This window comes from Ralstonia pickettii, assembly GCF_000607165.1.
Classification (GTDB): domain Bacteria; phylum Pseudomonadota; class Gammaproteobacteria; order Burkholderiales; family Burkholderiaceae; genus Ralstonia; species Ralstonia holmesii.
On sequence record NZ_JFZG01000008.1, the window covers coordinates 343,804 to 705,214 of the forward strand.

Genomic DNA, 361,411 nt, shown 5'->3' on the forward strand with positions numbered 1-361,411 from the left:
GCACTGGCCGGTATGGACCCTTGTGCTGCTTGTCGTGGGCTTGCTCGGCATGGCCACGTTCCAGCAACTTGAAGCCCGGGTCGACCGCGCTGGCGGTACGCCGCTGCTGCCGCCCACCTTGCTGCAGCATCGCGCCTTCATGACGGGCCTGACGGCGTCGGCGCTGCACTACATCGGGATGATGGCGTTCTTCCTAGTGCTGACGTTGTATCTGCAAAACGGGCGGCAGCTTTCTGCGGTGCGCATGGGTGTCGCCATCCTGCCGCTGGCCATCACCTTTTTGATCACGTCGCGGGTGGCCAATCTGCTGGTGCGGCGCTATGGCGTTCGCGCGCTGCTGGCGGGCCTCGGCCTGATGGCGCTGGGCTTGCTGGCGCTGCTGTCGGGTTTCGGTACGGAGTGGGCGCACCCCGCCACGCCAAGCATGATGCGCATCGGCATTGCCGTGGCGCTGTACGGGGCAGGGCAGGGGCTGGTCGTCGTTCCGCTGATCGGCCTGGTGTTGACCGGCGTGGCGCGTACGCAAGCGGGGGCAGCAGCGGGGTTGCTGATTACCGCGCAGCAATTGGCAGGCGCGCTGGGCGTCGCTTGTATCGGCGGGCTGTATTTCACCTTTGCCGCTGCCGGCGGCGCCAACGGCATGGCGCACGGCACGATGGCGGGCTGCATCGCAATGCTGGCAGCGCTCGGTGCAGCGGCCGTCGGCTTTGCGCGGCTGGGTGCACAACAGCGCCAACTGGCCGCAGCCGGCGCGGCAAGCCCGGCCTGAGCCGCCCCGCCTCAATCCCACCATTCGATACTCGGGCGCGCGACACAAGCGCGCCCCTGTGCATTGATCGGCCCCAGCGGAGGTTCCAAACTCCCGCGCGATGCGCTTGGCATCGTTCGCCTCTTTCCCGCATGACCACTGTGTCCCACCTTCGTACCGCGGCTTCAGCCACGTCCGCTGCACCATCCCTGGCGCGCCGCATCGTCGCGGAGGGGCTCGGTACGGCCTTATTGATTGCAGTGGTGATCGGCACCGGCATCCACGCAACCCGGCTCTCCGGTGGCGATGCCACGTGGACGCTGCTGGCGCAATCGCTCGCTGGTGGCGCCGGTCTGCTGGCGCTGCTGACGGTGTTCGCGCCGGTGTCTGGAGCCCACCTGAACCCGGCGGTCACGCTGTCGACGTTGCTGCGGGGCGGCCTGCGTGGGCATGAAGCGCTGGCCTATCTGGCCGCACAGGCCGTGGGCGCCGCGCTGGGCGTGGCCGCCGTGCACGCCATGTTTGGCATGCCGGCATGGGCGCCGGGCACCCATGCCGCTACCGGCTCCGCGCTGTGGTGGAGCGAAGCTCTGGCAACGTTCGGGCTGATCGGCGTGGGCATCGCATGCGGGCGTCATGCGCCGAAGCAATTGCCGCTGGTGGTAGCCGCTTATATCGCGGCGGGCTATTGGTTCACGTCGTCGTCATCGCTGGCCAACCCGGCGTTGGCCTTTGCCTGCGCACTGACCGACGGCCCCTCCGGCATCCGCCCCGGCGATGTCCCAGGCTACATGCTGGCGCAGCTCGCCGGCGCGCTGCTGGCAACGCCGTTGTTCAGTTGGCTGATGGGCGTGGAAGCGCCGCCCGCGCAGGCATCCGGCACCGCCATCGCGTCGGCTCAAGCCGTGCCGATGCCCCGCCAGGCAAGCTGACGCTGGAGGCTCAGCGGAGCGCTGTCAGCCCGCTGGCGCGGGCGTACTGAAAGAGATCGATCTCGCGCGCCAGGCCAAGTTTGCGCAGCGCCACAGCCTTCTGCGTGCTGACGGTCTTCACGCTCGAACCGAGCATGAGCGCAATGTCCGACACAGCCGTGCCGGCGGCATACAGGCGCAGGACTTCTCGCTCGCGCGCACTCAGTCGCTCGGACACGTTCCGCTCATTGGAACCGAGGCCCGTCTCTTCCAGGACGCAGGGGCTGTCATACCGCACGCCGCGCGCGGCCGCCATGACGGCGTGCCCGACATGAACAAAGTCATCGTCCTTGCTGACGATGCCAGCCACACCAATCTGTCGCATGGCACGCAAGAGGGCTGGGTTGCGGACCATCGTGCAGACAACGATGGCGCGCTTCTGATGCTGATTGCGCAAGCGCGCCAGCAACTGCATGCCATCGAAGGCAGGCTCACCACCCAGGTTGTAATCGGTCACGATGACGTTGCAGTCGATTTGCGCAAGCACCTGCATCAGCTCGCGCCCGTCGTGTGCCTGTGCCACGACCTGCTGCTGTGGAAACTGCGCAATGGCTGCCGCCAGCCCCATCAGGATCACCGGATGATCGTCTGCCATCACGATCGAGTGGACAGCGCACATGTGCAAGCCGTCAGGTCAGGCGCGTCGCCGGGGATGACGCGTCCGGCGTGGCGAGCAGCAGGGTGAGAGAGATCGGAGCCGTCATGGGAGTCAGGAGCGCCGCTGAAAGGAGCCGGTACCTTACTCACCAGATATGCCGCGCGGGATCAGACTTTTCTTACTTTGGCTCTGCGTAACCTTTCGGGGCAGAAGCTGCTTCTATCTGGGTTGAGGAAAACTGAATGACGTTGAGGTCTTGCTGCTTACGCTGCCGCCTGCACGTGCGCAAGAAACGCGGTGACTGACAGCGGTGCCGCCCACAGATAGCCCTGCCCGGTCGCACAGCCCAGCGCGCGCAACGTCTGGCGCTGCGCTTCAGTTTCCACGCCCTCGGCAATGCACTCCAGATGCAGTGTGCGCGCCAGCTCGATCATCGTGCGGCAGATCACGCCACGCTGGCTGGTCTGGTCCACCGCAGCCGTAAACGAGCGATCGATCTTCAGAATGGTGAAGGGCAGATCGGCCAGCAGCTTGAGCGTGGCAATGCCCACACCAAAATCGTCGATGGCCAGCGGATGGCCCAGCAGGCGCAGGCGGTTGAGTGCGATGGTGAGCTGCGTGGCATCGTGCACGGGCGAATCCTCCGTCAACTCGATGGCGATGGCCGCCGGCGCAATACGCGCCTCGCGCACGATGGCTTCGATGCGGTCTACGGTGCCGGCCCGGCTCAGCGTCTGCGCAGACGCATTCACACCAATCGAAACGGGATACGCATGCGCGGCCAGCGCGTGCTGTACGCGCACACAATGCTCCAGCACATGGAAGAACAGGCCATCAGCCAGCCCGAGCGCCTCCAGGCGCGGCACGAACGCTGCGGGCGACACACGCCCGTGCACCGGATGCATCCAGCGGCAGAGCGCCTCGGCGCCGGCGATCTGGTTGGTGGCCAGATCGTGCTGGGGTTGGAATACGACCTCGATCTGTTCAGGCGTTTCTTGGATGAGCGCGGCCAGCTCGTCGTCGGAAAACTGCGGCAAGACAGCGGCTGCAGCCGGTGCCTCGTCCCGCTCCCGCGCGGCGGCTTGTTCGAGTAGCGGCAGCACGTGCGCCGGGCGCAACGGCTTCTGCACGCCGTGCGTGCGCGTCAACCCGATCGCATCGGCCAGGCTGATATGCGACTCGACAATCGGCGCATCCATCGCGCTGACCCACGCCCACACGGGCGCCTGTCGCGGAAAGACGCGACCGCCGCGCAAGTGCATCTGCTCCATCAGCTCTGGGCCGTTCATGCCGGGCATGTCGATGTCGCACAGCACGAGATCGACGTGACAGAGCTGGAGGAGGTAGAGCGCCTCGCGGCCGTCGCAGGCGGTCAGGATCTGCTGCACGCCCAGCGTATGGAGCAGTTGCCGGGCGGCGGCCCGTTGCACGGGGTGGTCGTCCACCACCAGCACGGCGAGTTGCGCGAAACCTTCCATCGGCCAGTCCTTGTTGTTGTCAGTATCGGCGCGAGGCGCATCCCGTTTGCGCTGTGTGACGGCACCGTCAGCCGCCATTGAAGCACCGGCCGGGGGCCTTGTCAGGTGGAGTTAGCGTGCGGCGCCGGAAAAAACAAAGCCCGCGCAGCTTTTCAACTGCGCGGGCCTTGAGAGATTCCCCCAACCTTTTGAGCTTCCGACGCCGGTGTCGACAGCGTCGGGATGGAAGAAATCGTGCCCGAAAAAAATGAAGCCCGCAACAGGGGCGGGCTCAAAAGGGGGGGAGTGCTCTCTAAAGAGAGAGCAAGGTGAAGTTTAGTGGAGGGGGTGAAGTCAGACTGTCCGGGGTTGGCCGAAAGGCTTGTAGGACAAAAACTGACGATATTTCGCGATGTTAGCTGCACAAAGCAGGCGGTTGCGCCCACATTCGCCGCGTTGACGTGATTCAAGCAGCGCTTTGGCTCCTTCCCGCCGACATGCATGTCGGTGTTCGAAGGGTGGCTCGAAGCGCACGCTTGAAAAATCTTCGCTCGTTGCTATCGGGCAACGCCACCAAGGAAAACACGCAGAAAAGTTGAGAATTCAGGGTAGCCGGAACCGGCCGAGATGCAAGGCGGCCGGAAGAAAAGCAAAAGCCGCGCGCCAAAGAAAAAAGCCCGAGCACCAAGTGCTCGGGCCACAATCCACCAAGGAGGGTGGAGGAGACAGTTCCTACTATAGCGAATCGTTTGTTGCGTTGCAATAACGTAGAACTACTTAATGTAACGAGAGGCTACAAGCGTTGCCGCAGCGCCACGTGTGACGAAAACGATTGCACCTGTCACACGATGACGCATCGCAGCAAAACAACGCGGCGCGCTAAAAACCTCCTCCGGCCCCAGGCTCGCGCGCTTCACTCTCAGGGCAATGCGCGAAAGTAACCGCTGACTTAGCACCCGCTGCTTAAAACGCGGGCAGGATCGCGCCCTTGAACTGCGTGTCGATGAACTTGCGCACGTCTTCCGATTGATAGGCGTGCACCAGCGTCTTCACCCACGGTTGGTTCTTGTCTTTTTCGCGCACGGCGATCAGGTTGGCGTACGGCCCCTGGCGATCTTCCAGTGCGATGGCGTCCTTGGCCGGCGTCAGGCCGTTCTTGACCGCGTAGTCGGTGTTGATCGAAGCGGCGTCCAGATCATCCAGCGAGCGCGGCAGTTGCGCCGAGTCCAGCTCGATCAGCTTGATCTTCTTCGGGTTCTCCACCACGTCACGCGGTGTCGCATTGTTGCCGTTCGTGCCGGCGCCCGCCTTGAGCTTGATCACGCCCGCCTTCTGCAGCAGAAGCAGCGCACGGTTGCCATTGGACGGATCGTTCTGAATACCGACCTTGGCACCTTCCTTGAGCTGCGCGAGCGACTTGATCTTCTTCGAGTAAAAGCCCATCGGCGCCACATAGGTCAGGCCTACGTTGACGATCTTGTAGCCGCGCGCCTTGATCTGGCTCTCGAGGAAGGGCTGGTGCTGGAAGCCGTTGGCGTCCAGGTCGCCCGAATCCAGCGCGGGGTTGGGCTGGGCGTAGTCGTTGAACTCGATGATCTTGACGTCCAGGCCATCCTTCTTGGCGACCTTCTGCACGACTTCCCAGATTTGCGCGTCGGGGCCGCTCATGGTGCCGAGCTTGATTTGCTTGGTGTCGGCGCTGGCGGCAGTGGCAACGGCAAAGGCGATGGCCGGTACGGCCACGCGCGCAAGGCGTGAGAACAGAGACATGGAGAAACCTCGTGGATCTTGTCGTGAATGAAATCGCCCGCGGGTAGCGGGCGGTGTGACGCAATCGTGTCACGCATACGCTCACGGCAGAACGACATTTTCGGCATGTCCATATGCCCAAGAACGGTGCAGCTAGGCGATGGGCTCGCCGTCTTCCACGGGCGGGGGCTCGGCGGCGGGCAGGGCGACGACGAAGCACGCGCCGCCATCGGCCGGCGCCTCCACCCAGATACGGCCGTGATGCGCGCTCACGATGCCCTCACACACGGCCAGACCCAGGCCGACGCCGGTGGTGGCCGATTCCTTCTCACCGCGCGTGAACTTCTCGAAGATGGTCTGCACCGAGCCCGCCGGCACGCCAGGGCCATGGTCGCGCACACGCAGGCGCAGTTCATCGCCGCGCGCGTCGTCGTGGACGATCTCGCCGGAGATGCGCACCTCGGTGCCGGCCGGCGCAAACTTGCCGGCGTTCTCCAGCAGGTTCGCCAGCACGCGCTCCATCAGCGGCCCGTCGCAGCGGATGAGCGGCAAGGCAGCGAGGTTATCCACAACCACACGATGATCGGGCAGCGGAATCGCCTGGAGCGCTGCGCCGACGAGTTCTTCCATCGATTGCCACTCCAGCCGCAACTTGACGTCCTGGTTCTGCAGGCGCGCCATGTCGAGCAGGTTGGTGACCATCGTGCGCATGCGCTGCGCCTGCTGGCCGATGGCGCTGGCGGCCTCGGCCTGCAGCGCGGGCAGGGGCGGCTGCGCACGCAGCAGCGTCTCGGCCATCCCCACCAGGCCCGTGAGCGGTGTGCGCAAATCGTGCGACACGGCGGCCAGCAGGGAATTGCGCAGCCGCTCCGACTCCATGCGCACCAAGGCGTCGCGGGCAACCTCCACGTAATGCACGCGTTCAATGGCAATGGCGATGAGCGTGGCGCAGGCGTCGATCTGGCGGCGGTTGTCGGGCTGCGCGAGCACGTGGAAGGTTTCTGGCTCCACGGCCAGTACGCCGCGAATGGCCATCGGCGCTTTCAGGGGCAGATACAGCACCGAGCCCGACGGCAGCGTGTGCGTGCCCGTGCCGGCAGGCTGGCCGTGCTGGTATGTCCAATCGGCCAGCACGCGGTCCAAATTCGGCATGCCTGACGGTGCATCGGTGGAGCCTTGCGGCTTGGCGACCTGTGGCGCACCGAGCCGCCCATCGAGCCCGACGAAGAAGAACGCGCAGCGCCCGCCAAAGGTCGCGTTGACGAAGCGCCCGCCGATGCTGACGATCTGATCCAGCGTGAGCGCGGCGGACAGTTCACGCGCGGCCTCATACAGCGCATGCGCAGCGGCCTCGCGTTGCACCGCCACCTCGGCCTGTTCACGCAGGCCCGCCGTCAACTGGCCCACCAGCATGCCCACGGCCAGCATCACCGCAAAGGTCAGCAGGTACTGCACGTCGCTCACGGCAAAGGAATAACGTGGCGGCACGAAAAAGAAATCGAACAGCGCCACCGACAGCACCGACGCCAGCGCCGCCGGCCCCCGCCCATGGCGCATCGCCACCGCCACCACGGCGGCCAGGAACAGCATGACGATGTTGGCCAGATCGAAGACAGGGCGCACCAGGCTGGAGAGCGCCGTCGCAATCCCAACGTACACGCACGCGGCCACGTAAGCCGGCTTGAGCCAACCGGCCTGTGCATCGGCAGCGCGCTGCGCTTCGCTGCGCACATCAGCACGGCCGACCTCGGCTGCGCGCGGGGTGAGCTGGATATGCGCCGGGTCCGCCGCGGCGCGAATCACGTCAACCTCGGGGCAATGCCGCGCCAGTGCCTCGGCAAAGTCGCCGCTGGGCAACCGGCGCTCCAGCCCGATCGTCAGTCGCAACGCAACGACGATAGCCCGCGCCGATCGCCAGCGCTTCTCGGGCGGCCGCCCGATCACGGCCTTGGTGATGTTGTGGCGGCGGATATAACCGGTGATGGCCTCGACGGCATTGGTGCCGGCCAGCGTTTCCACGCGTGCGCCCGCATCTTCGGCCAGCTTGAGCAACGCATGCAGGCGTTCGGCGCGCGCATCGGCCGCACGCAGATGCGGCATCACCACGGCCACGGCGTGCCAATCGCATTCAAGCTGCGCGGCCAGGCGCGCGGCGCTGCGGATCACCTGTTCGCCGTCGCCCTGCGGGTCCAGGCAGGCGACGACGGTCTCGCGCGTGCGCCAGACGTTTTCAATGCGGCGCGCGCGGCGGTAGGCCTGCACGTCGTCGTCCACGCGGTCGGCGGTGCGGCGCAGGGCGAGTTCGCGCAGGGCGATGAGGTTGCCCTTGCGGAAGAAATTGCGCGCCGCATGCTGCGCCTGCTCGGGCATGTAGACCTTGCCCTCGGCTAGGCGGCGCAGCAGTTCATCGGCCGGCAGGTCGACGAGGATGACTTCGTTGGCGGCATCGAACACCGCATCGGGCACGGTTTCCCACACGCGGATGCCGGTGATGCTGCCCACCGCCTCATTCAGGCTGTCGAGATGCTGGACGTTGACGGTGGTCCAGACGTCGATGCCGGCGGCAAGCAGGTCTTCAATGTCCTGCCAGCGCTTGGGGTGGCGCGAGCCTGCCACGTTCGAGTGCGCAAGTTCATCGACGAGGATGAGCGCGGGCTTTCGCGCCAGCGCAGCATCCAGGTCGAACTCGGGCAGCGTGCGGCCCTTGTATTCGATCTGGCGGGTGGGGAGGTGTTCGAGGTCGGCGACCAGCGCGGCGGTTTCAGCGCGGCCGTGGGTTTCGACCAGGCCGATGATGGCGTCAATGCCTGTTGCGCGAGCGGCCTTTGCTGCTGCCAGCATCGCGTAGGTCTTGCCTACGCCGGCTGAGGCGCCGAAGTAGATGCGGAGTTTGCCGCGGGCGGACTGCGCCTTGCCGGAGTTGAGTTCGGCTAGGAGTTGGTCGGGGTTGGGGCGCGCGGCTTCTGGCATGTTGCGTATTTTGGGTGTTTTTTTGTTGTTGGTGCATCCCTGGTTTCACCCCCTGCCGGGGCTGACTCACTTTCTTTGTCTTGCCAAAGAAAGTAAGCAAAGAAAGGCGCGCCCGAGATGGCGAAAGATTCCTTGAATTTGCGTAACCGTGCGGAGACGGGAAAAACTCGCTGCGCTCAGACAGTTTCCCGTCTTTTTTCCGCCCGCTTACGAAAATTCAAGGCGCCATCTAGGGCCGGGTACGGCCACACCATCGAAGAACAAACGCAGTAGGTGCGTGTGCGGCAAGCCGCGAAGCAAGGCAAACAAAACAAAATCATCGGTGGAGTGCGAGCGCAGCGAAGCAGCACACAGCAACAAACGAGACACCGACAGAACACGCAAACCAACGGTTTGGCCTTTGACGTTCCTGCCCTAGATGGCGCCTTGGATTTTTGTTGCGGGGAGGATAAAGAGGGGAGGCCTGTCTGAGCGCAGCGAGTTTGCCTCCCCTCCCTCCCCGCGACACAAATCCAAGGGGAAGTCGCCATCTCGGGCGCGCCTTTCTTTTGCTTACTTTTCTTTGGAAGACAAAGAAAAGTAAGTCGGTCCCGGCAGGGAACGAAAGGGGGATGGACCACCAACATCAAACCCAGCAGTCCACAAACCCCAACCCCTCACTTCAAATCATCCAACGCCAAATTCAGCTCCAACACATTCACAGTCGCCTCCCCAAACACACCAAGAATCGGCCCTTTGGTGTTCTCGCCAACCACCTTCCTCACCAAGTCCGGCGACATGTGCCGCGCACGCGCCACGCGCTCAACCTGGTACGCCGCAGCAGCCGGACTAATCTCCGGGTCCAGCCCGCTCGCAGAAGCCGTCACAAGATCAGCAGGAATCGGCGCACTGTTCGTCGGGTCCGCTTCCTTGAGGGCAGCAATCCGCGCCTTAGCCGCCTCCGTCAACGCGGGGTTGCTCGGTCCCAGGTTGGACCCACCAGAAGCCTGCGCGTTATACGCGTTCGGCGCAGTCGCCGAGATCCGCCCCCAGAAATACTCGGGCGTTTCAAAGTTCTGCCCGATCAGCGATGAACCGACTGCCTTGCCGCCACGCTCGATGATCGAGCCGCCGGCCTGCGCCGGAAACAGCGCCTTGCCTATGCCCGTCACCACCACCGGATACAGCACCCCGGTAATGAGCGACAGCCCAATGAAGACCGCCAGCGCCGCACGCAGCAGCCCACCTTGTTGCGGCACATCGGCCTGCGCGTTTTGTGTTGTGGTTGCCATGAATGCACTCCTTCCTTAGACCCAGCCCATTGCGGCCAGGAACATGTCGATGATCTTGATGCCGGGGAAGGGCAGCAGCAGGCCGCCCAGGCCGTAGACCAAGAGGTTCCGGCGCAGCAGCGCAGCCGCCCCCAGCGCGCGGTACTTCACGCCCTTGAGCGCCAGCGGGATCAGGAACACGATGATCAGCGCGTTGAAGATCACCGCGCTCATCACGGCCGATGCGGGCGTGGCCAGGTGCATCACGTTCAGCGCGGCAAGCTGCGGATACGTGGTCGCAAATGCGGCGGGGATGATGGCGAAGTACTTCGCCACGTCATTGGCGATCGAGAACGTGGTGAGCGAGCCGCGCGTCATCAGCATCTGCTTGCCGATCTCGACAATCTGGATCAGCTTGGTGGGGCTGGAATCCAGGTCGACCATGTTGCCGGCCTCCTTGGCGGCCTGCGTGCCGCTGTTCATGGCGACGGCCACGTCGGCCTGCGCCAGCGCGGGCGCATCGTTGGTGCCGTCACCGGTCATGGCAACGAGGCGGCCCTGGGCCTGCTGCTCGCGGATGAGCGCGAGCTTGGTCTCGGGCGTGGCTTCAGCAATGAAGTCGTCAACCCCCGCTTCTGCTGCGATGGAGGCGGCGGTCAGGCGGTTGTCGCCGGTGATCATCACCGTCTTGATGCCCATCTGGCGCAGCTCGGCAAATCGCTCACGAATGCCGGCCTTCACGATGTCTTTCAGCTCTACCACGCCGAGCACGCGGTCGTTGTCGGACACCACAAGCGGCGTGCCGCCTTGGCGCGCGACGTCGTCCACGGCAGTCGACACGGCATCGGGAAACTTGCCGGCCAGCAGCGTCACGTGCGTGCGAATGGCATCTGCCGCCCCCTTGCGGATCTGACGGGCGTCGCCTGCAAGCGAGACGTTGATACCGCTCATGCGCGTTTGCGCAGAGAAGGCGACGTACACGGGCTGCGTCTTCGCAAGGGCAGCTTCATCGATGGACGCCTCGCCCAGGTTGCGTGCCAGCGTGACGATGCTGCGGCCTTCCGGCGTTTCATCGGCCAGCGACGACAGCCATGCCGCCTCGGCCAACTGCTTGGCCGTCACGCCCGGCGCGGGAATGAAGCGCGAAGCCTGACGGTTGCCGTGCGTGATCGTGCCGGTCTTGTCGAGCAGCAGCACATCCACATCACCGGCAGCCTCCACAGCGCGGCCCGACGTGGCGATCACGTTGGCTTGCATCATGCGGCTCATGCCGGCCACGCCAATCGCAGACAGCAACCCGCCGATGGTGGTCGGAATCAGACACACCAGCAGCGCGACCAGCACGGTAATGGTGATGGGCGAGCCGGCCTTCATCGCCTCCACCGAGAAGATCGAGTACGGCAGCAGCGTGACGGTGGCCAGCATCAGGATGATGGTCAGGCTCACCAGCAGAATCGTCAGCGCCAGCTCGTTGGGCGTCTTCTGGCGCTTGGCGCCTTCCACCATCGAGATCATCCGATCAAGGAAGCTCTCGCCGGGGTTGGCGGTGATGCGCACGATGATCCAGTCCGACAGCACGCGCGTGCCGCCCGTCACGGACGAGAAATCCCCGCCCGATTCGCGAATGACCGGCGCCGATTCGCCCGTGATGGCGCTTTCGTCCACCGACGCCACGCCTTCGATCACCTCGCCATCGCCGGGCACCATGTCGCCGGCTTCGATCAGCACGATGTCACCACGACGCAGGGCGGTGGCAGCGCGCGCTTCCGCGCGGTCTCTGCGATGCGGGTCTGCCAGCACCTTGGCCTGCACGGTGGTCTTGATGCCGCGCAGCGATGCCGCCTGCTGCTTGCTGCGGCCCTCGGCCAGCGCCTCGGCAAAGTTGGCAAACAACACCGTGAACCACAGCCACACCGACACAGCGAGGATGAAGCCCGCAGGCGCTTCCGCCTGGCCGCGCAGGGCCATCACCCACAGGATGGTGGTGAGAATGCTGCCGATATAGACGACAAACATCACCGGGTTCTTGGCTTGCGCGCGCGGCGACAGCTTGCGGAAGCTATCCACAATGGCGGGCTTGACCAGTGCCGACGAGAACATCGACAGCTTGCGCACATCCTTGGCAGATAGCGTCGTGTGCGTGCTGCGCGCCTGCGGCTCGGCGGCTGCGGCAGTACCAGTACCGGCGCTGGGCTCAAGCTTGTGCTTGACCGTACGCACGGCAGGTTCGGATTCGGGATAACGGATAGCCATAAGGCACCTGTTGATATTGGGTAGACGACTCGCCTTGCGCTTAGCGCGCAAGGTGTTCTGCGATGGGGCCGAGCGCGAGGGCCGGGATGTACGTGAGCGCGCCCACCAGCAGCACCGAGCCGATCAGCAGCACTACAAACAGCGGCCCATGCGTGGGCAGCGTGCCGGCCGTCACGGGCAGGCGCTTCTTGGCGGCAAACGTGCCTGCCATGGCCAGCACCGGCACGATGATCCAGAAGCGGCCCAGCCACATGCAGATGCCCAGCGCCACGTTGTAGAACGGCGTATTGGCAGACAGGCCCGCAAACGCGCTGCCGTTGTTGTTGGCGGCAGACGAGAAGGCGTACAGCACTTCAGAGAAGCCGTGTGTGCCGGGGTTGAAGATGCCCGCCTTGCCCTGCGTCACCACCACGGCCACGGCCGTGCCCACGAGCACCAGCAGCGGCGTAACGAGGATGGCGATGGAGGTCATCTTCATCTCGAACACCTCGATCTTCTTGCCGAGGTATTCCGGCGTGCGGCCGATCATCAGGCCCGCAATGAACACGGCCAGGATGGCGTACACCAGCATGCCGTACAGGCCCGAGCCCACACCGCCAAACACCACTTCGCCCAGTTGCATCAGGAACATCGGCACGAAGCCGCCCAGCGCGGTCAACGAGTCATGCATGGCATTGACGGCACCGCACGACGCCGCCGTGGTGATCGTGGCAAACAGCGACGAGGCCACGATGCCAAAGCGCGTTTCCTTGCCTTCCATGTTGCCCACCGCCTGATCGATGCCGAGGTTGGCGAGCATCGGATTGGCGTGCAGCTCAGCCCATGCCAGGAAGACGGCAAGCACCACAAAGAGCACCGTCATCGCCGCCAGCACAGCCCAGCCTTGCCGACCATCGCCCACCATGCCGCCAAACGTAAAGCACAGCGCCGCCGGGATGATGAAGATCGCCAGCATCTGCACGAAGTTGGTCAGCGCGTTGGGGTTCTCGTACGGGTGTGCGGAGTTGGCGTTGAAGAAGCCGCCGCCATTGGTGCCCAGCATCTTGATCGCCTCTTGCGACGCGACCGGGCCCATGGGCAAGGTCTGCGTTTGCGTGGTGGCTTTCTCGGTGACGGGGTTGCCTTGCGCATCCTTGAGGGGATTGCCCTGCGCGTCCATCTTCGGGTTGTCGTACGTGGTGGCGGTGACGGTGGTCACCTCCTTGTAGCCATCGAAGTTCTGGATCACGCCCTGGCTCACGAAGAACACCGACACCAGAATCGACAGCGGCAGCAGCACGTAGACCGTGGCGCGCGTGAAGTCGACCCAGAAGTTGCCGATGGTGTTGGCCGAGTGGCGCGCAAAGCCGCGAATGAGCGCGATCACCACCGCAATGCCAGTGGCGGCTGACAGGAAGTTCTGCACCGCCAGGCCGAGCATCTGCGTGAGATAGCTCATCGTGCTTTCGCCCGAATAGCCTTGCCAGTTGGTGTTGCTCACAAAGCTGATGGCCGTGTTGAACGACGAATCCGGCGTAATGGCAGCAAAGCCCTGCGGATTGAGCGGCAGCCACTGCTGCGCGCGCTGCAGCGCATACACCGCCAGCGCACCTAGCACGTTGACGACGATAACGGCCAGCGCATAGCGCTTCCAGCCCATCTCGGCCTGCGGGTTGACGCCGGCCACGCGATAGAACAGCCGCTCGATGGGGCCGAGCCAATGTGTGCGCGACGGCTTGTCACCAAACACGCCGGTCATATACGCGCCCAGCGGTTTGGCCAGAACCAGCAGCACGACCAGGTAGATCGCCAGCTGGAGGAGGAACGCATTCATGGTGTGCCTCGCAGTGTTGTTAGAAGCGTTCGGGCCACAGCAAGGCCACGAACAAGTAGACGAGCAGAACCACCGTGATGGCCCCGGACAGCACATAGAGCCAGGTCATTGCTGTTTCTCCATCGCGTGCGTGGTGGGTTGGTCTTTGGCAGCAAGCCGGCCGGAGAGGGCGAGCAAGCCGCCCACTGCCAGGGCCAGCACCGCAAGGCCGGCGAGATAAACGAGGTCCATATGCGCTCCCCTTTCCTTCAGGTCGTGGTCGTTAGAACGTCTTGGTCACGGCCAGCAGCGCGGTGGCCTTGCCCATGTAATTGCCGCGCGCGTTGGTGTAGGCGGCGCGCGCAGCGTTGGTATCGATGTACGCAAGCGAGGCCGTCCAGCCGCTGCCGAAGTCTTTCGTCACGCCCACCTTCCAGTCGGCATACGACGTGCGCACCACCTGATGCGGCACCTGCTGATAGCCCACGTGCAGGTTCAGCGTGAGGCCCCAGAAGCCGGTGTCGAAGTTGCCCGACAAGTCGAAGTACTGGCTGTGGTGGCTGTCGGCAAAGCCGAACAGGTTGGAGAACGCGTGCGAGTACTTGAACGAGACCGGCCCGTAGCCGATCTGTGCATAACCCTCGGTGGTGTGCGGGCGGGTGTAGCCGTCGGGGTAGCTACCCGGGTAGTAGTACTGCAGCACGCCCGCATCAATGGGCACGTCCTTAATCAGCTCGGTCTTGTAGCCGCCGTAAAAATCCATCTCGATGGGGGCGGAGACGTTGGGGTTGGAATCCCCCAGCCAACTGATCGACGAGTTCCAGTTGCCCACATAGAAGCCGTTGGGCAGCGCGTAATCCACACCGCCCTGGATGGCGGGCTTGTTGTTGGTCTGCATGAGACCGCGATAGCGGTACTGGCTGGCCAGCGTGACGTTGGCCGTGAGCGGGCTGGCGGGCGCGGCCGGTGTGGCAACGGGCGCCGGCGCAGCCTCAGTGGACTGCGCAAAAGCGGCCGCGCTGGACAGTGCTGCGGCACAGAAGACAACGCCACCGATGACGGTGGCGTGCAAAGAAACCTTGGCTTGCATGGACCTTTCCCTTGTTGTTTTGGGTGCCGCACGGCCCGGCGCAGGTGCGCGTCAACTGGGGCCGGATGCGGCGTGCAGGCAGGCTCCCGTCACAGGGCCTGCGTGCAGTGCAACAGTAGGGAAAGGGGGTAAAAACGGGGTAAAGGTTGGGGGGAGGGGTGTAAACGCCGTGTAAAAACGTACCACTGCCGGATCAGCGATTGATGGCCAATGGCCTTCTAGCCAGTCGCCGACTTTGAGCCGCCGCTGCACATCCAACAGGCACAAACCTTTGCAGATATCCAGGCCCCTTCTGGCTAGGCTTGGTCGCGACTCTTTCGGCTTGCCGAGAACGACAAGGTCAACGCGATACACAACGAGCTAGGAGATGCGCGCATGGATTCCAAGGAGCATTCGTGAAGCGATGGATTGCACTGTGCTTGGGATTGTTTTCGCTCAATGGGATTGCTCAGATTCCCGAATCGATCGTGAGAAGCTGCATGCTTCTGGAAAGTGCCGGGCCGGACGTCGACTACGCTGAGATTGAGAGCACTGGAACAGTCAGCGACGACGAAATTCACGGCTACTCGGTTTTTTCCTGTGTTCGCCATGGCGTAACGTTTGGCTATGCGACTGCGAACAAGGGTTCGCGTGACCTGATCGTTGTCGGAGATCGGAGGATTCCGATTTCCCAGGCAAAGAGGCTAGGAAGGGATCGTCCACAACGCATTGATTCTTCGAAGGCCATTTATTCGATCCTAACCAAGGGGCATAAAAGCTATTTCTGCATTGCCTCGAATTTCGGTGGACTGGGTCGGAGCGGGTCGTTTCAAAATGTTCGACAAGCCTACATAGCACCGTTGAAAGTCGCTCATAGCGCTAGCAGCATGGAAGCGGTCTATTACGGTCTGCGGGACATTCGGAATTTCGCAAACGGAATCCTGCAGCGTTAAGCATTGAATAGATTAATTTCGTCTCATGGTAGTTTTGCCATGATCCGGTCGAGAGGGGAGGGCGGCAGCAGGATATATGCATCCTCTCTCGAGGCATCCATGCTGTAATAGACTCGATCGCGATCAAAAAACATCTTCGGCGCCAGATCGTAATACTCTCTTTTCGCCAAAATCGCCTTCGTATTTGCATCATAAAGTCTAAATAGCGTTCCATCCTCGTATGGAAGGAGGCAGACCTCACCAATATATTGATGATCTCTGCTTTTCTCTTGTTCGCAAGCACTCGCACCCATGCGATGGCGTGCTGCCAGCTCATATTGCGCACCAATTATCAAAACAGCAATGAGCAGCATCGTTTTGCATCTGCGCTTTAGGAAGCTTTCGGCCACGAGGCGCCCGGCATTTTCAACCCCTGCCTTACCGGCGTTGTTCCGCCACCAGATCTTCTGAAACAAGAAATAGAGAACGCATGTCGAGATCAAACCTATCGCAATCGCTGTAAACAGCCAGCGAATCAGGATAAACAAACTCGCACCCAAACCAGGCATCATATAAATCACCTTGCAACAGGGATCGCATACCAAGAAAAGAAAATTACCGTGGGCGCCCTACAAGGTTTCTCCCGTATTCAGATCAAATTCGATAACGAACGGGCGATTAAAATATATTTTTCTTACATCAGAATACAAAATTAAATCACCACCCTGCTTGTGCTTCAACTGCCAATCCCGGTAGCTGTCATTGTAGACGGGGTAGTATATTGTCCAATTTTCAATAGCTCCATTTTTGGAATAGGGCAGCCTCGCTCCACGCTTCTTTGTTGTCTCGCCAATCGCGATCGCGTCTACAAGGACAACAAATCCAGTATGGTTCCAATGGCCCAAATACTGACTCCCCGATTCGGTCGAGCGATCGTAGAACGTGAAAATGTCGCGCATATATGCGCAAACCTCACGGATTTCGATTCTACCGAAGACCTTATTATTGCGATCAACGTATGTTGTATAGCGATACTTACCAAGGGCGAGGTAGAACGCGAATGCCCCAAGCGAGCCGTACAGATCGTCCATGAATCGCCCATTTTCCCACTGAATTCCCCTGAACAGCATTGCGAATTTCTCGCCACCATTGCTGTCGACGGAAATAAATTGGTACTGCCAACTCTTGTGAAGATCATGGACACTCTCTCCGCAAAGCCCCCAGGGGTCTACGGTGTATTGAGAGGGTTGTGTTCCCCTGACCATATCAACAATAACGCTCCTAGCTTTCTTGGTGAATATCTTATTTCTTGTCAAATCCTCATACTTGATTTTCGCTCGATCAAATTTAAGAATCCAATCCAACTTAAACATGGTTGTATCAATCATGTCTGGCGGAAATGGCTTCCCATCCTGATTCACACTGAGCGCCTCCCCCTTGTCGCTTGTGATGTAGTTCAGTTCACCAGCAAACCATTTTCTTTGCAGCTTTGCTGACATCGACCAACCAATGCGGTCCATTGCGTCAGGAATTTGCTGAATGTCGAAAGGCTTCACTCTTGGCTTTTTGATTTCCGGTGCGACTGCAGGCTTTGGGGGCTTTGGTGGTGGTGGCGTATTGAGCCAGTCTTTGAAATCCAGAAACGCCTCGATCGCGCTCTTCGGCGGTCGCTTGGGTTCTGTTGGCTTCGGGGGTGGGGGTGACGGGGGAGGCTGGTCGCGCAACGGTGGCGCCGGTCTCGCCATCGATAGGGAAAATTCTTCTGCATCGACTGCAGTGCAGGCGCCCTTAGAGGGAACCCACCACGGCTGAAACAGGATGCTTCTCTCGAAAAACAACGGCTTCTCGTCTGGCTTATTCACTGCGTCTTCTACCTTTGAAGTTGCTTGTCCGGCTATCAAGCTGACGTGACCGCGTCATCCGTCCGCTTCTGCGGCCCCCGACTAAACCGCACCGCCAGCGCCTTCCGCGCCGCATCCAACCCTTCGCCCTGACCCGCCACCTTGAGAAACGCATACCCCTCCAACGTGGCGCTCATCACATCGCTGCCCAGCGCCAACTGCGAATCCGCCATGCGCTCGTGAATGCGGGCCACGCGCATGAGACGACTGCGTAGCTGATCGAAGCCCGCCAGATCGCGGCGCAGTTCGGCGAGGTCGAAATTGCCGGGCAGCAGGTTGGGGTTGTTGTTCAGCACCTCCACGGCCTAACGCGCGAAGGCTTCGGACTTGTCGCCCATCTTCACCAGCGTTCGGCGCTGAACCGGGGTGAGGTCGATCAGGCTGGCGAGCCGGTCTTCCAGCGTCTTCAGCGCGCCGTCGACGGCGGCCAGATCAGCCGAGGTGAGCTGATACGAAATCAAGTTCTGCGGCATTTCACTCCTCGTAAATCAATTGGCAGTGCCGTGCCATCAAGGGCACGAGGGCGGGAGATTGGCCGCTGCGGCGCTGGTCCGCAATGCCAGGAGGGGATTTCGGGCGAAGAATCAGAATGATCTGATGCGGCGCTCACAACTCGACACATCGAGAGGCGTTCTCGATGGCCAGAGCTCGGCGCTCGGCGTGCGAGGCTTTTTGCTCGGCGGCCCGAGCTCGGAGCTCGGCGCGTGAGGCTTTTTACTCGGCTGGCCGAGTTCGGAGCTCGGCGCGTAGGGCTTTTTGCTCGGGTGGCCAAGCTCAGAGCTCGGCGTACGAAAATCAGAATCCGGCGCGTACCCCCCATCGCTATAATTCCCCCGCTGCCGCACCAACGGCAGCCGGGCGTAGCAACCCGCACAGCAATCCTTAGAGAGACTGTCGCGCAAGCGACGGTCCGCCTTCGTTCGCTTGTGTTTTTCATGGCGGGCCGGGCGGGGAGACCTTCGGGTCTGCCGGTCGTTCTCTAAGGGCCGGTTTGCTACCCCCGCCGTCAGGCCCGCCACCCCGTGTAGCAACGAGATGGCGAGCCTCCGATGCAACTTAGAGAGGCCGACATGCCATCTGTCAAAAGCGGGCACGACCCCGCGTCCTATCCATCTCCCCCAGCACCACCACCCAGCCCGACGCCCACGTCATCCGACACAGGCAGGCTCACCAAGAACCGCACCTACCTGAACGGCGCCATCGCGGCACAGGCGTACTTGAAGCGGACTCGCACCGCCATGTGCACGCACGGCCAATGCCGGCCGGGCATGCTGCGCGAGCAGCTTCAACACCTCTCTGCACACGCATTCCCACCGGCGTTCATCAAAGGCTTTGTGGATGCGATTGATGCGTACGTATCGATGTCGCTTGGGGGACGCGATGTCGATCCGCAGACGTGGGACGTACTAGCCGCCATAGAGCGGCGGGGCTACGGCCAATAAAAACAGATTGATGCATTCCCGTGACGGGCGGGAATGCCATGGTCTCTGCAAAACCTCAAACCTTCTCCACCGGCTTCAACTCCCACATCGGCAGGTAATTCATGATCGGCCGCTCGAACGTGCCGCCCTTGTCGATAAAGGGCTTGCCCGAATCCAGCATCGGGCGGAACGTATCCAGTTGCTTGGCCGCGCCCAGGTCAGTCCACAGGCTCACGTTCGACAGCGACGACGTTGACTCGTCCTCGCCCACATAGAACGCGACCAGCCCTCGCATGGCCTCGATACCGGGCCGGAGCACCGCTTCGAGATCGTTCATCATCTGCCGCATCTCGGCAAACTTGTCTGGTGGGCACCGCAGAATTGAAACTCGGACGACTGGCTGCATTGGAGACTCCTCTCTCGTTGAGCTGCGTGAAACACCAATGAAGAAGACCGACGCTACTGCGCCAGAAATTTAACAACGGCATTCACCGTAGCCTGCGTCTGTTCCTCCATCAACCAATGCCCCGCATCGGGAATCACCAGTTCCTGCACGTTGGTGGCGGCATTGCGCATGACGATGGCCTCGTTCTCGCCGAAGGACTTTGCGCCGCCGATGGCGAGCACCGGCATGGGCAGCTTGGTGGCGATGGATTTCTGGTTGTCTTCCGCGTCTTGCGGGATCGACAGGAATTGCGCAAACGCTGAATGCATGGCGCCCGGCTTGGCGTAGAGGCGGGCGTAGTGGACCCGTGTGGCTTCGTCGATCTTTGAAGGGTCGCCGGCAAATTCATTCCAGAACCGGTCGAGGTAGATGCGCTCGCGGCCCTTGACCAGCCGCTCGGCATCGGGGCCGCCGAACGAGAAGTGCCAGAGCTTGGGCGAGCGGACGATCTGCTCCCACGGTGGCACTCCCGGCACGGGCGCATCCATTACGACCAGCCGCGTGGTCTTGTCCGGATAGCGTGCCGCATAGGCAAACGCCACCATGGTGCCGATGTCGTGGCCGACCACATCGGCCTGGTCGATGTTCAGCTTCGTCAGCACAGCCCGGATGTCGCCGGCCTGGGTGCGCTTGTCATAGCCGCCTTCGGGGTGCGACGACAGCCCCATGCCGCGCAGATCCGGCACCACCACGGTATGCGTGCGGGCCAGCTCGGCCGCCAGGGGCGCCCACATGTCGCCCGTGTCGCCAAAGCCGTGCAGCAACACCACCGCCGGGCCGCTGCCGCCGACGCGCACAAACAGCGTCGCCCCGTCGGTCTGGATGTTCTGGTGCCGAAAGCCCAGCGGATACGGCTTGACCTGCACTTGCGCAAAGGGCGTCATGGCAAGCATGAGCGCGACGGCGGCAAACAGTTTTCGCATGGCTGTTCTCTCCGGGGGCGGGTGGCTGGCCGGGCCGATGAGGAAGCAGCCTGCAGATCGAGCCACACACGCTGCGGGCAAACGCGCGACGCAGGGCCTCGTCAAGAGTAGTACGCGCCCGGCGCGACGCAAGCGAGAAGGAGGGGGGAGGGATGGCCGGTCGCGGCAATGCGAACTTTGGCGGTTCGCCGCGAACGACCGGGAGCGCGCTGAGCGCTAGATCGAAACGTGTACTGCTAGGTACGGCACTCGTACCAGCCCTTCGTCCGGTTAACAATGCGCACGACCAGAAGCATGACCGGCACTTCGATCAGCACGCCGACGACGGTGGCCAGCGCCGCACCGGAATGGAAACCGAATAGGCTGATCGCCGCCGCAACGGCCAGCTCGAAGAAGTTCGATGCGCCAATCAGGGCCGAGGGGCACGCAATGTTGTGCTTCTCGCCAACTGCCCGGTTAAGCCAGTACGCAAGCGCAGAGTTGAAGAACACCTGAATCAGGATCGGCACCGCCAGCAAGGCGATGACCAGCGGCTGTTTCAGGATCGCTTCACCCTGGAACGCGAACAGCAACACCAGCGTCGCCAACAGCGCAGCGATTGACCACGGGCCGATCTTCACCATTGCGGCATCGAACGCCGATTGGCCTTTCGCGAGCAGCGCCTTGCGCCAGATCTGCGCAAGGATCACAGGGATGACGATGTAGAGGACGACCGAGGTCAGCAGCGTCGCCCACGGCACCGTGATGGCGGACATGCCCAGCAGCAGCCCAACCAACGGCGCAAATGCGATAACCATGATGCTGTCGTTCAACGCGACTTGCGACAGCGTGAACAGCGGATCGCCGCCCGTCAGCCGGCTCCACACGAACACCATCGCCGTGCACGGCGCGGCGGCCAGCAGGATGAGGCCCGCGATGTAACTGTCGATCTGGTCTGCAGGCAGCATCGGCGCAAACAGGTGGCGGATGAAAAACCAGCCGAGAAACGCCATCGAGAACGGCTTGACGAGCCAGTTCACGACAAGCGTGACGCCAATACCTTTGACGTGCTGACGCACCTCATGCAACGCACCAAAATCCACCTTGACCAGCATCGGGATGATCATCACCCAGATCAACAGCCCGACCGGGAGGTTGACCTGTGCGTATTCCATCCGGCCGATCTGCTGGAACAGGCCAGGCAGCACTTGGCCGAGCACGATGCCGGCAACGATGCAGAGCGCCACCCAGACAGTCAGGTAGCGCTCGAAGAAGTTGATGGCGGGCCTTGTGGCGGCCTGTGCTGGCGGCGCTACGTTCGATGCAGTCATTGGACAGGCTTCAGATCAGTTTTGCGAAATGCGTTCCAACGCCGTTTGAAGCTCGGCATTGCTCATGCCATCGAGCGGCAGGGCCAGCAGTTGCAGCATGCGGTAGCCGATGGCCTGGCGTGTCAGCTCAAAGGCCTGGCGCTTGCTTTCGTCACCGCCGGGCGCATTGGATGGGTCGGCATAGCCCCAATGCACTTTCACGGGACTGCCGGGCCAATACGGGCAGGTCTCCGCTGCAGCGCTGTCGCACACGGTAATGACGATGCGCATCTGCGGTGCGCCGTCTGCAACGAACTCGTCCCAGCTCTTGCTGCGGTAGCCGGTGGTGTCGATGCCTGCGTTGGTGAGGGCTTCGAGTGCAAACGGGTTGAGGCGGCCGCTCGGTGCGCTGCCGGCGCTGTAGGCGCGCACGTCTTTGCCGAGTTGTTGGGCCCAATGGTTGAGCATGCCTTCGCTCAGCACGCTGCGTGCGGAGTTGTGGGTGCAGAGGATGAGGACGTTGGTGGTCATGGGTTCGCTGTCAGCAGCAGGATGAGCCGGACTTCACTGCGATACCGATCGGCTTGCCTTTCGGGGCACGGGGTGCGCAGCAGGCAGAACTTTCCGTCGTGGCTTCTTCCTTCTTGTCTTCGCGAAACACCGGGATATTGCCCAGCGAATGGAAGTGCTCCCAGGCGATGCCCTGCGGGTCGGTAATCCAGTGCTTGTCGCTGCGGGCATAGCAGCAGGTGGTTTCGCCTTCGTCCAATAGGGCCATGTCTGCAACTTCGGCGCGGGCTTTCAGCTCGGCCAGCTCGGCAGCGTCATCGACTTGGAAGCCAAGATGGTCCACGCCCGCGGCGCTGCCACGCGTCGAGATGGCGAAGTTGATGCGTGGGTCGTCCAGCATCCACTTGGCGTAATCGGTCTCCACACGCGTCGGCTCGGCTGCAAACAGCTTCGAGTAGAAGGCGATGCTCTTGCTCAGGTCGTCAACGTGGAGATGGACGTGAAATCGTTTCATGGGATGCTCCTTCAGCACTTGCAGGCGGCGGCGTTTGCTTCCAGGCAGGTTTCGCCCTGGCAGCAGTTGGCGGTCAGGAAGCCCAGCAGGGCGTTCATGTGGTCATACGCCGCGCGATAGATCAGGTTGCGGCCGTCGCGCTCCTGCGTCACCAGGCGCGCGGCTGTCAGTTCCTTGAGGTGGAATGACAGCGTGGCACCCGGCACGTCGAGCTGTTCGGCAATCGCGCCTGGCGTGAGGCCCGTTGGCCCCGCAACCACCAGCATGCGGAACACTTGCAGGCGAATGCCATGGGCCAGCGCGGCGAGGGATCGGATAGCGTCGTTTTCTTCCATATTTCCAATATATTCGAAATGTTTGACGGCAGCAAGGCGATCAGCCTGCGATGTCGGGAACAACTTGGGGAGCACTTGACGCTATTGCGCGAGAGATTGGGCGGTGGCATTCGGTGGCTGCATCACCAATGGCCAACGCCTGCATGCTGCTTTGCCCACAACCCAGCCAGGGGCTCGATGCCCGACAGAGGGTTTATAGGTTTACTTCTTTATGTATACAGATAGTAGTAGTAGATAACGGTGGATAAGTCCTGTGGATAAGCACCAAAAGCGCTTTGACATCAAAGGCTTGCAGAACGGACAACCCATCGGACAGCGTGTGCTGTCGCGTGGATGAGTCCGGGGCATCGCGTCTGACCCTGTCGACCCAGTGGGAAGTTGTTCCTGTGCTATCTGCCCACTGACCCCGGAGAACCAACACGCTTGTCCCTGGAGTTATTCACAGGGGCAGGGTGCGTTATCCACAGCGGGGTTCTTCAAGTCCGACTAGTGCGGGTAATACTCCAGCTCGGCAATGCGCGCCCGGATCGCCTCGACGTTCAGCCCTTCAATATCGGGGCTCGCCATTGAGCCGCTGTCTGCGCGCCACGGTGCGTTGTCGGCGGCCCGCTGTGCGTTTCGATAGGCCAGCCATGCACGTTGGGCGTTGCGGATGGCCTGGCGAGAGGCCGGGTCCGTCTTGCTCATGACCGCCTGATACAGCGTATTCATCTGGCGGTCGTAGGCTTGGTAGGCGGTGTGCGTGCACTCGGTCATGCCGGCCGTCGTGGTGCCTCGCGGGCTCTTCAGGCATTGCTGGAGCGCGTCGTCGACCGGGTCGGCGGCCGATGCGGCCAAGGGCAGCAGCAGAGCCGCGAGTGATAACGCGCGCACGGCGCGACGCACAGCCTGGTTGGCAGAACGGCGTGTCGGGCGGGGCTGATTGATGTGCATCGGAAGGGCCATTGCGTACCTCATGGTTTTCACAGCCGGGTGGTTGCCATGGTAGGAAAAGTCTTGCCGTGCCGCACGGGGCGCGCGATGAAAGCGGCCATGTGCGGAGAAAGCACACCACACGGCCAAATTCCACAGCACAATCGCGCACACGTTCCCATCCAGTTCCCAAAGGTTCATCCAATGACGCCACTTCGCGGCATTGCCGCCATCGCATTTGGCATTGCTTTTCTGCCCATGGCTGCGCACGCTGCCAGCTTTGACTGCGCCGCCGCGCGCAGCCCGATGGAGCAGGCCATCTGCAATGACGCACAACTCTCCGCCTTGGATAGCCAACTGGCCGATGCATACCGCGCTGCGTTGAACAAGCGCGGCGCCGACACCGACGCATTGAAGGCCGAACAACGCGAATGGTTGAAACAGCGTGCGCCTTCCGGCCAGATCGACGTGGCAGCGTTGAAAGAGGCGTACCGCACGCGCATTGACGAGGTGAAATCGCAACCCGTGTTTCCCGATCCGGGCGAGCGAGTGGATGGCCCGGTTTACCACCTGAAGGCAATCGCCAAGCAGCACGATTTCGTGCTCCGCATGCTCGAAGCCTGTCCGGCGGAAAGCAGCAAAGAGGACACCACCTGCGAAGGGCCCGCCCAGTTGCTCATTCATGACAAGGGCCAACGCGCCGTGCGTCAGGTCATCAACCTGCCGAAGGTGTTTGTCACGCTGCCCAAGGGGGGCATGGGGCCCCTGGTCAATTCGACGCGTCTCTATGACTACCAGGGCGTGATCAACGTTGGCGATTTCAACTTCGACGGCAAGGAGGACTTCGGCATCCAGACCGGCAACGAGGGCAGTTACGGTGGCCCCAGCTATGACGTCTATCTGTTCAATGCGCAGACCCAGCGCTTTGTGCGCAACAGTGAGATGACGGGGCTCATTCTGGAAACACTCGGGTTCTTTGAAGTGGATGCCAGGAACAAGCGTCTGCGCACGTGGGCGAAGAGCGGTTGCTGCTATCACGAGCGCACGGTGTACGCCGTCGAACACGATGTACCGGTCGCCGTTGAACGCCGCATTGATGACGCGCAGGGCGGCGGCGACAAGATGAAAGTCACCGTGGAAACACTGGTCAACGGCAAATGGCGCAGCAAGGTGCATTACGAGCCGATGCCGAAGTGAACGCGCTCACAAACAATATCAACAGACATGAAACACGCTCGCCTGCCCCCTCTGCTGTGCGCTGCCGGCCTGCTGCTTGCCGCGCAAACCCTCCACGCTGCTGAAGACGCCTGCACCGCCCAGGTGGACAGCGCAATCAAGCGGGCCTACCCCGCTGCAAAACGTGCAGGCCGTGGTTACAAGGTCGGCGACGCGCACATCCAATTGCCGGAGGAGTCCGACCCGCATGCGGTGGTGTGCCGCACGTGGCCCGCGCATCCGGAACTCACGCTCATGGCCGTGCCGCTCATGCAGCAGGAGGACGCAGACGCGGGCACCAATGAAGGCGACCTTGAACTGTTCGTGGTCGACAGCGCCAACGGCAGCATCCGGCAACGTCTGCGCCTGCCAGCGCGTATGTCGGACGATGCGGTGCGCATCCGGTCCGTCACGTTCGATACCGCGCGCTACGTGGTCGCGCCAGGGCAGATGGCATTCGGGGTGCGCATCGTCAAAGAGGGCAGTTCGCGGCCCAATCCGTTCAACGAGACCGGCCTATGGCTCTACACCGTCCAGGGCAATCAATTGAAACCGGTGTTGAACGGCGTTGTCGTGGAAAGCGGCGGCGGTGAATGGGATACCAACTGCGCCGGCGCGTTCGAGCAAACCAAGCGCACGCTGAACATGACATCGGACACCCACAACGGGTACGCCGATATCGCGGTGTCGGAAACCAAGTCCTCGTCCACCAACACGGTCGACAAGGCCGGCGAATGCCAGACGCACGACGCCAAGCCGCGGCGCACAACCTACCGGCTTGCGCATGACGGCAAGCAATACGTCGTGCCGAAGGCGCTGATGCCGTTGGATTGAGAGGCAAGCGTGGGCGGGATCGCTCCGCCCTCATCCTGGCGTCTACGCCATCTCGCCTAGCCAACGGCTGATAACGCAAACGCGGCGCCCGTCCTATACCTACGGTGTTCGGCCATGCATGGCCGTGGCGGCTTTGTCGCGGCGCTTGCCCTGGCCATCACCCAGGAGGCAAATCATGCGCATGCTCGTCAACGTGCGGATTCCGCACGAACCCTTCAACACCTACGTGCGCGACGGTTCCATCGCCGAGCTGATTCCGCGCGTGATGGCCGAGAGCAAGCCCGAGGTTGTCTACTTCACGGAGCAGAACGGCCATCGCGGCGCAGTGCTCATCGTCAATGTGGAATCAGCCTCGCACATTCCCGCGCTGGCGGAGCCGTGGTTTCTGCTGTTCAACGCAGACTGTGAGTTCCGCATCGTGATGAGTGCGGAGGATCTGCAGAAAGCGGGGTTGGCGGAGATCGGCGCCAAGTGGAAGTGAGGTGACGCCTCGCGGCGCTCATCCCCCGCCCATCCCCTTGTGCGGTGCACCTGCGGTTGTCGTTACGTTTGGTTGCACTCAAACGCACGTTCTCATCTGCGCGTCCCTACAATCGGTGGAACCAAAACCGAGAAGGAGGAAACAGATGACCCGAGCACAATGGATGGTGGCTGCCGCAATGGCCGCGCTGTGCACCGTTTCGCTGTCGGCGCAGGCCAAGGGCGGGAACGCCGGTGGCGGCTCTGCTGCACATATGAGCAGCCACGGCATGTCCAACACCAACGGCCCGGACAGCATGGACCGCGATAAAGGCAAGGCGCGTGCGGCAGACCGTGCGCATCAACATGGCAAATCCACGCAGCACAAGCGCGCGGGCAAGGGCAAGTAAGCGCCGCAACGCAGCAAAGAAAAAGCCGGTCACGCTGACCGGCTTTTTTGTTGCGCGAGTACGAAGTCAACGGCTCAGCAATTGCCCTTCTTCGCCTGTCCCGGCGGGCAGAAGCCATTGCCCGGGCCGCCTTGTGGGCGCATGACGGGGCCATCGTCGGGCAGATAGACACAACCGCCCAGCAGCGATGCGCCCAAAGACAGGATGAGGATGATGTTCTTCATTGTGTGGTGAGGGGCGGGCTCCGCCCCCCTTTTTCCCTGGTTAGAAACTGAAGTTGACCCCGGTCTGGCTGCCGGCCGAAACGTTGACCGGATTGCTCAGCGTGGTGCCCGATGCACTGGTGGCCTGGACCGAATACTGGCCCGCCGATGCCGACACTGCCGACAGCGCGATCGGCAGCGTCGCGCTGTACGTGCCGACCAACGGTGCGGCCGCGGGCAACGCCAGCGAGTACGCGCCGGTATCGAGGTTGGCATTGGCCGAGGTGATCTCGTACGACACCGAGTTCACCGTCTGCAGCGCGCGCAGCGTGGCCTGCGCCGATGCGGTCGCCGTGCCGGAGGCGGTATTGGTGGTGGAGGCCGGCAGCGTGATCGGCGCGCCGGTGGTGGAAACCGTGGTCGTCGTGCTGGCCGTGACAGGCACGGTGCGGATGATGCCCGTGGCGTGGCCGGTCGGCTGTGCGTTGTCCACGATCACCACGTCATAAGCGCCATTGGTGCTGCTCTGCACCAGCGGCGACAGCACAAACTTGCCCGTGGAGTCCGCCACCGTGCCGCGGATGACCTGGCCGTTCTGCTCGGCATAGACCGTAGCGCCGGCCTGTGCGGCGGGCACGTAGCCGGTAATCGAACCGCTCACGACCGTAGGCGTTGCCGTAACGACAGGCTTGAGGCTGTAGCCGCCATTGCCCTGCTGCACGATCGATTTGCAGGCGTTGAAATCCAGCACCAGATCGACCAGCGTGTTGGGCTGCACCGTGAAGGGCTGGATGATCTTGTAGCCGCTCTGCGTGCCACTGGGAGTGGCCAGCGCCTGCTCGGTCGACGAGCCAGTGACCACCACGGAATTGGCCAGCGTGTTGCCCTGATTGGGAGACAGCACCAGGCGCAACTGCTGATATTGCCCGGCGGGCAGCGGGGCCGTACCGAGGTCAGTCAGCACGCCGTTGGTGAGCGATAGCAGATCGACCTTCTGCGGTGTGGCCAACGCGATGTCGGTCCAGCCGGCGTCGGTGTCGGCGGCCGACGCGCTGGCGTTCACGCGCACCTTGTTGACCGTGACGTAGACGTGATCAAAGCCGCAGGACGGTGCGTCCGTCATCGAGACATGGAGGGTGCCCGTGCCGGCATCCGTACCGCCATCCCCGCCGCCGCATGCTGCGATGAGGAACGGCAGAGGCAATGCAAGCAGGATGTTCCGATAAGTTGTTCTCATGGTTGTCTCCTCAGTTTGGGGGGGTGCCCGAAGCATAGTCCTGGCCGTGGCACGCACTTTGGTCGATTTGAAACCAATCGTAACGCCGCAGGGGTGAGTGCGGTCTCACCCATTTGGGTTGCAAACGCTTGCGGTGCGCAGAAGATATTGCGGCGCGCGATCGGGCACTGCCGATCGTGTGTCAGCGATGCAGCAGCGGATACAGCCCCAAGCCAAGCAACGCAGCCCCCGCCACGATCACCGGCTCGGGCAGCTTTTTGAACCTCACCAGCAGCAACACTGTGGCCACGGCCAAGAGCGCCGTCGGCACATCGACGATCGAGCGCTTGGCCAGGACGATTACCGCGCCGGTAATGGCACCCACGGCCGCTGCTGTTACGCCATCGACAAAGGCCAGGATGGCGGGCAGCTTGCCGTACTTCTTGAAGTACGGCGCCGGCAGGATGGTGAACAGGTAGCACGGCAGAAACGTGCCAAGCGCGGCCACACACGCGCCGGGCAGGCCCGCCACCAGGTAGCCGATAAAGCCGACGGTGATGACCACCGGGCCGGGCGTGATCATCGCCACGGCCACCGCGTCGACGAACTGCTTGTCGTTGAGCCAGTGGTGCCCTGTGACCACGCCGCCGTAAAGGAACGGCACGATGGCGAGCCCCGAGCCAAATACGAACGCCCCGGCCTTGGCGAAGAACGCGCCAAGCTGCGCAAGCAAGGGCCAATCGATCGTGCCGAGCAAACCGCTGGCCGCTGCCACGGGTGTGACGGCAACCGCGTTCATGCGGCCCTGGCGCAGCCACTTGGGCGGCGCGCGCCAGAACCACACCAGAACGCCGGCCGCCAGGAAGAGCCACGCCACTTCGGATTCAGTCACCACCGTCACTGCCGCTAGCAGCAGGTAGACGGCCCACAACAGCTTGTCTTTGCCGACGCTCTTGGTGGTGAGTTTGTGCGCGCTGATGGCGATGATGCCGATCACTGCCGCGCCCACGCCGTAGAACACCGACTGCATCCACGTCAGGCCGCCAAAGCGGACATAGGCCCAGCCCAGCGCCACCACCATCAAGAACGAGGGCAGCACGAAGGCAATGCCGACCAGCGTGGCGCCGACGATGCGGTAGTGAACGTAGCCGAGGTAGATGGCCAGTTGCGCGGCCAGCGGCCCCGGCGCGAGCTGGGCGAGCGCGAGGCCTTCCTTGTAGTCGGCCTCGGTGATCCAGTGGCGTGTTTCCACCAGGTCGCGGCGCATGTAGCCAGCCAGCGCAACGGGGCCACCAAAGCCCAATGCGCCAAGCCGGAGGAAATACAGGACCAGCTGCCGCAGCGTGTAGGTGGGGCGTTCGGGGGCAATGTTCATGGGCTACCTGCGATGGGTGACTGCGGTCATGTTTTCCGGCCGCTGGAAAAATGCACATACAACGAATCGAGCACGGTGCCGATCTCTGCGAGCAAGGCGTCGTCGTCCGTCAGCCGCTTGCGGGCGCCCGCCAGGATCGCCTCGAACCCGCCGGCTTCCGGCGTGGCCGCGCCGCCCACGTCGAGCGCATGCACCATGGCGCCCAGGCGCGCGAGCCCGGCGTCGTCATCGAGCCCAAAGCTGGCGATGAGCACCTCAAACGAGACGCGCTCGCCAACATGCGTGAACGCTGCGCCATCAAAGTCGAAGCCGAGTGCGTCGGCAGGGCAATCGGACGGGCTGTCGAGCCACAGGAACCGCGCGTGCGGATCGATGAAGCGGTGGATGAGCCAGGCGCTGGCAACGCGGTCCACCCATAAGTGCCGGCGTGTTGCCCACAGGCGGCCCTGATATTGGGTGGGATCACGGCGCGGAATGCTGCCGGAAGCGGCGCGGGGTTCGCCCGCCGATTGCGTGGCTTCGGCCGCCGCAGCAAAGTCGCGCCATTGCGCATCGGCGCGCACGGTCGCTTCGTTGGAGAAGAAATCGATCTTGCGGATGGCCTCGTAGGCGCGGGCATGGCGGCGCAGAAGCCGGTTGCGCTCGGCGCTGGGCAGGTCAGGGAGCGTCTTGCGCGCTTCAGACAGCTCGGCCAGCCACTCGGCATAGTCGGGCGTGCGGTCGAACAGGGCGCGGTAGGCCGCGTCTTCCGCCGCATCGCTGGCCTGCACGCGCAGTACCCACGCCTGGCCGTCTTCCTGCAAGGTCTCGTCTGCCAGGTCATTGAGTTGCGCTGCGTGTTCGGCACGCGCAGGCAGCAGGTAAACGCCATCGCGCAAGGCCGCACAGCCGATGGCTTTGATGGCGCGCCAGATACGCATGCGCGCGGTTGCTCTGGCAGTGGGCAGGCTGACGATGAGCAGCAGCCACGAATCGGGGGAGGCAGTCATGACGGCAGCATAGGCGTGCGTCATAACCGCTGCAATGTTGTAGAGATGCCTACACAGAAGTGCCCGCCGCCCCACGCATCACGGCACAGACAGACCCATCGCTCTGGTCAGAAACGCCTTGACGTCGGCCTCTGCGCGCTGGGCTTGCTCCAGGTTGGCGCCCGTGGATACACCGCGGACAGTGCAGCGCTTGTAGTCAGCCTCCATCGCTTGGAGGCTGGCGTACTTCTCACCGGTCTGCAGGTGGTAGTACGCATCGTGCTGCACGTCGATCATGGTCTGCGGGCACTCGCGCGCCGTGGTCGCACCCGGGAAGTACTTGAAGTACGCCCGCGTGTTGTCGAAGTCGTGATACGCGCCGGGGTACACATGCACCTCGACGGTCTGCCCGTTACGCTGCATGATCTCCGCCGCATTGCGGCAGAGCTGCGCGGGCGTGTAGTCATCTTTCTCGCCCAGCGCGAGCATCAGCGGGGCGCCTGCCAGCGGTGGCGGCGGCACTTCCCACCAGAACGCGGAGCACCCCGGGTAGAAGCCGATGAGCGCCGCAAACCGCGTGTCGTCATCGATGACACCTTTGCGGAACGCATCGAGCGTCATGTCCAGTGCCACGCCGCCGCCGCGTGAAAAACCGATCTGCCCGATGCGCTTCGGATCGATGCGCGGGTCGGTGCTCAGCAGCTTGAGCGCGAACAGCGCATCGGCGTCGTTGGCCGCCGGGTTCAGCTGCGACTGGTTGTCCATCGTATTGGTGATGCCGCGTGGGCCAAACGAGTCCACCACAAAGGCGGCCATGCCCATCCGGTTGAACAGCCGTACCCACCGGTCGACGTCTTTCTGCTGCGGCCCCGCCGAGCCGTGTGAGATCACCATCGCGGGCACCCGACCCTGCAGGGTCTCGGGCAGATACAACGTGCCCCAGATGGGCGTGGGCGTCTTGTCGAACTTGCGATGCACCAGCTCCCATTTGCTTTTGGGGGTGACGCTGTTGAAGTGGATCCGGCCCGTTGGTTTTGCAGAGAGATCGCTGACGATTTCCTGGGCTGAAGCAGGCACGGAGATCAGCGCGATGACGAGGATGCCGAGCATCAACGCGCCGATTGCATTCCACCGCCACGCGTATATGCACCCGGCGTCTTTTTCATCGCGCAAATCAGTGCAGCTTCTCATTTGTTCTTTCAATAGTAGAGAAAGGGTCATCGCTGGAATTCTAGGTTGGTAGCGGTTCTTCGCTTCTTTCTTTATTGAATGGAAATAAAACGCGGCTCATTCGATGTTGGGAAGAAACACATTCTCAAATACCGTTGATTTTTACATTCTTTGTACATCGCTATTGATCGGCATTCCTAGAATCACGCCGTCCGCACCACTTTAAAAATAAATGCAGTGGATCAAGTTGCGCGGACAGGGCTGATGCTCGCAGCGATGCGTTGTTCTGGCATGTCCACGGCAAAAGACGGGGCCGGGTCGGAGACAACCTCAGCGAGATGATTGGCCCACCGGGGAAGTTGGACTTCATCAAACCATCAAAAGATAAGAAGGGGAAGTCTGCGCAAATCGCGCTACGTCTGTCCGGGGGGACAGACGTAGCGGCTTCTTTTCGCGTGCGCGCGGACGCAAACGTATGTCTACGCCATTGTTCCAGCGCCGCCGCGGGCGGCTTCAGTTTGTCTCCATCGCGCTTGTTGCTTCGCCATTCGCCTTGTTTGGGGCGCTTGCGCATGCAGACTGCACCACCACCGGGCAGATCACCGTCTGCGATACGGCGGCACCCAACCCAACCACATCCACCGTCGGCACCGGCAACGTGGCGGCAGAAGACAATCGCACGGTGACGGTGCAGAACGGCAGCACGCTGGCGGTGGGTGACACCAGCGCCATCGCCGTGCGCGACAACGCCAACATCACGGTGCAAACCGGCGGCTCGGTCAGCGCAAACGCGGTGTCGAACTCCGGCTTTTACGGTACGGGCGGCAACGCGATCGACTTCCGCAACAACAGCACGCTGACGGTGCAGCAAGGCGCGCAGGTGCTGGCCAACGGCACACAGCTGAGCGGAGAGGCCGTCAACCCGGAAGGCACGGGCAATACCATCGTCAATGACGGCCTGATCAAATCGGCGCACGGCGCGGCGATCTGGTTCCAGAACACCTCGGGCGGCAACACGGTCATCAACAACGCCACGGGGACGATCCAGACGGACGTCGCCAACGGCAACGTGATGGGCGCGTCGGGCAACGGGTCGGTCGACTTCACCAACCGCGGCAAGGTGATCGGCAACCTGATCTTTGCGGGCGGCAATGATGCCTTGCACGTCTATACCGGCTCGTCGGTGAGCGGCAGCATCAACGGCGGCGGCGGTGCCAACGTCATCACACTCAACGGCACCGACAGCGCGACGCTGGGCACCATCACCAACTTCCAGACCCTACAGAAGCAGGACAGCGGCACGTGGACGCTGTCCAAGACGCTCGCCAGCATGGGCGTGACCAATGCGGAGGTGCAGCAAGGCACGCTGATCCTGCAAGGCAACAACGGCACCTACACCGGCACGATGCAGGTGGACGCCGGCGGCACGCTGCAAGGCGATGCGCTGAGCGTGACGAAGGCCGTGACGAACAACGGCCTGGTGCGCTTCCAACAGGACGTGGATGGCAGCTATGCCGGCCAGATCGTCGGCGCAGGTGCGCTGGAGAAAACCGGCACGGGCACGCTCACGCTGGGTGCTGGCAATACGTACAGCGGCGGCACGACCATTACGCAGGGCACGCTTGCCATTGGTGCGGACAGCGCATTGGGCGGCACCGCGGGCGGCCTGACGTTCAACGGCGGCACGCTGCAACTGGCGGGCAATGTGGATGTGGCGGCCACACGCGCCATCGGCATCACCAATGCCAACGGCACGATCGATACGCAGGGCTTTACGTCGACCGTGAGCCAGGGCATTTCGGGCGTGGGGGCGCTCACCAAGACCGGCAGCGGCACGCTGGTGCTCGCGGGCGACAACACGTACCAGGGCGGTACCACTGTCGCGGCGGGGACGTTGCAACTCGGTACCGGTGGTACGTCGGGCTCGATCCTGGGCAATGTGGTGGACAACGGCACGCTGACGTTCAACCGATCGGACGTGTTCACCTTCGGCGGCATCGTCTCCGGCACGGGCGGCATCACGCAGGCCGGCACGGGCACGACCGTGCTCACCGCCAACAACGCGATCCAGGGCGACACGTTGGTCGCCAGCGGGGCGCTGGCCATCGGCGACGCGACGCACGCCAGTGCCGCGCTCGGCGTGTCGGCCACCAATGCGCCGCAGAGCTTGCGGCCGATGGCGGGCGGCAGCGGCAACAATGTTCAGATTGCAGCCAACGCCACGCTGGGCGGCTACGGCACCGTGAACGGCGCCGTCACCAACAACGGTACGGTGGCCGTGGCCGATGCGCTGGCGGCGTTTGCCAATGCTGGCGGCGGCAGCCTGACGATCAATGGGTCGCTGAATAACGCCGGCACGGTGCAGGTTGGTGGCGCAGGCGTCGGTAACAAGCTGGTGGTCAACGGCAACTACGTCGGCAATGGCGGCGTGCTGGCCATCAACACCAAGCTGGGCACCGACAATTCGCCGACCGACAAGCTCGTCATCTCGGGCGGCACGGCGAGCGGCAATACGGCGGTGCGCGTCACCAATGCTGGCGGCGCCGGTGCGCGAACCACGGGTGATGGCATCGAAGTCGTCAGCGCGATCAATGGCGCGACCACGCAGACCAATGCCTTCGCACTCGCCAACCGAGTCGTCGCCGGCCCGTATGAGTACACGCTGCAGCGCGGTGGCTCGGCCAGCGCAGACAGTTGGTATTTGCGCACCCTGCAGACCGCGACCCAAGGCACGGGCATCGGCACGGGCACGAGCGCCACGCAGCCTGCGCTGCGTCCGGAAGTCTCGCTCTACACCGCCATTCCGTCGCTGACCTTGCTATACGGCCGCGCGCTGCTCGATACGCTGCACGAACGCGTGGGCGAAGAGAGCAACCAGGCCACCGCACCGGCAGGCACGGCTCCCGTGCTGCGCACCGGCTGGGCACGCGTGATCGCCCAGAAGGGCAGCCGCATGTCGGATGGCAACGGTATCTACGGTAACCAGGGCCCCGCGTTCAGCTACGACTTCGGCGGCGTGCAGGTCGGTGCCGATGTCTACCAGCGCCAGCGCGAGGACGGCAGCCACGACCATGCCGGTGGTTACTTCGCCACCGGCCGCATCGCGGCAGACGTGACGCACGCCGATGGCGCAGACGCCGGCCGCGACACCGTCAACGCCAACACGGTCGGTCTGTATTGGACGCACTTCGGCCCGTCCGGCTGGTATCTGGATGGCGTGGTGCAGGGCACCCGTTACGACGCCGATGCCTCGCCGCACGGCGTGAACGGCCTGAAGACGCACGCGCTCGGTTACGCCGCATCGCTCGAGACGGGCTACCCGATCGCGCTGTCACCGCAATGGCGTGTCGAGCCGCAAGCGCAGCTCGTGGTTCAGCGTGCCGCGTTTGCCGATGCCAACGACGGTGCCGCTGACGTGCGCTTCAACTCGGTGAACTCGATGCTCGGTCGCCTGGGCGTGCGCGTGAGCAAGCGTTGGGGTGAATCGCCGGAACGTCAGCACACCGCGTGGGTGCGTGCGAATGTGTGGCACGAGTTCCGCGGTGAGACGGGAACGCAGATGTCGTCGCCGGATGGTGGCTTCGTGCCGTTCACGTCGCAACTGCCGAGCACGACGCTGGAGCTGACGGGCGACCTTACGGCGCAGGTGGCGAAGAACGGCGTGTTCTATGCCAGCCTCGGCTACCAGGTCAGCGCGGACCGTCGCTTGCATGGGGTGAACGGCAAGGCAGGGGTGCGCTGGGGGTGGTAAGGCAACGCACGTAACCAGGCGCGCCCATACGGCGCGACGCTGCTCGGCCAATTCAGTGGCCGGGCAGCATCGCGCCCCATGCCGCCGTGACGTTGCCGCCGAGCCGCCATTCGGCAAACGGGCGGCGCGGTGCAATCAGGACAGGCAGGCGTGGGTCGCGCACGTGGGCGTAGTAAGGCTCCATCCAGCACAGCTCATCCTGGAAGGTCCACGGAAACAGTTCTTGCTTGATGGGCGTGATTTTTTCGAAGCTCGCCGGATCCATCACCGCCTCGATCACGAGGTTCGCCAAGCGGCCAATTGCATGGCCGTTCTCCCGGTACAGATCGATATTGCGTCGCTGCGCCAGTTCTGCGGCAAACACCAGCGGAATCAGCGCGAACGTGTGGTAGTGCAACGCACGATTACCTCGCTTGACCTCCCGTGCGAGCGCGCCGTCCGGGCCGATATCGCGGATGCCCTCGCGAACGCGCAGCAGCCCGGAGTTGATCAGGTCGCTGTTGTCCGTCGCGGTGCCGATGGCAATCAGATTGAGACCGGCCCAATACACCAAGTTGTTATGCAGATGGTTGATCGCTTCGGCGTTGCGGGTAGCGATGGCAATGCGTTCGAGCCAAGGTGCGATGGCATCCAACTGCGGCTGGTTTTGCTTGCGGATGTCGTTCGGCATGCGCAGAAGCACCATGGCGAAATCCGTTCCCGCCCATGACCGCTCGTAGTACCCCTGGTAGCCGGAAATCTTGCCCATCAGTGCATCTGCCTCGGCCCACGTTCGAAGCTGGCTCAGTACGCAGGTCCAATCGCCCTTGTCGGCCGACGCGTTGAGGTGCGCGATGAAATTGCGCATCGGTTTCACGTCGCGCGCATAGCCTGCCGCGTCGTCGTAGAAGCCTGGTGGATCGATCGTCTTGACCGGTGCGGGGATCTCGCACGCGCGGGCTGCATGCACCAGACCGAAGCCGGTGCCAATGGCCAGCGAAATGGCGAACAGCGTTTGAACGGACGCACGGCGCATTGGAACCCCCGGAGGATGCGGAGTAGCTCACATGAACGCGGCGTCCGCTCGTGCAAAACGCCGAGGTGTTCCGCAACGTTGACTGGGGGTTACAAACGGTAGCGACTATGAAAAAGAGCCGCATCGAGCGGCTCTTCTTACGTCAGCAGCAACGCGCTCTTACGCCGCGTTATCCCCACCTTCCTGCGCCTCACGCTCTTCGCGTTCCTCGCGCTCTTCACGGGGCAGGGTCAGCATGCCGGTGTTGTAGACGTACTCATACACCTCGCCGTAGCGGCCCCATTCGATGCCGATCTTGAGCACGCGTTCGGCTTCTTCGGGCTTGAGGTACGCCTCCAGTTCGCGCAGCACATGTTCTTCTCGGATCTCGCCGTCTTCGTTGGCGTCCAGCTCGGCGCGGATGTGCGCGGCCAGGGCCACGCGCTCCAGCAGCTTCTGGCCGAACAGCACCTTGCGCTCGGGCGGTTCGGTTTCCATGTAGGTCTTGCCGAACGGCGTGACGATGATGTCGCCGCGCTCGATGGTGGCCAGTTGCAGCAGGGCTAGCGCTTCGCACGCGGGCAGCAGGTCGTCGTCGGTCACGCCGGCTTCTTCTGCCAGATGCGGCAGGTCGGCACGGCCGTTGAACGGCGCTTCGACCAGCAGGTCGAGAATGGCCTCCATCTGGCCGATTTCGGCATCGGGCAGGCGGTAGGCAAGCTGCTCGGCCGCGGGCTCCACGCCCACATGCACGCCCACACGCTCGGGCGAGGTCATCAGGCCGTACACCTCGTCGATGAGGTTGCGCACGGCGGCGGAATCACGATTGCGCGGGCGCGGGAACGGCACGCGCACCTCGGCACGGATGCGCCCCGGATCGCTCGACAGGATGACGATGCGGTCGGCCATCATCACTGCCTCTTCAATGTTGTGCGAGACGATGAGGATGCTCTTGATGTTGGTGCGGCGGCCTTCCCACAGGTCGAGCATTTCGTCGCGCAGGTTCTCGCCGGTCAGCACGTCGAGCGCGGAGAACGCTTCGTCCATCAGCAGCAGGTCGGGCTCGGTCACCAGTGCGCGCGCAATGCCTACACGCTGGCGCATGCCGCCGGACAGTTCGCGCGGCAGAGCGCTGTTGAAACCCGACAGGCCGATCAGGTCGATGGCCTGTTCAGCGCGCTCTTCACGCTCGGCCTTGGCCACGCCTTGCGCTTCCAGGCCCAGCTCCACGTTCTGCTGCACTGTCAGCCACGGAAACAGCGCAAACGACTGGAACACCATCGCGATGCCCTGTACTGGGCCGGCGTACTCGCGCCCACGGAACAGCACCTGGCCACGATCGGCGCGCACCAGGCCCGCCATGATGCGCAGCAACGTCGACTTGCCCGAGCCCGATTTGCCCAGCATGGCGACAATCTCGCCCTGGCGCAGGTTGAGGTCCACGCCTTCGAGCACGGCGCGGTCGGTGTGGTCTGCGGTGCGGAAGATCTTCGAGACGCCGCGCAGCTCCATGACGCTTTCAGCGCTCTGGCTATGGGTGCTGGTGGTAACCATGTGTGTTCTCTGCTAAATAAGGTCGTCTTAGAACGTGCTCAAGATCCGTAGCGAGCGCCCAGAGGTTGGCCCGAGACGCGCAGCCGTACATGAGTACGGCGAGCATCGCAGGGTCAAGATCGGGGTGCGCAGCAGGATCACGAGCATGTTCTTACAGGCGGGTGCGCTCTTGCGCGATGTCGTACAGGCGGTTCCACAGCAGCCGGTTGAAGCCGACCACGAACAGGCTCATCACGGCAATCCCGAGTGCAATGCGCGGGAAGTCGCCCTTGGATGTCATCTCGGCGATGTAGCTGCCCAGGCCCGTTGCCACCAGCGTGCGGTCGCCCCAGGACACGTATTCGGAGACGATGCTGGCGTTCCACGAGCCGCCGGCGGCCGTCACCAGGCCCGTCAGCAGGTTGGGGAACACGGCGGGAATGAGGAAGCGCTTCCACAGCAGCCAGCCGCGCAGGCCGAAGTTGCGGGCGGCCAGTTTCAGCTCGGTCGGGATTGCCGACGCGCCGGCAATCACGTTGAAGAGGATGTACCACTGCGTGCCGAAAATCATCAGCGGACTCAACCAGATTTCGGGGTTGAGCGCGAAGCGCGCAATGAGCATGACCGCCAGCGGGAACATCAGGTTGGCCGGGAACGCCGCCAGGAACTGCGCCACCGGCTGGGCGATGCGTGCCACGTTCGGGTTCAGGCCGATGCGAATGCCGATCGGCACCCACACCAGCGCGGCCAGGGCAATCAGCAGAATCACGCGCACCATGGTCAGGAAGCCGAGCCAGAAGACGTGGCCGACCTCGGCCCAGCCCACCTCTGAGCGCACGAATTGCAGCACGTGCGCCACCGCCACAAGCGCGGCCAAGATGATGACGACATCAGCGATGCGGTGCGACCACGGGAAGCGCGGCAGAAACCCGCTGCCGCCGGCAGCGGTGGGCCGCGTGCGCTCGGCACCCCAGGACAGCGTGCGCTCGGCCATCGCTGCGGTGCGCTCAAGCAGCGCCTTGACCCACTCGGAGCGGCGCAGCAGGTCAAGCAGCCACGATTGCGGTTCGCGTTCCGACGACATCGTGTCGAAGCGGAAGCGGTCTGCCCAGGCAATCAGCGGGCGGAACAGCAACTGGTCGTACAAAATGATGCCGATCAGCATGGCCAGGATGGCCCAGCCGATGGCCGGCAGGTTCTGCTGCTGGATCGCCAGCGAGATGTACGAACCGATGCCCGGCAGCTTGATGTCGTGGCCCGACACCGAGATGGCTTCCGATGCCACCACGAAGAACCAGCCGCCCGACATCGACATCATCATGTTCCACAGCAGGCCCGGCATGGCGAACGGCACTTCCAGGCGCCAGAAGCGCTGCCACTTGGACAGCCGGAACACCGTGGCGGCCTCTTCCAGATCGGTCGGGATGGTGCGAAACGATTGGTACAACGAGAACGCCATGTTCCACGCCTGCGACGTGAAGATGGCGAAGATGGCCGCGCATTCCACGCCCACCAGGTTGCCCGGAAACAGCGCAATGAAACCCGTGACCGTGATCGACAGGAAACCCAGCACCGGAATCGATTGCAGGATGTCCAGCGCCGGCACCATCACCTTCTCGGCCGTGCGGTTCTTGGAAGCGATAGCGGCAAACGCAAACGAGAACGCCAGCGACGCGCCCAGCGCCAGCAGCATGCGGATGCTGGTGCGCAGCAGGTAATACGGCAGCTCAATCACGTCCAGACTCACGTCCAGCTGTTCGCCAGGCGTGTAGGGCACGTTCATCTGCTTGGCTGCATAGGCCAAGAGCAGGATGGCGGCCAGGATGATCGGCAGCAGGGCCAGGTCAAACCGGTTGGGCGGCGCAGTGAGCAGGTGGCCGAAGTTGACGCCAAAGTTGGTACCGAAGGTGGTACCCAAGCGGCCCCGGATGGTGGTTTCGTTGTCGTTCTGCTGCATCTTGGATAACCGGGACGGAAACCGCGGACGAAATTCGGGCGCCTCAAGGCCTGGGGCCGAGGCGCGATACATGGCGTGCGGGGCGCAGCGCAGTGCTTTGCGCAAGCGTTGCTTGGCACCCGGCGGCAAGCCGCCTAGTTTACCTTGCGTAACGTCAGAGCCCGCTGCACGGTTGTCAGTCTGACGACGTCACATTCCAGAAATGTGACAGAGATACGACAGCGCCGGTTTGTCATGTTTTATCCAACACATCACCTGCGGGTTCGCTTCGGAGGTCGCCATGTCCGCCATTGCGCAAGTGATCGTTACCGTACAGGGCCGCGTGCAGGGCGTCGGCTACCGCGCGGCCTGTGCCGACCGTGCCCGCCTGCTCGGTCTGCGTGGCTGGGTACGCAATCGCCGGGATGGGGCGGTCGAGGCGTTCCTGGCCGGTCCCGAGGCCAATGTGCTGAGCATGCGTGAATGGATGTGGGAGGGGCCCGACAGCGCCCAAGTCACGCAGCTGGACGTGGTCGCGGGCGAGCATGAGGCGCCCGTCCCCGGCTTTGAGATCCGCCCGACGGTGTAATTCTCGGCGATCAGCGGACACGGATTCGACACGAAACCGCTATGCGCAGCGCAGCGGTCTTCCAAGCAACTGAACGCGCGCATTAAAACAAAAAGGGCGACCGCGCAGGCCGCCCTTTCTTTTGCGGATGGCGTTGTCGGCAGATCAATACACGTTCGGTACGATCATGTCTTCCGGCACCGGGTGGCGGATGTACTCCTCGTGGTGCACCCGCTCCGGCAGCAACACCGGCGAATGCGGCACCGGGTGGTAAGGCACCTGGCCAAGCAAGTGGTGGATGCAATTCAGGCGCGCGCGCTTCTTGTCGTCCGCCAGCACCACCCACCAGGGCGATTCGGGAATGTGCGAGCGCTCGAGCATCGCTTCCTTGGCGCGCGTATAGGCTTCCCAGCGGCGGCGGCTTTCCAGGTCCATCGGGCTCAGCTTCCACTGCTTGAGCGGATCGTTGATACGGCTCTGGAATCGCACTTCCTGCTCTTCGTCCGTCACCGAGAACCAGTACTTGACGATCTGGATGCCCGAGCGCGCGAGCATCTTTTCGAACTCGGGCACGGAACGGAAGAATTCGTCGTATTCCTCGTCGGTGCAGAAACCCATCACGCGTTCAACGCCGGCACGGTTGTACCAGCTGCGGTCGAACAGGACGATCTCGCCAGCGGCGGGCAGGTGCGCCACGTAGCGCTGGAAGTACCACTGCGTGCGTTCGCGGTTGGTGGGAGCCGGCAGCGCGGCCACACGGCACACCCGCGGGTTCAGCCGCTGCGTGATGCGCTTGATGGCGCCACCCTTGCCGGCGGCATCACGCCCTTCGAAGATCACCACCAGCCGGTGGCCGGTCTCGATCACCCAGTCCTGCAGCTTGACGAGCTCGCCCTGCAGGCGGAATAGCTCGCGAAAGTACATGCGCCGCGTTTCGCGGGCTTCGTCGTCGATGCCTTCGCCGCCGCCGAGCAGGTGGTCGTCGATTTCCATCTCCAGCTCTTCGTCAAGCGTGTCGAGGAGGTCTTCCTGCAGGCGCGCCTGGCGGGCTGCGTCGCGTTCGCTCATGGTGTGTTGCTCCTGCCGATCTTGCAGATATTGCCGAGAGGGGGCGCTGCGCATGGGCAGCGCAGTGCAAGTCTAAGCCCGTCTAGGTAGCACGGGCATGTGGCAGGGCAGTGACATGGCATTGCTTCGCCCATTGCGCCAGGTTTTCGCCCGGCTGCGCCGTCGCGCGCCACATCGGCCGTAATCTGCCTGCGCCGCTGCGTATCTGGCGGGTCACAGGAGCCGCCCATGCCACGTCCGTTGCAATCGATCCTAAGCTGCTTCCGCCCGACGCCCACAGCAGAGGAGCGCGCTTCCACTTCAACCGGCCAGCCGGTGGATTCAGCGCCGCACCCGCCACGCCGCGCACCGGTGACGTTGCAGGGCCTGGCCAACTTTGACGCCCAACGCATTCGCCAGCGGCAGGTCGAGATCCAGGCGCTGGTGCCCGATACGCGCAAGGCGTTGTCCGACGGCGAGTGCCAACTGGGCGGTTATGTACACGCCCGCCAGGTCGACGGCCGCCCAGTGGAAGGCACGGCGCTCGATCGGCTCAAGCGTGGAAATGAAACCGTCATGGAGACCCGTCAAGCGCTGGCGCATGGTCGCGGCAATGTAACGGCCGACATCAATGACAGCAACGGTCTCAGCACGATCAGAACAGAGGCTGGCCGTAACGCAAGGCCGAAGATTCCGCGCCACTACGGACAGAAACTCAGGGTAACAGCCAGCACCCTGGCGGCCCAGGCTGGCAACTGCGGTGAGCACGCCTATGTGGCCACCTTTCTACATGCCGGCAAATTACAGAAAGGCGAGAGAGTCCATTGCGTGGGCAGCACAAAGAAAGACCACGGTTGGGCCGAGTTGCGGGGTAAGACATCGGACCGCGCGCATGACGTCGTCATGGACCCGTGGGCTAAAGGCCCCGCCATCTTCGCCATTGACGGTGCCTTGTCGAAAGACAAGCACGCGGTAGAAACCGAGCATCACTATGACCGCAGAAGCGGGGCGAAAGCGCACGCCAAGATGCAAAAGCTCCAGCGCAAGGAGCACAGTCAAATACAAGCCGACGTTCACGAAGAGATGGCGAAGCTTGGGCCGGATTTCCGATATCCATCGGATGAATCCTCGGTCTGGTCGGCCACCCCGGTCATCTCGAAAGAGTTTGCCGAACGCGTGGTCGACAAGATGATTCAAGAACCCGACCCGGCCAAGCTGGCGCCGAAACACGAAGACCAAGTCCAGCAGGCCGCCGAACGGGTAGGCATCGGTGAACGCCGGATGGCGCCGTTGCGTCAGGAGGTTCACGCAACCCAAATCGCTCGGACTTTGGGTGCCAGCGGCGTGAAAGAAGTCTCGAAGGCAGCTGCACGTATCGCCCACGTTGCGGTCGATTTGCAGCGCTACCCATTGGCATCGCACCCGGCCCAGACCGCTCCCAACGATGTTTAGGGGTATGGCTTAGATGAGGCCGCGGCCTCAGCTCGATTCGCCTTCCAGCATGAACTTGGCGCCGTCGTCCTGGCCGAGCAGGCGCACCAGCGTGGGCATGGCTTCCTGCAATTGCGCCTTCAGCGTCCACGGCGGGTTGACGATGAACATGCCGCTGCCGTGCAAGCCCAGGCCACCCTCGACCGGATGCCTGACGGTGAGCGTGACGTGCAGCCAATCCGCCGGTCGCAACTGCTTCAGGCGCGAGGGAAATTGCGCGGCTTCGCGCCGCTGCACCAACGGATACCAGACCGCATACATGCCGGTCGCAAAACGCTGCAGGCTGTCCTGCAGCGATTGCACGGTGCGGGCGTAATCATGCTTGTCTTCGAACGACGGATCGATCAGCACCAGCGCGCGGCGCGGCGGCGGAGGCAGGATCGCCTTGATGCCGGCAAAGCCATCGCCGTCGTACAGCATGACCTTGCGCCCCGCGCCGCGAAAGTTGTTCGACAGCACCTTGATCTCGGAGCTGTGCAGCTCGAACAGGCGCAGGCGATCGGCGTCGCGCAGCATTTGCCACGCCAGCCACGGCGAGCCCGGGTAGTGCCTCAGTTCACCGTTGGGATTCCGTTCGCGCACCTGGTCGAGGTAGGCGTCGAGCAGCGGCGGCAGTGTTTCGCCGGCTTGGGCCGCGCGCCACAGCGGGCCAATACCGGTGTCGAACTCGGCCTTCTTCTGCGCCCATTCGTGGTCCAGCGCGTAGAGGCCGGCGCCGGCGTGCGTGTCGATGTACCAGAACGGCTTGTCCTTCTGCGTGAGGTAATCGAGCATCTGCACAAGCACGGCGTGCTTGAGGACATCGGCGTGATTGCCGGCGTGGAAGGCGTGACGGTAACTGAGCATCGGCGGACCATGTGCGCCCGGAGTATCAGGCGCGGGCGGAGAAAACGGTAGGCGCGAATGCTACCACCGCGCGGGATGCGTCCCCAGCGGCACGCTGGGGAGCGTCCAGTGCGGCGGCGTCTCGGATAGCTGCCCCGCGTGGCGCAGCGCGGTGAGCGTGCCGAAGCCGGAGGGCGACGTTTCCAGGTAAGCGCCGATGTCTTCATAGCGCGGGTCGGCCGCATCAAAGCCGTTGGCCATACGGCCGAAGCTGCGCAGCCATTGCGCCGTCTGCGCGAGCGACACACGCACGTGCCAGCTTCCGCCCTCGATCATGCGGCGCGAAAGAGCGGTCATGGCGCCGGCGGCCATCAGGTAACCCGCGCCGTGGTCCAGCGCCTGTGCGGGTAGCGGGCGCGGCTTGGCATCACCGGCTGCCTGCGCTTCCGCCCAGTTGAAGCCGCTGGCGGTCTGCACAAGCGAATCGAAGCCTCGGCGATTGGCCCAGGGGCCGTCATAGCCGTATGCGCACAGGCTCACGTAGACGATGCCCGGGCGCAGTGCTGCAACCTGCTCGGGGCCAAACTGCAACGCCGCCAAGCCACCGGGCCGATAGCCCTGGACGAAGATATCGGCGTCGCGCAGCAGCGTGCGGAGTTGCTCGCCACTCGCCGCTTCGCGCAAGTCGAGCTGCGCGGAGCGCTTGCCGCGCCCGGTATCGATCACCAGCGGCGGAACGGCGGGCAGATGCGGCGCCGTGACAAGCAGCACATCGGCCCCGTGCGCGGCCAGCGTGCGGCCACAGACGGGGCCGGCAATCACGCGCGTGAGATCGAGCACGCGCACGCCCGAGAGCGGACGGCCGTCGGCATGCGCGGGCAGGGGCTGCGGTGGCGCATCGCCAATGCGTTCGATCGTCATCAGCGGTTGGCGCGCCACGGCAATGCCTTGCGGGTGTGCGTCCCACGCTTCAAACGTGCGCGCGGCGGTCACGACCATGCCCGCCTGCGCTGCCGCTTCTTCAAACGCTTCGGCCTTCCATTGGTTCAGCGCAGCGGCCACGGCCGCCCGGTCATACGCGCAGCCGAGCAACTTCAGCACGCCGTCACGGTGATGCGCAAAGTTGGTGTGCAGACGCACCCAGCGGCCATCGCCGCAGCGGTAGAGCCCGGCGATCTTGTCCCACGGTTCGGGCGGCAACTGGCCATCGAGACGGAAGTAGCGCTCGGAGCGAAATTCCAGCGCGGCGTGATGCATGTCGACCGACACGGTCTGCTGCCGCCCGCTGCGCAACGTGTCGACCTGCGCTGCCGCGAGCGCAGCCGCAGCGATGGTGCTCTGCGCGAGCGTGCCCACGGCAAACGACGACGGCAGCGCCGGCTCCGCGCCCGTCAACGTTGCGCGCGACAGCGCGTCGGGCGGCTGGCCGAGCACCGTCCATAACTGGCTGAGTGCGCCGGCGGGGCTGACAGTCTGCATGGAAGGATCGACCACATCAGCAACGGGTGACGGCATGGCGGGGCTCCGCAGGGAAGGTGCGCCCATTACAGTCCCGCACCGCCGATAGCGTCAACATTGACTAGACTGATCAACCTCGATTGCCGTCCACTTCATCCGGCCGGATGACGACCTACCTGAATGCCGCCGAAGCCGCCGCGCGCCTGCATATCTCGCGCCCCACGCTGTACGCCTATGTGAGCCGCGGGCTGCTGGCGGCATACCCGTCGCCCGATGGACGCGGCAGCCGCTACCGCGAAGCCGATGTCACCCGCCTGGCCGATCAGCGTTCCGGCGGACGGCGCCCGCGCCAGGTGGTCCGCCACGCGCTGGACTGGGGCCTGCCGGTGATGGAATCGGCCATCACGCTGATCGATCACGGGCAGTTGTTCTATCGCGGTACGCCCGCTTTGGAATTAGCCGAACGCGCCACGCTAGAGACCGTTGCGGCGCGGCTGTGGCAATGCGAAGAAGCGCTGGCCTTCAACACGCCCGCGCCGGTGTTGCCGAAGCGCTGGTACGCAGCGCTCACGTCGTTGGCAGACGCGGACATCCGCCAACGCTGCATGGCGCTGTGCGCGCTTGCCTTGCCGGCGCTGGACGAGGCCGCGTGGCGACAGGATTCCGCACGCACGGCGCGCGATGCCGGCGCACTCTTGCGCGTGGTGTTTGCCGCCATGCTCGGCCGCAAGCCCGACACCGCGCCCGTGCATCTGCAATGCCAGCAGGCATGGAACGTTGACGCGCACGCTGCTGAGGCCATCCGCGTCGCATTGGTGCTCTGCGCAGATCACGAACTCAATGCCTCAAGCTTTGCGGCGCGCGTTGTTGCATCGACCGGCGCCAGCCTGGGCGCCGTGGTCAGCGCGGGCCTGGCTGCGCTCACCGGTGGCAGGCATGGCGGCACCACGGCGCGCGTGGAGGCATTGCTGAGCGAGCTGGAAGGGGAGCGCTCCGTGGCAACGGCATTGCGTCGTCGGCTTGATCGCGGCGATGCGCTGCCCGGCTTTGGCCACCCGCTGTATCGCAAGGCCGACCCGCGCGCCGACGCAATCCTGGCGCAGTTGCCGAAGGCCGGCAGGGTGCGCAAGCGGCTGCAATCGGTGATTGATGCCGTGGCCGGGCTGACCGGCGATGGGCCATCGGTGGATTTTGCGCTGGTGGCCACCCGGCGTGTGCTCGGGCTGCCGGAAGGTTCAGGCTTTGGCCTGTTTGCAGCGGGGCGTACGGCAGGCTGGATTGCGCACGCGCTGGAGCAGCGCGCGGCGGGGCAGTTGATCCGCCCGAGAGCCGCCTATGTGGGGCCGATGCCGGCCGCGCCGGGTGCACCGGCGGGCCGCATCATTCGTGTGCGCTGACGCGCGATCAGGCTTGCGGAATCTCGATCTTCACCTCAAGCACTTCCAGGTTGTCCTGGCGCTCGAGATTGACCTTGATGTCGTCGTTGCCGATCTTCACGTACTTCGAAATCACGGCCACCAGCTCGCGTTGCAGCGCGGGCAGGTAGTCGGCAGGCGCACCGCTGGCGGTACGTTCATGGGCGAGGATGATCTGCAGACGTTCCTTGGCGACGGTCGCAGTCTTCTTCTTCTCGCCCAGCAGGAAAGACAGAATCGACATGAATGTGCGTCTCCTTATTTACCGCTGCCGCCGAACAGGCGCTGCAGGAAGCCCGGCTTGTTGTATTCGACGTAGCGCAGTTCTTTCTCTTTGCCCAGGAAGCGGTCGATCACGTCATGATAGGCGTTCGCTACGTCGGAGCCTTCGATGTGGATGGCGGGTGTGCCCTGGTTGGACGCCTGCAGCACCGCTTCCGATTCCGGAATCACGCCGATCAGCTTGATGCGCAGGATTTCCTGAATGTCGGTGAGCGACAGCATTTCACCTTCGGACACGCGCTTCGGGTTGTAGCGCGTGAGCAGCAGGTGTTCCTTGATCGGTTCCTTGCCTTCCACCGCGCGGCGCGACTTGGACGACAAGATGCCCAGGATGCGATCCGAATCGCGCACCGAAGACACTTCCGGGTTCGTCACGACGATGGCCTCATCGGCAAAGTACATCGCCATCAGCGCGCCCGATTCGATACCGGCCGGCGAATCGCAGACGATGTATTCGAAGCCCATTTCCTTCAGGCCTTCGATCACCTTCTCGACGCCTTCACGCGTGAGTGCATCCTTGTCGCGCGTTTGCGAGGCGGGGAGGATGAACAGGTTCTCGCACTTCTTGTCCTTGATGAGGGCCTGGTTCAGGTTGGCCTCACCGTGGATCACGTTGATCAGGTCATACACAACGCGGCGCTCGCAGCCCATGATGAGGTCGAGGTTGCGCAGGCCGACGTCGAAGTCGATGACGGCGGTCTTGTGACCGCGCAGCGCAAGGCCGGCAGAGAACGCCGCACTGGTGGTCGTCTTGCCGACGCCGCCCTTGCCGGAGGTGACTACGATGATCTTGGTCATGGCTCGTATATCGAAAAGTTAAATCGCTCGGCGCACGGGGTGCGTCACTTCATCCGCAACGGTTCGAAAACCAGCGTGTTGTCCGCGAGCCGGACCTGCGCAGGCTTGCTGGCGTAGGCGTCGGGCCACGGGGTTTCGCCGGTGCGGTAGATGCCGGCGATGGAAATCAGTTGCGGCTCCAGACACGTGCAGAAGATGCGCGCATCCAGGTTGCCCTTCACGCCCGCCAGCGCGCGACCGCGCAGCGAGGCATAGACATAGATGTTGCCTTCGGCGATCACCTCGGCGCCGTCACTCACCAAGTCGAGCACGACGAGGTCGCCGCGCGCATAAATGCGCTGGCCGGAGCGCAAGGGGCGATCGACGATCATCGTGCCGGGCTGCATGGCCACGGCATCGACGGGGGGAACAGCAGGGGCGGGGGCAGGCGCTTCGGCAGCCTGGGCGTGCTCGGGGGCGTCCTGGCCTTCGCCGTTGTCCTTGGCGTCTTTCTCGCCGCGCGGACGGCGGCCATGGCTGTCGAGCAGCGGCAGGCCAAAGGCCTGCGCCCACTCGGCCTGCTCGGGACTGGCAACCACGCCGATCGCGCGGGCACGCAGCGCGGTCAGGGTCTCCACCAAACGGTCGATCGGCAGGCGCTCGTCTTCAGCCAGACGGCGCACGTCGATGGCGATCACGTCGTTGGAGAAAAACTCGGGCGTGTCGGCAAAGCGTCGCGTGAGTTCGGCGGCCAAGGCGTCCATGTCGGCGGTGCGCGGCGACAGCAGCAGGGCATCGACGGTGCCGCTGCGGATCTCGAACAGCGGCGCTTTCTTCTGGGACATAGAACGGCTACGCGGAAAAATGGGCTCATTCTAACGTTGTTGACGAAACGCCTTGGATTTTTTGGCCCCGCCGCTCCGCCATCCGGTTGAGACCCGCAGCCGGCGCCGTTCTCAACACTGCCGGCGCCACGCGCAAATGTCATGCGATGGTCACAGCATCGTCATGCACGCTTTCGATACTTCTCCGCTTCTGAGCCCCCCGGTCCAGTCCGTTGTCCTATCGCGTTGCGCAAACGGTTCCCTCCGATTCTGCGTGCGCGCCCGCGCGTCATTCGCTTCATCAGCAGTTCGCAGTCCGTAGTTCGCATACCAAAAAATAAACTTCAGGGAGAAGTTCATGCGAGTCCGACCGTTGTGTTCTGCGGCGTTGCCGCTTGCTGTTTTCTTGTCGATATCGTTGGCTGCCTGTGGCGGCGGCGGCGATACGCCTTCCAACGGCAACGCCACGCCTGCCGCCAGCACTGCCCCCGCAGGTACCAAAGCCACGCTGGCCGTGTTGGAAACCACCGACCTGCACACCAACGTGCTGTCGTACGACTATTTCAAGCTCGCGGCCGACAACTCGCTCGGCTTCGAGCGCGTGGCAACGCTCATCAACCAAGCGCGCACGCAATTCCCGAACACGCTGCTGCTGGACAACGGTGACACCATCCAGGGCACCGCGCTGTCGGACTACCAGGCCATGGTGAGCCCGGTCACGTGCGACCAGACGCTGGCGATCTACAAGGTGATGAACGCGGCCAAGTACGACGGCGGCGGTATCGGTAACCACGAGTTCAACTACGGCCTGCCGTATCTGTCGCAGGTGACTGGCAACACGTTCAACGTCGATGGCCTGCCCGATCCGGCCACGCAGAAGAAATGCGCTGGCCCGAACTTCCCGCAAGTGCTGGCCAACGTCGTGAGCGCGAAGACGAATGCGCCGCTGTTCCAGCCGTACACGATCATCACCAAGACGGTGACTGCCACGGCGCCCGACGGCAGCACCGTCAGCGCGCCGGTCAAGGTCGGCATCATCAGCTTTACGCCGCCCACGATCACGAGCTGGGACAAGCGCTGGCTCGACGGCAAGGTCTATACGGTCGGCATCAAGGAAACTGCTGCCAAGTACATCCCCGAGATGCGCGCGAAGGGTGCTGACCTGGTGGTCGCGATTTCGCACGGCGGGCTAGATAACTCGACGTATTCGCCGACGATGGAGAACGGCAGCTGGTGGCTGTCGACCGTGCCGGGCATTGATGCCATGCTGATCGGCCATTCGCACCAGCTGTTCCCCGATGCCAAGAGCACGGTCAGCCAGTTCAACCTGCCGGGTGTCGACAAGGTGGCCGGCACTGTGAACGGTGTGCCGACCGTGATGGCGAACTACTGGGGCAAGCACCTGGGTGTAATCAAGCTTGGGCTGACGTTCAACGGCACGAACTGGGCCGTCGACAAGACGCAGACCACGGTGGAGGCGCGCTCGATCCAGAACGCGGACAAGACGTACGTGGCAGCCGACCCGACTGTTTCCGCAGCCATTGCCACCGAACACCAGGCGACGATCAACTACGTGAAGACGCCGGTGGGCAGCACCGACTTCAACATGAGCACGTACTTTGCCGATGTGGGTGACCCGGGCGCGATCGAGATCGTCAACCAGGCGCAGGCCGATTACGTGTCGGCGTACGTTCAGGCGAACCTGCCGCAATACGCGTCGCTGCCGGTGCTGTCGGTAAGCGCACCGTTCAAGAGCGGTTTCGGTGGCGGTACCGATTTCACTGACGTGGCGGCTGGCCCGCTGGCGATCAACAACGCGGCTGACCTGTACCTGTATCCGAACACGGTCTACGCAGTGAAGGTGGCAGGCTCCGACATCAAGAACTGGCTGGAGACGGCCGCCAAGCGCTTCAATACCATCGACCCGACGCAAGCGACGGTGCAGAAGCTGGTGAGCACGTTCCCTGGCTACAACTTCGACATGTTCACCACGCCGGACCTGACGTATGAGATTGATGTCACGCAGCCCGTGGGCAGCCGCATCAAGAACCTCATGTACAAGGGCGTGGCACTCGACCCGGCGGCGCAGTTCATCGTGGCGACCAACAACTACCGTGCAAGCGGTGGCGGCAACTTCCCGGGCCTGGACGGCAGCAAGACGATCTATGCCTCGCCGGATGCCAACCGCGACGTGCTGATCAGCTACATCAAGAAGATCGGCAGCGTGAAGCGTGCGACGAACGGTTCGCAGCGTAGCTGGCGCTTTACGAAGCTGGCCAGCTCGGTGGCGCAGGTGCAGTTCACGTCTGCGCCCAACAAGCTGGCCAGCGCTACGGCCGCCGGCATCACCAACGTCACGCAGGTGGCCGCGGATGACGGCTCGGGCAAGGGCCTCGCGGTGTACCAGATCGACCTGACGCAGTAAGAGGGCCACGCCATGCCATCTCTTCGTTCCGCATGGGCGGGTGCATCGGCGATGGAATCTCCGCGCCAGTCGGTGCCGATGCTCACGGTGGCTGCGGCCCTGGCGATCATCGTAACGGCTGGCGGCTGGCTGTCGCACGCACGCCAGGCACCGGCCGTGGATGCTACGCAGCTGGAATCGTGGCGCGCGATGGTCGTGCAAGCGATGGAGCCCGAGGCGCTGCAGCAGTTGCGTCAGCTCGCACGCAGCGGCTCGGTGCCGGCGCAGTCGGCATTGGGCCAAGCGTTGCTCAGCGCGCACGACAGTGCCTTGCGTAACGAAGGGATGCGCTGGCTCGAAACCGCTGCACCGAGCGATGCGCGTGCGCAGTTGTCACTGGGTAAGGCGCTGCTGCTCGGCACGAGCGGCGTTGAACGAGACTATCCGCGCGCGCTGCGCCTGCTGCGTCAATCCGCTGACAAGGGCGACGCGGCAGCCGCGTACTACTTGGGCGTGATGTATCGCAGCGGCTACGGCACGGCCATCGACACCGCACAGGCTGCGCACTGGTTTGATCGCGCTGCCCGCCACGAGATTCCGGCAGCAATGTTCATGTTGGCCAACGCCTACCGTGAAGGCGATGGCGTGCCGCGCGACGAAGCCCGCGCGCTGGCGTTGTACCAGGATGCCGCTGAGCACGAATTGCCAGAGGCCGTGCAAGCCTTGGCGATGGCGTATCAGAACGGCGAACTGGGTCTCAAGCGCGACGATGCGGCGTATCACCAGCAGTGGATCGAAACGGCACATGCGCTGAAGCATCCAGCGCTCGCGCCGTAATACAGCAGTTCCTTTAGTAAAGCCCGCGGGTCTGAGCGTGCAGGCGCACCAGACCCAGCAGGGCGTCAATCTGCTGCGTCGGCACACCCACGTGCTGGCCGATCTCCCGCACCGATGCCACCAGCGCATCGATCTCCAGCGGGCCGCGTCCGGCTTCGGCATCCTGCAGCATCGACGTCTTGAACGCGCCGAGTTGACGCGTCACCGCGCTGCGTTCTTCGCCGCTCTGCTCAATCGGACAACCGATGCGTGCGCCGATTGCTTTGGCCTCTTCCATGACGCCCAGGCAAAACGCACTGACCAGCGGATCATCAAGAATGCGGTCGCACGTCGCGCCCGTGAGCACCGACACCGGGTTCATCGTCATGTTGCCCCACAGCTTGAACCAGATGTCGCGTTGGATGGCTTCGCTGCGTTCGATCTGCAAGCCCGCGCACTCGAACAACTTGCTGACCGTGTCCAAACGCGGTGTGGCACCACCTGCGGGTTCGCCGAGAATCAATCGCTTGCCGAAACCATGACGCACGTGTCCTGGTGCCGACATTGAACACGTCAGATGCACCACGCAACCCAGCACGTTCTTCGTTGGAATCGCCTGCGCGATGCGACCGTGTGGATCCACCGATTGAAGTCGCAGACCTTCCAGCGGCCCGTGTCGATCAAAGAACCACCATGGCACGCCGTTCATCGCTACCACCACACAGGTCTCGGGGCCGATGAGCGGGGCAATGCCTTGTGCCACGCTTTCCATGGCAGGGGCTTTCACGGCAACGATCACGACGTCCTGCACACCGAACGCGTGCGCGTCGTCACTCGCGTGCACGGACGCAGATCGCGTGTTGCCGTCTTCGGTCAGGCGCAGTCCTTCAGCATGCAATGCCTGAAGCGTCGCCCCCCGTGTCAGTACATTGATCGGTTGATCTGCCAGCGCGAGCTTCGCGCCAAGATAGCCGCCGACAGCGCCGGCGCCCACGATGCAAATACGTGTCATGTGATCAGGTTCGGTAGGAAGGATCGATGCGGTCGATGGTACGGGTCAGTGCCGCGAACACGTCTTCACCTGCGCCAAAGTTCGGGTTGAACTGCAGCGAATCGCGCGTGCAGTTGCGCGCCACCGCTTCGGGAATCTCCAGCACCGGGCCCATCGATGTGGAAGCGAGCTGGATCTCGCATGCGCGGTTGAGCAGCCACAGCACCGCAAACGCCCGCGCAATCGAATCGCCCCAGGCCAGCAGCCCGTGGTTGCGCAAGATCACCGCAGGCTTGTCGCCGATGTTCCTCACCAGGCGCGGCCCTTCATCGGCATGCACGGTGATGCCTTCGAAGTCGTGATACGCCACCTTGCCGTGCAGTTGCGCCGCGTAGAAGTTGCTGATCGACAGACCATCGCGCGCGCATGCCACGGCCATGCCGGCAGTGGTGTGGGTGTGCATCACACAGTGCGCCCCCGGGATGCCGGCATGAATAGCGGCATGCACGGTAAAGCCCGCCGGGTTGACCGGCCAGTCCGGCTGACCTGCCGCGCGCCGCACGTTGCCCTGCAGGTCGATCTTCACGAGGTTTGACGCGCAAACCTCGGCATACGTTAGGCCAAACGGATTGATGAGAAAGTGCGGACCTTCATCGTCGTTCACACCGTCTTCCGGCTGCAGGCGCAGCGTGATGTGGTTATAGATGAGTTCGGTCCAGCCGAGCTGCGCAAAGATGCGGTAGCACGCCGCCAGCTTCACGCGCGCGGCCCATTCGCGTGGGCCGCACCAGGCCGGACGATGGGCCTGGATATCCGGATGGGAATCGGGTGAAAGCGAAAGCACCGTCATGACCTGTCTCCTGATCGCAGGGGCCATGCGCCGGTCGGGTTGCCGGCGCCAAATTTATTCACATGTTAATGAATTTGTGCCGGACGTCAAACCACGTTACATCCGCTGCCTGCTAGGGCAATTGGTTGCGCAGGATCACCAGCCACTGCATGACCGAATTGGTGTACGGATCGAGCTGGTTGGCGTCGTTCAACTCGGTGATGCTCATCGAGGCGGATTGCTGCACGTTGCCGCCAATCGATTTCACCTCATGGCGCACCGGGTCCACCTCGACGACGAGATCGCAGTGCATGGGGGTTCTGCCGGCCTGGATCTCCGCCGGATCCGTCATGAAGCGATCGGCGCCGCGCGCGGTGCAGATGAGGTCGCCCGGATGCGGCACGGCGGGTGTGCGTTCAAGGACGAAGGCGGGATGCTTGAGCAGATGATCGCGCGCGTCGGTCACGTATTCCGCATGCGTGGCGCCGGTCAGGAATTGATCGTTCTGCAAGCCAGCCTTGCGCATGATCCAAGAGAGGAACACCGCAGACCACGCCCAGCCGCCGGTGGTCAACTGCTGACAAGTCGGTGTCTTGCCGACGATGCCCCAATAGCGCTTGGCCAGCATGCAACCCCGTGCGGTGGCTTCACCGCCCGTGCCGTCCGGATAGCGCAGGCAAGGCGCAGGGGGCGGTACCGCAGACGTGGCAGCTGCGTTGGGCAACGGCATGTCGGTGCCGCTTTCTTCATCGGACGGGGCAGGGGTGGGGTCGTCGGCCGTCAGCCAGCGGCCCTGCGGCTGGTCGGGAAACCCGCCGCCTGCGACGCAATACGTATCGTCACGCCCCACGCGCACCACCTGGCGCCCCCACCGATCCCATTCGGTCAGGGCAATCTCGATCATCTTTTCGCGTGGCGTGGCACCTGGCCGAGTCTGCACGACTTCGTTGTCAGGCAGCGGTTCGGCTTGCGGACGCGCAGGCGGTGTCGCGCAACCGGCAAACCAGAGGACCGGTGCGATCAGAACGATTGGTAGGGCAATGCGCAGAGTGAGCGAATTGCGCAGGAAAGGGCGGGACATGGAAGAGGGGGAAGGGATGGCCTGACGGGGAGACAGGCCTTCCGACGTGGTACGCCAATGCTGCGGTCGATTCACGCATGCAATGGCATGCCACGTCGTTGGCGCTAACCAGACCGGCTGGTCACGCCGAGGGTTGTCATTGCCTTAGGCGTTGACAGCGTCCTTGAACTTCTGGCCGGCCTTGAACTTGACCGTCTTGGCCGCTTCGACCTTGATTTCTTCGCCGGTGCGCGGGTTGCGGGCCATACGCTCGGCACGCTCGCCTTGGCTGAAGGTACCAAAGCCGATGAGGCTGACCGCATCGCCCTTGCCAACGGATTCCATGATGGCTTGCAGCGTCACGTTCAGTGCCTGCTCGGCCTTGGCCTTGGTCAGACCGTCTACGCCGCTGGCGATGGCGTCGATCAGTTCGGTTTTCGTCATTGCTTGACTCCCTTCAAGAGTAGATAAAACACACAACAGAGCGTCCGGGGGATGGCTCCAAGGGCGACATGATACCGGCATGCGAACAGCGTCGGCACTTGAGCTTTGTAACGGCGCGTGGCATGTGGGTTCCGCAAAACCGCATGGGCTCTACGTTGCGAGGCGATCCAATCACATGAATGCTAACGCGCGATGTTCTGATTTGCGGTTGGCTGTCTGCTCGCTGATAGGTTCGACGCAAGTCGATTGGTTGGTTTACCTTTTTTCTTATGTATACAGATAGTAGTAGTAGATAACGGTGGATAGTTTCTGTGGATAAGTGGAAAAAGCGCTTTATGTTCAAGCACTTGTTGCAAGCAAAACCGAGGGTACGGTGTGTGTCCTCGCGTGGATAGCTTGCTGATTTTTCCGACCCCCCGGCTGGGAACCCCATCAGTTGTGCCCACACCGTCGACAGGGCAGCCACAGACAGCCAACAGGCTTTGCCGGTAGTTATCCACAGTTGCAGGCCGGGTTATCCACATTGGCAGGACGACATGAGGTTGCGGCACGTGTCGAGAAGCCATGCTTTTGGTGTAGGCTCACGGCTTCGTTGATCGACGTTCTTGTTTCGCTTTACTGCGCCATTTCCTCATGACACGCACGTCTCCTGATGCCACGCCGGCTCTGGCTGAGTCCTCGCCCACGCCGGAAGCTCCGGCCAAACTGCGCCGCCGCGATCGCATCGAGGTGCGCGAATCCGGCGTGCACGGGCGCGGTGTGTATGCCGTGGTGGCCATTGCACGCGGCAAGAAGATCATCGAATACAAGGGTGAGCACATCACGTGGAAGGAGGCACTGCGCCGCCATCCGCATGACCCTTCCGACCCGAATCACACGTTCTACTTCAGCCTGGAAGACGGCAGCGTGATCGACGCCAAGTTTGGTGGCAACCGCGCGCGCTGGATCAACCACGCCTGCAAGCCGAACTGCGAGGCGCGAGAAAAGGATGGCCACGTGTTCATTCACGCGCTGCGCGACATCGAACCCGGCGAAGAACTGTTCTACGACTACGGCCTCGTCATCGAAGGCCGCCAGACCAAGGCACTGAAGGAACAGTTTGCGTGCCGCTGCGGCGCGAAGAAGTGCCGCGGCACGATGCTGGCACCGCCCGAGAAGCGCAAGAAGAAGTAAGCCGAAGGTCGGTCGTTCAGACGGATTCGCTTGCCAGCGGCAGGCGCAACACGAAGCGCATCACGCGGCTGCCATCACGTGCAGTCGCATCGTCAATGGCGACGGTGCCGCCATGCAGACGTACGATGTCGTGCACGATGGCCAGGCCCAGGCCGCTACCTTGCGGTTGTCCGGGGCGGTGGTCCGCATCCCCACGGAAGAAGCGCTGGAAAACTTCACCGCGCCGCTCGGGTGGAATGCCCGGGCCATTGTCTTCCACACTCACCACACCCCACCACTGGGATGCAGCGTCTGCCTCCATACCTGCGCGCAAGGTCACGCGTCCGCCGGCCGGCACGTATTTGATCGCGTTGTCGAGCAGGTTGTTGATGGCCTCGCGCAGCAGCACCGCGTTGGCCAGCACCGGCGCCTGCAAGGAACCCGGCGACGTGGCTTCTTGCGGCCAGGCCTCAAAGCCCAGATCCAGCCCCCGCGCGAGGGCGCGCGGCACCCACTCGGCGCCGGTATCGAACGCCAGCGCGACGAGATCGACCCGCATCGGCGGGCCCAGCTGATCGAGCGTCATGCCTGGCTCGGCACGCGCCAGCGTCAACAACTGGTTGGACAGGCGCACGGCGCGGTTGGCACCTGATTGCAGCTCCAGCAGTGCAGGGCGGGCATCGTCCAACGTCTTTGCATCGACTGCGCGATCGGCATGCAGCTTCAACGCGGTAAGCGGCGTGCGAAGTTGATGTGCAGCGTCTGCGATAAAGGTACGCTGCGCTTCCAGTGCGTCGCGCAGCCGGGCCAGCAGCGCGTTCATCGCATTGATGAGCGGCTGCAGTTCGGCGGGCACGCGTTCCGCCGATTCTGCGGGCAGCGGCGTCACCGATCGTGCGCTTTGCTTGTTGAGCGTGTCGGCCAGCGTCTGCAACGGCTGCAGTTCTTCCTTGAGCACGAGGGAGAGGATCAGCCCCCCGATTGCCAACAGCAAGATCAACGGAATCGATACCGACAGCAGCACTTCCTTGGCGGCCGTATCGCGATGGTCCAGCAGCTCCGCGACTTCCACGACGATGCCGTCTTCGGCCTTCATGGTGTCGGGCGGATTGGATGGGTTGAGTGCCGGTGCCGTCTGCGCCTGCGTTGGCGCAAGCGCTGGGCGCGTGACGTCGTCTTCAGGTTCGGGCGGCACAGGCTGGCGCGGCGAGCGAGGTCTGGGCACCTCAGCACTCACGCCCGGAACGAGCAGATGCACGGCGCGCACCTGTTTGCCGTCGATCCAGCTATAGAACACGCGTGCTTCGCCAATGCGGACCTGGCCCGAACCATAGCCCAGCGGCGTGTCGCGCCCGACCAGCGTGCCTGTGGGACCGGAAATGCGCCAGTAGATGCGGTCTTCGCCGCTGTTCTGTACGAGCGTCTGTGCTGTGAGGGCGATGTCGTAGAGTTTGGCCGCCGGCACGTTCGGGCCAGCGATGCGCAACTGTTCGGCCAGCGTGTTGGCCACGCCCACCAATGCGCGATCGAACACCTGGGCGGTGTAGTGAGCCGCCAGCCAATACGACAGCGCGCCGGTACCGACGATCAAACCAAACAGCGGTGTTGCCAGCGCACGCAACAGATGCAGGCGCAGGCTGATGGCACCGTTGCCAGCACCCTTGGCCGGAGCTGATGAAGCCGACGACGAGGCAGGGCGGTGGCGCTTGAACATGGGCCAGGACTACGCCGGGGCGCGTGCCTGCAACAGGTAACCGAAGCCGCGCACCGTGACGATCTCCGCCTCGGAATGCTCGATCTTGCGGCGTACGCGGTGCACATAGACTTCGATGGCCGTATCGCCCACCACATCATGACTGGCCTCGCCGATGGCGTGCCCGAAGCTGGCAAGGTGGTCCTGCAACTGCACCTTGCTGACGACCCGCCCCTGGCGCAGCATCAGCAACTCCAGCACGGCAAATTCGCGCGGCGACAGTTCCAGCGGCGCGGCATCGACAAAGATGCGCCGTTCCACGCCGCTCATGCGAAGCCGTCCGACAAGGACGTCAGGGCGTGCGGCGGGTTCGGTTGAATCGTTGCGACGGCGCAGCAATGCGCCCACGCGGGCCACCAGTTCGAGCATCTCGAACGGCTTGAGCAGGTAATCGTCGGCACCGGCGTTCAGGCCGTTCACCTTGTCGAGCAGACCGTCGCGTGCCGTCAGGATCAGCACGGGCGTCACGCGATCGCGTGCCCGAAACTGCGACAGCAACGTCATGCCATCGATACCGGGCAGCCCAAGATCGAGGATCACCAGATCGTGTGTCTGCCTGGCGAGTTGTTCAGTGGCAAAGACGCCGTCGTGCACGACATGTACGCGATGCCCGGCTTGTGTGAGTCCGGCATGGATGCCGCTGGCGATGGCACGGTCATCTTCAATCAGCAGGATGCGCATTGACTCGATCCAGAGTGCGGGGCGGAAAAGGCAAAAAGGGGCGATCGGCGTGATTTGGCAGCGCTACAATGCGCGGATGACCGATGCCCTGCTCACCATCACCGATCTGGAGGCCGCCATCAATTTCTGGCGTGCCCGTTCGCCCGCCGAAGGCGAGGAACTGCGGCTGTGTGCCGAGGCGTCGGCGCTGGCCAAGCCGTATGCGCTGATGATTGTACAAGGCGCCACCCGCATCGCCCCTGAGCAATTGGGCGACAAGGCGCGGGCAGCTTATGAGGCGTGGCGCGCAGCCACACAGGGCTGAACGCCAGCATTGCTGGTCGTTACTTTGCGCCGGTGGCGCTCGTGCCTTTCGCGGCCTGCTCGATAAAGCGCGCGAGATCTGCATCACGGTGCGTGAGCCCGTTCGCGTCATGTGTGGACAAGGTGATGTCCACCCGATTCCACACGTTGAACCACTCCGGATGGTGATTCATCTGCTCGGCCTTGATCGCCACGCGCGTCATGAAGCCGAACGCGGCGTTGAAGTCGGCAAAGGTGAAGGTCTTCTGGATGGCGTCGCGCTCGCTCTGTAGCGTCCAGCCGGGCAGTTCGGCAAAGAGGGCCTTGCGTTGGTCTTCGTTCAGGGTCGGCATCATGATGGGGTGCGGAGTTCGGTCTTGAATGCGCGCAGTATAGTCAGCGCTCGACTATCTGCCATCAGATGTCCGCAGTGTCTGCCCAACCTTCGCGGTTGCCGACGTTCAGCACCACATCGCCATCCACCACATCACCCGCGCCAATGGTCGGCAGCGCAGCGAGTTCTTCATACAGCGGCGTGAAGTCCGGGCGCGTGGCATCGAACAACTGTTCGAAGCTGTCGATGGTGAAGTAGGTCTTCTGGAACGTGTCGATCCGGTAGCGCGTGCGCATGATGCGGCGCACGTCAAAGCCGATGCGGTTCGGGCTGGCCGAATCCAGTGCGTACACCGATTCACTCTTGCTCGACACGATGCCCGCACCGTAGATGCGCAGACCAGCCGGTGTGCGGATCAGGCCGAACTCCACCGTGTACCAGTACAGGCGCGCGAGCATGTCGAGCTGGCCCAGGCGAGCGGCCTTCAGGCCACCCTTGCCGTAGGCTTCCATGTAGTCGGCAAAGACCGGGTTAATCAGCAGCGGCACGTGGCCGAAGATATCGTGAAAGCAATCCGGCTCTTGCAGGTAATCGAGCTGATCGGGGCGGCGCATCCACCAGCTTGCGGGGAAACGGCGGTTGGCCAGGTGATCGAAAAACACTTCGTCGGGCACCAGGCCCGGCACAGCAACGATCTGCCAGCCGGTGGCGCGCATCAGCGTCTCGTTGAGCTGGTCGAATGACGGCACGGCATCGCGGCTCATGCCCAGCGTCGACAGGCCTTGCAGGAATTCATCGCACACACGGCCCGGCAGCAGCGCTTCCTGGCGATCGTACAGCGTGCGCCACGTTGCATGATCGGCGGCGGTGTAGCGGTGCACCGGTTGTTGCATGGTGAAGTCGGCGCGTAGCGTCTGGCCATCGAGGCCTTCTGCGAATTGCTCGCGCAGCTTGTCGGTCAGGGTGCCGTTGAAGCCGGCCGGGGCGGCGTTTTGGGCTGCGTCGGGGGCGGTGGTTGCCATGGCCATTTGTAATGTCGATCTTGTGCAATCAGAGTCCGGCCAGTGTATGGGCGCGCCCACGCGGGTTGGCCGCAAAACCACCACCCATTGCGCATTGTTTGCGGAAATCGTGCAGAATTCAGTCTATCAATGCAGGAGATGTGCATGATTTCGCTCGATACCTTCGATCTGGCCCTGCTGGCGGCCCTTCAGCGCGATGGGCGTGCGACGCATCAGCAGCTCTCGGAGCAGGTTCACCTGTCGGCCAGCCAGGTCGGGCGGCGCCTCGCGCGGCTTGAATCGGAAGGCGTGATCGAGGGCTACCGGGTGGTGCTTTCGCCGACGGGGCTGGGATTGGGCGTGACGGTGTTTGCCAGCGTCAAGCTCGCGCACCACGGCGACGCCATCGTCGAACGCTTTCACGAAGAGATCAGCCTGCTCGACGCAGTGCAGGAGTGCTATTCCGTGGCCGGCGACGCCGACTACATGCTGCGTGTGGTGGTGCCCGATCTGCCCGCGCTGTCGGAATTCGTCATGCGCAAGCTGATGCGCGTGCCGGGTGTGGACAACGTGCGTTCCAATATCGTTCTGACGGCCTTGAAGCGGGATGGCGCGTTGCCGCTATCCCACCTTGGTGGGTAGACTCGCGCCTTGCGCCAGGGTGCACGGCGTGTCACGCTGCAAGCCGACATCACTTTGCTGATATGAAACGCCTGTCTTGGGCGGGAGACCATGATGGTTGAGGGACACACCACGCATCCGGTGCACGCGCCGGCGCATCTGTCAGGCGGCTACGGCATGCCGGCACGGGTTCGCGCGTGGTGGGTGGCTGCTGCAGTGGCAGGCGTCACCTATGGCGGCATGCTGACCATGGTGGCCGTCGAAGTGCCACCCGGCACGCCACTGGTGGGCCGCATCGTTGCGCAGCCGCTTTGGAAAATGCTGATGGCGCTGCTGCTGGCGCGCGCCGCCTCGCAGCACGAGATTCCGCGCGAGCGGCGCTGGCTGATCGGCGCGATGGTGTTCTCCGCACTCGGCGATCTATGGCTTGCGCTACCGTGGCTGGCGTTCTCGTTCATGGCGGGGCTGGGCTGTTTCCTGCTGGCGCACTTGTGTTACCTGCGGGTGCTGGTGGGGTTGCGTGGGGCGTCGTCGGCCATCCGCATGATTGGCGTCGGCGTGATGATCGGCGTGGCCATCGGCATGTTGCTGTGGTACTGGCCGGGCCTGGGCGAGTTGAAGGGGCCCGTGATCGTCTACATGCTGGTGCTCTCGGCGATGGTGTGCGCGGCATTGCTTGCGCGCCTGCCTGGGCCGCTGACGGCTTGGGGCGCACTCGCCTTTGCGGCTTCCGACGCCATGATCGGCATCAGCGTGTTCGTCTTCCCGTTTACTGATCACGAGCTGGCGATCTGGTGGAGCTACGCTGCCGCCCAGCTCCTTATCAGCGCCGGCTTGCTTACGCGCCGCACGCCCCCCGCGCGCCGCGCCGCGGCATAAGGTCCGTCCGACGTTTCCTCCGCTGCGGGAGCTCCATGCTGCAGACCCTCGACGCTGCCACCACGGCGGCCCGCTTGCCGTATGCCGCGTTGGCCGATGCCATCGCCCAAGTGTTGCGCGATGCGCGCGCGGGCCGTGCCCAGGCGCCCGCACGGCTTGTGATGCCGGTGGCTGATGGTGGCAGTTTGCTGCTGATGCCGGCGTCCAATGCCGACATCGCCGTCACCAAGATGATCACCGTGCACCCGCACAACCCCGCCCGGGGCTTGGCTGCCATTCACGGCGAGGTGGTGGTGATGGACGCCCGCACCGGCGAGCGCCGGCTCATGCTGGATGGCCCGACTGTCACCGCACACCGCACAGCCGCTGTGTCATTGCTGGCGGCGCGCTTGCTGGCGCCTGAGCCGGCCGGGGATTTGCTGCTGGTCGGCGCCGGGGCCCAGGCACGCGCGCATCTGGAAGCCTTCCGCTTCGGGCTGGGCACACGACGCGTCACGATCATCGCGCGCTCGGCTGCCAGCGCGGATGGGCTGGCGGGGTACGCCCGCGCGCTCGGCATGGATGCCACCGCGCTGGCGGGTGGCGATGCGGCCGGCGTGGCAGATGCTGCCCGTGCGGTGTTGCCGCAGACGCCTCTGGTCATTACCGCCACGCCGTCATCGCAACCGGTGCTGCCGGATTTGGGCGACTCGAGCCACCCTGCCGGCTATGCATGGGGCGCCCACCACTTCATCGCCGCCGTTGGCGCGTTCCGGCCCGACATGGCTGAGCTTCCGCCGCGCTTGTGCGTGCATGCCGCCGCAGTCGACCGGCTGTACGCCGATACCCTGGTCGACCTGGAAGCCGAAGCCGGCGACCTGCTGCAGGCCGGCGTGCCGTGGTCGCGTGTGCGGCCGTTACAACAGTGCGTGGATACGCCGCCGGACACGCTGGCGCAGCCCGCGACGGTGTCGCCAGTGGTATTCAAAAGCGTTGGCAATGCCCTGTGGGATCTGGCCGCGTGCGTGCTCGCCCTGTCCAAGTCCAAGTCTGTTTAAAAACTGAGCATGTGCTGAAGACGCCCGCTGCAGGCTGATCTGGCGCGTTGCCTGTAACAGGAAACCTCTAGAAAAAGGGTTCTAGCCAAGGCAATCAGACGGGATAATGGCCATCCCTTCCGCCTGGGAGGAGACTTAGAACGCACCGCAAACGGTTCAACCGTCTGCATCGGATGCGTCTGACACAGGAGCACATACAGAGATGGCCTATAAAAAAGCACTGGCGGCCGCCGCCGGGATGATCCTCGCCACCGCCGCGCACGCACAGGCTGCCGGCAGCAACATCGTCAGCCTCGGCTGGTTCCGCGTGATGCCGAACAGCTCGAGCGACCCGCTATTGGTGAAGAGCATCGGCGGGATGCCGGTGAATCAATCGCAGTCCGGCACCGGCGCCAAGATCCAGGAAGCCGATACCGTTGGTCTCGCCTTCACGCACTTCTTTACCGACAACATCGCCGTTGAACTGGTCGGCGGCATTCCGCCCCGCCACAAGATCGAAGGCACCGGCGCGCTGTCGGGTTACGGCGAAATCGGCTCGGCCAAGCAATGGAGCCCGGCCGTGCTGGCGAAGTGGTACTTCTTCAACGCCGACACCAAGTTCCGCCCGTATGTCGGCCTGGGCCTGAACTACACGTGGTTCTCCGACGAGAAGATCACGAACAGCGCCTTCCAGACGAAGCTGGCGGGCCCGGGCAGCAAGAGCAACGTGTCGACCGACGGTTCGTTGAACCCGGTGCTGAACGTGGGTGCTACTTACGCCATCACCAAGGACTGGTTCGTTGGCCTGTCGGTGTCGTATCTGCCGCTGAAGACGACGGCAACGATCGACAGCACGACGGCCACCGGTGTCCACGTTGTGAGCGAAGCGAAGATCAAGATCAACCCGGTCGTGACCTTCCTGAACGTCGGCTACCGCTTCTGAGCGGTTTCCGCGCAAACAAAAAGGCGTGCCACAGCGGCACGCCTTTTTGTTGCCCGCACAGGCTTCAGGCGGAGGCTTTGACCGGATAGCCGGCTTGCTCAATGGCGGCCTTGACCGCGTCGGTGCTGGCCCCGCTGGTGACGGCAACGGTCTGCTTATCCAGGTCCACCTTCACATTGGCACCGGCATCGACCTGCTGCACCGCACGCGTGACGGCCGACACGCAATGGCCGCAGCTCATGCCACTCACGGAAAAGGTCGTGGAAGACGTCGTCATGGTTTGCTCCTGAAAGAGGGAAGAGAGAATCACGAGAGAAGTATGAACCTTCCCATCGTTGGAAACGCAAGCGTAAAATGCGGGCTTGACCTTACCAAGATGGGAAGGTCTAGGCTGATGCCATCTTCTTTAGAACGGACGCTTCCATGACCGCCGCCAGCCTTGCCGACGTGACCTCCACCGATCTCGATATCAGCGGGATGACGTGTGCCGCCTGTGCAGGCCGTGTCGAACGTGCCTTGCGCGCCGTGCCTGGCGTGAGCGACGCCAGCGTGAATCTCGCGACCGAGCGCGCTCGCGTGCAGGGCGGTGCCGCCAGCGATGCACTGATCGCCGCTGTGATGGGCGCCGGCTATGAGGCGCGCGTCGCTTCCGATGAAACCGCCGCTCCCTCTGCTGCGCAACCCGACTTCTGGGAAGGTGCCGGCCCCGTGTGGATTGCCGCCGCACTCTCCGTGCCGCTCGTATTGCCGATGATCGCGGGGTGGTTCGGCGGTGACTGGATGTTGCCCGCCTGGGCGCAATGGCTCTTGGCGACGCCGGTGCAGTTCGTGATTGGCGCGCGCTTCTATAAAGCGGGCTGGAAGGCGGTGCGCGCGGGTGCCGGCAATATGGATCTGCTGGTCGCGCTCGGCACGTCGGCGGCGTATGGGTTGTCGCTGTGGCTGTGGGCGCGCGCGGGAGCGGACGGGATGCACCATGAGCCGCACTTGTACTTCGAAAGCGCAGCCGTGGTCATTACGCTGGTACGGCTTGGCAAGTGGCTGGAAGTGCGTGCCAAGCGCCAGACCGCGCAGGCTATCCGGGCGCTGCAGGCACTGCGCCCCGATACCGCTCGCGTGCGTGGCGCCGATGGCACGCTGCGCGATACCTCCGTGGCCCAGGTGCGCGTGGGCGATGTGGTGTCTGTGCGTGCCGGGGAACGCATCCCCGTGGATGCCGTGGTGCTGGAAGGCGCAAGCCACGTCGATGAATCCATGCTGACCGGCGAAAGCCTGCCCGTGCCCAAGCGCGAAGGCGACCGCGTGACTGCCGGCGCCATCGCCACCGATGGCGTGCTGCTTGTGCGCACCACGGCGATCGGCGCAGACACCATGCTCTCGCGCATCATCCGCCTCGTGGAAGACGCGCAGGCCGCCAAGCCGCCGATCCAGCAACTGGTCGACCGCGTAAGCGCGATCTTTGTGCCGGCGGTGCTGGTGGCGGCGTTGCTCACGCTGGCCGGTTGGACCATCGCCGGTGCAGGGTGGGAGACGGCCATCGTCAACGCCGTGGCCGTACTGGTGATTGCCTGCCCATGTGCGCTGGGTCTTGCCACGCCGTCCGCCATCATGGCGGGCACCGGTGCTGGTGCGCGGCGCGGCATCCTGATTGCCGATGCGCAGGCGCTGGAGCGCGCACAGCAGGTGGATTTCGTCGTCTTCGACAAGACGGGCACGCTCACCGTCGGTAAGCCGCGCGTGACGGCGGTCGAAGCGGCATCCGGCATCGGCGCCGACACGCTGCTCGATCAGCTTGCCGCGCTGCAGGCTGAGAACACGCATCCGCTTGCGCAGGCCACGCGCGACTATGCCGAGGAGCAGGGCCGCACAATCACGCCCGCGCAATCGCCGGAAGTGTTGGCTGGACGCGGCACGCGCGGCATCGTGAATGGCGCATCGCTGCAACTCGGCAATGCGCGATGGATGGATGAACTGGGGCTGGATCGCAGTGCATTGCAAGCGCGTGCCGATGCGCTGGAAGCACAAGGCAATACCGTCTCGTGGCTCGCGCAGCGTGATGAAGGCGGCGTGCAACTGCGTGGCCTGATCGCGTTTGGCGATGCACTCAAGCCCGGTGCCCGGGATGCCGTGGCCGCCTTGCAGGCGCGTGGTGTGCGTACCGCGCTCGTGACGGGCGACAATGCAGGCGCCGCGCGCAGCGTGGCCCAGGCATTGGGGATCGACGAAGTGGCTGCGCAAGTGCTGCCGCAAGACAAGGCCGCGCGCGTGACGGCGTGGCAGCAGAGCGGCCATGTGGTTGCGATGGTGGGCGATGGCATCAACGATGCGCCTGCGCTGGCGGCGGCCGATGTCGGCATCGCCATGGCCACGGGCACAGATGTGGCGATGCAAGCCGCCGGTATCACCCTCATGCGTGGTGAGCCGCGTCTGGTGGGCGACGCGCTGGACCTGTCGCGCCGCACCGTCGCCAAGATTCGGCAGAACCTGTTCTGGGCCTTCGTCTATAACGTGGTGGGCATTCCGCTGGCGGCATTCGGCTTGCTGAACCCCACCTTTGCCGGCGCAGCCATGGCGTTCTCCAGCGTGAGCGTGGTCACCAATGCGCTGATGCTGCGCCGCTGGCGCGCCACCGGAGACAACGCATGACGCGTACGGACCTCAACGAGACCCAAGGCCCCGTCAACATTGGCGAGGCCGCGAAGGCCAGTGGCGTGTCGGCCAAGATGATCCGCTACTACGAAAGCATTGGCCTGCTGCCGCCCAGCCCGCGCACCGAAGGCAACTACCGCATGTACGACGCGCGGGCGGTGCACGTGCTGCGCTTTATCCACAGGTCGCGCTCGCTCGGCTTCTCGCTGGAAGAGATTCGCACGCTGCTTTCGCTATGGAACGACCGCGAACGCGCCAGCGCCGATGTGAAGGCCGTCACCCTGCGCCACGTGGCGGATCTCGACGCGCGCATCAGCGAGCTGCAGAGCATGCGCGACACGCTCATGACGCTCGCCAATGCGTGCCACGGTGATGATCGCCCCGATTGCCCGATCCTCCAGAGCGTGGCCGGCGAAGGTGGCGAAGGCGGCGACACCAACGCCTGCTGTCACTGACGGGCCGCTCTACTGACGCGGATTGCGACAGGCGGCGTCTATGCCACAATCTGGCAACCCAAGGAGGAGACGCCGATGACGCAAGCCCCCGCTCAGGCCATCGCCCATCAAGCACTGGAAACGCGCCAGCGCATGAAGGACGGCACTGAACTGCTGGTCCGCACCTGGTTGCCCGAGCCCGACATGGGCACACCGCGTGGCACCGTCATCCTCGTCCACGGCATGGCGGAACACAGCGGCCGCTATCCGCATGTGGCCAAGGTGCTCACCGACCTGGGCCTGCGCGTACGGGCTTTCGACCTGCGCGGCCACGGCAAGAGCGGCGGCCCGCGCATGGCGCTCGACGCGCAAGACAACTACCTCACCGATCTCGCAGAAATCATCGACGCGGCCGTCGCCGAATGGCACGAGATGCCGTTTGTGCTCGGGCACAGCATGGGCGGATTGATCGTCGCGCGCTTCACCACTGCGCGCATCCGGCCCGTGCGTGGCGTGCTGCTGTCATCGCCCGCGCTGCGCGTGAAACTACCGCCCGGGGCGGGCATCGTGCGTGGCGTTCTTTCTGCGCTGGCGCCCAAGCTGGCGGTGCCCAATCCCGTGGACCCGGCCAAGCTCTCGCATGACCCGAGCGTCGCACCGGCCTATCGAGCGGACCCGCTGGTGCAGGGCACAATCAGCGCATCATTGCTGGAGTTCATGCTCAATGCGATCACGCAGGCGCAGCAGGATGCGCCGCGTCTGGAAGCGCCGATGCTGCTGATGGCCGGTGGCGCGGATTCGATTGTCGATCCGTCAGGCAGCCGGGATTTCTATGCGAATGCGCCTGAGGATCTGCGGACCTTGGCGTGGTTCGACAAGGGCTATCACGAGATCTTCAACGAAGCAGAACCGCTGCGTAGTGAGGTGTTTGGGAAGATGACGGAGTGGTTGGCTTCGCGGATTTGATTTGAAGTGAGTTGGTTGCACCACAACAATAAAAACCAATAACACCAAGGAAAAGAAGCACGGAGACATGGAAACCTACGACTACATCATCATCGGCGCAGGGTCCGCAGGCTGCGTCCTCGCCAACCGTTTGACCCGCGACCCCGACGTCTCCGTGCTGCTGCTGGAAGCGGGCGGCAAGGACGATTACCACTGGATCCACATCCCCGTGGGCTATCTGTATTGCATCGGCAACCCGCGCACCGACTGGCTCTATCGCACCCGCGAAGAACCCGGCCTGAATGGCCGATCGCTCGGCTACCCCCGCGGCCGCGTGCTGGGTGGGTGCTCGTCGATCAACGGGATGATCTACATGCGCGGCCAGCGCGAGGATTACGACGGCTGGGCCGCCATCACCGGCGACGATTCATGGAAGTGGGATGCCGTGCTGCCACTGTTCAAGGCCAGCGAGAACCATCACGGCGGCGCGAACGCATGGCACGGCGCGAACGGCGAATGGCGGGTCGAGCCGCAACGCCTGCACTGGCAGGTGCTGGAGACTTTCATCGAGGCGGCCGTGCAGGCGGGCATTCCGCGCACGAGCGACTTCAACCGCGGCGACAACTTCGGCGTCGGCTACTTCGAGGTCAACCAGAAGCGCGGCATTCGTTGGAACACCGCCAAGGGTTTTCTGCGCCCGGCATCGCAGCGGCCGAACCTGACGATCGTCACGGGTGCGCAAGTGCGGGCGCTGACGTTTGACGGCAAGCGCTGCACCGGCGTGACGTATCGCGGGGCCGGGCAGGACTACACGGTGGCCGCGCGCGAAGAGGTGATCCTTTCGGCCGGCGCGATCAACTCGCCGCAGTTGCTGGAGCTGGCGGGCATCGGCCAGCCGGAGCGTCTGCAAGCGCTTGGCATTCCGGTGCGCCAGGCATTGCCGGGTGTGGGAGAAAACCTGCAGGACCATCTGCAACTGCGGAGCGTGGTCAAGGTGAACGGCGTGCCCACCCTCAACACGCGCGCTTCCAAATGGTGGGGCAAGGCGCTCATCGGCATGCAATACGCGTTCAACCAGAGCGGGCCGATGAGCATGGCGCCGTCGCAGCTGGGCGTGTTCGCGCGCTCGAATCCGCACGTGTCGCGGCCCGACGTGGAGTATCACGTGCAGCCGCTTTCGCTCGACAAGTTTGGCGATCCGCTGCACGCGTTCAATGCGTTTACCGCGAGCGTGTGCAACCTGCGGCCGACCTCGCGCGGCACGGTGCATGTCACGTCTGCCGACCCGTTTGCTGCGCCGAGCATCGCCCCGAACTACTTGTCCACAGAGGAAGACCGCAAGGTCGCGGCCGATTCGCTGCGCCTCACGCGCCGCATCGTTGCACAGCCGGCCTTGGCGCAATACAAGCCCGAGGAGTACCTGCCCGGCGCGAGGTTTCAAACCGACGAGGATCTCGCCCGCGCCGCCGGCGAGATCGGCACGACCATCTTCCACCCGGTCGGCACGTGCCGCATGGGGCGCGCCGATGATGCAAACGCGGTGGTCGACGCCCAACTGCGGGTGCGCGGCATCGAAGGGCTGCGGGTCGTCGACGCGTCCGTCATGCCGACGATTACGTCGGGCAATACCAACTCACCGACGATCATGATTGCGGAGAAGGCGAGCGAGATGATCCGTGCCGCGCGCAAGGCCCGTGCCCGCGGCGAGGCCCTGCCAGCCTGACGCCGGTTCCGATACCGATGACACGGGCGTGACACACCGCCCGTGTCATATGAATACGCAATCCGCATTGCCCCGATAGGTAACTCTACGTAACTCCCTCCTGTGAGGCGGAAAGCCAATACCGGTGCGGGTTTCCGGGGCGTAAGCGGGGTGTAATCGTCTCGGTAAAAACCCCGATGTTTTGCAACGCAACAGCCGTTGACAATCATCCGCACCATAAAAAGGGCGGGAGACAAGAGGGAATCATGGCGCAGGACATCATTCTCGAAACGCGCGGACTGACCAAGGGCTTCAAAGGCTTTACCGCCGTGTCCGACGTCAACCTGCGCGTGCAGCGTGGGTCCATCCATGCGCTCATCGGCCCGAACGGCGCCGGCAAGACGACCTGTTTCAACCTGCTGACCAAATTCCTGGTGCCCACGCGCGGCACGATTCTGTTCAACGGCGTCGATATCACCTCGGAAAAGCCGGCGCAGATCGCACGCCGCGGCGTGATCCGCTCGTTCCAGATCTCCGCCGTGTTTCCGCATCTGACGGTGATGGAAAACGTTCGCGTTGGTTTGCAGCGGCAGCTCGGTACGGCGTACGCATTCTGGCGCAGCGAGCAGTCGCTCAACACGTTGAATACGCGGGCGATGGAGCTGCTCGAACAGGTGGGCCTGACGCAGTTCGCGCACACCGTGACGGTGGAGCTGCCCTACGGCCGCAAGCGCGCGCTGGAAATTGCCACCACGCTGGCGATGGAGCCCGAGCTGATGCTGCTCGACGAGCCCACGCAGGGCATGGGCCACGAAGACGTGGACCGTGTAACGGAGCTGATCAAGCGCGTCGCGCAGGGCCGCACGATCCTGATGGTCGAACACAACATGAACGTGGTTTCGTCCATCGCCGACAAGATCACGGTGCTGCAGCGCGGCCAGATCCTGGCCGAAGGCCCGTACGAAGACGTCTCGAAGAACCCGCAGGTGATGGAAGCCTATATGGGCACCGCCGATGCGGCGCTGGAAGGCCATTGAGCCCATTGAGGCCACTGATCGACGCTGATCGATCACGCGACGCGGCTGCATGCCGCGTATCAAACGTAAGCGAACGCTAGACCCGAACACACGAGAACACTGCATGAGCACGCCCGCGCTCCAGATCAAGGACCTGCACGCCTGGTACGGCGAATCGCACATCCTGCATGGTGTCGACCTGACCGTGAACCGCGGCGAGGTCGTCACGCTGCTCGGCCGCAATGGCGCGGGCCGCACCACCACGCTGCGCGCCATCATGGGCCTGGTGGGCACGCGCAAGGGCTCCATCGTCGTGCATGACGCGAGCGGCCAGGGGGTAGAAACGATCGACCTGCCCACGCACAAGATCGCCCATTGCAGCATCGGCTACTGCCCCGAAGAGCGCGGCATTTTCTCGAGCCTCTCGTGCGAAGAGAACCTGATGCTGCCGCCGGTATTGAAGGGCCAGGTGGCCAAGACCGGCAATGCCGGCATGAGCATCGACGAGATCTACGAGATGTTCCCGAACCTGGCCGAGCGCCGCCAGAGCCAGGGCACGCGCCTGTCGGGGGGCGAGCAGCAGATGCTGGCGGTGGGGCGCATCTTGCGCACCGGCGCGAACCTGCTGCTGCTCGATGAGATTTCCGAAGGACTGGCCCCGGTGATCGTGCAGGCGCTGGCCCGCATGATCCTGATGCTCAAGAAGCGTGGCTACACGGTGGTGATGGTGGAGCAGAACTTCCGCTTTGCCGCGCCGCTGGCAGACCGCTTCTATGTGATGGAACACGGCCGCATCGTCGAGCGCTTCGAAGCGGCGCAGTTGCAGGACAAGATGCCGGTGCTGCACGAGCTGCTCGGCGTTTAAGGCGTTTTCCCGATCGATTTGCAAGACCCTTGCGCCAGCGTGATCCGCGGCGCGTACGACACAGGAGACAAGACCATGACACTCAAGAAGCTGGCTGGTGCATTGATGGCGGTGGGGCTGGGCGCGGCGGCATTCGGCGCGCACGCACAGGTGAGCGGCGACAAGGTGAAGATTGGCTACATCACCGATCTCTCGGGTCTGTATGCCGACATCGACGGGCAGGGTGGTGTCGAGGCGGTCAAGATGGCGATCGAGGATGCGGGCGGCAAGGTGCTCGGCAAGCCGATCGAACTGGTGACGGCGGACCATCAGAACAAGGCCGACATTGCCGCTTCGAAGGCGCGCGAATGGATGGATCAGCAAGGCCTGGACATGCTGCTGGGCGGCACGAACTCCGCCACGGGCCTGGCCATGAACAAGGTGGCTTCCGAGAAGAAGCGCGTGTTCATCGACATCGGTGCCGGCACGGCGCGCTTGACCAACGAAGAGTGCACGCCGTACACGATCCACTATGCGTATGACACGGTGGCCCTGGCCAAGGGCACGGGCAGCGCGGTGGTCAAGCAGGGCGGCAAGTCGTGGTTCTTCCTGACCGCCGATTACGCCTTCGGCCACTCGCTGGAAAACGACACGACGGCCGTGGTCAAGGCCAACGGCGGCACGGTGGTGGGTTCGGTCAAGCACCCGCTGTCGGCGTCGGACTTCTCGTCGTACCTGCTGCAGGCACAGGCATCCAAGGCGCAGATCCTGGGCCTGGCCAACGCTGGCGGCGACACGATCAACTCGATCAAGGCGGCCAAGGAATTCGGCATCACCAAGACGATGAAGATCGCCGGCCTGCTGATGTTCATCAACGACGTGCACAGCCTGGGCCTGCAGACGGCCGAAGGCCTGCTGATGACCGACAGCTGGTACTGGGACATGAACGACGCCACGCGCAAGTTCGCCAACCGCTACTTCATGAAGATGAAGAAGATGCCGAGCAGCTTGCAGGCCGCAGACTATTCGGCGGTGTCGAACTACATCAAGGCCGTGGCGGCTGCCGGCACGGATGATCCGGACAAGGTCATCGCGCAGCTCAAGAAGACCAAGATCGACGACTTCTACACGAAGGGCTACATCCGCCAGGACGGCCGCGGCATCCACGACATGTACCTGCTGCAGGTGAAGACGCCGGCCGAATCGAAGAAGCCGTGGGACTACCTGAAGGTCGTGGCCACGATCCCGGGCGAACAGGCCTTCACCACCCCGGCCGAATCGAAGTGTTCGCTGATGAAGAAGTAAAAGCGTAGGCAATCCGGCGCCGCTGTCCGTGTGGATGGCGGCGTCATCAACGTTGTTGGTGTGGTGTTCTCTTCCTGACCGCGATGGAAATCTTCGGCGTTCCGCTACCGGCCATGCTCAGCCAATTGCTGCTGGGTCTGGTCAACGGTTCCTTCTATGCGATGTTGAGCCTCGGCCTTGCGGTCATCTTCGGGCTGCTCAACGTCATCAATTTTGCGCACGGCGCGTTGTTCATGCTTGGCGCGGTGCTCACGTGGATGGGCTTCTCGTACCTGGGCGTGCCGTACTGGGCCATGCTGGTGCTCTCGCCGCTGGTGATCGGTCTGCTGGGCATGGTGATCGAACGTACGCTGCTGCGTTTCATCTACAAGCTGGACCATCTCTATGGCCTGCTGCTCACGCTGGGTGTGACGCTCGTCATCGAGGGCGTGTTTCGCGCCATTTACGGCGTGTCGGGCCTGCCGTACGACACCCCCGAATTGCTGCAGGGTGCCACCGACCTCGGCTTCATGATGCTGCCCAACTATCGCGCGTGGGTGGTGGTGGCGTCGCTGGCGGTGTGCTTCGCCACGTGGTTCATGATCGAAAAGACCAAGCTGGGCGCCTACCTGCGCGCCGGCACGGAGAACCCGAAGCTGGTCGAAGCCTTTGGCGTGAACGTGCCGCTGATGGTCACGCTCACCTACGGTTTTGGCGTGGCGCTGGCGGCGTTTGCTGGCGTGCTGGCTGCGCCCGTCATCCAGATCTCGCCGCTGATGGGGCAGAGCATGATCATCACCGTGTTTGCGGTGGTGGTGATTGGCGGCATGGGGTCGATTCTCGGTTCGATCATCACCGGCCTGGGCCTGGGCGTGATCGAGGGCCTGACCAAGGTGTTTTATCCACAGGCGTCGGCGACCGTGGTGTTCGTGATCATGGTGCTGGTGCTGCTGGTGCGTCCGGCGGGCCTGTTCGGTAAAGAGAAATGAGCGGCGCGGCCAACATGACCAACTCTTCTTCCCTCAAATACGTCCTGTACGGCCTGCTGCTGGTTGCGCTGATTGCCGCACCGCTGGTGGGCGCGTATCCGGTGTTCGTCGCCAAGCTGCTGTGCTTCGCGCTGTTTGCCTCCGCATTCAACCTGTTGCTGGGCTACACGGGGCTGCTGTCGTTCGGGCATGCGGCGTTCTTTGGCGGCGCGGGCTACGTGGCCGGCTACATGATGCGCGACCTGCATGTCACGCCTGAAGTGGGGCTGCTGGCCGGCACCGCGGCGGGTGCGTTCATTGGTTTGATCGTCGGCTTGCTGGCCATCCGTCGCCAGGGCATCTATTTCGCGATGATCACGCTGGCGCTGGCGCAGATGCTGTACTTCTTCTGTCTGCAAGTGCCGTTCACCGGCGGTGAAGATGGCCTGCAAGGCGTGCCGCGCGGCAAGCTGTTCGGCGTGTTGGATCTGTCGTCCGATCTGACGCTGTATTACGTTGTGCTCGTCATCGTGGCGTTGGCGTTTCTGCTGATCGTGCGCACGATCCACTCGCCGTTCGGGCAGATCCTCAAGGCCATCAAGGAGAACGAGCCGCGCGCCACGTCCCTCGGCTACGACACCGATCGTTTCAAGCTGCTGGCCTTCGTGCTGTCGGCTGCGCTCACGGGCCTGGCCGGCTCGCTCAAGACGCTGGTGCTGGGCTTCGAGACGCTCACCGACGTGCACTGGTCGATGTCCGGCTCGGTCATCCTGATGACCCTGGTGGGCGGCCTGGGTATCCTGTCGGGCCCGCTGCTGGGCGCGGCGCTGGTGATTGCGCTGGAAAACAAGCTCGGCGACATCGGCAGCTTCCTGGCTGGCGCCACCGGCATCGACGGCTTCAATATCCTCGGGGAATCGGTCACCACGGTCACGGGCGCGATCTTCGTGATCTGCGTGCTGACCTTCCGCCGGGGCATCATGGGCGAAATCGCGGCTCGCGTGCCCTGGTTGCGACGTTGACGCCACAATGCGCGAAGATGCCGGCGAACTTCACCCAAGCGACTGAACTTGGTGCCTCATGCACCGTAAGGGTTTGCTCTAGTTGCTGCATTGCGGTGCATCTTTTACAGTCGCGTTACGGTTTTCGCACGAGATAAATGAGGCGGGAGCGAGGAGACGACAGCACACACCGCATGTACGGTGGAGATGCAAAATAAATGAAGGCCCTGCCAGGCGATCCCCGGCAGGGCCTTTTAGTTTGTGCGTTCAACCGGTGGCGCTTGCCGCCAATAGCGCCCGGCCCCGGGCGCTGACCGTCATCAGATGCAACTCAGGCGGAGATCCGGGCGCGCAGTCCACCAGCCCGTCGATGCACGCGTCTTCCCAGATCGACAAACGCGGACACGACGTCCGCCACGTTTCCAGCACTTCGGCATAAGGCCGGGGCCGCTCGGCCAGCGACTGCAGCAATTGCAGGGTGAGGGCATGGGTCGGATCGGCCATGGCGGGCTCCGCGTGGGGCGACCGATCCATTCTGGTTCGCGCGCATTCACAAGAGAAATGCATTCGGTGTCGACGCCTATGCGCGCGCTGCATGACAATGGCGCCTTCGCCAGAGCCGCCCATGACCCTCTCCACTCGCCTTGCCACGCCCGAAGACCGGCCGCGCCTGCTCGCCGCCATTGCATCGACTGCCTCGCCGCTGCAGTTGGCGCATGCCGTTGATACGCTGCTCGCCCATCCAAGCGTGCATCCCTGTTTCCTCGTTGAAATGGGGGAGGTGTTGACCGGCGTGGCGCCGATCACGCTCGTGCCGCATCTGGTGCTGGGCGGTTTGGTGGCGTGGTTGCCGGCGGGCGTGATGGTGTTTTCCGGTGACATGGCCACGCGCGATACCGCCTTGGCCGCCGTGAATGAGTACGCCAGAGCACATGGCATACTCCACGTCCTGCTGCCGCCCGCAGCGCTTTCCGCTGACGCCGCCGCCGCGCTCGGCTTTGCGCCCGATACATCCGGCTGCTGGCGGCGCAGCGCCCGCCCGTCACCCAAGTCGTTGGGCTAATCCTTCCCGTTTCGTTTCTCCTGATGGAATTCGCTTTGCTCGCCGTGGCTGGCTTTCTGGCCGGCCTGATCGATGCCGTGGCCGGTGGCGGCGGCCTGGTGCAGATTCCCGCGCTGTTCTCGGCGTATCCCAACATCGCGCCCGCTACGCTGATCGGAACGAACAAGGTCGCGTCGATGTCGGGCACCGCTACGGCGGCGGTGCGTTACGGCCGCACAGTGCGCATCTACTGGGGCGCGACGGCGCCGGCCGTGGTCACGGCGTTTGCCTTTTCGCTGCTGGGCGCGTGGGCGCTCATACATATCCCGGCCGAGCCGCTGCGCCGCGCGCTGCCGTTCGTGCTGGCCGTGCTGCTCGTCTACACGGTTGCCAAGAAGAACCTCGGCGCCGATCATGCCCCGAGCCTAAAGGGCGGGCGCGAGCGTGCGGCAGCCCTGCTGGCCGGCGCCGCCATCGGCTTCTACGACGGCGTATTCGGCCCGGGCACCGGCAGCTTTCTGATGATCGTGTTCGTGCGCGTGTTCGGTTACGACTTTCTGCACGCGTCGGCGTCCACCAAGATCGTCAACTTGGCGACCAACGTGGCCGCGCTGTTGCTGTTGGCCGCCAAGGGCCACGTTTGGTGGCAGCTCGGCGTGGTGATGGCAGTCGCCAACGTCGCCGGCAATCAGGTCGGCAGTCACCTCGCGCTGCGGCACGGCAGCCGCTTCGTGCGCAAGGTGTTCATCGTGGTGGTGTTGGCGCTGATTTTGAAGACGGCTTACGACGCGTTCATCCGTTGAGTTGCTTCTCAAGCGCCACGCTGCGCTCGGTGATGACGTCACCCGTGTGCTGCGTGGTGACGGTCTCAATCAGCATGATTCCGCATTCCTCGTCGGCGACGGGAAAGTGACGCACACCGCGCGGCACGACACAGAATTCACCCGGGCCGAGGTGCACGTCGGCGCGGTCTTCGAAAGCGATTTTCAGGTGGCCGTAGACCACAAAGAACAGCTCGTCTTCATTCGGGTGATCGTGCCAGACGAATTCGCCCTTGAGCTTGGCGACCTTGATGTATTGGTCGTTGACCTGGCCGACAATGCGCGGCGACCAATAGTCCGTGACCTGTTCCAGCGCGTGCGTGACCTGTACGGCGTGTCCTGCGAGCATGTTGCGCTCCGGTGTGTGGGAAGGCTCTGAAGATAAGGGCGGGCGCCGGGCATTCCCAACCAAACTTTCTAATCGCGCCGATCACGCGGGCTAATGCACCGTGCGTTGTCACTATGCTGCCGCATGGGCCGGCTAGGCTGCAAGGTTCCGCTTTCTCCAGCGCAGCATCATGGCCCTGAGCCTCGACGACATCCGCACGCTATTCGACCGCCACGGCAACATTGCCTACAGCGGCGAGCCCGTCACCCAACTCGAACATGCCTTGCAGACGGCGGCGCTGGCGGAGGCGGCCGGCGCGTCGGATGCGTTGGTTACCGCGGCGCTGCTGCACGACCTTGGCCATTTGCTGAACCTGCAGGGTGAAACGCCCACCGCCCACGGCATCGACGATCAGCACCAGTACTTTGCGCTGCCGTTTCTGCGTGCGACGTTTCCCGATGCCGTGCTGGAGCCGATCCGCCTGCATGTGGATGCCAAGCGCTGCCTGTGTGCGATGGATGCGCATTACTACGCGCGTCTGTCGGCGGATTCCATACGGAGCCTGGCATTGCAGGGCGGTGTGTTTTCGGCGCACGAGGCCGAGGCATTCATGCAGCGTCCGTACGCTGCCGATGCACTGCAACTGCGCCGCTGGGATGACCTCGCCAAGGTAGCCGGGCAGCGCACGCCTGATCTTGCCCACTTCCTGGCGACGGCCGCGCGGGTTTCAGTGGCAGCCTAGGCTGCGCAGCGTCGTGCCCACGGCTTCGTCCCACGGTGTGTGCGGTTCGGCGCCGAGCGCCTGCACGAGCTTGGCGTTGTCCATGCGCACCGGCTGCTGCCACAGATAACGCATCTCGCGCATCTCGCGCAGCATCTCCGAGAACGGCGCCAGCACGGGCATCAGCCACCACGGGAACGCGCGTGTCTTGACTGGGTGACCCACCGCACGACCGATCGATGCGGGCATCTGCGTACCGTCGGCATCCCAGTGGCCGCGCATGTGATAGACGGCGAAGTCCGGCAGACGATCGCCTTGCTCGACAAGGCGCAGCATGGTTTCTGCCACGTCCGGCAAATAAGCCCATTGGTGGCCGATGCCCGCCGCGCCCGGATACGTGACGGTGCGCACAGGCTTGCCCGGCTTGACCAGCGCGCCGGCGAACCACGTATTGCTTGTTTGCGGCCCGAAGAAGTCGCCCGCGCGCACGATCAGGCTGCGCACGCCTTCGGCGCTGGCGGCCTGCATGCGGCGCTCCAGTTCTGCGCGGATCTTGCCCTTGCGCGTGAGGGGCGCCTGCTTTGTCGTTTCGCGCAGCACAGGGAACGTGTCCGGCCCGAAGTTGTACACCGTGCCCGGCAGCACGATGCGCGCACCCGAAGCGCGGGCAGCGGCGATGGTGTTGTCGATCATCGGCAGCACCTGGCCAGCCCAGTTCTTGTAGCCCGGCGGGTTGACGGCGTGGATGATCAACTCCGTGCCTTGCGCCGCGCCAACCACGTCTTCGCGCACCATCGCGTCGCCGCGAATCCATTCGAATGCGGTGTTGCGGTTCGTCAGCGCATCCGGATTGCGCTGCAGCGCCCGCACATGCCAGCCACGTGCCACCAGCCGACGTGCCACTTCGCCGCCGATGCCGCCGGTAGCGCCCAATACCAATGCGATGCGTTGTGCCTGTTCCATGACCGTGCTCCTGCTGTGTGTGAGAGCGTTGCGATGGAGGCATTCTGGGCGCAGCTGTGCTTCAATGGAATTGTTGGTGATGAGCGTGCAGCTATACGAATTTGTATGATCGGATCTGAACCGGGTTGGGAGCTTTATCGGACCTTTCTTGCTGTCGTGCGAGAAGGATCGCTGTCGGGCGCTGCGCGCGCGCTTGGGCTGACGCAGCCGACGGCGGGGCGGCATGTCGATGCTCTGGAACGGGCGCTGGGCATGTCGCTGTTCATCCGCACGCAGCAGGGATTGAGCCCCACAGAAGCGGCGCTATTGCTGCGGCCGTTTGCCGAATCGCTCGAAGCCACCAGCGCCGCCTTGCTGCGCGCCGCCTCCAGCCAGGGCGAGGGCGTACGCGGCACCGTGCGCATCACCGCCAGCGAGGTCGTGGCGGTGGAGGTGTTGCCGCCCATCCTCGCCGACCTGCATGCTATCTATCCAGAACTGACGCTCGAACTTGTGCCGTCCAACCGCATGGAGGACCTGCTACGCCGCGAGGCCGACATCGCCGTGCGCATGCAGCCACCGAGCCAGGGCGTGCTCGTCGCGCGGCACCTGGGCGAGATTGAATTGGGGCTGTTTGCGCACCGGTGCTATCTCGCACAGCGCGGCACGCCAACCACGGTGGAAGAACTCGCTGGCCACACCCTGATCGGCTACGACAAGGAAAACGCATTCCTGCGCAGCGTGCGAGCGCAGTTCCCGTGGATCCAACGCAATCGCTTCGCGCTGCGTACCGACAGTGACCTGGCTGCGATTGCCGCGCTGCGTGCTGGCTTTGGTGTTGGCTTCTGCCAGGTCGGCTTGGTACGGCACAACGCGGATCTGGTTCGGCTGTTCAGCGATCAGATCACCATCACGCTCGACACATGGCTCGCCATGCACGAAGACCTGCGTGACAGCCCGCGCTGCCGTGTCGTGTTTGATGCGCTGGCGAACGGACTGCTGCGGTACATCAACGGCGATTGATCGATCGCGTTGTTATCGCTTCTGGCGCAATGGGTCGAGCAGGCTCTTCAACCCGTTGTGATCCAACTCCTGCATCAGCGCGAGCAACCGGCCGATCTGCCCCGGCGGAAAGCCTTCGCGCGCGAACCAGTTGAGGTAATGGCCCGGCAGGTCGGCAATCAGGCGGCCCTTGTATTTGCCAAAGGGCATTTGCGTGGTGACGAGGCGTTGGAGGTCTTCGGGGTTCATGGACGCTATTGTGCCGTCGATGTGGGGACGAGCGTGGGCACCTGCTCCAGCAAATGCGCCACAAAACCAGAGAGCTTCGGCAGCGGCCGCCGATCCTGCCGATACACGACATGAATCGGCCGCGGCTCGGGCGCGTACGCTTGCAGCACGCGCACAAGGCGGCCACTGGCCAAGTCTTCAGCGACGAGCACTTCCGGCTGCAGCAGCAAGCCTGCGCCGGCAACCGCTGCTGCGCGCAGGCCGTGGCCGTCGTTGCAGGTGAAGGCTGGGTCGTCGCGCCACGGCGTGTCGCCTTTCCAGTCACGCAACTGCCACGCATTGCGGTTGTTCCACACCATGTGTGAGAGGCAGCGATGCTGCGATAGGTCCGCCGGTGTTTCTGGCCGCCCGTATCGCGCAAGGTAATCCGGCGACGCGCAGATGACCATGCGATACATGCACAGCGGTTTGGCGACCAGGTCGGCGTCGCCCAACGGCCCGATGCGGATGGCAAGGTCAAACCCCTCGTCGACGAGATCGACCATGCTGTTGCTCAGGTTCAGCTCCACGCGCACCTGCGGATGCACCTGCTGGAACGTCGCCGCCAACGGCGCGATCACGCACGCGCCAAACGTGGTGGGCGCGCTCACGCGCAGCGTGCCCGATGGCGACGCGCGCAGCCGTTCGACGGACGTTTCCGCCCAGCGCACCTGTTCCAGCACGCGTTTGGCGTCTTCATAGAACACGCGGCCGGCGTCGGTCAGGCTCTGGCGTCGTGTGCTGCGCTGGAGCAGGCGCGCACCCAGCTGCGTTTCCAACGCGCTCACATATTTGCCGACCATGACCGCGGACATTTCCAACCGCGCCGCCGCCTCGGTGAAGTTGCCGCCTTCCACCACGGCGACGAAGGTTTCCATGCTGCGCAGCTTGTCCATATTCCGAACCATTGATTTGGAATGATCGAAGGTATCACGGCTTTATCGAATGGGAGGTTCGGCCAAGAATGGGCGCCATTCCAACCGGATTTGTGAAGGAGCAGAGTATGAAAATCGTCGTGATTGGCGCCAGCGGCACGCTTGGCCGCGCCGTGGTTGCGGAACTGGAGCAGGGCGGTGCGCACGCGATCATCCGTGTCGGACGCACGCAGGGCGAGCACCAGGTCGACATCACCAACGCTGACAGCGTGGCCGCGCTGTTCGACAGGCTTGGCCGTGTGGACGCGATCGTCTCCACCGCCGGCAACCTGTTCTTCGGGCCGCTCACCAAGATGACCGCAGCGGATTTCAACGTCGGCCTGCAGGACAAGCTGCTCGGGCAGGTGCGCCTGGCGCTGGTCGGCCAGCATTATCTGAACGATGGTGGATCGATCACGCTCACCACCGGCATCGTCGGGCAGGAGCCGATTGCACAGGGCGCCAACGCGACCGCCGTGAACTCTGCCGTCGAGGGTTTCGTGCGCGCCGCCGCGTGCGAGCTGCCGCGCGGTATCCGCATCAACGCAGTGAGCCCGACGGTGCTGACCGAATCGATGGGCGCATACGGCCCGTTCTTTCCCGGCTTCGAACCCGTGCCGGCAGCGCGTGCGGCGCTGGCGTACCGGCGCAGCGTGGAAGGTGTGCAGAGCGGGCGGGTGTACCGCGTAGGCTGAATCTGCCTAGGTCGTGAACACGTTAAGGTTCGGGGTATCTCCCCCTTGCCCGCGTGGCGTGACTCCTTCTAGACTCGTTCATCCCCGACCCAGCGGTCGGCCAATCGCAGATTCAGGGCGGGCGCAGACCCGCTCGGCATATCTCAGGAGACGGCATGAAGGTTTCGCGCGCATCCCGCATTGCACTCGCCGCAACGGCGCTGTTGGCAGGCACGGCATTCGCCCAGGTGAAGGTCGGCATCACGGTGTCCGCCACGGGGCCGGCCGCCTCGCTCGGCATTCCGGAAAAGAACACCGTGGCGCTGCTGCCCAAGGAAATCGCAGGGAAGAAGATCGAGTACATCGTGCTCGACGATGCGTCTGACACGACGACTGCCGTCAAGAACACGCGCAAGCTGATCACCGAAGACAAGGTCGACCTGGTGATCGGCTCGACCGTCACGCCGAACTCGCTGGCGATGGTGGATGTGGTGGCCGAGAGCGAAACGCCGATGATCACCCTGGCCGCCTCGGCGCGAATCATCGAGCCGATGGACGCCAAGCGGGCGTGGGTGTTCAAGACGCCGCAAAACGATTCGCACATGGCGACCGCCATTGCCGAACACATGGGCAACCATGGCGTGAAGACCGTCGCGCTGATCGGCTTTGCCGATGCCTATGGCGATTCGTGGGCGCAGGAGTTCGACAAGGTGGCGGGGCTGCGCAAGCTGAAGGTTGTTGCCAATGAGCGCTTTGCGCGCACCGATACGTCGGTGACGGGGCAGGTGCTGAAGATCATGTCGGCCAATCCAGACGCAGTGCTGATCGCAGGCTCGGGTACGCCGGCCGCGCTGCCGGAGCGGGCGCTCAAGGAGCGGGGCTACAAGGGCAAGCTGTATCAGACGCACGGCGTGGCGAACGCCGACTTCCTGCGAGTGTGCGGGAAGGACTGCGACGGCACCTTCCTGCCGGCAGGTCCGATCTTGGTTGCCGAGCAACTGCCCGACAGCAACCCGGTGAAGAAGCCGGCGCTGGCGTACAAGACGGCATATGAAAAGGCGTACGGCGGACAGGTCTCCACCTTCGGCGGACACATGTGGGATGCCGGGTTGTTGTTCACGCATGCGATGCCCGAGGCGCTGAAGAAAGGGCAACCTGGCACGCCGGCGTTCCGCAAGGGGCTGCGCGATGCGATGGAGACGACGACCAATCTGGCGATCTCGCACGGCGTGATGAACATGAATGCGAAGGATCACCTCGGGCTGGATCAGCGGGCGCGGGTGATGGTGGAGATCAAGGACGGGAAGTGGAAACTGCAGAACTGACGGCGTAGCCAACGTCATCGCTCCACGCAAAACGCACGGTTCGCGCCGTGCGTTTTGTTTTTTGCGGCTCAAGCGTTAGCGAGGGGTACCGGGCGATGCCGTGGTCTAGGCAACGCAGCCCGGATTTCGGCGAGGCCCGCGTCAGTCAGCTTCAGACCGGCCGCGCCGGCGATGTATCGCCTTCATCTCTATTTCCCCCGCACCGCCCCAGCTTGCCGGGCAGGCTTCGGGTCTTCATCGATTTTCTTCGTGCTCATTCGAGCAGCGAGGGCGGAACGTCAACCGATTGATGTGTTTCACGTGAAACACAAACGTGGCCAACAAGCGGTGCATGTTTCACGTGAAACACGAAAAGCGGGCGAATTTTGTCTCGATTGCCGCATGGTCGAACTGCGGTGTAGCTGCGCGACTTATAATTCCGCTTCTCCAAATTTTCGATGCCTCCATGCGAGGAGGAAGCCATGCTGTATCCAACTGAATTCGATGTGATCGTGGTGGGCGGCGGACACGCCGGCACCGAGGCCGCCTTGGCGGCGGCGCGCATGGGTTGCCAGACCCTGCTGCTGACGCACAACATCGAGACACTGGGCCAGATGAGCTGCAATCCGTCCATCGGAGGCATTGGCAAGGGCCATCTGGTCAAGGAAGTGGATGCGCTGGGCGGGGCCATGGCCATCGCAACGGATGAGGGCGGTATCCAATTCCGTATCCTCAATTCCAGCAAGGGGCCGGCCGTGCGTGCGACCCGTGCCCAGGCGGACCGCGTGCTATACAAGGCAGCCATCCGCCATCGGCTGGAAAACCAGCCGAACCTGATGCTGTTCCAGCAGGCTGTGGAAGATCTGCTGGTGGAAGGCGACCGTGTAGTCGGGGCGGTGACGCAGGTTGGCGTGCAGTTCCGTGCACGTGCCGTGGTGCTGACGGCGGGGACGTTCCTCGATGGCAAGATCCATGTCGGGCTGAACAACTACACCGGCGGCCGCGCGGGGGACCCCGCCGCGGTGTCGCTGTCCGCGCGTCTGAAGGAATTGAAGCTGCCGCAAGGGCGCCTCAAGACCGGCACGCCGCCGCGTATTGACGGTCGCTCCATCAATTTTTCTGTGCTGGAAGAGCAACCGGGCGATCTCGACCCGGTGCCGGTGTTCTCGTTCATGGGCCGCGCGGACATGCATCCGCGCCAAGTGCCGTGCTGGGTGACGCATACCAACGAGCGCACACACGACATCATCCGTGCCGGGTTGGACCGCTCCCCGATGTACACGGGCGTGATCGAAGGGGTGGGGCCGCGCTATTGTCCGAGCATCGAAGACAAGATCCACCGCTTCGCCAGCAAGGATAGCCATCAGATTTTTCTGGAGCCGGAGGGCCTGGCGACCAACGAGTTTTACCCGAACGGCGTGTCGACCAGCCTGCCGTTTGATGTTCAGCTCGACTTGATCCACTCGATGCGCGGGCTGGAGAACGCCCACATCCTGCGCCCCGGTTACGCCATCGAGTACGACTACTTTGACCCGCGCGGGCTGAAGGCTTCGCTGGAATCCAAGGCGATTTCCGGCCTGTTTTTCGCCGGCCAGATCAACGGCACGACCGGTTACGAAGAGGCAGCAGCGCAAGGTCTGCTGGCGGGTATCAACGCCGGCCTGCAGGTGCAGGGCAAGGACGCCTGGACGCCGCGCCGCGACCAGGCTTATCTGGGCGTGCTCGTCGACGACCTCATCACCCGGGGCGTGACCGAGCCGTACCGCATGTTCACCAGCCGCGCTGAGTTTCGCCTGAGCCTGCGCGAAGACAACGCCGACATGCGCCTGACCGAAGTCGGCCGCACCTTAGGTGTGGTCGACGATGCGCGCTGGGATGCCTTCAACCGCAAGCGCGACGCTGTTTCACGTGAAACAGAGCGACTCAAGTCGACTTGGGTGAACCCGGCCACGCTTCCGTTGGAAGACGCTGAGCCGGTCCTTGGGAAGGGGATCGAGCGCGAGTACGCGCTGGCCGACTTGCTGCGCCGCCCGAACGTGACGTACGAAACGCTCATGGGCATGCAAGGCGGCAAGTACGCGCTTGAAGCCCCGTTGGCTGAAGATCCGTTGCTGGCCGAGCAGATCCGCGAGCAGGTCGAAATCGGCATCAAATACCATGGCTACATCGCCCGGCAAGCCGATGAAGTCGAGCGTCTGGGGGCGAACGAGAACACTCGTCTGCCTGCGGATTTCGACTATTCACAAGTGCGCGGTCTGTCGATCGAGGTGCAGCAGAAGCTGGCCAAACACAAGCCCGAGACCATCGGGCAGGCTTCGCGTATCTCCGGCGTCACGCCGGCCGCCGTGTCGCTGCTGCTCGTACACTTGAAGAAGGGCGTGTTGCGTGGCCAAGTGGGCCCTCGCACCGATTCCCAAGGCGAGGCAGCTTGATGGCGGATGCACTGACTGACGCCCGGGCAGAGCTGGAAGCCGGCGCCCGCGCGCTTGGCTTGTCGCTGGACAGCGCGCAAGTCGATCGCCTGCTGGCGTACCAAGGGCTGCTGGCCAAATGGAATCGCGTCTATAACCTGACCGCCATTCGCGACGCCGGCGACATGCTGACGCATCACTTGCTGGATTCGCTCTCGGCCGTGTCGCGCATTGCTGAGCTGGCTCGCCGTGCTCAACCTGACGCACCGCGCGTGCTGGACGTCGGTTCGGGTGGCGGCCTGCCCGGTATTCCGTTGGCCATCGCTTATCCAGATGTGAGCGTCACGATGGTCGACATCGTGCAAAAGAAGACCGCCTTCCTGACACAGTGCCGAGCTGAGCTTGGCCTGACCAATGCCCAGTCGCATTGGGGCCACGTGGAAAAACTGGCTGATGCCACCGGCTACGGCGTCATCACCTCGCGCGCCTTCGCCGAGCTGGTGGATTTCGTGAATCTGGCTGGCCATCTGCTGGCCCCGGGCGGCCGCATGGTCGCCATGAAGGGTGTGCGCCCGGATGCCGAAATCGAGCGCCTGCCCGCCGGCTGGACCGTCGAAGCCATCGAACGCCTGACCGTGCCGGGGCTGCCGGCCGAGCGTCACTTGGTCATCCTTGCGCCGTCGGCGTGAGCGAACGTTGTAGCGAGCCATTCACCGCAGAGGAGTCATGTCGAATATTTTCGTGATCGCCAACCAGAAGGGTGGGGTCGGCAAGACCACCACCACGGTGAATCTTGCGGCCGGTTTGGCCGCGCAAGGGCAGCGCGTGCTGCTGGTCGACCTCGACCCGCAGGGCAACGCCTCGATGGGCTCGGGCATTGACAAGCACACGCTCGAATTCAGCGTCTACCAAGTGCTTGTTGGGCTGGCGACGATTCCGCAGGCGCGCCAGCGCTCCGAGGCCGGGCGCTATGACGTGTTGCCCGCAAACCGCGACCTGGCCGGCGCCGAAGTCGAGCTGGTCGATCTAGAGCATCGCGAAAACCGCCTCAAGCTTGCGCTCACCGAGGTAGAAGCCGACTACGACTTCGTCCTTATCGATTGCCCGCCGTCGCTGTCGCTGCTCACGCTCAACGGCCTGTGTGCCGCGCACGGCGTCGTCGTGCCGATGCAGTGCGAGTACTTTGCGCTCGAAGGCCTGTCGGATCTGGTGAACACCATCAAGCAGGTGCACGCCAACCTGAACCGCGAGCTCAAGGTGATCGGTCTGTTGCGTGTGATGTTCGACCCGCGCGTGACGTTGCAGCAGCAGGTATCGGCGCAGCTCGAATCGCATTTCGGCGACAAGGTGTTCAAGACGGTCATTCCGCGCAACGTGCGTCTGGCCGAAGCGCCGTCGTACGGCATGCCGGGCGTGGCGTTTGACGTGGCATCGAAAGGTGCCAGGGCCTATCTGGATTTCGGCGCCGAGATGATCGCGCGCGTGCGGCAGATGGCGGCCGAGATGCCGGCCTGAGCGGTAAGAGGAACAACATGAGCACGATGAAGAAAAAGGGACTGGGCCGAGGCCTCGAAGCGCTGCTCGGCAGTCCCGCCGAGATTGTCGAAGCTGCCAAGCAAGAGGGCGCGCCCACTGTGCTGAAGCTGGAGCAGATGCAGCCCGGCAAATATCAGCCGCGCACGCGCATGGATGAAGGCGCGCTGCAGGAACTCGCCGCGAGCATCCGCGCGCAGGGCCTGATGCAGCCGATTCTGGTGCGCAAGGTGGAGTCCGACGGCACCAAGCCCAAGTACGAAATCATCGCGGGTGAACGCCGCTTCCGCGCATCGCGCCTTGCGGGCCTGACCGAAGTGCCCGTGCTCGTGAAGGACGTGCCGGATGAATCGGCCGCCGCCATGGCGCTGATCGAAAACATCCAGCGCGAAGATCTGAACCCGCTGGAAGAGGCGCAAGGCATCGCGCGCCTGGTGCGTGAATTCCAGTTCACACATGAGCAAGCGGCGGAATCGGTGGGGCGTTCGCGCAGTGCGGTGTCGAACCTGCTACGCCTACTGAATCTCGCCCAGCCCGTGCAGACCATGCTGATGGCCGGCGACCTGGATATGGGCCACGCCCGTGCGTTGCTCGCCGTTGATGGTGCTACGCAAATCACATTGGCCAACCAGATCGTCAACAAGCGCCTGTCGGTCCGAGAGACGGAAAAACTGGTGGCGTTGACGCTCAAGCCGTTTGAGCTGAAGTCACTGAAGCAGAAGGGCGGCCACCAAGGCGGCCGTGACGTCGCGCGCCTGGAAGAGGAATTGGCTGATCAACTGGGCCTGGGTGTACAGATCAAGCTGGCAGCGAAGGGCCGTGGTCAGTTGACCGTGCAGTTCAGCAGTCTCGACGAGTTCGACGGGTTGCTGGCGCGCCTGCGTCCCGATGGCGACGAAGAGGCTGCCTAAATTTCGCCTGCGGCAGTTTGACGCATGTACGTGGAGCTGGCGTCGTTGCGCCATTTGTGGGCAGCCATTTGGCACGGAATTGGTGCGATTACCTCGCGCGTCATCGACGCTGAGTGTCGCCAGCACCATCATGGAATCAACGGGGTGCCGCTCCATCAGGCGGGTTCGGTGCCCCGGCAACAGCACCGCATTGCGCGCACCGCATGGAACGCGCCAGCGCGGAGTGCTGTCGAAGGCGCCCGCACGAGCGTTCGCTTGCGCGTTGACTGGCGAACGCCATGTCCCGTAAAATCGTGCGGTTTTAAATCCGCCTGACCCAAAGCGGTGCGGCATGATGAAAGCACATTCTTCCATGCAGCCAGCCGACCGGCAACGGCCCGATTCTTACGCTTCGTTGAACGCCGCCCGGCCTGCGTCGGTGCAGGACCCGAAGCTCGATAGTTGGGACGATGAGGAGAAGGCGGAGCCGCCGGTGCATGTGCTGTCCCATGACGAGGCGGTCGCCCTGTTCGGTGAGCAGGCGCTGCAGGCCTCGCGTATCACGCCCTTTTCCATCGTGCTCGGCCAGGTGGCCATCACACTGTTGTGTGCGCTCGCTTGGTATGTCGGCAGTTGGTTCACGGGCATGGGCGCTGCGTCAGCGGGCGAGGCTGCGCTTTCTGCTCTATTGGGTGGCGGCGTGTGCGTGGTGCCTTCGGCATGGTTCGCGATGCGGCTGTCGACGGCCAAGGGGTTCGAATCCATCGCCCGTCTTGTGGTGGGCGAAGCGATCAAGGTGCTTGGCACGGTCGCGCTGCTGGTGATCGTGGTGGTTGTCTTCAAGGGCCTGCATTGGCCGCCCTTGCTGATCACCCTGATCCTGGCACTCAAGATGTATTGGGTCGGTCTCGCGCTGCGATAGCGCGTTGAGTCGGCTCCAGCCCACCGCGACACGGCGGGCACACTGGACGTGTTGGCATGTAGCGGGAACCTGAGGCAGGAGAAGCCCCGGTTCATTGCGCTGACACTCCGCAAGAATAAGGTGGCGCGTTCCGGCCGCGTGCAGTCCGCGATCTCCAGGAGGAACCTGGTTGAATCGGGCGCGAGTCGGAACGGGTCACGAAGAATGTTTCGCAATATTGGACTGAATCATCATGGCAACTGAAGTCGCAGAAGCCGCCGGCCACGCCGCCGAGCACGCTCTTACGCCTTCCGCGTATATCGCGGAGCATTTGCAGAATTTCAATAGCATCGGTGGCAAGCAGGCCTCCGTCGTCGACTTCTCTGTCATCAACTGGGACACGATGTTCTGGTCCGTGTTGATGGGCCTGATCGGCATCATCTTCCTGGGCATCGCCGCACGCCGCGTCACCTCCGGCGTCCCTGGCCGCTTCCAGGCTTTCGTTGAACTCGTCGTCGAGATGGTCGATGACCAAGCCAAGGGCATCATCCACGGCGATCGTTCCTGGATTGCTCCGTTGGCGCTGATGGTCTTCGTGTGGGTCACGCTGATGAACGCAGTCGACTTGATCCCCGTGGACTGGGTCACGGGCGTCAACCACCTCCTCGGTACCTTCGGTGTGCACGTGCCGCACCACCGCGCGGTGGCCACGGCTGACCTGAACGGTACGTTCGGCATGTCGTTCGCCGTGCTGATTCTGATGATCTACTACAGCTTCAAGATCAAGGGCGCTGGCGGCTTTGCGCACGAGCTGCTGTCAGCACCGTTCGGCGCCAAGTGGTACCTCGCGCCGTTCAACCTGATCCTCAACATCATTGAATTCCTCGCCAAGGCTGTGTCGCTGGGCATGCGGTTGTTCGGCAACATGTACGCGGGCGAACTGGTGTTCCTGCTGATCGCGCTGCTTGGCTCGATCTGGACGTTCGGTGCTGACACGTCGGCACTGGGTTTCGTGGGTCACGTGGTGGCGGGTGCAGTGTGGGCGATCTTCCACATCCTGATCGTGCTGCTGCAAGCCTTCATCTTCATGATGCTGACGCTGGTGTATATCGGCCAGGCACATGAACACCACTAAGTAGTTGCGGTTCAGGTTCTCCGGTTCCGTTTGATTTTTCCAAGTTCTCAAGTTCTTAGTCTTTCACGTAAAAGGGAGTCATCATGCAAGCATTTCTCGCCAACATCCAAGGTCTGACCGCCATCGGTATCGGCATCATCATTGGCCTGGGTGCTATCGGCGCCTGCCTCGGCATCGCACTGATGGGCGGCAAGTACATCGAAGCCTGCGCACGTCAGCCTGAACTGATGAACCCGCTGCAAACCAAGATGTTCCTGCTGGCTGGCCTGATCGACGCGGCATTCCTGATCGGTGTTGGTGTGGCCATGCTGTTCGCGTTCGCCAACCCGCTGCTGTCGGTCATCAAGTAATTCTTTTCGGTCTGCATGATGCCGGAGGCGGCCTGGGTGAACGCTACGCGTGACCCTCGCCGCTTCGTGCATTGATCCGTAGTCTCAATACCGAAAGGAACACACCATGAACCTGAACGCCACACTCGTCGCGCAGATGGTCGTGTTCTTCATCCTGTGGTGGGTTGTTGCCAAATTCATTTGGCCGCCCCTGGTGAAGGCGCTCGACGAACGCGCGAAGAAAATCGCCGATGGCCTGGCCGCTGCCGATAAGGGCAAGGCTGAGCTGGAGCTGGCCAACAAGCGGGTCGACCAGGCACTGACCGAAGCGCGCAATGAAGGCGCGCAACGCATCGCGGACGCTGAAAAGCGCGCCCAGATGAGCGCCGACGAGATCAAGCAAAACGCCCAGGCCGAAGCCGCGCGCATCATCGCGCAAGCCAAGGCAGAAGCCGAGCAGCAAACCGTGCGCGCGCGTGAATCGCTGCGTGACCAGGTTGCTGTGCTGGCCGTCAAGGGTGCCGAGCAGATCCTCAAGCGTGAAGTCAATGCGCAGGTCCACACCGATCTGCTCAATCAACTCAAGGCTGAGCTGTAATCATGGCAGAACTCGCAACCGTTGCCCGTCCGTACGCAGAGGCGCTGTTCCGCGTGGCGAAGGCCGGCAATCTGGGTGCATGGTCTGAGCTCGTGTCGGAGATGGGGCAAATTGCCGCCGTGCCCGACATGAAGGCAGTCGCCGATGATCCGAAGCTCTCCAAAGCCGATGTGGCGGGGATCTTCCTGTCGGCGCTGAAATCTCCGGTTTCGCATGAGGCGAAGGAACTGGTTGGCCTGCTGGTGGCCAACAAGCGTCTGTCGCTGCTGCCGGAAATTGCCGCGCAATTCCATGTGCTGCGGAATGCCAGCGAAGGCGCCGCCGACGTCGAGATCACCAGTGCGTTCCCGCTTGAGGGCGCGCCCCTGACCGAACTGGTCGCCACGCTCGAACGCAAGTTCGGCAAGAAGCTGCAGGCTCACGTGAGCGTCGATCCTTCGTTGATCGGCGGCGTGCGTGTGCAGATTGGCGACGAAGTGCTCGACACCTCGGTGCGCGCGCGCCTGACGCAGATGCAGTCTGCGCTGACCGCCGCGTAATGCTGTTTCGCGAGGCGCCGATGCAATCGACGATATCGCGCCCGCAGACAGATTGAAGAATTAGGAGCATTCGATGCAACTGAACCCCTCCGAGATCAGCGACCTGATCAAGACCCGTATCGAGGGCTTGAAGGCTGGCGCTGACGCAAAGAACACCGGCACGGTCATTTCCGTGACGGACGGTATCTGCCGCATTCATGGCCTGTCGGGCGTGATGCAAGGCGAAATGCTGGAATTTCCGGGCAACACGTTCGGCCTCGCGCTGAACCTCGAGCGCGACTCTGTCGGCGCTGTGGTGCTGGGTGAATACGAGCACATTTCCGAAGGCGACGAAGTCAAGTGCACGGGCCGCATTCTGGAAGTGCCGGTTGGCCCGGAACTGCTGGGCCGCGTGGTCAACGCACTGGGTCAGCCGATCGACGGCAAGGGCCCGATCAACGCCAAGAAGACGGACGTGATCGAAAAGGTCGCTCCGGGCGTGATCGCACGTCAATCGGTGAGCCAGCCGGTGCAGACCGGTCTGAAGTCGATCGACGCAATGGTGCCGATCGGCCGTGGCCAGCGTGAGCTGATCATTGGCGACCGTCAGACCGGCAAGACCGCTGTGGCAGTCGACGCCATCATCAACCAGAAGGGCAAGGGCATCTTCTGCGTGTACGTGGCAATCGGCCAGAAGGCTTCGACGATCGCCAACGTGGTGCGCAAGCTCGAAGAGCACGGCGCGCTGGACTACACGATCGTGGTGGCTGCTGCCGCTTCCGACTCGGCTGCCATGCAGTACCTGTCGGCCTACGCCGGCTGCACGATGGGCGAATACTTCCGCGACCGCGGCGAAGACGCCCTGATCGTGTATGACGATCTGACCAAGCAAGCTTGGGCGTACCGCCAGGTTTCGCTGCTGCTGCGCCGTCCGCCTGGCCGTGAAGCTTACCCGGGCGACGTGTTCTATCTGCACTCGCGTCTGCTGGAGCGTGCTGCACGTGTGAACGCCGAGCACATCGAGAAGATCACCAACGGTGAAGTCAAGGGCAAGACCGGTTCGCTGACCGCACTGCCCGTGATCGAAACGCAGGCCGGCGACGTGTCGGCATTCGTTCCGACCAACGTGATCTCGATTACCGACGGTCAGATCTTCCTGGAAACCGACCTGTTCAACGCAGGTGTGCGCCCCGCAATCAACGCCGGTATTTCGGTGTCGCGTGTGGGTGGTGCCGCTCAGACCAAGGTCATCAAGAAGCTGTCCGGCGGTATCCGTACCGACTTGGCCCAGTACCGTGAACTGGCTGCGTTCGCGCAGTTTGCTTCGGACCTGGACGAAGCGACCCGCAAGCAGCTCGAGCGCGGCCGCCGCGTGACCGAACTGCTCAAGCAGCCGCAATACCAGCCGCTGCAAGTGTGGCAGCTGGCCGCGTCGCTGTACGCAGCCAACAACGGCTTCCTCGACAACGTGGACGTGAAGGACATCCTGGCTTTCGAAAAGGGCCTGCACGACACGCTGAAGACGAAGTACGCCGACCTCATCAACCGCATCGAAGATACGAAAGATCTTTCGAAGGAAGATGAAGCTGCCCTGCGTGCCGCGATCGAGGATTTCAAGAAGTCCGCCGCGTTCTAACCGCGTCATTCCCGAAACTGGTCGCGCGTAGCCTGCGTGACCAGGTTTGAACGGAGAGGAAGAAATGGCCGGAACAAAAGAAATCCGCACCAAGATCAAGAGCGTGCAAAACACGCGCAAGATCACCAAGGCGATGGAAATGGTCGCCGCATCCAAGATGCGCAAGGCGCAGGAACGGATGCGCGCTGCCCGCCCGTACGCTGAGAAGATCCGCAACGTGGCTGCGCACATGGCACTGGCCAATCCGGAGTACAAGCACCCGTTCATGGTTGCGCGCGACGTCAAGCGTGCCGGCCTGATCGTGGTGACGACGGACAAGGGCCTGTGCGGTGGCTTGAACACAAACGTGCTGCGTGCCGTCACCACCCAACTGCGCGATCTGCAGAACAAGGGCGTTGAGACGCAAACCACCGCCATCGGTACCAAGGGTATGCAGTTCCTGGGCCGCGTCGGTGCGAAGGTGGTCTCGAACGTCGTGCATCTGGGCGACACGCCGCATCTGGAAAAGCTGATCGGCGCGATCAAGGTGCAACTGGACGCGTTCAACGCAGGCCAGATCGATGCCGTGTACCTCGCGTACACCCGCTTCATCAACACGATGAAGCAGGAACCGGTGGTCGAGCAGCTGCTGCCCCTGACCGCCGACAAGCTCGCACAGAGCGATGCCGAGAAGCAGGCCTACTCGTGGGATTACATCTACGAGCCGGACGCACAAACGGTGGTCGACGAGCTGCTGATCCGCTACGTCGAGGCGCTGGTGTACCAGGCGGTGGCCGAGAACATGGCGTCCGAGCAATCGGCCCGGATGGTTGCGATGAAGGCGGCTTCGGACAATGCGAAGAACGTGATCGGCGAACTGCAACTGGTCTACAACAAGACCCGTCAGGCAGCGATCACGAAGGAACTGTCCGAAATCGTCAGCGGCGCAGCGGCAGTCTGATAGCCACGGCAAAGAATCAAGTTATTGGAGATACAAATGAGTATCGCAAACGGAAATATCGTGCAGTGCATCGGCGCCGTGGTGGACATTCAGTTCCCGCGCGACGCGATGCCGAAGGTCTACGAGGCGCTGGTGCTGGATGACAGCAACGACGCTTCGTTCGCCGAGAAGGGCCTGACCTTCGAAGTGCAACAACAGCTGGGCGACGGCGTGGTGCGTACCATTGCGCTGGGTTCGTCCGACGGTCTGCGTCGCGGCATGCGTGTGGCGACCACTGGTGCGCCGATCTCGGTGCCGGTCGGTCACGGCACGCTGGGCCGCATCATGGATGTGCTGGGTCGTCCGATTGACGAAGCCGGCCCGATCGCCTGCGACGAAAAGCGCGCGATTCACCAGAAGGCCCCGAAGTTCGACGAGCTGTCGCCGTCGGTGGACCTGCTGGAAACCGGCATCAAGGTGATCGACCTGGTCTGCCCGTTCGCCAAGGGCGGTAAGGTTGGTCTGTTCGGTGGCGCCGGCGTCGGCAAGACCGTGAACATGATGGAGCTGATCAACAACATCGCCAAGCAGCACTCGGGCTTGTCGGTGTTTGCTGGCGTGGGCGAGCGTACCCGTGAGGGCAACGACTTCTACCACGAAATGAAGGACTCCAACGTGCTCGACAAGGTGGCCATGGTGTTCGGCCAGATGAACGAGCCGCCGGGCAACCGTCTGCGCGTGGCGCTGACCGGCCTGACGATGGCCGAGCGCTTCCGTGACGAAGGCCGTGACATCCTGTTCTTTGTCGACAACATCTACCGCTACACGCTGGCCGGTACTGAAGTGTCGGCACTGCTGGGCCGTATGCCTTCCGCCGTGGGCTATCAGCCGACGCTGGCTGAAGAAATGGGCAAGCTGCAGGAGCGTATTACGTCGACCAAGACTGGCTCGATCACGTCGATCCAGGCCGTGTACGTGCCTGCCGATGACTTGACCGACCCGTCGCCGGCAACGACCTTCCTGCACCTGGACTCGACCGTCGTGCTGTCGCGTGACATCGCTGCACTGGGTATCTACCCCGCAGTGGATCCGCTGGACTCGACCTCGCGCCAGCTCGACCCGCAAGTGGTTGGCCAGGAGCACTACGAAGTCGCCGACCGCGTGAAGAAGACGCTGCAGCGCTATAAGGAACTGCGCGACATCATCGCGATTCTGGGCATGGACGAACTGTCGCCGGAAGACAAGCTGGCCGTGGGCCGTGCTCGTAAGATCCAGCGTTTCCTGTCGCAGCCGTTCCACGTGGCCGAAGTGTTCACGGGCTCGCCGGGCAAGTACGTGCCGCTGAAGGAAACCATCCGCGGCTTCAAGATGCTGGTGGACGGCGAGTGCGATCACCTGCCGGAACAGGCGTTCTACATGGTCGGCTCGATCGACGAAGCCTTCGAGAAGGCCAAGAAGCTCCAGTAAGAGCAACGTCTGGCGCCGCGCGTAAGCCGGGGCCAGTACTGGCTTCCTGAGGCCCATTCAGGAAGCCGCTTTTCTGAGCAAAGGAATCGAGATGGCAACCATTCATGTAGACGTCGTCAGCGCTGAGCACGAGATCTTCTCCGGCAATGCCAAGTTTGTGGCGCTGCCCGGCGAAGCCGGCGAGCTGGGCATTCTGCCCGGTCACACGCCGCTGATCACGCGCATCAAGCCGGGCGCCGTGCGCATCGAGAAGGAAGATGGCGGCGAAGAGTTCGTGTTCGTTGCCGGTGGCATTCTCGAAGTGCAGCCGAAGAAGGTGACCGTGCTGGCCGATACCGCAATCCGCGGTCACGACCTGGACGAAGCCAAGGCGAACGAAGCCAAGCGTGCGGCCGAAGAGGCGCTCCAGAATCAAAGCAGCGATCTGGATCTGGCCCGTGCGCAAGGTGAACTGGCCGTGGCCGCTGCGCAGCTTGCAGCGATCGCGCGCCTGCGTCGCAAGCGCTAAGCAAGTGTGTGTTGGCCGGTGTCATCGGCCGGCGCAGACGAAAAAGCAGCCCCGAAGGGCTGCTTTTTTTTGCCTGCGAACTGGCGCGGCACTTGGTCAGCGGTGCTCACCTTCGCGCTTTTCTTCACCGCGATTGCCTTGCGGATGCGGTTGGGCTTCGTGGTGTTCCTGCCGAGGCGGTTGGGTCTGCGGTTGAGGTTGCGGCGGACGGGCCTCAGGCGGACGCGGCTGGACCTGCGGTTGCGGCGGGCGCATCTCAACGTGCGGTTGCGGTGCGGGACGCGGGGCTTCCATGTGCGGTTCCGGCCGGCGCTGTTCAGGCTCCGGGCGTGCGCGCATCTGCGGCGGCTCGTTGTGCGGACGCTCCTGCATGACCGGTGCCGGGTTGCCGTTGAAGCGATTCGGCTCCTGGCCACCGCGTTGCGGTTGCGGTTGAGGACGCTGCGCTTGTGGTCCGGGCTGCGGCAGTTGCGGACGCGGTTCGAAGGCGCGGCGCTCGTCACGCGGTGTACCGGGCGCGCCTTCGCGCTGCGGCGGACGCGTCGTCATGCCGGCCGGGCCTTGTGGTGCAGGTGCAGTCTGCGGTTGCCCCGGCCGCTCCTGCGGTGCGGCGGCACCCGGCAACGGGCGTGGACGGTTGATCGCGTCGGGGGCCATGAGGGCCCGCGGAGCCGGTCCAGGCTGGCCGCCATGCTGCGCCGGTGTGCCCTGCGGGTTCGGGGAGCCCATCAATCCTTGCGGACCATTCGGGCCGTGTTGTTCCGCCGGTCGGCCTGGCTCGTTACCGGCGTGTGCGGGCATATTCGGCCCGTTCGACCCACTCGGTGCGGCGCGAGTCAGCCGTAGACCCGCGGCCTGTGCAGCCGCGGGTGGGGTCGGAATTCCCATATTGGCGTGACCCCGCACCGGCGCAACGCGGGCTCCCACGTTGCCGCCCGTCCACGCCGGGCCAGCGCCCGGGACCGCACCACCTTGGGAGCGGAACCGTTCTGCCAACGCATCGTGCCCGCCTGCCGGCACGGCGGGTGCGCGCACCGCAATCGCCTGACGTGCAAACGCCTGCGGCGGCGGCAACTGATGCGGCCCGCCATTGGCCGCTGCGCCCACCAGGCTGGCACGCACTGGTGCCAACGCCGGCGTCGACACAAACTGCGCGTGCGCCATCTGCGCGCGCAGTTGTTCCGGCCGCAGATGCGTCATGGCGGGGCCGACCGGCTGGCCGTTCACGAACGTCTTGGCGGGCACGGCAGTCAGGGCGGCCGGGTTGTTCGCGTTGACGTACGTGACCCGGTTCACGTTTCGAACGTTGGTCACGTTGGTGTTGTTGATGATGGTCTTGTTGACCGTAACGTTGTTCACCACCACCGTGCGGTTGATGTTCGTCACGTACGTCGGGCTGGCCGCGTACACGGGGCGATATGCCTCGCCCGGCGCAAGCGGGAACCACGCCACACCCGGCGAGCCGATCGAGATGTTGATCCCCCAGCTCACGCCGCCGCCACCTCCGCCGCCCACGAAACCGACGAGTGCCGGCGCATAGACCGGACGCGGCACCACCGGCCCGGGCACCCAGCACCAGGTGGAGCCGACATACGCCCAACGGCCGTAGTGGAAAGGCGCGAAACCCCACGGCGCGTCATCGACCCACGTCCAGCCCCAGGGCGCTACCCACGCCCAATGGCCTGTGCGATACGGGGCCCAGCCGGCGGGCACGGCACGCGGTACCCACACGGCGCCATAGCCGTCTTCTTCACGCCATGTGCCGTTGTCGTCGAGGGCTTCGTAACCGGTCATTTCGCGGCCGACGTAGCGGGCGGACATGGAAGCGTCTTCGCGGGCATCGCGCGATTCCGCCCAGCGGTCGAAGGCGTCGCGGCCCGGGTTGTCGGTGCCGCCGGCCTCGGCGAGGTCGGTGCCGCCAAAGCGGATTTGCTGACCGGCGCCCAGCGGTGCGGAGCGGTCATCGCCGTAGGCTGTGCCCTGGCCATGCCACACGGTGACGGTCGTGCTGGAGCCATCGGGTGCGACGTCGAGACGGTATTCGCCCGGTGCCTGCGGTGTGAAGGCTAGGTTGGGCGTGTCGATCTCGATGGTTTGGTCGGCGGGCAGCGAACGCACGCGAACCGACAGGGCGCCTTGGGTGAGTTTCACCTGGGTGTTGCGGTCGTCCAGGTCGACGAGTGTGGCGCCGGTGTTCTGGCCCAGGCGCAACGCCGTGGACCCGACGTGCAGCTCGCTGTGGCTGCCCTGGTCCGACCACAGGCGGTCGCCAGTGGTGAGCGGGCGGTTGAGCGAGGCGCCGGCCCAATCATCGGAGCCGGCGGGCGCGAAGCTCACCGTGCCGGAAAAATCCGACAGCCGCGCCACCCGCGAAGCCGGATCAGCGGCCATCGCAGCCTGCGCACCGCAGACGAGCAGCACGGCGGCAACACCTACCGCGCGCAACACATGCGGCAGCCGTACACCGGAGAGCGGAGAACGACGGGAAAGATTGGACATGATGAGCCCTCGTTTTTATGGCGGCCTGTGCCGCGTGGATGTCTCCATTTAACGCGGCAGGCGTCGAGGGGTCGACTTGCCTTTGTAAGAGCGTGTTTCGTAACGCGGGAAGCCGATAGACGGATCGGCCGCACCCAGAGCGCTGGGGAAAGGCGGGAAGCAGGCGGGCAGGCGCGCGAATTGCGCGCACAAAAAAAAGCGCGCGGGCCGGGGAGCACCGCGCGGACGGGAAATCCCTTCGAGGGGTCAATTCGAAAGGAGGGGGTAACCTTGCACCCGGGGACTGTGTCGCCGCCGTCGCGGGCCTGATATAGCGCACAACAATTGGACACAAACGCTGGGGTGCGAAGGCATTGTGGGTGACGGGGTGGCCCCGAGGCGTAACAAAGTGTGTCGGATTGCAATCGAATGCAAGCGCGGTAAAAGCCGCTTCGTGTGAGCTCAAAAGCGCCTGGAGGGGCTGCTCAGGGAACGCCTGCTGCACCTGCACAGTCCCATCGCTTTGCCGCTTAGGCAGACGGGGCTTGGGAAAAGGCGAACCAGCGGGGGGTGTCCTAGTCTGGGGTGTCGGGTTCATAGGAGGGAGGCATGCACAGGCATGCGATGCACCATGTGTTGCAGAAGTCGAGAGCAGTGGGCGTTTTTGTTACCTTGATGGGGGCACTCAGCGCGGCGGGCGCCGCACAGGCCGGCATCGAAGGGGCTTCTGCTCCCCCTAGTGCGTCCGCGAGTGCGCCAGCCGCCTCCGCACCTGTTGCTTCTGTGCCAACCGTCCCTCTTGCAAAAACGAAAGAGCAGCCCGAGCGCCCGGCGGGCAGTTTCTGGCAGGGCGCAGTAGGAAAGGGCGCCGACAGCCCTGGCTGGAACGTCTGGTTGAACGTGTACGACCCGCCACCCAAAGAGCAGGACAAAGACAAGGACCCCGTGGCCGACACGCTGACCGGCGAAGCCTACGATGACCGCCCCCAGGGCCGCGCCTTCTGGACCATCGAAGGGCGCAATGTGCCCGAGCGCCGCTTCGTGTGGCGCGAGCGCGCAGAAGCGCTTGATGCGGCCGGCCAGTCCGTCGTGCGCGAGGGCGGCACGCTCTCCGGTGCGCTGTCGGCCGACGGTACCACCGCCGCCGGCACCTGGAGCGACGGTGGCCGCAGCCAGCCCTTCACGTTGCAGCGCGTGGCGCGCTATCAGGAGGCCACGGGCGCCTCCGGCCAAGCCAAGCTGACCGAGCGCTACCCGGTGACGGGCGATGCCGCCATCGACGCGCTGATCCAATCGCTGCGCGTGCGCAAGTGCGACCAATACGACACCGAATGCGTCATCCGCATCAGCGCCGTCGGCCTGGGCGACACCGTGAGCCTCTTGCGCATGGTGTGGGCCTACAGCGGCGGCGCGCACGGCAACTACAGCTTCACAGCCGGCAACTGGCGACGCGGCGCGCAGGGCTTTCAGCCCATCGCCTTGGCCGATGTGCTGAACCCCACATCCGCCTGCCTGCAGAGCTTCAATACGCAGATTGTCGATGCGCTCAAGCGCGAAGGCGCACCCGATGCGCCGCGCGGCGCCCTCAAGGAGCGCGATCTGCGTAACGCCGCGTTTCCGTTTACGCTGCAAGGTGACCGCATCGTCGTGCACTACGGGCCGTATGAGGTCGGTCCGTATTCGTCGGGCGCCTTCCGTGCCGCCGTGCGCTTCGATGACCTGGGCTCCGCATGCAAGCGGCCCACAACCTGATTGCACCTGCATCGCCAACCATGTCCGCCAATCCTTCCTACGTCGACGAGCAAGACACCATGCGCCGGCTGCTGTCCGGCAAGACCATCGCCGTGGTCGGGCTGTCGCCGCGTCTCACGCGGCCCAGCTATGACGTGGCGCGCTATCTGCAGCAGGCCGGCTATCGCATCGTGCCCGTCAACCCGCAGCACGCAGGCGAAGACGTGCTCGGCGAGCCTTGCTACGCCACGCTCACCGAAGCGGCGACGACGCTTGCCGCCGCCGGCCAGCGCATCGATCTGGTCGATATCTTCCGGCGCTCAGAACAGGTTCTGCCCGTCGTACAGGAAGCCGTGACGCTCGGCGTGGGTGGGATCTGGGTGCAGCTCGGCATCGTGAATGACGAGGCGATGGCCGTGGCGCGCAACGCCGGCATTCCGGCCGTGCAAGACCGCTGCACGAAGATCGAACACTGGCGACTCGGTGTCGGCGAGCAAAAATGAATGCCGCTCCAACGCCTTGTGACAAACACGACGGCGCAGGGGGGGGGCAGACGTTTCGCTGACGATCGCTTCCTGACGTATCAAGGGAGTTCAGCCAACCTGGCGCGCTACACTCTGGCGGTCATTGCATCCTGCTTACATCATGGCCGTCGATCCGCAAATCCTGCAGTTCTACCAACGCCTTGCCGAACAGTTCGGCGCCTTGCCCCCGCCTGAAGACGCACCCGCGCAGCGCGCGCGCTTTGAGGCGATTGCTGCGGTATCCGAGCGGCCCGATCCCGAAGGCGTTGACGTTTCAGACCTCAGCCTGCCGCTCGTGGGGCGCACGCTCGACGCCATCGTCTTTCGTCCAAAAGGCGTGATCACGCCGCGCTTGCTGGTGTGGTTCCACGGTGGTGGCTGGGTGGTCGGCGCGCCGCGCACAACGCATCGCATGCTGGCCGCATTGGTCGCGCAAGACACGGGCTGCGCCGTTGTGAGTGTCGATTACCGCCTCGCGCCCGAGCATGCGTTTCCCACGCCGGCGGACGATGCACGCGACGCGCTCGCGTACCTAGCCGAGCAGCGCGCGTACCTCGACTTCGATCCAGAGTTTCTGGCCGTGGGTGGCGATAGCGCGGGCGGCCATCTTGCGGTGCAGGCCGCGCAGGGCATGCGTCCTGGCCTCGTCAACGCGCAGTTCCTGTTATACCCCGTTACCACGCCGGCTTTCGGTAGCGAAAGCTACAACGCGTTTGCACAAGGCCCTGGCCTCACGCGTGACGAAATGCGCTGGTACTGGGAGAAATACATCGGTGCAGAAGCCCTCGCCAAGCCACTCGCCGAGCACGACGCGCGCATCTTCCTGATGGCGCGCGCGCCGGCATATACGCCGCCAGACACCGTCGTTATCGTGGCAGCGCACGACGTGCTGCGCGACGACGGCCTGCAATACGCCGACTACCTCGTGCAGCACGGCGCGCAGGTCATCACCATCGAAGCCTCCGGCATGACGCACGCCTTTGCGCGCATCCAGTTCGAGGCCGAGCGCGCACGCGAATGGATGCGCCGCGCAGCGCATGCATTCGTCGGGATAATCAGCGAGGAATAAGCAGGGCGGGACTAACGCGTGGGCGTGCGGCGCGGGCGGAACGCGGCGAGCACCCGGCGTGTGACAAACAGCGAGAGATAGTCGTGCACGCTGGCGTCGGCCGCCAATGTGCGCATTGTCTGCATGTACTGCTCGCGGACGAGATCAGCCGGTGCGCCGGTGTCCTGTGCGATCTGGTGGATCTGCTCGTCCTGGTCTGCGATGGCGGTACCCATGTTTGCTTTCCGGTCGTTGCTCTGGCGGTGACGCGCTGGCTGACTTGCGCGGCGAGTGACCACTATAGGAAACGCGTCGGAACAATCCAGCCTTGTTGCAAAGCTTTCAACGGGTCACCTGCGCGGCATCAAAACGGTGCTGTTGCCGGTGCAGACACTGCACTGGCAATGATCATTTGCCCCAGTTTGCGGGCATGCTCTGCAGGCCGATGGCGGCGCCCGACGCATCCGTCACGCGTGCCAGTTCACGATACGCAATGGCCTGCACGCGCTCGGGCAGCGGCACGAACTTCGCACGCGCGGCCAGCTCGTCGCCGTGGAAGTAACCCCACGTCAGGAACTTCAGCGCGGCCAGCGTGCGCGGGCCCGATGCGCTGACTGCCGGCACGACGATGAAGGTGCCCATGGTGATCGGCCACGTCTCCGCACCCGGCAGGTTGACCAGCGGAGCCGTGAAATCGCCTTTGCGGTTCCACGCGCTCTGCATCACCGCTTCGCGAAAGCCGCTCACCTGCGCGCTGACAAAGCGGCCCGCCGGGTTGCGTAGCTGCACGCCGCTCAGGTCGTTGTCGAGGATGTAGTTGTAGTCGACATAGCCGATGGCGCCGGACGTGGCCTGCACCGCTTTGACCACATCGCCACTGCCCTTTGCGGCTGTAAAGCCCGCCGGCCAGTTGATGGTCGACTTGGTGCCGTAAGCGCTTTTCCAGTCGGGGCTGACGGCGCTCAGATAGTCGGTGAAGTGGTACGTCGTGCCTGAGCCATCGGAGCGCACGACGGGATGGATCTTCAGCTTGGGCAGCGTCACGCCCGGGTTCAGCGCGCGCAGCTCAGGCGCATCCCAGCTCTCGATCTTGCCGAGGAAGATCTGCGCCAGCAGTTCGCCCGTCAGCTTGAGCTGACCGCGCGGCACGCCCGGCACGTTCACAAACGGCACCGCACCTGTCACCACCGACGGCACGCAGACGAGGCCCGCCTTGGCAGCCTCTGCGCTGGAGAGCGGCACGTCAGACGCACCAAAATCCACGGCGCCCGCGCGAATGCGCTTCAGGCCCTCTCCTGAACCTACCGCGTCATAGCTGAGCGCAACGCCCGACGACGCGGCATACCCCGCTGACCAGACGCGATAGACCGGCGCAGCGGCGGTCGAACCTGCGCCGCGCACATCAGCGCGCGCGACAACCGGCAAGCCCGCAGCCGCAACGGCCAGGGCGAGAACAACGTGCTTGAACATGGGGAGAGCTGCGGACTGCAGAAGACGCGAAGCGTGCGATTGTAGCGACGCGCCTGTGACAGCACGGTGTGCAGCCCTGATAGAGCCCATCTACAACATGGAGATGTGTTGTAAGACGTTCCGCAAACGTTGGGCGGAGTAGGGGGTGGGATCGGCGGTTTTGTTTAGGGCTCGCCGATCCCGGACTACCGGTCAGGCGACAGTGCTGGCCGCGTCGGCCTTGATCAAGCCCTCAGTCTTCAACGCTTCAACCACCTGCGGCCGCGCACCCACCCGCGCCATATACGCCTGCACGTTCGGATATGCGCCCATCGGCAGCGCCAGGAAGTTCGTCCAGTTCAGCACCGTAAAGGCATAGGCGTCGGCCACGCTGTAGGTGTCGGCCAAGTACGGCTGTTTGGCAAGGCGGGCATCGAGTTCGGCAAAGCGCTTGGCGAGCTTGTCCTTTGCGCCCTGGCGTGTGGCTTCCGGCGTGTCCTTGTACCAGAGCGGGCCGAAGCCTTTATGCAGCTCGGTGCTGACAAAGGTGAGCCATTCGATCACGGCAAGACGATGCGCACTGCCGGGCTTGCCGATGAGCGCCTGCGTCGGGTCGAGGTCGGCCACGTATTGCAGCAGCGCTGCGGCTTCGGTGTGGCGCGAACCATCCGCGAGCTCCAGCAGCGGCACGTAACCGCGCGGCGAGATCGTGTAGAAATCCGTGCCGTCGGCGGTGAGGTGCTTGGCAAGGTCGACGGCGGTCAGGTCAAACTGCGCACCCACTTCGCGCAGGGCGATGTGCACGGCCAGCGAGCAGGCGCCGGCGGAGTAGTAGAGCTTCATGGTTGTCATCTCGCAAATGGGTTTGGGATGCCGCCAACGGCGGCGGTGACGACACTGTAGGATTGCGTCGTTGCCAATGAAATAGGCGGGGAAGAAAATCATGCTTGCGCAGACGCAATACCGGCTGAGCGCGGCCGACCTTGAGATCGTACTGGCGATGGCGCGCACGGGCACGCTCGCCGCGGCCGGCGAGCGGCTTGGCGTGGATGCGTCCACCGTGTTCCGGTCATTGCAGCGCATCGAGCGCGGGCTGGGCGCCACGTTGTTTGCTCGCTCACGTACCGGCTATCTCGCGGGGGACTTGGCGCACGCGCTGGCGGAGCAGGCCGAGCAGGTGGAGTCGGCGCTCGAGGCGGCGCGATCGGCGGTGCATGCGGTGCCCGATCAGGTGTCAGGCACGGTACGCATCACCACCACGGACACGATCCTCGTCGGCCTGGTCGCGCCTGCGTTGAAGGTGCTGCAAGCCGAGCATCCGAACCTCACCTACGACCTCCGTGTGAGCAACGAACTGGCCAGCCTGACCCGGCGCGATGCCGACATCGCCGTGCGGGCCACGCGGCGCCCGCCGCAGCATCTGGTGGGCAAGCACATCGGCTCGATTCGGGTGGGGTTGTACGCGGGGCGCACGAGCGGCACCACCTACGCCGATGTCGAAGCCGGCCGCACGCCGTGGCTCGCGATTGACGACGCGATTCCGGATCACCCATCGGTGAGTTGGCGCAAGCGGCATTTCCCCAAGGTCATGCCCACGTACTTCGTCAACAGCCTGCAGATCGCGGCCGAGATGGTGGGGATGGGCATGGGCGTTGGGATCCTGCCCGTGGTGATGGCACAGGACCGTCGCGATCTGGTGGTGCTGCGGGATCTGGAAGATGCCAATCAATCCGAACTATGGCTGCTGACGCATCCAGAATCGCGGCACTTGCGGCGGATTGCCGTGGTGTATGGGCACTTGGCGCAGACGTTGCGGTTGCCGTAGTTCAGTTGGCCGCAACGGCCCGGGCGATCGGCTGCTCTTCGGGAATGAGCGCGGCGCGGCGGCGCAACTCCTCGGTCGTGTCGCCATTGCCGTCGGCTCGCCAGCCTGGCGGGCGGAACAGGTAGCCAAGCACTTCCCTCGCCGAGCGGGCCGTCTTCAGGTCTTGCCACAGCGCGCGCCAGTGCGCGAATTCGATCACCAGCAGGTTGTACGTGCGCATCGGGTGCACGAGGCCGTAGCGGCAGGGCACGTCCTTTCGCTCAGGGATGTACGTGCCGAACAGCCGGTCGAACACGATCAGCACGCCGCCGTAGTTGCCGTCGAGGTATTCGAGGTTGGACGCGTGATGCACGCGGTGTGCCGAGGGCGTATTCAGTACCCATTCCAGGGGCCCGAGGCGGGGAATCCACGTGGCGTGAATCCAGAACTGGTACAGCAGATTGAGCGACAGCAGCATCAGCACGATGCGCGGCGGCATGCCCAGCAGCGGCGCCAGCGCAAAGAAGGCGAGCGTGCCCGTCAATCGGCCCGTCCAGCCGAAGCGGTAGGCCGCCGACAGGTTCAGATCATTTGGTGAGTGGTGGATGGCGTGCGTACACCAGAACCAGCGCACGCGGTGCGCGGCGCGGTGGTACCAGTAGTAGCAGAACTCCTGGCCGAGAAAGCACGCAACCCAGCCCGTCCAGTGGTCCATCGGCAGCGTCCAGAGACGATGCTGGTAGACCCATTCCAGGCCTTGCATCCAGAACGCCAGCGGCAGCAGCCAGCGCAGTGGGTACTCGCGTACCAGGAAATCCACCACCGACACGCCGGCGGCCTTCCAGTCGTAGTTGGCCCAGCCGTTTCTCAAGGACAGCACGATCGCCTCGGCCAGTGACGACACCAGCACGAGCACGACGGCAATCTTCAGGATGGTGAACAGCACGGCCATGGCGCGGGGCTCCCGGCTCCGTAGGAATGCCAGCGACGGTACTGCAAACGATGCCGGGGCGGCAATTGGGGCCGACGCCGGGGCGTCTTACAACGTATTCAGCGCCCCCAGGTGTTGTTGCGGTTGTGCAGAAAGATGTGCACGCCGCCGCTCTTGTCTTGCGCCACGCCGGCGCTGCCCCAGGTATAGCGCGTCAGGCCGCCCGGGTCCTTGCCGAGTTTGCTGGCGATCCAGCGGCGGTGGCGTTGTTCTACGACGTCGATGTCGTCGTACGAAACCGGCTGTGCCAGCTCGACGAATACGCTGACGAGCGCCTCGGCTTCAAACCGCAGGCTGACGGTAATGGGCGTTGTGTCGTCCAGTGCAGCCACCGTCGCGAATTGGCAGGGGACGTCCATCCCTTCGACGCTTACAGGCCGCACTGGCCCGACCGTAAAGCGTGCCGGCAGGGCATCGGCTTTTGTCTGCGGCGTGATGCGGACGTCAGCGAACCGGACGTCACCCGTGGCGGGGTCGATGTGGAGAGCGTCGTGCATGGGCTTGGGTTTCAAGGGAATGAACTGCCTGGGCAATCATGCGGGGCGTTTCCTTTTATAGCAGCCATCCTTTCGTGGGGGCGGGTTTCGCCGCCTCAAGTTCGCCTGCGCGGTGCCGTAGCAGTTCGGAGTGGCCCCCGACAGCCGGCAGTCGGATCTGGAGGGCGCTACGGCAAATACCGTACGCAGTCAGATTCATGGAAAACGTTTGGCCTAGAAGAATCATGATCTCCTCTCTCCGCACCCGAATTCTCCTCATTTCATCGGCCACCGTGGTCGGTGCCCTGGCGCTGTCCGGCGCCGCCACCTATTCCATCGTGCGCTCCAACACGATGGAATCGATCGATCAGAACCTCGCTGCCATTGCCAGCGGCAACACGCTCGCCATCGACAAATGGGTCGCGGCGAAGGCGCAGGCCGTCAAGGCCACCGCCGGCGTGATCGAGCACGGAGACCCGCAAGGCTTCGGCAAGCACATGGGTGACGCCAACGGCTTTCCGATCATCACGATCGGCTGGACCGACAAGAGCTTCATCTCCACCAGCGCCACCACGCCCAAGGACTACGACCCGACCATCCGCCCCTGGTACAAGCAGGCCATTGCCGCAGGCCAACTGCTGGTGACGAAGCCTTACGGCGACGTGTCGACCGGCGTGCCCTACGTGTCATTTGCTGCGCCGCTCATCAAGAACGGCGAAACCACCGGTGCGCTGTCCGGCGCCGTCCCGCTGGACGGCGTGCGCGAGGTGGTGGCAGCGGTACACCCGACACCGTCGAGCCTCGCCTTCGTGGTCGCCAAGGATGGCCAGGTGATTGCCCACCCTGACGCAAAATTGATGCTCAAGCCGGCCACCGACGTGGCGGCATCGCTCACCGTCGATACGCTCACCAACCTGGCGAAGGCCACCGCGCCGCTGGAGGTCGAGCTGGCCGGCGCGCCTAAGCTGCTCAAGGCGCAGGCCGTGCAAGGCACCGATTGGTACCTGGTGATCGCGCTGGACAAGGCGGAAGCCACCGCCGGTTTGCGCAACGTCGTGCGTGCGCTGGCAGTGGCCATGGTGCTGCTGACGCTGGCTGCCGTGGGCATCGCCGCGTTCTTCACCTCGCAGTCGTTCCGCCGCCTGTCGCAGGTGCGTGATGCGATGGACACCATCGGCTCCGGCGGCGGTGACCTCACGCACCGCCTGCCCGTGGTCGGCAACGATGAAGTCGCGCAGATCAGCGCCTCGTTCAACACGTTCATCGACAAGATTGGCGAAGTGCTGCTGGAAGTGCGCGCCAGCGTCGACAGCATGAAGTCCGCCACCGGCGAGATCGAAGCGGGCAACCGTGACCTGTCCAATCGGACCGAAGTGTCGGCCAGCAACCTGCAGGAAACCTCTGCCGCGCTGACCGAACTGACGACCAGCGTGAAGAACTCCGCCGATGCCGCCGTGCAGGCCACGCGCCTGGCCAGCGACGCCAGCGATGCCGCCACGCGCGGCGGCGACGTGGTCTCGAGCGCGGTCAGCACGATGGACGAGATTGCCAAATCGTCGGCGCGCATTACCGAGATCATCGGCGTGATCGACAGCATTGCGTTCCAGACCAACATCCTCGCACTGAACGCCGCGGTGGAAGCCGCCCGTGCCGGCGAGAACGGCCGCGGCTTTGCCGTGGTGGCCGGCGAGGTGCGCACGCTGGCGCAACGCAGCGCCACGGCCGCCCGCGAGATCAAGGATCTGATCCAGGCATCCGAAGCCAGCGTGAAGACCGGCGCGCAACGCGTGCAGGCCGCCGGCACAACGATGCAGGAGATCGTGCAGGGCATCGAGCGTGTCGCGCGCATCATCGGCGAGATTGATGGTGCGATGCACGAACAGAGCACCGGTATCAGCCAGATCGATCGCAGCGTCGCCGAGATGGACCAGGCCACGCAGCAGAACGCTGCGCTGGTCGAGCAGTCGACGGCCGCATCGTCGATGCTCAACGAGCAGGCCCAGGGTCTGGCTCGCACGGTCGGGCTGTTCAAGCTGCGCAGCGCCTGAAGCGCTGCACCCCTCTTCACCGCGCCCGGGCCGGGTGCTCCTTTGCCTAGAATGGAGCCCCGGCAACTTTCCCCGCGCCTCTTGCCTTCGGCGGACGTTGCCTGACCTCAACGCTCCGCCTGCATGCCCAATGTGCTGATCCTCGGTGGCCGCGCGCCGGTGGCGCTCGACCACGCCCGCCGCTTTGCCCACCAGGGGTGGACGGTCTGCATTGCCGAGAGTATTCCGTGCCAGATCAGCGGGGCCTCCAGGGCGGTCGCGGCCACCTTTCGCATTGCATCGCCGCGTCATGCGCCGGCGCAGTTCGCGGCGGACCTTGCACGCATCGTCCGGGAGCGCGCCATCGATCTGGTGGTGCCGACGTGCGAGGAAGTCTTTTTTGTATCGCGCTATCGGCATCACTTGCCGAACCACGTGCGGGTCCTGGCCGAGGATTTCGACACGCTGCGCGCGGTGCACAGCAAATGGCAGTTCCTGGAACTCGCGCAGGATTGCGGCGTGGATGTGCCGGTCTCCGCGCGGGTGCGCACGTTGGCTGAAGCGCGCGCCTGGGCAGCCGGGCGCCCCGTCGTTCTCAAGCCGGAGTTCTCACGCTTTGGCGTGCATGTGCGCCTGTATCGCACCGGCATTCCCGACGATGCACCGCCGCTGGCCGATCTGGGCGCGTGGGTGGTGCAGCGCCTGGTGGCGGGGCAGGAATTCTGCTCGTACAGCGTGGCCGATCGCGGTCGGCTGGTGGCGCACGCGCTGTATCGGCCCGACTGGCGCATGTCGACCAGTGCGAGCTTCTACTTCGCGCCCGCACGCATCGACGCGGTCCGCAATTTCGTCGCCAACTTTGCGCGCAAGCTCGACTTCACGGGGCAGCTCTCGTTCGACTGGATCGAGCAGGCCGATGGCCGCGTGAGCCCGCTCGAATGCAACCCGCGCGCCACCAGCGGTTGCCACTTGTTCGGCCTTGACGATCCACTGCCCGCCGCGCTGGCCGGCACGCTCGACGGCTGCATCGAACCGTCGCCGGGTGTGCCGCGCATGGCGGCTGCGGTGATGGCATCAGCGGGGCTGTTCGATGCCGTGCGCCACGGCAGGCTGCGCCAATGGCGCCAGGACTGGCGCGCCGCCACCGACGTCATCGCCACGCCGGGCGACCGCGGCCCGCTGTGGGGCGGCGTGTGCGATCTCGCCGCCTATGCGCGCATGGCGATCGCGCAGCGTTGCAATATGCGCGAAGCGGCCACGCAAGACATCGAGTGGGATGGCCAGGAGCTGCCCGAGGTATGACGGCGCCCGGCGCCGTGCCGCATGCATGCTTTGCCGACAAGGCGGGCGCGTTCCTGCATGTGCATCGCGGGCAGGCGTCGCTGCCGTTCGTCGCCAATCTGGTGACGCAGGTCGACGTGATGGAGGCCGGCGGTTTGCCGCTGCCGGTGACGATCAACGGCAGTGACGATCGCGCCAATCATGCCGAGAATGCCTGGGTCTGCTCGCCCATCACCACGTATGGCCGCTATGCGGCGGAAGAGTCCGAGCGTCTGATGCCGCGCGTGCTGCGGCCGCTGCTGCGCGGTGCGATCGGCCTGGCCGATGCGTGGATGCGGCGTGCGCAGCTGGACCGGGCGGTGGCCGTCAACAACTGGCTCGTCAGCACGAACCTGTATCCATCGGTAGCGGCGTTCGATCTGGGCGCGCTGGCGCGTACGTGCCGCGACCGGTGGCCCGACCGCGCGATCTGGCTGCGTTCGCTCAACACGATCCAGCATGCCGACTGGCTGCGCGCTGCCACGGTCGCCGGCTTCGATTTGATCCCCACGCGGCAGGTCTATCTGTTCCAGCACCTGCAGCGTGCCTCGCGCGCATCGGAGGTGCGTCGCGACCTGCGGCGGGATCTCAAGCTGCTCAGCTCGACACCGCTGACGTTCGTGCCGCACGATGCCTTTACCAATGCCGATTTCGCGCAGGCCGAGCGGCTGTATGCGCAGCTCTATCTCGACAAATATTCCGCCTTGAACCCGCGCTATACCGCAGCGTTCCTTCGAGCGTGGCATGCGGCGGGGCTGCTCGAATGTGCGGGATTTCGCGATGCGCAGGGCGTGTTGCGAGCCGTTGTCGGCGTGTTTGGGCAAGGGCCGTTACTGACAGCGCCCATCGTCGGGTACGACACGACGTGGCCACAGCAGGCGGCGCTGTATCGCCTGCTGATGGCGCACGTGCTGCGCCTGACCATCACGCGCGGTGCCGAACTGAACCTGAGCGCCGGTGCCGCCCACTTCAAGCGCCTGCGCGGCGGCATGCCCGCCATTGAGATGAGCGCCGTGTACTGCCGGCATCTGCCGCCCGCCACACGCCACGCCATCGCTGTGCTGCGCACCCTCACAACCCGGATCGGCGTGCCGATCATGCAACGCTTTCAGTTATGACTGCCTGGAACGCCACGCTGCTGCGCGGTTGGTATCCCGTCGCCGAAGCGCACCGCCTGCGCGACAAGCCGATGCGCGTGACCCTGTTCAACCGCGCGGTGGTGCTCGCGCGTTTGCCTTCGGGAAGCCTGCTTGCGCTTGATGACCGCTGCCCGCATCGGCATGTGCCGTTGTCCGATGGACAGCTCGTCGGCGTGACACTGCAATGCAAGTACCACGGCTGGACGTTCGGCGCCGACGGCCGCTGCACTGCCATGCCGGGCATGTGCCCGGGCGCCGCTGTGCCCGCCGTGCAAGTGAACGCGTGGCAGGCGTTCGAGCACGACGGGCTGGTCTGGATGAGCGCACGGGCACCAGGTGAGGCCGCCCCTGCCGCATTGCCGGCGTTCCTGAATCGCTTGCCGGCCGGCAGCCGCCGCTTTCTGTGGAGCACGTTGTGGCAGGCCCGCCCGGCCGACGCGTTGGAGAATTTTCTCGACCCGCTGCACACGCATCTCGTCCACCCGGGCCTGGTGCGCAGCCATGGCGCGCGCCAGCCGATGACGGTGACCGTCACCCAGTCGGCAGATGGCTTGCAGGTGGACTACGCCGGTCAGGCGCAGCAAAGCGGCTTGCTGTACCGCCTGTTCGAATCACCCCGCACCATGGAGCGCGCGCATTTTGGTCTTGCCGCCCCGGCGACCGCCCAGCTCGAATACCGCTACGCCAACGGCAGCGCGCTGTATTTCACGCTGCACTTCACGCCCGAAGACGACATGCGCACGCGCCTGTTCGCCACGCTGCATGTGGAAAACCGCTGGGCGCCTGCCTGGGCCGTGCGCTGGTTCGTCTGGCCGTTCCTGTATCGCGTGGCTGAGCAAGACCGCCGCGTGGTTGAGGCGCAGGCTGCCAACAGCGCGCGCTTTAACCGCCAGGACGGCATTTCCACCGAACTCGATCTTGTGCGGCCCATGCTGGACGCCGTGTGGATGCCCAGCGGCAAGCCTGTGGAGCCGGGCGAGCGGGTGATGCAGATGTGGCTGTAGCGCACCACGCCGTTACATTGACCGTCCGTCGAAGTGGGTGACCGGCACGCTGGCCAGATCGATGTCTTCCAGGCAGCGGACGTTGACGGCAATCATCGGTGTGCCGTCGGGCATGACGCCTTCGGCATACGGATGGATGCCGCAAGTCGGGCAGAAGCGGTGCTTGATCACATGCTTGCGGAAGAGATAGGTGCTGGCGTTGTCTTCCGGCGTGAGCAGCCGCACCTTGTCGGGCGCCACAAACCACAGCAGCGAGCCTTTGCGCTGGCAGACCGAGCAGTTGCACGCCATCGCGCTTTCCGGATGACCTTCAACTTCGAACGCGACGTTTCCGCAGTGGCAGCTTCCCTTGTGTGTCATGCCGGTCTCCTTGTGGCGTGTTTGTGATGGATGTGGCGCCGTCCACTATAGGCGAGCCGGTCCGCGCACGATGCCCGCTTTCTCGGGAATCACCCTAGGTCTCTGCCTCCATGCAGCGGTGCGACAATCGCCGCGAGTCGACCACACGAACGCCCCACGGATCGCCGCGCCTTGACGGCGACCGCGTCATGAGGAGCCATCATGCATCGCCATCGTCCTGTTGCTGTGATCCGGGCGGTTTCTGCCGCCGCCATCTTTGTCGGCAGCGCCAGCGCGTTTGCGCAAGCGTCGGAACCGGCGGCTGTTCCAGTCTTAGCGCCACAGATCTCGGCACAGATCATCAACATGGGCGGCATGACCCCGGACGAGATCGGTCCCGTCATCGCCGAGATGGGTACGCTGCGCACGAAAACGCTGGTGACGGCCGCCAACGGCACGGTCGGCATCCAGGTGGGCACTGTGGCCAAGCACACGCATACGTACTCGGATGAGATCCAGTACGTGATGTCGGGCACGGCCACCGTCTGGCTCGACAACGCGCCGCGTGAGGTCCGGGCGGGCGATCTGATCGTGATTCCGCGCGGCGTAGTGCACGGAACGCTGACCACCAGCACGGATTTCAAATCGATGGCGATCAAGCTGCCGCCGCAGCGTGCGGGCGATACGCACAAGGTGCCGTGACATCTGCGCCGTGATCTGCGGCATGTTGGCCTGGGTCAGGGCGGGATGAAAACACCATCCCTTACAATGGCGCCCTCCTAAAGAGTCCATCGCCATGTCCGCACCGCTCGCCAACGACACCTTCCTGCGCGCCCTGCGCCGCCAGCCCACCGACTACACGCCGCTGTGGCTGATGCGCCAGGCGGGCCGCTATCTGCCGGAGTACAACGCCACGCGCGCGCGGGCCGGCAGCTTCCTCGGCCTGGCCAAGTCGCCGGCGTATGCGACGGAAGTGACGCTGCAGCCGCTGGATCGCTATCCGCTGGACGCGGCGATTCTGTTCTCCGACATCCTGACCGTGCCCGACGCCATGGGCCTGGGCCTGTCGTTCGCGCAGGGCGAGGGCCCGCGCTTTGCCAAGCCGGTGCGCACGGAAGCCGATGTGGCGGCGCTGTCGGTGCCGGACATGTCGTCGCTGCAATATGTGTTCGATGCCGTGGCGGAAATCCGCCGCGCGCTCGTGCAGGACGGCCGCCAGCGTGTGCCGCTGATCGGCTTCTCGGGCAGCCCGTGGACGCTCGCCTGCTACATGGTCGAAGGCGGCGGCTCGGACGACTTCCGCACCGTCAAGTCGATGCTCTACGCGCGCCCCGACCTGATGCACCGCATCCTGGAGATCAACGCGCAGGCCGTGATCGACTATCTGAACGCGCAGATTGATGCCGGTGCCCAAGCTGTGCAGGTGTTCGATACCTGGGGCGGCGCGCTGGCCGATGGCATCTACCAGGAGTTTTCGCTGGCCTACATGGCCCGCGTGGTGAAAGGCATCCGCGCCGGGGCCGATGGCCAGCGCGTGCCGGTCATCCTGTTCACCAAGGGCGGCGGCCTGTGGCTTGAAGCCATGGCCGACACCGGGGCCGACGCGCTGGGTGTTGACTGGACCGTCAACCTGCAGCTCGCCCGCCAGCGCACGGCTGGGCGTGTCGCCCTGCAGGGCAACCTGGACCCGACGGTGCTGTTTGCCGAACCGGATGCCATTCGCGCCCAAGTGCGCCGCGTGCTGGAAGACTACGCAGCCAGCGGCGACAGCGACGGCCACATCTTCAACCTCGGCCACGGCATCTCGCAGTTCACGCCGCCCGAAGCCGTGTCGGTGCTGGTGGACGAGGCGCACAGTTTCAGCCGTGCGCTGCGCACAAAAGCGAAGTAACACGTATCAGATCAATGCTGCGGTGCGATAGCGTTTGAATTGGGCCGCAGTAGTGCGTGAAGCCAAGGGCACGGGTGGAATCTTCGCCGCTTTGGTGCAGTAAGGGTGAGTGACTACTCGCGTGCGGGTGGCCCCATCTGGCCCGAAAGGGGTGTCAAGCGATTTATTTCGCGCTTTCTGGTGCGTAAGCCGCCTGTCAAGACTTGACTTATGCACAAAGCTGTCGCGGCTGGTTCTTTCCGCGACGCAACAGGGGAAGCGTTGTGCATCCAACGCATAAGTGTTTGATTTTTCTAAGAGAAAGCCGCGTGCGCGTAAATCGTGCAAGCTAGAAAAACGGTGAATCCATTGGCCTTCGCAGGCGCGGCAGGCGACTTTTCAACAAAGTTATCCACAGGCTGTGTGGATAGCCCGGAAAACGGTCGCCGATCAGGGCGCCAGGGCGCAAACCTCAAGTAATACTTGAACATTGAGCCGGCCACGACAATGGCTGTGAAGGCAAGGTGAGATGGGCAAGACGCATTTCCCAGGTGCAGGATTCGCCGCTGCATCGCAACAATCCCTTTGCAATTCAACCGTTTGCGCTTTGCATGACCACCGCCCAAGTCGACGCTGCGTTCTCTGATGCCAAGGCGTCGGCCGCCATCGCGCGGGTAGTGATTGATACGCCGCTCGATGCGGTGTTCGATTACCGGTGCGGGCCGCCTGTGCTTCCCGGGCAACTTGTCGTCGTACCGTTTGGCAACCGCCGTGTGGTGGCGTTGGTCATCGACACCGCCGCGACCACCGATGTGCCCCAAGAGAAGCTGCGCGATGTCGAGCGGGTGCTCGACTGGGTGCCGCCGCTCAATGTCGAATGGCGAGCTTTGGCCGAGTTTGCTGCCGGTTACTACCACCGCGCGCTGGGCGAAGTGACGTTGCCCGCACTACCGCCGCTCTGGCGCACGCCGGGCAGCTGGGACAACCTCGCGCGCCAGGCCAACGAAACCGTCTACGTAATGTTCGAACCGGCCCGGGCCGCGTTGCTGGACAGCATTCCGAAACGTGCGTCCGGCGCCATGCGCCTAGCTGAAGCGCTGACCGGCGATGGCGAGCTGTCCGCCAGCGCTGCCGTCGAACTGCACGGGCAAGCCGTCGCTAAGCTGCGGGATTGGACGGCCGTCGGCTGGCTGCGCGCAGAACTGCGGCCGAAAGCGCTGTTGCCGCAACCGCTCGAATTGCCGGCGCCTTCCGTCGCGCCCGCCCTGAACGATGAGCAGGCGACCGCCGTGGCGGCCATTGCCCAAGCTGGCGCGGCGGGCACATTCAGCCCGTTCCTGTTGTACGGCGTGACCGGCAGCGGCAAGACCGAGGTTTACCTGCACGCCATCGCCGACGCCCTGGCGCGGGACCCGGCCGCACAGGTGCTGATGCTGGTGCCCGAGATCAACCTGACACCGCAACTGGAAGCGCGTATCGCCGCACGTTTCCCCGGCGTGCCCATGGCCGCGCTGCACAGCGGCCTGGCCGAACAGCCGCGTGCGTTGAACTGGCTGGCCGCCCATCGCGGCGAGGCCCGCATCGTCCTCGGCACGCGGCTGGCGATGCTGGCGTCGCTGCCTAACCTCGCGCTCATCCTCGTCGACGAAGAGCACGACACGTCGTACAAGCAGCAGGAGGGGCTGCGCTATTCCGCACGCGATCTGGCGCTGTGGCGCGCCAAGCAGCGCAACATCCCCGTCGTGCTGGGCTCGGCCACGCCGTCACTGGAAACGTGGTGGCGCGCAGAACAGACCCCCACCACGCGTCTGACGCTCTCGCAACGCGCGCAGGCTGAAGCGGTGCTGCCGCGCGTATCGCTCGTCGACTTGAATCTGGAGCGCCGCGCCGGGCGTGAGATTCGCGATGGGCTGTCTAAACCGCTCGTCGATGCGATTGCCGATCGCCTGGCGCGCGGCGAACAGAGCCTGCTGTTCCTCAACCGCCGCGGCTACGCGCCCGTGCTTTCGTGTGACGCGTGCGGCTGGTTGTCGGGCTGCCCACGTTGCTCGGCGTACCTCGTGCTGCACAAGCCCGAGCGGCGACTGCGCTGCCACCACTGCGGGTACGAATCCCGCATCCCGCATCACTGCCCCGACTGCGGCAACGTCGACATCGCTCCGCTTGGGCGCGGCACACAGCGCATCGAAGAGACGCTCGGCGAGCTGTTTCCGCAGGCCCGCGTCGCCCGCATCGACGCCGATTCCACCCGCCGCAAGGGCAGTGCCGAAGCGCTGTTCGACACCGTGCACGAAGGCAGTGTCGACATCCTGATCGGCACGCAGATGGTCGCCAAGGGGCATGACTTCCAGCGGGTGACGCTGGTGGGCGTGGTCGCACCCGACTCCTCACTGTTCTCGCACGACTTTCGTGCGGGGGAGCATCTTTTTGCCTCGCTGATGCAGGTGGCGGGCCGCGCGGGCCGGGCCGGGCTGGCTGGGGAGGTGCTGATTCAGACGCGGTATCCGGATGCCCCCGCGCTGCAGGCGCTGGTTCGGCACGACTACGGCGGTTTTGCGCGCCAGTTGCTGCGGGAACGCAAGCAAGCCGGGCTGCCGCCGTTTGCCTATCAGGCGCTGCTCACCGCCGAGCACAAGGAAGTGGCGCGGGCGCTTGAATTTTTGGGCGCTGCGCGTTCTGCGGGTGAAGCCTTGGCGGCCGAAATGGGTGCGCCGGTGTTTTTGCATGATCCGGTGCCCATGACGATGGTGCGGTTGGCCAACCGCGAGCGCGCGCAGTTGCTGGTGGAGTCGGCTTCTCGGGCGGCTTTGCAGAAGTTCTTGTCTGCCTGGACCGAGGGGTTTGCTGGGATCGGCAAGACTGTGAAGGGGGTGCGGTGGCAGTTGGAGATTGATCCTTTGAGGATTTGAGGCTTGGTGGTCCATTTGTGTTTCGTACCCTGCCGGGCACGACTCACTTTTCTTTGTCTTGCCAAAGAAAAGTAAGCAAAAGAAAGGCGCGCCCGAGATGGCGAAAGCCTTCTTGGATTTGTGTCGCGGGGAGGGGAAGGAGCCAAACTCGCTGCGCTCAGACAAGGCTCCTTCCTTAATCCTCCCCGCAACAAAAATCCAAGGCGCCATCAAGGGCTCAACGTCAAAAGAAAAAGGCCAACCCATCGTGCGGTTGGCCGTGTCGTTTGGGCTTGCACTGAGATGGTTTGGCCTTTGACTTTCCTGCCCTAGATGGCGCCTTGAATTTCTGTTGCAGGGAGGAAAAAGAGGGGAGGCCTGTCTGAGCGCAGCGAGTTTGCCTCCCCTCCCTCCCTGCGACATAAATTCAAGGAATGGGTCGCCATCTCGGGCGCGCATTTCTTTGCTTACTTTCTTTGGGCAAGACCAAAGAAAGTGAGTCAGCCCCGGCAGGGGATGAAACAAGGGATGCACCAAAAACAAAAAACCAAGCCCATAAAGCGACGCTAAAGCCACGCCGAGAGCCCCCCACACCACGTGCGGTTGCACCCAAATCTACCCATTTCGAACCAAGGGGTTTCACTAGGTTGCACCTTCAAGATCGCCAGGCGTATGATCCGCCCAATTTGCCGGCCACAAGCTAGGCAATGGCAGCTCTGGATAGGAACCCACATGGCTACAACCACCCTCGGGGTCAAGCTGGACGATGCTTCGCGTGAACGCCTCAAGCGCGTTGCGCAGTCCATTGACCGCACGCCGCACTGGCTGATCAAGCAGGCGATCTTCACGTATCTGGACCAAGTGGAGCGGGGGCAGCTGCCAACTGATGCAAACGGCCCGGCGGCGGATGGCCTCCCGTCCGCCGCCGCAGCCGTCTCCGACGTGCACGAGGGTGATGAGCCCGCGGTGCAACCGTTCCTCGAATTCGCGCAGAGCGTGCAACCGCAGTCGGTGCTGCGCGCTGCCATCACGGCCGCCTACCGCCGACCGGAAACCGAAGCGATTCCGATGTTGCTGGAGCAGGCCCGTCTGCCGGGCGCGCTCGCCTCGGAAGCCAAGCAGCTGGCCCGCGATCTGGCCGGCAAGCTGCGCACGCAAAAGGTCGGCACTGGCCGCGAAGGGTTGGTGCAGGGCCTGATCCAGGAATTCTCCTTGTCGAGCCAGGAAGGCGTGGCGCTGATGTGCCTGGCCGAGGCGCTGCTGCGCATTCCCGACAAGGCCACGCGCGACGCATTGATCCGCGACAAGATCAGCAACGGCAACTGGTATTCGCATGTCGGCCAGAGCCCGTCGCTGTTTGTGAATGCCGCCACCTGGGGCCTGCTGCTCACGGGCAAGCTGGTCGCCACGCATAACGAAGCGGGGCTGTCGAAGGCGCTCACGCGCATCATCGGCAAGAGCGGCGAGCCGCTGATCCGCAAGGGCGTGGACATGGCGATGCGCCTGATGGGCGAGCAGTTCGTCACCGGCGAAACCATTTCCGAAGCGCTGGCCAACGCGCGCAAGTTCGAGGCCGAAGGCTTCCGCTACTCCTACGACATGCTCGGCGAGGCCGCGATGACGGAGGAAGACGCGCAGCGCTACCTCGCGTCGTACGAGCAGGCCATCCGCGCGATCGGCCAGGCGTCGGGCGGGCGCGGCATCTACGAAGGGCCGGGCATTTCGATCAAGCTGTCGGCGCTGCATCCGCGCTACTCGCGCGCGCAGTACGACCGCACGATCAACGAGCTGTATCCGCGTGTGAAGGCGCTGGCGATGCTGGCGCGTGAATACGACATCGGCATCAACATCGATGCCGAAGAGGCCGACCGCCTGGAACTGTCGCTCGATCTGCTGGAGCGCCTGTGCTTTGCGCCCGAGCTGGCTGGCTGGAACGGCATCGGCTTTGTGGTGCAGGGCTATCAGAAGCGCTGCCCGTTCGTGCTGGACTACATCATCGACCTGGCCCGCCGCAGCAAGCACCGCCTGATGATCCGCCTGGTGAAGGGCGCGTACTGGGACAGCGAGGTCAAGCGCGCGCAGGTCGACGGCCTGGAGGGCTACCCGGTCTACACGCGCAAGGTCTACACCGACGTGTCGTACCTGGCCTGCGCCCGCAAGCTGCTGGCCGCGCCGGAAGCGATCTTCCCGCAGTTCGCCACGCACAACGCGCACACACTGGCGGCCATCTATCACATGGCCGGCCAAAACTATTACCCCGGTCAGTACGAGTTCCAGTGCCTGCACGGCATGGGTGAGCCGCTGTACGAGCAGGTGGTCGGCAACAAGCCAGGCAAGCTGAACCGCCCGTGCCGCATCTACGCGCCGGTCGGCACGCATGAAACGCTGCTGGCCTATCTGGTGCGCCGCCTGCTGGAAAACGGCGCCAACACCTCGTTCGTGAACCGCATTGCGGATGAGTCGATTCCGCTGGACGACCTCGTCGCCGATCCGGTGGCAGTGGTGGAAAAGATGCACGCCGATGAAGGGACGCTCGGCCTGCCGCATCCGAAGATTCCGCTGCCGCGCCACCTCTACGGCGATGTGCGTGCCAACTCGTCAGGCATTGATCTGGCGAACGAGCAGCGCCTGGCGTCGTTGTCGTCCGCCCTTCTTGCGGGCACGAGCACGGTCTGGAATGCCGAGCCGACCATCGGCGATGCGCCTTACACGGGACGCATTTCGGAAACCCGGCCGCAACCGGTGCGCAATCCGTCGGACCTGCGCGACGTGGTCGGCCACGTGACCGAGGCCACCGAAGCCGACGTCGATGCAGCGTTGTCGGCCGCCGCCGCTGCTGCCCCGATCTGGCAAGCCACGCCGCCCGAGGCGCGCGCCGCGTTGCTCGATCGCGCAGCAGACCTCATGGAAGGCGAGATGCAGCACCTGATGGGGCTGATCATCCGCGAGGCGGGCAAGACGCTGTCCAACGCCATTGCGGAAGTGCGTGAAGCGGTCGATTTCCTGCGCTATTACGCGGCGCAGGTGCGCGGCGGGTTCTCCAACGACACGCATCGCCCGCTGGGCCCCGTGGTCTGTATCAGCCCGTGGAACTTCCCGCTGGCGATCTTCACGGGCCAGGTGAGCGCGGCACTAGCTGCCGGCAACCCGGTCCTGGCCAAGCCCGCTGAGCAGACCCCGCTGATCGCCGCTCAGGCCGTGCGCATCCTGCGTGAAGCCGGCGTGCCGGCCGGCGCCGTGCAACTGCTGCCGGGCCGTGGCGAGACCGTCGGCGCGGCGCTTGTGAAGGACATGCGCACCAAGGGCGTGATGTTTACCGGCTCGACCGAAGTCGCGCGCATTCTGCAGCGCACGCTGGCTGGCCGCCTGGATGCCAACGGCGCGCCGATCCCCCTGATTGCCGAAACCGGCGGTCAGAACGCGATGATCGTGGATTCTTCCGCGCTGGCAGAACAGGTGGTGGCGGATGTGCTGTCGTCTGCGTTTGATTCGGCAGGCCAGCGGTGCTCGGCGCTGCGCGTGCTGTGCCTGCAGGATGATGTCGCCGATCGCGTGCTCGCGATGCTCAAGGGCGGCATGGCTGAATTGGCGATGGGCAATCCGGATCGCCTCGCCACGGATGTGGGCCCGGTGATCGACGCCGAAGCGCGCGACAACATCGTCGGCCATATCGAAGCGATGCGGGCCAAGGGCCGCCGCGTGCATCAGGCGCCGGTGCCGGCCGCGTGCGCGCACGGTACGTTCGTGCCCCCGACCATCATCGAACTCGACAGCCTGTCGGACCTGACGCGCGAGATCTTCGGTCCCGTGCTGCACGTGGTGCGCTGGAAGCGCACGGCCAAGGATACGGATAGCGCCGGCCTGACCAAGCTGATCGAGCAGATCAATGGCACGGGCTACGGCCTGACGCTGGGCATCCATACGCGTATCGACGAGACCATCGCGCACGTGGTGGACCGGGCGCATGTCGGCAACCTGTATGTGAACCGCAATATCGTCGGTGCCGTGGTGGGCGTGCAGCCGTTCGGCGGCGAAGGCCTGTCGGGCACGGGCCCGAAGGCCGGCGGGCCGCTGTATCTGCTGCGCTTGCTGTCGACGTGCCCGCAGGACGGCATGCGCACCGCGCTGCAACTGACCGCGGGTGCCGGCACGGAAATCGACACCGATGCGCGCCGCGCGCTGCTGGCGCCGTTCGATGCGCTGGCGGACTGGGCACGCAAGCAGGCGCCTGAGCTGGCTTCGCTGTGCGAACGCCTAGCTGCGGCGTCAGCCACGGGCGCCACGGCTACGTTGCCGGGCCCGACGGGCGAGCGCAACACCTACACGCTGCTGCCGCGCGAAGCGGTGCTGTGCGTGGCGGCAGATCCGGCCGATTGGCTGCGCCAACTGGCGGCTGTGCTGGCCGTGGGCAGCGTGGCGGTTGTGCAGGAAAACCCTGCCATCGAAGCGGTACTTCGGGGCTTGCCGGCGGCAGTACAATCGCGCGTCCGCGTGGTCGGGTCGACCGACGAAGCGGCTTTTGATGCGGTGCTGCACCACGGCGATTCGGACCATCTGCGCGCCATTTGCGAAGGACTGGCACGACGTGCCGGCCCCATCGTGGGCGTGCAAGGCCTGCCGCATGGCGGGGAAGGGCTGGCGCTGGAGCGCCTGCTGATCGAGCGTTCGCTGTCGGTCAATACGGCCGCAGCGGGTGGCAACGCCAGCCTGATGACCATCGGCTGACGGGGAGCACGAGCAGGATTCGCAGCGCCATCCGCACGACGGGTGTGGGTGGAGCGCGAAGCGGGAGGAGGGCGACGGTGATCCCGTCGCGCTATTGATCCAAATTGCGTTTGAACTAGGAGACGCACAAATGAAATTGAAGCAACTGTGTCTGGCGGCAGCACTGTGCGCGCTTGGCAGCGCGGCATCGGCCCAGGAAGTCATCAAGCTGGGCTACGCCGGCCCGATGACCGGTCCTCAAGCCCAGTACGGCAAGGACATGCAGAACGGCCTGACGCTGGCGGTCGAGGAATTCAACGCCACGCATCCGAAGATTGCAGGCAAGGAAGTCAAGTTCCAGCTGATCTCGGAAGACGACCAGGCTGACCCGAAGACCGGCACCACCGTCGCACAGAAGCTGGTGGACAACGGCATCAAGGGCATGCTGGGCCACTTCAACTCGGGTACGACCATCCCGGCCTCGCGCATCTACAACAACGCCGGCATCGCAGAAATCGCGATGGCAACGGCACCGGAATACACGAAGCAAGGCTACAAGACGACGTTCCGCATGATGACCTCCGACACCCAGCAGGGTTCGGTGGTTGGCACGTACGCTGTCAAGAAGCTGGGCTACAAGAACATCGCCATCGTTGATGACCGCACGGCTTACGGCCAAGGTCTGGCGGACGAGTTCGAGAAGGCAGCCAAGGCTGCCGGCGCCACCATCGTGCGTCGCGAGTTCACCAACGACAAGGCCAGCGACTTCAAGTCGATCCTCACGCAGATCAAGGCCAAGAAGCCTGACGCCGTGTTCTACGGCGGCGCGGAAGGCCAATCGGCTCCGCTGGTCAAGCAGATGCGCGAACTGGGCATGAAGTCCACGCTGATGTCGGGCGAAATGTCCAAGACCGACGACTTCATCAAGCTGGCTGGCGCGCAATCGGCCGAAGGCGTGGTGTGCTCGCTGGCCGGTCTGCCGCTGGAACAAATGCCGGGCGGCGCTGGCTACAAGGCCCGCTACGAGAAGCGCTTCGGCACGCCGGTGCAGACGTACTCCCCGTACGCCTACGACGGCGCAATGGCCCTGATGCAAGCCATGGTGAAGGCCGGCTCGTCGGATCCGAGCAAGTACCTGCCGATCCTGGCCGCGACCAACATGCAAGGCGTGACCGCCAAGCACTACGCCTATGACGAGAAGGGCGACCTCAAGGATGGCGGTATCACCGTCTACAAGGTCACCGGCGGCAAGTGGACGCCGCTGGAGAGCGTCGGCGGCAAGTAATCCGACCGGCTCTCAGCCATTCGCAGTATGGAAACCGCCCTCCGGGGCGGTTTTTCTTTGCCGGCGGCTCAAGGCTCCAAATGCAGAGTTGTCGCTTTCTGCGTCGAACGTCATCGATCTATTATTAAATATCGTGTAACGAGGGTCTAACGCGTGTCAGTGCTTGGCTGACTTTCCCAAGCGGGTGCTTCGGGTACCATGTCGCCCATGACAGGACTTCACGATCTCTTCCCTTCGTGGCCGCCCGCACCTGGCGGTCTCTTCTGGATCGGGCTGGCGCTGGTCGGCGCGGCACTGTGCGGCGAGTTTGCGCGTGCGGCGCTGAAGCTGCCCCGCATCGTCGGCTATGCGGCGGCGGGGCTGGTGGCGGGTGTGCTTGGCCGCCCGCTCATCGACGCCGACATGCTCGACCAGACCCACATCCTGATCGAGATGGCGCTGGCGTTGGCGCTGTTCGAACTAGGGCACCGGCTGTCGTTCGAGTGGCTGCGAGCCAATCGTTGGCTCTTGCTCACCAGTGGCTTCGAGAGCCTGCTGACCTGGGGCCTGGTCACCTGGGTGCTGCAGCTGTTTGGCGTGGCGACGCCGGTGGCGGTGGCCGCAGGCGCCATCGCGGTGGCCACGTCCCCCACGGTACTGCTGCAACTGAAGAACGAACTACGCGCCGAAGGCCAGGTGACGGAGCGGTTGCTCTCGCTGGGCGCACTCAACAGCATCTACGCAAGCGTGCTGGTGCCGCTTACCGCCGGCTGGCTGCACAGCGAATACGGCCACTGGGCGGCAGCGCTGCTCCATCCGCTGTACCTGCTGGCAGGCTCCGTGCTTCTTGCCTGGGTGGTCGGCAAAGTGGGCCATGCGCTGTATCACCGCATGGCGGGTGACGATCATTACGCATTCCTGGTGCTGGTCGGCCTGGTGCTGTTTGCGCTGGCGATGGCCAAGCTGCTCAAGCTGTCGGTGCCGCTCACATTGCTGCTGGCAGGCGTGGTGTTCAAGCACCAGGACGATCACCCCCGCGTGTGGCCATCGCATTTCGGCAGCGCGGGCAGCATCTTGATTGTGGTGATGATCGTGTCGCTCGGCTTGCCGCTCAAGGCGTCGGACTGGGTGATTGGTGGTGTGGCGGCGGTGGCGCTGGTGCTGTCGCGCTTCATCGCCAAACTGGCAGCCACGACGGCGCTGGGCTCGTTCTCGGGCCTGTCGATGCGGCAGAGCATCGCCCTGGGCCTGGCGCTTGGGCCCATGTCAGGACTGTCATGGTTGCTGATGCACGATACGGCGGCACTGTATCCACAAACCGGCGGGCCGCTTGCGGCCATCATCCTGTGCACGCTGGCGATCCAACAGATTGCCGCACCAATCCTGACCGCGCGTTCGCTGCGCTGGGCAGGTGAGGTGCGACAAGACGAAGGGAGGCACTGAGCCCCATGTCCCTCGAACCGTTCTCGAAATCCGAAGCCCTCACGTTTGGCGTCGAGCTGGAACTGCAGCTCGTCAATCGCCATGACTACGACCTCGCTTCGGCGTCGCCCGACCTGCTGCGCATGCTCAAGGGCAAGGAATACCCCGGCGACATCAAACCGGAGATCACCGATTCGATGATCGAGATCTCCACCGGCATCTGCCACAGCCACGATGAAGCACTCTGGCAATTGCGCGAGATGCGCGACCGCATGGCCGACGCCGCCACGGCGCTGAACATCGGCATCTGCGGCGGCGGCACGCACCCGTTCCAGCAGTGGAGCCAGCGCCAGATTTCGCAATCGCCGCGCTATCAGTACATCTCGGATCTGTACGGTTACCTCGCCAAGCAGTTCACCGTGTTCGGGCAGCACGTGCACATTGGCTGCCCGAATCCGGACGATGCGCTGTATCTGCTGCACGCCATGTCGCGCTACGTGCCGCACTTCATTGCGCTGGCCGCGTCGTCGCCGTTCGTGCAGGGCGTGGATACGGGGTTTGCTTCCGCGCGCATGAACTCCGTCAGCGCCTTCCCGATGTCGGGCCGCGCGCCGTTTGTGCTTACATGGGATGCCTTCATCGCGTACTTCGACAAGATGCACGCCACGGGCGTGATCGAAAGCATGAAGGACTTCTACTGGGACATCCGCCCCAAGCCCGAATTCGGCACGATCGAAGTGCGCGTGATGGACACCCCGCTGACTGTTGAACGCGCCGCCGCCATCGCTGCCTATATCCAGGCGCTTGGCCGCTGGCTGCTGCTCGATCGCCCGTTCATGCCCGTGGAAGACGATTACCTCGTCTACACCTTCAACCGCTTCCAGGCATGCCGCTTTGGGCTGGCCGGCGAATACGTCGACCCGGCCACGGGCAACCGAGGCGCGCTGGCCGATCACATCCTGGAGACGAGCAAGGTGCTGTCGGCTCATGCCGAAGCGCTGTCGTCCGAAGGCGCGCTCGATATGGTGCGGGAAGTGGTGGAAGCGCGCGATGCGGATGCCGAATGGATCCGCGCGGCGCAACGTGAAACCCGCAACCTGCACGAGACCGTGCGACGCGGTTGCGGGCGGTGGACGCAGCAGGCGGCAACGCAGCCCGCCTGACGCCTCGAAGAACGGTCAGTCGTTGCGGACCGTTCCCGGCGCTTCCAGCCAGCGCTGCATGAAGACGAGGTCGAGCCACTGGCCGTGCTTGATGGCAGCCTCCGGCATGCGGCCGACTTCTTTGAAGCCCAACTTTTCGTGCAGGCGGATCGACCCTGCATTGGCGCCGTCGATGGCGCCCACCATCAGGTGTTTGCCCAGGGCAGCGGCACGCTCGCACAGCGCTTCGACCAGCAGGCTGCCCAAGCCCTTGCCGCGCCAGTCGCGATGAATATGCACCGAGTGCTCGACGGTGGTGCGAAAGCCCGGGTACGGCCGGAAATCCCCAAACGATGCAACGCCCGCGACTTGCCCGCCATCATCGGCCACCAGCACCGGATACCCCTGCGTGGCACGCAACGCCAGCCACGCGGTGCGGTCTTCCAGCGTGACCGGCGTTTCGGTGTAGATCGCGTTGGAGGTGGCGATCACGTCGTTGTAGATGGCGAGGATGGCCGGCAGATCGGCCTGCGTTGCGTCGCGGAGCAGCATGATGCGTGATGGGCTCAATGGGTCGGACGCACCGCCAGAACGCGGCGCGCGAAGGCCCAGCATACCAAGGCGAACACGATCAGCCCAAGCCATTGCGCTGTGCCTTCAAACGACCCGCCCACGATCGCCAGCGGCGCATCCTTGCCCGTGGCCCCGATGACGGCCGCCATCAGCACGCCCACCAGGCTTTCACCGACGATCAGGCCCGACGCCAGCAGCACGCCATGGCGGTTCGGCACCTCGGCATAGCGCGCGTACGGCACACCGGCCGCCTGCGCACGCTTGGCAAGAATCTTCTCGATGACCCACGCCAGCACCGCACCCGTTACCAGCACCGTGCTGATCGTCGGTGGCAGGTAGATGCCGATGCCTACCGCCAGCACCGGCAGCCGGGCGACGCCGCCACGCTGCTTGAGCGCCCAGTCGACGGCGATCAGCAGCATGCCGATGACGATGCCTGCAATCACCATGTTCCATTCCAGCTGGTGCGTGAAGATGCCGGTGGCAATGGCCGTCATGAGCGTAGCCTGCGGGGCAGAGAGCGCCTGCGCCGCGTCCATGCTGGCACGCGGCAGCGCGCCCGGAAAGCCATACGCGTTGTACAGCAGCTCCAGCACCGGCGAGATGACCGCAGCACCCGCGACGCACCCGATCAACAGCGCCACCTGCTGGCGCCACGGCGTGGCACCCACCAGCCAGCCGGTCTTCAGATCCTGCAGGTTGTCATTGGAGATGGTCGCCACGGCCACCACGGCCGAGGTTGTGAAGATGGCCAGCGCAATGCCCAGCTTGCTTGCTTCCGGCGAACCCACGATGCCGTTGTCCGCCCCGATGGCCAACAGCAGCAGCGACACCAAGGTGATGGCGATGATGCCAATGCCCGAAATCGGGCTCGACGACGAACCGATCAGCCCGGCCATGTAGCCGCACGCCGCCGCCACCAGAAAGCCGAACACCACCGCAAAGATCACCGCGCAGGTGATCAACGTCCAGCGCGAGCCGGCCGATAGCATGGTCGGCGCCAGGAACGCGGCAAACGTGATTACCAGCACCACGACCATGGCCAGCGTGACCAGCAGAATCCAGCGCGGCGCCATGTCCTGCTCGGTGCGCTGGGCGCCATCGGCCTTCGGGCGCAGGCTGCCGAACGAGCGCTTCACGCCGTGCACCACCGGGCCGATCAGCGTGCCCAGCGTCCACACGGCCGCCACCGCAATCACGCCTGCACCGATAAAACGCACCTGCGTGCGCCACACATCCGTGCCAAACGCTGAGAGCGCCTTGTCCGCCGGCACTGGCGTGATGGAGGTCAGATACGGCACGGCGATGCCCCAGGCAATCACCAGGCCCACCAGCATGGCAAGCCCTGCCACCAGCCCGATCAGATAGCCCGCGCCCAGCAGTGCCGTTGAAAAGCCCAGCGGCAAGCGCACCACTGCGGCCCCCGCAGCGAACCACCAGCTTGCCCCTTCGCCCAGCAGGCGCAGGCCGCTGGTTGCAAACGCCACGATGGCCGCGACGATGCCGCCGGCAGCCAGATCGCGCATGCCGGTGGCAGCCGGCACCGCCTTGCCTTCGGCAGTGTCTTTACCGTCCGCTGATTCGCCGCTGCCCACGCGCAGGATCTCCGCCGCCGCCACACCTTCGGGATAGGGCAGGTCGCTCTGCACCACCATCGCGTGGCGCAGCGGAATCGTGAACACCACGCCGAGCATGCCGCCCGCCATGCAGACCCCAAACGTTTGCCAGAACGGGAAACCTTGCCAATGCCCAATCATCACCAGGCCGGGCAGAATGAAGATGATGGAAGACAGCGTCCCGGCCGCAGACGCCTGCGTCTGCACCATGTTGTTCTCAAGGATGTTCGTGCCGCCGAGCATGCGCAGCACCGCCATGGAAATCACCGCTGCGGGAATCGCCGATGAGAACGTCAGGCCGACTTTCAGGCCCAGGTACACGTTTGAAGCGGTGAAGATCACGGTGATGATCGCGCCGAGGATCATGCCGCGCAGCGTCAGCTCCGGCAGGGTCGCTGCCGAAATGTGCTTGGGAGGATGGAGGGATTGCATCCTGCGGTTCTCCAAAGAGGGTTCTTGTGGCGCGGATTATAGGAGTGGATGGGGGCGGGGGCTTGTGGGTTTTTTTTGGGGGGTGCTCTAGATTTCTTGCTCTTGTGGAGCATCCCTTGTTTCATCCCCTGCCGGGGCTGACTCACTTTCTTTGTCTTGCCAAAGAAAGTAAGCAAAGAAAGGCGCGCCCGATGCGGCGAAAGACTCCTTGAATTTATGTCGCAAGGAGGGGAAGGGAAAAACTCGCTGCGCTCAGACAGTTTCCCTTCCTTTTTCCTCCTTGCAACAGAAATTCAAGGCGCCGCATAGGGCAACAAAGTCAAAGGACAAAAACCAAACACTCTGGGCGCTCGCCCAAACGACAAGGCCAACCGCGCGATGGGTTGGCCTTTTTCTTTTGACGTTGAGCCCTTGATGGCGCCTTGAATTTTTGTGAGCGGGCGGATAAAGGAAGGAGGCCTGTTTGAGCGAAGCGAGTTTGCCTCCTTCCCCGCACGGTCACACAAATTCAAGGGGATGTCGCCATCTCGGGCGCGCCTTTCTTTTGCTTACTTTTCTTTGGAAGACAAAGAAAAGTGAGTCGGTCCCGGCAGGGAACGAAAGGGGTGTGGACCACCAAGGCAAAAACCAAAAATCAGCACTCCACAATATTCACCGCCAACCCCCCCCGCGCCGTCTCCTTGTACTTGGTCTTCATATCCGCCCCCGTCTCCCGCATCGTCTTGATCACGGAGTCGAGCGAAACATAATGCGTGCCATCCCCACGCAACGCCATGCGCGCCGCATTCACCGCCTTCACAGACGCCATCGCATTGCGCTCGATGCACGGAATCTGCACCAGCCCGCCGACCGGGTCGCACGTCAGCCCCAGGTTGTGCTCCATGCCAATCTCAGCAGCGTTTTCGACTTGAGCAGGCGTGCCGCCCTGCACCGCAGCGAGCGCGCCCGCTGCCATCGAACACGCCACGCCGACCTCTCCCTGACAACCGACTTCCGCGCCAGAGATCGACGCATTCATCTTGTAGAGCATGCCGATCGCACCGGCGGTGAGCAGGAAATCCACCACACCGCTGTCGTTCGCGCCGGGCACGAAGCGGTCGTAGTAATGCATCACCGCCGGGATGATGCCCGCTGCGCCGTTGGTCGGTGCCGTGACGACGCGCCCCCCCGCAGCGTTCTCTTCGTTCACGGCAATCGCATACAGGTTCACCCAATCGATGACTGACAGCGGGTCGGACAGCGTGCGTTCGGCCTGCACCGTGAGCCGTGAATACAACTCGGCGGCACGGCGCCTCACGTGGAACGGGCCCGGCAGTTCGCCCTCCGTACGGCAGCCGCGCGCCACGCACGCTTGCATCACGTGCCAGATGTTGAGCAGACCGGCACGCACTTCGGCCTCGGTGCGCCACGTCAGCTCGTTTTCGAGCATCAGGCGGGCGATGGATTTGCCCGTCGACTCGCACATCGCCAACAGTTCCTTGCCGCTGCGGAACGGATGCGGCAACTGGTCATGCGCTGCCAGCACCTGCGTGTTCGGTGCGCCAGCCGTGACGACAAAACCGCCGCCGACTGACAGATAGCGAGCCTCGCGCAGACGCTCGCCGGCGGCGTCGAAGGCGTGGAACTTCATGCCGTTCGGATGCTCGGCCATCGCTTCGCGGCGGTAGAAGGCGATGTGTTCCTTCTCGGTAAAGCGCATCGCGTGACGGCCCAGCAGCGACAGCGATTGCGATGCACGCAACTCCGCCAGCTTGGCATCGATGGTGTCGGGGTCGATGGTGTCAGGCGCCTCGCCCATCAGGCCGAGGATGACGCCGCGGTCCGTGCCGTGGCCTTTGCCGGTGGCACCGAGCGAGCCGTACAGCTCGACGCGCACGCTGGCGACTTGTGGCATCAGCCCATCAGCTTCCAGGCCGGAGGCGAACATGAGCGCGGCGCGCATCGGCCCGACGGTGTGTGAGCTGGACGGGCCAATGCCGATCTTGAAGAGGTCGAAAACGGAAACAGCCATGGGTGAGGCTCCGGGGGGGCGTTAAAGGGTGCAAGCGGCTTGTGGCCGCTTGCGCCAGGTTGTTGTGCGCGCGCTCTCAGTACAGCGCTTCGCCGTTCAGCGGGCTGCGCATAGCGCCAGCCAATCAGGCGCTGTAGCGGCGAGCCGCTCGGCCAGCGTGCGGTATTTCGGGTCCAGTCGCGCAGCCTGCCAATACAGCGTGCCGGCGCTTTTCGGCTCCCACATGCCGGAGAAGCCGGGCAGGCCCGCGTCGGCTCGCTTCTTGTCGAAAGCAACGTGTGAGTGGACGTATTCCTCGTGCGTGCGGCTGCCGTCGGCATACGGCACGAGCCAATCAACGGCGGCGGCGAGCGTGGCGCCGTTGGCTGCGCGCTCATGTAGCCAGTGCTGGCCGAAAGGCTGCACGGCAATCGCGGCCATCGTCAGCGGCTCGAGGTCGTAGACGACGTAGTGCAGTGCATCGCGGTCTTCAAAATCTTCCACCGACCCGTCCGGGCGCACGTTATTGGCGAGCTGTTGCAGGAACAGGCGATGTACCTGCGCGAGCAACGCGTGGTCACCCAGCGCGGCAGCCGACATTGCCATCAGCTTGATGCGATGGCTTTGCCAGTTGTTCACCCACGTGTGGGACAGCGGCTGGCGCGCAGCCTCGGCGCGGGCGATATAGCCCTCGGCCAGCGTGTGCAGGAAGCGTTGCGTCTCTGCGTGCGTGCCCGGCGTCAGGCCGTCGCGCGCGAGCATGTAGGCCTGGATCAGCGCATCGAACTTCGTCTCGTCGATCGGGTTGAAGCTCGGTACATACGTTCCAACCCACGCGTGCAGAAAGGTGTCGACCTGCTCGGCGAACCGCATGTCGCCCGTGAGGCGCCAGGCCATTGCTGCGTCGCGCATGACCGGAAAGTCCCGCGCGGCCGTAACGGATTCGTCGTAGATGCCCTGATGGGGCAGCGTGCCTTCCGTATGCAGGCGCGGCAACGGGTGCGGCGTCCGCTCGAGATGCTGGGTGGCGCGGGCGATCAGTTTTCCAGCAGCAGGCTCACCGGACAGCGCAGGCGAAACGCTGCACCACTCGCGTGCCGACCCGGTCGAGGTGTGCGCGCCGGCGGATTCCGATACGGCCGCACCTGCTTGCACCGGCGAGCACGCACCGCATACCGCAACAGCGGCAGCACAGGCAAGCAGACGGAGGAGCGAGGAAGGCTGGAGCATCGGCATAGCGGGGTCTCGTCGATCAGGTGAACTGTCGTCACCATAAACGGCGAGGCGCGCTGAAAAAAGCGGTTGTGAGCACGAGTTACAGGGATTGCGCCGCGTTACATGTGACGCGGCGGCGGAGCGCAATGCACCGCCGCCGCCTCATGTCACGTCGAATGCATCAATCCTGCGCGTACTCGCTCATCGGCACGCAGGCGCAGAACAGGTTGCGGTCGCCGTAGACGTTGTCGGCGCGGCCGACCGGCGGCCAGTACTTTTGCTTGCGCAACGATGCTACCGGGTAGGCGGCCTGCTCGCGCGTGTACTTGTGCGACCAATCGTCGGCCATCACCACGGCTGCGGTGTGCGGTGCATGCTTGAGCGGGTTGTCTTCGCGGTCGAATTCGCCCGAGATCACCTTGTCGACTTCGCCACGGATGGCGATCATCGCGTCGATGAAGCGGTCGAGTTCCACCTTCGGTTCGCTCTCGGTCGGCTCGATCATCAGCGTGCCGGGCACCGGGAAGCTCATCGTCGGTGCGTGGAAGCCGAAGTCCATCAGGCGCTTGGCGATGTCTTCGTTGCTGATGCCCGATTCCTTCTGCAGCGGACGGATGTCGAGAATGCACTCGTGCGCCACCAGGTCGTGCGCGCCCGTGTACAGCACTGGGTAATACGGAGCGAGCCGCTTGGCCACGTAGTTGGCAGACAGGATGGCCGTCTCGGTAGCGGCGGTCAGGCCCGCTGCGCCCATCATCGCGATGTACATCCAGGAGATCGGCAGGATCGACGCCGAGCCGAACGCTGCAGCCGACACGTTGCCGATGTTCTGGCTGGCGTCTTCACCCGAGGCCGCGCGGCCGGGCAGGAACGGTGCGAGGTGCGCGCCCACGGCCACCGGACCCACGCCCGGGCCGCCGCCGCCGTGCGGAATGCAGAACGTCTTGTGCAGGTTCAGGTGCGAGACGTCGCCGCCGAAGTGGCCGGGCGCCGCGGTGCCGACCATGGCGTTCATGTTGGCGCCGTCGACGTACACCTGGCCGCCGTGGCTGTGCACGATCTCGCACACGCGCTTGACGCCTTCCTCGAACACGCCGTGCGTGGACGGGTAGGTGATCATGATTGCCGCGAGGTTCTTGCTGTGCTCGGCAGCCTTCTTCTCCAGGTCAGCCAGATCGACGTTGCCGCGCTCATCGCACGCCACGACAACGACCTGCATGCCGGCCATCTGTGCCGACGCGGGGTTCGTGCCATGCGCCGACGACGGGATCAGGCACACGTTACGGTGCGCTTCGCCACGGCTGGCGTGGTAGGCATGGATGATCAGCAGGCCAGCGTATTCACCTTGCGAGCCGGCATTCGGCTGCAGGCTAACGGCGGCGTAGCCGGTGGCGGCGCACAGCATCTGCTCGAGCTGGTCGATCATCTCGCGGTAGCCGACGGTCTGATCTGCCGGCGCGAACGGGTGGATGTTCGAGAACTCGGGCCACGTCACCGGCAGCATTTCTGCGGTGGCGTTGAGCTTCATGGTGCACGAGCCCAGCGGAATCATCGTGCGGTCGAGCGCGAGGTCCTTGTCGGCCAAGCTGCGCAGGTAGCGCAGCATTTCGTGCTCGGAGTGGTGTGCGTTGAACACCGGGTGCGTCAGGTACGCGCTCTGGCGCACGAGCGACGCCGGATACGCGTCCGCAACTGCTGCTTCGGTCTGGTCGAAGTCCGGCGCGGCAGCGTGGGCGGCGTGCGCGAAGACTTCCCACAGCGCGACCACATCGGCGCGCGTGACCGTCTCGTCCAGCGAGATGCCCAGGCGTGTGTCGTCGATCTGGCGCAGGTTGATGCCGTGCGCCTGTGCCGCGATGTGCAGGTTGGCAGTACGTGCGCCGGTGGCGACCGTCAGCGTGTCGAAAAAGGCGTCGGCTTCCAGCGTGTAGCCGATCGCGCGCAGGCCGGCGGCCAGCGTGGCGGTCAGGCGGTGCACGCGTTGGGCGATGCGCTTCAGGCCCTGCGGGCCGTGGTAGACGGCATACATCGATGCCATCACACCCAGCAGCACCTGTGCGGTACAGATGTTCGAGGTGGCCTTCTCGCGGCGGATGTGCTGCTCGCGCGTCTGCAGAGCCAGGCGGTAGGCCGGGTTGCCCTGCGCGTCGATCGTCACGCCGACCAGGCGACCGGGCATCGAGCGCTTGAACGCATCGCGCACGGCCATGTAGCCGGCGTGCGGGCCGCCGAAGCCGAACGGCACGCCAAAGCGCTGCGTGTTGCCGATCACGACGTCGGCACCCCATTCGCCCGGCGCAGCCAGCAGCGTGAGCGCCAGCAAGTCGGCAGCCGCCACGACCAAGCCGCCGGCAGCGTGCACGGCATCGGTTAGCGCCTGGTACGTCGCCAGATCGCCCAGCAGCGCACCGTTGGCGCCCGGGTATTGCAGCAGCACGCCGAACGCGTCGTGCTTGGCAGCGTCGGCTGCCGGGCCGGTCACCACCTGCACGCCGATCGGCTCGGCGCGCGTGCGCACGACTTCCAGCGTTTGCGGGAGCACGTCGTCCGCCACAAAGAACACGGTCGACTTCGATTTGCCAATGCGCTGCAGCAGCGTCATCGCCTCGGCAGCGGCCGTCGCTTCGTCCAGCATCGACGCGTTGGCGATGTCCATCGCGGTCAGGTCGATCACCATCTGCTGGAAGTTCAGCATCGCCTCCAGGCGGCCCTGCGAGATTTCTGGCTGGTACGGCGTGTAGGCCGTGTACCAGGCGGGGTTCTCGAGGATGTTGCGCAGGATGACGCCCGGCGTGTGCGTGCCGTAGTAACCCTGGCCGATCAGGCTCTTGACCACGCGGTTCTGTCCGGCGATGCCGCGCAGCTTGGCCAGCGCCGCCTCTTCGGTCAGCGGCTGTGTGAATTCACCCAGCGGCATGCCGTCCTGGCGGCGGATGGCCGGCGGAATCACGGCGTCGATCAGCTTGGCGCGGCTATCAAAGCCGAGCGCCGCAAGCATCTGCGCTTGCTCTTCCGGCGACGGGCCGATGTGGCGGTGCGCGAAGGCGTCGCACGCCTCCAGGGCGGCGAGGGTGGGGCGTTCGGCAGCAAGCGCCGAGGAAGCGGGGTGCGGAGCGTTCATGGCAAGGGCTCGAAATTCAGGCAAAGCGCCGATGTGCGGGTCAGGCACATCGGCTTCGGTGACCGGCTTAGCCGATCTTGGCGGCGTACTGCTCGGCCGACATCAGCGCGTTCACATCGTCGGCGTTGGTCGGCTTGATCTTGAACAGCCATGCGTCGTAGGCGCCGGCGTTGACCGACTCGGGCGCGCCTGCGGCGTCGGCGTTGTTGGCGATGATCTCGCCCGACACGGGGGCGTAGATGTCGGAGGCGGCCTTGACCGATTCGACCACGGCAATCGCCTCGTCCTTGGCGACGGCGCGACCAGCGTCCGGCAGCTCCAGGAAGACGATGTCGCCGAGCGCGTCCTGCGCGTAGTCGGTGATGCCGATGGTCAGCGTGCCGTCGGCTTCAACGCGGATCCACTCGTCGTGTTCGGTGTACTTCAGATCGGCGGGGACGTTGCTCATGAAAGGTTTCTCCGGAAGATTGGTATTGGGGGATGCGGATTCGGTGTTCAACTGACCAGCGCCTTGCCATTGCGCACGAACGGCAGTTTAACCACAGTCGCGGTCAACTTGCGGTCGCGAATTTCGACCTGCACGTCGGTGCCGACGGCCACGTCCTTGGGCAGGCGCGCCAGCGCAATGGAGAGCGACAGGCTCGGGCTGAACGTGCCGCTGGTGATCTCGCCGTCACCGGCAGCGGTGATGACCTTCTGATGGGCGCGCAGCACGCCGCCCTTGTCGCGCAGGATCAGGCCGACGAACTGTTCGCGCTGGCCGCCGGCTTGCAGCGCGGCCTTGCCGGTGAAGTCGCGTTCGCTTTGCAGGTCCACCGTCCACGCGAGGCCGGCGTCGAGCGGCGAGACGTGCTCGTCCATGTCTTGGCCGTAGAGGTTCATGCCCGCCTCCAGGCGCAGCGTGTCGCGTGCGCCCAGGCCGGCCGGGCGTACGCCTGCTTGCAGCAGGCGCTCCCACACACCGGCGATCTGCGCGGCCGGCACGATCAGTTCGAAACCGTCTTCACCCGTGTAGCCGGTGCGCGCAACCATGATCTCGCCGACGTGCTCGACGGTGGCGAAGCCGGCGTTGAACGGCTTGAGCGCTTCGCCCACGGCCTGCGTGCCGGGGAGCGCGGCGTACGTCTTGGCGCGCGCATTCGGGCCTTGCACGGCCAGGATGCCCAGCGGCTCGGCGCCACCGTTGTTGTCGGAGCGGCGCGGCGTGATCGTCACGTCGGTGCCGGCGGCGGCGTTCTGCGCAACGATCCACTCCAGGTCCGTCGGCGCGGTGCCGGCGTTGACCACCAGACGGAACCAGTCTTCGCGGAAGAAGTAGACGATCAGATCGTCGATCACGCCGCCCTTGGGGTTGAGCATGCAGCTGTAGAGCGCCTTGCCGGGCGTCTGCAGCTTATCGACGTTGTTGGCGAGCAGCCCACGCAGGAAGTCGCGAACGCGCGCGCCGGTGAGGTCGACCACGCACATGTGCGAGACATCGAAGATGCCGGCGTCTTGGCGCACGGCGTGGTGTTCTTCAATCTGGGAGCCGTAGTTGACGGGCATGTCCCAGCCGCCAAAGTCGACCATGCGGGCGCCCAGCGAGCGGTGGATGGCATTGAGCGGCGTGTGTTGGAGCGTCATGGAATCTCTCGGCTGATTACGCCGCCGTGGCCGGGCGCGGCGCATTGAACGGGGACCAGAAAAGCAAAAAGGCCACCCGCGCAGCCTAGTTCCTCATGGTGACGCCATGAAGATCATCAAGCTGCGCAGATGGCCCCTCTGTCCTTGGTACCTGAGAGATTGCGAAGCAGCGCGTACTGCGGTACGCGCCGGTCCGTGAGCCCCTTCGGTGGGCGCCCGCTGTGGTTCGTGCGGCGCCAGCTCTCCAGAGTGCGGTCGGACGCATGTCCGCCGATCCGCCCGGTCCTGGATGCCTGAGAGTTTTCGGGTGCTACCCCTTCGGCGGCGCCTTGCCGTGTACGGCGGGCACGCTCTCCCGGATGGATGAGCGGAATTTACGGAAGGGGGATGGGATTGTCAATTGGGGGGCGGCGGCTTTTTGGAGGAGGGCTGGCTTGATGCTTTTGGTCCATCCCTTGTTTCATCCCCTGCCGGGGCTGACTCACTTTTCTTTGTCTTGCCAAAGAAAAGTAAGCAAAAGAAAGGCGCGCCCGAGATGGCGACTTCCCCTTGAATTTCTGTCGCAGAGAGGGGAAGGGAAAAACTCGCTGCGCTCAGACAGTTTCCCTTCCTTTTTCCTCTCTGCAACAGAAATTCAAGGCGCCATCTAGGGCTGGTACGTCAAAGGCCAAAGACCAAAGACAACGGCCACAGCTTCGGGGCGCTGGCGAGATCGCCAAGCCCCAAGGGTGTGGCCGGAGTGCGGGTGTTGGTTGGTCTTGCTGTGACTTACTTGCCAATCTGGCGGCTGACCTGGTTTTCCTGCTGGTTCAGCGTGCGCTGCTCCTGCTTGGTGATGGCACCGCCATTCTGAGCCGCCATGTCGCGCTCTTCCTGGCGAATCTGATGGTCTTCCCGGTGCAGCTGGCGCGCTTGGCCCTTGGTGATCTCGCCTTCCTTCACTTCGTTGTGGATGCGCTTGTTCTGGTTGGCGAGGCGGTGGTTGACCTCGGCGCGGCGCGGGTGGTCTTTTTGCCACTGCGTCTGGGCGAAGGCGCCGGTGGTGGCGGACAGGGCGACGGCGGTAACGGCCAGGGCTTTGACGATGCGGTTCATGGTGGTTTCTCCGGTGGGCGGCCGACTGATTCAGCCGCTGTCCTGCCTATAACGAACCGCGTTGCCGACGCGCTTACGGTCTTCGTGTAACCACACGTAAGCCGTGTAACGCGGCGCAGAAGGCCGGGGGGCGCAAACGAATGTGGTGCCGGCGCTTACCTTCAGCCGCTCAACGTGGTTGACTTACCAGCCGAAGCCAGCGCCGACCCCAACGTTGTACTCACTGCCGCCTGCCGTGGAGCCGCCGATGGTGACCGTGGCGCGCGAGCCGATCTTGCGCTGGTAGCCGATCGCGAGTGCTGCCTGGCCGCGGTACACCCCGGTGCCGATGGCCATGCGGTTATCGGTTTGCAGGCCGGCAGCGCTTGCCATCATGGTCGACATGGCGGCACTCATTGCACCCACGCGATTGACCTTGGTGTCGATCTGATTGACTTGGTTCTGCACGTTCCCCAGACCTTGTTGCACATCGGCCACCTTGTTGTCCACGCGATCGAGCTGTGCCTTGTTAACGGCGTCCGTAGCTTGCGTGCCTTCTGCAACGTTGGTGATGGCGCGCTCGTTGCCAACGGAGCCGACCGACACGCTGTTGGCGCGATCGGCCACCGAGTGAGCACCCACTGCGACAGCATTGTCTGCCGACGCGACGGCATTGGCACCGGTCGCCGTGGAATTTGCACCGCTGGCAACGGCGTTGGCGCCCGATGCTGTGGAGTAGTTGCCGGTTGCTGCGGCTTCCTCCTTCGTTGCCGGGTCACCGCTGCCGCCGCTACCGACAAACCGAGGATTTTCCGCGCCGCCGCCATCGCTCGTGGCACCCTCCAGCTTGTTGACGCGGCCGTCGAGGTTCGCGAGCGCATCACCCACGTTGTTATGCACGGTCTTGTCCGTGAACGAATACATCGGGGGCGTCCACACACCGTTGTTGAACCCGGCACCGCCGCCCAAGGCGCTGCCAACACTGTTGAGCTGGCTGAAGTTCACAGCGTCGTTGTCAGCCACGCCATTTGCTACGTTGCTCAGCTTCACCGCATCGCCACCCTTGTTCAGCGTCACGCTAGATTTGGTGGCATCGTCGTACACGACTACGTTTGCGATGCTGCCGTCGTCGCGGACCAGACCGGTGTTCTTGAGCTGGCGTACGTTCACGGCATCGGTGTCATCCGTACCTTCGGCCACGTTCTTGACCTGCACCGGCCCCGTGCCTGCGCCCTGGAGCGTCACGCTTGTGCCGCCTGCGTCGTATTGCACGGAATTGCTGGCCAAGCTGGCCGCGTTATCGGCCACGGACTTGACGTCATTGAGTTGGCCACCGTTGACGGCATCCTTGCTATCGGCTTCCACCTTACCGTCGGCGACGTTACCCAGTTGCACCGCATCGCCACCCTTGTTCAGCGTCACGCTGGATTTGGTGGCATCGTCATAGATGACGGCGTTGCCGACGCTGCCGTCGTTGCCGATCAGGCCGGCGTTCTTGAGCTGCTGGACGTTCACGGCATCGGTGTCTGCCGTACCAGCGGTGACGTTGGTCAGCTTGCGCGTGATGGCGTTGCCGTCCACGTCCTTGCCGGCGAAGTTCACAGCATCACCATCGGTGTCTTTCGCTACGCTGATCTCAGCGCCAGCCCCGGCCTGCTGGACCATGCCGGCCTTGCCGTTGGTGAGGTTGGTGATGTTGTTGGCGTTGGTGACGATACTGGCAGCATTACCCTTGATACGATCGTCGAGATTGCCGAGCGCGCCGCCCACGGTTGAGTACGTCGTGCTTCCCGTGCTGTCCGCACCCAGTGTGTAGGTCGGCGCAACAACGGCACCCGTCACGCTATTGAGGCGAGCATCGCCACCGAGTGCGGTAAGCGCACCGTTGAGCTGGTTGACGGTCACGGCATCGGTTGTACCGATACCATTTTGAACGCCCGTCAGGCGACGGTTTTGTCCCGCTAAATTAGAGAAATTGACCGAACCTCCGGTCACACCGCTGCCAATATTGATCGGCCCTCCAGCGTCCGGCTGCTCGATCAGCGTTTGCGCCATCGCCCCAGGCGCAGAAAGCAATACCGTGCCCGCGATCAGCGCAGAAACCGCAGCCCGCACAACAGGACGTCCCTTGCCACGCCCACGCGCGATTTCCGAAACTGCCATCCATACGCCAATCGCTTTGTTGAAAACGACGCGATATGCCTTGTTCATGTCAATTACCCTGCGAAATAAGAAACGGAATCCGGTACTGATCCGTGCCGCGGATCAGCCGGCGCAGAGTCTGTAGAAATCAAGGGGCAAGTTCTGTTGATTTTCGTGCGCATCGCAATAAGCGATGGAATCCGCAAGATCAGAAAATTCCTACATCAAGGCGTACGGCCGATGCTAGACCGCTGGTTTTGATGGCATAAAGATGCCCATTGCCACCACAAGAAATTACAGATGTCAGCCAATTCTTAGTTTTGAATTTGACAACCATCAATCAGTGGATTCCAAAATCTGGTAGCGACCTCGCTGTGCCGCGCAAAAGGAAATGCGTCAAAAACGTGGTTTAAAAAACGACTCCATCGGAAACTGCGAGCCTAAAAATCGACAAAAAAATAAAAAACGGAGGCGAGGCCCCTGGGCACCCGCCGCCGTGCCGAGGGCGGGAACCATCGGATCGCACGTGCTACCATCCCCTTCCGCTGTACGTTCCCGCCTGCTTTTTCTTCTGCCTCTTCCCATGTCTTCCGGTCTCGCCCACGGGCTCAATGCTGCCCAATCCGAAGGTGTGCATTACCTCGACGGCCCATGCCTGGTGCTGGCCGGGGCGGGCTCAGGCAAGACGCGCGTGATTACGCAGAAGATTGCGCACCTGATCCTCGACAAGGGCTTCGAACCGAGGCACATCGCTGCCGTTACGTTCACCAACAAGGCCGCCAAGGAAATGCAGGAGCGCGTGGCCAAGCTGATGGACGGCAAAACACGCGAAGACGGCAAGCGCATTCCCATCAAGCAGTTGACGGTGTGTACGTTCCACTCGCTCGGTGTGCAGATCCTGCGGGCCGAGGCCGAGCACGTGGGCCTCAAGCCGCGCTTCTCGATCATGGATTCGGACGACTGCTTCGGGATGATCCAGGAGCAACTGGCGACCACCGACAAGCAACTGATCCGCCGTGTGCAGAGCACGATCTCGCTGTGGAAGAACGGTCTCGTCGACCCGGACACCGCGATTGCCGAGGCGCTCGCCAACAACAACGTCGATGACCATCAGGCGGCGCTCGTCTACCGCAATTACGTTGCGACGCTGCACGCGTATCAGGCCGTGGATTTTGACGATCTGATTCGTATTCCTGCCGAGCTGTTCGCGCGCAATGAAGAGGTGCGGCTGAAGTGGCAGAACCGCCTGCGCTACTTCCTTGTCGACGAATACCAGGACACCAACGCCTGCCAGTACCAGTTGCTGAAGCTCCTGGCGGGTGGCTCACACCTGCGTGCGCCGGCCTTCACGGCGGTGGGCGACGACGATCAGGCCATCTACGGCTGGCGCGGCGCCACGCTCGACAACCTCAAGCTGTTGCAGACGGATTTCCCGAACCTGAAGGTCATCAAGCTGGAGCAGAACTACCGCTCCACCGTGCGCATCCTGAATGCGGCCAACGCCGTGATCGCGCAGAACCCGAAGCTGTTCGAGAAGACGCTGTGGAGCGAGCACGGCATGGGCGACGCGATCAACGTGACCAGCGCCAATGACGAAGAGCACGAAGCCGAGAGCGTGGTCTTCAAGCTCTCTGCCCACAAGTTCGAGCGCCGCGCGCAGTTTCGGGATTACGCGATCCTGTATCGCGGCAACTTCCAGGCACGCCTGTTTGAGCAGATCCTGCGCCGCGAGCGCATTCCGTATGTGCTCTCGGGCGGCCAGAGCTTTTTCGACAAGGCCGAGATCAAGGACCTGTGCGCCTACCTGCGGCTGATTGCCAATGCGGATGACGATCCTGCGTTCATCCGCGCCATCACCACGCCCAAGCGCGGCGTGGGCAACGCGACGCTGGAAGTGCTGGGTTCGTTTGCGGGACAGGCGAAGGTGTCGCTGTTCGAAGCGGCGATGATGGGCGGCATCGAAGCCCAACTGGCGCCGCGCCAGCTCGAGCCGCTGCGGGTGTTTTGCGAGTTCATCGTGCGGCTGTCGGACCGGGCCGCCAAGGAACCAGCCGCCACGCTGCTCGACGAGATGATGGAAGGCATCCATTACGAGGCCTACCTGTATGACACCCACGACGAGCGCCAGGCCCAGAACAAGTGGACCAACGTGCTGGAGTTTCTCGACTGGCTCAAGCGCAAGGGCACCAAGCCCGAGAAAGACGACGACGAAGAGGCCACCGGTTTCGACAATGCCGATGGCCTGATGGACGCCGGCAAAAACCTGCTGGAGCTCACGCAGACCATCGCGCTGATCAGCATGCTCGAAGGCAAGGAAGAGGACCCGGATGCTGTGCGCCTGTCAACGCTGCATGCGAGCAAGGGGCTCGAATATCCGCACGTGTTCCTGGTGGGCGTGGAAGAGGGCATCCTGCCGCACTGCCGCGAAGACGATGATCTGACCGACGAGAAGATCGAAGAAGAGCGGCGGTTGATGTATGTGGGCATCACGCGGGCGCAGCGCAGTCTGCATATCAGCTGGTGCAAGAAGCGCAAGCGTGCGCGGGAGACGGTGGTGTGTGAGCCGTCGCGCTATATCGCGGAGATGAAGCTTGGCGAAGACGCGGGGCCGACACCGGAGGACACCATGCCGGCGATGTCGCCGAAGGATCGGCTCGGGGCGTTGAAGGGGTTGCTGGCGGCGAAGAAACCTGTGGCTTCGTGATTGGTTTTTTTGTTCTTTGTTTGTGGTGCATCCCTTGCTTCATCCCCTGCCGGGGCTGAAACAGAACCAGACCACCAAGTCCAAATCAATTCCCCGCCCCCTGAATGTAATTCAGATCAACAAACTCACTCCCCCGATTCCCACGCGTGAAATCAAGCGTGAACCCGCCCACATCAACGCGGGTCTGCAATGCACGCCGCAGTTCTGCACCGGCAACCTTGCCACCGCTGGCATTCATCGACTGAATCAAATACACCGCAGCGATATACCCCGACAGCGTTGCAGCAGAAGGCGGCTCATCCAGAAACTGCTTCATCCGCGCCATATGCTCGCGCGCGACCTTGGTGGCGCCGCTGGCCGGGTTCGGCACCGTCTGCGCGAGCAGCATGCCGCCGCTGTACCCCGCGCCCAGGATCTCCCGCGCCACTTGTGGGTTGACCGACGATAGCCCGACGAGAAAGCCGTACCACCCCTGCTGCGCCAGCGCACGCCCAACGGTGGCGTAGGTCAGCGTATCGCCAGCGATGATCACTGCCGTGGGTTTTGTCAGTGCAATACGGGCAGCAAGTTCCGCCGGGTCTCCGGTGAGCGTGTAAAGGTCCAGCGTCTCCCCAGTGCTCCCCTTGGCTAACGTGCCTCGCAGACGCGCACCAAGCTGCGGATCAAAGCCTGCTGCAGTGACGAGCGCAATCCGCCGCATCCCGAACTGCCGCAGCCGGTTATGCGCAGCGACGATCTCGTGGTCGTAATCGGGGCGGATGAACAGGACGTTGTCAGACGCGGATGTCGCGCCCGAGAGCGGGGCGAGCAGCGGCACGTTGCGCCGTGCGATCTCGGCAGACGCGACCAGCGCGGGCAGCAGGCGTTCGCTTACGCCAAAGAGCACTTCTACATGGTCGCGATCGATCATGTCGACGGCCTGCGGTACGGCTTCACCAAGCGCAGCTTCGCGCCGGACGAGGCTGATGCGCCGGCCCTTGATGCCGCCGTTCTGGTTGGCCGCATCGAATGCAACCTTGGCGCCGGCCATGAAGTCGCGCGCGTAGTCGGCTTGGTCTGCACCGCGTTCGACCAGTTGGCCGACGACAAAAGACGTACCCTGCGCATGCACCGCCAGCGTCACGGCCGCGCAGGCCAGCGCACATGCGCCGCGGCGTGCCAGTCTCTGCCACATGGTGTTTCCCCCAAAAAATCGAGTCGACGACCTGCGCTGTTGTGTTGTTGTGACGGCCAGCGTATGGCTGGCGACGCGGCCATGGTGCCGATTGTCGATGTTAGGGGGTAGAACGTGACAGATCGGTGAAGTTGGGTCCCTCCCGGCGGAGGGGGCGATGCGTTTGAACAGGCGGTGACTGACGTTGACACACATCAACGCGACACCCGCACCGCAGTTTTAGGATGAACCATCGCCCCCACAACAATCGCCCCATGTTTCCGTTCGCCAAGCCGGCCGACGATCCGTCCGCCGCAAATGACACCGCCTTCCGCTGGTCGGCGCCGCAGGTGCGCGAGCTCGCGCAGCGCTTTGATACGCACGGCCCGCGCTACACGTCGTACCCGACGGCAGACCGCTTTCACAACAAATTCGGTAACGCCGATTACCTCGACGCCTTGCACCGCCGCGCGGCGATTGCGCCCGCGCTGCATGCGCCGCTGTCGCTGTACATGCACCTGCCGTTCTGCGCGAACCTTTGCTATTACTGTGGCTGCAACAAGGTCATCACCAAGGATCGCTCGCGCAGCGCACGCTACGTTGAAACCCTCGCCCGCGAGATGGCGATGGTGGCCAACCAGATTGGCCCCCTGCGCCGCGTAACGCAGTTGCATTGGGGTGGCGGCACGCCCACTTTCCTTGCGCACGACGAAATGCGCGCCGTGATGGCCGCCTCGCGTGAGCATTTCGATCTGGCCAACGATGGCGAGATCTCCGTCGAACTCGACCCACGCCACGCCGACGACGCCACGCTTGAAGTCCTGGCCGAAATCGGGTTCAACCGCGCAAGCCTCGGCATTCAAGACTTTGACCCCGATGTCCAGCGCGCGGTCCACCGCATCCAGAGCGTGGAAGAGACACGCCGCGTGGTCGACACGGCGCGCCGGCTGGGCTTCGAGTCGATCAGCTTCGACCTGATCTACGGCTTGCCGTATCAGCGCACGGAAACCTTCAACGCCACGCTGGATCGTGTGCTGGAGATGGCGCCTGATCGGCTGTCCGTCTACAGCTATGCGCACCTGCCGCATCTGTTCAAGGCGCAGCGCCGCATCGACATGCTCACGCTGCCGACCGCAGACGAAAAACTCGATTTGCTGGCGATGACGGTGGAGCGCCTCGTTGCCGAGGGCTATGTCTACATTGGCATGGACCACTTCGCGCGGCCTGACGATGCACTCGCCATCGCGCAGCGCGAAGGGCGGCTGCAGCGCAATTTCCAGGGCTATTCGACGCACGCCGATTGCGACATGCTGGCCTTTGGCGTGTCCGCCATCAGCCGCGTGGGTGATGTGTATGCGCAGAACGAGAAGAATCTCGACGCCTATTACGCACGTATCGACGCCGGCGAACTTGCCGTGCTGCGCGGCATGTCGCTCACGCCGGACGACCACGTGCGCCGCGCGCTGATTGGCGAGTTGATGTGCGGGTTCGAATTGAACATGCGCGCATTCGGTGCGCGCCACGGGCTGGACTTCAAGCGCAGCTTTGCGGACGAGCTGCAGGCGCTGGCACCCCTGGAGGAAGCCGGGCTGGTGAAGGTAGGGGACGAGCGTATCGTCATCACGCCGCAAGGGCGGCTGCTCGTACGCCGCATCGCCATGGTGTTCGATTCGCACCTGCGTGAGGCAGGCACGGAGCGCGCGGTGGAAGCCGAGGGCAAGCCCGTCACCTTCGTCCCGCGCTACTCCAAAGTGGTCTGATCCGCCTACTGGCCCGACGTCACGTCAGACCGTTACCGGTTCGGGCTGCAGTGCAGTGGTTTGCGTCTGCGCACTGACCAGCGTCTGCGGCCAGATTTCCGCCAGGCGCAGCAGGTTGGTCGAACCGGCCTGGCCGAACGGCATGCCCGCCGTGATGGCGATCTGGTCGCCCGACACGGCAAAGCCTTCACGCGCAGCGGCACGGCACGCTGCATCCACCATTTCGTCGACGTTGCTCACATCGGGGCTGACCGTGCTGTGCACGCCCCACGTGATCGCCAGACGGCGCGCCGTATCCAGGCGCGGCGTGATGCTCACGATGGGCGCGAGCGGCCGCTCGCGCGCGGCGCGCAGGCTGGTCTGACCGCTGGACGTGTAGGTGACGGTGGCCACTGCGCCCAGGATGTGCGTGACGTCGCGCAGGGCCGCGCAGATGGCGTCCTGGCGCGTGGGCAGCGGCGGTTGATGCTGCGCGTCGATCAGGTTGCGGTACAGCGGGTCGCGCTCGGTCTCGGCAATGATGCGGTTCATGATGCTGACCGCAGCCACCGGATGCTTGCCGCTGGCCGACTCGGCCGACAGCATCACGGCATCGGTGCCGTCATACACGGCGCTGGCCACGTCAGACGCTTCGGCACGCGTCGGCACCGGCGCCTCAATCATCGATTCCAGCATCTGCGTGGCCACGACCACCGGCTTGCCGTGGTGGCGCGCCATGCGCAGGATGCGCTTCTGCACGCCAGGCACGCGCTCGGGCGGCAGTTCCACGCCCAGGTCGCCGCGCGCCACCATCAGGGCATCGGACGCCTGCACGATGTCTTCCAGATGCAGCAGCGCTGCGGGCTTCTCGATCTTGGAGAGCAGGCCGGCGCGGTCGCCAATGATCTCGCGCGCGGCGATCACGTCTTCGGCGCGCTGCACGAATGACAGTGCGATCCAATCGACGCCCAGCGACAGGGCGAAGTCCAGGTCGCGCAGGTCTTTCTCTGTGAGCGCCGGAATGGGGATCACCGCATCCGGCACGTTCACGCCCTTGCGGTCCGACAGCGGGCCGCCATCGACCACGCGCGTGACGATGACCGTCGGATCGGCGGCTTCCACCTCCAGGCGGATCTTGCCGTCGTCGAGCAACAGCGATTGTCCTGGCGCGGCAGCCGCATACAGCTCAGGGTGCGGCAGGTGCACGCGGGTGACATCACCCGGCGTCGGGTCGCGGTCGAGCACAAAGCGATCGCCGTTCTTGAGCACGACACGGCCATCGGCGAACGTGCCGATGCGCAGCTTCGGGCCTTGCATGTCAGCGAGGATGCCAATCGGGCGGCCGGTCTCGGCCTCCACCGCGCGCACGGTGTCGTAGCGCTTGCGGTGGTCTTCGTGCGAGCCGTGGCTGAAGTTCAAGCGAAAGACGTCTGCGCCGGCGTCGAAGAGGGCGCGGATGGTGTCTTTGTCGCTGCTGGCGGGGCCGAGGGTGGCTAGGATTTTGGTGTTGCGGAAGCGGCGCATGTTGGTGTTTCCGGTGGGGTTGTTGTTTGAACCTTGGTGGTTCATCTCCCTTTCACCCCCTGCCGGGGGCGACTCACTTTCTTTGTCTTGCCAAAGAAAAGTAAGCAAAGAAAGGCGCGCCCGAGATGGCGACCCCTTCCTTGAATTTGTGTAACCGGGCGGGGAAGGAGGCAAACTCGCTGCGCTCAAACAGCCTCCTTCCTTTTTTCGCCCGCTTACACAAATTCAAGGCGCCATCTAGGGCAGGGTGCGGCCACACAATCTGTGCGCAGTCCTAGTTGGCTCTTGTTTGATGCTGCGTTGCTCGCTTTGCTTCGCGTTGTGCTGCTGGTTCCTACTGCACTCGTGCTCGATGGTGTGGCCGTTGGAGCCCTAGATGGCGCCTTGAATTTCTGTTGCAGAGAGGAAAAAGAGGGCAGGCCTGTCTGAGCGAAGCGAGTTTTCCCCTTCCCCTCTCTGCGACATAAATTCAAGGGGAAGTCGCCATCTCGGGCGCGCCTTTCTTTGCTTACTTTCTTTGGCAAGACAAAGAAAGTGAGTCAGCCCCGGCAGGGGATGAAACAAGGGATGAACCAAAAGCATCAATCCATCCCTCGTCCAGTCCAACGTCAAGCAGTAATCAAAATCGCCCGAAAATCATTCACATTAGTCCGCGTCGGCCCAGTCACAATCAAATCGCCCAACGCATTAAAGAACCCATACCCGTCGTTGTTGTCGAGCCATTGCTTCGGCTTCAACCCAAGCGTTTCAGCACGCGCCAGGCTATCCGGTGTCAGGATCGCTCCAGCGTTGTCTTCCGAGCCATCGATGCCATCGGTATCGCAGGCAATTGCATGCACACCCGGAAGGCCATCCAACGCCACGCCCAGTGCCAGGAGAAACTCGGCATTACGGCCACCGCGGCCGTTACCGCGCACCGTCACCGTGGTTTCACCGCCCGACAGAATCACGCACGGCTTGGTGAACGGCTGATTGCGCGCCACGATCTGCCGCACGATGCCGGCGTGCACTTCGGCCACATCGCGCGCTTCACCTTCAATGCTGTCCGACAGGATGTGCGCCTCATAACCGAGTGCGCGTGCCTGTGCGGCCGCCGCTTCCAGCGCGTGCTGAGCTGTCGCGATGACGTGGCTGCGATGGCCTTCGAAACGTGCATCGCCGGGTTTGGGCGTTTCGCCTGCGCCGGTTTCCAGATGACGGCGCACTGCATCGGGTACGTCGATGCCGTATTTGTTGATCACGGCCAGGGCATCCGCGCAGGTGGTGGCGTCGGGGAGCGTCGGGCCGCTGGCGATGAGCGTTGGGTCGTCGCCAGGAATATCGGAGATCAGCAGGGTCTCGACGCGTGCCGGTGCGCACGCCAGCGCCAGGCGCCCGCCCTTGATCGACGACAGGTGCTTGCGCACGCAGTTCATCTCGCCGATGCTCGCGCCGCTTTTGAGCAGCGCGCGGTTGACGGACTGCTTGTCGGCCAGCGTCAGGCCCTCGGCTGGTGCAGCCAGCAGGGCCGAGCCACCGCCCGAGATCAGGCACAGGACAAGGTCGTCCTCTGTCAAACCTTCGAGCAGGCCGACCATGCGTTGCGCAGCGCGCTGGCCGGCCGCATCGGGCACGGGGTGCGAGGCTTCAACCACTTCAATCCGGCCTTGTGTGCCGGGCGCGCGGCCGTGCTCGTAACGCGTGACGACCAGGCCAGAGAGTTCGCCCTTCCAGTGCTGCTCCACTGCCTCGGCCATCGCGGCTGCACCTTTGCCCGCGCCGATGACGATGGTGCGGCCACGCGGCGGTTCGGGCAGGAATGCCGGCAAGCATTGCGCAGCGCTGACCGCAGCCACCGCGGTATCAAACAGGCCGTGCAGCAACGCGCGCGGCGACGGATTGGGCAAGGCAGCGCGCAGGGCGGCCTGGGCAGACTGGTCGTGGTGCATGGCAGAAAGCGGGGAGACAGCAAAAAAAACTGCCGCCGCCCGAAGGCTGCGACAGTGCACACAACTTACGCAATATCGTGGTTCGACATGATCTCGATCGCGCGGCACAGCGCCGAGTGGTCTTGCTTGCCCATGCCGTTGGCAGCGCAGGTGTTGAACAGCTCCTGCGCGGTGGCCGTGTTCGGCAGGGCCACGCCCAGGGTCTTGGCGCCCTGCAGGGCCAGGTTCAAGTCCTTCTGGTGCAGCTCGATGCGGAAGCCCGGGTCGAACGTACGCTTGACCATGCGCTCGCCGTGCACTTCGAGAATGCGCGACGCAGCGAAACCGCCCATCAGTGCCTGACGGACCTTCGCCGGGTCTGCACCCGCCTTCGATGCGAACAGCAGCGCTTCCGACACGGCCTGGATGTTCAGCGCGACGATGATCTGGTTGGCCACCTTGGTGGTCTGGCCGTCGCCGTTGCCGCCGACCAGCGTGATGTTCTTGCCCATCAGGTTAAACAGCGGAGCAACGCGATCGAACGCAGCCTGCTCACCGCCCACCATGATCGTCAGCGATGCAGCCTTCGCGCCCACTTCGCCACCCGACACCGGAGCGTCCAGGTATTGCGCGCCGGTCTTGTTGATGCGCGATGCGAAGTCCTTCGTCGCGATCGGCGAGATCGAGCTCATGTCGACCACGATCTTGCCGGCAGCAACGTCCTTGCCTGCATCCTTCAGCGCCTTGGCCACGCCCTTCTCGCTAAACAGCACGGCTTCAACGTGCGGCGTGTCCGGCACCATGATGAAGATGATGTCGGCGCGCTTGGCGACTTCCTCGGCGCTCGTGCAGACCGTCACGCCGGCTTCCACCAGCGCGGCCGGGGCCGGGTTGACGTCGTGCACGAACAACGTGTGGCCGGCGGCGCGCAGGTGTCCTGCCATGGGGGCGCCCATGATGCCGAGGCCGATGAAACCGAGGTTGAGATTGGTGGTTGCCATGGTGAGGGATCTCCTTGGTTTGAATGTGTTGGTGGTTTGCTTGTTTGAACCTTGGTGGTTCATCTCCCTTTCACCCCCTGCCGGGGGCGACTCACTTTCTTTGTCCTGCCAAAGAAAGTAAGCAAAGAAAGGCGCGCCCGAGATGGCGACCCCTTCCTTGAATTTGTGTAACCGGGCGGGGAAGGAGGCAAACTCGCTGCGCTCAAACAGCCTCCTTCCTTTTTCCGCCCGCTTACACAAATTCAAGGCGCCATCTAGGGCAGGGGTACGGCCACACAATCTGTGTGCTGACCTAGAGGCTCTTGCTTGTTGCTGTTGCTGCTCGCTTCGCTTCGCGTTGTGCTGCGGGTTCCTACTGCACCTGTGGTCGATGGTTTGGCCGTTGGAGCCCTAGATGGCGCCTTGAATTTCTGTTGCAGAGAGGAAAAAGAGGGCAGGCCTGTTTGAGCGAAGCGAGTTGCCTGCACTCCCTCTCTGCGACATAAATTCAAGGGGAAGTCGCCATCTCGGGCGCGCCTTTCTTTTGCTTACTTTTCTTTGGCAAGACAAAGAAAAGTGAGTCAGCCCCGGCAGGGGATGAAACAAGGGATGCACCACTCCCGCCGGGACAAGGCGAACATCACCAATGGGGCATCAAGCAACGTTGTGAGCCGCCCGCCAACCAAGACCTTCCACAGTCCCAGCCTTAGGCTTGTACTCACAACCAATCCAGCCTTGGTAGCCAATCTCATCCAACCAACGGAACAGGAACTGGTAGTTGATCTCGCCGGTACCTGGTTCGTTACGGCCAGGGTTGTCCGCCAACTGCACATGCTTGATCTTGTCCAGATGGCGCTTCAGCGTGCTTGCCACTTCGCCCTCCATCCGTTGCATGTGATAGATGTCGTACTGCACATACAGGTTGGACGCATCCACGTCGTTGATCAGATCCAGCGCCTGCTGCGTGCGGTTCAGGTAGAAGCCGGGAATATCGAACGTATTGATCGGCTCGATCAGCAGATCGATCTTCTCGGCCTTCAGCGCCTTCGCCGCAAACTTCAGGTTCTCCACCAGCGTCTTGCGTGCAGCGTCTTCGCTCACGCCTTCGGGGCGAATGCCTACCAGGCAGTTGAGCTGTTTCACGCCGAGCACCTTGGCGTACTTGATGGCTTCGCCCACGCCGTCCTGAAACTCGCTCACGCGATCGGGCAGGATGGCGATACCGCGCTCGCCGCCGTCCCAGTTGCCGGCCGGCAGGTTGTGCAGGACGAGGTCGAGCTGGAAGCGGTTCAGACGATCGGCAATCTGGTCTGCGTGGAACGCGTAGGGGAACAGGAATTCCACACCGCGAAAGCCCGCACGCGCGGCGGCTTCGAAGCGGTCAAGGAAGGCCTGCTCGTTGAAGAGCATGGTCAGGTTGGCTGCCAGCTTTGTCATGGTTTCTCCTTTTATCGGACGGTGAGGGAACGGCGGGTCGTCTTTATGCGGTGACGCCTTCGGCTTCCGTGAGGGTGTCTTCCAGGTCGAGCACGTCTTCAAACTCGACCACGTTGTCGATCTCGGTGCCCATCGCGATGTTGGTCACGCGCTCGAGAATCACTTCCACCATCACCGGCACCGAGAACTCGGCCATCAGCAGGCGGGCCTGCGCGAAGGCGGGTTCGATGTCTTCCGGCTTGAACACGCGGATCGCCTTGCAACCCAGGCCTTCCACCACCTTCACGTGGTCGACGCCGTAGCCGTTCAGCTCAGGAGCGTTGACGTTGTCGAAGGCGAGCTGGACGCAGTAGTCCATCTCGAAGTTGCGCTGCGCCTGGCGGATCAGGCCCAGGTACGAGTTGTTCACCACCACGTGGATGTACGGCACCTTGAACTGCGCGGCCACCGCCATCTCTTCGATCATGAACTGGAAGTCGTAGTCACCCGAGATGGCCACCACGTCGCTGTTGGGCGAGGCCACCTTCACGCCGATGGCGGCGGGAATCGTCCAGCCCAGCGGGCCTGCCTGGCCGCAGTTGATCCAGTGGCGCGGCTGGTTGACCGACAGGAACTGCGCAGCAGCGATCTGCGACAGGCCGATCGTGCTCACGTAACGCACGTCGCGCGGGAAGTACTGGTTCATCTCGCGGTACACGCGCTGCGGCTTGATGGGCACGTTGTCGAAGTCGGAGCGACGCAGCATCGTGCGCTTACGCTTCTGCACGTCGGCGTTCCAGCTCTTGCGGCACGGCAGCTTGCCGGCGGCCTTCAGCTCGCGGGCCACTTCAATGAACTTCTCCAGCGCAGCCTTGGCGTCCGAGACGATGCCCAGGTCGGGGCCGAACACGCGGCCGATCTGGGTCGGTTCGATATCGACGTGAATGAACTTGCGGCCCTTGGTGTAGACGTCGACGCTGCCCGTGTGGCGGTTGGCCCAGCGGTTGCCGATGCCGAACACGAAGTCCGAAGCGAGCAGCGTGGCGTTGCCGTAGCGGTGCGATGTTTGCAGGCCGACCATGCCGGCGTTGAGCGGGTGGTCGTCGGCCAGCACGCCCCAGCCCATCAGCGTCGGGACCACGGGCACGTTCACCAACTCGGCAAACTCGACCATCAGCTTGGCCGCATCAGCGTTGATCACGCCGCCGCCGCACACCAGCAGCGGGCGCTCGGCCTGGCACAGCATCTCGATGGCGCGCTCGGCTTGGGCACGCGTGGCCGCGGGCTTGTAGACCGGCAGCGGGCTGTACGTGTCGGGGTCGAATTCAATTTCGGCGACTTGCACGTCGAAGGGCAGGTCGATCAGCACCGGACCGGGGCGGCCCGAGCGCATCAGGTGGAAGGCTTGCTGGAACACGCGCGGCACCAGTGCCGGCTCGCGCACGGTGACGGCCCACTTCGTGACCGGCTTGGCGATCGACTCGATGTCGACGGCCTGGAAATCTTCCTTGTACAGACGGGCGCGGGGCGCCTGGCCGGTGATGCACAGGATGGGGATCGAGTCTGCCCAGGCCGAGTACAGGCCGGTAATCATGTCGGTGCCGGCCGGCCCCGACGTGCCGATGCACACGCCGATGTTGCCGGGTTCGGCACGGGTGTAGCCCTCGGCCATGTGCGAGGCGCCTTCAACGTGGCGGGCCAGCACGTGGTCAATGTTGCCGGCGCGGCGCAGCGCCGAGTACAACGGGTTGATGGCGGCACCAGGCACGCCGAAGGCGGTGGTGATGCCTTCTTTTTCCATCACCGCAACTGCGGCATCAATCGCTCTCATCTTCGGCATGGGGTGTCTCCAGGAAGGGGAAGGTGGGAATCCGTTGGAGCTGATCCTATTCCCGCATGCCGATATGGATAAACGCAGCTTTCGTCAGTTGATTGCTAACTCTGAATACCGAATGGTTTTGCGTACCGCACCAATTCCCCGGCAACTAATACGCCGAAGAAGCTTGTATTGAAGCCGTTTCAAGCTGCTTTTGTGCGGCGCAAAAGAATGGCGCAACGCGCTCGTATCGATCACATCGTTGTCCACCATTTTTGCCATTCGTCACAGGTGATATGCGCCAGAAAGCTGCAATCCAGGTACGGAATGCTCACTAAAATGGTCAGACATTGCGAACTGGAATGATGGAATGGACAAGCTCAAGCAGATCGAAGCGTTCATCGCCGTGGTGGAACACGGCAGCATGGCCGCCGCCGCGCTCACGCAGGATGTGACGCCCGTCATGATCGGCCGCCGCATCAACGCGCTGGAAGCCCGCCTGGGCGTGAAGCTCCTGCACCGGTCGACCCGCCGCATTGCGGTGACGGAGCAGGGCGCGGTGTTCATGGAACAGTGCAAAAAGGCGCTGGGCGAGCTGGACCGCGCAGAGCTGCTGGTTGCCGAGGGCCGCCACAAGGCGACCGGGCACCTGATCGTCTCGGCGCCGGCTGCCTTCGGCCGCAAGCACGTCGCCCCGCACGCGCCGGACTTCCTGCGCGCCAACCCCGACGTGCGCATCTCCTTCAACCTGACCGACCGCGTGGTCGACCTCGTGCGCGAAGGCTACGACGTGGGCATCCGTATTGGCGGCGCGATCGATCCGAACTTCGTGGCGATCCGCCTGGCGTCGAACAAGCGCGTGGTGTGCGGCACGCCTGCGTACTTCGCCAAGCACGGCGTGCCTCGCACGCTGGATGATCTCGAGCGCCATAACTGCCTCGCCTTCAACCTGCAGGGTGGGCAGCAGCGCGGCTGGTATTTCCAGCAGAACGGTAAGGCCGTCACCGTGAAGGTGAACGGCAATCTCGACTGCAACGATGGTGAACTGCTGCACCGCTGGATGGGCGAAGGCCTAGGCCTGGGGTGGCGCTCAACGTGGGAGATTCAGCCCGAGCTGGAATCCGGCGCGCTGATGACCGTGCTGGACGACTACGCGCTGCCCGACTACGACATCCTCGCCGTGTACCCGCAGCAGCGGCCGGTGCCGGCAAAGATCCGGTTCTTTATCGAACACCTGAAGACGGTGTATGGCCAAGCGGGGTATTGGTCGCGAACGAGTTGAGCGTGCGGAAATGGATGACGGTTCCTAAACTTGTCATCAGATGCTTCGCGGGTGGCGCGCTCAATGCCGGAGACTGAAGATGCTACACAGAACTGCAGTTGTCGGCGCTCTCATGCTCAGCACTTCCGCCCTGGCGTGCGATCTGACCGGGCTTGAGCACCCGCTGGTGTTCTCGCCCGGCGAGTCTGCGCTGCCGACCGCCGAAATCCTGAAACTGGCGGAATGGGATTCGCAGCTCAAAGAAGATTTCCGCAGCGGCGGCAAGTACCGGGTGCGCTTGCGGGAGGCGTCCGAGCCTGCTCCCGACCCAGAGCTGGCAGTGCTGCGGCTCAGAAGCATCCAGGCCGTGCTGGACGCTGTCGGAATCGAGGGCGACAAAGTCGAGTCGTCCGAAGCCGATACGCATCTACGTGCCGTGGAACGCGAGGGTGTCGCTCCCAAAATGCCGACAGCCGCCTACGTAGTTTTCCAACCGGACTGCCAGAACCCGTGTTGCCCGGGCTCCGCGCCCGCCTCTCCGCTCGCTCCCGAGCGATAAGCGCTAGGTAATCGCCACGCGCCCCTGCGTCAAATCCCGCAACGCGACGCGTGCTGCAGCCTCATCCGTCACCGGCAACCGTACGGTAAGCGTGACGCCCACATCGTAGGCAGCATCGAGTAGCGCATACCCGCCATCATCGATCCAGCGGCGGATGCGCGCCTCATCGGCGTAATCGGTGGCGAGGGTGAGCGTGGTGCTGGCGATGCGCTCCACGCGTTCGGCGTGCATGAGCGCGGTGGCAATGGCATCCGTGTAGGCGCGCACAAGACCGCCGGCGCCGAGCTTGACCCCGCCAAAGTAACGCACCACGGCGCCCAGCGTGCCGTCCAGATCGTGATGGCGCAGCACTTCAAGAATGGGGCGGCCTGCCGTGCCGGAGGGCTCGCCGTCATCGGACATGCCTGACTGGCCGCCCGCCAGGAGCGCCCAGCAGACGTGCGTGGCAGCGGGGTGTTCGGCGCGCAGGCGTGCAATGACGTCCATGGCGGCGGCCCGGTCTTCAACCGGCACGGCCAACCCGATAAAGCGGCTCTTCTTGATTTCCAGCTCGGCAGAAACCGGCGCGCGCAGCGTGTACGTCGGCACGCGCGGTCAGGCGAGGAGGGCGGCTACGAGATCCGTCGCCCGGCCGCCCGGCGATTCGAACTTGAGCGACGCCTCGGTGTGCGCCATGTGCTCTTCCATCAGTGCGATGGCGCCTTCCACGTCACCGCGCTTGGCGGCGTCCAGGAAAGCAGTGTGTTCGTCGGACGAACGCACGGCGTCGTACGTCGACTGGTACATCATCGTGATCACCGAGCTGCGGGCGGAAAGCTCATACAGCATCTCCTTGAGCACGCTGTTCCCGACCACGTCGGCCATCAAAAGATGAAAGTCGGCCATCAGGCGATTGCGGCGCGGGACGTCAGACAAGTCGCCGCTTGCCGCCACCTTGTGTTCTTCGGCCAGGTGCTTCTCCAGCCGCTTGTAATCGGCGGGGGTCGCTTTGGCGATGAACTCGCGCACCAGCGCCACTTCCAGCACGCGGCGCACGGCAAACACTTCGCGCGCCTCGGTCTCATCCGGCTTGGCGACGAATGCACCGCGATCCGGCTCCATGCGGATCAGCTTGTCCTTGGCCAGCATCAGCAGCGCTGCGCGAATCTTCGTGCGGCTGACGTGGTAGACCCGCGCCAGCGCCTCTTCGCGCAGCTTGGTGCCCGGCGGCAGCCGATGCGCGACGATCGCCTGGGCGATGTCATCGGCAATGCCTTCGGAGGAGATGTCGGCGGCGGTGGTTTCGGTCATGGCGCCGATTTTACCGCCGTCCGACAGTAGCGCCGCTTCAGGCATGCGGCAGCGTGTGGGCGGCCGCGGCCACACCGTGGCTGTGCGCAATCGCTTCGCCTTCTTCGGTGATGTCGATCTTGCCGTCGAGCACCGCATTGGCGCGCACGCGGTCGATGTCCTTTTCCCACGCTGCGATGACGACGGTGGCGACGCAGTTGCCGATCAGGTTGCCCAGCGCACGGGCAATGCCGATGAACCAGTCGACGGAGAGCACCAGCACCAGGCCGATCGCCGGAATGGCCGGAATGACCGACAGTGTGGCCGCCAGAATCACGATCGCCGAACCCGGAATACCGTGCGCGCCCTTGGAAGTGACGAGCGCCACGCCCAGGATCAGCAGCAGATCCTGCAGCGCCAGCGGCGTGTTGGTTGCCTGTGCGATGAACACGGCCGCCAGCGTCAGGTAGATCGAAAACGCATCGAGGTTGAATGAGTAGCCGGTCGGGATGACCAGGCCGACCACCGAGCGCTTGATGCCCATCTTCTCCAGCTTGTTCATGATGGACGGCAGCACCGCGTCGGACGAAGCCGTGCCCAGCACCACCAGCAGTTCAGCGCGCAGGAAGCGGATCAGCTTGAAGATGTTGAAGCCCGCCAGGCGCAGGATGGTGCCGAGCACGACGAACACGAACAGCGCCACTGCGACATAGAACAGCAGCACCAGGAAGCCAAGCTGCTTGAGCGAGCCCGCGCCGTACTTGCCGACGGTAAAGGCCACCGCGCCCAGCACGCCCAGCGGTGCCAGACGGATGATCACGGCCATCATGCGGAACAGCACATGCGAGAGCTGATCGATCAGGTTGACCAGCGGCTTGGTCCGCTCACCCAGCAACGACAGCGAGCAGCCGAACAGGATCGATACCAGCAGCACCTGCAGGATGTCGCCCTTCACAAAACCGCTGACGAACGTATCGGGAATCAGTTTGAGGAAGAACGCTGCAACGCCGGTCGATTCCACCTGCTTGGCGGTCGTCATGTACGACGCCATGGCTGCCGGATCGAGCGTCTTCGGATCCACATTCATGCCGTGGCCCGGCCCGAACAGATAGGCCAGCGCAATGCCCAGTGCCAGCGCAATCGTCGTGACGATTTCAAAGTAGATGACGGCCTTGCCGCCTACGCGCCCAACCTTCTTCAGCTCGCCGGCGCCGCAGATGCCCACCACCACCACCGAGAACACGATCGGCGCGATCAGCATCTTGATCAGCTTCAGAAAACCATCGCCAAGCGGCTGCAGTTTCTGCGCAAACTCCGGCGCCCAGATGCCCAGCGCGATGCCCACCGCCAGGGCAATCAAAACCTGCCCGAACAACGGGCGCGTAAAGCGTTGCATGGTGAATCCTCCTTTGGATTACTGGTGTCTCAAGCCGTGCCCAATCGTCTAATTCAGTTGGTTGCGATTGTCGTCACGGCCTTGTTTCGCTCGCTGCGTCGCAACAAATTGTCGCGATGAATTGTTGAGCGTTGACGGCATCATAGGCGATCCAATTTTTGTATGCAATTTTTGAATTCACATGCTAGGATCGACTCATGCAGTCCCGCGAAGCCTTGTGCTTCCGCCATCTACGCTGCACTTCCGGCGTTCCCATCGCTACAGTTTCGAGTGTTCTTACTCGCTGTTTTTGTTCGATGGGGCGGCCGTATAACATCCAGAGACAAATACCAAGGAGTTCCACATGGCGATGCCCACGCTCGATCCGAACGCGCCGGATTTCACGCGCCGATATCCGAACCTGGCGGACCCCCGCCTTGGCGCAGAGGCCACGTTCGCGACCGACGAATTCTTCGCGCCGAAAGACCGCATGCTCAACCCCGAGCCGGCGGTCTTCATTCCGGGCAAGTACGACGACCACGGCAAGTGGATGGATGGCTGGGAAACGCGCCGTCGCCGCAACGGTGGCTATGACCACTGCATCGTCCGCCTGGCCCGCCCGGGCGTCGTGAAAGGTGTGGATATCGACACCAGCCACTTCACCGGCAACTTCCCTCCGGCCGCTTCCATTGAAGCCGCTTATCTGCCGGATGGCGAGCCGACCGAAGCCACGCAGTGGACCGAAATCGTTCCGTCGACGACGCTGCAAGGCAACAGCCACGCCTACGTGGCCGTGACGAGCACGCAAGCCTTCACGCACCTGCGCGTGAACATCTTCCCGGACGGCGGCATCGCGCGCCTGCGCGTGTACGGCCAGCCGCAAGTCGACTGGAAGGGTGCTGATCGCACCAAGCTGTTCGACCTGGCCGCCATGGAAAACGGCGCCTATGTGGTCGAAGCCAACAACGAACACTTCGGGCCGGCCTCGCGCATGCTGATGCCAGGCCGTGGCGTGAACATGGGCGACGGCTGGGAAACGCGCCGGCGCCGCGAACCGGGCAACGACTGGTGCGTGATCGCCCTGGCCAACCCGGGCCGCATCCGCAAGATCGAAGTCGACACCGCGCACTTCAAGGGCAACTTTGCTGATCGCGTTTCCATCCAGGCCGCGCGCGTGGTGGGCGGCACTGACAGCTCGCTGAAGACGCAAGCGATGTTCTGGCAGACGCTGCTGCCCGAGCAAAAGCTGCAAATGGATCTGCAGCACTACTACGAAGCGGAAATCGCCGACCTCGGCATCGTGACGCACGTGCGTTTCAACATGTTCCCGGATGGCGGTGTGTCGCGTCTGCGCCTGTGGGGGGTGCTCGAATGAGCCAAGAGACCGCCGCACGCGTTGCGCTGACCATCGAGCCGCTCACGCGCGAAGCTTTTGCGCCGTTCGGCGATGTGATCGAGCTGGAAGGGGCCAAGCAATTTCCCATCAACCAGGGCACGACCACCCGCTTTCATGACCTCGCCAACGTGGATGTGGGCGAGGGCGGCCGCGCGCTGATCAGCCTGTTCCGTGGCCAGCCGCGCACGCTGCCGTTCGAGGTCAAGATGCTGGAGCGCCATCCGCGTGGAAGCCAGGCGTTCATCCCGCAGAACGACAAGCCGTATCTGGTGGTTGTGGCGCCGGCAGGCGAGCTGGACCCGTCCAAGTTGCGCGCGTTCGTCTCGCGTGGCTGGCAAGGCGTGAACTACGCGCGCGGCGTGTGGCATCACCCGCTGCTGGCCCTGGGCGAGGTGAGCGATTTCCTCGTCGTCGACCGTGGTGGCGAAGGCCACAACTGCGACGAGCAAGACCTGGCCGAATCGGTGTGGTTGACCGCCGACGCCATGCAGGCCGCGCAGTAAGCATCGCGTCATCCGCGCCAATCCTGAGCCCCCGCACAACGGGGGCTCAGTCACTTTCAATCTCCGTCCCACTACAAGCAGGGAGACATCGACATGACCCAGGCTCAACTCGCCACCCCCGGCATCGATGCGGACATCCGCGCGTTTGTCGAGGCCGCGCACGCGCAGCAGATTGATTTCCTGCGTGAGCTGGTGAAGGTGCCGTCGGACAACCCGTCCGGCGATTGCGCACCGCATGCCGCGCGCGCCAAGGCGTTGCTGGAGGCGCTGGGCCTGACGGTCGAGGCGCATGCCGTGCCGCAGGCGCAGGTACGCGCCGCCGGCATGGTCAGCGCCACCAACCTGATCGTGCGCCACACGTTCGGCAGCGGCGGCCCCACGGTCGCCATGAACGCACACGGCGATGTCGTTCCGCCCGGCCTGGGCTGGACGCACGACCCGTACGGTGGCGAGATCGTCGAGACCGAACACGGCCCGACCATGTTCGGCCGCGGCGTGGCGGTGTCCAAGTCGGACTTTGCAACCTACACGTGGGCGCTGCTCGCGCTGATCGAGGCTGAGAAGCGTGGCGCGAAGCTCAACGGCACGGTCGAACTGCACTTCACATACGACGAAGAAACCGGCGGCGACATCGGCCCGAAGTGGCTGCTGGATCAAGGCCTGAGCAAGCCCGATTACGCGATCTCGGCGGGTTTTGCGTATGGCATCACCTCGGCGCACAACGGCTGCCTGCACGTGCAGGTGACGGTGCGCGGCAAGCAGGCGCACGCCGCCATGCCGCATACGGGCATCGACGCCATCGAGGCGGCCACACATATCCTGCAGGCCGTATATGCATATCGCGCGGAACTCGCGACGCGCAAATCCGCCGTGCCGGGCATCGACCACGCAACGCTCAACGTCGGGTTGATCCAGGGTGGCATCAACACCAACGTGGTGCCCGATCTGGTGACGTTCCGCATTGACCGCCGGATGATTCCTGAAGAAGCCGGGCGCGATGCAGAAGGCGAACTGCGCGCAGTGATCGAGCGCGCGGCGGCAGAACGACCGGGGATCGAGGTTTCGATCGAACGCATTCTGCTGGCAGAGCCGCTTGCTGAGCTGCCGGGCGTGGAAGCGCTGATTGGCGCGCTACGGCGGCATGCGTTGGCCGTGTTTGGCGGGGATGTGCCGGTGCACGGCGTGCCGCTGTATACCGATGCCCGGCATTACACGGCGCATGGCGTGCCGACGGTACTGTATGGCGCGGGACCGCGGACATTGATGGAAGCGCGTGGGCACAACACGGATGAAAACCTCCGGTTGAATGATCTGCGGGGCGCGACTGTGGTGGTGGGGTGCGCTGTGGGGGAGTTGTTGGGTGGGTGATTGTTGTTTTGTTTTTGCCTTGGTGGTCCATCCCCTTTTCGTTCCCTGCCGGGACCGACTCACTTTTCTTTGTCTTCCAAAGAAAAGTAAGCAAAAGAAAGGCGCGCCCGAGATGGCGACATCCCCTTGAATTTGTGTGACCGTGCGGGGAAGGAGGCAAACTCGCTTCGCTCAAACAGGCCTCCTTCCTTTATCCGCCCGCTCACAAAAATTCAAGGCGCCATCAAGGGCTCAACGTCAAAAGAGAAAGGCCAACCCATCGCGCGGTTGGCCTTTGTCGTTTGGGCTGGCGCTGAGATGGTTTGGCCTTTGACTTTCCTGCCTTAGATGGCGCCTTGAATTTCTGTTGCAGGGAGGAAAAAGGAAGGGAAACTGTTTGAGCGCAGCGAGTTTTTCCCTTCCCCTCCCTGCGACATAAATTCAAGGAATCTTTCGCCATCTCAGGCGCGCATTTCTTTTGCTTACTTTCTTTGGGCAAGACCAAAGAAAGTGGGTCAGCCCCGGCAGGGGATGAAACAAGGGATGCACCACAAAAACAAAAAGCACGAATCCCCCCAACACCAACCACGAAACCAGCCACCAAGCGCCAGCCCTTAAGATTGCAGCACGTTCCATCAAGCCAACAAGAGGGCCTAGAGCCCAAAACCCATGCAGATCTACCACAACCCCCGCTGCTCCAAATCCCGCGCCGCCCTCGAACAAGCGCAATCCTTTACCGCAAAAAACGGAGAACAACTCGACGTCATCGAATACCTGACGACGCCACCCACGCTGGCTGACCTCAAGAAGCTCGCAGCGCAACTCGACACACCGCTGCGTAGCCTGATCCGCGAGAACGAAGACGAGTACGCGCAGCTCAATCTGGCCGATGCCTCGGACGACGCGCTGCTCAAGGCCATCGCAGCACATCCGAAGCTGCTGCAGCGTCCGGTGCTCGTTCGCAACGGCCGCGCCACCATCGGTCGCACGCCCGAGGCGCTCGACGCGTTTCTGAAGTAATTCACCACGGCCCACAAAGTTGAACGGCCTGCCGATTTCCATCGGACAGGCCGTTCAGGGGTGGCCGTATCTCGCTTTGCGCGAGGGCCGGGGCTGCGTCCGTCAAGACGCGCAAGGGCACCGGTTTATTCCAGGCCCATCCATCGGGCCATTTCTGACCCGAAGCCAACTGCCAGCAGGGCGGCAAGCACCACTGCCAGCGCCGCCGCGGTCGAGACCATGGCGACTTTCATGACGTCTGCGTCGTGGTGTGCGTTGCTGTGCGTGTGATGCAGATGCTGCGCACGCATGCTCAACGGAACCGCCTTCGCAGATGATTTGCGATGCCAATGCAAGCGCTCCGTCATCGCTCGCAAGTGTTGCGTGTCAAACGCGTCACGGGAAAATCGCATCGCGGTACCTCCCCGTTGTTGGCTGATAGCCGACGCCGGCACGCACCGGCGTCGGGGGCACGTGCGGCCCGAAAACGATACGGCAAGCAAATGGCGTATGCGAGTGGCTTTGCTTGTCGGCGCCGGGTGGCGCAGTCGTCTGGTCGCTCGCACAAGCCCAGCGTAGACGGGGGTTTGCGGCGCCGCAAGTTGCGTTGCGGCATGGTGCGCGCATCACGCGGGCAAGAGGCAAACCGCGTGCGGGTCTTCGCCAACTGCGTGATGTGCGCGGCGCTCAATCCTGAGCAGATTGGTGGGGCATTTGTGCGGCGGCGCGCTCGGCTTCGCGCTTGCGCAGTTCGGCCAGCATGTTGCAGAAGAGCGTGCCTTGCTCCTTTGCGTCATCCAGCGCGATATGCGTATGGGGCAGCGGGTCGTGCCAGTGCTCGGGAAAAGCCGCTTTGACGTTGCGCCGATACGGCATGCCCGTGAGCGCAAAGGCCAGCGTCTTGATGTCGAGCGCCGCCCAGCCAAACGGCGAGCGCCCGGCAAAACGCATCATGTACCAGAACATGAACGTGAAATCGAAGCCGGCTGGAAACGCCACGAACACGGGCTTGCCGGGCAGACTCTCGACCCATTCCACGTAACGCGGCAGGGCCACCTCGGGCGCTTCGAGGTTGGCGCGGCACGCAGTCCACGCCTCGGGCTGCGTTTTCCACCATTGCATCTGGATCGGATGGCCTTCGGCGCCGGGCAGCGTTTGCAGGTTCGCTTCAAACGTGCCGACGAGCGTCTTGTCGGCCAGGTACGCCGCGCTGGCGAAGCTCAGCATCGAATGCGGGCCGGGGATGGGGCCGTCGGCCTCGATGTCGGTGCTGACGTAGATTTCGGGCCGCGTGTCGGGCGGTTGGTTGCCGCGCTTGCGGCGGGGCTTGTCCGCCGGCGCAGCGGGCGCGCTGTCGGCGAAGGGGTCGTCGCTCTCGTTGGCGCTGTCCTTGGCGCTGTCGTTGGTGGTCCCGCTCATGCTGAGCCTTCGTTGGCAAACAGGCGATCGGCGACGTACGGGTTGCTGGCACGCTCCTCACCAAAAGTCGAGACTGGTCCATGGCCCGGCACAAACGTGACGTCGTCGCCGAGCGGCCAGAGCTTGGTGCGGATCGCGTTGATCAGGTCTGCATGGTTGCCGCGCGGGAAATCCGTGCGGCCGATCGACCCCGCGAACAGCACGTCGCCAACGATGGCAACGCGATCTTCCGCGCTGAAGAACACCACGTGACCGGGTGTGTGGCCAGGGCAGTGGAACACCTGCAGCGTGCGGCCGGCGGCTTCCACGGTGTCGCCGTCTTCCAGCCAGCGGTCGGGCACGAACGCCTTGGCGGGCGGGAACCCAAAGCGCTGGCTCTGCATCGGCAGCTGATCGATCCAGAACGCCTCATCCTTCTGCGGCCCTTCGATGGGCACGCCAAGCTGCGTGCGCAGGGCATCGGCGGCGGCGCAGTGGTCGACGTGGCCATGCGTGAGCAGGATTTTTTCGATGCGCGCGCCGTGCTGCTGGGCGGCGGCCAGGATGCGTTCGATATCGCCGCCCGGATCGGTGACGGCGGCAGCACCATCGTCGCCAATCAGCAGCGTGCAGTTCTGTTCAAACGGCGTAACGGGGACGACAACGACTTTCATGTGATCTTGTGTGCGCATTTGCACATGGCAGGGATAACCCGATTGTATCGGCCCGAGCCCGCGCCAGCACTGGGCTCGCGGGGTGTGCTGTTACATCAGAAAGAAAATATTACAAAATTGATGTGAGATGACAGCATGATGGGATCGTTTTAATAGGAAATGTAAATAATCGATCGAAGCATGCATGTTAGACTCGCGGCCATGCTTAAGTTGACCCCCCTCAATTCCAGCCGTTCGGCCGGCCGCACGCTGCGTGCCTGGCTGACGCATGGCACCGCGCTGCTGGTGCTGGCGGGCTGTGCCGCCATTCCTGGCGAGCCGCCCGTGGGTGGGCAATCCGGTCTCCAGGCCAGCAAGCCTGCAGCGCCCGCGCTGAAGGTTGCCGACCCGCGCGACAACCCCGATGCCTGGGGCACGCTGTCGTTCCGTGGCGTGCCGGATTCGAGCAGCCTCAAGCTCGACGAGAACACCGATACGAGCCCCGGCCTGCGCGCCGACCTCGGCACGTTCGAACAGCGCGGCCTGGCCTCCTGGTACGGCCGCGGCTTCCACGGCCGCCGCACCGCCAGCGGCGAGCGCTTCAACATGAACGCCTTCACGGTGGCGCATCCGTCGCTGCCGCTACAGAGCTGGGTGCTGGTGCGTAACCTCGCCAACGACCGCGTGGTCGTAGCCAAGGTGACGGATCGCGGCCCGTACTATGGCAAGCGCATCCTCGACATGTCGTATGCCGCAGCCAAGCGACTCGACTTCGTCAAGCGCGGTTCGACGCAGGTGGAAATCCGCCGCCTGTCGCGCGCTGAAGTCGAAGCGCTGCGTCCTGAGCTGACGCAAACCGATGTCGCCAGCAACGATGGCGATGCCGATGTGGGCGGTGACGAGCCCGCACCGGTCAAGAAGAAGGCGATCAAGCGTCGCGCCAAGCGCCGCTGAGCCGCTGAATCAACCGCCTTCCTGCCTCAGTCCTTCCCTTCGTTTTTCAGCGCCAGCGCGCTCTGATACAGCGTGTCGACCGACGCGCCCGTAATCGCGCCCGCCAGCTTGGCAGCGCGCTTGGCGGGCAGCTCGGCCAACAGCAGACGCAACACCTGATCCGCCGCCATCGCGGTCGGTGCCGCGTCCTGCGCGCCTGCGCCTTCCACCACCAACACGAATTCGCCCTTGCCGTGCGTGGCATCGGCGGCAAGCCATGCAGGTGCCTGCGCAGCAGGCAGCACGACGATCTGCTCAAACAGCTTGGTCAACTCGCGCCCGATCAGGATGCGTCGCGCGGGCAAGTGCTCGGCCAACGCGGCGAGTGTGGCCTCAATGCGATGCGGTGCCTCGTACAGAACCCATGCCGGCCCGTGCGCCGCCCATTGGCGGATGGCCGCATCGCGTTGCCCGGCCTTGGGCGGCAGGAAGCCGACAAAGGTGAACTGCCCCTCCGACGTGTCCAGCAATTCGCCCGCGGCGGAAAGCGCCGTCACCGCGGCGCTGGCGCCCGGCAGCGGAATCACGCGCTGGCCCGCCGCGCGCACCGCCTCGACAATGCGCGAGCCCGGGTCCGATACGCCGGGCGTGCCCGCATCGGACACATAGGCGATGCGCTCGCCCTGCGCCAAGCGCGCGACGATGCGTGCAGCGGCTTCTCGCTCGTTGTGCTGGTGCGCCGCGAGCATCGGTCGCGACAGCCCCAGCCGATTGAGCAGTTGCCCGGTGTTGCGCGTGTCTTCGCAGGCCACCGCGTCGACGAGGCCCAGCACGTAGCGCGCCCGCAGCGACACATCGGCAGCGTTCCCGATGGGGGTGGCCACCACATATAATGCGCCGGCGGGATAGTGCTGGTCATGCGCCAGCAGGGTCCAGTCAGGATCACTCACGAGAACTTCTCTCAGTTTGGGCCTGTCTTCATATAAAACGTACGCGCGTTGACCCAAGCCGGGGTCAGATACGCGAAGGGTACCGCCGCAAAGGGTTATTCCCTTTGCAAGGTGCCCGACAAAGTAGATGGCCCCGGCTTGGGTCAACCCGGAGGGCAAGGGGAATTTGGGTTACACGGCGTTGTTGCAGCCGGCTTGCTTGGAACGACCAAGCGGCGCCGGCCGCGCCGAGCCCTGCGGCCCAGATTCCCCTTGCGCGCGCACGTTTCATATGAAGACAGGCCTTAGGTTTAAACCGCACATGCATGCGCCGCAGACCATCACAGCCGCCACCGGTGAAGCCGGTGAAGACCGTGCGCTGCGCTACCTGCAGGCGCGCGGGCTGGCGGTGGTCAGCCGCAATTATCGCTGCAAGGGCGGTGAGATCGATCTGGTGATGCGCGATGCGGCCGGCGCGCTCGTGTTTGTCGAGGTGCGTGCCCGCGTGGCGCGCTCCGCGCAGCGTTTTGGCGGGGCGGCCGCGAGCGTCACGCCCGCCAAGCAGCGTCGCCTGATTGCTGCGGCCGAAGATTTTCTCGCGCGGCAGGCTGAAGACGTGCCCGCCTGCCGTTTTGACGTTATCGCCATCGATGGTGCGCGTATCGAATGGATGCGCGATGCCTTCGGTGCCGACGCCTAAACCTCGCATGAACCTCGCTCTTCTTTCTTCCGGACTTCATTCAAGGACAGCATGAAACTCTCGTCGCCTACGTTTGCCCGCTTCCGTCACACGGTCAAGCGCACCGCCGTGCTGGCCGCTCTGGCCGGCATTACCGCAACGCAGTTGACCGCCTGCTTCCCGCTGTTTGCCGGCGCCGTGGCCGGCGGCGTGGCGCTCGCGACCGACCGCCGCCCGACCGCCACCCAGACCATCGACCGCGGCCTGCAGATGGAAGCCGAGAACACGCTGATCTCGCGCTACGACGGCCGTGCCCACGTGAACGTGACGGTCTACAACCGCAAGGTCCTGCTGACCGGCGAGGCCGGCACCGAGCAGACCAAGCAGGAGATCGGCCAATACGCACAGAAGCTGCAGAACGCGCGTGAGGTCGTCAACGAGATCGTGGTGACGCCGGTGTCGAGCACCTTCGGCTCGCGCACCAACGATACGTACATCACCACCAAGGTGAAGAGCGTGCTGGCCGGCACGGAAGGCGTGCCCTGGAACTCCATCAAGGTGACGACCGAAGCACAGACCGTCTTCCTGATGGGCGTGGTAACCGAGGCCGAAGGCAACAAGGCCACCGAAGCCGTGCGCACGGTGGGCGGCGTGAACAAGGTCGTCAAGGTGTTCGACTACGTGAGCGAAGACGAGCGCAAGCGCCTGGACGCCAATGCCACGTCGACCAACGCGTCGACGGCGCCTGATGCGTCGCAAGGCACCCCGGCGCCGGCGCAAGGTACGCCGACGGCCACGCAGGCCCCGGCACCCGTCACATCGGCCTCGCCTGGCGTGACCGTGTCGCCGACCAACTCGCCGGCGCTGCCGCCGGGCAAGCAATTGCCGTAAGCCACGTCCGCAACATCGCCTCGCAAGGAACGCAGCCACCGTGCTGCGTTTTTTGTTGGCTGCGCGCATCACAGGGCACATGGCAGGCCGTGCGTGTTAGCGTATGACGCTTCCGCGACTTCGCAGCCCCCCGATGCCCGTCGTCCACCGCCTTGCCACCGCAGCATTGCTTGCGACGCTGCTTACTGCCCCTGTGCCCGATATGGCCCATGCGGCTGATCGCCCGCCCACCAATCTGCAAGCCCGCACCTGGGCCGCCACGTGCGCAAGCTGCCATCACGCCGATACCGCGCCCGGTGCCAAGCTCCCTGCGCAGACGTTGCTACCGCTCGCAGGCCGCTCGCAGGCCGAGCTGATCGACGCGATGCAGGCATTCCGCAACGGCACGCGTCCGGCCACGGTGATGGGCCAGATCGCTCGCGGTTACGACGATGCGCAGATCGTTGCCATTGCCGGCTGGCTGTCGCGCCAATCGCAGGAGGCGCCATGAGTGAATCGCTGCGCAAGGATCGACGCGCAGTCTTGCGCGCGCTTGGGGTGTCCGCGCTGGCCGGGCCGCTGGCCGCATGTGCATCGCTGTCGGGTGTGCGCAATGCGCGCGTTGTAGTGGTTGGCGGCGGGTATGGCGGTGCGACGGCAGCCAAGTATGTGCGCGTGTTTTCCGGTGGCCATGTCGACGTGACGCTGGTTGAGCCGAACGCCGCGTTCGTCTCGTGCCCGCTGTCGAATCTCGTGCTGTCGGGCGACCGCGACATGGCTTCGATCACCGTGCCGTATGACGCGCTGGTTGAGCGCCACGGCGTGCGGTGGGTGCGCGATCGCGTATCGGCCATCGACCTTGGCGCAAAGCAGGTGCGGCTGACCGGCGGCGGCACGCTCGATTACGACCGGCTGATCCTCTCCCCCGGTATCGACTTCGTGCCGGGAGCAATCCCGGGTCTCGCCAATGCGGGCACTGCCGCGCAGGCGCCGCACGCATGGAAGGCCGGCATGCAGACGCTGGCGTTGCGCCATCGGCTCGAAGCCATGCCCAACGGCGGCACGGTGGCGATCAGCATTCCGCTGGCGCCGTACCGCTGCCCGCCCGCGCCATACGAGCGCGCGTGCCTGATCGCCCATTGGCTGCAGCGCGCCAAGCCGGATTCGCGCGTGCTCATCCTCGATGCCAACGACGACGTCACCTCCAAAGGTGCGCTGTTCAAGCGCGTGTGGGCCGAACGTTATCCACAGCACATTGAATATCGCCCGCAATACAACGCCGTCGACATCGATGCCACGGGCCGCGTGCTCAAGTTCGATGTTCAAGACGACGTGCAGGCCGATGTCGTCAACCTGATCCCGCCGCAGCGTGCCGGCGCGATTGCCGTGCAAGCCGGGTTGGCGACGGCCAACGGGCGCTGGTGCGAGGTGGACTTCCTCTCGTTCGAATCGAAGGTGGCGCCGGGCGTGCATGTGATTGGCGATGCCATCCAGACCGCGCCGCTGATGCCCAAGTCGGGCCACATGGCCAACCAGCACGGCAAGGTGGCCGCCGCCGCCGTGGTCGCGATGCTGGCCGGCCACGCGCCCGATGCATCACCGCTGTACACCAACACCTGTTACAGCTTTGCCACCCCGGAAGAGGCGATGCACGTGGCGACCGTGCACCGCTACGACGCGGCGGAGCACACCATGGTGACCGTGCCCGGCGCCGGCGGGCTTTCCGAGGCGCCTTCCGCAGCGGAGGGCAAGCTGGCGCAGGGCTGGAGCCGCGCCATCTGGTCGGACGTGCTCGGTTGAATGTGAGGCTGAAGGTGACGCAGAAGGTGAGGCCCCGGGCACAAACAATGCGCAAGATTGTGCAAGTCGTGTAAGCGGCCCGCGCCTACAGTGCGTCATCTGGCCGCACGGGCGGCCGTCCGAACCTTCCGATCATCATGTCTCCCAAGGATCTGCTGCTGGCCCTGACCGTTGTGCTGGTGTGGGGCGTCAACTTCGTCGTCATCAAGGTGGGCCTGCATGGCGTGCCGCCTATGCTCCTGGGTGCGCTGCGCTTTGCGCTGGTCGCGTTTCCGGCCGTGCTGTTCGTGCCACGCCCCAAGATCGCGCTCAAGTGGCTGGTCGCCTATGGCGCCACGATCAGCTTCGGGCAGTTCGCGTTCCTGTTCTCCGCCATGTATGTGGGCATGCCGGCGGGGCTGGCCTCGCTGGTGCTGCAATCGCAGGCGTTCTTTACGCTGACGATTGCCGCCATCGTGCTGCGCGAGCCGATCCGCTGGTTCCATCTGGCGGGCATGGCGGTGGCGGCGGGCGGGCTGGCGATCATCGGCATGGCGGGTGGCGGCTCGGTCACGGGCATGACCACCGCCGGTTTCCTGCTGACGCTGTGCGCGGCGTTTTCGTGGGCCAGCGGCAACATCGTCACCAAGCGGATCGGGCCAGTGAACGTGGTGAGCCTGGTGGTGTGGGGCGCCGCCATCCCGCCGATTCCGTTCTTCCTGCTGTCGTACTGGCTGGAGGGGCCGGAGCAGATTGCGCATAGCCTGGCGAACATCAGTGGGTCGAGCATCGGCGCGATCGTCTACCTGTCTTTTGGTGCCACCATCTTCGGCTACAGCCTGTGGAGCCGCCTGCTGGCGCGCTACGCAGCCAGCCAGGTCGCGCCGCTCACGCTGCTGGTGCCGGTGGTGGGGCTGGTGTCTGCCGCCGTGCTGCTGGGCGAGCGCCTCGTGCCCGCCCAATGGCTGGGCGGTGCGGTGGTGATGGCCGGGCTGCTGCTCAACGTATTTGGCGGCCGGCTGGCGGCGCGGCGGGCGATGGCCTGACGCCGCACCCCATCAGCAGCAAGCGCCCGGGCCGAAAGGTACCGGGCGTTTTGCTGTGGGGGCGACATAGGATTTGGCCTACTTCGGGCACAATACCGGGTCCAATCCCTACCCCTGCGACCATTGGCCCGCACACGCATGCGGGCAGCCTCGTCTTCTGGAGACCACATGAAGTTCGCCCCCACGCTCGCCGCTGCGGCGGTGCTGGCCGGCCTGGCGCTGTCCGCCACGCCCGCGCTGGCCACCGTTGACGCTGCCCGCGCGCTGTCCATCGCCAACCAGAACGCCTGCATGGGCTGCCACGCCGTAGACCGCAAGCTCGTTGGCCCGGCCTACCAGGACGTTGCCGCCAAATACAAGGGCGATGCCGGCGCGCAAGCCAGGCTCATCAAGAAGGTGCGCGAAGGCGGCATGGGCAACTGGGGCCAGATCCCGATGCCGGCCAATCCGAAGATCGCCGATGCCGATCTGAAAACCGTGATCGACTGGGTGCTCGCAGGCGCCCCGGCCAAGTGAGGAACGGACGATGAATGATGCAATCAACCTGAGCCGCCGCGACGTGCTGCGCGCTGGCGCCATGATGGCGCTGCTGGTGTCCGCCGGCATCGCCACGCCGGCCCAGGCAGCCGAATGGAACAAGGCCGCCTTTGCCGTCAAGGGCGTGAACGAAGTGCTCAAGCAACTGGGCGGCGGCGCGGTTGAAAAGGGCGGCGCCGGCATCCAGCTCACCGCACCGGACATCGCAGAAAACGGCGCCGTGGTGCCGCTGGTCGTGACGAGCACGCTGCCCGGCACCGACCTCATCGCCATTCTGGTTGAAAAGAACCCGAACACGCTGGCCGCAACGTTCGCCATTCCGGCCGGCACCGACCCGTTTGTCAGCACGCGCGTGAAGATGGGCGAGACCTCGCAGGTCTACGCCGCCGTGCGCGCCAACGGCAAATGGGTGCTGGCAGCTAAGGAAGTAAAGGTCACCCTTGGTGGCTGCGGCGGTTAAACATCAGGAGAACACACCATGGCAGACCCGATGCGCATTCGCGCAATGGAAAACGGCGGCACCACCGACGTGAAGATCCTGATGAAGCACGACATGGAAACCGGCCAGCGCAAAGACGCGTCCGGCAAGGTCGTGCCAGCCTGGCACATCACCAACGTGACGGTGCTGCACAGCGGCAAGACGGTGCTCGACGCGCAGTTCGGCCCCGCCGTGTCGAAAGATCCGTTCCTCAATTTCAAGTTCAAGGGCGGCGCCAAGGGCGACAAGGTTACGGTCACGTGGGTCGACAACCACGGCGACAAGCGCACCGACGAGACGTCTATCCAGTAAAGGCCCGGAGGCCCAAATGCGACGCAGCTTCTTCCGTGTGACCGCCGCGCTGGCGGCCTTGGGTGTGGCCGGCAAGGCCGCTGCCCAGAATGCCCCGCGCGCTGGCGGCGCCGGTGCCCGCTACAAGGTGGTCTACCAGTTGAGCGAAGGCATCGACCAGGCCATGCGCGCCATCGGCAACCTGCGCAACCATCTGAACGGTGCGCCCGGCACGAAGATCGTGGTGGTGGCCTTCGGCCACGGCATCGAGTTTATGGTTGAAGGCGCCAAGGATGCGCAAGGCCGCCCGTTTGATGCGCCGGTGGCCGCGCTGGCCGCCATGGGCGTGGAGTTTCGCGTGTGCCATAACTCGCTGATGGCCTTCAAGGTGCCGGAAGACAAGCTGCTGCTCGAAGCCAAGGTGGTGCCCGCCGGTGTGGTGGAAATCACGCGCTTGCAGCAGGAAGAAGGTTTCGCCTATATCAAACCGTAGGCGACCCACGGAGGGGACCGTGAAACACAAGACATGGACGATGGTGCTGGCTGCGGCGTTGGCAGCCGGCGGCGCCGTGATGGCATCCGCGCAGGATGCCAAGGACAGCACCGCCGCCGGCATCGCGCAGTACCGCGAAATGCTGGCTGACGGCAATCCGGCCGAACTCTGGGAAGCCGCTGGCGAAGAACTCTGGAAGAAGCCCGCCGGCCCGAAGCAGGCCTCGCTCGAAGCGTGCGACCTGGGCCTCGGCCCCGGCGTGGTGAAGGGCGCCTACGCCAAGCTGCCGCGCTTCTTCAAAGACACCGGCCGCGTGATGGACGCCGAACAGCGCCTCATGTATTGCCGCATGACGCTGCAGGGGCTGACCAAGGAAGAGGCTTCGGCGCGGCCGTTCTCGTCGCCGGGCAAATCGTCGGACATTGAACGGCTGATGGCCTACGTCGCCTCGGAATCGCGCGGCGCGGCCATCGACATTCCGCTCGCCCACCCCGAAGAAAAGCGCGTGTACGAACTCGGCCGCCGCATGTTCTTCTACCGTGGCGGCGCGTACGACTTTGCCTGCGCCACGTGCCATGCCCAGCCGGGTTTGCGCATCCGCCTGCAAGACCTGCCCGATCTGCTGACCGCCGACGGTGCGCGCTATGCGTATTCCACATGGCCGGGCTATCGCGTCTCGCAGGGCGAGGTACGCACCATGCAGCACCGGCTGTACGACTGCCTGCGCCAGCAGCGCTTTCCGGAACCGCTCTACGGCAGCGAGGTGATCACCGCGCTGGAGATGTTCCTTGCCCGCAACGCCAACGGCGGCAAGATGGACGCGCCGTCCATCAAACGATGAGGCCACGCATGACTCGACTGACCCCCATCGTGCTGACGGCGCTGACATTGGCGCTGGCTGCCGGCACCGCGCACGCAGCGGACGCCACCTCCCAGGCCGTCACCGCGCCCAAGCCCGACGCAAAGGCCGACGCCGCGCTCGCCAAGGTGATCCACGAGAGCTTTGTCTCCAAGGGTCCGGCCACCGTGGAAGGCGTGACCGAGCGCGACGACGTGCAGAAGATCTGCAGCCAGTTTGCCGACCGCAACGCCGTGCCCGCCGCCGTGGCCAAGAAGCTGGAAGACGCGCAGCTCAAGACCATCCATTACCCGGCTGACGACAAATGGCTGGGCGACTGGAAGGCCGGCGAGAAGACCGCCCAGAACGGCCGCGGCATGCAGTTCTCCGACCCGGCCGGCGGCGCGAACGGCGCCAACTGCTACGCGTGCCACCGCCTCTCGAAAGACGAAGTGTCTTACGGCACCATCGGCCCGTCGCTGTACCAGTACGGCAAGCTGCGCGGGGATTCGGAAGCGATCCTGCGCTACACCTGGGGCAAGATCTACAACTCCAACGCGTATGCGGCGTGCTCCAACATGCCGCGCTTCGGGCACAAGGGCATCCTGACCGAGCAGCAGATCCGCGACGTGATGGCGTTGTTGTTCGACCCGGCATCGCCAGTGAATCAGTGAACCAGTGACCCAATAACGCCATGCACACGCTTCGACGGTTCCTGATGTGGGCAGCAGCGGCGATGGTGTTTGCCGCCACGCAGTTTGCCAATCATGCACAGGCCGTTGAAGTGGGCGATGTGGTTGCGCTGCCCGACCTGCAGTTGCTCGATGGCACGCGCGTGCCGGGCGATGCGTGGCGCGGGCACCCCGTCATCATCGCCACGTGGGCATCGTGGTGCCCGTTCTGCGCGCTGCAGAACCCGCGCCTGCAAAAGCTGGTCGACGCCACGCGCGGTACTGACCTGCGCATTCTCACCATCAGCATCGACGCCAACCCGCAGCTCGCGAAAGACTACGTCGCCAAGCGCAACTTCACCTTTCCGGTGACGATGGAAACCGACGCGCTGTGCGCCGCCACCGGCCCGCGCAAGGGGCTGCCCGAACTGCTCGTGCTCGATGCCAAAGGGCGGGTGGTGCGCAAGGAAGTCGGCGAGATGCTTGAAGACGACGTGGCCGACCTGGCTCGCTACGCGCACAGCAACACACCATGAACCGCCGCGAATTCGTTCAAGCCCTGGCGATTGCCGCCGCCGCCGGCCTGCGCCTGACCGACGCCCACGCTGACACGCTCAGCTACGACGTACCGCGTTTTGGCAACGTCCACCTGCTGCACTTCACTGACTGCCACGCGCAGCTGCTGCCCATCGAATACCGCGAGCCCAGCGTCAACCTGGGCGTGGCGCAATGGGCCGGGCAGCCGCCGCATCTGGTGGGGCACGCGCTGCTCAAGCGGTACGGCATCGCGCCCGGCTCGCGCGCCGCGCACGCGTTCACGTCGCTCAACTTTACCGAGGCCGCGCGCCGCTATGGCCGCATGGGCGGCTTCGCGCATCTGGCCACGCTCATCAAGCGCCTGCGCGCCACGCGCCCCAATGCGCTGCTGCTCGATGGCGGCGACACATGGCAGGGCTCCGCCACCGCGTTGTGGACGAACGGCCAGGACATGGTCGACGCGGCCCTCGCGCTGGGCGTGGACGTCATGACCCCGCACTGGGAGATGACCTACGGCGCAGACCGCGTGCGCCACGTGGTCGATCACGACTTCAAGAACAAGGTTGCCTTTGTCGCGCAGAACATCCAGACGGCAGACTTTGGTGATCCGGTATTCGACCCGTATGTGCTGCGCGAGCTGAACGGCGTGCCGGTCGCCATCATCGGGCAGGCGTTTCCGTACACGCCCATCGCCCACCCGGCCGATTTCACGCCCGACTGGACCTTCGGCATTCAGGAAGAACGGCTGCAGAAGATGATTGACGAGGCGCGCGGCAAGGGCGCCAAGGTGGTCGTGCTGCTGTCGCACAACGGCATGGATGTCGACCTGAAGCTCGCCTCGCGCGTGCGTGGGTTGGATGCCATCCTCGGCGGGCATACGCACGATGCCGTGCCCGCGCCCGTCAAGGTCAGCAACCCGGGCGGCGTGACGCTTGTCACCAACGCGGGCGCCAACGGCAAGTTTGTCGGCGTGCTCGATCTGGATGTGCGCGGCGGCACCGTGCGAGACATCCGCTATACGCTGCTGCCCGTGTTTGCCGATCTGCTGCCGCCCGATGCGGCCATGACGGCGCTGATCAACCGCGTGCGCGCGCCGTATAAGGACAAGCTGGGTGAAACGCTGGCCGTCAACCGTGGCCTGCTGTACCGGCGCGGCAACTTTAACGGCACGTTCGACCAGCTCATCGTCGATGGCCTCATGCACGCGCAGGGCGCCGAGATTGCCTTCTCGCCCGGCTTCCGCTGGGGCACCACGCTGCTGCCCGGCGACGCACTGACCATGGAAGCGCTCATGGCCCAGACCGCCATCACGTACCCGGCCACCACGCTGACCGAGATGACCGGCGCGACCATCAAGACCGTGCTGGAAGACGTGGCCGACAACCTGTTCAACCCAGACCCGTACTACCAGCAGGGCGGCGACATGGTGCGCACGGGCGGCCTGCGCTACACGATCGACCCGATGAAGCCCATGGGCCAGCGCATTACCGACATGCGCCTGGGCCCGGGCGACGGCAAGCCCATCGACGCCGACCGCCGCTACAAAGTGGCCGGCTGGGCCGCCGTATCGCCCGAAGCCCGCAAGGCAGGCGGCCGCCCCGTGTGGGACGTACTGGCCGACTGGCTGCGCGACCAGCGCGAAGTGACCGCCGGGCCGCTCAACACGCCGCGCATTGTCGGCATGGAAGGCAATGCGGGCATGGAAAACGCAGGTTGAGCCCCGATTGAAAGCGCCCGGGGAGTTCGGGTAGACTCATTTTCCACGGGCCGATAGCTCAGCTGGGAGAGCGCCGCGTTCGCAATGCGGAGGTCGGGAGTTCGATCCTCCTTCGGTCCACCAAGTTATTGGCAGCGTTTGATGAGCGATGCCCCAAAGAAAACCCGCGAAGCGTTGAGCGTCGCGGGTTTTTTATTGCCAACGTTGCTTAATCGCCGTTGCCCTCCGTGGGGTAGGTGGGGCTAATTCGGGGCCGTGAGCGACATACAATTCGCGCGAGATATCAGCGGTATTGCCACGCTTCTAAAAGGAAAATAGGCAACTCGAACAAGGAGCGCTGCGGATATGGATTACCAGGAGTGGGAGTTTTTCGAAACTGAAGTCAAAAGCGACGTCTATACAGTAGTTGACCATGGCCCATTGCATGGCCCTGTGACTTCATTTGTCGTCAAGCGGGACAACCGTCTCAACTTGGTGCTGGAAAGCACATCGGCAGCGAATAGCCCGGCGGGCGGGTGTGAGCCAGTGGCAAACGCGGTCCGCAGGCCGGATGGTCAAGTCCATTGCCAGAGCCGGTATACCGATTCCACAGTCACTGCGCGGGGCCTCACTCCGCGAGGGTACAGCTTGACATTTCCGGTGGCTGCAACGGCAGATGCAGCGGCGGGCACGAGGGTGCAGACATCACTGATCGAGTCACTGGACTGGGAAAATAGCCACTCCGGCGAGGCTTCGTGCGTGATGGACTGGATTGAAAACCTGTCAGGCAGCTTTTTGTGGCCCGATTCCGACAACGTTGAAGAAACGGACGCAAAAAGCAGAACTCTGCGCTCGGCGAGTGGAGACATTGTCATTCCATTGACGACGACTTCCTCGAAGCACAGCAACTCGTGCGCTCGGCTCTCTATTGGAGGCTGGGATGTCATCATCGGTGAGTCACGCGCGAAACCCGAACATATAAAGAACCCCGGGTTTATTCTCTACTTGGGTTTGCCTACCGAGGAGATCCGATCGCGCATCAGGGGATGTCTCTCCTATTGCCTTGGCGACTACTTCGTCTATCTCGGTAGCACTACATTTGATGCCGAATGGAAGCCGGTTTCATTCCGCGCTGTGGCGGCACATGCGCTTGTCGAGAACGCGCATGACATCAGTGGCCGGCCGCCAGCTCCGCTAGGCCTGAGATACGATCGGGATGTGAACGCTGCGTTGCTGGGCCGGATAGCTTCGGGGCTGTTCGCAGCCTATGAGGCCTACAACCTTCGCACTGCCTTCTGGAACTACTGGCATGCCGCCGCCGCACCTGTACATATGGTCGCCGCGCACTTCGGTGCGGCGATTGAGGCGCTGCAAAGAGCGTACTTCAGCAACACCGCCGTCGAGGCCCACACCCGCATTGTGGCCGAGGAGGAGGCGTGGCGGGGACTCTACGCGCAGATAGACCGGTGTATTCAAGACTCAGCTCTGTCGTCCGAGCAGAAGCGAATGCTGGGCAACAAGGCGCAGCATCTGAATTCGGCGCCACAGGCGGTCCTCGCTGACAGATTCTTCACAGCGATCGGATTGGAAATCAGTGCACTCGAAAAAGACGTATGGATGAACAGGAACCGGGCGGCGCACGGCGGCGGCATAACTGAAGAGCGGGGTATCCAGACCGTGCGCGAGAACAAGGTCTTGATGATGCTGATGAACCGCATACTGCTATCGATCAGCGGCGCAAGTGACCTCTACTACGACTACTACACGCTTAACCGCCCAACGAGACGGCTGTCTGAGCCGGTACCTGACGACCGCCCGCCCCGTGCGCGTTAGGGTGACCTTCGGCCACCAACTCCCCCGCGCAGGTCGACCCGCAACGCCAAAGAAAAAGCCCGCGAGCCTTTCAGCATCACGGGCTTTCTCCCATCTAGGCCGCCATCAAACCATCAGCAGCCCCTCACCTCACTCCCCGGCCACCTCCTCCACCTTCTTCCGTGGCCCCCGACTAAACCGCGCCGACAACGTCCGTCGCGCCGATTCCAATCCTTCCCCTTTGCCCGCAACCTTCAGGTACGTGTAACCCTCCAGCGCGGCTGTCATCAGATCACTGCCCATCGCCAGTTGCGAATCCTGCATCCGTTCCAGCAACTTCTCCACGCGGGCGAGGCGAGGGCGCAGGGTGTCGAAGCCCACCAAGTCACGTCGCATTTCCTGCAGGTTGAAGTTGGCAGGAAGCACGCCAGGGTTGTTGCTCAGCAGTTCCACTGCCTGGCGGCAGAACGCTTCGGACTTGTCGCCCATCTTCATGAGCGTGCTGCGCTGCTCGACTGACAGGCCAATCAGGCCGACGAGCTTTTCTTCCAGTGTCTTCAGCGCACCGTCAATGGCGGTCAGGTCGGTGGCGCTGGGTTGAAACGAGATCAAGTTCTGAGACATTGCGTTCCTTCTAAAGCGGATATCAACGTCATGCCGATTGGCACAACCCGGTGAGGTTGGCTACCGCTGCGGCGTATCGCAATGCTGTACACAACTTTTGACGGGAAACCGCTCGCACATGGGGCGAGCAAGCCCGCTCACGCCGTTCGAGTGTTGGAGCGTGAAGCGCGAGCCTCGGACTGTCGAATTCGACTCTCTGAGACTGACGCTCGACCCTCAGACAGTGGAACGTGACCCTCAGACAGTGAAGTTCGAGTGTTTGAGGCTCACACGCGACCCTCAGAGGGTGGAATTCGACTCTTTGACACCGACGCTTGACCCTCAAACAGTGAAACGCCAGTGTTTGACCCTCGCGTTCCACTCCCTGAGGGTGAAGCGCCACTGTTTGAGGCCGGAGCGTGACCTTCCGACCGTCGCTGCTGGCGAATCAATAATCCAACTTTCGCCGCTGCCCCCATCGCTATAATCCATTCCGCTGCCGCACCAACGGCAGCCGGGTTTGGCGACCTGCACTGGTGGCTCTGGAGAGACGATGCTTCGTGCATCGCCTCCGCACACCCACGCACGCACTACGGCGGGCCGGGTGGGGAGACCGCAAGGTCTGCCGGTGCTCCAGAGAGCCGGTTCGCCAGCCCCGCCGTCAGGCCCGCCACCTCGTCTGGCGATGAGTTGCCGGGCCTCCAACCACCTCTGGAGGCTCTATGCCAAATGGTCCAAGCGGGCACCGCCCCGCGTCGTACCCATCTCCACCCGCATCACCCAGCCCACCGCCCACGTCATCCGACACAGGCAGGCTCACCAAGAACCGCACCTACCTGAACGGCGCCATTGCAGCGCAGGCATATCTGAAGCGCACACGCACCGCCATGCGCTCACACGGCCAGTGCCGGCCGGGCATGCTGCGCGAGCAGCTTCAACATTTGTCCGCGCACGCATTTCCGCCGGCCTTCATCAAAGGCTTTGTCGATGCGATTGATGCCTACGTGTCGATGTCGCTCGGGGGCCGCGATGTTGATCCGCAAACGTGGGATGTACTTGCCGCCGTAGAGCGGCGTGGCTACGGCCAATAAAAACAGATTGATGCATTCCCGTGACGGGCGGGAATGCCGCGCAGATGGGGCGTGGTAAGGGTGATAGTTCTGCGGATGAACGACTTGCATTGCTGACTTGGCAACCCGCAGCATCACAGCGCGCAATGCGACGCCCAGCGCTTCAAGAAATACCCGGGCCCACGATCCCGATATCGGAGTAGAGTGGGGTACGGATATCAGCGGGGCGCATCGTCGGCCCCGGCACAAGAGAAATTTGCCTCGCCTCTGATCGACGCGTCGCGGACGTTCTACCTCGATCCAGCCTCCCAAGCTGCCTCTCCGAGTCGTTTTTCAGCACGGCTCGCATTCACCGCCCCCGGGCATTCTCGCCTTGCCATCAGAGCACCAAGGGCGTACCCCGGCCTGCTTGCTTTTCCTATGGGAGATCCACCATGGATACCTACCCGACATCCTTCTACAAAGGGTTCGCGATTTACCCCCTGATTTACCCATTCAACCCGCCGCGCGAGTGGCACGAGAAACGCCCCGACCGCGCGTACAGCGTCTCGGTCGTCATCTGTCTTGAAGGCGAGACGATGGACGATGAGCGCTCCCGCGTCTTTCGTCTAAGAGGCGAGCCATGGGACAACGTAGGCGCTGCGAAGCGCGCGGCCACGCAGGGCGCAGAGGACATCATCAATGGGCTTGTGCCTGGCCAATCTATGGCCGGCGAGTAGACCGTTCCATGAGGTCAAATCGGAAGGTCTGTCCGGTGGCGCTCTCAAGGGCCACCGTCTACGCAAGCGACCCAGCCATGCCGGGCGTCAGGAGGTCGAATGGTTCGAATGCAGTACTCAATCTGCCTGGCTTATGAGATTCGCGATCAGGCCGCAGACTTCATCTTCAATTTTCACGCGGCGCAGACCGCGCGGCAGACAATCGTTGCCGAATCACTGCAACTGACCCCCGCCATTCCGACCACGCTTCAGACGGAACCGACCTTACTGAATCGTCATCTACGGGTGCGAGCACCGCGTGGCTATCTCGCCATCAACTATGTGGCCACCGTTGAGATGCGCCACTTGCTCAAACCGCCGCAGTCACTGTTTGAAGTTCGCATTGCGGATTTGCCGCTGGATGTTATTCCCTTCCTGGCGCCCAGCCGCTATTGCGAATCCGACCGCCTCATGGCATTTGCGCGCCGGGAGTTTGGCGGGTATCAGCGCGGGTATGCGCTTGTCCTTGCGATTCGGGATTGGGTCTGCCGGTATGTGCAGTTCATCCCGCTATCCACGAGCGAGCAAACCTCTGCGGTGGGCACATTGGTGGATCGGCATGGCGTATGCCGGGACTACGCCCATCTGATGATCGCGTTGTGTCGCGCGCTAAGCATACCGGCCCGTTTCGCGACGAGCGTCAACTACGGAGCCGACCCTGCTCTCGGCCCCAATGACTTCCATGCATTTGTAGAGGTGTACCTGGGCAACCAGTGGAATCTGCTCGATCCATCAAACGGATCGATGCCCATGGGGCTCCTGCGGATTGGTACCGGGCGCGATGCCACTGAAGTGCCCATCGCAATGATCTTTGGCGATGTCGAGCCGACTCGCCCTCGCGTCGAGGTTCAAGCGCTCACAAGCGCTGAGCCGAAGGCCGATATGCCAATGGCGACCGACCAAGCAATCTGCACTTGGTAAGCCACCAGCGCTGCCTACCATTCCTGCGTGGCCGGAGGAACATCCTCGGGGCCAAGAATGACGTCCACCGCGGCGCGCCCCGCCACCTCTCCTACCAAGTGCGCCCAACGCTTGGAAAAGGGTCCCCCATGAATCTTGATCCGCTTGCCCAGCGCTATCACGCCAGCGGTCTCAAGGGGGCCTTCGATCCGGAACCACAGATCAAACATGTCTTCAGACGTCTCAACGAGATCCACATGAATCTGAAAGCCGCGATACTCGGTGGTGCGTGTCATATTGCCTCCGGGGTGCGCTATTTCCTTGCGCCAGGATCTCAGCCCTAGCTTCAGAACACGTCCCGCCGTAAAGGGGTGAACCGCCTTAGGCTCTTATCGTTCCCGCAGCGAACGCCGCGAAGACCCACAAGATCGGCATCGAAGGCTCTGCACGGACTGCCGAGTGCGCTGACAGGGTCAGCGCCTGATGCCCAATCTACGCGCATTGCGGTCGGGCTTGGGACTTATTTAGTCGGCACGCTGCGCTCCCCTGCCGAAACTAGCCTAGACCAGTTGCCCGAAGGCATACGACGATGGAAATCGTAGTGACTTATTTCCCAGCCGAGTAGTTGAGGGGAATCCAACGGAAGCCATCCTTATCCGTCTGCAAGTGCCCTAGTCCCGGAAAAGGAACGTGGGCGGCGGCGAAAAGTATCTTGTCCTTGGCGATGCTGGTGAATTCCTTGATGCGTTCCTGTTCGGCCAATGGGCTGTTGCTATCGAACGAAACGGTGACCGTCGGATCCTCAAACTGAATGGCCGCGACATGCACGATGTCGCCCACGACCATCAAGCGACTTCCTTGGCTCTCGATCATGTAACCCACGTGCCCGGGTGTATGTCCAGCGCTCTGGTACGCATGGATGCCGGGGCTCAGCTCTTGGTTGCCGTCAAACGGCCGCACGCGGCCTGCCCTGATGTAGGGCTCCATGATCGCCATGGCGCGGCGATAGCTGCCTTTTTGGTCGCCGCGATTGCCCTCTGGCGCCTTGGCCATGTTCGCCTCGCTCAGCCAGTAATCCAGCTCACCACGATTGACGCGGACGATCGCATTGGAAAAGCGCATGTCTCCATCCGTCGTCAGCCCACCAATATGGTCTGCGTGCATGTGCGTGATGTAGATTTCATCCACCTGGGACGGCGCGTAACCGGATGCCTTCATGTTGGCTGCCAGCCTCCCCAGGCGCGGGCCGAAGAGGTTGCCTGCGCCGGTATCGATCAGAATCAGTTTCGGACCCGTATTGATCAGGAAGGCGTTGTAGGACGTTTCGAGCGGACTTTGCAGGTAATCCTCTGCCAGCACGTCGTCGACCTTCTGCGGTGTGGTGTTCGTCAGAAACTGGTCAACCGGCAATTCCAGTGTGCCGTCATTGAGTGCGGTGATCTCATAACCGCCCAGCATGAAACGGTAAAAGCCTGGCGCTGAGCTACGTGCAAGGGGAGCGGCCGCGTGGGCTGCAGACTGCAGCAGCACGGACATTGCCAGAAGGCTGCAGAGGGCAAACAGCTTGGTCATTGGATGTCGGTATTTCATGATTGCCTTTTCTATATCGGTGTCCGCATCGGCGTCTAAGCGGCGCAGCGGGAGTGCGGTTTGGGTTGACAGCAATATGGCCGCCTACTTCATTTCCCACCCAAGGTGGCTCTGACCATGGCTGACCAGTCCTGGTCGCCGTAGCCGGCATCCACAGCGTCCTGCATACGTGCATAAACGATGTCGAGCATAGGTAGCTCGCCGTTGGCGTCTCGTGCGGCTTCTTTCGCCAGCCGCAGATCCTTCAGGCCTAGCGTGGCCTTGAAGCCTGGCGGGTATTCGTTCTTGATGATGTTGCCGGAGTAGGTCTGGTAGGGGCGCGTGCCAAACAGGGTGCCGAGGATCAGTTCCAGAAAGCGTTCCCGCGGCACTCCATGCGCTTCGGTCAGCACCACCGCTTCGGCCATCGCTTCGATCGCGAAGCTGATCATCATGTTGCACGCCAATTTGGCGGCATAGGCCATGCGCGGATCGTCGCCCATGCGCCAGATGCGCCTACCGATCACCTCCAGCGCTGGCTTGACCTTATCGATCGCGGCCGGGTCACCGGCGGCAAGAATGTTGAGTTCGGCCCGCGCAGCGACATCAGGCCGTCCCAGTACCGGCGCTGCGACAAGGGCGATGCCGCGGGCGCGATGATGATCCGCCAGCTCTTGTGAAAACGCAGCCGAGATCGTGGACGCCACTACGTGCACCAAGCCAGGCCTTGCCTGCGCCAGCAGATCGCCTTCCATCAGCACGCTGCGAATGGCAGAGTCGTCGGACAACATGGTCAATGCCATGTCGGCTTGCAATGCCTGCATTGGCGTATCCACCATTCGCACGCCTGCGACGCTCCCGCCTGAGCGATTCCATGCGACAACCTTGTGGCCGGCCGCAGCCAGGTTGCGTGCGATTTCCCGGCCCATCGCACCAAGGCCGATGATTCCGATTTCCATTTGCGTTGTTTTCTCCAGAAGTCAGGCCCCCAGCTCGAACCGAGCCAACCGGGCCGTTGACTGCAGCCGATCGTTCGGCATGCGATGGAGCGTAGTCTCGCAACGTTCGATACTGTTCATCAACTGAATATAATGAACACCGTCCGTTCAGTTTTGTAAGGGGTGGCATGGAGTGGAGTGATGTGAGGATCTTTCTTGCTGTCGCCCGCACGGGCACGCTCGGTGCCGCTGCACGGGCTCTGCGCGTGAGCCACCCGACCGTGGGCAGGCGATTGCGCGCTTTGGAAGAGGCCACAGGGCAGGTGCTGTTCCAACGGACGGCCGACGGTTTCGTTCTGACAGAAGAAGGGCTGGGCGTGCTTCCTCTTGCCGAGCAGATCGAAGAGGGCGCACTGGCGATGGAGCGGAGACTGGCCGGGAAGCAACAAGCGCTCGACGGCACGCTACGTGTGACCTCCGCCGACTGGTTCGGCGCCTACGTGTTGCCTCCGGTGCTGGCGGCGTATGCGACCAAATATCCCCAAGTCCAGATCGAGGTGCTCACCGGAACGCGCAAGTTCAATCTGGCGCAACGGGAGGCTGATGTAGCGTTTCGCATTGTCCCGTTCGAGGAGCAGGACATCGTCCAGCGGCGGTTGCTCCAGATGCGCTATGGCGTCTATGTGTCTGCCACCGGGCCCGCCCCGATCGCCGGCGACGGCAGCGGATATCGGCTGATCACGCCGGATGTATTAAGTGGGTCGTTTCCGGACACGGCATGGCTGAGAGAAATGTTCCCGAACGCAGGCGTGGCGCTGCATTCGAACAACCGGAACGTCAAAGCGCAGATGTGCGCGATGGGAATGGGCATTGCGGTGCTGCCGCGCCCGCTGGGTGACCAGACCCTCGGTATCCGCCGGCTGGAGCTGGACGTGGAACCGCCGCATCGCGAGATCTGGATGGGCTACCATCGCGACTTGAGGCGGCTTAACCGCTTGTCTGCATTCGTTGATTTGACGGTCAGACATCTCGCCAACTCTGCGTTTGATGCCTCTGCCAGATCGCCGTGAATCCCCAACTTTGCGCGCGAGGAGCATCCATGGGCCGGATGATGTCTTTCGGCCAATAGCGGCCAGCCTCATTGGCCCGCACCGCCGCCGCCAACCCGGCCGGCGATGCGAGACCCAGCGCAACGCCTACACCCCCGCCTCAATCAAATCCGAAATCTGCACCGACGCCCCGCGCAAAGTCAGTCAGCGCGCGGGCGCGCCGTCGATGCGCTGTTGTGCCGTGAACTGGCCGGTCTTGGGGATGGCCGGCCAGAAACGCACGTTCCCGGTACGCTCAAAAAAAAGCAAACCACTGCAGAGGATGGAAGGATGCTGACGAACTGCGGGGACTACGTTCAGACATGACGATCGACGAGCTTCATACATTCCTGAGCAGCACGTTCGATTTGGTCACTGACCCAGTGGAGCGGGGCAGCGCTCTCACGTACTTCCTCGGCAACGTGGTGTGGCACCCATCGGCGACCACGCGCATCCTTCATGTTGGGTGCGGGGTGAACCACCACGTCAGCCACATCAAGCTGTGCGTCTCGTCGGACAACAATAACGGTGTGTTTGTACGGTTGCCCGTGACTTGGCTGGAGCTTGAGCAGATCGTGGCCAACGAGATTTCGTTGCAGGTGCGGAACCGGCTGCTGAGTACCTAGGCCCGATGGCGTTCTGCACCCCGCTACTGAGCCTGCAAAAACGCAGCAACCGCTTTCGCTTGGTCGTCCGACAGCGTGTGTGCAACGGCGCTCATCACGGGAGCGTTGGCGCGCGTGCCGTTCTTGAACACCGCAATCTGCCGTAAGAGATAGGCGTCATGCTGGCCCGCCAGCCTCGGGAACGTTGCGTTGCCCTGCGCTTGCGCCCCATGGCACGACGCGCATGCTGGTACGCCTTCCGCAGGCAGGCCGTGCTCGAAAATCTCTTTGCCGCGCGCCATCAGTGCCGGGTCACCCGCAGGGCCGGCAGGTGCAGTCTGCCGCGCATAGTATTCGGCCAGGGACGCAATGGTTGCGTCGTCCAGCTGCGATGCAATACCCCACATGAAGGCCTGTGCATCGGTCTCACCGCGGCCACGGGTGCGGAAGCCTTTCAACTGCGCTTCCAGGTACTGCGGTACCTGTGCGTCCAGGCGCGGAAACATCGGCGCTTCGCTCTTGCCGTGCACCCCATGGCACGAAGAACACAACTGCGCGGCAAGCTTCTCGCCATCTTGCGCGCCCGCCATGTTCGACCAGCCGATCATCGCCAACGCTGCCAGCGCGGTCAGCCAGACTCGCCTGGGCTGATGGAATCCTTTCATGGCGTTCTCCCCCCCTCGCATCTTCGCGCGTGACCTACGGCTAGAACATGAACCAGCCAAGCAGGTAAATCGTGTTGTTGTCGACCGCGTTTCTGCCGTTGCCGTCGTAATTGGCATGGGCGCCGTTGAACTTCAGGAACCACGTGTACTGCAACGCGAGCCTGATCTGCGGATGCGGTAAATAGTCCAGCTCCAGGATCACGCCTTGTGTGTCTGGTCGCCCGTTGGCACTGCCCGTCACAGGCGCTTGGGCGTACAGGCCGGGGTCTGCGTTGCCTGTTGTTGAAAAGTACGCGACCGACCCCCCGTACTTGCGCTGGTAGTAGTACGACGCTTTGGCTTTGAAGGTATCGAGATGATCGGTTGGGTTGGCCGGAGTGGGGCCCGCGCCGATGCCACCGCTCGGGAAGCTCGCCCGCCAGTTCTGTTGCTCGTGGATCCATGCCATCTGCGCCGTGAACGCATGGGTCATGGTCAAGTACTGGTACTGCGCGTCGAGCGCATAGTCTTTGAAGCGATCGGTTGGTGTGCCCGGCATGGTGTTGTCGGGGTACCGGTTGGCCAGCAACCCGAACGTGCCAAACATGACCGAATGCGAGCCCCACTCCTGGTTGTATGCCAGACGCCAGTACGGGTTCGCGCCGCTCAAGCGCGCAACGCCGCCCGGGGTTGCGGTGTCCTGCCCAGCACGGAACACGGAGAACGCCTGATCGGCAGTCCGATAGGCGCCCAGTTCTGCGTAGATATGGCGTTGCCAGAATGCGTATGCGCTGGCGCCTACCACCTGCTGCGCCAAACCACCGTCGACAAGGGTGCCTGCCAGTGGAGGCACGCCGATGCTGGGAGCGGCATAGGGATACCCGAATGCCGGCGTGCTGTTCCACACGTCAGACACCGTCGGGTTGTTGTTGACCGTGACGCCGTAGATGAACTCGACGTCCTCGCGCGTGAGGTGCCATGCGGCGCGGATATCGGTGTTGTCCAGCGCGCTGTGGTGGGCAATACCGTCGTACGTCCACTGAGCGAAGGCACCCACGGGCCCCGCAATGCGCCCCGCATAGAACAGGCTTACCTGCTGCGGAACCGTGTCTCCGTTGCGCACGAAGTCGAAGTTGTCCTGATCGATCGTCCGCGTGTTGGTGCGCGAAATCTGCACCATGCCCGAGAGCGGAATCGTCTTGTTGTTGGCCAGCGTATAGCCGGTCATCTTGAAGAAGCGGCCGAAGGGGGTCAGTTCAGGAAAGCTGACGTGGCACGCCATGCATGCCATCCCGGTCTGACGCGCGAAAGCCGGTACCGCACTGGCTTGTCCCGACCACGCCAAAAGCGCACCGATCAGCAGCCCCGCGAGCGCACGGAGCGCAGTAATGAGACGTCGCATGGTGTCCCTCCCCAATGTTTTTTTCGGTTTTTTCACCAGCACGTACGACCATGAAAGGCGCTATGGCCGCAGCTGTCAAACCTTCCGGCGGCATTCGCCTGATACGGATCAACTTATTTCGAATGCCACAAGGCACGGGCGTGCCTGCAGAGAGAGGCGGCGCAACGGTTGTACGTTTGCGCGCTCAAAGAGGGGGAGCGGCGGACCAGTCGATCAGGTCGAACAGGTCGAAGAGGATTCAGCCAGAGTCGGTTGCCGCCGAGTTACTCGGATGGCGAACCTTGCGGCGAGTAGCTTGCGAGCAGGGCCATACAGCGTTCGCGCAGGAATGCACTCAGCGCTTTGATGGCGGGTGTGAGTTGCGCACGGTGGGCGCAAATCAAATGCAGCGGCGCGGGCTCGCCATATTCCTGCGGAAAGATCTCGACCAATCGGCCGGCCTTCAAATCATCGATGAGGTCCAGTCGCGATTTATAGAGCAGGCCTTCGCCTGCGATGGCCCAGCGGCGCACCGCATCGGCATCGTCGCTGACGCGATTTCCTGTGACTGCCACGGTGCGCTCGCCGCCGGGTAGCGTGAAGCGCCAGCGTTCGTGGACTTGCTCGCTCCAGATATACCGAAGGCAGTTGTGTCGTCGCAGGTCATCCACCTTGGTCGGCGCGCCGTGTCGTTCGATGTACGACGGCGCCGCGCATAACGCACGCCGGTTGTTGTCGAGCAGTTTGATGGCCAGCAGGGAGGAATCGGGCAGCGCCCCGTAGCGCACGGCAAAGTCCAGCGGCTGGCGGATGAGGTCGGCCGCACGGTCGCTCAACTTCAGGTGCACCGATAAGCCGGGGTGCTGGTGCTGAAAATCGTCGAGCCACGGCAGCAGCAGGTTTCTTCCGAAATCGGACGGAGCAGATAGCCGCAGCGGGCCGGAGAGTGCTTCCCGGCCACCGGCCAGCGCCTGTTCGCCTTGTTCCCGCGCGCCCAGCATGACGCGCGCATGCGGCAGGTAGCGCTCTCCAGCTTCTGACAGTTGCATGCTGCGCGTGGAACGTGTGAACAGGCGGGCCTCCAGCGCCTTTTCCAGCCGCTGCACAGATGCGCTTGCCTGCGCAGGTGCGATGTTCAGTTGGCGTGCCGCCTCCGAGAAGCTGCCGGCGTCAGCCGTGTGCACGAAGATTTGCACGTCATCGAGGCGGATGATTTTCATTGAAATGCCGAAAGTGTTTGGGCGTGCCGCCCGTTTATCCGCATATCGCTGAAAGATAGCATGGCCCTCATTCACTCTCTGGAGAACGTGCATGAAAGCCATCGGTTTCTATCAGAACCACCCCATCAGCCACCCGCAGGCGCTGCAAGACATCGAGTTGCCGACGCCTGCGCTTCGCGACCACGACCTGCTGGTGGAAGTCAAAGCGGTGTCGGTCAACCCGGTCGATACCAAGATCCGGCGGGGCGGAGACATCCCAGAAGGGCAGGCGCGCATTGCCGGCTGGGATGCAGCGGGCATCGTCCGCGCTGCCGGCCCGTTGGCCACGCGCTTCAAGCCAGGTGACCGTGTCTGGTATGCCGGCGACATCACGCGGCCTGGCACCAACAGCGAACTGCATGCGGTGGACGAACGCATCGTGGGCCCCATGCCGGCATCGCTGGATTTCGCGCAAGCCGCATCGCTGCCGCTGACGGCCATCACTGCGTGGGAACTGCTGTTTGATCGTCTGCGCGTCCAGGCTGCCGACCCGACCGAGAACAACGTGCTGCTGGTGACCGGAGCTGCGGGCGGCGTCGGTTCCATCCTGACCCAACTGGCGCGCGCGCTGACGGGGATGACCGTGATCGGCACGGCCTCGCGGCCGGAAACCCGTGAATGGGTGCTGGCGCACGGCGCGCACCACGTCATCGATCACCGTCAACCGTGGGCGGCTCAATTGGCAGCGCTTGGCATTGAACACGTCACGCATGTGGCCGGGCTGAACCAGAGCGCCGCTCACGTGCCGCAGATCGCCGCTGTGCTTCGCCCCGAGGGGCAATTCGCCCTCATCGACGACCCGGTGGATCTGGACATCGGCCCGTTCAAGGGGAAATCCATTTCGATTCACTGGGAACTGATGTTCACGCGCGCCATGTTCACCACCGCCACCATCGCCCGACAACACGCCTTGCTGCGGCGTGTGGCCGAACTGGTCGATCGCGGCGATATCAAGCACACCCTGACGCAGTGCATCGATGGCATCAACGCCGCGAGCTTGATCCAGGCGCATGCGCTGGTCGAAGCCGGAAACATGATCGGCAAAGTCGTTGTCGCCAACGCCTGAACCCTGCAGACATCTGAGAAGGAGCCTCACCATGACATCCCCCATCGTCCCCACGGCAACGATCAGCCTGGAAGCCGCGCAAGCCTTGCTGGCCCAGGCGCGTCGGGCCTGTGCCGCGCGCGGGTTTGCCGCGACCATCGCCATTACCGATGCAGGAGGGCACCTGCGCGCGTTCGAGCGTGCGGACGCTGCGCCGTTCCTGACCGCTGATGTCGCCATCAACAAGGCATGGACGGCAGCATCGTTCGGCATGGCCACGCATCAATGGAACCAGTACATGGCCGAGCCTGCCGTTGCCCCGCTGGCGCACCATCCGCGGCTGATGCCGGTGGGCGGTGGCGTGCCGATCTTTTACGAAGGGCGCCTGGTGGGTGGCATCGGTATCTCCGGGGGCAGTTCTGCCCAGGACCACGAGGCCGCCGAGGAGGCATTGCGTAACGCAGGGTTTCTGTCCTGAGCTGTGAGCCGGCCTACGCGCTGCTCCTCGTCGTTTGCAACAGCGCATGGGCGGTGACAACCCGCCCAGCCGATGACCTCAACCGCGCCTTCAGTTCTTCGCTGGCTTGATGCAGTGCTGCACGCGTTGCGGGCACGCCGGCAAGCGCATTGAGCAGGCCGGGAGGGGCGCGTTTCCGCTGAGAATTGTTGAATTGCCTCGGCAGGGCCCCTTCCATAGACTCCGCCCCTGGAAAATTAAGGGGAGGCTCCTCCCTCTCCCTAGTCGTCCATGCAGTCCTAGCTCGCCTCGGCCACCCGTCCCGGCCGGGGCCTTTTTTTGTCAGACGGCATGCCGATGCGGCAACGACACGTTGCAGTACAGGGCTGCTTTCCTCGACAGCAATCAGTCTTTCTGCGCAAGCCGAGACAAGACGTCGGCGAGGGCGCGGATCTTGGACTGGGCGGCTCGTTGGGATGGATAGACGACGAAGTACGACAAGCCGTTTTTCGCCACGTCGATAAAAGGCGTGACCAACGTCCCCGCCCGCAGGCGGTCTCTCGCCATCCGCGGGTCACCTATTGCAACGCCATGCCTCGCCGCCGCAGCGGTGAGCGTCAACTCGAGGGTATCGAAAACGAGCCCACGGTCTGCGTCGATGTGAGGTGCCCCAACGCTTTCCAGCCAGCACCGCCACTCCTCACGGCTCTGTCCGGGATGGAGCAAGGTGACATGAGCAAGATCGGCCGGCGATCCAAGCGATGCGGCTATCTCGCTGGTGCACATCGGTGTGAGTTGCTCGGCAAACAATGGAACCGCATCCATACCCGCCCACTGGCCGGTTCCCCGAACGACGATGGCATCGACGTCAGGCGTAGTGAAATCCGGCGTGTCGTCGGCCGATGTGGAGATGCGCAGTTCTGTTCCAGGCAAGGCGTCATTGATGTCTGCCAGCCGCGGCAGCAACCAACGAATCGCAAACGTGGATGGCACCCGCAGAGTGACGACGGACGCTGTCTTGGCGTGGATGTCTGCGTGTTGAACCAGTTGCGTGAGGATGCTGACGGCTACGGTCAGCAGTTCGCTTCCTTCCGCCGTCAGTGTGAGTCCTGAAGCGTGGCGCACAAAAACTGCACACCGGTAGTGCGATTCCAGTTGCTGGATCTGACGGCTCACCGCGCCCTGTGTTCGACACAGATGATCTGCGGCTTTGCTGATGCTCCCGAGTTGCGCCGCGGCGACGAATGACTGGAACGCTGCCAGCGGCGGCAGTGCCCGCGTCAGATCGGCCAAGGGGTATGCATGGGCTGCATACCCGGGTTGCGGATTTTTCGATTGTTCGGACATCGGTGCATCGATATCGTGCATGCATCTAGCGCGCGACCGCACGAGCGCGCGGGGTTGTCAACGAATGACCGGAGAATGAACATGGCCTCATCGTCGGAAGCACTATACACGCGGCAGGTTCGCAACTATCTCAGGGAATTGGAGCGCGGCGATGTCGCGGCGATCTGTGCGTTGTTCACGCCCGATGCCCAGATCTTCTCGCCGTTTCTCGGGTGGATGCACCCCGCGCCGTTCTTTGCGAGGGTCGATGCGGCATCTGGTGAAAGCAAAATCACGCCAATCGACATCTGCGTCAGCACGATGGGCGCCCGACGTGCGACCGGTTACTTCATCTATGACTGGGGGCTCAAAGATGGGACGGCGGTGCGCTTTGAGTGCGTCGATGTTTTTGAATTTGACGACAATGGGCTCATTGAGCGAATGATCATCGTCTACGACACCCATCCGATTCGCAGTACGGTGGGCGACAAATATGCGTAGCCAGTCTAAGTCGTTCGGAACTGGCGGCCCCTGGCGGCCAAAGGCGGCGGGTCGATACCGTCATCGCGGTCGTTGACAACCCCCGAGCACCCGCTCGCAGCATCCAACTCTGACTAGAATGGGGGCCCGCCTACAGATGACCTCTCGAATGACGACGAAACAAAGAGTTGCCACTGCGCTGCTTGGCGCGCTCGCCTGGATCATCATCGACCAGGCGACGAAGGCCATATTCAAGCAAATATTGACGCCCGGCGAAGTCGTGTCATTACTTTCAGGAAGCCTTCTCGTTCTACCCACCTATAACCACGGCGCGTTCCTAAGCCTCGGGGCGGGAATGTCCGATGCGACTCGCAATGTCGTTTTCATCTATGGCGTTCTGGCGATTCTGGTCGGCCTGTTCGTGTGGCTGTTGCGTTCACCCAGGCTCGGCCGTACCGAAGTCATTGCGGCAGCTTGCATTCTGGGGGGAGGGCTCAGCAACCTGTTCGATCGTTGTGTCTACGATGGCCGGGTTTTTGATTTTCTGAACATAGGCATCGGGCAGTTGCGAACGGGTGTATTCAACGTCGCAGACATTGGAATCATGCTCGGCGTGGCACTCATTCTCTTCCGTGGTGTAAAGCGCGGGCCTACTCTGCCAGGGGCCTCGACGGCCTGAAGAATGCAGGCCCCCAGCGAGCCTGCTGTTCTGCTGCCCGCGAACCTGCCGTGCTACTGACGATCAACGGCGTTGATGGCTTGGAGCACCGAACGGCCGGTATCAGTCAAACGCGCGCGGCGGCGATGTCCTTCTGCCGAGCGCTCCAACATCACCAATTGCCGCTCCAGTAACGAATCCAATTCAGCGCGATTCATATCCACCTGCTCTGGTGACTGACTGACCAGCATCAAGGTGGCAAATTCGTGTGCACTCAGCATCTTTGTCTCCTAGTGACAAACAACCGTAACCAGGGGGCACGGTGCCAAATGCAGGCGCGCAAGGCACGCGCCCGCTTGCATGGCAAAACAACGGTCGGTGAGGGGATCAGCCGGCCTGCACTTCGATACGCCGCGGTTTGGCTTCATCGCGGCGTTGGATCGTCAGCTTGAGCACCCCGTCGCGCAGTTGAGCGTCGATGCGCGAGGCATCGAAGTCAGGGCTCAGCACAAAGGTGCGCGAGAAATGCGGGTGCCGAACTTCGCCGTGCTGCAGACGCAGTCCGGGTGGCGTGGGCACCATCAATTCGGCATCGACGGTGAGCGTGCCATCCTGCACGCGAACATCGAGCTTCTCGCGCGGCACGCCCGGCAGATCCGCATACAGCGTGATGCCCTGGCGGTTCTCGAAGATGTCGACGGGAGGCGCCATGTGGGTCTGTCGCGCGGCCGCCTGTTCGGCCGTCTGCTTTGCAACCGCCGCCTTACCTGGCTGCGCATGGGTCGCCAATTGGGTGGTGTCATTCATGATGTGCTCCTTCATGCTTGCGCAGGTGCGGCTTAGCCTTGCACCCTGATCTGACGCGGCTTCGATGCCTCCGACTTGCCCACGCTGATGGTCAGGCAGCCGTTGACGTACCGGGCGCTGACTTTGTCTGGGTCGACGTCCTGTGGCAGCTCAATCACACGACGGAAGGCGCCCGTGAAGCGTTCGTCGGCATACACGCGCGTCTCGTCGGTGAGCTCGAAATCGGGGCGCTTGCGCTCGCCGCTGATCGTCAGCAGCCCCTTGTCGATCGAGACATCGATCTGCGCGGGGTCGAGCCCCGGGGCGAACGCGACGATCTCTACCGAGTCATCGGTGCTGCCAATGTTGACGGGAGGAAAGGTACCGATGCGCGTTGCGCGCAGGCTGGCGGGTGCCCCCGCAAAAAGCGTGGCCATCTGCCGTTGCAGGCGATCGAATTCGCCCAGCAGATCGGTGCCAAAAAACAGATCGCTCATGGCTGGCTCCTGAAGGGCCCGCACGGAGACTGAACCGAACTACGCGCTCCAGTTCATCGATCCGTGGCGGGCCACTGACAAACAAATCGAAACACGCAGCGCGAGAACCGCGACTGCATTGACGAAACCTAAAATAGGGAAGCAGGCAGAAATTTCAAGAGGCCCATTGGGTGCTGGACGAAGAACACATGCGCAAACGCGTGCCACCTCGCCCGATCGCCGAAGGCTTGCCGGCCCCCGTCCAAGCGCTGAGCAGGTCCAGAGAGGCCCCTATTGCCCGCACATCCGGCACAGGGTAAAAATCGGTCTATTGCCCAATGTCGACCAGAAATCGCACACCCATGGACCAACCTGCCAAGCTCAATGCCGATTCCCTGGGCGTCGTTGAATCGGTAATCATGGGCATTGCCGGCACGGCACCGGCCTACAGCATTGAGATTACGACTTCCACCATCATCGGGACGGCTGGCACGCAATCGCCGGCGAGCATCCTGGTGTGCGGGCTCATCATGTTTGGCATCGCTTACGCGTTCATCAACATGAACCGCGCCCTGGCGAGTGCCGGCACCTCGTATTCGTGGGTGAGCATGGTGTTCGGGCGTGCGCTCGGCTTTCTTGCCGGCTGGGCGCTTCTGGTGTTGTGCTGCGTGTTCATGGTGTCCGCCATGATTCCGGCGGCAAATGCCACGCTGCTCATCTTTGATCGGCCCATGATGAACAACGTGCATTACGTGACGCTGATCGCTGCGGCATGGCTCACGATTGTCAGCGCGGTGGTCGTCAAGGGCATCAAGCTCACCAGCTATGTGCAGGTGCTGATGACGATCGTCGAGGGCATCATCCTGCTCGTGATCATCGTCGCGAGTTTCATCGTGTTCCCGCATACGCCAGCGCATCCGTTCTCGTGGGTCTGGTTCTGGCCTTTCGCGTTTACGCCCAAGATGTTCGCCAACGGCGCGTTGGTTGCGATCTTCTTCTTTTACGGCTGGGACGTGACGATGAACCTCAGCGAAGAGACGCGGGACGCGAACCACACCCCCGGTCGGGCCGCGTTCTGGTCGATGGTGTTCTTGATGGCGTTCTTCCTCATCTTCATCGTCATTACGCAGCTGGGCCTGTCCGATGCTGAGATCCAGCACTACAACACGAACATCATTTTCGCCATTGCGGAGAAGTTGTTTGGGCCGACCTGGGGCTACGTCGCGATCGTTGCGGTATTGCTGAGCACGGTGGGAACGGTCGAAACCCAGATGTTGCAGTTCACGCGCACGCTGTTTGCCAAAAGCCGCGACGGTGCACTCCACGCGCGCTATGCGCGTCTGCATCCGGTTTGGCGCACGCCCCACATCGCCATCTTCTTCATCTGGATCACCGGGCTCGTACTGCTGTTCATGTCGTCTTATCTGCCGACGATCAACGTCATCCTGCAGGACTCGATTACCGCCATCGGCTTCCAGATTTGCTTCTACCTGGGGCTCACCGGCCTTGCCTGCGGCTGGTATTACCGCAAGGTGCTGATGCAGGGGCCGTGGGTCGCCATCACCCATGTCATCTGGCCGGTGGCAAGCGGGCTCTTCCTGTTCTTCATCGCGCTCTACAGCATCCCGACCTTCGACTGGGTTACCAACGTCGTGGGGATGGGAGGCATTGCCATCGGCGTCATTCCGCTGCTGCTGAACCGCAAAAAGATCTGGTTGGCGCGCTCAGCCTGAGCCGGCTCTGCCAGAGCGGCCGCGACGCGTTCCGCTCGACAATCGGGGCGCCGAATGCTGTCAGCCTGCACTGACAGCGCCTGTGTATTGACCTACAGAAACAAGGGCGCGCCCGGACAAGACAATTGGCGTCCCCTGATAGCGACGGCCGGGCGCCCCTCCGATACTGAACCTGGTGGCACCCGGCTCTCGATAAAGGACATTGTCATGGACGACTATTGCACGCTGTGCGGACGGCGCGGGCATTCTGCGTCGCACTGCCCGTGGGGTTCGTATCTTCGAATCCGTCGCTGTTCTCTGGTCCTGTCGAAGGACGGCCGCCCATTTACGTTTCGAAAATTCCCCACTTGATGCGAGCCCATATGCGTTCGTGGGCAAAGTAGGCGATCGACGTATAGATATTGCTGGCGATCATGAAACCGACTGCCAGGTGAACCGTGCCAGTCAGCAGATAAAGAGTGCCGAAGTCCAGGCACATGATCACGATTCGGTACGTCGCGGCCTTGATCACAGAACGACGAGCGCTGACGGTTCGCACCATGATGTTCTCTCCTGCTTACGTGCATCGATGCCTGGTAGCGCTGATCGATGAATGCCTTCCGGTTCCGATACCGCACGGTCTCGGGGGGGGGGCGGCGCCGAACATTGCGTCGCCGCTCATGGCTGCCGCGGCAATGCCATGGATGCGCGTCGCCGGCACCAAACCGCGCGAGATGATTCCAGTCATAGTGCGCGGCAGACGGTAACGCTAGACGGCGTCCGCATTGCGCTCGTGGGGAAGCCGCGCTCGTAACCGGCGGGCTTTCTATTCGGCGGGTGGAAGCACCTTACTGACCAAGTGGTAAATCCAGTTCAACCGCTTTTCGCGGAATCGAAAGCTGGATGCGGTACCCGCCTTGTGAAAGCGGTCCCGCTGCGAAAGTCCCGCCCAGGCGGCGCACGCGGTCACGAATGCCCGCGATTCCCGATGACGGCGGACGCCCGGCGGCCGGTTCGGCTAAGCGTGTGACGACGGCTCCATCGTTGAGAATCGTCAGCTCGCAACTCGACCGGTCGCATCGGAGGTCGATCACCACCTCCGTTGCCGACGTCGCATGCCGGGCAACATTGGTCAGACCTTCTTGCACGATCCTGAACAGCGCGGTGGAGGCGGTGTCGTTGAACGCCACCCTATGCGTGTTGCAATTCAGCGCGACCCGTAGTCCGGTATGTTGTCCGAAATCGGTGACAAGCCAGTCGAGTGCGGGGAGCAGCCCCAGGTCGTCGAGCATGGTCGGCCGCAGGCCGGCGGCAAGACGACGGACCGACGCCAGCGCGTGGTCGATGGCATTGCTCATTGTCCGTGTTCTTTCGCGCGCATACGCCTGGGCTTCTGGCGTGCTGCCTTCATCGGCAAGCAGGCCGGTGATGATCATCTTCAGCGCCGTCAATTGCTGCCCGAGGTCGTCATGAAGCTCGCGCGCAATACGCTTCTTTTCTTCTTCGCGAGTGGCTTCGACGCGGGCTGCCAGCTCGCTCGCGTACTCAAGTTGCTTGAGCCGCTCTCGCTCGGTCAGGTCCCGGGTGACTTTGGCAAAGCCGATCAGGTCGCCGTCCTCATCTCGCAGAGCCGTGATCACCACGTTGGCCCAGAATCGCGAGCCGTCTTTGCGTATGCGCCACCCTTCGTCTTCCCAGCGGCCAAGCGCTGCGGCACGCTTGAGTTCTTCGCTCGGATAGTTCTGCGCAATTGCCTCGGCTGGATAGAAAACCGAGAAGTGCTGGCCGATGATTTCGTCGGCGCGATAGCCCTTGATGCGTTCAGCACCGGCATTCCAACTGGCAATGTGACCTGTCGGATCCAACAGGAAGATTGCATAGTCCTGTATCGCGTCCACCAAGGTGCGATAACGCTCCTCCACGGGCACGTGAGCGATCGGTGCATCGCTTCCCAGTCTTCGCAATCTGCCTGCGTTGGTATCCATACCAAGCCCTCATCGCAACGGGTTCGAGCGCCCAAGGCAAACCTGTTGGAAGTCGCTTCCCGTGCATCTGCATAAGAATATGCTGCCCGGCGACAGCAATCAAAGCAGGCACAGCCACTGCGATGAGGCGCCAGAAGTGCCTGGCCAAGGATTGGCTGCCCGCACGCATCGCATGCTGTTCAGCATTCGCTTTGCAATTTGTACGCAGGCGGCCTGGAGGTTGGTAGCCGCTTCCGGCTACCGCCGCTCAAACCTGAGCCATCCCGCCATCAACAAACAGCTCGATGCCATTGATAAAGCTTGCCGCATCCGAGGCAAGAAACGCGACGGCCTTGCCCACTTCGGCCGGCTCCCCCAGGCGGCCCAGCGGCACCTGAGCGGCGAGGAAGTCGAACAGCCCCTGGCGCGTTTCATCCGATGCGAGGCCGCCAAGGCCCGGCGTGCGGATGGGGCCCGGGCTCACGACATTCACGCGGATACCGCGATCCTTCAGATCCATCACCCATGAGCGGGCGAAGTTGCGCACCGCCGCCTTGCTGGCGCTGTAGACGCTGAAGTTGGCCGTGCCCTGAACGGAAACCGTGGACGACGTGAGGATGATCGATGCGCCGTCGGTCAGCAGCGGCAGTGCCTTCTGCACCGTGAACAGCACGCCGCGCACGTTGGTGCCGAAAATCCGGTCGAAATGCTCTTCGGTGATGGCGCCCAGCGGCATCATGTCGCCGCCGCCGGCATTGGCGAACAGGATGTCGAGCTTGCCGGCCACCTTGGCGATCTGGGCATAGACGGCGTCGAGGTCGGACAGCACCGACGCATCGGCCCGCAATGCGGTGGCCCCGGCGCCGATCTCTGCGACGGCGGCGTCGAGTTCAGCCTGACGGCGGCCGGTAATGAACACGCGCGCGCCTTGGGCCGCGAGTTCCTTGGCGGCGCCAAGGCCGATGCCGCTGCTGCCACCCGTGACGAGGGCGATCTTGCCTTCCAGTTGCTTGCTCATGATGTGCTCCATGTCGTGATTTCAGGTTTGGATGAATGACCTTGCGCCGGGTGGTGCCTTGCTCTGCGTGGCCCCGTCGCGTTGGGCATGGAGGCACTGTAGGGCTCGGAAACTTTTCGAAAAAGCGCTGCAAACAGAATTACTATCCACAACTGTGGATAATTGGCGGCTGCACGATCAAGCACAAAGGCACTCGAATGGATCAACTATTGGCAATGCGTTCCTTTGCACGCGTGGTGGAGGCTGGCAGCTTTACGCGCGCGGCCGATTCGCTCGACATGCCCATTGCCACGGTCAGCAAGCAGGTGCAGGAACTGGAGGCCCACCTGGGTGTGCGCCTGCTGCAGCGGACGACACGGCGCGTGACGGTGACGCCGGAAGGGCAGGATTACTACGCCAAGAGCACGCGCATCCTGCGCGACCTGGAAGACATCGACGCCTCGTTCAGCCTCGCACGCGGGCGGCCGCGCGGGTCCTTGCGCATCGATGTCGGCGGCTCGACGGCGCGCGACGTGCTCATTCCTCTGCTGCCGGAATTCGTGGCGCGCTACCCCGAGATCAGGATCGACCTGGGCGTGTCAGACCGCTCGGTAGATCTGATTGCGGACAACGTCGACTGCGTCATTCGTGGTGGCCCCTTGGACAACTCGTCCCTGGTCGCACGCCACCTGGGCAACGCGCCGCTGATCACCTGCGCCACCCCGGGATACCTCAAGCAATACGGCACGCCGGCTTATCCCGATGAACTCAAGAATGGCCACCGGCTGGTGAGCTACGTGTTCAGCCAGACGGGGCGGTCGGTTCCATTCCGCTTTGAGCGCGACGGCGAAAAGACCGAGATCAAGGTCGAGCATCGCATCGGTGTGAACGAGAGCAATGCGCATCTGGCCGCCTGCCTTGCGGGCCTGGGCATCGTGCAGACCTTTGGTTATGCGGCTGAAGCGGCGATCAACGACGGCGCTCTGGTGGAGATCCTCAAGCCGTGGCGGCCGGCGCCTTACCCGTTCCATGTCGTCTATCCGCAGACACGCCACGTCACGCACCGCCTGAGAGTGTTCATTGACTGGCTGGTGGAATCTTTTCCGGCTCGGGTGGGGCGGGGGCCGACGAAGTAACCGGCAGCATGAGCACGATTGTTTCTGTGGATAAGCACGTGAAGAACTTCAGGGACAACTGTGTTGGCTCTCCGGGGTCAGGTTGTCCACAGCAGAGGGATAACTTTGGTGTCTGCCGAGAGGGTGGGGCGCACTCTGCACGAGTCATCCACGCCACGCCACACGCTGTCCGATGGGTTGTGCATTTCGCAAGCAGTTGACGCAAAAGCGTTTTCTGCAGCTATCCACAGAAACGATCCACCGTTATCTACTACTACTATTTTTATATACAGAAGAAATAAAGAAGACAGCAAAGACGGGCTAGCCAAATGCTCATGGGCGCTTGATCTGCAGTGCTTGATCAAGAAACTCGAACATACGGCGTTCTGAGTCTTCTGTGGCCTGCGGGCTGTAGTGATAGACGACCTGATGGCCGCGCACGTCGGTCTTGCTGAAGTTGTTCAGGTGCTGGCAGTCCCAGCAGTGCGTGGTGTCGGGATAGACGTGCCACTGCACGGGCGCACCAGCGGCCTTGGCGGCCTGCAACCTGGAGACGCAGTCTGCGGCGGGGCCTTCAGTGTCGGCTTCACCCATCAGCACGAGCAGGGGGCGGTCGATGTCGGGGTTGAGGATGTCGAGCGGGGTGCCGTTGCGCAGCTTGAGACCTGAGCACACAGGGTAGAACGCGACGGCGGCTGCGAAGCGCGTGCCGTCCCCCAGGGCTTCTGCCCAGTGCTTGCTGCTCAGCCCGAGGCCCATCATCGCGCCCCAGGAATAGCCGGCGTGGGCAATGCGGGCCTTGTCGACGAAATCGAATTGACCGAGATACGCGGCGGCCTGCAGCGCATCGCGCACGCCACGCATGGGCGTCACGCCCCCTTGCGGGCCCATGCACACCGATTCAACACCGCGTGGGCCGAGGCTGTCGATCAGCAATGCCACATAGCCATGGCGTACTGCGCGGCGGGCCCATTCGAGCATGGCCTGGTTCTGCCGCTTGCCATGACCCAGGCCGCTGCACTGGTGCTGCAGCACGAGCGCCGGGAAGGGGCCATCGCCAGCGGGTTTGTAGAGCGCCATGGATGGCGTGGTGAGCATGCCGAGTTCGCTCACCTTGTCAGGAAAGGTCAGATCCGGCGCGCGCGAGGCGCCGGCGCGCAGCGTCTGCGTGTCGATCTGCGCGTGGGCCAGGAGCGGCAGGGCCAGCGCAATGGCAAGGGTGCAGCGATGGATGAGCGTCATGGCTGCCCCTTCGTTTGACGTGCGTTACGTGAGCGCGGCCGGCAGTGGCTGTTGTGCACTCATCACCATATTGCGTCCGCCTGCCTTGGCGCGGTACAGCGCGGCATCGGCGGTTTCGACCAGCGTGTCGATGGAGAGGGCGCTGTTGTCCGGCGCAGACGTGGCGCAGCCGGCGCTGACGGTCACGTAGCGCGACGGCGCGGTGGCTTCGATGCGCAGACGCAGCACGGCTTCGCGTGCGCGCTCGGCAAGGGCCTGCGCTTCGGTCGCATCGGTTTCGGGCAGGACGACGACGAATTCCTCGCCGCCATAGCGTGCGATGAAATCTGACGGTCGGCGCACCACGCCCGCCAGTGCATGGGCCACGGCTGCAAGGCATGCGTCGCCCTTGAGGTGGCCGAACGCATCGTTGTAGCGCTTGAAGTGGTCGACATCGACCATCACCAGCGAAAGCGGCTGTCCGCTGCGCAGGGCGGCGCTGATCAGGCTGTCGACACGTTCGTTGAAGTAGGTGCGGTTGTACAGGCCGGTCAGCGCATCATGCATGGACGCCTGCCGCAGCGAGACATGCGCCTCGAACAGCCGCCGGTATAGCGCGGTCACCTCCCACACCAGCACGCAGACCAGCACCCCAGGCGCGAACATGCTGAACAGGCGCGCGACATACCAGCCCACGGTAAAGCGGTCTGTGCTCAGCAGGTTGAGGGTGGTGTCGGTCAGGCAGGCCAACGCGGCAATGGCCAGCCACACGTCGAGCACCGCACGCAGGCGGCCGCTGGCCACCACGGCGAGCACCGCAATCGCGTTGATGGCCCACAGGACGACCGCCACGGGGTTGTCGCCATTGCTGGCGTGCAACGGCGGCGGCAGGTTGGTCAGTACCGCAAAGCTGCACAGCAGCACACCCACCACCACCGGCCCGCCGATCAGCAGCCAAGCCCACAGGCCGACGCGCCCGTCAGCAACGGCATCGCGCGAGAGCCGATCACGCATGAGCACCGCCAGGACCACGAAGAGCGGAAAGCCACCGTGCCAAAACACCCACATCCATGCTGCACTGGTGGGGCGGGCGCCAAACAACCCGGTGGGTGAGAACACGCCCGGGAAGGTCAGCAATTGCAGCGCCACGGCCAGCGCGGTAAAGGCATAGGCACCGCTCAGCGCGCCCAGCATCGGCTGCCGCGTCACGGTGAACTGCGCGCCCAGCAAAAACGCGGCAATGCCGGCCGTGGTGAACACCGTCAAGGCGCACATCGGCATGAACGGGTTGATCGCCGGCCATTGCAGGCCTGCACGTGGTGCGGCCACGGCCAGCGTCAACAGGATCAGCAGCGCAATCGCGCCGGCAATCATCGCTTGCTGGCGTGTGGCTCGCTGAATCAGAAAACTCTCCATCCACCCCCCGGGGTTCGAGATTGTGTGTATCCGACCTGCTTGCGTGTCGGTGTGCCTACATCATAGGCAGCGGCCGGCGGCGGGAAAAGCCTAGGCAAGGATTGGTGGCATCGCTACGGCCGGCCTAAGTCGGGTGGCCTAGGCTTATCCACAGGCCCGTTCCAAGGGAATTGAAGGGAACCTTTCGTAGTGTGGGCCGGGTCTCACGCCGTTGTTGAATCACTTGGGCCGTTGGCCGACGCTGTATGGAATCACTCAATCACACGCTGTTTCTTTGGATCAACGCGCCGGCCGACGCTTCGGCCACCACCGTCTGGCTGGCGATGGCCTTTGCCGAATACGCGATCTGGCTGGTGCCACTGACGCTCGTGGCCGCTTGGCTCTGGGGCGAGCCGACCACGCGGCGCCAGGCACTGCAGGCCGGCGTGGCTGCTGCGCTGGCATTGTTGATCAACGTTGGCTTCAGCCTGCTTTGGTATCACCCGAGGCCGTTTGCGATTGACCTGGGCACCAATCTGCTGCCGCATGCGCCGGATTCGTCGTTCCCGAGCGACCACCTGACCGCGCTGTGGACCGTAGCGTTCAGCCTGATGTGGCACGCACGCCTGCGGCGCGTGGGCGTATTGCTGGCGCTATTGGGCGTGCCGATGGCGTGGGCGCGCATCTACCTGGGTGTGCACTATCCGTTCGACATGCTGGGCGCGGCTGCTGTATCACTCTTGAGCGCATGGCTGTGCAGCGGGCGCGTGGCGCATAGGCTGTCGGAGCCGCTGCACCGTTTGGGGCTGGCGTTGCATGGTGTGTTGCTGGCTCCGTGCGTGCGGCGCGGCTGGGTGCGCAAGTAAGCGTGGGTCAGGCGTGCCGGCGCCAGGCACGCCAGAAGAGCACGAAGGACAGTATCGTCGCGCCCACGTTGTAGAGCGTCGCCAGCGCAAACGCGTGGGCGTAGTGCGCGGCGTGCGTGGCGGCGTCCATCGCCACCGCCCCATTTGCCCCGTCCACCTGGCCCAGCAGCGAGAACAGCAGCACGCCCACCACCGTTACGCCCACCGCGTTGCCGACGGCCTGCATGGTCGTGACGGTGCCGGCGCCCATGCCGGCCTGGGCCGTCTCCACGCCGCTCAGGATGGTGTTGAGCGACAGCGGAATCACCATGCCTTGCCCAAAGCCGTTGAGCATCAGGGGCAGGATCAGCCAGGCGGTGCCGGCGCCCAGTTGCGCCATTCCGGCCAGCACCACCATGCCCACCGCGAAGATCGCCACGCCCAGCAGCAAGGCGCGCTGCCCGATGCGTTCAGCCAGGCGGGGGGCTGTGAGCGAGCCGGTAAAGAACGCAATGGCCGCCGGCGTGAACACCAGCCCCGCTGCCAACGCCGACAAGCCGCGCCCGAACTGCAGCAGGATCGTCAACGCCAGGAAGTACGAGCTGATGGCTGTGTAGAACAGGAAGATCGCCAGCACGCCCAGCACAAAGCTGCGGTTGCGGAACAGCGCCATCTCAATGATGGGGACGCGGCCCGCCGCCGACAGCGCTTGCTCTACGCGCACAAAATGGCGGAACACCAGCAGTGAAGCCAGCGGCACCGCCCACGACCACCACGGCCAGCCGGACTCCCGGCCTTGCATGATCGGCACCAGCAGCATCGCCAATGCCACCGCGCCTGCCACGGCGCCATGCACGTCCAGCCGCGCCGCCACCGGCGCACGCGATTCCGCCACGAAGGCGCGCGCCGCCAAGATGGCGACAATGCCGATCGGCACGTTCACCAGAAACACCGCGCGCCAGCCTGAGACTTCCGCCGCCAGCGGATGCGCAATCAGCCAGCCGCCGATGATCTGCGAGACCGACGCCGCCACGCCCTGCACCGCGCCCATGGTGCCGAACGCGCGCCGCCGTGCGTCGCCGTCAAACAGCACGCGCAGCGAAGCCATGACCTGCGGCATCAGAATGGCTGCTCCCAGGCCTTGGCCGACACGCATGGCGATCAGCATCCACGGCGTTGTCGCCAGACCGCACAGTGCGGATGCCAGCGTGAACAGCGCCATGCCCGCCAGAAACATGCGCTTGCGCCCAAACAGGTCGCCCAGGCGGGCGCCGTTGAGCAGGAACACCGCATACGCGGCGCTGTAACCGACCATCACGAGCTGGATTTCGGCAAAACTGGTGTGCAGACCGGCACGGATGTCCGGAATCGCCACATTGACGATGAACAGGTCGAGAATCGTGACGAAGTTGCCGGTCAGCAGCGCCGCCAGCGCCGGCCAGTGCCGTTTGGCTGGCGAGGCAACGCCAGCGGCAGAAAGGGATTCCGTTGACATGGGGGATCTCGGTTTATTAATATACGGTCGTACGTATACTAGAGAGCGATTGGCCTACGTCAAGCGCCGATTGCGTTGTCCCCACTCATCGATAGGGCATTGCCATGAACGAAACCGACGGCCGCCGCCAGCGTGGCGAACGTGCGCGCGCCCAGGTGCTGGAGCACGCCACCGCCATTGCCTCCACCGACGGACTTGAGGGTCTGACTATCGGTCGCGTGGCCACGGATGCGGGCGTGGGCAAGGGCAACATCCAGGTGCTTTTCGGCGACAAGGAAACGCTGCAACTGGCCACGCTGGATGCGGGCGTCGTGCATTACCGCGAGATGGTGGTCGAGCCGGCGCTAGCGCTGGAAAGCCCGCTCGCCCGCCTGCGTGCGCTAACCGATGGCTGGTTCGACTACGTGGCCGGCGGGGCGTCGCCGGGCGGTTGCTTCGTCTGCGCGGCCAGCTACGAATACCGGGCGCGGCCGGGAGCCATCCAGGACCGTGTGCGCGGGCATCGCGAGTCGGTGCGCGCCCGTTTTCGCGAGACGATTACGGCGGCGCAGGCCGCCGGTGAATTGCGCGCCGATGTCGACGTCGATCAGCTCGTCTTCGAAATCGAATCGTTTCGCTCCAACGCCAACGTGGCGTTTCTGATGGGCGACATGGCGGTATTCGAGCGCGCGCGCCGCAGCACGCAGGTGCGCATCGATGCGGCGCTCGCCTGAGCGGACTTCCCAACACGCGACGCGCGCAAGCAACGCCCGCGCGGCGCCCCGGTCTTCCGGTGGCTCCACCTTTGGTTACACTTGTGCGCAGTCGCACAAACACACCAAACACAAGACTCGCGGGGGAACAGGCTATGAGGAGCCAAACGATTGCTGCGGCCATCGGAATCGGGGGCGCGCTGTGGCTGACGGGCTGCGCAGCGCCTTATGCGGAGCCGCCTGCCGGCGCCAACACGGCCACGGTGGATTTCGTCCGCCCGCTCACCAGCACCAATGCCACCATCCTCGCGTTTGACGACCCAAAGTATTGCGGCAACCCGCGCACTGCGCTCAAGCCGGCTGATGCGACGCGGCCGATCCGCGTGCTGGCCGGTGTGCCGACCGCGCTGGGCGCCAGCTTCATCCGTACCTCGGGCACGCTCATCTACCGCTGCGGCGTGTCGGCGACGTTCGTGCCGCAGGCGGGCAAGCAGTACAAGATGACGGCCAGCTACCCCACCAACGCCCATGTGTGTCGCGCCGGCGTGGTTGAGTCTGACGACGGCCGGTCGTGGCACGCCATCAACGCGCGCTATCGCACCTACCGCATCAACCCGTCGTGGGGCACCGGAAGCTGCCCCGGTCTGACCGACGCCGACGTCGCCTTCATGCGTGACAAGACGCGCTCCGAAGACGGCTCCACCACGCTGAGCGACCTTTCCGATCTGCTGACGCCGCAATGACCCGCCGCACCGCCTTCATGATCCGCACGTTTGTGGCCACTGCATCGGCACTGGCCGCGTTGCCGGTGGCCGCGCTGGAGCCGGCCGAAGTGTTCGCCAAGGTCGCGCCCAGCATCTGGGAGGTGCGCGTGTCCAACGCCGCCGGCCAGCCGCTGGCCATCGGCAGCGCGGTGGTGATCGGCGACGGGCTGGCCGTGACCAACTGCCACGTGCTGCGCGGCGGCAAGCAGGTCAGCCTCAAGCGCGGCAACGCCAGCTTTGGCGCACGCCTGCTGTATCCCGACGTGCAGCGCGACCTGTGCCAGCTGCGCGTTGCCGATTTCCACTATCCTGCCGTCACGATCGTGCCGAGCAGCATGCTGGTGACGGGCCAGAAGGTCTACGCAATCGGCAATCCGCTCGGGTTTGACCTGACGATCAGCGAGGGGTTGATCTCGTCGCTGCGGCATGACGAAAACGGCGAGCTCAAGGCGATCCAGACGTCGGCGGCGATCTCGCAGGGCTCCAGCGGCGGCGGCCTGTTCGACAGCAACGCGCGGCTGGTCGGCATCACGTCGCGCATGGTGTCCGCCGTCTACGGGCAGAACCTGAATTTTGCAGCGCCCGCCGAGTGGATCAACGATGTGCCCGCGCGTGCGCAAAAGGCGTTGGCTGAGCGCGCTGCCGCAGCGTCGCCGGTGGCGGCGAACACGACGCCCGTAGCGGCAACCGTGGCCGCCGCCGCGCTACAGCCGCGCAAGCCCGGTGAACTCGGGCCGAAGTCGCAAGCCGCCTTTGGCGAGTATTTGCGCAAGCCGTGGCCCAAGATCTTCGTGGCCGCCGACGGCGATCAGTTCGTCTACGAGTGGGGCCAGAACGCTGAATTCCGTGCGGTGTCGTCGTGCAAGGAGCGTTATCAGAACTGCTCCATCTATGCCCGTGATGACACGGTTGTCGAGGCCAAATAAAGACCCTCGCAACGGTTGGCATCGATTCCGCCCGGGTCAGGTCAGGGCATGAAGACATTAATATGTGACCCGTTTGGCTGTGCGGTGCCGTTCAAGCGAGCCTGCGCAGTAACTCAAAACAAGTCGACTAGGAACCCGCCAACATGAATTGGACCGCGACCCGACCGATCCGCGTGGTCGTGCTCGACGACCATGCGGTCGTCCGCCATGGTCTGGCTGCGCGCCTGAAGCAGGAGGCCGATATCGAGGTCTGCGGCCTGTTTGCGTCGGGCCGCGAAATCGTGCGGGCACTCAAGGACAACACCTTCGAGGTGGATGTCCTGCTCATGGACTATTCGCTGGGGCCCACTGAAATCGACGGGCTGAACTTGATCCGCCTGATCCGCGTGCGCTATCCGGAGTTGAAGATTCTGGTGGCCTCGGCGCATCACAACAAGGCGACGGTTGGCATGGTCATGCATGCCGGTGCGCGTGGGTTTGTCGGCAAGGAAGAGGAGCTGACGGAACTGGTGCGCGCCATTCGCACCGTGGCTACGGGCGGCAAGCGCCTGAATGCAGCGCTGGCTGCCGAGATGGAGAGCGATGCCCTTTCTACCGATGCGCCCCCGCCCACCGCGAATGGCAGCAAACTCTCTGCACTGCTCGACCGCTCCGAGCTGAGCCCGCGCGAGCGCGAAGTGCTGCGCTGCTGCCTTGACGGCATGTCGGTCACGGACATTGCCGAAAAATTTGCGCGCAGCATCAAGACTATCAGCTCGCAGAAGCAATCGGCCTATCGAAAGCTGGGTATTCGCACCGATACCGAGCTGTTCAAGATCAAGCACGAGCTTGAGGGGCAGTGAGGGCTGAGCGGCGCCCAAGCCATGCCCTGCACGCCGGCAACGCCGTCGGCTCAGATGACCGAACCGCGAACGCCTGAACAGGTCAGGCGTTATGCAGCACGCGCAGCAACAGGTTCTCCAACTGCTTGACCTCGGTCTGCGAAAACCCGCGCAGCAGGTTGTTCAGCACATCGATGATCAGCGGCCGGATTTCCGGATACAGCGCGCGGCCTTGCTCGGTGAGCGAGACCACCACCGAGCGGCGATCCGCATCACTGGGCGCGCGCTTGACGATGTTCTTCTTCTCCAGCCGATCGATCAGCCGCGTCATCGCACCCGGATCGTAGTGCAGCGCGCGAGAGAGTTCGGCCGGGGTGGTGGCCAGGTCTTCGGCCAGGTAGATGACGACCGTCCACTGCGCGGCCGTCAGGTCCAGCGATGCCAGGGCACTGTCGATGTGTGTCACCAACGCGTGTCGGACCCGATGCACGAGCCGACCGATGTTGGTATCGCGGTCCATGGTGTCAAGCTGGTAGGCGCCTTCACTGGTGCTGGTGTCGGCGGCCTCAGGTGTCTGTACGTCGATGCTCATGGTGGTGCTCCCCGTTCTGCCGGTGATCCGGCTTGTAAGGCGCGCCGCATTCCCGTAACGCTAGCGTGCTTCATTGCACACTAATCGTCGCTTGCCCAGGCCGTCAAGCCGGGATCGATACCAACGCGGATCGTCAAATCTCGTTGGATATCGCTGCAAAACGATTGCGGCTGCCAAGGGGCGGGGTGGTTCGTATCATGGTTGAAACGTGGCAGCCGACGCATGTGGCGCGGCGTGCTCGTCCTCCTCCATATTCCTTTTTTGAACGCCATGAACCTCCACCTTCAGAACAAGCTCGCGCTCGTGACCGGCTCTACCAAGGGCATCGGTCATGCCATTGCTGTAGCACTGGCCGCCGAAGGCGCCCGCGTGATCGTCAACGGACGTACCCAAGCGTCCGTTGACGACGCAATTGCACGTCTGCGAACCGAGGTGCCCGACGCCCAGGCCGAGGGCTTTGCCGGTGACCTGTCCAATCCGGCGCAGGCTGATGCGTTGGTCGCCCGATTTCCCAAGGTCGACATCCTCATCAACAACCTCGGCATTTTCGACCCCAAACCGTTTGAGGAAATCGACGACGCCGAATGGCAGCACTTCTTCAACGTGAACGTGCTGAGCGGCGCGCGCCTGTCCCGCGCGTACCTGCCCGGCATGCGTGCCCAGAACTGGGGCCGCATCGTGTTCATCAGCAGCGAGAGCGGCGTGCAGATCCCGGTGGAGATGATCCACTACGGTGTCACGAAGACTGCGCTGCTGGGCCTCTCGCGCGGGTTGGCCGAATTGACCGCCGGCACGGCCATCACCGTGAATGCCGTGCTGCCGGGGCCGACGCGTTCCGAAGGCGTGGACGAGTTTGTCGAGAAGCTCTCCGGCGGCCAGAGCTTCGAAGCGTTCGAGAAGACCTTCTTCGAGACGGCGCGGCCGACCTCGCTCATCAAGCGCTTTGCCAGCACGCAAGAGGTGGCCAACCTGGTTGCCTATGTGGCGAGCCCGCTGTCGTCGGCCACCACGGGCGCTGCGCTGCGCGTGGATGGCGGCGTGGTGAAGTCGGCGTTCTAGAACGTCAGCCCTGACGAACGCACCATTCCGGCGCGCGGCCCCGGCTTTTACGCTGGCCGTGTCGCTGGTGCATGCCGGCGGGACAAGCCGGCAGCGCGTCTGTTCGCCTGTATCGTCGAGATCGCAGACCAGCCAGATCGAGCGTGTCCTCGCCCGTGCGCTGGCGGCATTCCTTCCACATCTTCGGAGTGATTGCCATGTCCAACTGCAAAGTCTACGGAACCAAACCTGACAACGGCCCTGGTCAACTGGCGGCTCAGGCCGCACGCGATCGCGTCAACCAGGCGCACGCCGCCTGGGCCGTCACGCTCGCATACAACAGCGGCACGACAACCGCTGTCTACACTTCCGCAGTCGCCAGCGTCGACGACCTGGAAAAGGCGTTCGAAGCTGAATTTCCGCAGTACACGGTGGTCGGTTACTGAGCCGCTTGCCCTCCGCCACGTGTCTCCGCCGGGACATCGTGGCGGGCACGCAGTGTCCACAAACATTGCAATCGGCCCGCAGCCCGTCACAATAAAAGTCGGAACGACTTTCGAGGATCGGGATGCAGGGCAAGCGAGCTGTGGGCAGCATGGGGTTGTGGTGGCGGACGGCGTGGCTGGGTGTCGTTACGTTGGCGTTCGGCGTTGCGGCCGCTCGCGCACAGCAGCCGGCAACGCCTGCGCCTGCAGATCCGCAGATCGCCTTCTATTACGGCCGCGATGTGCCCGCCGCTGAACTGCAAGCCTTCGATTGGGTCGTGGTGGACCCGGCAACGGGTGGCAGTTTCGATCCGAAACAGCCATCGTCCACGCTCTGGTTCGCTCGCGTAGACCTGACACAGCAGACCGATGCGATGCGCTCGAGCGCCTGGCCTGCCAATGTGACCGACCAGGTCTTTGCGCCGCTGCTTGCGCAAGGCTATCAAGGCTTCCTGCTCGATGGGCTGGACACGCTCCAACGCGGCGCCCCCGATGCCGCCAATGCCATTGCGGCGCTGGTTCAGGCGTTGCATGGGCGCGCACCGCAGACGAAGCTGCTGGCCGGCGGCACGGCCTGGCTCGAAACGTTGGCGCCGCAATTGTCCGGCGTTGTGACGGCGGGTCTGGTGCGTGAGCGCACAGGCGGCGAAGGTCTGCGCGATGTGCCCGATGCCGACCGCGCCGCACGCATTGCTACGCTGCGCAACATCGGGGCGCAGTATCACTTGCCGGCGGTCGCGCTCGATTACTGCGCCAGCTACAACCGCACCTGTCTGCGCGAGACCGCCAATGTTGCGCGCGCCGCGGGCGTCACCAGCTACGCCACCACGCCGGGCGCCGACTTCATCGGCATTGGTCGGCTGGAAGTGATGCCGCGCCGTGTCCTGTTGGTCGAACCCCAAGAGGCAGGCACCAGCCGCAACACCGCGCCATCGGTGCTCTATCTGGCCATGCCCATCAACTACCTTGGCTATCGCACCGAATTTGCCGACGCCAACAAGCCGTTGCCGACCGTCACGCCCGACCGCTATGCCGGCGTTGTCACCTGGTTCGACAGCAACGCACCGCGACCTGGCTCGTGGGCGTCGTGGCTCCGGCGCACGATGGGCGCTGGCGTGCGCGTGGCGATGTTCAACCAGTTCGGGCTGAACATGGATGCCCCTACGGCGCAGATGCTGAATCTGCAAACCGTGCCCGGCACGCCGGCGGGGCCGCTTGCCATCGTCTCGCATGATCCGATGATGGGCTTCGAGCTGCAGCCCCATCCCGATCGGCGCATGGCCGTGGGCGTGCAGGTCGACTCCCGCGTGGCAGGGGCCCAATCGCTGTTGCGGCTCTCGGCCGGCAGCTACACCTACGATGCGGCGGCCATCATGCCGTGGGGCGGCTACGTGCTGCAGCCGTTCGGTGTGTTTCGCATGCCCGATGTCGACCAGGCGCGCTGGGTCATCCAGCCGCTGGATTTTCTACGCCGCGCGCTGCAACTGCCCGCCATGCCGGTGCCTGACACCACGACGGAAAACGGCCGCCGGCTGATGACTGTGCATATCGACGGCGACGGATTCGCCTCCCGGACCGAGTTTCCGCCCGGAGAGTTCTCCGGCCAGGCCTTGCTGCGCGACATTCTGGATCGCTACAAGGTGCCGACCACCGTGTCGATCATCGAGGGCGAAGTGGCCGCCGACGGTGTGTATCCGAAGCTCACGCCGCAGCTCGAGCCGATCGCGCGTACCATCTTTGCGCAGCCTTACGTGGAGCTGGCCAGTCACACGTTCTCGCACCCGTTCAACTGGCTGCGCACTACCAACCCGCCTGATCCGACTTCTGCCGAAACGCCCGAAGGCACCGACACCGCCTTCTCGTTGAACATTCCCAATTACCGTTTCAGTTTCGACCGCGAGATCGCGGGCTCCATCCGCTACATCAACACCAAGCTGGCCCCGCCGGGCAAGCGCGTGAAGGTGCTGCTGTGGAGCGGCAACGGCCAGGTGCCACCGATTGCCGTGCAGAAGACAGTCGAGGCCGGAGTGCTGAACATGAACGGCGGCGACACCTACATCACGCGCTCCAACCCGAGCTGGACGGCCGTGGCGCCGCTTGGCGTGGACAAAGGCGATGGCCTCTTCCAGGTGTTTGCGCCCGACCAGAACGAGAACATCTACACCAACCTCTGGCACGGCCCGTATTACGGTTTCTCGCGGGCCATCGAAACGTTCGAGCTGACCGAAAAGCCTTATCGCTTCAAGCCGATCGGCATTTACTACCACATGTATTCCGGCACCAAGCTGGCGTCGCTCACCGCCTTGCGGCAGGTGTACGACTGGGCGGTCGCGCAGCCGGTCATGCCGATCTACGCGTCGGACTACATCCGCAAGGTGCTCGACTTCCGCGCCATGGCTGTCGCGCGTGACGGCGATGCCTGGGTCGTGCGCGGCAATGGCGATCTGCGGACCGTCCGTTGGACGGGGCCCGGCGTGCCCCGCCTTGCCGATGCGCGCGATGTGGCCGGCTACGCTGCGGGCCCTGGCGGCACCTATATCCACCTGACCAGCGGATCGGCACGCTTCGCCCTGAACAACGCCGCACCAACGCAACCCTACGTGCGCGATGCCAGCGGCCGGCTGTCGAACTGGCAGCGCAGTGCGGATGGCAGCTCGCTGTCGGTCGATGTTGCCGGCTATACGCGACCGTTCATCCGCTTTGCCAATGCAGCCCGTTGCCGGGCGACCGTGGACGGCCGCGAAGTGAGTGCCTCCCATGGCGCCGACTGGCGCATCGAACTGGGTGCTGGCAACCCCGCCAAGCTCGCGCCCCAGCACGTCGAGCTGACTTGCGACAAATGACGTCCGGAAACGCAGACGCGAGTCTGCTTTGTCGGACATAGCCGCCTGTAAAACGTTTGCGCTCAAGCTTTTCCCGGTTGATCCGTTGTTAACCCGACTGACGACCCCCAGGAAAAAAAAGCATGAGAGCGTCTGCGCCCCTTTCTGAAGTTTCACAGCCCCCAACCAGCCTCGGTACCCGGCTGGCCGTGATTGGCCTGATCGCCCTGGTTGCGGTGTTCGGCATGTTTGCGCTGGCAAACTCGCAATCGAGTCTGCGCATGCTGGAAGCCAATACCCAATCGGCCATGCACAACCAGGAGGCCGCCATGCGCGACATGATCGGCCTGTTCGACGGCACCATGCGCTCCGAGGCCGACCGCTTCCTGACCGCCTTTGCCGACGCCGCGCCAGGCCCCTACAGCATCGACCCGGCGCAGACCGTGCAAGTGGCGGGCAAGCCGACGCCCACCTTCAAGAGCGGCCCGAACGGTGAAACGGTTCTGAACCTCAACTTCACCGTGCCGGATAAGTTCTTCGCGCGCACCGGCGGCACCATCGCCACCGTGTTCGCCCGCACCGGTGACGACTTCGTGCGCGTGACCACCTCGCTCAAGAAGGAAAACGGCGAACGCGCGATCGGCACGCTTCTCGATCGCGCCCACCCGAGCTACAAGGCGTTGATGGCCGGCGAGCCGTTCCGCGGCCTGGCCTGGCTGTTTGGCGTGCCGTACATGAGCAAGTACGAACCCGTGCGCGATGCGTCGGGCAAGGTGATCGGCGCGCTGTATGTGGGTGTGGACGTGCGCTCGGAACTGGCGCTGCTCAAGGACAAGATCCGCTCGCACGGCATCGGCAAGACGGGCGGCTATTTCGTCATCGACGGCAAGCCCGGCGCCGATCAGGGCAAGGTGCTGATCGACCACACGCAAGACCGCGAAGGCAAGAACCTGCTCGACGCCAAGGACGCCGCCGGCCAAGCCTGGGTGCGCGAGATGATCGCGCGCAAGGACGGCACGCTGCGTCATACGCTGGCCGACACGGAAGGTGGCACCGCGCGTGAGCGCCTGACCGTCTTCACGCAGTACCCGGATTGGCAACTGGTGATTGCCGGCACGGCTTACGTAGATGAACTCGACGCCGATCTGGTGGCCGCCCGCAATCGCTTCCTGCTGCTGGGCCTGGCACTCGGTGCGCTGCTGGCCGGCGGGCTGTACTGGATGCTGCGCCGTACTGTGAGCACGCCGCTGGCCGAGGTGGTGAACGTCGCCCAGCGTGTGGCTGCGGGCGATCTCACGCACCGCCTGCCCACCACCCGCCGCGACGAAATCGGCCAGGTGATGCGCGCTGTCAATGGCGTGGGCGACGGCCTTTCAGGCATCGTCGACAAGGTGCGCGCCAGCGCCTCCACCATCGCATCGAGCACTGGCCAGATCGCGGCCGGCAATGCGGATCTTTCTGCCCGAACCGAAGCGCAGGCCGGCAATCTGGAACGCACCGCATCGAGCATCGAACAACTGGCCGCCACCGTGCGCCAGAACGCCGAGAGCGCCCACCACGCGCATGACATGGTGCAGTCCGCCAGCGAGGCGGCCAACGCTGGTGGGCAGACGGTCGAACGGCTGGTCGGCACCATGTCTGGCATCCATGCCACGGCGCAGAAGATTGCCGACATCACCGGCATCATCGACGGCATCGCGTTCCAGACCAACATCCTGGCGCTGAACGCCGCCGTGGAAGCCGCCCGCGCAGGCGAACAGGGCCGCGGCTTTGCCGTCGTGGCCGGCGAGGTGCGCAGCCTCGCCCAACGCAGCGCAGCCGCCGCCAAGGAGATCAAGGAATTGATCAATCGCTCGGTGGAAGAAGTGCAGGCCGGCAACGAGGCCGCACGCGGCGCTGGTGATGCCATGCAGGACATCGTGACGCGCGTGGAACGCATCGCCGGTCTGATGGGCGAGATCAGCCACGCTTCGCGCGAGCAGTCGCAAGGGATCGAAGAGGTCAACCATGCGGTCACGTCGATGGACGAGGTGACCCAGCAGAACGCTGCGCTGGTCGAAGAAGCGGCCGCTGCCGCCGAAAGCCTGCGCCAACAGGCCCAGGAACTGCGCGGCGCTGTGGATGTGTTCCGGCTTGCCTGAGCCGGCAAGATGTCATGAATTGAGGACGTGGCGTTGCAATCGGTACAAGGTTTGACGGGCAATCGTGCAAACCTGTACCGCGCGGAACCTGACCCGCACAGGGGACTCGCAGCATGGAACCCGCTCAGGTACCGCCGCCCACCATGTCCCCCGCAGATCAAGCCTTTCATTCCGTCGTCGCGATTGACGACCACCCGATCGTTCTCGAATCCATCCAGGCGCTGCTCGCCGGGTCGCCGCAATTGCAGCTTGTTGCGACGGCAGCCGATGGCGCGCGCGGGCTGCAGTTGATACGTTCGGCGCGCCCGAAGCTGGCCATCGTCGACATCAATCTGCCCAGCCTGGACGGTCTTGAACTCGTGCGCCGCGTTCGAGCGCAACGCCACGATATCGGCCTGGTGGTCACGTCTGCCCAGACCACCGGCAACGAGGCGCGGCTCGCCTTCCTGGCCGGCGCCAACGCCTACGTGCCGAAATCGGAAGCAACATCCGCGTTGACAGCGGCGCTGCTGCTGGCGGCACGCGGTTACCTCTCATTTCCCGCTTCCGCGATGGGGCCGTCAGATGGCGCCGGCGTCGCCACGCTCACCCAGCGCGAAATGCGCGTGAACCAACTGCTGGCCGAAGGCCATCGCAACATCGAGATCGCAAGGCGCCTAGGGATTTCGCCCAAGACGGTGTCCACCTTCAAGCACCGCATCTCCAGGAAGATCGGGCTCCCCGGCTGACGGATCAGTGCAGTTCACCGGCAAAAAAAAGAGACCGCTGTTTAAGGCGGCCTCTTAAAGTCGATGTGAAGCTGTGAAACTGTCATTCAAGCTTCGGGCCGAATCATAATCGAAAAGCGGTGCGCTCGAATAATTTAATTTTTATCATCGATTGGATGACTTTGTGCGTCCAATGGATTACGTCTCGTAAGGCATTGGCTTATCTTCTTGTGGACCCCACTTACGGCTATCTACGTGGGATTGCAAGACGTTGATTGATATGAAGAATTTCGCTATTGGCGCTTAGGTTTCATATTTACCACAGGCCGTTTTTGAAATTGCTGAATATGAGAATTGAGCATACATAATGGCCGCCGATCGCAAATCCCCGCGATGGTGTTTTTCAAGGAAGACGATATGAAGATCAAGCTGTTTGCGGCCGCTGCTGCCGCCCTGGTTTCGGCTGGTGCCTTCGCTCAATCGAGCGTGACGATGTACGGTGTGGTCGACGCCGGCGTTGAGTGGGTGAACAAGGCGCCGGGTAACGGCGGCTCTCGTGGTGCCGTGCAGTCGGGCGGTATGTCCGGTTCGCGCTGGGGCCTGCGCGGCACGGAAGACCTGGGCGGCGGCCTGAAAGGTATCTTCAACCTGGAAAGCGGTTTCAATATTGACGACGGGAAGATGGGCCAGGGCGATCGCCTGTTCGGCCGTAACGCCTACGTCGGGCTGGAAGGCCAGTGGGGCCGACTGACCCTGGGCCGCCAGCAGAACCTGCTGTACGACTTCGCGCTGCAATACGACCCGATGGCGGTTTCGCGCTATTCGCTGGCTTCGCAGGACGCTGCCATGGCGGGGCGCGCAGACAACGCGGTGAAATACATGGGTACGTTCGGCGGCCTGACCGCTTCGGCGCTGTACTCGACGCGCAACGATGGCCAGGAGATTGCCGGCGCGAGCAAGCTGGGCCGCGAGTGGAGCGTTGGACTGAACTACGCGAACGGCCCGTTCTCCGTGGGTGCCGTGTATGACCAAATGAATGGGAATACGGACGTGCCCGCGGCCTACGGCATTGCTTCCGACCTCAAGGTACAACGCGCCACCATCGGCGGCACGTACGTTTATGGCCCGGCCAAGCTCTACGCGGGTTATCGCTGGCTCAATGCGACCCATCCGCTGGCATCCGAATCCTTACTGCGTTCGAACCTGTACTGGCTGGGCGCCGGCTACCAAGTGACGCCGGCTCTGGCGTTGACCGGTACGGCCTACTACCAGAACTTCAAGACCACCGGTGCCGGCAATCCCTGGCTGTTTGTCCTGAGCGGCGACTATGCGCTGTCCAAGCGCACCGACGCCTATCTGAACGTGGCTTACGCCAAGAACAGCAGCAACGCAGCTTTGCCGCTCGGTGTCGCTGGCCTCGGCGACGTGTTCACCAGCGCGGACGGCAGCAGCAACAACCAAATGGGTGCCATGGTCGGTATCCGCCACAAGTTCTAATCGGCATTCTGTCGGCTAGATATAGAAAACCCGGGCTTCAACCCGGGTTTTTTGTTGGCGCCTTTTTCGTGCGCCGCGTTCTAGTGCAGGATCACCCGCCGCACCACGGCCACCAGGGGCGGCCGAATCGAGCGCTCGAACCCCGGGCGCAGGCGCAAGGGCTTGAGCAGCATCTTGGCCGCCATATCGAGCGGTAGATAAGAGCGCACCAGCGCGCTGACGCGCGAGTTCAGCGCGCGGACATCGGCTTCGGGCACGTCCTCCTGCCCGCGCTCGATGCGCAGCACATTGCGCAGGGCGATCATCGAATCTTCATTCTTGATTTCACGCAGGCGTGAGGCGAGCGCCTTGAGCACGCGCGCGCGGCCCACGCCCTCGCCAGCGTTGCACTCGTTGAAGAAACGCAGGAAGTGTTTGTAATGTCGGACTTCATCGGCCGAGATGCGGCTGGCGAGGTCACGCAGCACCGGTTCATCGGCTTCAGCCGCAGCTTGGGCGATGGCCCGATAGAAAGTGGCAGTGCCCATTTCGACGACGCAGCGCGCGACCATTTCCAACGCCTGCGTGGGCTCGAACTGGTCGACCGAACAGGTGACCGAGTATTCCTCGAAGAAGCGGGCGTAGCCGCGCTCCCAGTCGAACTCGGGCCAGACGGTTTCAACGTAGCGGCGCAATGCACGGCCGTGCTGAAGTTCTTCGCGTTCCCAATGGTGGATCAGCCAGTGCGCGGTTTCGGGGCGATCGGCGTAGTACTGAGCGAGGTTGCCGGCATAGAGGTCGGAGCCGCTCTCCACAAACGACGCACTGGCAACGAGGTAGAACAGCGTGCCGTTTTCGCGCACACGTGCGACGTCGATGCTGTCGTAAGCGATCTCCTGGACCGACCACGGCATGCGCTCGCTCTCAGATGTTTCCAGATGAACCTGTGACAAGGCGCTTCCTCCGTCGGCAGTCTCGCAAAAAGCGGGCCGCCCTTGCTATGAGAATGAAACATCACGTCCCATGTTTCAAGACAGATGTGCGCTTGCAAAGGTTCCTAAAAGCAATCTTCTGCGTAGAAAGTGGTGAATGCGTCATGGCGATTGCGTCACCTCGGTGCGCGACGCAGCGGTAGGTACGTGGCGTTTTTGCGCGTGCCGCAAGCCATAGGCGAAGGCCGCGAGTGCGACGAGGGCCGCCCCAACCATCGCCCGTTCGACTGCTGCATAGCCACCGCTGGCCCGCCAGAGCAGTGCGCCCAGCCATGGGGCGCTGGCCTGCGCCAGCAGCACGGGCGTCATCATCAGGCCATTGAGCGTGGCGTACTGGTTGCGCGAAACCAGCTCCGGCATCGCAATCGCGCGGACCATCGTGTTGATGCCGTTGGCTGCGCCGTAGACGAGCGCAAACACGATCAGCAGCGGCCCGCTGGACAGCGCCAGCAAGACGAGCGCTGCGGCCATGGCGCCGTACGTCCACGGTGCAATGCGTACCGGGTGCGCCGGGCGCGACCGCATCATGGCCAGCCGCCCGAGCACCTGGGCGGGGCCGATGAGCGCCGCGATCAGCAACTGGCGACTGGTCGGCACGCCTTTCTCCGTCAGCAGCGGAATCAGGTGCGCCCCGAGCACGGTGGCGATCAGGCTGGTCGCTACGAAGGCCAGCACCACCGCCCAGAACACCGGCAAGCGCAACACCATGCGCCATGCCGAGGCATGCGCCGGTGCCGTCGGGTCGAGCGCCTCGGCAGGCGCGTGCACGGGGGGCCGCACGCGCAGGCGCACATGGATCGGCAGGCAGATCAGCACATGGGCCAACGCAAAAAGCTGCAGCGTGTGCCGCCAGCCGAGGTGTTCCACGCCCCATTGCGCGAGCGGAATGCACAGCGTGCTGGAGAACCCTGCAATCAGTGTGAGGCCGATGATCGGGCGCTGATACGCGTCGCCAAACGCCTGGCGAAGCACGACGAAGGCTGGGTCGTAGAGCGTGGTGGCCATCGCCAGGCCCATCGGCAGCCAGAGCAGGAGGAAGGCCGTCTCGTTCGAGACGAAGGACCAAGCCAGCAGGCCGCTCGCCGCCAGCACGGTGCCTGCGCCCATCACACGGCGCGCAGGCCAGCGATCCAGCGTGCGCCCAACCCAGAACGAGCACAGCGCCCACACCAGCAGCCCGAGTGAAAACCCGCCCGCCAGAAACGGCCGGGCCCAACCGAGCGTGTCGTGCATCGGCGCCAGAAACACGGTGAAACTGAAGTACAGCGTGCCCCAAGAGACCATCTGCGCGAGGCCGAGCAGCAACACAAGGCGCCGGCCCTCGGGCGAGCCGGGCGAGAACATGGGGTGCATGGAGGAGGGAGTGGTGAAGGCAGGCGGATCTGCGCGGCAACAATCCATTCTATCGGCGGAGGTTGCGGCGCGCGTGCCCCCTGCGCAGGGCGCGCTCAGGAAGCGTGGCCGTCGATCAGCCTCCGCAAAGCTGCCGTGTCGACGACCTCGACCGTCCGGTAATGGCAACGGACCCAGCCGGCGCGCTGCCATGCCTGCAGGTACTTGGAAATCGTCTGCCGCGAGCGTGCCAGCATGCGGCCCAGCTCTTCATTGCTGGCGGCCACGGTGCGACCATCGCCGGCGCGGGCAAGCTGCAGCAGGCGTTGGGCGAGGCGTGCATCGGCGGGCATTTCGCTGGCGTGCTCGAACTCGTCAAAGATCAGGCGGATGCGCTGGCAGAGCTGCTGCATCAGCGCCCACATGCCGGCCGGGTAGGCAGACACCACGCGCGCAAACGCCGCGCTGCCAAGCAGGACGAGCGTGGTGGGCCCCTGCGCGTGGGCGCTGTGCGTGCGGCCGCCGCCGTCGATGAGCGCGATCTCGCCAAACCACTCGCCCGCGCGCAGCACGCCGTAGACGAGTTCGCTGCCGCCGTCAGTCGTCCGACTGATGCGCACGCGGCCGCGCACGATCAGGAACATGCCCTGCGCCGGGCCGCCGTGCGGGTGGATGCATTCGCCGTCAGGGTAGGTGACCAGGCGCGCGGTGGGTGCGATCTCGGCCAGCAGGTCGGCGGGGGCGTCGCGCAGCCAACCCTGCGCGAGCTGCGCGGGTGTAGGGGCCGGGGCGGTATGGGAGGTGTCTGCGGGCATGGCGGCAGAATGCGGCGAAGGCAGTCCGATCATTGTCAAACGCTTGACAGTCTGCATGCAAGCGCCGGGCAGAGAATGCCCCATCAGCCGCGCAGCCATTCAATACGACGCGGCACCGACGCGACCATTCCGGCGACGAAGGAGACACCCCCAATGACCGATCCGCAGCACACCGCCCCGCGCGCAACGTTTTCCCACATGGAGCACGGCACCCGCGAGGACTGGGCCGCCATCTCGGCCGAGTTCATGTCCTATGCCCGCGCGCTGCCCGACCGCGTGCTCGCGCACCTGAAGCTGCTCGACGGCGATTGCGGCGGCTTCCCGATCGATCGTCTCGCGCACTCCCTGCAAACCGCCACGCTCGCCCACCGCGACGGTCGCGACGAGGAATACGTGGTCTGCGCGCTGCTGCACGACATTGGCGACACGCTGGGCAGCTTCAACCACCCGGACATCGCCGCGGCCATCCTCAAGCCGTTCGTGAGCCCGGAAAACCTGTGGATGGTCGAGAAGCACGGCATCTTCCAGGGCTACTACTTCTTCCACCATCTGGGGCTCGACCGCAACCTGCGCGAGCAGTACCGCAGCCAGCCCGAGCTGTTCGAGCGCACCGCCGAGTTCTGCGCCAAATACGACGCCGCCGCCTTCATGGCCGATTACGACAACCTGCCGCTGTCGTTCTTCGAGCCGATGGTGCGACGCGTGCTGGCCAAGCCACGCAACTCCATCTACGTGAAGGAAGGCGAGAGCGAGCTGTCCCAGCCGAAAGCCGAGGCAGTTTGATTTGCTGCGGGTCTAGGCCTTCACCACATTGACGGGTGCGCCAGCCACCCAGGCCGCCACGTTGGCGAGCGTGGTGTCGGCAATGCCCGCCAGCGCCTCGCGCGTGAAGAACGCCTGATGTGCGGTCACGATGACGTTGGGAAAGCTCAGCAGCCGCGCCAGCACGTCATCCTGCAGCACATCGGCGGAGCGGTCTTCGAAGAACAGATCCGCCTCTTCCTCGTACACGTCCAGCCCGAGGTGGCCGAGCTGGCCGGTCTTGAGGGCGTCGATCAGCGCGGGGCTGTCGACCAGGCCGCCGCGGCTGGTGTTGATGAGCATCGCGCCCGGCTTCATGCTGGCCAGAGCGTTGGCGTCGATCAGGTGGTGGGTGCCGGTGTTGAGGGGACAGTGCAGGCTGACGATATCCGCCTGCGCCAGCAAATCAGGCAGCGGCACGTAGCGCACGCCCAGCGCCGTCAGCGAGGCCTGCGGAAACGGATCGAATGCCAGCAACTGGCATCCAAAGCCCGCCATGATCCGCGCGAACACCTGCCCGATCTGTCCGGTGCCGATCACGCCGACGGTCTTGCCCGCCAGGTCGAAGCCCAGCAATCCATCTAATGAGAAATCGCCTTCGCGCGTGCGATTGCAGGCACGGTGCAGGCGCCGGTTGAGCGTGAGGATCATGCCAACCGCATGTTCGGCAACCGCGTGCGGCGAATAGGCCGGCACGCGTACCACCGTCAGCCCGAGGCGCTGTGCGGCCGGCAGATCGACGTGGTTGAAGCCTGCCGAGCGCAGCGCGATCAGGCGCGTGCCGCCCGCTGCCAACGCTTCGAGCACTTCCGCGTTGAGCGCGTCGTTCACGAATGGGCACACCACTTCAAAGCCCGCTGCGAGGGACGCCGTTTGTGCGTCAAGGTGCGCGCGCTGGAAAACGAGGTCGAAGCTGTGGCCGCCGCGCGCCAGGGAGGCGCGGAAGCTGTCTTCGTCGTAACGGTGGCTGCTGAAAAAGAGGATGCGCATGGCGGTGGGGTAAGCGGACGTGATGCCTGCAGCTTACTCGCACCGCCCGGTGGCGGCACTCAGAGCGTCAGGACGATGCGGCCATCCACCTTGCCGGCCTTCAGATCGGCGAACACCTGGTTGATGTTGTCGAGCTTGTCGCGGTGAATGTGGGCGCGTACCAGCCCCTCGGCGGCAAACTCCAGGGACTCTTGCAGATCACGCCGCGTGCCGACAATCGAACCGCGCACCGTGATGCCATTGAGCACCGTGGAGAAGATCGGCAACGGAAAATCGCCCGGCGGCAGCCCATTGAGCGAGATCGTCCCGCCGCGCCGCACCATGCCCAGCGCTTGTGCAAAGGCACTGCGCGACACCGCCGTCACGAGCACGCCGTGCACACCGCCGATCTCTTTCTGAATCACGGCCGCGGGGTCCTGCTGCGAGGCATCGACGACGAGCTTGGCCCCCAACTCGCGTGCCAGCGCGAGCTTGTCCGGCGCCACGTCTACCGCCACCACGTGCAGGCCCATGGCGATCGCATACTGCACCGCCACGTGTCCCAGCCCGCCAATGCCGGAAATGGCGATCCACTGTCCGGGCCGCGTATCCGTCATGCGGATGCCCTTGTAGACCGTCACCCCCGCGCAGAGGATCGGTGCGATCTCTTCGAAGCTGACCTGCGCGGGCAGGTGGCCGACGTAGTTCGGATCGGCCAGTACGTATTCGGCATAGCCGCCGTTGACGGAGTAGCCTGTGTTCTGCTGCTCGTGGCAGAGGGTTTCCCAGCCGCTCAGGCAGTGCTCGCAGTGGCCACAGGCCGTGTAGAGCCAGGGCACACCCACGCGGTCGCCTTCTTTGACGGCGGTCACGCCTTCGCCCACCGCCGCCACATAACCCACCCCTTCGTGCCCGGGGATGAATGGCAAGCTGGGTTTGACGGGCCAGTCGCCATCGGCGGCGTGCAGGTCGGTGTGGCAGACGCCCGAGGCCGCGATCTTCACAAGAATTTGCCCGCGCCCAGGTGTGGGAACCGGCACTTCCTCAATGCGCAAGGGTTCGCCAAACGCGTGGACAACCGCAGCTTTCATCGACTGGGCCATGAGAGATCTCCTGGTTGGGGGGGAGATACCAGTCTGGTCGACGCCTGCCCGGTGCGGGTTGATGTGAGTCAACCGCCAAAGCGAGCGGGATCGGCAACACTGTTAGCATGCCGGCATCTTCAGTCTTTCCAACGAGCCGCTGCCTTGCCCGTCACTCCCACCTTCCTCTGGCACGACTACGAAACCTTCGGCGCCGTGCCGCGCCGTGATCGTCCGGCCCAGTTTGCGGGCATCCGCACCGATGCCGAGCTGAACGAGATCGGTGAGCCTGTCGAGCTGTTCTGCCAGCCCTCCAACGATTGGCTGCCCGATCCGGTGTCGTGCCTCATCACCGGCATCACGCCGCAGCAGTGCGCCAGGCAAGGCGTTCCGGAATACCGTTTCGCTCAGGCCATCGAGCGCGAACTGGGCACGCCCGGCACCATCGGCGTCGGCTACAACACCATCCGCTTTGACGACGAGGTTACGCGGCACCTGTTCTGGCGCAACCTGATCGACCCATACGCACGCGAGTGGCAGAACGAATGCGGGCGCTGGGATCTGCTCGACGTGGTGCGCACCACCTGGGCACTGCGCCCAGAAGGCATTCAATGGCCGACGCATGAAGACGGCAGGCCGAGCTTCAAGCTGGAGCATTTGTCCAAGGCCAACGGTCTGGTGCACGATGCGGCGCACGATGCGGTATCCGATGTGCGCGCGACGATTGCGCTGGCGCGCCTCATTCGCAACGCACAGCCGCGCCTGTTCGATTTTTGCCTGGCGTTGCGCAAGAAAGACCGCGTGGTGGCCGAGATCGGCGATGCGCCGCGGCCGCTGCTGCACATTTCGGGCATGTACGGCGTGGAGCGTGGCTGCATGGCCGTGGTGTGGCCGCTGGGCGGGCACCCGACCAACAAGAACGAATTGATCGTGTGGGATTTGGCGTTCGACCCGTCCGAGCTGTTCCACATGGACGTTGCGACGATCCGCGAGCGCATGTTCACGCGTACGGCTGACCTGGTCGAAGGCACCACGCGACTGCCGATCAAGTCGATCCACATCAACAAGTCGCCCATCGTCATCAGCAACATGAAGACGTTGCAGCCCGCGCAGGCAGAACGCTGGGGCATCGACTTCGCCACCATTGAACGCCACGCCGCCATCGCGCAGGGGGCGCCGGACATGCGCGACACGTGGCGCCAGGTGTACGCCCGCGAGTTGGAGCCGACTGAAGACGTCGACCAGAACCTCTACGGCGGATTTGTCGGCAACGACGACCGCCGCATGCTCAACGAGCTGCGCACGCTCAGCGGCGAACAGCTCGCGCAACTGCACCCGGATTTCGCCGACGCGCGCTTGCCCGAGTTGCTGTTCCGCTACCGCGCACGCAACTTCCCCGATACGTTGAACGAAGAGGAATACGAGCAGTGGGAGCAACTGCGCGCCGAGCGCTTGTTCGAAGGCCGCGATGGCTATCTGACCTTCGAGGTCTTCGGCGAACGGCTTCAACGATTGGGCGCGGAAGCCACGGAGAACGGCGACGCGCGTGCGCAGACCATCCTGCAGGACCTGTACGACTACGCGCAGCAGATCGCACCGGGCTGAGGAGCCGGGCTGACGAAGCGGACGCGCGCAAAGAAAAACGGAGGCCGAAGCCTCCGTTTTTTCATGGTGATACCTAAAGCGGCGCGGATCAGGCTGCCTGCTGTGCCGCCGCCGGATCGCGCCACTGTGCCAGCAGCTTGTTCCAGCGGATGCGCGCCGCCGCCAGGTTGGCCTCCTTCACATGGCCAAAGCCGCGGATGTCCTCCGGCAGGCGGGCCAGTTCCACGGCCTGCCCCAGCTTCTGCGCCGTCAGCCCGCGCGCGAGTTCATCGACCAGCGCGCGGTATTCGGCGATCAGCGCGCGCTCGGTGCGGCGCTCTTCGGTCTTGCCGAAAATATCGAACGCCGTGCCGCGCAGGCCCTTGAACTTGGCGAGCAGCTTGAAGATGCGCATCGTGTTCGGACCGAAGCGCTGCTTGACCAAGTGGCCCTTCTCGTCGCGCTTGGCAATCATGGGCGGCGCAAGCCAGAAGTTGAGCTGGTAGTCGCGGCCGGGCTCGCCCTCGAATTGCGCACGCAGCTTGTCGAGGAATGCCGGGTCGGTGTACAGGCGGGCGACTTCGTATTCGTCCTTGTACGCCATCAGCTTCGACAGGTTGCGCGCCACCGCTTCCGTGAACGCCAGCGGCTGGCCTGCGCCCACCACGGCAGCTTCGGCTGCACGTACGCGTTCCACCACCGCGCGGAACTCAGCGGCATACGCTGCGTTCTGGTACGCGGTCAGCAGATCAACACGGCGGGCGATCAGCGTGTCCAGCGAGGGCAGGGCGATGACGTCGGCTTTGGCACGCGGCGCATCGTCGGCGAGCTTGAGCACCGCATCGCGGTCTTGTGCGAGGTGGCGGCCCCATTCGAACGCGGTCTTGTTCTTCTCGACGGCCACGCCGTTGAGTTCGATCGCGCGGATGAGCGCGTCGTGCGTCAGCGGAAGCCAGCCTTTCTGCCACGCAAAGCCCAGCACGAGCGGGTTGGTGTAGATGGCATCACCCAGCAGGCGCACGGCCAGCGTGTTGGCGTCTTCAAATGCGCAGGCATCGCCGATGGCCGCACGGATGTCCGCCTCGGCCGAGCTGCCCGGGAAGCGCCAGTTCGGGTTCTTGATGAAATCGGCCGTGGGCGAAGCCGTGCTGTTGACGATGGCGCGCGTCTGGCCATGCTGCACCTTCGACAGCACTTCGTCCGACGCCGAGACAATCGCGTCGCAGCCGATCACAAGGTCCGCCTCGCCCATGGCGATGCGCGTGGCGTGAATCGAATCCGGACGCTCGCCGATCTGCACGTGCGAGAGCACGGCGCCGCCTTTCTGCGCCAGGCCCGCCATGTCGAGCACGGTCACGCCCTTGCCCTCAATGTGCGCAGCCATGCCGAGCAGGCCCCCGATGGTCACCACGCCCGTGCCGCCCACGCCGGTGACGAGCACGCCGTACGCGCGCTGGATGGCCGGCAGCTCAGGATGCGGCAGCAGCGGCAGGCCTTCCATCGACACGCCGTGCGATTCGGGCTTGCGCACCTGCGCGCCCTCGGCCGTCACGAAGCTCGGGCAGAAGCCGTTCACGCACGAGAAATCCTTGTTGCACGACGACTGGTTGATCTTGCGCTTGGTGCCCAGCTCCGTGTCCAGCGGTTCGACCGACAGGCAGTTCGACTTGACCGAGCAATCGCCGCAGCCTTCGCACACCGCATCGTTGATGAACGCGCGGCGTGCCGGATCGACCATCGTGCCGCGCTTGCGGCGGCGGCGCTTTTCCGTCGCGCAGGTCTGGTCGTAGATCAGCACGCTGGTGCCTTGCACCTCGCGCAGCTCGCGCTGAATTGCGTCGAGCCGGTCGCGGTGGTGCACCGTCACGCCTTCGGGCAGTTTGATGGCAGCGTTGTACTTCTCGGGCTCGTCCGTGACGATGACGATGCGCGACGTGCCTTCCGCATGCACCTGCGCGGCGATCTGCGGCACCGACAGCGGGCCGTCGACCGGCTGGCCGCCGGTCATGGCCACGGCGTCGTTGTAGAGGATCTTGTAGGTGATGTTCACCTCGGCCGCAATCGACGCGCGGATCGCCAGCAGGCCCGAGTGGTAATACGTGCCGTCGCCCAGGTTGGCGAACACGTGCTTGTCGCCCGAGAACGGCATCTGGCCGATCCACGCCACGCCTTCGCCGCCCATCTGGCTGAAGGTGTCGGTGCGGCGGTCCATCCACACGGTCATGTAGTGGCAGCCGATGCCGGCCAGCGCGCGCGAGCCTTCCGGCACGTTGGTCGACGTGTTGTGCGGGCAGCCCGAGCAGAACCACGGCTTGCGCTCTGCAGTGATGCGCGGTTTGGCGAGCGCCTTCTCTTTGGCGTCGATGATGGCGATGCGCGAGGCAATGCGTGCGCGCACGTCCGACGGCAGCTCGAACTTTTCCAGACGCGTGGCGATGGCGCGGGCGATCAGCGCAGGCGACAGCTCGTAATGCGCCGGCAGCAGCCAGTTGGCCATCGGCACGGACCATTCGCCGCCGGCGTTGTCGCGCTCGTCAAACTTGCCGTACACGCGCGGGCGCACGTCGTCGCGATAGTTGTACAGCTCTTCCTTGAGCTGGTACTCCAGGATCTGGCGCTTCTCTTCCACCACCAGGATCTCTTGCAGCCCTTCGGCAAAGGCACGCGCGCCGTGCGCTTCCAGCGGCCACACGCAGCCGACCTTGTACAGGCGGATGCCGATGCGGCGGCAGGTTTCCTCGTCGAGGCCGAGGTCGACCAGCGCCTGACGCACGTCCAGATACGCCTTGCCGGCGGTCATGATCCCGAAGCGTGCCTGCGGTGAATCGAGCACCACGCGGTCGAGCTTGTTGGCACGCACGTACGACAGGCCGGCGTACCACTTGTAGTCGAGCAGGCGCGCTTCCTGCACCAGCGGCGGATCGGGCCAGCGGATGTTCAGGCCGCCCTGCGGCATGACGAAATCTTCGGGCAGGATGATCTGCGCGCGATGCGGGTCGACATCCACCGACGCAGACGATTCCACCACGTCCGTCACGCACTTCATCGACACCCACAGGCCGGAGTAGCGGCTCATCGCCCAGCCGTGCAGGCCGTAGTCGAGGTATTCCTGCACGTTGGACGGATACAGCACCGGAATGCCGGCTGCCTTGAAGACGTGCTCGGACTGGTGCGCCAGCGTGGACGACTTGGCGGCGTGGTCATCGCCCGCCAGCACCAGCACGCCGCCATGCGCGGACGAGCCCGCCGAGTTGGCGTGCTTGAACACGTCGATCGTGCGGTCCACGCCCGGCCCCTTGCCGTACCACATGCCGAACACGCCGCTGAACTTGGCGTTCGGATACAGATTGACCTGCTGCGAGCCCCAGACCGCCGTGGCGGCCAGGTCTTCGTTGAGCCCCGCCTGGAAGACGATGTTGTGCCCCGCCAGATGCTTTTTGGCTTTCCACAGGGCTTGGTCCAGCGCGCCCAGCGGCGAGCCGCGGTAGCCGGAAATGAAGCCTGCCGTGTTCAGCCCAGCGGCGCGGTCGCGCTCCTGCTGCAGCATCGGCAGACGCACCAGAGCCTGCGTGCCGCTGATGTAGATGCGGCCACGCTCAAGCGTGTATTTGTCGTCCAGGGAAACAGTTTCGAGCGCGCGGCGTAGCGCGTCGTTCAGAGGGGCATTCATGCGTGCTCCGTGTGGGTGTGTCGGGATCACCGACAGCAGGTCTCTTTTGGTGCTGCCTGCGCCGCTTCTTGTGGAAACTGGCATGCAGCTGTGGGTCGAGGCATCGTAGCATCGCGTGACATTCCGAACACCGTGCAACGCAGCAAGAATGGGGGTGGGTTTTCCCTTGGTTGTGGTGTCCGGTGCACGCATGCACAGCGCTGGACGACGGGGTTGCACCGGTTGTGCGGTGCATGCAACGTTTGCGGCAAAGCGGGCCGGGGCGATGCGCTTTCGCGACGCACCGGCACGGTCGGAATCAATCCCCGAGGCGTTCGATGACTTCCCGCATGCGGACGACAAGCCCGTCCATTGCTTGGGCAGGCACGTTCCCATAGCCCAGCACCAGGCCGTTGTACTGCGCGGTGAAGGTTCCCGGCAGGCAGAAGCGCGACAGCGGGCGCAGCACCATTCCGTGCTCGCGCGCGGCGCGGCTGACTTCGGTATCGCGCACCGGCGCGTCGAGCCGTGCCGAGAGGTGCATGCCGCCTGCGCCGCCCGATACGGTGACGATGCCATCCAGGTGCCGCTCGATTGCGGCCTGCAGCGCATCGCGGCGCTCGCCGTACAGACGACGCATGCGCCGCAGGTGCCGCGTGAAATGTCCCGCCTCGATGAACTCGGCCAGCGCGAGCTGCTCGGCTACGCGCCCGCGCAACATCAGCGCACCTGCCGTCTTTTTCAGCACGGGCGCCAGCGCGGGTGGCACCACCATATAGCCGAGGCGTAGCGCCGGGAACAGCATCTTGCTGAACGTGCCGAGATAGATGACCGGCGCATCCTCCGTCAGGCCCTGCACGGCGGATAGCGGCGCACCCGTGTGGCGGAACTCGCTGTCGTAATCGTCTTCGATGATCCACGCGCCGGCTGCGCGCGCGTGCTGGATGAGCGCAAGGCGACGCTCCAGACTCATCACCGCGCCCAGTGGGTATTGGTGCGACGGCGTGATGTAGATGAGCTTGGGTGGCGTGTCGCGCCAGTCTTCCGCGCGCGGGGCGAGGCCATCGGCGTCGACGCTGATCGGTACCAATCGCATGTCTGCTGCCTGCAAGGCGGCGCGCGCACCGTAGTAGCCGGGGTTTTCGATCCACGCGGCGTCGCCCGCATCGGCGAGCGTACGGGCGCACATGTCGAGGCTGTTCTGCGTGCCGTCGGTGATGAACACCTGCGACGCGTCGCAGCGCACGCCGCGCGAAACGCGCAGGTATTCCGCCACGGCTTGGCGCAGGGCAACATTGCCTTCGACCGGGCCGTAGCCCATCTGGCCGGGGCCGATCCGGCGCCATCCGCGTTCCATGCAGCGGCGCCATTGCGCCAGCGGGAATTCATCCAGTGCGGGCGTGCCGGGCAAGAAGGGCAGCAGGTCGCCCATCCCGCCGCGCGGGCGTTCGAGGTCGTTCACGCGGCGCGACAGCTCGGGCGGGGCTTCGGGCGCATGCGCGGGCGTCTGCTGCAGGCCGACGCGCGCCACCACCGTGCCTTGCCGTCGGCTCAGCACGAAGCCCTCGGTGGCGAGTTGCTCGTAGGCGTAGAGCACCGAGTTGCGCGCGATGCCCAGCTCTTCGGCCAGCGTGCGCGAGGGCGCCAGGCGCGTGCCTTCCTCGATCTGTCCACTGAGGATGGCTGCACGCAGGCAGGCATATAGCCGATGCTGCTGCGAGGCGCGGGCCACGCCCTCGGCGTGCGTCGCGGTGCGTTCGTAGTTCGACAGCAGGACGCCGTAATCCATCGTGGCTCCAAGACTCTGCATTTTGGTGGGTCTATGCATGGTGCCACGGTTTTTTTATCGTCGGCATATCGATTACGATTTCGGAGCCTTGCATGTCGAGCACAGAACCCACATCGCCCACCGCGCGCACCCGTGTGCGTCGCGTCGCGCACCGCGGCCATTACGACCGCACCACGCTGCATGCCATCCTCGACGAGGCCTACGTCTGCCACATCGCCTTCGCCGACGAGCATGGCGTGCATTGCATCCCGACCGCGTGCTGGCGCGAGGGCGACCACCTCTACATCCATGGTTCCAACGGCAGCCGCATGCTCCGGCTGGCAGGCAGCGGTGCGCAGGTCTGCGTAACCATCACGCACATCGATGGCCTGGTGCTGGCGCGCTCGGCGTTCAACCATTCGATGAACTATCGCTCGGCGGTCATCTACGGCGCGTTCGAAGTCGTGCCTGATGCGCAGAAGCCTGCGGTGCTCGATACCTTCATGGAAGTCCTCGCGCCGGGCCGTTCGCAGCAGGCACGGCCCGGCAATGCCAAGGAGCTTGCCGCCACGACCGTGCTGCGCATTCCGTTGGATGAGGCTGCGTGCAAAGTGCGCACGGGTGGTCCGAAGGACGATGCTGAGGATCTCGACTTGCCCGTGTGGGCCGGCGTGCTGCCGATGGCGCTGTTGCCACTGGCGCCGGTGGTGGATGCGGCACCTGCAGGTACGCCCGACTACGTGCAGGAGTGGAGGGATAGTGCGCGTGTGTCGGTGGTGGATGCGGTGATGTCGTGAGGGCTGGTCGGTCCGGTTTTTTTTTGGCCTTGGTGGTCCATCTGTGTTTCGTACCCTGCCGGGCACGACTTACTTTTCTTTGTCTTGCCAAAGAAAAGTAAGCAAAAGAAAGGCGCGCCCGAGATGGCGACCCATTCCTTGAATTTGCGTAACCGGGCGGAGACGGGAAAAACTCGCTGCGCTCAGACAGTTTCCCGTCTTTTTTCCGCCCGGTTACGCAAATTCAAGGCGCCATCTAGGGCTCAACGTCAAAGGAAAAGGCCAACCCATCGCGAGGTTGGCCTTGTCGTTTGAGCTGGCGCCCAGAGTGTTTGGCTTTTGTCTTTGACTTTCCCTGCCCTATGCGGCGCCTTGAATTTCTGTTGCAAGGAGGAAAAAGAGGGGAGGCTGTCTGAGCGCAGCGAGTTTGCCTCCCCTCCCTCCTTGCGACATAAATTCAAGGAAGGGTTCGCCGCATCGGGCGCGCCTTTCTTTGCTTACTTTCTTTGGCAAGACAAAGAAAGTGAGTCAGCCCCGGCAGGGGATGAAACAAGGGGCACACCAAGAACAAAACTCAGTGCACCAGCTGGTTAATCTCAATAATCGGCATCAACACAGCCAACACGATGAGCAACACCACCACGCCCATCGTCAAAATCAAAGCCGGCTCCAGCAAGCCAGTCAGAAACAACGTGCGCCGCTCCAACTCCTGCGCCTCACCTTGTGCGGCACGTTCCAGCATCGCCGGCAGATTGCCCGTCGCCTCGCCCGAGCGGATCAAATGCACCAGCACAGGGGGAAACTGATTCTGCGCCGCCAACGCCCGCGCCAGCGAAGTCCCTTCCCGCACCCGCGTGGACGCATCCTCCACATTGGTCTTGAGCGCGACGTTGTTCAGCGTCTCGCCTGCCGCCTGCAAGCCCCGCAAGATCGGCACGCCGGCACTGGTGAGGATCGCGAGCGTGCTGGCAAACCGCGCGGTGTTATAGCCGCGAACGAGCTTGCCGAACAGCGGCGCTGTCAACAGCCACTTGTGCCACGACAACCGCAATGCCGGCTGCTTGAGCAGATTGCGGATCAGCACGCCGATCGCCACCAGAACGATCGCTGCCAGCCAGCCCCAGTTCCGCACAAAATCCGACAGCCACAGCATGATGATCGTGAGTGTCGGCAGCTTCTGCTTGGTGTTGGCAAACACGCTCACCACCTGCGGCACCACGTATGACAGCAGGAAGATCACGATCGCAAACGCCACCACCGTGACGATGGCCGGATACGTGAATGCCAGCTTGATCTTGGAGGTCAGCGCGTTGCGGCTCTCGATGTAGTCCGCCAGGCGCGAGAGCACGAGGCCCAGGTTGCCCGAGTGCTCCCCCGCTGAAACGAGGGCGCGGTAGATGTCCGGAAAATCCTTCGGATGCTGCGCCAGTGCCACCGAGAGTGAGCTGCCGCCCACCACTTCCGCGCGAATGGCCGCGAGCAGCTCGCCGACGTACGCACGTTCGGCCTGATCGGCCAGCGCGGCCAGCGCTTCATCGAGCGGCAGACCCGCCACCAGCAGGCTGGCGAGCTGGCGCGTGACGAGCGCGTTTTCCTGCGCCGTGAGCCGCTTGCCGAAGCTGGACCCGCTGCGCTTGGTGGCCTGTGCGCCCAGTACGTCGACCAGCAGCGGAGTCAGCCCGCGTGCGCGCAGCAGCGTGCGCGCCTGACGTGCGCTGTCGGCTTCGATGACACCCTTGTCGGTCTTGCCGGCGGCGTCGGCGGCTTCGTAGCGGAAGGCTGGCATGCGCTATTCGTTTGATCGCGCCTTAGTCGCGTGTGACCCGCAGTACTTCTTCCAGCGACGTGGCGCCTGTGTCGATCCAGCGCTGTGCATCCATGCGCATGGTCTGCATGCCCTGGCCGATGGCGAGCGCCTTGATCTCGGATTCTGCGGCCTGGCGGTGGATCATCGTTTGGATTTCCGGCGTGACGGTCAGCAGTTCATAGACGCCGGTTCGGCCCTGGTAGCCGGAGTTGCTGCAACGGTCGCAGCCGACGTGATGCCACACCGATTTGCGTGCCGGTGCGGCGGGTGCCACGCCATCCGCAACCGGCGTGCCGGCCACGGCTTCCACTTCCGCAGGCGTGAGTTCGAGCACTTCTTCGCGGCGGCAATGTACGCACAGGCGGCGTACCAGCCGCTGCGCCAGCACACCCAGCAGCGATGAAGACAGCAGGAACGGCTCGATCCCCATGTCGATCAGGCGCGTCACGGCGGAGGCAGAATCATTCGTGTGCAGCGTCGCCAGCACCAAGTGGCCCGTGAGCGAGGCTTGCACGGCAATCTGCGCGGTTTCCAGATCGCGGATTTCCCCGATCATCACCACGTCCGGGTCCTGGCGCAGGATGGCGCGCAGGGCCTTGGCGAACGTCATGTCGATCTTCGGGTTGACCTGCGTCTGGCCGATGCCGTCGAGGTCGTATTCGATCGGGTCTTCCACCGTCATGATGTTGGTGGAAGCGGAATCGAGCCGCGACAGCGCCGCATACAGCGTGGTCGTTTTGCCCGAACCCGTGGGGCCGGTGACGAGCACGATGCCGTGCGGCTGATTGATGAGGTGGTCAAAGCGCGCCAGCGTGCCGGCGCCCATGCCGAGCTTGCTCAGATCCAGGCGGCCGGCTTCCTTGTCGAGCAGACGCAGCACCGCGCGCTCGCCGTGGCCGGTGGGCAGGGTGCTCACCCGCACGTCCACCGGGCGACCTCCCACGCGCAGCGTGATGCGGCCGTCTTGCGGCAGGCGTTTCTCTGCAATGTCGAGCTGCGCCATGATCTTGATGCGCGAGATGAGCGCGCCGTGCAGCGCCTTCTTGGGGCGCACGACGTCGCGCAGCGTGCCGTCCACCCGGAAGCGCACCACGGATGCATTCTCGAACGGCTCGATGTGGATATCCGAGGCGCCTTCGCGCGCGGCCTGCGTAAGCAGCGCGTTGATCATGCGGATGATCGGCGCGTCGTCTTCGGATTCCAGCAGGTCTTCCACGGCCGGAATGTCCTGCATCAGGCGCGAGAGGTCGACTTCGCCTTCCACTTCGCCCACCACCTGGGCTGCGCTGCCGTCTTGCGCGTTGTAAGCCGTCTGCGTGGCGGTGGACAGTGCTGCGGCGCTGAGCGTCACCAACTGCAGCGCGCCGAACACGCGGCCGAGTTCAGCCAGCGCCGTGCGCGAGGTTTCGGGGCAGACCCACACCTCCAGCGTGTCGACGTCCTGGCGGGCGACGAGCAGCTTGGCGTCGCGCGCAAACGCATACGGCACCAGCCGCACGGCGGACTGCGAGGGCGGCTCGAGCGTGCTGACGTCGGTGGTGGGAGCTTGCGTTGCCATGGTTCGTTGTCCGTTGTCAGCCACCATTGCGCGGCGCATTGCCATCGTAGCCGCCCGAAGTGGGCGCCGCGAAGTTCTGCAGGCGCGGCTGGCTGCGCGTGGTGCCTTGCGGCATCGGCATCGGGGCGCCCGGAGGCACCTGCGTGCCGGCCGGGCCCTTCGGCACGATCGACACATCGCCGTAATTGTCAGCCGGGCGCATGGCGCTGGGCGTGGGCAGTACCGGCGTGTCCTTGTCCGACGTGGTCGGCAGCATGTTCGGCGAGACAAAGCCCTGCTGCGTGTCGCGCATGTAGTTGTAGCGGTTGTCCGACAGCGCGCCGGTGGCATCGGCCGTGCGCAGGATGATCGGGCGCAGGAACACCAGCAGGTTGGTCTTCACGCGCGTCTTGTTTTCCGAGCGGAACAGCGCGCCCAGGATGGGGATGTCGCCCAGGCCCGGCACCTTCTGCTCGCCGTCCTGATAGTTGTCTTCCAGCAGGCCGCCGAGCACGACGACCTGGCCGTCGTTGGCCAGCACATTGGTCTCGATCGAGCGCACGTTGGTGGTGGGGCCCTGCGTGGCATTCTGCGTGCCCGGCACCACGGCCGACGATTCCTGGAAGATCTGCATCTTCACCAGCCCGCCGTCGGTGATCTGCGGCTTGACGCGCAGCGTGATGCCGACGTCTTTGCGGTCAAAGGTCTGGAACGGCGTGACCGAAGCGGCGCCGCCGGTCTGCGCATATGAGCCGGTCGTGATCGGCACGTTCTGGCCGATCAGGATCTTGGCCTCTTCGTTGTCGAGCGTGATCAGGTTGGGCGTGGACAGCACGTTGACCGAGCCGTCCGAGCCCAGCGCGCTGAGGATGGCGCCCAAACCGCTGCCCCTGTTGAACACCCCGAAGTTGCCGCCGTTGAGCTGGCCAACGCTGTTTGAGAGCGTGCCGATGGCAGTCTGTGCGGCCGTACTGCCGATGCCGCCGCTGGTGATGGTGGCAATCGTGCCCGCGAGGTTGATCAGGTTATTGGCGCCGGAGCCGAAGTTGGTGCCACCGCCAAAAAAGGTGGTCGGGCCGCCCGCGCCGGCCATCCATTGGATGCCCAACTGCGACGCCTTGGTGGCCGTCACTTCCACGATCATCGATTCGATATAGACCTGCGCGCGTCGCGCGTCGAGGTCGTCGATCACGGCGCGCAGGTTCCGATAGACCGGCTCGCTGGCGGTAATGATGAGCGCGTTGGTGGCTGGATCGGCCTGGATGATGCCGCCGGTGGTTGGCGTGTTGTTCTGCCCGAACGAGGCGCGGAACGAAGAGCTGCCGCTGCCCGAGCCGCTGCCCGAACCCGAGCTGCTGCCGTAGTTGGTGTTCTGCGTGTTCTGGTTCTGCGAGGTGTTCACGCCGCCGGCCGGCTGCGAGGTCGCGCCTTGGGCGGCGCTCTGGCCGCCCGGGCCGGTCGATGCCGAGGCCGACAACGTGGCATCGGCCGCGACGATCGCGCGCAGCGTGGTGGCCAGCTGCACCGCGTTGGCGTTCTTGAGCGGCACCACCCAGATGTTGCCCGGGCGCGCATTCGGCACGTCCAGCTTGGCGATCAGTTGTTTGGCTTGCGCAAGGCGTGCCGCGCTCGACGCACGCACCATCACGCTGTTCGAACGGGGCTCCGCCACGACCGACGTGCGCAGGCTCGGGTCCGACAGCGCCGCGCCGGCGCCCGCACCGCCTGCACCACCGGCCGACGGGTCGAGCAGCTTCTGCAGCGTGGCCGCCACGTCGATGGCCACGGCGTTCTTCAGCGGAATCAGTTCGGTCTCGCCGGCCACGGGCGTGTCGATGGAGGCGATGATGCGGCCGATGCGACGCAGGTTGTCGGCGTAATCGGTAATGACCAGCGTGTTGTTGGCAGGGTATGCGGTGATCGTGTTGTTGGGCGCGATCATCGGGCGCAGCACCGGCACCAGGTTGTTGGCCGATTCATGCTGCAGGCGGAAGACCTGCGTGACAACCTGTTCGCCGCCGCGCGAGCCTGCCGCGCCCACGCTCGTGGGCGAGCCCTGCAGCTTGGCGTCGGCTTCCGGCACGACCTTGGTGAAGCCGTTGCCCTCGACAATCGCGTAGCCCTGCATGCGCAGGATCGAGCCCAGTGATTCCAGCGCCTGCGCGCGCGTCACCGGCTTTTCGGTGACGAGGTTGACGGTGCCCTTCACGCGCGGGTCGACGATGAAGTTCTTCCCGGTGGCCTGGCCGACGGCCTTGACCACCGAGTCCAGATCCGCGTTGACGAAATTCAGCGAGACCTCATCCCCGGGGTTGCCGACGGCGCCGTTCTGGGCAGATGCCGCGCTCGGCGGGGCGGCGAAGACTGGCATCGAGCCGGCCACCATTGTTGCGCAGCATGCCAGGACGATGGCGCGAACGGTGAGTCGGGAAGAGGCGTTGTACATGGTCTCGTTCATGGTTGTCGGCACGCTGGCTCGCGCGCCGGCTTGAGGATCAAAAGCGGAGTCGATGATGCGACCCGTCGCGCGGGCCCAGCAGACTCAACAGGCCAATCAATTGCGGTTCCGACTCCGGCGTGGCACTGGCCACCCCGGCAAAATGCGCGCTGGGCCCAAGGGTGCCCTGGCCCTGCAGAGTGAGCGGCCCGGCCAGCGTCGACAGCGACAACTGCATCGGCGCGCCGCTCACGCCGCCAAACGACACTACGGCCTGGTAACTGCCCAGCGGCCGCACCCGGCTGAGGCTGGATGATACCTGCTCAAGCGTGACAGTCAGCGCGCCCTGGGCGGTGTTTGGCTGGCCCTTTCTACTGCCGAATTGGCCCGAGAGCGGCGTCCACTGCGCCCGCAGCCGGCCATCCAGCTTGAGCGTGTTGAACGGCGCGCCAATGCCTTCCAGCAACGATGCAGGCAACGCAACCGTGCCAGCCTCTGCGTCCCAATGCCCTGGTGTGACCGTCAGCGTGACCGGCTTCTCCAGCGCGCGATCGTGCGTCAGGTGCGCGCGCAGCGTGCCGGTCAGCAGTGGCAGCATGTCGATCGACCAGGACAGCCGGCCGGGCAGCACGGTCGCGTCGGCCCCGCCGTTGCCTGCGGTCAGCGCCAGCGTTGCGCTGCCGTGCCAGATACTGCCCTGGCTGTCGGCCAGCAACACACGGTGCCCCGTGGCCGCGGCCACGCGCTCGGCCGCCCACGCGGCCGGATACTGCGCCACCACGGTCACGCCCACAGCCAGCAGCGCCACGCCACACCACAGCACGCGCCAACCGAGGCTCGTGCGCTCGTCGGACTCGGCAGGGCGGCGCAGGCGCAGCGGCGGCAGTGATTCAATTCCCATCGGCACGATCGGACCCGTCAGTGGCCCGCGGCGGCAGGGCCTTGCAGCGTCGCCGTCACGTTGACCAGGGCCGTTGCGCCCACGTATTTGATGTTCGTGTCGATCACCTTCATGCGCTGCGCCTGCCGAACCTCCTGCAGCCATTCGGCGACCGCGCCAAAGGGCACCTTGTCCAGTTGCACCTGCACGCTTTCGCCCGACATCGCCATCCGCGTGGCCTTCAGGCCGTGGTTGGTCAGGCTCGTGTTGAGCGCCTGCTGCAGTTCCGCACCGCGCGGCACGGGCGCAGCGGCAATGGCAGACAGGCCGCGGGCTTCCTGGCCGAGCGTTTCCATCTCGGCGAGTTGGCTGCGCATCTGCGGCAGGGCTTTTTCGATGCGGCGCTGGCCTTCGAAGGCCGGCTCCCACAGCACCAGGTAGACGATCACGAGCAGCAGCACCACGCCGCCACCGGCCAGGATGCGGCGTTCACGCGGTTCGCGCTGCATCCAGAAGGTTGTGGCCGCATCGCGCACCGAGTCGGGCACGCCAATGCGCGGCAGGCGGCGGGATGACGATCGGGAAGAGGGGGAGGAAGTCACCATGGAGGAATCGTTATTGGGCGATGGAGACCGTCCAGCGCGAGCCCGGTACGGTGGTTTCTGCGCCGCGCGGGGCCTCGGCGGTGTCCATGTTCAGGCCGACATTGCGGGCGGCGGTGCGCAGGCTGGCAGTGTCGGTGCCGTCCTTGAGCGTGACTGTAAGCGCGCGGCCGTGGTAATCGAGCGCGAGCAGCGCATCGGGTGCGAGCCCGGTCGCGGCCTGGGCAAAGCGATCGGCCAGCGGCAGGAAGTCTTCCGGCGCCGATTTGCCGGCCGCCAAGCGGAGCTGTTCGACCTGGCGGCGCATCTGCGCGGGCGGGTCGAGGATCACCGGCGTATTCGGGAATGCCGTCTGCAATTGCGCGCGCATGGCGGTATCGAGCCGCTTCTGCTCGGCACGCAGCGTGAGCCACCGCGCGTTCATGCCGATGATTTGCACGACCACCAGCAGCACGGCCAGCGCGATCGGCAGGCGCCAGAGGCTCCAGTCCATACCGGCCACGCCGCCGCGCGCAAAGTCGAACTGGCAGAGGTCCGCCTCGCCCGAAGCCAGGGCATCGCGTGCGCCGGCGGCCCAGGTGGACCAGTCCAGCGTGGCGGCGGCCGGGTCTGCCGACAAGCCCGGCGCCAGCTCGCGCAATGCGGGCGAGACCATCAGCGTGGCCGGCGTGGGGGCAATGCCCAGCCAGTTGCCGAGGTTGGCCGGCAGCACGCGCAGGCCGTAGCCCTCGGCGCGGCCGGTGCGTACGGTGATGTCGATGGCGACGGGCGCGTCCGGGTCGGACGGCGGTGCCGCATCAAGCGTGATGGTTGCCGGTGCAGCGGCGGCTACGGTTTCCGCAGAAGGCGCGGCGACTGCAGGTTCAGCGGCAGCGGAAGCGTCAAGCGACGGTTCCGCACGTTCGACGGCGTTTGCCGATTCTGCAAGCGGCACCGCAGCTGCGATAGCCGTTTCAAACGGCACGCAAAGCTGCGCGGGCAGCAGATGGCAGGTGCGGTGCTTGTGGCCGGCAAAGGTATCGAGAATGAATCGGACCCACGCGCGGTCGGCAATCATCAATGCGCGCGATTGCGGCTCGCGGGGCGCGCGCCAGCCACGCGCAGGGGCGTCGCCCAGTCGGGGGCCAAGGGCGATATGACATTGCTGCGCGTCCTGCACGAGGCGGTCTTCCACCAAGTTGGGCAATGCCAGACGCAGCTTGGGCAGCGCCAGCGGCGGCACGTTGGTCGGCACCAGCAGCACATCGGCGGCGGGCAGCAGAAGGATCAGGCGATCAGCCGCGGGCAGTTCGTCGGTGCGCGACGTACCTTCGCGCTGAACACGTTGGGCCCCGAGCGCGCCCTCTTCACGCACCAGCGCGAAGGGCACGGAGGCAAGCGCGCCCGCCGACCAGCGTTCGGGCGATTGAATGGGCCGGTGCGGCAGGCGCACGTACAGGGAGGTCGTCAAACCGCTCCTCTATTGATCTTGAGAGTGTGAATGCGAACTGCCAACGGAAGCGCCGGATTGCGCAAAACCCGCGATGCTGAACGATGCGGATGACAATACGGCGAAGGCTAGGGTCTGTCTACAAGCGGCGCGTACGCACGTAGAGGGGTGTTGCGCCGCCGTCATGACGGAATCTCGTCAACGCGGCGGACCCAGACGATGCGGGTCGCGTTATTGTTGATCGGATCGCCACGTGAAACAAGCGCCACTTCTCCGATCCGGGCGCGCTCATGGCGGGCCATGCCGTAGACCAGAAAATAGTGGGTCTGCACGTCCAGCAGATTGGCCGCGGCAGTGGTGTCGACGCCGGGCGCGATGCCGCGCAACTGGTTCGTGACATCGCCGATGTTGCGGAAGTAAGCGCGGTCGCGCGCCTGCACCAGCGAGCGGGCGCGGTCCAGACTCAGGTTCGGGATGACAGCGGCCAGCACTTCGGCGCTGGCTGTGTTGGCGTTGATCTGTGTGCGGGTGGGCAGCACGATCACGTAGGGGCGCAGCTTGGCGATCATGTCCGCCGTGTAGCCGGGGATCGTCAGCAGGCTGGCCACGTCGTCGAGCGGTCGTGGGCCGTTGCTGTTGCTGCCGCCGCTCCCGCCGCCGCTGTCTTCGCCGCCCTGCTGACCACCTTGCATGCCTTCGATCGACTGGAAGCCGCCCAGCATCTGCGCCAGGTACGTCGCCGTGATATTGGCCAGGCTCGGGTCGATGTTGAGCGATTGCAGCAGCAGGCCGTAAGCCTTGATGGCGTCTTTGTCGCGGCCGGTAATGAGCGTGCGGGCGCCCAGCGTTTGCGCCGTCAGCAGGTTCATCAGGTTGAAGCGTGCCTGGGCATCGAAGATGCGGCCCGACAGGTACGACTCCTCGCCGGCCGTATCCGTGCGCAGCGAGCTGCCGAGGAAGTCCGACAGCTTGGTTTCCTGGATCGGCACGGCCCAGATTTCGCCCAGATGGTCCACCGCGCCAGTGCGGCGCTGGTCATCGCGCAGGATGAGGCGCGCCCAGTCGATGCCCGCCCGCGCAATCCACGTGGCCTGCGCTTTCAGGCGCTGGTTTTCCACTGCACGAATCTCCACCTGCTGGCGCCACAGCATGCCCGACACGATCACCACGGCCAGCGTAACCACCAGCAGCGCTGTGATGATGGCCGCGCCGCGCTGGCGCCCGGCATGCGGATGACGTTGAGCAAGTCGACGGGAGCATCGCGCCATGTCAAAGCCCCGTCATGCAGATGCGCGTGAAGCGCTGCGGCGCGCCCTGCGGCGTCATGCGCACGAGCAATGCCAGTTCCACCGCGCGCACCGAGGCGGCCGGCACCACCACGCCCGGGGTGTTGGCCGAGGGGGCCGACGCGCTGGGCGTGGAAGCCGACGGCAAGCCGGTGAGGGTGGTGGTATTGCTGCCGGCCGGGAACAGTGCCGCAGACAGCGCGCCCGTGTTGTCCATCCAGCCGCCGGGTTCGATCCATACGCGCGCGCTGATGCTGTCGACGTTGGTGGCGAGCAGGTAGCGCGCGGCGCCCACGCCGCCCTGGCGCAGGTTGTCCAGCGCATTGCGCAGGTCGCCACGGTTGGTGATCGGTTGGGTCTGGAGGCGTTCGAGCCGGCCGTCAACGATGCGGTAGAGCACCACTTGCCACGCGGGCGGCTGGCCGCTATCGCTCTCCCCGCGGCGGTCGCGCACCATCAGCACGCGGTTGGCGTCTACCTCCACCGGCGAGCGCGACAGCGTGTTCGGATCGGCCAGCTGGGTGCAATCGGCGTCGAACTGGGCGTAAGCCGTTTTGAGTGCTTCGATGCGTTCGTCGCGCTGGGCCAGCGCCTCGTGCGTGCGGGTCATGCTGTCCAGCCCGCGCCAGGCGATCACAGCCAGGATGGCGAGCAGCGTGATCGCCACCAGCAGTTCGAGCAGGGTGAAGCCGCGCGCCGAACGGTTAGAAGACATTGCGCGCATCGTTTGGCAACAGAGTCACGAGCCAGGCCAGTCGCACGGATTTGGATGCATCCGGATAGACGGACACCTCCACGCGGCGGAACACCGGATTGGGCGTGGTGGCGATGGTCTCTTCGCACCACAGTTGCGTATCGCCTTGCGGGCACGCAAAACCGCGCGCGCCGGGGTCTGGGAAGACGCGTGCCAGGCGCAGGTTGGCGAGGTGGTTCTCGGCGCTCCAGGTGGCGATCATGCGCGTCTGCAGGGAATCGCTTGCGGTGGTCATGTTGCCCATGGCGCGCATGGTGGCGGTGAGCGCCACGGCCACGATGGTTAGCGCCACCAGCACTTCGAGCAGGGTGAAGCCGCGCGTGCGCGTGGGACGGTGGTTGCGCGTCATTGCGTTTGCGCCTCCGTCAACACGCGTGGGCCGCCATCGGACACGACATCCACGCGCGAGCCTTGCGAGGTCAGTGCCACGCGCCACGGCAGGCCGATCGCCTCACGGCCGAACACGAGGCGCTGCGGCGCACCCGGCACCGCAGCGGCACCGGCGACGATCTGTACGTTGTCCATGCTTTGGCGCCAGTGGCCCGGCGCGAGCACGTCGCGGTTGAGCTGGCGCCAGCCGTTGGGGGTGGATTCGTAGAAGCGCCAGCCCTGTGCATCGCCTTCCCACGCCACGGGGCGCGAGGTGAGCTGCGCCTCTTCCTGTGCGAGCTCGATCAGGCGGGCCAGCTTCTGCGCATCATCGACCAGTTGCGAGCGCGGGTTGGGCGTGGCGTTCACGGCCACCACGGCCAGCACGATGCCGATGATGACCACCACCACCAGCAACTCCAGCAGCGTAAAGCCGAGAGCCTGCCGGCGGCGGTGTGAATGGCCGAGCATGGTGAGCGGGGGGCTGAGGGGACGGCGGCGGCTTAGTTGTCCCAGTTGCCGATGTCGGCGTCGTTGCCCGTGCCGCCGGCCTGGCCATCTGCGCCGAAGCTGAAGACGTCCACTTCACCGCGCACGCCGGGGTTCAGATATTGGTACGGGTGGCCCCACGGGTCTTTGGGCAGGCGTTCCAGATAGCCGCCGCCTTTCCAGTTGTTGGGGATCGGCTCGGTGGTCGGCTTGGCGACCAGCGCGCCAATGCCCTGCTCTGTGGTCGGGTAGCGGCCGTTGTCCAGGCGATAGAGCTTGAGCGCCTGCGAAATGGAAGCGATGTCCTGTTTGGCGGCGATGATGCGCGCCTCGTCAGGGCGGCTCATAATCTTCGGCACCACCAGCGCGGCGAGGATGCCCAGGATCACCACCACCACCATGATCTCGATCAGGGTGAAACCACGCGCTGCTTGTCGGGCGAGGGCGCGCTGGCGGAAGGAAGAGCGAAGTTGGCCTTGCATCATGGCGACAGAGTTGGCAATAAGGGGAAGAGACACAGTATATCCGTGACATATGACCATATATTGCATGGCAGGGTCATGCTGCGTTGGCTCTAGAGCCGCACCTCCAAGCTGTTCACCGAACCGGCATGAAGGGCGGATAGAATCGGCGTATTCCTACGGTGCCTCGCCCCATTTCATGAACGCTCGACAGTCGTCCCGCCTGCTCAGTCTTGTACTGTTTGCTGCCCTGTGTGCGCTCCTGACGCACTGGGTGCTGACGCTGTCGTCACTGCGTTCGCTGGGCGCCCCGCGCGAGGCGCGTGTGGCCCAGACCGACGCGCTGGAGACTGGCGCGGCCGTTACGCTCTTTGGCGGCGGCCCACAGAATGGTCCGCGCGATGTGCAGGTGATGGGTGTGGTGGCCGATCTGGCGGATGGTTCGGGCGCAGCCATCGTGTCGGTGGACGGTGGCGCACCGCAGGCCGTGCGGGCCGGCAAGTCGCTGTCGTCCAACCTCAAGCTGGTGGAAATCAAGGCGCGCTCGGTGGTGATCGAGCGCAATGGCACGCGCCAAGAGATTCCGCTGCCGGCCAGCGCCGTGGCGGGGGTGTCGCCGGCCAATCGCAATGCGTCGCCGCTGCCGCTGCCACCTGCAGGCGCCGCGGCTCCGCTATCGACGCCCGCCACGCCACCCGCGCCGCCGGTCCCCAACAACCCGGCCAACACCGCCATGCCGGGCGCCATGCTGCCCATTGCGCCCGCACAGATCAACACGGGTGACGAGCCCGCCAACCAGGGCGGCGGTATCGTCGGCCCGCGCCACCGCGCGGCGGCTGCCGCACGCAAGGGCGATAACCCCCAGCCGGGTGCCAACCAATAGGCCTCTGGCAATAGGCATCTGGCGGCCCGCCATGCGGTGGCGGGCGCATATTACAGCGCATGTCATTGGGGTAACAGCGTGTAAAAGCCGGCAACGCGTCGGCATTGTCGGGTTCTAATCCGCTACACAGTCCATGTGAAAAGGAGCTGACCATGACCAACAAGCGTGCTGTCCACGCCTTCCTCGCCACCTCGGCCCTGTTCCTGGCCATGTCGGGCATGAACGCCCGCGCCCAGGATGCCAGCGCCCCAGCCGCCAGCGCGCAGGCGCCGGCCACCGCCACGGCACCGGCTGCGCCGCAAACCAGCGCCCGCCCGGGCAGGATGGCCCACCAAGGCGGCTTCAAGGCCATCGACACCAACGGCGACGGCCAGATCTCGCGCGACGAGGCCAAGGGCCACGCCTGGCTTGAGAAGAACTTCGACCAGATCGATACCAACCACGACGGCCAACTCAGCAAGGACGAGCTGGCCGCCTGGCACAAGGCCCACAAGGGCGAGATGCACGAAAAGATGGCGGAACGCTTCGACGCCAAGTTCAAGGCGGCCGACAAGGACAACGACGGCTCCCTGAGCAAGGACGAAGTGCAGGCTGGCATGCCGCGCCTTGCCAAGAGCTTCGACCAGATCGACGCCAACCACGACGGCAAGATCACCGAAGACGAAATCCGCGCTTACATGAAGGCCCGTCACGATGCCCGTAAGGCGCAGAAGAACACTCCTGCAGCCGCGGCCATGCCGGGCGGCCCGTCGGCAACGAAGGGTGAGTGACGGCTCGTCTGAATCTCTCCGCACGCGAGCGGCGCCTTCGGGCGCCGTTTTTATTGCCCACGCCAGTCCGCATCCTCAATGAGGCGCAAGGCGGGTGTGGGTCGATTTTGCTATCGGGCCATGTCTGCGCCGCATGCGCCGCTGCAGCTCATGCCCATAAAAAAACACCCCGACGGCGAACCATCGGGGTGCGGGTACAGCACGCCTGAAGTTTGAGGGTCTTCAGGCCGGCTGATCGTCGGCCTTGAGCACGCCGCGGCGCATCTGGTCGAGCTCGATCGACTCGAACAGCGCCTTGAAGTTGCCCTCGCCAAAACCTTGGTTGCCCTTGCGCTGGATGAACTCGAAGAAGATCGGGCCAAGCTGGTTCTCGGAGAATATCTGCAGTAGCAGATCGCCCGGAGCGCCGTCGATCAGGATCTTGCGTTTCTTCAACTCCGCCACGTTTTCGCCATGGCCGGGGATGCGCTTGTCGACCAGTTCGTAGTACGTGTCGATCGTGTCCAGTAGCTTGATGCCGTTGGCACGCAGTGCGTCCACCGTCTTGTCCAGCGCGGTCGAACCCAGCGCGATGTGCTGGATGCCTTCGCCGTGGTACATGTCCAGATACTCCTGGATCTGACCGGCCTTCTCCGTCCCTTCCTCGTTGATGGGGATGCGGATGTTGCCGCACGGGCTCGTCATCGCCTTGCTCTTCACGCCCGTGACCTGGCCTTCGATGTCGAAGTAGCGCACTTCACGGAAGTTGAAGAAGCGTTCGTAAAACTCGGCCCATTCCTTCATCCGGCCACGGTAGACGTTGTGCGTCAGGTGGTCGATGTAGGTCAGGCCGTGCCCGGTGGGGTTCGGGTTGGCGCCCGCGATGGGCACGAAATCCACGTCGTAGATGCTGATGTTGCCGATGTCGCCGGCCTTGGCGTCGTTCTTGCCGGTCCAGCGGTCCACCAGATAGATCAGCGAATCGCCGATGCCCTTGATGGCCGGAATGTTCAACTCCATCGGGCCGCTGTGCGTGTCGAAGCCCCAGGCGCCCAGCTCCAGCGCGCGCTTGTAGGCGAACGCGGCGTCTTGCACGCGAAACGCGATCGCGCAGATCGACGGACCGTGCAGACGCGCAAAGCGCTGCGCGAACGAATCCGGCTCGGCGTTGATGATGAAGTTGATCTCGCCCTGGCGGTACAGCGTCACGTTCTTGTGACGGTGCTTCGCGATGGCGGTAAAGCCCATGTTCTCGAACAGCTTGCCCATGGCAACGGGGTCCGGCGCGGCGTATTCGATGAATTCGAAACCGGCGGTGCCCATCGGGTTTTCCCAAGGCGTGAATTGCATGGTGAGTCTCCTGCGGGGCGGGCGCTGTGACAGCGCTCAGGTCTTTGACGATCCTCGCAGTGTAGGAGTGTCGATCCAAGCAAAAATTGCGAAGTTGTGCCCGTCTTGCTAAATTTGCGCAAGAAAATTGCCGAATTAATTGGTGCGGAGCAACAAAAATGAATAAAGTGGAACTCGACAAGATCGACCGCAAGATCCTGGAAGTCCTGCAGAACAACGGCCGCCTCACCAATCTGGAAGTCGCCGAGCGGGTGAACCTGTCGCCCAGCCCGTGTTTGCGACGCATCCGCCGCCTGGAGGAAAGCGGTGTCATCCGCCAATACGCCGCGCTGCTCGACCCGACCAAGATCGGGCTCGGGTTGTCGGCGTACATCAACGTGCGGTTGGAGAAGCAGGGCGGTGCGCCCAAAGGGAAAGGCCCGTCCGACAATTTTCGCGCGGCTGTGGCGACGTGGCCGGAGGTGGTCACGTGCTACGCCATGACCGGCGAGATGGATTACCTGCTCAAGGTGTTCGTGGAAGACATGGAGCACTTCGCGCGTTTCATACGCGACCAACTGCTTGCGCACCCGGCGGTGATTGATGTGAAGAGCAGCTTCGCGCTGGAGCGGATCAAGGATACGACGGCGTTGCCGGTGGTGGTTTGAGATGTGCGCCCGTATCAGGCATTGTCCGCCACCACCAAATTCGCATCCCGCACCACCCGCCACTTCCCATCCGCCCCTTTGCGCAGAATCGTCAACGTCTGCCCTGAGCGCCGCGCCGCCTTCCCATCCGGCATGGTGACGACGATGTGCAGCGCGTTGCGCAGATACGCGATGTCGCCGAACACCTGCACCTCTTGAATCTCGCTCGTGCCATCGACGTGCACGTCCTTCATGCCTTCGGACATCTTGGCGAAAGCCTCCTTGCCAAAGGGCGCCTGGCTGGGCATGAGGAAGAGCGCGTCGTCGGTCATGAGGCTGAGCACGGTGGCCAGATCGCCGCTTCTGCTGGCGGCGAGCCAGGTGTCCACTACGTTGCGGATGGCGCGTTCGTCGTCGGTCATGGCGGTGCGGGTCTCGTTGAAGCGGTAGCTGTTGACTCTACACCGCGGGTTCGACCGGTGGCGCCACGCGGCGCTTGATGAAGACCGCCGGGGATAACACCGGGATATGCCGGGCACGCAGTGTGACCAGCCAATCGCCCACGGCGTTTTCGCAGGTGAGGCGAAAGTGGTTCGCGTCGAGCCACTCGACGTCATCCAGCCAGAATGTGTAGTACGCCGCGCCGATGGTGCCGGTGCTGATCGCACGTGAGAGGTCGGGCGCGACGAGTGTGACGGAGACCGCCTCTTCAAACGGGCAGTCGTAGCTGGTGATGAGGACGAAGCCGAGATCGGTCTGATACTGCCGCAGCAGTTCGTAGCCAGGGATGGCGAGTGTGGTGTGAGGTACGCCGTCGACGATCACGCGCGTGCGCATGGGCCACTGCTCATACGGGCCGCTGTGTTTCTCCAGGGCGAAGCGTTGGAGCGGCTGCATGACGGCGGCGCGGTGCGTGCGCTATTCCTTGCGCATGCCGCACAGGGCGACCTGGCGCGCGGGGTCGGCGGAATCCTTCCAGCCGGGTTCTTCGCGCTTCTGGTAGGCCTCCATGGTCTGGTAGCCCTTTACGCTCCAAGAGAACTCGCTGTAGCGCGAGACCTCGATGACGGCAAGGCCGCAGCGCTTGCGGTGGTCGTCAATCTTGAAGGCCGCGTGCGGGTGGTCGCCCGACAGGTCCTGCTCGATCACCTTGTAGCGCGTTGGGCCGCACTTGAAGAAGCTGGCATTCCACTCGATGGTCTTCGGCCGGACGAACAATGCTCCGTAGCACGCACGGCCATCGCCGCGGAAGGTTCCGGTCAAAGTGTCTGCAGCCATGGCCGATTGCGCGGCCAGCAGCGACACGGCGATGAGGAGGCGACCTACTTGCATGCGGCGGTTCCGTTCTTCGGGATGAGCGTGAGCACGTAATCGAGTTTCCGGATGTACGCGGCGTCGCCGTGGTTGTACAGCACGGCAATGTTTTGCGTCGTCACCGGCCGCCAGCCGGTAATCACCTTGCGCATGGCGGCTTTGCGGTATTTGACCACTTGCCCGGGTTTGAGTGTTGCGGCATTCGGGTTGAGCGCGCGCATCTCCGCCAGGGTAGAGCCTTGCGCGCGGGCGATCTTGTCGAGGCTGTCGCCCGCCTTGACGGTGACCTCATAGACCTTGTCGTCGGTGTCGCGCACGCTCCTGACGTCGAACTTTGCCATGCGCGTGAGCAGGTAGCCGATACCGGCGCGAATGTTCCACGCTGGCACCGTTCGGGCCAGGCCCGCATTCAGCCGGGTGCGGATGGCCGGAGGGACGATCAGGTCGCTGCCCTCTTCGCCGCGTAGCAAGGTATTCAAACCGGGGTCCCCCAAGTTGCCGATCTGCATCGGCTTGGTCTGCCACGCTTCCGAATCCGCTCCGGTCTCGACCCACACCATCGCTTTGACGATCTGCCAGTCCAGCGGCAGATAACCGGCGTTGCCCATCAGATAACGGTTGTATTCCCCCACGGCAGACTGGATATCGCAGTCGTAGCCGTTCCAGCGGTCGGGGTGCTGGGTGGAGGTGTTGATGTAATCCTGCCAGCGCTCGAAATCGGTTTTCGGTTTGACCTGGGCCTTGGTGACCATGCGCCCCTCCGTGGTTGCGTGACCTGTGGAGGGGCATGGTAGCCAGCGCTCGCCAGCCGCGTGTTAACGGCTGTTTATGTACCTTGCCGGTGGCTGGCGGCCGTCCGCGGCAACGCATCGGCACCCAAGCGGGCGCGTCGGTTAGTCCGCGACTTCAAACGCAGCCGGGTCGGTCAGCACCTCCAGCCGATGCGGTACCGTGGGTTTGACGGCCGCCGCCGTCATCGCTTGGAGCATGAGCCGCTCGCGCACGCTGCTCAGAAAATCAGCGCGGTGGCGGCGCAAGACGAAATCGCGGTAGTTGTCGGCTTCCAGAGCGCGCCACGCCGTCTGGCGGTCGGCTTCGGAGCGCATGCGTGCCGCTTCCAGTTCGCGTGTTTCGATGTGGGCGTTGGCGGCGGTCAACGGGGCATAGCCGTAGCGGGTCATGTCGTCGCGCGCCAGGGTTTCGATGATCGTGATTTCGTCCATCGACAACTGCTGGTGGAATTTGTCGATATTGGCGGTGATGGGCGCAAAGCAGTTGGACGTCCACAGCGCCGACAACCGCGAAATCTGCCGCGCTTCGGCCGAGCGCGAGACATCCAGCATCTGTGGCAGGAAGTCGATCTCCAGGAAACTGCATATGCGGCGCAACGTGCTTTCCTGATCGACCAGGAAATCTTCATAGCGGATGGTGCACGTGCGCTCCGGATACTGGGCGATGAGTGCGTTGGCGGCGCGGTGCGCGGCCACCCAGGTCTGCGTGTTCAGCAGGGTGTCGAAGTCGTGGATGATCGCGCGGTTCATTGACGCGACCTGCGCGCGCGGGTCTCGCACCACGTTCAGGAAACGCATGTCCGGGAAGAGCGTCATCAGTTCGGCGGCGTAGTGAACGCTGTCGAGCGATTTGTCCATGACGACGCGGGCGCCGTGCTGTGCGCCCGCCCGCAGCAGCAGTTCCCACACCACGCGATGCACGCTGCGCGGTTGGTCGCGCAGGGCTTCGAATACCTCCACCGGATCAAACACCATGCCGGGCCATTTCACCATGCTCGCCGCCTGCAGGCCGATCACGTCGGTCACGAGGCGGAAGTAGGCGCGATCGTCCTGCAGGTTGCCGTACAGCGGTACCAGCGGCATGAAGTCGACGATGTGCAGCGGATACGGCGCGTAGAACGCCGGGTTGAAGTTCAGGCGCAGGCGCAGCGCATGGCTGCCGCAGCGGCGCAGCGGAATCATCAGGACGGGACGGGGAAGGGCGGTCATCGAACGGTCTCCGGTTGACGGGTGTCCAGCCAGGCGGACAAGTGCGCGTGCAGCGCGGCTGTGGCCGCCAGCAGCGGCATGGCGCCGGTATCGAGCTGCAGCGACGGCGCCTCCGGTGCCTCATACGGCGACGACACGCCGGTGAACTGGGGGATCTGCCCGCCGCGCGCCCGGGCGTACAGCCCCTTCGGGTCGCGCGCCTCGCACACATCAAGCGCGGTGCAGACGTGCACTTCCACAAACCGGTCTGCGCCGATGATCTCGCGCGCCATCTCGCGATCGGAGCGCAGCGGCGAGATGAACGCCGTCACGACGATCAGGCCGACGTCGTTCATGAGGCGCGCCACCTCGGCGGCGCGGCGCAGGTTCTCCGTGCGGTCGGCTTCGGTAAAGCCGAGATCGTGGTTCAGGTGGTGACGCAGGTTGTCGCCGTCGAGCACGGCGCAGCGCTGGCATGTTTCGTACAAGCGCTTTTCCAGCGCATAGGCGAGGGTGGACTTGCCCGCGCCGCTCAAGCCTGTGAGCCATAACGTGAGCGGCGCATGGCCGAACTGATGCGCGCGGGCTTCGTCAGCCACGGAGCCGGCATGCCAGTAGACGTTGCGTGCAGCGGGGCCGGCGCAGGAAGACAGGGCAGATTTCATCGCGGCGTCCTCCGGCTCAAGCCGGCAACAGGGCGGGTTGGTGGTAGCCGATGCGCGCTGCGGGGGCTGCGGCTTTCGCCTGGTTTGCCAGCTTGAACACGCTCACCACACCCACCAGTCGGCTCGACTGCTCGCGCATCGATTCCGCCGCTGCGGCCGCTTCTTCAACCAGCGCGGCGTTCTGCTGCGTGACTTCGTCCATCTGCGTGATGGCGCGGTGGATCTGGTCGATGCCGCTGGCCTGCTCGTCGGTCGCGCCCATGATTTCGGTCACGATGGCGGTCACGCGGTGGATGCTGGTCACGACATCCTGCATCGTGGTGCCGGCTTGCTCCACCAGCGTGTTGCCCGCATCCACGTGGTTGACCGAATCGCTGATCAGCAGCTTGATCTCCTTGGCTGCCGCGGCAGAGCGCTGCGCCAGCCCGCGCACCTCGCTGGCGACCACTGCAAAGCCGCGCCCCTGCTCGCCGGCGCGCGCTGCTTCCACGGCCGCATTGAGCGCGAGGATGTTGGTCTGGAACGCAATGCTGTCGATCACGCCGATGATCTCGCTCACCTTGCGTGCCGATTCGCTGATCGCGCCCATGGTGTCCACCACGCGCGCCACCACCGTGCCGCCTTGCGTGGCGACCTCGGCGGCTGTGGCGGCGAGTTGGTTGGCGTGCCGCGCGTGCTCGGCATTCTGCTTGACGGTGGCGTTGAGTTCTTCCATTGACGCGGCGCATTCTTCGAGCGCCGAGGCCTGTTCCTGCGTGCGGGTCGACAGATCGAAGTTGCCGGTGGCGATCTGCTCCGATGCCGTGGCCAGCGTGTCGGTGCTGGTGTGCACCTGTTCGGCAATCGTGGCGAGGCTGTCGCGCATGCGCTTCATGGCGTGCATGAGGCTTGCCGGATTGTCGTGACGCGTGTCGATGACCACGGCCAGGTTGCCGCCGGCGATCTGGCTGGCAATGTCGGCCACCGTGCCGGGCTCGCCGCCGAGCTTGCGCAGCAGCCCGCGCGTGATGAGGGTGCTGGCCGTGAGGCTTACCAACAGCGCCAGCACGCTCAGGGCCAGCAGCCAGTTGCGGCTGTCGATATAGCTCGACTTGGCCTTGGCGGTGTTTTCGTCGTTGAGCTTTTCTTCAAACGCCTGCAGCTTGCCGAGCAGATCCCACCAAGCGCGCTGCACGGGGCGGAATTCGAAGCGCAACACCTTGTACGCGTCTTCCTTGTGGCCGGCGGCAATCAGCGCCTTGACGCGCGTTGCGAACGGCGCGGCCAATTCAGTCTGCTGCCGGATTTGCGCAAGCAGCGTTTTTTCTTCGGTGGTGGTGTCCGGCAACGCGTCGAACATGCGGCCGAGCTTGCGGTCGGCCTCGCTGTACAGGGCCTCCTGCTTTTCAATACGGCTCAGTTCGAGCTGAATTTCGTCATGCTGTTCCAGCAGCACGATATTCCGATACGCCAATGCCCGTTCAGTGACGCTCGAATACATTTTTGCGGCGAGCTTGGCTTCCACGGCGTTGATTTCCGTGGTGTCTTCCAGCAGCCGCCGAAAATCTGACATGCGCTGCAGGCTGAATGCCATGAGCAGCACTAGCAGCCCCATCGTCAAGCCAAAACCCCACGCCAGTTGGGTGGCCACCTTCATTTTCGAGAAGCGCATGTTTGTCCCCGTCATAATCGATAACGAATGCACTATCGAGCGGTATGGCGGGAGCTTGAGTGATTTAAATAAAATTACTCAATATGCGTAATGGCATGTCGGACTGACATCACAAAATAAGATCGGGAATATCGATGGCGCTTTTTGCAGATATTATTTTATTGAAATGACTTACATTAAATTGCGAGCAATCCAAAAGTGTCATGTAAAACAAAAACGCCCGGCGGGAACCGGGCGTTTCTTGTTGGGCGAAGCAGTTACACAGTACGCTTTTGGGGCGCCAGCGAGCGCCAGAAGCGCTGTCCGAACCGGCGCACATCGCGCAGGTTGCGCTTGAGCATGTAGTCCAGGTCGGCCACTTGTTCGTCGATGGCTTCCGTCAGCAGGCTCATCGTGTCGGCGGGCGGCAGTTCGAGATAGGCATCGGCTTCGCCATAGGCGTACTGCACACGCATACCCGCCTTCTTGGCGATGTGCATCATGGCCGCATTGCGCGACAGGCAGTGCATGTACAGCGTACGCACCTTGGTGTTCTGGCCGTGCATGGCGGCACGTTGGAACAGCGCGCTGCCTACGCCCTTGCCGCGCGCCGATTCCGACACCGACACGCCGAACTCCGCCACGCGCCCTTGCGGGTTGTCGCGCAGGTACGCAAGGTGGCCCACGCCGGTCAACTCAAGGCGCTCGTTGTAGACGCCAAAGACCTTGTCGTGGTCGAAATCGATGCTGTCGACGTACGCCTCGATGACGTGATCCCGCACCACCTGGCCGAATCGCAGCAGGCGGTCCTCCTCGCCCAGGGCGAGCAGGTGTTTGAGCAGGCGCGACCGGTGGTGGGCAGCAAGCTCGCGCACCAGCACGGTGGAACGCGGCGCACCTTGCGCTGCTTCCGTTTTGTCGATGTCGTCCTGGGTGACGACGCCGATGGCCTTGCTCAGTTCGAGCGGGTTCACGACACGGTTCCTGTTCTGATCGCGCGCTTCAGTGGAAGGCAGCGAAGTGATGAATCGGAGGCGCGGATGGCACCTCCGGGGCACTCAATCGGGTGCAACTGAGTGTTGTGCAACGCACCATGCTATTGTAGTGCAATCAGGGTTTCCCCGTAAGTCTGGCGTCAGGCTTTCCGCAGGATTTCCCGATAAATCATTGATTTAGCGCATCCGAGCACGGCTTCCAGCGGTGTGGTGCGACAACAACGTAAATGCTGCGCCGCGCAAAAGCGAGGGAGGGCACGCTTTTCAGGTGCTGGGCGCGTTACATCACCACTCGAAGCGCGATCCCCGCTCGTAACGCCGCTCAACAATAGCCGTGCGAAGATGCGCCATCAAGACGCCCCAGCCTCCTGATTTTCCATGACGCCCTCGCGCATTCTTGTGATCTACGCGCATCCTGCGCCGCGCCGTTCGCGCGCCAACAAGCCGCTCGCGCGTGCGCTGGCCAGCCTGCCCGGCGTGGCCATGCACGATCTCTATCGCCATTACCCCGATTTCGACATCGACGTGCGCCACGAGCAGGAGGCGGTGGAAGCTGCGGAGCTGATCGTCTTCCAGTTTCCGGTGCAGTGGTACGCCACGCCGTCGCTGCTCAAGGAGTGGATCGACGTGGTTCTGGAGATGGGCTGGGCCTACGGGCCGGACGGCACCGCCTTGCGCGGCAAGCATCTGATGGTGCTGGCCACTACTGGCGGCCGTGCCCATTCCTACAACCCGGATGGCATCCACGGCCACACGTTCGACATGTTCCTGCTGCCGCTGCAGCAGACCGCCGCGCTGTGCGGCATGCAATGGCAGCCGCCGCATGTGCTGCACGACGCTGACGACGTGCCTGCCGACGTCATCGACGCCCATATCGCCGAGGTGCGCGCCGCGCTGCAACCCTGGCTCCCGACCGACGCCGTCACCTGAGGTTTCCGACTTCTTCCTTGCCCATGCAATCGCACGATCTGCTCGTCAATTTCGTCATCTACCTGGCCGCGGCCGTGGCGGCAGTGCCGTTGGCGCGTCGGCTGGGGCTGGGCTCGGTGCTCGGCTATTTGCTGGCCGGGGTGATCGTGGGGCCGTGGGGCTTGCGGCTCATCACCAATGTGCAGTCGATTCTGGATTTCTCGGAATTCGGCGTCGTGCTGATGATGTTTGTGATTGGCCTGGAGCTGGAGCCGGCGCGGCTGTGGTCGCTGCGGCGCAGCATCTTCGGTTACGGCGGGCTGCAGATTGTGGTGTGCGCGCTGGCCGTCGGGCTGGCGGTCATGGCGGTGGGCCACCCGTGGCGCGCGGCTGTGGTGGCGGGGCTGGGGCTGGCGCTGTCGTCCACGGCGATTGCGCTGGCCACGCTCTCCGAGCGCAACCTCATGCGCACGCCCGCTGGCACGGCCAGCTTCGGCATTCTGCTGTTCCAGGACATTGCGGCCATCCCGATGATCGCGCTGCTGCCGTTGCTGGCGACCGAGGCAAGCGACGCGTCCGACGGCCATAGCTGGGTGGCTGCGGCCAAGGCGGTGGGCGTGGTGGCTGCCGTGATCTTTGGCGGCCGCACGCTGTTGCGGCCGGTGCTGCGCGCCATTGCCCGCACCAACATGCGCGAGATGTTCACTTCGTTCTCGCTGCTCCTGGTGGTGGGCATTGCGCTGCTGATGCACAGCGTCGGCTTGTCGATGGCGCTGGGTGCTTTCATTGCCGGAGTGCTGCTGGCCGATTCCGAATACCGTCACGCGCTCGAAACCGATATCGAGCCATTCAAGGGGCTGCTGCTCGGCTTGTTCTTCCTGGCCGTTGGCATGTCGATCGATTTTGGCGTGCTGATGCGCCAGCCGCTGGCCGTGATCGGGCTGGTTGCGGTGTTCCTGGCGGTGAAGATTGGCGCGCTGCGCCTGCTTGCCACCCGCTTTGGCATTGCGCGTGGGCAGGCGTGGCTGTTTGCCTTCCTGCTCTCGCAAGGCGGTGAATTTGCATTCGTGGTGTTCGGCCCTGGTGTGGCCGGCAACGTGCTGGGTGCGGAGACCGCCGCTGCGCTCAACCTCGTGGTGGCGCTGTCGATGGCCGCGACGCCATTGCTCCTGCTGCTGCACGACAAGGTGCTGGTACCGCGTCTGATGGACGGAAAGAAGCGCGCACCCGACGCCATCGACCCACAGGACAACCAGGTCATCATCGCGGGCTTCGGCCGTTTCGGGCAGATCGTCGGCCGCATGCTGTACAGCCAGGGCTACAGCGCGACCGTGCTCGATCACGACCCGGACCAGATCGACATGCTGCGCCGCTTCGGCTTCAAGGTCTTCTACGGCGACGCCACGCGCATGGACCTGCTGGAAACCGCCGGCGCCGACAAGGCCAGCATGATGGTTGTCGCCATCGATGACATGGAGACCAACCTGGAGGTGGTCGACCGTGTGCGCGAGCGTTTTCCGCACCTGAAGCTGTACGTGCGGGCGCGCAACGTGTCGCACGTGTACCAACTGCGCGACCGCGGCGTGGAAGTGATCGAGCGGGAGATGTTCGAGGGCTCGCTCATGCTCAGCCGCCGGGTGCTGGAAGGGCTGGGCAAGGAGCCGTACGAAGCGCACCGCATCGCGCAGACGTTCCGCCGCCATACGCTCAATTCAATGGAGCAGGTCTACCCGGTTTACCGCGACCAGAAGAAGCTTGTGTCCCTTGCACAGCAGGGGCGCGACGAACTGGCCGAAATGTTCCAGCGCGACCGCACCCAGCGCAAGCGCCTGCGCGAATCCGGCCTGCCATGGGGCGAGGGCGACGTCCATAGCGACGTGGAAAGCACGCAGCCTGATAGCGATCTGGCCAACGAGGTCGACGGCAGTGACGCCGAAACCCCGATCGATTGCCCCGCGCGCGCAGGTCTCCGCCGAGACGGCTGACTCGCGCCGGTTACGGACGCGATTCATGCGCAAGCAGCGCGAACAAATAAAAAAGGAGCGCTTTCGGCGCTCCTCGGGGCAGATCCAGGTTTCGGGTGGCACTTACACGGCCACGCTCACATTGCGACGCAGTTCGCAGGTGCTGAGCGAATCGGCCTCGCCGCGTAGCAGCAACTGACCGTTGCCGACCAGTTCGCGGCAGCGCCAGAAGACGAACCAGTCGCTGGCGAGCAGCCCGTCGATGGCGCCCATGATGCTGCCGACCACGTCGCGGGCGCTGGCCCAGTCGGTGGGAACGTGCTCCAGGATCACTTCATCCACCGTGCCGTACGACACCGGCACCAGCGTGTTGCCTTTCCACAGCCGCGTATCGGCGTTTTCGCGCACGGTCTGCTGCCATTCGTAGGCCAGGCGGCCGATGCGCAGCACTGATACCGGCGCGATGGTCGAAAACCGCCGCGCCAGCCGGGCGCCCGAATACATGCCGATGGTCGTCAGCGGGCCTTGACCGTTGGGCGCCTCAAGTTCGCGCACATCCATGCCGACTTCATTGATGCGCTGGGGCGCTTGGTGCAGGTGAAACGCCACGCGGCGCAGCATGAGCTGGTCCGACGCGCTTTGGCCGTGCCAGATGGCGACTTCCGTGGTGGCATCGCGCAGATCGGCGAGCGACGCAAGTGCATCGCGCATCTCGGCGGCGAAGTCGATATTGCTGTTGGGCGCCACGCGCTGCCAGAAGCCGGAGCGCGCCATGGCGACGCTGTCGACGTCGACCAGCGGCCCGACGGCGAGATCGTCGCGCAGTACGACTACGGAATCGGGGCGGCCAGCCTGTGCGAGCGCCTGCTTGAGCGTGGCGCCGGCAACATCGCCGTTGACGACATGGATGTATTGCATGGCAGCAATTGTAGCGAGAGTGTCAGCCCGGCGCTTTCGTTTTACGCATCTCTATCAGTATTCCTTTGCGCGGTGTCATGCGCCTACCCAAAGGGGGGATAGCCCTCGGGCAACGCTCAGGCGGGCGTGCGAAAATCGCCGTTTTGTTGCAGACCATAACTAAGAACAGGTGAGGAAACATTCATGAGAGCCCCGTTGCTGCCCAAGGGCGTGCGCCCTGCAGTGCTCGCCGTCATCGCAATGGTGGGTGCGCTGGCTGCCGGCCAGGCCGCCGCCGTGCCGCCGGCTGAAATCTACAAGCGTGCCCAGCAGGAAAAACCGGCGCTGATCGACACCATGAAGACATTGGTCTCGATCGAATCGGGCAGCAAGGACATCGAAGGCCTGGACAAGATTGCCGGCGTGATCGCCGAGCGCCTGCGCGGCATGGGCGGCGACGTAAAGCTCATCGACCCCAGCGACCATGCCTACCGCATGGCCGACACGCCCGAGAAGATCGGCAAGATGGTGCTTGCGCGCTTCAAGGGCGAGGGCAAGCGCAACATCATGCTGATCGCGCACATGGATACCGTGTACTTGAAGGGCATGCTTGCGCACCAGCCATTCCGCATCGACGGTGAGCGCGCCTACGGCCTGGGCATTGCCGACGACAAGAACGGCGTGGCGGTCATCCTGCACACGGTATCGATCCTGCAGGCCGTCAACTTCAAGCAGTACGGCACGCTCACGGTGCTGATCAACGGCGATGAGGAGATCAGCTCGCCGGGCGCGCGGGCCATGCAGGCCAAGCTGGGTGCCGAGCAGGACGCCGTGTTCTCGTGTGAAGGCACGCGCGTGACCTCCGACAAGCTGTCGCTGGCCACCAGCGGCATCGGCGCGATCCTGCTGGATGTGAAGGGCAAGGCTTCACACGCGGGCGGCGCGCCGGAACAGGGCCGCAACGCGCTGTACGAGCTGTCGCACCAGATCCTGCAGATGCGCGATCTGTCCAAGCCTGATACCGGCCTGAAGGTGAATTGGACGGTGGCGCAGGCGGGCACCAACCGCAACGTGATCCCCGCCGTGGCCAGCGCCCAGGCCGACGTGCGCTTGCTGCGGGCGGCTGATGCCGACAAGCTGGAAGAGGTGGTCAACGAGCGCATCAAGAACAAGCTGATTCCGGATACCCTGGTCTCGGCCCGGTTCGAGCGCCGCCGCCCGCCGCTGGAAGCCACGCCGGCGTCGCGCGCGCTGGCCGAGCACGCCCAGAAGATCTATGGCGAACTCGGCAAGACGCTGGAGATTGACGACAAGGCCGAAGGCGGAGGCACCGATGCCGCGTTTGCCGCCTCGAAAACCAAGGCGCCCGTGATCGAGCGCTTCGGTCTGGCGAGCTTTGGCGCGCACTCGAATGACGCCGAATATGTCGACCTGAACTCCATCGTGCCGCGCCTGTACCTGTTGACGCGCATGGTCATGGATGTGTCGCGCGATCGCGTCGGCCCGGCCAGGTAACCGCACTGCAACGCGGCGCGTAAGCCTTACACGCGCCGCAGCAATTCCCCCTCGCGAAGCCACTGTTCGGTGGTTTCCCAACGCCCGGGTGCCGGGTATTCCGCTTGCTTTCCCCTGACGCATGTCCCCAGCTACGGCCGCCCCGGCCGGTGGAGCGCGCGCCATGTCCGAACATCCCTTAGCAGCATCGAATGACCCCGCCAACGACCCGGATGGGCCGCCTGCGCGCCCGAGCCGGCGCGGCTTCCTGCAGGGCGCAGCAGCCGCGGCCTCGGCGTTTGCGTTGCCGCACGAGTCGGCCGGCGCGCGCACTTCTGCGCCGGCCCCGGCACGTCCCGCTGCGTTGGCGCCGGCGCGGCCGGTATCGCTCAATATCAACGGCAAGCCGTATGCGTTGTCGCTGGAGCCGCGCGTCACGTTGCTCGATGCGCTGCGCGAAGTGCTGGGCCTGACCGGCACCAAGAAAGGCTGCGACCGCGGCCAGTGCGGCGCGTGCACCGTCCTCATGAACGGCCGACGCATCAACAGCTGCCTGACGCTGGCGATCATGCACGAGGGCGAGACCATCACCACCGTCGAAGGATTGGCGCACGCGCAAGACGGCGTGGTCGACCGCGCGGCGCTGCATCCGGTGCAGGCCGCGTTTCTTGAGCACGACGCGTTTCAGTGCGGATATTGCACGCCGGGGCAGATCTGCTCGGCGGTGGCCGTGCTAGAAGAGGCGCGCCGCGGTATGCCCAGCACGGTCACGTCGCCCGCGGCAATGGGCAATGACGGCCCCGTTTCGCTGACTGAAGATGAAATACGCGAGCGCATGAGCGGCAACCTCTGCCGCTGCGGCGCGTACCCCAACATCGTGGCGGCGATTCGCGTGGTGGCTGCCAAGTCTGGCAACGCTGCCTGAGGAGCCGCCATGCAATCGCTTGCCTATGACCGTGCGTCTTCCGTCGAAGCTGCCGTGCGCCTGGGCCATGAGCCGGGCGCCCGCTATATCGGCGGCGGGACGAACCTGCTGGACCTGATGAAGGGCGGCGTCGAGCAGCCCCAGCGGCTGGTGGACGTGAGCCGCCTGCCGCTGGCGCAGATTCGCGCATTGCCCGACGGTGGCCTGCGCGTGGGTGCGATGGCGCGCAATGCTGATACGGCGGCGCATCCGCTGGTGCGCTCGCGGTATCCGCTCCTGAGCGAGGCGATCGTGTCGGGCGCGTCCGGGCAGCTCCGCAACATGGCCACCAACGGCGGCAACCTGATGCAGCGCACACGCTGCCATTACTTCTACGACACAGCGTACCCGGCGTGCAATAAGCGGCAGCCCGGCTCCGGCTGTGCCGCGCGTGAGGGCTTCAACCGTATGCATGCCATCCTCGGTGCAAGCGAGGCGTGCGTGGCGACGCATCCGTCCGACATGGCTGTCGCGCTGGCCGCCCTGGATGCCACGGTGGTGGTGCATGGCGCGCACGGTGAGCGGCGTATTCCCATCGAAGCGTTCCATCGGCTGCCGGAAGCGCACCCCGAAATCGACACGACACTCGGACCCGGCGAGCTGATCGTCGCTATCGACTTGCCGCCGCCGGTGTTCGGCACGCAGGTGCACTACCTGAAGGTGCGCGACCGCGCGAGCTATGCGTTTGCGCTGGTGTCGGCGGCTGCGGCGCTGGCGCTGCAGACGGATGGGCGGACGATTCGGGAGGCGCGCATTGCGCTTGGCGGCGTGGCGCACAAGCCGTGGCGCGCGCATGCGGCGGAGCAGATGCTGGCGGGGCAGGTGCTGGACGCGCAGTTGTTTGCCCAGGCCGGTGCACTGGCCATGCAGGGTGCGCAGCCGCTGCGTGACAACGGCTTCAAGGTGCCGCTCGCACAGCGGGCGGTAGCACGCGCGCTGGCCGTGGCTGCCAATGCGACCAAGCCGACCAATGCGACCAATCCGACCAAGCCGACCGGAGGTGTGGCATGAGCAACGTCGGCAAACCGCTGGACCGCACGGACGGTCTGCTCAAAGTCACGGGCCAGGCGCGCTACTCCGCAGAGTTTCAGGTGCCGCGTCTGGTGCATGCGGTGCTGGTGCAGAGCACGGTGCCGGCCGGGCGCATCACGCGGGTCGATACCCACGTCGCGCAGGCCATGCCCGGCGTGCTGCTGGTGATGACGCACGAGAACGCACCTCGCCTGCCCAACGGCGGCAAGCCCGCGCTGGAACCACCGGCTGGACGCGCGCTTTCTTTGCTGCAGGACGATCAGGTGCATTACAACGGCCAGCCCGTTGCGCTGGTGGTGGGCGACACGCTGGAACACGCCCAGGCCGCAGCCCGCATGGTGCGCGTGGAGGTTGCCCAGCAGCCAGCGCGGCTCGATTTCGAAACCGCCCGCGCCGATGCGCACTCGCCCGGCAAGGTGCAGACGCAATCGGCCGACACCACGCGCGGCGACATCGCTGCCGGCATGGCGCAGGCGGCGCGGCGCATCGAGGCCGTCTACGGGACGCCCATGGAAGCGCACAACCCCATGGAGCCGCACGCCACCATCGCCGTGTGGGAGGGCGATTCGCTCACGCTGTACGACAGCACGCAATACGTCTCGGGCGTGCGCCGCACCGTCGCCAAGACGCTCGGCTTGTCGCCCGACAAGCTGCGCGTGATGTGCCCGTTCGTGGGTGGCGGATTCGGCTGCAAGGGCTCGGTGTGGTCGCACGTGGTGTTGGCGGCGATGGCCGCGCGCCAGGCGGGGCGGCCCGTCAAGCTAGTGCTGGAACGCCCGCAGATGTTCGGCCCGGTCGGCGGGCGCCCGCGCACCGAGCAGCGCATCGCCGTGGGCGCCGCCAGCGATGGCCGCTTCACTGCCATCTCGCATGATTCGCTGACCACCACGTCGATGATCGAAGACTGGACCGAGCCGTGCGCCATCGTCACCCGCATGCTTTACGACACGCCCAACCAGCGGACCACGCATCGGCTCGCGCGGCTCAACATCGGCACGCCGACGTTCATGCGCGCACCTGGCGAAGCCACCGGCACGTTCGCACTGGAAGTGGCGCTGGATGAGATGGCGTACACGCTAGGGATGGACCCCGTAGAACTGCGTTTGCGCAACGACGCCGCGCAAGACCCCGAGAAACGCATCCCGTGGTCGAGCAAATCGCTGGCGGCGTGCTACCGTGCCGGCGCCGAACGCTTCGGCTGGGCACGCCGCAACCCGCAGCCCGGCAGCATGCGCGAAGGCAATACACGCATCGGCTGGGGCATGGCCACGGCCACGTACCCCGCCAACCGCAGCGCGGCGGGTGCCACCGCGCGCTACCTGCCGGACGGCACGGCGCAGGTCGAATCGGGCTCGCAGGATCTGGGCACGGGCACCTACACGGTGATGACGCAGGTGGCCGCCGATGCCATGGGCATGCCCGTCGACCGCGTGCATTTCAGCCTGGGCGATACGCGCATGCCCGAGGCGCCGGTGTCGGGCGGCTCGCAGAGTGTGGCCAGCGTATCGCCCGCCGTGCAGGCCGCCGGCGCGCAGGCCCGCGACGCCTTGATTGCCGCGGCCATTGCCGATGCCAGTTCGCCGCTGCATGGGCTGGCCGCAAGCGAGATGACCGTGGCCGACGGCTTCTTGATGGCTCGCAGCGGTGCGCGTGAGCCCGTGGCCGCCGTGGTCGCGCGCCACGGCCGTCCCATCGAGGTGACCGCCAAGGTGCAGCCGGGCGAGGAGAAGCAGAAGTACTCAATGCACTCGTTCGGCGCGGTGTTTGCCGAGGTGCATGTCGATGCGGACCTGGGCGTGATCCGCGTCTCGCGCATCGTGGCGAGCTACGGCGTGGGGCGGCTGCTCAACGCCAAGACGGGACGCAGCCAGCTCATGGGCGGCATCGTGTGGGGCATGGGCATGGCGCTGTTCGAAGAGAGCCTGTTCGATACGCGCTACGGCCGCATCGTCAACAACAACCTGGCGGAGTACCACGTGCCCGTCAATGCCGATGTGCCCGACATCGACATCCTCGTGCTCGACGAGGCGGACCCGCACATCAACCCGCTGGGTGCCAAGGGCATTGGCGAGATCGGCATTACCGGCGTGCCGGCAGCCATTGCCAACGCCGTTTATCACGCCACCGGCCGGCGCGTGCGCGAATTGCCGATCACGCTCGACAAGCTCATCTGAGCGTGCATGAAAAAGCCCCGCTGGCGCATCACCAGCGGGGCCAGAGTGGGCCAAGAGGCGGAAAACGGAGGATGCCTGGAGACCGGCCCGTAATTGATCAATGCGTGACGAATGCAGTGAATGCCGTTCAGCGCATCAATTCGGAACCGGGTACCCGTAGACCGTACCGCCGCCGTCGCGGGAGCGGCCGGCCGGGTCGCTGCGCATGCCGTCCGAATACGGATCGAAGCGGCCGCTGCGTGCGCCTTCTGTATACGTGTCGAAGCGTCCGGTGCGGGCACCGTCGCTATAGACGTCAAACCGTTCGGCCCGTGCATTCTGGCCGAACACTTCCACGCGGCTGGCCTGCGCCCAAGCGCTGCCCGCCGCGAGGGCTCCGACCGCCAACATGGCGGCCAACCCCATTTGCTTGAGTCGCATGGCGAACTCCTTCTTCAACTGATTTTCGGTGTTGTTCGTGGTCATTTGATGTCCTGCCACGGTGTACAGCCTAGGTCAGGGGGCATGCCGTATCCACGGTGGTGCGACGAACGGTTTGTTGTCGGCGCCGAAATGATGCAAGTCAGCGTGAATGGCGCTGAAAAACGCGCCAATGACGTAACGCCCCGGCAATCCGCCCAACCTTTTTGTCTAATCAAGAGAGCGGTCCAAAGTCGGCGGTCCGCCTTGGTGCACCACAGCAGGGCGCGACGCGCTGGCAAGCCTTGTCGTAGGCCGATTTGGTGCGGCGCATTAAGAGCGATGCGCGCGTACCACACTTGGTAGAACGATTCCGTGAATTACTTTGCCGCGCATATGGGCTTTTGTTAAATTTGCGCGGCACTTCCGACACGGAAGTTAAGGAAACGGAGGAGCCCAACCTCATGCACACGGGGTCGGGCGGTTTGAGACAACTCTTTTATTACGAGCCCACATGAAAAAGTCTGCCATTCTGGTTGCAGTTGGCGCCCTGTTCGCAGGTTCTGCCTACGCCCAATCGAGCGTGACGCTGTACGGTATTGTCGATACCAGCATTCACTACATCAACAACGCCAACCAAGCTGGCAACAGCGTGACCCAGATGGAAAGCGGTGCTGTGTCGAACAGCCGCTGGGGCCTGAAGGGCTCGGAAGACCTGGGCGGCGGCAACAAGGCACTGTTCGTGCTGGAAAGCGGCTTCAACTCGGATTCGGGCCGCATGAGCAGCTCGGGTACGCTGTTCAACCGTCAATCGTTCGTGGGCCTGTCCAACAAGGACCTGGGCACCATCACGCTGGGCCGTCAATACAACTTCGGCTTCACGACCGGCGGCAACTTCGACCCGCTGGGCGTGGGTAACTACGACGGCAACTCGTGGATGTACTACGGCCTGACCGGTCTGCGTGAATCCAACATGCTGAAGTACGAAGGCAAGTGGAACGGCCTGTCGGTCGGCCTGGCCTACGGCTTTGGCGAAGTGGCTGGCGCTGCAAGCCAGAACTCGTACGTTGGCGGCACGGTGGCCTATGAATTCGGCCCGGCCTACATCGGCGCCTTCGCACAACAGCACAAGGACGTTGCTGGCAACAAGCAAACCGTGTGGGGTATCGGTGGTAACTACACCATCGCTGCAGCCAAGCTGTTCGCTGGCTACATCGACAGCAGCGACGCCACGGGTTGCGTGAACAGCTCGGCAAACTGCGTCGGCGGCAGCGCTTTCGGCCTGAACATCTACGGCAACGCCACCTCGGGCGCTGGCCTGACCCCGGGCGCCACGAAGCGTCGTGACCACGTCGGCATCCTGGGCGTGACGTACAACATCACCCCGGCCCTGGCTCTGACGGGCGCGTTCTACTACGACAGCATCAAGAACGCTGCTCTGACCGCCGGCAACGACGGCAAGCGTTACACCGGTGTGCTGCTGGCTGAGTACGCTCTGTCCAAGCGCACGCAAGTGTATGGCACGGTCGACTACAACAAGGTCAAGGACGCAGCTCTGCCGGAACTGTCGGGTGGCGGCAACGCAACCGGCACTGGCAAGTCGAACCAGACCAGCGTTGGCGTGGGTATTCGCCACATCTTCTAATCGACGCAGTCACTCGATTGGGAACGGAAAAGGCGCCTTCGGGCGCCTTTTCTTTTACCGGCTGTTTTTGTGCGTCGTCGGGCGAGGTTGCCTGGGCATCCGCCTACAATGTTGCTTCCTGTTTCGTTCATCTGACATTGCGCCATGACTTCCGCACGTACTGCCCGCCGTCGTCTGATTGCCTCTGCCGTGCTGCTGTGCGCCGGCCTGCCGCTGCTTTCCGCTGTGCCTGCACAGGCGCAGGACTATCCGGCCAAGCCGATCCGCATCATCGTCGCGTACCCGACCGGTGGCATTTCCGACAACGTGGCGCGTGCGCTGGGCGAAAAGCTGTCGGCGCAACTTGGCCAGCCCGTGGTGGTCGAGAACCGCGCAGGGGCCGGCGGCAGCATCGGCATGGACGCGGTGGCCAAGGCGCCGCCCGATGGTTACACGCTGGGCTTTTCGTCGGTCAGCCCGCTCACGCTCAACCCGCATTTCAGCAAGCTTCCGTATGACCCGCAGAAAGACATCGCGCCCGTGGCCAATGTCATGTACGCCCCGATGATCCTGCTGGGCACGCCGTCGTTCACGGGAAAGAGCTTTGCCGACATGCTGAGCCAGTCGCGCACCAAGCCGGGTTCGATCCGCTGGTCGACATCGGGCCTGGGTACGGTGGGGCATCTCGCGCTGGAGCAGATCAAGTCGCAGGCGCACGTGGATATCACCCTCATCCCGTACAAAGGTGGTGGCCAGCAATTGACGGATGCGCTGGGCGGCCAGGTGGAAGTCATGTCGACCAATGTCGGCCCGACCCTGATGCAACACATCACGAGCGGCAAGCTGCGCCCGCTCGCGGTGGGTGCGCCGCACCGGCTCGATACGCTGCCGAACGTGCCGACCTTCACCGAACTGGGTTACGCCAAGGCGAACATGGCGTCGACCTTCGGTGTGTTCGCGCCGGCCAAGACGCCTGCGCCCGTCATTGCCCGACTGAATGCCGAGATTAACAAGGCGCTGGCTGCGCCCGATCTGCGCGAGCGCCTCACGCAGGCCGCCGTGGTGCCGGCCGGCGGCACGGCCGAACAGTTTGCCGCGGCCATTCGTGCGGAGTACGACAGCAACGGCCGCATCGTCCGCGCCGCAGGCATCAAGGAGCAGTGAACCGGCTTACGCCGTGAAGCGGTACCCGACGCCGACTTCGGTCAGCAGGTGCTCGGGCCGCGCCGGATCGCGCTCGAGCTTGTGGCGCAGGTGGCCCATGTAGATGCGCAGATAGTGGCTGCTGTCGGAATGCGCGGGGCCCCAGACTTCGCGCAGCAGTTCGCGGTGCGTCATCACGGTGCCGCGGCGGCCAAGCAGCACCGCCAGCAGCCGGTATTCGATCGGTGTGAGATGCACGGCTTGGCCATTGCGGCTGACGAGGCGGCGCGCCAGGTCGACTTCGACCTCGCCGAAGCGGATGATGCTGCCCCCGTCTTCGCCGCGCTTGGCGTGCCGCCGTAACAGCACGCGCAGGCGCGCAACCAGCTCGCCCACGCCGAAGGGTTTCGTCAGGTAATCATCTGCGCCGGCATCGAGCGCGTCGATCTTGTCGCGCTCATCCACGCGGGCCGACAGCACGAGCACCGGCACTTCCGTCCAGGTGCGCAACTCGCGGATCAACTGCATGCCATCGCCATCGGGCAGGCCGAGATCGAGGATCACCGCATCCGGCTGACGCGTGCCGGCTTCGATCAAGCCGCGCTCGACGCGATCGGCTTCATGGACTTCGCAGCCTTCCTCCTCCAAAGCGGCGCGGACGAAGCGTCGGATGTGCGGTTCGTCGTCGATGACGAGGACGGTGGGTGTGAATGTGAACGGCATGGCACGCATTGTAGAGGGCGCGACCATAAAAAAACGGACCCCGAAGGGTCCGTTTTGCTTGCGCGCGATACCGCTTCGCTCAAGCCTTCTTTGCCCAGGCGCTGCACCAGCCCTTGTTGGCGACGTCCTTGCCGGCGAACAGCGGGCAACCGCCTTGCGCAGCCGTACCGCCCTGGTACAGGGCGCAGTTGCCGCAATGCTGATCCGGCGTGTGCTTCGGGAACTTGGCCTTATCGGCCTTGGCGCTGTCAGCCACGTAGCCCAGCGCCTTGGCTTGCGGGTCGGTTTCCGCCACCATCGGTGCAGCCAGTGCCAGGTCCGACATCGACATGACGGCGCCTGCGGCGGCCACGATGGGAATGCTCTTCAGGAATTGACGACGATTGGACATGCTGATTCCTTTTGTGGGAGTGTGTTGTGTGGCGTCCCGTGCCGCCCGCGCAATGCTCAGGCTCGCCCTAGGGGACAGCGGACGGCGTCGGCGCGCCGTTTACCCGCTCGTGCATTCTGGCACAGCAATCGGCCGGCAGCATCTGCGTATGGTCAATGTTCCACATACCTGAGTGCAGCAATGGGTTGCTTTCGTGGCCTCCGATCCACACCGCGCAACGCCGCGGATGCACCGCGTGGTCGAGGAATGCCGCTATCAGCGCGGGCGCAGTCCCCCAAATGGCCGGTCAACCCCGGTGGCAATTTGCCGCACACGCGTACGTGCTTACGCCAGCAGACCCCGCAGCGCCTTTAAGAATGCGTCGCATTCATCATCGGTGCCGACCGTGATGCGCAGATGCTGATCGATACGTGCGAGCTTGAAGTGGCGCACGAAGATGGCCTGCTCTTTCAGCCGTGCTGCCAGCGTTGCCGCGTCGTGGGCCGGATGCCGCGCGAACACGAAGTTCGCCATCGATGGCACAACCTCGAACCCCAGCGACTGCAGCGATTGCGTCAGCCGTGCGCGGCTTGCCATCACGCGCGCGCACGTGGCGCGGAAGTACGCATCGTCTTCGTAAGCCGCTTGGGCAGCCGCCTGTGCAAGGCGATCCAGCGGATACGAATTGAAGCTGTCCTTCACGCGATTAAGCGCTTCGATGAGCGCCGTATGCCCGAACGCAAAGCCCACGCGCATGCCGGCCAGCGAGCGCGACTTCGACGTCGTGTGCACAACGAGCAGATTCGGATAGCGATCAATGAGCGCAATGGCGGACTCCGCACCGAAATCCACATAGGCCTCATCCACGACGACGACCGAAGAGGGGTTCGCGGCGACGATCCGTTCGATCTCTGCCAGCGGCAACGCGTGGCCGGTCGGCGCGTTCGGATTCGGGAACAGCACGCCACCTGCGTCGCCAAGATAGTCATCGGCGCGGATGGAGAAGTCGTCCGCCAGCGGCACCACTTCGCACTGCACGCCGTAAAGCCGCGCGTAGGTCGGATAGAAGCTGTACGAGATGTCCGGAAAGCGCAGCGGCGTGTCGTGCTTGAGCAGCGCCTGGAAGACGTGCGCCAAGACTTCGTCCGACCCGTTACCCGCAAAGACCTGCTCGGGCTGGAGGCCGACCTGCGCGGCCACGATCTCGCGCAGCCGGCGCGACAAGGGATCGGGATAGCGGCGCAGGTTGTCGCCCGTCTCTCCCAACTCTGCAGAGATTGCGGCCACCACGCGCGGCGACGGCGGGTACGGGTTCTCGTTGGTGTTTAGCTTGATGGGCCGCGCAATGGCCGGCTGCTCGCCCGGGACGTAGGGCACAAGTTGCTGAACGATATCGCTCCAGTAACGGCTCACGGCTCGACTCCTGATGAGGTGACTATTTTCTAAGCGTGCCCGCAGCGCGATCGATGAATCGAAAAATGCAGGGGAGCTGAGTAAGGTTCGGGAATAGGCAGGCCTGCACGTTGCGGCAGAAGCGCGGTTCTGGCGTGGGAAAACCGTACAAGTTGCGTCAATCTTTGATTTTTGGCGCGCCCGGCTGGGATCGAACCAGCAACCCCTGCCTTCGGAGTTTTGGGGATGACTCAGGACCCTATATAAATCAAGGCCTTGCGCAACTCGCATACTACAGGGGCAATGCCAACCTAGGCTACCAAAGGGGGCGCAAGTAGGCCCTAGGTGAAATACAGCTACAGTTTTTGCAGCGCTTACGAAGCGGCTTCTAGCTAAGGATTCTTGCCGCAGATGCCGTTAGCAGTGGCTGTAGGCATCTCGGCTGGGAAAGAACCGTCAGTCAGGATATCGGTCATCGACCGGCGCGGCGCTGGTGTACCATCGTCACCAAAAGGATAAGTAATGAAGCTAGCAGACGAGGCGAATCAAGCCTTCAACCTTATCGCGATCGGTGCATGGAACCCTGCGATCTTTTCCCCGCAGTGGACCAAGAGCCACTTGGTGGCAGATCCAGCGCAGGAAGTGGTGATGGCGATCCCTATGGCCTTTCCGGGAGGCGGGGGGGCCCCACCCCGGCTCACCCTAGGGAACGTGAATCTTTATCCGTCCGCAGCCACGCTGATATTGGATTGTGTACAGTTCGACGACGAATCGTTGCGGGCGGTGGGTCAGACTTTTGGCACCGTGTGTGATCTCTTGCCGCACACGCCGATTACCGCGATTGGCGCCAATTTCCGGTATACAGGGAAAATTGCCGATGAACCCCAGCTAGCAGAGCTATTCCTGTTTTCAGATTCACGGAGGATCGATGCGGACAAATATAGATCGACCGGTGCTCTTATAAGGCGCTCTTACCGCTTAGAAGATGGCGGTATCCTGAATCTGGTTGAAGAAAGCGTTGGCACAGATGTTCGTGTTGAATTCAATTTCCATTTTGATGTCACTTCTGCGGCAGAAGCGAAACTGAAAGCCGCGCCGGAGCTTATCCTGGCAAAGAAGGCCGAGGCCATAGCGTTTCTTGAGAACGCGTATGAAATAGAGTTGGAATAATAAGGGGGGGGATATGAAAAATTTGCTTACATCTGGTATTGGTCAGATCGAAAGTACGGCATTGGTGCTGAGTGCCGAATACCATCCGTCGCAGGCGGGTGCCGCTCAGCCAGACGTGGTTGCAATGACTCAATCTCAAACTTATGTTTCCGTCCAGGTCGGGGCCGAAGGACGCTCGCAACGCTATGCGGGTTCAATCTCGTCCAGCTCAGATAAATACCTGTCGTTGAATTCGAAACTTCGGCAGCCAACCAAGTAAGTTTGGGCGTGCGGGCATGCTGCACTTCACATATGCTGAGCCCAAGCTCGACCAATTGCGTCAAGGCGATATCTTACGCAAAACGCCAGAGCTTCTGGACCTCATTAAGGCCGTGCATCCTCACTACGCGAATGAGGACTATCGGTACTTCCAGGTACTAACTCAGAGCTGCGACCTTGTTCGCCGGGGCGGGAAGGACTGCAAGTCCCGATATATCACACTCGCAGCAGTCCGGCCGATGAGCCTCATTGTGGAGCGGGCTCTTGACGGCTATGAAAGAAAGTTTGTTTTCGACAACAAGCTCTTTTGCAGCGCAACTCACAGGAGAGCGCTCAAGGACCTGTTTGTAAAACTATTCAACAATAACGATACACAAAACTTTTTCTTGAAATCCAGCCCGGACTATGGGCTGGATGTTGATTGTTGCACGCAATTGCATTTGTCTATCGCCATCCGGGCGTATGAACATTACGACCTTTGTCTGCAAGCCAAGATCCTGGAGTTAAAGGACGAATTCAGGGCGAAATTGGGGTGGCTGGTGGGAAATCTCTACTCCCGAGTCGGAACCCAAGATTACGTACCGGGCGCGATATCCGACGAAAGAGATTTTGAAGAGTTTGTGCAGAATTCCATGGACCAATATGTGGTGTGGCTTCCTGAAAAAGAATATGCGACATATCAAAAGCAGCACACCAAGGTCGCAAGCTTCGAGGAAATGCAAGGGAAGGTCGCCACAGAGATGGAGCGGAAACAGAAGACCAAGCTTGACTCAATAGTTTCGGCCATTACTGCTGTTCTTCCGGGCGAAGTGGACGAGGAAACGAAAAGCGCATTGCGCAATACCCTCAGTCGCATGCCGCTCCTAAACCCTATTCTCAATGGGTAGCTGGGGCACCCGTCACTGTGTGCGGGCTGCTCGCTCGGCCCAGCCGACGGCGCCTCAAATTAGCTCGTCATAGGTCGCCGACGTCTATAGCCCTGCAGGCGATTCAGCGAGTTGCCTGCTACTGCTGCATAAGCTAAGTGCATAAAGCCGCATAACTTTGCTGGACCGGCAGTCAGGGCACCGCGCCTTTAAGCGCGGGCGTTTGGGGCACTTCTGCACCTGCATAGAAACCACTCAATGAAGCGGGCAGGTGAGGCGGGGTCCCAACCGCGCGCGCCGGGTCGCGACGCCGGTGCGAGCCCATCTCCTCTCCACCCCGCCGAGGGGCCGCCAAGCCCGCCAGGAGACGCGTAGCTGCACGATCACAAATGGAAAGGGGGGGGCCGGGAGCTCCGCGTGGGAAACGCCCTCCAGCGCCCGCTTAGGTGCCTCTCCGTCCACGTCTGCATTGTCTACGTTGACGCGTAGGTTTGCGCCCCGGATACTGTATATCCATACAGTATCTCAAGCCATGGAACCCGCCGCACGTTCGCACATCGTTCATAAATACCGCTATCTAGATGCCAAGACCGGTCGCTGGAAAATGACCCGGCATCACATGAGCGCGGAGGCGGCCGAGCAGTTTTTTGCGCCCGGCGCGGGGACACACTTCAGGGCCAAGAAATGGGAGCCGGTTGAAGCCACACGCGAGGATCGCGGCAGCGGCCATCCAATGCAGGGGAAGGGCATCGACTGCCATCCGCTCAAGAGCGCCCCGACCCCTCCTGCCAGGCTGAAGGTCGAGGAGGTGCGCGCGATATGGGAGCGAAACAAATGCCCAGACGTAAGGCGCTTGATCTGGGAGATCTGGTATCTCCGCAGCACGGTGGACTACGCCCGGTACGTTGCTGGGTGGCTAGAGGAGATCGATATCGATCCACCGTTTGACCGCCGGTTCAAAATGCTCCAGGCCATGCTGACCAGCCATCCTTCTCCGGCCGAACTTGAATGGAGCAGTGCCGAAATCGTTGGCCTAAAGCGACTCGCCAAAGCGCGCCGCTGATCTATCATGGCCTCACCCAATGGAGGTGCCCATGTGCTACTCCGCCCAAATCGAAGCCGACTATCGACGGTTCGTACACGAGTACGGCGCCATCATGTCGCTCGACGATTTCACGCGGATGGTGATGGAGTACTTCGCCAACCCGAAGATGCGCGTACCGAGGGCGATGAGCGCGCATTTCCTCGAATCGCCCGAGACAGAAGAAGAAAAGAAAATTGCGGAGGTCATCCGCGCGCGCATGGCCGCAGACGAAATCGCGCTGCTGCAGGAGCTGGCCAAGCAGACCGAACGGCTGGAGAAAGCCCAACAGGCCCTCGCCGCCAAGGCCACCAAGAAAGCCGCTGAAGACATCCGCATCGCCACCAACAAGATCGCGGCGGCAAAGGGCAAACTCGAAGAGCTCAAGAGCACCGAGCTCAAGCCGCGCGACTCGCGCATCTACCCCGGCTGGTACGCGCCAGTGATGGTGATGGAGAACGGCCGGCGCGTCGTCAAACCGATGCGCTACCAGTGTCGCCCTGCCGGCAAACCGGCCTTCTACGACGAACAGTATCCCGGCACCTACAACGCCCGCCGCGACAACCTGCGCGGCTTCTGGAAAGGCCAGTACGGCCACACGCACGGCCTGATCCTGGTCGACGCATTCTATGAAAACGTGACGGGGCCGGACGGCAAAAACGTCGTGCTCGAATTCCGCCCCGACCCGCCGCAGACGATGCTTGTCGCCTGCGTGTGGTCACACTGGCGCGCGACCAAGCCCGGCGAAAAGGATCTGCTGTCGTTCGCCATCATCACCGACGACCCGCCGCCTGAGATTTCAGAGGCTGGCCACGATCGGTGTCCGGTCCCTATTAAGCCGGAGAGCATCGATGCGTGGCTGAATCCTGAATCGCGCAACCTTGATGCCATGGATGCCATCCTGGACGACAAGTCGCAGCCGTTTTATGTCCACCGCAAAGCGACATCGATGTGACGCCGGCCTGCGGGTCTCTCAACTCAGATTTCAAATCTTTTCAGCACCCGCGCCCTCCAAAGCTCGATAGCATGGCGCCGCCCCACCAGGGGCACCAGGCAATGCGTAGCTACTGGAGGAATCCCGTGCCCTCAGGACAGAAGCCCTTCATCGTCGTGGGTGACAAAACCACCCACGGTGGCACCGTCATCACCGGCGACATGACGTCCACCATGCAGGGCAAGCCCATTGCCCGCTCTGGCGACATGACAGTGTGTCCAAAATGCAAGGGCACCTTCCCCATACTTAAGAGCGACAGCATCGTCGTTGACGGCGGCGGTAACACGTATGCCCGCCACTTGGACAAGACCGCGTGCGGTGCCAACCTGCTTGCCAGTCAGGCGACTGGCACCGCAACCGCGATGGTTTCCGGTACCGGTAGTCCGGCTGGCGCATTGGCAGCACAGGCGGCAACAATCGCCGCACCGACAACGTCCGGCGTTTGCCTGTCCTGCCTCATCAAAGCTGCTGCAAGTGGTAGCTCCACTGTCGTTCGGAGCTGATCATGGCGCTTGATGTAGTCGAGCGGTTGGCCGACCTGCAGACAGCCTTTCCCGCACTCCGTCTCTACGCGCTGGTCGACGGCATCCAATACGAGAATCATCGCGGCGAACGGTTGGACTACAGCACCGGTTTTACTTCACTGTTCCACGGCACGGCGGATGGACCACTGGCGCACGCTGGCCCCTGGCTGGTCGACATCGAAGAGGCCGGCGATGCCATCGCAAAAGACATCGCAGGCCTGGAGCGCGAAGCCCCGTCAGTGACATGGCTGATCACCGAAGCCGACTTGCATGGCCTCGCGCAACTGCTACGGCTCCACCTCGACGTGCGCATACCAGACGGCCGCGTCGCTCTTCTTCGCTTCTGGGATCCGCGCGTGCTTGCCAGCCTGGCCAACGTACTCGACCCCAAGCAGCGCGAAACCTTCTTCGCCCACATCCACGAATGGCATCTACTGCGCGATGGCCAGCGCGTTCACATTGGGAGAAAACATGCTGAGGCTTGACGAGCGCCAGTGGCAGGCACTGCAGGCCTGCGACGCCAATCAGTTCGTCGCTACGGTGTGCGACCAGTTTCTGACAAAGCGCCCCGAGCTGCTGCAGGAGCCTGGGCGCGAAGTGATTCTGGGGCGCATGCAGGCGGCGCACGACTACGCGCAGCGCATCGGCTTCACGTCTACGCCGCATATTGTGTGGCTCATGTACATGGCAGCCGACGCACCAACGCTCGTGACTGATCCCGTCATCGAAACCTACCTTCGGAAGCCAGGCGCCACACCGGAGCAACGGCTCGACGATCTCGAGGCCGTGTTGCAAAAGAAACTTGAAGGGGGACTCTGATGGCAGCCGCAGCGGCACCACTCATTGAGGGAGCGCTCGCGCGCCTACTGGTTGCGCTGGGCATAGGTGTCGTCGCCGACGGCGCGACCAAAGAAGTGCTCAAGCGGAAAGAGGAAGCCGATAACGCCCGCACCGCGCCCATTGCGAAAACTGAAGCTCAAACGAAGACCAAGGAAAAGTGCAAAGACTGCACCCCCGACAAAGGGACCTTGGTAACGCGCAACTGGAATATGTCGGATGTGTCGCGCGCCTACCAGGCGCGCATCACGGGCTTTGCGCCGTTCACTGAGTGGAACTTTGCGGGCGTTGATTTCGATGGTTTCCAATCCGCGCCGTGTCTGCTGCTAGAAGCCAAGGCAAAGTACGATCAGTTCTTCGATGATTTCGGACCGTTTGAGTGGTGGAAAGGTGACCAGCCCCTCATGGCAGAAGCCACCAAGCAGGCTCTGGTAGCGAAGCCGATGCCGCCAGTTCAGCTACATTGGCACTTTATGGAGCCACACAGCTACGCCTACTTCACCCGGATTTTTGCCGCCATGCGGCTCACGATCGAAACGCATTACACACCATGAAGCGTCCCTACGAGCTAACCGCTGTCTTCCGCCATCAAGGCTCCCTGGAAGCCATTGCCTTGCTGCAGGAACTGGCAACGTTTTGCCGCGTGCTGGGTGAGCAATCGCCCGAGCTGTCGACCTGGTACCTGAAAGGCGATTCCAAGGAAGAGGCAACCCGGTACGAGGTGTTCGACGCCAACGGCCCGACCACAGCGGCGACCGCGGTTGTTACCGAAGAACTCCGGAAAGAAGTGGATCCGCGCATCATCGGCATTTGGAATGGCAAGACCGACGCCAACGGCGCGTCTCTCCAACTCATCGCGCGACCTGGCTCCGAGACATCGACAGCCATATTGCGGGTCAAACCAGGCGCCTTTCCCCAGGCCTATGAAGGCGCAGTAGCAGTCGTGCAAGCAGCAGCTTTGCAATGGCAAGCAAGCGCCATCACGCTTGAATCGGGCGGGTACTTTCCCCTCAAGGTGTTCAAGGACAGGCCTGGCGTCGGCTGGATGATCTATCTGCCGCAGACGCTGACGGTGCAGCAAGTGCCCGAAGCCGGCGCCTTGATTCCCGTGATGGACGGCAAGAAGCAAATTGGCACCATTGTCGTGAGCGTCACGGATGCGCCGTTCTCCGACGCTGATCACGAGCACGTGCGCATCGCCAACAAGATTGAGGTGCGTCTGGTCGACCAAGATTTGCTGCCGCGCGTGACGGACCTTTAAGCAATCTTCCCTGCGAGCACCGCCATGTACGACTCCGAAGATGACTTGCGAGCCCTACTTGGAGTTGGGGCCGAATCTGTGAGCCTCGACTTCAAGGATGGCATCAAGCTCAACAATATGACCAATGACGCGCGCAAAGAGTTGGTCGTCGATGTCACCGCGATGGCGAACTCGGGAGGCGGCACGATCATCTACGGAATTGCAGAGCAGCAGCTGGATGGCCGTTCGCTCGCGGGCACGATTTCCCCCGTGACCGACGATCGCGTCACCCAAGACCGGCTGCGCGAGATCGTCTACTCGAACACCGACCCTGCTTTTTCCGATTTCAAGATTAAGTGCATTCCCGTTGCCCAAGGGAATGTCTTCGTAGTGGAAGTTGCAGAAGGTGATACAGCGTTCCAGAACAAGATAGATCGGCGGTACTACAACCGTGTGGATGCATCGTCGGTCCCAATGTACGGCTATGCCATCCGTGACGTCATGAACAGGCGGACGAGGCCGATCCTCGTCCCCTCCCTGCAAATCAACTACGTAGACCTACACGAACAGCAACACCGATATGTCGTTACGCCCGCCCTCGAAAATATCGGCAGGTTGACCGTAAACCACTGGACGCTATCGGTTGGGCTACCGGTCGGTTACGGCTTCGTGCAAGGCGACTACAACCGCCAAGTGCGTGGTTTCCACCCATATGGCAACTTTGATCCTGACTGTTCCTGGTTCGAGTTTTCATCCGAACGCCATCCGGGAAGTGCTGCCCGTATCCTTCCTGGAGAAACGCGGCACCTCGGTCAGGACGGTGGTTACGGGCTATTAGAGATCCGGATAAGCGCATTCGACGGGGGGAGACTGTTGCACAGTGGTCCCTCTCTTCGTTGGGTACTTTGCATGGACGATTCCCCTAAGTCTGAAGGTGAAGTTCCTTACGACCAATGGTGCCGGTGGTGAGCGTCTAAGCCCCCAACCCATACTCCTCAAACCTAACCACCTCCTCCCCCACCCACTCATTAATCGCCAGCAACCGATCCTGCAGGGGCTTCACCTCGTTGCGCGCGAACACCTTGGCAGCCTTCTCGACGTCGCCAAAGCCACCGGTATTCGACGGAATGATCCCCATGAGCTGAGGCGGCACCCGGTGCGCCGCGAGCTGATCATCGCGAGTCACGTTCTTGATGTTCCAGAACTCATCTTTCGCCGCCACCTCCGACACCGGTAAGAGCTGAATCCCATCCTTCTTGCCGTTGGGCGCGTACATGAACAGGTTGCGGAAGTTGCCCGGCCCCTTGGCGCTCTTCATCGCCTCGCGCAGTCGGTCAACATCTTCCTGGCTATGCGCCGCGTCGGTCATGTACAGGATGAAGCCCGCGTGCGACCCGTTCTTGTAGTAGCGCCGGCGAAACAGCGTGGCCGACTCGTTGAGCCAGGTGGCATTGAGCGCCGAGAGGTATTCCGGCAACCCGTACACCTCCTGGTTGATGTCTGGCTCCTGCAGGTGAAAGATCGTGCCCGGCGCGAACTCATGCGGCTGTTGGTAGCTCTGTACAAAATAGTAGGTCGAAAGGTCCAGGCCTCGCCGCATGTACTTCGCCAGGGCCGGCTGCAGCCCCATGCTGGAGGCTGCCCGGCTGATCCGGTTTTCCAGGTAGGCATTGCCGAACACTTGCCAGTCGAGCACGAAGCGCTCGAACGCCTGGCGTGACAGCAGCTTGTGCGGGATAAACGTGCTCACCAGGATGTTGCGCTTCACAAAGATGGCCGAGCTGTGATGTGCTGCCGCGCGGAACGAGCGCGCCAGGCCATCGAGCGGCATCGGCGGCTCGAACCACTTGCCCATGCGCATGCATTCGACGTAGTCGAGCAGCTCGCGCCGGTCGAGTACCTCGATCGGATCGCCAAACGAAAAGGCCTCCGCGCGCGGCGCGCGATGGGTGTTTTGTTCGGCCGGCGCCTGGGCGTCGACGACACGCACGTGCGGGTTACTTGCACCGGCGGCGCGGCGGTTCTTGTTGCGGCTCATGAGAACTCCAAAATGCTGGTATTGGTCGCGCTGGCGCCTTCGATGGGTTCATTGGAAAGCGCATGCATGGTTGCCCACGCCAGGTCGGCGTGGCTGATCTCTTCGGAGCGTCCGGCCTGGTAGGTGACGCGGCCACCGCCGGCGGTGACGGTTTTTTTGATCGCCATGAACGACGCGGCCAGGTCCGACCACCCGGCGTCAAACTCCAGCCGGCCTTTGCTGATCACGTCGTAGGCTTTGAGTACCAGCGCCGTCTTCACTTCGACGCTGTAGGTGTAACCCTTCGCATCGGGGCGAACCTTCGTCACGATCTTGTAGACCGCGTCACCGATGCCCGTCCTGTCGATGCCGATGTGCGTCACGTTGTAGCGCTCGCACACGCGCAAGATGGCCGAGGCCTGCTCTTCATAGTCGATGCCCTTGAACTGGTGTTTCTCCAGCACGCGAAACTTGCCGCCCGGCACGAGCGGCGGAGCGACCACGACCAGCGCAGCGCTGTCTCCACCGCCGCCGTTGGGGTCATAGCCCACCCACACCTGGCGGTAGCCAAACGGGCGCGGCGCGAACGGCCGGAAGTCGTCCCACACCTCCCAGCTATCCACCATGCCGCGCATGAGCAGCGACAGCGGAAACACCGACGCCGTGTCGTCCACGAACTCGCACATGAGCAAGTTGGCGTAGTCGAGGTCGCTGTACTCGCGCATCAACTGGTCGAGGTCAAACAGGTTGCAGCCACCGCGCAGCGCGTCCTCCACCGTCACGATCTGGCGCCACTGGCCGTCAGCGCACCGCATGCCATCGCGCAGCGCGGCATGGCTCACATCCAGCTTGATCTGCTTGTCCTTCGGCTTGCCTCGGTTGAACAGCGTGCCCGACCAGAACGGATACGCCTCATGCGCCAGGCTGGAGGGTGTGGAGAAATACGTCTGCCGCCAGTGCTTGTGGATCGCCATGCCGGAGGCGACCTTGCGCAGCTCCTGGAAGCGCGGCACCCAGAAGTACTCGTCGAAATACAGGTTGCCGTGATAGCTCTGGGCGGTGCGCGCATTCGTGCCTAGGAAGTACAGCGTGGCGCCGTTGGGCAGCACCATCGGATCGCCTTTCAGCTCGACGCCGGCAGCATCCTTCGCGAACTGCACGATGTACTGCTTGAAGACGTGCGCCTGGGCCTTGCTGGCCGACAGGAAAATCTGATTACGCCCCGTGGTCAAGGCGTCGATGAACGCCTCGCGCGCGAAATACCAGGTCGCCCCGATCTGTCGCGACTTCAGGATGTTGCGGATGCGCTCGGCCTGGCCAGCGCGATACCACACGTCCTGGTAGCCGAACAGCGAATCGTGGAACGCGTCGAGCAACTGCTTCTGCTCTTCCGGGCTCACCGCGTTGCGCTCTGCCTTCTTCCGTGGCCCCGCATTGCGATTAGCCACCTTGGGGTTGAGGTCGCTCTCGTTGCCGCCGTCGCGGTAGCGCTCACGGCGCGCCAGGCTGTCGAGCTGCCGCCGCAGCAGATCGATCTCCTTGAAGTCGCGCCCCTCCTTCTTGTCCTTGGCGACCAGGCGCATCAAGCGCTCTTCGATCGTCAGCGCAACGCGTTCATCGGGCGTGGTGTCAGCCCACCCGTCGCGCCGCTTCCAACTGTGGATCGTCACCGGTTTGACGCCCAGCATGTCGGCGATGCGCGCCACGCGATAGCCCTGCCAGTACAGGGTGCGTGCGATGCGGCGCGGGTCCTTTTCCGGGTCGATGGTGAGAGAGGCAATAGGCGGCAGCGTAGTCATGCCGCAACGCTACCGGCCCCGCGCGCGCGTGCCACGCGGCGCCTGTTGTGGCGCGGGGTTCCACAACATCAACGCGTTGCCCGCGCGGGTGTCCGGCGCTGAAATGGCAACACCACCGAACCACCGGGACACCGACCACAGAGGACACCATGCCCACCAAGTTTTTCCGCATTGCCACCGAAGGCGCGACGAGCGACGGCCGCGTGATTGACCGCGAAACGCTGGTCCAGATGGCGAAGAGCTACGACCCGAAGGTCTACACCGCGCGCGTCAACCTGGAGCACATCCGAGGCTACGACCCGGCCGGCCCCTTCAAGGCTTACGGCGACGTGGTTGCACTGAAGACGGAAGAGGTGGACGGCAAGCTGGGCTTGTTCGCGCAGATCGACCCGACCGACGAGCTGGTGGCGATGACGAAGGCCCGTCAAAAAATCTTCTCGTCGATGGAGGTGCAGCCGAGCTTTGCGGACACCGGCGAGGCCTACCTAGTCGGTCTTGCCGTGACGGACAACCCTGCCAGCCTGGGCTGCGACGTGCTCAAGTTCAACGCGCAGGCGCCTGTGAATCCCCTGGCGGCGCGCAAGCTGGATCCGGCCAATTTGTTCACGGAAGTGGTGCAAGTGGAGGTTGATCTCTCGCAATCGGTCGCGGCCGACCCGGCGCCTGTCCCGTCGCGCTTCGCCGACAGCATCAAGGCGCTCTTCTCCAAGCAACGCAAGACGGACGACAGCACTGACGCCCGCTTCGCTGACGCGCAGGAAGCCATTCAGACCGTTGCCACACAGGTGCAGACGATGGGCGAACAGGTCGTTGCGGGCTTCAAGAGCATCAACGACCAACTGGCAGCGCTGAAGACGCAAGGCGAGCAGCGCGACCAGGCCTTCAACACGCTCAAGAACGGCATGGAGACCACGCAGGCCTTCGCGTCGCGCCCGCCGGCGACCGGCGGGAATGGCGCCGCCGAAATCAAGACCGACTGCTGACCCGGCCACCGGACCCAGCACCACCACGAAGACCATCAACCGGAGTCAACACATGCGTAACAACACCCGCCGCCTCTACGATGCCTATGCGGCCGAAGTCGCCAAACTGAACGGCGTCGATCGCGTCGACGTGAAGTTCTCGGTCGAACCGACTGTGCAACAGCGCCTGGAAGACAAGATCCAGGAATCGAGCGACTTCCTGAAGAAGATCAACTTCCACGGCGTGACCGAGCAAGAGGGCGAGAAGATCGGCCTGGGCGTGTCCGGCCCGGTAGCGAGCACGACCGACACCACCAAGCAGGATCGACAAACGTCCGACATCTCCACGTTGGACGGCCGTCACTACCGCTGCGAACAGACCAACTCCGACACACACATCACGTACCAGAAGCTGGACGCCTGGGCGAAGTTCCCGGACTTCCAGACGCGGATCCGCGACGCCATCATCCGCCGCCAGGCGCTGGATCGAATGATGATTGGCTTTCACGGTGTGAAGCGCGCGCCGACGTCTGACCGTGCCGCCAACCCGATGCTGCAGGACGTCAACAAGGGCTGGCTGCAAACGATGCGCGAGCAAGCCCCGCAGCGCGTTATGACGGAAGGCAAGAAGGACTCGGGCAAGATCGTCGTCGGCGGTGCCGGCGGCGATTACGCCAACCTGGACGCTCTGGTCTTCGACGTGGTGAACCACATGATTGACCCGTGGTACGCGGAAGACCCGGAGCTGGTCGTGGTGTGCGGCCGTCAACTGCTGGCCGACAAGTACTTCCCCATCATCAACCAGTCCAACCGCCCCACCGACGCCCTGGCAGTGGACCTGATCGTCAGCCAGAAGCGCATCGGCAACCTGCCTGCTGTGCGTGTACCGTACTTCCCGGCCAATGGCCTGCTGGTGACTCGCCTGGACAACCTGTCCATCTACTACCAGGAGGGCGCCCGCCGTCGCACGATCGTGGACAACGCCAAGCGCGATCGCATCGAGAACTACGAGTCGAGCAACGACGCGTATGTCCTTGAAGACCTGGGCTGCGCAGCATCGGCCGAGAACATCACGGTGGCTGCGTAATGAGCAGCCCGGCCCGCAATCACTTCTTGCGGGCCTGCGCCGCTCTCGCGGCGCAGGCCGAGCAGGATGCGAACCCTTTGCAGAACGCATCGGGGTACGAACTCATGCTGGTGCAGCTAGGTGAGCACAAACGCCAACTCAAGCAGATTCAGTCGGTCGAGCGCAAGGCAGAGGCCAAGCGCCGGATGCTGCCGGAGTACGCGGCCTGGATGGAGGGCGTGCTGCAGGCCGACAGCGGCGCGCAGGACGACGTCTTCATGACAGTGCTGGTCTGGCACATCGATGCGGGGGAATTCGCTGCTGCGCTGCCGCTGGCCGCTTACGCGATCCGCCACAAGCTGACGATGCCCGACCAGTACAAGCGCACCACCGCCTGCCTCATCGCAGAGGAGTTCGCCAACATGGTGCTCAAGGCGCCCGAGGCGATCCGACTGGAGGACGCCGGCGCGCTCGTGGAACTGGAGGCGCTGCTGAATGGGGAAGACATGCCGGACGAGGTGCGCGCCAAGCTCCACAAGGCACTCGGCTACGCGGTCAACCAAGCCGTCACCGGCATGGATGACGCCACGGCGCGAGAGCTGCGAGAACAAGCGCTGACCCACCTGCGCCGCGCCCTGGAGCTGCACGACAAATCCGGCGTGAAAAAGGACATCGAGCGCATCGAGCGCGAGATCAAGAACGCAGCCCCGACCGGCGCCCAGGAGGGCGACGGGAAGAGCTGACACCGAGCGTGACCCCGCGCATCAGGCGGCACGGGGCAGTCTTCCGGCCTGCCGCGAAGCCTTGCCCCGTCCACCGCCTCCCCATTCACTGAACCCATGTCTTCATTCATCGCAGCCGCACCCGTGCCCGCGCCGGCACAACCGGGTGGTGAGCCGATCGGCAACGACGGCTTCTTCCCTGATATCGACCTCGACCACGCGTACGCAGCCATGCGCCTAGACGGCACCGTCCCCCCGCAGCGCCTGCGCGCCTCGCTGGTGGAGGCGGTGATTTCGGTCAACGCCGAGCTGGAGGCCTGGAAGGTGGCGCAAGTGTCGTTCGGCCGGTTGACGCTGGTCGACGTGCCGGCGCCCAAGATCGACGACAAGAGTGCCCACCTTCACCGCTACCACCGCGCCGTGCACTGCATGGCGGCCGCGTGGCTCATTGAGCGGTACCGGACGATCGACGCGACGGCCACGGGCGACCGCAAGGCCGAGGCCGAGAACCTGGGCGTGGACGATCTGCGCCGCGATGCGCGCTGGGCCATCAGTGACCTGATGGGTGTGAGCCGCACGACGGTGGAACTCATCTGATGCGCGTGCGTGCCATCCAGGGCGACACCGTGGACGCCATCTGCCAGCGGGTCTACGGCCGCACGGCAGGCGTCACCGAGGCCGTCCTATTGGCCAACCCGGGCATTGCCGATCTGGGGCCGATCCTGCCGCACGGCACCGAACTCGACATGCCCGACATTTCCCCGCAGCCGGCCCTGCAAATGGTCCAGCTCTGGGACTGACCCCAAGGAACCCATATGGCTGAACCCATTTCCACCAGCTCAACCGCTACGCTCGCTGTGACGGGCGCCGGGGCGCTGTCCATCCTGCTACCCGGCGTCGACCCGGGCGCCGTGCTGGGTGCCTTCGCCGGCGCTGCCGTCTTCGTGCTCAACAGCGGCGAGCTGGGCACAGTCAAGAAGCTCGGCTTCCTGGCCGCGTCGATCGTGGCGGGCCTGCTGTCGGCGCCGCTGGCCGCTGCGCTCCTTGCCCGGGCGCTGCCCACCAACACCGAAGTGAGCCAGGCCGTGGGGGCGCTCGTGGCCTCCGCCGTGGTCGTGAAGCTGCTGCTGGCCATGATCCGCCTGGCCGACAACAGCGACCGGCTGGGGGCCATATTCAAGGGCATCACCGGCGGCACCGACAAGGGAGGCAACCCATGAAGGCCCTGTTCATCGTGCAGGCCGTGCTGTGCGCCTTGATCGCGCTGCGCCTGCTGCTCTTCAAGCGCGAGGGCGCAGCACACCGGCCCTGGGCGTCTCGCCTGGCCTATGGCCTGGTGGTGCTCACCGGCGCCGTCACGATCGGCGTGCTCTTCGGCCGCTACGAGTGGGCGCTGCTCGCGCAGAACGGCATCACGGCTGTGCTGTGTGTGGCGGTCTTCGCCGTGCGCGGCAACGTGGTGGAGCTGTTCCGCATGGGCGGCGCCGATTCGTCCTGTGTTGTGCGATTTCTGCGGAGGCTCTCATGATGGTGCTGAAACAGGGGCGCCTGGGCGCCGAGGTGCGCGAGCTGCAGCGCATGCTGGCGGTCAAGGGCTTCAACGTGCCGGACACCGGGGAATACGGCCCCGACACGGCCGCCGCCGTGCGGGCCGCGCAGGCGCGCTTTGGCCTGGTGGTGGACGGCATTGCCGGCCCCAAGACCCTGCAGGCATTGCAGGACGGCGCACGCAGTCCGCGCCTGCTGACCGACACCGACCTGATCGCCGCCGCCGACACGCTGGGTGTGCCGGTGGCGGCCGTCCGTGCGGTGAACGAGGTGGAGAGCCGGGGCAATGGCTTCCTGCCCGATGGCCGGCCGGTGATTCTCTTTGAGCGGCACGTGATGTACCGCCAGTTGCAGGACGCCGGCCGCGATGCGGATGCGCTCGCGCGGCAGTTCCCGAACCTAGTCAATCCGAAGCGCGGCGGCTATGTGGGCAAGGCCGGTGAGCACATGCGGCTCTCCCAGGCCCTCGCCATCGATGAGGCCTGCGCGCTGTCGTCCGCGAGCTGGGGCCTGTTCCAGGTCATGGCCTATCACTGGCTGCGGCTGGACTACCGCAGCGTGCAGGACTTCGTGGCCACCATGCGCACCAGCGAGGCCGCGCAACTGGAGGCCTTCGTGCGGTTCGTCAAAGCCGATACGACGTTGCTCAAGGCGCTGCGTGCCGGCAAGTGGGCAACCTTTGCTTCCGGCTACAACGGCGCCGACTACAAGGCCAACCTGTACGACGTGAAGCTCGAGCGCGCCTTCGAGCGTTACCAGGCCGACGAGGCGGTGGCCACATGAACCGCGCCGCCGCCATCGTCGCGCTACTGGCTGTGGTTGCCGGCTTCGCCTGGTGGGCCACGCACAGCTACACCGCCGCAGTCGACCGCGCCGAGAAAGCCGAGACGGCCGCCAGCGAGCTGCGCACGCAGCTCAAGAACGCCCGTGGCGCCACGGTCACCGTCACGCAGTACGTGGACCGTGAGCGCGTCATCCGCCTCAAGGGCGACACCATTGTGAAGGAGGTCCCTCGCTATGTTCCGATCGAAGCTGACGCTGCCTGCGCTGTGCCTCGCGGCTTTGTGCGGCTGCACGACGCCGCTGCCGCCGGCGCAGTGCCAGATCCACATCCCGGAGATGCTGATGCGGCCCCCTCGGGCGTTGCACTCTCTGCCGTCGCCGGCACCGTTGCCGGCAACTACACCGACAGCCTTGCCAACAGCGAGCAATTGAAGACGCTGCAGCAGACCTTGCGCGACCAGGGCGTGACGATCATTGGCGAGGCTTCCACACCATGATGAAGGCCACCAGCCTGCGCGAGGCCTTGACGGCGGCCGTGCCACACCTGGCCGCGCACCCCGATGCGCTGCACGTGTTTGTGGATGAAGGGAACGTGGTCGGCACCGGCGCGCGAACGCTCGGCTTCGAGTATCGGTACACGCTGACGCTCATCGTGACCGACTACCCGCACAGCTCGGACACGATCGTCGTGCCGGTCCTGGCCTGGCTGCGCACCAATCAGCCCGATACCTTCACCAACCCCGACAAGCGCGAGGATGCGTTCAAGTTCGAAGCGGAAATCCTCAACCACACCACGGTCGACATCTCCATCAAGCTGAAGCTGACCGAGCGGGTGACGGTCAAGGTGGAAGGCCCCGGCTACCAGGTGGAGCACCACCCCGAGCCCATCAACGCGGAGGACGATCCGGCGAGCTGGAGGCCTGCGTGAGCGGGCTGCACGCGCTCGATGCCTACCTGGCCGGCCTGCTGGCCAAGCTGGACGCGCCGCAGCGGCGTCTGCTGGCCCGGGCCATCGCGGTGGAGCTGCGCCGGCGCCAGGCCGCGCGCGTCGCCACGCAGCGCAACCCGGACGGCAGCGCCTACGCGCCCCGCAAGCCGCAGTTGCGGCACAAGCGGGGTGGCATCCGCCGCGCGATGTTCTCGCGCCTGCGCATGGCGCGTTATTTCAAAGCCCAAGCCGACCCCAACACGGCCGTGGTGACCTTCGCCGGGACCGCGCAACGCATCGCCACCGTGCACCACTTCGGGCTGCGCGATCGCGTCAACAAGAACGGGCTGACCGCCAAATACCCGGCACGCCAACTGCTGGGTTTTGACGATGGCGATATTGCAAACATAACCGACATCGTGTTGCTGCACTTGCAGCGATCCGCGTAGTTCGGAGCACTGTTGGGCTCGACACTCGCACGCTACTGCGGCTGGCGCACGAGGGCGCTACTTGCCTTCGTTCATGCGCTTTTCGGCCTCCACTATGGCCGTCTCTTTATCGACGATCCAATGAATCAGGAAGCGCAAGCAGGCACGGTAGGCGTCTGTGACGCTGGACATAAAGTCGCTGGCGATCGAGTCTCTGATATGGTCAGTGCTGGTGCCGCCATCCAATCGAGATTGAGCCTTGGCCGCCATGTTCTTGACCATGTCGTACATGTGCATGCTTTGAATCCAGCTTCGGACCGGGTCACTGTCGAACTTCACAACAGTTAGGTCGTGGGCAAACACATTTCGTATCTTGCTGACGGCAGTAAGATCGCGCTGTAGCTCGGGGCCTATGATCCGTAGCATGTATGCAAGGCGAATCTTGGTTCCAAACGGACCCAGCGGACCGCTGGGTTGGAACAGCTCTCGTGCGATCTTTTCATCTCGGCGCATATACAGACGCAGCAGGCTCGTCAGATGGTTTTCAACGATCGCACCGAGCAGGACTGCCATCGCACGCTCAGAAGATTGATCGTAGAAGGCGTGGAGCTCTTCTTCTGTGAGCTTGTCATTCAATGCCCTGCGGCCGCTGCGCTGCTCTTCTTCTTGCAGCAGTGCATCAAGGGCGTCCATTGGTTGGGAAACAGGGCCTTCTTCTGTATCAAGGTTGTCGGTCATTGCTCCTCCGCATTGGCCGATTGGTGGACACGATATCGGTTGATATTCTGCCCTGTGTCGCTTTGTCGTTGTGACAACCGCCTGCACAACAACAGTCACGTGCGGTCTTCGCGCGCGCACGGCACTCTGCGGAGATGGATACCGCAGAACTCGCCCGTCTCTTAGAAAACCTCATCCGCACCGGCCGCGTCACCGAGGTGCGCCACACCCGGCCGCCCGCCGTGCGCGTGCGCACCGGTGGCATGACCACCACGTGGCTGCCGTGGTGCGAAGACCGCGCCGGCGACACACGCACCTGGAACCCGCCAACCGTTGGCGAGCAGGTGGTGCTGCTGTGCCCGAGCGGCGACCTGGCCAACGGTATTGTGCTGTGCGCCATCCCCTCGGATGATGCCGACGTGCCGAGCCACGACGGCAATCAGACCGTCACCCTGTACCCGGACGGTGCATGGACCGCCTACGACCACGGCGCGGGCCTGTTGTCCGTCCATGGGGTCAACACCGTGTTCCTGGAGGCCGCCACCAGCGTGCTGGTGAAGTGCCCCGACACCACCTTCGACGGCAACGTGACCGTCAAGGGCAACGCCACCGTCCAAGGCCTGCTCGCGTTCCAGAACGGCATTGCTGGCAAGGGTGGCGAGAACGGCAACGTCATCACGGGCGACCTCACGCACCAGGACGGCAAGCTGTCGTCCAACGGCGTGGTGCTCGACAACCACGGGCACGGTGCCGTGCAGCGCGGTGGTGACTGGACCGAGGGCACCAAATGAGCGGCCTGAACGCCACCACCGGTCGCGCCATCAGCGACCTGGCCCACATCTGGCAATCGGTGCGCGACATCCTCACGACGCCCATCGGCTCGCGCGTGATGCGACGCGACTACGGCTCGCTGATCCCTGAGCTGATCGACCAGCCGATGAACCCGGCCACCCGCCTGCGCCTCATGTCCGCGTCCGTCTCGGCGCTGGTGCGCTGGGAGCCGCGCCTGCGCATCTCGTCGGTGCAGTTCTCCGTCGACACCATGGGCGCCGCGGTCATCGACATTGAGGGCGAACGCATCGACGGGCCGCGACGCGAAGCCGTGCGCAATCTGACCATCCCGCTGCGAGGCTGACCATGGGTGCCCTGATCGACCTCTCGCAACTGCCGCCGCCCAACGTGGTGGAAGCGCTCGACTACGAAACGATCCTTGCTGAGCGCAAGGCCGCGCTGATCGCGCGCTACCCGGCAGAGAAGCAAGCCGAGATTGCCGCCGTGCTGGCGCTCGAATCCGAGCCGCTGACCAAGTTCCTGGAGGAATCGGCGTTGCGCGAGCTGCTGCTGCGCCAGCGCATCAACGAGGCCGCGCGCGCGGTAATGCTGGCCTACGCCAAGGGCGAAGACCTGGAACACATCGCGGCACTCTTTGGGATTGAGCGCCTGGTCATCAAACCGGCCGACCCGATCGCCGGGACACCGGCCGAGATGGAGAGCGACACCGACCTGCGCCTGCGCGTGCAGCTCGCGCCGCAGTCGTTCTCGGTCGCCGGCCCGGAAGGCGCCTATCACTCTCACGGGCGCAATGCGGACGGTCGCGTCCTGGATGTGTCGGCCACCAGTCCAACGCCTGGCGAAGTGCGAATCACGGTGCTCTCGCGCGAAGGCGACGGCGCCGCCGCGCCCGATCTGCTGGACAAGGTTCTGGCGGCGCTGCGCCCGGAAGAAGTGCGCCCACTGACTGACTACGTGACGGTGCAGTCGGCCACGATCCTGCCTTATGCGGTCTCGGCCACGCTGCACCTCTTCCCAGGCCCCGACGCCACCGTGGTGGTCACCGAGGCTCGCAAGCGCCTGGCCGCCTACGTGGAGGCCTGCCACCGACTGGGGGCCGTCGTGGCGCGCTCCGGGCTGGACGCCGCCTTGCACGTTGCGGGCGTGCAGAAGGTAGAGCTGCACTCGCCCGCCGATGAGATTCTTGCCGATCCGACGCAGGCCCCGTATTGCACCGACATGACCGTCACGCCAGGAGCCCAGCGTGCGTAGCCTGTTGCCACAGAGTTTGTTGCCACCGAATGCGACGGAGCTGGAGCGCAACGCCACGGCCGTGGCCGGCGTCATCAGCGATCTGCCGGTGCCGCTGCGCACCTTGATCGACCCGGACACCATCCCCGCGCACCTGCTGCCGTGGCTCGCCTGGCACCTGGGGCTCGATGCCTGGAAAGACTACTGGCCCGAGCAGGTGAAGCGCGCCCGCGTGCGAGCCGCGATCCCGATCGCGCGCAAGAAGGGCACGGCCGCTGCGGTGCGCGAAGTCGTGGCCTCCTTCGGCGCCAACATCGCCCTGCGCGAGTGGTGGCAGATGGAGCCCAAGGGGCGGCCGTACACCTTCGAGCTGGTGATGACGGTCAGCGAGCGCGACGACATCCCGTCGACGGCGGATTTCGTGGCGGACATCGTGGCCGAGATCGACCGCACCAAGCCCGTGCGCGCGCACTACACCTTCACCCAGGGCTTCAACCGGCGCGGAGGTCTCGGCGTCGCCGCCGCCATCCGTCCCGCCCTCTTTGTTCGCCTCTCTCTCACGGACGCCTGACATGGCAGGAACGACCCTCAACATCACCGACGCCGGCCGCGCTGCGCTCATTGCCGGCGACCACACCGGCACCAACGCGCGCAAGGTCGTGCAGGTGGGCTTTGCCAACGCACCGTTCGACTTCAATGCAGGCCTGAAGGCGCTGCCGAACGAACTCAAGCGCGTGTCGACCATCGCCGGCGAGAACATCGCCGCGGACACCATCCACGTCACCATCCGCGACGACGGCGCCGACCAGTTCAAGCTGTACGGCTTCGGGCTGTACCTGGACAACGGCGTGCTGCTCGGCACGTACTGCCAGGCCACGCCCATCATGGAGAAGTCACCGGTGGCCATCCTGCTGCTGGCGGTCGACGTGGTCTTCAAGTCGCTCGATGTGACGGCGCTCACATTTGGCGAGGCGAATTTCACCAACCCGCCGGCGACGACGCAACGCCAGGGCGTGGTGGAGCTGGCCACCGACCAGGAGACGCAGGACGGCACGGACAATCAGCGCGCGGTCACGCCCGCGGGCCTCTCCGCCCGGACGGCGACGGAGACACGCTCGGGGCTGGTGCAGCTCGCCACGGATGCGGAGCTTGTGGCCGGCAAGGATGACGCCAAGGCTGTCACCGCAAAGAAGGTCGCCGCGCAGCTCGCCAAGAAAGCCGATCTGGCCGGATCGGGCAAGCAGGCCTTCGCCGTTGCCACGGCGACAGCAGACGAGCACGCGGTGCCGCTCGCGCAGGCTGACACCCGGTACGCGACGCCGGCGGCGGTCAAGGACGCCAAGGACACGGCCACCGATGCGCTGGCGACGGCCAAAGCCGCGTTGCCGAAATCGGGCGGCGAGATGACCGGCATCATCGACATGGTGGGTCCGTCGAACGAGCTGCGCTTCACCGACAACCAGCAGCCCATCACGCTGGGCCGCTTTCGCATGGTGTCGTCTGGCCGCTCGCTCATCCTCGATCGCAACACGGCGACCAACGGCAACTTCTCCACGTTCCTGCGCGTGCTGCAGGTCGACGGCATGGGCAACGCCACGCTGCCTGGCATGGTGACCGCCGGGGCCTTCAAGTCGCAGACGGGCGTGAACCTGCCGGCCTACAACAACGACGGCAAGGGCTTCCTGGAGTTCGGTGGCGACACCGTCATCTGGCGCATGTTCATGGCGGGGCCGACCGGCAACCTAGTCCTCGCCGGCTATAACTCCGATGGCACGAACCGAAATCAGCCCCTGTTCGTCAACTACACGACGGGACAAGTCGCGTTTTCTGCGCGGCCCACGTTCGATAGCGCGACGCCTTACGACACCAAGAACCTGATCAATCCGCTGACGGCTGAAGGCGGTGCGCTCACCGCCAACAAGGGTTTTACCTTCGGCGTGGGCTACGGGCGTTCCGCGCTGGTCGTCTCATCGAACGGCACGGATTCCATCGGCGGCGGCTTTGTCGACTGGAACGGCACGCGCACCCCGGCCCTGCAGATCGACTGCCCAGCCCCTACCGCCGCCTACATGGGCATCCGGTGGACGCAGTGGGGGCAACGCCACCTTGCAGCGATCGACTGCTATGCGGGTGGTAGCAATCTCTCGCAGCCATACGTCTCGTTTCATGTCGGGACCCTGCAGCACGCCCTCTCGATCAATGGAGCCGGCGAGCTGGTCACCAAAGGCGCGATCAAAGCCGGCGGAGATGGCGCCGTTCTGGCGACGAACGGCAACGTCTACATGTCGTGGGCCGGGCAGTGGCTCTCCGAGTACCTCACCAACCTGAACAACGGCAAAGCAGGCGCCGGTGCGCAGTGCCAGTGGGCCAGCGGCATTGCGGAATTCGGCTCCGTCCCGACCGGTGAATCCGGTGGTGCCGCCGACGTGCCGGCACCGTGGGTGCTGGTGGGCCTGCGCAACACCTTCTACCGCGTCTACCTGCGTGCCGTCTGGCTGCGCAACCAGTGATACCGACACCATGCTGACTCACGACGAACTGATCTTCTGCATCCAGCAGCAATACCCCCACGCGGTGCACGGCACCGACTTCTGGGTCTTCCACCTGGTCGACCAGGAGACCGGTGCCCAGCTATCGGATGCCCAGCTCTATGAATGGAAGCTCGCCACACCCGCGCCCTCGGCCGACGAGCTCAAAGCGCTGGTCAAACAGCACGGCGCGGCAGCCCGCGCCTTTGTAGTCGCGCGGGACGCGCGCATCGAGCGCGAGCGACGCCTCAAGGTCGCCGACACGCTGGTCTACAAGGCGATGGACACGGGCGACACGGAACGCATGCGCCTCGCTGGCCAGTACCGCCAGGCGCTGCGTGATGTGACGACGCTGCCGGGCTTCCCCGACGCGTTCGAGTGGCCGCAGGTGCCCGCAGGCCTCGCCGACCTGCTGCCGACCAACACCTAAACCTGCTGGCGGCTCCTTCTTGTTGTAGCGGCTTGCCGCACAACAGCGCGCGCGGGACATCCTCGCGCGCGCGCTGCATTCTTGGCCGGGACACATCCATCGTCGGACCCACCCGGAGGAATGCATGCCCACCGACTACCACCACGGCGTACGCGTCGTTGAAATCAACGAGGGCACTCGCCCCATTCGCACCATCGAGACCGCCGTGGTCGGCGTCGCTTGCACGGCCGATGATGCGGACATCGCCACCTTCCCGCTCGACAAACCGGTCCTGCTCACCAACGTGCAGGCCGCCATCGGCCGCGCCGGCACCAAGGGCACGCTGGCGCGCACGCTGCAGGCCATCGCCGACCAGACCAGCCCGCTGACCGTCGTGGTGCGCGTGGCCGAAGGCAAGGCCGAGAACGAGACCAACAGCAACCTCATCGGCACCACCACCGCCGAAGGGCGCTTTACGGGCCTCAAGGCGCTGTTGGCCGCCCGCAACCAGTTGGGCGTCACACCGCGCATTCTCGCGGTGCCCGGGCTCGATACGCTGCCGGTGGCCACCGAGCTGGTCAGCATCGCGCAGAAGCTGCGCGCGTTTGGTTACGTGAACGCCGCCGGCTGCGCCACCAAGGAAGAAGCGACCACCTACCGCCAGAATTTCTCGGCGCGTGAGCTGATGGTGCTCTGGCCGGAGTTCGTCGGCTGGGATACCGCCGCCAACGCCGAACAGACGCTGTGGGCCACCGCCCGCGCCGTGGGCCTGCGCGCGAAGATCGACAACGAGACCGGCTGGCACAAGACGCTCTCCAACGTGCCGGTCAACGGCGTGACGGGCCTCTCGCGCGATGTGTACTGGGACCTGCAGAACCCGGCCACCGATGCGGGCTATCTGAACTCGCACGATGTCACCACGCTGATCCGCCAGGAAGGCTTCCGCTTCTGGGGCTCGCGCACCTGCAGCAACGACAAGCTGTACGCGTTCGAGAACTACACGCGCACGGCACAGGTGCTGGCCGACACGATGGCCGAGGCGCACCTGTGGGCCATCGACAAGCCGATGACGCCAACGCTGGTGCGCGACATCGTGGCGGCCATCAACGCGAAGCTGCGCAACCTCGTGCGCAACGGCTACCTGCTCGGTGGCGAGGCCTGGTACGACCCGGCCGTCAACGACAAGGACTCGCTCAAGGCCGGGAAGCTCGCCATCGACTACGACTACACGCCGGTACCGCCTGTGGAAGACCTGACCTTCCGCCAGCGCATCACCGACCGGTATCTCATGCAGTTCGCTGACGCCGTGAAGGCGGCTTGAGCGGCCCACCATCCAAGGAATCCACATGGCACTCCCCCGCATCCTCAAGCACTTCAACGTCTTCACCGATGGCGTGACACACGCCGGCGAGGTCGAAGAAATCGACCTGCCCAAGCTCACCCGCAAGGTGGAGGAATACCGCGCCGGCGGCATGAACGGCCCGGTCGAGATCGACCTGGGCAACGACAAGCTGGAGCTCGAAACGACGTATGGCGGCCTGATGCGCGAAGTCCTGCAGCAGTACGGCACGACCACCATCGACGGCGCGATGCTGCGCTTCGCCGGCGCCTACCAGCGCGAAGACTCAGGCGAGGTCGACGCCGTGGAAATCATCGTGCGCGGCCGTCACACCGAAATCACCTTCGGCAAGGGCAAGGCGGGCAGCAAGGACCCCTTCAAGGTCAAGTCCTCGCTGACCTACTACAAGCTGACCGTCAACGGCGAAGAGTGGATCGAGATCGACCACGTGAACTTCATCGAGCGCGTGTTCGGCAAAGACCGCCTGGCCGACCAGCGCAAAGCCATCGGCCTCTGATCGCTTCACCACACTGCGGCCCGTCCGGTACGGGCCGTTCACCCTGACTTCCCCTTCTCAAAGCCAAGACCACCATGGACCAACAGACCACCACCATCACCCTGGACAGCCCCCTCAAGCGCGGCGAGCAGGACATTGCCGTCGTCACGGTGCGCAAGCCCGGCTCGGGCGAGCTGCGAGGCGTAAGCCTCATGGACCTGATGCGCATGGATGTGACCGCACTGCACACGGTGCTGCCGCGCATCACCACGCCGACACTCACCACGGCCGACGTGAGCAAGCTGGACCCGGCCGACCTGGTGAAGCTCGCCAGCGAGGTGACGGGTTTTTTGCTGCCGAAGGAAGCCAAGGAGGACGGCTACCCGACCGAATCGAAGACGCCGCAGCCGACGTTGCAGTGATGTTCGGTTTCCGCCTGGAGGAGCTGTACGCCATGGGCGTCATGGAGCTGATGGAGTGGCGCGAACGCGCCCGCGAGCGTAGCGAGGCCCAGGAATGAGCGACGCACGCCGCCTGCGCCTGGAGGTCGTCCTGCAGGCCGTGGATAAAGCCACGCGGCCGGTGCGCGACCTGCTCAAGGCAAACAACGAGCTGGCCCGCTCGATGAAGGCCACGCGCGACCACATGAAGGCGCTGGAGCGTGCGCAGGGCCTGACCGAGCAGTTCGGCAAGCTGCGCGGCAGCATCCGCGAGACCACCACGGCGCTGCGGGAAGCGCGCGAGCGTGTGGGCCGGCTCACCCAGGCGGTGCAGGCGGCCGACTCGCCCAGCGGTCGGCTGACGCAAAACCTCGGCAAAGCCACGGCGGAGGCCGAACGGCTGACCCGGAAGTTCCAAGCGCAGCGCGCCGAGCTCGTGGAGGTCCGCCAGCGCCTGCAGGACGCCGGGCGCGGCACCCAGACCATGGCGCAGTACCAGGAACAGCTACGGACGGCGACAGCCGCCGCCACGCACGCCCTGGCTGACCAGGACGCGCGCCTGAAGGCCCACAACGCCCGGGCGCGCGCCCAGGCGGCCACCCAGCAGACTGCAGACAAGATCCGCGCTCGCGCCGGCAGCCTGGCCGCCGCCGGCGCGGGTGCGTCGGTGGCCGGCATGGCAACCGGTGCCCCGATCTGGAAGGGTATCGGTGAATCGAAGCACTACGAGCTGGAGAAAGCGCGCATCGGTGCGCTGGGCCTGGGCGACGCCGCGACCCAGGAATCGATCACGTTCGCCAAGCAGATGAAGGCCTACGGCGTGAGCCAGGTCGACAAGGCCGAGCTGATGCGCGATGCCTTGTCGGTGTTTGCCGATGCGCACCACGCGGAGATGGTGCTGCCGACGCTCGCCAAAATGAAGTTCGCCAACAAGGCGGTCTTCGGCCAGGCGCAGGGCGAAGACAACGAGCGCATGTTCCTGGACCTGCTCAAGGTCGTGGAGCTGCGCGGCGGCCTCTCCAGTCCTGCAGAGTTCAAGAAGCAAGCGGACATGATCCAGCGCGTCATCACCGCCACGGGCGGCCGCGTGCAGTCGGACCAGTGGCTGCAGGTCATCAAGCGCGGAGGCCTCGCCGCCAAGGGCATGGAAAGCGAATCGTTCTTCTACGCCCTGGAGCCGCTGGTGCAGGAAATGGGCGGCAACACGGTTGGCACGGCCATGATGAGCGCCTACCAGAACCTGTACCAGGGCAAGACCACCAAGCGCACGCTTGGTAACCTGGACCGGCTGGGCCTCATTGCCGATCGCACCAAGGTGAAAGAAGACAAGGCCGGTCAGGTCTCGTTCATGGACCCGGGCGCCCTCAAGGGCGCGGATGTGTTCCGTAAGAGCCAGTTCGAGTGGCTGGAAACGGTGCTGCTACCGACGCTCGCGGAGAAGGGCATTACGGGTAAGGACCAGGTGCTCGACGCCATTGGCGGCATCTTCTCCAACCGCACGGCGTCCAACCTCATGGCCCAGATGTACCTGCAACGCGACCAGATTCACAAGAACATGCGCCTCAATAGGGGCGCGGACAGCATTGATCAGCTCGACGCCCGGGCCAAGGCCTTGCCGCAGGGCAAGGAAGCGGAAACGCTCGCGAAGGTCCACGACCTGCAGAAAGAGATCGGGGAGAAGGTGCTGCCGCTGTACGCCAGCGCCCTGGAGTGGGTCGCCAAGGCGGCGGACGGTGTGATGAAGTTCATGCAGGAGAACCCGGGCCTGGCCAAGGCGATGGCCATCGGCGTGGGCACTCTGGCGGCTGCCCTGCTCATCCTCGGCCCGATCATGCTGTCCATTGCCTCGGTGCTGGGTCCGTACGCCATGCTGGTGCTGATCATGGGCAAGGTGGGTGGCGTGGGCGGCTTGCTGTCGGGCGTCCTGCAGGGGCTGGCTACTGCCTTCACGTGGGTGATGCGCGCGGTCGGCCTGCTGGGGCGTGCGTTGCTGATGAACCCCATCGGCCTGGCGGTGACGGCCATTGCCGTGGCGGCTTACCTGATCTACGAATACTGGGAGCCGATCAAGGGCTTCTTCCTGGGCCTTTGGAACCAGGTCAAGGAGGCGTTCAACGGCGGCATCGTCGGCGTGGGTGCGCTATTGATCAACTGGTCGCCACTGGGCCTCTTCCACGCAGCCTTTGCCACCGTGCTGCAGTGGTTCGGGATCGACGTACCCACCAAGTTCACCGAGTTCGGCACCAACATGATTCAGGGCCTGGCCAACGGCATCAAGGGCGCCATTGGCTGGGTGGTGGATGCGGTGAGCGGTGTGGCCGATCGCACCATTGGGCTCTTCAAGGAAAAGCTCGGCATTCATTCCCCGAGCCGCGTGTTTGCCGCACTGGGTGGCTTCACCATGGCGGGCCTGCAGGAGGGGCTTGCCGATGGCGAGGCCGGCCCGCTCGGCACCGTGCAGCGCATGGCGACGAAGCTGGCCGGCATTGGCGCCGGCATTGCGATCGGCGGCACGTCCGCGATCGCCGCGCCCGTGTCGTTTGACACCCGGCCGCCGCTGACTGCCAGCGTGGGCGCTACCGTTGCGCCGGCGGCCGCGGCGCCCATCACCATCAACATCTACCCGGCCGCCGGCGCTGATCCGCAGGCCATTGCACGCGCAGTAAAGGACGAGCTGCGCAAGATCGAGAACCAGAACGCAGCGCGTGCGCGCTCGCGTCTCTCTGACAGGGATTGACGACATGATGATGGCGCTGGGGCTGTTCGTGTTCAGCCTGGACACGGCCCCGTATTCCGAGTTTCAACGCCAGGTCGGCTGGCGCCACCCGGGCAATGCCCGCGTCGGGCGCCGGCCGTCGCACCAGTACACCGGCCCGGACGATGAGACCATCACGCTGTCCGGCCGGCTCATGTCCGAGCTGACCGGCGGCGACCTGACGCTTGCTGTGCTGGAGCTCATGGGCGACACGGGCGACGCGTACACCCTCATCGAAGGCACCGGGCGCTACTACGGCCAGTACGTCATCGATAGCCTGGACACGAAGAAGTCGTACTTCTTCCAGGACGGCAAGGCCCGCGCGTGCGACTTCACCGTGAAGCTCACGCGCGTGGACGACGGCCTGTTGTCCAAGATCGCCTCCGCCGTGACCAAGGTGCTGCTGTGATTGAAGACCTTCTTACGGGCGGCCGCGAGCCGCGTCCGATCTATCGGTTATCGAAGGGTGGCAAAGACATCACCGGCGCTTTCCAGGGGCGGTTGATCGAGCTCACGCTCACCGACAACTGCGGCTTTGAGGCGGACCAGCTTGACATCGAGCTGGACGACAGCGACGGCATGCTGGCCATGCCCGAGAAAGGCGTGCGCCTGTCGCTCTCGCTTGGCTGGGCACATAGCGGCGTGGTGGACAAAGGCACCTACAAGGTGGACGAGATCGGGCACACCGGCCCGCCCGATCGCCTCATCATCCGCGCACGCAGTGCGGAGCTCGATGGCGGCCTTACCACCCGACGAGACAACTCCTACGTCGGCAAGACCATCAGCCAGGTGGTGCAGGCGATCGCCCTGCGCAACAAGTTCACGTGGCTGGTCGGCAAGAAGCTGGCCGACCAGGTGATTGCGCACGTCGACCAGACTGGCGAGTCGGACGCCAACTTCCTGTCGCGCCTGGCGAAGGAGTTCGACGCGATCGCCACCGTGAAGAACGGCACGCTGCTCTTCATCCCCGCCGGCGAGCCGACCAGCGCTTCGGGGCTCACGCTGCCAGTGGTGAACATCACGCGCGCCTCGGGTGACCGGCACAACTTCAACATCGCCGACCGCGAGAACTACAACGGCGTGAAGGCCTACTACCAGGACACGCGCGCCGGCGTGCGTGGTGAAGTGGTCATCGATGCCTCCAACGCCACCATCGTCAAAGAGAAGCCCACGCCCAAGGGCAAGAAGAAGTCCGAGACCGTGCACTCCGATCCGAACCCGGACAACGTGAAGGTGTTGCGCCACACCTATGCGTCGAAGTCCAACGCCGAGCGGGCAGCGCGCGGCGAATGGCGCAAGATTCAACGCGGGCAGGCCACCTTCACCATGACGCTGGCGCGTGGCCGTGCGGAACTGTTTCCGTCTTTGCACGTGAAGGTGAGCGGTTGGAAACCGCCGATCGACAACACGGCGTGGTCACTTGGGCGCGTCGTGCACCGCCTGAACAGCGGCGGCTTTACGACCGATCTGGAGCTGGAGATCAAGCCGGACAAGCTGGAAGAATCGGGTACGGTCGGCCAATCCTGATTGCAGTGCGGGGCATGTTGTTGTGCGCCCGCGCCCTACAACAAGGCTTGCGTGCGCTTTGCGCGCGTACGGGGCATTCTGCGGGTCAACCTTGATGCGCTTGGCCGTCGATCGGCCAGGGCGTAGAGAGGGGCCTCGCAAGGGGCACGTCGGCATCGAGCCGACGACGGAGAAAAAGACGCGGCGACGAGGAAGGTGTAGGAGCACCAACCCCGACCCGCTCTAGCAGATCGGACCTGCCAGACCGGCCAGGGCCGCGCCACCTCGCGAGGCGCCGGCATCCTAGCACAGCAGGAACAGCCACAAATGCAGGACATCCGTTGCGGGCAATGCAACCGCAAACTCGGCGCAGGTGAATACGTGCGCCTTTCCATCAAATGCCCCCGCTGTGGGGCATTGAACGTTTTGAGGGCCGAGCGCCCCACACCAGAGAGCCGTCGAGCTTCGCACAGTGGAGAACCCACCCATGACGAACGCTCACGCACAGGCGCCGTTCAACCAACTACACCGTGAGAACGCCATCGACGTGCTCCGGGCCTTGCCCGATGCGTCGGTGGATCTGTTCTTCACCGATCCGCCTTACTCGTCGGGCGGCTTGCACGCCGGCACACGTGCACAGGCGCCAGGCCAGAAGTACATCCGCAGCGACACCAAAACGCAGTACGCCACCTTCGGCCATGACAACAAGGATCAGCGCTCGTGGACCTTCTGGTGCATGACCTGGCTCGCAGAGGCGTATCGCGCCACCAAGGACGGCGGCTATCTCGCATGCTTCATCGACTGGCGCCAGTTACCGAGCCTCACCGATGCGATCCAGGGCGCGGGTTTCATCTGGCGTGGTGTCGCTGTCTGGGACAAGACGGCTGGCCGCGCCCGTCCGCGCATGGGCGGCTTCTCGCAGCAGGCCGAGTTCCTGGTGTGGGCGACCAAGGGCGCCATTCCGCCAGGCAGCAAGACCCACCTGCCAGGCGTGTTTGCGGAACGCCTGGCGTTTCCGAAGCAACACATGACGGAGAAACCGTTGGACCTAGCGCGTGAGGTGGTGCGCCTGGTGCCGCCCGGCAGTGTGGTGTGCGATCCGTTTGCAGGGTCAGGCACGTTCCTGGTGGCGGCGAAGGAAGCCGGCCACCAATGGGTTGGGTCCGAGTTGGAGCTTGCGTATTACGAGCTGGCATTGCGCCGCTTGGCGGCTTCGTCTGCTGGTTCCCAAAATGCAACACCACCCGTCGAAGGGGGGGCACAGACGTAGAGCTGGCTATCCGCCATCCGAGCGACACCTCCGGGTGAGTGCGCCTTGCCCTCGTGATGACACAGGCTTCCTTGGATGGCGAGGGCAGGGTCTGCGGCTGGACCGCCCACGATCGCGACGCATATGGCGACGGCAGACGCCAGCAGCGCCAACGCGCCGGTGAAAACCAGCCACCGGCGCAGGCGTGTCTGCTGTTGTTGTGCGATGGCGCAGCTTGAGCACTGCGCCAGTCGATTCATACGGCCTTCCATAGTGAGGGACCTGGCATCGTTCATTGCGGCGCCGTGGTGGTGAATGTTGATCACGTTGCTCATCTGGTTGTTGGCTGTCGCCCCGTCATGCGTGGCGTCGCCTGCAACAACCTGACCTGCATCCCCCTCAACTGATATTTGCTTCTCTTGCATCGGCAGATGTTGTTTTTGACCGCCCCGTGGCCGGGCGCTAGATGCCACCTGCAAGAACGCTCCCCATTTAGACCGGCACGCAGTTCTTTATTTTTAGCGTACCTCACACTCCTTAACTGTCGCCCTTCCCAAACAAGTAGCCGAGTGCGAGCGTGATGATTGGCGTAAAAACAGACCAAACATCTTTGAAGCTGAACGGTGACTCACTAGTAGCGAAGGCCGAATAAAAGACAACGCACAGAGAGAACACTCCCCCAGCCAAGAACGACCATCCTATCGTTCGATAAACGATTGAATTTTTTGCGTGTGATCCGCTGCCGATTTGCTCAGCAATTTTTCCTGTTACGAACCTGCTCTCGGGTTCGGCGCGACCAATTGCCATTTGAATCGGCGCACGAATTTCTGCAATCGGAGGTTGTTCGACCTCAGAGTCTTTGTCGCCATCACTCATGGTTACGCTGCGCCCAATAGGAAAGTGTAGTGGACAGTCCGCGGACCAGTCGGCTGGAAAGCGTAGACGCTGAAAGCTACGTAGAGCTTTCGCCCTTTCAATGTTCCGATTTCAATCGGTGCATTTGTTCCGGAGCCGATGCTGTTGCTGAAGTTCCACATCGTTAGCTTTAGACGTGAAGGCCCTTCAGGATTGCCTTCAATTCGAGCGGGGTTTCCATCATTTGAAAACTGCACTTCAACAATGAGAGGACCCTCAAGCTTGAAAGTGAGACCGCTTGAGTCTGCGGTAATAACAGTGCCGGCGGCTAGCACGTCATAGCCGCCGGTGGAGATTTGCACCACCGACCCGCTGGACACGGCAATCGTTCCGAATGAACTCATAAGTGTTCCTTTTTCATAGATCCAAAATAAGAAGCTTCGAGCCACGTCATTGGTGATTCGATAAGCTACCTGCGCGACTTCTTCGGTCCCTTCCGCATGTCGATGTGGCTGGGGCCCGTATGGTCACCGTCAATGTATTGGCCGACTTCGCCTTGGACTTTGATCGAAGTGTTGGTTTGGGGCTGCATGCCACCAATGAGTGCGAGCACCCCAGCGCGGCCGCGCGCATCGAGGCGGCGGTATCCCGACAGGACCATTTCCTCTTCCGGCGCCAGCAGATCCGGCACGCGACGCCCCACAGCGACATAGAGCGGGTCGACCCCTGCCTCTGCCCACGCGACCAACGCGTTCAGATCGGGTATGCGGTCGCCCTGCAGATAGCTGGTGTACGTCGACGGTGCAACGTTGCCAGCTTCCGCCATTTGCCCCTTCTTCAGACCAAGGCGGCTGCGCTCCTCTTCAAGTCGGTCGCCAAAGCTAGAATTCGGCATCTCGAAATTTCCTTGTATTTCTTCGCGTTCGCGAAGATAATCATTGTGAATCCACCTGACTCACAAACCGATTATCGCCCATGACCACTGCCGAATCCCTGCGGGAGCGCTGTCCAAATGGTGCTCGCTCGCGCGTGTTGGTGAACCTGAAGCCCGAAGAGATGGCAGACCTGAAAGCGCGGGCAGAGAGGGAGGGCAGGACCTACTCCAACTTGGCCCGCCTACTCATCATCCGCAGCATGAGGGCAGATCGAGACTCCTGCCCCTCCACCGCCACGTGACCGCACTTACACAAAGCGAGACAGACATGTATCCCGATCCGAAACGGGTGCGCGACCACCGCATCACTATTCGCCTTGACGACTACGAGTTTGCTTTCCTTATCTCGCTCGCAAACCTCGTTGGTGAACAGCCTGCAGCGCTCGCGCGCCGCGTTCTGTTCAAGGAAGCCGCACAAATGCTCGCCAGTGATTCCACTGTAGAGCGACACCACGCCTGATCGAAGGCGCCAAAGAGCCGCTGGAAAGATGCCGGAAATCGATATCGGCTTTACCGACGAAGACTTACAAGCGCTAGAGAACGTGCGGCGGCAGCAGGGCCTGGAGACATTGCAGCAAGCCGCCGAGTGGCTTGTGAAAGCGTCGATAAGGCGTGCCGCCGAACGGATGACAGGCAAACGCCGCTCACTTCAGCTCGTATCACCGGAGAACACGCAATGAAACTCACCTGCCCACACTGCGCTGCGCGCATGCAAATTCGCACCAGCCGCCCCGTGTCGCTGCTGTCGCGTGAACTGTATCTCCAATGCCCCAACGTGGAGTGCGCTTACACCTGCGCCGCAATCCTGTCTGCTGTTCGCACCATCGCGCCCAGCATGAAGCCGAACCCGCAGGCGTATCTGCCTGCCGGCCGCTCTCGTCTCTTCGCCGAAAACCCCCGCCAGCTCGAACTGCTGACCGGCTGACGGCACCTCTCTAACCCCTTATCCCCTCGCGTCTGCTTTCGCGCCTTTCTAGGCGCGGGGGGCTTCTTTTGCCTGAAAAAAGGAGTCACGCATGTCTTCTCTCACTACAACGCTTTGCGCTGCGGCCAGCATCGAGGTGGGACCGGTTCAGTTTCGTCGACACGAAATCGTGATTGGTGCGCCATATGTCTACGCCACGCAGCGGCTGTCTGTCAGGCTTCACGACGGCAACCACATCGAGCTGTGCTTTCACCTTGAAGAAGGCGCCGCGTCACTCGCGGCTGGCGAAACCGTTGCGTTTCCGGCTGTCGACGAGGTGCCGGCATGAAACCGTTCATCGTCCGCGTTGCTGCCAATGGGCACCACCTGACCGTTCACACCATCGCCGCCTCCAGCATCGACGCGCTGATGCGCGTGCTTGGCGCGCTTGAATCCCAGGGAGTGGTTGCATGCAGCGGTGCCGCGCGGCCACTCGGGAGGGCCGCGTGATGCTCGCGTTCATCGTCAATCTTTGGATGCTCCTGACGGCGTTCGTCGCCGTCGCACTGCAGAACTACGGCCCGCGCACGCATCGTTGGGGAGCACTCGCCGGCCTGCTTGGCCAGCCCGCGTGGCTTTACCTAACGCATGTGACTGGCGAACCGGGCATGTTCACCGCGTCGCTGTTCTTCACCGTTTGCTACTGCACCGGCGTATGGCGCGGTTTCTTCGCGCGGAGCTGAAGCCATGTCCAGACCCGTAGTCACGGAAGCGGACATCCGATGGATGCACAACTTCCTGTGCCTGACCACGCCGTTTGACGCGATGCCGCCCGCGCTTCGCCAGGCCGTCGAATCCGCAGCCGCTGCCCTGTTGCCGCGCCTGCGCCAACGTCTTTCCCGACTTCCTCCCGTCGACTTCAAACGCCGCGCTGCCGGCGACCTGGACGACTGATCTTCATAGAGACAAGACCATGAAAACAACCATCACCTTCAACCTCGACACCGACCGCCTGCAGAGCTACACCGACGAGTACATCGCTGCGCTTTGGCATATCGCCCAGGTCAACCCCGTGCCCCACGCTGACCACGACGCCGGCGTGCTCGTCGAGCACATCGGCCGCGAAATCATTCTGCGCTGGATGCGTGGCGTCCCCGTGCCGGTCTGGGACCATCAGGGCCGCGATTACTACCACCGCCAGCTCACGCGATTTGCGCGTTGGAACGGCATGGATTGGGTGGCGGACGCGGCGGTGCAGCCCACCGTCCCGGAGATCCTTTAAGGCGGTCGAAGCATGGCAACCATTGAAGAACTGAAACAACGCATCGACCTGCACGACCTGGCCGAGCGGCTGGGCATCAAGCGCGGCCCCGGCGGCGACAAGGCGCTCTATCACTCACCGCTGCACGCCGACAAGAACCCGTCGCTGTCGATCTTCGTCAACCACCCAACGCACGGCACCGGCTGGAAAGACCACAGCTCTGGCGAAGGCGGCACCTGCATCGACCTGGTGATGCTGGTGCACGGCTGCGACGTGTCGGAGGCAGTGAAGTGGCTGCACGACGCCTACGCCATTCCGCGTGACGTGCCCGCAGGCCAGCAGGAACGCCGGGAGAAGTCCAAGGCGGAGTACATCGCCGATCGCTGCCACGCCGACCGCGAGCATGCGCGCGAGTACTTGAAGAGCCGCGGCATTTCGGATGCGGCCATCGATGCCGCGTTCCGTGCCCGCACGCTGGGTTACAACGCCTGGACGAGCTCACGCCTACAGCCGGGCGAAGTCGGCTACGGCGGGCCTGCGGCCGCGTTCATCGTCAAGTCGCTCAACACCAGCCAGGTGGTGGCCGTCGACATGCGCTACCTGGACCCCGCGCAGAACGGCAACGTCAAGACGCAGAGCCAGGGCGAGAAGAACGGGCACGGCTGGACCTCCGACCCGGCACGCCTGGCGCGCGCTCGCCGTGTGTTCCTGGTCGAATCCGCTATCAACGCGCTCTCGATCGACACGTGCGGCCTGCCGGGCGCAGCGGCGTTCGCGCTGCGCGGTCTGTCCAACGTCGACGGCATCGACTTCTCGTTCCTGCAGGGCAAGCAGTGCGTCATCTGCATGGACAACGATGCGCCGTTTGAGAGCGGGCACCCGCGCGCTGGCCAACGCCCCGGCCCCGAGGCCGCATGGGTGCTGTATGAACGCCTGACCGCGTTAAACATCAGCGCAATGCTGGTTGATCAATCCGAATGGGTGCGGGGGCTGAACGACGACAAGACGTCGGCCGAGTCGATCAACGACGTGAACGACTACCTGCAAGAATACGGGGTTGAGCGGCTTGCCCGGGCACTGGACAAGTTCGAGCCGTGGATCATCGCCGGCATGGCGGGCGATGAGACGCGTCGCGGCCGACCGCGCGTCTACCTGCCGGCGCATGACTTCGCACAGTACTGGCGCTTCCGTGTGAAGCCGGATTTCACCAGCTACATCACCAAGATGGACCGCCAGGGCGAGGGTGACGTGGAAACGCCGGTGTACACCGACCTCTGCGGCTTTCGCGTTGCGTCGATCAGCCGCGTATCGGTGGCCAGCGCCACGTCGACCATGACGGGCGATCCCGACCAGTCGCCCACGGTGTATTTCGCTGTCTCGGTGCAGGCGCCGCGCCACGGTGCGAAGCTGATCCGCCGCGTGATGATGGACGACCAGCTCCACAACACCGACCTGTGGGGCAAGTTCGGCCCGATCTGGGCACCGGCGCCGTTCAAGCGCATGGTCAACATTCTGGAGCGCACGGCCGACCTCGGCGCGCGTGACGCGGCCAACTTTGTCGGCTTGGCCTGGCGCGATGGCCGGCTGATCGTCAACGAGGGGCCGGACTGCTATTTCACCGAGCCCGAGAAGCAGTGCCCGTACCACAACCTCACCTTCCCCAGCGGCCCGAAGCAGGACGCCCGCACGGTGCTGGAGGCCTTCCAGGCGACGTTTAAGCAGAACGCCGCCACCGTCCCCCTGGTGTGGGCGCTCGGAGGCCACCTGAAGGCGTTGTTGGGCTTCTGGCCGCACATGACCGTGCAGGCCGACAAGGGCGCCGGCAAATCGACGCTCATCAAGCGCCTGGAGCGCGCGCTGGCCTTCACGATGTTCTCGGGCCAAAGCCTGCAGACCGAGTTCCGGCTGCTCACCAGCGTCTCGCACACCAGCCACCCCGTGGGCTGGGAAGAGCTGTCCGCCCGCCGGCAGGAGATCATCGACAAGGCCGTGGGCCTGCTGCAGGAGAACTATCAGTACACCGTCACCAAACGCGGCACCGACATGACGGAATACCTGATCAGCGCGCCCGTGATGCTGGCCGGTGAAGACGTGCCCGTGCGCAGCCTGCTCGGCAAGCTGGTGCGCACCACGCTCACCGGCAAGAAGGGGCCGATCATGCCCGACGACCTGCCGCGCTTCCCTGTGAAGCAGTGGCTGCAGTTCCTGGCCAGCCTGGACAAGGCCGTGGTCCTGGCCGAGTACCGGAAGATCCACGCCTACTGCACGCGCATGGCGCGAGCCTCGGGCCAGGACGAGGGCGCCAAGCGGATGCTGACCAACTATGCGGCAGTCATGACGGCCTGGTACTACCTGGCCGAGTTCGCTGGCATCCATCACAGCGCCGGCAACTTCATCAACGACCTGCTGGCCGAAATGAACACGCACATCGCTGAAACCAGCGCCGACCGCGAGCCCTGGGTGTGGATCATGGAGACCGCGCTGTCGGAGGTGGACGCCGGCAAGTTCTCGTTCCCGCACGCCTTTGACACCGTGGAGGGCGAGCGCTGCATTCTGCTGCGCACCAGCCACATCATGGACCACATCGCACACAGCAACCCGCTGCGTGAGAAGTGGAACAGCCTGCCGGTGAAGTCCGACCGCGTGTTCAAGAAGCAGCTCTACGGCGCCGGCGTGGTCGCAGGTGAGAAGGAAGTCGAGCGCACCATCTTCAGCCGTCGCGTGGCGCACCTGACGCCGATTTCGCTCACACGCCTGGCGGGCTACGGCCTGTCGGTCGCGGTTCGGGAGGATGCCCATGTCCATGCCTGATACCACCATGCTGGCCACCGTACCTTCCCCGTTCCATGCGGCCGCAGGCCGCTTCGTCAACTGCGCCCTGGCGCACTTCAGTCTGCTGGCCTACGGCCGCGTAGTGGCCGTGCCTGGCGCCCACGGTGTGCCGCACGGCAGCGTCCTGCAGGTGACGGGGCACGGCGCCGGCGGCGACCTGGTTGCTGTCTCCCCCGTACCCCCTTCAAGAGAGAGCCGGCCGGGAGCCTTCGGCCAGGCGCTGGAAGCGAGGGGCGTGCATAGCTTTTTCCAATGGGGGGGCACGGGCAGCGCAGAAGCCCCGTGGAAATCGGGCCTCGGTCGCGCTAAGTCCTTGATTCTGGAAGCGATGCCGCCCACAAGTCGGGGGCGATTTTCCACAGGTTGCGGTTGTTTCTCCACGGGTCGCGATTCGGCCGCTTGCCCCGCCGCCCCTTCTTTCTCTCTCTCTAAATCATTGAAAGAGAAGAAGAAAGAACGGGGAGAGAAGCAGGCAGGGCGCGCGCAAGGGCATCCACGGGTTGAGGGCGTTTTTCCACGGGTTCGGACCCCTGCCTATTTTTTCATCCACGGATTCCACAGGTCAGAAGCGCCCAACACGTGGAAACCTGTGGACGGAAAGCGCCGCGAAATCAATGGGTTAGTTCTTCGCGAATGTGAATCCACAGGTCCACAGGTTGCAATGCGTGTGGTCCCCTCGCGCGGCTTGAGACGGGGGCGGACATGACGGGAATAGGCACCACGATCGACCTGGGCGCGGCTGCAAAGCTGTTGGGCGCCCATCCGGAGACCGTGCGACTCAAGGCAAAGGCTGGCGAGTTGCCCGGGCGCAAAGTGGGTAAGCGATGGATGTTTTCGACCATTGCCCTCGAACGTTACCTCGCCGGAGAATGGGTCCCGCGAGTTGTGCAGGGCGAACAGGCAAAGGAAGGTGAGCCATGTCGCTCTTCAAACGTAAAGGCAGTAGCAACTGGTATTACAAGCTGTACCCCCCTGGAGGCGGCACGCCGCTACAGGGCAGCACTGGAACCTGCGACCGCGCGCAGGCCCAGGAGTACCACGACCGCCTAAAGGTGGATCTGTGGAATCAGGCGAAGCTCGGGCAACGCCCGCGCTACACCTGGAACGACGCTGTGGTGCGATACGTGGAGGCACGGGCCGACCGCTCCAGCATCGAGACCACGAAGACGCATCTGCGCTGGCTTGATCGCCGCCTCTCAGGTGTCGAGCTGGCCGCGATCGGGTTGGATCGGATCGAAACGATTGCTGCCGCGAAGCGCGCCGAACGGCGCATCGTGAAGACGCGGGACGGGGTGAAGGAGCTGCCCGGTACGGTCAGCGTCGGCACCGTGCGACGGGTGGTGGGCGTGCTGGTGGCTGTGCTGAATGCTGCGGCGGAATGGGGGTGGATCGACGCGGCCCCCAAGATGAAGCGGCGAAAAGGCACGGCGAAGCGCATCCGTTGGCTGACGCCAGCGGAGGCGGAACGGTTGCTGGGCGAGTTGCCCGACCATCTGGCCGAGATGGCGCGTTTTTCCCTGGAGACTGGGCTGCGGCGTGCCAACGTGACGGGCCTGCAGTGGTCGCAAGTAGACCTGGTGCGCCGGGTCGCCTGGATTCATCCCGACCAAGCGAAGGCGCGCAAGGCCATCACCGTGCCGCTGTCGGAAACCGCTGTGGCGATCTTGCGACGGCAGTTTCCGAAGCCCCGATTGCCCGAACACGTGGACAGCGTGTTCGTGTACCGGGGCGCGCCGGTGTACCAGACCGTCACGGCGGCCTGGCGCAAGGCGCTGGCGCGGGCGCAGATCAGCAACTTCCGTTGGCACGATCTGCGCCACACGTGGGCGAGCTGGCACGTGCAACGCGGCACGCCGCTGCAGGTGCTGAAGGAGCTGGGTGGGTGGGAAACGATGGAGATGGTGCAGCGGTATGCCCACCTGTCGGCCGGCCACCTGGCGCAGTGGGTGGTGCCGCTTACCGAGACGCCGGAACAGGCGCCGGAGCTGAAGGTAGCTGCAATTTAGCTACAGTCGGGTAGGGCAGGGAGAAGGGAGGGTGCTGCGAAGTGTTGTCAGGCTTGGCGCGCCCGGCTGGGATCGAACCAGCAACCCCTGCCTTCGGAGGGCAGTACTCTATCCATTGAGCTACGGGCGCATATCGGCACAGAACGCACCGAAAGAGAAGCCCCGCAGGATAGCGCATTTGGGCGCAAGCGTCCATCGCACGCCCGTGACCCCCTGGGTACGAGGCCTGCTGCTGCAACGTTTCGTTGGGTTTTTGACGCAGGTCGAAAAGCGGCGCCTAGGGCTGTCCCGCGTGTCAAAGGCCAAAGCATTACGGATATAATCGCGCGTTATTTGCCAGAAGAAAGACGGGGACAGGTCTGTCTGGGCCGACGCGGCGATTGAATCGCCACGGTCTTCCTGCCCTCATCGCGATCCAATGCGGCCCCCACGCCCTGCCGGCGATGCTCGTGACCTTGCCGGCGGCGCTCTGAGGGCTCCAAGAGCGGTTTCACCATCCTGAGAGTTGAGCATGAGCGACGCGCAACACGACGAACACGAGCCTCTGATCAAGACCCCCAAGCAGCTGATCATCGCGGTGATCGCCGCCTTTGTCGTTCCCATTCTCATCATCATCCTGCTGGCCAATTACGTTGGCCTGGGCGCCAGGGAAGGCGCGGGCGGTTCCGGCATGTCGGAAGAGGCCGTCAACGATCGCATCAAGCCCGTTGCGCAACTCGAACTGAAAGACCCGAGCGCACCGCACGTTTTCAAGACGGGCGAGCAGCTCTATAAGGAAGTCTGCGCGACCTGTCACGCGGCTGGCGTGGCTGGCGCGCCCAAATTTGGCGACGCGGCAAGCTGGGGCCCGCGCCTGCCGCAGGGCCTGGATGGCCTGACGAAGGTGGCGTTGGCCGGCAAGGGCGGCATGCCCGCACGCGGCGGCACGTCGCCGGATGACGTCAGCGACTACGAAATCGAACGCGCCATCGTCTACATGGCCAACTCCGCTGGCGGCAAGCTGCAAGAACCGGCTGCACCGGCGGGCGCGGGCGCAGCCCCGGCTGCTGCATCGGCACCGGAAGCTTCGGCGCCGGCGGCTGCCCCCGCTCCGGCCGCTGCTGCGCCGGCACCCGCTGCTGCAGCACCGGCCGCGCCGGCTGCGGCTGCCGCACCGCAAGCCTCTGCGGGTGAAGTCGGCAAGAAAGTCTACGATTCGACTTGCCAGATGTGCCACGCCGCCGGAGTGGCTGGCGCGCCCAAGTTTGGCGACAAGGCCGCCTGGGCGCCGCGCATTGCCCAAGGCAAGGCCAAGTTGTATGACTCCGCGCTGCACGGCAAGGGCGCGATGCCGCCCAAGGGCACTTATGCCGGCTCCGATGACGACGTGAAAGCCGCCGTCGACTACATGGCCGCCGCTGCCAAGTAAGCCGTCCCGCATTCCCGAAGAAGCCCGCCCCGTGCGGGCTTTTTTGTTGTCTGCCGTGGCAGCGTCACGCGCGGGGCATGCGGTTTGCTACGCCAAATTCGAATGTGCAGAGAGCGAGGCAGCTATGCTGCGTCGCCCCGCATACGTCTGTGAAATGAGGCAAACGGAGGTTGCGATGCGAACGGAACGAACGACGCTGATCTACTGGGTGGCTGCCGCGCTGGCAATCGGTAGCTCGACCGCCATGGCGGCCGACAACTGGGTCAAGCTGGCCCCGCTGGCCGACAACGGCGGCTCGCTCTATCTGGACAAGGACTCCATTGAGCACAACAAGGACGGCACCGTGCGTGCCACGACGCGCGACGCCTATGACGCGCCCCGCAAGCTCTCCGACGGCAGGGCGTACCAGTACGACACACGCACGTCCGTCTACGACTGCAAGGAAGGGCGCATCCTGCCGGTCAGCGCGCTGATCCAGGACGGCCAGCACGCCACGGTGCTCACCAAAAACATCGACGGCCCCCGCTGGGAAGCCGTCGTGTCGCGCTCAGAGGGCGAGGCAATCCTGCACGCTGTCTGCCAAAAATAGTGCGCCGACGACAGCGTTATTGGACGGCCGCTGCCGGCGCGAGGTCGACACGCAGCGTGCCGTCCGCATCCATGTGCGTGGTGCCGCGTGCGGCGGCCTCGCGGTAGTGATACAGGTCGAAGCGCAGCGGCCCGCGCGTTGACGTATCGGTCACCAGCACGCGGCTGTTGGTCACCAGCACGTTGTACATCTTCAAGTCACCGGACTGGATCCAGATGCGGCTGGCCGCGTCGGTTGGTGCAGACGCACACATCGCGGGCGCGGGGCCGAACCCGAGCACCAGCCCGTCCGGCGTGACACGCGCCGTTTTCATTTGACCGATCAGGCGCGGCGGCGGGAAGACGGTGTATTGGTCCAGCACCATGTCATTACCGTCCAGCTTGGCGCCGTCGCGATTGAGCGGCGCAAGCCCCGACAATTCCAGCCCCATTCCCTTGAGCAGCGCCAGTGTCTGGATACCCATCACGCGGGCCTCGGTGGGCGTATAGACGAGGTAGCGCGATTCCTTGAGCGCCAATGTGCCCCGCATGCCGAACGGCAGCCACACGCCGGGAAAATGATTGCGTAGCTTGAGCCCGCCCGACACGTCGAGCACGCCGTCGCCCGGCGTGAGCGACAGCGCATTGAGCGAGCGCGGCGAATAGTCGAGCAGATACCGGTTGAACAGCGCGTCGAGCGAATCCTTGGGCACCGTCACTTCGCCGCCGAGGATGCGGATGTCGAACTGGCTCGGATCGTCCATGTCGACGGGCTGGCCCGGCTTGTGTGGCACGAGCTGCGCGGTGAGTTGGTGCACGCGGAAGCCGATGTCGCCGGTGATGCGGAAATCCACATCACGCATCTGCACGACGGGCGGTGCCGTGCCCGAGTCGCGCGCAACGGCGGGGCCGCTGGCGTTGGGCGCTCCGGAGGAAGGATCGCAGCGCTGCGCCCATTGCTGGCGTACCGCGGTCAACTCCTTGCGTTGCGCGCTGGCCATCGGCGGCTCGGCAGCGCGGGCGAGCGCACTGGCCACGAGGCCGGCCAAGCCGAGCGTCACCAACGCCAGGCGCAACATCAGAGCGGCGAGAGCGAAGGCGGGGGCGATCATGGCGCGGTCCTCTTGGCGAGTTGCAGGGCGGGTTTGCCCGCTTTGGCGAGGGCAGTTGCCTTCGCGGGCTTGGTGGCGGCGATCGAGTCGAACGACGGCATCAGCACGCGGATGCCGCCGTCGGGCGAGAAGCGCAGCGACCCTGCCACAAGCTGATCGCGATAGCGGTACAGGTTGAAGACGAACGGTTTGGCCGGGTCGGCCACGACGATATCGATGCGCGCGTTCATCGGCATCGAGCGCATGAACCGGATGTCGCCGCCGCGAAAGAGGATGTACGGGCGCTGCGCGTCAGCGGCGTTGGCCAGCGGCGGCATCTGCGGGTTGCCATCGCCGATCTGCATGAGCAGCCCCTCGCGCGTGACACGAATGGCGGAGAGCTTCAAATCCAGCGCAGGGGGCGGAAACAGCTTCGGCACCTGCATGACGATTTCGCTCGCGGTCAGTTGAACGGCAGGCGTCGACACCGGCAACAGATCGGCCAGTTCGATATGCGCGGCGCCCATCAGCGCGCTGGCATCCTGGCCTCGCACCTTGACCACGTTGGGGCGGAACACGATGGTTTGCGGGTCGCGCAGGACCAGCGGGCCGCGCAGTTCGATCGGCACCCACGCGCCCCGACGGCGCATCTCGGCGCGCATGTCGAGTGTGCCGTCGTCGAGCGAGAAGCTGAAGTTGCGCAGCGGAGGGTCATCGCCCGGCCCGCGCGCAAAGACCACGGTATTGAACAGCGCGGCCATGCTCTCGGCCGTGACGCGTACCGAACCATTCACTGGCTGCAGCGTGTACGACGACACATCGTCGAGCCACACCGGATCGCCTGGCGCACGCGGCACCATGCGTAGCGCGAGCTGATCGACCAGGAAACCCACGCCGCCATCGAAGCGGAAATCGACATGACGCAGATACGAGATCGCATCGGGCTGGCCGGAATCGCGCAGCGTGGCGGGCCGTACCTCGCGCGTGGCGAGGTTGCCCGACTGGAACGGTGCGCGGGCTTGCGCGCGTGCATCTTCCAGCTGCTTGGCCTTTTCGGCCTCGATGGCGCCGTGTTCGTCGCTGGCGGTGGCGCAGCTTTGCAGCAGCAGCGCCGCAACCACCGCGCCCGCAGCCCGGAGCGCGCTATTACGGTGACGCAAGGTCAAGTCCCACATCGACGGTCTCCTCGTCGCGAGAAACGCACCGGAAACGTTCCGGTAACCGACGCGGTCTGTCGCCGCGCTCGTGTAGAATTTTTTGCATGCCTGCCCGCAAACCAACCGGCGATGCCGGTCCACCCGCTATTCCGCCTGCCCGCGAGTTCACCATCGATGAACTGGCGCGCGCGGCTGAAACCACCGTCCGCAACGTCCGCTCGTATCAGGATCGCGGCCTGATCGATCCGCCCGAGCGGCGTGGTCGCGTGGGTATCTACACGCAGGCGCATCTGGGGCGGCTCAAGCTCATTAATCACCTGCTCGGGCGCGGCTACACGCTCTCCAACATCCAGGAGCTGCTCAAGGCCATCGTCGAGGGCCATGACCTGCGCTCCATTCTCGGGCTCGAATCCGCCATCGCCAGCCCGTGGTCGGATGAGTCGCCCAAGCACTACTCGCTCCTGGCACTGGCCAAGCTGTTTGGCCGTGCCATGTCGCGTCAGGCGCTCGCGCGGGCCATTTCGCTTGGCCTGCTTGAACCCGATGGCCTCGGCTATCTGGCGCGCAGCCCGAAAGCACTGCTGGCCGGCGCGCAGATGGCAAAGGCCGGTTTCCCGCTGGTCGAAGTGCTCGACATCATCGAGCGTGCCCGGCCGCATACGCAGGCGGTGGCCGACGATCTCGTCTCCATGGTCGTGCGCGAACTCGACAAATACGGCAGCGATCTGCCACCGGTCGAAGACGTGCCGCGTCTGGTCGACGTGATCTGGCGCATCCGTCCGCTGGCGCTGGTGGCGGTTGAAGCCGAGCTGATGCGCGCACTTGAGACGGCCGCCAACAAATACCTGGGCGACCGCGTGGCGCAGGTCATCGAGCACATGCATGAACCGCCAGGCAACGCGCCTGGGCCGGACAAAGGCTAGTGTCTCCGGCGCGCCCATGCGTGGGGCGCGCCTTATCTATTTCTAGTTTGATCCTGATACGACGGGTGCTGCAGGCGTTTTGAATGCCTGCTCAAGACCCGGCTGCACCTGCCGTCGACAGCTTGCGGCGGATCGACGGCGACGGCGCCTCGCCGTTTGCTGCGGCGTAGGCTTCGATTTCCGAAATCAGCTTGGGCAGGCGTTCAAGTGCGTCACGGTTGTCTTCATCCCACGGGTGGAATGAAGGCCGGAAAAAATCGAAGAACTCCGGAATGATCTTGCGCAGCGGCGCAGGGTGGATCCACAGGAAGTGGAACGCCTTGCCCAGACCGAAGAACTTGTTCTTGCAGGTGCGATCGGCAAAGATCAGCCGCAAGTGCACGTAGAACACCATCGACCAGAACATCAGCGTGGTCAGCAGCATCGTCGACGTGCGCAGGATGTAACGGTGCAGGCCCGGCTTGATGGCAAGGTTCCACACGTCGTAGCTGACGGCCTTGTGCTCGGTTTCTTCCATGGCATGCCACAGCCAGACCTGGCGATAGCCGGGTTCCGAGTTGCGACCCAGCCCATCTTCATGTGAAAGCACCTGCCCGGCCAGCATGGCGGTGTAGTGCTCCAGCGCCACGGTCACGGCCAACTGGTGCGACTTCGGGGTCCACTTGCGCAGTACGTTCAGGAACTTGCCGACAAAGCGGTCGATGCGTGTGGCGGGCAGGCCGGCGCGGTCGAGCAGATCGTTGTACAGCACGTGCTCGCGCGTGTGCATGGCTTCCTGGCCGATGAAGCCGGCCACGGCCTGCTTGAGTTCGGGGTCGGTCACCAGATGGCGGTAGTTGCGCACGCTGTCCATGAAGAAGCGCTCGCCGGTCGGGAAGAAGATCGACAGCGCGTTCAGGAAGTGGGTGACGTGCGTGCCTCGCTCGTGCCAGTTGCTGATGCGATCAGCCGGCAGGTGAGGATGCACGTCGCGGCGGACTGGCATCATGGGCGGTTCTCCTGGAATGTGGTTTCTGAAAGGCGCGTCGATGCGCGCCCTTGATCGAGGAATGCACAGAGGTCGGTCCCCACGCGCACGGGGTCTTCCTCCATGGGGATATGGCCGAGTGCCGGATACATGCGCAGCGTGGCGCCGGGAATGCGGCGGGCAAATTCACCGGCATGCGCGGGCGGGATCCACCGGTCGCGCTGGCCCCAGAGGATGAGCGTGGGCACTCGGATCGAGGCCAGCCCGCTGGTATCGACATCGTCAAAGCGGAACTTCGGCACCATCTTGCCGATGGCTTGTCGTGCGCCGTCGGCATAGAAGAAGTCGGCGTAGCGGCGCAGCGTCGGTTCGGACACGCGCGATGGGTCGCCATATACATCGCGCGTGGCGGCGCGAATGATCCCCTCGGGCAGCATCCACGGCGATGTCAGCCGCACGCCCAGGTGATTGAACAGGTCGATGTAGATCGGCAGCTTCATCGGAAAGCCTGCCGAATCGATCAGCACGAGCTTCTCGACGCGGCCCGGGTGCCGCACGGCAAAGTCCCACGACACCATGCCGCCCAGCGAGTTGCCGATCAGCGTGAGTTTCGACAGGCCCAGCGTATCGACAAACGCGTCGATGAAGTCGCGGTACAGCGGCAGCTCCATCGTGCGCGGGCGGCCTTGTGCATCGCGCAGCGGGCCCGTAATGCCGAACGGCGGCAGGTCGAGCCGAATCACGCGGTAGCGCCGCGTGAGCTGCGGCAACACGCCGTCCCACGTGTGCAGCGACGCGCCAAAACCGTGGATCAGCAGCAACGTGCCTTCCGAGTTGGCGGCGCCTTCATCGGTGTAATGCACGCGCGTGCCCATCAGCGGCAGGTAGCGCGATTGCGGCTTGGCGTAGCGCGCGATCAGCACATCGCGCCCGATGCTGCGCAGGCCGATGCGGCCGGGGCGCAGCATCGCGCGGGCGACGTTGAGCAGGTTCGCGCGCGGGGGGCTGGCGAACAGTTCGTTGGTGGTGGCCGTGTTCATCGGCGGCTCCTACTTTGCGCGCGCGGTGGCTGGCGCCGTATCGTCACGCAGTGCCTTCTTGCGCGTGCGGCAGGCTTCGCGCACGACCAGCGCCTGGTATGCGGCAGGCAGCACGCGGGCCATCACGTCAGCGGCGTGAGCGTCGGGGCCGATCAGCACGCGGCGCTTGTTCTTGCGCACGCCATCCAGGATCACCTGCGCAGCCTTGTCTGCCGAGGTGATGAAGAACTTCTCGAATTCCGCCTTGCCCTGCTGCTCGTCGCGCACCAGGAAGCCGTTCATGCTCGGCGAGACGCGGCTCGACTTGGCAATGTTGGTCTTGATGCCGCCCGGGTGGACGCACGTGGCCGACACGCCGCAGTTCATCAGATCCAGTTCCTGGCGCAGCGCTTCGGTGTAGCCGCGCACGGCGTACTTGCTGGCGTTGTAGGCGCCCATGCCCGGCTGCGCGAAGATGCCGAAGATGCTCGACGTGTTGATGATGTGGCCATTGCCTGTTGCCTTGAGCAGCGGCAGGAACGCCTTGGTACCGTGCACGACGCCCCAGAAATTGATGTTCATGATCCAGGCCAGCTCGTCGTCTTCCATGCCTTCGATCGTGCTGGACAGCGCCACGCCCGCGTTGTTGAAGATCAGGTTGACCTTGCCGTGCGCGGCGGCCGCTTCTTCGGCCCAGCGGTACACAGCGGCGCGGTCGGCCACGTCGACGGCATGTGTAGTCACGCGGATGCGGTCGCCTTCGTGCGCACGCACCAGTTGCAGCGTCTGCGCGAGCGCCGCTTCATTGCGATCGGCCAGCGCGAGGTGGCAGCCTTCGCGTGCCAGCTGCAGTGCCAGCGAGCGGCCCATGCCCGACGCGGCACCCGTGATGGCGGCAACCTGGTTGTTGAATGACTTCATGGCGTGGTCTCCTTGGGGCGGGCGCGCGTCAGACGCGGTCGAGCGCTTCTTCGTTGGGGGTGTTTTGAGCGGCGGGCACCGTGCGGGCAGGCACGCGCAGGGGCACGCCCTTCGGTACAACCATCGGGCGCGTGCGGTAATCCGCCAGCCGGAAATGCGCGGTGGCGCGGCGGAACTGCCAAGTGAATCCCGGCCACAGCGTCGTGTTCTTGCCCGTCTTCGGGTCGAGGTACCAGCTCACGCAGCCGCCGGCAGACCAGATTGCATTCGACAGCCGCTTCTGGATGCCGTCGTTGAAGCGGCGCTGCACGTCGGGGCGTACGTCGATGGCCGCCACGTTGTGCGCACGCATCGACTTGAGCGCGTCGACGATGTATGCCACCTGCGACTCGATCATGAACACCATCGACGAGTGGCCGAGCCCCGTGTTCGGGCCCACCACCATGAAGAAGTTCGGAAAGCCCGACACGGTGGTGCCGAGGTAGGCCTCGGCGCCGTGCTTGTCCCACGCATCGACAATGTCCACGCCTTGGCTGCCAAGCAGCACGCCACGCGGGAACGGGTCCGTTGCATGAAAGCCCGTGCCGAAGATCAGGCAATCGACTTCGCGCCGCTTGCCGTCGGTGGTGACGATGGCGTTGGATTCGACGCGCGCGATGCCGGAGGTGATCACGTCGACGTTCTCGCGCGTGAGCGCCGGGTAATAGTCGTTCGAGATCAGGATGCGTTTGCAGCCAATGGTGTAGTTCGGCGTGACCTTTTCCCGCAGCACGGGATCGGCAATGCGGCGCTTGATATGACCGCGCGCCATGCGCTCCACCGCCTTCATCAGCTTCGGGTGCACCACAAAGCCGAGCACGCGCGACTCCAGCATCCAATAGATGCCCGTGCGCATCAGCTTTTGCGTGACCGGCAGGTGGCGGAACAGCCAATGTTCAGCGCGCGACACCTTGCGGTCGGGCTTGGGCAGGATCCACGGCGGCGTGCGCTGATACAGGTCGAGGCGGCCGACCTTCGGCGCAATCTGCGGAACGAACTGGATGGCGGACGCGCCTGTGCCGATCACGGCCACGCGCTTGCCGCGCAGGTCGTAATCGTGCTCCCACAGTTGCGAGTGGAACGCCTTGCCCTGGAAAGTTTCGATGCCGGGGATGTTCGGCCAGGCCGGACGGCTCAGGCCGCCCATGCCGGAGATGAGCGTGCGGGCGCGGTAGCGGCGGCCGTCGGCCATTTCCAGATTCCACACGCCGGCGGCTTCGTCAAACGTGGCGCGCGTCAGTTCGTGATGGAAGCGCACATGCGGGCGCACGCCAAATTCATCGGTGCAGCGCTCCAGATACGCGCGAATTTCGGGCTGCGGCGAATACATGCGCGACCAGTCCGGATTGGGCGCGAACGAAAACGAATACAAGTGCGATTGCACATCGCACGCGCAGCCGGGGTAATGGTTGTCGCGCCACGTGCCGCCCACAGACCCCGCTTTTTCGAAGACGAGGAAGTTGTCGATGCCGTTCTGCTTGAGCTGGATCGCCATGCCCAGGCCGGCAAAACCCGTCCCGATGATGGCGGCATCGATCAGGGCGGGGGCGTCAGGGCTGTGCGGGGCCGGCGCAAGAGCGTCGGCGCGCGGAAAATCGGTCCGTGCGTTCACGTGGTGTCTCCGTGGGCACCACATGGGCGCCTCTTAATGTGACATTGGTCGATGTCATCGTAGGAGGCTGCCAGGACCGAGTCAATCGGGCGATTGGAATGGCTCGTCTAAAAGCGATGCATCAATCGCTTGAAACGGTTTTCCCTTATGAATCCGTCACTTGCGTGCGGTGCACAACCTCAGTGGCCGCCGGCGCGAAGGCACTCAACAACGCGTTGATGTGCGCAAGAAGCCGCGTGGCATGGCGCCCCGAGACGCGGATGTCACGCTCGCTACCGTCATGCACGGCATGGCAGAGGGCTTCCAACGTGGCGTCGACGCTCGGGTTGTGCAGCAGCGCCAGCGCGCCTCCGGTGCGATGGGCCCACTGGCGCAGCGCTGCGCGGTCCATTGCGTCCAGCAGCGGCTGCAGCCGCTGCGCATCCTCGGCCAGCGATGACAGGAAGACCTGTGCCAGCCCGGCTGCGGCGGGGTCGGCCCCCAGCGCGGCGTGCAGATCGTCGAGCGACAGGGCGAATGGCTCCTCCTGGGGCGCTTCCGCTGGTTCTGCGGCTTCGGGGCTCCATAGCGCAGACAGCGCTTCTTGCAGCGTGACAAGCGTCGTCGGCTTCAGCAGGCTTGCGTCCATTCCCACTGCGCGGCACCGCGCGTGTTCCTCGGCGAGCGTGGTGGCCGTGATGGCGATGATGGGCAGGCGAGGGCCGTCGGCGCGTTCTTCGTGGCGGATGTGCCGCGCCAGGTCGAAGCCGTCCATGCGCGGCATGTGGCAGTCCGTGAGCAACGCATCGAAATGATGTTCGTGCAGACGCTCGAGCGCGACGACGCCGTCTTCGGCCAGCGTGACGCGATAACCCAGTAGCCGGAGTTGCTTGGCGATCAGTTCGCGGTTGATCGGGTGGTCTTCCGCCACGAGGATGTGCGCTCCCGGCGCATCACAGGGGGTGGTGGCAGCAAGCGTGTGTACCGCCGCGCTGGCTGCCTGCATATCGTCAAATCGAGGGAGCGTGCGCTCGCACGCTTGCACGAAGGCGTGCCAGTTCAGCGGATTGGTGCTCAGTGTGTTGCCGGGTCCGGCATAACACGCTTCTGAAGTGATGCGGATCGTGCGTGCGTCTGCCTGGGCGGTGGAGGCCAGGAGGATGTCGGCGTTGGCTGCGGGGCCCGCTTGCAGCCCGGCCGCGATCGCGAACTGCGTGAGGCTGTGCCGCACGGCCGGGTCATCCACCAAAATGGCAACGCTGCGGCCTGCCAGTTGCGGCAACGCATACTGCGCCCTGAGCATCGGCACGGCCAGGTGCAGCGTGACTGCCGTGCCATGCCCGGGAACACTCTCCATGACGAGTTTGCCGCCCATCAGGCCGGCAAGCTGGCGCGAAATCGCCAGGCCCAGACCGGTGCCGCCGTAGCGCCGCGTAGTCGAGCGCTCAGCCTGCACGAACGGTGCAAACAGCGTGGCCTGGACCTCGGATGAGATCCCGATGCCCGTATCCCTGACGCAGATGGCAAGGTGCGCCGTGTCGTTCTCGATGCGCGTGCACTCCGCTGAAAGCCGCACGCTGCCCGTGTCGGTGAACTTGATGGCGTTGGAGAGCAGGTTGAAGAGGATCTGCCGTAGACGAATGCTGTCGACCGAGACGCTGGCCGGCACGTCGGCGGCCACCTCCACATGCACGGCAAGCGATTTTTCGTGCGCGCGGCTTGCCAGCAGGCCCACCGTGCCGTCGAAGACGTCGCGCAGGTCCGTGGCTGTTGGTGAAATATCCAATCGGCCGGCCTCGACCTTTGCGTAATCGAGGATGTCATCGAGGATATGCAGCAGGGCGCGTCCCGAATCCTGCACCAACGAGACCATCTGCTTCTGCTCGCCCTCGAGCTTCGTCTGCTGCAGCAGTTCGACCAGGCCGAGTACGCCATTCATGGGCGTGCGGATTTCGTGGCTCATCATGGCCAGGAAGCGGTCTTTCGCGTGCAACGCCGATTCCGCCGCGTTCTTGGCCGCTTCCAGTGCGTCGGCTTGCTCGCGCTCTGCGGTGACGTCGCTCAGGTAGCCGTTCCAGATCGTGCGGCCGTCCGCTTCGCGGTGCGGGATCGAGCGCGCATGCAGCCAGCGGACCACGCCGTCTGCGCTGACATGGCGAAACTGCTGGTCCAGGGGCGTCAGCTGCTGCGCCGAGACCAGCACCGTGTCGAGCATGCGCTGCCGGTCGTCTTCGTGAATGAGCAGCTCCGGGGTGGACAGGTAGTCCAGCAGATCCTGAGGCCGCGCGCCCAGCGTCTCGTACGCTTTGCCGGCGACGTAGGTGATGCGCCCCTGGACCTGGCCTGGCCGCAGTTCGAACTGATAGACCAGCGCCGGCAGCGATTCGGTGACTTCGCGCAGGCGCTGCTCAAGGCGCTCAGCACGGGCCTGCGCGTCGCGAATCTCGCTGATGTCGACCAGCGAGGCGACGGTGCCGGCAGGCTGCCCGTCCGGCATGTGCAGCGGCTCGATCCAATACAGAACGTTGCGTGGCCCGTCGGGCGTGTCGATGATGAGTTCTTCGCGTGTGCTTTCGCTGGTCTCCACGGCGCGCCGGTTGATATCGGACAGCGGCGACGTGTTGCCGACCGATTGCAGCCCGAGCTCCTGCGGCGTGTGCCCGAGCAGCGACGCCCGTGTCCGGCCGAACATGTTGCAGAACGCCGCATTCACGGCAACGTAACGGTGCCCGGCGTCATTGGCGACGAGCGGGAACGGCACGGCTTCCATCAGCGCGCGCTGGAAGCTGAGCTGGCGAGCCAGGGTTTCTTCAGCGTGGCGCCGCTGGTGGTTCTCGCGGCGCAGCTGCATCTGCTTGATGAAGAGTGCCAGCAGCGCTACCAGCACCAGCGCCGCTACCGGTCCAAACCTGCCGAGCACGGCCGACGCCGACGGACCCAGCTGGTAGCTCACCGACAGCCACCTGTTGCGGATGCTCACCTGCTCGCCTTCGGGCATGGCGAAGAGCGCGCGGTTGATGAGTGGCACCAGCGCAGCGTAACGCGACGACACCCCCACGCCGAGGCTCTCGATCGTATTCGCGGAACCGGTAACCTTGAGCTCGCCCGGAAAGTGATGACGGATCAGCGCATCGGCCACCGGCAGGTTCGCGATGGTGAAATCGGCTTCCCCAGTTGCCGTCATGGACAACGCATCGCTCACCGAACGTGCCGGCAGGATGCGGATCTTCGGCACATTCTGGTTCAGCAACGTGGTCAGGGTCTCGCTCGTGGGCAGAGCGACGGTCTTGCCGGAAAGCTCGGGAAGCGCCGCCACCGTGAGCGCGTCGCTGCGCCCGACGATCACCATCGGCGTGGCATCGATCGGCTGGGTGAGCGTAAAGCCCGCGGGGCGGGAATCCTGGTCGGATATGCCGAGCAGGATGTCGACCTCGCCGCTATGCGCCTTCGCGAGTGCTTCGGCCCAGTCGCGCACGGTCACCCGCTCGAAGCGCAACCCGAGCGTACGCGAGAGAAAGCTCTGGTACTCGGGAAAGATGCCGAGTATCCCGCCGCCCGATCCGTTGAAGGTGTACGGCATGTAGTCGGGGTCGGCGGCGTAGCGTAGCGGCGGCAGCGACGCCAGCATGGCCCGCTCGTCGGCCGACAACTGCAGCCCCGCCAACGGACCGCCGCCTTGCGTGATCCACCGCGCGCGCAGCTCGCTCATGGTGGCGTCGGGCAACTGGGCAAGATGGCGGTCCAGATAGCGGATCAGCATCGCCTGTTCACGCGGCGCGGCAAAGTGCAGCGCGTCAACCTGCTGGTTCACCAGTTGCACGATCGACAGCCGCCGGTAGCGCGGCTGCGACATCAACTCCCGCGTGGGGTAGGTCACACCCACGTAAGCGTCGGCCGCGTCGTGCAGCACGGCATCGAGGGCGTCGGCTGCCGTGGGGGTACTGATCAGCCGGATGCTCGGGTACTGCACCGCCAGTTCTTCTTCGAGTGAAGAGCCTTGCTCGACGGCGATGCGCATGCCGGAGGCAAACGGGTTCTGCGCGACGTGCGTGTTGTCGTTGCGCGCGACCACCGCGATGGGGCGTTCGAGGTATGGCGCGGAATAGATGAGGCAGTGATCGTATTGCGAGCGGGGTGCCACGCTCATGATGATGTCGACGTCGCCTCGGCAAGCCGCCTTGAGCAGCTCGTCACGCCGTGCGAAGACGTGCGGGATGACGCGTACCTGATCCTGCGGAATCAAACGCATCAGCAGGTCACCCGAGAAGCCGCTGAGCCGGTCGGCTTCGACGTCTTCGAGTGGAGCCATGGCGTCGCTGATCACGCCGACCGTTACCTTGGGCGGAAACTGCTTGAGCCGCTGAATGGTCTGTGCGGCGTCCTCCGCGTCGGCATTGCGCGCTCCGCCCAGCCAGACAAACGCCGCCGCGCAGGCAAGCAACCCCGCAACGATACCAACGCGCAGGTGGGCAGCCGCCCTGGGCGCGAGCCACGCCATCATCGCGTCAGCCCTCGCTGCTGCCCAGCAGCCCGTGGCGTACCGCAAAGTCGAACAGCGCCGCCTCAGTGCCAAGCTCGAGCTTGCGCATAGCCGTCTGCTTCTGCGAGCTGATGGTCTTGACGCTGCGGTTGAGCTGCACGGCAATCTCGCTGACCGTCTTGCCGGTCACGTACATGCGCAGCACTTCCAGCTCCCGCTTGCCGAGTTTGGAGACCGGGTCGTCGTGGACGGGCTGCGGTTCGCCGTTGCGGCAGAGCAGCTTGACATTGAGCATTGGCGAGAGATAGATGCGACCGTCCGCCGCCGCCTGCATGCCTTCGAGGATGTGCTGCGGCTCGTCGGATTTGCTGACGATGACCTTGATGCCCGCGCGCAGGATGTTGCTCATCAGTGCGCGGGTCTCAAGCATGGTGAGCACCATCACGCGCAGGTCCGGGTGGCGGCGCACGAGGAATTCGAGCAGGAGGATGCCGTCGCCATAGCGGCTGCCGGGCATGGCGTAGTCGGTGATGACAAGGTCGCAGCGCACGCGGCCGAGCACGGCGAGCAGCTCATCGGCGTTGCTGGCTTCGCCCACCACCTCGAAGCCGTCGACCACCGATACGAGGCGCCGCACGGCCGCCACCACGCCGGGGTGATCATCTGCAATGACGAGTTGGATGGGGGCCTGCATGTCGACGTGTCTCCGAGCGTGTAACGTGCGGCAACGTGTTTGCCGCATTGCTGAGAATCGCCGAAGCCTCAGGGGCGGAACATCGGAAAAGTCCTATTAGTACGCCCCGATCTGCGCTTTTCTGGTGCAAATTTGTCGCAGCGCGTTGCGATCGCAGCCCTGATTTCGGGCCAAGGCGGCGCGTCGGTGCGTGGCACAATGCTCGCGATTGCTTCGCACGCTTGATCGCACCGATTTCCCATGACGCCCACATCCTCGACAGCACCTTCTGCGGCCGCACGCAAGCAGAGCGCCGAACGCTCCACTCTGGTAAGTGCGAGCGTCAACTGCTTGCTCTCGGCGGGGCAGATTGCGGCGGGGCTGTGGTCGCATTCGCAGGGCCTGGTGGCGGACGGGTTGCATACGCTGTCCGACTTGATCGCCGATGGCATCGTCTTCATTGCCAACCGCAACAGCCACAAGGGGCCAGACGAAGACCACCAATACGGCCACGCGCGCTACGAGAACGCCGCGTCGCTGGGGCTCGGGCTGCTGCTGATGGGGGCGGGCGCGGGCATGATCTGGGCCGCGGTGGAGAGCCTGCGCTCGCCGCAGGGGCCGACGCCGGTTCATGGTCTGGCGCTGGTCGTGGCACTGATCGCGCTGGCGGCCAAAGAAGGACTTTTCCGTTACATGCTGGCCGTGGCCAAGCGCATCAACTCACGCATGCTGATTGCGAATGCGTGGCATGCGCGTTCCGATGCGGTGTCGTCGTTGGTGGCGGCGATTGGCGTGGCGGGCAACCTGATGGGCTATCACTGGCTCGACCCGGTGGCCGCCTGCATCGTCGGGCTGATGATTGGCCGTGTGGGCGTGCGCTTTGGTTGGGAGGCGCTCAATGACCTGATGGACCGAGCCTTGCCGCCCGCGCAGGTGGAGGCGATCCGGGTCAGCCTGGAAGCCACGCCGGGCGTGATCAATGTGCACGATCTGCGTACGCGTGTGACGGGAGACCAGGCATTGGTGGACGCGCATATCGAGGTGGACCCGCGTGTCTCCGTGAGCGAGGGCCATGCGATTGCCGTCCGGGCCCGCACCAACGTGCTGACGGCACACACGGCGATGGCGGTGCTCGACGTGCAGATTCACGTCGACCCGCGCGAGCACATCGCGACAGACCCCGTGCCGCTACCCGATCGCGATGCGCTGCATGCCGTGCTGGCACAACTGCTGCCGCCCGGCACGCCGCTGGACGCGCGCCACTGCGTGCTGCATTACGTCGATGGCGCGGTGGAGGTCGACCTGGTCCTGCCGCCGGCGCTGGCCCCCGAAATCGCCCGCATTGCCGATGCCATCCACACCAGGTGGGATGGCATCGTACGCCTGCGCGTGCTTGTTACCGACGTTACCGACGCTTAAGCTTGTCGCGCTAACGGCATTGGTCAACCGCGTTGGCCGGCTGCGTCTTGGTGGGGTCGAAGTGCAGCTGCTCCAGCCCCTTTTCCGTCAGCGACATCCAGTCTATTGCGCCCGACGTGCGCAGCAAACCGGTGCTGCCCACCGGGCGCCATTGCACGCGCTTGCCGTCGGTGTTCAGCAGCGTGGCCGATAGCGTGAGCGAATCCGGCCCCGCCTGCAGTTGCAGCAGGCGGCCATCAGCGGCGGGCGTATAAGCGGTGTTCTGGTTCACGGTGATGCCCGCTTCGCGCACGGTTGCCGGCATGCATGAAATGGACGCGCGCACCTTGCCCGTCGTGTCGATCAGATCGGCAAAGCCGTTGCCCTTGGCCACGCCCACCAGCAAGTACCGCTCGATCGCCGGCATCCACGTGACGCTGTAGGTGTAGTACTGCAGATGCTTGTGCAGAAGCTGCTCGCCCGTCACGCGTCCGCTGACCGGATCAAAGACGGCGATCTTCAGATTGGCCTCGGTCTGGCCCGGCACGAACTGCTGCCAGGCCAGCAGCGCATTGGTGCTGCCGCCTGCCACCATGGGCCACCATTCGCGCCGGCCATCGGCAACATCGACGTTGTGCAGGCGACGGCCGCGTCCGTCGTAGACCTTCAGGTAGACACCGTTGCCGCTGCCGAGGTTGTCGACGCCGCCGCCGGTGATCCAGCCATCGGAATAGAACACCACGAAGCGGTCGCCCACGGCCGTGATGTGGCCCGAGTGCCCACCGGATTCCACCAGTTGCGGATACGGCTTGATGGGCCGCAGCGCGGTGTCGTAGATGCCGAAGCGCTGGTTGACGTTCTCCGGCGCATTCCAGCCGTCTTCAAATGACACCATCACCTGGCCAGCGCGGTTGCGGGCCACCGTCACAGGTTCCTGTGCTTCGGGCTTCTGGATGAAGATGCGCGGGGCATCGAGTACGCCCGTGTCGGCATGCCATTGCGCGACATAGACATCGTGCGGCCAGCTGCCGCTGCGATCGGCGCCGCGCGGGGGCAGGCCCGAGGCACTGAAGAACACGTTGAAGGTGTTGGCCGTTGTGCCAGGCACCGCGCCAATGCCATGCATGTATTGACGCGGGTCGGGGGCGCCGGCCGTCGCAATGGCGGGCACGGTCAGCGCGCAGGCAACGGCCAGCAGGGTGCGGCGCAGGAAAGACAGTCGGGACACGTGACGCTCCATCTTCATCGGTGGCTCGGTGGCGGTTGCAGAACCGATTGGGCCACGGGCACCCGCCGAAGTTGCTGCGCGAATGGGGGAGCCCATTTGGCGGAGTGGCGCCGGGTGTCGCCAAGTCCGACGGAGGCGCCGGTTTACCCCCCGCCGCAGCAATCAAGTTTCGGCCCCGTGTGCCGTTCTTCACAAACAAGAGCGGAACCCATTCCGCCAATCCCTTCCCAGCGCGGCCAGAGTGGGCACAAGCCCGCCGCCCACCGCGCCAGAACCGACCCAACGAGAACAACATGACCCAGCGACTCGACGCCCGATGGCGAAGCGAAGTGACGGAGGCTCTACGTACCGTGGAGGCGCAGTTCGGCGTGGCACCGCAAAGCCTGCCACGCGATGCGCTCATCGCGGCCCTGACCGACGCGATCTGGGCGCAGCGTGCCGCCTATGCGCGTGTGCGCCGGACGCTCGTTGCGTGTCCTGAGCTGGCAGACGAATCGATGTAGTCGGCGCACCCCAGTGCTGCCGCCGTTTTGAAGAAGGTGATGTGATGCGGTACTGCGGATCGCTGGATCTGGACCATCTGCTGCGCCAGCCGTTTGCCCAACTCGGCCGGCTGGTGCGCGATGAAGACTCGGGGCAGCCCCTGCCTCCGGTGGAGGTGGCCGCGCGTGCAGTGTTGCTGCGCGCTGCCGGCTACGAGGTGATGCCCACCTGTGGGCACCATGACCGACGTGGCTTCTGTCTCGGCCACGCAGACCAGATCATCGGGATGTAAGCGCCGCGCCTACGACGCATGCGCCACGTGCGAGCAGCCATGCGCACATGCTGTTGCGAGCGCGCATCAGGGCATGCCAAAACGGCCCGATCGCGTGGTGTCTGAAGCACCCGCAAAGCGTTGACTGGCGCACCTTTGCGGGCAATCCGTTGCCAAAAAGCAAACGGTAAAAATGACTTACATTCCGGTCCTTTTTCGGCCCATGGTTCTGGTGCATCCTGAACCAAGATAGATCGCACGGATGGCAGATTGTGCGACGTCGGACGCAACGTCAGGCCGGAAGTCGGAAGTGAATCGAATCGGCGACGCCTGCAATCTGGGGTCAGGGGAAAGAACATGAAGACGCAATATCTCAGCAAACAAGAAATCTACGACGGCGCAGTCCGCCATCTGTTCGGACAGGGCGGTGCTGCCATCCTGCCGCGCGGCGGTGCTGCGTACCATGGCCAGGGCGGGCGCTGCTGCCCGATCGGTAACCTGATCGGCGTGCGCGACTACACCACGTCGATGGAAAGCGTGCCGGTGCGCTACATCCTCAAGCCCACCAACGAGATTCCGCGTTACATGGATGCCGGCGTCATCGCGTTGCGCCGCGCGCTCAAGCGTGCGCGCATTGACGTGGACGACCGCGACACCGTCGAGCTGCTCTCCAAGCTGCAGAACGCGCACGACGTGTTCGGCACATGGGAGTGGAAGGACCGCCTGCAGTCGATTGCGCGCCAATTCGGCCTGAGCGGCGCTCTCGTCGATACATTCTGACCGACCGGCCGGTCACAGATCACCCTATAGAAGGTGACGCCATGAAAGGGAAGGGGACGTTCCTCGGCATCGAGGACATTTTTGAACGCGTGCGCACGCACCTGCTCGCACAGCAATGCCGCTCCGAAGACGCCGACGGCGAGCCGCGTTACCGAGGCCTCGACAACCGTCGGTGCGGCGTCGGCATTCTCATCGACGATGCGTTTTACTGCGGCGCCATCGAGCGCCTGGGCGTCAGTCTGCTGCGTGTGCCTGGCGACGATCCGCTCGCGTGTGCGCTGCGCTGCTCTGGCGTGAATGTCGACGACGATCAGGTGGTGGATCTGCTGATCAATCTGCAGGACATCCACGATCTGGCCGCCATCGAAAGCTGGCCCGCGGCGCTGGAAGACATTCGCGGCCGGTTGCCCCGCAGGTTGCCCGATACGCCGCTGGCGGTCTGAGCGATTCAATCTCCATGCGAACCCGGCCTTGCGCCGGGTTCTGTCATTTCAGCGCATCGAGCTCGGGGTAGTGGCGGAAAATGCCCATCGTGTTGAACGGAATGCGCCGCGGCGATTCCAGATACGCCGCGATGTTCGGCTGCGCCGCCACGCGATCGTGCAGCGCCACCAGATGCGGCAGCTCGCGCTCGTATCGCCGCATGTGGCGCGAAAATGCGTAGCGCAGCCCCGCCACGATCTGGAACAGCGACAAATCCACATACGTCAACGCATCACGCACGGCCCATGTCGGGCCGGCGGGGTTGCGCTCGAGCACGCGCTCGAAGTAATGCAGGAATTTGGGCGCGCGGTGATCGAGAAAATCCTGCGTGCGGCGCTTCGCTTCGGGCCGCTGGTCTTCGTAGTACTCGCCTGACGCGATGGGGTGGTGCGTGTCGTGAATCTCCACCACAAAATCGGCAATTGTCAGTTGCAGGCCGTGCGTCCAAAGGCCACCGGCTTCGTCGTGCGGAGCCAAGCCGTAGTGCTGGCCCAGGTAGAGCAGGATGTTGGCCGTCTGCGCGATCACCAGCGGCCCGGCCACCAGGAACGGTGGCGCGAACGGCGGCGTGGGAATACCCGCATCGTCGAGAAACGCTTCGATGGCGGTCGCGTCTTCGCGGCCGAGGTCGGTATAGGGCACGGCGGCCTGCTCCAGCGCCAGCCGGACGAATTCGCCGCGGCCCTGGATTTCGGGCCAGTAGTAGAGCGTGGTTTCCATGGTCGGGCGGATAAGCGAGGTGGGTGCTGCGCAGCAAGAGCGATGCCGCATCGCAGCGGGAACGGTGCCTGCGAACGATAATAGGCGCTTGCCTCTGCGCTTGTTTCAACCCGCCCGCCGTGAACGCTCCACTTTCTTCTTCGCAGGTTCCTTCGCCCGCCATCGACGCCGCTGATCCTGCCCACTGGCTGGTCCGGGGCCACCCCGGTTATCTGCGCGCCAATCTGGCGCTGTTCGCGGCGGGCTTCTCTACGTTCTCGCTGCTGTATTGCGTGCAGCCGCTCATGCCAATGCTGGCGCACGACTTCGGCCTCACGCCCGCGCAGACGAGCCTCGTGCTGTCGGTGTCCACGCTGCTGCTGGCATTTGCGATTCTGTTTGCGGGGTTGCTGTCGGAGTCGATCCATCGCAAGACGCTGATGGGCGTGTCGCTGGTGCTGTCGTCGGGGCTCACGCTGGCGGCGGCTGTGCTGCCGGGCTGGCACGGGTTGCTGGCCACGCGGGCCTTGCTGGGCGTGGTCCTTGGCGGCGTGCCGGCGGTGGCGATGGCGTATCTGGCCGAAGAGGTGCATCCGCAAGGGCTTGGCATGGCGATGGGGCTGTACATCGGCGGGACGGCCTTCGGCGGCATGGCCGGACGTGTGTTGACCGGCGCCGTGGCTGACCATTTTGGCTGGCGTGCCGCCATCGGCTTTACCGGCACGCTGGGTTTGCTGGTGGCGCTGGCGTTCCTGTGGCTGCTGCCGCCGTCGCGCCGTTTTGTGCCGCGCAAGGGTCTGGCGCTGGGCGATCTGTTCGACACGCTGGGCGCACATCTGCGCGAGCCGGGCCTGCGCGCGCTGTTCGCCATGGGCTTTCTGCTGATGGGCGGCTTCGTCACGATCTACAACTACGCGAGCTTTCACTTGCTCGATGCGCCGTATGCCCTCAGCCAGACGGCGGTGGGCGGCATCTTCATGGTGTACCTGCTGGGCATTGGCGCTTCCGCCTGGTTTGGCCGATTGGCGGATCGCCATGGCCGGGGCCGCATGCTGCTGGCGGGCACGGCGCTGATGTCGGCGGGCGTGCTGTTGACTCTGGCGGGGCCGCTGGTGCTGGTGATTGGCGGTATCGCGCTGCTGACCTTCGGCTTTTTCGGTGCGCATGCGGTGGCCAGCGGCTGGGTTGGGCGCCGCGCGCAACGTGCCAAGGGGCAAGCGGCTGCGCTGTATCTGCTGGCGTATTACCTGGGCTCCAGCCTGATCGGCACGACAGGCGGCAAGCTCTATGCGCCGTGGGGCTGGCCCGGGGTGGTGGCCCTTGTGATGGCCTGCATGGCATGTGCGCTCGGCACGGCCGCTTGGCTCTGGCGGCGGGCGCCGCTGCCGCAGGGCGCCAAGCGGTGAGGTTGTGCGCCCGGGGAATTCGCGTATCGTGCCGTGGTCGATGTCTGCACGATCGCTTTCCCTGTCATGCGTACTCATTCTCTCTTCCTGACGCGGCGACTGTGGCCGCTCGCATCGTTCCTGCTTGTGCTGGTGGCCTGCGCCGCCAACGTGGCCAACGCTGCCCCGGTGTCGTTTGCCAAACTGGCCGGGCTGCCGAGCTCCACCGCCAGCGCATCGGCGCCGGCGGCGGACCCTGCGCAGACACGCCAGTCGCTCGACACCGTCATCACGCTGCTCAACAACGACCAGCAGCGCACGGCCCTCGTCAATGAACTGAAGCAGTTGCGCGACGGCATGAGCGCGCAACAGAAGGTTCAGGCCGAACAGGCGCCGGGTCTGTTGGGAGCGGTGGCGTCGCTCATCGAGAACGGCTCGTTGCAGGCCGATGTGGAAGCCGGGGCGCCGCGCTACTGGCTGCGCCGCATCGAGGCCGCCAGCGGTAATGCCGGCCTGCTCTTCTCGCCAGACAAGCGCATGTCGCTGGCCGCCGACTTTGCCAGCACCGTGGGCATCTGGGCCGCCATTGCCGGTGGCCTGCTCGCCCTGGGCTGGTTGATCCGCCGTGTGTTTGGCCTCACGGCGGGCCTCGGGCTGCATCCGACCACGCGCGCGTTGTTGATCGACGCGGCGCGCAAGATCGGCCCATGGGCCATTTCCTTTGCCGTCATCATGCGGCTGGAGCGCGAAGCCTCGCCCGGCTTTGTCCTGGCGCTGGTGCTGGCCTACGCCATCGTATGGGGCGCGATTATCACGGCGGGCGTGGCGATGCTGTTCTCGCTCTTTTCCGGCAGTGCGCACCGGCGCGTCGCGGTGGAATACCTGTTCAAGCACGGCATGTGGCCGATCTTTCTGACGGCCAGTCTGGGGGCCTGCGGCGATGCGCTGGTCGACCCGCGCGTGGCGTTGGTGCTGGGCGGCTCGCTCAGCCTGCTGCTGGCCACGGCGTGCAACGTGGTGGCGTCATTGATGCTGGCGGTGGGCGCATTGTGGGCGCGCCGGCCGATCGGACAGTTGATCGCCAATCGCCCGCTGGAGCTGCGCAGCGGCGAACACACGGGCAACCAGGTCCGCCGTCTGCTGGCGGCGTTCTGGCCCGTGCCGGTGGTGGTGCTGGCGAGCGCCACCGTCGTGGCCACGCTGACGACGCCCGACAACGTTGACGTCGTGGCGCGCCGTGCGGTGATGACGTCGCTGCTGCTGGTGGCGGCGTTCTTTCTGTCGGCGCTGATTCGCCCCCGCGCGAACTGGCGCTCGCACCTACGTCTGGGGCGCAGTTCGCCTTACGTGGAGCGGCTCAAGCATTTCGTTGGTGCGCTGATCAAACTTGTCATCTGGATCGCCTTTCTTGAGTTGGTGCTGCGCGTGTGGGGCCACACGCTGGTGGAGCTGGCGCACAGCTCCGTCAACGGCAAACGCATCGCCGATGCCATGGTGGGCCTGATCAGCACCGTCTTTGCCACCTGGCTCGTCTGGATCCTGCTCGACACGGCGATCTTGCGGGCGCTGTCGCCGGCCTCGGCGCGGGCGCAGCCCAGCACGCGCGCGCTGACCATCCTGCCGCTGCTGCGTAATGGCCTGAAGGTGACGCTGGTGGTGACGGCCAGCATCGGCGTGCTGGCCAACCTGGGCGTCAACGTGACGCCGCTGGTGGCCGGCGCCGGCGTGATCGGCCTGGCGGTGGGCTTTGGTGCGCAGTCGCTGGCGCAGGATTTCATCACCGGCATCTTCATCCTGATGGAAGACACCATCAGCGTGGGCGATACGGTGGACGTGGGCGTGGCCACAGGCTCGGTCATCAACCTGACCATCCGCACGGTGCGGTTGCGCGATGGCACCGGTGCGGTGCTGTCGATTCCGTTCAGCCAGATCAAGACCGTGCGCAATCTGTCGCGCGATTACTCGTTTGCCGATTTTGAAGTGCGCGTGGCGATGGAGGCTGAACCGCAGCAGGCGATCGAGCTCGTGCGCACGGCGGCTGATCAGATTGCTGGTGAGCCGCGCTTTGCCTACACGCTGCTCGGCGGTGCGGAAATTTTCGGGCTGGACCGCTTCGAAGGTGGCGCGATGATCGTCAAGGGGCGGTTCAAGACGCGCCCGCAGAAGCAGGCTGACGTGCTGCGGGCGTTCAACGTTGTGCTCAAGGATGCGTTCGATCAGGCGCACGTGCCGCTGGCGGCGCCGGGGACGGTGTTGCGGACTTCGGCGGCGTTTGAGGAGTGGATGACGCGGGTTGGGGCGGATGAGGGGAAAGGGGCGTCGGCTTCTAATGAACCACCCGCTGCTGCGCCGGCGTAAGGGCGTTGGTGGTTTGCTGCTGTTTCGTCCCCTGCCGGGGCCGACTCACTTTCTTTGTCTTGCCAAAGAAAGTAAGCAAAGAAAGGCGCGCCCTAGATGGCGGCTTCCCCTTGAATTTATGTCGCAGAGAGGGAGCGCAGGCAACTCGCTTCGCTCAAACAGGCCTGCACTCTTTTTCCTCTCTGCAACAGAAATTCAAGGCGCCATCTAGGGCAGGGTACGGCCAAACCGTCTGGGCGCGTGTGTCTGCGCCGAATTTGCTCGGATGGCCGTGCGCTGATTTAGAACCCGTGGCGCATGCCGACCATCACGCCGGTCTGCGAGGCCTTGGGCAGCGCGGCTGCGAGCACGGTGCCCGCATCCTTCTGGTGGGTGTAGTCCATGCCGACGTATAGCCACGTGCGCTTGCTGACCACGTAATTCATGATCGCGTATGCGGTGTAGCGCAGGCCGTCGGGGTCGCGCTGGCGGGTGGCCATGCCGCCGACCACCAGGTTGTACTGTCCGCTGAAGTCGTACTTCACGCCGCCGAGGATGAGGTCGTTCTTGGTGGGCGTGCCGTCGCGGTAGTTGATGTAGCCGAGCATCAGTTTTGCGGGGCCGACCTGTACGCTGCCGCCGGTGGTCCACGTGCGCGTGCCGACCGATTGCAGGTCTTTCTGCTGCTCCCACGCGCCGCCGAAGGCGAACGGGCCGCTGGCGTAGTTGAGCGACAGGGCGCTGTAGTTACCCGCTGAGAACGCGCCTGCCTGCTCGCCCATGCCGACCATCACGCCCGGGCGCCAGCCGTTGAAATCACCCACGTACTTGACCGAGTTGTCGATGCGCACGCCGGTGGCGGTCACGTGCCAGGCTGTCGCGCCGAGGTTGCCAATGGAGAGCGCGTCGTATTGGCCGGCCGTGTTGAAGACGAGGTTCTCTTGCCGGCCGAACGTCAGCGAGCCGAACCCGCCTTCCAGCCCGACATACGCCTGGCGCCCGAACAGGCGCGACGTTGCCGGCGTGGTGGGCTTGTAGCCGCCCAGGCCCATGTCGTTGGTGGAGCCCACGCCCGTGTCCGGTGCAAAGCCGCTGACCAGGTGGAACACGGCCTTCAGCCCGTTGCCGAGGTCTTCCGACCCGCGAATGCCGAAGCGGCTGCCGCTGTAGTAACCGCCCGCCATCTCGGCCTTGCCGTGGCCGTCGGCGTCGTTGTTGGTGCTGTAGCGCAGGCCGGTTTCCATCACGCCGTACAGCGTGACGCTCGATTGGGCGTGCGCCTCGCCGCAGGCAAGCAGTGCCGACAGTGCAACGGCCGATAGCGGAATGGAACGGTTCGAAGTGGTCATGTGGCTCCCTTGTTGTCGTGACGACTGTTGTGTTGGCCGGAATGGGCTTTCCGGCCTGGCTCGGGGGCCGACTCTCAGGCAAGTCTGCGCTGTAAGGGTTGAAGTTACGCATGCACCGGCAAAGCGCCGCACACGTCGCGCCGGGTGGGGTGTTGCCCGCTGAAGGGGCGTTGAGCGTAAACCGCCGGCTTACAGATTCTTGGGGGTTTTCCCTCGGGCAAGCGGCGTGGTGCGGGGCTGCCGCTACACTGGCGACGCTGATTTCCGATCGCCACCCGCGTACCGCCATGCCATCGCTCTCCGTTCCCGTGCTCAACGCCCTGCGTGACAAGTTGCCCGCGCTTTCGCCGGCGCAGCAGGGTGTGGCGCGGTTGATCCTGGAAGCGCCGGAGCTGTCGCTCGAACAATCCGTGGAGACGCTGGCCGTGCGCGCCGGGGTGTCGATGCCGACCATCGTGCGGATGTGCCAGGCGCTCGGCTTTGAAGGGTTGCGCGAGTTCAAGGCCACGCTGGCCGCCGAGCTGGCGCACGCGCAGCCGACGCTGCCGGGCCATGTCGGTCGGGCAGATCCGCCGGCACTGGTCGCCAGCAAGGTCATTGACGGTGCCGCGCGGGCGTTGGCCAAGCTGCGTGAATCGCTGTCCACCACACAAGTCGACGCCGCCGCCGAGCGCATCGCCCGCGCCCGCCGCGTCGATTGCTATGCGGCCGGTGCGGCGTCATCGTTCATGGCGAACGACATGCAAGCGCGGTTGATGCGGCTGGGGTTGGCGTCCAACGCCTACTTCGATGCGCATCTGCAGCTCGTGTCGGCCGCCATGCTGGGTGCGTCCGACGTCGTGGTGGCGTTCTCGCACGTGGGGCGGATGCCGTATCTGCTCGAGTCGATCGCCTATGCGGCGGAGCAGGGCGCCTGCGTGATCGCCATCACCCAGGCGGGCACACCGCTGGCGGAACGCGCGCAGATCGCGCTGACGGTGGACGTGCCGGAAGATGCCGTGATGCGGGTGGGCACCGAGGCGTACCTGGTGCACCTGACCGTCATCGAAATCCTGATGACCTGCGTGGCGCAACGCCGCGATGAGATGGTGCGCTCGCGCATGCGTGCGATCCAGCGGCTGCTGACAGAGCGCAGCGTCGACCGCCCCTAAACGGCGAAGGCGAAAAAAATGGCGCCACGCGGGCGCCATCCGTAGCAAATGCGGCGTTCAGAGCCGCGAGATTGCCAGCCCGATCGCCAGCAGACTCCCCAGCCCGAAGATCGTCCAGCCGACCGTGCGGCGCTTGGTCGTCATCACCCACAGCCACAGGCCCGAGATCGACAGGAAGATCAGGCAGCCGGCCAGCGTATCCACCAGCAGAATCCACGGCACCGTCATGCCGACGCCCTTGTGCAGACTCATCAGCGTGCCGAGGAAGCCATTGTCGGTCTGGCGGATCGATACCGAGCGATTGCCGGCCCAGTATTCAGCCTGGATTTGCGTGGTCGCGCTGCCGAAGTTGAAGGTCCATTGCTCGGGCTGCATGAGCGGCTTGGCGGCGGGTTCGCGCGGGGCGTCGGCGTTCTTCTCGTCCTGCGCGCCTTCACCCTTGGCAGGGCGCTCGGCCCAGGCGACCGGCTTGGCTTTTTCCACGCGCGTGCGGGTGGCGGGCTCCGGTAGGTTCAGCGTCTGCTGCAGCCAGGCGCCCATCGCGTCGGGCGTAGCAGGCACCGGGTCGGGCAGGGCGATCTGCGTATTGGTGCGCTGCTGCGCCACGGGCAGCTTCAATACCGCGCGGTGATTCAGCCAGATGCCTGACACACCAAAGATCAGGCCCATCACCGCGCCCCACAGCCCGAACCAGCCGTGTGTCTTGCGCAGCCACCGGACGATCGTGGCGCGGCGATTGGCGGGATGCTCGGCCTTGGCCTTCGCGGGGCGCGCGTTGGCGCCTGGATTGGTGTCGGGCTCGGCCGAGAGCCGGGGATGGGACAGGTCGGTCATGAAGCACAAGGCGGCGCAAGGGCCGCCGGAGGGAGGCAAATCGACCGGCCAATATAGATGAGAATGATTCTCGTTGCAATCGGGTGCAGGCTACTGCGAGAGTCATGCGTTTCAGACGGCCTGTGAAGTTTCGTTGCCGTCGCCATGTTCCGTGTCACTGCTAACTACAGTTCCTTCTCGTCATGAAGTACTTACCTCGGAAGGAGCCATCCGATGCGACTGTTTCGACACGTTGCTGCAATCTGTCTCGTGCTGCTGTTTAGCCAGACTTCGTATGCCGCCTACGCTTGCTCTGGTCAGGTTCGAACCTTTGGGATGAATACCGACGGTTCTGTTTATGTCGACAACGGATACGGCATATGGGTTGTCTGCAACTTGCATGCGCAGACCAATATCCCGCCGACGGTCTGCAAAGGGTGGTACTCCATGATGGTGGCCGCACAGGCACGGAACGCCATCGTCGATCTCTACTTTGATGATGGCAAGTCGTGCACACAACAAAGTTCCTGGGTCGTCTTGGCCCCGTATTTCATCGCCGTTCGGAACCAATGAGAGCGAATGCCATACGTGTCGCTCTCGCATTCGCGGTGGGGCTTGCTGCTGTGGTAGCCACTGCGGCGGAGCCGCGCACCTCAACGGACGATGATGACCTGCTGGACGTGCCGCTCATGATGAGCTCTATGCCGAGCTCGTTTGACTCCAAATTTGTCGCGCAGAGTTTTCCGGCAAGTGCATTGCGATTCAATACACCATATACCGTCACGCTCACATTCAGAAACACCGGTACCAAGGTATGGCAAGCGGGCGAGGTGAAACTCGCTAGCATGGGAAATGGAAATCTAAAGCCTTCGTGGGGTATTGGCATTGAGGGTGACAGAGAGGAAATTTATCCCGGAAATGATTTCACATTTCGATTCATAACAGAGGCGACGTGCAATCTCATTGCTCCATCGGTCTGTCAGCAGGTTAGTTTTCAATGGCGATTGCAGCGACTAGTCAGTCGCTCGGGAACTTACCAGTACGAGTATTTTGGTGAGGCGTCTCCGCTGTTGGTGGGCTTGTTCGACACAGGAAGCAGCGGCGACGGTAGCGGTGAGGGGACTCCCGCCATAGAGCCTGGAATGATCGATTTGCCTGTTCCAGGTGGCCCACCACCAAGCCAAGTGCCTACCGTCAATCCGCCCAGAAATTGGGAGGATTTCTAATGCCTCGCCTACTTCTCGCGGCCTTCGTCTTTTATTGCGCATTCGCTTCCAGTCAAGCGAATGCATTGTCACAGTTTAGTCGTGCATGTCGGTTTGGCGATATTCCCCGCGCGCTTCAAGAGCCGGCGGCTGTGTTCTTCGTGTTGCTGGGTGCCCCCGCCAACACAGTGAATTTGCCGTGGCGGATAGAGAAGGAAAGTCACTGGATCCTTGAATCCATCACCACAGACTACGGCGCAGTCAGGTATTACCTGTTTGCCTCATCAACCCTATATCGATACCGCCCGGGGGAGGGAAAGTATGTTGTTGGTGAGACCCGCTATTCCCGCTGGGCGGCCCAGCGACCGAGCGACGCGGTGCTGAAGGACTCTAGGCTGCAGATATTCCTACATAACCGAGGGACCTTGTATAGCGCTCGAGCAGGACATCCGGCCATTTACGACGTGATCGAAGGGCCCACCGCACGCGTCGGCGGAACTCATTGGCTTTACGACCCGTTCATACAGGAGACGAGGCCGCTGGCGAAAACGAAGGCCACTGACTGCAACTTGGCGGAATGGGGTTTTGAAACGCGATGAAATATTTTTTGACGATGGGTGTGATTGGTTTCGCTGTTGCAGCCGCAGTCTATTGGTACGAAGGGAGCTTTCAGCACTACCGGGCGCCCGGCTATGTCCCAAACCAGTGTCTGAGTCGAATCCAATCTGGTGAAGCTTGTATTCAGTGGGATATCACCAACGAAGAACGCCAGATTTTGATGGGGGACAACGTCTTTGATGCATCCGGCTACGTACGTAATCGTGGTCGCGATGAATATCTCAGCCTGCTCGATACTGCGGAAAATGAAGCGAAGCGTGTAGCGCAGAAGCCGCGTGAGGGAGACCAGAAGGTCACTGACGAGGCCCTCAGATGCATGCCACATGGGAGCAAGTTGGTAGGCGCGATCCCAGAGCAACCCGGAATCTGGTCCGCGGTGTACTCAGTCGACAACGGGAAAAGGCGTCTGCTTTTAGGGCGTTCTGATTTCTGGGCATATGGAGGTCAGTCTGGGAAGTTTGGCCTCACGCTCAAGTTCTCGGTCCATAAGAATCCCGCAAGCTTGATGCTGTCATGGGGGCGACGTGACGGCCCCGCGCTCTGGGACGTCGGCTGGGTTCGGGACGGCGTGAGCTTTCGCGTGACCGTGGAAGATTCGGTCAAGAACGATCAGCCTGTGCATTACCAACCCGGTCAGTTGATTCAACTGGCTGAAGCGATTGACACGATATGCCATTGGCCACGAGGAGAGCTCCCAAATGAGGGCATCTCTCAACCTTTTGACGTCCCCTCACTCGAAGGCCCCCCTGCATGAAGCAGACTTCAGGCCGGCCGACGGTTACAACGTAATACGCTCCAGCGTCCGCCGCGATGCCTCATCCGCCGGATAGAAGCACTCGATGCGCATCTCCTGCAGCCCGGCATCGCGCGGGGTGCCCAGCGTGGTGAGCGTGGAGAACAGCGAGATCGTCACGCCGTCGCGCTGCAGTGAAATGGGCAGGAACGGCGGCGGATCGCCGGCATCGTGCGCGTGCGTGGCGGGGGCTGCCGGCGCATCCGCCGCATCGAACAGCGCCGGTTGCATTGCGCGGATGTCGTGCAGCAGCCGCTGCGTGGCAGGGTCGATGGCTTGCAGCGCCAGTTCCTGCCGCACGCGCCGGGCGAGGTAGCGGCCGACAACGTCACGGTTGGCGATGGCCGGCCACAGCGCGGTCGGGTCGAATACCAGTTTCATCATGTTGACGGCACCGGGTGCGCCTTCGGACCGGTCGTCGCCGATGGCCCAGCGCATCAGGCGGCGATGCGCGGCATTGGCATCCAGCACATGCCAGAAACGGTCGAGCACGATGGCCGGATACGGTGCCTGCTTGTCGAGGATCAGCTTCACCGCATGGCGCACCGCCTGCATCATCGGCGAGGCCTCATCGGCCGGTGTGGCGAGGCCCTGCTCGGAATAGGCGGGGGCGAAACCGGCCGCCAGCAGCATCTGGTTGCGATGGCGCAGCGGCACGTTCAGCTCCTCTGCCAGTTGCAGGATCATGTTCCGGCTGGGCGCCGCGCGCGCGGATTCCAGAAAGCTCACGTGCCGTTGCGATACGCCCGCTGCCAGGGCCAGCGCCAGTTGGCTATACCCGCGCCGCGTGCGCCAGAAGCGCAGCAACTGCGGAAAGCGCGACAGCGCTGCTTCGGGCGGCTCAATCGCCACTGGGGCGGCATCGGCGTCTTCAAGCATGAGGGTGTCGTCGGTGGCGGACAAGGACGAGGATGATGAGGCAGGCTTGGCGGATGTCATGCCACCTATTGAAGCAGAGTCAGGTAGCTGCCGCGATTACCTGTCGCGTAATTGTGACCGCAACGGGCGGCGCCAATACTGAGCCTATCCCGAGACTCCCGAGCGGAGTGCCCATGCAGCGCGAACCGATCGACTACCCCGCCGATGCCCTTCCCACCCGCGACGACCGCGTCCGCACAGCCGACGGCTGGACGCTGCCCGTGACCGTCACCAGCCCTGGGCTGGGTGCGCACGGCACGGTGGTGATCTGCTCGGCGCTGGGCGTGCCACGCCAGTTCTACGCGGCGTTTGCGCGTGCCCTGTGCCTGGCGGGCTGGCGTGTGGTGACGTTCGACTACCGCGGCATTGGCGAGGCGGTCGCGACCGGTCCGGGCACCCCGCGCTTTGCCGATTGGGGCCGGCAGGACATCGACGCCGTGCTGAAATGGGTGCACGACACGCTCGTCCCCGAGGGCTGCAGCGGCCGCAAGCTGGTGGTGCTCGGCCACAGCGCGGGCGGCCAACTGGCGGGGCTGGCACCGCACATCGTGCATGCCGATGCGCTGGCGCACGTAGCGGTGCCGCTGGCAGATGCGCGGCTGTGGCCGTGGCGCGGGCCGCTGGCCCGTCCGCAATTTGCTTGGCTGCTGCGTGTGCGGATTCCCTTGGCGGTGGCGCGCGTGCGCGGTGGCATGCTGCCGCTCGCGGCCGTCGGCATGGGGCCGATGTCGATTCCGGCCGCCATCCTGGGCGATTGGGCGCGCTTTGCCCGCCTGCGCGGCTACATCTTCGCGCCGCGCACCGGGCTGGATACCTCGCGTTATCCGAGGCTCGCCGTGCCGCTGCTCGCCTGGGGTTTTGACGATGACCCGTTGGCACCGGCTAACGCCATCGATGCGCTGGTCGCACAGTTTCCCGCCACGCGCGTGACGCGCCGACAAATGGGCGGCGCAGCATTGGGTGCAAAGGGTGTCGGCCACATGGGCTTCTTCCGGGCATCGTCCGGTGCGCCATGGTGGCGTGAAACCGTGGCGTGGCTCGATGCCCTGGCCTGAGCCGTCCTTTGCGGTTCCGCGCGCTTAGAACGTGTAGACGACGCCCGTACCGCCAAAGTAACTCTGCTTGTTCTGCACGATCGGGCTCTTCGCCGCGTTGCCCAAGAGGCGCGAGGTGCCGATCGCCGTCTGCACCGCCCAATGGCGCGAAAACTCGTGCGTCCAGGCCACCGTGAGCGTGGCGGCTTGCAGGCCGCTGCCCGCGCTGTACTGGGCGAAGCCGCTGTTGGCCGACTGCTGCGGCGTCACCCCGAAGTACGTCTGCATGTACTTGCTGGAGCCGAAATGCAGGCTCGGGCTGACGGTGATCTTGTCGCTGCCCCAGCTCACGACCGGCGCCGCCACGTCAATGTGGCCCGACCAGCCGCGCTCGCGGTTGGTGATGGGCACTTCCAGCGTGGCGCTGCCCGTGGTGTCGCCGATGAGCTTGCCGCCCACCGTGACCACGCCCAGCAGCGAGCCCTTGACGGTGCCCATGCCCTTGAGATGGTCCGAGCCGGGGCGCCCGTAGCGGTTGGTGTCGGAGCGGCCGGGGTCGTACGACAGCGCGGCCGAGGCGAACATGCCGTTCAGGAAGCGGATGGCATAGCCCGCGCCGCCCTGGGTCGGGTCGATGAACCAGCCGTTGCCGAAATCTGCCCGCAAGCCGGGGCCGGCCGTCACGGTGTACTCCTTGCCGCCCTGGTAGCGCGGCGCTACACCCGCGTTGAGCGACAGCGAATACGACGCATCGTCGGCATACACCGAAGAGGGCGACAGCCACATGCCCGAGAGCGCGGCCAGATAAGCGATGGAGAACCGGGGGGAGAGACGATTGAGCACGTAGGACCTCTTGTTGGACCTCTTGAGAGAGAGCCCGCAGTCTGGCGAGGTGCCGCACGCACGTCTGTCTGGAAATTGCCGGGAAGTTGTGCGCAATTGTGCGCGAGTGTCTGCAAGTTTCTCCACGCCATCCGCTCGCAAGGCCATCGCCGTACACTGCGCGCCAACACAAGAAGAAACGGGGGTACGAGCGATGACGGCGATGACCGACGAGCCGCTCAAGACCAAGGTGCTGCTGATCGAAGACGACGACCGTCTCGCGCAGCTCGTCAGCGAATACCTGGGCAACTATGAATTTGCAGTCGAAGTGGTGCGCCGTGGCGACATCGCCGTGGCTGCCGTGCGCGAACACCACCCTGCGCTGGTGATCCTCGACCTGATGCTGCCGCACATGGACGGCATGGAAGTGTGCCGGCGCATCCGCGCGTTCTCGCGCGTGCCGGTGCTGATCCTGACCGCGCGCGTGGATACGTACGACCAGGTGGCCGGGCTGGAGATCGGCGCCGACGACTACGTGCTCAAGCCGATCGAGCCGCGCTTGCTCGTTGCCCGGGCCCGCGCGCTGCTGCGCCGTTCGGTGCCGGCCATGTCGACGTCCGAGCCGGTGGCGCCGCGCGACGACACGCTTGTCTTTGGCGAACTCGCCATCTCGCCACCCAACCGCACCGTCACCTGGCGCGGCCAGCCGGTCGACCTCAAGACGGCGGAGTTCAATCTGCTGCTGATCCTCGCGCGCGCCGCCGGCACCGTGCTCAGCCGCGACGACATCCTCAAGCAGTTGCGCGGCATCGAGTTCGACGGGCTGGATCGAACCGTCGACTCAGGCATCTCGCGCCTGCGCCGCCGCTTTGGCGACGCCTCGCCCGAGCCGCACAAGATCAAGACGATCTGGGGGCGCGGCTATCTGTTCAGCCCGTCGGCGTGGGAGGACTGAACCGTGCTCAAGTCGTTACTGAAGCTGTACGCAATGGTCGTGGTGGCCGCGGCGCTGGCACTTATCGGCGTCAACAAGTCGTTCGTCTGGCTGTTCCACGACACACTCACCCACGGCGAGCGCGAGGTGCGCAAGGGTTACGCCTTCGTGCTGCAGGACTACCTGGATCGCGCGGGCCCCGACGGGCGCGATGCCGCCATCGCGCGTTTGAACAAGAACGCGTGGGAGACATTCGACCTCGTCGATCCGGACACCGTGCCGAATTTCTCAGCCCAGCAGCGGCGCGATCTGGCGGATCACAAGCTCGTGCTGATGACCAACGGCAAGGATTACTACCTGCCGCTGCGCGACGGCACCGTGCTGCACGCCTACAGCGAGGACATGGACTACCTCGGCATCCAGTTGGTCGCCTATTCGCTGATCGCCATTGCCGCGCTTCTGCCGCTGCTGCTCTGGGTCTGGATGCATTGGCGCGACCTGCGCGTGCTGGAAGAAGCGGCGCGCGGCTTTGGCGCGGGCAAGCTGGCGACGCGCGCCAATCTGCGCAAGCGCTCGAACGTGTATGCGCTGGCGCGCCAGTTCGACGAGATGGCCGAGCGCATCCAGGGCTCGATCCAGCACCAGCGCGAGATGATGAACGGCATCTCGCACGAGCTGAAGACGCCGATCGCGAGGCTGGAATTCGGCATTGCGCTGCTGCAGTCGCCGGTGTCGCCGTCGTCAGAAATACAGCGCAACGTGCGGCTCGATGCGCTGCGCCGTGATGTGCGTGAACTCGATGAACTGGTGAGCGAGCTGCTGGCGTTGAGCCGCCTGGAGCAGGGCGCCATGCACCTCGTGCTGATGCGCGTGGCCGTGGGTGAATGGCTCGACAGCGTGGTTGCCAGCGTCGCCAACGACGTGGCCGACCGCCAGCTCACCCTGGCCGTGCATGCCGAGGGCGCCCCCGCGCACCACGTGTGCGACCCGCGCCTGCTGGCGCGTGCACTGCTCAACCTGATCCGCAATGCCACGCGCTATGCCAGCAACACCATCACCATCCGCGCCGAAGCGGGTCCCGCCGGTGCGCTGCGCCTGACGGTGGAAGACGACGGCCCCGGCATTCCCGAGCCGGACCGCGCGCGCGTGTTCGAGCCGTTCCTGCGCCTGGATGCCAGCCGCGACCGCCACACCGGAGGCTTCGGCCTCGGGCTGGCGATCGTGCGGCGTATTGCGCTGGTGCATGGCGGTGATGTCCGCCTCGATGCGGCAACGGGCGGCGGTGCGCGCTTTTCCGTGCTGCTGCCTGACATGGCGATTCCGCCGCTGTAAGCGCAGCTGGATCGGTCAACCTGGGGGGGCTAGGCCTGGTCGCCGCCCGGCCGATGCAGAAACGCGCTCGGGCTGCTGCCGAACGCCCGCCGGAACATCGCAGAGAACGCGCTCTGGCTGTTGTAGCCCAGCTCCTGCGCCACGCGCGACAGCGGCATCCCCTGCGACATCATCGGGATGGCGCTGGCGAGCACGGCCTGCTGACGCCACTGCGAAAAGCTTACGCCCAGCTCGTCCCGGAAGCGCCGCGCCAGCGTGCGGGCGCTGGCGCCTACATCGCGGGCGAGGACGTCGAAGGTGAGCGGGGTGCCGGGGTCGGCCATCACGCGCTCGCACAGGGCGCGCAGGCGCTTGTCGGCGGGCATGGGCAAATCCAGCGGCAGCGGGGCGCTACGGCGCAGCTCGTCGAGGATGAGCATGGCCAGCGCCTGCTCGCGCGCGGCCGGCAGCGGCTGGCGCACGTCCATCGCGGCAATCAGCTCGCGCAACAGCGGCGACACCTCCATCACGCGGCACTGCGCCAGCGTGCCGGTCACCACGGACGGGTCGGCATACAGCGTGCGCAGAAAGGCGGCTTCGACCACCCACACCTCATGCTCGATGCCGGGCGGAATCCAGATCGCCCGCGAGGGCGGCACTACCCAGGCGGTGTCGCCCGCCTGCACGCGCAGCACACTGTTGTGGCTATACGCCACCTGCGCCCACGGATGGGTGTGGCGCGGGAACCGCGTGTTGGCGTCCATCTGCCGCGTGTAGAGCCGCACCGGATGCGCCGTTGAGGGCGGCGTGCGGCCTTCGATATCGGTAGGCAGGATGCGCTGTGGCATGGCGGGTTTGCGACAGAAACGGTCAGGCCAGTGTAAATGCGCCGACAGGACTTGTCGAAGGCAGATGTCGATGGCAGGCTATCGCCCGGCGCCGTAGATGTTTGGCGCCACACAACAAAGCGGATCGCTCAAGCGGTCTCGACAAAAAACGCCGTTGCCCACGAGGCACGCGGCGACATGGGTGCGAACAATGCAAACGGGAAATCACACGCGTAGCCGGGGGGCGCGCGGGGCGATGGGATGGTTGCGGCCGTGGGCCGCGCTTGCCATGTGTGTGGCATGCATGGCTGCGTTGACAGCGCCGGCCGCCCGCGCCGACATCAGCATCATCCAGTCCTTGCCGCTGTCCGGCACACAAGCCGCGACGGGGCGGGCGCTCAATGCCGGGGCACGCCTGTATTTCGACTGGCTCAACCTCGATGGGGGCATCAACGGCGAGACCATCCGCCTGGTCGCCCGCGACGACGAGCAGAAGGTCGAGCAGACCCTGCGCAATGTGCGCGACATGGCCAAGATCGACAACCCCGTGGCGGCGCTCACCGTGGTCGGCACCGCCAATGTGGAAGCGCTCATGCGCAGCGGCGTGCTGGCCGAAGCCAACCTGCCGCTGGTCGGGCCCGCCACGGGGGCCTCCAGCATGACCGGCGATCCGCTGGTCTTCCCCATCAAGGCCAGCTATCAGCAGGAGATGGACAAGATGGTGGGGGCGCTCGCCACCATCGGCGTTACGCGTATCGGCGTGCTGTATCAGGACGATGCGCTGGGCAAGGAGGTGCTGGCGGGCGTTGAGCGCACGCTCAAGCCGTACAAGCTGACGATTGCGGCCACCGCCTCGTACCCGCGCAATACGGCCTCGGTGAGCGCCGCTGTCGACAAGCTGCTCGGCGCCGATGTGCAGGCCATTTTCCTGGGCGCCACGGCGGAGCCCGCCGCGCAGTTCGTCAAGCAATACCGCGCGCGCGGCGGTGCTGCGCAACTCCTGGGGCTGTCGTCCATCGATCCGGGCATCCTGCTCAAGGTGGCCGGTATCGATGCGGTGCGCGGCTATTCGCTGGCGCTTGTGATGCCGAACCCGGGCAAGGGCGTCAACCCCGTCATCCGCGAATTCAACCGCGCACGCGCAGCCGTGGGCGCCAGAGATGTCGAACTTTCATTCCGAGCCGTGGAAGGCTTTGTGGCAGCCAAGGTGCTTGCCGAAGCCGTGCGCCGCGCGGGCCCCAAGCCCACGCGCGACCAGGTGCGCCGCGAGCTGGCCCGCCTGCGTAATTTCGATGTGGGAGGCGGGTTTATGGTGGACTTTTCCGACCGTACGCGGCCTGGTTCGCACTATGTGGAGCTGGGGGTGGTGGGGCCGAATGGGCTGGTGATTCAGTAAGGCTGCGTCTGTGCAGTTTGTTGTGCCTAATGGCGGATTTGGAAGTTGCGAGGGGCGGGGATTTCTTTGTTGGTGGTGTATCCCTTGTTTCATCCCCTGCCGGGGCTGACTCACTTTCTTTGGCAAGACAAAGAAAAGTGAGTCGGTCCCGGCAGGGAACGAAAGGGGGATGAACCACTAACAAAAAAAATCCCAGCAAAAAGCCAAAAGCACAAAGCAAAACGCCTCTCAGAGATTCCCCTCTGAGAGGCGTTCATTCATCCACGATGACGGTCAGGCAATAGGCGCCGTGCTCGCCCCATGCTCATGCCTGCCCGCCGGCTTGACGATCGCCAGCGTGGCAATCAACCCGCACAACGCGGCAAACGACACCCATACGCCCGGCATCGCCTTGTTGCCGGTGGTGTGGATCAGCCACGTGGCAATCGCGGGAGTGAAGCCGCCGAAGATGGCCGTGGCCAAGCTGTATGCCAGCGAGAAGCCGGTGGTACGAACTTCCGGCGGCATGATCTCGGTGAGCGTGACGACCATCGCGCCGTTGTAGCTGCCATACAGGAAAGACAGCCACAGCAGCACGGTCAGCATGCGGGCGAACGACGGTGCGGCAACCAGCCACTGCATGGCCGGGTAGGCCGTCACCAGCATCAGCACGGTAAAGAGGATCAGCAGCGGGCGGCGGCCGACGCGGTCAGACACGGCGCCCATCACAGGCAGCCAGAAGAAGTTCGAGGCGCCCACGCACAGCGTGACGATCAGGCTGTCCATGTCGGACAGATGCAGCACGCTCTTGCCGAAGGTCGGCGTGTAGGCGGTGATCAGGTAGAACGACACCGTGGTCATCACGACCATCAGTGTGCCTGCGCCTACCAGGCGCCAGTTCTGGCCCATCGAGCGGAACACGGCGGCCAGGTCCGGGCGGTGCTTGCGCTTCTGGAACTCCTCCGTCTCTTGCAGCGAGCGGCGGATGATGAACAGGAACGGCACGATCAGGCAGCCGATCAGGAACGGCACGCGCCAGCCCCATGCGCTCATCTCAGACGGCGGCAGCAGGTACGACATCAACACGCCCAGCAGGGCGGCAAACATGACGGCCACTTGCTGGCTGGCCGATTGCCAGCTCACAAAGAAGCCCTTCTTGCCGGGGGTGGCGATTTCGGCCAGGTAGACCGACACACCGCCCAGCTCCACGCCGGCCGAGAATCCCTGCAGCAGCCGGCCGACCAGGACCAGCAGCGGCGCCGCCAGCCCGATGGTGGCGTAGCCAGGCACCAGTGCGATCAGCAGCGTGCCGCAGGCCATGAGCGCTAGCGTGACGATCAGGCCCGTGCGGCGGCCGTGACGGTCGATGTACGCGCCCAGGAAGATCGCGCCCAGCGGTCGCATCAGGAAGCCGGCGCCAAAGGTCACCAGCGACAGCATCAGCGAGAGGAACTCGTTGCCGGCGGGGAAGAAGGTGTCGGCGATGGCCTTGGCGTAATAGCCGTAGACCATGAAGTCGTACATCTCCAGGAAGTTACCGCTGACCACCCGGAAGATGGTGCGGGCCTTGGATTCGTTGGGGTTGGAGGTATGCATGAAGGGTCTCACTCAACAGCTTGGGTACAACGCGCGGGCGAGCCGGACAGCGAACTGCGGGCCGCCTCGTAAAAAGTGGTGATGTGGTACGGCGTGCTCGACGGCATGTCGGCGCGCAGGCGCTGGCCCGCGGGGTCGATTACCTCGTTCCAGCCGTGTGCGTGCAGGAAGCGTGCCGACCACGCCGGCAGCAGGCGCGCGAGCATGGCACCCTGCGTTTCGGTGCACAGCGCGAGGGCGCGGCCGTATTCAGTCTGTGCCCAGATGCGCTGGCTGGCATCGCGCATCGTGCCGTCCAGATTGAGTGACAGGCACACGCCCTGCGTCTCGGCATCCACGCCGTCGGCACAGGCCGCGTCCACCGCACGGGCGAGGCTCTCGGCCAGATGGCGGCCGGCTTCGGAGCGCGTAAAGACGTCGGCGTGTGCGCGCACGAGGTAAAACCATTCGAACTGGTGACCGGGCTCGATGCGGTTGTCGGTGCTAGCCTCGTCCACCGGCAACTCCGCGATGCTGCCCGTGCGGGTGTCGATGAAGCGCGCGAGGATGCCTTCGGCCAGCGTGCGCACGCCGGTCTCGGCCCAGGCGGGCGGTTCGTCCAGCGCGGCGGCGGCCAGGTAGGCCTCGGTCAGGTGCATCACCGGGTTCTGCGCGACACCGGCCAGCGTGGTGCTGAACGTGGCGTCCATGGATGCGACCGGCAGCGGTTTGGCCCCGGCGCGAGCAAAGCTGCGCACGATCACGTCGTGCGCGTCGTGCATCAGCGCGGCGGCACGCGGGTCTTCGCTCACGGCCAGCCAATGTGCAGCGGCAAACAGCACGAAGGCGTGCGTGTACAGATCCTTGGTGGTGTCGTGCGGGGCCAGCGCGCTGTCGATCGCAAACAGCCAGCCGCCGTGGATCGTGTCGCGAAAGCGCGTGTCCAGTGCATGGCACAGCGCGGCGGCGCGTTCGGCGCAGAGATTGCGGTGGCGCTTGGAGAGCTGCGTGGCGCGCGCGAAGGTATACAACTGCCGCGCACATGCCATCGCCCGGTACCGCGCGGTTGATGCCGGCACCAGCGCGCCGTTGTTGACGACGAGCGCCTCATAGCAGAGACCGGCCTGCGCGTTCCAGCCCGGGCCGAGCCACATGGGCAGCAGAACGTCGTCGTAATAGCGGTCGAATGATTCCAGGGCAGCCGCAATGTCAGCGGACAGTTCGGTGGCCGTATCGGGCAGCGGGGGCGAGGAGGATTGTGAAAGCATGTGCGCCGTGATGATCGTGGCGGGCGTCGACCCGTTTTAGCCCGGCCGATTGCTCGGATCTGTTCTGTTCACCATAGGCGACGTACATGCGTTGTACATGTGAACAGACCCGGGATTGTGCTCCAACTGGCTGCCCCGCGCCACGCGCAACCGGTCCAATCCCGGTCACGGCGCAGGGTTGTGGGTCCAATGAAAGGTTTTTTCCCGGATGCTGCCCGGGCGTGGGTTGTGCGAAGATGAATCATCCCTGGCTCACCCCCTGGTCTTGCCCCGATCCATGCACCGTCGCGACCTGCTCAAGCAGTTGGCCGCCGGGCTGCTTGCCCTGGCTCCTGGTTTGTCCCGCAGTGCCGCGCCCGGCTCCGCCGCTGGCGCCTCCGAGCCGTTTGACGAAGCGCGCCTGCTGGCGCGTGCACGGGCCTTGGCGGCGCGGCCATACCGGCCTCGCAGCACGCAGTTGCCCCCGCCACTGGCCGCACTCGGCTGGGACGGCTACCAATCCATCGGCTATCGCCGCGATCACGCCCTGTGGGCCGGGCAGCACCTGCCTTTTGAGGCCAAGTTCTTCCACCTGGGGCTGTTCTTCAAGTCGGCCGTGCAGATGCACGAGGTGGTCGACGGCCAAGCTCGCTTAATCGCCTACGACCCCACCATGTTCGATTACGGCAAGAGCGGGCTGGATCATCGGGCGCTGCCGGCCGATCTCGGTTTTGCCGGCTTTCGGCTGACCACCAAGGCAGACCCGACGCGTGATGTGGCTGCCTTCCTCGGTGCCAGCTATTTCCGAGCCGTCGGCGGGCAGTGGCAGTACGGCATGTCGGCGCGGGGGCTGGCGATTGATACCGGCTTGCCCCGCGCAGAAGAGTTTCCGGACTTCACCGAATTCTGGCTGGTGCGCCCCGCCGCCGACGCCGATACGTTGCGCGTCTATGCGTTGCTGGATTCCCCAAGCGTGGCGGGCATCTACCGTTTCGACATCCGCCCCGGCGACACGCTGGTGATGGATGTGGCCGTCACGCTTTACGTGCGCAAGCCGATCGAGCGCCTGGGTATCGCGCCGCTGACCAGCATGTTCCTTTACGGCGAGAACGACCGCGCCGACCGCGCTGGCGATCGCCACAGCGCCGCCCGCCGCTGGCGTGCATCGGACTGGCGCCCGGAAATTCATGATTCCGACGGCCTGGCTATCTGGCGCGGCTCGGGCGAGTGGGTCTGGCGGCCGCTGGCCAATCCGCCCATGCTGCGCAGTCAGCGCTTTGCCGACGACAGCCCGCGCGGCTTCGGCCTGCTGCAGCGCGATCGCAATCCCGATCATTACCAGGATGACGGCGTGTTCTACGAGAAGCGCCCAAGTGTGTGGGTGGAGCCCACGCATGACTGGGGTGAAGGCGCGGTGGAACTGGTGGAGCTTTCGGCCAACGATGAAACCTTCGACAACATCGTCGCGTTCTGGCGACCGGCCGTGGCGCCGCATGCGGGGCAGGAGCTGGCGTTTGGCTATCGGCTGACGTGGGGCGCGCAGCCTGCGGCGGCCTCGCCGCTCGCGCGGGTGGTAGCCACGCGCACGGGCATTGGCGGCGTGGTCGGGCAGCCGCGCAAATACTTCTCCTGGCGGTTTGTGGTGGACTTTGCCGGTGGGGAGTTGTCGCGGCTGGGGCGCAGCACGGCGGGGTCGACCGTGGAGCCTGTCATCCGAGCCTCGCGCGGGCGGGTCGAGATTGCATCGGCGCGGCCGCTGGCGAGCATCGACGGTGTGCGGGCGATGTTTGACGTGGTGCCGGATGCCAGCAACGCGCCGATCGAGTTGTTGCTGACGTTGCAGTCGGGGGAGCGGTTGCTGTCTGAGACTTGGGCGTATCAGTGGACGCCGCCGGTGGATCGGGCGGTTTGATTCTTTGGCTTGGTTGATTGATGCGCGTGGTGCGTCCCTTGTTTCATCCCCTGCCGGGGCTGACCTACTTTCTTTGTCTTGCCAAAGAAAGTAGGCAAAGAAAGGCGCGCCCGAGATGGCGACCCATCCCTTGAATTTATGTCGCGGGGAGGGAAGGGAGGCAAACTCGCTGCGCTCAGACAGGCCTCCCTTCTTTTTCCTCCCCGCAACAGAAATTCAAGGCGCCATCTAGGGCAGGGGACGGCCAAACCGTCGCTGCTTTTGGTTAGTCACGGGGCGATGTCTTGCTGAACTTCGCCGCCATTTCTGCCCAGCCTTCGGGGCCGAGCTTTTCCATCGTCGCGATATTCCGCTCGTAGATGTCCGCTGCATCGGGTACGGCTGCTGCGGCGCGGGCGATGCTGTCTTCGCGCAGCAGATGCAGGATGGGGACGGGCGCGCGATTGGTGGCGTTGGCGATGTCGTCTGGGGCGGCATCGGCGAAGACGAAATCGGGGTGGAAGCTTGCCAGTTGCAGCTCGCCTTCGTAGCCGGCCTTGGCGAGCACGGAGTCAGCGCGCTCCGTGAGCGAGTGGAAATCGAGGAAGTCAGCCAGGGCGGGGACGATCAGCAGCGTGGTGTCGATCTGTGCGGCGGGGGTGGCGTGCAGCAAATCGGCTTCGGCACGCAGGTGGTCGAGCACGTCGCCGTCCATCGTCGCGCGGCTGACGGCGTATCGAACCTGCTGTTTGACATGCACGGCCTTGGCGAAGGGGCACAGGTTCAGGCCGATGACGGCGTCTTCGAGCCAGCGCTGCACGCGCGCGACATGATGGGCTGCGTCATCCGCGTTCAGGGGCAGCGCATCGGCGGGCGGATCAAGCAGGACGAAATCAGGGGCGTGATTGGACACGGCGCATAGGAGGGATGAGATAGCGCGCAGTGTAGTCGATGGCCTGGGAGCGCTTCTTGCGACGGGATGGGTGTTGTGATTTGCAACGTCCGGCGTGCGCTGTTGATGTGCGCCGAGATCACTTCGGGTGCTTCGCGCGCCGCTTATGTGGTCAGTCCATTCCGTGTTTTTGTAAAAGAAGGAGCCCAACCATGATTGAACTGCGCCTGAAAACCGCCCTCGCCGTGGCCGCCACGTTTGCTGCGTCGGCTGCTTTCGCACAGATGACGCCGGCACCGCAGACTTCACCGCAGACCACCGGCACCGTGCAGACCGCCCCACAAGGTGGGCCGGCCACCTCGTCGTCTGACCCGCTGGTGCAGAAGCGCATTGACGACAAGGCCGCCAGCGACGAATACAAGGCCCGCAAGTCCGACGCCAAGGCCGCGTACAAGGAAGAGAAGAAGGCCGCCAAGGCCAACCGCAAGGCGGAGAAGAAGGAAGCCCGCGCCAAGCGCAAGGAAGCCATGAGCGAACAGGGCGGGCCTGCCCAGACGCCGGCCAGCGAAGGCAAGTAAGCCGCCGGCCGAACCATGAAAAAAAGGCGATCCGAGGGTCGCCTTTTTTCTGTCCGCTGATTTTGCCTTCAGTGCCCGCGCGTTGTCGGCAGGCGGACCTGCGCGACGGCCATTTCCCATTGGGCGATGCGATGCGCGGCTTCGTCGCGGCTGATGACGGGGTGGAATGTACGCGAGGCGCGCCATTGCTGGGCGACCTCGGCTTCGTCACGATAGAAGCCCGTGGCGATGCCGGCCAGATAGGCCGCACCCAGCGCCGTGGTTTCGATGATCTCCGGGCGCACCACCGGGATGCCGAGTAAATCGGCCTGGAACTGCAGCAGCAGATTGTTTGCCGAGGCACCGCCATCGACGCGCAGTTCCGAGATGGTAGAGACGGCATCGCGCGTCATGGCCTGCAGCAGGGCGGTGCTTTGGAAGGCGATGGATTCCAGCGCCGCGCGCGCGATGTGTCCGATGGTCGTGCCGCGTGACAGGCCGACGATGGCGCCTTGCGCGGTCGGGTCCCAGTACGGCGCACCGAGGCCCGTGAACGACGGTACGAACACCACGCCGCCGGAATCGGGCACCGAGGCGGCCAGGCCTTCGACGTCGGCCGAGCGCTGGATGGCGCGCAGGCCGTCGCGCAGCCACTGCACCACCGCGCCCCCAACGAACACGCTGCCTTCGAGCGCGTAGCTGCGTTTCGCGCCGCTCTGACAAGCCGCCGTGCTGATCAGGCCGTTGTGCGACTGGACAGCTTTGTCGCCCGTGTTGAGCAGCATGAAGCAGCCGGTGCCGTAGGTGTTCTTGGCCATGCCGGGTTTGAAGCAGGCCTGGCCAAATAGGGCCGATTGCTGGTCGCCTGCAATGCCGCCGATGGTGAGCGAGGCGCCAAGCCAGTCGGCATCGGTCTGCCCGAATTGATACGCGGATGGATGCACCTCGGGCAACAGGCTCGGGTGAATGTCGAGCGCGCGCATGAGGTCAGCGTCCCATTCGCCGGTGTGGATGTTCCACAGCATCGTGCGGGAGGCGTTCGACACGTCGGTCACATGGAGGCGGCCGCGCGTGAGTTGCCACACCAGCCAGCTGTCGATGGTGCCGAAGGCAAGTTCGCCGCGCGCGGCGCGCTCGCGGGCGCCATCCACGTGGTCGAGAATCCAGCGCAGCTTGGTGGCGGAAAAGTACGGGTCGATGATCAGGCCGGTACGTTTGCGCACCTCGTCTTCCAGGCCCTCGGCGCGCAGGCGCTCGCAGATGGATTCCGTGCGGCGGTCCTGCCAGACGATGGCGTTGAAGATCGGTTTGCCCGTGGCGCGCTCCCACACCATGGTCGTTTCGCGCTGGTTGGTGATGCCCAGCGCAGCCATGTCGGCGGCGGAGAGCTTCGCTTGTTCGAGTGCGGCGCGGCAGGTGGCGAGCTGACTGTTCCAGATGTCGAACGGGTCATGCTCGACCCAGCCGGGCTGCGGAAAATGCTGGGGAAACTCCTGCTGGGCGCTGGCGACGATCTGGCCGGCGCGGTTGAAGACGATAGCGCGTGAGCTGGACGTGCCCTGGTCGAGCGCGAGGAGGTATTCCATAAGGCAGAGACATTGAAGTGCCGGGGAAGATCACTCTACCCCGGCAATTGATGCAATGGTGATGCGAAAGCATAGCCCGCCGTTGGCAGGCGTGCGATGCAGATGATCCTGGTGCCGGATCACTCGTTATCTGGAACCTGTTCACGATCCGTAGCGAGCGGCCCGAGGTTGGCTTGAGAAGCGCAGCCGTACATGGGTACGGCGAGCATCGCGGGGCCAAGATCGGGCCGCGCCGTAGGATCGTGAGCGGGTTCAGCGCACCTTGCCTGCCTTCCAGGCTGCGAGCAGCTTGTCGTAGGCCACCGTCTCACCCTTCGGACGCTCGTTGTCGAGCTTCTTCCACGGGGCGTGTTCGGTCGACAGCCACTTCGACGGATCGCTTTCCGGATTCAGCTTCGGCGCGCAGTTCTTCATGCCGGCGCGCTGCAGGCGACCCATCACCTGGTCCATTTCCTTGGCCAGGTTGTCCATCGCGCCTTGCGGGGTCTTTTCGCCCGTGACGGCCGTGGCGACGTTCTTCCACCAGAGCTGGGCCAGCTTCGGATAGTCGGGCACGTTGTTGCCGGTCGGCGTCCAGGCCACGCGGGCCGGGCTGCGGTAGAACTCGATCAGGCCGCCGTACTTCGCTGCGTTCTTGGTGAAGTAGTCGCTGTGGATGTCGGAGTCACGAATGAACGTGAGGCCGGTGATCGACTTCTTGAGCGACACGGTCTTCGACGTGACGAACTGCGCGTACAGCCACGCGGCCGAGCGGCGCTCGAACGGGGTGGACTTGAAGAACGTCCACGAGCCGACGTCCTGGTAGCCGTTCTGCATGCCGTCCTTCCAGTACGGGCCGTGCGGCGACGGGGCCATGCGCCACTTCGGCGAACCGTCGGCGTTGACGACCGGGCCCGGCTTGGTCATCGGCGCGGTGAAGGCGCTGTACCAGAACACCTGCTGGGCGATGTGGCCTTGTGCGGGCACCGGGCCGGCTTCGTTGAAGGTCATGCCGGTGGCTTCGGGCGGCGCGTACTTCTTCATCCAGTCGATGTACTTGGTGAGGGCGTACACCGCGGCCGGGCTATTGGTGGCACCACCACGCGACATCGAGGCGCCCACCGGGGCGCAGCCTTCCACGCGAATACCCCATTCGTCGACCGGCAGGCCGTTCGGGATGCCCTTGTCGGCGGAGCCGGCCATCGACAGCCAGGCGTCGGTAAAGCGCCAGCCCAGCGACGGATCCTTCTTGCCGTAATCCATGTGGCCGTAGACGCGCTTGCCGTCCAGCTCCTTCACGTCGTTCGTGAAGAAGTTGGCGATGTCTTCATAGGCCGTCCAGTTGACGGGCACGCCCAGGTCGTAGCCGTACTTGGCCTTGAACTTGTCCTGCAGGTCCTTGCGGGCGAACCAGTCGGCGCGGAACCAGTACAGGTTGGCGAACTGCTGGTCCGGCAGCTGATACAGCTTGCCGTCAGACGCGGTGGTGAAGCTCGTGCCGATGAAGTCCTTCAGGTCCAGGCCCGGGTTGGTGAACTCCTTGCCTTCGCCGGCCATGTAGTCCGACAGCGGCATCACCACGCCATAGCGGTAGTGCGTGCCGATCAGGTCGGAGTCGGAGATCCAACCGTCATAGATGCTCTTGCCCGACTGCATCGAGGTCTGCAGTTTTTCGACGACATCGCCTTCCTGCATGATGTCGTGCTTGACCTTGATGCCGGTGATTTCTTCGAAGGCCTTGGCGAGCGTCTTCGATTCATACGCATGCGTGTCGAGCGTTTCCGACACGACGTGGATCTCGGTCACGCCCTTGGCCTTGAGCTTGGCTGCGGCGTCGATGAACCACTTCATTTCCGCCATCTGCTTGTCTTGCGACAGCGTGCTGGGCTGGAATTCGCTGCTGATCCACTTCTTGGCTTCGGCTTCGCCGGCATGGGCTGCGCCGACTGCCAGGGCGCTCGCCAGTGCAATGGCACTGATCTGAAGCGTCATGCGCCAGGATGTTTTCATTGGTATCTCCTCGTGCTTGTTGGCTTGTTGTTCTCCCCGCAGCGAAAACATCCGGCATTCCGACGCGGGGAGCGTGATGGAATGCCTGTGCCCGTACGTCAATTTGGGCGTGGAAGCATCAACGTGTGCCGATGCCTCCGGACTTGAAAATTCAAGTACATCGATGGCGCATCAGCCGCGCCACATCACGATCACCAGCACCACCATCGAGGCGATGAAGCCACCCCAGGCGCTCGTCTCTTCCGACGTAAGCCCAACCCACGCCAGGTTGATATAGGCCGCAGTCAGCAGGCCGATGAAGAGGCGGTCGCCGCGCGTGGTGGCAATGGGCAGGAAGCCCTTGCGTTCCACCGTGGGACGGACTACCTCCCACACCGTCATGCTGGCCAGCATCAAGGCGATGCAGCCGAAGAAGGTCGCCACTTCGGGCGTCCAGGCCATCCAACTGAACATATTCTTTTCTCCAACATTCGTTCCCGCGTTCGTGGAAACGTGATCAGGGCGAAGCACAGCGGTTCTGACGGTTCGGCGTGGCCGCAGACAGTACGTGTGGTACGGCAAGGCCGCGCCGGGCCGTCAGAATCGTCCTGATCGCGTTTACACGCGGCCCATCGCAAAGCCTTTTGCGATGTAGTTCCGCACAAACCAGATCACCAGCGCGCCGGGAATGATCGTCAGTACACCGGCCGCAGCCAGCACGCCCCAATCCATGCCCGAGGCCGACACCGTGCGCGTCATCACCGCGGTGATGGGTTTGGCATCGACGGACGTAAGCGTGCGCGCGAGCAGCAGCTCCACCCAGCTGAACATGAAGCAGAAGAACGCCGTCACGCCCACGCCGGCCTTGATGAGCGGCAGGAAGATCTTCAGGAAAAACTTGGGGAAGCTGTAGCCGTCGATGTAGGCCGTCTCGTCAATCTCGCGCGGGATGCCCGACATGAAGCCTTCGAGAATCCACACCGCCAGCGGCACGTTGAACAGCATGTGCGCCAGGGCCACGCCCAGGTGCGTGTCCATCAAGCCGACCGTCGAATACAGCTGGAAGAACGGCAGCAGGAACACCGCGGGCGGCGTCATGCGGTTCGTCAGCAGCCAGAAGAACATGTGCTTGTCGCCCAGGAAGCGGTAGCGCGAGAAGGCGTAGGCCGCCGGCAGCGCCACCACGGTCGAGAGCACCGTGTTCATCGTCACGTAGATGATGGAGTTGATGTAACCCCAGTACCACGACGGGTCCGTGAAGATGATCTTGTAGTTGTCGAACGTGACGAGCTTCGGCCAGATCGAGAAACCGGCGAGCGTCTCCTCGTTGGTCTTGAGCGACATGCTCAACATCCAGTACAGCGGCAGCACGGCAAACGCCACATACACCGCCAGCGTGATCGCGCGAGCAATCTTGCGCTTGTGCTCGTTGTTGTTCTGCTTAGGCATGGTCGTCTCCCACAGCCGTGCTGGCGCTGCCCATGCGCTGCATCCAGTTGTAGAGGACGAAGCAGAACAGCAGGATGATGAGGAAGTACACGATCGAGAATGCCGCCGCCGGGCCCAGGTCGAACTGGCCGACCGCCTTCTGCGTCAGGTACTGCGACAGGAACGTCGTGGCATTGCCAGGGCCGCCGCCGGTCAGCACGAACGGCTCGGTGTAGATCATGAAGCTGTCCATGAAGCGCAGCAGCACGCCGATCATCAGCACGCCGCGCATCTTCGGCAACTGGATGTAGCGGAACACGGCCAGGCGGCTGGCGCCGTCAATCTCGGCGGCCTGGTAGAACGCATCCGGAATCGAACGCAGGCCGGCATACGCCAGCAACGCCACCAGCGGCGTCCAGTGCCACACGTCCATGATCAGCACGGTGATCCACGCATCGAACGAGTGCGACGTGTAGTTGTAGTCGATCCCCATCTCGTTGAGCCAGTATCCGGCCAGGCCGATATCCGAGCGCCCGAAGATCTGCCAGATCGTGCCGACCACGTTCCAGGGAATCAGCAGCGGCATGGCGAGTACCACCAGTGCAGCCGAAGCCTTCCAGCCCTTGGACGGCATCGACAGCGCCAGGCCGATGCCCAACGGAATCTCCACGGCCAGCACACACAGCGAGAAAATCAGCTGGCGCGTGAGCGCGTCCTGCAGATCGCTGTCGCGCAGGATCTGGCGGAACCAGTCCACGCCCACGAAGACGTGCTGCTCGGGGCTGATGATGTCCTGCACCGAGTAGTTCACCACCGTCATCAGCGGCAGGATGGCGGAGAACGCCACGCACAGGAACACCGGTAGGATCAGGAACCACGCCTTGTTGTTGAGCGGCTTGTTCATCGGCCGATCCTCTCGTCATTGCTGTAGTACAGCGTCTGCGGCGCATCCAGGCGCAGCCACACGCGCGATTCGGTGATGCTCACTTCATTCGGCAGCTTTGCCTTGATGGGCAAGCCGCCGGCCTCGCTCAGGCTGGCCGTCAGCAACTGGTGCGTACCCAGTTGCTGCACCTGATGCACGTTGGCGGCCACGGTGCCGACTTCACCGGCCGCCGCCAGCTGCACGAATTCCGGGCGGATGCCGAGCTTGAGCGAACCGTTTGCGTTCTTGAGCGTGGCGAGCGTGTCGCCACCGACCGTCAGACGCTGATCGCCCAGGGCAATCACATCGCCGTCCACCGTCACCGGGTACAGGTTCATGCCCGGGCTTCCGATGAAGTACCCGACGAAGGTGTGGTCCGGCCGCTCGAACAGCGCTTCCGGGCCGCCTTGCTGCACGACCTTGCCTTCGGTCATGACCACCACCTCGTCGGCAAAGGTCAGCGCCTCCACCTGATCGTGTGTCACGTAGATCAGCGTGAGCTTGAGCTGGTGGTGAATCTTCTTGAGCTGGCGACGCAGTTGCCACTTCAGGTGCGGGTCGATGACGGTGAGCGGCTCGTCGAACAGGATGGCCGCCACGTCCTTGCGCACCAGGCCGCGGCCCAGGGAGATCTTCTGCTTGGCGTCGGCCGCCAGGCCCGAGGCGCGGCGTTTGAGCGCGTGCTGCAGTTCGAGAATCTCGGCCACTTCCTCCACGCGCTTCTTCACTTCGGCTTCCGGCGTCTTGCGGTTGCGCAGCGGGAAGGCGAGGTTGTCGAACACGGTCATCGTGTCGTAGATGACTGGGAACTGGAACACCTGCGCGATGTTGCGTTCGCGCGGCGTTGCGTGCGTGACGTCGCGATCGTCAAACAGCACCTGTCCTTCGGACGGCGTCAGCAGCCCGGAGATGATGTTCAGCAGCGTGGATTTGCCGCAGCCCGACGGGCCCAGCAATGCGTATGCACCGCCGTCGCGCCAGGTCATGTTCATCGGCTGCAGCGCGTAGTCGCTCAGGTTTTGCGGATTGGGCCGGTAGCTGTGCCCCAGGTTGCGGAATTCAATGCGTGCCATGTGCGCCTCCCTGCTTGGGCGCGCTCACCAGCTTGCCCGCATCGTCGAACAGGAACAGTTCGGCCGGATCGACAAACACGTCCAGCGCCGCGCCGAGTTCGAACTCGTGCACGCCGGGCAACTGCGCGACCAAGCCGATCGTGTCCGACTGGCCGGCAGCATGCGCGCGCACGTGCAGATAGGTCTCGGAGCCCGATAACTCGGCCAGTTCTACCGTGCCCGGCAGGGCAACTGCGCCGCCGTTGCGCGGCGTCAGGCGGATGTGGCTCGGACGCAGGCCGATGCGGCAGCGCGTGCCGGCCGCCATCGGCAGCGGGCGCGTCCACGCAACGTCAATGCCTTGCGGCAGCCGGATTTGGTTGCCCTCAACCACGGTGGCGTCCAGCACGTTCATCGGCGGGTCGTTGAAGATGGCCGCCGCGTTGACCGACACCGGCACTTCGTACATGTCGAGCGTCGGACCGTCCTGCAGCACGCGGCCTTCATGCATGACGACGGTGTGGCCGCCCAGCAGCAGTGCTTCCTGCGGCTCGGTGGTGGCATAGACGACGGTCGTGCCGCCGTCGGCAAAGAGCGATGCCAGCTCGGCACGTAGTTCTTCGCGCAGCTTGTAGTCGAGGTTGACGAGCGGTTCGTCCAGCAGCACCAGCGGTGCACGCTTGACGAGTGCCCGGGCCAGCGCACAACGCTGCTGCTGTCCGCCGGACAGCTCCGCCGGCAGGCGCTGCAGCAGGTGTTCGATGTGCAGCTTGGCGGCGACGGCACGCACACGCGTGTCGATCTCGCCCTTGTTGGTGCCCTGCAGGCGCAGCGGTGAGGCGATGTTGTCGTACACCGTCATCGCCGGGTAGTTGATAAATTGCTGGTACACCATCGCCAGGTTGCGATCGCGTACCCCCACGCCCGTCACGTCCTTGCCGTCGACCAGTACGCGACCGGTCGTCGGACGGTCCAACCCGGCCATGATGCGCATCAACGTGGTCTTGCCGGCCTGCGTCGGCCCCAGCAACACGTTGATGGCGCCGGGCGCCAGCCGCAGGCTGGTCGGGTACAGGTGCGTCTGCGCCCCGACCATGGCCGTAACCTGGTCCAGTTCCAGAATCAATTGATGTCTCCCGTCTTACTGCTTTGATTTCTTGATGTCTTGGCTCGTGCGCCCGGCCCGGTGCGTCAGGGCGCGCGTTCCGCAACTGGAGCGGTCTCGCCTTCGGGCAGATGCCGCGCCAGCCAGCCTTCCAGGCGGCTGCGGTCTGCATCGCTGGCGTGCAGGCCCAGCTTGGTCCGCCGCCACAGGATGTCTTGCGCCGTGCGGGCCCATTCGTGTTCGATCAGATAACGGATTTCGGCTTCGTACAGCCCGGGCGTCACTTCGGCGCCCAGCTCTTCCAGCCGCGTGGCGCCGGCCAGCATCGTGTTCAGGCGCGTGCCGTACTGGTGCGCATAGCGCATCGCAAGTTGGGTCGGCAGCCAAGGCAAACGTTTTTGCAGGCGCGTCACAAAATCGTCGAAGGTGTATTCGGCAACCAACTGCCCCGGCGCTTCCAGATCGCCGCCCGGCAGCGATGCGGTGGCCGTCCACGAAGGCTTGCCCGCAAGAGGCAAATGCGGGGCCAGGTGGTCCAGCGCTTCCTCGGCCAGCTTGCGGTAGGTGGTGATCTTGCCGCCCCACACGTTGACGAGCGGTGCGCTGGCGCCGTCGGCGCCGGTTTCGCATTCGACCAGGTAATCGCGCGTGATGGCCGAAGCGTTGGCGGCGCTGTCGTCCAGCAGCGGCCGCACACCCGAGTAGCTCCACACCACGTCGGCCGGTGTCAGTTGCTGGGTGAAATAGCGGCTGGCCATTTCGCACAGGTATTGGATTTCGCCCGCGTCAATGGCCACTTGGTCCACCGAGCCCTTGTATTCCAGATCCGTCGTGCCGATCAGCGTGAATTCGTTCTGGTACGGAATCGCAAACACGATCCGCCCGTCCGGGTTCTGGAAGATATAGGCGAACGGGTGGTTGAACATCCGCCGCACGACGATGTGGCTGCCCTTGATCAGGCGCAGGCCGCGCGTGCTCGGCAGGGCGTGCGCAGAGCGGGCGAACTCCGCTGCCCACGGCCCGGCTGCATTGACGATTGCCTTTGCGCGCACGGAGCGAATGCCCTCCGGGCCGGCCAGCGAGGCGTGCCAGCCATCGGCGCGGCGCTCGGCGTTCAGGCAGCGCGTGCGGGTGAAAATCTGCGCCCCGCGGTCCGCCGCGTCGCGGGCGTTGAGCACCACCAGGCGGGCGTCGTCCACCCAGCCGTCGGAATAGACGAAACCCCGCGTGTAGCCTGCCTTGAGCGGCTTACCTGCCGGGTGCTGCGCAAGCTTGATGGATTCCGAACCCGGCAGAAAGCGCCGGCGCGCCAGGTGGTCATAGAGGAAGAGGCCCGCGCGGATCATCCATGCCGGGCGTTGCGCCGCATCGTGCGGCATCACGAAACGCAGCGGCCACATGATGTGCGGCGCCATGCGCAGCAGCACCTCGCGCTCCTGCAGAGCCTTGCGCACCAGGCTGAATTCGTAATATTCGAGGTAGCGCAGCCCGCCGTGGATCAGCTTGGTTGAGGCCGAAGAGGTGTGCTGGGCCAGGTCGTCTTTTTCACACAAGACCACCGACAGGCCACGGCCCACGGCATCCCGCGCGATACCCACGCCGTTGATGCCGCCTCCGACCACCAGCAGATCACAGTCCAGATGCGACGCGTCAGTGAGTTGCATGGGTTGGAATCTGTTGATTTGCGCGTCTTTTCTTGCGAATAGTGACGCGTTGGCGGATAGTTTAGTGAAGGGCGAAAATAAAGCAACATAGGGAATCGCCTAATCCGCTCACATGTGTTCGTTTGTGTTCATTTCGTGATTTGATGCTTCCGCGACACCGCCAGATCCTCGAATACGTCCGCCAGCACGGCGATGCCTCCGTCGACGCGCTTGCTCGCGTGCTCGGCGTCACGACGCAAACCATTCGCCGCGATATTCGGCAGCTCGAAGACGAGCGCCTGCTCGCGCGCTACCACGGCGGCGTTGGCCTGCCATCGTCGGTCGAGAACATCGACTACGACCAGCGTCAGGTCCTGCACATCGACGCCAAGCGCCGCATCGCCGAAGTCGTCGCGCGCCATGTCGAGCCCGGCCGCTCGCTCATCATCAATATCGGAACGACCACCGAAGAAGTCTCCAAGGCGCTGGTCGGCCAGAGCGGACCGCGCGGCCTGCGCGTCATCACCAACAACCTGAACGTCGCGTCGATCCTCTCCGGCAGCCCGGATGCCGAAGTCATCGTCGCCGGCGGCCTCGTGCGCAACCGCGACCGCGGCATCGTTGGCGAGGCTACGATCGACTTCATGAAGCAGTTCCGCGTCGACATCGGCATCATCGGCGTCTCCAGCATCGACGAAGACGGCACGCTGCTCGACTACGATTACCGCGAGGTCCGCGTCGCCCAGGCCATCATCGAGCAGTCGCGCGAAGTCTGGCTCGTCGCCGATCACTCCAAGTTCGGCCGCCGCGCGGTCGTCCGCCTGGGCCATGTTTCCCAGATCGACAAGTTCTTCACTGACGTCCCGGTGCCCGAGCCGATGGCCGAAGTCTTCCGCGCCGCCGAGGTCGACGTGGTCGTCGCCAGCGAAACGCTCTGACGTTTGATCTGGCGCTCCTGCAGTCTTCGCCCCGTCGACTACAGTGAAATGACAAGGCGCGCACCTTGCGAGCCGCACTGTCATCCAGATTCGTCATACGGGGAGCATCGTGAGCAAGCACTCACATGCGGCAATCCTTTCGATCTTCGCGGGCATCGTCACCGAACACATCGCTGCTTTGCGCGATGCCCTCGCCAGGCTGGCTGCGCCCAGCCCAAGCGGCGAAGATCTTCACCAGTTTCGCGTCACTCTGCGCCGCCTGCGTTCGGCTTGGGTGACGTTCGCGCCGGTCCTGCCAACCAGCTTTGCCGCAGAGTGGATACCGCGCCTGCGTGCGCTCGCCGCTTCCACGGGTCCTGTGCGCGAATGGGATGTGTTGCTCTCCGATTGGCTTCCCGCTGCCCGGGAGTCGCTACTCGATAGTGACGAGGCAGGCCGGGCATGGCTGGACGAGGCGCTTACAAAGTCCCAAGGGGCGCGCAACCGTGCATGGGAGGAACTGCGTGCCGAGCTGGCGTCGCCAGATGTGTCGGAAGCGCTGCTTGAACTGGAGCAGGCGGTCGCTGCGTTTCATATAGAAGGTGAGCCCGAACGGCATCTCCGTTTCGCTCGTGCACAGGCCCGGGCGCTCAGAAAGAAGCTGATCCGTCGCGGGCGCCACCCCAGGCGGTTGTCTGCACCGCGGCTGCATCGTGCTCGCATCGCCGCCAAGCAATGGCGCTATCTATATGAAGCGTTCTACCCGGCGCTTGGCGCCAACGTAGCCAAGCGGTACCGGAGCCATTTGCGCAAACTGCAAGACGCCCTGGGCGAGGTACACGATGCGAGTGTCGCCCTTGATTGCGTTGCGGGCGTATTGGATGCGACGCCGCCGCTGTCTATAGTGAACGCCTTTCACAAGCGCGCCAGCAGCGCGCGGGGCCGGGCAGCCAAGGGTCTGCGATGGATGCGGTCCCACAAGGCGCCATAACCCTGGGGAAAGTGCAGAAAGACCCCGTAAAGAGAAAGGGCTTGCACTGTTCGGAAAACCCGCCTATAG

General features: G+C 64.1%; 353 protein-coding genes, 2 tRNA genes and 2 riboswitches (1 of these 357 cut by a window edge). Of the genes, 194 read left to right on the forward strand and 161 right to left on the reverse strand.

The genetic code is table 11. The features are described 5' to 3' along the window. Positions 1–769 carry the 3' portion of an MFS transporter gene (locus BG83_RS0113070; protein ID WP_024977151.1) on the forward strand. Its footprint begins 698 nt before the window's first position, so the window shows 769 of its 1,467 coding nt (coding positions 699–1,467); the start codon falls outside the window, past its left edge; its stop codon occupies positions 767–769. Positions 770–900: 131 nt separating this feature from the next. Continuing rightward, a complete protein-coding gene (locus tag BG83_RS0113075) occupies positions 901–1,680 on the forward strand; it encodes an aquaporin (RefSeq protein WP_024977152.1) in 780 nt (259 codons plus the stop codon). A gap of 10 nt (positions 1,681–1,690) precedes the next feature. Here BG83_RS0113075 and BG83_RS0113080 read toward each other — a convergent pair whose 3' ends face one another. The 10 genes from BG83_RS0113080 to BG83_RS0113125 form a co-directional block, all read right to left on the reverse strand. Beyond that, the gene (locus BG83_RS0113080) at positions 1,691–2,338 is read right to left on the reverse strand and encodes a response regulator transcription factor (RefSeq protein ID WP_024977153.1); all 648 of its coding nucleotides are present in this window, start codon (positions 2,336–2,338) and stop codon (positions 1,691–1,693) included. Positions 2,339–2,580: 242 nt separating this feature from the next. After that, a complete protein-coding gene (locus BG83_RS0113085; RefSeq protein ID WP_024977154.1) occupies positions 2,581–3,795 on the reverse strand; it encodes an EAL domain-containing protein in 1,215 nt (404 codons plus the stop codon). Between the two features lie 942 nt (positions 3,796–4,737). Further along, positions 4,738–5,544 (reverse strand): MetQ/NlpA family ABC transporter substrate-binding protein, encoded by an 807-nt coding sequence (locus BG83_RS0113090; protein ID WP_024977155.1) that lies wholly within the window; start codon positions 5,542–5,544, stop codon positions 4,738–4,740. A 132-nt stretch (positions 5,545–5,676) separates the two neighbouring features. Next, positions 5,677–8,493, reverse strand: coding sequence for a sensor histidine kinase (locus BG83_RS0113095; protein WP_024977156.1), 2,817 nt, complete (start codon positions 8,491–8,493; stop codon positions 5,677–5,679). Between the two features lie 656 nt (positions 8,494–9,149). Beyond that, positions 9,150–9,764: a potassium-transporting ATPase subunit KdpC gene (gene kdpC / locus BG83_RS0113100; protein WP_024977157.1), complete on the reverse strand. Its 615-nt coding sequence runs from the start codon at positions 9,762–9,764 to the stop codon at positions 9,150–9,152. A 15-nt stretch (positions 9,765–9,779) separates the two neighbouring features. Further along, positions 9,780–11,996 (reverse strand): potassium-transporting ATPase subunit KdpB, encoded by a 2,217-nt coding sequence (kdpB, locus tag BG83_RS0113105; RefSeq protein ID WP_024977158.1) that lies wholly within the window; start codon positions 11,994–11,996, stop codon positions 9,780–9,782. 40 nt (positions 11,997–12,036) lie between these two features. Then, positions 12,037–13,809 (reverse strand): potassium-transporting ATPase subunit KdpA, encoded by a 1,773-nt coding sequence (kdpA, locus tag BG83_RS0113110; RefSeq protein WP_024977159.1) that lies wholly within the window; start codon positions 13,807–13,809, stop codon positions 12,037–12,039. A 19-nt stretch (positions 13,810–13,828) separates the two neighbouring features. Beyond that, on the reverse strand, positions 13,829–13,918 hold the full coding sequence (gene kdpF / locus BG83_RS27790) for a K(+)-transporting ATPase subunit F (RefSeq protein WP_004628487.1): 90 nt from the start codon (positions 13,916–13,918) through the stop codon (positions 13,829–13,831). Beyond that, complete coding sequence (locus BG83_RS30040) at positions 13,915–14,040, reverse strand: hypothetical protein (protein WP_024977160.1); 126 nt, start codon at positions 14,038–14,040, stop codon at positions 13,915–13,917. The genes kdpF and BG83_RS30040 overlap by 4 nt, the downstream gene beginning before the upstream one ends. Positions 14,041–14,071: 31 nt before the next feature. Further along, positions 14,072–14,878, reverse strand: coding sequence for a TorF family putative porin (locus BG83_RS0113125; protein ID WP_024977161.1), 807 nt, complete (start codon positions 14,876–14,878; stop codon positions 14,072–14,074). 395 nt (positions 14,879–15,273) lie between these two features. Between BG83_RS0113125 and BG83_RS0113130 the strand changes: the two genes are divergently transcribed. Beyond that, positions 15,274–15,810 (forward strand): hypothetical protein, encoded by a 537-nt coding sequence (locus tag BG83_RS0113130; RefSeq protein ID WP_152543699.1) that lies wholly within the window; start codon positions 15,274–15,276, stop codon positions 15,808–15,810. A 23-nt stretch (positions 15,811–15,833) separates the two neighbouring features. Here BG83_RS0113130 and BG83_RS0113135 read toward each other — a convergent pair whose 3' ends face one another. Genes BG83_RS0113135 through BG83_RS29850 form a run of 4 tightly spaced genes read right to left on the reverse strand, consistent with a single transcriptional unit; the run spans position 15,834 to position 18,163 of the window. Beyond that, the gene (locus tag BG83_RS0113135; RefSeq protein WP_024977163.1) at positions 15,834–16,361 is read right to left on the reverse strand and encodes a hypothetical protein; all 528 of its coding nucleotides are present in this window, start codon (positions 16,359–16,361) and stop codon (positions 15,834–15,836) included. Between the two features lie 57 nt (positions 16,362–16,418). Continuing rightward, on the reverse strand, positions 16,419–17,651 hold the full coding sequence (locus BG83_RS0113140) for a DUF6402 family protein (protein ID WP_152543700.1): 1,233 nt from the start codon (positions 17,649–17,651) through the stop codon (positions 16,419–16,421). Positions 17,652–17,686: 35 nt separating this feature from the next. Then, entirely contained in the window at positions 17,687–17,992 is a 306-nt protein-coding gene (locus BG83_RS29845) for a hypothetical protein (RefSeq protein ID WP_235193192.1), read from the reverse strand. Between the two features lie 3 nt (positions 17,993–17,995). Next, complete coding sequence (locus BG83_RS29850) at positions 17,996–18,163, reverse strand: hypothetical protein (protein ID WP_235193193.1); 168 nt, start codon at positions 18,161–18,163, stop codon at positions 17,996–17,998. 597 nt (positions 18,164–18,760) lie between these two features. On the opposite strand from BG83_RS29850, the gene BG83_RS0113150 reads away from it, so the two are divergent. Beyond that, on the forward strand, positions 18,761–19,132 hold the full coding sequence (locus BG83_RS0113150) for a hypothetical protein (RefSeq protein WP_024977165.1): 372 nt from the start codon (positions 18,761–18,763) through the stop codon (positions 19,130–19,132). 55 nt (positions 19,133–19,187) lie between these two features. Here BG83_RS0113150 and BG83_RS0113155 read toward each other — a convergent pair whose 3' ends face one another. The 7 genes from BG83_RS0113155 to BG83_RS0113185 form a co-directional block, all read right to left on the reverse strand. Further along, complete coding sequence (locus BG83_RS0113155) at positions 19,188–19,451, reverse strand: hypothetical protein (protein ID WP_235193194.1); 264 nt, start codon at positions 19,449–19,451, stop codon at positions 19,188–19,190. A gap of 119 nt (positions 19,452–19,570) precedes the next feature. Continuing rightward, positions 19,571–20,479, reverse strand: a complete 909-nt coding sequence (locus tag BG83_RS0113160) for an alpha/beta fold hydrolase (RefSeq protein WP_024977167.1) — start codon at positions 20,477–20,479, stop codon at positions 19,571–19,573. Between the two features lie 236 nt (positions 20,480–20,715). Further along, a complete protein-coding gene (arsB, locus tag BG83_RS0113165) occupies positions 20,716–21,789 on the reverse strand; it encodes an ACR3 family arsenite efflux transporter (RefSeq protein ID WP_024977168.1) in 1,074 nt (357 codons plus the stop codon). A gap of 15 nt (positions 21,790–21,804) precedes the next feature. After that, entirely contained in the window at positions 21,805–22,299 is a 495-nt protein-coding gene (locus tag BG83_RS0113170; RefSeq protein ID WP_024977169.1) for an arsenate reductase ArsC, read from the reverse strand. A gap of 10 nt (positions 22,300–22,309) precedes the next feature. Beyond that, complete coding sequence (locus BG83_RS0113175; RefSeq protein WP_024977170.1) at positions 22,310–22,792, reverse strand: ArsI/CadI family heavy metal resistance metalloenzyme; 483 nt, start codon at positions 22,790–22,792, stop codon at positions 22,310–22,312. A gap of 11 nt (positions 22,793–22,803) precedes the next feature. Continuing rightward, positions 22,804–23,127 carry an ArsR/SmtB family transcription factor gene (locus tag BG83_RS0113180; RefSeq protein WP_024977171.1) on the reverse strand — a complete coding sequence of 108 codons (324 nt, stop codon included), beginning with the start codon at positions 23,125–23,127 and terminating at the stop codon, positions 22,804–22,806. A 486-nt stretch (positions 23,128–23,613) separates the two neighbouring features. Further along, positions 23,614–24,072: a lysozyme inhibitor LprI family protein gene (locus tag BG83_RS0113185; protein ID WP_024977172.1), complete on the reverse strand. Its 459-nt coding sequence runs from the start codon at positions 24,070–24,072 to the stop codon at positions 23,614–23,616. Between the two features lie 171 nt (positions 24,073–24,243). Between BG83_RS0113185 and BG83_RS28325 the strand changes: the two genes are divergently transcribed. The 4 genes from BG83_RS28325 (at position 24,244) to BG83_RS0113210 (ending at position 26,957) form a co-directional block, all read left to right on the forward strand. Then, a complete protein-coding gene (locus BG83_RS28325; RefSeq protein ID WP_051541484.1) occupies positions 24,244–25,236 on the forward strand; it encodes a lysozyme inhibitor LprI family protein in 993 nt (330 codons plus the stop codon). Between the two features lie 27 nt (positions 25,237–25,263). Then, positions 25,264–26,088, forward strand: coding sequence for a hypothetical protein (locus BG83_RS0113200; RefSeq protein ID WP_024977173.1), 825 nt, complete (start codon positions 25,264–25,266; stop codon positions 26,086–26,088). 175 nt (positions 26,089–26,263) lie between these two features. Further along, positions 26,264–26,569, forward strand: a complete 306-nt coding sequence (locus tag BG83_RS0113205; RefSeq protein WP_024977174.1) for a hypothetical protein — start codon at positions 26,264–26,266, stop codon at positions 26,567–26,569. 145 nt (positions 26,570–26,714) lie between these two features. Then, positions 26,715–26,957, forward strand: coding sequence for a hypothetical protein (locus tag BG83_RS0113210; RefSeq protein WP_024977175.1), 243 nt, complete (start codon positions 26,715–26,717; stop codon positions 26,955–26,957). A gap of 74 nt (positions 26,958–27,031) precedes the next feature. Here BG83_RS0113210 and BG83_RS29670 read toward each other — a convergent pair whose 3' ends face one another. From BG83_RS29670 to BG83_RS0113235, 5 genes are all read right to left on the reverse strand, one after another. Beyond that, on the reverse strand, positions 27,032–27,181 hold the full coding sequence (locus BG83_RS29670; protein ID WP_037031851.1) for a hypothetical protein: 150 nt from the start codon (positions 27,179–27,181) through the stop codon (positions 27,032–27,034). A gap of 40 nt (positions 27,182–27,221) precedes the next feature. Beyond that, on the reverse strand, positions 27,222–28,397 hold the full coding sequence (locus tag BG83_RS0113220) for a DUF4382 domain-containing protein (RefSeq protein WP_024977176.1): 1,176 nt from the start codon (positions 28,395–28,397) through the stop codon (positions 27,222–27,224). Positions 28,398–28,578: 181 nt separating this feature from the next. Continuing rightward, entirely contained in the window at positions 28,579–29,751 is a 1,173-nt protein-coding gene (locus BG83_RS0113225) for a chromate transporter (RefSeq protein ID WP_024977177.1), read from the reverse strand. Between the two features lie 26 nt (positions 29,752–29,777). Further along, on the reverse strand, positions 29,778–30,740 hold the full coding sequence (locus BG83_RS0113230; protein ID WP_024977178.1) for a chromate resistance protein ChrB domain-containing protein: 963 nt from the start codon (positions 30,738–30,740) through the stop codon (positions 29,778–29,780). Positions 30,741–30,818: 78 nt separating this feature from the next. Then, positions 30,819–31,829 (reverse strand): dienelactone hydrolase family protein, encoded by a 1,011-nt coding sequence (locus BG83_RS0113235; protein WP_024977179.1) that lies wholly within the window; start codon positions 31,827–31,829, stop codon positions 30,819–30,821. 535 nt (positions 31,830–32,364) lie between these two features. On the opposite strand from BG83_RS0113235, the gene BG83_RS0113240 reads away from it, so the two are divergent. Continuing rightward, on the forward strand, positions 32,365–35,640 hold the full coding sequence (locus tag BG83_RS0113240; RefSeq protein ID WP_024977180.1) for an autotransporter outer membrane beta-barrel domain-containing protein: 3,276 nt from the start codon (positions 32,365–32,367) through the stop codon (positions 35,638–35,640). A 52-nt stretch (positions 35,641–35,692) separates the two neighbouring features. Here BG83_RS0113240 and BG83_RS0113245 read toward each other — a convergent pair whose 3' ends face one another. The 3 genes from BG83_RS0113245 to BG83_RS0113255 form a co-directional block, all read right to left on the reverse strand. Then, a complete protein-coding gene (locus BG83_RS0113245) occupies positions 35,693–36,655 on the reverse strand; it encodes a mannuronate-specific alginate lyase (protein ID WP_024977181.1) in 963 nt (320 codons plus the stop codon). A gap of 159 nt (positions 36,656–36,814) precedes the next feature. Continuing rightward, a complete protein-coding gene (locus BG83_RS0113250) occupies positions 36,815–38,188 on the reverse strand; it encodes a nitrate/sulfonate/bicarbonate ABC transporter ATP-binding protein (RefSeq protein ID WP_024977182.1) in 1,374 nt (457 codons plus the stop codon). Positions 38,189–38,339: 151 nt separating this feature from the next. Next, the gene (locus BG83_RS0113255; RefSeq protein WP_024977183.1) at positions 38,340–40,124 is read right to left on the reverse strand and encodes an ABC transporter permease; all 1,785 of its coding nucleotides are present in this window, start codon (positions 40,122–40,124) and stop codon (positions 38,340–38,342) included. A 280-nt stretch (positions 40,125–40,404) separates the two neighbouring features. Between BG83_RS0113255 and BG83_RS0113260 the strand changes: the two genes are divergently transcribed. After that, the gene (locus BG83_RS0113260) at positions 40,405–40,692 is read left to right on the forward strand and encodes an acylphosphatase (protein WP_024977184.1); all 288 of its coding nucleotides are present in this window, start codon (positions 40,405–40,407) and stop codon (positions 40,690–40,692) included. Positions 40,693–40,836: 144 nt separating this feature from the next. On the opposite strand, the gene ppk2 is transcribed toward BG83_RS0113260, so the two are convergent. Beyond that, a complete protein-coding gene (gene ppk2 / locus BG83_RS0113265) occupies positions 40,837–41,739 on the reverse strand; it encodes a polyphosphate kinase 2 (RefSeq protein ID WP_037031853.1) in 903 nt (300 codons plus the stop codon). A 351-nt stretch (positions 41,740–42,090) separates the two neighbouring features. Between ppk2 and BG83_RS27810 the strand changes: the two genes are divergently transcribed. Beyond that, positions 42,091–43,170 carry a hypothetical protein gene (locus tag BG83_RS27810; protein ID WP_051541486.1) on the forward strand — a complete coding sequence of 360 codons (1,080 nt, stop codon included), beginning with the start codon at positions 42,091–42,093 and terminating at the stop codon, positions 43,168–43,170. Positions 43,171–43,197: 27 nt separating this feature from the next. On the opposite strand, the gene BG83_RS0113275 is transcribed toward BG83_RS27810, so the two are convergent. Then, a complete protein-coding gene (locus BG83_RS0113275) occupies positions 43,198–44,055 on the reverse strand; it encodes a 23S rRNA (adenine(2030)-N(6))-methyltransferase RlmJ (RefSeq protein ID WP_024977186.1) in 858 nt (285 codons plus the stop codon). A gap of 60 nt (positions 44,056–44,115) precedes the next feature. Beyond that, on the reverse strand, positions 44,116–45,549 hold the full coding sequence (locus tag BG83_RS0113280) for a CoA transferase (protein WP_024977187.1): 1,434 nt from the start codon (positions 45,547–45,549) through the stop codon (positions 44,116–44,118). 107 nt (positions 45,550–45,656) lie between these two features. Here BG83_RS0113280 and BG83_RS0113285 point away from each other — a divergent pair, with 107 nt between their 5' ends. Beyond that, positions 45,657–46,889 carry a citrate synthase family protein gene (locus BG83_RS0113285; protein WP_024977188.1) on the forward strand — a complete coding sequence of 411 codons (1,233 nt, stop codon included), beginning with the start codon at positions 45,657–45,659 and terminating at the stop codon, positions 46,887–46,889. Between the two features lie 7 nt (positions 46,890–46,896). Here BG83_RS0113285 and minE read toward each other — a convergent pair whose 3' ends face one another. The 3 genes from minE to minC are packed head-to-tail and all read right to left on the reverse strand — an operon-like array spanning position 46,897 to position 48,811. Then, positions 46,897–47,151 carry a cell division topological specificity factor MinE gene (gene minE / locus BG83_RS0113290; protein ID WP_024977189.1) on the reverse strand — a complete coding sequence of 85 codons (255 nt, stop codon included), beginning with the start codon at positions 47,149–47,151 and terminating at the stop codon, positions 46,897–46,899. A 14-nt stretch (positions 47,152–47,165) separates the two neighbouring features. Next, entirely contained in the window at positions 47,166–47,987 is an 822-nt protein-coding gene (gene minD, locus BG83_RS0113295; RefSeq protein WP_012436754.1) for a septum site-determining protein MinD, read from the reverse strand. 44 nt (positions 47,988–48,031) lie between these two features. Further along, positions 48,032–48,811 carry a septum site-determining protein MinC gene (gene minC, locus BG83_RS0113300; RefSeq protein ID WP_024977190.1) on the reverse strand — a complete coding sequence of 260 codons (780 nt, stop codon included), beginning with the start codon at positions 48,809–48,811 and terminating at the stop codon, positions 48,032–48,034. A 337-nt stretch (positions 48,812–49,148) separates the two neighbouring features. Here minC and BG83_RS0113305 point away from each other — a divergent pair, with 337 nt between their 5' ends. Next, entirely contained in the window at positions 49,149–51,215 is a 2,067-nt protein-coding gene (locus tag BG83_RS0113305) for a bifunctional 2',3'-cyclic-nucleotide 2'-phosphodiesterase/3'-nucleotidase (protein ID WP_024977191.1), read from the forward strand. A 12-nt stretch (positions 51,216–51,227) separates the two neighbouring features. Further along, positions 51,228–52,031: a tetratricopeptide repeat protein gene (locus BG83_RS0113310; protein WP_024977192.1), complete on the forward strand. Its 804-nt coding sequence runs from the start codon at positions 51,228–51,230 to the stop codon at positions 52,029–52,031. Positions 52,032–52,044: 13 nt separating this feature from the next. On the opposite strand, the gene BG83_RS0113315 is transcribed toward BG83_RS0113310, so the two are convergent. The 4 genes from BG83_RS0113315 to BG83_RS0113330 all read right to left on the reverse strand — a co-directional run bounded on the left by BG83_RS0113315 (position 52,045) and on the right by BG83_RS0113330 (position 55,334). Further along, positions 52,045–53,022, reverse strand: coding sequence for a 2-dehydropantoate 2-reductase (locus BG83_RS0113315; RefSeq protein ID WP_024977193.1), 978 nt, complete (start codon positions 53,020–53,022; stop codon positions 52,045–52,047). A gap of 4 nt (positions 53,023–53,026) precedes the next feature. Next, entirely contained in the window at positions 53,027–53,851 is an 825-nt protein-coding gene (locus BG83_RS0113320) for a class II aldolase/adducin family protein (RefSeq protein ID WP_024977194.1), read from the reverse strand. Positions 53,852–53,963: 112 nt separating this feature from the next. Next, entirely contained in the window at positions 53,964–54,911 is a 948-nt protein-coding gene (locus BG83_RS0113325; protein WP_024977195.1) for a DUF2272 domain-containing protein, read from the reverse strand. A 144-nt stretch (positions 54,912–55,055) separates the two neighbouring features. Continuing rightward, positions 55,056–55,334, reverse strand: coding sequence for an HU family DNA-binding protein (locus BG83_RS0113330; RefSeq protein WP_004628548.1), 279 nt, complete (start codon positions 55,332–55,334; stop codon positions 55,056–55,058). A 633-nt stretch (positions 55,335–55,967) separates the two neighbouring features. On the opposite strand from BG83_RS0113330, the gene BG83_RS0113335 reads away from it, so the two are divergent. Continuing rightward, the gene (locus BG83_RS0113335; protein ID WP_024977196.1) at positions 55,968–56,507 is read left to right on the forward strand and encodes an SET domain-containing protein; all 540 of its coding nucleotides are present in this window, start codon (positions 55,968–55,970) and stop codon (positions 56,505–56,507) included. A gap of 16 nt (positions 56,508–56,523) precedes the next feature. Here BG83_RS0113335 and BG83_RS0113340 read toward each other — a convergent pair whose 3' ends face one another. After that, complete coding sequence (locus tag BG83_RS0113340) at positions 56,524–58,200, reverse strand: sensor histidine kinase (RefSeq protein ID WP_024977197.1); 1,677 nt, start codon at positions 58,198–58,200, stop codon at positions 56,524–56,526. Between the two features lie 9 nt (positions 58,201–58,209). Further along, complete coding sequence (locus tag BG83_RS0113345) at positions 58,210–58,920, reverse strand: response regulator transcription factor (RefSeq protein WP_024977198.1); 711 nt, start codon at positions 58,918–58,920, stop codon at positions 58,210–58,212. 76 nt (positions 58,921–58,996) lie between these two features. Between BG83_RS0113345 and BG83_RS0113350 the strand changes: the two genes are divergently transcribed. Further along, positions 58,997–59,224, forward strand: a complete 228-nt coding sequence (locus tag BG83_RS0113350) for a DUF3717 domain-containing protein (RefSeq protein WP_024973951.1) — start codon at positions 58,997–58,999, stop codon at positions 59,222–59,224. Positions 59,225–59,243: 19 nt separating this feature from the next. Here BG83_RS0113350 and BG83_RS0113355 read toward each other — a convergent pair whose 3' ends face one another. Both BG83_RS0113355 and phhA read right to left on the reverse strand, forming a co-directional pair. Next, entirely contained in the window at positions 59,244–59,558 is a 315-nt protein-coding gene (locus BG83_RS0113355) for a 4a-hydroxytetrahydrobiopterin dehydratase (protein WP_024977199.1), read from the reverse strand. A 61-nt stretch (positions 59,559–59,619) separates the two neighbouring features. Further along, entirely contained in the window at positions 59,620–60,564 is a 945-nt protein-coding gene (gene phhA / locus BG83_RS0113360; RefSeq protein ID WP_024977200.1) for a phenylalanine 4-monooxygenase, read from the reverse strand. A 138-nt stretch (positions 60,565–60,702) separates the two neighbouring features. Between phhA and BG83_RS0113365 the strand changes: the two genes are divergently transcribed. The 4 genes from BG83_RS0113365 (at position 60,703) to BG83_RS0113380 (ending at position 63,996) form a co-directional block, all read left to right on the forward strand. Further along, positions 60,703–61,179 carry an Lrp/AsnC family transcriptional regulator gene (locus BG83_RS0113365; RefSeq protein WP_004628561.1) on the forward strand — a complete coding sequence of 159 codons (477 nt, stop codon included), beginning with the start codon at positions 60,703–60,705 and terminating at the stop codon, positions 61,177–61,179. Positions 61,180–61,272: 93 nt separating this feature from the next. Further along, positions 61,273–62,037, forward strand: a complete 765-nt coding sequence (locus tag BG83_RS0113370; protein WP_024977201.1) for a lysoplasmalogenase — start codon at positions 61,273–61,275, stop codon at positions 62,035–62,037. A 35-nt stretch (positions 62,038–62,072) separates the two neighbouring features. Next, the gene (locus BG83_RS0113375) at positions 62,073–63,074 is read left to right on the forward strand and encodes a delta(1)-pyrroline-2-carboxylate reductase family protein (protein WP_024977202.1); all 1,002 of its coding nucleotides are present in this window, start codon (positions 62,073–62,075) and stop codon (positions 63,072–63,074) included. 202 nt (positions 63,075–63,276) lie between these two features. Further along, positions 63,277–63,996: an OmpW/AlkL family protein gene (locus tag BG83_RS0113380; protein ID WP_024977203.1), complete on the forward strand. Its 720-nt coding sequence runs from the start codon at positions 63,277–63,279 to the stop codon at positions 63,994–63,996. Positions 63,997–64,060: 64 nt separating this feature from the next. Here the strand turns inward: BG83_RS0113380 and BG83_RS0113385 are convergent, their stop codons facing one another. Then, on the reverse strand, positions 64,061–64,273 hold the full coding sequence (locus tag BG83_RS0113385) for a heavy-metal-associated domain-containing protein (protein WP_024977204.1): 213 nt from the start codon (positions 64,271–64,273) through the stop codon (positions 64,061–64,063). A 146-nt stretch (positions 64,274–64,419) separates the two neighbouring features. Here BG83_RS0113385 and BG83_RS0113390 point away from each other — a divergent pair, with 146 nt between their 5' ends. The 9 genes from BG83_RS0113390 to BG83_RS0113430 all read left to right on the forward strand — a co-directional run bounded on the left by BG83_RS0113390 (position 64,420) and on the right by BG83_RS0113430 (position 74,860). Next, positions 64,420–66,642 carry a heavy metal translocating P-type ATPase gene (locus BG83_RS0113390; RefSeq protein ID WP_024977205.1) on the forward strand — a complete coding sequence of 741 codons (2,223 nt, stop codon included), beginning with the start codon at positions 64,420–64,422 and terminating at the stop codon, positions 66,640–66,642. Then, positions 66,639–67,100 carry a Cu(I)-responsive transcriptional regulator gene (gene cueR, locus BG83_RS0113395; RefSeq protein ID WP_024977206.1) on the forward strand — a complete coding sequence of 154 codons (462 nt, stop codon included), beginning with the start codon at positions 66,639–66,641 and terminating at the stop codon, positions 67,098–67,100. Before BG83_RS0113390 ends, cueR begins: the two co-directional genes overlap by 4 nt. A 75-nt stretch (positions 67,101–67,175) precedes the next feature. Then, positions 67,176–68,045: an alpha/beta hydrolase gene (locus BG83_RS0113400; protein ID WP_024977207.1), complete on the forward strand. Its 870-nt coding sequence runs from the start codon at positions 67,176–67,178 to the stop codon at positions 68,043–68,045. 67 nt (positions 68,046–68,112) lie between these two features. Beyond that, positions 68,113–69,747 (forward strand): GMC family oxidoreductase, encoded by a 1,635-nt coding sequence (locus BG83_RS0113405; RefSeq protein WP_024977208.1) that lies wholly within the window; start codon positions 68,113–68,115, stop codon positions 69,745–69,747. Between the two features lie 245 nt (positions 69,748–69,992). After that, the gene (locus BG83_RS0113410) at positions 69,993–70,763 is read left to right on the forward strand and encodes an ABC transporter ATP-binding protein (RefSeq protein ID WP_024977209.1); all 771 of its coding nucleotides are present in this window, start codon (positions 69,993–69,995) and stop codon (positions 70,761–70,763) included. Between the two features lie 103 nt (positions 70,764–70,866). After that, positions 70,867–71,607, forward strand: a complete 741-nt coding sequence (locus BG83_RS0113415) for an ABC transporter ATP-binding protein (RefSeq protein ID WP_024977210.1) — start codon at positions 70,867–70,869, stop codon at positions 71,605–71,607. Positions 71,608–71,682: 75 nt separating this feature from the next. Further along, positions 71,683–72,891, forward strand: a complete 1,209-nt coding sequence (locus tag BG83_RS0113420; protein ID WP_024977211.1) for an ABC transporter substrate-binding protein — start codon at positions 71,683–71,685, stop codon at positions 72,889–72,891. Positions 72,892–72,974: 83 nt separating this feature from the next. Further along, positions 72,975–73,859, forward strand: a complete 885-nt coding sequence (locus BG83_RS0113425; RefSeq protein WP_024977212.1) for a branched-chain amino acid ABC transporter permease — start codon at positions 72,975–72,977, stop codon at positions 73,857–73,859. 14 nt (positions 73,860–73,873) lie between these two features. Then, complete coding sequence (locus BG83_RS0113430; protein ID WP_024977213.1) at positions 73,874–74,860, forward strand: branched-chain amino acid ABC transporter permease; 987 nt, start codon at positions 73,874–73,876, stop codon at positions 74,858–74,860. Positions 74,861–75,106: 246 nt separating this feature from the next. Here the strand turns inward: BG83_RS0113430 and BG83_RS0113435 are convergent, their stop codons facing one another. After that, positions 75,107–75,343, reverse strand: a complete 237-nt coding sequence (locus BG83_RS0113435; RefSeq protein ID WP_024977214.1) for a hypothetical protein — start codon at positions 75,341–75,343, stop codon at positions 75,107–75,109. Positions 75,344–75,464: 121 nt separating this feature from the next. Here BG83_RS0113435 and BG83_RS0113440 point away from each other — a divergent pair, with 121 nt between their 5' ends. Next, the gene (locus tag BG83_RS0113440; RefSeq protein WP_024977215.1) at positions 75,465–75,902 is read left to right on the forward strand and encodes a hypothetical protein; all 438 of its coding nucleotides are present in this window, start codon (positions 75,465–75,467) and stop codon (positions 75,900–75,902) included. Positions 75,903–75,925: 23 nt separating this feature from the next. Then, on the forward strand, positions 75,926–76,684 hold the full coding sequence (locus tag BG83_RS0113445) for a sulfite exporter TauE/SafE family protein (protein WP_024977216.1): 759 nt from the start codon (positions 75,926–75,928) through the stop codon (positions 76,682–76,684). On the opposite strand, the gene BG83_RS0113450 is transcribed toward BG83_RS0113445, so the two are convergent. Next, positions 76,674–77,051 (reverse strand): cupin domain-containing protein, encoded by a 378-nt coding sequence (locus tag BG83_RS0113450; protein ID WP_024977217.1) that lies wholly within the window; start codon positions 77,049–77,051, stop codon positions 76,674–76,676. The genes BG83_RS0113445 and BG83_RS0113450 overlap by 11 nt on opposite strands. Before the next feature lie 169 nt (positions 77,052–77,220). Here BG83_RS0113450 and BG83_RS0113455 point away from each other — a divergent pair, with 169 nt between their 5' ends. Beyond that, a complete protein-coding gene (locus BG83_RS0113455; RefSeq protein WP_024977218.1) occupies positions 77,221–77,772 on the forward strand; it encodes a phosphonate degradation HD-domain oxygenase in 552 nt (183 codons plus the stop codon). On the opposite strand, the gene BG83_RS0113460 is transcribed toward BG83_RS0113455, so the two are convergent. Beyond that, positions 77,758–78,714: an SDR family oxidoreductase gene (locus BG83_RS0113460; protein WP_024977219.1), complete on the reverse strand. Its 957-nt coding sequence runs from the start codon at positions 78,712–78,714 to the stop codon at positions 77,758–77,760. The genes BG83_RS0113455 and BG83_RS0113460 overlap by 15 nt on opposite strands. 105 nt (positions 78,715–78,819) lie before the next feature. Here BG83_RS0113460 and BG83_RS0113465 point away from each other — a divergent pair, with 105 nt between their 5' ends. Continuing rightward, a complete protein-coding gene (locus tag BG83_RS0113465; protein WP_024977220.1) occupies positions 78,820–79,716 on the forward strand; it encodes a LysR family transcriptional regulator in 897 nt (298 codons plus the stop codon). A gap of 12 nt (positions 79,717–79,728) precedes the next feature. Here BG83_RS0113465 and BG83_RS0113470 read toward each other — a convergent pair whose 3' ends face one another. Next, on the reverse strand, positions 79,729–79,944 hold the full coding sequence (locus BG83_RS0113470; RefSeq protein WP_024977221.1) for a DUF3820 family protein: 216 nt from the start codon (positions 79,942–79,944) through the stop codon (positions 79,729–79,731). A gap of 5 nt (positions 79,945–79,949) precedes the next feature. Continuing rightward, on the reverse strand, positions 79,950–80,858 hold the full coding sequence (gene crgA / locus BG83_RS0113475; RefSeq protein ID WP_024977222.1) for a LysR family transcriptional regulator CrgA: 909 nt from the start codon (positions 80,856–80,858) through the stop codon (positions 79,950–79,952). A 107-nt stretch (positions 80,859–80,965) separates the two neighbouring features. On the opposite strand from crgA, the gene BG83_RS0113480 reads away from it, so the two are divergent. From BG83_RS0113480 to BG83_RS0113550, 15 genes are all read left to right on the forward strand, one after another. Further along, entirely contained in the window at positions 80,966–81,571 is a 606-nt protein-coding gene (locus BG83_RS0113480; protein WP_024977223.1) for a short chain dehydrogenase, read from the forward strand. Between the two features lie 155 nt (positions 81,572–81,726). Further along, positions 81,727–82,875 (forward strand): ABC transporter substrate-binding protein, encoded by a 1,149-nt coding sequence (locus tag BG83_RS0113485; protein ID WP_024977224.1) that lies wholly within the window; start codon positions 81,727–81,729, stop codon positions 82,873–82,875. A 461-nt stretch (positions 82,876–83,336) separates the two neighbouring features. Beyond that, positions 83,337–85,286 carry a tRNA uridine-5-carboxymethylaminomethyl(34) synthesis enzyme MnmG gene (gene mnmG / locus BG83_RS0113490; protein ID WP_024977225.1) on the forward strand — a complete coding sequence of 650 codons (1,950 nt, stop codon included), beginning with the start codon at positions 83,337–83,339 and terminating at the stop codon, positions 85,284–85,286. Then, positions 85,286–85,954 (forward strand): 16S rRNA (guanine(527)-N(7))-methyltransferase RsmG, encoded by a 669-nt coding sequence (rsmG, locus tag BG83_RS0113495; protein WP_024977226.1) that lies wholly within the window; start codon positions 85,286–85,288, stop codon positions 85,952–85,954. Before mnmG ends, rsmG begins: the two co-directional genes overlap by 1 nt. A gap of 37 nt (positions 85,955–85,991) precedes the next feature. Further along, complete coding sequence (locus BG83_RS0113500) at positions 85,992–86,780, forward strand: ParA family protein (RefSeq protein ID WP_024977227.1); 789 nt, start codon at positions 85,992–85,994, stop codon at positions 86,778–86,780. 17 nt (positions 86,781–86,797) lie between these two features. Then, complete coding sequence (locus BG83_RS0113505) at positions 86,798–87,709, forward strand: ParB/RepB/Spo0J family partition protein (protein WP_024977228.1); 912 nt, start codon at positions 86,798–86,800, stop codon at positions 87,707–87,709. Positions 87,710–88,061: 352 nt separating this feature from the next. Next, positions 88,062–88,610 (forward strand): ATP synthase subunit I, encoded by a 549-nt coding sequence (locus BG83_RS0113510; protein ID WP_024977229.1) that lies wholly within the window; start codon positions 88,062–88,064, stop codon positions 88,608–88,610. Between the two features lie 232 nt (positions 88,611–88,842). Continuing rightward, positions 88,843–89,724, forward strand: coding sequence for a F0F1 ATP synthase subunit A (gene atpB / locus BG83_RS0113515; RefSeq protein WP_024977230.1), 882 nt, complete (start codon positions 88,843–88,845; stop codon positions 89,722–89,724). 83 nt (positions 89,725–89,807) lie between these two features. After that, positions 89,808–90,074 carry a F0F1 ATP synthase subunit C gene (gene atpE, locus BG83_RS0113520; RefSeq protein ID WP_003262709.1) on the forward strand — a complete coding sequence of 89 codons (267 nt, stop codon included), beginning with the start codon at positions 89,808–89,810 and terminating at the stop codon, positions 90,072–90,074. A 106-nt stretch (positions 90,075–90,180) separates the two neighbouring features. Continuing rightward, positions 90,181–90,651: a F0F1 ATP synthase subunit B gene (locus BG83_RS0113525; RefSeq protein WP_024977231.1), complete on the forward strand. Its 471-nt coding sequence runs from the start codon at positions 90,181–90,183 to the stop codon at positions 90,649–90,651. Between the two features lie 2 nt (positions 90,652–90,653). Beyond that, a complete protein-coding gene (locus tag BG83_RS0113530) occupies positions 90,654–91,190 on the forward strand; it encodes a F0F1 ATP synthase subunit delta (RefSeq protein WP_009239555.1) in 537 nt (178 codons plus the stop codon). A 73-nt stretch (positions 91,191–91,263) separates the two neighbouring features. After that, positions 91,264–92,805 carry a F0F1 ATP synthase subunit alpha gene (atpA, locus tag BG83_RS0113535; RefSeq protein ID WP_024977232.1) on the forward strand — a complete coding sequence of 514 codons (1,542 nt, stop codon included), beginning with the start codon at positions 91,264–91,266 and terminating at the stop codon, positions 92,803–92,805. Positions 92,806–92,869: 64 nt separating this feature from the next. Beyond that, positions 92,870–93,745 carry a F0F1 ATP synthase subunit gamma gene (atpG, locus tag BG83_RS0113540; RefSeq protein WP_024977233.1) on the forward strand — a complete coding sequence of 292 codons (876 nt, stop codon included), beginning with the start codon at positions 92,870–92,872 and terminating at the stop codon, positions 93,743–93,745. Positions 93,746–93,787: 42 nt separating this feature from the next. Continuing rightward, positions 93,788–95,191, forward strand: coding sequence for a F0F1 ATP synthase subunit beta (gene atpD / locus BG83_RS0113545; protein ID WP_024977234.1), 1,404 nt, complete (start codon positions 93,788–93,790; stop codon positions 95,189–95,191). Between the two features lie 91 nt (positions 95,192–95,282). Further along, on the forward strand, positions 95,283–95,699 hold the full coding sequence (locus tag BG83_RS0113550) for a F0F1 ATP synthase subunit epsilon (protein WP_009239559.1): 417 nt from the start codon (positions 95,283–95,285) through the stop codon (positions 95,697–95,699). Positions 95,700–95,795: 96 nt separating this feature from the next. Here the strand turns inward: BG83_RS0113550 and BG83_RS0113555 are convergent, their stop codons facing one another. Continuing rightward, the gene (locus BG83_RS0113555; RefSeq protein WP_024977235.1) at positions 95,796–98,198 is read right to left on the reverse strand and encodes a DUF6600 domain-containing protein; all 2,403 of its coding nucleotides are present in this window, start codon (positions 98,196–98,198) and stop codon (positions 95,796–95,798) included. Positions 98,199–98,786: 588 nt separating this feature from the next. Here BG83_RS0113555 and BG83_RS0113560 point away from each other — a divergent pair. From BG83_RS0113560 to BG83_RS0113570, 3 genes are all read left to right on the forward strand, one after another. Next, the gene (locus BG83_RS0113560; RefSeq protein WP_024977236.1) at positions 98,787–99,929 is read left to right on the forward strand and encodes an RsiV family protein; all 1,143 of its coding nucleotides are present in this window, start codon (positions 98,787–98,789) and stop codon (positions 99,927–99,929) included. 20 nt (positions 99,930–99,949) lie between these two features. Further along, positions 99,950–100,411, forward strand: a complete 462-nt coding sequence (locus tag BG83_RS0113565; protein WP_024977237.1) for a CoA-binding protein — start codon at positions 99,950–99,952, stop codon at positions 100,409–100,411. 142 nt (positions 100,412–100,553) lie between these two features. Further along, a complete protein-coding gene (locus BG83_RS0113570) occupies positions 100,554–101,501 on the forward strand; it encodes an alpha/beta hydrolase (RefSeq protein WP_024977238.1) in 948 nt (315 codons plus the stop codon). 11 nt (positions 101,502–101,512) lie between these two features. On the opposite strand, the gene BG83_RS0113575 is transcribed toward BG83_RS0113570, so the two are convergent. The 3 genes from BG83_RS0113575 to gstA all read right to left on the reverse strand — a co-directional run bounded on the left by BG83_RS0113575 (position 101,513) and on the right by gstA (position 103,772). Then, positions 101,513–101,716, reverse strand: a complete 204-nt coding sequence (locus BG83_RS0113575) for a DUF3562 domain-containing protein (RefSeq protein ID WP_024977239.1) — start codon at positions 101,714–101,716, stop codon at positions 101,513–101,515. A 172-nt stretch (positions 101,717–101,888) separates the two neighbouring features. Beyond that, entirely contained in the window at positions 101,889–102,950 is a 1,062-nt protein-coding gene (pstS, locus tag BG83_RS0113580; RefSeq protein WP_024977240.1) for a phosphate ABC transporter substrate-binding protein PstS, read from the reverse strand. Positions 102,951–103,142: 192 nt separating this feature from the next. Further along, complete coding sequence (gstA, locus tag BG83_RS0113585) at positions 103,143–103,772, reverse strand: glutathione transferase GstA (protein WP_024977241.1); 630 nt, start codon at positions 103,770–103,772, stop codon at positions 103,143–103,145. A gap of 100 nt (positions 103,773–103,872) precedes the next feature. Between gstA and BG83_RS0113590 the strand changes: the two genes are divergently transcribed. Next, positions 103,873–104,754 (forward strand): LysR family transcriptional regulator, encoded by an 882-nt coding sequence (locus BG83_RS0113590; RefSeq protein WP_024977242.1) that lies wholly within the window; start codon positions 103,873–103,875, stop codon positions 104,752–104,754. A 1-nt stretch (position 104,755) separates the two neighbouring features. Here BG83_RS0113590 and BG83_RS0113595 read toward each other — a convergent pair whose 3' ends face one another. Continuing rightward, positions 104,756–105,685 carry a sterol desaturase family protein gene (locus BG83_RS0113595; protein ID WP_024977243.1) on the reverse strand — a complete coding sequence of 310 codons (930 nt, stop codon included), beginning with the start codon at positions 105,683–105,685 and terminating at the stop codon, positions 104,756–104,758. A gap of 98 nt (positions 105,686–105,783) precedes the next feature. After that, complete coding sequence (locus BG83_RS0113600; protein WP_024977244.1) at positions 105,784–106,221, reverse strand: hypothetical protein; 438 nt, start codon at positions 106,219–106,221, stop codon at positions 105,784–105,786. A gap of 224 nt (positions 106,222–106,445) precedes the next feature. Here BG83_RS0113600 and BG83_RS0113610 point away from each other — a divergent pair, with 224 nt between their 5' ends. From BG83_RS0113610 to BG83_RS0113625, 4 genes are all read left to right on the forward strand, one after another. After that, positions 106,446–108,248, forward strand: a complete 1,803-nt coding sequence (locus tag BG83_RS0113610) for a methyl-accepting chemotaxis protein (protein WP_037031857.1) — start codon at positions 106,446–106,448, stop codon at positions 108,246–108,248. Between the two features lie 123 nt (positions 108,249–108,371). Next, on the forward strand, positions 108,372–109,529 hold the full coding sequence (locus BG83_RS0113615) for a hypothetical protein (RefSeq protein ID WP_037031859.1): 1,158 nt from the start codon (positions 108,372–108,374) through the stop codon (positions 109,527–109,529). Beyond that, positions 109,526–110,665, forward strand: a complete 1,140-nt coding sequence (locus BG83_RS0113620) for a hypothetical protein (RefSeq protein ID WP_024977247.1) — start codon at positions 109,526–109,528, stop codon at positions 110,663–110,665. The genes BG83_RS0113615 and BG83_RS0113620 overlap by 4 nt, the downstream gene beginning before the upstream one ends. Then, positions 110,662–111,690 (forward strand): Rieske 2Fe-2S domain-containing protein, encoded by a 1,029-nt coding sequence (locus tag BG83_RS0113625; RefSeq protein ID WP_051541487.1) that lies wholly within the window; start codon positions 110,662–110,664, stop codon positions 111,688–111,690. The genes BG83_RS0113620 and BG83_RS0113625 overlap by 4 nt, the downstream gene beginning before the upstream one ends. A 12-nt stretch (positions 111,691–111,702) precedes the next feature. Here BG83_RS0113625 and BG83_RS0113630 read toward each other — a convergent pair whose 3' ends face one another. Continuing rightward, complete coding sequence (locus BG83_RS0113630) at positions 111,703–112,050, reverse strand: GFA family protein (protein WP_024977249.1); 348 nt, start codon at positions 112,048–112,050, stop codon at positions 111,703–111,705. A 201-nt stretch (positions 112,051–112,251) separates the two neighbouring features. On the opposite strand from BG83_RS0113630, the gene BG83_RS0113635 reads away from it, so the two are divergent. The 7 genes from BG83_RS0113635 (at position 112,252) to BG83_RS0113665 (ending at position 125,340) form a co-directional block, all read left to right on the forward strand. Beyond that, positions 112,252–112,731: a cupin domain-containing protein gene (locus tag BG83_RS0113635; RefSeq protein WP_024977250.1), complete on the forward strand. Its 480-nt coding sequence runs from the start codon at positions 112,252–112,254 to the stop codon at positions 112,729–112,731. Between the two features lie 94 nt (positions 112,732–112,825). Continuing rightward, positions 112,826–113,920, forward strand: a complete 1,095-nt coding sequence (gene hemE / locus BG83_RS0113640; protein WP_024977251.1) for a uroporphyrinogen decarboxylase — start codon at positions 112,826–112,828, stop codon at positions 113,918–113,920. A gap of 590 nt (positions 113,921–114,510) precedes the next feature. After that, on the forward strand, positions 114,511–116,808 hold the full coding sequence (locus BG83_RS0113645) for a primosomal protein N' (RefSeq protein ID WP_024977252.1): 2,298 nt from the start codon (positions 114,511–114,513) through the stop codon (positions 116,806–116,808). A 711-nt stretch (positions 116,809–117,519) separates the two neighbouring features. Beyond that, positions 117,520–121,512, forward strand: a complete 3,993-nt coding sequence (gene putA / locus BG83_RS0113650) for a trifunctional transcriptional regulator/proline dehydrogenase/L-glutamate gamma-semialdehyde dehydrogenase (protein WP_024977253.1) — start codon at positions 117,520–117,522, stop codon at positions 121,510–121,512. A 130-nt stretch (positions 121,513–121,642) separates the two neighbouring features. Then, the gene (locus BG83_RS0113655; protein ID WP_024977254.1) at positions 121,643–122,776 is read left to right on the forward strand and encodes a branched-chain amino acid ABC transporter substrate-binding protein; all 1,134 of its coding nucleotides are present in this window, start codon (positions 121,643–121,645) and stop codon (positions 122,774–122,776) included. A 198-nt stretch (positions 122,777–122,974) separates the two neighbouring features. Next, positions 122,975–124,198, forward strand: a complete 1,224-nt coding sequence (locus tag BG83_RS0113660; RefSeq protein WP_024977255.1) for a cation:proton antiporter — start codon at positions 122,975–122,977, stop codon at positions 124,196–124,198. A gap of 5 nt (positions 124,199–124,203) precedes the next feature. Further along, complete coding sequence (locus tag BG83_RS0113665) at positions 124,204–125,340, forward strand: YbdK family carboxylate-amine ligase (RefSeq protein WP_024977256.1); 1,137 nt, start codon at positions 124,204–124,206, stop codon at positions 125,338–125,340. 15 nt (positions 125,341–125,355) lie between these two features. Here BG83_RS0113665 and BG83_RS0113670 read toward each other — a convergent pair whose 3' ends face one another. The 9 genes from BG83_RS0113670 to BG83_RS0113710 form a co-directional block, all read right to left on the reverse strand. Next, complete coding sequence (locus tag BG83_RS0113670) at positions 125,356–125,871, reverse strand: GNAT family N-acetyltransferase (protein ID WP_024977257.1); 516 nt, start codon at positions 125,869–125,871, stop codon at positions 125,356–125,358. A 14-nt stretch (positions 125,872–125,885) separates the two neighbouring features. Next, complete coding sequence (locus BG83_RS0113675; protein WP_024977258.1) at positions 125,886–127,940, reverse strand: OPT family oligopeptide transporter; 2,055 nt, start codon at positions 127,938–127,940, stop codon at positions 125,886–125,888. Positions 127,941–128,574: 634 nt separating this feature from the next. Beyond that, the gene (locus tag BG83_RS0113680; RefSeq protein ID WP_024977259.1) at positions 128,575–129,951 is read right to left on the reverse strand and encodes an L-serine ammonia-lyase; all 1,377 of its coding nucleotides are present in this window, start codon (positions 129,949–129,951) and stop codon (positions 128,575–128,577) included. A 96-nt stretch (positions 129,952–130,047) separates the two neighbouring features. Continuing rightward, positions 130,048–131,166 carry an alginate lyase family protein gene (locus BG83_RS0113685; protein ID WP_024977260.1) on the reverse strand — a complete coding sequence of 373 codons (1,119 nt, stop codon included), beginning with the start codon at positions 131,164–131,166 and terminating at the stop codon, positions 130,048–130,050. A 160-nt stretch (positions 131,167–131,326) separates the two neighbouring features. Continuing rightward, positions 131,327–134,266: an aminomethyl-transferring glycine dehydrogenase gene (gene gcvP / locus BG83_RS0113690; protein WP_024977261.1), complete on the reverse strand. Its 2,940-nt coding sequence runs from the start codon at positions 134,264–134,266 to the stop codon at positions 131,327–131,329. A 67-nt stretch (positions 134,267–134,333) separates the two neighbouring features. Then, positions 134,334–134,714: a glycine cleavage system protein GcvH gene (gene gcvH / locus BG83_RS0113695; protein ID WP_024977262.1), complete on the reverse strand. Its 381-nt coding sequence runs from the start codon at positions 134,712–134,714 to the stop codon at positions 134,334–134,336. Between the two features lie 47 nt (positions 134,715–134,761). Beyond that, complete coding sequence (gene gcvT, locus BG83_RS0113700) at positions 134,762–135,889, reverse strand: glycine cleavage system aminomethyltransferase GcvT (RefSeq protein WP_024977263.1); 1,128 nt, start codon at positions 135,887–135,889, stop codon at positions 134,762–134,764. 128 nt (positions 135,890–136,017) lie between these two features. Next, positions 136,018–136,147: riboswitch (glycine riboswitch) on the reverse strand. A gap of 12 nt (positions 136,148–136,159) precedes the next feature. Beyond that, a riboswitch (glycine riboswitch) is annotated at positions 136,160–136,257 on the reverse strand. Positions 136,258–136,657: 400 nt separating this feature from the next. Then, positions 136,658–136,984 (reverse strand): hypothetical protein, encoded by a 327-nt coding sequence (locus tag BG83_RS0113705; RefSeq protein WP_024977264.1) that lies wholly within the window; start codon positions 136,982–136,984, stop codon positions 136,658–136,660. A 183-nt stretch (positions 136,985–137,167) separates the two neighbouring features. Continuing rightward, positions 137,168–139,174: an ESPR-type extended signal peptide-containing protein gene (locus tag BG83_RS0113710; RefSeq protein WP_024977265.1), complete on the reverse strand. Its 2,007-nt coding sequence runs from the start codon at positions 139,172–139,174 to the stop codon at positions 137,168–137,170. Between the two features lie 514 nt (positions 139,175–139,688). On the opposite strand from BG83_RS0113710, the gene BG83_RS0113715 reads away from it, so the two are divergent. Continuing rightward, positions 139,689–141,809 (forward strand): UvrD-helicase domain-containing protein, encoded by a 2,121-nt coding sequence (locus tag BG83_RS0113715; protein ID WP_024977266.1) that lies wholly within the window; start codon positions 139,689–139,691, stop codon positions 141,807–141,809. A gap of 85 nt (positions 141,810–141,894) precedes the next feature. Here the strand turns inward: BG83_RS0113715 and BG83_RS0113720 are convergent, their stop codons facing one another. Next, on the reverse strand, positions 141,895–142,983 hold the full coding sequence (locus BG83_RS0113720) for an ABC transporter substrate-binding protein (protein ID WP_024977267.1): 1,089 nt from the start codon (positions 142,981–142,983) through the stop codon (positions 141,895–141,897). 254 nt (positions 142,984–143,237) lie between these two features. Here BG83_RS0113720 and hemN point away from each other — a divergent pair, with 254 nt between their 5' ends. Beyond that, complete coding sequence (gene hemN / locus BG83_RS0113725) at positions 143,238–144,722, forward strand: oxygen-independent coproporphyrinogen III oxidase (protein WP_024977268.1); 1,485 nt, start codon at positions 143,238–143,240, stop codon at positions 144,720–144,722. 24 nt (positions 144,723–144,746) lie between these two features. Here the strand turns inward: hemN and pyk are convergent, their stop codons facing one another. From pyk to gcl, 5 genes are all read right to left on the reverse strand, one after another. Then, the gene (gene pyk / locus BG83_RS0113730; RefSeq protein WP_024977269.1) at positions 144,747–146,225 is read right to left on the reverse strand and encodes a pyruvate kinase; all 1,479 of its coding nucleotides are present in this window, start codon (positions 146,223–146,225) and stop codon (positions 144,747–144,749) included. A 608-nt stretch (positions 146,226–146,833) separates the two neighbouring features. After that, entirely contained in the window at positions 146,834–148,153 is a 1,320-nt protein-coding gene (locus BG83_RS0113735) for a glycerate kinase type-2 family protein (RefSeq protein ID WP_024977270.1), read from the reverse strand. Between the two features lie 65 nt (positions 148,154–148,218). Continuing rightward, complete coding sequence (glxR, locus tag BG83_RS0113740) at positions 148,219–149,133, reverse strand: 2-hydroxy-3-oxopropionate reductase (protein WP_024977271.1); 915 nt, start codon at positions 149,131–149,133, stop codon at positions 148,219–148,221. Between the two features lie 633 nt (positions 149,134–149,766). After that, a complete protein-coding gene (hyi, locus tag BG83_RS0113745) occupies positions 149,767–150,549 on the reverse strand; it encodes a hydroxypyruvate isomerase (RefSeq protein WP_024977272.1) in 783 nt (260 codons plus the stop codon). A 43-nt stretch (positions 150,550–150,592) separates the two neighbouring features. Beyond that, positions 150,593–152,368, reverse strand: coding sequence for a glyoxylate carboligase (gene gcl / locus BG83_RS0113750; protein ID WP_024977273.1), 1,776 nt, complete (start codon positions 152,366–152,368; stop codon positions 150,593–150,595). Positions 152,369–152,714: 346 nt separating this feature from the next. On the opposite strand from gcl, the gene BG83_RS0113755 reads away from it, so the two are divergent. Continuing rightward, complete coding sequence (locus tag BG83_RS0113755) at positions 152,715–153,626, forward strand: LysR family transcriptional regulator (RefSeq protein ID WP_024977274.1); 912 nt, start codon at positions 152,715–152,717, stop codon at positions 153,624–153,626. Positions 153,627–153,738: 112 nt separating this feature from the next. Next, positions 153,739–154,164: a hypothetical protein gene (locus BG83_RS0113760; protein ID WP_235193195.1), complete on the forward strand. Its 426-nt coding sequence runs from the start codon at positions 153,739–153,741 to the stop codon at positions 154,162–154,164. Positions 154,165–154,167: 3 nt separating this feature from the next. Here BG83_RS0113760 and BG83_RS0113765 read toward each other — a convergent pair whose 3' ends face one another. From BG83_RS0113765 to BG83_RS0113775, 3 genes are read right to left on the reverse strand one after another with little or no spacing between them, the layout of a single operon-like run. After that, entirely contained in the window at positions 154,168–154,752 is a 585-nt protein-coding gene (locus BG83_RS0113765; protein ID WP_024977276.1) for an IMPACT family protein, read from the reverse strand. A 6-nt stretch (positions 154,753–154,758) separates the two neighbouring features. Beyond that, positions 154,759–155,454, reverse strand: coding sequence for a GntR family transcriptional regulator (locus BG83_RS0113770; RefSeq protein WP_024977277.1), 696 nt, complete (start codon positions 155,452–155,454; stop codon positions 154,759–154,761). Positions 155,455–155,491: 37 nt separating this feature from the next. After that, positions 155,492–156,829 (reverse strand): C4-dicarboxylate transporter DctA, encoded by a 1,338-nt coding sequence (locus tag BG83_RS0113775; protein WP_024977278.1) that lies wholly within the window; start codon positions 156,827–156,829, stop codon positions 155,492–155,494. Positions 156,830–157,172: 343 nt separating this feature from the next. Between BG83_RS0113775 and alc the strand changes: the two genes are divergently transcribed. The 4 genes from alc (at position 157,173) to arsC (ending at position 161,074) form a co-directional block, all read left to right on the forward strand. Then, the gene (gene alc / locus BG83_RS0113780; RefSeq protein WP_024977279.1) at positions 157,173–158,183 is read left to right on the forward strand and encodes an allantoicase; all 1,011 of its coding nucleotides are present in this window, start codon (positions 157,173–157,175) and stop codon (positions 158,181–158,183) included. Next, positions 158,180–158,707 carry an ureidoglycolate lyase gene (locus tag BG83_RS0113785; protein ID WP_024977280.1) on the forward strand — a complete coding sequence of 176 codons (528 nt, stop codon included), beginning with the start codon at positions 158,180–158,182 and terminating at the stop codon, positions 158,705–158,707. The genes alc and BG83_RS0113785 overlap by 4 nt, the downstream gene beginning before the upstream one ends. A gap of 93 nt (positions 158,708–158,800) precedes the next feature. Continuing rightward, positions 158,801–160,075, forward strand: coding sequence for a M20/M25/M40 family metallo-hydrolase (locus BG83_RS0113790; RefSeq protein ID WP_024977281.1), 1,275 nt, complete (start codon positions 158,801–158,803; stop codon positions 160,073–160,075). Positions 160,076–160,723: 648 nt separating this feature from the next. Beyond that, complete coding sequence (arsC, locus tag BG83_RS0113795; protein WP_024977282.1) at positions 160,724–161,074, forward strand: arsenate reductase (glutaredoxin); 351 nt, start codon at positions 160,724–160,726, stop codon at positions 161,072–161,074. Positions 161,075–161,199: 125 nt separating this feature from the next. On the opposite strand, the gene BG83_RS30095 is transcribed toward arsC, so the two are convergent. From BG83_RS30095 to BG83_RS0113810, 3 genes are all read right to left on the reverse strand, one after another. Beyond that, entirely contained in the window at positions 161,200–161,466 is a 267-nt protein-coding gene (locus tag BG83_RS30095; protein WP_024977283.1) for a hypothetical protein, read from the reverse strand. 274 nt (positions 161,467–161,740) lie between these two features. Next, positions 161,741–162,472, reverse strand: a complete 732-nt coding sequence (locus tag BG83_RS0113805) for an exonuclease (RefSeq protein WP_024977284.1) — start codon at positions 162,470–162,472, stop codon at positions 161,741–161,743. Beyond that, on the reverse strand, positions 162,469–163,125 hold the full coding sequence (locus tag BG83_RS0113810; RefSeq protein WP_024977285.1) for an MBL fold metallo-hydrolase: 657 nt from the start codon (positions 163,123–163,125) through the stop codon (positions 162,469–162,471). Before BG83_RS0113810 ends, BG83_RS0113805 begins: the two co-directional genes overlap by 4 nt. 201 nt (positions 163,126–163,326) lie before the next feature. Here BG83_RS0113810 and BG83_RS0113815 point away from each other — a divergent pair, with 201 nt between their 5' ends. Next, the gene (locus BG83_RS0113815) at positions 163,327–164,058 is read left to right on the forward strand and encodes a septal ring lytic transglycosylase RlpA family protein (protein WP_024977286.1); all 732 of its coding nucleotides are present in this window, start codon (positions 163,327–163,329) and stop codon (positions 164,056–164,058) included. A 26-nt stretch (positions 164,059–164,084) separates the two neighbouring features. On the opposite strand, the gene rsmI is transcribed toward BG83_RS0113815, so the two are convergent. Beyond that, positions 164,085–164,987 carry a 16S rRNA (cytidine(1402)-2'-O)-methyltransferase gene (gene rsmI, locus BG83_RS0113820; protein ID WP_024977287.1) on the reverse strand — a complete coding sequence of 301 codons (903 nt, stop codon included), beginning with the start codon at positions 164,985–164,987 and terminating at the stop codon, positions 164,085–164,087. 301 nt (positions 164,988–165,288) lie between these two features. Here rsmI and BG83_RS0113825 point away from each other — a divergent pair, with 301 nt between their 5' ends. The 15 genes from BG83_RS0113825 to BG83_RS0113895 all read left to right on the forward strand — a co-directional run bounded on the left by BG83_RS0113825 (position 165,289) and on the right by BG83_RS0113895 (position 176,714). Continuing rightward, positions 165,289–165,666, forward strand: a complete 378-nt coding sequence (locus BG83_RS0113825; protein WP_024977288.1) for a YraN family protein — start codon at positions 165,289–165,291, stop codon at positions 165,664–165,666. Positions 165,667–165,717: 51 nt separating this feature from the next. Then, entirely contained in the window at positions 165,718–166,536 is an 819-nt protein-coding gene (locus tag BG83_RS0113830) for a BON domain-containing protein (protein WP_024977289.1), read from the forward strand. A 133-nt stretch (positions 166,537–166,669) separates the two neighbouring features. Further along, positions 166,670–167,026 carry a c-type cytochrome gene (locus tag BG83_RS0113835; RefSeq protein WP_024977290.1) on the forward strand — a complete coding sequence of 119 codons (357 nt, stop codon included), beginning with the start codon at positions 166,670–166,672 and terminating at the stop codon, positions 167,024–167,026. Then, positions 167,023–168,315: an NAD(P)/FAD-dependent oxidoreductase gene (locus tag BG83_RS0113840; protein WP_024977291.1), complete on the forward strand. Its 1,293-nt coding sequence runs from the start codon at positions 167,023–167,025 to the stop codon at positions 168,313–168,315. Before BG83_RS0113835 ends, BG83_RS0113840 begins: the two co-directional genes overlap by 4 nt. A 137-nt stretch (positions 168,316–168,452) precedes the next feature. After that, positions 168,453–169,340: an EamA family transporter gene (locus BG83_RS0113845; protein ID WP_024977292.1), complete on the forward strand. Its 888-nt coding sequence runs from the start codon at positions 168,453–168,455 to the stop codon at positions 169,338–169,340. A 168-nt stretch (positions 169,341–169,508) separates the two neighbouring features. Next, positions 169,509–169,856, forward strand: a complete 348-nt coding sequence (locus BG83_RS0113850; protein WP_024977293.1) for a c-type cytochrome — start codon at positions 169,509–169,511, stop codon at positions 169,854–169,856. Between the two features lie 10 nt (positions 169,857–169,866). Next, positions 169,867–170,337, forward strand: a complete 471-nt coding sequence (gene soxY / locus BG83_RS0113855; protein ID WP_024977294.1) for a thiosulfate oxidation carrier protein SoxY — start codon at positions 169,867–169,869, stop codon at positions 170,335–170,337. Positions 170,338–170,355: 18 nt separating this feature from the next. Beyond that, positions 170,356–170,667: a thiosulfate oxidation carrier complex protein SoxZ gene (gene soxZ, locus BG83_RS0113860; protein ID WP_024977295.1), complete on the forward strand. Its 312-nt coding sequence runs from the start codon at positions 170,356–170,358 to the stop codon at positions 170,665–170,667. 16 nt (positions 170,668–170,683) lie between these two features. Continuing rightward, positions 170,684–171,139 (forward strand): DsrE family protein, encoded by a 456-nt coding sequence (locus BG83_RS0113865; RefSeq protein ID WP_024977296.1) that lies wholly within the window; start codon positions 170,684–170,686, stop codon positions 171,137–171,139. A 40-nt stretch (positions 171,140–171,179) separates the two neighbouring features. After that, positions 171,180–171,980: a sulfur oxidation c-type cytochrome SoxA gene (gene soxA / locus BG83_RS0113870; protein ID WP_037031862.1), complete on the forward strand. Its 801-nt coding sequence runs from the start codon at positions 171,180–171,182 to the stop codon at positions 171,978–171,980. After that, the gene (soxX, locus tag BG83_RS0113875) at positions 171,977–172,651 is read left to right on the forward strand and encodes a sulfur oxidation c-type cytochrome SoxX (RefSeq protein WP_200869045.1); all 675 of its coding nucleotides are present in this window, start codon (positions 171,977–171,979) and stop codon (positions 172,649–172,651) included. Before soxA ends, soxX begins: the two co-directional genes overlap by 4 nt. A 20-nt stretch (positions 172,652–172,671) precedes the next feature. Then, positions 172,672–173,184, forward strand: coding sequence for a TlpA family protein disulfide reductase (locus BG83_RS0113880; protein ID WP_024977299.1), 513 nt, complete (start codon positions 172,672–172,674; stop codon positions 173,182–173,184). Then, a complete protein-coding gene (soxB, locus tag BG83_RS0113885; protein ID WP_024977300.1) occupies positions 173,181–174,902 on the forward strand; it encodes a thiosulfohydrolase SoxB in 1,722 nt (573 codons plus the stop codon). The genes BG83_RS0113880 and soxB overlap by 4 nt, the downstream gene beginning before the upstream one ends. A 47-nt stretch (positions 174,903–174,949) precedes the next feature. Next, positions 174,950–175,025, forward strand: a tRNA-Ala gene (locus tag BG83_RS0113890). Between the two features lie 222 nt (positions 175,026–175,247). After that, positions 175,248–176,714 carry a hypothetical protein gene (locus BG83_RS0113895; protein ID WP_024977301.1) on the forward strand — a complete coding sequence of 489 codons (1,467 nt, stop codon included), beginning with the start codon at positions 175,248–175,250 and terminating at the stop codon, positions 176,712–176,714. Positions 176,715–176,843: 129 nt separating this feature from the next. On the opposite strand, the gene BG83_RS0113900 is transcribed toward BG83_RS0113895, so the two are convergent. After that, positions 176,844–177,317 (reverse strand): hypothetical protein, encoded by a 474-nt coding sequence (locus tag BG83_RS0113900; RefSeq protein ID WP_024977302.1) that lies wholly within the window; start codon positions 177,315–177,317, stop codon positions 176,844–176,846. Between the two features lie 701 nt (positions 177,318–178,018). Here BG83_RS0113900 and BG83_RS0113910 point away from each other — a divergent pair. The 3 genes from BG83_RS0113910 to BG83_RS0113920 all read left to right on the forward strand — a co-directional run bounded on the left by BG83_RS0113910 (position 178,019) and on the right by BG83_RS0113920 (position 180,045). Further along, a complete protein-coding gene (locus tag BG83_RS0113910; RefSeq protein ID WP_024977304.1) occupies positions 178,019–178,387 on the forward strand; it encodes a hypothetical protein in 369 nt (122 codons plus the stop codon). 413 nt (positions 178,388–178,800) lie between these two features. Then, entirely contained in the window at positions 178,801–179,085 is a 285-nt protein-coding gene (locus BG83_RS0113915) for a hypothetical protein (RefSeq protein WP_024977305.1), read from the forward strand. Between the two features lie 99 nt (positions 179,086–179,184). Beyond that, entirely contained in the window at positions 179,185–180,045 is an 861-nt protein-coding gene (locus BG83_RS0113920) for a transglutaminase-like domain-containing protein (protein WP_024977306.1), read from the forward strand. A 14-nt stretch (positions 180,046–180,059) separates the two neighbouring features. Here BG83_RS0113920 and BG83_RS0113925 read toward each other — a convergent pair whose 3' ends face one another. The 3 genes from BG83_RS0113925 to BG83_RS0113935 form a co-directional block, all read right to left on the reverse strand. Then, positions 180,060–180,320, reverse strand: coding sequence for a hypothetical protein (locus BG83_RS0113925; protein ID WP_024977307.1), 261 nt, complete (start codon positions 180,318–180,320; stop codon positions 180,060–180,062). A gap of 310 nt (positions 180,321–180,630) precedes the next feature. Continuing rightward, positions 180,631–181,596 (reverse strand): MBL fold metallo-hydrolase, encoded by a 966-nt coding sequence (locus BG83_RS0113930; RefSeq protein WP_024977308.1) that lies wholly within the window; start codon positions 181,594–181,596, stop codon positions 180,631–180,633. 107 nt (positions 181,597–181,703) lie between these two features. After that, positions 181,704–182,552, reverse strand: a complete 849-nt coding sequence (locus tag BG83_RS0113935) for an NAD(P)-dependent oxidoreductase (protein WP_024977309.1) — start codon at positions 182,550–182,552, stop codon at positions 181,704–181,706. 167 nt (positions 182,553–182,719) lie between these two features. On the opposite strand from BG83_RS0113935, the gene BG83_RS0113940 reads away from it, so the two are divergent. Together BG83_RS0113940 and BG83_RS0113950 are read left to right on the forward strand one after the other, a co-directional pair. Beyond that, positions 182,720–183,601, forward strand: coding sequence for a LysR family transcriptional regulator (locus tag BG83_RS0113940; protein ID WP_024977310.1), 882 nt, complete (start codon positions 182,720–182,722; stop codon positions 183,599–183,601). A gap of 341 nt (positions 183,602–183,942) precedes the next feature. Continuing rightward, positions 183,943–184,245, forward strand: coding sequence for a hypothetical protein (locus BG83_RS0113950; protein WP_024977311.1), 303 nt, complete (start codon positions 183,943–183,945; stop codon positions 184,243–184,245). A 23-nt stretch (positions 184,246–184,268) separates the two neighbouring features. Here BG83_RS0113950 and BG83_RS0113955 read toward each other — a convergent pair whose 3' ends face one another. The 3 genes from BG83_RS0113955 to BG83_RS0113965 form a co-directional block, all read right to left on the reverse strand. Next, on the reverse strand, positions 184,269–184,889 hold the full coding sequence (locus BG83_RS0113955) for a c-type cytochrome (RefSeq protein WP_024977312.1): 621 nt from the start codon (positions 184,887–184,889) through the stop codon (positions 184,269–184,271). Between the two features lie 40 nt (positions 184,890–184,929). Continuing rightward, complete coding sequence (locus tag BG83_RS0113960; RefSeq protein WP_024977313.1) at positions 184,930–186,270, reverse strand: hypothetical protein; 1,341 nt, start codon at positions 186,268–186,270, stop codon at positions 184,930–184,932. Between the two features lie 263 nt (positions 186,271–186,533). Further along, positions 186,534–187,463 (reverse strand): LysR family transcriptional regulator, encoded by a 930-nt coding sequence (locus BG83_RS0113965; RefSeq protein ID WP_024977314.1) that lies wholly within the window; start codon positions 187,461–187,463, stop codon positions 186,534–186,536. A 97-nt stretch (positions 187,464–187,560) separates the two neighbouring features. On the opposite strand from BG83_RS0113965, the gene BG83_RS0113970 reads away from it, so the two are divergent. After that, entirely contained in the window at positions 187,561–188,574 is a 1,014-nt protein-coding gene (locus BG83_RS0113970; RefSeq protein WP_024977315.1) for a zinc-binding alcohol dehydrogenase family protein, read from the forward strand. 31 nt (positions 188,575–188,605) lie between these two features. Beyond that, positions 188,606–189,031 carry a GlcG/HbpS family heme-binding protein gene (locus tag BG83_RS0113975; protein WP_024977316.1) on the forward strand — a complete coding sequence of 142 codons (426 nt, stop codon included), beginning with the start codon at positions 188,606–188,608 and terminating at the stop codon, positions 189,029–189,031. 384 nt (positions 189,032–189,415) lie between these two features. On the opposite strand, the gene BG83_RS0113980 is transcribed toward BG83_RS0113975, so the two are convergent. Beyond that, positions 189,416–190,357, reverse strand: coding sequence for a LysR substrate-binding domain-containing protein (locus tag BG83_RS0113980; protein ID WP_024977317.1), 942 nt, complete (start codon positions 190,355–190,357; stop codon positions 189,416–189,418). Between the two features lie 81 nt (positions 190,358–190,438). Here BG83_RS0113980 and BG83_RS0113985 point away from each other — a divergent pair, with 81 nt between their 5' ends. Together BG83_RS0113985 and lspA are read left to right on the forward strand one after the other, a co-directional pair. Further along, positions 190,439–190,837 carry a nuclear transport factor 2 family protein gene (locus tag BG83_RS0113985; RefSeq protein WP_024977318.1) on the forward strand — a complete coding sequence of 133 codons (399 nt, stop codon included), beginning with the start codon at positions 190,439–190,441 and terminating at the stop codon, positions 190,835–190,837. A 148-nt stretch (positions 190,838–190,985) separates the two neighbouring features. Then, positions 190,986–191,495: a signal peptidase II gene (lspA, locus tag BG83_RS0113990; protein WP_024977319.1), complete on the forward strand. Its 510-nt coding sequence runs from the start codon at positions 190,986–190,988 to the stop codon at positions 191,493–191,495. Positions 191,496–191,548: 53 nt separating this feature from the next. On the opposite strand, the gene BG83_RS0113995 is transcribed toward lspA, so the two are convergent. The 3 genes from BG83_RS0113995 to BG83_RS0114005 form a co-directional block, all read right to left on the reverse strand. Next, the gene (locus BG83_RS0113995; RefSeq protein ID WP_024977320.1) at positions 191,549–191,755 is read right to left on the reverse strand and encodes a hypothetical protein; all 207 of its coding nucleotides are present in this window, start codon (positions 191,753–191,755) and stop codon (positions 191,549–191,551) included. A gap of 106 nt (positions 191,756–191,861) precedes the next feature. After that, entirely contained in the window at positions 191,862–192,281 is a 420-nt protein-coding gene (locus BG83_RS0114000; protein WP_024977321.1) for an Hsp20/alpha crystallin family protein, read from the reverse strand. A gap of 32 nt (positions 192,282–192,313) precedes the next feature. Then, positions 192,314–192,757, reverse strand: a complete 444-nt coding sequence (locus BG83_RS0114005) for an Hsp20/alpha crystallin family protein (protein WP_024977322.1) — start codon at positions 192,755–192,757, stop codon at positions 192,314–192,316. A 341-nt stretch (positions 192,758–193,098) separates the two neighbouring features. Between BG83_RS0114005 and BG83_RS0114010 the strand changes: the two genes are divergently transcribed. After that, positions 193,099–194,469 (forward strand): APC family permease, encoded by a 1,371-nt coding sequence (locus BG83_RS0114010; protein ID WP_024977323.1) that lies wholly within the window; start codon positions 193,099–193,101, stop codon positions 194,467–194,469. Positions 194,470–194,794: 325 nt separating this feature from the next. Here BG83_RS0114010 and BG83_RS0114015 read toward each other — a convergent pair whose 3' ends face one another. From BG83_RS0114015 to BG83_RS0114025, 3 genes are all read right to left on the reverse strand, one after another. Further along, entirely contained in the window at positions 194,795–195,010 is a 216-nt protein-coding gene (locus BG83_RS0114015; protein ID WP_024977324.1) for a DUF2061 domain-containing protein, read from the reverse strand. 286 nt (positions 195,011–195,296) lie between these two features. Then, a complete protein-coding gene (locus tag BG83_RS0114020) occupies positions 195,297–196,433 on the reverse strand; it encodes a PAS domain-containing sensor histidine kinase (RefSeq protein ID WP_024977325.1) in 1,137 nt (378 codons plus the stop codon). A 247-nt stretch (positions 196,434–196,680) separates the two neighbouring features. After that, positions 196,681–197,430 (reverse strand): SDR family oxidoreductase, encoded by a 750-nt coding sequence (locus BG83_RS0114025; RefSeq protein ID WP_024977326.1) that lies wholly within the window; start codon positions 197,428–197,430, stop codon positions 196,681–196,683. Between the two features lie 197 nt (positions 197,431–197,627). Between BG83_RS0114025 and BG83_RS0114030 the strand changes: the two genes are divergently transcribed. Beyond that, entirely contained in the window at positions 197,628–198,545 is a 918-nt protein-coding gene (locus BG83_RS0114030) for a LysR family transcriptional regulator (protein WP_024977327.1), read from the forward strand. Between the two features lie 312 nt (positions 198,546–198,857). On the opposite strand, the gene BG83_RS0114035 is transcribed toward BG83_RS0114030, so the two are convergent. Beyond that, the gene (locus tag BG83_RS0114035) at positions 198,858–199,766 is read right to left on the reverse strand and encodes a dienelactone hydrolase family protein (RefSeq protein WP_024977328.1); all 909 of its coding nucleotides are present in this window, start codon (positions 199,764–199,766) and stop codon (positions 198,858–198,860) included. Between the two features lie 24 nt (positions 199,767–199,790). Beyond that, complete coding sequence (locus BG83_RS0114040) at positions 199,791–201,161, reverse strand: GGDEF domain-containing protein (RefSeq protein ID WP_024977329.1); 1,371 nt, start codon at positions 201,159–201,161, stop codon at positions 199,791–199,793. A 245-nt stretch (positions 201,162–201,406) separates the two neighbouring features. Here BG83_RS0114040 and BG83_RS0114045 point away from each other — a divergent pair, with 245 nt between their 5' ends. Beyond that, positions 201,407–202,006: an undecaprenyl-diphosphatase gene (locus BG83_RS0114045; protein WP_024977330.1), complete on the forward strand. Its 600-nt coding sequence runs from the start codon at positions 201,407–201,409 to the stop codon at positions 202,004–202,006. Between the two features lie 7 nt (positions 202,007–202,013). On the opposite strand, the gene BG83_RS0114050 is transcribed toward BG83_RS0114045, so the two are convergent. Continuing rightward, on the reverse strand, positions 202,014–203,480 hold the full coding sequence (locus tag BG83_RS0114050; RefSeq protein WP_024977331.1) for an MFS transporter: 1,467 nt from the start codon (positions 203,478–203,480) through the stop codon (positions 202,014–202,016). A gap of 104 nt (positions 203,481–203,584) precedes the next feature. On the opposite strand from BG83_RS0114050, the gene BG83_RS0114055 reads away from it, so the two are divergent. The 4 genes from BG83_RS0114055 to BG83_RS0114070 all read left to right on the forward strand — a co-directional run bounded on the left by BG83_RS0114055 (position 203,585) and on the right by BG83_RS0114070 (position 206,704). Then, positions 203,585–204,193, forward strand: coding sequence for a TetR/AcrR family transcriptional regulator (locus BG83_RS0114055; protein ID WP_024977332.1), 609 nt, complete (start codon positions 203,585–203,587; stop codon positions 204,191–204,193). 134 nt (positions 204,194–204,327) lie between these two features. Continuing rightward, positions 204,328–204,915 carry a hypothetical protein gene (locus BG83_RS0114060; protein ID WP_024977333.1) on the forward strand — a complete coding sequence of 196 codons (588 nt, stop codon included), beginning with the start codon at positions 204,328–204,330 and terminating at the stop codon, positions 204,913–204,915. Between the two features lie 17 nt (positions 204,916–204,932). Next, positions 204,933–205,862 (forward strand): S1C family serine protease, encoded by a 930-nt coding sequence (locus tag BG83_RS0114065; RefSeq protein WP_024977334.1) that lies wholly within the window; start codon positions 204,933–204,935, stop codon positions 205,860–205,862. Positions 205,863–206,005: 143 nt separating this feature from the next. Continuing rightward, positions 206,006–206,704: a response regulator transcription factor gene (locus BG83_RS0114070; RefSeq protein WP_024977335.1), complete on the forward strand. Its 699-nt coding sequence runs from the start codon at positions 206,006–206,008 to the stop codon at positions 206,702–206,704. Between the two features lie 82 nt (positions 206,705–206,786). Here the strand turns inward: BG83_RS0114070 and BG83_RS0114075 are convergent, their stop codons facing one another. Then, positions 206,787–207,275, reverse strand: coding sequence for a MarR family winged helix-turn-helix transcriptional regulator (locus BG83_RS0114075; protein WP_024977336.1), 489 nt, complete (start codon positions 207,273–207,275; stop codon positions 206,787–206,789). 270 nt (positions 207,276–207,545) lie between these two features. On the opposite strand from BG83_RS0114075, the gene BG83_RS0114080 reads away from it, so the two are divergent. The 6 genes from BG83_RS0114080 to BG83_RS0114105 all read left to right on the forward strand — a co-directional run bounded on the left by BG83_RS0114080 (position 207,546) and on the right by BG83_RS0114105 (position 215,965). Further along, positions 207,546–208,334, forward strand: coding sequence for an SDR family NAD(P)-dependent oxidoreductase (locus tag BG83_RS0114080; RefSeq protein WP_024977337.1), 789 nt, complete (start codon positions 207,546–207,548; stop codon positions 208,332–208,334). Between the two features lie 197 nt (positions 208,335–208,531). After that, positions 208,532–208,759, forward strand: a complete 228-nt coding sequence (locus BG83_RS0114085) for a hypothetical protein (protein ID WP_024977338.1) — start codon at positions 208,532–208,534, stop codon at positions 208,757–208,759. Positions 208,760–208,881: 122 nt separating this feature from the next. Next, positions 208,882–211,641 carry a bifunctional glycoside hydrolase 114/ polysaccharide deacetylase family protein gene (locus BG83_RS0114090; protein WP_024977339.1) on the forward strand — a complete coding sequence of 920 codons (2,760 nt, stop codon included), beginning with the start codon at positions 208,882–208,884 and terminating at the stop codon, positions 211,639–211,641. 122 nt (positions 211,642–211,763) lie between these two features. Then, a complete protein-coding gene (locus BG83_RS0114095; RefSeq protein WP_024977340.1) occupies positions 211,764–213,761 on the forward strand; it encodes a methyl-accepting chemotaxis protein in 1,998 nt (665 codons plus the stop codon). A gap of 113 nt (positions 213,762–213,874) precedes the next feature. Then, positions 213,875–214,489: a response regulator transcription factor gene (locus tag BG83_RS0114100; RefSeq protein ID WP_235193196.1), complete on the forward strand. Its 615-nt coding sequence runs from the start codon at positions 213,875–213,877 to the stop codon at positions 214,487–214,489. Positions 214,490–214,885: 396 nt separating this feature from the next. Next, positions 214,886–215,965, forward strand: a complete 1,080-nt coding sequence (locus tag BG83_RS0114105; protein WP_024977342.1) for a porin — start codon at positions 214,886–214,888, stop codon at positions 215,963–215,965. An 80-nt stretch (positions 215,966–216,045) separates the two neighbouring features. On the opposite strand, the gene BG83_RS0114110 is transcribed toward BG83_RS0114105, so the two are convergent. From BG83_RS0114110 to BG83_RS0114120, 3 genes are all read right to left on the reverse strand, one after another. Next, positions 216,046–216,858: a ferritin-like domain-containing protein gene (locus BG83_RS0114110; RefSeq protein ID WP_024977343.1), complete on the reverse strand. Its 813-nt coding sequence runs from the start codon at positions 216,856–216,858 to the stop codon at positions 216,046–216,048. Between the two features lie 180 nt (positions 216,859–217,038). After that, positions 217,039–218,289 (reverse strand): MFS transporter, encoded by a 1,251-nt coding sequence (locus tag BG83_RS0114115; protein WP_024977344.1) that lies wholly within the window; start codon positions 218,287–218,289, stop codon positions 217,039–217,041. Between the two features lie 95 nt (positions 218,290–218,384). Continuing rightward, entirely contained in the window at positions 218,385–219,083 is a 699-nt protein-coding gene (locus tag BG83_RS0114120; protein WP_235193197.1) for a Crp/Fnr family transcriptional regulator, read from the reverse strand. Positions 219,084–219,236: 153 nt separating this feature from the next. On the opposite strand from BG83_RS0114120, the gene BG83_RS0114125 reads away from it, so the two are divergent. Continuing rightward, positions 219,237–219,866 carry an HD domain-containing protein gene (locus BG83_RS0114125; protein ID WP_024977346.1) on the forward strand — a complete coding sequence of 210 codons (630 nt, stop codon included), beginning with the start codon at positions 219,237–219,239 and terminating at the stop codon, positions 219,864–219,866. A 12-nt stretch (positions 219,867–219,878) separates the two neighbouring features. Here BG83_RS0114125 and BG83_RS0114130 read toward each other — a convergent pair whose 3' ends face one another. Next, positions 219,879–220,874: a 2-hydroxyacid dehydrogenase gene (locus BG83_RS0114130; protein WP_024977347.1), complete on the reverse strand. Its 996-nt coding sequence runs from the start codon at positions 220,872–220,874 to the stop codon at positions 219,879–219,881. Positions 220,875–220,933: 59 nt separating this feature from the next. Beyond that, positions 220,934–221,956 carry an alcohol dehydrogenase AdhP gene (gene adhP, locus BG83_RS0114135; protein ID WP_024977348.1) on the reverse strand — a complete coding sequence of 341 codons (1,023 nt, stop codon included), beginning with the start codon at positions 221,954–221,956 and terminating at the stop codon, positions 220,934–220,936. 144 nt (positions 221,957–222,100) lie between these two features. Between adhP and sbcB the strand changes: the two genes are divergently transcribed. Beyond that, positions 222,101–223,540 (forward strand): exodeoxyribonuclease I, encoded by a 1,440-nt coding sequence (sbcB, locus tag BG83_RS0114140; RefSeq protein ID WP_024977349.1) that lies wholly within the window; start codon positions 222,101–222,103, stop codon positions 223,538–223,540. 88 nt (positions 223,541–223,628) lie between these two features. Here the strand turns inward: sbcB and BG83_RS0114145 are convergent, their stop codons facing one another. Together BG83_RS0114145 and BG83_RS0114150 are read right to left on the reverse strand one after the other, a co-directional pair. Continuing rightward, on the reverse strand, positions 223,629–227,189 hold the full coding sequence (locus tag BG83_RS0114145; protein ID WP_024977350.1) for an indolepyruvate ferredoxin oxidoreductase family protein: 3,561 nt from the start codon (positions 227,187–227,189) through the stop codon (positions 223,629–223,631). A gap of 298 nt (positions 227,190–227,487) precedes the next feature. Further along, a complete protein-coding gene (locus tag BG83_RS0114150; RefSeq protein WP_024977351.1) occupies positions 227,488–228,957 on the reverse strand; it encodes a PLP-dependent aminotransferase family protein in 1,470 nt (489 codons plus the stop codon). A gap of 92 nt (positions 228,958–229,049) precedes the next feature. On the opposite strand from BG83_RS0114150, the gene BG83_RS0114155 reads away from it, so the two are divergent. Further along, complete coding sequence (locus BG83_RS0114155) at positions 229,050–229,733, forward strand: pyridoxamine 5'-phosphate oxidase family protein (protein ID WP_024977352.1); 684 nt, start codon at positions 229,050–229,052, stop codon at positions 229,731–229,733. Between the two features lie 553 nt (positions 229,734–230,286). Here the strand turns inward: BG83_RS0114155 and gspF are convergent. From gspF to gspG, 11 genes are all read right to left on the reverse strand, one after another. After that, positions 230,287–231,498 (reverse strand): type II secretion system inner membrane protein GspF, encoded by a 1,212-nt coding sequence (gspF, locus tag BG83_RS0114160; RefSeq protein ID WP_024977353.1) that lies wholly within the window; start codon positions 231,496–231,498, stop codon positions 230,287–230,289. A 22-nt stretch (positions 231,499–231,520) separates the two neighbouring features. Further along, complete coding sequence (gspE, locus tag BG83_RS0114165) at positions 231,521–233,077, reverse strand: type II secretion system ATPase GspE (protein ID WP_024977354.1); 1,557 nt, start codon at positions 233,075–233,077, stop codon at positions 231,521–231,523. Between the two features lie 16 nt (positions 233,078–233,093). Further along, on the reverse strand, positions 233,094–235,514 hold the full coding sequence (gspD, locus tag BG83_RS0114170; RefSeq protein ID WP_024977355.1) for a type II secretion system secretin GspD: 2,421 nt from the start codon (positions 235,512–235,514) through the stop codon (positions 233,094–233,096). 37 nt (positions 235,515–235,551) lie between these two features. Further along, on the reverse strand, positions 235,552–236,394 hold the full coding sequence (locus BG83_RS0114175; protein WP_024977356.1) for a type II secretion system protein N: 843 nt from the start codon (positions 236,392–236,394) through the stop codon (positions 235,552–235,554). Positions 236,395–236,411: 17 nt separating this feature from the next. Then, complete coding sequence (gspM, locus tag BG83_RS0114180; RefSeq protein ID WP_024977357.1) at positions 236,412–236,978, reverse strand: type II secretion system protein GspM; 567 nt, start codon at positions 236,976–236,978, stop codon at positions 236,412–236,414. 10 nt (positions 236,979–236,988) lie between these two features. Next, positions 236,989–238,425: a type II secretion system protein GspL gene (gene gspL / locus BG83_RS0114185; protein ID WP_024977358.1), complete on the reverse strand. Its 1,437-nt coding sequence runs from the start codon at positions 238,423–238,425 to the stop codon at positions 236,989–236,991. 161 nt (positions 238,426–238,586) lie between these two features. Next, entirely contained in the window at positions 238,587–239,672 is a 1,086-nt protein-coding gene (gspK, locus tag BG83_RS0114190; protein ID WP_024977359.1) for a type II secretion system minor pseudopilin GspK, read from the reverse strand. A gap of 1 nt (position 239,673) precedes the next feature. Beyond that, complete coding sequence (locus tag BG83_RS0114195; protein WP_024977360.1) at positions 239,674–240,414, reverse strand: PulJ/GspJ family protein; 741 nt, start codon at positions 240,412–240,414, stop codon at positions 239,674–239,676. Then, positions 240,395–240,793, reverse strand: a complete 399-nt coding sequence (gspI, locus tag BG83_RS0114200) for a type II secretion system minor pseudopilin GspI (protein ID WP_024977361.1) — start codon at positions 240,791–240,793, stop codon at positions 240,395–240,397. Before gspI ends, BG83_RS0114195 begins: the two co-directional genes overlap by 20 nt. Then, positions 240,790–241,284: a GspH/FimT family pseudopilin gene (locus BG83_RS0114205; protein WP_024977362.1), complete on the reverse strand. Its 495-nt coding sequence runs from the start codon at positions 241,282–241,284 to the stop codon at positions 240,790–240,792. The genes gspI and BG83_RS0114205 overlap by 4 nt, the downstream gene beginning before the upstream one ends. A 32-nt stretch (positions 241,285–241,316) precedes the next feature. Next, entirely contained in the window at positions 241,317–241,787 is a 471-nt protein-coding gene (gene gspG, locus BG83_RS0114210) for a type II secretion system major pseudopilin GspG (protein ID WP_024977363.1), read from the reverse strand. Between the two features lie 175 nt (positions 241,788–241,962). Between gspG and BG83_RS0114215 the strand changes: the two genes are divergently transcribed. Together BG83_RS0114215 and BG83_RS0114220 are read left to right on the forward strand one after the other, a co-directional pair. After that, positions 241,963–242,646: a type II secretion system protein N gene (locus BG83_RS0114215; protein ID WP_024977364.1), complete on the forward strand. Its 684-nt coding sequence runs from the start codon at positions 241,963–241,965 to the stop codon at positions 242,644–242,646. A gap of 152 nt (positions 242,647–242,798) precedes the next feature. After that, entirely contained in the window at positions 242,799–243,416 is a 618-nt protein-coding gene (locus BG83_RS0114220; RefSeq protein WP_024977365.1) for an EF-hand domain-containing protein, read from the forward strand. A gap of 222 nt (positions 243,417–243,638) precedes the next feature. Here the strand turns inward: BG83_RS0114220 and hppD are convergent, their stop codons facing one another. Beyond that, on the reverse strand, positions 243,639–244,745 hold the full coding sequence (gene hppD, locus BG83_RS0114225; RefSeq protein ID WP_024977366.1) for a 4-hydroxyphenylpyruvate dioxygenase: 1,107 nt from the start codon (positions 244,743–244,745) through the stop codon (positions 243,639–243,641). A 158-nt stretch (positions 244,746–244,903) separates the two neighbouring features. Between hppD and BG83_RS0114230 the strand changes: the two genes are divergently transcribed. After that, entirely contained in the window at positions 244,904–245,392 is a 489-nt protein-coding gene (locus BG83_RS0114230) for an Lrp/AsnC family transcriptional regulator (RefSeq protein ID WP_024977367.1), read from the forward strand. Positions 245,393–245,406: 14 nt separating this feature from the next. On the opposite strand, the gene BG83_RS0114235 is transcribed toward BG83_RS0114230, so the two are convergent. The 8 genes from BG83_RS0114235 to BG83_RS0114270 form a co-directional block, all read right to left on the reverse strand. Beyond that, entirely contained in the window at positions 245,407–245,793 is a 387-nt protein-coding gene (locus BG83_RS0114235; protein WP_024977368.1) for an SgcJ/EcaC family oxidoreductase, read from the reverse strand. 37 nt (positions 245,794–245,830) lie between these two features. Next, positions 245,831–246,268 carry a hypothetical protein gene (locus BG83_RS0114240; RefSeq protein WP_024977369.1) on the reverse strand — a complete coding sequence of 146 codons (438 nt, stop codon included), beginning with the start codon at positions 246,266–246,268 and terminating at the stop codon, positions 245,831–245,833. Between the two features lie 21 nt (positions 246,269–246,289). Next, positions 246,290–246,703: a hypothetical protein gene (locus tag BG83_RS0114245; RefSeq protein ID WP_024977370.1), complete on the reverse strand. Its 414-nt coding sequence runs from the start codon at positions 246,701–246,703 to the stop codon at positions 246,290–246,292. Continuing rightward, the gene (locus tag BG83_RS0114250) at positions 246,694–247,437 is read right to left on the reverse strand and encodes a LysM peptidoglycan-binding domain-containing protein (RefSeq protein WP_024977371.1); all 744 of its coding nucleotides are present in this window, start codon (positions 247,435–247,437) and stop codon (positions 246,694–246,696) included. Before BG83_RS0114250 ends, BG83_RS0114245 begins: the two co-directional genes overlap by 10 nt. A 141-nt stretch (positions 247,438–247,578) precedes the next feature. Beyond that, positions 247,579–248,685: a sulfotransferase family protein gene (locus BG83_RS0114255; RefSeq protein WP_024977372.1), complete on the reverse strand. Its 1,107-nt coding sequence runs from the start codon at positions 248,683–248,685 to the stop codon at positions 247,579–247,581. Further along, positions 248,682–249,329, reverse strand: a complete 648-nt coding sequence (cysC, locus tag BG83_RS0114260; RefSeq protein WP_024977373.1) for an adenylyl-sulfate kinase — start codon at positions 249,327–249,329, stop codon at positions 248,682–248,684. The genes BG83_RS0114255 and cysC overlap by 4 nt, the downstream gene beginning before the upstream one ends. A gap of 16 nt (positions 249,330–249,345) precedes the next feature. Further along, complete coding sequence (locus BG83_RS0114265) at positions 249,346–250,980, reverse strand: methyl-accepting chemotaxis protein (RefSeq protein WP_024977374.1); 1,635 nt, start codon at positions 250,978–250,980, stop codon at positions 249,346–249,348. Positions 250,981–251,237: 257 nt separating this feature from the next. Continuing rightward, entirely contained in the window at positions 251,238–251,933 is a 696-nt protein-coding gene (locus BG83_RS0114270; protein ID WP_024977375.1) for a GNAT family N-acetyltransferase, read from the reverse strand. Positions 251,934–252,332: 399 nt separating this feature from the next. Between BG83_RS0114270 and BG83_RS0114275 the strand changes: the two genes are divergently transcribed. Continuing rightward, on the forward strand, positions 252,333–252,884 hold the full coding sequence (locus BG83_RS0114275; protein WP_024977376.1) for an NAD(P)H-dependent oxidoreductase: 552 nt from the start codon (positions 252,333–252,335) through the stop codon (positions 252,882–252,884). Between the two features lie 23 nt (positions 252,885–252,907). After that, positions 252,908–254,848, forward strand: coding sequence for a glutathione-regulated potassium-efflux system protein KefC (gene kefC / locus BG83_RS0114280; RefSeq protein ID WP_024977377.1), 1,941 nt, complete (start codon positions 252,908–252,910; stop codon positions 254,846–254,848). 102 nt (positions 254,849–254,950) lie between these two features. On the opposite strand, the gene BG83_RS0114285 is transcribed toward kefC, so the two are convergent. Next, positions 254,951–255,745 (reverse strand): DUF1835 domain-containing protein, encoded by a 795-nt coding sequence (locus BG83_RS0114285; protein ID WP_024977378.1) that lies wholly within the window; start codon positions 255,743–255,745, stop codon positions 254,951–254,953. A gap of 183 nt (positions 255,746–255,928) precedes the next feature. Between BG83_RS0114285 and BG83_RS0114290 the strand changes: the two genes are divergently transcribed. The 4 genes from BG83_RS0114290 (at position 255,929) to BG83_RS0114305 (ending at position 261,388) form a co-directional block, all read left to right on the forward strand. Next, on the forward strand, positions 255,929–257,239 hold the full coding sequence (locus BG83_RS0114290; protein WP_024977379.1) for a M20/M25/M40 family metallo-hydrolase: 1,311 nt from the start codon (positions 255,929–255,931) through the stop codon (positions 257,237–257,239). 163 nt (positions 257,240–257,402) lie between these two features. Then, entirely contained in the window at positions 257,403–258,143 is a 741-nt protein-coding gene (locus BG83_RS0114295; protein ID WP_024977380.1) for a 2Fe-2S iron-sulfur cluster-binding protein, read from the forward strand. Between the two features lie 9 nt (positions 258,144–258,152). Then, positions 258,153–259,193, forward strand: coding sequence for an FAD binding domain-containing protein (locus BG83_RS0114300; protein ID WP_024977381.1), 1,041 nt, complete (start codon positions 258,153–258,155; stop codon positions 259,191–259,193). Then, complete coding sequence (locus BG83_RS0114305; RefSeq protein ID WP_024977382.1) at positions 259,190–261,388, forward strand: xanthine dehydrogenase family protein molybdopterin-binding subunit; 2,199 nt, start codon at positions 259,190–259,192, stop codon at positions 261,386–261,388. Before BG83_RS0114300 ends, BG83_RS0114305 begins: the two co-directional genes overlap by 4 nt. Before the next feature lie 135 nt (positions 261,389–261,523). Here BG83_RS0114305 and BG83_RS0114310 read toward each other — a convergent pair whose 3' ends face one another. Beyond that, complete coding sequence (locus BG83_RS0114310) at positions 261,524–261,808, reverse strand: hypothetical protein (protein WP_024977383.1); 285 nt, start codon at positions 261,806–261,808, stop codon at positions 261,524–261,526. A gap of 493 nt (positions 261,809–262,301) precedes the next feature. Here BG83_RS0114310 and BG83_RS0114315 point away from each other — a divergent pair, with 493 nt between their 5' ends. Together BG83_RS0114315 and BG83_RS0114320 are read left to right on the forward strand one after the other, a co-directional pair. Next, a complete protein-coding gene (locus BG83_RS0114315) occupies positions 262,302–263,432 on the forward strand; it encodes a porin (RefSeq protein WP_024977384.1) in 1,131 nt (376 codons plus the stop codon). 144 nt (positions 263,433–263,576) lie between these two features. After that, positions 263,577–264,575: a Bug family tripartite tricarboxylate transporter substrate binding protein gene (locus BG83_RS0114320; protein ID WP_024977385.1), complete on the forward strand. Its 999-nt coding sequence runs from the start codon at positions 263,577–263,579 to the stop codon at positions 264,573–264,575. Between the two features lie 6 nt (positions 264,576–264,581). Here the strand turns inward: BG83_RS0114320 and kdpE are convergent, their stop codons facing one another. The 3 genes from kdpE to hisC all read right to left on the reverse strand — a co-directional run bounded on the left by kdpE (position 264,582) and on the right by hisC (position 267,060). After that, on the reverse strand, positions 264,582–265,286 hold the full coding sequence (gene kdpE, locus BG83_RS0114325; protein WP_024977386.1) for a two-component system response regulator KdpE: 705 nt from the start codon (positions 265,284–265,286) through the stop codon (positions 264,582–264,584). Between the two features lie 70 nt (positions 265,287–265,356). After that, entirely contained in the window at positions 265,357–265,668 is a 312-nt protein-coding gene (locus BG83_RS0114330) for a high-potential iron-sulfur protein (RefSeq protein ID WP_024977387.1), read from the reverse strand. A gap of 324 nt (positions 265,669–265,992) precedes the next feature. Then, a complete protein-coding gene (gene hisC / locus BG83_RS0114335) occupies positions 265,993–267,060 on the reverse strand; it encodes a histidinol-phosphate transaminase (protein WP_024977388.1) in 1,068 nt (355 codons plus the stop codon). A 501-nt stretch (positions 267,061–267,561) separates the two neighbouring features. Here hisC and BG83_RS0114340 point away from each other — a divergent pair. From BG83_RS0114340 to BG83_RS0114385, 11 genes are all read left to right on the forward strand, one after another. After that, a complete protein-coding gene (locus tag BG83_RS0114340) occupies positions 267,562–268,209 on the forward strand; it encodes a hypothetical protein (protein ID WP_024977389.1) in 648 nt (215 codons plus the stop codon). Between the two features lie 13 nt (positions 268,210–268,222). Continuing rightward, positions 268,223–268,468, forward strand: coding sequence for a hypothetical protein (locus BG83_RS29320; protein WP_152543702.1), 246 nt, complete (start codon positions 268,223–268,225; stop codon positions 268,466–268,468). Positions 268,469–268,484: 16 nt separating this feature from the next. Next, the gene (locus tag BG83_RS0114345; RefSeq protein WP_024977390.1) at positions 268,485–269,354 is read left to right on the forward strand and encodes a hypothetical protein; all 870 of its coding nucleotides are present in this window, start codon (positions 268,485–268,487) and stop codon (positions 269,352–269,354) included. Between the two features lie 511 nt (positions 269,355–269,865). Continuing rightward, positions 269,866–270,396, forward strand: a complete 531-nt coding sequence (locus BG83_RS0114350) for a hypothetical protein (protein WP_152543703.1) — start codon at positions 269,866–269,868, stop codon at positions 270,394–270,396. Positions 270,397–270,427: 31 nt separating this feature from the next. Beyond that, complete coding sequence (locus BG83_RS0114355) at positions 270,428–271,369, forward strand: SOS response-associated peptidase family protein (RefSeq protein ID WP_024977392.1); 942 nt, start codon at positions 270,428–270,430, stop codon at positions 271,367–271,369. Positions 271,370–271,494: 125 nt separating this feature from the next. Next, on the forward strand, positions 271,495–271,911 hold the full coding sequence (locus BG83_RS0114360) for a PAAR domain-containing protein (protein WP_037031911.1): 417 nt from the start codon (positions 271,495–271,497) through the stop codon (positions 271,909–271,911). Between the two features lie 2 nt (positions 271,912–271,913). Then, complete coding sequence (locus tag BG83_RS0114365; protein WP_024977485.1) at positions 271,914–272,417, forward strand: DUF4123 domain-containing protein; 504 nt, start codon at positions 271,914–271,916, stop codon at positions 272,415–272,417. Beyond that, on the forward strand, positions 272,404–272,751 hold the full coding sequence (locus BG83_RS0114370; protein ID WP_024977394.1) for a hypothetical protein: 348 nt from the start codon (positions 272,404–272,406) through the stop codon (positions 272,749–272,751). The genes BG83_RS0114365 and BG83_RS0114370 overlap by 14 nt, the downstream gene beginning before the upstream one ends. Beyond that, the gene (locus BG83_RS0114375; protein ID WP_024977395.1) at positions 272,751–273,323 is read left to right on the forward strand and encodes a restriction endonuclease fold toxin 5 domain-containing protein; all 573 of its coding nucleotides are present in this window, start codon (positions 272,751–272,753) and stop codon (positions 273,321–273,323) included. The genes BG83_RS0114370 and BG83_RS0114375 overlap by 1 nt, the downstream gene beginning before the upstream one ends. Further along, on the forward strand, positions 273,320–274,030 hold the full coding sequence (locus tag BG83_RS0114380) for an Imm52 family immunity protein (RefSeq protein ID WP_024977396.1): 711 nt from the start codon (positions 273,320–273,322) through the stop codon (positions 274,028–274,030). The genes BG83_RS0114375 and BG83_RS0114380 overlap by 4 nt, the downstream gene beginning before the upstream one ends. Before the next feature lie 24 nt (positions 274,031–274,054). Continuing rightward, positions 274,055–274,978: a helix-turn-helix domain-containing protein gene (locus BG83_RS0114385; protein WP_024977397.1), complete on the forward strand. Its 924-nt coding sequence runs from the start codon at positions 274,055–274,057 to the stop codon at positions 274,976–274,978. A gap of 4 nt (positions 274,979–274,982) precedes the next feature. On the opposite strand, the gene BG83_RS0114390 is transcribed toward BG83_RS0114385, so the two are convergent. Next, on the reverse strand, positions 274,983–276,047 hold the full coding sequence (locus tag BG83_RS0114390; RefSeq protein ID WP_024977398.1) for a phage portal protein: 1,065 nt from the start codon (positions 276,045–276,047) through the stop codon (positions 274,983–274,985). After that, the gene (locus tag BG83_RS0114395; protein WP_024977399.1) at positions 276,044–277,825 is read right to left on the reverse strand and encodes a terminase ATPase subunit family protein; all 1,782 of its coding nucleotides are present in this window, start codon (positions 277,823–277,825) and stop codon (positions 276,044–276,046) included. Before BG83_RS0114395 ends, BG83_RS0114390 begins: the two co-directional genes overlap by 4 nt. Positions 277,826–277,974: 149 nt before the next feature. Between BG83_RS0114395 and BG83_RS0114400 the strand changes: the two genes are divergently transcribed. The 11 genes from BG83_RS0114400 (at position 277,975) to BG83_RS0114450 (ending at position 284,283) form a co-directional block, all read left to right on the forward strand. Beyond that, complete coding sequence (locus BG83_RS0114400) at positions 277,975–278,808, forward strand: GPO family capsid scaffolding protein (protein WP_024977400.1); 834 nt, start codon at positions 277,975–277,977, stop codon at positions 278,806–278,808. A gap of 52 nt (positions 278,809–278,860) precedes the next feature. Then, the gene (locus BG83_RS0114405; RefSeq protein ID WP_024977401.1) at positions 278,861–279,874 is read left to right on the forward strand and encodes a phage major capsid protein, P2 family; all 1,014 of its coding nucleotides are present in this window, start codon (positions 278,861–278,863) and stop codon (positions 279,872–279,874) included. Further along, positions 279,874–280,596 (forward strand): phage terminase small subunit, encoded by a 723-nt coding sequence (gene gpM, locus BG83_RS0114410; protein ID WP_024977402.1) that lies wholly within the window; start codon positions 279,874–279,876, stop codon positions 280,594–280,596. Before BG83_RS0114405 ends, gpM begins: the two co-directional genes overlap by 1 nt. Positions 280,597–280,692: 96 nt before the next feature. Further along, positions 280,693–281,172: a head completion/stabilization protein gene (locus tag BG83_RS0114415; protein WP_024977403.1), complete on the forward strand. Its 480-nt coding sequence runs from the start codon at positions 280,693–280,695 to the stop codon at positions 281,170–281,172. Continuing rightward, on the forward strand, positions 281,172–281,375 hold the full coding sequence (locus tag BG83_RS0114420) for a tail protein X (protein ID WP_024977404.1): 204 nt from the start codon (positions 281,172–281,174) through the stop codon (positions 281,373–281,375). The genes BG83_RS0114415 and BG83_RS0114420 overlap by 1 nt, the downstream gene beginning before the upstream one ends. A 15-nt stretch (positions 281,376–281,390) precedes the next feature. Then, positions 281,391–281,795, forward strand: a complete 405-nt coding sequence (locus BG83_RS0114425) for a putative holin (protein ID WP_024977405.1) — start codon at positions 281,391–281,393, stop codon at positions 281,793–281,795. Continuing rightward, positions 281,792–282,103 (forward strand): phage holin family protein, encoded by a 312-nt coding sequence (locus tag BG83_RS0114430; protein WP_024977406.1) that lies wholly within the window; start codon positions 281,792–281,794, stop codon positions 282,101–282,103. Before BG83_RS0114425 ends, BG83_RS0114430 begins: the two co-directional genes overlap by 4 nt. Further along, positions 282,100–282,906 carry an N-acetylmuramidase domain-containing protein gene (locus BG83_RS0114435; protein ID WP_024977407.1) on the forward strand — a complete coding sequence of 269 codons (807 nt, stop codon included), beginning with the start codon at positions 282,100–282,102 and terminating at the stop codon, positions 282,904–282,906. Before BG83_RS0114430 ends, BG83_RS0114435 begins: the two co-directional genes overlap by 4 nt. Then, positions 282,903–283,403, forward strand: a complete 501-nt coding sequence (locus BG83_RS27815; protein WP_037031872.1) for a hypothetical protein — start codon at positions 282,903–282,905, stop codon at positions 283,401–283,403. The genes BG83_RS0114435 and BG83_RS27815 overlap by 4 nt, the downstream gene beginning before the upstream one ends. Continuing rightward, positions 283,400–283,834, forward strand: coding sequence for a phage tail protein (locus BG83_RS0114445; protein ID WP_024977409.1), 435 nt, complete (start codon positions 283,400–283,402; stop codon positions 283,832–283,834). The genes BG83_RS27815 and BG83_RS0114445 overlap by 4 nt, the downstream gene beginning before the upstream one ends. Beyond that, positions 283,831–284,283, forward strand: coding sequence for a phage virion morphogenesis protein (locus BG83_RS0114450; RefSeq protein WP_024977410.1), 453 nt, complete (start codon positions 283,831–283,833; stop codon positions 284,281–284,283). Before BG83_RS0114445 ends, BG83_RS0114450 begins: the two co-directional genes overlap by 4 nt. A 57-nt stretch (positions 284,284–284,340) precedes the next feature. Here the strand turns inward: BG83_RS0114450 and BG83_RS28330 are convergent, their stop codons facing one another. Further along, positions 284,341–285,000 (reverse strand): MltR family transcriptional regulator, encoded by a 660-nt coding sequence (locus tag BG83_RS28330; protein WP_024977411.1) that lies wholly within the window; start codon positions 284,998–285,000, stop codon positions 284,341–284,343. Positions 285,001–285,134: 134 nt separating this feature from the next. On the opposite strand from BG83_RS28330, the gene BG83_RS0114460 reads away from it, so the two are divergent. The 15 genes from BG83_RS0114460 (at position 285,135) to BG83_RS0114525 (ending at position 297,744) form a co-directional block, all read left to right on the forward strand. Further along, entirely contained in the window at positions 285,135–285,770 is a 636-nt protein-coding gene (locus BG83_RS0114460; RefSeq protein ID WP_024977412.1) for a phage baseplate assembly protein V, read from the forward strand. After that, positions 285,767–286,114, forward strand: a complete 348-nt coding sequence (locus tag BG83_RS0114465; RefSeq protein ID WP_024977413.1) for a GPW/gp25 family protein — start codon at positions 285,767–285,769, stop codon at positions 286,112–286,114. Before BG83_RS0114460 ends, BG83_RS0114465 begins: the two co-directional genes overlap by 4 nt. A 2-nt stretch (positions 286,115–286,116) precedes the next feature. After that, positions 286,117–287,022 carry a baseplate assembly protein gene (locus BG83_RS0114470; protein WP_024977414.1) on the forward strand — a complete coding sequence of 302 codons (906 nt, stop codon included), beginning with the start codon at positions 286,117–286,119 and terminating at the stop codon, positions 287,020–287,022. Between the two features lie 4 nt (positions 287,023–287,026). Beyond that, positions 287,027–287,572: a phage tail protein I gene (locus tag BG83_RS0114475; protein ID WP_037031917.1), complete on the forward strand. Its 546-nt coding sequence runs from the start codon at positions 287,027–287,029 to the stop codon at positions 287,570–287,572. Position 287,573: 1 nt separating this feature from the next. Beyond that, entirely contained in the window at positions 287,574–289,511 is a 1,938-nt protein-coding gene (locus tag BG83_RS28335) for a hypothetical protein (RefSeq protein WP_024977416.1), read from the forward strand. A 10-nt stretch (positions 289,512–289,521) separates the two neighbouring features. Continuing rightward, positions 289,522–289,959, forward strand: a complete 438-nt coding sequence (locus BG83_RS0114485; protein WP_024977417.1) for a phage tail assembly chaperone — start codon at positions 289,522–289,524, stop codon at positions 289,957–289,959. 124 nt (positions 289,960–290,083) lie between these two features. Then, positions 290,084–291,259 carry a phage tail sheath protein gene (locus BG83_RS0114490; protein ID WP_024977418.1) on the forward strand — a complete coding sequence of 392 codons (1,176 nt, stop codon included), beginning with the start codon at positions 290,084–290,086 and terminating at the stop codon, positions 291,257–291,259. Between the two features lie 25 nt (positions 291,260–291,284). Continuing rightward, positions 291,285–291,794 (forward strand): phage major tail tube protein, encoded by a 510-nt coding sequence (locus tag BG83_RS0114495; protein WP_024977419.1) that lies wholly within the window; start codon positions 291,285–291,287, stop codon positions 291,792–291,794. A gap of 74 nt (positions 291,795–291,868) precedes the next feature. After that, the gene (locus BG83_RS0114500) at positions 291,869–292,195 is read left to right on the forward strand and encodes a phage tail assembly protein (protein WP_024977420.1); all 327 of its coding nucleotides are present in this window, start codon (positions 291,869–291,871) and stop codon (positions 292,193–292,195) included. After that, positions 292,195–292,293 carry a GpE family phage tail protein gene (locus BG83_RS27830; RefSeq protein ID WP_037031875.1) on the forward strand — a complete coding sequence of 33 codons (99 nt, stop codon included), beginning with the start codon at positions 292,195–292,197 and terminating at the stop codon, positions 292,291–292,293. Before BG83_RS0114500 ends, BG83_RS27830 begins: the two co-directional genes overlap by 1 nt. Continuing rightward, positions 292,290–294,950, forward strand: a complete 2,661-nt coding sequence (locus BG83_RS0114510; RefSeq protein ID WP_024977421.1) for a phage tail tape measure protein — start codon at positions 292,290–292,292, stop codon at positions 294,948–294,950. The genes BG83_RS27830 and BG83_RS0114510 overlap by 4 nt, the downstream gene beginning before the upstream one ends. A 4-nt stretch (positions 294,951–294,954) precedes the next feature. Next, entirely contained in the window at positions 294,955–295,377 is a 423-nt protein-coding gene (locus tag BG83_RS0114515) for a phage tail protein (protein ID WP_024977422.1), read from the forward strand. After that, positions 295,374–296,495 carry a phage late control D family protein gene (locus tag BG83_RS0114520; protein ID WP_024977423.1) on the forward strand — a complete coding sequence of 374 codons (1,122 nt, stop codon included), beginning with the start codon at positions 295,374–295,376 and terminating at the stop codon, positions 296,493–296,495. The genes BG83_RS0114515 and BG83_RS0114520 overlap by 4 nt, the downstream gene beginning before the upstream one ends. A gap of 306 nt (positions 296,496–296,801) precedes the next feature. Beyond that, entirely contained in the window at positions 296,802–297,008 is a 207-nt protein-coding gene (locus tag BG83_RS28790) for a Com family DNA-binding transcriptional regulator (RefSeq protein ID WP_080693680.1), read from the forward strand. After that, a complete protein-coding gene (locus BG83_RS0114525; protein WP_024977424.1) occupies positions 296,962–297,744 on the forward strand; it encodes a DNA-methyltransferase in 783 nt (260 codons plus the stop codon). The genes BG83_RS28790 and BG83_RS0114525 overlap by 47 nt, the downstream gene beginning before the upstream one ends. A gap of 516 nt (positions 297,745–298,260) precedes the next feature. On the opposite strand, the gene BG83_RS29325 is transcribed toward BG83_RS0114525, so the two are convergent. From BG83_RS29325 to BG83_RS0114530, 3 genes are all read right to left on the reverse strand, one after another. Then, complete coding sequence (locus tag BG83_RS29325; protein WP_152543704.1) at positions 298,261–298,599, reverse strand: hypothetical protein; 339 nt, start codon at positions 298,597–298,599, stop codon at positions 298,261–298,263. A gap of 2 nt (positions 298,600–298,601) precedes the next feature. Next, on the reverse strand, positions 298,602–298,982 hold the full coding sequence (locus tag BG83_RS29330) for a DUF6864 domain-containing function (RefSeq protein WP_152543705.1): 381 nt from the start codon (positions 298,980–298,982) through the stop codon (positions 298,602–298,604). Between the two features lie 65 nt (positions 298,983–299,047). Continuing rightward, complete coding sequence (locus tag BG83_RS0114530; protein ID WP_024977425.1) at positions 299,048–299,473, reverse strand: helix-turn-helix domain-containing protein; 426 nt, start codon at positions 299,471–299,473, stop codon at positions 299,048–299,050. 161 nt (positions 299,474–299,634) lie between these two features. On the opposite strand from BG83_RS0114530, the gene BG83_RS30120 reads away from it, so the two are divergent. The 12 genes from BG83_RS30120 (at position 299,635) to BG83_RS0114585 (ending at position 306,515) form a co-directional block, all read left to right on the forward strand. Further along, positions 299,635–299,754 (forward strand): ribbon-helix-helix domain-containing protein, encoded by a 120-nt coding sequence (locus tag BG83_RS30120; RefSeq protein ID WP_419177608.1) that lies wholly within the window; start codon positions 299,635–299,637, stop codon positions 299,752–299,754. Between the two features lie 26 nt (positions 299,755–299,780). Continuing rightward, positions 299,781–299,972, forward strand: a complete 192-nt coding sequence (locus tag BG83_RS28795; RefSeq protein ID WP_080693681.1) for a hypothetical protein — start codon at positions 299,781–299,783, stop codon at positions 299,970–299,972. 28 nt (positions 299,973–300,000) lie between these two features. Further along, positions 300,001–300,192: a hypothetical protein gene (locus BG83_RS0114540; RefSeq protein ID WP_024977427.1), complete on the forward strand. Its 192-nt coding sequence runs from the start codon at positions 300,001–300,003 to the stop codon at positions 300,190–300,192. Further along, positions 300,189–300,437, forward strand: coding sequence for an ogr/Delta-like zinc finger family protein (locus tag BG83_RS0114545; protein ID WP_024977428.1), 249 nt, complete (start codon positions 300,189–300,191; stop codon positions 300,435–300,437). Before BG83_RS0114540 ends, BG83_RS0114545 begins: the two co-directional genes overlap by 4 nt. A 91-nt stretch (positions 300,438–300,528) precedes the next feature. After that, a complete protein-coding gene (locus tag BG83_RS0114550; protein ID WP_024977429.1) occupies positions 300,529–300,765 on the forward strand; it encodes a hypothetical protein in 237 nt (78 codons plus the stop codon). Beyond that, positions 300,762–300,926: a hypothetical protein gene (locus BG83_RS29675; protein ID WP_200869046.1), complete on the forward strand. Its 165-nt coding sequence runs from the start codon at positions 300,762–300,764 to the stop codon at positions 300,924–300,926. Before BG83_RS0114550 ends, BG83_RS29675 begins: the two co-directional genes overlap by 4 nt. Then, the gene (locus BG83_RS0114560) at positions 300,926–301,159 is read left to right on the forward strand and encodes a hypothetical protein (protein ID WP_024977430.1); all 234 of its coding nucleotides are present in this window, start codon (positions 300,926–300,928) and stop codon (positions 301,157–301,159) included. The genes BG83_RS29675 and BG83_RS0114560 overlap by 1 nt, the downstream gene beginning before the upstream one ends. Before the next feature lie 4 nt (positions 301,160–301,163). Further along, positions 301,164–301,370: a hypothetical protein gene (locus tag BG83_RS0114565; protein ID WP_024977431.1), complete on the forward strand. Its 207-nt coding sequence runs from the start codon at positions 301,164–301,166 to the stop codon at positions 301,368–301,370. A 19-nt stretch (positions 301,371–301,389) separates the two neighbouring features. After that, positions 301,390–301,698 (forward strand): hypothetical protein, encoded by a 309-nt coding sequence (locus tag BG83_RS0114570; protein ID WP_024977432.1) that lies wholly within the window; start codon positions 301,390–301,392, stop codon positions 301,696–301,698. 12 nt (positions 301,699–301,710) lie between these two features. After that, entirely contained in the window at positions 301,711–304,488 is a 2,778-nt protein-coding gene (locus tag BG83_RS0114575) for a toprim domain-containing protein (RefSeq protein ID WP_024977433.1), read from the forward strand. Positions 304,489–305,211: 723 nt separating this feature from the next. After that, positions 305,212–305,559: a helix-turn-helix domain-containing protein gene (locus BG83_RS29855; protein ID WP_152543706.1), complete on the forward strand. Its 348-nt coding sequence runs from the start codon at positions 305,212–305,214 to the stop codon at positions 305,557–305,559. Then, positions 305,472–306,515, forward strand: a complete 1,044-nt coding sequence (locus BG83_RS0114585; protein WP_268747345.1) for a site-specific integrase — start codon at positions 305,472–305,474, stop codon at positions 306,513–306,515. The genes BG83_RS29855 and BG83_RS0114585 overlap by 88 nt, the downstream gene beginning before the upstream one ends. Before the next feature lie 54 nt (positions 306,516–306,569). Here BG83_RS0114585 and BG83_RS0114590 read toward each other — a convergent pair. Next, a tRNA-Arg gene (locus tag BG83_RS0114590) sits at positions 306,570–306,645 on the reverse strand. A 381-nt stretch (positions 306,646–307,026) separates the two neighbouring features. Between BG83_RS0114590 and BG83_RS0114595 the strand changes: the two genes are divergently transcribed. Together BG83_RS0114595 and BG83_RS0114600 are read left to right on the forward strand one after the other, a co-directional pair. Beyond that, positions 307,027–307,923, forward strand: coding sequence for a c-type cytochrome (locus tag BG83_RS0114595; RefSeq protein ID WP_024977436.1), 897 nt, complete (start codon positions 307,027–307,029; stop codon positions 307,921–307,923). A 175-nt stretch (positions 307,924–308,098) separates the two neighbouring features. Next, on the forward strand, positions 308,099–308,512 hold the full coding sequence (locus BG83_RS0114600; RefSeq protein WP_024977437.1) for a surface-adhesin E family protein: 414 nt from the start codon (positions 308,099–308,101) through the stop codon (positions 308,510–308,512). Positions 308,513–308,528: 16 nt separating this feature from the next. Here the strand turns inward: BG83_RS0114600 and BG83_RS0114605 are convergent, their stop codons facing one another. Together BG83_RS0114605 and BG83_RS0114610 are read right to left on the reverse strand one after the other, a co-directional pair. Further along, positions 308,529–309,602 (reverse strand): hypothetical protein, encoded by a 1,074-nt coding sequence (locus BG83_RS0114605; RefSeq protein ID WP_024977438.1) that lies wholly within the window; start codon positions 309,600–309,602, stop codon positions 308,529–308,531. Then, positions 309,599–310,756: a hypothetical protein gene (locus BG83_RS0114610; protein ID WP_024977439.1), complete on the reverse strand. Its 1,158-nt coding sequence runs from the start codon at positions 310,754–310,756 to the stop codon at positions 309,599–309,601. The genes BG83_RS0114605 and BG83_RS0114610 overlap by 4 nt, the downstream gene beginning before the upstream one ends. Before the next feature lie 86 nt (positions 310,757–310,842). Between BG83_RS0114610 and BG83_RS0114615 the strand changes: the two genes are divergently transcribed. Further along, positions 310,843–311,661, forward strand: coding sequence for a MerR family transcriptional regulator (locus BG83_RS0114615; protein WP_024977440.1), 819 nt, complete (start codon positions 310,843–310,845; stop codon positions 311,659–311,661). Positions 311,662–311,752: 91 nt separating this feature from the next. Here the strand turns inward: BG83_RS0114615 and BG83_RS0114620 are convergent, their stop codons facing one another. The 6 genes from BG83_RS0114620 to BG83_RS0114645 all read right to left on the reverse strand — a co-directional run bounded on the left by BG83_RS0114620 (position 311,753) and on the right by BG83_RS0114645 (position 321,372). After that, positions 311,753–312,649 carry a metal-dependent hydrolase gene (locus BG83_RS0114620; RefSeq protein ID WP_024977441.1) on the reverse strand — a complete coding sequence of 299 codons (897 nt, stop codon included), beginning with the start codon at positions 312,647–312,649 and terminating at the stop codon, positions 311,753–311,755. Further along, positions 312,646–313,668, reverse strand: coding sequence for an alpha/beta fold hydrolase (locus tag BG83_RS0114625; RefSeq protein WP_024977442.1), 1,023 nt, complete (start codon positions 313,666–313,668; stop codon positions 312,646–312,648). Before BG83_RS0114625 ends, BG83_RS0114620 begins: the two co-directional genes overlap by 4 nt. Before the next feature lie 9 nt (positions 313,669–313,677). Further along, on the reverse strand, positions 313,678–314,568 hold the full coding sequence (locus BG83_RS0114630) for an SDR family NAD(P)-dependent oxidoreductase (protein WP_024977443.1): 891 nt from the start codon (positions 314,566–314,568) through the stop codon (positions 313,678–313,680). A 28-nt stretch (positions 314,569–314,596) separates the two neighbouring features. Next, positions 314,597–316,219: a flavin-containing monooxygenase gene (locus BG83_RS0114635; RefSeq protein ID WP_024977444.1), complete on the reverse strand. Its 1,623-nt coding sequence runs from the start codon at positions 316,217–316,219 to the stop codon at positions 314,597–314,599. A gap of 145 nt (positions 316,220–316,364) precedes the next feature. Further along, positions 316,365–320,696, reverse strand: a complete 4,332-nt coding sequence (locus tag BG83_RS0114640) for an ATP-binding protein (RefSeq protein ID WP_152543709.1) — start codon at positions 320,694–320,696, stop codon at positions 316,365–316,367. 7 nt (positions 320,697–320,703) lie between these two features. After that, the gene (locus BG83_RS0114645; RefSeq protein WP_024977446.1) at positions 320,704–321,372 is read right to left on the reverse strand and encodes a response regulator transcription factor; all 669 of its coding nucleotides are present in this window, start codon (positions 321,370–321,372) and stop codon (positions 320,704–320,706) included. Between the two features lie 240 nt (positions 321,373–321,612). Between BG83_RS0114645 and BG83_RS0114650 the strand changes: the two genes are divergently transcribed. Continuing rightward, positions 321,613–322,770 carry a cation diffusion facilitator family transporter gene (locus tag BG83_RS0114650; protein ID WP_024977447.1) on the forward strand — a complete coding sequence of 386 codons (1,158 nt, stop codon included), beginning with the start codon at positions 321,613–321,615 and terminating at the stop codon, positions 322,768–322,770. 10 nt (positions 322,771–322,780) lie between these two features. Here the strand turns inward: BG83_RS0114650 and BG83_RS0114655 are convergent, their stop codons facing one another. After that, positions 322,781–323,995 carry a hypothetical protein gene (locus BG83_RS0114655; protein ID WP_037031880.1) on the reverse strand — a complete coding sequence of 405 codons (1,215 nt, stop codon included), beginning with the start codon at positions 323,993–323,995 and terminating at the stop codon, positions 322,781–322,783. Between the two features lie 275 nt (positions 323,996–324,270). Between BG83_RS0114655 and BG83_RS0114660 the strand changes: the two genes are divergently transcribed. From BG83_RS0114660 to BG83_RS0114675, 4 genes are all read left to right on the forward strand, one after another. Next, entirely contained in the window at positions 324,271–324,480 is a 210-nt protein-coding gene (locus tag BG83_RS0114660; RefSeq protein ID WP_024977449.1) for a hypothetical protein, read from the forward strand. A gap of 44 nt (positions 324,481–324,524) precedes the next feature. Beyond that, positions 324,525–324,752: a hypothetical protein gene (locus BG83_RS0114665; protein WP_024977450.1), complete on the forward strand. Its 228-nt coding sequence runs from the start codon at positions 324,525–324,527 to the stop codon at positions 324,750–324,752. Positions 324,753–325,088: 336 nt separating this feature from the next. After that, on the forward strand, positions 325,089–325,511 hold the full coding sequence (locus BG83_RS0114670) for a hypothetical protein (RefSeq protein ID WP_024977451.1): 423 nt from the start codon (positions 325,089–325,091) through the stop codon (positions 325,509–325,511). 41 nt (positions 325,512–325,552) lie between these two features. After that, entirely contained in the window at positions 325,553–325,954 is a 402-nt protein-coding gene (locus tag BG83_RS0114675) for a hypothetical protein (RefSeq protein WP_024977452.1), read from the forward strand. 43 nt (positions 325,955–325,997) lie between these two features. On the opposite strand, the gene BG83_RS0114680 is transcribed toward BG83_RS0114675, so the two are convergent. Further along, positions 325,998–326,714, reverse strand: a complete 717-nt coding sequence (locus tag BG83_RS0114680; RefSeq protein ID WP_024977453.1) for a glutathione S-transferase — start codon at positions 326,712–326,714, stop codon at positions 325,998–326,000. Positions 326,715–326,833: 119 nt separating this feature from the next. On the opposite strand from BG83_RS0114680, the gene BG83_RS0114685 reads away from it, so the two are divergent. Both BG83_RS0114685 and BG83_RS0114690 read left to right on the forward strand, forming a co-directional pair. Next, positions 326,834–328,099, forward strand: a complete 1,266-nt coding sequence (locus tag BG83_RS0114685) for an MFS transporter (protein ID WP_024977454.1) — start codon at positions 326,834–326,836, stop codon at positions 328,097–328,099. A gap of 66 nt (positions 328,100–328,165) precedes the next feature. Beyond that, positions 328,166–330,436 (forward strand): mechanosensitive ion channel family protein, encoded by a 2,271-nt coding sequence (locus BG83_RS0114690; RefSeq protein ID WP_024977455.1) that lies wholly within the window; start codon positions 328,166–328,168, stop codon positions 330,434–330,436. 281 nt (positions 330,437–330,717) lie between these two features. Here the strand turns inward: BG83_RS0114690 and BG83_RS0114695 are convergent, their stop codons facing one another. Further along, positions 330,718–331,764 carry a porin gene (locus tag BG83_RS0114695; RefSeq protein WP_024977456.1) on the reverse strand — a complete coding sequence of 349 codons (1,047 nt, stop codon included), beginning with the start codon at positions 331,762–331,764 and terminating at the stop codon, positions 330,718–330,720. Positions 331,765–332,051: 287 nt separating this feature from the next. Between BG83_RS0114695 and BG83_RS0114700 the strand changes: the two genes are divergently transcribed. Continuing rightward, a complete protein-coding gene (locus BG83_RS0114700; protein ID WP_024977457.1) occupies positions 332,052–332,915 on the forward strand; it encodes a MurR/RpiR family transcriptional regulator in 864 nt (287 codons plus the stop codon). A 57-nt stretch (positions 332,916–332,972) separates the two neighbouring features. Here BG83_RS0114700 and BG83_RS0114705 read toward each other — a convergent pair whose 3' ends face one another. Next, positions 332,973–333,749, reverse strand: a complete 777-nt coding sequence (locus BG83_RS0114705) for a PepSY-associated TM helix domain-containing protein (RefSeq protein ID WP_024977458.1) — start codon at positions 333,747–333,749, stop codon at positions 332,973–332,975. 213 nt (positions 333,750–333,962) lie between these two features. On the opposite strand from BG83_RS0114705, the gene BG83_RS0114710 reads away from it, so the two are divergent. The 3 genes from BG83_RS0114710 to BG83_RS0114725 all read left to right on the forward strand — a co-directional run bounded on the left by BG83_RS0114710 (position 333,963) and on the right by BG83_RS0114725 (position 336,305). Next, entirely contained in the window at positions 333,963–334,301 is a 339-nt protein-coding gene (locus BG83_RS0114710) for a hypothetical protein (protein ID WP_024977459.1), read from the forward strand. Then, positions 334,298–334,954: a hypothetical protein gene (locus BG83_RS29345; RefSeq protein ID WP_024977460.1), complete on the forward strand. Its 657-nt coding sequence runs from the start codon at positions 334,298–334,300 to the stop codon at positions 334,952–334,954. The genes BG83_RS0114710 and BG83_RS29345 overlap by 4 nt, the downstream gene beginning before the upstream one ends. Positions 334,955–335,528: 574 nt before the next feature. Continuing rightward, positions 335,529–336,305 carry a hypothetical protein gene (locus BG83_RS0114725; protein ID WP_024977462.1) on the forward strand — a complete coding sequence of 259 codons (777 nt, stop codon included), beginning with the start codon at positions 335,529–335,531 and terminating at the stop codon, positions 336,303–336,305. Between the two features lie 24 nt (positions 336,306–336,329). Here BG83_RS0114725 and BG83_RS0114730 read toward each other — a convergent pair whose 3' ends face one another. Further along, entirely contained in the window at positions 336,330–337,223 is an 894-nt protein-coding gene (locus tag BG83_RS0114730; protein WP_419177606.1) for a helix-turn-helix domain-containing protein, read from the reverse strand. A gap of 173 nt (positions 337,224–337,396) precedes the next feature. Between BG83_RS0114730 and BG83_RS0114735 the strand changes: the two genes are divergently transcribed. After that, positions 337,397–338,317 (forward strand): alpha/beta fold hydrolase, encoded by a 921-nt coding sequence (locus BG83_RS0114735; protein WP_024977464.1) that lies wholly within the window; start codon positions 337,397–337,399, stop codon positions 338,315–338,317. Between the two features lie 24 nt (positions 338,318–338,341). Here the strand turns inward: BG83_RS0114735 and BG83_RS0114740 are convergent, their stop codons facing one another. Further along, complete coding sequence (locus BG83_RS0114740; protein WP_037031881.1) at positions 338,342–339,139, reverse strand: MipA/OmpV family protein; 798 nt, start codon at positions 339,137–339,139, stop codon at positions 338,342–338,344. Between the two features lie 202 nt (positions 339,140–339,341). Between BG83_RS0114740 and BG83_RS0114745 the strand changes: the two genes are divergently transcribed. After that, on the forward strand, positions 339,342–340,073 hold the full coding sequence (locus BG83_RS0114745; protein ID WP_024977466.1) for a response regulator transcription factor: 732 nt from the start codon (positions 339,342–339,344) through the stop codon (positions 340,071–340,073). Between the two features lie 3 nt (positions 340,074–340,076). Next, positions 340,077–341,384 (forward strand): ATP-binding protein, encoded by a 1,308-nt coding sequence (locus BG83_RS0114750; RefSeq protein WP_024977467.1) that lies wholly within the window; start codon positions 340,077–340,079, stop codon positions 341,382–341,384. A gap of 29 nt (positions 341,385–341,413) precedes the next feature. On the opposite strand, the gene BG83_RS0114755 is transcribed toward BG83_RS0114750, so the two are convergent. Then, a complete protein-coding gene (locus BG83_RS0114755) occupies positions 341,414–342,211 on the reverse strand; it encodes an AraC family transcriptional regulator (protein WP_024977468.1) in 798 nt (265 codons plus the stop codon). A gap of 283 nt (positions 342,212–342,494) precedes the next feature. On the opposite strand from BG83_RS0114755, the gene BG83_RS0114760 reads away from it, so the two are divergent. Then, positions 342,495–343,586 (forward strand): ABC transporter substrate-binding protein, encoded by a 1,092-nt coding sequence (locus BG83_RS0114760; RefSeq protein WP_024977469.1) that lies wholly within the window; start codon positions 342,495–342,497, stop codon positions 343,584–343,586. A gap of 273 nt (positions 343,587–343,859) precedes the next feature. Here BG83_RS0114760 and BG83_RS0114765 read toward each other — a convergent pair whose 3' ends face one another. Further along, positions 343,860–345,161 (reverse strand): MFS transporter, encoded by a 1,302-nt coding sequence (locus BG83_RS0114765; RefSeq protein WP_024977470.1) that lies wholly within the window; start codon positions 345,159–345,161, stop codon positions 343,860–343,862. A gap of 8 nt (positions 345,162–345,169) precedes the next feature. Then, complete coding sequence (locus BG83_RS0114770) at positions 345,170–346,408, reverse strand: AGE family epimerase/isomerase (RefSeq protein ID WP_024977471.1); 1,239 nt, start codon at positions 346,406–346,408, stop codon at positions 345,170–345,172. Positions 346,409–346,685: 277 nt separating this feature from the next. On the opposite strand from BG83_RS0114770, the gene BG83_RS0114775 reads away from it, so the two are divergent. Continuing rightward, complete coding sequence (locus tag BG83_RS0114775) at positions 346,686–348,299, forward strand: glucan biosynthesis protein (protein WP_024977472.1); 1,614 nt, start codon at positions 346,686–346,688, stop codon at positions 348,297–348,299. A gap of 265 nt (positions 348,300–348,564) precedes the next feature. Here the strand turns inward: BG83_RS0114775 and BG83_RS0114780 are convergent, their stop codons facing one another. Continuing rightward, positions 348,565–349,191, reverse strand: coding sequence for a DUF1415 domain-containing protein (locus BG83_RS0114780; RefSeq protein ID WP_024977473.1), 627 nt, complete (start codon positions 349,189–349,191; stop codon positions 348,565–348,567). A gap of 191 nt (positions 349,192–349,382) precedes the next feature. Here BG83_RS0114780 and BG83_RS0114785 point away from each other — a divergent pair, with 191 nt between their 5' ends. Further along, positions 349,383–349,748 (forward strand): hypothetical protein, encoded by a 366-nt coding sequence (locus tag BG83_RS0114785; protein WP_024977474.1) that lies wholly within the window; start codon positions 349,383–349,385, stop codon positions 349,746–349,748. Positions 349,749–349,816: 68 nt separating this feature from the next. Here BG83_RS0114785 and glpK read toward each other — a convergent pair whose 3' ends face one another. From glpK to glpD, 8 genes are all read right to left on the reverse strand, one after another. Then, positions 349,817–351,313 (reverse strand): glycerol kinase GlpK, encoded by a 1,497-nt coding sequence (gene glpK, locus BG83_RS0114790; protein WP_024977475.1) that lies wholly within the window; start codon positions 351,311–351,313, stop codon positions 349,817–349,819. A gap of 252 nt (positions 351,314–351,565) precedes the next feature. Next, positions 351,566–353,302 carry an ABC transporter substrate-binding protein gene (locus tag BG83_RS0114795; RefSeq protein WP_024977476.1) on the reverse strand — a complete coding sequence of 579 codons (1,737 nt, stop codon included), beginning with the start codon at positions 353,300–353,302 and terminating at the stop codon, positions 351,566–351,568. A gap of 171 nt (positions 353,303–353,473) precedes the next feature. Next, positions 353,474–353,755 (reverse strand): DUF2160 domain-containing protein, encoded by a 282-nt coding sequence (locus BG83_RS0114800; protein WP_024977477.1) that lies wholly within the window; start codon positions 353,753–353,755, stop codon positions 353,474–353,476. A 144-nt stretch (positions 353,756–353,899) separates the two neighbouring features. After that, on the reverse strand, positions 353,900–354,730 hold the full coding sequence (locus tag BG83_RS0114805; RefSeq protein ID WP_024977478.1) for a carbohydrate ABC transporter permease: 831 nt from the start codon (positions 354,728–354,730) through the stop codon (positions 353,900–353,902). Beyond that, positions 354,723–355,613: a carbohydrate ABC transporter permease gene (locus tag BG83_RS0114810; RefSeq protein ID WP_024977479.1), complete on the reverse strand. Its 891-nt coding sequence runs from the start codon at positions 355,611–355,613 to the stop codon at positions 354,723–354,725. Before BG83_RS0114810 ends, BG83_RS0114805 begins: the two co-directional genes overlap by 8 nt. Then, on the reverse strand, positions 355,610–356,707 hold the full coding sequence (locus BG83_RS0114815; RefSeq protein ID WP_024977480.1) for an ABC transporter ATP-binding protein: 1,098 nt from the start codon (positions 356,705–356,707) through the stop codon (positions 355,610–355,612). The genes BG83_RS0114810 and BG83_RS0114815 overlap by 4 nt, the downstream gene beginning before the upstream one ends. Beyond that, entirely contained in the window at positions 356,694–357,812 is a 1,119-nt protein-coding gene (locus BG83_RS0114820; protein WP_024977481.1) for an ABC transporter ATP-binding protein, read from the reverse strand. Before BG83_RS0114820 ends, BG83_RS0114815 begins: the two co-directional genes overlap by 14 nt. A 65-nt stretch (positions 357,813–357,877) precedes the next feature. Further along, a complete protein-coding gene (gene glpD / locus BG83_RS0114825) occupies positions 357,878–359,455 on the reverse strand; it encodes a glycerol-3-phosphate dehydrogenase (protein WP_024977482.1) in 1,578 nt (525 codons plus the stop codon). Positions 359,456–359,598: 143 nt separating this feature from the next. Between glpD and BG83_RS0114830 the strand changes: the two genes are divergently transcribed. Next, positions 359,599–360,372, forward strand: a complete 774-nt coding sequence (locus BG83_RS0114830; RefSeq protein WP_024977483.1) for a DeoR/GlpR family DNA-binding transcription regulator — start codon at positions 359,599–359,601, stop codon at positions 360,370–360,372. Between the two features lie 109 nt (positions 360,373–360,481). After that, the gene (locus tag BG83_RS0114835; RefSeq protein ID WP_024977484.1) at positions 360,482–361,342 is read left to right on the forward strand and encodes a CHAD domain-containing protein; all 861 of its coding nucleotides are present in this window, start codon (positions 360,482–360,484) and stop codon (positions 361,340–361,342) included. The last annotated feature ends 69 nt before the right edge of the window (positions 361,343–361,411 follow it).

Excerpts from the sequence above, each read along its gene's own strand:
- BG83_RS0113355 (WP_024977199.1), bottom strand. The coding sequence starts at position 59,558 with ATGATGCCGACCCTGAACGAAGACCAACGCAAGGCCCTCTTTGCCGAA.
- BG83_RS0114055 (WP_024977332.1), top strand. The coding sequence starts at position 203,585 with ATGAACGAAACCGACGGCCGCCGCCAGCGTGGCGAACGTGCGCGCGCC.
- BG83_RS0114500 (WP_024977420.1), top strand. The coding sequence starts at position 291,869 with ATGGACCAACAGACCACCACCATCACCCTGGACAGCCCCCTCAAGCGC.
- BG83_RS0113135 (WP_024977163.1), bottom strand. The coding sequence starts at position 16,361 with ATGATGCCTGGTTTGGGTGCGAGTTTGTTTATCCTGATTCGCTGGCTG.
- BG83_RS0113665 (WP_024977256.1), top strand. The coding sequence starts at position 124,204 with ATGTCCCTCGAACCGTTCTCGAAATCCGAAGCCCTCACGTTTGGCGTC.
- BG83_RS0113235 (WP_024977179.1), bottom strand. The coding sequence starts at position 31,829 with ATGCTCGGCATCCTCGTCATCGCGCTGATCTCCGTGCCTGCTTCAGCC.
- BG83_RS0114545 (WP_024977428.1), top strand. The coding sequence starts at position 300,189 with ATGAAACTCACCTGCCCACACTGCGCTGCGCGCATGCAAATTCGCACC.
- BG83_RS0114650 (WP_024977447.1), top strand. The coding sequence starts at position 321,613 with ATGACGCCCACATCCTCGACAGCACCTTCTGCGGCCGCACGCAAGCAG.
- glpD (WP_024977482.1), bottom strand. The coding sequence starts at position 359,455 with ATGCAACTCACTGACGCGTCGCATCTGGACTGTGATCTGCTGGTGGTC.
- atpG (WP_024977233.1), top strand. The coding sequence starts at position 92,870 with ATGGCCGGAACAAAAGAAATCCGCACCAAGATCAAGAGCGTGCAAAAC.
- BG83_RS0114265 (WP_024977374.1), bottom strand. The coding sequence starts at position 250,980 with ATGCGCTTCTCGAAAATGAAGGTGGCCACCCAACTGGCGTGGGGTTTT.
- BG83_RS0114385 (WP_024977397.1), top strand. The coding sequence starts at position 274,055 with ATGTACGACTCCGAAGATGACTTGCGAGCCCTACTTGGAGTTGGGGCC.
- BG83_RS0113305 (WP_024977191.1), top strand. The coding sequence starts at position 49,149 with ATGCGAGTCCGACCGTTGTGTTCTGCGGCGTTGCCGCTTGCTGTTTTC.
- BG83_RS0113930 (WP_024977308.1), bottom strand. The coding sequence starts at position 181,596 with ATGACCAAGCTGTTTGCCCTCTGCAGCCTTCTGGCAATGTCCGTGCTG.
- BG83_RS0114435 (WP_024977407.1), top strand. The coding sequence starts at position 282,100 with ATGATGGTGCTGAAACAGGGGCGCCTGGGCGCCGAGGTGCGCGAGCTG.
- BG83_RS0113825 (WP_024977288.1), top strand. The coding sequence starts at position 165,289 with ATGCATGCGCCGCAGACCATCACAGCCGCCACCGGTGAAGCCGGTGAA.
- BG83_RS0114495 (WP_024977419.1), top strand. The coding sequence starts at position 291,285 with ATGGCACTCCCCCGCATCCTCAAGCACTTCAACGTCTTCACCGATGGC.
- BG83_RS0114680 (WP_024977453.1), bottom strand. The coding sequence starts at position 326,714 with ATGGAAACCACGCTCTACTACTGGCCCGAAATCCAGGGCCGCGGCGAA.
- BG83_RS0113445 (WP_024977216.1), top strand. The coding sequence starts at position 75,926 with ATGGAATTCGCTTTGCTCGCCGTGGCTGGCTTTCTGGCCGGCCTGATC.
- BG83_RS0113285 (WP_024977188.1), top strand. The coding sequence starts at position 45,657 with ATGACGACCTACCTGAATGCCGCCGAAGCCGCCGCGCGCCTGCATATC.
- BG83_RS27830 (WP_037031875.1), top strand. The coding sequence starts at position 292,195 with ATGTTCGGTTTCCGCCTGGAGGAGCTGTACGCCATGGGCGTCATGGAG.
- BG83_RS0113615 (WP_037031859.1), top strand. The coding sequence starts at position 108,372 with ATGCCCAATGTGCTGATCCTCGGTGGCCGCGCGCCGGTGGCGCTCGAC.
- BG83_RS0114085 (WP_024977338.1), top strand. The coding sequence starts at position 208,532 with ATGTCCAACTGCAAAGTCTACGGAACCAAACCTGACAACGGCCCTGGT.
- BG83_RS0113645 (WP_024977252.1), top strand. The coding sequence starts at position 114,511 with ATGACCACCGCCCAAGTCGACGCTGCGTTCTCTGATGCCAAGGCGTCG.
- BG83_RS29855 (WP_152543706.1), top strand. The coding sequence starts at position 305,212 with ATGACGGGAATAGGCACCACGATCGACCTGGGCGCGGCTGCAAAGCTG.
- atpA (WP_024977232.1), top strand. The coding sequence starts at position 91,264 with ATGCAACTGAACCCCTCCGAGATCAGCGACCTGATCAAGACCCGTATC.
- BG83_RS0113900 (WP_024977302.1), bottom strand. The coding sequence starts at position 177,317 with ATGTCTCAGAACTTGATCTCGTTTCAACCCAGCGCCACCGACCTGACC.
- BG83_RS0113125 (WP_024977161.1), bottom strand. The coding sequence starts at position 14,878 with ATGCAAGCCAAGGTTTCTTTGCACGCCACCGTCATCGGTGGCGTTGTC.
- BG83_RS0114665 (WP_024977450.1), top strand. The coding sequence starts at position 324,525 with ATGCGGTACTGCGGATCGCTGGATCTGGACCATCTGCTGCGCCAGCCG.
- BG83_RS0114095 (WP_024977340.1), top strand. The coding sequence starts at position 211,764 with ATGAGAGCGTCTGCGCCCCTTTCTGAAGTTTCACAGCCCCCAACCAGC.
- BG83_RS0113240 (WP_024977180.1), top strand. The coding sequence starts at position 32,365 with ATGTCTACGCCATTGTTCCAGCGCCGCCGCGGGCGGCTTCAGTTTGTC.
- BG83_RS0113170 (WP_024977169.1), bottom strand. The coding sequence starts at position 22,299 with ATGACCACCAACGTCCTCATCCTCTGCACCCACAACTCCGCACGCAGC.
- gcvT (WP_024977263.1), bottom strand. The coding sequence starts at position 135,889 with ATGACGCTCCAACACACGCCGCTCAATGCCATCCACCGCTCGCTGGGC.
- BG83_RS0113575 (WP_024977239.1), bottom strand. The coding sequence starts at position 101,716 with ATGGGTACCGCCATCGCAGACCAGGACGAGCAGATCCACCAGATCGCA.
- kdpC (WP_024977157.1), bottom strand. The coding sequence starts at position 9,764 with ATGGCAACCACAACACAAAACGCGCAGGCCGATGTGCCGCAACAAGGT.
- BG83_RS0113805 (WP_024977284.1), bottom strand. The coding sequence starts at position 162,472 with ATGAGCGGGACCACCAACGACAGCGCCAAGGACAGCGCCAACGAGAGC.
- BG83_RS0114610 (WP_024977439.1), bottom strand. The coding sequence starts at position 310,756 with ATGTGGGACTTGACCTTGCGTCACCGTAATAGCGCGCTCCGGGCTGCG.
- hemN (WP_024977268.1), top strand. The coding sequence starts at position 143,238 with ATGTTTCCGTTCGCCAAGCCGGCCGACGATCCGTCCGCCGCAAATGAC.
- BG83_RS0114550 (WP_024977429.1), top strand. The coding sequence starts at position 300,529 with ATGTCTTCTCTCACTACAACGCTTTGCGCTGCGGCCAGCATCGAGGTG.
- BG83_RS0113470 (WP_024977221.1), bottom strand. The coding sequence starts at position 79,944 with ATGAACCCCGAAGACCTCCAACGCCTCGTCACCACGCAAATGCCCTTT.
- BG83_RS0114510 (WP_024977421.1), top strand. The coding sequence starts at position 292,290 with ATGAGCGACGCACGCCGCCTGCGCCTGGAGGTCGTCCTGCAGGCCGTG.
- BG83_RS0113660 (WP_024977255.1), top strand. The coding sequence starts at position 122,975 with ATGTCGCCCATGACAGGACTTCACGATCTCTTCCCTTCGTGGCCGCCC.
- BG83_RS0114630 (WP_024977443.1), bottom strand. The coding sequence starts at position 314,568 with ATGAAGTCATTCAACAACCAGGTTGCCGCCATCACGGGTGCCGCGTCG.
- BG83_RS0113390 (WP_024977205.1), top strand. The coding sequence starts at position 64,420 with ATGACCGCCGCCAGCCTTGCCGACGTGACCTCCACCGATCTCGATATC.
- BG83_RS0114690 (WP_024977455.1), top strand. The coding sequence starts at position 328,166 with ATGCGTACTCATTCTCTCTTCCTGACGCGGCGACTGTGGCCGCTCGCA.
- BG83_RS0114560 (WP_024977430.1), top strand. The coding sequence starts at position 300,926 with ATGCTCGCGTTCATCGTCAATCTTTGGATGCTCCTGACGGCGTTCGTC.
- BG83_RS0114100 (WP_235193196.1), top strand. The coding sequence starts at position 213,875 with ATGGAACCCGCTCAGGTACCGCCGCCCACCATGTCCCCCGCAGATCAA.
- BG83_RS0113980 (WP_024977317.1), bottom strand. The coding sequence starts at position 190,357 with ATGTCCGAACAATCGAAAAATCCGCAACCCGGGTATGCAGCCCATGCA.
- arsB (WP_024977168.1), bottom strand. The coding sequence starts at position 21,789 with ATGACTGCATCGAACGTAGCGCCGCCAGCACAGGCCGCCACAAGGCCC.
- soxA (WP_037031862.1), top strand. The coding sequence starts at position 171,180 with ATGGTGCTGGCTGCGGCGTTGGCAGCCGGCGGCGCCGTGATGGCATCC.
- BG83_RS0114755 (WP_024977468.1), bottom strand. The coding sequence starts at position 342,211 with ATGCCACAGCGCATCCTGCCTACCGATATCGAAGGCCGCACGCCGCCC.
- BG83_RS0113955 (WP_024977312.1), bottom strand. The coding sequence starts at position 184,889 with ATGAAAGGATTCCATCAGCCCAGGCGAGTCTGGCTGACCGCGCTGGCA.
- BG83_RS0113315 (WP_024977193.1), bottom strand. The coding sequence starts at position 53,022 with ATGACACGTATTTGCATCGTGGGCGCCGGCGCTGTCGGCGGCTATCTT.
- BG83_RS0114640 (WP_152543709.1), bottom strand. The coding sequence starts at position 320,696 with ATGGCGTGGCTCGCGCCCAGGGCGGCTGCCCACCTGCGCGTTGGTATC.
- BG83_RS0114460 (WP_024977412.1), top strand. The coding sequence starts at position 285,135 with ATGGATACCGCAGAACTCGCCCGTCTCTTAGAAAACCTCATCCGCACC.
- BG83_RS0113555 (WP_024977235.1), bottom strand. The coding sequence starts at position 98,198 with ATGTCCAATCTTTCCCGTCGTTCTCCGCTCTCCGGTGTACGGCTGCCG.
- adhP (WP_024977348.1), bottom strand. The coding sequence starts at position 221,956 with ATGGCCCAGTCGATGAAAGCTGCGGTTGTCCACGCGTTTGGCGAACCC.
- BG83_RS29345 (WP_024977460.1), top strand. The coding sequence starts at position 334,298 with ATGAGAGCGAATGCCATACGTGTCGCTCTCGCATTCGCGGTGGGGCTT.
- BG83_RS0114575 (WP_024977433.1), top strand. The coding sequence starts at position 301,711 with ATGGCAACCATTGAAGAACTGAAACAACGCATCGACCTGCACGACCTG.
- BG83_RS0114015 (WP_024977324.1), bottom strand. The coding sequence starts at position 195,010 with ATGGTGCGAACCGTCAGCGCTCGTCGTTCTGTGATCAAGGCCGCGACG.
- BG83_RS0113570 (WP_024977238.1), top strand. The coding sequence starts at position 100,554 with ATGGCCGTCGATCCGCAAATCCTGCAGTTCTACCAACGCCTTGCCGAA.
- BG83_RS0113160 (WP_024977167.1), bottom strand. The coding sequence starts at position 20,479 with ATGCGAAAACTGTTTGCCGCCGTCGCGCTCATGCTTGCCATGACGCCC.
- BG83_RS0113735 (WP_024977270.1), bottom strand. The coding sequence starts at position 148,153 with ATGCACCACGACCAGTCTGCCCAGGCCGCCCTGCGCGCTGCCTTGCCC.
- BG83_RS0113320 (WP_024977194.1), bottom strand. The coding sequence starts at position 53,851 with ATGACGGTGCTTTCGCTTTCACCCGATTCCCATCCGGATATCCAGGCC.
- BG83_RS0113840 (WP_024977291.1), top strand. The coding sequence starts at position 167,023 with ATGAGTGAATCGCTGCGCAAGGATCGACGCGCAGTCTTGCGCGCGCTT.
- BG83_RS0114310 (WP_024977383.1), bottom strand. The coding sequence starts at position 261,808 with ATGCGACTCAAGCAAATGGGGTTGGCCGCCATGTTGGCGGTCGGAGCC.
- BG83_RS0113625 (WP_051541487.1), top strand. The coding sequence starts at position 110,662 with ATGACTGCCTGGAACGCCACGCTGCTGCGCGGTTGGTATCCCGTCGCC.
- BG83_RS0113325 (WP_024977195.1), bottom strand. The coding sequence starts at position 54,911 with ATGTCCCGCCCTTTCCTGCGCAATTCGCTCACTCTGCGCATTGCCCTA.
- BG83_RS0114800 (WP_024977477.1), bottom strand. The coding sequence starts at position 353,755 with ATGTTCAGTTGGATGGCCTGGACGCCCGAAGTGGCGACCTTCTTCGGC.
- BG83_RS0114065 (WP_024977334.1), top strand. The coding sequence starts at position 204,933 with ATGATCCGCACGTTTGTGGCCACTGCATCGGCACTGGCCGCGTTGCCG.
- BG83_RS0113370 (WP_024977201.1), top strand. The coding sequence starts at position 61,273 with ATGGTTGAGGGACACACCACGCATCCGGTGCACGCGCCGGCGCATCTG.
- BG83_RS0113430 (WP_024977213.1), top strand. The coding sequence starts at position 73,874 with ATGACCAACTCTTCTTCCCTCAAATACGTCCTGTACGGCCTGCTGCTG.
- BG83_RS0113085 (WP_024977154.1), bottom strand. The coding sequence starts at position 3,795 with ATGGAAGGTTTCGCGCAACTCGCCGTGCTGGTGGTGGACGACCACCCC.
- BG83_RS0114485 (WP_024977417.1), top strand. The coding sequence starts at position 289,522 with ATGCTGACTCACGACGAACTGATCTTCTGCATCCAGCAGCAATACCCC.
- BG83_RS0113330 (WP_004628548.1), bottom strand. The coding sequence starts at position 55,334 with ATGACGAAAACCGAACTGATCGACGCCATCGCCAGCGGCGTAGACGGT.
- BG83_RS0113685 (WP_024977260.1), bottom strand. The coding sequence starts at position 131,166 with ATGCCGATGCTCCAGCCTTCCTCGCTCCTCCGTCTGCTTGCCTGTGCT.
- BG83_RS0113210 (WP_024977175.1), top strand. The coding sequence starts at position 26,715 with ATGACCCGAGCACAATGGATGGTGGCTGCCGCAATGGCCGCGCTGTGC.
- BG83_RS0114730 (WP_419177606.1), bottom strand. The coding sequence starts at position 337,223 with ATGCTTGAAGACGCCGATGCCGCCCCAGTGGCGATTGAGCCGCCCGAA.
- BG83_RS0114115 (WP_024977344.1), bottom strand. The coding sequence starts at position 218,289 with ATGCACCCCATGTTCTCGCCCGGCTCGCCCGAGGGCCGGCGCCTTGTG.
- BG83_RS0114030 (WP_024977327.1), top strand. The coding sequence starts at position 197,628 with ATGGATCAACTATTGGCAATGCGTTCCTTTGCACGCGTGGTGGAGGCT.
- BG83_RS0114565 (WP_024977431.1), top strand. The coding sequence starts at position 301,164 with ATGTCCAGACCCGTAGTCACGGAAGCGGACATCCGATGGATGCACAAC.
- BG83_RS0113405 (WP_024977208.1), top strand. The coding sequence starts at position 68,113 with ATGGAAACCTACGACTACATCATCATCGGCGCAGGGTCCGCAGGCTGC.
- BG83_RS29670 (WP_037031851.1), bottom strand. The coding sequence starts at position 27,181 with ATGAAGAACATCATCCTCATCCTGTCTTTGGGCGCATCGCTGCTGGGC.
- BG83_RS0113925 (WP_024977307.1), bottom strand. The coding sequence starts at position 180,320 with ATGACACGCACCACCGAGTATCGCGGCTTTCAGATTCATGTGGATCTC.
- gcvH (WP_024977262.1), bottom strand. The coding sequence starts at position 134,714 with ATGAGCAACGTCCCCGCCGATCTGAAGTACACCGAACACGACGAGTGG.
- soxB (WP_024977300.1), top strand. The coding sequence starts at position 173,181 with ATGAACCGCCGCGAATTCGTTCAAGCCCTGGCGATTGCCGCCGCCGCC.
- BG83_RS0114645 (WP_024977446.1), bottom strand. The coding sequence starts at position 321,372 with ATGCAGGCCCCCATCCAACTCGTCATTGCAGATGATCACCCCGGCGTG.
- BG83_RS30120 (WP_419177608.1), top strand. The coding sequence starts at position 299,635 with ATGGCAGACCTGAAAGCGCGGGCAGAGAGGGAGGGCAGGACCTACTCC.
- BG83_RS0114175 (WP_024977356.1), bottom strand. The coding sequence starts at position 236,394 with ATGGGAATTGAATCACTGCCGCCGCTGCGCCTGCGCCGCCCTGCCGAG.
- BG83_RS0113420 (WP_024977211.1), top strand. The coding sequence starts at position 71,683 with ATGACACTCAAGAAGCTGGCTGGTGCATTGATGGCGGTGGGGCTGGGC.
- BG83_RS0114370 (WP_024977394.1), top strand. The coding sequence starts at position 272,404 with ATGCTGAGGCTTGACGAGCGCCAGTGGCAGGCACTGCAGGCCTGCGAC.
- BG83_RS0113375 (WP_024977202.1), top strand. The coding sequence starts at position 62,073 with ATGCTGCAGACCCTCGACGCTGCCACCACGGCGGCCCGCTTGCCGTAT.
- BG83_RS0114775 (WP_024977472.1), top strand. The coding sequence starts at position 346,686 with ATGCACCGTCGCGACCTGCTCAAGCAGTTGGCCGCCGGGCTGCTTGCC.
- kdpB (WP_024977158.1), bottom strand. The coding sequence starts at position 11,996 with ATGGCTATCCGTTATCCCGAATCCGAACCTGCCGTGCGTACGGTCAAG.
- BG83_RS0114120 (WP_235193197.1), bottom strand. The coding sequence starts at position 219,083 with ATGCCCGCAGACACCTCCCATACCGCCCCGGCCCCTACACCCGCGCAG.
- BG83_RS0114420 (WP_024977404.1), top strand. The coding sequence starts at position 281,172 with ATGCGCGTGCGTGCCATCCAGGGCGACACCGTGGACGCCATCTGCCAG.
- kdpE (WP_024977386.1), bottom strand. The coding sequence starts at position 265,286 with ATGCGTGCCATGCCGTTCACATTCACACCCACCGTCCTCGTCATCGAC.
- BG83_RS0113245 (WP_024977181.1), bottom strand. The coding sequence starts at position 36,655 with ATGCGCCGTGCGTCCGTTCAAACGCTGTTCGCCATTTCGCTGGCCATT.
- BG83_RS0114570 (WP_024977432.1), top strand. The coding sequence starts at position 301,390 with ATGAAAACAACCATCACCTTCAACCTCGACACCGACCGCCTGCAGAGC.
- BG83_RS0113590 (WP_024977242.1), top strand. The coding sequence starts at position 103,873 with ATGCTTGCGCAGACGCAATACCGGCTGAGCGCGGCCGACCTTGAGATC.
- BG83_RS0114205 (WP_024977362.1), bottom strand. The coding sequence starts at position 241,284 with ATGCTCGGCCATTCACACCGCCGCCGGCAGGCTCTCGGCTTTACGCTG.
- BG83_RS0113425 (WP_024977212.1), top strand. The coding sequence starts at position 72,975 with ATGGAAATCTTCGGCGTTCCGCTACCGGCCATGCTCAGCCAATTGCTG.
- BG83_RS0114710 (WP_024977459.1), top strand. The coding sequence starts at position 333,963 with ATGCGACTGTTTCGACACGTTGCTGCAATCTGTCTCGTGCTGCTGTTT.
- BG83_RS0113260 (WP_024977184.1), top strand. The coding sequence starts at position 40,405 with ATGTCCGCCATTGCGCAAGTGATCGTTACCGTACAGGGCCGCGTGCAG.
- BG83_RS0114805 (WP_024977478.1), bottom strand. The coding sequence starts at position 354,730 with ATGCCTAAGCAGAACAACAACGAGCACAAGCGCAAGATTGCTCGCGCG.
- BG83_RS0114020 (WP_024977325.1), bottom strand. The coding sequence starts at position 196,433 with ATGGATACCAACGCAGGCAGATTGCGAAGACTGGGAAGCGATGCACCG.
- BG83_RS0113710 (WP_024977265.1), bottom strand. The coding sequence starts at position 139,174 with ATGAACAAGGCATATCGCGTCGTTTTCAACAAAGCGATTGGCGTATGG.
- BG83_RS29850 (WP_235193193.1), bottom strand. The coding sequence starts at position 18,163 with ATGCCGCAGAACTTGATTTCGTATCAGCTCACCTCGGCTGATCTGGCC.
- BG83_RS0113510 (WP_024977229.1), top strand. The coding sequence starts at position 88,062 with ATGCAGCCAGCCGACCGGCAACGGCCCGATTCTTACGCTTCGTTGAAC.
- BG83_RS0113450 (WP_024977217.1), bottom strand. The coding sequence starts at position 77,051 with ATGCTCGCAGGACACGCCGTACAGGTCACGCACGCGCTGGAACAGGTC.
- BG83_RS0113595 (WP_024977243.1), bottom strand. The coding sequence starts at position 105,685 with ATGGCCGTGCTGTTCACCATCCTGAAGATTGCCGTCGTGCTCGTGCTG.
- BG83_RS0114300 (WP_024977381.1), top strand. The coding sequence starts at position 258,153 with ATGCAATCGCTTGCCTATGACCGTGCGTCTTCCGTCGAAGCTGCCGTG.
- BG83_RS0113975 (WP_024977316.1), top strand. The coding sequence starts at position 188,606 with ATGACATCCCCCATCGTCCCCACGGCAACGATCAGCCTGGAAGCCGCG.
- BG83_RS0114615 (WP_024977440.1), top strand. The coding sequence starts at position 310,843 with ATGCCTGCCCGCAAACCAACCGGCGATGCCGGTCCACCCGCTATTCCG.
- BG83_RS0113220 (WP_024977176.1), bottom strand. The coding sequence starts at position 28,397 with ATGAGAACAACTTATCGGAACATCCTGCTTGCATTGCCTCTGCCGTTC.
- BG83_RS0114090 (WP_024977339.1), top strand. The coding sequence starts at position 208,882 with ATGCAGGGCAAGCGAGCTGTGGGCAGCATGGGGTTGTGGTGGCGGACG.
- BG83_RS0113440 (WP_024977215.1), top strand. The coding sequence starts at position 75,465 with ATGACCCTCTCCACTCGCCTTGCCACGCCCGAAGACCGGCCGCGCCTG.
- BG83_RS0113175 (WP_024977170.1), bottom strand. The coding sequence starts at position 22,792 with ATGAAACGATTTCACGTCCATCTCCACGTTGACGACCTGAGCAAGAGC.
- BG83_RS0113600 (WP_024977244.1), bottom strand. The coding sequence starts at position 106,221 with ATGCACGACGCTCTCCACATCGACCCCGCCACGGGTGACGTCCGGTTC.
- BG83_RS0113755 (WP_024977274.1), top strand. The coding sequence starts at position 152,715 with ATGGACAAGCTCAAGCAGATCGAAGCGTTCATCGCCGTGGTGGAACAC.
- BG83_RS0113480 (WP_024977223.1), top strand. The coding sequence starts at position 80,966 with ATGAAAATCGTCGTGATTGGCGCCAGCGGCACGCTTGGCCGCGCCGTG.
- BG83_RS0114675 (WP_024977452.1), top strand. The coding sequence starts at position 325,553 with ATGAAAGGGAAGGGGACGTTCCTCGGCATCGAGGACATTTTTGAACGC.
- BG83_RS28330 (WP_024977411.1), bottom strand. The coding sequence starts at position 285,000 with ATGACCGACAACCTTGATACAGAAGAAGGCCCTGTTTCCCAACCAATG.
- BG83_RS0113565 (WP_024977237.1), top strand. The coding sequence starts at position 99,950 with ATGTCCGCCAATCCTTCCTACGTCGACGAGCAAGACACCATGCGCCGG.
- BG83_RS0114330 (WP_024977387.1), bottom strand. The coding sequence starts at position 265,668 with ATGTCCAATCGTCGTCAATTCCTGAAGAGCATTCCCATCGTGGCCGCC.
- BG83_RS0113760 (WP_235193195.1), top strand. The coding sequence starts at position 153,739 with ATGCTCAGCACTTCCGCCCTGGCGTGCGATCTGACCGGGCTTGAGCAC.
- BG83_RS0114670 (WP_024977451.1), top strand. The coding sequence starts at position 325,089 with ATGAAGACGCAATATCTCAGCAAACAAGAAATCTACGACGGCGCAGTC.
- BG83_RS0113910 (WP_024977304.1), top strand. The coding sequence starts at position 178,019 with ATGCCAAATGGTCCAAGCGGGCACCGCCCCGCGTCGTACCCATCTCCA.
- kdpA (WP_024977159.1), bottom strand. The coding sequence starts at position 13,809 with ATGAATGCGTTCCTCCTCCAGCTGGCGATCTACCTGGTCGTGCTGCTG.
- BG83_RS0113960 (WP_024977313.1), bottom strand. The coding sequence starts at position 186,270 with ATGCGACGTCTCATTACTGCGCTCCGTGCGCTCGCGGGGCTGCTGATC.
- BG83_RS0114050 (WP_024977331.1), bottom strand. The coding sequence starts at position 203,480 with ATGTCAACGGAATCCCTTTCTGCCGCTGGCGTTGCCTCGCCAGCCAAA.
- gspI (WP_024977361.1), bottom strand. The coding sequence starts at position 240,793 with ATGACGCGCAACCACCGTCCCACGCGCACGCGCGGCTTCACCCTGCTC.
- gspM (WP_024977357.1), bottom strand. The coding sequence starts at position 236,978 with ATGGTGACTTCCTCCCCCTCTTCCCGATCGTCATCCCGCCGCCTGCCG.
- BG83_RS29330 (WP_152543705.1), bottom strand. The coding sequence starts at position 298,982 with ATGAGTTCATTCGGAACGATTGCCGTGTCCAGCGGGTCGGTGGTGCAA.
- BG83_RS0113410 (WP_024977209.1), top strand. The coding sequence starts at position 69,993 with ATGGCGCAGGACATCATTCTCGAAACGCGCGGACTGACCAAGGGCTTC.
- BG83_RS0113230 (WP_024977178.1), bottom strand. The coding sequence starts at position 30,740 with ATGACTGCCTCCCCCGATTCGTGGCTGCTGCTCATCGTCAGCCTGCCC.
- BG83_RS0114235 (WP_024977368.1), bottom strand. The coding sequence starts at position 245,793 with ATGACCGACGACGAACGCGCCATCCGCAACGTAGTGGACACCTGGCTC.
- BG83_RS0113310 (WP_024977192.1), top strand. The coding sequence starts at position 51,228 with ATGCCATCTCTTCGTTCCGCATGGGCGGGTGCATCGGCGATGGAATCT.
- BG83_RS29320 (WP_152543702.1), top strand. The coding sequence starts at position 268,223 with ATGAAAAATTTGCTTACATCTGGTATTGGTCAGATCGAAAGTACGGCA.
- kefC (WP_024977377.1), top strand. The coding sequence starts at position 252,908 with ATGCAATCGCACGATCTGCTCGTCAATTTCGTCATCTACCTGGCCGCG.
- BG83_RS0113500 (WP_024977227.1), top strand. The coding sequence starts at position 85,992 with ATGTCGAATATTTTCGTGATCGCCAACCAGAAGGGTGGGGTCGGCAAG.
- BG83_RS0113180 (WP_024977171.1), bottom strand. The coding sequence starts at position 23,127 with ATGGAAGAAAACGACGCTATCCGATCCCTCGCCGCGCTGGCCCATGGC.
- glpK (WP_024977475.1), bottom strand. The coding sequence starts at position 351,313 with ATGGAATACCTCCTCGCGCTCGACCAGGGCACGTCCAGCTCACGCGCT.
- minD (WP_012436754.1), bottom strand. The coding sequence starts at position 47,987 with ATGACCAAGATCATCGTAGTCACCTCCGGCAAGGGCGGCGTCGGCAAG.
- BG83_RS0114080 (WP_024977337.1), top strand. The coding sequence starts at position 207,546 with ATGAACCTCCACCTTCAGAACAAGCTCGCGCTCGTGACCGGCTCTACC.
- BG83_RS0114290 (WP_024977379.1), top strand. The coding sequence starts at position 255,929 with ATGAGAGCCCCGTTGCTGCCCAAGGGCGTGCGCCCTGCAGTGCTCGCC.
- BG83_RS0113275 (WP_024977186.1), bottom strand. The coding sequence starts at position 44,055 with ATGCTCAGTTACCGTCACGCCTTCCACGCCGGCAATCACGCCGATGTC.
- BG83_RS0114390 (WP_024977398.1), bottom strand. The coding sequence starts at position 276,047 with ATGAGCCGCAACAAGAACCGCCGCGCCGCCGGTGCAAGTAACCCGCAC.
- BG83_RS0113790 (WP_024977281.1), top strand. The coding sequence starts at position 158,801 with ATGACCCAGGCTCAACTCGCCACCCCCGGCATCGATGCGGACATCCGC.
- BG83_RS0114145 (WP_024977350.1), bottom strand. The coding sequence starts at position 227,189 with ATGAATGCCCCTCTGAACGACGCGCTACGCCGCGCGCTCGAAACTGTT.
- BG83_RS0114240 (WP_024977369.1), bottom strand. The coding sequence starts at position 246,268 with ATGCAGCCGCTCCAACGCTTCGCCCTGGAGAAACACAGCGGCCCGTAT.
- BG83_RS0114365 (WP_024977485.1), top strand. The coding sequence starts at position 271,914 with ATGGCGCTTGATGTAGTCGAGCGGTTGGCCGACCTGCAGACAGCCTTT.
- BG83_RS0113380 (WP_024977203.1), top strand. The coding sequence starts at position 63,277 with ATGGCCTATAAAAAAGCACTGGCGGCCGCCGCCGGGATGATCCTCGCC.
- BG83_RS0114760 (WP_024977469.1), top strand. The coding sequence starts at position 342,495 with ATGGCTGCGTTGACAGCGCCGGCCGCCCGCGCCGACATCAGCATCATC.
- BG83_RS0114725 (WP_024977462.1), top strand. The coding sequence starts at position 335,529 with ATGAAATATTTTTTGACGATGGGTGTGATTGGTTTCGCTGTTGCAGCC.
- BG83_RS0113835 (WP_024977290.1), top strand. The coding sequence starts at position 166,670 with ATGCCCGTCGTCCACCGCCTTGCCACCGCAGCATTGCTTGCGACGCTG.
- BG83_RS0114315 (WP_024977384.1), top strand. The coding sequence starts at position 262,302 with ATGAAAAAGTCTGCCATTCTGGTTGCAGTTGGCGCCCTGTTCGCAGGT.
- BG83_RS0114320 (WP_024977385.1), top strand. The coding sequence starts at position 263,577 with ATGACTTCCGCACGTACTGCCCGCCGTCGTCTGATTGCCTCTGCCGTG.
- BG83_RS0114620 (WP_024977441.1), bottom strand. The coding sequence starts at position 312,649 with ATGATGCCAGTCCGCCGCGACGTGCATCCTCACCTGCCGGCTGATCGC.
- BG83_RS0113155 (WP_235193194.1), bottom strand. The coding sequence starts at position 19,451 with ATGATGAACGATCTCGAAGCGGTGCTCCGGCCCGGTATCGAGGCCATG.
- BG83_RS0114010 (WP_024977323.1), top strand. The coding sequence starts at position 193,099 with ATGGACCAACCTGCCAAGCTCAATGCCGATTCCCTGGGCGTCGTTGAA.
- BG83_RS0113675 (WP_024977258.1), bottom strand. The coding sequence starts at position 127,940 with ATGCAATCCCTCCATCCTCCCAAGCACATTTCGGCAGCGACCCTGCCG.
- BG83_RS0113385 (WP_024977204.1), bottom strand. The coding sequence starts at position 64,273 with ATGACGACGTCTTCCACGACCTTTTCCGTGAGTGGCATGAGCTGCGGC.
- BG83_RS0114445 (WP_024977409.1), top strand. The coding sequence starts at position 283,400 with ATGATGAAGGCCACCAGCCTGCGCGAGGCCTTGACGGCGGCCGTGCCA.
- BG83_RS0114285 (WP_024977378.1), bottom strand. The coding sequence starts at position 255,745 with ATGCAATACATCCATGTCGTCAACGGCGATGTTGCCGGCGCCACGCTC.
- BG83_RS0113075 (WP_024977152.1), top strand. The coding sequence starts at position 901 with ATGACCACTGTGTCCCACCTTCGTACCGCGGCTTCAGCCACGTCCGCT.
- BG83_RS0113985 (WP_024977318.1), top strand. The coding sequence starts at position 190,439 with ATGGCCTCATCGTCGGAAGCACTATACACGCGGCAGGTTCGCAACTAT.
- rsmG (WP_024977226.1), top strand. The coding sequence starts at position 85,286 with ATGGCGGATGCACTGACTGACGCCCGGGCAGAGCTGGAAGCCGGCGCC.
- cueR (WP_024977206.1), top strand. The coding sequence starts at position 66,639 with ATGACGCGTACGGACCTCAACGAGACCCAAGGCCCCGTCAACATTGGC.
- BG83_RS0114490 (WP_024977418.1), top strand. The coding sequence starts at position 290,084 with ATGCCCACCGACTACCACCACGGCGTACGCGTCGTTGAAATCAACGAG.
- BG83_RS0113090 (WP_024977155.1), bottom strand. The coding sequence starts at position 5,544 with ATGTCTCTGTTCTCACGCCTTGCGCGCGTGGCCGTACCGGCCATCGCC.
- BG83_RS0113815 (WP_024977286.1), top strand. The coding sequence starts at position 163,327 with ATGCTTAAGTTGACCCCCCTCAATTCCAGCCGTTCGGCCGGCCGCACG.
- BG83_RS0114770 (WP_024977471.1), bottom strand. The coding sequence starts at position 346,408 with ATGCTTTCACAATCCTCCTCGCCCCCGCTGCCCGATACGGCCACCGAA.
- BG83_RS0114415 (WP_024977403.1), top strand. The coding sequence starts at position 280,693 with ATGTCTTCATTCATCGCAGCCGCACCCGTGCCCGCGCCGGCACAACCG.
- BG83_RS0113620 (WP_024977247.1), top strand. The coding sequence starts at position 109,526 with ATGACGGCGCCCGGCGCCGTGCCGCATGCATGCTTTGCCGACAAGGCG.
- BG83_RS0113560 (WP_024977236.1), top strand. The coding sequence starts at position 98,787 with ATGCACAGGCATGCGATGCACCATGTGTTGCAGAAGTCGAGAGCAGTG.
- BG83_RS0113950 (WP_024977311.1), top strand. The coding sequence starts at position 183,943 with ATGACGATCGACGAGCTTCATACATTCCTGAGCAGCACGTTCGATTTG.
- BG83_RS0113845 (WP_024977292.1), top strand. The coding sequence starts at position 168,453 with ATGTCTCCCAAGGATCTGCTGCTGGCCCTGACCGTTGTGCTGGTGTGG.
- BG83_RS0113995 (WP_024977320.1), bottom strand. The coding sequence starts at position 191,755 with ATGCTGAGTGCACACGAATTTGCCACCTTGATGCTGGTCAGTCAGTCA.
- BG83_RS0114245 (WP_024977370.1), bottom strand. The coding sequence starts at position 246,703 with ATGCAAGTAGGTCGCCTCCTCATCGCCGTGTCGCTGCTGGCCGCGCAA.
- gcvP (WP_024977261.1), bottom strand. The coding sequence starts at position 134,266 with ATGAACGCTCCGCACCCCGCTTCCTCGGCGCTTGCTGCCGAACGCCCC.
- BG83_RS28795 (WP_080693681.1), top strand. The coding sequence starts at position 299,781 with ATGTATCCCGATCCGAAACGGGTGCGCGACCACCGCATCACTATTCGC.
- BG83_RS0114070 (WP_024977335.1), top strand. The coding sequence starts at position 206,006 with ATGAATTGGACCGCGACCCGACCGATCCGCGTGGTCGTGCTCGACGAC.
- BG83_RS0113255 (WP_024977183.1), bottom strand. The coding sequence starts at position 40,124 with ATGCAGCAGAACGACAACGAAACCACCATCCGGGGCCGCTTGGGTACC.
- BG83_RS0114530 (WP_024977425.1), bottom strand. The coding sequence starts at position 299,473 with ATGCCGAATTCTAGCTTTGGCGACCGACTTGAAGAGGAGCGCAGCCGC.
- BG83_RS28790 (WP_080693680.1), top strand. The coding sequence starts at position 296,802 with ATGCAGGACATCCGTTGCGGGCAATGCAACCGCAAACTCGGCGCAGGT.
- BG83_RS0114430 (WP_024977406.1), top strand. The coding sequence starts at position 281,792 with ATGAAGGCCCTGTTCATCGTGCAGGCCGTGCTGTGCGCCTTGATCGCG.
- BG83_RS0113150 (WP_024977165.1), top strand. The coding sequence starts at position 18,761 with ATGCCATCTGTCAAAAGCGGGCACGACCCCGCGTCCTATCCATCTCCC.
- atpB (WP_024977230.1), top strand. The coding sequence starts at position 88,843 with ATGGCAACTGAAGTCGCAGAAGCCGCCGGCCACGCCGCCGAGCACGCT.
- BG83_RS0113415 (WP_024977210.1), top strand. The coding sequence starts at position 70,867 with ATGAGCACGCCCGCGCTCCAGATCAAGGACCTGCACGCCTGGTACGGC.
- phhA (WP_024977200.1), bottom strand. The coding sequence starts at position 60,564 with ATGGCCATGGCAACCACCGCCCCCGACGCAGCCCAAAACGCCGCCCCG.
- BG83_RS30095 (WP_024977283.1), bottom strand. The coding sequence starts at position 161,466 with ATGCGATTTTCCCGTGACGCGTTTGACACGCAACACTTGCGAGCGATG.
- BG83_RS0114660 (WP_024977449.1), top strand. The coding sequence starts at position 324,271 with ATGACCCAGCGACTCGACGCCCGATGGCGAAGCGAAGTGACGGAGGCT.
- BG83_RS0114350 (WP_152543703.1), top strand. The coding sequence starts at position 269,866 with ATGGAACCCGCCGCACGTTCGCACATCGTTCATAAATACCGCTATCTA.
- BG83_RS0114745 (WP_024977466.1), top strand. The coding sequence starts at position 339,342 with ATGACCGACGAGCCGCTCAAGACCAAGGTGCTGCTGATCGAAGACGAC.
- soxZ (WP_024977295.1), top strand. The coding sequence starts at position 170,356 with ATGGCAGACCCGATGCGCATTCGCGCAATGGAAAACGGCGGCACCACC.
- arsC (WP_024977282.1), top strand. The coding sequence starts at position 160,724 with ATGCAGATCTACCACAACCCCCGCTGCTCCAAATCCCGCGCCGCCCTC.
- BG83_RS0113080 (WP_024977153.1), bottom strand. The coding sequence starts at position 2,338 with ATGTGCGCTGTCCACTCGATCGTGATGGCAGACGATCATCCGGTGATC.
- BG83_RS0114025 (WP_024977326.1), bottom strand. The coding sequence starts at position 197,430 with ATGAGCAAGCAACTGGAAGGCAAGATCGCCCTCGTCACGGGTGGCAGC.
- atpE (WP_003262709.1), top strand. The coding sequence starts at position 89,808 with ATGCAAGCATTTCTCGCCAACATCCAAGGTCTGACCGCCATCGGTATC.
- BG83_RS0113850 (WP_024977293.1), top strand. The coding sequence starts at position 169,509 with ATGAAGTTCGCCCCCACGCTCGCCGCTGCGGCGGTGCTGGCCGGCCTG.
- BG83_RS0113340 (WP_024977197.1), bottom strand. The coding sequence starts at position 58,200 with ATGTTCAAGCGCCACCGCCCTGCCTCGTCGTCGGCTTCATCAGCTCCG.
- hemE (WP_024977251.1), top strand. The coding sequence starts at position 112,826 with ATGTCCGCACCGCTCGCCAACGACACCTTCCTGCGCGCCCTGCGCCGC.
- lspA (WP_024977319.1), top strand. The coding sequence starts at position 190,986 with ATGACGACGAAACAAAGAGTTGCCACTGCGCTGCTTGGCGCGCTCGCC.
- BG83_RS0113345 (WP_024977198.1), bottom strand. The coding sequence starts at position 58,920 with ATGCGCATCCTGCTGATTGAAGATGACCGTGCCATCGCCAGCGGCATC.
- BG83_RS0114395 (WP_024977399.1), bottom strand. The coding sequence starts at position 277,825 with ATGACTACGCTGCCGCCTATTGCCTCTCTCACCATCGACCCGGAAAAG.
- alc (WP_024977279.1), top strand. The coding sequence starts at position 157,173 with ATGGCGATGCCCACGCTCGATCCGAACGCGCCGGATTTCACGCGCCGA.
- BG83_RS0114305 (WP_024977382.1), top strand. The coding sequence starts at position 259,190 with ATGAGCAACGTCGGCAAACCGCTGGACCGCACGGACGGTCTGCTCAAA.
- BG83_RS0113715 (WP_024977266.1), top strand. The coding sequence starts at position 139,689 with ATGTCTTCCGGTCTCGCCCACGGGCTCAATGCTGCCCAATCCGAAGGT.
- BG83_RS0114625 (WP_024977442.1), bottom strand. The coding sequence starts at position 313,668 with ATGAACACGGCCACCACCAACGAACTGTTCGCCAGCCCCCCGCGCGCG.
- cysC (WP_024977373.1), bottom strand. The coding sequence starts at position 249,329 with ATGAAATCTGCCCTGTCTTCCTGCGCCGGCCCCGCTGCACGCAACGTC.
- BG83_RS27815 (WP_037031872.1), top strand. The coding sequence starts at position 282,903 with ATGAACCGCGCCGCCGCCATCGTCGCGCTACTGGCTGTGGTTGCCGGC.
- BG83_RS0114810 (WP_024977479.1), bottom strand. The coding sequence starts at position 355,613 with ATGAACAAGCCGCTCAACAACAAGGCGTGGTTCCTGATCCTACCGGTG.
- crgA (WP_024977222.1), bottom strand. The coding sequence starts at position 80,858 with ATGGACAAGCTGCGCAGCATGGAAACCTTCGTCGCCGTGGTGGAAGGC.
- BG83_RS0113970 (WP_024977315.1), top strand. The coding sequence starts at position 187,561 with ATGAAAGCCATCGGTTTCTATCAGAACCACCCCATCAGCCACCCGCAG.
- pstS (WP_024977240.1), bottom strand. The coding sequence starts at position 102,950 with ATGTTCAAGCACGTTGTTCTCGCCCTGGCCGTTGCGGCTGCGGGCTTG.
- minC (WP_024977190.1), bottom strand. The coding sequence starts at position 48,811 with ATGTCCCAGAAGAAAGCGCCGCTGTTCGAGATCCGCAGCGGCACCGTC.
- BG83_RS0114215 (WP_024977364.1), top strand. The coding sequence starts at position 241,963 with ATGAACGCTCGACAGTCGTCCCGCCTGCTCAGTCTTGTACTGTTTGCT.
- soxY (WP_024977294.1), top strand. The coding sequence starts at position 169,867 with ATGAATGATGCAATCAACCTGAGCCGCCGCGACGTGCTGCGCGCTGGC.
- gspE (WP_024977354.1), bottom strand. The coding sequence starts at position 233,077 with ATGGCAACGCAAGCTCCCACCACCGACGTCAGCACGCTCGAGCCGCCC.
- BG83_RS0114195 (WP_024977360.1), bottom strand. The coding sequence starts at position 240,414 with ATGCGCGCAATGTCTTCTAACCGTTCGGCGCGCGGCTTCACCCTGCTC.
- BG83_RS0113525 (WP_024977231.1), top strand. The coding sequence starts at position 90,181 with ATGAACCTGAACGCCACACTCGTCGCGCAGATGGTCGTGTTCTTCATC.
- BG83_RS0114275 (WP_024977376.1), top strand. The coding sequence starts at position 252,333 with ATGACGCCCTCGCGCATTCTTGTGATCTACGCGCATCCTGCGCCGCGC.
- BG83_RS0113895 (WP_024977301.1), top strand. The coding sequence starts at position 175,248 with ATGGATTACCAGGAGTGGGAGTTTTTCGAAACTGAAGTCAAAAGCGAC.
- BG83_RS0113880 (WP_024977299.1), top strand. The coding sequence starts at position 172,672 with ATGCACACGCTTCGACGGTTCCTGATGTGGGCAGCAGCGGCGATGGTG.
- BG83_RS29325 (WP_152543704.1), bottom strand. The coding sequence starts at position 298,599 with ATGAGTGATGGCGACAAAGACTCTGAGGTCGAACAACCTCCGATTGCA.
- BG83_RS0113770 (WP_024977277.1), bottom strand. The coding sequence starts at position 155,454 with ATGACCGAAACCACCGCCGCCGACATCTCCTCCGAAGGCATTGCCGAT.
- BG83_RS0113920 (WP_024977306.1), top strand. The coding sequence starts at position 179,185 with ATGGTTCGAATGCAGTACTCAATCTGCCTGGCTTATGAGATTCGCGAT.
- BG83_RS0114040 (WP_024977329.1), bottom strand. The coding sequence starts at position 201,161 with ATGGAGAGTTTTCTGATTCAGCGAGCCACACGCCAGCAAGCGATGATT.
- BG83_RS0114400 (WP_024977400.1), top strand. The coding sequence starts at position 277,975 with ATGCCCACCAAGTTTTTCCGCATTGCCACCGAAGGCGCGACGAGCGAC.
- BG83_RS28335 (WP_024977416.1), top strand. The coding sequence starts at position 287,574 with ATGGCAGGAACGACCCTCAACATCACCGACGCCGGCCGCGCTGCGCTC.
- BG83_RS0114830 (WP_024977483.1), top strand. The coding sequence starts at position 359,599 with ATGCTTCCGCGACACCGCCAGATCCTCGAATACGTCCGCCAGCACGGC.
- gspD (WP_024977355.1), bottom strand. The coding sequence starts at position 235,514 with ATGAACGAGACCATGTACAACGCCTCTTCCCGACTCACCGTTCGCGCC.
- BG83_RS0113655 (WP_024977254.1), top strand. The coding sequence starts at position 121,643 with ATGAAATTGAAGCAACTGTGTCTGGCGGCAGCACTGTGCGCGCTTGGC.
- BG83_RS0113935 (WP_024977309.1), bottom strand. The coding sequence starts at position 182,552 with ATGGAAATCGGAATCATCGGCCTTGGTGCGATGGGCCGGGAAATCGCA.
- BG83_RS0113455 (WP_024977218.1), top strand. The coding sequence starts at position 77,221 with ATGGCCCTGAGCCTCGACGACATCCGCACGCTATTCGACCGCCACGGC.
- gstA (WP_024977241.1), bottom strand. The coding sequence starts at position 103,772 with ATGAAGCTCTACTACTCCGCCGGCGCCTGCTCGCTGGCCGTGCACATC.
- soxX (WP_200869045.1), top strand. The coding sequence starts at position 171,977 with ATGAGGCCACGCATGACTCGACTGACCCCCATCGTGCTGACGGCGCTG.
- BG83_RS0113865 (WP_024977296.1), top strand. The coding sequence starts at position 170,684 with ATGCGACGCAGCTTCTTCCGTGTGACCGCCGCGCTGGCGGCCTTGGGT.
- hppD (WP_024977366.1), bottom strand. The coding sequence starts at position 244,745 with ATGCAATTCACGCCTTGGGAAAACCCGATGGGCACCGCCGGTTTCGAA.
- BG83_RS0113350 (WP_024973951.1), top strand. The coding sequence starts at position 58,997 with ATGACCGATGCCCTGCTCACCATCACCGATCTGGAGGCCGCCATCAAT.
- BG83_RS0114515 (WP_024977422.1), top strand. The coding sequence starts at position 294,955 with ATGATGATGGCGCTGGGGCTGTTCGTGTTCAGCCTGGACACGGCCCCG.
- BG83_RS0113680 (WP_024977259.1), bottom strand. The coding sequence starts at position 129,951 with ATGGCTGTTTCCGTTTTCGACCTCTTCAAGATCGGCATTGGCCCGTCC.
- BG83_RS0114600 (WP_024977437.1), top strand. The coding sequence starts at position 308,099 with ATGCGAACGGAACGAACGACGCTGATCTACTGGGTGGCTGCCGCGCTG.
- BG83_RS0113460 (WP_024977219.1), bottom strand. The coding sequence starts at position 78,714 with ATGGAACAGGCACAACGCATCGCATTGGTATTGGGCGCTACCGGCGGC.
- putA (WP_024977253.1), top strand. The coding sequence starts at position 117,520 with ATGGCTACAACCACCCTCGGGGTCAAGCTGGACGATGCTTCGCGTGAA.
- BG83_RS0113705 (WP_024977264.1), bottom strand. The coding sequence starts at position 136,984 with ATGAACCGCATCGTCAAAGCCCTGGCCGTTACCGCCGTCGCCCTGTCC.
- BG83_RS30040 (WP_024977160.1), bottom strand. The coding sequence starts at position 14,040 with ATGGACCTCGTTTATCTCGCCGGCCTTGCGGTGCTGGCCCTGGCAGTG.
- BG83_RS0114000 (WP_024977321.1), bottom strand. The coding sequence starts at position 192,281 with ATGAATGACACCACCCAATTGGCGACCCATGCGCAGCCAGGTAAGGCG.
- BG83_RS0113635 (WP_024977250.1), top strand. The coding sequence starts at position 112,252 with ATGCATCGCCATCGTCCTGTTGCTGTGATCCGGGCGGTTTCTGCCGCC.
- BG83_RS0114705 (WP_024977458.1), bottom strand. The coding sequence starts at position 333,749 with ATGACCGACCTGTCCCATCCCCGGCTCTCGGCCGAGCCCGACACCAAT.
- BG83_RS0114695 (WP_024977456.1), bottom strand. The coding sequence starts at position 331,764 with ATGACCACTTCGAACCGTTCCATTCCGCTATCGGCCGTTGCACTGTCG.
- BG83_RS0114405 (WP_024977401.1), top strand. The coding sequence starts at position 278,861 with ATGCGTAACAACACCCGCCGCCTCTACGATGCCTATGCGGCCGAAGTC.
- pyk (WP_024977269.1), bottom strand. The coding sequence starts at position 146,225 with ATGCGCCGCTTCCGCAACACCAAAATCCTAGCCACCCTCGGCCCCGCC.
- BG83_RS0114465 (WP_024977413.1), top strand. The coding sequence starts at position 285,767 with ATGAGCGGCCTGAACGCCACCACCGGTCGCGCCATCAGCGACCTGGCC.
- BG83_RS0114425 (WP_024977405.1), top strand. The coding sequence starts at position 281,391 with ATGGCTGAACCCATTTCCACCAGCTCAACCGCTACGCTCGCTGTGACG.
- BG83_RS0114250 (WP_024977371.1), bottom strand. The coding sequence starts at position 247,437 with ATGGTCACCAAGGCCCAGGTCAAACCGAAAACCGATTTCGAGCGCTGG.
- glxR (WP_024977271.1), bottom strand. The coding sequence starts at position 149,133 with ATGGCAACCACCAATCTCAACCTCGGTTTCATCGGCCTCGGCATCATG.
- BG83_RS0114130 (WP_024977347.1), bottom strand. The coding sequence starts at position 220,874 with ATGCGCATCCTCTTTTTCAGCAGCCACCGTTACGACGAAGACAGCTTC.
- BG83_RS0114380 (WP_024977396.1), top strand. The coding sequence starts at position 273,320 with ATGAAGCGTCCCTACGAGCTAACCGCTGTCTTCCGCCATCAAGGCTCC.
- BG83_RS0114105 (WP_024977342.1), top strand. The coding sequence starts at position 214,886 with ATGAAGATCAAGCTGTTTGCGGCCGCTGCTGCCGCCCTGGTTTCGGCT.
- gpM (WP_024977402.1), top strand. The coding sequence starts at position 279,874 with ATGAGCAGCCCGGCCCGCAATCACTTCTTGCGGGCCTGCGCCGCTCTC.
- BG83_RS0113280 (WP_024977187.1), bottom strand. The coding sequence starts at position 45,549 with ATGCCGTCACCCGTTGCTGATGTGGTCGATCCTTCCATGCAGACTGTC.
- BG83_RS0113400 (WP_024977207.1), top strand. The coding sequence starts at position 67,176 with ATGACGCAAGCCCCCGCTCAGGCCATCGCCCATCAAGCACTGGAAACG.
- BG83_RS0114795 (WP_024977476.1), bottom strand. The coding sequence starts at position 353,302 with ATGAAAACATCCTGGCGCATGACGCTTCAGATCAGTGCCATTGCACTG.
- BG83_RS0114815 (WP_024977480.1), bottom strand. The coding sequence starts at position 356,707 with ATGGCACGCATTGAATTCCGCAACCTGGGGCACAGCTACCGGCCCAAT.
- BG83_RS0113225 (WP_024977177.1), bottom strand. The coding sequence starts at position 29,751 with ATGAACATTGCCCCCGAACGCCCCACCTACACGCTGCGGCAGCTGGTC.
- BG83_RS0114375 (WP_024977395.1), top strand. The coding sequence starts at position 272,751 with ATGGCAGCCGCAGCGGCACCACTCATTGAGGGAGCGCTCGCGCGCCTA.
- BG83_RS0113185 (WP_024977172.1), bottom strand. The coding sequence starts at position 24,072 with ATGGCCCTTCCGATGCACATCAATCAGCCCCGCCCGACACGCCGTTCT.
- BG83_RS0114035 (WP_024977328.1), bottom strand. The coding sequence starts at position 199,766 with ATGACGCTCATCCATCGCTGCACCCTTGCCATTGCGCTGGCCCTGCCG.
- BG83_RS0114045 (WP_024977330.1), top strand. The coding sequence starts at position 201,407 with ATGGAATCACTCAATCACACGCTGTTTCTTTGGATCAACGCGCCGGCC.
- BG83_RS0113505 (WP_024977228.1), top strand. The coding sequence starts at position 86,798 with ATGAGCACGATGAAGAAAAAGGGACTGGGCCGAGGCCTCGAAGCGCTG.
- BG83_RS0114230 (WP_024977367.1), top strand. The coding sequence starts at position 244,904 with ATGAATAAAGTGGAACTCGACAAGATCGACCGCAAGATCCTGGAAGTC.
- BG83_RS0113200 (WP_024977173.1), top strand. The coding sequence starts at position 25,264 with ATGAAACACGCTCGCCTGCCCCCTCTGCTGTGCGCTGCCGGCCTGCTG.
- BG83_RS0113830 (WP_024977289.1), top strand. The coding sequence starts at position 165,718 with ATGAAACTCTCGTCGCCTACGTTTGCCCGCTTCCGTCACACGGTCAAG.
- BG83_RS0113465 (WP_024977220.1), top strand. The coding sequence starts at position 78,820 with ATGATCGGATCTGAACCGGGTTGGGAGCTTTATCGGACCTTTCTTGCT.
- minE (WP_024977189.1), bottom strand. The coding sequence starts at position 47,151 with ATGTCGATTCTGTCTTTCCTGCTGGGCGAGAAGAAGAAGACTGCGACC.
- BG83_RS0114075 (WP_024977336.1), bottom strand. The coding sequence starts at position 207,275 with ATGAGCATCGACGTACAGACACCTGAGGCCGCCGACACCAGCACCAGT.
- mnmG (WP_024977225.1), top strand. The coding sequence starts at position 83,337 with ATGCTGTATCCAACTGAATTCGATGTGATCGTGGTGGGCGGCGGACAC.
- BG83_RS0114470 (WP_024977414.1), top strand. The coding sequence starts at position 286,117 with ATGGGTGCCCTGATCGACCTCTCGCAACTGCCGCCGCCCAACGTGGTG.
- BG83_RS0114655 (WP_037031880.1), bottom strand. The coding sequence starts at position 323,995 with ATGAAGATGGAGCGTCACGTGTCCCGACTGTCTTTCCTGCGCCGCACC.
- BG83_RS0114255 (WP_024977372.1), bottom strand. The coding sequence starts at position 248,685 with ATGACCGCCCTTCCCCGTCCCGTCCTGATGATTCCGCTGCGCCGCTGC.
- BG83_RS0113810 (WP_024977285.1), bottom strand. The coding sequence starts at position 163,125 with ATGAAAGTCGTTGTCGTCCCCGTTACGCCGTTTGAACAGAACTGCACG.
- BG83_RS0113485 (WP_024977224.1), top strand. The coding sequence starts at position 81,727 with ATGAAGGTTTCGCGCGCATCCCGCATTGCACTCGCCGCAACGGCGCTG.
- BG83_RS0114605 (WP_024977438.1), bottom strand. The coding sequence starts at position 309,602 with ATGATCGCCCCCGCCTTCGCTCTCGCCGCTCTGATGTTGCGCCTGGCG.
- BG83_RS0114700 (WP_024977457.1), top strand. The coding sequence starts at position 332,052 with ATGCCATCGCTCTCCGTTCCCGTGCTCAACGCCCTGCGTGACAAGTTG.
- BG83_RS0113205 (WP_024977174.1), top strand. The coding sequence starts at position 26,264 with ATGCGCATGCTCGTCAACGTGCGGATTCCGCACGAACCCTTCAACACC.
- BG83_RS0114110 (WP_024977343.1), bottom strand. The coding sequence starts at position 216,858 with ATGCCGTGGTCGGTCCAGGAGATCGCTTACGACAGCATCGACGTCGCA.
- BG83_RS0113720 (WP_024977267.1), bottom strand. The coding sequence starts at position 142,983 with ATGTGGCAGAGACTGGCACGCCGCGGCGCATGTGCGCTGGCCTGCGCG.
- BG83_RS0114005 (WP_024977322.1), bottom strand. The coding sequence starts at position 192,757 with ATGAGCGATCTGTTTTTTGGCACCGATCTGCTGGGCGAATTCGATCGC.
- BG83_RS0113365 (WP_004628561.1), top strand. The coding sequence starts at position 60,703 with ATGATTTCGCTCGATACCTTCGATCTGGCCCTGCTGGCGGCCCTTCAG.
- BG83_RS0113095 (WP_024977156.1), bottom strand. The coding sequence starts at position 8,493 with ATGCCAGAAGCCGCGCGCCCCAACCCCGACCAACTCCTAGCCGAACTC.
- BG83_RS0114345 (WP_024977390.1), top strand. The coding sequence starts at position 268,485 with ATGCTGCACTTCACATATGCTGAGCCCAAGCTCGACCAATTGCGTCAA.
- gspF (WP_024977353.1), bottom strand. The coding sequence starts at position 231,498 with ATGCCAGCCTTCCGCTACGAAGCCGCCGACGCCGCCGGCAAGACCGAC.
- BG83_RS0114355 (WP_024977392.1), top strand. The coding sequence starts at position 270,428 with ATGTGCTACTCCGCCCAAATCGAAGCCGACTATCGACGGTTCGTACAC.
- BG83_RS0114150 (WP_024977351.1), bottom strand. The coding sequence starts at position 228,957 with ATGGATTACGGCGTCCTGCTGTCGAACTACGAACGCACCGCGACGCAC.
- gspG (WP_024977363.1), bottom strand. The coding sequence starts at position 241,787 with ATGATGCAAGGCCAACTTCGCTCTTCCTTCCGCCAGCGCGCCCTCGCC.
- gcl (WP_024977273.1), bottom strand. The coding sequence starts at position 152,368 with ATGCCGAAGATGAGAGCGATTGATGCCGCAGTTGCGGTGATGGAAAAA.
- BG83_RS0114060 (WP_024977333.1), top strand. The coding sequence starts at position 204,328 with ATGAGGAGCCAAACGATTGCTGCGGCCATCGGAATCGGGGGCGCGCTG.
- BG83_RS0114295 (WP_024977380.1), top strand. The coding sequence starts at position 257,403 with ATGTCCGAACATCCCTTAGCAGCATCGAATGACCCCGCCAACGACCCG.
- hyi (WP_024977272.1), bottom strand. The coding sequence starts at position 150,549 with ATGACAAAGCTGGCAGCCAACCTGACCATGCTCTTCAACGAGCAGGCC.
- BG83_RS0114220 (WP_024977365.1), top strand. The coding sequence starts at position 242,799 with ATGACCAACAAGCGTGCTGTCCACGCCTTCCTCGCCACCTCGGCCCTG.
- BG83_RS0113915 (WP_024977305.1), top strand. The coding sequence starts at position 178,801 with ATGGATACCTACCCGACATCCTTCTACAAAGGGTTCGCGATTTACCCC.
- BG83_RS0113630 (WP_024977249.1), bottom strand. The coding sequence starts at position 112,050 with ATGACACACAAGGGAAGCTGCCACTGCGGAAACGTCGCGTTCGAAGTT.
- BG83_RS0113335 (WP_024977196.1), top strand. The coding sequence starts at position 55,968 with ATGACACGCACGTCTCCTGATGCCACGCCGGCTCTGGCTGAGTCCTCG.
- BG83_RS0113940 (WP_024977310.1), top strand. The coding sequence starts at position 182,720 with ATGGAGTGGAGTGATGTGAGGATCTTTCTTGCTGTCGCCCGCACGGGC.
- gspK (WP_024977359.1), bottom strand. The coding sequence starts at position 239,672 with ATGGCGCGATGCTCCCGTCGACTTGCTCAACGTCATCCGCATGCCGGG.
- BG83_RS0113435 (WP_024977214.1), bottom strand. The coding sequence starts at position 75,343 with ATGGCCGATCCGACCCATGCCCTCACCCTGCAATTGCTGCAGTCGCTG.
- BG83_RS29675 (WP_200869046.1), top strand. The coding sequence starts at position 300,762 with ATGAAACCGTTCATCGTCCGCGTTGCTGCCAATGGGCACCACCTGACC.
- BG83_RS0113610 (WP_037031857.1), top strand. The coding sequence starts at position 106,446 with ATGATCTCCTCTCTCCGCACCCGAATTCTCCTCATTTCATCGGCCACC.
- BG83_RS0114525 (WP_024977424.1), top strand. The coding sequence starts at position 296,962 with ATGACGAACGCTCACGCACAGGCGCCGTTCAACCAACTACACCGTGAG.
- BG83_RS28325 (WP_051541484.1), top strand. The coding sequence starts at position 24,244 with ATGACGCCACTTCGCGGCATTGCCGCCATCGCATTTGGCATTGCTTTT.
- BG83_RS0114155 (WP_024977352.1), top strand. The coding sequence starts at position 229,050 with ATGTCGAGCACAGAACCCACATCGCCCACCGCGCGCACCCGTGTGCGT.
- BG83_RS0113775 (WP_024977278.1), bottom strand. The coding sequence starts at position 156,829 with ATGCAACGCTTTACGCGCCCGTTGTTCGGGCAGGTTTTGATTGCCCTG.
- BG83_RS0113550 (WP_009239559.1), top strand. The coding sequence starts at position 95,283 with ATGGCAACCATTCATGTAGACGTCGTCAGCGCTGAGCACGAGATCTTC.
- BG83_RS0114125 (WP_024977346.1), top strand. The coding sequence starts at position 219,237 with ATGACCGATCCGCAGCACACCGCCCCGCGCGCAACGTTTTCCCACATG.
- BG83_RS0114340 (WP_024977389.1), top strand. The coding sequence starts at position 267,562 with ATGAAGCTAGCAGACGAGGCGAATCAAGCCTTCAACCTTATCGCGATC.
- BG83_RS0114735 (WP_024977464.1), top strand. The coding sequence starts at position 337,397 with ATGCAGCGCGAACCGATCGACTACCCCGCCGATGCCCTTCCCACCCGC.
- BG83_RS0113785 (WP_024977280.1), top strand. The coding sequence starts at position 158,180 with ATGAGCCAAGAGACCGCCGCACGCGTTGCGCTGACCATCGAGCCGCTC.
- BG83_RS0113670 (WP_024977257.1), bottom strand. The coding sequence starts at position 125,871 with ATGCTGCTCCGCGACGCAACGCAGGCCGATCTGCCGGCCATCCTCGCC.
- BG83_RS0114540 (WP_024977427.1), top strand. The coding sequence starts at position 300,001 with ATGCCGGAAATCGATATCGGCTTTACCGACGAAGACTTACAAGCGCTA.
- kdpF (WP_004628487.1), bottom strand. The coding sequence starts at position 13,918 with ATGACCTGGCTCTATGTGCTGTCCGGGGCCATCACGGTGGTTCTGCTC.
- BG83_RS0114765 (WP_024977470.1), bottom strand. The coding sequence starts at position 345,161 with ATGCATACCTCCAACCCCAACGAATCCAAGGCCCGCACCATCTTCCGG.
- BG83_RS0113250 (WP_024977182.1), bottom strand. The coding sequence starts at position 38,188 with ATGGTTACCACCAGCACCCATAGCCAGAGCGCTGAAAGCGTCATGGAG.
- BG83_RS0114595 (WP_024977436.1), top strand. The coding sequence starts at position 307,027 with ATGAGCGACGCGCAACACGACGAACACGAGCCTCTGATCAAGACCCCC.
- BG83_RS0114785 (WP_024977474.1), top strand. The coding sequence starts at position 349,383 with ATGATTGAACTGCGCCTGAAAACCGCCCTCGCCGTGGCCGCCACGTTT.
- BG83_RS0113530 (WP_009239555.1), top strand. The coding sequence starts at position 90,654 with ATGGCAGAACTCGCAACCGTTGCCCGTCCGTACGCAGAGGCGCTGTTC.
- ppk2 (WP_037031853.1), bottom strand. The coding sequence starts at position 41,739 with ATGAGCGAACGCGACGCAGCCCGCCAGGCGCGCCTGCAGGAAGACCTC.